This window comes from Verrucosispora sp. CNZ293, from assembly GCF_002754655.1.
The window spans coordinates 461373-915978 of the sequence record NZ_PEFR01000001.1 but is presented as its reverse complement, the minus strand read 5'-3'; the positions used below and the strand labels follow the sequence as shown (position 1 = coordinate 915978).

General features: G+C 69.2%; 429 protein-coding genes, 2 tRNA genes, 17 pseudogenes and 1 riboswitch (2 of these 449 only partly in view). Of the genes and pseudogenes, 204 read left to right on the top strand and 244 right to left on the bottom strand.

Annotated features, from left to right (window positions below):
• Positions 1-542, top strand: the 3' portion of a protein-coding gene (locus CLT74_RS04255; protein WP_099845364.1) for a phosphotransferase. Its footprint begins 391 nt before the window's first position; only the last 542 of its 933 coding nucleotides appear in the window; its start codon lies beyond the left edge, outside the window; its stop codon occupies positions 540-542.
• Between the two features lie 30 nt (positions 543-572).
• Here the strand turns inward: CLT74_RS04255 and CLT74_RS04250 are convergent, their stop codons facing one another.
• Together CLT74_RS04250 and CLT74_RS04245 are read right to left on the bottom strand one after the other, a co-directional pair.
• Complete coding sequence (locus CLT74_RS04250) at positions 573-1103, bottom strand: GNAT family N-acetyltransferase (RefSeq protein WP_099845363.1); 531 nt, start codon at positions 1101-1103, stop codon at positions 573-575.
• Between the two features lie 45 nt (positions 1104-1148).
• Positions 1149-2099 carry an aminoglycoside phosphotransferase family protein gene (locus CLT74_RS04245; RefSeq protein WP_099845362.1) on the bottom strand — a complete coding sequence of 317 codons (951 nt, stop codon included), beginning with the start codon at positions 2097-2099 and terminating at the stop codon, positions 1149-1151.
• 162 nt (positions 2100-2261) lie between these two features.
• Here CLT74_RS04245 and CLT74_RS04240 point away from each other — a divergent pair, with 162 nt between their 5' ends.
• On the top strand, positions 2262-2600 hold the full coding sequence (locus CLT74_RS04240; protein WP_099845361.1) for a hypothetical protein: 339 nt from the start codon (positions 2262-2264) through the stop codon (positions 2598-2600).
• Between the two features lie 121 nt (positions 2601-2721).
• Positions 2722-3114, top strand: a complete 393-nt coding sequence (locus tag CLT74_RS04235; protein ID WP_486581973.1) for a VOC family protein — start codon at positions 2722-2724, stop codon at positions 3112-3114.
• A gap of 58 nt (positions 3115-3172) precedes the next feature.
• Here the strand turns inward: CLT74_RS04235 and CLT74_RS04230 are convergent, their stop codons facing one another.
• Positions 3173-3400, bottom strand: coding sequence for a hypothetical protein (locus CLT74_RS04230; RefSeq protein ID WP_099845360.1), 228 nt, complete (start codon positions 3398-3400; stop codon positions 3173-3175).
• A 135-nt stretch (positions 3401-3535) separates the two neighbouring features.
• On the opposite strand from CLT74_RS04230, the gene CLT74_RS04225 reads away from it, so the two are divergent.
• The 7 genes from CLT74_RS04225 to CLT74_RS04195 all read left to right on the top strand — a co-directional run bounded on the left by CLT74_RS04225 (position 3536) and on the right by CLT74_RS04195 (position 9750).
• A complete protein-coding gene (locus tag CLT74_RS04225; RefSeq protein WP_099845359.1) occupies positions 3536-4033 on the top strand; it encodes a DinB family protein in 498 nt (165 codons plus the stop codon).
• Positions 4034-4119: 86 nt separating this feature from the next.
• Positions 4120-5697: a CoF synthetase gene (locus CLT74_RS04220; RefSeq protein ID WP_099845358.1), complete on the top strand. Its 1578-nt coding sequence runs from the start codon at positions 4120-4122 to the stop codon at positions 5695-5697.
• Positions 5698-5699: 2 nt separating this feature from the next.
• On the top strand, positions 5700-6140 hold the full coding sequence (locus tag CLT74_RS04215; RefSeq protein ID WP_099845357.1) for a DUF4188 domain-containing protein: 441 nt from the start codon (positions 5700-5702) through the stop codon (positions 6138-6140).
• On the top strand, positions 6137-7222 hold the full coding sequence (locus CLT74_RS04210; RefSeq protein WP_099845356.1) for a hypothetical protein: 1086 nt from the start codon (positions 6137-6139) through the stop codon (positions 7220-7222). Before CLT74_RS04215 ends, CLT74_RS04210 begins: the two co-directional genes overlap by 4 nt.
• On the top strand, positions 7223-8182 hold the full coding sequence (locus tag CLT74_RS04205) for a nitroreductase (RefSeq protein WP_099845355.1): 960 nt from the start codon (positions 7223-7225) through the stop codon (positions 8180-8182).
• 147 nt (positions 8183-8329) lie between these two features.
• Positions 8330-9172 (top strand): PHP domain-containing protein, encoded by an 843-nt coding sequence (locus CLT74_RS04200; protein WP_099845354.1) that lies wholly within the window; start codon positions 8330-8332, stop codon positions 9170-9172.
• Entirely contained in the window at positions 9169-9750 is a 582-nt protein-coding gene (locus CLT74_RS04195) for a histidine phosphatase family protein (RefSeq protein WP_199172093.1), read from the top strand. Before CLT74_RS04200 ends, CLT74_RS04195 begins: the two co-directional genes overlap by 4 nt.
• 116 nt (positions 9751-9866) lie before the next feature.
• Here CLT74_RS04195 and CLT74_RS04190 read toward each other — a convergent pair whose 3' ends face one another.
• From CLT74_RS04190 to CLT74_RS04180, 3 genes are all read right to left on the bottom strand, one after another.
• Positions 9867-10670 carry an S-methyl-5'-thioadenosine phosphorylase gene (locus tag CLT74_RS04190; protein ID WP_099845353.1) on the bottom strand — a complete coding sequence of 268 codons (804 nt, stop codon included), beginning with the start codon at positions 10668-10670 and terminating at the stop codon, positions 9867-9869.
• Between the two features lie 62 nt (positions 10671-10732).
• Positions 10733-12121: a hypothetical protein gene (locus CLT74_RS04185; RefSeq protein ID WP_099845352.1), complete on the bottom strand. Its 1389-nt coding sequence runs from the start codon at positions 12119-12121 to the stop codon at positions 10733-10735.
• The gene (locus tag CLT74_RS04180; protein WP_486581972.1) at positions 12118-13167 is read right to left on the bottom strand and encodes an NAD-dependent epimerase/dehydratase family protein; all 1050 of its coding nucleotides are present in this window, start codon (positions 13165-13167) and stop codon (positions 12118-12120) included. Before CLT74_RS04180 ends, CLT74_RS04185 begins: the two co-directional genes overlap by 4 nt.
• Before the next feature lie 124 nt (positions 13168-13291).
• Here CLT74_RS04180 and CLT74_RS04175 point away from each other — a divergent pair, with 124 nt between their 5' ends.
• The 7 genes from CLT74_RS04175 to CLT74_RS04145 are packed head-to-tail and all read left to right on the top strand — an operon-like array spanning position 13292 to position 18644.
• Positions 13292-13951: a glycosyltransferase family 2 protein gene (locus CLT74_RS04175; protein WP_099845350.1), complete on the top strand. Its 660-nt coding sequence runs from the start codon at positions 13292-13294 to the stop codon at positions 13949-13951.
• Positions 13948-14604, top strand: a complete 657-nt coding sequence (locus tag CLT74_RS04170; protein ID WP_099845349.1) for a DUF2064 domain-containing protein — start codon at positions 13948-13950, stop codon at positions 14602-14604. Before CLT74_RS04175 ends, CLT74_RS04170 begins: the two co-directional genes overlap by 4 nt.
• Positions 14601-15242 (top strand): class I SAM-dependent methyltransferase, encoded by a 642-nt coding sequence (locus tag CLT74_RS04165; RefSeq protein WP_486581971.1) that lies wholly within the window; start codon positions 14601-14603, stop codon positions 15240-15242. Before CLT74_RS04170 ends, CLT74_RS04165 begins: the two co-directional genes overlap by 4 nt.
• Positions 15215-16453, top strand: a complete 1239-nt coding sequence (locus tag CLT74_RS04160; RefSeq protein WP_486581970.1) for a molybdopterin-dependent oxidoreductase — start codon at positions 15215-15217, stop codon at positions 16451-16453. The genes CLT74_RS04165 and CLT74_RS04160 overlap by 28 nt, the downstream gene beginning before the upstream one ends.
• Positions 16450-16896: a hypothetical protein gene (locus CLT74_RS04155; protein WP_099845347.1), complete on the top strand. Its 447-nt coding sequence runs from the start codon at positions 16450-16452 to the stop codon at positions 16894-16896. Before CLT74_RS04160 ends, CLT74_RS04155 begins: the two co-directional genes overlap by 4 nt.
• A gap of 24 nt (positions 16897-16920) precedes the next feature.
• Positions 16921-17631, top strand: coding sequence for a response regulator transcription factor (locus tag CLT74_RS04150; RefSeq protein ID WP_099845346.1), 711 nt, complete (start codon positions 16921-16923; stop codon positions 17629-17631).
• Positions 17628-18644 (top strand): sensor histidine kinase, encoded by a 1017-nt coding sequence (locus CLT74_RS04145; RefSeq protein ID WP_099845345.1) that lies wholly within the window; start codon positions 17628-17630, stop codon positions 18642-18644. Before CLT74_RS04150 ends, CLT74_RS04145 begins: the two co-directional genes overlap by 4 nt.
• Positions 18645-18870: 226 nt before the next feature.
• Here the strand turns inward: CLT74_RS04145 and CLT74_RS04140 are convergent, their stop codons facing one another.
• The 3 genes from CLT74_RS04140 to CLT74_RS04130 all read right to left on the bottom strand — a co-directional run bounded on the left by CLT74_RS04140 (position 18871) and on the right by CLT74_RS04130 (position 21020).
• Positions 18871-19083 carry a hypothetical protein gene (locus tag CLT74_RS04140; RefSeq protein WP_099845344.1) on the bottom strand — a complete coding sequence of 71 codons (213 nt, stop codon included), beginning with the start codon at positions 19081-19083 and terminating at the stop codon, positions 18871-18873.
• A gap of 216 nt (positions 19084-19299) precedes the next feature.
• Positions 19300-19674, bottom strand: coding sequence for a YciI family protein (locus CLT74_RS04135; protein WP_099845343.1), 375 nt, complete (start codon positions 19672-19674; stop codon positions 19300-19302).
• A gap of 101 nt (positions 19675-19775) precedes the next feature.
• Positions 19776-21020, bottom strand: a complete 1245-nt coding sequence (locus CLT74_RS04130; protein ID WP_099851263.1) for a DUF6596 domain-containing protein — start codon at positions 21018-21020, stop codon at positions 19776-19778.
• A 160-nt stretch (positions 21021-21180) separates the two neighbouring features.
• Between CLT74_RS04130 and CLT74_RS04125 the strand changes: the two genes are divergently transcribed.
• Positions 21181-21903, top strand: a complete 723-nt coding sequence (locus CLT74_RS04125; RefSeq protein ID WP_099845342.1) for an SDR family oxidoreductase — start codon at positions 21181-21183, stop codon at positions 21901-21903.
• Here the strand turns inward: CLT74_RS04125 and CLT74_RS04120 are convergent.
• The 3 genes and pseudogenes from CLT74_RS04120 to CLT74_RS04110 all read right to left on the bottom strand — a co-directional run.
• Positions 21889-22459: pseudogene (locus CLT74_RS04120) on the bottom strand (GNAT family N-acetyltransferase). The gene CLT74_RS04125 and the pseudogene CLT74_RS04120 sit on opposite strands and share 15 nt — an antisense overlap.
• 99 nt (positions 22460-22558) lie before the next feature.
• Positions 22559-23080: a hypothetical protein gene (locus tag CLT74_RS04115; RefSeq protein ID WP_099845341.1), complete on the bottom strand. Its 522-nt coding sequence runs from the start codon at positions 23078-23080 to the stop codon at positions 22559-22561.
• A 107-nt stretch (positions 23081-23187) separates the two neighbouring features.
• A pseudogene (locus tag CLT74_RS04110) lies at positions 23188-23520 on the bottom strand (GNAT family N-acetyltransferase); the annotation flags it as partial.
• A gap of 45 nt (positions 23521-23565) precedes the next feature.
• On the opposite strand from CLT74_RS04110, the gene CLT74_RS04105 reads away from it, so the two are divergent.
• Complete coding sequence (locus CLT74_RS04105) at positions 23566-23961, top strand: VOC family protein (RefSeq protein WP_099851260.1); 396 nt, start codon at positions 23566-23568, stop codon at positions 23959-23961.
• An 83-nt stretch (positions 23962-24044) separates the two neighbouring features.
• Positions 24045-24632, top strand: a complete 588-nt coding sequence (locus tag CLT74_RS04100; protein ID WP_486581969.1) for a GIY-YIG nuclease family protein — start codon at positions 24045-24047, stop codon at positions 24630-24632.
• A gap of 68 nt (positions 24633-24700) precedes the next feature.
• Here CLT74_RS04100 and cpt read toward each other — a convergent pair whose 3' ends face one another.
• Positions 24701-25228 (bottom strand): chloramphenicol phosphotransferase CPT, encoded by a 528-nt coding sequence (cpt, locus tag CLT74_RS04095; RefSeq protein ID WP_099845338.1) that lies wholly within the window; start codon positions 25226-25228, stop codon positions 24701-24703.
• A 308-nt stretch (positions 25229-25536) separates the two neighbouring features.
• Complete coding sequence (locus CLT74_RS04090; protein ID WP_099845337.1) at positions 25537-25734, bottom strand: methyltransferase domain-containing protein; 198 nt, start codon at positions 25732-25734, stop codon at positions 25537-25539.
• 86 nt (positions 25735-25820) lie between these two features.
• On the opposite strand from CLT74_RS04090, the gene CLT74_RS04085 reads away from it, so the two are divergent.
• Together CLT74_RS04085 and CLT74_RS04080 are read left to right on the top strand one after the other, a co-directional pair.
• The gene (locus tag CLT74_RS04085) at positions 25821-26213 is read left to right on the top strand and encodes a hypothetical protein (protein WP_099851257.1); all 393 of its coding nucleotides are present in this window, start codon (positions 25821-25823) and stop codon (positions 26211-26213) included.
• Positions 26214-26397: 184 nt separating this feature from the next.
• Complete coding sequence (locus tag CLT74_RS04080; protein WP_486581968.1) at positions 26398-26973, top strand: DUF4241 domain-containing protein; 576 nt, start codon at positions 26398-26400, stop codon at positions 26971-26973.
• A gap of 44 nt (positions 26974-27017) precedes the next feature.
• On the opposite strand, the gene CLT74_RS04075 is transcribed toward CLT74_RS04080, so the two are convergent.
• Together CLT74_RS04075 and CLT74_RS04070 are read right to left on the bottom strand one after the other, a co-directional pair.
• A complete protein-coding gene (locus tag CLT74_RS04075; protein ID WP_099845335.1) occupies positions 27018-27515 on the bottom strand; it encodes a GNAT family N-acetyltransferase in 498 nt (165 codons plus the stop codon).
• Positions 27516-27521: 6 nt separating this feature from the next.
• Positions 27522-27977, bottom strand: a complete 456-nt coding sequence (locus CLT74_RS04070) for a nuclear transport factor 2 family protein (RefSeq protein ID WP_486581967.1) — start codon at positions 27975-27977, stop codon at positions 27522-27524.
• A 14-nt stretch (positions 27978-27991) separates the two neighbouring features.
• Between CLT74_RS04070 and CLT74_RS04065 the strand changes: the two genes are divergently transcribed.
• The gene (locus CLT74_RS04065) at positions 27992-28759 is read left to right on the top strand and encodes a helix-turn-helix transcriptional regulator (RefSeq protein ID WP_199172091.1); all 768 of its coding nucleotides are present in this window, start codon (positions 27992-27994) and stop codon (positions 28757-28759) included.
• Positions 28760-28781: 22 nt separating this feature from the next.
• Here CLT74_RS04065 and CLT74_RS04060 read toward each other — a convergent pair whose 3' ends face one another.
• A complete protein-coding gene (locus tag CLT74_RS04060; protein WP_099845333.1) occupies positions 28782-29519 on the bottom strand; it encodes a GNAT family N-acetyltransferase in 738 nt (245 codons plus the stop codon).
• Positions 29520-29628: 109 nt separating this feature from the next.
• On the opposite strand from CLT74_RS04060, the gene CLT74_RS04055 reads away from it, so the two are divergent.
• The gene (locus CLT74_RS04055; RefSeq protein ID WP_099845332.1) at positions 29629-30360 is read left to right on the top strand and encodes a phosphotransferase; all 732 of its coding nucleotides are present in this window, start codon (positions 29629-29631) and stop codon (positions 30358-30360) included.
• A 31-nt stretch (positions 30361-30391) separates the two neighbouring features.
• Here the strand turns inward: CLT74_RS04055 and CLT74_RS04050 are convergent, their stop codons facing one another.
• Positions 30392-30943 (bottom strand): GNAT family N-acetyltransferase, encoded by a 552-nt coding sequence (locus tag CLT74_RS04050; RefSeq protein WP_099845331.1) that lies wholly within the window; start codon positions 30941-30943, stop codon positions 30392-30394.
• A gap of 55 nt (positions 30944-30998) precedes the next feature.
• Between CLT74_RS04050 and CLT74_RS04045 the strand changes: the two genes are divergently transcribed.
• Positions 30999-31601, top strand: a complete 603-nt coding sequence (locus CLT74_RS04045) for a TetR/AcrR family transcriptional regulator (RefSeq protein ID WP_099845330.1) — start codon at positions 30999-31001, stop codon at positions 31599-31601.
• 48 nt (positions 31602-31649) lie between these two features.
• On the opposite strand, the gene metE is transcribed toward CLT74_RS04045, so the two are convergent.
• Together metE and coaD are read right to left on the bottom strand one after the other, a co-directional pair.
• Positions 31650-33887 carry a 5-methyltetrahydropteroyltriglutamate--homocysteine S-methyltransferase gene (metE, locus tag CLT74_RS04040; protein WP_099845329.1) on the bottom strand — a complete coding sequence of 746 codons (2238 nt, stop codon included), beginning with the start codon at positions 33885-33887 and terminating at the stop codon, positions 31650-31652.
• A 114-nt stretch (positions 33888-34001) separates the two neighbouring features.
• A riboswitch (cobalamin riboswitch) is annotated at positions 34002-34212 on the bottom strand.
• A gap of 70 nt (positions 34213-34282) precedes the next feature.
• Positions 34283-34762 (bottom strand): pantetheine-phosphate adenylyltransferase, encoded by a 480-nt coding sequence (coaD, locus tag CLT74_RS04035; RefSeq protein WP_099845328.1) that lies wholly within the window; start codon positions 34760-34762, stop codon positions 34283-34285.
• 163 nt (positions 34763-34925) lie between these two features.
• Between coaD and CLT74_RS04030 the strand changes: the two genes are divergently transcribed.
• Entirely contained in the window at positions 34926-35480 is a 555-nt protein-coding gene (locus CLT74_RS04030) for a hypothetical protein (protein ID WP_099845327.1), read from the top strand.
• Between the two features lie 12 nt (positions 35481-35492).
• Here the strand turns inward: CLT74_RS04030 and CLT74_RS04025 are convergent, their stop codons facing one another.
• A complete protein-coding gene (locus CLT74_RS04025) occupies positions 35493-36134 on the bottom strand; it encodes a GNAT family N-acetyltransferase (protein WP_099845326.1) in 642 nt (213 codons plus the stop codon).
• Between the two features lie 122 nt (positions 36135-36256).
• Positions 36257-37585 carry an MFS transporter gene (locus CLT74_RS04020; protein WP_099845325.1) on the bottom strand — a complete coding sequence of 443 codons (1329 nt, stop codon included), beginning with the start codon at positions 37583-37585 and terminating at the stop codon, positions 36257-36259.
• 141 nt (positions 37586-37726) lie between these two features.
• Here CLT74_RS04020 and CLT74_RS04015 point away from each other — a divergent pair, with 141 nt between their 5' ends.
• Together CLT74_RS04015 and CLT74_RS04010 are read left to right on the top strand one after the other, a co-directional pair.
• The gene (locus tag CLT74_RS04015) at positions 37727-38308 is read left to right on the top strand and encodes a helix-turn-helix domain-containing protein (RefSeq protein ID WP_199172090.1); all 582 of its coding nucleotides are present in this window, start codon (positions 37727-37729) and stop codon (positions 38306-38308) included.
• Positions 38309-38412: 104 nt separating this feature from the next.
• The gene (locus CLT74_RS04010; RefSeq protein ID WP_099845323.1) at positions 38413-39294 is read left to right on the top strand and encodes a class I SAM-dependent methyltransferase; all 882 of its coding nucleotides are present in this window, start codon (positions 38413-38415) and stop codon (positions 39292-39294) included.
• Here the strand turns inward: CLT74_RS04010 and CLT74_RS30685 are convergent.
• Positions 39284-39430: a hypothetical protein gene (locus CLT74_RS30685; protein ID WP_199172089.1), complete on the bottom strand. Its 147-nt coding sequence runs from the start codon at positions 39428-39430 to the stop codon at positions 39284-39286. The genes CLT74_RS04010 and CLT74_RS30685 overlap by 11 nt on opposite strands.
• Before the next feature lie 226 nt (positions 39431-39656).
• Here CLT74_RS30685 and CLT74_RS04005 point away from each other — a divergent pair, with 226 nt between their 5' ends.
• Positions 39657-40880, top strand: a complete 1224-nt coding sequence (locus CLT74_RS04005; RefSeq protein WP_486582695.1) for a serine hydrolase domain-containing protein — start codon at positions 39657-39659, stop codon at positions 40878-40880.
• Between the two features lie 65 nt (positions 40881-40945).
• On the opposite strand, the gene CLT74_RS04000 is transcribed toward CLT74_RS04005, so the two are convergent.
• The 10 genes from CLT74_RS04000 to adhE form a co-directional block, all read right to left on the bottom strand.
• The gene (locus CLT74_RS04000; RefSeq protein WP_486581966.1) at positions 40946-41524 is read right to left on the bottom strand and encodes a GNAT family N-acetyltransferase; all 579 of its coding nucleotides are present in this window, start codon (positions 41522-41524) and stop codon (positions 40946-40948) included.
• Complete coding sequence (locus tag CLT74_RS03995) at positions 41521-43911, bottom strand: ABC transporter ATP-binding protein/permease (RefSeq protein ID WP_486581965.1); 2391 nt, start codon at positions 43909-43911, stop codon at positions 41521-41523. Before CLT74_RS03995 ends, CLT74_RS04000 begins: the two co-directional genes overlap by 4 nt.
• Positions 43908-44852 carry an ABC transporter permease gene (locus tag CLT74_RS03990; protein WP_486581964.1) on the bottom strand — a complete coding sequence of 315 codons (945 nt, stop codon included), beginning with the start codon at positions 44850-44852 and terminating at the stop codon, positions 43908-43910. The genes CLT74_RS03995 and CLT74_RS03990 overlap by 4 nt, the downstream gene beginning before the upstream one ends.
• The gene (locus CLT74_RS03985) at positions 44849-46414 is read right to left on the bottom strand and encodes an ABC transporter substrate-binding protein (RefSeq protein ID WP_099851248.1); all 1566 of its coding nucleotides are present in this window, start codon (positions 46412-46414) and stop codon (positions 44849-44851) included. Before CLT74_RS03985 ends, CLT74_RS03990 begins: the two co-directional genes overlap by 4 nt.
• A 68-nt stretch (positions 46415-46482) precedes the next feature.
• Positions 46483-47712 (bottom strand): MFS transporter, encoded by a 1230-nt coding sequence (locus CLT74_RS03980; protein WP_099845320.1) that lies wholly within the window; start codon positions 47710-47712, stop codon positions 46483-46485.
• Positions 47709-48728 carry an enolase C-terminal domain-like protein gene (locus CLT74_RS03975; protein WP_099851242.1) on the bottom strand — a complete coding sequence of 340 codons (1020 nt, stop codon included), beginning with the start codon at positions 48726-48728 and terminating at the stop codon, positions 47709-47711. Before CLT74_RS03975 ends, CLT74_RS03980 begins: the two co-directional genes overlap by 4 nt.
• Entirely contained in the window at positions 48725-49801 is a 1077-nt protein-coding gene (locus tag CLT74_RS03970) for a PLP-dependent cysteine synthase family protein (RefSeq protein WP_099845319.1), read from the bottom strand. Before CLT74_RS03970 ends, CLT74_RS03975 begins: the two co-directional genes overlap by 4 nt.
• Positions 49795-50643, bottom strand: a complete 849-nt coding sequence (locus CLT74_RS03965; protein ID WP_486581963.1) for a Rossmann-like domain-containing protein — start codon at positions 50641-50643, stop codon at positions 49795-49797. Before CLT74_RS03965 ends, CLT74_RS03970 begins: the two co-directional genes overlap by 7 nt.
• Entirely contained in the window at positions 50640-51914 is a 1275-nt protein-coding gene (locus CLT74_RS03960) for an ATP-grasp domain-containing protein (RefSeq protein WP_099845318.1), read from the bottom strand. Before CLT74_RS03960 ends, CLT74_RS03965 begins: the two co-directional genes overlap by 4 nt.
• A 241-nt stretch (positions 51915-52155) precedes the next feature.
• Positions 52156-54861, bottom strand: coding sequence for a bifunctional acetaldehyde-CoA/alcohol dehydrogenase (gene adhE, locus CLT74_RS03955; RefSeq protein ID WP_486581962.1), 2706 nt, complete (start codon positions 54859-54861; stop codon positions 52156-52158).
• 125 nt (positions 54862-54986) lie between these two features.
• On the opposite strand from adhE, the gene pflB reads away from it, so the two are divergent.
• The 4 genes from pflB (at position 54987) to CLT74_RS03935 (ending at position 59883) form a co-directional block, all read left to right on the top strand.
• Complete coding sequence (gene pflB, locus CLT74_RS03950) at positions 54987-57266, top strand: formate C-acetyltransferase (protein WP_099845316.1); 2280 nt, start codon at positions 54987-54989, stop codon at positions 57264-57266.
• Between the two features lie 5 nt (positions 57267-57271).
• Positions 57272-58042: a pyruvate formate-lyase-activating protein gene (gene pflA, locus CLT74_RS03945; protein ID WP_099851236.1), complete on the top strand. Its 771-nt coding sequence runs from the start codon at positions 57272-57274 to the stop codon at positions 58040-58042.
• 28 nt (positions 58043-58070) lie between these two features.
• The gene (locus CLT74_RS03940; RefSeq protein ID WP_099845315.1) at positions 58071-58574 is read left to right on the top strand and encodes a flavodoxin domain-containing protein; all 504 of its coding nucleotides are present in this window, start codon (positions 58071-58073) and stop codon (positions 58572-58574) included.
• Between the two features lie 250 nt (positions 58575-58824).
• Positions 58825-59883: an extracellular catalytic domain type 1 short-chain-length polyhydroxyalkanoate depolymerase gene (locus tag CLT74_RS03935; protein ID WP_143697065.1), complete on the top strand. Its 1059-nt coding sequence runs from the start codon at positions 58825-58827 to the stop codon at positions 59881-59883.
• Positions 59884-59911: 28 nt separating this feature from the next.
• Here the strand turns inward: CLT74_RS03935 and CLT74_RS03930 are convergent, their stop codons facing one another.
• A complete protein-coding gene (locus tag CLT74_RS03930) occupies positions 59912-60532 on the bottom strand; it encodes a DinB family protein (RefSeq protein ID WP_099845313.1) in 621 nt (206 codons plus the stop codon).
• Between the two features lie 99 nt (positions 60533-60631).
• Complete coding sequence (locus CLT74_RS03925; RefSeq protein ID WP_099845312.1) at positions 60632-60988, bottom strand: hypothetical protein; 357 nt, start codon at positions 60986-60988, stop codon at positions 60632-60634.
• 113 nt (positions 60989-61101) lie between these two features.
• Between CLT74_RS03925 and CLT74_RS03920 the strand changes: the two genes are divergently transcribed.
• Together CLT74_RS03920 and CLT74_RS03915 are read left to right on the top strand one after the other, a co-directional pair.
• Complete coding sequence (locus tag CLT74_RS03920) at positions 61102-62349, top strand: FAD-dependent oxidoreductase (RefSeq protein ID WP_099845311.1); 1248 nt, start codon at positions 61102-61104, stop codon at positions 62347-62349.
• Between the two features lie 8 nt (positions 62350-62357).
• Positions 62358-62888, top strand: a complete 531-nt coding sequence (locus CLT74_RS03915; protein WP_486581961.1) for a MarR family winged helix-turn-helix transcriptional regulator — start codon at positions 62358-62360, stop codon at positions 62886-62888.
• A 483-nt stretch (positions 62889-63371) separates the two neighbouring features.
• On the opposite strand, the gene CLT74_RS03910 is transcribed toward CLT74_RS03915, so the two are convergent.
• Genes CLT74_RS03910 through CLT74_RS03900 form a run of 3 tightly spaced genes read right to left on the bottom strand, consistent with a single transcriptional unit; the run spans position 63372 to position 66538 of the window.
• Positions 63372-64730, bottom strand: a complete 1359-nt coding sequence (locus tag CLT74_RS03910) for an MFS transporter (protein ID WP_099845309.1) — start codon at positions 64728-64730, stop codon at positions 63372-63374.
• A gap of 9 nt (positions 64731-64739) precedes the next feature.
• Positions 64740-65858 (bottom strand): Gfo/Idh/MocA family protein, encoded by a 1119-nt coding sequence (locus tag CLT74_RS03905; RefSeq protein WP_099845308.1) that lies wholly within the window; start codon positions 65856-65858, stop codon positions 64740-64742.
• A complete protein-coding gene (locus CLT74_RS03900) occupies positions 65828-66538 on the bottom strand; it encodes a ThuA domain-containing protein (protein WP_099845307.1) in 711 nt (236 codons plus the stop codon). The genes CLT74_RS03905 and CLT74_RS03900 overlap by 31 nt, the downstream gene beginning before the upstream one ends.
• 162 nt (positions 66539-66700) lie before the next feature.
• Between CLT74_RS03900 and CLT74_RS03895 the strand changes: the two genes are divergently transcribed.
• Positions 66701-67654 carry a LysR family transcriptional regulator gene (locus CLT74_RS03895; protein ID WP_099845306.1) on the top strand — a complete coding sequence of 318 codons (954 nt, stop codon included), beginning with the start codon at positions 66701-66703 and terminating at the stop codon, positions 67652-67654.
• A 52-nt stretch (positions 67655-67706) separates the two neighbouring features.
• On the opposite strand, the gene CLT74_RS03890 is transcribed toward CLT74_RS03895, so the two are convergent.
• A complete protein-coding gene (locus tag CLT74_RS03890) occupies positions 67707-68192 on the bottom strand; it encodes a hypothetical protein (RefSeq protein ID WP_143697064.1) in 486 nt (161 codons plus the stop codon).
• A gap of 17 nt (positions 68193-68209) precedes the next feature.
• Positions 68210-69286, bottom strand: coding sequence for a saccharopine dehydrogenase NADP-binding domain-containing protein (locus CLT74_RS03885; protein WP_158240203.1), 1077 nt, complete (start codon positions 69284-69286; stop codon positions 68210-68212).
• A 390-nt stretch (positions 69287-69676) separates the two neighbouring features.
• On the opposite strand from CLT74_RS03885, the gene CLT74_RS03880 reads away from it, so the two are divergent.
• Positions 69677-72760, top strand: coding sequence for a BTAD domain-containing putative transcriptional regulator (locus tag CLT74_RS03880; protein WP_099845303.1), 3084 nt, complete (start codon positions 69677-69679; stop codon positions 72758-72760).
• A 47-nt stretch (positions 72761-72807) separates the two neighbouring features.
• Here the strand turns inward: CLT74_RS03880 and CLT74_RS03875 are convergent, their stop codons facing one another.
• The 5 genes from CLT74_RS03875 to CLT74_RS03855 form a co-directional block, all read right to left on the bottom strand.
• Positions 72808-73788, bottom strand: a complete 981-nt coding sequence (locus CLT74_RS03875) for a hypothetical protein (protein ID WP_099845302.1) — start codon at positions 73786-73788, stop codon at positions 72808-72810.
• Positions 73789-73972: 184 nt separating this feature from the next.
• A complete protein-coding gene (locus CLT74_RS03870; RefSeq protein ID WP_143697063.1) occupies positions 73973-74839 on the bottom strand; it encodes a hypothetical protein in 867 nt (288 codons plus the stop codon).
• A 153-nt stretch (positions 74840-74992) separates the two neighbouring features.
• Positions 74993-75838: an SDR family NAD(P)-dependent oxidoreductase gene (locus CLT74_RS03865; protein WP_099845300.1), complete on the bottom strand. Its 846-nt coding sequence runs from the start codon at positions 75836-75838 to the stop codon at positions 74993-74995.
• A gap of 146 nt (positions 75839-75984) precedes the next feature.
• Positions 75985-76410 (bottom strand): nucleoside deaminase, encoded by a 426-nt coding sequence (locus tag CLT74_RS03860; protein WP_099845299.1) that lies wholly within the window; start codon positions 76408-76410, stop codon positions 75985-75987.
• 242 nt (positions 76411-76652) lie between these two features.
• Complete coding sequence (locus CLT74_RS03855; RefSeq protein ID WP_099845298.1) at positions 76653-78089, bottom strand: MFS transporter; 1437 nt, start codon at positions 78087-78089, stop codon at positions 76653-76655.
• Positions 78090-78215: 126 nt separating this feature from the next.
• On the opposite strand from CLT74_RS03855, the gene CLT74_RS03850 reads away from it, so the two are divergent.
• From CLT74_RS03850 to CLT74_RS03830, 5 genes are all read left to right on the top strand, one after another.
• Positions 78216-78839: a TetR/AcrR family transcriptional regulator C-terminal domain-containing protein gene (locus tag CLT74_RS03850; protein WP_099845297.1), complete on the top strand. Its 624-nt coding sequence runs from the start codon at positions 78216-78218 to the stop codon at positions 78837-78839.
• A gap of 379 nt (positions 78840-79218) precedes the next feature.
• Complete coding sequence (locus CLT74_RS03845; protein ID WP_099845296.1) at positions 79219-80157, top strand: radical SAM protein; 939 nt, start codon at positions 79219-79221, stop codon at positions 80155-80157.
• 68 nt (positions 80158-80225) lie between these two features.
• Complete coding sequence (locus CLT74_RS03840) at positions 80226-81224, top strand: ketoacyl-ACP synthase III family protein (RefSeq protein ID WP_099845295.1); 999 nt, start codon at positions 80226-80228, stop codon at positions 81222-81224.
• On the top strand, positions 81221-81469 hold the full coding sequence (locus tag CLT74_RS03835) for an acyl carrier protein (RefSeq protein WP_099845294.1): 249 nt from the start codon (positions 81221-81223) through the stop codon (positions 81467-81469). Before CLT74_RS03840 ends, CLT74_RS03835 begins: the two co-directional genes overlap by 4 nt.
• Entirely contained in the window at positions 81466-83046 is a 1581-nt protein-coding gene (locus tag CLT74_RS03830; protein WP_199172088.1) for an AMP-binding protein, read from the top strand. The genes CLT74_RS03835 and CLT74_RS03830 overlap by 4 nt, the downstream gene beginning before the upstream one ends.
• 162 nt (positions 83047-83208) lie before the next feature.
• On the opposite strand, the gene CLT74_RS03825 is transcribed toward CLT74_RS03830, so the two are convergent.
• The 19 genes from CLT74_RS03825 to CLT74_RS03740 all read right to left on the bottom strand — a co-directional run bounded on the left by CLT74_RS03825 (position 83209) and on the right by CLT74_RS03740 (position 118316).
• Positions 83209-84324 (bottom strand): thioester reductase domain-containing protein, encoded by a 1116-nt coding sequence (locus CLT74_RS03825; RefSeq protein WP_099845293.1) that lies wholly within the window; start codon positions 84322-84324, stop codon positions 83209-83211.
• Positions 84321-90560, bottom strand: a complete 6240-nt coding sequence (pks2, locus tag CLT74_RS03820; protein WP_486581960.1) for a type I polyketide synthase — start codon at positions 90558-90560, stop codon at positions 84321-84323. The genes CLT74_RS03825 and pks2 overlap by 4 nt, the downstream gene beginning before the upstream one ends.
• Before the next feature lie 71 nt (positions 90561-90631).
• A complete protein-coding gene (locus CLT74_RS31130; protein ID WP_486581959.1) occupies positions 90632-90766 on the bottom strand; it encodes a hypothetical protein in 135 nt (44 codons plus the stop codon).
• Entirely contained in the window at positions 90759-91625 is an 867-nt protein-coding gene (locus CLT74_RS03815) for an alpha/beta fold hydrolase (RefSeq protein ID WP_158240202.1), read from the bottom strand. Before CLT74_RS03815 ends, CLT74_RS31130 begins: the two co-directional genes overlap by 8 nt.
• 997 nt (positions 91626-92622) lie before the next feature.
• Positions 92623-93834, bottom strand: a complete 1212-nt coding sequence (locus tag CLT74_RS03810; RefSeq protein ID WP_099845291.1) for a class I SAM-dependent methyltransferase — start codon at positions 93832-93834, stop codon at positions 92623-92625.
• Between the two features lie 37 nt (positions 93835-93871).
• A complete protein-coding gene (locus CLT74_RS03805) occupies positions 93872-94897 on the bottom strand; it encodes an NAD-dependent epimerase/dehydratase (RefSeq protein ID WP_099845290.1) in 1026 nt (341 codons plus the stop codon).
• A complete protein-coding gene (locus CLT74_RS03800; protein ID WP_099845289.1) occupies positions 94894-95508 on the bottom strand; it encodes a dTDP-4-dehydrorhamnose 3,5-epimerase in 615 nt (204 codons plus the stop codon). The genes CLT74_RS03805 and CLT74_RS03800 overlap by 4 nt, the downstream gene beginning before the upstream one ends.
• Complete coding sequence (locus CLT74_RS03795; protein ID WP_099845288.1) at positions 95505-96617, bottom strand: DegT/DnrJ/EryC1/StrS aminotransferase family protein; 1113 nt, start codon at positions 96615-96617, stop codon at positions 95505-95507. Before CLT74_RS03795 ends, CLT74_RS03800 begins: the two co-directional genes overlap by 4 nt.
• A complete protein-coding gene (locus tag CLT74_RS03790; RefSeq protein WP_099845287.1) occupies positions 96614-97933 on the bottom strand; it encodes an NDP-hexose 2,3-dehydratase family protein in 1320 nt (439 codons plus the stop codon). Before CLT74_RS03790 ends, CLT74_RS03795 begins: the two co-directional genes overlap by 4 nt.
• Positions 97934-97952: 19 nt before the next feature.
• Positions 97953-99326: a wax ester/triacylglycerol synthase family O-acyltransferase gene (locus CLT74_RS03785; RefSeq protein WP_158240201.1), complete on the bottom strand. Its 1374-nt coding sequence runs from the start codon at positions 99324-99326 to the stop codon at positions 97953-97955.
• Between the two features lie 37 nt (positions 99327-99363).
• A complete protein-coding gene (locus CLT74_RS03780; RefSeq protein WP_099851227.1) occupies positions 99364-100164 on the bottom strand; it encodes an SDR family NAD(P)-dependent oxidoreductase in 801 nt (266 codons plus the stop codon).
• A gap of 46 nt (positions 100165-100210) precedes the next feature.
• Positions 100211-100972, bottom strand: coding sequence for an SDR family oxidoreductase (locus CLT74_RS03775; protein WP_099845285.1), 762 nt, complete (start codon positions 100970-100972; stop codon positions 100211-100213).
• A complete protein-coding gene (locus tag CLT74_RS03770; protein ID WP_099845284.1) occupies positions 100969-102600 on the bottom strand; it encodes an AMP-binding protein in 1632 nt (543 codons plus the stop codon). The genes CLT74_RS03775 and CLT74_RS03770 overlap by 4 nt, the downstream gene beginning before the upstream one ends.
• The gene (locus CLT74_RS03765) at positions 102597-103835 is read right to left on the bottom strand and encodes an isochorismate synthase (RefSeq protein ID WP_158240200.1); all 1239 of its coding nucleotides are present in this window, start codon (positions 103833-103835) and stop codon (positions 102597-102599) included. The genes CLT74_RS03770 and CLT74_RS03765 overlap by 4 nt, the downstream gene beginning before the upstream one ends.
• Positions 103835-104590 carry an alpha/beta fold hydrolase gene (locus CLT74_RS03760; protein WP_099845282.1) on the bottom strand — a complete coding sequence of 252 codons (756 nt, stop codon included), beginning with the start codon at positions 104588-104590 and terminating at the stop codon, positions 103835-103837. The genes CLT74_RS03765 and CLT74_RS03760 overlap by 1 nt, the downstream gene beginning before the upstream one ends.
• Complete coding sequence (locus CLT74_RS03755) at positions 104587-105696, bottom strand: saccharopine dehydrogenase NADP-binding domain-containing protein (RefSeq protein ID WP_099845281.1); 1110 nt, start codon at positions 105694-105696, stop codon at positions 104587-104589. The genes CLT74_RS03760 and CLT74_RS03755 overlap by 4 nt, the downstream gene beginning before the upstream one ends.
• Positions 105693-109823 (bottom strand): non-ribosomal peptide synthetase, encoded by a 4131-nt coding sequence (locus CLT74_RS03750; RefSeq protein WP_099845280.1) that lies wholly within the window; start codon positions 109821-109823, stop codon positions 105693-105695. The genes CLT74_RS03755 and CLT74_RS03750 overlap by 4 nt, the downstream gene beginning before the upstream one ends.
• The gene (locus tag CLT74_RS03745; RefSeq protein WP_099845279.1) at positions 109820-117400 is read right to left on the bottom strand and encodes a non-ribosomal peptide synthetase; all 7581 of its coding nucleotides are present in this window, start codon (positions 117398-117400) and stop codon (positions 109820-109822) included. Before CLT74_RS03745 ends, CLT74_RS03750 begins: the two co-directional genes overlap by 4 nt.
• Before the next feature lie 34 nt (positions 117401-117434).
• Positions 117435-118316, bottom strand: coding sequence for a ParB/RepB/Spo0J family partition protein (locus CLT74_RS03740; RefSeq protein WP_486581958.1), 882 nt, complete (start codon positions 118314-118316; stop codon positions 117435-117437).
• A gap of 452 nt (positions 118317-118768) precedes the next feature.
• Between CLT74_RS03740 and CLT74_RS03735 the strand changes: the two genes are divergently transcribed.
• Positions 118769-120088 carry a salicylate synthase gene (locus CLT74_RS03735; RefSeq protein WP_099845277.1) on the top strand — a complete coding sequence of 440 codons (1320 nt, stop codon included), beginning with the start codon at positions 118769-118771 and terminating at the stop codon, positions 120086-120088.
• Between the two features lie 81 nt (positions 120089-120169).
• On the opposite strand, the gene CLT74_RS03730 is transcribed toward CLT74_RS03735, so the two are convergent.
• From CLT74_RS03730 to CLT74_RS03705, 6 genes are all read right to left on the bottom strand, one after another.
• Positions 120170-121894, bottom strand: a complete 1725-nt coding sequence (locus tag CLT74_RS03730) for an ABC transporter ATP-binding protein (protein WP_099851220.1) — start codon at positions 121892-121894, stop codon at positions 120170-120172.
• Positions 121891-123669, bottom strand: coding sequence for an ABC transporter ATP-binding protein (locus tag CLT74_RS03725; protein ID WP_099851224.1), 1779 nt, complete (start codon positions 123667-123669; stop codon positions 121891-121893). Before CLT74_RS03725 ends, CLT74_RS03730 begins: the two co-directional genes overlap by 4 nt.
• Before the next feature lie 87 nt (positions 123670-123756).
• Positions 123757-125376, bottom strand: a complete 1620-nt coding sequence (locus CLT74_RS03720) for an AMP-binding protein (protein WP_099845276.1) — start codon at positions 125374-125376, stop codon at positions 123757-123759.
• A 38-nt stretch (positions 125377-125414) separates the two neighbouring features.
• Complete coding sequence (locus CLT74_RS03715; RefSeq protein ID WP_099845275.1) at positions 125415-126227, bottom strand: 2,3-dihydro-2,3-dihydroxybenzoate dehydrogenase; 813 nt, start codon at positions 126225-126227, stop codon at positions 125415-125417.
• Positions 126224-126847, bottom strand: a complete 624-nt coding sequence (locus tag CLT74_RS03710; RefSeq protein WP_099845274.1) for an isochorismatase family protein — start codon at positions 126845-126847, stop codon at positions 126224-126226. The genes CLT74_RS03715 and CLT74_RS03710 overlap by 4 nt, the downstream gene beginning before the upstream one ends.
• Positions 126848-127244: 397 nt before the next feature.
• The gene (locus tag CLT74_RS03705) at positions 127245-127946 is read right to left on the bottom strand and encodes a TetR/AcrR family transcriptional regulator (RefSeq protein WP_143697060.1); all 702 of its coding nucleotides are present in this window, start codon (positions 127944-127946) and stop codon (positions 127245-127247) included.
• Positions 127947-128238: 292 nt separating this feature from the next.
• On the opposite strand from CLT74_RS03705, the gene CLT74_RS30145 reads away from it, so the two are divergent.
• The 3 genes from CLT74_RS30145 to CLT74_RS03695 all read left to right on the top strand — a co-directional run bounded on the left by CLT74_RS30145 (position 128239) and on the right by CLT74_RS03695 (position 131598).
• Positions 128239-129066: an MFS transporter gene (locus tag CLT74_RS30145; protein ID WP_143697059.1), complete on the top strand. Its 828-nt coding sequence runs from the start codon at positions 128239-128241 to the stop codon at positions 129064-129066.
• Positions 129012-129785, top strand: a complete 774-nt coding sequence (locus tag CLT74_RS30140) for an MFS transporter (RefSeq protein WP_143697058.1) — start codon at positions 129012-129014, stop codon at positions 129783-129785. Before CLT74_RS30145 ends, CLT74_RS30140 begins: the two co-directional genes overlap by 55 nt.
• Before the next feature lie 520 nt (positions 129786-130305).
• Positions 130306-131598, top strand: coding sequence for a nucleotide disphospho-sugar-binding domain-containing protein (locus tag CLT74_RS03695; protein WP_099845272.1), 1293 nt, complete (start codon positions 130306-130308; stop codon positions 131596-131598).
• Between the two features lie 163 nt (positions 131599-131761).
• Here the strand turns inward: CLT74_RS03695 and CLT74_RS03690 are convergent, their stop codons facing one another.
• From CLT74_RS03690 to CLT74_RS03675, 4 genes are read right to left on the bottom strand one after another with little or no spacing between them, the layout of a single operon-like run.
• A complete protein-coding gene (locus tag CLT74_RS03690; protein ID WP_486581957.1) occupies positions 131762-132403 on the bottom strand; it encodes a LutC/YkgG family protein in 642 nt (213 codons plus the stop codon).
• Complete coding sequence (locus CLT74_RS03685; RefSeq protein WP_099851218.1) at positions 132388-133797, bottom strand: lactate utilization protein B; 1410 nt, start codon at positions 133795-133797, stop codon at positions 132388-132390. The genes CLT74_RS03690 and CLT74_RS03685 overlap by 16 nt, the downstream gene beginning before the upstream one ends.
• A gap of 17 nt (positions 133798-133814) precedes the next feature.
• Entirely contained in the window at positions 133815-134588 is a 774-nt protein-coding gene (locus tag CLT74_RS03680; protein ID WP_099845270.1) for a (Fe-S)-binding protein, read from the bottom strand.
• Position 134589: 1 nt separating this feature from the next.
• Positions 134590-134730 carry a type 1 periplasmic-binding domain-containing protein gene (locus tag CLT74_RS03675; protein WP_199172087.1) on the bottom strand — a complete coding sequence of 47 codons (141 nt, stop codon included), beginning with the start codon at positions 134728-134730 and terminating at the stop codon, positions 134590-134592.
• 158 nt (positions 134731-134888) lie between these two features.
• On the opposite strand from CLT74_RS03675, the gene CLT74_RS03670 reads away from it, so the two are divergent.
• Genes CLT74_RS03670 through CLT74_RS03655 form a run of 4 tightly spaced genes read left to right on the top strand, consistent with a single transcriptional unit; the run spans position 134889 to position 142468 of the window.
• A complete protein-coding gene (locus tag CLT74_RS03670; RefSeq protein ID WP_099845269.1) occupies positions 134889-135821 on the top strand; it encodes an ABC transporter ATP-binding protein in 933 nt (310 codons plus the stop codon).
• Positions 135818-136537: an ABC transporter ATP-binding protein gene (locus CLT74_RS03665; RefSeq protein ID WP_099845268.1), complete on the top strand. Its 720-nt coding sequence runs from the start codon at positions 135818-135820 to the stop codon at positions 136535-136537. Before CLT74_RS03670 ends, CLT74_RS03665 begins: the two co-directional genes overlap by 4 nt.
• A gap of 7 nt (positions 136538-136544) precedes the next feature.
• A complete protein-coding gene (locus CLT74_RS03660; RefSeq protein ID WP_099845267.1) occupies positions 136545-139715 on the top strand; it encodes an FtsX-like permease family protein in 3171 nt (1056 codons plus the stop codon).
• Entirely contained in the window at positions 139712-142468 is a 2757-nt protein-coding gene (locus CLT74_RS03655; RefSeq protein WP_099845266.1) for an FtsX-like permease family protein, read from the top strand. Before CLT74_RS03660 ends, CLT74_RS03655 begins: the two co-directional genes overlap by 4 nt.
• Before the next feature lie 70 nt (positions 142469-142538).
• Here CLT74_RS03655 and CLT74_RS03650 read toward each other — a convergent pair whose 3' ends face one another.
• From CLT74_RS03650 to CLT74_RS03620, 7 genes are read right to left on the bottom strand one after another with little or no spacing between them, the layout of a single operon-like run.
• Positions 142539-143825, bottom strand: a complete 1287-nt coding sequence (locus CLT74_RS03650) for a sensor histidine kinase (RefSeq protein WP_099845265.1) — start codon at positions 143823-143825, stop codon at positions 142539-142541.
• Entirely contained in the window at positions 143825-144496 is a 672-nt protein-coding gene (locus CLT74_RS03645) for a response regulator transcription factor (protein WP_099845264.1), read from the bottom strand. The genes CLT74_RS03650 and CLT74_RS03645 overlap by 1 nt, the downstream gene beginning before the upstream one ends.
• Positions 144497-144549: 53 nt before the next feature.
• A complete protein-coding gene (locus CLT74_RS03640) occupies positions 144550-145818 on the bottom strand; it encodes a cation:proton antiporter (RefSeq protein ID WP_099845263.1) in 1269 nt (422 codons plus the stop codon).
• Positions 145815-147155 carry a cytochrome P450 gene (locus tag CLT74_RS03635; RefSeq protein WP_143697057.1) on the bottom strand — a complete coding sequence of 447 codons (1341 nt, stop codon included), beginning with the start codon at positions 147153-147155 and terminating at the stop codon, positions 145815-145817. Before CLT74_RS03635 ends, CLT74_RS03640 begins: the two co-directional genes overlap by 4 nt.
• The gene (locus CLT74_RS03630) at positions 147152-148213 is read right to left on the bottom strand and encodes an alpha-hydroxy acid oxidase (protein WP_099845262.1); all 1062 of its coding nucleotides are present in this window, start codon (positions 148211-148213) and stop codon (positions 147152-147154) included. Before CLT74_RS03630 ends, CLT74_RS03635 begins: the two co-directional genes overlap by 4 nt.
• Before the next feature lies 1 nt (position 148214).
• Positions 148215-149777: an NAD(P)-binding domain-containing protein gene (locus CLT74_RS03625; protein ID WP_099851213.1), complete on the bottom strand. Its 1563-nt coding sequence runs from the start codon at positions 149775-149777 to the stop codon at positions 148215-148217.
• A gap of 10 nt (positions 149778-149787) precedes the next feature.
• Positions 149788-151284: an aromatic amino acid ammonia-lyase gene (locus tag CLT74_RS03620; protein WP_099845261.1), complete on the bottom strand. Its 1497-nt coding sequence runs from the start codon at positions 151282-151284 to the stop codon at positions 149788-149790.
• Positions 151285-151347: 63 nt separating this feature from the next.
• Between CLT74_RS03620 and CLT74_RS03615 the strand changes: the two genes are divergently transcribed.
• Genes CLT74_RS03615 through CLT74_RS03605 form a run of 3 tightly spaced genes read left to right on the top strand, consistent with a single transcriptional unit; the run spans position 151348 to position 154789 of the window.
• Positions 151348-152892 (top strand): NAD(P)-binding domain-containing protein, encoded by a 1545-nt coding sequence (locus tag CLT74_RS03615; protein ID WP_099845260.1) that lies wholly within the window; start codon positions 151348-151350, stop codon positions 152890-152892.
• On the top strand, positions 152882-154303 hold the full coding sequence (locus CLT74_RS03610) for an AMP-binding protein (protein ID WP_099845259.1): 1422 nt from the start codon (positions 152882-152884) through the stop codon (positions 154301-154303). The genes CLT74_RS03615 and CLT74_RS03610 overlap by 11 nt, the downstream gene beginning before the upstream one ends.
• Positions 154304-154354: 51 nt before the next feature.
• A complete protein-coding gene (locus CLT74_RS03605; protein ID WP_486581956.1) occupies positions 154355-154789 on the top strand; it encodes a RidA family protein in 435 nt (144 codons plus the stop codon).
• A 119-nt stretch (positions 154790-154908) separates the two neighbouring features.
• Here the strand turns inward: CLT74_RS03605 and CLT74_RS03600 are convergent, their stop codons facing one another.
• From CLT74_RS03600 to CLT74_RS03585, 4 genes are all read right to left on the bottom strand, one after another.
• Positions 154909-155568 (bottom strand): hypothetical protein, encoded by a 660-nt coding sequence (locus tag CLT74_RS03600; RefSeq protein WP_099845257.1) that lies wholly within the window; start codon positions 155566-155568, stop codon positions 154909-154911.
• Positions 155543-155941 carry a PadR family transcriptional regulator gene (locus CLT74_RS03595; RefSeq protein ID WP_099845256.1) on the bottom strand — a complete coding sequence of 133 codons (399 nt, stop codon included), beginning with the start codon at positions 155939-155941 and terminating at the stop codon, positions 155543-155545. Before CLT74_RS03595 ends, CLT74_RS03600 begins: the two co-directional genes overlap by 26 nt.
• A 222-nt stretch (positions 155942-156163) precedes the next feature.
• A complete protein-coding gene (locus tag CLT74_RS03590) occupies positions 156164-157330 on the bottom strand; it encodes an IS110 family RNA-guided transposase (protein WP_486581939.1) in 1167 nt (388 codons plus the stop codon).
• Positions 157331-157586: 256 nt separating this feature from the next.
• Complete coding sequence (locus CLT74_RS03585; RefSeq protein ID WP_099845255.1) at positions 157587-157973, bottom strand: winged helix-turn-helix transcriptional regulator; 387 nt, start codon at positions 157971-157973, stop codon at positions 157587-157589.
• 74 nt (positions 157974-158047) lie between these two features.
• On the opposite strand from CLT74_RS03585, the gene CLT74_RS03580 reads away from it, so the two are divergent.
• A complete protein-coding gene (locus CLT74_RS03580; RefSeq protein ID WP_099845254.1) occupies positions 158048-158887 on the top strand; it encodes an SDR family NAD(P)-dependent oxidoreductase in 840 nt (279 codons plus the stop codon).
• Between the two features lie 266 nt (positions 158888-159153).
• On the opposite strand, the gene CLT74_RS03575 is transcribed toward CLT74_RS03580, so the two are convergent.
• Entirely contained in the window at positions 159154-159879 is a 726-nt protein-coding gene (locus CLT74_RS03575; protein WP_099845253.1) for a DinB family protein, read from the bottom strand.
• Positions 159880-159996: 117 nt separating this feature from the next.
• Between CLT74_RS03575 and CLT74_RS03570 the strand changes: the two genes are divergently transcribed.
• Complete coding sequence (locus CLT74_RS03570; protein WP_099845252.1) at positions 159997-160320, top strand: hypothetical protein; 324 nt, start codon at positions 159997-159999, stop codon at positions 160318-160320.
• Positions 160321-160438: 118 nt separating this feature from the next.
• Here CLT74_RS03570 and CLT74_RS03565 read toward each other — a convergent pair whose 3' ends face one another.
• The 4 genes from CLT74_RS03565 to CLT74_RS03555 all read right to left on the bottom strand — a co-directional run bounded on the left by CLT74_RS03565 (position 160439) and on the right by CLT74_RS03555 (position 162790).
• The gene (locus tag CLT74_RS03565; protein ID WP_099851211.1) at positions 160439-161080 is read right to left on the bottom strand and encodes a DUF4291 domain-containing protein; all 642 of its coding nucleotides are present in this window, start codon (positions 161078-161080) and stop codon (positions 160439-160441) included.
• 135 nt (positions 161081-161215) lie between these two features.
• Positions 161216-161641 carry a hypothetical protein gene (locus tag CLT74_RS03560; RefSeq protein ID WP_143697056.1) on the bottom strand — a complete coding sequence of 142 codons (426 nt, stop codon included), beginning with the start codon at positions 161639-161641 and terminating at the stop codon, positions 161216-161218.
• A 317-nt stretch (positions 161642-161958) separates the two neighbouring features.
• Entirely contained in the window at positions 161959-162327 is a 369-nt protein-coding gene (locus CLT74_RS30135) for a hypothetical protein (protein WP_143697055.1), read from the bottom strand.
• Positions 162328-162445: 118 nt separating this feature from the next.
• Positions 162446-162790, bottom strand: a complete 345-nt coding sequence (locus tag CLT74_RS03555) for a hypothetical protein (protein WP_099851209.1) — start codon at positions 162788-162790, stop codon at positions 162446-162448.
• Between the two features lie 350 nt (positions 162791-163140).
• On the opposite strand from CLT74_RS03555, the gene CLT74_RS03550 reads away from it, so the two are divergent.
• The 3 genes from CLT74_RS03550 to CLT74_RS03540 all read left to right on the top strand — a co-directional run bounded on the left by CLT74_RS03550 (position 163141) and on the right by CLT74_RS03540 (position 165777).
• Positions 163141-163728, top strand: coding sequence for a hypothetical protein (locus CLT74_RS03550; RefSeq protein ID WP_486581955.1), 588 nt, complete (start codon positions 163141-163143; stop codon positions 163726-163728).
• Between the two features lie 506 nt (positions 163729-164234).
• Entirely contained in the window at positions 164235-164819 is a 585-nt protein-coding gene (locus CLT74_RS03545) for a DinB family protein (protein WP_099845250.1), read from the top strand.
• Between the two features lie 277 nt (positions 164820-165096).
• Complete coding sequence (locus tag CLT74_RS03540; RefSeq protein ID WP_099845249.1) at positions 165097-165777, top strand: hypothetical protein; 681 nt, start codon at positions 165097-165099, stop codon at positions 165775-165777.
• A 422-nt stretch (positions 165778-166199) separates the two neighbouring features.
• Here CLT74_RS03540 and CLT74_RS03535 read toward each other — a convergent pair whose 3' ends face one another.
• The 4 genes from CLT74_RS03535 to CLT74_RS03515 all read right to left on the bottom strand — a co-directional run bounded on the left by CLT74_RS03535 (position 166200) and on the right by CLT74_RS03515 (position 169365).
• Positions 166200-166499 (bottom strand): antibiotic biosynthesis monooxygenase, encoded by a 300-nt coding sequence (locus CLT74_RS03535; RefSeq protein WP_099845248.1) that lies wholly within the window; start codon positions 166497-166499, stop codon positions 166200-166202.
• Between the two features lie 225 nt (positions 166500-166724).
• Positions 166725-167066 carry a cupin domain-containing protein gene (locus tag CLT74_RS03530; protein WP_099845247.1) on the bottom strand — a complete coding sequence of 114 codons (342 nt, stop codon included), beginning with the start codon at positions 167064-167066 and terminating at the stop codon, positions 166725-166727.
• Positions 167067-167512: 446 nt separating this feature from the next.
• Positions 167513-168232 carry a hypothetical protein gene (locus tag CLT74_RS03520; RefSeq protein WP_099845246.1) on the bottom strand — a complete coding sequence of 240 codons (720 nt, stop codon included), beginning with the start codon at positions 168230-168232 and terminating at the stop codon, positions 167513-167515.
• 209 nt (positions 168233-168441) lie between these two features.
• Positions 168442-169365 (bottom strand): AEC family transporter, encoded by a 924-nt coding sequence (locus tag CLT74_RS03515; protein WP_099845245.1) that lies wholly within the window; start codon positions 169363-169365, stop codon positions 168442-168444.
• Between the two features lie 277 nt (positions 169366-169642).
• Between CLT74_RS03515 and CLT74_RS03510 the strand changes: the two are divergent.
• Positions 169643-169858 (top strand): annotated as a pseudogene (locus CLT74_RS03510) (Type 1 glutamine amidotransferase-like domain-containing protein); the annotation flags it as partial.
• Positions 169859-169982: 124 nt separating this feature from the next.
• On the opposite strand, the gene CLT74_RS03505 reads toward CLT74_RS03510, so the two are convergent.
• The 4 genes from CLT74_RS03505 to CLT74_RS03490 all read right to left on the bottom strand — a co-directional run bounded on the left by CLT74_RS03505 (position 169983) and on the right by CLT74_RS03490 (position 173292).
• Entirely contained in the window at positions 169983-170555 is a 573-nt protein-coding gene (locus CLT74_RS03505; protein ID WP_099845244.1) for a histidine phosphatase family protein, read from the bottom strand.
• Positions 170556-170754: 199 nt separating this feature from the next.
• Positions 170755-171573 (bottom strand): phosphotransferase family protein, encoded by an 819-nt coding sequence (locus CLT74_RS03500; RefSeq protein WP_486581954.1) that lies wholly within the window; start codon positions 171571-171573, stop codon positions 170755-170757.
• 223 nt (positions 171574-171796) lie between these two features.
• Positions 171797-172768 (bottom strand): hypothetical protein, encoded by a 972-nt coding sequence (locus CLT74_RS03495; protein ID WP_143697054.1) that lies wholly within the window; start codon positions 172766-172768, stop codon positions 171797-171799.
• A 26-nt stretch (positions 172769-172794) separates the two neighbouring features.
• A complete protein-coding gene (locus CLT74_RS03490; RefSeq protein ID WP_099845241.1) occupies positions 172795-173292 on the bottom strand; it encodes a sigma-70 family RNA polymerase sigma factor in 498 nt (165 codons plus the stop codon).
• Between the two features lie 184 nt (positions 173293-173476).
• On the opposite strand from CLT74_RS03490, the gene CLT74_RS03485 reads away from it, so the two are divergent.
• A complete protein-coding gene (locus tag CLT74_RS03485) occupies positions 173477-174361 on the top strand; it encodes an alpha/beta fold hydrolase (protein WP_099845240.1) in 885 nt (294 codons plus the stop codon).
• A gap of 181 nt (positions 174362-174542) precedes the next feature.
• On the opposite strand, the gene CLT74_RS03480 is transcribed toward CLT74_RS03485, so the two are convergent.
• Positions 174543-175022 carry a barstar family protein gene (locus CLT74_RS03480; RefSeq protein ID WP_099851206.1) on the bottom strand — a complete coding sequence of 160 codons (480 nt, stop codon included), beginning with the start codon at positions 175020-175022 and terminating at the stop codon, positions 174543-174545.
• Between the two features lie 342 nt (positions 175023-175364).
• On the opposite strand from CLT74_RS03480, the gene CLT74_RS03475 reads away from it, so the two are divergent.
• The 3 genes and pseudogenes from CLT74_RS03475 (at position 175365) to CLT74_RS03460 (ending at position 177165) form a co-directional block, all read left to right on the top strand.
• Positions 175365-175751, top strand: a complete 387-nt coding sequence (locus CLT74_RS03475) for a nitroreductase family deazaflavin-dependent oxidoreductase (protein WP_199172085.1) — start codon at positions 175365-175367, stop codon at positions 175749-175751.
• Positions 175752-175872: 121 nt separating this feature from the next.
• Positions 175873-176265 (top strand): annotated as a pseudogene (gene ybiA / locus CLT74_RS03470) (riboflavin biosynthesis intermediates N-glycosidase); the annotation flags it as partial.
• Positions 176266-176604: 339 nt separating this feature from the next.
• A complete protein-coding gene (locus tag CLT74_RS03460; RefSeq protein ID WP_158240198.1) occupies positions 176605-177165 on the top strand; it encodes an alpha/beta hydrolase in 561 nt (186 codons plus the stop codon).
• A 71-nt stretch (positions 177166-177236) separates the two neighbouring features.
• Here CLT74_RS03460 and CLT74_RS03455 read toward each other — a convergent pair whose 3' ends face one another.
• Both CLT74_RS03455 and CLT74_RS03450 read right to left on the bottom strand, forming a co-directional pair.
• On the bottom strand, positions 177237-177593 hold the full coding sequence (locus CLT74_RS03455; protein WP_099845237.1) for a VOC family protein: 357 nt from the start codon (positions 177591-177593) through the stop codon (positions 177237-177239).
• A 163-nt stretch (positions 177594-177756) separates the two neighbouring features.
• On the bottom strand, positions 177757-178203 hold the full coding sequence (locus CLT74_RS03450) for a hypothetical protein (RefSeq protein WP_486581953.1): 447 nt from the start codon (positions 178201-178203) through the stop codon (positions 177757-177759).
• Between the two features lie 222 nt (positions 178204-178425).
• On the opposite strand from CLT74_RS03450, the gene CLT74_RS03445 reads away from it, so the two are divergent.
• On the top strand, positions 178426-179943 hold the full coding sequence (locus tag CLT74_RS03445) for an endo-1,4-beta-xylanase (protein WP_099845236.1): 1518 nt from the start codon (positions 178426-178428) through the stop codon (positions 179941-179943).
• A gap of 89 nt (positions 179944-180032) precedes the next feature.
• Here the strand turns inward: CLT74_RS03445 and CLT74_RS03440 are convergent, their stop codons facing one another.
• Entirely contained in the window at positions 180033-180779 is a 747-nt protein-coding gene (locus tag CLT74_RS03440) for a TetR/AcrR family transcriptional regulator C-terminal domain-containing protein (RefSeq protein WP_099845235.1), read from the bottom strand.
• Between the two features lie 76 nt (positions 180780-180855).
• On the opposite strand from CLT74_RS03440, the gene CLT74_RS03435 reads away from it, so the two are divergent.
• The 5 genes from CLT74_RS03435 to CLT74_RS03415 all read left to right on the top strand — a co-directional run bounded on the left by CLT74_RS03435 (position 180856) and on the right by CLT74_RS03415 (position 184541).
• On the top strand, positions 180856-181803 hold the full coding sequence (locus CLT74_RS03435) for an ATP-binding cassette domain-containing protein (RefSeq protein WP_099845234.1): 948 nt from the start codon (positions 180856-180858) through the stop codon (positions 181801-181803).
• A complete protein-coding gene (locus CLT74_RS03430) occupies positions 181800-182579 on the top strand; it encodes an ABC transporter permease (protein ID WP_099845233.1) in 780 nt (259 codons plus the stop codon). Before CLT74_RS03435 ends, CLT74_RS03430 begins: the two co-directional genes overlap by 4 nt.
• A 100-nt stretch (positions 182580-182679) precedes the next feature.
• A complete protein-coding gene (locus tag CLT74_RS03425; protein WP_099845232.1) occupies positions 182680-183300 on the top strand; it encodes a DUF5701 family protein in 621 nt (206 codons plus the stop codon).
• Positions 183301-183496: 196 nt separating this feature from the next.
• Positions 183497-184033: an ATP-binding protein gene (locus tag CLT74_RS03420; RefSeq protein ID WP_099851202.1), complete on the top strand. Its 537-nt coding sequence runs from the start codon at positions 183497-183499 to the stop codon at positions 184031-184033.
• A 112-nt stretch (positions 184034-184145) separates the two neighbouring features.
• A complete protein-coding gene (locus CLT74_RS03415; RefSeq protein ID WP_099851200.1) occupies positions 184146-184541 on the top strand; it encodes a VOC family protein in 396 nt (131 codons plus the stop codon).
• Here the strand turns inward: CLT74_RS03415 and CLT74_RS03410 are convergent.
• Positions 184530-185195 carry a helix-turn-helix transcriptional regulator gene (locus CLT74_RS03410; protein ID WP_099845231.1) on the bottom strand — a complete coding sequence of 222 codons (666 nt, stop codon included), beginning with the start codon at positions 185193-185195 and terminating at the stop codon, positions 184530-184532. The two genes, CLT74_RS03415 and CLT74_RS03410, sit on opposite strands and share 12 nt — an antisense overlap.
• 115 nt (positions 185196-185310) lie before the next feature.
• On the opposite strand from CLT74_RS03410, the gene CLT74_RS03405 reads away from it, so the two are divergent.
• Positions 185311-186318 carry a hypothetical protein gene (locus CLT74_RS03405; protein ID WP_099845230.1) on the top strand — a complete coding sequence of 336 codons (1008 nt, stop codon included), beginning with the start codon at positions 185311-185313 and terminating at the stop codon, positions 186316-186318.
• Positions 186319-186380: 62 nt separating this feature from the next.
• On the opposite strand, the gene CLT74_RS03400 is transcribed toward CLT74_RS03405, so the two are convergent.
• Positions 186381-186890 carry a DUF4440 domain-containing protein gene (locus tag CLT74_RS03400; protein WP_199172083.1) on the bottom strand — a complete coding sequence of 170 codons (510 nt, stop codon included), beginning with the start codon at positions 186888-186890 and terminating at the stop codon, positions 186381-186383.
• Between the two features lie 18 nt (positions 186891-186908).
• Between CLT74_RS03400 and CLT74_RS03395 the strand changes: the two genes are divergently transcribed.
• Positions 186909-187250 (top strand): winged helix-turn-helix transcriptional regulator, encoded by a 342-nt coding sequence (locus tag CLT74_RS03395; protein ID WP_099845228.1) that lies wholly within the window; start codon positions 186909-186911, stop codon positions 187248-187250.
• Here the strand turns inward: CLT74_RS03395 and CLT74_RS03390 are convergent.
• Positions 187197-187862: a hypothetical protein gene (locus CLT74_RS03390; RefSeq protein WP_099845227.1), complete on the bottom strand. Its 666-nt coding sequence runs from the start codon at positions 187860-187862 to the stop codon at positions 187197-187199. The two genes, CLT74_RS03395 and CLT74_RS03390, sit on opposite strands and share 54 nt — an antisense overlap.
• 7 nt (positions 187863-187869) lie before the next feature.
• Between CLT74_RS03390 and CLT74_RS03385 the strand changes: the two genes are divergently transcribed.
• On the top strand, positions 187870-188424 hold the full coding sequence (locus tag CLT74_RS03385) for a hypothetical protein (RefSeq protein ID WP_143697053.1): 555 nt from the start codon (positions 187870-187872) through the stop codon (positions 188422-188424).
• A gap of 63 nt (positions 188425-188487) precedes the next feature.
• Here the strand turns inward: CLT74_RS03385 and CLT74_RS03380 are convergent, their stop codons facing one another.
• On the bottom strand, positions 188488-189327 hold the full coding sequence (locus CLT74_RS03380) for an SAM-dependent methyltransferase (protein WP_486581952.1): 840 nt from the start codon (positions 189325-189327) through the stop codon (positions 188488-188490).
• Between the two features lie 130 nt (positions 189328-189457).
• Here CLT74_RS03380 and CLT74_RS03375 point away from each other — a divergent pair, with 130 nt between their 5' ends.
• Complete coding sequence (locus CLT74_RS03375) at positions 189458-189910, top strand: inositol-3-phosphate synthase (protein ID WP_199172081.1); 453 nt, start codon at positions 189458-189460, stop codon at positions 189908-189910.
• A gap of 108 nt (positions 189911-190018) precedes the next feature.
• Here the strand turns inward: CLT74_RS03375 and CLT74_RS30675 are convergent, their stop codons facing one another.
• On the bottom strand, positions 190019-190300 hold the full coding sequence (locus tag CLT74_RS30675) for a hypothetical protein (protein WP_199172079.1): 282 nt from the start codon (positions 190298-190300) through the stop codon (positions 190019-190021).
• A gap of 82 nt (positions 190301-190382) precedes the next feature.
• Between CLT74_RS30675 and CLT74_RS30670 the strand changes: the two genes are divergently transcribed.
• On the top strand, positions 190383-190574 hold the full coding sequence (locus tag CLT74_RS30670; protein ID WP_199172078.1) for a hypothetical protein: 192 nt from the start codon (positions 190383-190385) through the stop codon (positions 190572-190574).
• A 32-nt stretch (positions 190575-190606) separates the two neighbouring features.
• Here the strand turns inward: CLT74_RS30670 and CLT74_RS03365 are convergent, their stop codons facing one another.
• A complete protein-coding gene (locus CLT74_RS03365) occupies positions 190607-190915 on the bottom strand; it encodes a GNAT family N-acetyltransferase (RefSeq protein ID WP_099845225.1) in 309 nt (102 codons plus the stop codon).
• A gap of 379 nt (positions 190916-191294) precedes the next feature.
• Between CLT74_RS03365 and CLT74_RS03360 the strand changes: the two genes are divergently transcribed.
• Complete coding sequence (locus CLT74_RS03360) at positions 191295-194036, top strand: LuxR family transcriptional regulator (RefSeq protein ID WP_099845224.1); 2742 nt, start codon at positions 191295-191297, stop codon at positions 194034-194036.
• 56 nt (positions 194037-194092) lie between these two features.
• Positions 194093-194670, top strand: a pseudogene (locus tag CLT74_RS03355) (IS5 family transposase).
• Positions 194671-194683: 13 nt separating this feature from the next.
• On the opposite strand, the gene CLT74_RS03350 reads toward CLT74_RS03355, so the two are convergent.
• The 5 genes from CLT74_RS03350 to CLT74_RS03330 form a co-directional block, all read right to left on the bottom strand.
• Positions 194684-195217, bottom strand: coding sequence for a ribonuclease FAU-1 family protein (locus CLT74_RS03350; RefSeq protein WP_158240197.1), 534 nt, complete (start codon positions 195215-195217; stop codon positions 194684-194686).
• A 132-nt stretch (positions 195218-195349) separates the two neighbouring features.
• A complete protein-coding gene (locus CLT74_RS03345) occupies positions 195350-196288 on the bottom strand; it encodes a DUF5996 family protein (RefSeq protein ID WP_099845222.1) in 939 nt (312 codons plus the stop codon).
• A 105-nt stretch (positions 196289-196393) separates the two neighbouring features.
• A complete protein-coding gene (locus CLT74_RS03340; protein ID WP_099845221.1) occupies positions 196394-197119 on the bottom strand; it encodes a flavodoxin family protein in 726 nt (241 codons plus the stop codon).
• A 235-nt stretch (positions 197120-197354) separates the two neighbouring features.
• Entirely contained in the window at positions 197355-198623 is a 1269-nt protein-coding gene (locus CLT74_RS03335) for a glutaminase (RefSeq protein WP_099845220.1), read from the bottom strand.
• Between the two features lie 186 nt (positions 198624-198809).
• Complete coding sequence (locus CLT74_RS03330) at positions 198810-199853, bottom strand: glycoside hydrolase family 6 protein (protein ID WP_486581951.1); 1044 nt, start codon at positions 199851-199853, stop codon at positions 198810-198812.
• 186 nt (positions 199854-200039) lie between these two features.
• Here CLT74_RS03330 and CLT74_RS03325 point away from each other — a divergent pair, with 186 nt between their 5' ends.
• A complete protein-coding gene (locus CLT74_RS03325; RefSeq protein ID WP_199172077.1) occupies positions 200040-201053 on the top strand; it encodes a LacI family DNA-binding transcriptional regulator in 1014 nt (337 codons plus the stop codon).
• A 64-nt stretch (positions 201054-201117) separates the two neighbouring features.
• On the opposite strand, the gene CLT74_RS03320 is transcribed toward CLT74_RS03325, so the two are convergent.
• From CLT74_RS03320 to CLT74_RS03310, 3 genes are all read right to left on the bottom strand, one after another.
• Positions 201118-201942, bottom strand: coding sequence for an alpha/beta fold hydrolase (locus tag CLT74_RS03320; RefSeq protein ID WP_099845218.1), 825 nt, complete (start codon positions 201940-201942; stop codon positions 201118-201120).
• A gap of 19 nt (positions 201943-201961) precedes the next feature.
• Positions 201962-202531 (bottom strand): DJ-1/PfpI family protein, encoded by a 570-nt coding sequence (locus CLT74_RS03315; RefSeq protein ID WP_099845217.1) that lies wholly within the window; start codon positions 202529-202531, stop codon positions 201962-201964.
• Between the two features lie 89 nt (positions 202532-202620).
• Entirely contained in the window at positions 202621-203364 is a 744-nt protein-coding gene (locus tag CLT74_RS03310; RefSeq protein WP_099845216.1) for a GntR family transcriptional regulator, read from the bottom strand.
• Between the two features lie 400 nt (positions 203365-203764).
• On the opposite strand from CLT74_RS03310, the gene CLT74_RS03305 reads away from it, so the two are divergent.
• From CLT74_RS03305 to CLT74_RS03255, 10 genes are all read left to right on the top strand, one after another.
• Positions 203765-205171, top strand: a complete 1407-nt coding sequence (locus CLT74_RS03305; RefSeq protein WP_486581950.1) for a sugar ABC transporter substrate-binding protein — start codon at positions 203765-203767, stop codon at positions 205169-205171.
• Complete coding sequence (locus CLT74_RS03300) at positions 205168-206118, top strand: carbohydrate ABC transporter permease (protein WP_099845214.1); 951 nt, start codon at positions 205168-205170, stop codon at positions 206116-206118. The genes CLT74_RS03305 and CLT74_RS03300 overlap by 4 nt, the downstream gene beginning before the upstream one ends.
• Positions 206118-207029, top strand: coding sequence for a carbohydrate ABC transporter permease (locus CLT74_RS03295; RefSeq protein WP_099845213.1), 912 nt, complete (start codon positions 206118-206120; stop codon positions 207027-207029). Before CLT74_RS03300 ends, CLT74_RS03295 begins: the two co-directional genes overlap by 1 nt.
• Positions 207029-208096 (top strand): ATP-binding cassette domain-containing protein, encoded by a 1068-nt coding sequence (locus CLT74_RS03290; RefSeq protein ID WP_099845212.1) that lies wholly within the window; start codon positions 207029-207031, stop codon positions 208094-208096. Before CLT74_RS03295 ends, CLT74_RS03290 begins: the two co-directional genes overlap by 1 nt.
• A complete protein-coding gene (locus CLT74_RS03285; RefSeq protein WP_099845211.1) occupies positions 208096-209172 on the top strand; it encodes an ABC transporter ATP-binding protein in 1077 nt (358 codons plus the stop codon). Before CLT74_RS03290 ends, CLT74_RS03285 begins: the two co-directional genes overlap by 1 nt.
• A 248-nt stretch (positions 209173-209420) precedes the next feature.
• Complete coding sequence (locus CLT74_RS03280; RefSeq protein ID WP_099851193.1) at positions 209421-210881, top strand: NAD-dependent succinate-semialdehyde dehydrogenase; 1461 nt, start codon at positions 209421-209423, stop codon at positions 210879-210881.
• Positions 210878-211150: a hypothetical protein gene (locus tag CLT74_RS03275; protein WP_099845210.1), complete on the top strand. Its 273-nt coding sequence runs from the start codon at positions 210878-210880 to the stop codon at positions 211148-211150. The genes CLT74_RS03280 and CLT74_RS03275 overlap by 4 nt, the downstream gene beginning before the upstream one ends.
• Positions 211143-212375 (top strand): iron-containing alcohol dehydrogenase, encoded by a 1233-nt coding sequence (locus CLT74_RS03270; protein ID WP_099845209.1) that lies wholly within the window; start codon positions 211143-211145, stop codon positions 212373-212375. Before CLT74_RS03275 ends, CLT74_RS03270 begins: the two co-directional genes overlap by 8 nt.
• 28 nt (positions 212376-212403) lie before the next feature.
• Positions 212404-212697 carry a hypothetical protein gene (locus CLT74_RS30665; RefSeq protein WP_199172075.1) on the top strand — a complete coding sequence of 98 codons (294 nt, stop codon included), beginning with the start codon at positions 212404-212406 and terminating at the stop codon, positions 212695-212697.
• Between the two features lie 318 nt (positions 212698-213015).
• The gene (locus CLT74_RS03255; RefSeq protein ID WP_099845208.1) at positions 213016-215028 is read left to right on the top strand and encodes a SpoIIE family protein phosphatase; all 2013 of its coding nucleotides are present in this window, start codon (positions 213016-213018) and stop codon (positions 215026-215028) included.
• A 187-nt stretch (positions 215029-215215) separates the two neighbouring features.
• Here the strand turns inward: CLT74_RS03255 and CLT74_RS03250 are convergent, their stop codons facing one another.
• From CLT74_RS03250 to CLT74_RS03210, 9 genes are all read right to left on the bottom strand, one after another.
• On the bottom strand, positions 215216-218212 hold the full coding sequence (locus tag CLT74_RS03250; RefSeq protein ID WP_158240196.1) for an AAA family ATPase: 2997 nt from the start codon (positions 218210-218212) through the stop codon (positions 215216-215218).
• Between the two features lie 61 nt (positions 218213-218273).
• Positions 218274-218642 (bottom strand): 4'-phosphopantetheinyl transferase superfamily protein, encoded by a 369-nt coding sequence (locus CLT74_RS03245; protein ID WP_099845206.1) that lies wholly within the window; start codon positions 218640-218642, stop codon positions 218274-218276.
• On the bottom strand, positions 218626-219858 hold the full coding sequence (locus CLT74_RS03240; RefSeq protein ID WP_099845205.1) for an acyl-CoA dehydrogenase family protein: 1233 nt from the start codon (positions 219856-219858) through the stop codon (positions 218626-218628). The genes CLT74_RS03245 and CLT74_RS03240 overlap by 17 nt, the downstream gene beginning before the upstream one ends.
• Complete coding sequence (locus CLT74_RS03235; protein ID WP_099845204.1) at positions 219851-220453, bottom strand: hypothetical protein; 603 nt, start codon at positions 220451-220453, stop codon at positions 219851-219853. The genes CLT74_RS03240 and CLT74_RS03235 overlap by 8 nt, the downstream gene beginning before the upstream one ends.
• The gene (locus CLT74_RS03230) at positions 220450-221298 is read right to left on the bottom strand and encodes a hypothetical protein (protein WP_099851191.1); all 849 of its coding nucleotides are present in this window, start codon (positions 221296-221298) and stop codon (positions 220450-220452) included. The genes CLT74_RS03235 and CLT74_RS03230 overlap by 4 nt, the downstream gene beginning before the upstream one ends.
• 37 nt (positions 221299-221335) lie before the next feature.
• On the bottom strand, positions 221336-221593 hold the full coding sequence (locus CLT74_RS03225; protein ID WP_099845203.1) for an acyl carrier protein: 258 nt from the start codon (positions 221591-221593) through the stop codon (positions 221336-221338).
• Positions 221594-221683: 90 nt separating this feature from the next.
• On the bottom strand, positions 221684-223075 hold the full coding sequence (locus tag CLT74_RS03220) for an alanine racemase (RefSeq protein WP_099845202.1): 1392 nt from the start codon (positions 223073-223075) through the stop codon (positions 221684-221686).
• Complete coding sequence (locus tag CLT74_RS03215) at positions 223068-224459, bottom strand: preATP grasp domain-containing protein (protein ID WP_099845201.1); 1392 nt, start codon at positions 224457-224459, stop codon at positions 223068-223070. The genes CLT74_RS03220 and CLT74_RS03215 overlap by 8 nt, the downstream gene beginning before the upstream one ends.
• A gap of 11 nt (positions 224460-224470) precedes the next feature.
• The gene (locus CLT74_RS03210) at positions 224471-225430 is read right to left on the bottom strand and encodes a 3-oxoacyl-[acyl-carrier-protein] synthase III C-terminal domain-containing protein (RefSeq protein WP_099845200.1); all 960 of its coding nucleotides are present in this window, start codon (positions 225428-225430) and stop codon (positions 224471-224473) included.
• A gap of 331 nt (positions 225431-225761) precedes the next feature.
• Here CLT74_RS03210 and CLT74_RS03205 point away from each other — a divergent pair, with 331 nt between their 5' ends.
• The 5 genes and pseudogenes from CLT74_RS03205 to CLT74_RS31125 all read left to right on the top strand — a co-directional run.
• Positions 225762-227534 (top strand): condensation domain-containing protein, encoded by a 1773-nt coding sequence (locus CLT74_RS03205; protein WP_099845199.1) that lies wholly within the window; start codon positions 225762-225764, stop codon positions 227532-227534.
• Positions 227531-229270 carry a condensation domain-containing protein gene (locus CLT74_RS03200; protein WP_099845198.1) on the top strand — a complete coding sequence of 580 codons (1740 nt, stop codon included), beginning with the start codon at positions 227531-227533 and terminating at the stop codon, positions 229268-229270. Before CLT74_RS03205 ends, CLT74_RS03200 begins: the two co-directional genes overlap by 4 nt.
• A gap of 2 nt (positions 229271-229272) precedes the next feature.
• Positions 229273-230280 (top strand): ATP-binding cassette domain-containing protein, encoded by a 1008-nt coding sequence (locus tag CLT74_RS03195; protein WP_099851189.1) that lies wholly within the window; start codon positions 229273-229275, stop codon positions 230278-230280.
• Positions 230264-231025, top strand: a complete 762-nt coding sequence (locus CLT74_RS03190) for an ABC transporter permease (protein ID WP_099845197.1) — start codon at positions 230264-230266, stop codon at positions 231023-231025. The genes CLT74_RS03195 and CLT74_RS03190 overlap by 17 nt, the downstream gene beginning before the upstream one ends.
• Before the next feature lie 92 nt (positions 231026-231117).
• A pseudogene (locus CLT74_RS31125) lies at positions 231118-231252 on the top strand (methyltransferase domain-containing protein); the annotation flags it as partial.
• A 309-nt stretch (positions 231253-231561) separates the two neighbouring features.
• On the opposite strand, the gene CLT74_RS03180 reads toward CLT74_RS31125, so the two are convergent.
• Positions 231562-231849, bottom strand: coding sequence for a hypothetical protein (locus CLT74_RS03180; RefSeq protein ID WP_486581949.1), 288 nt, complete (start codon positions 231847-231849; stop codon positions 231562-231564).
• Between the two features lie 483 nt (positions 231850-232332).
• On the opposite strand from CLT74_RS03180, the gene CLT74_RS03175 reads away from it, so the two are divergent.
• Positions 232333-233217, top strand: a complete 885-nt coding sequence (locus CLT74_RS03175; protein ID WP_158240195.1) for a mechanosensitive ion channel family protein — start codon at positions 232333-232335, stop codon at positions 233215-233217.
• A gap of 84 nt (positions 233218-233301) precedes the next feature.
• Positions 233302-234536 (top strand): annotated as a pseudogene (locus tag CLT74_RS03170) (DUF2254 domain-containing protein).
• A 306-nt stretch (positions 234537-234842) separates the two neighbouring features.
• Here the strand turns inward: CLT74_RS03170 and CLT74_RS03160 are convergent.
• Positions 234843-236036: a tetratricopeptide repeat protein gene (locus CLT74_RS03160; RefSeq protein ID WP_099845192.1), complete on the bottom strand. Its 1194-nt coding sequence runs from the start codon at positions 236034-236036 to the stop codon at positions 234843-234845.
• Between the two features lie 269 nt (positions 236037-236305).
• Positions 236306-237250, bottom strand: coding sequence for a C45 family autoproteolytic acyltransferase/hydrolase (locus tag CLT74_RS03155; protein WP_099851187.1), 945 nt, complete (start codon positions 237248-237250; stop codon positions 236306-236308).
• A 175-nt stretch (positions 237251-237425) separates the two neighbouring features.
• On the opposite strand from CLT74_RS03155, the gene CLT74_RS03150 reads away from it, so the two are divergent.
• Positions 237426-237896: an alpha/beta hydrolase gene (locus CLT74_RS03150; protein ID WP_486581948.1), complete on the top strand. Its 471-nt coding sequence runs from the start codon at positions 237426-237428 to the stop codon at positions 237894-237896.
• A 102-nt stretch (positions 237897-237998) separates the two neighbouring features.
• Here the strand turns inward: CLT74_RS03150 and CLT74_RS03145 are convergent, their stop codons facing one another.
• The 3 genes from CLT74_RS03145 to CLT74_RS03130 form a co-directional block, all read right to left on the bottom strand.
• Positions 237999-240149, bottom strand: coding sequence for an FtsK/SpoIIIE domain-containing protein (locus tag CLT74_RS03145; RefSeq protein WP_486582694.1), 2151 nt, complete (start codon positions 240147-240149; stop codon positions 237999-238001).
• A gap of 698 nt (positions 240150-240847) precedes the next feature.
• Positions 240848-241231, bottom strand: a complete 384-nt coding sequence (locus tag CLT74_RS03135; RefSeq protein ID WP_099845189.1) for a VOC family protein — start codon at positions 241229-241231, stop codon at positions 240848-240850.
• A gap of 291 nt (positions 241232-241522) precedes the next feature.
• Positions 241523-242086, bottom strand: coding sequence for a winged helix-turn-helix domain-containing protein (locus CLT74_RS03130; RefSeq protein ID WP_099845188.1), 564 nt, complete (start codon positions 242084-242086; stop codon positions 241523-241525).
• Between the two features lie 65 nt (positions 242087-242151).
• On the opposite strand from CLT74_RS03130, the gene CLT74_RS03125 reads away from it, so the two are divergent.
• Positions 242152-242730, top strand: a complete 579-nt coding sequence (locus tag CLT74_RS03125) for a dienelactone hydrolase family protein (protein WP_099845187.1) — start codon at positions 242152-242154, stop codon at positions 242728-242730.
• A 214-nt stretch (positions 242731-242944) separates the two neighbouring features.
• On the opposite strand, the gene CLT74_RS03120 is transcribed toward CLT74_RS03125, so the two are convergent.
• On the bottom strand, positions 242945-243775 hold the full coding sequence (locus CLT74_RS03120) for an IS5 family transposase (protein ID WP_199172074.1): 831 nt from the start codon (positions 243773-243775) through the stop codon (positions 242945-242947).
• Between the two features lie 81 nt (positions 243776-243856).
• Here CLT74_RS03120 and CLT74_RS31120 point away from each other — a divergent pair.
• Positions 243857-243988, top strand: a pseudogene (locus tag CLT74_RS31120) (GNAT family N-acetyltransferase); the annotation flags it as partial.
• 100 nt (positions 243989-244088) lie between these two features.
• On the opposite strand, the gene CLT74_RS03115 reads toward CLT74_RS31120, so the two are convergent.
• The 3 genes and pseudogenes from CLT74_RS03115 to CLT74_RS03105 all read right to left on the bottom strand — a co-directional run.
• Positions 244089-244463 carry a PPOX class F420-dependent oxidoreductase gene (locus tag CLT74_RS03115; RefSeq protein WP_486581947.1) on the bottom strand — a complete coding sequence of 125 codons (375 nt, stop codon included), beginning with the start codon at positions 244461-244463 and terminating at the stop codon, positions 244089-244091.
• Positions 244464-244700: 237 nt separating this feature from the next.
• On the bottom strand, positions 244701-245258 hold the full coding sequence (locus CLT74_RS30660; RefSeq protein WP_199172073.1) for a hypothetical protein: 558 nt from the start codon (positions 245256-245258) through the stop codon (positions 244701-244703).
• A gap of 172 nt (positions 245259-245430) precedes the next feature.
• Positions 245431-245908: pseudogene (locus CLT74_RS03105) on the bottom strand (transposase family protein); the annotation flags it as partial.
• Between the two features lie 119 nt (positions 245909-246027).
• Between CLT74_RS03105 and CLT74_RS03100 the strand changes: the two are divergent.
• Positions 246028-246804 (top strand): transposase family protein, encoded by a 777-nt coding sequence (locus CLT74_RS03100; RefSeq protein WP_099845186.1) that lies wholly within the window; start codon positions 246028-246030, stop codon positions 246802-246804.
• Between the two features lie 8 nt (positions 246805-246812).
• Here CLT74_RS03100 and CLT74_RS03095 read toward each other — a convergent pair.
• Both CLT74_RS03095 and CLT74_RS03090 read right to left on the bottom strand, forming a co-directional pair.
• Positions 246813-246959, bottom strand: a pseudogene (locus CLT74_RS03095) (IS5/IS1182 family transposase); the annotation flags it as partial.
• A gap of 314 nt (positions 246960-247273) precedes the next feature.
• Positions 247274-247501 (bottom strand): TM2 domain-containing protein, encoded by a 228-nt coding sequence (locus CLT74_RS03090; RefSeq protein WP_099845185.1) that lies wholly within the window; start codon positions 247499-247501, stop codon positions 247274-247276.
• 268 nt (positions 247502-247769) lie between these two features.
• Between CLT74_RS03090 and CLT74_RS03085 the strand changes: the two genes are divergently transcribed.
• Positions 247770-248177, top strand: a complete 408-nt coding sequence (locus CLT74_RS03085) for a hypothetical protein (protein ID WP_143697049.1) — start codon at positions 247770-247772, stop codon at positions 248175-248177.
• Positions 248178-248377: 200 nt separating this feature from the next.
• Here the strand turns inward: CLT74_RS03085 and CLT74_RS31115 are convergent.
• Positions 248378-248773, bottom strand: a pseudogene (locus tag CLT74_RS31115) (ATP-grasp domain-containing protein); the annotation flags it as partial.
• A gap of 12 nt (positions 248774-248785) precedes the next feature.
• Positions 248786-249229, bottom strand: a complete 444-nt coding sequence (locus CLT74_RS31110; RefSeq protein WP_486581946.1) for a hypothetical protein — start codon at positions 249227-249229, stop codon at positions 248786-248788.
• A gap of 150 nt (positions 249230-249379) precedes the next feature.
• Between CLT74_RS31110 and CLT74_RS03075 the strand changes: the two genes are divergently transcribed.
• Positions 249380-250498 (top strand): hypothetical protein, encoded by a 1119-nt coding sequence (locus CLT74_RS03075; protein ID WP_486582693.1) that lies wholly within the window; start codon positions 249380-249382, stop codon positions 250496-250498.
• Here the strand turns inward: CLT74_RS03075 and CLT74_RS03070 are convergent.
• Positions 250432-250971 (bottom strand): YxiG-like protein, encoded by a 540-nt coding sequence (locus CLT74_RS03070; protein WP_486581945.1) that lies wholly within the window; start codon positions 250969-250971, stop codon positions 250432-250434. The genes CLT74_RS03075 and CLT74_RS03070 overlap by 67 nt on opposite strands.
• A gap of 24 nt (positions 250972-250995) precedes the next feature.
• The gene (locus CLT74_RS31105) at positions 250996-251874 is read right to left on the bottom strand and encodes a hypothetical protein (protein ID WP_486581944.1); all 879 of its coding nucleotides are present in this window, start codon (positions 251872-251874) and stop codon (positions 250996-250998) included.
• Between the two features lie 310 nt (positions 251875-252184).
• On the opposite strand from CLT74_RS31105, the gene CLT74_RS03060 reads away from it, so the two are divergent.
• The gene (locus CLT74_RS03060; protein WP_099845183.1) at positions 252185-252538 is read left to right on the top strand and encodes a DUF1801 domain-containing protein; all 354 of its coding nucleotides are present in this window, start codon (positions 252185-252187) and stop codon (positions 252536-252538) included.
• A 225-nt stretch (positions 252539-252763) separates the two neighbouring features.
• Here CLT74_RS03060 and CLT74_RS03055 read toward each other — a convergent pair whose 3' ends face one another.
• Complete coding sequence (locus tag CLT74_RS03055) at positions 252764-253411, bottom strand: maleylpyruvate isomerase family mycothiol-dependent enzyme (RefSeq protein WP_099845182.1); 648 nt, start codon at positions 253409-253411, stop codon at positions 252764-252766.
• A gap of 85 nt (positions 253412-253496) precedes the next feature.
• Between CLT74_RS03055 and CLT74_RS03050 the strand changes: the two genes are divergently transcribed.
• Positions 253497-253982: a MarR family transcriptional regulator gene (locus CLT74_RS03050; protein WP_099845181.1), complete on the top strand. Its 486-nt coding sequence runs from the start codon at positions 253497-253499 to the stop codon at positions 253980-253982.
• Positions 253983-254330: 348 nt separating this feature from the next.
• Positions 254331-254537: a hypothetical protein gene (locus CLT74_RS03045; protein WP_099845180.1), complete on the top strand. Its 207-nt coding sequence runs from the start codon at positions 254331-254333 to the stop codon at positions 254535-254537.
• Between the two features lie 382 nt (positions 254538-254919).
• On the opposite strand, the gene CLT74_RS03040 is transcribed toward CLT74_RS03045, so the two are convergent.
• The 4 genes from CLT74_RS03040 to CLT74_RS03030 all read right to left on the bottom strand — a co-directional run bounded on the left by CLT74_RS03040 (position 254920) and on the right by CLT74_RS03030 (position 257877).
• Entirely contained in the window at positions 254920-255846 is a 927-nt protein-coding gene (locus tag CLT74_RS03040) for a class I SAM-dependent methyltransferase (protein WP_099851175.1), read from the bottom strand.
• A gap of 203 nt (positions 255847-256049) precedes the next feature.
• Complete coding sequence (locus tag CLT74_RS30655) at positions 256050-256529, bottom strand: tyrosine-type recombinase/integrase (protein ID WP_486582692.1); 480 nt, start codon at positions 256527-256529, stop codon at positions 256050-256052.
• Positions 256420-256968: a site-specific integrase gene (locus CLT74_RS30650; protein WP_486581943.1), complete on the bottom strand. Its 549-nt coding sequence runs from the start codon at positions 256966-256968 to the stop codon at positions 256420-256422. The genes CLT74_RS30655 and CLT74_RS30650 overlap by 110 nt, the downstream gene beginning before the upstream one ends.
• Before the next feature lie 81 nt (positions 256969-257049).
• The gene (locus CLT74_RS03030) at positions 257050-257877 is read right to left on the bottom strand and encodes an alpha/beta fold hydrolase (RefSeq protein ID WP_158240194.1); all 828 of its coding nucleotides are present in this window, start codon (positions 257875-257877) and stop codon (positions 257050-257052) included.
• 100 nt (positions 257878-257977) lie between these two features.
• Here CLT74_RS03030 and CLT74_RS30385 point away from each other — a divergent pair, with 100 nt between their 5' ends.
• Entirely contained in the window at positions 257978-258163 is a 186-nt protein-coding gene (locus tag CLT74_RS30385; protein ID WP_158240193.1) for a hypothetical protein, read from the top strand.
• Between the two features lie 951 nt (positions 258164-259114).
• On the opposite strand, the gene CLT74_RS31100 is transcribed toward CLT74_RS30385, so the two are convergent.
• On the bottom strand, positions 259115-259903 hold the full coding sequence (locus CLT74_RS31100) for a hypothetical protein (protein ID WP_486581942.1): 789 nt from the start codon (positions 259901-259903) through the stop codon (positions 259115-259117).
• A gap of 325 nt (positions 259904-260228) precedes the next feature.
• Entirely contained in the window at positions 260229-261170 is a 942-nt protein-coding gene (locus CLT74_RS03015) for an SdrD B-like domain-containing protein (protein WP_099845177.1), read from the bottom strand.
• Between the two features lie 351 nt (positions 261171-261521).
• Here CLT74_RS03015 and CLT74_RS03010 point away from each other — a divergent pair, with 351 nt between their 5' ends.
• Together CLT74_RS03010 and CLT74_RS03005 are read left to right on the top strand one after the other, a co-directional pair.
• Complete coding sequence (locus CLT74_RS03010; protein WP_143697048.1) at positions 261522-262223, top strand: DUF2625 family protein; 702 nt, start codon at positions 261522-261524, stop codon at positions 262221-262223.
• A 197-nt stretch (positions 262224-262420) separates the two neighbouring features.
• Positions 262421-263074: a DUF402 domain-containing protein gene (locus CLT74_RS03005; protein WP_099845175.1), complete on the top strand. Its 654-nt coding sequence runs from the start codon at positions 262421-262423 to the stop codon at positions 263072-263074.
• Positions 263075-263091: 17 nt separating this feature from the next.
• Here CLT74_RS03005 and CLT74_RS03000 read toward each other — a convergent pair whose 3' ends face one another.
• Positions 263092-265230 (bottom strand): ABC transporter substrate-binding protein, encoded by a 2139-nt coding sequence (locus CLT74_RS03000; protein ID WP_099845174.1) that lies wholly within the window; start codon positions 265228-265230, stop codon positions 263092-263094.
• An 893-nt stretch (positions 265231-266123) separates the two neighbouring features.
• Positions 266124-266531, bottom strand: a pseudogene (locus tag CLT74_RS02995) (hypothetical protein); the annotation flags it as partial.
• Positions 266532-266584: 53 nt separating this feature from the next.
• Between CLT74_RS02995 and CLT74_RS02990 the strand changes: the two are divergent.
• From CLT74_RS02990 to CLT74_RS02945, 10 genes are all read left to right on the top strand, one after another.
• On the top strand, positions 266585-266791 hold the full coding sequence (locus tag CLT74_RS02990) for a hypothetical protein (RefSeq protein ID WP_099845173.1): 207 nt from the start codon (positions 266585-266587) through the stop codon (positions 266789-266791).
• 243 nt (positions 266792-267034) lie between these two features.
• Positions 267035-267382: an AbrB/MazE/SpoVT family DNA-binding domain-containing protein gene (locus CLT74_RS02985; RefSeq protein WP_199172069.1), complete on the top strand. Its 348-nt coding sequence runs from the start codon at positions 267035-267037 to the stop codon at positions 267380-267382.
• Positions 267379-268410 (top strand): site-specific integrase, encoded by a 1032-nt coding sequence (locus CLT74_RS02980; protein ID WP_486581941.1) that lies wholly within the window; start codon positions 267379-267381, stop codon positions 268408-268410. The genes CLT74_RS02985 and CLT74_RS02980 overlap by 4 nt, the downstream gene beginning before the upstream one ends.
• A gap of 14 nt (positions 268411-268424) precedes the next feature.
• A complete protein-coding gene (locus tag CLT74_RS02975; RefSeq protein WP_143697047.1) occupies positions 268425-269012 on the top strand; it encodes a hypothetical protein in 588 nt (195 codons plus the stop codon).
• A 215-nt stretch (positions 269013-269227) separates the two neighbouring features.
• Positions 269228-270388, top strand: a complete 1161-nt coding sequence (locus CLT74_RS02970; protein WP_099845171.1) for a S1 family peptidase — start codon at positions 269228-269230, stop codon at positions 270386-270388.
• Between the two features lie 5 nt (positions 270389-270393).
• Positions 270394-272490, top strand: a complete 2097-nt coding sequence (locus CLT74_RS02965; RefSeq protein ID WP_099845170.1) for a hypothetical protein — start codon at positions 270394-270396, stop codon at positions 272488-272490.
• The gene (locus tag CLT74_RS02960; protein ID WP_099845169.1) at positions 272487-274148 is read left to right on the top strand and encodes a hypothetical protein; all 1662 of its coding nucleotides are present in this window, start codon (positions 272487-272489) and stop codon (positions 274146-274148) included. The genes CLT74_RS02965 and CLT74_RS02960 overlap by 4 nt, the downstream gene beginning before the upstream one ends.
• 3 nt (positions 274149-274151) lie before the next feature.
• On the top strand, positions 274152-274829 hold the full coding sequence (locus CLT74_RS02955; RefSeq protein ID WP_099845168.1) for a VWA domain-containing protein: 678 nt from the start codon (positions 274152-274154) through the stop codon (positions 274827-274829).
• Position 274830: 1 nt separating this feature from the next.
• Entirely contained in the window at positions 274831-275643 is an 813-nt protein-coding gene (locus CLT74_RS02950) for a protein phosphatase 2C domain-containing protein (RefSeq protein WP_158240192.1), read from the top strand.
• Complete coding sequence (locus CLT74_RS02945) at positions 275640-276683, top strand: hypothetical protein (RefSeq protein ID WP_099845166.1); 1044 nt, start codon at positions 275640-275642, stop codon at positions 276681-276683. Before CLT74_RS02950 ends, CLT74_RS02945 begins: the two co-directional genes overlap by 4 nt.
• Before the next feature lie 184 nt (positions 276684-276867).
• On the opposite strand, the gene CLT74_RS02940 is transcribed toward CLT74_RS02945, so the two are convergent.
• On the bottom strand, positions 276868-277374 hold the full coding sequence (locus CLT74_RS02940) for a nucleoside monophosphate kinase (protein WP_158240191.1): 507 nt from the start codon (positions 277372-277374) through the stop codon (positions 276868-276870).
• 642 nt (positions 277375-278016) lie between these two features.
• Here CLT74_RS02940 and CLT74_RS02930 point away from each other — a divergent pair.
• Positions 278017-278832, top strand: a complete 816-nt coding sequence (locus tag CLT74_RS02930; RefSeq protein ID WP_099845163.1) for a hypothetical protein — start codon at positions 278017-278019, stop codon at positions 278830-278832.
• Positions 278833-279025: 193 nt separating this feature from the next.
• A complete protein-coding gene (locus tag CLT74_RS30125; RefSeq protein ID WP_143697046.1) occupies positions 279026-279673 on the top strand; it encodes a hypothetical protein in 648 nt (215 codons plus the stop codon).
• A gap of 134 nt (positions 279674-279807) precedes the next feature.
• On the opposite strand, the gene CLT74_RS02925 is transcribed toward CLT74_RS30125, so the two are convergent.
• From CLT74_RS02925 to CLT74_RS02915, 3 genes are all read right to left on the bottom strand, one after another.
• Entirely contained in the window at positions 279808-281043 is a 1236-nt protein-coding gene (locus tag CLT74_RS02925) for an IS110 family RNA-guided transposase (RefSeq protein WP_099851125.1), read from the bottom strand.
• Between the two features lie 318 nt (positions 281044-281361).
• On the bottom strand, positions 281362-286197 hold the full coding sequence (locus CLT74_RS02920) for a trypsin-like peptidase domain-containing protein (protein ID WP_486581940.1): 4836 nt from the start codon (positions 286195-286197) through the stop codon (positions 281362-281364).
• Positions 286198-286211: 14 nt separating this feature from the next.
• Entirely contained in the window at positions 286212-286607 is a 396-nt protein-coding gene (locus CLT74_RS02915; RefSeq protein WP_143697045.1) for a CU044_2847 family protein, read from the bottom strand.
• A gap of 485 nt (positions 286608-287092) precedes the next feature.
• Between CLT74_RS02915 and CLT74_RS02910 the strand changes: the two genes are divergently transcribed.
• Positions 287093-288259, top strand: coding sequence for an IS110 family RNA-guided transposase (locus CLT74_RS02910; protein ID WP_486581939.1), 1167 nt, complete (start codon positions 287093-287095; stop codon positions 288257-288259).
• A 339-nt stretch (positions 288260-288598) separates the two neighbouring features.
• On the opposite strand, the gene CLT74_RS02905 is transcribed toward CLT74_RS02910, so the two are convergent.
• From CLT74_RS02905 to CLT74_RS02880, 6 genes are all read right to left on the bottom strand, one after another.
• Complete coding sequence (locus tag CLT74_RS02905) at positions 288599-289699, bottom strand: site-specific integrase (protein ID WP_099845160.1); 1101 nt, start codon at positions 289697-289699, stop codon at positions 288599-288601.
• Entirely contained in the window at positions 289696-290115 is a 420-nt protein-coding gene (locus CLT74_RS30120; RefSeq protein WP_143697044.1) for a hypothetical protein, read from the bottom strand. The genes CLT74_RS02905 and CLT74_RS30120 overlap by 4 nt, the downstream gene beginning before the upstream one ends.
• A gap of 188 nt (positions 290116-290303) precedes the next feature.
• On the bottom strand, positions 290304-291389 hold the full coding sequence (locus CLT74_RS02895) for a DNA methyltransferase (RefSeq protein WP_099845158.1): 1086 nt from the start codon (positions 291387-291389) through the stop codon (positions 290304-290306).
• Complete coding sequence (locus CLT74_RS02890) at positions 291386-291916, bottom strand: XF1762 family protein (protein WP_099845157.1); 531 nt, start codon at positions 291914-291916, stop codon at positions 291386-291388. The genes CLT74_RS02895 and CLT74_RS02890 overlap by 4 nt, the downstream gene beginning before the upstream one ends.
• Positions 291913-292752, bottom strand: a complete 840-nt coding sequence (locus tag CLT74_RS02885) for a DNA methyltransferase (protein ID WP_158240190.1) — start codon at positions 292750-292752, stop codon at positions 291913-291915. Before CLT74_RS02885 ends, CLT74_RS02890 begins: the two co-directional genes overlap by 4 nt.
• A complete protein-coding gene (locus CLT74_RS02880) occupies positions 292745-293461 on the bottom strand; it encodes a hypothetical protein (protein WP_143697043.1) in 717 nt (238 codons plus the stop codon). The genes CLT74_RS02885 and CLT74_RS02880 overlap by 8 nt, the downstream gene beginning before the upstream one ends.
• A gap of 662 nt (positions 293462-294123) precedes the next feature.
• Here CLT74_RS02880 and CLT74_RS02875 point away from each other — a divergent pair.
• The 5 genes from CLT74_RS02875 (at position 294124) to CLT74_RS02850 (ending at position 297589) form a co-directional block, all read left to right on the top strand.
• Entirely contained in the window at positions 294124-294918 is a 795-nt protein-coding gene (locus tag CLT74_RS02875; protein WP_143697042.1) for a hypothetical protein, read from the top strand.
• A 667-nt stretch (positions 294919-295585) separates the two neighbouring features.
• Complete coding sequence (locus tag CLT74_RS02865) at positions 295586-295882, top strand: hypothetical protein (protein ID WP_143697041.1); 297 nt, start codon at positions 295586-295588, stop codon at positions 295880-295882.
• 159 nt (positions 295883-296041) lie between these two features.
• Positions 296042-296114 (top strand) — tRNA-Ala (locus CLT74_RS02860).
• 11 nt (positions 296115-296125) lie between these two features.
• Positions 296126-296200 (top strand) — tRNA-Glu (locus tag CLT74_RS02855).
• A 21-nt stretch (positions 296201-296221) separates the two neighbouring features.
• Positions 296222-297589, top strand: coding sequence for an SDR family NAD(P)-dependent oxidoreductase (locus CLT74_RS02850; RefSeq protein WP_099845152.1), 1368 nt, complete (start codon positions 296222-296224; stop codon positions 297587-297589).
• A 147-nt stretch (positions 297590-297736) separates the two neighbouring features.
• On the opposite strand, the gene CLT74_RS02845 is transcribed toward CLT74_RS02850, so the two are convergent.
• Positions 297737-298747, bottom strand: a complete 1011-nt coding sequence (locus tag CLT74_RS02845; RefSeq protein ID WP_099845151.1) for a DUF5954 family protein — start codon at positions 298745-298747, stop codon at positions 297737-297739.
• Positions 298748-299229: 482 nt separating this feature from the next.
• Here CLT74_RS02845 and CLT74_RS02840 point away from each other — a divergent pair, with 482 nt between their 5' ends.
• From CLT74_RS02840 to CLT74_RS02805, 8 genes are all read left to right on the top strand, one after another.
• The gene (locus CLT74_RS02840) at positions 299230-299571 is read left to right on the top strand and encodes a pilin (RefSeq protein ID WP_099845150.1); all 342 of its coding nucleotides are present in this window, start codon (positions 299230-299232) and stop codon (positions 299569-299571) included.
• Positions 299571-301052 carry a hypothetical protein gene (locus CLT74_RS02835; RefSeq protein ID WP_099845149.1) on the top strand — a complete coding sequence of 494 codons (1482 nt, stop codon included), beginning with the start codon at positions 299571-299573 and terminating at the stop codon, positions 301050-301052. The genes CLT74_RS02840 and CLT74_RS02835 overlap by 1 nt, the downstream gene beginning before the upstream one ends.
• 27 nt (positions 301053-301079) lie before the next feature.
• A complete protein-coding gene (locus tag CLT74_RS02830) occupies positions 301080-302003 on the top strand; it encodes a PrgI family protein (protein ID WP_099845148.1) in 924 nt (307 codons plus the stop codon).
• On the top strand, positions 302000-303826 hold the full coding sequence (locus tag CLT74_RS02825; protein WP_486581938.1) for a VirB4 family type IV secretion system protein: 1827 nt from the start codon (positions 302000-302002) through the stop codon (positions 303824-303826). Before CLT74_RS02830 ends, CLT74_RS02825 begins: the two co-directional genes overlap by 4 nt.
• Positions 303823-306300: a DUF8128 domain-containing protein gene (locus tag CLT74_RS02820; protein WP_099845147.1), complete on the top strand. Its 2478-nt coding sequence runs from the start codon at positions 303823-303825 to the stop codon at positions 306298-306300. The genes CLT74_RS02825 and CLT74_RS02820 overlap by 4 nt, the downstream gene beginning before the upstream one ends.
• A 262-nt stretch (positions 306301-306562) precedes the next feature.
• The gene (locus tag CLT74_RS02815; RefSeq protein ID WP_158240189.1) at positions 306563-307429 is read left to right on the top strand and encodes a replication-relaxation family protein; all 867 of its coding nucleotides are present in this window, start codon (positions 306563-306565) and stop codon (positions 307427-307429) included.
• 455 nt (positions 307430-307884) lie between these two features.
• On the top strand, positions 307885-310896 hold the full coding sequence (locus CLT74_RS02810) for a hypothetical protein (protein ID WP_099845145.1): 3012 nt from the start codon (positions 307885-307887) through the stop codon (positions 310894-310896).
• 793 nt (positions 310897-311689) lie between these two features.
• Entirely contained in the window at positions 311690-312418 is a 729-nt protein-coding gene (locus CLT74_RS02805) for a hypothetical protein (RefSeq protein WP_143697040.1), read from the top strand.
• 236 nt (positions 312419-312654) lie between these two features.
• Here the strand turns inward: CLT74_RS02805 and CLT74_RS02800 are convergent, their stop codons facing one another.
• From CLT74_RS02800 to CLT74_RS02780, 4 genes are all read right to left on the bottom strand, one after another.
• Complete coding sequence (locus tag CLT74_RS02800; RefSeq protein WP_143697039.1) at positions 312655-314013, bottom strand: hypothetical protein; 1359 nt, start codon at positions 314011-314013, stop codon at positions 312655-312657.
• Positions 314014-314478: 465 nt separating this feature from the next.
• A complete protein-coding gene (locus CLT74_RS02790; RefSeq protein ID WP_099845141.1) occupies positions 314479-314868 on the bottom strand; it encodes a histone-like nucleoid-structuring protein Lsr2 in 390 nt (129 codons plus the stop codon).
• A gap of 140 nt (positions 314869-315008) precedes the next feature.
• Positions 315009-317429, bottom strand: coding sequence for a hypothetical protein (locus CLT74_RS02785; protein ID WP_143697038.1), 2421 nt, complete (start codon positions 317427-317429; stop codon positions 315009-315011).
• Positions 317430-317624: 195 nt separating this feature from the next.
• On the bottom strand, positions 317625-318788 hold the full coding sequence (locus tag CLT74_RS02780) for an IS110 family RNA-guided transposase (protein ID WP_099845139.1): 1164 nt from the start codon (positions 318786-318788) through the stop codon (positions 317625-317627).
• Between the two features lie 266 nt (positions 318789-319054).
• Between CLT74_RS02780 and CLT74_RS02775 the strand changes: the two genes are divergently transcribed.
• Positions 319055-319468, top strand: a complete 414-nt coding sequence (locus tag CLT74_RS02775; RefSeq protein WP_099845138.1) for a DUF6924 domain-containing protein — start codon at positions 319055-319057, stop codon at positions 319466-319468.
• Positions 319469-319591: 123 nt separating this feature from the next.
• On the opposite strand, the gene CLT74_RS02770 is transcribed toward CLT74_RS02775, so the two are convergent.
• A complete protein-coding gene (locus CLT74_RS02770; protein WP_143697037.1) occupies positions 319592-320032 on the bottom strand; it encodes a hypothetical protein in 441 nt (146 codons plus the stop codon).
• 216 nt (positions 320033-320248) lie between these two features.
• Positions 320249-320521, bottom strand: a complete 273-nt coding sequence (locus tag CLT74_RS02765; protein ID WP_143697036.1) for a hypothetical protein — start codon at positions 320519-320521, stop codon at positions 320249-320251.
• A gap of 359 nt (positions 320522-320880) precedes the next feature.
• On the opposite strand from CLT74_RS02765, the gene CLT74_RS02760 reads away from it, so the two are divergent.
• From CLT74_RS02760 to CLT74_RS30380, 3 genes and pseudogenes are all read left to right on the top strand, one after another.
• Positions 320881-321252 carry a DUF1801 domain-containing protein gene (locus CLT74_RS02760; protein ID WP_099851165.1) on the top strand — a complete coding sequence of 124 codons (372 nt, stop codon included), beginning with the start codon at positions 320881-320883 and terminating at the stop codon, positions 321250-321252.
• 319 nt (positions 321253-321571) lie between these two features.
• A complete protein-coding gene (locus CLT74_RS02755) occupies positions 321572-322522 on the top strand; it encodes a DUF7710 domain-containing protein (protein ID WP_143697035.1) in 951 nt (316 codons plus the stop codon).
• 89 nt (positions 322523-322611) lie between these two features.
• Positions 322612-322738 (top strand): annotated as a pseudogene (locus CLT74_RS30380).
• A 113-nt stretch (positions 322739-322851) separates the two neighbouring features.
• On the opposite strand, the gene CLT74_RS02750 reads toward CLT74_RS30380, so the two are convergent.
• Positions 322852-323115, bottom strand: a complete 264-nt coding sequence (locus CLT74_RS02750; RefSeq protein ID WP_099851163.1) for a hypothetical protein — start codon at positions 323113-323115, stop codon at positions 322852-322854.
• A 158-nt stretch (positions 323116-323273) separates the two neighbouring features.
• On the opposite strand from CLT74_RS02750, the gene CLT74_RS02745 reads away from it, so the two are divergent.
• Positions 323274-323726 carry an SMI1/KNR4 family protein gene (locus tag CLT74_RS02745; protein WP_099845134.1) on the top strand — a complete coding sequence of 151 codons (453 nt, stop codon included), beginning with the start codon at positions 323274-323276 and terminating at the stop codon, positions 323724-323726.
• A gap of 652 nt (positions 323727-324378) precedes the next feature.
• Here the strand turns inward: CLT74_RS02745 and CLT74_RS02740 are convergent.
• Positions 324379-325116: a hypothetical protein gene (locus CLT74_RS02740; protein ID WP_143697034.1), complete on the bottom strand. Its 738-nt coding sequence runs from the start codon at positions 325114-325116 to the stop codon at positions 324379-324381.
• A gap of 223 nt (positions 325117-325339) precedes the next feature.
• Between CLT74_RS02740 and CLT74_RS30115 the strand changes: the two genes are divergently transcribed.
• Positions 325340-325939 (top strand): hypothetical protein, encoded by a 600-nt coding sequence (locus tag CLT74_RS30115; RefSeq protein ID WP_143697033.1) that lies wholly within the window; start codon positions 325340-325342, stop codon positions 325937-325939.
• On the opposite strand, the gene CLT74_RS30375 is transcribed toward CLT74_RS30115, so the two are convergent.
• Positions 325845-326447, bottom strand: a complete 603-nt coding sequence (locus CLT74_RS30375) for a VOC family protein (RefSeq protein ID WP_199172068.1) — start codon at positions 326445-326447, stop codon at positions 325845-325847. The two genes, CLT74_RS30115 and CLT74_RS30375, sit on opposite strands and share 95 nt — an antisense overlap.
• Before the next feature lie 734 nt (positions 326448-327181).
• On the opposite strand from CLT74_RS30375, the gene CLT74_RS31095 reads away from it, so the two are divergent.
• Positions 327182-327970, top strand: coding sequence for a hypothetical protein (locus tag CLT74_RS31095; RefSeq protein WP_486581937.1), 789 nt, complete (start codon positions 327182-327184; stop codon positions 327968-327970).
• A gap of 134 nt (positions 327971-328104) precedes the next feature.
• Here the strand turns inward: CLT74_RS31095 and CLT74_RS31090 are convergent, their stop codons facing one another.
• Complete coding sequence (locus tag CLT74_RS31090; RefSeq protein ID WP_486581936.1) at positions 328105-328491, bottom strand: DUF6578 domain-containing protein; 387 nt, start codon at positions 328489-328491, stop codon at positions 328105-328107.
• 177 nt (positions 328492-328668) lie between these two features.
• On the opposite strand from CLT74_RS31090, the gene CLT74_RS02725 reads away from it, so the two are divergent.
• A complete protein-coding gene (locus CLT74_RS02725) occupies positions 328669-329421 on the top strand; it encodes a DUF4184 family protein (RefSeq protein WP_486581935.1) in 753 nt (250 codons plus the stop codon).
• Between the two features lie 331 nt (positions 329422-329752).
• Here CLT74_RS02725 and CLT74_RS02720 read toward each other — a convergent pair whose 3' ends face one another.
• On the bottom strand, positions 329753-330763 hold the full coding sequence (locus CLT74_RS02720; protein ID WP_486581934.1) for a hypothetical protein: 1011 nt from the start codon (positions 330761-330763) through the stop codon (positions 329753-329755).
• Positions 330764-330997: 234 nt separating this feature from the next.
• Between CLT74_RS02720 and CLT74_RS02710 the strand changes: the two genes are divergently transcribed.
• On the top strand, positions 330998-331186 hold the full coding sequence (locus tag CLT74_RS02710; protein WP_099845129.1) for a hypothetical protein: 189 nt from the start codon (positions 330998-331000) through the stop codon (positions 331184-331186).
• Positions 331187-331251: 65 nt separating this feature from the next.
• On the top strand, positions 331252-331509 hold the full coding sequence (locus CLT74_RS30110) for a hypothetical protein (protein ID WP_143697032.1): 258 nt from the start codon (positions 331252-331254) through the stop codon (positions 331507-331509).
• 172 nt (positions 331510-331681) lie between these two features.
• On the opposite strand, the gene CLT74_RS02700 is transcribed toward CLT74_RS30110, so the two are convergent.
• Both CLT74_RS02700 and CLT74_RS02695 read right to left on the bottom strand, forming a co-directional pair.
• Entirely contained in the window at positions 331682-332053 is a 372-nt protein-coding gene (locus CLT74_RS02700) for a hypothetical protein (protein ID WP_143697031.1), read from the bottom strand.
• A gap of 76 nt (positions 332054-332129) precedes the next feature.
• Positions 332130-332987: a phosphotransferase gene (locus CLT74_RS02695; protein ID WP_486581933.1), complete on the bottom strand. Its 858-nt coding sequence runs from the start codon at positions 332985-332987 to the stop codon at positions 332130-332132.
• A gap of 1976 nt (positions 332988-334963) precedes the next feature.
• Between CLT74_RS02695 and CLT74_RS02690 the strand changes: the two genes are divergently transcribed.
• From CLT74_RS02690 to CLT74_RS02600, 19 genes are all read left to right on the top strand, one after another.
• Positions 334964-336094, top strand: coding sequence for a GGDEF domain-containing protein (locus CLT74_RS02690; protein WP_099845125.1), 1131 nt, complete (start codon positions 334964-334966; stop codon positions 336092-336094).
• A 220-nt stretch (positions 336095-336314) separates the two neighbouring features.
• On the top strand, positions 336315-336746 hold the full coding sequence (locus CLT74_RS02680; RefSeq protein WP_099845123.1) for a hypothetical protein: 432 nt from the start codon (positions 336315-336317) through the stop codon (positions 336744-336746).
• Between the two features lie 289 nt (positions 336747-337035).
• Positions 337036-337701: a hypothetical protein gene (locus CLT74_RS02675; protein ID WP_099845122.1), complete on the top strand. Its 666-nt coding sequence runs from the start codon at positions 337036-337038 to the stop codon at positions 337699-337701.
• 202 nt (positions 337702-337903) lie between these two features.
• Positions 337904-338257, top strand: a complete 354-nt coding sequence (locus tag CLT74_RS30370; RefSeq protein ID WP_158240186.1) for a DUF3846 domain-containing protein — start codon at positions 337904-337906, stop codon at positions 338255-338257.
• Between the two features lie 52 nt (positions 338258-338309).
• Positions 338310-339305: a DUF4192 domain-containing protein gene (locus tag CLT74_RS02670; RefSeq protein ID WP_158240185.1), complete on the top strand. Its 996-nt coding sequence runs from the start codon at positions 338310-338312 to the stop codon at positions 339303-339305.
• A 147-nt stretch (positions 339306-339452) separates the two neighbouring features.
• Positions 339453-340103 carry a GGDEF domain-containing protein gene (locus CLT74_RS02665; RefSeq protein ID WP_158240184.1) on the top strand — a complete coding sequence of 217 codons (651 nt, stop codon included), beginning with the start codon at positions 339453-339455 and terminating at the stop codon, positions 340101-340103.
• Between the two features lie 62 nt (positions 340104-340165).
• A complete protein-coding gene (locus CLT74_RS02660; protein ID WP_099845119.1) occupies positions 340166-340438 on the top strand; it encodes a hypothetical protein in 273 nt (90 codons plus the stop codon).
• A 284-nt stretch (positions 340439-340722) separates the two neighbouring features.
• Positions 340723-342069, top strand: a complete 1347-nt coding sequence (locus tag CLT74_RS02655) for a hypothetical protein (protein ID WP_099845118.1) — start codon at positions 340723-340725, stop codon at positions 342067-342069.
• Positions 342070-342190: 121 nt separating this feature from the next.
• Positions 342191-343216 (top strand): ArdC-like ssDNA-binding domain-containing protein, encoded by a 1026-nt coding sequence (locus CLT74_RS02650; protein ID WP_099845117.1) that lies wholly within the window; start codon positions 342191-342193, stop codon positions 343214-343216.
• A 128-nt stretch (positions 343217-343344) separates the two neighbouring features.
• Positions 343345-343911 (top strand): hypothetical protein, encoded by a 567-nt coding sequence (locus CLT74_RS02645; protein WP_143697030.1) that lies wholly within the window; start codon positions 343345-343347, stop codon positions 343909-343911.
• Between the two features lie 552 nt (positions 343912-344463).
• Positions 344464-345573, top strand: a complete 1110-nt coding sequence (locus tag CLT74_RS02640; protein ID WP_099845115.1) for a hypothetical protein — start codon at positions 344464-344466, stop codon at positions 345571-345573.
• Positions 345570-345905 (top strand): hypothetical protein, encoded by a 336-nt coding sequence (locus CLT74_RS02635; protein ID WP_099845114.1) that lies wholly within the window; start codon positions 345570-345572, stop codon positions 345903-345905. The genes CLT74_RS02640 and CLT74_RS02635 overlap by 4 nt, the downstream gene beginning before the upstream one ends.
• A complete protein-coding gene (locus CLT74_RS02630; RefSeq protein WP_099845113.1) occupies positions 345902-346183 on the top strand; it encodes a hypothetical protein in 282 nt (93 codons plus the stop codon). The genes CLT74_RS02635 and CLT74_RS02630 overlap by 4 nt, the downstream gene beginning before the upstream one ends.
• Positions 346184-347076: 893 nt before the next feature.
• The gene (locus CLT74_RS02625; RefSeq protein WP_099845112.1) at positions 347077-348351 is read left to right on the top strand and encodes a DNA-processing protein DprA; all 1275 of its coding nucleotides are present in this window, start codon (positions 347077-347079) and stop codon (positions 348349-348351) included.
• Positions 348352-348489: 138 nt separating this feature from the next.
• Positions 348490-349242 carry a hypothetical protein gene (locus CLT74_RS02620; protein WP_099845111.1) on the top strand — a complete coding sequence of 251 codons (753 nt, stop codon included), beginning with the start codon at positions 348490-348492 and terminating at the stop codon, positions 349240-349242.
• Complete coding sequence (locus CLT74_RS02615; RefSeq protein ID WP_143697029.1) at positions 349239-349754, top strand: hypothetical protein; 516 nt, start codon at positions 349239-349241, stop codon at positions 349752-349754. Before CLT74_RS02620 ends, CLT74_RS02615 begins: the two co-directional genes overlap by 4 nt.
• A gap of 742 nt (positions 349755-350496) precedes the next feature.
• Complete coding sequence (locus tag CLT74_RS02610; protein ID WP_099845109.1) at positions 350497-351294, top strand: hypothetical protein; 798 nt, start codon at positions 350497-350499, stop codon at positions 351292-351294.
• 269 nt (positions 351295-351563) lie between these two features.
• Positions 351564-352517, top strand: a complete 954-nt coding sequence (locus CLT74_RS02605; RefSeq protein WP_143697028.1) for a DUF2637 domain-containing protein — start codon at positions 351564-351566, stop codon at positions 352515-352517.
• Positions 352518-352934: 417 nt separating this feature from the next.
• The gene (locus CLT74_RS02600) at positions 352935-354005 is read left to right on the top strand and encodes a M23 family metallopeptidase (protein WP_099845107.1); all 1071 of its coding nucleotides are present in this window, start codon (positions 352935-352937) and stop codon (positions 354003-354005) included.
• 497 nt (positions 354006-354502) lie between these two features.
• On the opposite strand, the gene CLT74_RS02595 is transcribed toward CLT74_RS02600, so the two are convergent.
• From CLT74_RS02595 to CLT74_RS02585, 3 genes are all read right to left on the bottom strand, one after another.
• Positions 354503-354859: a DoxX family protein gene (locus CLT74_RS02595; protein ID WP_099845106.1), complete on the bottom strand. Its 357-nt coding sequence runs from the start codon at positions 354857-354859 to the stop codon at positions 354503-354505.
• A gap of 89 nt (positions 354860-354948) precedes the next feature.
• Entirely contained in the window at positions 354949-355836 is an 888-nt protein-coding gene (gene sigJ / locus CLT74_RS02590) for an RNA polymerase sigma factor SigJ (protein WP_099845105.1), read from the bottom strand.
• A gap of 203 nt (positions 355837-356039) precedes the next feature.
• Positions 356040-356705, bottom strand: a complete 666-nt coding sequence (locus CLT74_RS02585) for a hypothetical protein (protein WP_099845104.1) — start codon at positions 356703-356705, stop codon at positions 356040-356042.
• 177 nt (positions 356706-356882) lie between these two features.
• On the opposite strand from CLT74_RS02585, the gene CLT74_RS02580 reads away from it, so the two are divergent.
• The 3 genes from CLT74_RS02580 to CLT74_RS02570 all read left to right on the top strand — a co-directional run bounded on the left by CLT74_RS02580 (position 356883) and on the right by CLT74_RS02570 (position 359432).
• The gene (locus tag CLT74_RS02580; protein WP_099845103.1) at positions 356883-357710 is read left to right on the top strand and encodes an alpha/beta fold hydrolase; all 828 of its coding nucleotides are present in this window, start codon (positions 356883-356885) and stop codon (positions 357708-357710) included.
• A gap of 180 nt (positions 357711-357890) precedes the next feature.
• Positions 357891-358649 (top strand): SUMF1/EgtB/PvdO family nonheme iron enzyme, encoded by a 759-nt coding sequence (locus CLT74_RS02575; RefSeq protein ID WP_099845102.1) that lies wholly within the window; start codon positions 357891-357893, stop codon positions 358647-358649.
• Between the two features lie 165 nt (positions 358650-358814).
• Complete coding sequence (locus CLT74_RS02570) at positions 358815-359432, top strand: hypothetical protein (RefSeq protein WP_099845101.1); 618 nt, start codon at positions 358815-358817, stop codon at positions 359430-359432.
• Between the two features lie 120 nt (positions 359433-359552).
• On the opposite strand, the gene CLT74_RS02565 is transcribed toward CLT74_RS02570, so the two are convergent.
• Positions 359553-360734: a DUF4241 domain-containing protein gene (locus CLT74_RS02565; protein WP_099845100.1), complete on the bottom strand. Its 1182-nt coding sequence runs from the start codon at positions 360732-360734 to the stop codon at positions 359553-359555.
• A 270-nt stretch (positions 360735-361004) separates the two neighbouring features.
• Positions 361005-361337, bottom strand: a complete 333-nt coding sequence (locus tag CLT74_RS02560) for a hypothetical protein (RefSeq protein ID WP_199172067.1) — start codon at positions 361335-361337, stop codon at positions 361005-361007.
• 95 nt (positions 361338-361432) lie between these two features.
• Here CLT74_RS02560 and CLT74_RS02555 point away from each other — a divergent pair, with 95 nt between their 5' ends.
• Together CLT74_RS02555 and CLT74_RS02550 are read left to right on the top strand one after the other, a co-directional pair.
• Positions 361433-361900 carry a hypothetical protein gene (locus tag CLT74_RS02555; RefSeq protein ID WP_099845099.1) on the top strand — a complete coding sequence of 156 codons (468 nt, stop codon included), beginning with the start codon at positions 361433-361435 and terminating at the stop codon, positions 361898-361900.
• On the top strand, positions 361893-362807 hold the full coding sequence (locus CLT74_RS02550) for an alpha/beta fold hydrolase (protein WP_486581932.1): 915 nt from the start codon (positions 361893-361895) through the stop codon (positions 362805-362807). The genes CLT74_RS02555 and CLT74_RS02550 overlap by 8 nt, the downstream gene beginning before the upstream one ends.
• Positions 362808-363401: 594 nt before the next feature.
• On the opposite strand, the gene CLT74_RS02545 is transcribed toward CLT74_RS02550, so the two are convergent.
• Together CLT74_RS02545 and CLT74_RS02540 are read right to left on the bottom strand one after the other, a co-directional pair.
• Positions 363402-364130: a class I SAM-dependent methyltransferase gene (locus CLT74_RS02545; RefSeq protein WP_099845097.1), complete on the bottom strand. Its 729-nt coding sequence runs from the start codon at positions 364128-364130 to the stop codon at positions 363402-363404.
• Between the two features lie 102 nt (positions 364131-364232).
• Entirely contained in the window at positions 364233-364424 is a 192-nt protein-coding gene (locus tag CLT74_RS02540) for a hypothetical protein (protein ID WP_099845096.1), read from the bottom strand.
• 137 nt (positions 364425-364561) lie between these two features.
• On the opposite strand from CLT74_RS02540, the pseudogene CLT74_RS31085 reads away from it, so the two are divergent.
• A pseudogene (locus tag CLT74_RS31085) lies at positions 364562-365062 on the top strand (SMI1/KNR4 family protein); the annotation flags it as partial.
• A gap of 294 nt (positions 365063-365356) precedes the next feature.
• Here CLT74_RS31085 and CLT74_RS31080 read toward each other — a convergent pair.
• Entirely contained in the window at positions 365357-365794 is a 438-nt protein-coding gene (locus tag CLT74_RS31080; protein WP_486582691.1) for a DUF6228 family protein, read from the bottom strand.
• Positions 365795-366013: 219 nt separating this feature from the next.
• Between CLT74_RS31080 and CLT74_RS02530 the strand changes: the two genes are divergently transcribed.
• The 3 genes from CLT74_RS02530 to CLT74_RS02525 are packed head-to-tail and all read left to right on the top strand — an operon-like array spanning position 366014 to position 366665.
• Positions 366014-366202, top strand: a complete 189-nt coding sequence (locus CLT74_RS02530) for a hypothetical protein (protein WP_199172066.1) — start codon at positions 366014-366016, stop codon at positions 366200-366202.
• Between the two features lie 22 nt (positions 366203-366224).
• A complete protein-coding gene (locus tag CLT74_RS30365; RefSeq protein WP_158240183.1) occupies positions 366225-366386 on the top strand; it encodes a hypothetical protein in 162 nt (53 codons plus the stop codon).
• A gap of 21 nt (positions 366387-366407) precedes the next feature.
• Positions 366408-366665 carry a hypothetical protein gene (locus tag CLT74_RS02525; RefSeq protein ID WP_143697027.1) on the top strand — a complete coding sequence of 86 codons (258 nt, stop codon included), beginning with the start codon at positions 366408-366410 and terminating at the stop codon, positions 366663-366665.
• Positions 366666-366718: 53 nt separating this feature from the next.
• Here the strand turns inward: CLT74_RS02525 and CLT74_RS02520 are convergent, their stop codons facing one another.
• Positions 366719-367711: a DUF1152 domain-containing protein gene (locus CLT74_RS02520; RefSeq protein ID WP_099845093.1), complete on the bottom strand. Its 993-nt coding sequence runs from the start codon at positions 367709-367711 to the stop codon at positions 366719-366721.
• 264 nt (positions 367712-367975) lie between these two features.
• On the opposite strand from CLT74_RS02520, the gene CLT74_RS31075 reads away from it, so the two are divergent.
• Positions 367976-369070, top strand: coding sequence for a DUF3885 domain-containing protein (locus CLT74_RS31075; RefSeq protein WP_486581931.1), 1095 nt, complete (start codon positions 367976-367978; stop codon positions 369068-369070).
• Between the two features lie 144 nt (positions 369071-369214).
• Here CLT74_RS31075 and CLT74_RS02510 read toward each other — a convergent pair whose 3' ends face one another.
• The 5 genes from CLT74_RS02510 to CLT74_RS02485 all read right to left on the bottom strand — a co-directional run bounded on the left by CLT74_RS02510 (position 369215) and on the right by CLT74_RS02485 (position 379256).
• Positions 369215-369628, bottom strand: coding sequence for a nitroreductase/quinone reductase family protein (locus tag CLT74_RS02510; RefSeq protein ID WP_486582690.1), 414 nt, complete (start codon positions 369626-369628; stop codon positions 369215-369217).
• Between the two features lie 408 nt (positions 369629-370036).
• Positions 370037-373018 carry a BTAD domain-containing putative transcriptional regulator gene (locus CLT74_RS02505; RefSeq protein WP_143697026.1) on the bottom strand — a complete coding sequence of 994 codons (2982 nt, stop codon included), beginning with the start codon at positions 373016-373018 and terminating at the stop codon, positions 370037-370039.
• A gap of 329 nt (positions 373019-373347) precedes the next feature.
• On the bottom strand, positions 373348-375276 hold the full coding sequence (locus CLT74_RS02500) for a hypothetical protein (protein ID WP_143697025.1): 1929 nt from the start codon (positions 375274-375276) through the stop codon (positions 373348-373350).
• A gap of 29 nt (positions 375277-375305) precedes the next feature.
• Positions 375306-377180, bottom strand: coding sequence for an Hsp70 family protein (locus tag CLT74_RS02495; RefSeq protein WP_099845090.1), 1875 nt, complete (start codon positions 377178-377180; stop codon positions 375306-375308).
• Positions 377181-378125: 945 nt separating this feature from the next.
• Positions 378126-379256: a NucA/NucB deoxyribonuclease domain-containing protein gene (locus tag CLT74_RS02485; RefSeq protein ID WP_486581930.1), complete on the bottom strand. Its 1131-nt coding sequence runs from the start codon at positions 379254-379256 to the stop codon at positions 378126-378128.
• Positions 379257-379612: 356 nt separating this feature from the next.
• Here CLT74_RS02485 and CLT74_RS02480 point away from each other — a divergent pair, with 356 nt between their 5' ends.
• Positions 379613-380161, top strand: coding sequence for a hypothetical protein (locus tag CLT74_RS02480; protein ID WP_143697024.1), 549 nt, complete (start codon positions 379613-379615; stop codon positions 380159-380161).
• Between the two features lie 207 nt (positions 380162-380368).
• A complete protein-coding gene (locus tag CLT74_RS02475) occupies positions 380369-381163 on the top strand; it encodes an endonuclease/exonuclease/phosphatase family protein (protein ID WP_486582689.1) in 795 nt (264 codons plus the stop codon).
• Between the two features lie 158 nt (positions 381164-381321).
• Here the strand turns inward: CLT74_RS02475 and CLT74_RS31070 are convergent, their stop codons facing one another.
• Positions 381322-381672, bottom strand: coding sequence for an SbtR family transcriptional regulator (locus tag CLT74_RS31070; protein ID WP_486581929.1), 351 nt, complete (start codon positions 381670-381672; stop codon positions 381322-381324).
• A 205-nt stretch (positions 381673-381877) separates the two neighbouring features.
• On the opposite strand from CLT74_RS31070, the gene CLT74_RS02470 reads away from it, so the two are divergent.
• Positions 381878-382063 (top strand): hypothetical protein, encoded by a 186-nt coding sequence (locus CLT74_RS02470; protein ID WP_099845085.1) that lies wholly within the window; start codon positions 381878-381880, stop codon positions 382061-382063.
• A 46-nt stretch (positions 382064-382109) separates the two neighbouring features.
• On the opposite strand, the gene CLT74_RS02465 is transcribed toward CLT74_RS02470, so the two are convergent.
• The 9 genes and pseudogenes from CLT74_RS02465 to CLT74_RS31055 form a co-directional block, all read right to left on the bottom strand.
• Positions 382110-382529, bottom strand: coding sequence for an ATP-binding protein (locus CLT74_RS02465; protein ID WP_486581928.1), 420 nt, complete (start codon positions 382527-382529; stop codon positions 382110-382112).
• A complete protein-coding gene (locus CLT74_RS02460; RefSeq protein ID WP_099845084.1) occupies positions 382526-382876 on the bottom strand; it encodes an STAS domain-containing protein in 351 nt (116 codons plus the stop codon). Before CLT74_RS02460 ends, CLT74_RS02465 begins: the two co-directional genes overlap by 4 nt.
• 169 nt (positions 382877-383045) lie before the next feature.
• The gene (locus tag CLT74_RS31065) at positions 383046-384404 is read right to left on the bottom strand and encodes a PP2C family protein-serine/threonine phosphatase (RefSeq protein WP_486582688.1); all 1359 of its coding nucleotides are present in this window, start codon (positions 384402-384404) and stop codon (positions 383046-383048) included.
• Positions 384405-384506: 102 nt separating this feature from the next.
• A pseudogene (locus CLT74_RS31060) lies at positions 384507-385253 on the bottom strand (MASE1 domain-containing protein); the annotation flags it as partial.
• Between the two features lie 277 nt (positions 385254-385530).
• A complete protein-coding gene (locus CLT74_RS02450) occupies positions 385531-386334 on the bottom strand; it encodes an SDR family NAD(P)-dependent oxidoreductase (protein WP_099845082.1) in 804 nt (267 codons plus the stop codon).
• Between the two features lie 292 nt (positions 386335-386626).
• Complete coding sequence (locus tag CLT74_RS02445) at positions 386627-387331, bottom strand: formate/nitrite transporter family protein (protein ID WP_486581927.1); 705 nt, start codon at positions 387329-387331, stop codon at positions 386627-386629.
• Between the two features lie 65 nt (positions 387332-387396).
• Complete coding sequence (locus CLT74_RS02440) at positions 387397-389076, bottom strand: right-handed parallel beta-helix repeat-containing protein (protein WP_486581926.1); 1680 nt, start codon at positions 389074-389076, stop codon at positions 387397-387399.
• A gap of 183 nt (positions 389077-389259) precedes the next feature.
• A complete protein-coding gene (locus CLT74_RS02435) occupies positions 389260-389736 on the bottom strand; it encodes a hypothetical protein (protein WP_099845081.1) in 477 nt (158 codons plus the stop codon).
• A gap of 299 nt (positions 389737-390035) precedes the next feature.
• The gene (locus CLT74_RS31055; RefSeq protein WP_486581925.1) at positions 390036-390632 is read right to left on the bottom strand and encodes a hypothetical protein; all 597 of its coding nucleotides are present in this window, start codon (positions 390630-390632) and stop codon (positions 390036-390038) included.
• Between the two features lie 19 nt (positions 390633-390651).
• Between CLT74_RS31055 and CLT74_RS31050 the strand changes: the two genes are divergently transcribed.
• The 3 genes from CLT74_RS31050 (at position 390652) to CLT74_RS02420 (ending at position 393103) form a co-directional block, all read left to right on the top strand.
• Positions 390652-391173: a cytochrome P450 gene (locus CLT74_RS31050; protein WP_486581924.1), complete on the top strand. Its 522-nt coding sequence runs from the start codon at positions 390652-390654 to the stop codon at positions 391171-391173.
• Positions 391174-391479: 306 nt separating this feature from the next.
• Complete coding sequence (locus tag CLT74_RS02425; protein WP_158240179.1) at positions 391480-391893, top strand: STAS domain-containing protein; 414 nt, start codon at positions 391480-391482, stop codon at positions 391891-391893.
• A 433-nt stretch (positions 391894-392326) separates the two neighbouring features.
• Positions 392327-393103 (top strand): SigB/SigF/SigG family RNA polymerase sigma factor, encoded by a 777-nt coding sequence (locus tag CLT74_RS02420; RefSeq protein WP_486581923.1) that lies wholly within the window; start codon positions 392327-392329, stop codon positions 393101-393103.
• Between the two features lie 756 nt (positions 393104-393859).
• On the opposite strand, the gene CLT74_RS02415 is transcribed toward CLT74_RS02420, so the two are convergent.
• From CLT74_RS02415 to CLT74_RS02375, 9 genes are all read right to left on the bottom strand, one after another.
• On the bottom strand, positions 393860-395341 hold the full coding sequence (locus CLT74_RS02415; RefSeq protein ID WP_199172064.1) for an NAD(P)/FAD-dependent oxidoreductase: 1482 nt from the start codon (positions 395339-395341) through the stop codon (positions 393860-393862).
• A 198-nt stretch (positions 395342-395539) separates the two neighbouring features.
• On the bottom strand, positions 395540-396112 hold the full coding sequence (locus CLT74_RS02410) for a hypothetical protein (protein WP_099845078.1): 573 nt from the start codon (positions 396110-396112) through the stop codon (positions 395540-395542).
• An 18-nt stretch (positions 396113-396130) separates the two neighbouring features.
• Positions 396131-397270: a zinc-dependent alcohol dehydrogenase gene (locus CLT74_RS02405; RefSeq protein WP_486582687.1), complete on the bottom strand. Its 1140-nt coding sequence runs from the start codon at positions 397268-397270 to the stop codon at positions 396131-396133.
• Positions 397271-397344: 74 nt separating this feature from the next.
• Positions 397345-398124: a transposase family protein gene (locus CLT74_RS02400; RefSeq protein WP_099851146.1), complete on the bottom strand. Its 780-nt coding sequence runs from the start codon at positions 398122-398124 to the stop codon at positions 397345-397347.
• A gap of 175 nt (positions 398125-398299) precedes the next feature.
• Entirely contained in the window at positions 398300-398881 is a 582-nt protein-coding gene (locus CLT74_RS02395; protein ID WP_099845076.1) for a hemerythrin domain-containing protein, read from the bottom strand.
• Positions 398874-400088 (bottom strand): hypothetical protein, encoded by a 1215-nt coding sequence (locus tag CLT74_RS02390; RefSeq protein ID WP_199172062.1) that lies wholly within the window; start codon positions 400086-400088, stop codon positions 398874-398876. The genes CLT74_RS02395 and CLT74_RS02390 overlap by 8 nt, the downstream gene beginning before the upstream one ends.
• 619 nt (positions 400089-400707) lie before the next feature.
• Positions 400708-401667, bottom strand: a complete 960-nt coding sequence (locus CLT74_RS02385; RefSeq protein WP_486581922.1) for an SDR family NAD(P)-dependent oxidoreductase — start codon at positions 401665-401667, stop codon at positions 400708-400710.
• 136 nt (positions 401668-401803) lie between these two features.
• Positions 401804-402547, bottom strand: coding sequence for a GAF and ANTAR domain-containing protein (locus CLT74_RS02380; RefSeq protein WP_099845074.1), 744 nt, complete (start codon positions 402545-402547; stop codon positions 401804-401806).
• A gap of 167 nt (positions 402548-402714) precedes the next feature.
• Positions 402715-403164 carry an STAS domain-containing protein gene (locus tag CLT74_RS02375; protein ID WP_099845073.1) on the bottom strand — a complete coding sequence of 150 codons (450 nt, stop codon included), beginning with the start codon at positions 403162-403164 and terminating at the stop codon, positions 402715-402717.
• Positions 403165-403359: 195 nt separating this feature from the next.
• On the opposite strand from CLT74_RS02375, the gene CLT74_RS02370 reads away from it, so the two are divergent.
• Positions 403360-404064 (top strand): GAF and ANTAR domain-containing protein, encoded by a 705-nt coding sequence (locus CLT74_RS02370; RefSeq protein ID WP_099845072.1) that lies wholly within the window; start codon positions 403360-403362, stop codon positions 404062-404064.
• Between the two features lie 251 nt (positions 404065-404315).
• Here the strand turns inward: CLT74_RS02370 and CLT74_RS02365 are convergent, their stop codons facing one another.
• Together CLT74_RS02365 and hflX are read right to left on the bottom strand one after the other, a co-directional pair.
• The gene (locus CLT74_RS02365) at positions 404316-404771 is read right to left on the bottom strand and encodes a DUF4383 domain-containing protein (RefSeq protein WP_099845071.1); all 456 of its coding nucleotides are present in this window, start codon (positions 404769-404771) and stop codon (positions 404316-404318) included.
• 69 nt (positions 404772-404840) lie between these two features.
• Positions 404841-405992: a GTPase HflX gene (hflX, locus tag CLT74_RS02360; RefSeq protein ID WP_099845070.1), complete on the bottom strand. Its 1152-nt coding sequence runs from the start codon at positions 405990-405992 to the stop codon at positions 404841-404843.
• 446 nt (positions 405993-406438) lie between these two features.
• Between hflX and CLT74_RS02355 the strand changes: the two genes are divergently transcribed.
• The 4 genes from CLT74_RS02355 to CLT74_RS02345 all read left to right on the top strand — a co-directional run bounded on the left by CLT74_RS02355 (position 406439) and on the right by CLT74_RS02345 (position 409042).
• Positions 406439-407152 (top strand): GAF and ANTAR domain-containing protein, encoded by a 714-nt coding sequence (locus tag CLT74_RS02355; protein WP_099845069.1) that lies wholly within the window; start codon positions 406439-406441, stop codon positions 407150-407152.
• 377 nt (positions 407153-407529) lie between these two features.
• On the top strand, positions 407530-407700 hold the full coding sequence (locus CLT74_RS30645; RefSeq protein WP_199172060.1) for a hypothetical protein: 171 nt from the start codon (positions 407530-407532) through the stop codon (positions 407698-407700).
• 11 nt (positions 407701-407711) lie between these two features.
• The gene (locus CLT74_RS02350; RefSeq protein ID WP_099845068.1) at positions 407712-408422 is read left to right on the top strand and encodes an OBAP family protein; all 711 of its coding nucleotides are present in this window, start codon (positions 407712-407714) and stop codon (positions 408420-408422) included.
• Positions 408423-408580: 158 nt separating this feature from the next.
• Positions 408581-409042 carry an integrase core domain-containing protein gene (locus CLT74_RS02345; protein ID WP_099845067.1) on the top strand — a complete coding sequence of 154 codons (462 nt, stop codon included), beginning with the start codon at positions 408581-408583 and terminating at the stop codon, positions 409040-409042.
• Positions 409043-409740: 698 nt separating this feature from the next.
• On the opposite strand, the gene CLT74_RS30360 is transcribed toward CLT74_RS02345, so the two are convergent.
• From CLT74_RS30360 to CLT74_RS02315, 5 genes are read right to left on the bottom strand one after another with little or no spacing between them, the layout of a single operon-like run.
• On the bottom strand, positions 409741-410364 hold the full coding sequence (locus tag CLT74_RS30360; RefSeq protein ID WP_099845065.1) for a GNAT family N-acetyltransferase: 624 nt from the start codon (positions 410362-410364) through the stop codon (positions 409741-409743).
• On the bottom strand, positions 410361-411017 hold the full coding sequence (locus CLT74_RS02330; protein WP_099845064.1) for a GNAT family N-acetyltransferase: 657 nt from the start codon (positions 411015-411017) through the stop codon (positions 410361-410363). The genes CLT74_RS30360 and CLT74_RS02330 overlap by 4 nt, the downstream gene beginning before the upstream one ends.
• Before the next feature lie 13 nt (positions 411018-411030).
• Entirely contained in the window at positions 411031-412524 is a 1494-nt protein-coding gene (locus CLT74_RS02325) for an APC family permease (protein WP_099845063.1), read from the bottom strand.
• A 44-nt stretch (positions 412525-412568) separates the two neighbouring features.
• Positions 412569-413318 (bottom strand): GOLPH3/VPS74 family protein, encoded by a 750-nt coding sequence (locus CLT74_RS02320; RefSeq protein WP_099845062.1) that lies wholly within the window; start codon positions 413316-413318, stop codon positions 412569-412571.
• On the bottom strand, positions 413315-413548 hold the full coding sequence (locus CLT74_RS02315) for a hypothetical protein (protein ID WP_099845061.1): 234 nt from the start codon (positions 413546-413548) through the stop codon (positions 413315-413317). Before CLT74_RS02315 ends, CLT74_RS02320 begins: the two co-directional genes overlap by 4 nt.
• Before the next feature lie 1193 nt (positions 413549-414741).
• On the opposite strand from CLT74_RS02315, the gene CLT74_RS02305 reads away from it, so the two are divergent.
• Positions 414742-415347, top strand: coding sequence for a hypothetical protein (locus tag CLT74_RS02305; protein ID WP_099845060.1), 606 nt, complete (start codon positions 414742-414744; stop codon positions 415345-415347).
• Here CLT74_RS02305 and CLT74_RS02300 read toward each other — a convergent pair.
• The gene (locus CLT74_RS02300) at positions 415337-415783 is read right to left on the bottom strand and encodes a hypothetical protein (RefSeq protein ID WP_099845059.1); all 447 of its coding nucleotides are present in this window, start codon (positions 415781-415783) and stop codon (positions 415337-415339) included. The two genes, CLT74_RS02305 and CLT74_RS02300, sit on opposite strands and share 11 nt — an antisense overlap.
• A gap of 36 nt (positions 415784-415819) precedes the next feature.
• Between CLT74_RS02300 and CLT74_RS02295 the strand changes: the two genes are divergently transcribed.
• From CLT74_RS02295 to CLT74_RS02265, 7 genes are all read left to right on the top strand, one after another.
• Positions 415820-416407 (top strand): HD domain-containing protein, encoded by a 588-nt coding sequence (locus CLT74_RS02295; RefSeq protein WP_099845058.1) that lies wholly within the window; start codon positions 415820-415822, stop codon positions 416405-416407.
• The gene (locus CLT74_RS02290) at positions 416404-417381 is read left to right on the top strand and encodes an aminoglycoside phosphotransferase (RefSeq protein ID WP_099845057.1); all 978 of its coding nucleotides are present in this window, start codon (positions 416404-416406) and stop codon (positions 417379-417381) included. Before CLT74_RS02295 ends, CLT74_RS02290 begins: the two co-directional genes overlap by 4 nt.
• Positions 417378-418481, top strand: a complete 1104-nt coding sequence (locus tag CLT74_RS31045) for a radical SAM protein (protein WP_486581921.1) — start codon at positions 417378-417380, stop codon at positions 418479-418481. The genes CLT74_RS02290 and CLT74_RS31045 overlap by 4 nt, the downstream gene beginning before the upstream one ends.
• Entirely contained in the window at positions 418478-419104 is a 627-nt protein-coding gene (gene tmk / locus CLT74_RS02280) for a dTMP kinase (RefSeq protein ID WP_158240178.1), read from the top strand. The genes CLT74_RS31045 and tmk overlap by 4 nt, the downstream gene beginning before the upstream one ends.
• Positions 419098-419886, top strand: a complete 789-nt coding sequence (locus CLT74_RS02275) for an endonuclease/exonuclease/phosphatase family protein (RefSeq protein WP_158240177.1) — start codon at positions 419098-419100, stop codon at positions 419884-419886. The genes tmk and CLT74_RS02275 overlap by 7 nt, the downstream gene beginning before the upstream one ends.
• Positions 419887-420280: 394 nt before the next feature.
• Positions 420281-421657, top strand: a complete 1377-nt coding sequence (locus tag CLT74_RS31040; protein ID WP_158240176.1) for a helix-turn-helix domain-containing protein — start codon at positions 420281-420283, stop codon at positions 421655-421657.
• Positions 421654-422571, top strand: coding sequence for a phosphotransferase (locus CLT74_RS02265; RefSeq protein ID WP_099845053.1), 918 nt, complete (start codon positions 421654-421656; stop codon positions 422569-422571). The genes CLT74_RS31040 and CLT74_RS02265 overlap by 4 nt, the downstream gene beginning before the upstream one ends.
• Positions 422572-422828: 257 nt before the next feature.
• On the opposite strand, the gene CLT74_RS30355 is transcribed toward CLT74_RS02265, so the two are convergent.
• Positions 422829-422993, bottom strand: a complete 165-nt coding sequence (locus CLT74_RS30355) for a hypothetical protein (protein WP_158240175.1) — start codon at positions 422991-422993, stop codon at positions 422829-422831.
• 152 nt (positions 422994-423145) lie between these two features.
• Here CLT74_RS30355 and CLT74_RS02260 point away from each other — a divergent pair, with 152 nt between their 5' ends.
• From CLT74_RS02260 to CLT74_RS02245, 4 genes are all read left to right on the top strand, one after another.
• A complete protein-coding gene (locus tag CLT74_RS02260) occupies positions 423146-423709 on the top strand; it encodes a class IV adenylate cyclase (RefSeq protein ID WP_486581920.1) in 564 nt (187 codons plus the stop codon).
• A gap of 119 nt (positions 423710-423828) precedes the next feature.
• Positions 423829-424446, top strand: a complete 618-nt coding sequence (locus CLT74_RS02255; RefSeq protein WP_486581919.1) for a DUF6244 family protein — start codon at positions 423829-423831, stop codon at positions 424444-424446.
• Entirely contained in the window at positions 424358-424945 is a 588-nt protein-coding gene (locus CLT74_RS02250; protein ID WP_099845052.1) for a DddA-like double-stranded DNA deaminase toxin, read from the top strand. Before CLT74_RS02255 ends, CLT74_RS02250 begins: the two co-directional genes overlap by 89 nt.
• Positions 424942-425349, top strand: a complete 408-nt coding sequence (locus tag CLT74_RS02245) for an Imm1 family immunity protein (protein ID WP_158240174.1) — start codon at positions 424942-424944, stop codon at positions 425347-425349. The genes CLT74_RS02250 and CLT74_RS02245 overlap by 4 nt, the downstream gene beginning before the upstream one ends.
• Here CLT74_RS02245 and CLT74_RS02240 read toward each other — a convergent pair.
• The 11 genes from CLT74_RS02240 to CLT74_RS02200 all read right to left on the bottom strand — a co-directional run bounded on the left by CLT74_RS02240 (position 425276) and on the right by CLT74_RS02200 (position 432419).
• Positions 425276-425770 (bottom strand): NUDIX domain-containing protein, encoded by a 495-nt coding sequence (locus tag CLT74_RS02240; RefSeq protein ID WP_486581918.1) that lies wholly within the window; start codon positions 425768-425770, stop codon positions 425276-425278. The genes CLT74_RS02245 and CLT74_RS02240 overlap by 74 nt on opposite strands.
• A gap of 273 nt (positions 425771-426043) precedes the next feature.
• The gene (locus tag CLT74_RS02235; protein ID WP_099845050.1) at positions 426044-426493 is read right to left on the bottom strand and encodes an NUDIX domain-containing protein; all 450 of its coding nucleotides are present in this window, start codon (positions 426491-426493) and stop codon (positions 426044-426046) included.
• Entirely contained in the window at positions 426465-427112 is a 648-nt protein-coding gene (locus CLT74_RS30625) for an AAA family ATPase (RefSeq protein ID WP_199172058.1), read from the bottom strand. The genes CLT74_RS02235 and CLT74_RS30625 overlap by 29 nt, the downstream gene beginning before the upstream one ends.
• The gene (locus tag CLT74_RS30620) at positions 427109-427891 is read right to left on the bottom strand and encodes a hypothetical protein (protein ID WP_486581917.1); all 783 of its coding nucleotides are present in this window, start codon (positions 427889-427891) and stop codon (positions 427109-427111) included. Before CLT74_RS30620 ends, CLT74_RS30625 begins: the two co-directional genes overlap by 4 nt.
• A 102-nt stretch (positions 427892-427993) precedes the next feature.
• Positions 427994-428743: a hypothetical protein gene (locus CLT74_RS02225; RefSeq protein WP_143697022.1), complete on the bottom strand. Its 750-nt coding sequence runs from the start codon at positions 428741-428743 to the stop codon at positions 427994-427996.
• A complete protein-coding gene (locus CLT74_RS02220) occupies positions 428730-429713 on the bottom strand; it encodes a radical SAM protein (RefSeq protein ID WP_199172055.1) in 984 nt (327 codons plus the stop codon). The genes CLT74_RS02225 and CLT74_RS02220 overlap by 14 nt, the downstream gene beginning before the upstream one ends.
• Complete coding sequence (locus CLT74_RS30105) at positions 429685-429912, bottom strand: hypothetical protein (protein ID WP_143697021.1); 228 nt, start codon at positions 429910-429912, stop codon at positions 429685-429687. The genes CLT74_RS02220 and CLT74_RS30105 overlap by 29 nt, the downstream gene beginning before the upstream one ends.
• Before the next feature lie 360 nt (positions 429913-430272).
• On the bottom strand, positions 430273-430668 hold the full coding sequence (locus tag CLT74_RS02215) for a DUF1232 domain-containing protein (RefSeq protein WP_099851132.1): 396 nt from the start codon (positions 430666-430668) through the stop codon (positions 430273-430275).
• Between the two features lie 42 nt (positions 430669-430710).
• Positions 430711-430875: a hypothetical protein gene (locus CLT74_RS30350; RefSeq protein ID WP_158240173.1), complete on the bottom strand. Its 165-nt coding sequence runs from the start codon at positions 430873-430875 to the stop codon at positions 430711-430713.
• Positions 430876-430995: 120 nt separating this feature from the next.
• Positions 430996-431850 (bottom strand): helix-turn-helix domain-containing protein, encoded by an 855-nt coding sequence (locus tag CLT74_RS02205; RefSeq protein WP_486581916.1) that lies wholly within the window; start codon positions 431848-431850, stop codon positions 430996-430998.
• Between the two features lie 8 nt (positions 431851-431858).
• On the bottom strand, positions 431859-432419 hold the full coding sequence (locus tag CLT74_RS02200) for a DUF6879 family protein (RefSeq protein ID WP_486581915.1): 561 nt from the start codon (positions 432417-432419) through the stop codon (positions 431859-431861).
• Positions 432420-432505: 86 nt separating this feature from the next.
• Here CLT74_RS02200 and CLT74_RS02195 point away from each other — a divergent pair, with 86 nt between their 5' ends.
• Positions 432506-432706 (top strand): DUF397 domain-containing protein, encoded by a 201-nt coding sequence (locus CLT74_RS02195; protein WP_099845045.1) that lies wholly within the window; start codon positions 432506-432508, stop codon positions 432704-432706.
• Between the two features lie 135 nt (positions 432707-432841).
• Here CLT74_RS02195 and CLT74_RS02190 read toward each other — a convergent pair whose 3' ends face one another.
• A complete protein-coding gene (locus CLT74_RS02190) occupies positions 432842-433045 on the bottom strand; it encodes a DUF397 domain-containing protein (protein WP_099845044.1) in 204 nt (67 codons plus the stop codon).
• Positions 433042-433893 carry a helix-turn-helix domain-containing protein gene (locus CLT74_RS02185; protein ID WP_486581914.1) on the bottom strand — a complete coding sequence of 284 codons (852 nt, stop codon included), beginning with the start codon at positions 433891-433893 and terminating at the stop codon, positions 433042-433044. Before CLT74_RS02185 ends, CLT74_RS02190 begins: the two co-directional genes overlap by 4 nt.
• 687 nt (positions 433894-434580) lie before the next feature.
• Here CLT74_RS02185 and CLT74_RS02180 point away from each other — a divergent pair.
• From CLT74_RS02180 to CLT74_RS02165, 4 genes are all read left to right on the top strand, one after another.
• Positions 434581-435297 (top strand): helix-turn-helix domain-containing protein, encoded by a 717-nt coding sequence (locus tag CLT74_RS02180; RefSeq protein ID WP_486581913.1) that lies wholly within the window; start codon positions 434581-434583, stop codon positions 435295-435297.
• Positions 435298-435609: 312 nt separating this feature from the next.
• Entirely contained in the window at positions 435610-436851 is a 1242-nt protein-coding gene (gene fxlM, locus CLT74_RS02175) for a methyltransferase, FxLD system (protein ID WP_099845042.1), read from the top strand.
• On the top strand, positions 436848-437480 hold the full coding sequence (locus CLT74_RS02170; protein WP_099845041.1) for an AAA family ATPase: 633 nt from the start codon (positions 436848-436850) through the stop codon (positions 437478-437480). The genes fxlM and CLT74_RS02170 overlap by 4 nt, the downstream gene beginning before the upstream one ends.
• 261 nt (positions 437481-437741) lie before the next feature.
• Positions 437742-437939 (top strand): hypothetical protein, encoded by a 198-nt coding sequence (locus CLT74_RS02165; protein ID WP_099845040.1) that lies wholly within the window; start codon positions 437742-437744, stop codon positions 437937-437939.
• A 105-nt stretch (positions 437940-438044) separates the two neighbouring features.
• On the opposite strand, the gene CLT74_RS30095 is transcribed toward CLT74_RS02165, so the two are convergent.
• Complete coding sequence (locus CLT74_RS30095) at positions 438045-438356, bottom strand: IS110 family transposase (RefSeq protein ID WP_143697020.1); 312 nt, start codon at positions 438354-438356, stop codon at positions 438045-438047.
• Between the two features lie 444 nt (positions 438357-438800).
• Entirely contained in the window at positions 438801-439208 is a 408-nt protein-coding gene (locus CLT74_RS02160; protein ID WP_099845039.1) for a hypothetical protein, read from the bottom strand.
• A 276-nt stretch (positions 439209-439484) separates the two neighbouring features.
• Here CLT74_RS02160 and CLT74_RS02155 point away from each other — a divergent pair, with 276 nt between their 5' ends.
• Positions 439485-439832 (top strand): STAS domain-containing protein, encoded by a 348-nt coding sequence (locus CLT74_RS02155; RefSeq protein ID WP_486581912.1) that lies wholly within the window; start codon positions 439485-439487, stop codon positions 439830-439832.
• Between the two features lie 61 nt (positions 439833-439893).
• On the opposite strand, the gene CLT74_RS02150 is transcribed toward CLT74_RS02155, so the two are convergent.
• The 3 genes and pseudogenes from CLT74_RS02150 to CLT74_RS02140 form a co-directional block, all read right to left on the bottom strand.
• Positions 439894-441087: a PP2C family protein-serine/threonine phosphatase gene (locus tag CLT74_RS02150; RefSeq protein WP_099845037.1), complete on the bottom strand. Its 1194-nt coding sequence runs from the start codon at positions 441085-441087 to the stop codon at positions 439894-439896.
• 285 nt (positions 441088-441372) lie between these two features.
• Positions 441373-442150, bottom strand: a pseudogene (locus tag CLT74_RS02145) (transposase family protein).
• A 233-nt stretch (positions 442151-442383) separates the two neighbouring features.
• A complete protein-coding gene (locus CLT74_RS02140) occupies positions 442384-443307 on the bottom strand; it encodes an SDR family NAD(P)-dependent oxidoreductase (protein ID WP_486581911.1) in 924 nt (307 codons plus the stop codon).
• A gap of 417 nt (positions 443308-443724) precedes the next feature.
• Here CLT74_RS02140 and CLT74_RS02135 point away from each other — a divergent pair, with 417 nt between their 5' ends.
• Positions 443725-444372 (top strand): TetR/AcrR family transcriptional regulator, encoded by a 648-nt coding sequence (locus tag CLT74_RS02135; RefSeq protein ID WP_099845036.1) that lies wholly within the window; start codon positions 443725-443727, stop codon positions 444370-444372.
• Positions 444373-444473: 101 nt separating this feature from the next.
• Here CLT74_RS02135 and CLT74_RS02130 read toward each other — a convergent pair whose 3' ends face one another.
• Both CLT74_RS02130 and CLT74_RS30090 read right to left on the bottom strand, forming a co-directional pair.
• Complete coding sequence (locus tag CLT74_RS02130; RefSeq protein WP_099845035.1) at positions 444474-444722, bottom strand: hypothetical protein; 249 nt, start codon at positions 444720-444722, stop codon at positions 444474-444476.
• The gene (locus tag CLT74_RS30090; RefSeq protein ID WP_143697018.1) at positions 444716-444880 is read right to left on the bottom strand and encodes a hypothetical protein; all 165 of its coding nucleotides are present in this window, start codon (positions 444878-444880) and stop codon (positions 444716-444718) included. Before CLT74_RS30090 ends, CLT74_RS02130 begins: the two co-directional genes overlap by 7 nt.
• Positions 444881-445543: 663 nt before the next feature.
• On the opposite strand from CLT74_RS30090, the gene CLT74_RS31035 reads away from it, so the two are divergent.
• Positions 445544-445963: a DUF7144 family membrane protein gene (locus tag CLT74_RS31035; protein WP_486581910.1), complete on the top strand. Its 420-nt coding sequence runs from the start codon at positions 445544-445546 to the stop codon at positions 445961-445963.
• A 55-nt stretch (positions 445964-446018) separates the two neighbouring features.
• Here the strand turns inward: CLT74_RS31035 and CLT74_RS02120 are convergent, their stop codons facing one another.
• The 5 genes and pseudogenes from CLT74_RS02120 to CLT74_RS02100 all read right to left on the bottom strand — a co-directional run bounded on the left by CLT74_RS02120 (position 446019) and on the right by CLT74_RS02100 (position 451078).
• Positions 446019-447656, bottom strand: coding sequence for a hypothetical protein (locus tag CLT74_RS02120; RefSeq protein WP_099845033.1), 1638 nt, complete (start codon positions 447654-447656; stop codon positions 446019-446021).
• Between the two features lie 455 nt (positions 447657-448111).
• Positions 448112-448567: an ATP-binding protein gene (locus CLT74_RS02115; RefSeq protein WP_158240172.1), complete on the bottom strand. Its 456-nt coding sequence runs from the start codon at positions 448565-448567 to the stop codon at positions 448112-448114.
• Positions 448568-448595: 28 nt separating this feature from the next.
• Positions 448596-448862 (bottom strand): annotated as a pseudogene (locus tag CLT74_RS02110) (STAS domain-containing protein); the annotation flags it as partial.
• A gap of 57 nt (positions 448863-448919) precedes the next feature.
• Positions 448920-450155 carry an IS110 family RNA-guided transposase gene (locus CLT74_RS02105; RefSeq protein WP_099851125.1) on the bottom strand — a complete coding sequence of 412 codons (1236 nt, stop codon included), beginning with the start codon at positions 450153-450155 and terminating at the stop codon, positions 448920-448922.
• 248 nt (positions 450156-450403) lie between these two features.
• Entirely contained in the window at positions 450404-451078 is a 675-nt protein-coding gene (locus tag CLT74_RS02100; protein WP_099845030.1) for an SMI1/KNR4 family protein, read from the bottom strand.
• 137 nt (positions 451079-451215) lie between these two features.
• Here CLT74_RS02100 and CLT74_RS02095 point away from each other — a divergent pair, with 137 nt between their 5' ends.
• Positions 451216-451407 carry a hypothetical protein gene (locus CLT74_RS02095; RefSeq protein WP_099845096.1) on the top strand — a complete coding sequence of 64 codons (192 nt, stop codon included), beginning with the start codon at positions 451216-451218 and terminating at the stop codon, positions 451405-451407.
• 102 nt (positions 451408-451509) lie between these two features.
• A complete protein-coding gene (locus CLT74_RS02090; RefSeq protein ID WP_099845029.1) occupies positions 451510-452238 on the top strand; it encodes a class I SAM-dependent methyltransferase in 729 nt (242 codons plus the stop codon).
• A 138-nt stretch (positions 452239-452376) separates the two neighbouring features.
• Here CLT74_RS02090 and CLT74_RS02085 read toward each other — a convergent pair whose 3' ends face one another.
• The 3 genes from CLT74_RS02085 to CLT74_RS02075 form a co-directional block, all read right to left on the bottom strand.
• Complete coding sequence (locus CLT74_RS02085) at positions 452377-453204, bottom strand: alpha/beta fold hydrolase (protein ID WP_099845028.1); 828 nt, start codon at positions 453202-453204, stop codon at positions 452377-452379.
• Between the two features lie 174 nt (positions 453205-453378).
• Positions 453379-454293, bottom strand: coding sequence for an alpha/beta fold hydrolase (locus CLT74_RS02080; RefSeq protein ID WP_486581909.1), 915 nt, complete (start codon positions 454291-454293; stop codon positions 453379-453381).
• Positions 454286-454606, bottom strand: partial view of a hypothetical protein gene (locus CLT74_RS02075; RefSeq protein ID WP_099845026.1) — the 3' portion only. The gene runs 147 nt beyond the window's last position; 321 of the gene's 468 nt are visible here — the last part of the coding sequence; the start codon falls outside the window, past its right edge; the stop codon is at positions 454286-454288. Before CLT74_RS02075 ends, CLT74_RS02080 begins: the two co-directional genes overlap by 8 nt.

Here is a 454606-nt window from a genome sequence, read left to right as displayed (position 1 = left end):
CCTTTGCTCAGGCGGCCACACCGTCACCTGTCGAACTCCCCCGCGATCATCCACGGCTCGGCGGCTGGGCTGACCTCGCGCTCGACCAGCACGCCACCGCCCGGCTGCACACCGTCTCGACGTGGGCGTCGCACCACCTCGGTCGATTGACCTCGATCGAGCGGGAAGGGCTGCGAGCGGCGCAGGGCGACTCACTCGTGCACTGCGACCTGTACCCACACAACATCCTGGTCAGCGGCGACCACGTGGTGTTCGTCGACTGGCCGCATGCCCGGCTCGGTGCCCCCGTCATCGACCTCATCGGGCTGCTGACCGGTCTGGCCGCCGACGGCATCGATCCCGAGCCGTACCTCCATCCGGCCTTGCCGGCACTGAACTGCCCACCGACCACATTCGACGCGATCCTCGCCGCGCACACCGGCTTCCTGATGGCGGGCGCGCTGGCACCGATGCCAACCGGGCTGGAAGCCATCGGCGCCGAGAAGCTCCGTCTCGCAACCGCGGCAACCCGGTGGCTACAGCGACGTCGCCCCCTCCCGTGACAACGCAGGCCGTCGTCGCGTCCTCGCCGATCAGTCGGCCAGCTTCTCGAAGAGTTCGTTGGTCGTGTCGTAGTACCTCGTTGTCCGGCCGAGGGCGGTCATGCCGAGCCGCCGGCAGACCGCCTGGGAGGCATGGTTGTCCGGATTCGTTACCGCGATGATCCTCGTCAGACCTCGGCCGAACGCGTCGTCCAGCACAGCCGCCGCTGCTTCGGTGGCGTAGCCGTGCCCCCAGGCGTCCGGATGCAGGTGCCAACCGATCTCGACGTCGGCCGGCCCGCCGGCAGGTTCGCCAGCCGACAGGGGAATCGGCTTGAGCAGGAGGTTTCCTACCAACCGGCGGTGCGCCGCGATGGTGATGGCCCAGATCCCGTGGATCGGATCGTCGACGGCGCGTCGGCGCGCGATCGAGGCGAGAGCTTCCTCTCGGCTGTTCATGATTGTCGGCCGCGCGCCGATGAACCGCACGACCTCCCAGCGCGACTCGAGGTCCAGGAGGAAGTCGACGTCCTCGTCATGCCAGGGGCGCAGCAGCAGGCGGTCGCTCGCGATGGTGCGCATCCGATCCAACCTAGTACGCCAACCGGGGGCGTGCCGGGGTGCGCGTCACAGGTACGGGCGCGGCTCACCGACGGCGTCGGCTGCGTATTCGGAGAGTATCTCGGCGAGGATGCGGTGCGCGTTCGCGAACTCTTCGGTGTCCTCCGGATCTTCGACCGTGTAGGAGCAGGTGACGAGGGTTTTCCAGAGCGCCCAGCCACGTCCGCGCGCCCACGTCGCGTCATCCACCGACAGTCGCGTGCGGAATGCCTGCCGGCCGTCGGCGGTCAGCAACGTCCAGGCGATCGCCAGATCGCAGGCCGGGTCACCGACGCCGCACGTCCCGAAGTCGATGACGGCCGCCAACTGGCCGTCAGCGAGGAGCAGGTTTCCCTGGGCGACGTCGCCGTGGAACCACCTGTCGACACCGTCCCAGCGGGCGCCGAGTGCCCTCGCCCAGATCTCGCGCACCAGTCCGGCGTCGACGCGGTCGCCCAACTCCGCGAGCGCACGCTCAACCTCCCTGTCGTAGGTGCGCAGGGTGGCGCCCCGGAACCAGTTGTGGACACCCGGCTGAGGGCCGTCAGCGGCGTCGACGCCCCGCAGGGCCGCCAGGAACTCGGCAAGGTCGACCGCGAATCGCACCGGGTCGGCGATGCGGTCCAGGCCGGCCGGCTCGCCGTCGAGCCACCGGTAGATCGACCACGGGTAGGGATAACTCGCGTCCGGCTCGCCTTTGGCCACCGGGGTGGGGATGGGCAGCGGCAGCCGAGCGGCGAGAGCCGGGAGCCAGCGGTGTTCCTTGTCGACAGCCAAGGCGTACTCGGCCGCGCTGGGCAGCCGTACCAGCATGTCGGGGCCGAGGTGGAAGGTCCAGTTGTCCCAGCCGCCGTCGACCACCGGTGCGATCGGGAGGTCCGCCAGGTGCGGGAACTGGTCGCTGACGAGCCGACGTACCTGTTCCGCGTCGACGGTGACGCGCTGCGGCACGGGACCGAGATCCGGAACATCACTCACTGAGCCGTCCTCGTCCGACAATCGACCTGTTGTTCAACTATGTCATCGCATGGCTTTCGGTTGGCACGAAGGCATCCTGCCCAGCGTCCACGCGTCCAGGGTCCCCGCCCATCCGAACGTGACGTACGGTGCGGTGGCACCCGGTTGTCGGTGGGGGTCGTCATGGATGAGCAGGACTTCTGGGTACGGCTGGAGTTCCGCGTCTGCGCGGAGTTCCAGGGCTTCGAGGACCGGCACCTTCGCTGGTACTGGTGCGATGGCCTGGTGGCCGAGGAGTACGAACTGCTGGCCGCCGAGCCGTGTATCCGTGGCCGGGCCTGGTGCGGGCCCAGCGGACAGGAGCCTTGGCGGTTCGTGCTGCACATCGGCCGGGGCGCGCGAACGCGTGCGGAGATCCCTTGGGCGGCGCTGCTGCCCAGCGAGCGGGCAACAGGATGGCTGTCACCCGATCCAGGAAGCAGGACCCTGCTGATGAGCCCTCTGGTCGGCTGTCCCGAATAACACGTCGAAGCTGGGACGATCGTCGCGTCGACGGCCACCGCTCGGGCTGTCGGCTCCGCCAGGCATCGCAGCCCGGGTCAGCCCGGTGGACCCCGGTTCTGTGCGACAGTGGTTCGTGCTGTTGAGCAGGTACGACCTCAGGGCGTCGATCGCGGTGTCCGACATCCACCGGGCCGTCGCGTTCTACGAAGGCAAGCTCGGCCTTCAGGCGTTGCAGTCCGGCCCCAGCGCCCACATCGCCGACGGCAGCCGGATCTATGGTTGCGGCGGCCGGCCGGCACTGAATGTCTACCAGTCGGTCACTGCCGGTAAAAGCCCGGCGACCCTGGCGACCTGGTACGTCGACGACATCGACCAGGTCGTCGACGAGCTCGTCGCGTCCGGCGTCGAGATCATCAGGTACGACCAGTTGGACCATGACGCCAGGGGAATCACCGCTCGGGCTGGCGGCGGACGCATCGCCTGGTTCCAGGATCCGGACGGCAACACCTTCGCCCTCGAAGCCGACACCTGACGACCCGGCGCGCGACCGGGCCCACGCGACCGCTCCGCAGCCGCCACGCCAACGCGCCCTACCGGCTCCGGTTGCGGGGATGCTTCTTGGCCGTCCGCTCGTTGCCGTGTTTGTAGTTGCCGGTGACGCGCGCCATCAACTCCTGCGGGTCCTCGGTGTTGACGTCGATCAGGAACCGGGCCGCGGCGGCGCCCCGAAGCACGCCGGCAGGCCGGCCGTGATGGAGCAGTTCGACGTCTCCGTTCTTGCGGAGGCGGTAGGTGAATCCCTCAGGTGCACCGGGCATCGCCGTATCGTCCTCGCAGGCAGCGCCGGACGCGATCGAATTACGCTGCCGCCCGGTGCCGCCTCGGTCGCCGCACCGGGCCCGCCGCCGGCGATGCCGCTTCCGGCCTCCTACCGAGGGTGGGATGCTTCGGCCATGGTTTCCTTCCCACCCACCTTCGCCGAACACGTCGTCGCACAGCCGGCCAAGGCCCAGTTCGAGGCGTTCATCGACGAGCACCGCAGGGCGCTCACCAACTGCCTGGACGGGCTGACCGAGGAACAGGCGCGCCGGTCGTTGGTGGCCTCCCGGACCACGCTGCTGGGTCTGGTGAAGCACGCGACCTTCGTGGAGAAGGTCTGGTTCGACGAAGCCGTCACCTGCCGGTCGCGGGCTGAGATCGGCATCCCGGCGACGCCGGACGACTCGTTCATTCTCGATGACGGTGACACGATCGCCAGTGTCCAGCACGGGCACCGCGAAGCCTGCGAGGCGTCACGCCAGGCGACGTCGTCCCTGGGCCTGGACGACATGCTGCGCGGCAACCGGCGGGGCCCGTTGCCGCTGCGGTGGGTGTATCTGCACGTGCTGCGCGAACTCGCCCAGCACTGTGGGCACGCCGATATCCTCCGCGAGCAGCTGCTCGACGAGTAACCCGTGAAGCCGGCTGGGTAGGGGTACTCAGCGGCCACCGTGTGCGGGCTCAGGTGTCGACGCGGCGACGTGGACACGATGTCGTCATGGCCGAACTGCCACACCGACACATCGCTCTGCGTACCGCCGATTCGCCGTTGCCGGCCACTGTCGCGCGCGGCCGGCAGGCCATCCTGGCGGCTCTCGGCAGGCTGGTCGCCGCGCTGAGCCGGCTCGTCGGCCGCCACCCCGCCGGGTGGCGCTGGCTGGCGCGGCGGCACCATCCGTTCCTGGACCGGCTGGCCGATGCGAACGCACAGGCGACATGCGTACGAGCCGCCCGGCTGGTGCCCGCCTACCGGGCCTTCCTGCGCGCCCGTCCCGCCGGTGCCCGCCGCCGGTTGGGCGACTTTCCGGAGACCGACAAGCTCGGCTACGTGACGGCCTACGACGCCGCCGAGCGCTGCTGGCGGGGACGGCTGCCCACCCGTGGGGTGGTGGTCGACGAGTCGGCCGGCTCGTCCGGTCAGCCGTTCAACTGGCCTCGCGGGGACCGGGAACTGCGCGCGGTGCACCGCGACGTCGCCGGCTACACCGGCCTGGTGTTTCCGATGCGCCGGCCGTTCGTCATCAACGCCTACTCGATGGGCGCCTGGGCGACCGGGACGACGACCGGCGCCGCGATGGCCCGGATCGCCGTGGTGAAGAACACCGGCCCGGACCTCGGGAAGATCGTCGACACGCTCCGCGAGTTCGGTCCCGAGTTCGACTACCTGGTGACCGCCTACCCACCGTTCCTCAAGCACCTGCGCGATCGGCTCGACGCCGAGGGCTTCCCCTGGTCGCGGTACCGCATCTTCGCCAACTGCGGCGGCGAGGGGATGACCGAGGCGCTGCGCGACTACCTGGAGCAGCGGTTCGCGCTCGTGCGTTCGGCGTACGGGGCTTCGGACCTGACGATCGGTATCGGCGCGGAGACCCGGTTCACGGTGTGGCTGCGGCGGCGGTTGCAGACCGACCGCGGCCTGCGGACCGCGCTGCTCGGCGCCGACGAGCAGCGGCTGCCGATGGTGTTCCAGTACAACCCGTTCACCACCTACCTGGAAACCAACGAGCGACGCGAGCTGGTCTGCACGGTGACCGGCGACGTGTTGCAACCCCGGTTGCGCTACAACGTCGGCGACGAGGCGCTGCTGGTGCCGTACCGGCGGATCATCGAGCTGGCGCAGGCCGACCCGGTACGCGGCGCCGAGCTGCGCACCGCCGTCCAGGTCGAGCGGATGACCCTGCCGGTGCTGTTGCTGTTCGGCCGGCGCGACTCCACTGTCTCCTACCTGGGGGCCAACCTCTACCCCCAGGACGTCGAGTACGGCCTCTACACCGGCAATCCGTACGCCGCTGAGATCAACCGCTTCTGTCTGACGTTGGTCGAGGACGCGGCGCTGGAGACCCGGCCGGTGATCCACCTCGAACTGCGTCGCCCGTTGGCCGCCGCGCAGCGCGACGCGCTCGCCGCCGCCTGCCGCAACGGGGTACGCCGGCACCTCACCTCGGTCTCGCGGGACTTCGCCCAGTCCCTCGTGGAGGACCCGACCGCCGGTGACCTGCGGGTGGAGCTGCACGAACCCGGCACTGGCCCGTTCGCCGGCCAGCAGAAGATCAAGAATGTCTACCTGGTGAGGTGACCATGCGTACCCGTGACTTCTCCCGCGCTCCCGCCCAGGCCCGCGCCGGTGCCATGTTCATCGGCGGGACCCGTTACGCCAGTCCCCTGGTGCTGCTGCGGCTGGCGCCGGCCTGGTTCCGGATGGTCCGTGACATGCGCCGGATGTCCGGCTACTGCTGGCACACGGTCTACTGGCAGTTCCCGTTGACCCTCGGCACGATCGCGTTCTTCACCGACCGCGACGCGATGCTGCGCTTCGCCCGTACCCGCCATCACCGGCGGTTGATGGTCTGGTTGACCGACGGCACCCGCAACGCGACAGCCGGGTTCATCCGGCTCTACAGCGCCGCTCCGGACGGATACTCCAACGGCGCGTGGCGGGCCGAAGGCCCGGAGATGGGACACATCACGACCTTCACCCCGCTGGGCGCGGAGACGACCGGGCCGGTGGTCCGGCGATGAGCAGCCACCGGTTCGAACGCGTCACCGGCCGTCGTGACCTGCGGCAGTTCCTGACCTTCGCCGACCGGCTGTACGCCGACGAACCGCGTCACGTACCTGTCCCCCGGCGGCAGATCCGGCGGTGGTGGCGCGACGGTGTGCCGCTGTACCTGCTGCGCGACGCCGCCGGCACGGTGGTCGCCCGCACCACCCTGCACACCGACCCGGCCTTCGACGCCAAGCTCGGCCGCCGGTGCCAACTGTTCGGGCTGACCGAGTTCACCGCGCCGGCCGCCCGACCGCTGTTCGACGCGCTGAACGCGCACGCCGATGCCGACCGGGACCTGCTGTTCGGTCCGGTGGCGTTGCTGCCCAACCAGGCCGGCGGGGTGATCACGTCCGGCTACCCCGAACGGGGCTTCGTCGACAGCGCCTGGAACCCACCGCGCTACGTGGCCGCCTACGAGGCGTACGGATTCCACCGCCGGTTCGAGTCGGACACCTGGATCTGCCCGGTGACCGCACCGACCCGCCCGGTGCCGGCCTCGGCGCGCATCGAGCCGGACGGTGCCCGACTCGAACTGCACCACGGTGACGTCGGGCGGCTCGACGAGCAGCTCGACCTGCTGCGCGGGATGCTCAACGCCTCCTTCGCCCAACTCGGCTACTACACCCCGATCTCCGCCGCGCAACTGCGGCGGCAGACCGACGGGCTGGCGTACCTGCTCGACGAGTCACTGCTGCTCTACCTGACCCGCGACGGCCAGCCGGTGGCGTTCGTGCTCTGTGTACCTGACATCAGCGAGTTCCTGGTCGCGGTCCGCGGCGACCTGCACCTGGTCAACCAGCTACGGCTGCTGGCCACTCGGCATCGCTACCGGCGGGAGGCGGTGCTCATCGTCAAGGGCGTGCTCCCGCAGTACCAGGGACGCGGCTACCAGCGGCTGCTCTCCGCGCACCTGCACCGCAACCTGCACATCGCCGGCTACACGACGCTGCGCAGCACCTACGTCGGGCGGGACAACCCGGCGTCGACCGCCCAGTACCGGCGGCTCGGCGGTCGTCCGCTGCACGGGTACACGTTCTACGCCAAGGAGCGGTAGGTGGACCACACCGCGTTTCGTGCGCTGGAGCCGTTGTGCTGGCGGGCGCCGAGCGCGCACAACACCCAGCCGTGGCGGCTGCGCCACGAGCCCGGAGCCGTCCACGTCGGGTGGGACCCGGCCCGTACGCTGCCGGCGGCCGACCCCACCGGACGGGACCTGCGACTGTCGCTCGGCGCGTTCGTCGAGACCTGTCTGATCGTCGCCGCCGACGCGGGCCTACGACTGGAGTACGTCGCCGAGTACGACGAGCGGCACCACCGGGTGGGTTGGCTGCGGCCCGCTCCGCACCGCTACCCGACGCCCTTCCGCATCGCCGACGTGTGGCAGCGCCGTACCGACCGGGGCACCTTCGTCGCCGGGCCCGAGCAGGACACGCTCGCGACGCTCGACGCGGTCGCCCGGCAGGCCGGCGGCGACGTCCGCGCCGTGCCGGATCCGGGTCGCCTCGGTGTCCTGCTCCGGGCCGCCGACCGGCGGGTGTACGCGGACCCGGCGGTCGTCGCCGAGCTGCGCCGCTGGCTGCGGCTGAGTCCGACGCATCCGGACTACCACGCCGACGGACTCAACGACAGCTGCCTCGCGTTGTCCCGGCCCACCGCGACCGGGCTACGCGCGGCGCTGGCCGCGTACCCGGTGCTCCGGCCGCTGGGGTTACCGAGGCTGCTCGCCGCCGCCGACGACCCGCTCGCACGCGGCGGCGCGGTGCTGGTCCTGGTCGGCCCGGCGGATCTCGACCGCCCCGGTCAGGTCGAGTTCGGCCGGGTGCTGCTGCGGGTCTGGCTGGCCCTGCACACCGCCGGGCTGGCAGCGCATCCGCTGAGCCAGCTCATCGACGTCGCCGCCACCCGGACGGCGCTCGGTGCGCTGCTGGACGTCGCACCGGAGCGGCTGTTGCACGTGGCCCGGGTGGGTCGGCCCACGCGTCCGGCGCCCCGTTCGGCGCGCCGGCTCGGCTGATCTGACCGCAACCCGAGTCACGGCAGCAGGGGTACGGTCACCGTGTTGGCCGTAGCTCCTTCCCATGCGCGGCAGGATGCCCGTCACAGATGAAAATGGGCAGTTGCCGACCGCGCCTGACCCCCCGGCGACAGCGGAGGTCCTCTGATGCCGTTACCCCCGGACAGTCACGTGCACAGCGAGTGGTCGTGGGACACCGCGGTCGGTGACATGGAAGGGTCGTGCGTGCGGGCCATCGAGCTCGGATTGCCGGCGATCGCTTTCACCGAGCACCTGGACCACACCGTGTGGCGTGTCGCGACCGAAGGCCCGTACGTCTCGGACCACCTCACGGCGCTGGCCGACGCGAGCGGGATGCTGACGCCGCCCGCGTTCGATGCCGCCGGATATCTGGCAGCGGTGGCACGCTGCCGGGAACGGTTTCCCCAGCTGCGCATCCTCAGCGGTCTCGAGCTGGGCGAGCCCCACCGCCACGCCGATCAGATCGCGGGGGTACTGGCCACCGGCCGGTTCGACCGCCTCCTCGGGTCCCTGCACAGCCTCCCCGATCGGGATGGCTTCGCCGAGCCCTGGGCGATCTACCCACACCGGGATCCCCACGATCTGGTCCGCGCGTACCTCGCCGATGTCGCCACGATGGTCACGACAAACGACATGTTCTCCGTGCTGGCGCACATCGACTATCCGGTCCGCTCCTGGCCGGCCGACGACGTCGGTCCCTTCGACCCCACCGTCTTCGAAGCGGAGTTCCGCGAGACGTTGCGGGTGACCGCGCTGTCCGGTCGGGCTCTGGAAGTCAACACCCGGCTGCCGTTGCACCCGACCGTGCTCAGCTGGTGGCACGAGGAAGGTGGCGACGCGATCACCTTCGGTAGCGACGCACATCTGCCCGCCTTCGTCGGACACGGCTTCCGGGAGGCCGCGCAGCTGGCGGAGGCACACGGCTTCAGACCCGGCAGAAGCCCCCACGACCTGTGGGGTCGGGGGTGAGCGGCATCCCGACGCCGACCGAGATTGTGCTGGTCCGGCACGCCCGGTCCGTCCCCCCGACCGCCGACGGTCCGGACGAGTTCACCCGCCCGCTGACCACGGACGGGCTGCGGCAGGCACAGGAGCTGGTGGCGGTGCTCACCGAGCCGCGACCGGCGGCGGTGTGGTCCAGCCCGTACCGGCGCGCGATCCAGACCGTCCAGCCGACAGCCGACGCGCTCGGCCTGCCCGTACGCACCATGGTGGAGCTGCGCGAGTGGGACGACGGCCTCTCCTTCACCGAGGTCTGGGAGTCGCATTACGTCAGGAGTTGGGCGGACCTGTCCTACGCGCGCCCGGGCGGCGAGAGCCTCGAACAGCTCAGCATCCGTGCCGTCGATGCCGTTCGGACGCTCGTACGCCACAATCGTGGCCGGGTCGTTCTCGTCGGCAGCCACGGCACCTTCATCTGCCGGACGTTGGCCGGTTTCGGCGTGCCGGTCAGCTGGGCCACGGTGCGGCAGATGCCGATGCCCGCCATCTACCGACTTCGCTTCACCGACCCGAGCACCCGTCCCGAGGTGTGCGGTTGGACCTGATCGCCTCGGCCCGGCCTCGACCGGTCACCGACACGTCCGGCTCAACCAGCCTGCCCCACGGGTCGGAGCAGGCCGGCTGAGCCGGGCGGACGAGGTTCCCGGCGTAGCCCCGCAGGTCAGGGCAGCTCGAACGGGAGGGTGATGCCGTCCAGGCTGTGCGGACAGGGGCAGTCCCGCTCGGCCGGGAGCGCGGCGACCGCGTCGAGCAGCAACCCGCGCAGCCGCTCGGTGTTCTCGCCGAAGACCCGGAACACCTCCTGCTGGGTCACCCCGTGACCGCTCTCCACGCCGGCGTCCAGATCGGTCACCAGGGCGATCGCGCTGTAGCAGAGGGCCAGTTCCCGGGCGAGAACCGCCTCCGGGTGGCCGGTCATGTTGATGACCGCCCCGCCGACCGCCGCGTACCACCGGGATTCGGCGCGGGTGGAGAAGCGCGGCCCCTCCACCACCACCATGGTGCCGCCGTCGTGCGCGGGCACCGACCGGCCGGTGGCAGCCGTCAGCAGGGTACGCCGCCCGCTCGGGCAGTACGGGTCGGCGAAGGAGAGGTGCACCGCACCCTGCTCGTAGTACGTCTGCACCCGGCCGCTGGTCCGGTCGATGAGCTGATCGGGTACCACGAACGTGCCGGGCCCGAGGTCCGGCCGCAGGCCACCGACGGCGCACGGCGCGAGCACCTGGCGTACCCCGAGCGACCGCAGCGCCCACAGGTTGGCCCGGTAGGGAATCCGGTGCGCAGGATGCCTGTGGTCCCGGCCGTGCCGAGGGAGGAACGCCACCGTACGGCCGCCGACGTCGGCGATCGTCACCGTGTCGGAGGGCGCACCGTACGGTGTCTCGACGACGTGTTCGGTGGCGCCGTCGAGCAACGCGTAGAGACCCGAGCCGCCGATGACGGCGAGTTCCGCAGATGGGGACACGTTTCACCTTCCAGTTGTCGAAGCCGCCTGACCGCCGTGGCGCGGGCGCGTGGCGCACCGCCCTACCACGCCGTCAGGAGCAGGTGGTTGATCACGAGGGCCACCGTTGCCTGCGCGGTGAGCCAGGTGCGGCGGCCGGTGACGGGAATCAGCGCGGCGCCGGCCATGAGCCATCCGGTGAAGGGCAACCAGATGCGTTCGACCTCGGCCTTGCTGTAGCCGGACAGGTCCGCGGCGACGATCGCCGTCGCAGCGGCAACGGGCAGCAGCCAGGAGGCGTACCCGACGGTGCCGTGTTGCGGTCGCCGCAGACCCTCGCCCGGCCGCAGCGACGAGACCGCCTGCCCTCCGGCGACCGCGGCGCGGCGGAGGATGACGGCGGCCGCCGGGCCGGCGGCGACGGCGAGGATCGCGAGGTTGGCCCAGACCCAGTAGCCGTACGCGCGTCGGCTGGCGATGCCCTGGTAGTAGCGTTCGACGACCAGGTGATAGCCGGTCAGCCAGTCGAAGCCGGCAGCCGTGAACCCGCCGACGACAAGTGCCGCGCCCCCGAGCGCCCACCAGACGGCGGACCGGTGCCGGTGGCCCAGGATCATCACCGCCACCGCGATCGGGACCATCAGCACCAGTCCGTAGGAGAGGTAACAGCCGAAACCCAGCAGCGCGCCACCGGCGAGCGCGCCGGCCGCACTGCCCCGGGTGACGCCGTAGGCCAGCAGCGCGACGCCGGTGGCGGTCACCCCGGCGAACAGGCCGTCGGCGGACACTCCCGACCACACCGCGCCCGGAAACAACGCCGCGAACGGCAGTACGGCCCGCGCCGCGTCGTCGGTGCCGAGCAGCCGCACGGTGTGCGGCACGGCGACGGCGGTGAGCGCCGCCGTCAGGATGCACAGCGCCCCGGCCCAACCGCCGCCGCTCAGCCCGACCCGGTCGAGCCAGACGAACACCAGCAGCGCCGCGGGCGGATGGCCGGACACGTGGGTGGTCCAGGAGTCCGGCTGGAAGTCGAGGATCCGGGTGGTGAATGCGCCGAGCATGGCGGGGATGTCGGTGACACCGGGCACCTCGTGCAGGTACTCGTGGTCGGTGGTCAGCCGGCCGGCGACGCCGCGCTGCCAGCCGTCCACGAGGGCCAGGGACAGTGTCCAGGCCACCGCCGTGGCGTAGGACAGGACGAGCAGCCGCCGCCAGGACAGCCGCGCCGCCAGCGCGGGTCCGCGCCAGCAGACCAGGACCGCCACCACCACCGCCGGCGGGGTGCCGAGGCCGACGTGCGGCCGCCAGTGCGCGTACAACGGCGCCGCACTCGCGTACACCGGACGGCCCAGCAGGTAGAGCAGGCCGCCGACACCAGCGGCGGCGGCGAACAGCCCGACGGCGACCAGGACGGCGATCACGTCGGCCCGTTCGGTGTCGCGCCGCAGTCGGGCGAGCAGCGCCGTCCTCATCCGCGCAGCGGTGCGTGGGCGAACTGCCGGACTCCGTCGGCGAGGCCGACCGCCGCACGGAACCCGAGTTCGGCCTGGGCACGGGCCGGTGAGGCGACCACGTGGCGCACGTCGCCGAGCCGGAACTCGCCGGTCACCACCGGCGCCGGCCCGCCGGCGGCCCGGGCGAGTTCGGCGGCCATCTCGCCGATGCTCGCGGGGCGGCCGGAGGCGATGTTGTACGCGCGCCAGCCGGTGCGCGTGCCGGTCGCCGTCACCGCGGCGAGATTGGCCGCCGCCACGTCGTCGACGTGGACGAAGTCACGTCGCTGGTGGCCGTCCTCGAACACGCGCGGGGCCCGTCCCGCCGCCAACGCGGACCGGAAGATCGCCGCGACGCCGCTGTACGGCGTGTCGCGCGGCATGCCGGGCCCGTACACGTTGTGGTACCGCAACGCCACCACGGTGCCACCGGTCTGCCGGCACCAGGCCGCCGTGAGGTGCTCCTGGGCGACCTTGGTGGCGGCGTACACGCTGCGCGGGTCCAGCGCTGCGCCCTCGTCGACGAGTCCCGGCTCCAGGGCGGTGCCGCAGGCGGAGCAGGCCGGCTCGAACCGCCCGGCGGCCAGGTCGGTGGCACCGCGTGGGGCGGGGCGTACCGCACCGTGCCGGGCGCACCGGTAGGCACCCTCGCCGTAGACCACCATCGAGCTGGCCAGCACGAGTCGGTGGATGTCCGCGCGGTCCATCTCGGCCAGGAGCACGGCGGTGCCGAGATCGTTGCAGCCGACGTACTCGGGCAGGTCGTCGAGGTCCACCCCGAGCCCGACCATGGCCGCCTGGTGCACGACCACGTCGACGCCGACCAGGGCGTCGGCGACAGCGGACCGGTCGCGCAGGTCGACCCGGCGCAGCGGGGCACCGTCCACCGCCGCCGGCAACGGCGCACGGTGCGCCCCCGGATGGCCAACGTCCACCACCGACACCTGATGACCGGCGCGGTGCAGCGCGGCGACGACATGGGTCCCGATGAAGCCGGCTCCGCCGGTGACGAGTACGTGGGTCACGGCGCCGACGCTAGAACCAGCCAGGCACCGGAAGCAGCCGTGACGGGCAGCCGTCAGCGTCTCGTAAGACTTCATCATCGGCTGGTAATACCTGACCCGCCCGATCCTGATTAGCGTCCGCGACATGACCGATGTGGTTCTTCCCTGCCGGAACGAGGCGCCGGCACTGCCCGGCCTGCTGGCCCGGATACCGGCCGGCTACCGGCCGATCGTCGTGGACAACGGCTCGACCGACGGCTCGGCCGACGTGGCACGCGCCCACGGCGCGGACGTGGTGAGCGTGGCCGAACCCGGCTACGGCGCCGCCGTGCACGCCGGTGTCGTGGCGGCCGATCCCGCCGACGGGGTGGTGTGCGTGATGGACGCCGACGGTTCCTTCGACCCGGCCCAACTGCCCCGGCTTGTCGACTGTGTGCGCGGCGGGCGGGCCGAGCTGGCCACCGGCCGACGCCGCCCGGCCGCACGGGGGGTGTGGCCGCTGCACGCCCGGGCCGCCAACGCCGTCCTGGCGCACCGGTTGCGCCGTACCACCGGCCTGAACGTCCACGACATCGGCCCGATGCGGGCCGTACGCCGCGACGACCTGCTGGCGTTGGGGCTGCGCGACCGCCGCTTCGGCTACCCGCTGGAGCTGCTGATCGCCGCCGGCCGGGCCGGTTGGCGGGTGGTCGAGATCGACGTCGACTACCACCCGAGGGCGGCCGGCACCCGTTCGAAGGTGACCGGCACCCTGCTCGGCACCGCCCGTGCCGTACGCGACATGAGCGCGGTGCTGGCCCGGTGAGCGCTGCCCAGGTCCTGGTGCTGGCCAAGGCACCGACGCCCGGCCGGGTCAAGACGCGGCTCTGCCCGCCCTGCACCCCGGCGCAGGCGGCCCGGATCGCCGCCGCCGCGCTGGCCGACACCCTCGACACCGTCACCACCGCCGCGGCCACCCGGTTCCTCGTGGTCGACGGCGATCACCCCGCCCCGCCGGGTTGGGTGGCGCTGCCCCAGCGAGGCGATTCCCTCGGCGAACGCATCGCCAACGCGTTCGCGGACACCCGGACACCCGGCACGCCGTCCGTCCTGATCGGCATGGACACCCCGCAGCTGGTCGTCGGTCACCTCGACGCGGCGGCGGGGCTGCTCGGCACGGCCGACGGCCCCGACGCGGTTCTCGGCCCGGCCGTCGACGGCGGTTGGTGGCTGTTGGGACTGCGCGACCCCGGCCACGCCACGGTGCTGCGCGGCATCGCGACCTCCACGGCGAGCACCGGGCGGCGCACCCTTGCCGCACTGCGCCGTCGTGGCCTGCGGGTGCACCTGATGTCCCGACTGTGCGACGTGGACACCGCCACCGACGCCCGCAGCGTGGCCGCGCTGTGCCCGCCGGAGAGCCGGTTCGCCCGTGCCGTCGCCGTCGAGCTGCCCGGCCCGGCAGCGGTGGCCCGGTGAACGCCGTCGCGGTCTTCGACACCGCCATCGACCGGGCCGCGGCGGGCATCCCGGCCGCCTTCACCGCCCGGCACGCCAGCGGTGGTCTCTACCGCTTCGACCCGGCCGCCTGGTGCCAGGACGTGATCGCCGGCGACGACGCGCTCATCGCCGCCTGCACCGGCCACACCCTCGACGTCGGCTGCGGCCCCGGCCGGCTCACCAGCGCACTCATCGACGCCGGCCGACCGGCCCTGGGCATCGACCTCAGCGCCAGTGCGGTCCGGCTGGCCCGCCGTCGTGGCGCACCCGCACTGCGACGCGACGTCTTCGGTCCGCTGCCCGGCACCGGCCGCTGGCGTGACCTGCTGCTGGCCGACGGCAACATCGGCATCGGCGGTGACCCGCACCGGTTGCTTCGCCGATGCCGCCAACTGCTGACCACCGACGGGCACCTCCATGCGGAACTGGCGCCGGCCGGCACGCCCGCCTGGTCCGGAACAGCGACGGCGCGGACCCCCGACGGTGCCGAGCGCGCGCTGCGCTGGGCCTGCGTACCCCTCGACGATCTTCCCGGGCTGGCCGACGCCACGGCGATGCGCGTCCTCGACACCTGGACGGAGGCGGGTCGGTGGTTCGCCACCCTGACGCCCCGGTGACCGGCCGGGCGACGCTGCTGCGGCGGCTCGCCCGGTGGTGCCTGGAACCGTTGCCAGCACCGCCGGTGGCACTGCGGCGCGGACCGATGCGCCCCGAGGTGTTCCGGTCCGGGTTACGGTCCGCCCGGCTGACCAGTCAGCTCGGTGTCGCCCTCGGCGTGGCGTTCGGCATCTGCTTCGTCACCGGTCTGCTCAGCCACCTGATCCAGCACCCGCCGGGCTGGTTCTGGTGGCCGGCCCGGCCGGTCGGGCTCTACCGGTTCACCCAGGGTCTGCACGTGGCGACAGGTCTCGCCGCGATACCGCTGCTCGGCGCCAAGCTGTGGTCGGTCTACCCGCACCTGTTCAGCTGGCCGCCGGTCCGTTCGATCGCCCACGCGGCGGCCCGTGCGGGCACCGGAGCGCTTGTCGCCGCCGCACTGTTCCTGCTGGTCAGTGGCGTTCTCAACATCTCCCGCTGGTACGCGGTGATGCCGTTCTTCTTCACCGCCGGACACTACTGGGTGGCCTGGCTGGCGGTCGGCGGGCTCCTGGTGCACGTCGGCGTCCACCTTCCGGCCGTCCGCGCCGCGCTCGGCCGCCCCGTCCGCGAGTCTCGGCAGGACGGGCTGAGCCGGCGTGGTCTGCTCGGTGGCGTCGCCGCCGCGTCCGGGCTGATCACCCTGGCCACGGTCGGACAGACGATCCGGCCGCTGGCCGGTCTCGCGGTGCTCGCCCCACGCCACCCCGGCACCGGGCCGCAGGGCATCCCGGTGAACCGGACCGCCAACGGCGCCGGGGTGCGCGGCGCGGCCCTCGACCCGGCGTACCGGCTGCGGGTCACCGGACCCGACCGCAGCGTCAGCCTGGACCTCGCCGCCCTGAGCGCGCTTCCGCAGTACACCGCGGAGCTGCCGATCGCCTGCGTGGAGGGCTGGAGCGCCACCGCGAGGTGGACCGGCGTGCGGCTGGGCGATCTGGTCACGCTCGTGGGTGCCGATCCTCGACACTCATCGGCGCTTGTCGAGTCGTTGCAGGTGGGCGGACGGTACCGCGCCTGCACGGTGCCGCCGGAACACGTTGCGGATCCGCTGACCCTGGTCGCCCTGCGGGTGGGTGGCGAGCCCCTGCACCTCGACCACGGCTATCCGGCGCGGCTGATCGCGCCGAACCGGCCGGGCGTGCTGCAAACGAAGTGGATCAGCCGGATCAGCGTGTCGGAGTCACGATGAGGACCCGTACCGTGCTGGTGGTCGGGGGCTGTCTGCTCATGGCGTACGCCGTGGTCGGCGCCACCACCGATGCCGACCTGAAACCTGGTGGCGTGCTGCTCTTCCTGGCCGCCGTGCTGGTGGGCCACGACGTGGTCTGGATGGCGGCGGTCCTGGCCGTCGGCGCCGCGCTGACCCGCGTCCCACCCCGGTGCCGGCCGAGGGTTCGGACCGCCGCGATCACCGCAGCGGCGGTCACCATTGTGGGGCTGCCCCTCGCCGTGGGGTTCGGCCGCGCGGCCGACAACGCGTCGGTGCTGCCGCTGCCGTACGGCCGCAATCTCGTCGCCGTCCTGCTCGTCGTCGCCGGTACGACGCTGCTGGCCTGCCTGTTGCCGGTCCGACGGACCGGGGTGGCGGCAGACCGTAAGGAATCCGAAAGACCCGGCGAGGGCGGTCCGTGACCTGCGGTCGATAGCGTGGTGGGGATGAGAAACCGGGTGTTGGTTGTCGACGACGACCCGACGGTCAGTGACGTCGTCCGGCGTTACCTGGAGCAGGCTGGCTGCGAGGTCCAGTTGGCCGCCGACGGGGCCGACGGCCTCGCCGCGATCGCCGCCGCGCGCCCCGACCTCGTGGTACTCGACCTCATGATGCCCGGCATCGACGGCCTCGAGGTCTGTCGCCGGATCCGACGGCAGTTGCCCGACCTGCCGGTGGTCATGCTGACCGCCCTCGGTGAGGAGGCCGACCGGGTCCTCGGGCTGGAGGTCGGCGCCGACGACTACGTCACCAAGCCTTTCTCCCCCCGCGAACTCGTGCTGCGGATCCGCTCCGTGCTACGCCGCACCGCCGCGCACACCGCCCATCCCACAGTCCCCGCGAAGCTGACCGACGCGGCCCTGACCGTGGACACCGCGCGCCGTACCGCCACGGTGGCCGGCACACCGCTGGCGCTCACCGCCCGGGAAATCGATCTCCTGATCTTCTTCATGCGGCATCCCGGGCGGGCGTGGTCGCGGAGCGACCTGCTGGACAAGGTCTGGGGATGGCAGTTCGGCGACCAGTCGACCGTCACCGTCCACGTCCGCCGACTACGCGAGAAGATCGAGGACGACCCGGCGAACCCGCAGCGCATCCGCACCGTGTGGGGTGTCGGATACCGCTTCGACCCGATCGACGAGGAAACCGGCACGTGACCGACACCCTGCTCATCGGGCTCTACGCCCTGGCCGCCGGCGGCGTCGTCGGCCTGGTCGGCGCCGCAGCGCTCCGGCTGCTCCGTGGCCGCTCGATTCTCGTCCACATCCTGGTCCTACTCGCCGTCACCGTGCTCGCCGTGGTCGCCGGAGTCGTCACTGTCGCGCAGGCGATGTTCCTCTCAGCGCACGACCTGTGGGTCGTCCTCGTCACGGTCAGCGCCGCCGCGCTCATCAGCCTCGCCGTCGGCGCCGTCTTCGGCAGCCGGCTGGCCGCTTCGGCGGTCTGGGCGCAGACGGCCCGGGAACGCGAACGGCGGCTGGAGGCCGGTCGCCGGGAGCTTGTCGCCTGGGTGTCGCACGACCTGCGCACTCCCCTGGCGGGGCTGCGGGCCATGGCCGAGGCCCTGGAGGACCGCATCATCGAGGACCCGGCCGTCGTCGACGACTACCACCGGCGGATCCGGGTGGAGACCGACCGGATGGCCCAGCTCGTCGACGACCTGTTCGAGTTGTCCCGCATCAACGCCGGGGCGCTCCGGCTCATGCCCACCACCGTGCCGTTGCGCGAGGTGGTCTCCGACGCGATCGCCGGCGTCGCCCCGCTGGCCGCCCGCCGCCGGATCCACCTCGTCGCGGCGGACAGCGGCTGGCCCGACGTCCGCGCGGGCGAACGTGAACTCGCCCGGATCGTCAGCAACCTGCTGATCAACTCCGTCCGGTACACACCTGAGGACGGCAGCGTGCACATCGCCGCCGGCCACGAAACCGGCAGCGTGTGGCTGGCGGTCTCGGACACCTGCGGCGGCATCCCCGGCGAGGATCTGGACCGGGTCTTCGACGTCGCGTTCCGGGGCGAGCGCGCCCGTACCCCAGGGGCGGCCGGCTCCGGCGGCGGCGGCGGACTCGGCCTGGCCATCGTGCGCGGCCTCGTCGAGGCGCACGGTGGCCGGGTGGACGTCCGCAACACCGACAACGGCTGCCGATTCGAGGTACGCCTGCCCGCCACCTGAGCACGAGAATTGGCCCAGGCCCGGATCGACCGTTGCCGGATGTTGTCGAACTTCGAGGCAGGCCCGCCACCCTATTCAGGCAGTGGCCAGACGCGGAAGCGGAAGCGTTCGATGCCGGCGGGGAGATCGGTGCTGGAGCGCCGTCCCAGGATTCGGCTGTGACGTGGGCGCGGTGTCCTCCGAGTTGTGCCAGCCTGCTCAGGGCACGTAGCAGTCAGCCGTGCGGTCAGTCGGCGAAGGTGAGGTCGCGTTCGGCCAGTGCCGCCGCCAGGATGCCGATCGCTCTCGGCCCGACGCCGTGCAGGGCGAGTAGATCACGGCGGCGGTACGTGGCCACTTGAGCGAGCGTCGTGATGCCGGCTTCGAGCAGGGCGCTGTTGGCGGGCCGCCCGATCGGCGGCAGGTCACCGATCTGTGCGGGTACATGGCGGGTACTCACCCGATCACGATAAGCCGTCCGGGCGCCGATCCGCGTTCCCGGGCCCATCTCCACTCCCACAGTCCAGCTCTGCTGACGCAGTCGTCCCCTGGTAGGGCACCCGACACCCACGCTCAGTGAACAACACACCCGCCGCCGATCCGGGCAGCCGGCCCACGACGGTGCACGACACCTCCCGTGGGGTATCCGGCCGCACCGGATCGCCTATGCGTGCGGTCACTCTCGCCGGGCGGCCTCGCGGAGCATGGCATCCAGTTCGGGGTCATCCATGAGCTCCCGGACCTCCTGCGCGCAGCGGCAGGAGTGAGCGATCTTGGCAGCCCAGCCCAGCGCCTCTTCCTTCGAGGCCAGGTCAAGGACCACGAACCCGCCGATGACCTCCTTGGTCTCCGGGTACGGGCCGTCGACCACCAGCCCGTCCGTGCCGACGATGCTCGCCCGCTGCCGCTGCAGTCCACCGCCGGCCACGAACACGCCGGCGTTCACCGCCTCCTGGATCACCGCGTGCGCGGCCTTGCCCACATCAGGCAGGTCCTCGGCGGAGATGTGGTCCATGGCGCCGTCGTTGAAAGAGATCAAATAATGCGTCATCCCATGACTCCCTGCTCCGGCGGCCTCCTCCGGCCACCTGTCACCTGGTCTACGAACGAGCCACCGCGCATCCGACAATGTGCCGGCGGAAATTTCCCCGGTCAGCCGGTCAGCTGGCCTCGGCGGCGGGTGAGGTAGGACCGCTCCGCAGGGTTGCTGGCGAGACCGATGGCCTGGTCGTACTCCGCCCGCGACTCGTCGAGGCGCCCGAGCCGCCGCAGCAGGTCGGCGCGGGCGGCGTGGAAGGGGTGGTAACCGTCGAGGGCCTCGGCGAGCCTGTCGATCTCGGCGAGCCCGGCCCCGGAGCCGTCGACCTCGGCGACCGCCACCGCCCGGTTGAGCCGCACGACCGGCGAGGGATCCAGCAGCACCAGGCCATCGTAGAGGGCGACGAGGGTCGGCCAGTCGGTCTCATCGGTCGAGGGCGCATTCGCGTGGACCGCGTTGATCGCGGCCTGCACCTGGTAACGCCCGGGTGGCTCTCCGCCGGCCGCCACCGCCTGGATCCGCTCGTGAACCAGGGCGTTGCCCTCGGCGATCAGAGCACGGTCCCAGGCACCGCGATCCTGCTCGTGGAGGGTCACCAACTCCCCGGTGGCGGACACGCGCGCCGGCCGCCGGGCCTCGGTGAGGAGCATCAGGGCGAGCAGACCGGCCACCTCGCCGTCGTCCGGAAGGAGGGTACGCAGCAGGCGGCCGAGGCGGATCGCCTCGTCGGTGAGGTCGACGCGTACCGGTTCGTCCCCCCGGCCGGGCAGGTAGCCCTCGTTGAACACGAGGTAGACGACGGCGAGCACGCCGGCGAGCCGTTCGCGGACGTCGTCGGCAGCAGGCACCCGGTAGGGAATGCGGGCATCCTTGATCTTCGTCTTGGCACGGGTGATCCGTCGCGCCATCGCGGTCTCCTGTACCAGAAAGGCGCGGGCGATCTCCGCGACGGTGAGGCCCCCGAGCAGGCGCAGGGTGAGCGCCACCCGCGCCTCCATCGCGAGCGCGGGGTGGCAGCAGGTGAAGACGAGTCTGAGCCGGTCGTCCCCGACCGGGCCGGTCGGCTCAGCAGGGGTGTCGTCGTACCCGATCAGGGCCGCCTGGTGCCTGGCGTCGCGCTGCGACTCGCGGCGGAGCCAGTCGATCGCCTTGCGGGTCGCGGTGGTGGCGACCCAGCCGCCGGGATTGGGCGGTACGCCCTCGCGCGGCCACCGCTCCGCGGCCACGGCGAACGCCTCGGCCGTCGCTTCCTCGGCGACGTCGAGGTCACCGAAGCGGCGCGCCAGGCTGGCGACCACCCGCGCCCACTCCTCCTGATGGGTACGGGTGATCGTCTGGGCAACGGCAGGGTCAGTCACCACTCACGCGCCCTCGAACGGATTCCCGTCCAGCCATCGAGGTCCTCCTTCGTCGCCAGCACGATCCCATCGGTGACGAGCGGCCGCACGTCCGTGCCCGTCGATGAGGAAATCATGTCTCGTTGACCTCGACCGGGGTTCAGGTGCTTTGCTGTCGACCATGAACCTCGACGGCCTGCGCGTCGCTGTCACCGGCGCCGCGCGTGACACGGGACGGCTCCTGGCCGAGTCCTTCGCGCAACGCGGTGCCCGAATCTTCCTCTCGGCCCGGGACCTGTCCGCAGCCGAGCGGGTCGCGGACGCGATCAACCGGCGGGGGCCGGGTCGAGCCGAGGCGTTCACCTGCGACCTCGCCGTACCGGATTCGGTGCGGGCGTTCGCCACGGCGCTGGCCGACCGGACGGACCACCTCGATGTGCTTGTCAACAACGGCGCGCCCTACCTCCATGGTGACGATCTGGACGAGGTATCGGACGACGAGATCGGCGGGGTTATCGCGGCGGGCGGGACCGGAACGGTCCTGGTGACCAAACATCTGCTGCCACTGCTGCGGGCGTCGGCCCGGCCTGACATCGTCAACATGATCTCCGCTTGTGGCGAGGTGGGACACCGCCGCTCGGGTGCGCACCCCGCCTTCTACGCTGCCAAACACGCCCACGCCGGGCTGGCGGAGATCCTGTCGTACCGGCTGCGGCCAGCAGGGATCCGGGTGATCTCGCTGTTTCCGCCGGACTTCGTCCAGCAGGGGGCTCGGCACGCCGACCATGACCTCACCGCGCGGTCAGTTGTCGACTGCGTGCTGTTCGCCGTCGGTCAACCACGTGACTGTTTCATCCGTGAGTTCCACTTCGAGCAGGTCCGGCCACCCTCACCCGGGCTGTGACGTCCTCCCCTGCCGCCAGGTCTCGGCGAGCAGGGCGTAGGTGTAGCCGTCCACCCAGCCCAGTTCGGCGTGCCAGGAGTCGCCAACGCCGTGCTGCTCACGACGCATGCCGATCTTCTCGAGCAGCCGCACGGACGCCAGGTTGTCCGCGAAGCACCCTGCGGTGATCCTGCGGACGCCCAGCCGGTCGAACGCATACGCCACCATCGCGGTGGCCGCTTCGGTCGCGTAACCACGGCCGCCGTATGCCGGGTCGAAGATGTAGCCGAGCTCGGCTTCCGTCCGTGCCGGCAGGCCAGGTTGTCCCATGCCGTCGACCACGTCGAGCGAGACGGTTCCGATCCACCGTGCCGTCGAGAACCACGGCCACGCTGTGGTCGTCAGGGGCCTTCGCGGCGCGCTGCCACGCCGCCCGGAAGGACACCGGGTCGACATCGGTACGCAGGAGCCAGCGGGTGACCTCCGGCAGGTTGCGGTACTCCAGGATGCGGTCGATGTCCTCGTCACGCACGGGACGAAGCGCAAGGCGTTCGGTGCGTAGGTCTGGGCTCCCCACGAGGTGGGACGTTAGCGAGCAGGCCGCCACGACACATCCGAATTATCGGGTGCCACCGGACATGGTGCTGGTCCGCCACCCCGCGCCGACCGCCGCCGGTCACGGCTTGTCCCGCAGTTCGCGCAGCACGCCGTGTCGGCGTAGGGCCCAGGCAAGACGCCTGACGCTCGAATGCCGCACGAACAGCACCGCCGCGCGGCGGATCAGGCCGAGCCGGTTGTTGCTGAACTGGTTCTCGATCACCTGCCAGATCAGCTCGCGCACCGTGCCGCTGTCCAGCACCGCCCGCACCTCACGCCGTACCGCAGGATCCTCGGCCGCCGACGCGATGGCCGCGGCCTGCCCCGGCCGGTCCGTGAGCGACTCCGCCGCCGCGACCAGGGGCCGGCGTACGTCGTCCTGCTCCAGCAGCAGCAACACCGCCTCCCGAATCTCCGCCGTGTCGAGGCCGGACTTCAGCAGCCGCAACAGGCTGCGCTCCACGTCGCGGTCGTGATCTGGCGCGGACAACGTGGCCAGCAGCACCGACACCTCGTCGAGGTCGATGAGATGGCGCAGACCGCCGCGAAACTCCGGCAGAGCCCACGCGACCTGCAGACCCCTGGCGAGATTGGGATTCACGTGCCATCCGCTACCCGCAGTCGACAGCCGCCGAAACCCCGGGTCCCACCCGGAGGTGCCACGAGCAGACGCCGGACGGCGTGGCCAGGGGACCGACGGCCGGGTGATCAGGCGGGAGCCGATGAATCGAACACCCAGTGGCTGGTCTGGAAGACGCGCCCCGCGAAGGTCGTCTCTTCCTGACCGACGAGGGAGAAGCCGGTCGAGCGACAGATGGCGTTCGACGCCGCGTTCGACGTGCTCGGGAACGCGTGGATGAGCCCCCACCGCCCGTCCGCGCGGGCCAGGTCGAGAACCGCACGTACGGCCTCGCTCGCCAAGCCTCGGCCCTGGAATTCCGGCAGCACCATCCAACCGATCTCGGAGATGCCGTCATGGGAGCCCAGGCACCGAACCGGGGCGGTGAGGCCTTCAGCAACGACGCCCGCTCCTGCCGGCGGTCGACGCGCGAGCGGCGAGCAGCACGCGACCCCGCGTACGCTGCCGTGGTGCGGATCGACCTGGTTGCCCTGATCGTCGAGGAGTACGACCCGGCTATCGCGTTCTTCACCGACGTACTCGGCTTCGACCTCGTCGAGGACTCACCGTCGCTCACCGATGACGGAAGAACCAAGCGGTGGGTCGTCGTCCGGCCCCCGAATGCCCAGACCGGGCTTCTGCTCGCGCGCGCCGACGGAGAACACCAGCGTGCCGCTGTCGGCGACCAGGTAGCCGGACGGGTCGGGTTCTTCCTCCGGGTCGACGACTTCGACGCCGCATACCGACGGATGACCGACGCCGGTGTCACCTTCGTCCGGGAACCGCGGAGCGAGCCCTACGGCCGGGTCGCTGTCTTCCTCGACATCGCCGGGAACCGGTGGGACCTCCTCGGCGCGACCTGACGTCACCGCACCTGCCGGCCGAGCCGCCAGGATCCCCGCCTTCCGGCCCGACCATGATCTGCCCGGGACCTACGATGGTCTCGATGACCATTCCCGAACGACGACCCGACGATGTCCCCACCGACGAGGCCCGGGTCGACGAGGCGCTGCGGCTGCTCTGCGGCGTACCCGTCGAACTCCAGACCGCCGTCAAACGGCTCAGCCGTGGCAGCGGTGTCTACGCCTGGTGGGCGGCGCCCTCGGTCTTCCCCGACCTCCCCGGGCTGCCGAACGAGAACGTCCCGTCGTTGCGGCTGCTGTACCTCGGACGGGCGACCAGCCTGCGGGGGCGGATCCTGCGCAACCATCTGAGGCGTTCGGGCAGCTCGACTCTGCGCCGTACCCTGGCCGGGCTTCTTGTCTCCGAGGGATACCGGACGACCTGGACCGACCGGGTCGTCCTGGTCCCCGAGGATGAGGCGCGGCTGACCACGTGGATGCACACACACCTGCGCTTGACCTGGGCGGAAGACGCGGAACCGGCGACCATCGAGACCGAACTTGTCAGGCGTCTGCACCCGCCGCTGAACGTACACGGCGTCGAGCCCGAGCACCTCCAGGCCGCCGTGGTCGCCGCCAAGAACGCCTACCACACCAGCAGCCGCCCCGCCGAGCCGCCGCGAACGCCGTAACCGGTCACCCGGCATCCGGAACGGGTACGGGTTGCGCGCTCATGCCGACGACGGCACGTCCAGCCTCGCTACAGCCGAGCCGCAATCGTCTGGGCACACACGATCGACTCGGTGTGCGTGGTGTCGACCTCCACGTCGTACACCACGCCCTGGTGCACCGCGTCGGCCTGCGCGGCGGCCATCCCGCGGACCCGGTCGCCGCGCGCGATCTCGCGACCGGCGGCGACCTCCGCAGCGCAGCGGACGCCGACCCACAGCACGTCCAGTCCGTCGAGCACGGCCCGCCATCGCTGCTGAGATCCAGCGCCGCCGAGAAAGACGTCGTCGACGATGACGTGGGCACCGGCTCCGACAGTCGCGGCGACCCCGGCCATCCAGGCCTCCTGCAGCCTGTCGAACTCCGGCCCGACGATGACGGTGCCGTCGGCTGCGAAGTCGATGCTCTCCGGCGAGCGCATGGTTGCCGGCATGGCCTCGATGAGCCGGTCGACCCCGACGGCAAGCCACGGATCCGGCAGGATCGCCTGCAGGCACCGAACGATTCCCGACTTTCCTGCGCTCGACCCGCCGTTGAGCACGATCACCTGCTTCGACATGTGGTCACGGTACGGGTCCGGACCGGCACGTGTTTTGGCGTCCGCCGCACCGAGCGGCGCCTGGTTCGGCCGGGCCGGGCTTGAAAGGTTTCGACGGTACGGTCTCGTGGTGACCGACAGGGCGCAGCGGGCGGAGCGGATCCGTCTCTTGACGGAGATGGCACGGACATTGCTGGCGTCCGGTGTCGACGTGGATCAGGTGGCCATGGAGCTGCTCCGGCGCACCGATTCCCCGGTCTCGGTGATCAAGGCCGTGGTCGACGCGACAGGTATGGGACTGGCTGCCGGAACTCGCTCGGGGATCCGGCTCATGGCGCGGCGGGGCGGTGACCCTCGTGGAGGAACAGGTGGCCGCCGGGCCGCAACAGGCGGGCCATCTCGACGGCCCAGGCGTCGATGTCGGGCATCCAGATCAGGGCACCCTTGCCCGTGTAGACGAGGTCCGCGCTACCGTCGAGCAGCGGCACGCCGGGGACGGTCGCGATCAGGTAGCGGCAGGCGTGCATGAGCGCGGCGAACAGCTCGCGGGTGATCTGTTCGTAGGCCTCGTGACGGGTAGCGTTGGTGCACGAGCTCAGGGATGATCATCGTCATGTCCGAGCAAGATCTGGCCGGAACCTGGCGTCGCATCATCCGTGGGGACGGCAAGTCCTGGGTCGTCTTCGCCCACGGCACCTGCGTGGTACTACCAGACCCCGGACCGAGCGTTGACCTCGCCGCCCAGGCCGTTGACATCCTGCGGAAGTACGGTCCCGTCCGCGCCGGCTCACCTGCCGGCGACTTCGGTACCATCACCCTCGATCCTGGTCCCGGATGGGTGGTCTACGGCCACCACAACGACGTGCTGACCTACGTGGGGCCCGACGAGGTCCCGGACAGCAGCGATCTGGCCATTGGTCTGTACGGACGCGGAAAGCGAGACCAGGACGGCCACGAGTTGAATGTCGTACACGTCGAGGACAGACGTCCGGGAGCGGGCCGGTGAGGATGACGAGTTCGGGCATGCGGTCAGCCGCCGCCACCGGCAGGACGTGGGTCCAACTGTGGTACCCGCATCCGACTGTCGCGGACCCGGAGGCGGCGGTGTCGCGGATACGCTGCGCGTCATGCCGTACGTGCCGGATCTTGACCTAGTATTGACCGCTGGGTATCGCGTCGTACGTGACGGGATGACCTACCGTGTCGAAGCGCACGACCTCGGGCCGGTGGTGCTGCCGTCCGGCCGGGTGGTGGGGTGCGATCCGCTGGTGCCACACGCCACACCGTTCGTCGACACGGTGCCGCCGGGCCGGTACCCGGTGACGGCGTGGGTGGCGGCGGTGCACACCGACGACGGCCCGTGGCAGCGACGGATCACCGCGTTGCAGGTGAGGGTGGCCGACGAGCCGGTCGCGACGTGGTCGATGGCGCTGCTGCCGGGCCAGGACCCGGCCGTCCTCGGCGACGACGACTTCTTCGGGTACCCGGTCGACGCGGGTACCGGCACGCTTGCCGACGAGGTCGCCATCGCCGCACTGTGCGAATGGGACTACGAGCGGGTCGAGGAGACCTTCATCCCGGCGCGGATTCCGGATGACCCGGTCGACGCCGTCATCACCACGGTGGTGGACGAGCGGACCGGCGCCAACCTGCATCTCGTCGGCTCCGGGTGGGGTGACGGCGTGTACGCCACGTATGTGGGCCGCACCGCTGACGGACGCGTCGCCAGCTTCGTCACCGACTTCCGCGTCGTACCGCACGAGTAGCCGCCCGGCGCTGACCCGTGGCGACGAGCCCCCAGGTGGTCGGCTCAGCGACTCGTGACCTGTCTGACCCACGTCCGCAGTGCGGTCCGGCAGGCCGGCCATTCAGAATCGATTATCGAGTACATGGCCGAGTCTCGTAGCAGCCCCGCCTCACCCGGTGCCCACGACCTCGACCAGCGCCGCAGGACACCTTCGAAGCGCGCACCCGTACGCTCGATCGCCCTGCGGGAGACGGTGTTGCGGGCGTCGGTCTTGAGGTCGACGCGGGACACTTTCCACACCTCGAACGCGTTGGTGAAGAGCAGCAGCTTCGCCTCCGTGTTCAGTCCGGTGCCCTGCGCCGACCCTGCCAGCCAGGTGAAGCCCACCTCCACCGCGTACAGCTCATCGCGGTCCGGCAGGCGCCGGGAATCCCAGTAGGCCGTTGCGCCCACGGCGCGCCCACTGATCTTTGCGACCTGCGCGTACGGCAACAGCGTCCCCTGAGCCGCCCGGGTCAGCTGTACGTCGATGTAGTCGCCAACCTCGGCCGCGGTGGGCACCCAGGGTCAGCGATGCGCTGGTTCCCACCACACCAGATTGGTGGCCACCTGGGCGACCGGTTCGATGATCTCCCACCCCTCGACGATCAGTCCGTCGTCGATCCTCCAGATGTCGACGACTGCGATCTCTGGTCCCGCGTCCGGCAGCCAGCGCCGTGAGTACACCACTACGTGATCGCCGTCGGCCAGCACCTGACGGATCTCGACCTGCATGCCGGCGAGCGACACCAGTGCGGCGCGGACGGCGGCGAGCCACTCCCCCTTCGTCGATGTGATTGAGCCCGGCCGGTGGTGGAGGAAGTCATCACTCAGCGACCGCGCGAGCGCCTCGACGTCACCTGTCTCGATCAGCCCTGCCAGCGCCCGTTGGACGAGGTTCTTGTTCTCCGTGGTCATGGACGCAGTGTTTCCGCGTCCGCGTCGCTTGTCGATGACATCGGATTTCATGGCGTTCGACTCCACAATGGGTACGCTTCATGATCGTGTACGTGGTCGGGGAACTTCTGCGGCAGTGGCGGCATCGCCGGGGTCTCAGCCAACTGGATCTTGCTATCGCCGCGGACGTCTCGGCTCGTCACGTCAGCCTGGTCGAGACGGGTAAGTCCAAGCCGAGCGCCGACATGATCCTCCGGCTCGCGGCTCAACTCCACGTGCCGCTCCGTGATCGCAACCGGCTCCTGCTCGCCGGCGGCTTCGCGCCCCGCTACACCGAACGTCCCCTCGACGACAGGGCGCTGTCGGCCGTCCACGACGCGATCCGCCGGGTGCTCCGCGCACACGAGCCGTACCCAGCCCTGGTCTTCGACCGCCGGTGGAACATCGTGATGACCAATCGCGCGGTCGAACCCTTCTTCGCACAGGTGGCTCCCGACCTGCTACGGCCACCGGTCAACCTGGTGCGACTGGGACTGAACCCGCGCGGGCTCGCTCGCCTGGTCGTCAACCTGGCCGACGTACGCGCGGTGTTCCGCACCCGGATCTCACGCCAACTCGCCACAGCTCCCGACCCTGAACTCACCGCACTCTACGAGGAACTCCTGGCACCCGAACCCGACAACGAGCCAGACAGACGTGTCGACGCCGACGTCGTGATCCCCATGATCCTCAACATCGACGGACGAGAGCTGCGGCTGTTCTCCACCATCACCACATTCGGCACCCCGATGGACATCACCATCGACGAGGTCGCAATCGAGTCCTACTACCCCGCAGACGCGGAGAGCGCCGCCTACTTCACGCGGTAGCCCGCGGATCGGCACCGTCGCGTCACTGGCACACGTCGGGCGGCAGCTCGCTGAGCCGTACGCTCAGCTGGGTGCCGAGCTGACGGAATCCCAGCGCCTGCGCCACTCGGCGCGACGGTTGCGGTCGAGCCCGCCACTGCGGCAGCAGACCACCGGCCAGGGCGTCCGTGACGGCTGCGGAGGCGACCGCACGGGCCAACCCGCGCCCACGATGATCCGGCGCGGTGAGTACGCACATGTGGGCTACCCGAGCCGGCCAACGTCGGTAGCCGGCCGCCGCGACACAGCGGTCCCCATGGCGTACCACGAACGCGGAAGAGTCGATCTCGGCCAACCCGCATTCGTCGGCATCATCGGCCGGGACAGACGCCAGGAGCGTGGCGAGATCGGCATGGTCGCCGGGTACCACTTTGGCGGGGTCGAGCTGAGCCGGCCGGAAGCCGTCCACGTCGAGGTACGCCAGGCTCGCCGGGCCCAGCACCTCGACGACCGGCAGGACGGTGCGCAGCCGGTCATCGTCGGTCAGCGCCTCGACGGGCACACCGTGCAGCGCCTCGCGTACCGATGCGGTCCAGTGGTCTGCCGGCACCGTGACGAGGGCGGCGTCACCGAGTACGACGATCCCGACCCAGCCAGGGGGACAGAGCAGCGATCCCGTCGAGACGGCTACGTCGACGCCGCCGTCAGCGGGAAAGCCCATGGCGACGCCAGACAGCTCACGCCAGACCTGCCGGGCCCACGCGAACAACGGATCCTCCATGGACCCATCCTCGCGTCTGGCCCGCGTTCACGCGATCGGGTTCACGGCCGGTCAGGGAACGCCTGCCTGCGAGCGGGCCCGCAGACGCAGACCTCGTAGGATCTGCCAGATGGGGTGGGAGGCACTTGGGCAGTGGGGTGCGGATGCGGCTCGCGTCGAGCGGCTCACTGGCGGAGTGGCAAACGACGTGTGGAGCGTAACTGTCGACGGGCGTCGTGCGGTCGGCCGGCTCGGTGCCAGGAGCGACGCTGATCTGGCGTGGGAGACCGAACTTCTCCGGCACCTCGACAGCGCGGGTCTGACCGTGCCGGTGCCGATCCCGACCGCGGACGGCCGGCTGTTCGCCGATGGTCTGGTGGTGATGACCTATCTCGAGGGCGGACCGCCCGAGTCGCCTGCCGACTGGCGTCGCGTGGCTGACACGCTCCGCGAGCTGCATCGGCTGACGAGGGGTTGGCCGCAGCGCCCGGGCTGGCGATCGTCGACCGACCTCCTGCACGCCGAGACCGGGACGAAGATCGACCTGGGTGCGATGCCCGTCGAGGGCGTTGCTCGCTGCCGGGCCGCGTGGGCGCGGCTGGCTGGACGTCGGACGTGCGTCGTGCACGGCGACACCAATCCGGGCAACATCCGGATGACCGCGAGTCGGGTCGCGCTCATCGACTGGGACGAGGCGCACGTCGACGTGCCGGACCTCGACCTGGTGCTGCCGGACAACGCCGCCGGCCTCGACGACGGCGCGTACGACATCGCGGCGCAGGCGTCGGCCGCGTGGGAGGCCGCCGTGTGCTGGGACGACGACTACGCGGTCAAGCGGCTCGGCGAGGTCCGCGCGGTCTGAGCATGCCGTCGGCGACTGACGCTGTCCGGCTTCAGCCCGCTGATCCGTTCGTCGGGTGCTCTCGCCCGTGGTGGTGAAGGGTCAGCGACCAGGTCTGCCCGACGAGGCCGTCGCCAAAGCTGTGGTGGGGCCGCTCGTCGATGAGGCTGAACCCGGCGGCCTGGTAGATCCGGCGCGCGGAGACGAGGATGTCGTTGGTCCAGAGCACGACCTGCCGGTAACCGGCCTGCCGGGCGAAGGTGAGACCCTGCTCGACCAGGCGGGTGCCGATGCCGAGGCCACGAGCCTTCGGTGTGACCAGGAGGACGCGCAGCTTGGCGGTGCCAGGCTCGTCGCCCGCGACCAGGAACACCGAGCCGACGCGTTCGCCGTCGGCCTCGGCGACCCACGCCGCCTCGCGGGACGGATCGTGGCCGGAGGCGTAGTCGGCGACGATCGTCGCGACGAGTGCCTCGAAGTCGGTGCCCCAGCCGAACTGCTGCTGGTAGGTCTCGCCGTGGGCCATCACCACCCAGCCCAGGTCGCCGGGGCGATCAGCGGGACGCACGGTGATCTCGACTTGCCGTTGACACCCATGGGTCATGGCTCAGCCCTTCCGGTCGCTGAAACGATCGTTTCAGTGGAGATAGGCTACGCCGGTGACCGAGGACAGGACAATTCCCTCCGCGCGTAAGACCGAACTGTTGGAGGCCGCGTACCGGTACGCGCTGGAGCACGGCCTGGCGCATCTGTCCCTGCGCCCGCTGGCCGCCGCGATCGGTTCCAGCCCGCGCGTCCTGGTCTTCCTCTTCGGCAACAAGGACGGCCTGACCCGGGCGGTCCTGGCCCGGGCCCGGGCTGACGAACTCGCACTGCTCAACCACATCCAGAACTCCGGCAACCCGGAGGCCATCGGCCTGGCCACCGCCGTCGAGCGTCTCTGGGGGTGGCTCGCCGCCGCGGAGCACCAGCAACTGCTGAAGCTGTGGGCCGAAACCTACGCCACGTCCCTGGTGGAGCCGGACGGCGTCTGGGCGGGTTTCGCCGCGGCGACGGTGCACGACTGGCTCACCGTCCTGGCCGACTGCCAGCCCCCGCAGGAGCGGGACAGCGCCCCGGGCGCCGCCCGCCGTACTCTCGCTCTCGCGGTGCTCCGGGGCGCGTTGCTCGACCTGTTGGCGACCGGCGACCACGACCGGGTGACAGCCGCTGTCCACCACCAGCTCGTCTACCTCCGGGACGGGGCAGCAGCACCGCGCTGACCGGCAGGCCGGGCGGCCCCGGTGTGGTGCGGCCGCCCGGCTCAGGAGTCAGTTGTCGCGGACCTCGGCGGCGGCGGCGACCAAATGCCGCAGGGACGCCTCGACCTCAGGGTAGGCGCGGGTCTTGAGCCCGCAGTCCGGGTTGACCCACAGCCGGCCGGCCGGCACGGCCGCCACGGCGCGGCGCAGCGCCTCGACCACCTCGTCGCGCGTCGGCACCCGGGGCGAGTGGATGTCCCACACCCCGGGGCCGACGCCCCGGCCGTAGCCGATTGCGGCCAGGTCGTCGAGCACCTCCATCTTCGACCGGGACGCCTCGATGCTCGTGACGTCGGCGTCGAGCGCGTCGATGGCGTGGATCACCTCGCCGAACTCCGAGTAGCACAGGTGGGTGTGGATCTGCGTGTCGTCGGCGACGCCGCTGGTAGCCAGCCGGAACGCACCGACGGCCCAGTCCAGGTATGCCTTCTGGTCGGCGCTGCGCAGCGGCAGCGTCTCGCGTAGCGCAGGTTCGTCGACCTGGATGACCCGGATCCCGGCGGCCTCCAGGTCGCGGCACTCGTCCCGCAGGGCCAGCGCGACCTGGTCGGCGGTGTCCGCGAGAGACTGGTCGGTGCGGACGAACGACCAGGCCAGGATGGTGACCGGGCCGGTGAGCATGCCCTTTACCGGTCTGCTGGTCAGTGACTGCGCATAGGTCGACCATTCGATTGTCATAGGTGCCTTGCGGGCCACGTCACCGTAGATGATCGGCGGGCGTACGCAGCGGGAGCCGTACGACTGCACCCAGCCGTGCCGCGTGGCGGCGAAGCCGTCGAGCTGCTCGCCGAAGTACTGCACCATGTCGTTGCGTTCCGGCTCCCCGTGCACGAGCACGTCCAGGCCCAGCTGTTCCTGCAACCGGATGACCTGCTCCACCTCCGCGCGCATCCGATCGGCGTAGCCGGCGTCGTCGAGGCTGCCGGCCCGGTGCGCGGCGCGGGCCCTACGCAGCTCGGCGGTCTGCGGAAACGACCCGATCGTGGTGGTCGGCAGCTCCGGCAGACCCAACCGTTCCTGCTGCCGGGCGGCCCGGGTGGGATAGTCACCACGCTGCCGGTCGGTGGGGCGCAGCGCGGCCAGGCGGCCGCGTACGTCGTCGTGGCGCCAGTCGGCCGGGGCGGCCGGCAGGGGCGCGGGGAGCGTTGTGGTGCCGTCGCGCAGCGCGCGGCCGAGCATGACGACCTCGTCGACCTTCTGCCGGGCGAACGCCAGTCGCTCGGACAACCGGGGGTCGAGGTGGGTCTCGGCGGACAGGTCTACCGGGACGTGCAGCAACGAGCAGGACGAGGAGACGGCGACGTGGTCGGCCAGGCCGGCGACGGTCGCGCCGGCCGTGACGGCGGCCCGCAGGTCGGTGCGCCAGATGTTCCGACCGTCGACCAGGCCGGCGACGACGGTCTTGCCACCCAGTGGTCCGGCGGCGGCGAGGCGGTGGAGGTTGCCCGGTCCGGCGACCAGGTCCAGACCGACGGCGTCGACAGGGGTGTCCAGCAGGGCCGGGAGCGCATCGCCGAGGTCACCGAAGTAGGTCGCCACGAAGATCCGCGGTCGGTGGGCGAGCTCACCGAGTCGGGTGTAGGCGCGGCGCAGGGCGTCGATCTCGGCCGGGGTCCGGTCGGCGACGTAGCCCGGCTCGTCGAGCTGCACCCAGCCGACGCCCGCGCCGGCCAGGGTGGCGAGCATCCGGGCGTACGTCTCGACCAGGTCGTCGAGGCGGGCGAAGGGATCCTCCCCCTTGGCCAGCAGCAGGAACGTGGCAGGTCCGACGAACACCGGCCGGGTGGTGACGCCCAGCTCGCGGGCCTCGGTGTACTCGCCCAGCGCCTTTACCGGGTTGGCGGTGAAGACGGTGTCGGGGCCGATCTCCGGCACCAGGTAGTGGTAGTTGGTGTCGAACCACTTCGTCAGCTCCAACGCCGGTTCGGCGTCGACCCCGCGCGCCATCGCGAAGTAGGTGTCCAGCGTGGACAGGCCGAGCCGGGTGAACCGGGTCGGGACCGCGCCGACGGCGACGGCGGTGTCGAGCATGTGGTCGTAGTAGGAGAAGGTGTTCGACGGGATCGCGTCGAGACGGGCGTCGCGCAGCGTCCGCCACACCTGCGCCCGCAGACCGGCGGCGGTGCTGTGCAACGCCTCGGCGTCGATGGTGCCGGTCCAGTACGCCTCGACCGCCTTCTTCAGCTCCCGACTGGCACCGATGCGTGGATAGCCGAGGACTGTGCTCTGCCCGAACGCGTTACTCACCAAGGGGGTCCTTCCCTCGAAGTGTCCGGCGGACACGGGGAGGGGAAGGCGGGTACGGGTCAGGTACCGGCTTCCGCCCTGACCCTCCCGAGAGGCCGCCGGCGGCGCACACCGGCGGCGCGCGCAGCGCTGGCAGGTCTTCGGACTCGTGGGCATGACACCAGGTCGCCTACTGGCCGTCGCTTCCCAGACCTCGCGGTCCAGTGCTCTGTTGACGGCTGTCGTTCCCACTCACCGCTGCGGGGCAGCCCCGGATTCACACCGGGTTCCCTCTTACGACGTCCCGCCCTCACGGCCGGGACGCACCAGCACCACAGGCCATCGTACGGGCCGGAGCGTGTCGACTGGTCGGCAGTGTCCGAGGTACGGGACGGAGCACGCCGATGGACGGCAGGCTACGACGGGGTGGACGGGAGCGACTTTCCCACCGTACGCACCGCAGTCGACGACACCCTGCTCAGTTCCGGCTGCGCGGGCAGGAACACGGTGGGTACACCCAGCGAATGGTTCATCGCGGCGAGCCGGTACTCGGCCTGCAGGTCGCTCGGGTCACGCACGCCGCGCACGATCACTCCTACGTGGTGGCGACGGCAGTAGGTGGCGGTCAGTCCGCGCCAGGCCGCGACGGTGACGGAGGTCCATTCGACAGGCAGGGCAGCCCGGACAGCGGCCGCTCGCGCCTGTTCGTCGGCGTCCGGGTGTTTGCCGCTGTTGACCGCGACGAGCACGACCACGTCGTCGAAGAGGGCGCGGGCCCTGCCCACCACGTTCAGGTGCCCGGCGGTGAAGGGGTCGAAGCTGCCGGGGTAGACGGCTCGTACGGGCATCCGACCGGGGGTTTGCGCCGGCTCGGGTGACCCTTCGTCGGTGCCCATGGCCCGACTGTAGGTATCGGCTGCCGAATCCGCTGGCCGCTCGGGTGGGCAATATGTCACAGCGCCGCGGGCGCCGGAACCCGGGAAGTGCTTGACGCCCCGAATCTCATCGAGCATTGTCGATTGGCATCGTTCGTCGGATGCTCCGACACGGGGAGGACTGATGAAAGCGTTCGTCACCACCGCCCTCGCCGCCGCCCTGCTGGTGCTCACCACGGGCAGCGCACCCTACGGCCAGCCGGCCGCCGACCCGCCCTGCGCCGGGCAGATCCACCCGAACCCGGGATTCGAGCGTGGCACCACCGGCTGGGAAGCCGGCCCTCGCATGGTGGTGCTCGGCGACGCGACCCGGCCGGCACACCACGGCCGCGCGTACGCCACCTTCGCCGGGCTGGACGTGACCCGTACCGACCTGCTGCGCAGCACCGTCACGGTGCCGGCCAACTGCGACCTGACGGTGCGCTTCTGGGTCCGGACCACCACCACGGAGACCATGCGCGGCGACTACCTGAACGTCGGGCTGGCGGTCACCGGGATACCCCCGAAGACGAGGTTCTCGCTGGCCTTCGACGGTGGGTCGCAGTGGCGGCAGTACAGCATGTCGTCCGGGACCGCGACGACCGAGCGCACCGCGACGGCCAGCTTTCTCTCCAGCGAGACAGCCGGCAACGGCGTCACGACCTTCGACGTCGACGACGTGACCTTCACGTTGAGCTGATTTCCGTGACGCCTACGGGTGGAGCAGGAGCGCTTCGGCTCCCACCGGTCGGAAGCCAGCCGCTTGGAAAGCACGGACGCTGCGGGCGTTACCGGCGGCCTGCTGCGCCCAGACAGGCTGGCCGTCGGGCACCAGATGCCGGGCGGCCGTCGCCAGTGCCCGCCCGAGGCCCCGGTGGCGATGCCCCTCGTCGACCTCGATAGCCGTTTCCCAGCGGCCTGCCACACCGCGGCCGAGGATGACCAGTCCACCCTCGGCCGCCCAGACCCGGACGTCATCCCGGCGCTTCCGTGCCCTGACCTGACGTGGATGATCCGCGCCCGCAGTTTCTTCCAGCTTGAGCTGGGGCTCACCGGCGAGCGGGCTCGCCACCGTCAAGAGGTCGATCGTGTCCATCGAGCGCCGGGTGCGGTCGAGCAGCGCACTCAGGAAGGCCGGATTCATCGCGGCCGCCAGGGCGTCGCAGTCGAGAGCAGCCAGGGTGCGGCGCACCCACAGCGGGTCCTCCTCGGTGAAGATCACGGAATGGGCGGTGAATGCGACGACTCCGGCGTCGCGGCTGCCTGGCTGTGGCACCACGGTGATACCGCCGTCCGGTGCCGGGAAATGCCCCTGGGCTGCCGCATCGAGGATGTCGGCCAATTCGCTGCCCATGATGATCCTTTCCCGACTCCGGCGGTCCCCACGGTCGGTCCCGACAGCTTCCCGAGCATGCCAGCTTCGCGGTGACCATGGTGCCCCGTGAACTCACCGCGAGCGACCGTGCTCCCAGGTGGTCAGCGCGCGATGGTCTCGGTGGCTTCGGTTTCCCCGACCGGCCGGGCGGGGTCGCGCCCGGGTCCACCGGCCAGGACGACGAGGAACAGGGCGGCCATGACGGCGACGCCCACAAGCATGGCCTGCCGCCACCCGTCGACGAAGGCCTGCTGCGCGGCGTGGACCACCTGCGAGCTGTGGGAGCTGGCGTCCCCGGCCGTGTCCAGGGCGTTGGCGATTCCGGCACGGGCGGTGCCAGCGGTGTCCACGGGGACGCCGTCCAGCTTGTCGTCGATGGAGCTGCGGTAGCCGGCGGACAGCAGCGCGCCGAGCATGGCGACGCCGAGGGCGGTGCCGAACTCGCGGGTGATGTCGTTGAGCGCGGAGGCCACGCCCTGCTTGGCGGCGGGTAGGGAGCTGGTGATCGCCTCGGTGGAGGGCGTCATCGCGAAGCCCATGCCGACGCCCATGGCGAGCATGCCGGGCAGGACGGAGAGGTAGCCGCCGTCCACGGAGACGACCAGGGCCATGAGTGTCAGACCGATCCCACCCAGCGCGATGCCGAGGGCCATCGTGGCTCGCGGGCCGATGCGGGTGGCCAATCGGGGGGCCAGCGCTGACGTCATCATCATCACCACCGCCATCGGCATCATCGCGAGCGTGGACAGCAGTCCCGACCAGCCGAGCACGGCCTGGAAGAACGGGAAGAGAACCACGGCGATGCCGGCCTGGACGCCGAAGACGACAAGGAGCGTGAGCGAACCGCCGGCCAGCCCCCGCTCACGGAACAGACGGACGTCCAGGAGTGCGGCGTCCCGGCGCCGCAGTTCCCAGATCACGAACGCGACAAGTGCGGCGAGGCCGACGAGGAGGCTGACAATCGTGACGGGGTCGCTCCAGCCGCGTTCCGGTCCCTCGTGCAGCACGTAGATGAGCCCGACCACGGCCACGCCGGAGGTCAGCGCGCCGATCAGGTCGAAGGGGTGGCCCGAGTGCTCGCGGGAGTCGGGCACCGACCTCCTCGCCATGGCCAGAGCCACGATGACAAGTGACACGGGCAGGACGAACAGCCAGCGCCAGGAGGCCACATCGACGAGCAGGGCGGAGAGGAACATGCCGAGGATGCCCCCGCCACCGGCGATGCCGGTCCACACGCCGATCGCCTTGCCGCGTTCGTGTACGGGGAACGTGGAGGTGATCACGGCGAGGGTGATCGGCATGATCATCGCTGCGCTGACGCCACTGAGCATGCGCGCCGCGAGCATGGTTTCGGCGTTCGGAGCCAGGCCCGCCGCGACGCTCGCGACACCGAACACGACCGTCGGGGGCGCCTGCGCTGACTGCCACATCGCCCCGCGCCCTGGTGGGCAGCGGTGCCGGCTGGTGAGTACTCATGGATTCCTCTCCGCAAGGGCAGCGGCCCGGCCCGGTTCGGCTGGGTCCGGCGCGACGCTAACCACGATGTGCGTCAGTGGCATACAATGTTGCCCATGACGCAAGACGATGAGGATCTGGACAGCCTCGTACGCAAACGGATCCGTGCTCTACGGGTCGCCCAGGGGTGGTCCCTGGAGGAACTGGCCACCCGGGCCCGGCTCAGTCAGTCCTCGCTGAGCCGCATCGAGAACGGCCAGCGCCGGCTCGCGCTGGACCAACTCGTCACGCTCGCGCGCGCCCTGGACACCACCCTGGACCAGCTCGTGGAGACCGCCTCCGACGACATCGTCACCAGCCCGATGATCGATAGCGCCCATGCACTGATGCGCTGGCCCATCAAGGCCGACCCCGGCATGACAGTCGTCCGCCAGCGGATGACCCAGCCACCACCGGACAATCCGGCGCGCATGCGCGCCCACCCTGGACGTGAATGGCTCGTGGTCCTGTCCGGCACGGCGGTCCTGATGCTGGGCCATCGCCGCTTCCGCCTCGAGACCAACCAGGCCGCCGAATTCCCGACCATGCTGCCCCACGCCATCGGCGCGGACGGCGGTCCGTGCGAGATCCTGGGCATCTTCGACCGCGACGCCCGTCGTGGACACCAGCAGCGCGAGAGCGAGAACCCGCAACGGTGACGGCTCGACGGCGGTCTTGCCTGTCAGGCTGCTCTTTCGCCAATCGTCTTGCGTAATCGGAAAGCGATCATGCCGCAGCCGCATGATCGTCCTAATGTCGCGGTATGACCCACGCTTCCCACCACGAGTGCCACGACGACGCCGGACAGGCCCAGATCCTCGACCTGGACGCGGAAGTCCTCGCGGCGCACCTCACCGAGATCACCGCCTGGCTACCCCTGCGCACACCCCCGCGGCAGATCGTGGATCTGGGCAGCGGCACCGGAGCGGGAACCTTCGCCCTTCTCGACCGTTTCCCCGAGGCGCACGTGACAGCCGTCGACTCGTCGGCCGGACATCTCCAGCGCCTGCGGGAGAAGGCGTACGCCCGGGGTGAGACGGAGCGGATCCGGACCGTCCAGGCCAACCTCGACGAGGCCGACTGGCCCGACCTGGGCACCCCGGATCTGGTGTGGGCCTCCGCTTCGATGCACCACCTGGCCCGCCCCGAACAGGTCCTGCGCGGGGTCCACGAACTGTTGCCCGAGGGCGGCCTGTTCGCCGTCGTCGAACTGGCCGGCTTCCCGCGATTCCTTCCCGAGAACGCCCCGGAGGACCGACCCGGCCTGGAAGAGCGCTGCCACGACGCCGCGGACCGGGTCCACGCTGAGCACCTCCCCCACCGTGGCGCCGACTGGGGGCCGATGCTCACCGCCGCCGGATTCACCGTAGAAGGCGAGCGACAGGTGGATGTGCGCATCGACGGGGCGGGCGACCCGGCGGTCGGCACCTACGCCCACACCAGCCTGCAACTCATCCGACACCGGGTGGCCGACGCCCTCGCCGCCGAGGACCTCGCCGCACTCGACCGGCTGATCGACGCCGACAGCCCGCACAGCATCCTGCGCCGTAGCGATCTCACAGTCCGAACCAGACGCACCGTCTGGGCCGCCCGCCGATCGGCCCGTCGAGTCGACGCGTCCCGACCTCATCCGCCTACTCGGTGATCACCGGCCAGGCGTAGGCCAGCAGGGCGCACGCCGCTCCGAGCAGAGCGAGCGAGACACCGCGGGTGGGCAAGGGCAACGCGGCGAGCACGAGCAGGATGACCGCTACGACATAGAGAAACGCCTGCACCGACATGACAGTCTCCTTAGGTTGGCTGAAGGCGAATCGATCTCTACCCCCACCGTCCCGGTGGCGAAACCCGAGCAGGACCTGGTTTCTCGTCGCATCGCGGCTGCCTGACCCCGGATGACCCGCACTCGTACCGCAGCGGGAGTCGGGTCTCCGGCCTGAGCATGATGTGGCCAGCCCGAGAGCCGGCGAGCATGCAGATATGTCGAGTACTTTCCGGACACTGAAGATCTTGGCCACAAGTGTCGCGCTGGTGAGCACGATCGCTGTCGTACCCGCATCCGCCACAGCGCAGCCGGGTCCTGCCGCCGGCGGGCTGGACCGCCCCGAGTTGCGCGCCGCCCTCGCCGCGGTGCCCGAAGCCGGCGTGCCAGGCGTCCTGGTCGCGGTGCGCGACGGCCGGCGTGACTGGCGTGACGCCGCCGGCCAGGCGTTCCTGAGCACTCCCCGACCCATGCAGCCGCAGCTGCGGCACCGGATCGGCAGCATCACCAAGACGTTCGTCGCCACCACCGTGCTCCAACTCGTCGACGAGGGCCGGCTCGGCCTCGACGACCCGATCGGGCAGTGGCTGCCCGACACCGTGCCAGGTGAGCTGGGCACCCAGGTCACCGTCCGGATGCTGCTGAACCACACGAGCGGCATCGGCAACTACACCAACGCGATGATCAGTTCCTACGCCGCGATCAACCAGATGCAGGTCACCACGTACGCTCCGGCGGACCTGGTCGCCACCGGCCTGGCCATGCCGCCGACGAACGCCCCCGGCGAGGCTTTCAGCTACTCGAACACCAACTACATCCTGGCCGGACTGCTCATCGAGAAGGTCACCGGCAACGATGCGGCCACCGAGGTGCAGCGACGCATCCTGCGGCCGCTGAGGCTCAGCGGCACATCGTTCCCCGGCGACGATCCGAGGATCCGTGGCCCGCACAGCGGCGCCTACTTCGCCCCGTTCGGCGTGCGCGACCTCAGCGAGTTCAACATGAGCTGGGGGTGGACGGCCGGCGAGATGATCGCCACCACCGGGGATCTGAACACCTTCTTCCGGGCTCTGCTCGGCGGCGATCTGCTCAGCCCGGCCACCCTCGACGAGATGCTCACCGGGGTACCCTTCGTGCCGGAGCTGCCCGAGGCCGGCGGCTACGGTCTCGGCATCTACTCGGTGCCCACCCCGTGCGGCGAGTTCTGGGGCCACGACGGCGCGACTTTCGGCCACCTGACGTTCTCGCTGCACAGCCGCGACGGTGCCCGCCAGGTCTCGACCGGGATCACCATCAGCCACTACCAGGTCGGCCTGCCCGATGCGCATCCGATCGACATCGCCTGGAACAGGCTGCTGGGCACCGCGATATGCCCGGGCGGCGAGCTGAGCAGCCGCTCGGCAGAGGCCGTGGCGTCGTTGCCCCGCGTGACCCGGATGCCGGGCAACAACGCGGCAGTGGCGGCGCTCTGAGTCCCGTCCGGACGTCGGCCTGTTCTGCCGTGCGAGGGCCGCGGCAGAACAGGCCGACGGGTCGGCTACCGAGATCGGCCGGGCAGGGCGATCTCGAAGTGGACGGTCTGATAGGTGTCGTGGTCGCCGTCGCGCGGGTCGTGGACCGGCATGGCCATGCTCCGCCAGAACGGTTCGGCACCGTCGATGCGCGGGTCGGTGTGCAGGTAGAGCGCCCGGTAACGGGGTTGCCGGGTGACGAACTCGATCGCGAGGCCGACGAGTGCCCGGGCGAGGCCGCAGCGGCGGTGTTCGGGCCGGACGTAGACCCGGAACAGCTGAGCGGTGGTGTCGTCAGGGTAGCGCTCGGTGAGGAAGCGCGGGTGGGGTGGGCTCTTCGGTCCGGCGGCGCGCACGGCTGTGGTGCCGACGACCTCGTCACCCTTTGTCGCGACGAACAGGGCGTGGTGTTCGGGCCTGAGGTAGGTGCCGTCGAGGTCGATGACGTCCCGGTGCCAGTCGGGCCGGTAGCCGTGGCCGAAGTCGCGGTAGAAGGTGTCGAGCATGACGCTGCGGGCTCCGTCGACGTGCCGCTTGTCGGCCGGCTGGACGTCGTACGGGCCGACGCTGTGTCGGTACTGCGGCATGGTTGTTCCTCCGGTCATGGGTTCGACGGTGCCGCGGCGGTCGCCGGGTCGGCGTGCAGAAGCGCACGGGTGAGCGGGTGGTGTGCGTCGGTGAGCAGGAGGTCGGCCGGGCCGTGGTCGACCACGGCGCCGTTGTCGAGTACGACGATCTGGTCGGCGAGGTGAGCCACCACGTCGCGGTCGTGGCTGATCACGATCAGGGTCAGTGCGAGGTTGCGTCGCAGGTCGTCGAGGAGCGTGAGGATGCCGTGCTGCGTGACGCCGTCGAGCCCGGCGGTCGTCTCGTCGCAGATGAGGACTCTGGGTTCGCTGCCGAGAGCGCGGGCGAGCGCCGCGCGGTGCAGCTCGCCACCGGAGAGCCGGTCGGGACGTTGGGTCGCCGTGTGTTCGGCGAGACCTACCCGTTCGAGCAGGTGCAGGGCGGTGCGGCGGGCCTGCTCGGGCGTGGCGTTCCGCAGTCGCCGGGCGGGACCGGCGAGCTGGTCGAGAACCGGCCGGTAGGGGTTGAAGCTGGCGCGGGCGTCCTGGAACACGTACTGGACAGCGCCGAGTTCGTGCCGCCGACGGCGGTCGAGGTGCGCGGCGAGGTGGTGCCCGTCGAGGGTCACCTGGCCGGTACGTGCGGTGTGCAGGCCGGCGACGCAACGGGCGAGGGTGGTCTTGCCGCTTCCGGAGCGGCCGACCACGGCGAGGCACTGTCCGGCGGCGACGGTCAGGGCGACCTCGCGGATCACCTCGCGCCGCCGACCGCCGTCGCGGTGTACGGCGCTCAAACCGGTGACGCGCAGCAGCGGCCGGTCCGCACCGACCGCAGCCGGCGGTCGGGCCGGTGGCGTGGCGAGCAGCTCACGGGTGTGCCGCTGTCGTGGTGCGGCGAGGACCTCGGCGGCCCGGCCGTGTTCGACGGCGGCGCCTCGGTGCAGCACGAGAATCTGGTCGGCGACGGCCCGTACGAGGTGCAGGTCGTGACTGAGCAGGACGACGGCGATGCCCTCGCGGGCCAGTTTCGTCAGTTCTCGGGCGACGTCGTTGCGGGTGAGGGCGTCCTGTCCGGTGGTGGGCTCGTCGGCGATGAGCAGGACGGCGCGGGCCAGCAGGGCGTGCGCGATGACGAGCCGTTGCTGCTGACCCCCGGAGAGCTGGTGGGGGAAGCGGCGCAGGAACCGGCGGTCGGCGGGCAGGCTGACCCGGTCGAGGACGGCCGTCACCGTGCGCCGGTGGGCGGCGCGGCTGTCGCCGGGCGCGTGGTGTCGGGCGATCTCGTGGAGCACCGCGCCGATGCGGCGTATCGGATTGAGGGCGGCGGCGGGCTGCTGGGGCACGTAGCCGGCGGTGCCGGGCTCGGGCGGGGTCGCGGTCGTCACGGGCCGGCCGGCCAGGGTGACGGTGCCGGTGAGGGTGACCCCGGGAGTGACCTCGCCGAGCAGCGCCCGGGCGGTGGTGGTCTTGCCGCTGCCGGATGCGCCGATGACGGCGAGGATCTCGCCGGCCTGCAGGCCGACGGAGACTCCGTCGACAAGCGTCCGGTCGACGCTGGTGGCCGTCAGGTCCTGCACGTGCAGGAGCGGCCCGCTGACGGGTTCACGGTCTCCGGTGGTGGCCGGCGCGGGCGGTGCTGACGGGCTGGGGACGGCACCGGAGATCAGCATCCGGTCGGTGACCAGGTTGAGACCGACGGCCAGACAGATGATCAGCGCGGCCGGCACGGCGACGGCCCAGGGCTGCAGGAACAGCCCGGTGCGGTTGCGGTCCACCATGACTGCCCAGTCCGCGGCATCGGGTGCCACGCCGATGCCCAGGAAGCTGGCGGTGGCCACCAGGTAGACGGCGCCGATGAACCGGACTCCGGCGTCGGCGAGCAGGGTCCGGCGGATGCCGGTGCCGACGTAGCCGGGACCGCGCCGCCACCAGGTCTCGCGGTACAGGCGCATCGCCTCCATGGCTGGCCCGTGGGCCAGCGGCAGCGCGGCGGCCCGAGTGATCCGGGCGATCTCCGGCAGGCCGATGAGCGCGACGATGCCGACCAGGGTGAGGGGCCCGGGTGGCGCGGTGGCGGCCAGCAGGATCAGCAGCAGCAGCGACGGTACGGCAAGCGTCAGGTCGAGGGGGCGCATGAGCAGTTCGTCGACCCACCGGCGGCGGGAGGACGCGGCCAGTAGGCCGGCCGGCACGCCGATGAGGTACGCCAGCAGCGTCGCGCCGACGGCGACCAGGACGACTGACCGGCCGCCGAGGAGGATCTGCTGTCCAACGTCGCGGCCGACGAAGTCGGTGCCCAGCACCCCGTCCCCGGAGAACGGGAACGCGCGGTCACCCGGCTCGCCGGCCAGCATCGGGCCGAACACGGCAAGCGCGAGCGGCACCGTGAGCAGCGCTGCCCCGGTCACGGTGCGCAGTCGCCTCACCGTACGACCCCGATCCGGGGTGCGAGGCGGAACGCCACCAGGTCGGCGGCCAGGTTCACCAGCACGGTGGTGACGGCCACCAGGACGCACAGCGCCTGCACGGTGGGGATGTCGCGGGTGGACACGGCGTCGACCAGGGCGGTGCCGAGGCCGGGGATGACGAACACCGCCTCGACGACGATGACGCCGCCGAGCAGCCAGTCGGTGGTGCGGGCGAGTTGCTGCACGACCGGTGCCAGCGCGCCGGGTAGCGCGTGGCGGAGCCAGAGCCGGCTGCCGGTGATGCCGAGCCGTCGGGCGTGGCGTACGTGCTCGGCACGCAGGGCGTCGATCATGCCGGCGCGGGTGAGTCGACTGATCGTGCAGATCGGCCGGGCGAGCAGCACGAGCAGCGGCAGCACGAGCACGGACGGCTGGGCGAGCAGGTCGGCGCCGAACGCGGTGGGCGGTAGCCAGCCGAGTTGGACGCCGAAGACTGCGATGAGCAGGATCGCCAGGGCGAACTCGGGCACCGCGTACAGCGCGACGGACGCCGCGGAGACCGTCCGGTCCAGTGGCCCGCCTTCCCGGCGGGCTGCCAGCATGCCCAGCGCGACGGCGAGCGGTACCAGTACGAGGAGGGTCACCGCCGCCAACAGCAGCGTGGCACCGGCGCTGTCGGCGAGCCGGTCGACGATCGGCCGCTGCGAGATCAACGAGACGCCGAGGTCGCCGCGGAGCAGGTCGGTCAGCCAGTCGAAGTATCGCTGCCAGGCCGGCCGGTCGAGGTCCAGATCCGCCCGGATCGCGGCGATGCGGGCCGGGTCGGGCTGGTCGCCGGCGATCACCACGGCGGCGTCACCGGGCAGCGCCTCGGTGAGCACGAACACGATGGCGGTGATCCCGGCGACCTGCCCGAGGCCGAGCATCAGGCGCCCGGCGGCGTAGCGGGGCAGACTCACCCCAGCCAGACCTTGTCGAAGCGGGCCCAGTCGAGGGTGTTGGCGGGAGCGTCGGCGGACACCCCACCGACGCCTGGCGCGGTGGCGACGAGGAAGTCCGCGAAGCCCCAGATCAGGAATCCACCTTCGGCGTGCAGGGCGCGCTGCATGTCGCCGTACGCTTGCCGGCGGGTCGCCTCGTCCGTGCTGGAGATGGCCTTGGCGTAGAGGGCGTCGAACTCGGGGCGAGCCCACCGGGTGGCGTTGGTGGTGGAGTTGGTGAGCAGCCGCTGGGAGATGTGCGTCTCGATGGGCATCGCACCGGAGCGGTACGAGGCCAGCACACCGGAGTCGAGGATGTCCTTCCAGTAGGTGTCCTTGTTGCCCATCGCGGTTTCGATGACGAGGCCGGCCTGCGCGGCCTGTTCGGCGAAGACGCTGGCGGCCTCGACGAATCCGCTGGCCACCGAGGCGGTGTCCAGGGTGATGCGCAGACCCCTGGCGCCGGCCTTGTCGACGAGGAACCGGGCGCGGTCGAGGTCGCGGGTGCGCTGGGCGATGTCGTCGGCGTAGTACTGGTAGCCCTTGCCGAACAGGTCGTTGCCCACCTGTCCGGAACCGGCGAGGACGGTGTCGACGAGCTGCTGGCGGTCGGTGAGCAGGAACATGGCTTCGCGCAGGTCGCGGTTGTCGAACGGCGGCCGGTCGACCTTCATGGCGAACGACTGCATGGTGCTGTTCGGCATCCGGGTGACGGCGATCCGGCCGCTGTCGGCGTGGGTCCGAGCGGCGGTGGGGGTGATGTCGTGCGCGTAGTCCACCTGGCCGGCGAGCAGGGCGTTGACCCGGGCCGACTCCTCGTTGCTGATCAGAAACTCAAGCTCGTCGAGGTGCGCGGCGCCCTCCCAGTAGCTGTCGTACCGCTTGAGCAGCAGCGACCGGCCGGGCTGCCAGGAGTCGAAGCTGAACGGCCCGGACCCGACGGGCCGCTCGAAGCTGTCGGCACCCTCGGGGACGATGTACGCGCCGAACGCGGCAAGGGCGTTGGGAAACTCGGCGAAGGGTCGCTTGAGCGCCAACTCCAGGGTGCGGTCGTCGACGGCGCGGCTGCGGGGCAGATCGATCAGGTCGAGGCTGGCCTTGGCGCGGAACGCCCGCTTCGGGTCGGTGATCCTGGCGTAGCTGTAGAGCACGTCGGCGGCACGGACCGGCCTGCCATCGTGGAACGTGGCCTGGCGCAGGCTGATCCGCCAGCGGGTCAGGTCGCTGCTGGGCTCCCAGCTTGCGGCGAGGCGCGGCTGGATGGAGACGTCCGGGCCGTAGTCGGCGAGCTTGTCGAACATCGCCTTGGCGCGCGACGCCTCGTTGAACAGGTTCGCCAGGTGCGGGTCCAGCGTCTCGTTGACACCGCCGCCGGCGAACGCCGCCCGCAGCCGGCCACCGCGCCGGGGCTGCCCGGCGGCGTTGCTGGCCGTGTCGTCGCTCGGGCCGCAGCCGGTCAGCAGGGCGGCGGAGACGGCGACGCCGCCGCCGAGCAGGCCACGGCGAGACACTCCCGGCGCGGTGACGGACGAATGAATCATGATGGGTCCTTTCGATACAAGGTGAGGTTCGTACAGCTCCGGGTGGTCGGTCAGGAGGTTCTCCCCGGTCATGACACGACCGACGACGCCGGTGCCGGGTTGAGCAGCCCGCCACGGTGCAGCAGCCACACCGCACCGGCCGACGCCAACCCGACGCCGGCGGTGAGCAGCCACGCCGTCGTGGGTACGCCTGCCGAGGTGCCCACCGCCGCGCCGACCGCAGCGGTGCAGCCGGCGGCGAGCATCCCGGAGACCAGGTAGAACAGGCCGAAGTAGGTGCCGGTCAGCCGGTGCCCGGCGAAGGTGGGGATCAGGTCCAGGACGAACGGCTGGGTGATCATCACGCCGAGGGTGAGCAGGACGGCAGCGGCCAGCACCGGCAGCAGCCGCAGCACCGGTGTCACCGCTTCCACCCGCAGCAGCGGCAGCAGGAAACCAGCTCCCATGACAGCCATCCCGGCGGTGATGCTCGTGCCGCGACTGACGCGACGCTGAAGCCAGCCGGTCAGCGGCAGTTGCAGGGTGAGCGTCACGACTGTGGAGACGACGAACAGCACGGCGACCGCCACGGGCTGCCCGGTGACGTGTTCCGCCTGCACCGGCAGGATCAGGTACAGCTGGGTCTGCAACGCGAACATGCCCGCCAGCGCCACGCTGAACGCCAGGAACCGACGGTCGGCGATACCGGTCCGCCAGTCCTGCCAGACGGTTGCCTCGCTGGCGGTGACCGGTTGGGCGGGCAGCCAGATCGCCTGCGCCCCGGTCAGCGCGGCGAAGACCGCCGCGGCGGCCAGCGCGGCGACCCGGAAGTCGACAAGCAGCAGGGCGGCGCCGAGCAGTGGGCCGAGCAGCGCCCCGGCACTGGCGAACACGTTGAACAGCGCGAACGCCTCGGCGCGCCGGTCGGCGGCGGCCTGCGCCACGTAGGTGCGCACGGCCGGGTTGAACAGCGCCCCGGCCAGCCCGGACAGGATCGACGCGGCCAGCAGCAGCGGCACCGAGGCGCTGAGGGCGAACAGTCCGAAGCCGACGGCGCGCAGGGCGCAGCCGGCGATGATGACGCCGCGGGCGCCGAGCCGATCGGCGGCCGAGCCGCCCAGCAGGAACAGGCCCTGCTGGCTGAGGTTCCGCACGCCCAGCACGATGCCGATCACGGCGGCGGACATTCCGACGTCGTCGGCCAGGTAGCCGGCGAGGTAGGGCAGCAGCAGGTAGAAGCCGACGTTGACGCCGAGCTGGTTGACCACCAGCAGTCGGATCGGCAACGAAAAGCCACGCAGACTTGCCCAGGTGCTCATCGGACCGCCCGCACGCCGAGACCGGGTTCGTCGGCAAGTCGCAGGACACCGTCGTGGCCACCGATGCCGGTCCACGGATCGTCGGTGAGCAGCAGGTGCCCGTCCAGGTCGATCCAGCGGGCGAGGTCGGTGAGGTGCACCGCTGGCGCGATGCCCAGCGAGCTGGCCACCAGGCAACCCAGCATGACATCCATGCCGTACGCACGGGCGGTGGCGGCGACCTGCTGCGCGGCGTGGATGCCGCCACACTTCGCGAGCTTGATGTTGATGCCGGCGACCGTGCCGGCGAGGGCGTCGAGGTGGGCCACCGTGGCGGCGTCCTCGTCGGCGATGACCGGTACGTCGGTGCGCGCGCTGATCCAGGCGAGCGACTGCGGTGTTCCGGGTGCGATGGGTTGTTCGACGGCGTCGATGCGGTACGGACGCACCGTGTCGAGCAGCCGCAGGGTCTGCTCGGGTGTCCAGGCGCCGTTGGGGTCGAGGACCAGCCGGGCGTGCGGGATGGCGGCGCGTACGGCGGCGATGCGGGCCAGGTCAGCGGCGTCGCCGCACTTGACCTTGATGAGCTGGAAGCCGCGCCGCGCCAGCCCCCGGGCGGTGGTGGCGGCCTGCTCAGGCGCGACCAGGCCGATGGTGTGGGCCGTGGGTACCGGCGCGAAGTCCCGGCCGAGCCACGTGTGCACAGGCATTCCGGCGCGACGGCCCAGCAGATCGTGCACGGCCGCGTCGAGGGCCGCCAGCACACCGGTGGGCAGCTCAGCAGCGAGGGCGGGCAGCTCCGCGAGCAGCGCCTCGGGTTCGTCGTGACCGCACACCCGGTGCCGGAGCCCGGCCAGCAGCCTGCGGATGGTGGCCAGGTCGAGGCCGTAGTAGACGCTGGTGACGACCTCGCCGTGGCCGGTGACGCCATCGTGGGACAGGTCGATCTGGACGGCGTCGCGGCCCGGCATCGTCGAGCGGGAGATGCGCAGCGGCTCGCGCAACCGCAGCGGGTAGCTGCGCCAGCCGAGCCTCATGCCGGCACCGCCACGCGACACAGCGGGTCGAGGACGGTCCGGCAGCGACTCCATCGGGTCACCTCTACGGCGTCCGGGTACGGAATCTCGATCGGGTGGCCCGGCGCCGGGGCGAACAGCCCGTGGGTGGCGCAGAACGCGTCGTCGAAGATCGAGTCGAGGTAACGGTGCGGGCCGTCGGGGAAGATCGTGACCACCCGCGCGCCAGGCTGCATGCGGCTGATCCACGCGGCGACCCGGGCGACGGCGCCGGTGCTCCAGCCCCCGGTGACGAACGCCGAGCGTGCCAGCCGGCGACAGCTGTCCACAGCTTCCACCGGGCCGACCCAGTGCACCTCGTCGAAGGCGGCGTAGTCGACGTTGCGGGGGAAGATGCTGCTGCCCAGGCCACGCATGAGCCGGGGCCGCGCGGGCTGACCGAAGATCGTCGAGCCGACGGTGTCGACACCGACGAGTCGCATGTCGGGCCAGTGTCGCCGCAACGCCCGGGCCAGGCCGGCGCTGTGCCCGCCGGTGCCGACGCTGCACACCAGCACGTCCACGGCGTCGACCTGACCGGTCAGCTCGGCGGCGAGGGCCCGGTAGCCGGTGGCGTTGTCCGGGTTGTGGTACTGGTCGGGCCAGTAGGCGTCCGGGATGCCGGCCAGCACCTCGGCCAGCCGGTCCAGGCGGGCCTGCTGCCAGCCGCCGACCGGATGTGGCCGCTCGACCTCCACGACCGTCGCGCCGTAGGCGGTCAGCAGCGCCCGCATCTGTCGTTCGATCTCGCGGTCCACCACGAGGATGACGGGGTGGCCCAGGGCCTGTCCGGCAAACGCCAACCCGATCCCGAGGGTGCCGCTTGTGGACTCCACCACCGTGGCTCCCGGCCGAAGGTCACCACGCTGCCGGGCGGCCTGGAGCATGGCCACAGCGGCGCGGGCCTTCATGCCGCCGGGGTTCAGATACTCCACCTTGGCGTGGAAGCCGCCGTGCGGGTACGGCAGGGGGGTGTCGACGAACGCCACCGGGGAGCGCCCCAGCAGATCCAGCAGGTGCGGCGCGCCGGTGGTCGGCGTGTGCCCGGTCAGCATGGCGACCCGGCGGTGACGCGGTATCGGTAGACGGTCGTCGGTCCGCCGTCGAGCCAGAAGAACGGGTACGGCTCGGCCGACACGGCGCTCAGCCCGGCACCCAGGAAGCACGGCAGGACGGCGCTGCCGGTCTGCGCGAAGGCCACCATCGGTTTACCGGTGGCGCGGGCGTGCCGTAGCAACGGCTCGAATGTGCCGTTGCCGAGGGTCATGCCGGACACCAGCAGCGCGTCACAGCGTTCCAGCAGGACACCGGCGTCCGGCAGGCACGGCTCGCCCCACTCCGTGCTGCCGCCGGCCAGGTCACAGGGCAGGTAGCTGACGCCCCGGTTACGCAGTTGGCCGAGCAGCGAGTTCACCACCCCGACGACAAGGACGTTCTGCCCCGGGGCCACAGGTATCAGGTCCACCACCGCGGCGGCTCTGGCTGTCGACTTGGCCAGTGAGGTGCCGGCGGGGATGGTGACCGTGTCGTGGGCGGTGTGCGCGTGCGGGCGGGCGGCGGCGAGGTAGGCGTCGAGGGCCGCGACGCGAACCGCAGGCACCGGGTGGGTGAGCAGGTCCTCGACACTGCGACCCACGCAGTCGTACGCGACATCGTCGGTCAGCTCGTCCGGTTCCGCCGCGCATGATCCCACGGTGGCACCGACCCGAAGGCTCAGCACGTGGTTGCGGTAGCTGCGGCCACGCCCGGGGTGCCGGGCCCCCTGCCGGGTGGTGAACGCAACGCTCACCTGCTCGGTGGCCGGGTCGGGGCCGAGTCGCGCGGCGCTGACGGCGGCGATCAGATCCGTCACCGACAGGAACGGCCCACCGGTCGGGACAGGTGTCGACGTCCTCACGCGCGGGTCCCGGCGAGATCGTCGGCGTAGCAAACGCCCAACCCGGCGATCAGAGCGTCGGCCCGGGCGCGGGCCCCGAGACCGCTGGTGTCCACAGTCATCACATGGCCCAGGTAGGCGTTGTTGCTCGACGCGTCGCCGGTCAGGTGCCCGGCCGGCTTCACCGCCCAGTCGACGACGTCCTCAGCGGTGGCCAGCGTGGCCGTACCGTCGATCCTGGCGACGGTGCCGGCGCGGGGCGGCAGCAGGAACGAGATGGCCGCGCTGCGTACGCCGGTGTCGGTCACCGCGATGTCCGGCTGTTCGCCCAGGGCGAGCTGGGCGTACACCATGGGCAGGTCCACCCCGGTCGCCCGCCGCACCAACTCGGTGATCTGGTTGCCGGCCGGGCGGGGGTTGACCTCCACCACCCGCGGCCCGGCCGCGGTCAGCCGCAGCTCGGTGTGCGCCACTCCCCTGTCGAACCCGACCGCGGCGAGGGCTGCCACCGCCATGTCACACACCGCGGTGACTGTCGCGGCGTCGAGCGCGGCGGGGAACATGTGCCCCGTCTCGACGAACCACGGCTCACCGGCGAGGCTCTTGTCCGTCACGCCGAGGACCGTCGTCGTGTCGTCGACGGTGACGGTCTCGACGCTGACCTCCGGCCCGACCAGAACCTCCTCCAGCAGCACCTGCGGCGAGCGCTGCTGGCCACGGGCATTTACCGGGAACGCGGCGAGGGCGTCGAACGCCTCGCGTAGCTGGCTGCTGTCGGCCACCAGCCGGACGAGCATCCCGGCGCACAGGTCGACCGGCTTGATGACCAGTGGGAAGCCCAGCGTGTGCGCGGCGGCTTCGGTACCCGGCCAGTCCTCGGTGATCGCGAACCTCGGACCAGGCAGGCCGGCGGCCTGCATCCGTCGCCGCGCCAGGTCCTTGCGGCAGGCGTGCTCCACGGCTTGCGGCCGTGGACCGGGCAGGCCCAGGTGTGCGGCCAGCCGGGCCGCGGTGCCGAGGTAGTAGTCGCACGAGGTGATGACGCCGTCGAACCGCAGCACCTCGTGCAGCCGCTGGACGTAGGGCAACAGCATGTCCAGGTCGTTGGTCTCGGCGGTGACCACGTTGTCCGCGGTGAGGATCGGGTGCACCTGGTCACCGCCGCCCTGGCGCAGGTAGTGGTGCAGGTTCCTGGTCAGGAAGGTGAACCGATGTCCTGCTTCCCGGATCGCCCGGGGCAGCAGGGTGCTCATCGCACCGACCCAGCTTTCGACCACAAGCACATGCCCCACCGCGCACTCCCGACGTTCAGGGGATTCCCGGACCTCCAAACGATAACGGTTGTCATTTGCGATGGCTAGGCCGGCCCCTGAGTCAGCGTCGAGGGCCCACTACCGCCGCACCCGACCGCCGCGCCCGCCACGGGCGGCACACGGCGGTCGGGTGCGTAGTGGGTCCAGGTCGTTGCCGTCCCACATCGGGCGGCCTCGACGTCGGTGCCCGGTGCGGCGCGGAGTGGCTCGGCGGCGACGATCAGTTGCCGTGGTACGCGGAGCGCATGAGTTCCTGCATGTCGTCGAGCATCGGCATCCGCGGGTTGGCCGGGGCGCACTGGTCCTCGTAGGCGTTGAGCGCCTGTTGCGGCAGCGACGCGAGGAATGCCTCCTCGTCGACGCCGACGGCGTGGAAGGACGGTTCGATGCCGACGGCGTCGCGCAGCCGCTCCACCGCGGCGGCGTACGACTCGACCCCTTCCTGCGCGGTGGCCGCCGGCAGGCCCAGCATCCGGGCGATGTCCTGGAAGCGCTCCGGTGCCCGGTAGTCCTCGTACCTGGGCCATCCGGTCAGCTTGGCCGGTGTCGTGCCGTTGTAGCGGATGACGTGTGGCATCAGGATCGCGTTCGTGCGTCCGTGCGCCACGTGGAAAGTCGCCCCAAGAGTGTGCGACATGGCGTGCACGATGCCCAGGAAGGCGCTGCCGAAGGCCATGCCGGCGATGGTTCCCGCGTTGTGCATCTTCTCCCGGGCCTCCGCGTCGGCCGCGCCGTTGCGCACCGCCCGCTCCAGGTAGGTGAAGATCAGCTTGATGGCCTGCAACGCGAGTCCGTCGGTGAAGTCGTTGGCGTAGACGGAGACGTACGACTCGGTGGCGTGGGTCAGCGCGTCGAAGCCGCTGTCCGCCGTGATGATGGGCGGCAGGTCGGCGGCGAGCACCGGGTCGACGATGGCCACGCTCGGCGTCAGGGCGTAGTCGGCGAGGGGGAACTTCTTGCCGGTGGCGGTGTCGGTGATGACCGCGAACGGGGTCACTTCGGCGCCGGTGCCGGAGGTGGTGGGAATGCAGACCAGCCGGGCCCGCTCCCCCAGCGTCGGGAACTTGAACGCCCGTTTGCGGATGTCGAAGAACTTCTCCCGCATGTCGGCGAAGACCACCTCCGGGTGCTCGTAGCGCAGCCACATCACCTTGGCGGCGTCCATCGCCGAGCCTCCGCCCAACGCGATGATCGTGTCGGGTTGGAAGGATCGCATCAGCTCCGCGCCCCGATCCACAGTGCCGACGCTCGGCTCCGGTTCGACATCGTCGATGATCTGCAGGGCGACACGGTCGGGCCGCTGCTGCAGGACGGTGATCAGCCGGTCGACGTACCCCAGCCGGGTCATGGTGTGGTCGGTGACCACGGTGACCCGGTGCACGTCGGGCATGTCGGCCAGGTAGCGGATCGCGTTCGCCTCAAAGTAGATCTTCGGCGGGACCTTGAACCACTGCAGGTTGTTGGTCCGACGGCCGATCCGCTTGACGTTCAGCAGGTCGACCGCCGTGACGTTGTTCGACACCGAGTTGCGGCCGTAGCTGCCACAGCCCAACGTCAACGAGGGCAGGAACGCGTTGTACATGTCACCGATGCCGCCCTGCGAGGCGGGAGCGTTCCAGATGATGCGCACGGCCTTGACCCGCCGCCCGTACTCCTCGACGAGATGCGCGTCCTCGGTGTGGATGACCGCGCTGTGGCCGAGGCCGTTCAGTTCGACCATCTGCTCGGCGTGCCGGATGCCGTCCTCGGTCGACTCGGCGCGCAGCACCGCCAGCACGGGGCAGAGCTTTTCCCGGGTGAGCGGTTCGGCCGGGCCGACGTGGTCCACCTCGACCAGGATCACCGACGTGTCGGCCGGCACGGTCAGGCCGGCGCGCTCGGCGATCCACGCCGCGCTCTGGCCGACGACCTGCGGGTTGAGCCGCGCACCGGCGCAGTCGGTGCCACCGGCGGCGGCACCGAAGATCAGTTCCTCGATCCGGCGCTTCTCGTCGGGGGTGGCCACATGGGCGTGCAGCCGCTGGAACTCGGCCAGCACCGCCGGATACACCTCGGCATCGATGATCACCGCCTGCTCCGAGGCGCAGATCATGCCGTTGTCGAACGACTTCGACAACACGATGTCATGCGCCGCCCGGCGCAGCTTCGCACCGCGATGGACGTACGCCGGCACATTGCCGGCGCCCACACCGAGGGCCGGCTTCCCCGACGAGTACGCCGCCCGCACCATGCCGTTTCCGCCGGTGGCCAGGATCGTGGCCACTCCGGGGTGCTTCATGAGCGCGCCGGTGGCCTCGACGGAGGGCTGCTCGATCCACTGGATGCAGTGCTCGGGCGCTCCCGCGGCGACGGCGGCGTCCCGGACCACCCGGGCCGCCTCGGCACTGCACCGCTGGGCGGCCGGGTGGAAGGCGAAGATCATCGGGTTACGGGTCTTCAGGCCGAGCAGCGCCTTGAAGATGGTCGTCGACGTGGGGTTGGTGACCGGGGTGACGGCGCAGACCACGCCGACCGGCTCGGCGATCTCGACGATGCCGTTGATCTCGTCACGGGAGATGACCCCGACCGTCTTCAGGCCCGCCATGTGATTGGTGACGTGCTCACACGCGAAGATGTTCTTGACGGCCTTGTCCTCGAAGACGCCGCGACCGGTCTCGGCCACCGCCATCCGGGCCAGGTCCGCGTGCCGGCTCAGCGCCGCCACGGAGGCCTTCGCCACGATCCGGTCGACGCGCTCCTGGTCGAAGGCGGCGTAGTCGTCCAGCGCCTTGAGGCCGTTGCCGACCAAGGTCTCGATTGTCGTTCCGGGCGTGCCGGCCATCCCGTTCTCCGGCGGCGTGGCCGGGGCGGGCAGGAGGCTCGTCGCGGTCGCGGCGGTCATACGGATCACTCCGATCGTCGGTGCCGGGTCACGTCGTCCGGTCACACCCTGATCGTCGCCGCTGCACCGGTGTCCGCGCCGGTGGCCAGCGGCCCGGACCTCCCGGGTCTTTCGCCCCTGACCGCTCGGGCATCCCCGAGGGAGGCTCGAAGTGAGCTTCAGGAGGAGACATGGTCCAGCAGCACAGCACGGCAGTCCGGCCAGAGCAGCACGCGACGGTGCGGCCCGACCCGTGGCGCGGCTTCCACGGCGATGCCTGGCGCGACAATGTGGACGTCGCCGCGTTCGTCCGCGACAACGTCACCCCCTACCACGGCGACGCCCGGTTCCTCGCCGGGCCCACCGCCCGTACCACCGAGCTGTGGAACCGACTGCGCGACATGTTCGTCACCGAACGCGAGCGCGGGATCTACGACGTCGATCCGCACACCCCCGCCACGATCACCTCGCACGCGCCCGGTTGGATCGACCAGGATCGCGAGCTGATCGTCGGGTTGCAGACCGACGCGCCGCTGCGTCGGGCGATCATGCCCAACGGTGGGCTGCGGATGGTGGAGAACGGGCTCGCCGCGTACGGCTTCGAGATGGACCCGCAGGTGCGCCGCATCTTCACCTCGTACCGCAAGACCCACAACGCCGGAGTGTTCGACGCCTACCCCGCCGACGTGCTGGCGGCGCGGCGCTCGCACATCGTCACCGGGCTTCCCGACGCGTACGGTCGTGGCCGGATCATCGGCGACTACCGGCGGGTCGCGCTCTACGGCGTCGACCGTCTCGTCGCCGAGCGCGAGGCGATCAAGGCGTCCCTCGACGATCGTCCCTGCACCGAGGACGTCATCCGCGACCGTGAGGAGCTGGCCGAGCAGATCCGCGCCCTCGGTGAGCTCAAGGAGATGGCCGCCGGCTACGGCTACGACATCAGCGCGCCCGCCGCCACCGGCCGCGAGGCGATCCAGTGGCTCTACTTCGCCTACCTGGCCGCCACCAAGGAACAGAACGGTGCCGCCATGTCGCTGGGACGCACGTCGACCTTCATCGACGTGTTCCTGGACCGCGACATCGCCGAGGGCCGGCTGACCGAGTCCGCGGCCCAGGAACTGGTCGACGACTTCGTCATCAAGCTGCGGATCATCCGGTTCCTGCGTACCCCGGAGTACGACGAGTTGTTCTCCGGCGACCCCACCTGGGTGACCGAGGCGATCGGCGGTGTCGGCGCGGACGGTCGGCCGCTGGTGACCCGCACCAGCTTCCGCTACCTGCAAACGCTGTACAACCTCGGTCCGGCGCCCGAGCCGAACCTGACCGTGCTCTGGTCGGCCGACCTGCCCCGCGGGTTCAAACGCTTCTGCGCGCAGGTGTCACTGGACACCAGCGCCATCCAGTACGAGAACGACGACCTGATCCGGCCGGTGTACTCCGATGACACCGCGATCGCCTGCTGCGTGTCGGCGATGCGCGTCGGCAAGGACATGCAGTATTTCGGTGCCCGTGCCAACCTCGCCAAGGCCCTGCTCTATGCGATCAACGGCGGCCGGGACGAGATCACCGGCCAGCAGGTCGCGCCCGCTACTCCCCCGGTCACGGCTGACGTGCTGGACTACGACACCGTCCTGGCCGCGTTCGACCGGACCCTCGACTGGCTCGCGCGCACCTACGTACGCGCGCTCAACGTGATCCACTACATGCACGACAAGTACGCCTACGAGCGGCTGGAGATGGCGCTGCACGACCACCCGGTGCACCGCTTCCTCGCCACCGGAATCGCCGGGCTCTCCGTCGCCGTGGACAGCCTCTCGGCGATGAAGCACGCCCAGGTGAAGGTGCTGCGCGACGACACCGGCCTGGTCACCGACTACACCGTCGACGGCGACTACCCGGCCTTCGGCAACAACGACGACCGGGCCGACGCCATCGCGGTCGACCTGGTACAGCGCTTCATGGACAAGGTGCGGGCGCAGCCGACGTACCGGGGCGCCGAGCCGAGCCTGTCGGTGCTGACCATCACGTCGAACGTCGTCTACGGCACGCACACCGGCAACACCCCGGACGGCCGTCGCGCCGGTGAGCCGTTCGCCCCCGGCGCGAACCCGATGAACGGCCGTGACACGCACGGCCTGGTGGCGGCGGCGCTGTCGGTGGCGAAGCTGCCGTACGCCAGCGCCCGCGACGGCATTTCGCTCACCACCACGGTCACCCCGGACGGGCTCGGCCGCACCCGCGACGAGCAGATCGACAATCTCGTGGGTGTGCTCGACGGTTACACCGACTCGGGCGGTTTCCACATCAACGTCAACGTCCTCGACCGGGCCACCCTCGAAGACGCCATGGCGCACCCCGAGCGGTACCCGCAGCTGACCATCCGGGTCTCCGGGTACGCGGTGAACTTCGTCCGGTTGACCCGCGCGCAGCAGCGCGACGTCATCTCCCGCACCTTCCATGGCCGGCTGTGACCGCCATGGCCTGGCCGTCGCGCCCCTCCTACGTCCCCGCCGGGACGGTGGTCGGATCCGTCCACTCCTTCGACACGTCGACCGGAGTGGACGGGCCTGGCACCCGTTTCGTGGCGTTCCTCGCTGGCTGCCCGCTTCGCTGCCGCTTCTGCCACAGTCCCGACACCTGGTACCAGCGCAACGGACGCCCGATGACCGTCGACGACCTGGTCACCGAGATCCGGCGGTACGAACGTTTCATCAAGGTGGCCGGTGGTGGCGTCACGCTCAGCGGCGGTGAGCCGCTGCAACAGGCCCGGTTCACCACGGCCGTGCTGCAACGATGCGCGGAACTGGGTCTGCACACCGCACTGGACACCAGCGGCTTCCTGGGCAACCGCGCCACCCCGGAACTGCTCGACGCGACCAATCTGGTGCTGCTGGACATCAAGAGCTCGGACCCGGCAACCTACCGCCGGGTCACCCGGACCGGTGAGGTCGCGCCGACGCTGCGGTTCGCCCGCCGCCTCGCCGAGCGGGGCACCCCGATCTGGATCCGCTTCGTCCTCGTGCCCGGCCTCACCGACGACCCGGCGAACGTGGCCGGCGTCGCCGACTTCGTCGCCACCCTGCCCACCGTGCAGCGGGTGGAGGTGCTGCCCTTCCACCGGCTCGGCGAGCACAAGTACCGCGAACTGGGGGTGTCGTTTCCCTGCGCCGACACCGAACCACCCACACCCGAACTGCTCGATCGGGTCCGTGCCCAGTTCGCCGACCGGGGCCTGCTGACCCTGTGACCACTACGTCGAGAAGGGGGAGGATCCGATGTACGTGCTGGTCGTCTACGAGTCCATGTTCGGCAACACCGAGGCCATCGCCCGTGCGGTCGGCGAAGGACTGTCCCAACATGTGCAGGTGCGCATCGCGCAGGCCAGCCGGTGGCCCGACGCCACGGGCGCGGACGCGGTGGTCGTCGGCGCGCCGACACACGCGTTCGGCCTGAGCCGTCCGGCGACGCGGGCGGACGCGGTCCGCCAGGGTGCCGCGGCGTCCCCGGAGGTAGGCGTCCGGGAGTGGCTCGCCACGCTCGCGCGGCCAGGCCTGGCGGCGGCCTTCGACACCCGCGTCGCCAACCCGCTCCTGCCCGGCTCGGCGGCGAAGAAGGTGGTGAAGACTCTGGCCCGCGCGGGATGGCGCCTGGCGGTCCCGGCGGAGAGCTTCTTCGTGGGCGGCACCAAGGGACCGCTACGCGACGGTGAATTCGACCGTGCCCGCCGCTGGGGAGCGGAACTCGCGACCCGGATCACGGCGTCGCAGCCACTCGGCTGACGCTGATGTTCCACCGCGCGGGCATGCCGCGCTTTCGGAGCGCCGCAGCTCCACGCCGGGCTTGCCGTTGGAGCAGCATTATCCGGCGGCCCACCGAACACGACAAGTGACGCCATGTCACACGCGGTCATGACACCGCGCCACTGACCCGTCGGCCGCGTTCGCGCTGTCATGGGTACATGCCCACCACACCCACATCCCACCGCGACGGCATCCGTCCGACGCGACCCGTACCGCAAAGGAGACGCGGGTGATTTCTCCGCGTCCCGCGGTGCATGCCGACATCGAGCCTCGCCGTCCCCGGCGGTGGCTGCGGGTCGCTTCCGGCATCTTCGTCACCGTCGTGACCGTTGTCAGCCTCGGCGTGGCCGCTGTCCAGCTCGGCCTGCCCTGGCAGATGGGCGAGGGTGACCGCAACCACGTCTACGAGGGCCCCGCTGGATCGCAGCGCTACCAGGTCCATCTCCCGCCCCAGCACGACGGGAGGGCCCGACTGCCGGTGGTCATGGCGATCCACGGCTGCGCGATGACCGGCTACGGGTGGAACTCGATGAAGGCGACGACCCAGTTCAACAACCTGGCCGACCGGGAAGGCTTCATCGTCGTCTATCCCACCCAGTTGATCTCCCGTAACGTGATCGCCTGCTGGAACTCGGCTGATCCCCGGGAGCAGCAGCGGCACACAGGTGAACCCGCGCTGCTGGCCGGCGTCGCCCGCCAGGTGGTCGAGGAGTACGACGCGGATCCGGCGCAGGTGCACGTGGCCGGCGCGTCGTCGGGAGCGGGAACCGCTGTCATCCTCGCCGCCACCTATCCCGACGTCTTCGCCACGGTGACCTCGGTCGCCGGCGGTGAGTACGGGCTCAACCAGGTGGACCCGGACGACCCGGACTCGACGTCACCGCTGGACACGGCACGTCAGGCCTGGGCACAGATGGGCGAACGGGCTCGACAGGTGCCGCTGCTTGTCATTCAGGGCGAACGGGACGAAGTCGTACCACCCGTGGTCGCCACCCGACTCGTCGCCCACTGGACCGCGCTGGGCGACCTCATCGACGACGGGCTGCCCAACGACAGCCTCGCCCTCACCGAGGGGACCGTGTCGGCACCAGCCGTTGCGGGCCGACACGCGTACACGCATTCGACGATCACCACGCCCGACGGCTCGTCGCTCGTCGAGTCGTACCACGTCCAGGGCATGGGCCACGCCTGGCCCGGCCCGAACGGCGACGGCCGCTACACCGACCGTGCAGGCCCCGACGCCAGCGAGATCGTGTGGGACTTCGCCAAGCGCCACCCGATGCGCTGACGACCGCTGGCTGAGGCCGTCGGCGACGTCACGACGTTTCTCGGCGAACCGGGCGAGAGCCTCCTGGTTGGTAGGCGAACTCACGCGCGGTGGATTCCAGCCGCTCGCGGTAGGCGGCCCACCACGCCTCGTCGCCCTCGACGACGTTGTCGCCGGGTCGCCGCCAGCCCACCTGGCCGTCGATCAGTTCGCGCACGATGTCGGCGTGTCCGGCATGCCGGTTCAGCTCCGCGAGCATGTGCACGAGGATGTGCTGCAGCGTCACCGGGGTGTGGCCCCACCACCGCACCGAGCCGGGGGCGTCGATCGGCAGGGTCTCGATCGTGGCGTCGGCGTGTGCCCAGACGCGGTGCCACAGACCCATGATGTCGTCGCGGGACTCGTCGGCTGCGGCCCACATGTCCACGTTCGGCTCGGCGTCCTCGTTCAGGCCCGCGACCTGCTCGGGAAAGGGGCGCTCGAACACCTCGCCGAAATACCCGGCGGTCACCGAGGCCACATGCTTGACCAGACCGAGCAGGTTCGTCCCGGTCGGCACGAGCGGGCGGCGCACCTCGTACTCCGAGAGCCCGTCGAGCTTGCCGAGCAGCGCCTCGCGCGCCTCCCGCAGGTACCGATGGAGATTCGCCTTGGCGTCGAGGTCTGTCATGCGGCCAGGATCTCACCGCCGCGTTGGTCGCGATGCCCGTCCGTCTGTGGTCCGATCCACACTCGACCTGCGGCAGGGGCGTGCCCGGACCTCGGTGGGTCAGGTCTGGTCAGCGGGTACGCCTCGGCTGAACCAGGTGGCCAGGGCCCGCAGTCGGTCCAGGCTCGCGGTGTAGTAGCTCTCGGGCTGAGGTCGCGGGAAGCTGGGATGCGCGGTGTGCCCGTCAACCCAGGTCGACACGAAGCGAAACCCTTCCGCCAGCCACTGGTCGGACGCCTCGCGGCGGTCGTAACCCGCACAGACGACGCGCATCGCCGCCTCCATGCGGGCGAATGCCGCCCGATCCCACTCCAGTTCGATGCGGAGCCGCAGCAGGAAGGAACCGTCCTCGGCCCCGAATTCGCTGCGCAGCACGGCGAGTGCCTCTTCGACCGTTTGCCCACGTCCGTCACGCACAGGCGGCAGCCTAGCCAACGGACAGTACTTCCTCGCCTGTAGCCAACCGGTCGGCCGCTGCCGAGCACACCGGCGACCCTTGCTCAAATTATCTTAGTCATTAAGATAATTGCATGAGCGTATCGACTGACTTCTCGGTGGCGATCGCCGGCGCCGGCCTCTCCGGACTCTGCCTCGCCCAGTACCTGATGCGCGCCGGCATCGACGTGCACGTCTACGAGCGGGACCCGGGACCCTTCGTCAGGCGGCAGGGCTACCGGATCATTCTCAACCGGTACGGGCTGGAGGCGCTGCGCGAGAGCCTGCCCCGCCCGCTGTACCGCCTGGCGCTGACCACCGGCGACGAGCCTGGCGGGCACCTGCGCTTCACCGACAGCCGGCTGCGGGACGCGTTCACCATCAACTTCAAGGACGAGCCGCACGCGACCCGTCAGGTGGACCGGCTGACCCTGCGATCGATCCTGCAGTCCGGACTGGACGGGCACATCCACTACGGCAAGGCCGCCGTCGCGGTGGACAACGGCGGCCCGGCAGGGCTGCGGCTGCGGTTCTCCGACGGCGGAGCCGCGCCGGCGACAGTCGTCGTGGGCGCCGACGGCGTCGGCTCGGCGCTACGCGCGCAGCTCATGCCGGACGCGGAGCCGGCGAGCACCCCGATGGTGGGCATCTACGGCCGGTCGCCCCTACGACGCCACGGCGAGAGCGTCATCCCGGACGCCCTGCGTACCAGCGGAGTCCTGGCCATCGCCGACCGGCCGGGCCGCGCCTTCTTCTTCACCTCCATGCGGTTCGGAGAGAGCCCGCGGGAGGCGTTCGCGCGCCTGGCCCCGGGCAGCTACGCGCCCACCGGCGACGACTACGTGATGTGGGCGATGCTGCTCCGCCAGGAGGAGATGCCCGTCGAGGTGCGTGGGAGCCTGCACGCGCTGTGGAAACGAGCCGCAGTGATGAGTACGGACTTCCACCCGCTCATCCGGCGGCTTGTCGACACGGCCGAGCTGGACGCCACGGTGCTCAACCTCTTCGCCACCGGGCAGCGCCCGCACCGCTGGGCGGTGCCCCGAGCGACGATGATGGGCGACGCCGTGCACGTCATGCCGCCGTTCGGCGCGCACGGCGGCAACACCGCGCTCCGCGACGCCGCCCTGCTCGGCCGCAAGCTGGTGGAGGCCCGGACGAACGGCACGCCGGTGGAGGAGGCGATCGCCAGCTACCAGGCCGAGATGGTGCCCTACGCGTTCCACGCCGTCGACACCGCCGCCAAGCTGATGCGCCGCCTCACCGGGGGCGCGGCCGCACCGCACTGGGTGCTGACCCGCGTGTTACCTCGGCTGCACCGGGTCACCGTGCCGGAGGCATGATTGCGGGCATGTCCGACGAACCGGCCCGTGACTCCGCGATCACCGACCTCATGCGCGCCGGGCGGGAGACGGCGCGGCTGTCGATGGTGTTCCGGTACGCCATCGCGGAGCGGCTGGGCCTCACCGTGAGCGACCTGGAGTGCCTGGACCACCTCGCGGATGTCGGATCCGCCACCGCGGGGCAGGTCGCCGAGCGGACCAACCTCACCACCGGGGCGGTGACAAGCATGCTCCGCCGGCTCCAGCAGGCCGGCTACGTGACGGCCGAACGCGATCCGGCGGACCGACGGCGGGTGATCGTCACGCTGCGGCCGGAGCGGACCGCCGAGCTGGAGCGACCGTACGAGCGGTTCGCCGAGCATGCCGAACGGCTCATCGAGGGCTACACCGCTGAGGAGATCTCGCTGCTGATCCGGCACAACGACCGCATGCAGGCCATGTATCTCGCCGAGTTGGACCGCCTCCGTGGGGGCGGTGACCCCCCGGATACGGCCGGTCCGTCGAACACCGGCGGCGAACCTGCCCGACGTCGTGGGTGAGCTGGCCCATGCCGTTACCCGAGCCCGGGGTATCCGTACCCGCAGGAGTGGCTGGACAGCATGCACGCGGTCCCCGTTGGGCAGCTCGGCGAGGTACGGAAGGATGGGTGCGGTGACAGTCGTTCGTGACCTCGACTTTGACCTGTCCCGGGTGCTCGGGGCCGTCGCGTCGCTCCTGACCGGACCGATACCGTCCGCCGGCAGCCCCACCTCGATCGAATCCGACAGGCACTCCGGCGAATGGCTGGCCACCCGGGCTGCCGGCTTCGTCCTCGCGCCGCTCTGGGAAGGTCCGGACCTCACCGGCCTGCGGGACCCGGAGTGGACCGAGCAACTGGAAACCGGCGACCATCACCTGGCCACCCTGACCCGGACGTTCGACGAGCAGTGGGGCCCGCACCGCGTCCTCACCGTCGACTACCTCATTCGAAACCCCGGGGCGAACCGTCCGCCGGTCTACGACGCTCTGCTCCGTCAGGATCTCTACGGCGACCTGCGCGTCTGGACGCCCGGCCAGGCACCGGACCGGCGCCTCGCCCTCGTCCTCGGCCACAGCGACGGCGACCAACCCCTCACGCTCGCCGCGCTGGTCACCGCTGGTCCAGTCCCTGAACTGCCCGGCTGAACAGCATCGGCTGGCCGGCGCTCGGCCGACCGGCCGGGGCTGGCGACAAGTGGCTCGGCCAGCAGGACGGCGAGCGCCGCGACGGCCAGCAGACCGCCGGCCAGCGCCGTGCTGCGCACTCCGAACCCAGGCAGCAGGACGGCCCCGAGCAGGGATCCCCCGGCGATGCCGATGTTGAAGGCGGCGGAGTTGCCCGCCGCCGCCAGGTCGGAGCGTCCCGGAGCCACTTCGAGCACCCGGTTCTGCAGCGCCGGGGTGAGCGCACCCAGGGCGAACCCGGTCAGGGCCAGCAGCGCCCCGGTCGCCAGCGTCGAGTCGGCCAGGACGAACATCGCGATCAGGACGATCGCGAGCAGCAGGACCGGTGCCACCATCGCCACGCGCTGGTTGCGGTCGCTCGCGATCCCGCCCACGGCGATGCCGGCGAAGTTCGCGAGCCCCCGGATGAGCAGGAGAAGACCGACCGCCGCCGGGGCGAAGCCGGTGACCTCGGTCAGAAACACGGCCGTGTAGGTGAACGCCGTGAACAGCCCGCCCACCGACAACGCGGTGGCGACCACGACTGTGGCGTAGCGGCGGGCGTCCGGGCTGGTGCCGGTGAACGCGTGGCTGGCCATCAACGGCGTCGCCGGCATCAACGTCACGATCGCCACGAAGGCGACAAGCGCCAGACCGGCCAGAGCCAGGAACGCCGCACGCCACCCAGACTGCTGTCCGAGCCAGGTACCGGCCGGCACGCCGAGCATCGGGCCGAGGGAGGCCCCGGCGAACACGACAGCGGTGACCTTCCCGCGTACCCGCAGCGGGAACATGCCCGCGGCGGCGGGCGCGACCACGGCCCAGAACAGCGCCTGGGTGAGTGCGACGACCACGCGCGCCCAGAGCAGCATCTGGTAGTCGCGGGCGGCGGCCGAGACCACAGTGGCGACGACAAGCACGCCCAGCAGGACGGTCAGCAGGCGACGGCGCGGCACCCGCTGGGTGAGGTAGGTCAGCGGAACCGAGACGACCGCGACGGTGACCGCGTATCCGGTGACCAGCAGGCCGGTGTGCGACACCGACACGTCCAGATCGGTGGCGATGAGCGACAGGATGCCGATCGGCAGCGTCTCCATCGCCACGTAGCAGAACGCCGAGATGGAGAGCGCGACAAGCGCTCCGATCGCCCGAGGCGAAGCGGACGTCACCGGCTCCGGTGGTTCGTCGTGGCCGCCCATCCGGCGGCCTCAGCCTCCGGGCGCGAGCGTGGGCAGCCAGTCCTCGGTCGGGGTGAGCGGAACGGGTGCGGGACGTTCGACAGCAGTGGTCAGCTCGACCCGTCGGCCTTCGGCGGCCGACCGGAGCAGGGCGGTCATGATGTCGAGTACGTGCAGCGCCACCGCACCGCTGGCCCGGGGCGGGCGCGTCTCGTCGGCCCGGACCAGGTCGATCAGGCCGACCCCCCGGGAGGCGGCGACGTAGCCGGCCCGAGGTTCGACGGTGCGCCACCCGGGGCCGTCGAGCGCGAGATGGCGGACCTCGCCGTCGAAGTGGTTCGGATCGGGTACGGCGAGGGTGCCGTGCTCCCCGTGTACCTCGATCGGCGCGGCAGTCGTCGCGACGCCGTCGAAGCTTGTCGTGAGGGTGGTCAGCGCACCACAGGCGTGTTCCAGCACACCGCTGACGTGGGTCGGCACCTGGACCGGGATCCGCTGCCCGAGCCGGGGGCCCGAGCCGATGACCCGGGTGTCCCGTAGCTGGCTGGCGGCCCCGATCACCGCCCGGACCGGTCCGAGCAGGTGGACCAGCGCCGAGATGTAGTAGGGCCCCATGTCCATCAGCGGGCCGCCACCCGGGGCGTAGTAGAAGTCGGGGTTCGGGTGCCAGCGCTCGTGTCCCGGGGTGACCATCACCGCCGACGCGGCGAGTGGGCGGCCGATGAGTCCACTGTCGACAGCCGCTCGGGCGGTCTGGGTACCGGTGCCCAGGACGGTGTCCGGCGCGCAGCCGACGCGGACGCCGGCCGACGTCGCCCGGTCCAGGAGCGACAGGCCCTCCGGGAACGTGACGGTGAGCGGCTTCTCGACGTAGACGTTGCGGCCGGCGTCGATGGCCGCGGCCGAGATCTCGGCGTGCGCCGCCGGGATGGTGAGGTTGAGCACCGTCGACACGTCGGGGTGCTCCAGCAGTCGCTTGACGCTCACCGCTTCGGCGCCGGGAATCGTGGCGGCGGCCGCGTCGGCCCGGGCCGCGTCCAGGTCGGCCACCGCGACGACACGCACCGTGGGATGACCGGCGAGCGTTTCCAGGTACGCGCGGGAGATGAACCCGAGCCCTACGACGCCGATGCCGTGCGGGTCGCCCACATCATTCCCCTTTCGATGACGGTACGCACGCTCGGGTGCTCCAGCACGTCGAGGCTGTGCCCCGGCGTCGTCACGACGATCCGCCCGGCGCCCCAGTGTCGGGTCCAGATGGCCGGCGAGGTGACCGGACGGTGCCACGGGTGCCACGCCCGGGTCGGGTGGGTGGTGGTGGCCAGCACGTCGATCAGGTCGTCGTGCAGCACCCAGTACTGCTCGGTGACCAGGTCGAAGTCGCCGAGCCCGGCGGTGATCGGATGCTCCCGCCCGAGGTCGGTCATCGAGATCGTGTGGGGCAGGAAGTTGTCTGCCTCTCCGCCGACACGGTCGCACGGCTCGACGCCCGGATGGGTGGCGAACTGGCCACCCACCAGGTGCAGGTAGTCCGAGGAGGCGCGGAAGGAGTCGGCGATGCCGCCGTGCCAGCCGGTGAAACCCGTCCCGGCGACAACCGCTGCGGCCAGACCCGCCACCTGCTCCGCGGTGATCTGCGACATCGTCATGCACTGCACGACGAGGTCGGTGCCGGCCAGTTCGGCGGCGTCGGCGTAGATCTCCGTCGACTCCTCCACCCGTACCGCGTATCCGTTGCCTTCAAGGAACGGGATGAACAGCTCCGTCGCCTCGACCGGCCGGTGTCCCTCCCATCCGCCTCGGACCACAAGGGCTTTCCGCCGCGTCACACCCGCTCCTCCCCCGGTCCGCCGCCCCTGGCACCGCTGCCGCCGGGGCGACGCCCGCGCCGTCCGATCGCCGCTAACCGTACCCGGAGTGCCGCCCTGACTCAGCCCACGCCCGACATCAGTCGGGATCGCGGTGCCGGTACCCAGCTATAAGCTGCGTGCATGATTGACTCATGGACGTTGCGGGTCCTCGTGGAGGTCGCCGTCCGGGGTTCGTTCTCCGCCGCGGCCGAGGCACTGTCCATGACCCAACCAGCCGTCTCGCGGCAGATCAGCGGCTTGGAACGGCGCGTGGGCGTGCCGTTGTTCCGACGGCTTCCGCGCGGTGTCCGGCTCACCCAGGCCGGGCAGACCGCCGTCGAACTGGCTCGCGACATCCTGACGCGGACCGACGCGCTGGAAGCCCGGCTGCGCGCCTTCACCAGCCTGACCGGCGGGCACCTCAACGTGTCGGCATTCCCGAGCGCCAACGCCCGACTCACTCCGGAAGCCATCCGTCGCTTCGCCGAGTCCCACCCGGGCGTCGCGGTGAACCTGGTCCGGCCGGATGACTCGGGTCCGCTGGCGGCCATCCGGGACGGTCGGATCGACGTGGCCCTGGTGACCTCGTGGGAGTTGTTCGCCGACCCGCTCAGCGCCAAGCACGATCTGTCCGCGTCTCGACTCACCGACGAGGCACTTGACGGTCTTGACCTGGTGCCGCTCTGCGACGAACGGCTGCACGTCGCACTTCCGGTCGACCACCCGTTGGCGCAGCGCCAACGGGTGCCGCTGCGGAAACTGAAGGACGAGCGGTGGATCGAGGGCGCCTATCCGGACTGCCTCGGTCCGATTCCGCCGATCGCCGAGGCGTTGGGCGGTCCCCCGCAGATCGCGTTCTTCTGCGACGACTGGAACGGCAAGCAGGCGCTTGTCGCCGCGCGGGCCGGGGTGATGCTCGTACCGACGCTGACCCAGGCCACGCTACGGCCGGACATCGTCCTGCGGCCCACCGTTCCAGCCCTGCCGACCCGCCGGTTGTACGCGGCGGCGGCCGCTCCGCCGTTCCGGTCACCCGCCGCGACCGCGATGATCGGGATCCTCACGGCGATCTGCCGGCAGCCGGTCGCCGGGTGACGACCCGCCTGAGCGCCCGGGATGATCGGCGGTGCTCCGGCGGAGCTTCTGGTCAACGAGCGCCGGTGTTCCTCGCCGATCGTCGACCGGCCGCACCCGTCGGCCGCCTGCTGGACCAGGCGGGCGCCACCGCCAGCAACACCGCAGCGACCAGGGTCAGCACACCGGTGCCCTGGAACAGCAGGTCGTCGGAGATGCGGGCATCGCTGGTCACGGGATAGAGGTCGTTGATGAGGGCCTGAGCATCCAGCAGCCGCAGCACGGTGAACAGAGCGTGGTTGAATCCGCCTTCGAAGAGGCCGACCGCCGCCACCCAGAAGGCGTAGACCAGGAACCAGAAGGTCGCGCGAGCCCACCGCGTCGTCGGACCGAGCCGGTAGGCCAGGTACGTGACGGCGAACACGGCGCTGAACACGACAGCCAGCACGATCCGCTCTGGGCTGTCGAACCGCAGGCCCCCGTACACGTGGTGGATGAACGTCACGAGGAAGAGCGCCGCGGTCCAGGTGATGGCGGTTCGAGACCGGCCGGCTGGCATGCGTTCCATAATTGCTGTCACCCTTCTGGAGTGGTCGGTGTCCGCCCTGCCGGCAGCTCGGCCGGGCTCGGCCGCGGATGTTCGTGCACGGTCAGGTCGTGCCGCTGCATCGTCGTCAGGAACTCGCCCGGGTCGACGATCTGGTCGATGTGATGCACGCCGGGCGGGTAGCGGCGACCCAGCAGGCCGGTGGCGATCTCCGCGGCCACCACACCTGTCGTGTGGCACTCCCGACGGCCCGTCACCGCGGACCACACGCGCCCACCGCCGTCATCGGTGGCCGAGGCGTGCACCGCGAACCGGTCTCCGCCGAGCGGCAGTCGGTTCGACGCGCCGGTCAGCAGCCGGGCCCAGCCCAGCCGACCCGCCAGCCGGAAGGTGCCGACAGCGCGCAGCCCGAACAGCGCCGCCGTCACCGCGCCGGAGTCGAAGCAGAGGCGGGTGGTCACCGGTACGCCGAGGTTGCGGGTCAAGGTGTACTGGTCCGAGAAGGGAAACGGGTACGCGGTACGCGCACCGAACCCCGGCAGTTCCACCCGAGCCCGTCCCGGCCGGCGAGCACCGTCGGGCGGAGCCATCAGCCCTTCCACAGTCCACCGGACCGAGTCGGGCCCGTGGTCCCCGGCGGTACCCAGCAGAACTGTCACGTCGACGGAGGCCGCGGACGGAAGGCGGCCGACGCAGCGGCGGGCCAGCACATTCGTCAGTCCGGGGGCCAGCCCGACGCTCAGCACGGCGGCGACGCCGGTCCGCTTGGCGGTGGCGTCGAGCCGTTCGATGCCGGCCAGCACGTCGGCGGAGGCGCTGACGTCGACAAAGGAGACGCCGCGGTCCAGGCATGCGCGCGCCACCGCCTCGTTGTGCTGCTCCACGCACATGACCACCACCGCGGCATCGGCCAGCAGTCCGTCCAGACCCTGCCGGTCGGCGAGGTCCAACCGGCGCGGGACCAGCCCGCCCGGGCCGGTCCGGGCCAGGGCCTCAGCGCGGGCCAGATCACGACCTGCGACAACGACCTCGTTCGCCGAATCCTGGGCCAACGTGGTGGCCACCACCCGACCCACGGCGCCGTAACCGCCGATCACGACGGCCACGCCCCGGCCGGTCACAGCCGCCTCGCCGCGACCAGCCAGCGCCCACCGCTGAGCCGGCCACCGGTTCCGCGGTCTTCACGCTCCCCGTCGGCCGGCGGACGCCGGCGCACCCCCGCCGACGGCATCTCACAGCTTCGAACACTGTCCACAGACGTCAGTGTGGGTGGGCACAGCTATGAGCACCACTGCCATCTCGTACGGTAAGCCATAACCATCACGCATGGCGGCGACGGCGTTCCACGCCTCGGGGGCCGAGGGGACCGGTCGGGCCGCCGCGACGCGCCGACGTCAGGTGACCCGTATCCACGGCTGGACCCTTCGGACGGTGTTGCTGTCGGAATTGCGGGATTCGCCTTGCCCGGGCCGTGCCCGACGGGACACGCTGCCGCCATGCTGGAACAGCAGCACGGCAGACTGTGGCTGGTGGTGGCTGCCGCCGGTTACGGCAAGACCACGGCGCTGCGCCGGCTGTTCCCCGGCCCGACCGTCCGGTGGCAGCGGGAGTGCGACGTCGACGCGCTCCTCAGCGGTGAGCTTGCCGAGTTGGCCGCCGGCACGACGCAGCTCGTCCTCGACGGGTTGCCCGCCATGCCGGAACGGACCGAACAGGCGTTGCTGCACGCGATCACCGGCCTGCCCGACGGCGTACGCCTGGCGCTGTCGTCGCGATGGCCGGTGGGTTGTGCGGCATCGTCGTGGTTGACCCGGATGGCGCCCACGCAGCTCCGCCCGGCCGAGCTGAGCCTCACCACCGACCAGGTCGACGAGGTGCTCACCGCCGAGTACGGGCTGACCGCACCCGCCCTGGCGCAGCGGGTGCACGAGGTCACGGCGGGATGGCCCGCACTGGTCCGGCTGGTCGCCGAGACCCTGGTCGCCCAGGGCGTACCCACCGGGCCGCTCCTGCCGGCGGTGACCGAACCCGGGGGTCTGGTGACCGGATACGTGACCGAGGAGGTGCTCGCGCCGCTGCCGGAGGACCTGCGGCGGTTGCTGCACGAGGTGGGCGATCTCGCGCCGGTGACGGCGGGCGTCTGCGCGGTCGTCGGCCATCCGGCGGCCGGGCCACAGCTCGGCCGGCTGGTGCGCACCGGACTGCTGACCAGGGTCGGCACCGATCCCGACACCGGGCCCCGGGTGGTGCCGGTGATCGCCGCGGTCGCCGGCCACGACCGGCCGCCGGTGGCGCGCCGGACGCTGCTGCGGGCAGCGGCCTGGTACCGCGACCATGGTCCGGCTCGGGCCGCCGCGTACACCTTCCGGCTCGGCGGCGACGACGCGGCGGGGGCAGCGGTGCTCGACGAGCACGGCGACCGGATGCTCGCGGCCGGACGGCCCGGCGCGATAGCAGAGTTGGTCGCCGCTCTCCCGGTGCCGCTGCGTACCCGCAGGCTGCGGCTGCTCGGCGGCGACGCGCTGCGCGCCGCCGGCGACGTCGCCGCGGCGTCCCGGGCGTACCAGGAGGTGGCGGCGGCTGAGCCGGCCTGGGAGCCGGGCATCGCCTGGCGGATGGGCCTGATCCACTACCTGCGCGGCGACCAGCCCCGAGCCCTCGCCGACTTCGCCCGGGGCGACGAGGTTGCCGGCTGCCCCACCGATCAGGCGATGCTGCTGGCGTGGACGGCGGCGGCCACCGCCCGCAGCGGAGACGCGGCGGCCGGGCTGGAGCACGCCTGGCGGGCATACCATCTCGCCACCGGGGCCGGCCGGGACAGCGCCGTGGCCGCCGCACACGTCAGCCTCGCGCTCTGCCTCGGGCTCACCGGTGACCAGGTCGGCGGCGAGGAACACTACCGACTGGCGTTGGGCATCGCCGAACGCACAGGTGACCTGGTACTGCTGGCCCGGATCCTGGTCAACCAGAGCTACCACCTCGTCGAGCAGGCCCGCTATCCGGCGGCGCTGGCGGCCGCACGCCGGGCCGCCAGCGCCGCCGAGGTGGCCGGCCACGCCAACCTGTACGCGATGGCCGCCGGCACCGAGGCCGACATGCTGGCGATGCTCGGCCGCTACGACGAGGCGGCGGCACGGTACGCCCAGGTGCTCGCCCGCCATCAGCGGATGGGCTCGCGCCGCTGCGCCGACACCTACCTGGGTCTGGCCGAGCTGCACCTGATGCGGGGCTGGCGGGAACAGGCCCGGGCCGCGTTCACCGAAGCGGTCCGGCTGGCCGACGGCAGCGACAGCCGGAAGTTGGCGGTGCGGGCGCACGCCGGGCTGGCCCGGGTACTGCTGCCCGACGACACCACGGCGGCTGCCCGACACGCCGCCGAGGCGATCCGACTGGCCAGTGACGACCTGCGGGTCCCGGCGCTGCTCGCCCAAGGCTGGGTGGCGTTGGCCGGCGGCGACACCGCGCACACCGCACGGCTCGCCGACGAAGCGCTCGACCTGGCCCGGGCCGGTGGGCTGCGGGCCGGCCTGGCCCGGGCGCTGGAGCTGCGCGCCGCCGCGGAGATCGACCCGGACCGGGCCCGCACCGCGCTGCGGGAGGCCCACGCGATCTGGGCCGACGCGTCGGCCGTGGGCGACGCGGCCCGGGCCGCGCTGGCGCTGAGCCGGTTGCCCGGCGCCACCGCCGACGACAGGTTCGCCGCGCTGCTGGCCGCCGAGCGCCTCGCCGTCGGAGGCGTCACGATCGACCAGGAGGAGCCGCCGCCGGACCGGCCGGCCACCGGCGTCGGTCGCGTCGGCGTCCTGGTCCGCACGCTGGGCCGGTTCGAGGTACGGGTGGCCGGCGCCGCGGTGCCGCCGTCAGCCTGGCAGTCGCGGCGGGCACGGGACCTGCTGCGGATCCTGGTGGTGCGCCGGGGGCGGCCGGTCCCCCGCGGCGAGCTGTGCGAGCTGCTCTGGCCGGACGACGATCCGAGCCGGACCGGGCACCGGCTCTCCGTGTTGCTGTCGATCGTGCGCGGGGTGCTCGATCCGGACCGGGTCCTCGCGTCGGACCATTACCTGGTGACCGACGCGGCAAGCGTCGCGCTGGACGTCACCCACCTGCGGGTCGACGTGATGGAGTTCCTCGCCGCGGTGACCCATGGCCGTCGGTTGCTCGACCGGGGCGCCCGGGCGGAGGCACGCACCATCCTCACGGCAACGGTCCGGGACTACCGGGCGGACGTGTTCGAGGACGAGCCGTACGCCGACTGGGCCTCAGCGCTGCGGGAACAGGCCCGGGCGGCGTACGTCGCGGCACTGCGGATGCTCGCCGACGCGCACCGGTCGGCGGGAAACGGCGGCGCCGCCGTGGACTGCCTGCTCACGTTGCTGGAAAAGGACCCGTACGACGAGCCGGCGCACCGGATGCTGGTGCGCACCCTGGTGACGGGCGGGCAGCACGGCGAGGCGCGGCGGGCGTTCACCCGCTACCGCACCGCGATGCGCGCCATCGGGGTACGGCCGCCGGACGAGATCATCCTGACTCCACCGGCCGGGACACGACAGTCGCCGGCGGCCGTACCCCGGCCGGGGTGAGAGCGGGCGACGCGCTCCTGCCGGCGTCGCCGCCCCCACCCGGCGGTTCAGTAGATGTCGTGGTCGGTGCTGTACCCGGTGACCGTCCACATCGTGTCGTCGTGGGTCAGGTACCGGGGCACCGACAGCAGCTCGTCGCCCGCCGCCGACGCCCCGGCCGGCGCGCCGCCGTCAGCGGAGCGGCCCGCCCCGGTGGCGGCCCGCTGCACCGCCGTGACCGTCGCCCGGGTCCCGTCGTCGTTGGGCATCATCGTGTCGATGAAGATGTCGGACCTGGCGATCGGGAACGGGTCGGCGGGGCCGGGCAGCACGGTGACCTCGCCACCGACGCCGGACAGCGACGGGACTTCCCACTCCCACTCGCTCTGCACCGTCACCGTCCTCGGCGAGGACGTACCAACCGGACTGGTCGCGGCGAACCGCTTGTAGCGCACTCCGACGCCGCCCCACGAGGCACGGTTGCCGTCCACACAGACCGCGTAGGCGACCGGGCTGGTGCCGATCAAGGTGAGGGCGGTGCGAACTGTCACGCTCGCGCCGTCGGCGTCAGGGACCAGCCCGGCCAGCGGCACCCCGGCGGGCAGGTCGAACCCGGTGCCGCTGAGCACCAGGTCGGCCGGACAGCTCGCGGTCCGCGACCCGGCCGGGGAGACCTGGACGACCCGCGTCCCACCGTCGTCCGACTCGCAGATGGCGGCGGCGATCACCGACCAGGGTGCCGCGTGGTCCGGGTACGCCTCGCCACGGACCACGACCGAGGTCGCGCCCGGCACCATCGCGGCCAGGCGGACTCCTCCGTTGCCGTTCCTGATCCGGCCGCCCGCGCCGATCAGCACCTCGTCCGCCCCGCACGTCGCGGTCACGCTCTTGGGCGACGTGGTGTCGAAGGCGCTCTCCGCGCGGTGCCGGTACGCGGCATGCGCCGCCCCGGGTAGGACGACGGTCGCGGCGACCGCGACCACCGCTGCCGCCGCCGCGACAGCGCACCGCGACCGGGTGATCGTACCGAATGTCGTGCCCTTGATCATGACGACGATCCTTCCTGCTGACGCTGCCGCGAACGGTTCGCGCGGCGCTACCCCGGATCATCGGCAGGCGCGTCACGGTGGCGTCATGGTGCCGCACGGCACGCCGGCGAACGGCCCCGACGCCTGGTCACGCCGACCGGCGTGACCAGGCGCTGAGCCCCCTTTCGTGACCGGGCCGGATCCGTCACGGACCCCAGCAGATCGCGTGGCTCTCCAGGTCCCACGGGGGCAGATAGGCCCCGTCCTCGAAGGCGACCGCCTGGGCGTTGTTCTGGGCGACGGTCGCCGTGACCCGGGTGAGCAGGACGTTGCCGGTGGCGGTGGCGTTGACCGTGGCGCCGACGCCGGTGGCGAGTGCCCCGGCCGGGCACCCACCGGACACCTGGCCCTTCGGGCTGACGCTGTTGGCCGCCCCGGTCAGGCTGACGAGCGTGCCGGTGAGGTTCGCCGGCAGGGTGGCGCAGATGGCGTACCCGACGAGTTCCCACGGCCCGGCGAACCCGCCAGCCGCGCCTGCGGTGACGGCCCCGGCGGTGAGCGCCGTGTTCGGCTCGATCCGCTGGTAGAACGCCTCCCCGTTGGCGGTGCGCAACTCCGCGCCGAGCCCGAGCAGGTCGGTGCCGGCCGGGCAGGCGGCCACCTGGTTCTTGATCGGGTCGGCGTTGCTACCGCTCGCCGACGTGACGCGCTGGTAGTTGGCCGGGGGCACGCCCGGCACGCAGATCGCCTGCGCCACCACGTTGTAGGCCCCCGCCACACCGCCCGGGTTGGTGTGCGCCCAGACCGTCACCGACTGGGTGGCCAGGTTCGGAATGATGTCGGTGAGCGTGACGTCGCCGCCGCCACCGTCGATGAAGCCACCGCCACCGGCGAGAAACTCGCCGGCCGGGCAGGCGGCCACGGCAGACTGGTTGGGGAAGGCGCCCGCCGCGCTGACGTTCACCACTGTCGCCTGCGCCGGCCCCGCGCCGGTGGCGACGGCCACGGCGGTGCTGGCCAGCAGCAGGCCGGCAGCACCCGAGAGCCGGGCGAGCCTGGATCGAGATCGCATCGTGCACTCCACTTCGTACCTGCCGCGAGACGTTTACGCCCCGGCGGGGCGAGCGGCAGGTAACCCACGATCCGTGGCGACCTCACGGCCGGCTCAGTGCCGCGTCAGCGTGGGACCGGTACGCCACGCCCCATGATCAGGTAGACCGCCGGCTCATCCCACCGGCGCACCGAGCAGCGCGGCCGTCCGCTCCCACAGGTGGGCCGCCAGTTGGTCGTCCCTGGCCTGCCGGTGCACCGGCCCGTTCGGCCTGAGCCGGTGGTAGTAGCCGCCGTTGGCCGTCTCCGGATCGGCCATCGTGGCCAGGTGGACAAGTGGCTCGGCACCCTCCTGGAGGGTGGACAGGCCGCCCAGCAGGCGGTACCGGACCAGCGCGGCGACAAGTGGGGCTGCCCGATTGATGTCGGTGCTGGCTATCACCCCCGGGTGGAACGCCGTGGCGGTCAGTCCACTGCCCCGCGTACGGCGGGCCAACTCGCGGGTGAACAGGATGTTCTGCCGTTTCGTCATCCCGTACCGCAGCAGCTCGGATCGTTTGCCGGCGCCTTCGAGGTCGTCGAGATCGACGCTGCCGAACCGGTGGCCTTTGCTGGAGGTGGTGATGACCCGGCTCGGCCCGCCGGTGGTCAGGCGGTCCAGCAGGAGGTTTGTGAGCAGGAACGGAGCCAGGTAGTTGACCTGGAACATCAGGTCGTGGCCGTCCTCGGTACGGCTGCGCCGGGTCAGCACGACGCCTGCGTTGTTGGCCAGCACGTCGATCCGGGGGTAACGGCTCAGGAGGGTGTCGGCGAGCCGGCGTACGTCCGACAGCCGGGCGAAGTCGGCCACCAGCGGCTCGGCGCCGACCTGGCGCGCGACGGCGGCGGTCTTCTCGGGAGACCGGCCGACCACCGCCACGGTCGCGCCCAGGCCCGCCAACCGGCGGGCAGCCTCAGCGCCGATGCCCCCGCTGGCCCCGGTGATCACGACGGTCCTACCTGCCAAGATCCGATCACCCATGGCATCCATCTCCGCGAATGAAACGATGGCCCATCGTAGGAAATCAGCAGTACGGCCGCCACACCGGCTGCCGCCGTCGGTGGTGTCGCCTCATAGCCGACGCTTCGCGTGACGTGCAGGGGTGGCTCGGGACCGTGGCCGTCGGTTCAGTAGTGGTTCTCGATCGGTCGACGGGCCTCGGCGAACAACGCAGGTCCGTCGTACCGGACCGGGGGCGGAACCGGGGTGGGCGGCTTGACGCTCTCGAACTGCTCGGCGGAGAGCGCGAACACGACCCGGCCCAGGCCGGAGCGTTCGATGGCGGTGGCGCACATGGGGCAGGGTTGGCAGCTGGTGTACATCGTGGTGCCGGCCGCCACCTCCGGGTCGAGCTGTCGGGCTGCCCAACGGGCCAGCTTCAGCTCGGGGTGAGCGGTGATGTCGGACTCGGAGACCACCGTGTTGTGATCGGAGATCAGCACCTCACCCTCGGGGCCGACAAGCAGCGAGCCGAACGGGCGTTCGCCGGCCGCGCCGGCCCGGTCGGCGATGTCGATCGCCTGCCGGAGGAACGCTTCGTCGTCGGGATCCATCGGTCCTCCGTGGGTTGCTGTTCGAGGCAGGCTCGCCCGGGGCCACTCCGGCCACGTCGCCCCTCGCGAATGCTACGGAGTCGAAGGACGACGGACATGTCATGGACCCTGCCGAGGGCGTGACCTGGTCCGCCGGCCGCTGCTGCCCGGCGACGGCCCAGCCCTGGTGCTGCTCACCTGCCGGCGCTGGCTGCCGCAGGTAGCGCGCCCGCGTCCGCCCCTCGGCCGGCTGGCACCCGGTGTCAGGACTGTCGCCCGGACCTCGGCAGGGCCAGTGCCACGAGGGTGGCCGCCAGCATCACGCCGGCGTTGACCAGGAAGGCGGCGTGGAATCCGTCCACGATGGCCTCGACCGGCGTCGCGTCAGGCAGGGCCCGCTCGGTCGTCGTCGTGGCGATGGTGACCAGGACGGCCAGGCCGACCGCCCCGCCGATCTGGCGTGAGGTGTTCAGCAGGCCGGACGCGGCACCGTCATCACCGGGTGCCACACCGGTGGTGCTGGTTACCGTCGCCGCGGGCAGCAGCAGGCTCATGCCGAGACCGGTCACCAGGGTCGGGCCCAGGACGTGGGTCAGGTAGGCCGGCTCGGCCGGCATCCCGGTCATCCAGAGGAGGCCCAGGGTCGTGACGAGACCGCCGGCGAGCAGGAGCGGGCGGGTGCCGACCCTGGGCAGGAGCTGGCGGGCGCCGAGACCACCAGCGATCACGATGGCGGACATCGGGAGCAGCGAGAGGCCCGTGGTGAACGGGTCGTAGTCGAGCGCCTCCTGGAAATACAGGGAGAGCAGGACCATGCCGGCCGTCATCGTGACACCCATGCAGAAGATCAGGAAGTTTCCGATGCTGACGGTGCGGAGGCGGAAGATGGTCAGCGGGATCAGCGGATGACGACTCTTCGCCTCCACGGCCACGAAGCTGATCAGGAGCACGGCGGCGGCGACCAGGGCGACCAGCACGTTCGTCTCGGTCCAGCCGTCGGTGGCGACCTCGGAGAAGCCGTAGGTCAGGGCACCGATGCCGAGGGTGGCGGTGAGCGCGCCCGGGAGATCCAGGCGGCGACGCTCGCCGGTGTCGCGGTCAGGCAGCAGCCAGAGCAGGCCGGCGACGAGCAGGATGAGACCGGGCGGGACGTTCACGAACATGACCCAGTGCCAGCTCAGGCCTCCGGTCAGGACGCCGCCGAGGATGAGCCCGGCGACGCTGGAGAGGGCGCCCATCAGGCTCCACAGAGTGACGGCTCGCTCGCGACGGTCCTCGTCGCTGTGGCTGGCGGTGATCAGGTTGAGGCTGGTGGGTGACAGGGCCGCCGCGCCCAGGCCCTGGAAGACGCGGGCCACCAGGAGCATCCAGGGGCTGGTGGCGAGACCGCCGGCGAGGCTGGCCAGGGTGAAGATCACCGCGCCGGCCAGGAAGACCCGCCGGTAGCCGAACAGGTCACCGGCCCGGGCCGCCAGCAGCAGGAAACCGCCGAAGGCGATGAGGTATCCACTGACCACCCACTGCTGCTGGCTGGCCGTCATGTCGAGGCTGGCACGCATGTCGGGCAGCGCGAGCGTGACGATTGTGGCGTCGAGCACGACTGTGAACTGGGCCAGGCAGGAGATCGCCACGACGACACCGAGCGGCAGGTGGGGCCGCACGACGCCGCGGGGTGCCAGGCCGGTTCGGGAGTCGAGCATGTGATCTCCTCACTGGTCCAGAATCACGCACGGGAACTGGATGAGACCGACGTTAACACCGTTCACGGTGAACGGTGTTGATGCTAGGAATGACCGCAAGTCGTTGTCAAACCAGAGGAGCGACGGGTGCTGCGCAAGGCTGACGTGGTCGACGGCGCGTTGAAGCTGCTGGACGCCGAAGGGCTCGACGGGCTGACGATGCGCCGGCTCGGCGCCGCGCTCAGTGTCCAGGGCAGCGCCCTCTACCGGCACTTCCCGAACAAGGAGGCGTTGCTCGACGCGCTGGCGGACCGGATCGTCGACGGCCTCGGCGATCCGCTGCCGGAGGCCGACTGGCGCCGGCAGCTGTACGTCCTCGGCGACCGGATGAGGTCGGCGATGCTGGCGCACCGGGACGGCGCCCGGGTGGTGGGCGGCACCTTCGCTCCCGGCCTGAACACGATGCGTGGCGCCGACCGCGCGATCACCGCACTCTGCACCGCCGGCCTGGCGCCCGCCCAGGCCGGGTGGCTCGCCTTCGCGCTCTTCTACTACGTGCTCGGACACGTGATCGAGGAGCAGGCGCTGGCCGAACTGCCGGCCGGCGACAACTGGCGTCAACGCATTGAGAAGCTCGACTCCGACATGTCGCCGCACTACTCGGCCGCGCTGGCCGCGCTCACCGGCGCCGACCCGGAGGAACGGTTCCGCTACGGCCTGCAGGTCTTCATCGACGGCGTCGTCCAACAGATCGACCGGGCCGGACGCTGAGCTCCGCGCCACCACGGATGCGAAATTCACATCCATTCATGAAGAACGTCGGTTGCGGCCCGGATTGCGGTTGGTAACCTCGGAAGCGTTCCGGCGACCCGGAAACGTTCGGCGGGATATTCGTGACCACCCGCGAAGGCAGTACCTGATCCCGTGATCTCGCAGGCGGATACCAGTCCTTGATGCGGCATGCCAAGCATTCTTTCATTGGCATCATTAGGGTAAGGGATGACCGACCATGGCTGGACTTCTCCGAGTAATCACCGAAACACAGAAGCCCCGGGTCCACAAGTACACGCAGGAGCTACTGGCACGTGCGAAAAAGCAGCACGGGGAGGATTCCGACGCCTATCGCGGGATCTACAACCAGTATTTTCGGATGCCGTCCACCGGCCCGAGCTTCGGAAACAACACGCGGCACTTCGACGCGCTCATGTCGAGCGATTTTCCGCAGGGCCTGGAGCGCCTCTACCGGCGGGTCGTCGTCATCGACATGCTCTCCGCCTGCGCCAGCGAGTGCGTGTTCTGCGTCCGTGGTCTCTACGACCCGCACACGTTGGGCACTGATCAGATCAGCGCCATCGCGGACTTCCTGAAGCGTGACGAGGACCTGCGCGAGATCCTGATCACCGGCGGAGACCCGCTGATCTCGCCGCGCAAGCTCAACGAACTGCTCTCCGCGGTGGCCACCAGCGCGGAGAACATCATCACCGTCCGGATGGGCACCCGACTGCCGGTGCAGAACCCGGGCGCGTTCACCCCGGACACCTACCGGGTGTTCGAGGAGTTCGCCGGCCGTTTCCAGTTCGAGATCGGCGTGCAGGTCAACCATCCGTTCGAGTTGCAGCCGGAGGCGGTCGAGGTGTTCAGCGCCCTGCAGCAGCGGGGCGTGCGTCTCTACAGCCAGAACGTCCTGCTCAAGGGTGTCAACGACGCGGCCGAGACGCTTATCGAACTCTACGACCGGCAGCGGACGCTGCGGTTCATCCCGCACTACCTCTTCCACGCGGTCCCGATGGTGGGCACGGACGAGTTCCGAACGACCGTGGCGAAAGGGCTGCGGCTCGCCTCGGAAATCTCGGGCAGCGGTTATCTCAGCGGACTGGCGAAACCGATGTTCACCGTGATGACCGACATCGGAAAGGTCACCCCCTACGAGGGAAGCATCGTTGCGAAGAATGGCCGGAAACTGACACTCCGGACGTCGTACCGGCTCGAGGATCGGCTGCGTTGGAGCCCTTCCTACCGGCTGCCGGCAACGGCCACGGTCAACTCCGCCGGAACGCTCGATGTGCTCTACAACGACGGCGAGGACTGACCCGCGAATTTCGACACAAGGGGAGGCGCACAGTGCTTTGGAATGACCTTTACATCGGGTCCGTGGCGATGACTCTGGGTCGCGAGGAGACCACCGAGAGCGCCGTGGCCGACGGGCGTTACCCGGCGAAGGAGAACGAGGCGAGTGGCTTTCTCGCCACCCGGGTGGACGACGACGGACCCACTATCGACCTGGCGGTGCGAGCGGCGGAAGCGGCCGTGACCCGTGCCGGTGACCGGGCTTCACAGGTCGACCTGGTGATCCACTCCTACATCGCGCACCAGGGCCTGGACGACTTCGCACCGGCCGCGTACGTCCAGGGCCGCACCGTCCGTGGCGACGGCTTCGCCATGGAGGTGCGCCAGGCGTCGAACGGCGGCATGGCCGCCCTGGAGATGGCGGCGAGTTACCTGACCGCCCGACCGGACACCTCCGCGGCGCTGCTGACCACCGCCGACCGGTTCGTGGAGCCCGGCTACAACCGCTACGCCACCGCCTCCGGGATGCTCTTCGGCGACGGCGGCACCGCGCTGCTGCTCTGCCGGTCCTCAGGAGTCGCCCGGCTGGTGAGCAGCGCGACCATCGGTGACACCACCTACGGCGACATCCAGATCGGCGCGGAGCCGTGGAGCGACGTGAGCGGCGGGAACGGCTGGCCGGTGAACATCAACGCCCGGGTGCACGCCTACCTGGCCGAGAAGGGCCCCGAGATCTACGTCCCCATGGTGCAGGCGCTGCAGCAGAAGGAGATGCTTGTCATCGAGCAGGCGTTGGCCGAGGCCGGGTTGGAGCCCGCGGACGTCGCGTGGTGGATCTTCCCGAACCAGGGGCTGGCGCTTACCGACTGGGACGCGCGGAAGGCGTTCGGGGTGGACATCTCCCGTACCACCTGGGACTGGGGCCGCCGCTGCGGGCACCTCGGCGCGGGCGACCAGTTCGCCGGGCTGACCCACCTGCTGGAGACCCGGAAGACCAAGCCCGGCGATCGGGTCGTGCTCGCCGGCTCGGGCACCGGCTTCATGTTCAGCGCCGCGGTTCTCGAGATCACCGCGGAGCTCCCGGAGTGATCGGGCAGGCCGAGTTCATCCGCATCGTCCGCGACGAACTGCGGCTGCCGCTGGCCGATCCGGATCTGGAGCACAGCTTCGATCAGGAGGTGAACTGGCGGTCGCTGCACCGGGTGCGGCTCTTCGTGGCGATGGAGCAGCACACCGGCCGCCGACCGGAGGTCGGCACGCTCTTCGAGGAGCGCACGGTGCGCGGCATTTACACAGTTTTCGCCGAGCAGGCCGACGGTAGGCGTGACCCGTGAGCACGATCCCGGCGATGTACGAGTGGTTCAGCGCCACCGTCCGCGCCCACCCCACGCGTACCGCCCTGAGCGTGGCTGGTGCCGACTTCACGTACGCCTCGCTCGAGGCAGCCGTGGGCCGGGCCGCCGCCGCCATCGCCGGGACGGCAGGAGAACGCACCGGGGGTCCCCCGCGCCGGATCGGTGTCCTCGCCTCCCGGACGGTGGCGGCCACCTACGTCGCCTACCTGGCCAGCCTGCGTCTGGGTGACACGGTGATCTGTCTCAACACCGAGTTCCCGGCGGTCCGCAACGCGGAGATCGCCCAGCTGGCCGGGCTGGACGTGCTGGTGCACGCCGACGCTGAGCGGGAACTCGCCGCGCAGGTGCGGGCCGCCACCGGCGTCCGGCTGCTGTCGATACCGGACGACGCCGCCACCTTCACCGGTGGCGGCCCGTCCGCCGAGGCCGGCACCCCGGACGTCGATGACCTGGCGTACATCATCTTCACGTCCGGGTCGACCGGCAGCCCGAAGGGCGTGCCGATCCGGCACCGCAACTTCGCCGCCTGGGCCGGGCACTTCGTGCCGATGTTCGCCGACCGCCCCGGTGCCCGGGTCGCCCAGACGGCCGACCTGTCCTGGGACATGTCGATGATCCCGCTGTGGACCGCGTGGGCGTCCGGTGGGGCGGTGGTGGTGCCGACGAAGACGGACCTGCTCGCCCCGTCGAGGTTCATCGCCGGTCAGGGCATCACGCACTGGGTCTCGACGCCGGCGTCGGTCACCATGGCCAGATGGCTGGGCGACCTGACCACCGGCGGGCTGCCGGACCTGCGGTGGAGCATCTTCGGCGGTGAGGCGCTGACGCCCGAGCACGTGCAGGCCTGGCGGGAGGCCGCGCCGAACAGCGCGGTGGCCAACGTGTACGGCCCGAGCGAGGCGACCGTGACCTGCCTGACCCACCTGCTGCCCCACGATCCGGCCGACCGACCGGCCACGCCGAACGGCACCTTCCCGATCGGGCGGGTCTACCCCACCGTCGAGCACGTGGTGGTCGACGATGACGGCGCCGCCGCCGACGAGGGTGAACTGCTGGTCCGTGGCCCGCAGCGGTTCGACGGATACTTGGATCCCACGCACAACCGCGGCCGCTTCGTGCGGTGGGACGGTGAGATCCTCGGCACCCACGACGGTCCCGGACGACCGGACGAGCGGCACTGGTATCGCACTGGTGACCGGGTCCGGTTCGACGACGCAGTGGCGGTCTACCTGGGACGTGTCGACAACCAGGTGAAAGTGCACGGCTACCGGATCGAGCCGGGTGACATCGAGGCGGCCCTGCGGGCGCACCCTGGCCTGGAGGAGGCCGCGGTGGTGCCGTGCCCGGCCGACGACGGCATCGTGGAGCTGGCCGGGTTCTTCACCGGCGAGCCCGTCTCCGATCCGGAGCTGCGGGACTTCCTGGCGGGGCGGCTGCCCACGTACATGACCCCGCGTTTCCTGGTGCACGTGGCGAAGCTCCCGCTGAGCCTCAACGGCAAGATCGACAGGAAGGCGCTCGTGGCGCAGGCCGCCTCGCTGACGACCACGAGCTGATCCCCCCGCACCACCCACCTCAGGCGCTCCACAGCTGTGGGGCGCCTGAGGCTCGTTCTGGGGTTCTACGACAGAACCTGGACACAGTGGTCCCCGCCGGTACGGATCCCGCAAGCGGAACCAGGCCCCGCGAGATGCACGGGGCCTGGTTCCGAGGCATTCTCAGCGGGTCAGGATCGGCCGCTCCCGGACCGCCTGACTGAAGCCGTGCGCGATGAGGCGGTCGAAGAACGCGTCGTCCAGCGGCACCGACGGCGGCGCCGGCTCCGCAGCGCGCAGGGCCGCCCAGGTGTGCTCCGCGCTGATCTCCGGCATCGGATAGGCCGGCTCCAGGCCGAGCATCCGCCGCCCGATCTTCCCCATCTGGATCAGCGGTGCCACGTCCGGATGGGTGGCCCGCTCGGTCGCCCGCTCCCACCAGAGAGGGCCGGGCAGTGAGTCCAGCGGATACCCCGCCCGGCGCAGCGCGTCGAATCCGTGGGTGAGCGCCACCGGCTGCGGCTTCACCAGGTGATACGCCCGCCCGGCGGCCGACGGCCCGGCGGACAGCCGGGCCAGGTTGCCGGCGACCTGATCGACGGCGTCCATCGGCACCGCCTCAACCCGCTCGGGTACCGCCCCGACCGCGACGGCCGCCCTCAGCAGCGGCATGAGCAGGTCGGACGTGGAGGTGCCACCGGTGCCGGAATGCCCGGTCACCAGACCCGGCCGGTAGATCGTGGCCGTCACGCCACGCTCGGCGGCCCTGGCGACGACCCGTTCGGCGGCCACCTTCGATCGTGGGTACCCGAGGTGCCCGGACGTCGCCATCGACGGCGGCGTCGTCTCGTCGACCCGGGACAGTCCGGCCCGGGCCGCATCGGCGAACACCGCGATCGTGGACACGAAATGGAAGCCGACCGGCCGGCCGGCCGCCGTGGCCAGCTCCACGAGCGCCCTGGTGCCGCCGACGTTTGACGGCGCCAGATCGTGGTACGGCGCCGTCATGTGCACGGACGCGGCGCTGTGGTAGATCCGCGAGACCCGTTCGGCCAGGTCGTTCCAGACCTTCGGCGGCAGGCCGAGACCGGGACGATCCAGATCGGCCGGCACTGCGACCAGACGTTGCGGGTCGTCCACGCCGATCTCGGCCATCCGCTCCCGCAGCCGGCGATCGGCCGCCGCCGGGCCGGCGGCGCGGACCAGGCAGTAGATCACCGGGTGTGGCTGGGCGAGCAGTGCCGCGGCGAGATGCCCGCCGAGGGACCCCGTCACCCCGGTCAACAGGATCGCGGTCACCGCGCCTCCTGCTCGCCGAGCAGTTCGGCCAGGTGCTGGGCCAACGCCCGGGCCGAGTTGTTGGTGGCGATCGCCTTGGGGGCGACCCGGATACCCAGGCTGGTCTCGACCCGGGTCCGCAGCTCGAGATTGCCGAGCGAGTCCAGGCCGTAGTCGTTGAACGGCCGGCCCGGGTCGACAGTCCCGCGGACGATCGCGCCGGCCTCCCGGGCGAGGAACTTGCTCAGCCAGCCGACCCGCTCACCGGCCGGCAGTGCCCGCACTTCGCTGAGCAGCGCCGACGCCTGTGACTGCGCTGGCTGGCTGTCCTGGAACGCCGCCGCGAACGGGCTGCGGCGGGCGAGTGAGGTCAGCCACGGTGCCCGGGACTGCGGGACGTACCCGGTGAAGGTCCTGGTGTGCCGCAGCAGGGTGTCGAAGGCGCGGACCCCCTCGTCGGGCGTGATCATCGTGGTGTCACCGGATTCGCCGAGCACCGCGCCACGGCCGATCTCGGCCCAGGCACCCCAGGCGATCGCGGTCACCGACAGCCCCTGCGCACGCCGCCAGTGCGCGAAACCGTCCAGCCAGCTGTTCGCGGCGGCGTAGGCGCCCTGGCCCGGGGAGCCGAGCAGCGCGGCGGCCGACGAGAAGCAGCAGAACCAGTCCAGGTCGTCGTCGATCGTGGCGTGGTGCAGGTGCCAGGCCCCGTACGTCTTGGGCGCCCAGTCCCGGCGCACCAACTCGGCGGTGATGCTCGGCACTGTGGCGTCCTCGACCACCGCCGCGGCGTGCAGCACCCCGCGCAGGGGCAGCCCGGTGGCCCGGGCGGCGGCGGCCAGCCGTACCGCGGTGCCCGGGTCCGCGATGTCGCCGAGTTCCACCTGCACGTCGGCCCCCGCCTCGCGTAGCGCGGCGATCGCGGCGGTCGCCTCGGCGTTCGGCGCGGACCGCGAGTTCAGCACGATCCGGCCGCAGCCCGCCTCGGCGAGATGCCGGGCCAGCCGCAGGCCGAGGCCACCCAGTCCGCCGGTGACGAGGTACGCGCCGTCGGCGCGGAACGCCGGGAACCGGGCCGGCGGCACCACCACAGGCGTTCCGGGATCGACAGCCGTGGTGAGCACGAACTTGCCGGTGTGCTGGGCCGCGGCCATGGTCCGAGTCGCGGTCGCCGCCTCACTCAGCGGAAAGGCGGTGACCATCGGCGCTGGCAGCTCGCCACGGCTCATCAGCTCCGCCACCTCGCGGAGCAGCCGACCGAGCAGTCCCGGATCGACGCCGGCCATCAGCTCCAGATCGACGCTGTAGAAGGCCAGGTTGCGCCGGAACGGGGCGAGGTCCAGCCGGGAGTCGCCGTAGATGTCACGTTTGCCGATCTCGACGAACCGGCCGCCGAAGGTCAGCAGGTCCAGGCTCGCCCGCTGCGCCGCGCCGGTGAGCGAGTTCAGCACCACATCGACTCCCGCGCCTCCGGTGTCCTCGCGGATCCGGTCGGCGAACTCCAGGCTGCGGGAGTCGTAGACGTGCGTGATGCCCGTCGACCGCAGCCATTCCCGGCGGTCCTCGCTGCCGGCGGTCGCGAAGATCTCCGCGCCGATCCGGCGGGCGATGGCAACCGCGGCCTGCCCGGTGCCGCCGGTGGCCGAGTGGATCAGGACGCGCTCGCCGGGCCGTATCCGGGCCAGCTCGTGCAGGGCGTACCAGGCGGTGGCGTAGACCGCCGGGGTCGCGGCCCCCTCCTCGACGCTCAGCCCGGACGGCAGCGGGGCGGCGAGCCGGGCGTCGACAGTGACGTGACTCCCCCACGCGCCGTCGGTGACACCGACGGCGGTCATCACCCGATCGCCGATCGCGAAACCGGTGACCTCGTCGCCGACCCGGACCACGGTGCCGGCGCAGTCCACACCCAAGCCGGGGATCTCCCCCTCGTAGCTGAAGCCGTTGCCGTGCGCCACCAGCACGTCGACGAAGTTGATGCCGCCGGCGCCGATCGCGATCTCGATCTCGCCCGGGCCGGGGGTACGGCGCGGGACGACGGCCAGCTCCAGCGAGTCCAGGTCGCCCGGGTGGCGGATCTCCAGCCGGAAACCGTCGGCGTCGGGGTCGGTGACCGTCCGGTGCCGTTCCCCGGCGGCGAGCGGGGCCCGCTCGAGCCGGGCGGTGTAGTGGTGCCCGGCGCGCCAGGCGGTCTCGTCCTCGGGGCTGTCGGCGGCGAGTTCGGCGGCGAGTCCCTCGACGACTGCCTCGTCGACGTCGATCTGGGTGGCCCGGACGTCGGGGAACTCGGCGCCGATCACGCGCAGCAGGCCGCGTACCCCGGCGTGTTCGAGGTTGACCACGTCGCCGGTCATGACCTGCTGTGCGGACTGGGTGACCGCGTAGAGCCGGGGCGGTGTGCCACCGAACGCGGCGAGTTCCTGCGCGACCCCGACAACCGCCTGCACCAGGTCGCGACCGCGGGCGATGCCGTCCTCATCGGCAGGCCCGGCCGGGCGTGGGCAGAGCAGCACGACGCCACGCCAGGTGCCCTCCGGCAGGATGGGAGCTGTGCCGGAGGACGCCCACGGGCGGACTTCGGCCTTGCCGCCCTGCCCGCGCAGAGCCGTGGCGAGCTCGCCCGGCTCGCAGACTGCCACGTCCGGGGCGAGGATCAGCCACGAGTCGTCGGACCGGCTCTCGGCGGGACGCGGCGGCTCGGTGCGGTGCCAGCCGACGGTGAGCAGCCGCTCAGCCAGGATCTGCCCGGCACTCTCCTCGTCGCTGCCGCTGGTGCCCATGACCAGGCCCTCCACGGTCAGCAGCACAGCGCCGTAGCGATCGGTCAGCTGGATGTCAGCAACCACCCGGGTGCTGTCGTGGGACACCAGTCGCAGATGGCAGTACCGTGCGGCGGCGGACGGCGCCCACTGCCGGATCCGTCCCACCTCCAGCGGGACCATCAGGCCGCCGTCCGCCACCTCCTGCGCCACCGCGGGCATCGCGATCACGCACTGGAAGCAGGCGTCCAGCAGCGCCGGGTGGATACCGAAACCGTCGTTTCCGCTGCGTAGCGCGGACGGCAACTCGACCTCACCGAGCACGGTCCGGCCGTCCGGGCCCGGCAGGCGGTGGACCGTGGTGACCCCGGCGAACGCCGGTCCGGGTTGGATGCCTCGCTCACCGACGATCCGCCGCAGTTCGTCCCCCGGCAGCGGGTCGGAATGTTCGTCGAGGAGCAGGTCGATGTCGATCGGCTCGGGTTCGGCGACGTCCGCCGACGGGTGCAGCGTGGCGGAGGCCAGCCGGACCCGTTCGCCGTTGTCCGACGTGGTCGCCTCCCACCGGGCCTGGTCCGGCGCGGTCACCGTGGCGGACGCGGTGACCTCGTCATGGTCGCTGAGCAGCAGCATGCGTTCGAAGCGCAGCCCGTGCACCTCGCCGCCGCCACCGAAGACCTCGCCGGCCGCGCTGAGCGCCGCCTCGCAGTGCGCCGATCCGGGGTAGGCGGCAACGTCACCAACCCGGTGGTCGACGAGCCACGGCAGCACCGCCGTGCCCACGTCGGACTGCCACGCGTGCCGCTCCGGGCTCTCGTCGAGTCGGACATGCGCGCCGAGCAGCGGATGCACCCGTACGGTGTGTGCGGGCGGGGACTGGTCGGCCCGGACCAGCAGGTGCTGGCGTGCCCAGGTCGGCAGCGGCGCCTCGACGAGTTCACCGTCCGGATGCAGCAGCGAGAAGTCGACCCCGCCGCCGGCCGCGTGCACCTCGATCAGGCTGGTGAGCAGGCCGTGCGGGGTCTCCTGGCCGCGCCGCATACTTGGCAGGGCGGCGGCGGGCAGCCCGGACGACCGGGCGCACTGTTCCACCGCCCGGGTGAGCAGCGGGTGCGGGGACAGCTCCAGGAAGACGCGGTGGCCGTCCTCGAGCGCGGCCAGCACCGCGGCGCCGAACCGGACCGGCTGGCGCAGGTTGTCGACCCAGTAGGCGGCGTCGGGGACCGGCTGCGTGTGCGGGTCGTCCAGCGCGGTGCCGTAGACGGGCACCGTCCCGGCGGCCGGCGTGAGGTCGGCGAGGACTTCGGCCAGCTCGGCCAGGATCGGGTCGACCTGCGGCGAGTGTGAGGCGACGTCGACGGCGACCTCGCGCGCCATCACGCCCCGGCTCTCCCACGCCGCGATCAGTTCACGGACCCGGTCGGTGGCGCCACCGATCACCGTGGACTCCGGTGAGGCGACAACCGACACCACGACGTCGTCGTAGGCGGCCAGTTCCTGCTCGACGCGCTCGGCGGGTAGTTCGACGGACGCCATCGCGCCGGCACCGGCCAGTCGGGCACACAGCCGGGACCGACGGCAGATCACCTTGACGCCGTCGTCGAGGGAGAGCGCACCGGACACCACGGAGGCCGCCACCTCACCCAGCGAGTGCCCGATGACGGCGGCTGGTCGCACGCCCGCCGCACGCCAGGCCGCGGCGAGCCCGACCTGCATGGCGAAGAGCGTCGGCTGCACCCGGTCGATGCCGGTCACCGTCTCCGGGTCGGTCATCGCGGCCGTCACCGAAAAGCCCGACTCGCGCTGGACGAGCGGCTCCACCCGGGCGACCATGGCGGCGAACTCGGGCTCGGTCGCCAGGAGCGCCGCACCCATGCCGGCCCACTGCGAACCCTGGCCGGAGAAGACCCAGACCGGGCCGCGCGAGTCGTCACCGACCACCGGTGCCGGGGGCCGCTCGGCCACCTGGTCGGCCACGCCGCGCAGCGCGGCGATCAGTTCCGGCCGGTCCGCGGCGATCACGGCGGTACGGACCGCGCGGTGCTCGCGCCGCCGCGCCAGGGTGTATCCGAGGTCGGCGAGGGTGACGTCCTCGTGGACGGCCAGCCAGTCCGCGATCCGCTCGGCGGTCGGGCCCAGTTCCTCCGGCGCGCTCGCCGACAGCGGAACCAGCTGCGCGGCGGATCGCCGCGACGGGTTGTCCGCGACCGTCCGGGTCCGGGGCGCTTCCTCGACCACGGCGTGGACGTTGGTGCCGGACATGCCGAACGAGGAGACGCCCGCTCGCCGGGGCCCGGGGGCGTCCGGCCACGGCGTCGACTTCCCGGGCACGAAGAGCCGGGTGTTCAACGCGCTGATCTCGGGGTTGAGCTCTTCGAGGTGCAGCGTCCCGGGTACGACACCATGCTGCAGCGCCAGCACGGTGGCGATCAGCCCGGCGGTGCCGGCGGCCGACTCGGTGTGACCGAGGTTCGACTTGACGGAGGTCACCGCGCAGGGGCCGGTGCCCTGACCGTAGACCTCGGCCAGGGCGCGGAACTCGATCGGGTCACCGACCGGGGTGCCTGTGCCGTGCGCCTGCACCATCCCGACCTGCTCGGGGGTGATCCCGGCGTCGGCCAGCGCGGCCCGGTGCACCGCGGCCTGCGCGGCCTGCGACGGCATGGTGATGGTGTCGGTGCGACCGTCCTGGTTCGTCGCGATGCCCTTGATCACCGCCAGGATGTGGTCGCCGTCGGCCAGCGCGTCGGTGGCCCGCTTCAGGAACACCATGCCGCAGCCCTCCGCCCGGACGAAGCCGTCGGCGGACCTGTCGAAGGGCCGGCACCGGCCGCTGCGGGACAGCATGCCGAGCCCGGACGCGCCGGCCGCCGGCTCCGGGATCAGCATCAGCATGACTCCACCGGCCAGGGCCATGTCGCTCTCGCCGGAGCGGATGCTCATGCACGCCTGGTGCACCGAGGTCAGGCCCGAGGAGCAGGCGGTGTCGACGCTCAGTGACGGGCCGGCCAGGTCCAGCGCGAACGAGATGCGTCCGGAGGCCATGCTGAATGCGGTGCCGGTGAACCAGTACGGGTGGATCTTCCGCACTCCGTGGGTGACCACCGAGTAGTCACCGTGGGCGATGCCGACGAAGACGCCGGTGCGGCTGCCGGCGAGCGCGGATGGCGGTGTTCCGGATCGTTCGACCGCCTCCCAGGCGGTCTCCAGCAGGACCCGGTGCTGCGGGTCGGTGGCGAGTGCCTCCCGCTCGGCGATCTTGAAGAACTTTGCGTCGAACCCTCCGGCGTCGGTCAGGAAGCCGCCCCAGCGCGAGACTGAACGGCCCGGCACCCCCTGCTCGGCGTCGTAGTGCTCATCCGCGTCCCATCGGTCCGCGGGAATCTCGGTGATCGCGTCGCCGCCGTTCGCGATCAGGTTCCACAGACTTTCCGGGGAATCGATACCACCGGGGAACCGGCAGGCCATGCCGATCACCGCGATGTCTCCAGGATCCGCCACGGTTCCTCCTCATCAATGTGTGGTTGTCGCCTATCGGCATCTGGCAGGAGCGAGCCACCCGAGGCCCACGATCAGCTCCGCAGCACTGCGACATGTCCGGCCAGCGGCGCGGTCGAGCGCGGGACCGCTGGCCGGACGTCGTCGTCGGGTTCGGAGCCGAACTCGGCCTCCAGGCCCCGCCGGGACCCGGCGACGTCCTCAGGCACGCGATTGCACCTCGTCGACGAACTTGCGGACGATCGCCTGGAATCCCGCGGCGTCGTCGAGGAAGGGCTGGTGACCGGCGCGCGGCATGATCTCGTAGCTGCCGTTGGGGAACTGCTCGGCCAGTTCCCGGGCACCGGTCGGGCTGAGCAGCAGATCGTCGTCGCCGACCACGATCAGCGTCGGTGCCTGGACGCCGGCCGCCTGCTCCGGCTTGTGGTCGTCGACGAGTGACCGGCTCAGACCGTTTACCAGGTCTTCGAGGGTGGTGACCGCGGTGAATGCCTCGCGCAGGCCGAGGAAGCCGGGCGTGCCGAGCGCCTCGTTCATCTCGGCGCTGAACAGCTCCGGGTAGAGATGTTCGTAGAAGCCCACGATGCCGTGGCTCTCGATCGTCCGCAGCCAGGCCCGCTGCAACTGCCGCTGACGCCGCATGCCCTTGGGTCCGTAGACCGGACCGGCCAGCACCATGCCCTTGACCCGGTCCGGGTGCATCAGCGCCATGTCCCGGGCCAGCACGGTGGAGGCCGACGCCGCGATCAGGTACGTCGACTCGATTTCGAGGGCGTCGAGCAAGGCGACCAGGTCGCTGACGTGCTCGGCCCAGGTCGGTTCCTCGGCCACGTGCGAGGAGGCACCATGGTTGCACAGGTCGTAGCTGATCAGGCGATAGCTGCGCGCCAGATCCTCGGTGAACACCCGCCACAGCGGCGCGCTCATCAGGAAGTGGTTCAGCAGCGTGATCGGCGTACCCTCGCCGCGGACCTCATAGTAGAGCTCCACATCCGCCCGGGTACGGATGCGCCGGGCATCCTCCGGGTAGGAGAGGTCCAGCCGGGACAGACTCTCGAAACTCGACATCTCATCCTCTTCCTGTGACGACTCTGGACTCCGGCGGTACTGGCTCGCGCCGACTGGGACCGGCGCCGACGAGCCGCAGGTTTGCTGGGTGGCCGGCCGGCCGCGTCTCGACTCGGCCCGGTGGCCGGCGTCCCGTAGGCGCTCGGCCGCGAACAGACTGACCGCGACGCAGCCGGTCCCGCCGAGGTCGGGCACCCGGCGGCAGTCGGCCGAAGCGCCTGTCGATCTCGGCCGGCCCGCGGCGCGGCACGCCGCGTGCGACGATTCCCGGCACGGTCCGGCCGGAACAGCAGGCGGGATGAACTCGATGGTCTCCGCCACTTCTTCCCACGGCATATCCGCAGTTGCAGATTGACGCGACACCGTCCGTCTCCAGAAACAAAACCGCGAGCCGAGCAGATCGGCGCGGACCATCGCCATAACTTGTCGGTTTTCAGCGGAACAGTTCTCGACGCTACCAGCAGCCACCAGCAAGGCAACAGGTTAGATCTGCATATACGTTCATGTAGATCACACGAAAAGGCATGAGGAGCGCACCGCCCAGATGGTCGTCACTGACACCGGAACGAGGCGATTCCTCATCTCCGGTATCGCGAAATCCGCAGTCTCACCAATTGGCAGTGCGCCTACCTGCACGCTGACCAGGGCTTCTGGCCTGCCGTGCGGGAGAGGCAGTTACCAGCAACGTTTCGCAGAGGTAAATATCAGCAACGATTCAGCGGACCGTATCGGCCGGTGCCACCTGCTCAAGAACGCAATACTTCCGCAGAGTGAGCGGCAGTCAGGTCACCGAGGGTAGCCGTCATCTCCACCGCGTCGGAGACCCCGGGCGCCCCCGGTGCATGGCCCCGACAAATCGGCGAGGCGGAATACTTCTACCGGACCGGCAATAAGGGTGGCGTCGCATTTTCCCACCCGGCACGTGGTTATCGGGTATCCCCTGCCGCTGGCTGCGGAGCCATGGGCACACTGCTCCGCAGCCTGGGCACGTACCCGCTCAGAGCAGACGCACCTCCGGTACGTAGAGCAGCCAACGCCCGCCGCCTCGGGCGAAGTCCTGCTCCTTGGCGATGATCTCCTCGGCGTGGTTCCACGCGAACAGCAGCAGCCGGTCCGCGCCGTACTCGGCGAACTCCGCGGCGGGGCGTACCGGGATGTGCGAACCGGGCATCAGGCGTCCCTGCTTGGCCGGCGTCGTGTCGAAGACACAGGGCACGAGATCGGGCCCGATCCCGGCGTAGTTCGTCACCGTCGCGCTCTTGGCGGTGGCGCCGTAGCCGGCCACCCGCAGCCCGCTGTCCCGCAGTTTCTCGAGTTGACGGACCAGATCACGGCTGATCCGGTCGACCTCGGCCGCGAATGCGTGCAGAGTGGACAGCTCGGCCAGGCCACGGGCATCTTCGCTGGCGACGAGGGCGCCCACCGCTGCCGATGGGGTCCGCGCCCCCGCTCGGGCGAGCGTGTACCGCACCTCTCCGCCGTGCACGGGCAGCCGCCGCACGTCGACCAACTCGAAGCCGAACCGCCGGGCCATCGCCTGCACCGACCGCGCCGAGAACACGTAGAAGTGCTCGTCGTAGATCTGGTCGAAGGAGTTCTTCTCGATGACGTCACCCAGGTAGGGGTCCTCGAAGACGAAGACACCGTCCGGCGCCAGCAGGGCGTCGATCCCGCGGAAGATCGAATCCAGGTACGGGATGTGGCAGATCGTGTTCGCCGCGAAGACAACGTTGGCGGGACCGTCCTGCGCGGCTATCTCCGCACCGACCGCCTCCTCGAAGAAGGCCGAGCGCACCCGGACACCGGCGGCGCGTGCCACGTCGGCGACCCCGCCGCACGGCTCGACCCCCAGATGCCGTACGCCGGCCGCGCGAACGGCGGCCAGCATGGTGCCGTCGTTGGAACCGATCTCGACGATGAACGGGTCGCTGCCTGTCGACTCGCGGTCGAGGAGGTCGTGGGCGGTGCGGGTGAAGTGCTCGCGCATCCGGACCGACCCCGAGGAGACGTACGGGTACGAGTCGTGGAACATCCGTTCCCGCGGTACCTCCGCCAGCTGCTGCACCATCGAGCACGACTCGCAGACGCCGACCCGCAGGTGGTAGTAGAACTCGTCGGCGGTCTCGGCCGGGTCCACGAAGGCGTCGGACAGCGGCTGCCGGCCGAGATCCAGGAACTCGTTGACCACTCCGCCGCAGATTCGGCACATGTCTTCTCCATAGATCGTGGGACGTGTCTGTCGCAGGTCACCGTTCGTCCGTGCGTCCACCGCCCCGGCCAGCGAGTCGGCGCCCCTGGCAGTGGGCGATCGTGTGCCGCAGCGCGGCTGTCAGGCCGAACCGGGGGTGCCAGCCGGTGACCGTGCGGAAGGCCGTGGAATCGACTGTCACGCTGCGGAAGTCGCCGGGTTCGGCGTACTCCGGTGGCTCGACGGAGACCACCGGGACGCGCGTGCCGGTGTGTTCCGCCGCGAGGTCGGCGATCGCGGCGAAGGCCTCGGCGAGTGGCGTACCGACACCCGTGCCGACGAGCCATCCGCGGCCGGACAGTTCGTCGATGTGGTCACCCGCGGCGGTAAGCGCCCGGGCGGCGTCGTCGACGTAGAGGAAGTCCCGCCGGACCGATCCGTCGTGCCACATCGTCAGCGGCTGTCCCGCCAGGGCCCGCTGGACCGTGACGGCGACGACACCCTTGTCCGGCGCCGTCGAGTGGGGGCCGTAGCCGAAGACCGTCGGCAGCCGCAGCGAGGTGGCCGCCAGCACGCCGCGATCGGTCGCCGCCAACAGCAGCCGCTCCGCCGCGAGTTTCTGGCGGTCGTACTCGCCGGCCGGCCGGTCGGGTTCGCTGCCGTCGAGCACCTCGTGCCGGGTGAGACCGGCCTGGGTCGTCGTGCCGGTGAACACGACCCGCAGCGGGCCGGCGCACCGGGTGGCGGCAGCGTCGACGAGGTCCCGGGCGACACCGACGTTCACCCGTTCCGCCCCGGTGTCCCCGGCGTCGACGCGCCAGGTCGACACCCCCGCGATGTACGCGACAGCGTGGACGACCAGATCGGTACCCTCGATCGCCTCCCGCACCGCGCCGGGCGCGGTGAGGTCGAGGGTCCGCACCTCGACCTCGGCGGGCCCGGCCGGAGGCATCGGACCGGGTCGACGTGACACGGCCCGGATCCGAATCGGTCGGGCCGCCAGTTCCCGCAGCACCGCCGATCCGATGAACCCGGTGGCGCCGAGGACCGTGACGTGCGGCGACGGTGCGCCGGCCGCTGTCATTGCCACAGCGCCGCCTCCGCCGCAAGGCAGGACCGGTACTCCGGCAGCAGTCCCCCGGCGCGCGCCTCGGCCAGGGTGGGCGCGGCCGTGTCGCGCTCGGACCTGGCGATCGGAAGGCCCGGTGGTACGGACAGGCCAAGCTCGGGGTCCAGCGCCGAGACCGCGAGTTCCCGGAGCGGGTCGTACTCCTCCGACATCAGGTAGACGACCGTCGAGCGGTCCTCGAGCGCCAGGAAGGCGTGGCCGACGCCGACCGGGATGTACAACGCCCGCCCGTTGTCACCGCTGAGTTCCGTGCAGACCGAGCGGCCGTACGTCGGAGAACCGACGCGCAGGTCGACGAGGTAGTCACGGACCCGGCCGTGCGGGCAGTACACGTACTTCGCCCGGCCCGGCGGGTCGGAGGTGTAGTGGATGCCGCGGAGCACCCCTCGGCCGGAGACGTTGAAGCTGACGTCGCGTACGGGAAACAGCGGACGGTCCGTGGCGGACCGGAAGTCGGAGTCGCGGAAGACGTTCGTGAACTGGCCCCTGTCGTCCCGGTGGACCGGAGCGGTGAACTCGACGGCACTGTCGATGTCGTAGGTGCGGAACGTCCGGGCGGGCGTCATAGGGTCGGGACCACCTCGTGCAGCGCCTCGATGACCCGGTCCTGGTCGGCCTCGGACAACGACGGGTACATCGGCAGGGAGAAGATCTCCCCGGCCAGCTTCTCGGTGACCGGCAGCATGCCCGGCTCCCAGCCGAGGTGCCCGAAGCCGCTCATCGTGTGGACCGGCCAGGGGTAGCTGATGTTCAGCGAGATGCCCTTGGCGCGCAGCGCGTCGAGGATCGCGTCGCGCGCCGGGTGACGCACCACGTAGACGTAGTAGACGTGGGTGTTACCCGGGTTGGTCTGCGGCAGGAGCAGCCCGTCGACATCGGCGAGGTACCGTTCGTAGCGGCGGGCGACCCGGTTGCGATCCTCGATGTACGCGTCGAGTCGGCGAAGTTTCCGCCGCAGGATCTCGGCCTGCAGTTCGTCCAGGCGCGAGTTGTGCCCGGGCGACCGGACGACGTAGTAGACCTCCTCCATCCCGTAGTAGCGCAGCTGCCGGAGCTCACGGTTGGTGTCGGCGTCCGACGTGATCACCGCTCCGCCGTCGCCGTAGGCTCCGAGCACCTTCGTGGGGTAGAACGAGAAGGCCGCGACGTCGGACATCGTGCCCGCGAGTCGCCCCTGCTGGCGGGCACCGTGCGACTGCGCGCAGTCCTCCAGGATCCGGAGGCCGCGCTCGGCGGCCAGCCGCCGCAGCGGTGCCATGTCCACGCACTGCCCGTAGAGGTGCACCGGCACGACGGCCTTGGTACGCGCTGTGACGGCGTCGGCCACCTGCTCGGTGTCCATGAGGAAGTCGCGCTCGCGCACGTCGACGAAGACCGGGGTCGCGCCGGTGCCGACGATGGCCACGACGGTCGGCGCCGCGGTGTTCGAAACGGTGATCACCTCGTCGCCGGGCCCGACCCCGATGGCCTCCAGGCCCAGCTTGATGGCGTTGGTGCCGTTGTCCACGCCGGTGGCGAAGGGCACCCCGTGGTAGGCCGCGAACTCGGTCTCGAAGTTACGCACGCTCGCCCCGAGGATGAGCTGCCCCGATTCGAACACGGTCTCGACGGCGTCGAGGATGTCGTCCTTCTCCTTGGCGTACTCGGCGCCGTAGTCCCACACCCGCAATGTCATGGTGTCGCCTCCTGCGAGATGAGGTCGGTCATACAGCTGAGCAGGCAGCGCGCACCGACGTTCACGTGGTTGCCGTATCGGATGAAGCCGGCCAGTTGGTCGACGGTCAGCCAGCAGTAGCCGTAGGGGGGTTCGGCCGGGAAGTCCTCGCCCACGTCGATGACGAGATACCGGTTCTCGGCGTGGTAGAACCGGCCGCCCTCCTCCGAGTGGAGGATGTCGACGAGCAGTTGCGACGGGGACGCACCCAGGACGACGTCGAGGTACCGGGGCCGTTCGGCGTCCACCGCGCCGGCGTAGTTGTCCGGGATGCACGCCACGGTCGGCCCCATCTCGACGACGTCGGCGGTGCCAGCCTCGGTCCGCGCGTGCACCAGGACGTGGAACGTGCCGTCGAAGTGCCGGCCGAGGAAGGCGATCACGCCACGGGCGGACGGCCGGAACATCGGTTGCGACCAGCTGCGTACCTCGCGGTCGCTGGCTCGCACGTCGACGCCGATGACCGAGAAGTGCCGCCCGTCGAGGCGGTGGATCGCTCCCCTGGAGCGTTTCCAGTCCGGCAACTCGCGCAGCGGCACGACCGATCGCTTGAGCTGTTGCTGTGACTTGACCTCGGTGAACCAGCTCAGAATGTGGCCGAGTGGGTGGCGGGCGTCGCCGTCGCGCTGGTGCCGGTCGCCGGTGAGGAACGAGACCCCCGACAACACCGTACGGGCGTCCATGTTGACCAGGTTCGGGATCCGCATCAGCTCCGCCAGTTGACCGGTGCTGAGCCAGCAGAAATTCTCCCCGACCGGTACCTCCTCCTCCACCTCGACGATCATGTTGCGGTTGCGCTTGCCGAGGAACCACGACCCCTGCTCCGACTGGAGCGAGTCGAACACCGGTCGGCCCCGCCGCGGGGTGCGGAAGTACTCCAGGTACGGCACCGCGCTGCCGCCGTGGACCCGGGTGAAGTTGCTCCGGGTGGCCTGGACCGTTGGCGACAGCTGGAGCAGGTTGATGTTTCCCGGCTCCATCTTCGCCTGCATCAGGCAGTACGTCGTGCCGTCCACCCGTTTCGCGAGGATGCCGAGAATCCCGATCTCCGGTTGCAGGATGATCGGCTGCGACCACGCTGCGGGGGTACGGCTGTCCGCGTCGACGTTGACGCCGATCACCGAGAAGAACCTGCCACTGTGGTGGTGGATGTTTCCGGTCTCCGGATCGGTGCGCCAGCCGTCGAGCGAATCCAGCGACGTGACGGAGACGCGGTACTCGTTGGCGAGTTCCCGCTCGGCGAACCAGGCGTGAAACTGCGACATGTCATCGAACATCGCGTATCCCGTCATCCGATCAGGTGCCCGCACCGACCGCCAGAGTGGACTCCAGGTCGTCCAGCGCCGCCGCGGTGTATCGGGCGATCGACTCGATCCCCGGCACGGTGTCCGGGCAGCAGTGGAACCCGATGCCGAAGGTTCCCGAGATGGTCAGGGCCGCGACGATCAGCCCACTGCCGTGGTAGAGCGGCCCGATCGGGAACATCGCGTCCAGGTGCGCCCCGCCGAGGTAGAGGTCACTGTCCGGGCCCGGAATGCAGGAGACGATGGTGCTGAACGGCGGGGCCGTCCGTCCCGCCAGCCCGGTCATCTGATTGATCGTCCAGGTCCCGCCGATCAGCGGCGAGTACATCACCGCGACCTCCGGCGTACGGCTGCGGATGTCCCGTTTGGCGAAGCCACTCGACCGCGCCACCGCCTTCAACCGCTCGACCGGGTGCGCGATGTCGGTGAACATCGTGATGAGGATCGTGCTGTAGGCGTTGAGGGTGGCGTCGTCGCCGGGCGGTCGGATGTTGTACGGGGCGCTGGCGATCAGCGACTTGCGCGGGAGTTCACCGCGCTCCTCCAGATAGCGGCGTAGCCCGCCGGCCACGGAGCTGACCAGGACGTCGTTGACCGTGACGCCGGCCGTCTTGGCGATGCCCCGGATGCGGTCGAGGGGATAGGCCACGGTCGTCGCCCGACGCCGCTTGGTCAGGCGCCTGTTGAGGACGGTCTTCGGCGCCAGGTAGGGCGCGGCGATCTCCGGCACCGCCCGCTTCGCGTTGCGCTTCATCTCCTTCCGCACGGCCATCACGTCCTTCATCGGCGCCGGAGCCGGCGGGGCCGGCCGGGTCGCGTTGGGACCGATGGTCCAGATGGGCCGAAGCTCCTGGTCCTCGGGCTCGAGCGTCACCGACTGCGTGAAGCGCTGGTTCCAGCCGACGCCGTCCATGACCGCGTGGTGGAACTTGACGTAGGTGGCGAAGCGCCCGTTCGCCAGCCCGTCGATGAGGTGGTACTCCCACAGCGGCCGCCCGAAATCGAGCCGCGGCGAGTGCAGCTCGGCGATCAGGTCGTCCAGTTCGCGCTGGCCGCCCGGCGCCGGGAGCCGGTGGTACCGCAGGTGCCGGTCGAGGTCGATCTGGTCATCGGGAAGCGCGCTCATCGACGGCGCGATCTTGCGAAGCGCCGGCCGATCCAACACGTAGTTGAACGGCGCGGCGAAGGTACGGATCTTCCTCAGCCGTTCCAGCAGCCGGACGGCGAAGTCGGCGTCGGCGCCGTCCGGTGGTGAGAAGACGGCAAGCATCGCCACGTGCTGGCCGACGGTGGCCGAGTCGACGACGAGGAAGAACTTCTCGTTCATCGCCAGCGTCGGCTGGGTCGTATCGCCTTTTTCTGTCATTGCGCACCACACCTCTTCATCTTCGGACCGCCAGGTGCTATGCGGCGGTGTCCTTGAACGGGTTGAACTTGCGGCCGAACGAATAGGCGGCATTCACCGTCATGGGCCGGGTCATGTAGGCCATCACTCCGTTCATCGCGCCGGGGATGCAGACCGGCTTCCCCTTCGACACGGCCTTCCAGCCGGCGGCGGCGACCGTGTCGGCGTCCTGCCACATGAAGCCGGGCATCTTGTCGGCGATCTCCCGCACGCCCATCACGTCGTGGAACTCGGTGCGGGTCTGGCCCGGGCACAGCGCGGTCAGGTTGATGCCCTGCGGCTTCAGCTCCATGTCCAGCGCCTGCGACGTGTGCAGGAGGTAGCTCTTCACTCCCGTGTAGAGCAGACTCGCACCGGGCGGGCCGAGCGCCGACACCGACGAGATGTTCACGATCCGACCCCAACCGCGCTTGCGCATGTGCGGCAACACCCGGTGGATGAGCTCCGTGGGTGCGGTGACCATCAGCTGGATCTCCCCCGCCGCCCGCTCCCACGGCGCCTCGGCGAAGGTCTCGTTACGGCACAGGCCGGCATTGTTGACCAGCACGTCGATGCCACCGACGATCTCGTTGGCCTGCGACACGACCCATTCCGGCGCTTTGGGGTCGGTCAGGTCTGCGGTCAGTACCTCGCAGCGGGTCCCGGTACGCTCCCGGATCTCGTTCGCCACCTGCGTCAGCCTGTCGGTCCGGCGGGCGACCAGGACCGGCGTGTAGCCCTCGGCGGCGAGCAGCCGCGCGAACGCGGCCCCGATCCCGGACGACGCGCCGGTGACGAGTGCCGTCTTCCCTGCCATCATGCTCACACCTCGATCTCGTTGGTAACTGTTGTCTTCTGGCTTGTGCTCAGCGCGCCGCGGCCATTCCTCCGTCGACGGGCACGACAGTGCCGGTGACGTAGGCCGACGCCCGGGAACCGAGGAAACGGACGATCCCCCCGACGTCGTCGATCCCGCCGTGCCTGCGCATCGGCGATCGCGCGCCGATCTCGCGGGCCAGCTCCTGCTCCACCATCGCGGAGACGAACGGCCCGAGCGCTATCGCATTGACTGTGATCTGTGGGGCGAGTCGACTCGCCAGGTGTCGCGTCAGGTGGTGCATGGCGGCCTTGCTCGCGCCGTAGGAGTACGTCTCGGCCGCCGGAACTCGCAATCCGTCGATCGAGCCGACGTTTATGACGTGCGCCGGATCCTCCGGCGTCGATGCCGCGGTGAGCAGTGGCCGCAGGAATCGCGTCAGGTGGAAGACCGCTTCCACGTTGACCGCGAGCGTCTCGCGCCACCCGGTTTCGCCGAACTCGTCGAGCGGCGCGGCGTACAGCACACCGGCGTTGTTGACCAGCAGGTGCAGCACGTCCGCCGCCCGGCCGATCTCGTCGGCGAGTGCCCGGCAACCGTCCTCGGAGGAGAGATCCGCCGGCAGCGACCGGCAGTCGCCCAGCAGCGACAGGTCCGCGGCGACCTTCTCCGCGGAGACACCGTCGCGGGACGTGATGTACACCCGGGCACCGGACTCGACGAGGGACTGCGCGATGAGTGCGCCGACTCCCCGGGCACCCCCGGTCACCAGCGCGACCTTCCCCGCCACCGAGAACAGGTCCACGGTCATCGTTCCTCCTCCTGCCCGGCGCGCTGGCGCAGCGCCAACTTGTCGACCTTGCCGACCGCCGTGAACGGGAACTCCTGGACGAGTTCGAACCGGTCGGGAACCTTGTACGCGGCCACTCCGCGCTCGTGCAGGTAGTCGGCGAGATCACCGTGGTCCAGCGGCGCCCGGGGGATCACGAACGCCCAGACCCGTTCACCCAGAACGTCGTCGGGCTTACCGACCACCGCGGCGTTGTGCACCCCGGGGTGGTTCATCAGGATCTCCTCGATCTCCTCGCACGCGACCTTCGTCCCGCCCCGGTTGACGATGTCCTTCGCGCGGTCGACCACGACGAGGTGGCCCGACGGCAGCCGGCGGACGACGTCGCCGGTGCGGTAGAACCCGTCGGCGGTGAACGCCGTGCGGTTGTACTCGGCGGCCCGGTAGTAGCCCCGGATGGTGTACGGGCCGCGGGTGAGCAGATGCCCGGGCGTTCCGTCGGGCACCGGCCGGTCGTCGTCGTCGACCACGCGGATCTCGTCCGCCGGTGACATCGGCGCGCCCTGGGTCTCGACGACGATCTCGTCGGGGTCGTCGGGGCGGGTGTAGCAGATCAGCCCTTCGGCCATCCCGAACACCTGCTGCAGGGTGCAGCCCAGGGTGGGACGGACCCGCCGGGCCGCCGAGGGCTTGAGCCGGGCGCCGCCGACCTGCAGGACCCGCAGGCTCGACAGGTCGCAGGTGGTGCTGGCCGCCGCGTCGAGCCACCGCAGCGCCACCGCTGGTACGGCGGCAGCGACTGTCACCCGGTGACGTTCGACAAGGGGGAACACCTTCTCGACGCTCGGGCTGGGCGACACGACGACCGTGGCTCCGACGGTGAGGGCACCGAGGATGCCCGGCGCGCAGAGCGTGAAATTGTGCGCCACCGGGAGCGCGGCAAGGTACACGTCGCCGGGCCCGAGCGGACAGGCGGCCAGGCTCGCCCTGGCGTTGTAGGCGTAGTCGTCGTGCGTACGGGGGATCAGCTTCGGCACCGCCGACGAGCCGCCGGACAGTTGCAACAGGGCGACGTCGCCGGCCTCGGGGCCGGGACCCCGGTACGGCTCGGCGTACAGGTCGGCGAGGGCGACGTGCCCGCCCGGATCACCGTGCACGATCGTGCTGCGCAGGCTCGGGCAGGACTCCGCCACCTGAGCCGACAGCGCCCGGTAGTCGAATTCCGCGTGCCGGTCGGCGACGACGTGGGCCACCGCACCGCTCTGCTCGCAGAGGCGGACGAGCTCGTACGTGCGGTGTGCGGGTTGGGTGAGCACCGGGACCGCGCCGATCCGGAACAGCGCGAAGCAGATGACGACGAACTCACCGACGTTGGGCATCTGCACGAGAACGCGGTCGCCCCGGCCGATACCCAACCGGGTGAATCCGGTCGCGAGCCGGTTCGCGTCGTGATCGAGCTGTCGGTAGGTCCAGGTGCGGACCGCGTCGACCACGGCGGGCCGGTCACCGTGGCGGCGGGCCGAGTCGGCGAGCACCTGCCCCAGCGTGACCCCCGCCCAGTAGCCGGCGGCGCGGTAGCGGGCGGCGACCTCGTCCGGCCAGGGCGAGAAGTCGGGTCCGGCATCGGTAAGTGGCGTCGGCGCGCTCATCGGCGTACGACCTCCGCGCTCGACGTGGTGGCGACCGCGTCCTCGAGCCCGATCGCCGCCAGGAAGGTGTGGAACTTCGCCGTCGTCTCGGCCAGTTCGCTCGCCGGATCGGAACCCGACACCACCCCCGCCCCCGCGTAGAGCCGTAGCTGGGTGTCGGCGAGCTCCGCACACCGCAGCGCGAGAACCCACTCACCGTCGCCGGACTCGTTCATCCAGCCCGTCAGACCTGTGTAGTACTGCCGGTCGAAGGTTTCCGACTCGGCGATCACCTGCCGGGCGACAGCTGTGGGCCAGCCGCAGACGGCGGGCGTCGGGTGGAGCGCGGCGGCGAGTTCGAGAGCGTTGGGCAGCGGATCGGCCAGGACGCCGCGTACCTTCGTCGACAGGTGCCACATCCGGCTGGTACGGATCACCGACGGCCGGTCCGGCACGTCGAGTGCGGCGCAGAACGGGCGCAACGCCTGGGTCACCGCGTCGACCACGATCCGGTGCTCGAGCAGGTCCTTCGGTGAGTGCTGCAACCTCCAGGCGCGCCGCCGGTCCTCGACCGGGTCGGCGCTGCGCGGTGCTGACCCGGCGAGGGGGTTGGACACCACACTGCGGCCGATCCGGCGGACCACCAGCTCCGGGCTGGCGCCGACGAGCACCCGGCGGGCACCGACGCCTACCGTGCCCACCGGGACCGCGAAGACGTACGCGTCCGGTTCACCGGACAGGAGACTGCGCACGATGTCGCGTACCCGGGCGGGCTCTGCGGTGATCACGTCGATGGCCCGGGACAGCACCACCTTGTGCTGGCTCAGCCCCGCTATCCGCGCGACGGCCCGCTCGACGCCGGCCATGTACCGGGCCGGCCACGGCACCAGGTCCACCCGGACCGCCCGCGGGACCGCCGTCGCGGCGGCGTAGTTGGCGCGGACCAGCGGCGGGCCCCAGTGGATGTCCCGGGCGACGGTGAGCCGGGTGGGTGCGCCCGGGTCGAACGGTGCGGCCCCGACCAGCAGCGGTCCGCCGCAGGCTCGTTCCCGGGCGGTCAGGTCCCAGGCGGACTCGGTGAGCAGGCCGATGCCGCGTCGGGCGGCCTCGGCCAGCGGCATCGTGTTGTTCTGGGCGATCACATCGCGCGCGACAAGCGTGGCCGTCGGCGAGGCGAGAAACAGCTCGCAGTCGTCCACGACCGCTGTCGGGTCGGAGACATCGGGACTACTGGTGTCGACCGCTTCGGCAGTCATCACGCCTTCCTTCCTGGTAGGACACGCGGGTCGGCGTTCGTCAGCAGCGTGGTGAGCCATTCGACGAACTCGCGCTGGTGCTCGACGAGATGGAAGTGACCGCCGTCGACCGTGTGCAGCTCGAAGCCGGACCGCGTCCAGCTCTCCCAGGCCCGCGCCTCGTCCTCGTCGACCTCCGGGTCGGCGCGTCCGATCAGGGCGGTGATCGGGATCGCCAGCGGTGCGGGCGGTCCGCAGCGGTACCGTTCGATCAACCGGTAGTCCGCGCGGATCATCGGCAGCACGAGCTTCCGTATCTCGGGGTAGTCGAGCAGGGCCGCGGTGGTGCCGCCGACGGTGCGCAGTTCGGCGAGCAACCCGTCGTCGGGGCGCAGATGCACGTCGTTCGGTCGCTGCCGGTGTGGCGCGGGGTGACCGGAGACGATCAGGCGTGCGGGTGGCCGCGTCATCCGGCGGGCGACCTCGAGCGCGACGGCGGCGCCCATGCTGTGTCCGAGCAGCACCAGCGGCACGCCCTGCGGCATGCTCGCCGCGAAGTCGGCGGCCAACCCCTCCAGGGTGTCCGGGTGGGGGTCGGGCAGCCGGTTCTCGCGACCGGGATACATCGCGATGGCCAGTTCGACGTCGTCGGGCAGGTGTTCGGCCCAGCCACGGTAGAAGCTCGCCGCGCCGCCGGCGTGGGGGAAACAGACAACCCGCAGTGCCGGCGACGGGCGCGGACGGTAGGTCCGGAAACGGGACCCGGCAATGCTCATATCGCTCCTTCGTCGGGCGTGACGAGGTCGTCGAGGGGGCTGTCATGCTCGGACAACTGCACGACCGCCGGGTCGGCGGCGAGAAAGCCGACGACCTCCGCGGGTGGTAGGACGTCGGCAGCGAAGTGGACGCCGGGGGCGATTCGGTTGGCGGCGACGGCGGTGATCGCGGGCACCGCGGCCGCCGCGACGAGTGCCGCGGCCCGGTCCGCCCGTACGATCAGCGACCGGGTGACCTGCCGGCCGTCGACCTGCCCGTCGAGTTGGCAGAGCAGGGTCACCTGGGGCGTACGCCCGAGGACGTCGAACTCCGCTGCCCGGCGCACCTTCTCCGCGGTCTCCCGGATCTGGCTGGCTGCGGTGCGCGGGATCTGCTGCAGCACGACCGGGAGCCGCTCCCCGTCGAAGACCGAGTACCAGGTGCCGGAGCGGAGTCCCAGCGCCGTCGCCGTGCGGGACGCCTCGGGCGACAGATACGGCTGCGCGGTGACCGGATCCGGGAAGTGCGGCAGGCGCAGCTCCGTCTGCCGCCGTGCCGCACCGGGGCGGGGACCGTCCTGCCAGGCGGCCGATGGCACGTCGTCGCCGGCGAGGATGCCGGCGACGAAATCGTAGGCGGCAGCCGGTCCGATGCTGTCGCGGACGCCGTGGTAGAGGGTCAGCTGCTCCACGGTGTCGAGACCGCGTGCCAGGTACCGGGGCAACAGCCCCGTCAACCCGGGGATCATTCCGGCGGAAAGCACCGCGCACCAACCGCTGCCGGCCGTCAACCGGGCGTGGACCGGGTCATCGCCACCGACGTCGACGTAGTGCGCGCCGCTGCGCCGCGCCACGATCGCGACCCGGTCCAGGATCCGCCGGGACGGGCCCGCGCAGTTCACCACGACCGTGCAGCGCGCACAGAACGACGCCAGCGCGTCGTCGTGCTCCAGATCGACGGTGACGAAGTCGCCCGCCCCGCCCAGCCGCTCGGTGATCAGCCGGCGGCCGGCGGCGCTGTCGCGGCCGGCGATCACCAGTTCGCCGACGCCGTGTTTGCGCAGCCGCTCCGCGACCTCGGCACCGACCGAGCCGTAGCCGCCCAGCAGCCCGATCCGCGCTGTCATGCGGCGGCACCGTTCAACAGTCCGGCGAGCGCCTCCGCCTGGCCGGCACCGCCCGGGTTGCCCTCGACCGCATGGCAGCGGTCGCGCAGTTCGGCTGCCAGACCGTCCAGTTCCGGATCGGGGGCGGACCCGACCACCGTCAACGGCAGCCCGCACGGCCGCAGCTCATGCCCGCGCAGTGCCGCCACCGTCGCCCGGAAGATCTCGTAACGTCGGGCCACCGTGATGTCCGTGCCGATCTCGACGGCCGCGCCCATCGCGGCGATGCGCTCGGCCGACGACGTCGTGAACACGTGGTCCGCCAGCTCCGCGAGGGTGTCCGGGAACCCGGCCCTCGTCGGCGGGACACCGAGTTCCCTGGCGAACAGGTACTCCAGGGCGACGTCGCTGACCTCGCCCGAGATCCGGTACGGGTCGACGAGGACGACCTGGTCGACCCGGGTGCCGGCCTCGGCGAGTTCGCGGGCCACCTCGATCGCCAGCAGGGCGGTGGCGCCGTAGCCGACCACCTGGACGGCGTTCGGGCGTTCGGTGCGGACCAGCCGGGCGTAGACCGCCACCCGCCGGTGCAGCAGGTGCTCCGGGTCGGAGCGCAGGTAGGTGTCGGCGTCACCGGCGGTGAGTCCCAGGATCTTCCGGCCCGGTTCGATCAGGTTGGTGAGACTCACGAAGTTGTAGAGCTTTCCGGTGGCGTCGTGCACCAGGACCACCGCCGGGTCGCTCTCCCCGTCGCCGAACCGCACCAACGGCGAGACGACCCGGCGCTGCACCGGTTCGGGCGTCGGCGCGTCGGCCGTACTCGAGAGCAGCCGGGCCATGGCCGCGACGGTCGGATCCGGCAACAGCTCGCGCACCAGCGAGTCGAAGTACATGCCCGCCGCCTGCGGCACCCGTTCCCGGACCATAGCCACCAGCTGTGTCGACAGCAACGAGTTGCCGCCCAGCGCGAAGAAGTCGTCGTTGCGGCCGACCCGATCGACCTTGAGCACCTCGGCCCACAACTGCGCCAGGGTGGTCTCCAGACCTTCGGTGGGCTCGTCGCCCCCGGTGCCGGTCGTCTCGGTGGCCGCCTGCCGCAACCGGTTGGCCAGCGCGGTCCGGTCCACCTTCCCGTTCCCGGTGACGGGTATGGCCGGCAGCGGGTGGAGTGCCGCCGGGCACATGTAGTCCGGCAGCAGATCCCGCAGGTACCGGTCCAGATTCAGCTCGGCGAGCGGCTCTTCGCCGCCGTTCGCATCGTCCGTCACCACGAACGCGACAAGCCGACGCCGCAACGATTCGGTGCCCTCGACGAGCACCACGGCGCCACGTACGGCCGGGTGGGACAACAGCGCCGCCTCCACCTCGGCGAGCTCGATGCGATGTCCCCTGATCTTGACCTGGTTGTCCTCCCGGCCGAGGAACTCGATGACGCCGGACGGCAGGTAACGGCCGAAGTCGCCGGTGCGGTACAGCCGCTCGCCGGTCACCGGATGGGTGCGGAACCGCTCCCGCGTCCGCTCCGGGTCGTTGCGGTAGCCGGCCGCCACTCCGACGCCGCCGATGTACAGCTCCCCGGCCACCCAGTCGGGTCGGTCCCGCAACTCGTGGTCGTAGACGTGGAACGTCTGGTTACGCAGCGGCACGCCGTACGGGATGCTCGGGGCGTCGGTGTCGACGGTGTCGATCGGGTGGTAGATCGACCAGATCGACGCCTCCGTCGCGCCCCCGAGGCTTATCACCTTCAACTCCGGGATGTGCCTGCGGATCTCGTCGGGCAACGTGACCGGAATCCAGTCGCCGGACAACAGCGCCAGCCGCAGTGTCGGCGCCGGTTCGGGATGCGCCGACAGGTAGTGGGCCAACATCTGCATCTGCGCCGGCACCGAGTTCCAGACGGTGATCCGGTGGCGTACGACGAGTTCGGCCCAGTGCGCCGGTTCACCGCGGCGTGCGGGATCCGGCAGCACCAACGTGCCACCGACGCCGAGCGTGCCGAACAGGTCGTAGACGGACAGGTCGAAGCCCAGGTCGGCGAGCCCCAGCACCCGGTCCTCCGACCCGATCCCGAAGCGCTCGGTGATGTCGACGATCGTGTTCAGGGCGGCGCGGTGGCTGATCATCACCCCCTTCGGCGTCCCGGTCGATCCGGAGGTGTAGATGACGTAGGCCAGCTCGTCCGGGCTGCGGGGGGCACCGGCGACCTCGAAGGGCCCGGTGTCGGCCGGGATGTCGTCGACTGCCACCGAGGGCACCGGCGCGTCGCCGTCGGCGGGTCCACCGACGAGGAACGCGGCGCCGGAGTCACTGAGTATGCGGTCGCGCCGGGACGCCGGCTGGCCGGTGCTGAGCGGCAGATACGCCGCTCCGACCGCCGCCACGCCGAGCACGGCGGCGATCTGGTCCAACTCCTTGTCGAGGGCGACGGCCACGATGTCGCCCGGTGCCACCCCGGCACCCCTGAGGTACGCGGCGATGTCGGACGCCCGTGCGGCCAACTCGCGATAGGTGTGCTCGCCTGCGCTGTCGATCACCGCGACGCGGTCGGGGAACCGTCGCGCCGTGGCGAACACCGGCTCGTGCAGCAGGCCGCCGGGGATCGGCCCTTCGGTGGCGTTCACCGTGCGCCGCAGCTCGACCTGAGCGGTCGGCAGGGGTACCGGCGCCGGGGCACGCCACGTTTGCGGGTCGCGTGACAACCGGCCGAGCAGATCCTCGAACGCGGCGAACATGTCGTCGACGAGCCCGTCGGTGAACACGCCGTCGCGTACGTCCCAGTTGATCAGGAGGGCGCCGTCGCGCTCGAGTGCCTGGCAGTCGATCCAGACCTGCGGGGTCTGGGTGATGCCGTACCCGAGCCGGGCCTCCGACTCGCGGGAGGTCGCACCGTCGATGCCGATGGCACTTGTGAAGACCACAGGCATGAGGGCCTCGTCCGGACTGCGCCGACGGGCGATCTCACGGATCACCTCGACGCCGGAGAAGAACCGGTGGTCCATGTCGTCGAAGAGCTGCCGGCCCAGCCGCTGCGCCCGGTCGGCGAAGGTCGGCGCGTCACCGGTGTGCGCTTCGAGCAGGGTGACCGAGGTGAAGTCGCCGATGAGGGTGGGGACGTCTGGGTGCAGGGGCAGCCGGTTGAGCAGGGTGAGGTTCAAGGTGAAATCGGGCCGCCGTGACCACTTGCCGATGACCTCGGCGTAGGCGGCGAGAACCGCTCCGGAGGCGGTGACGCCCGCGCTGACGGCCCGCTCCCGCAACGCCGACCAGGCGTCCGGCGTCAGCTCGAGACTCCAGCGGCTGAAGGTGGTGCGGTTATCCGCGCGCGACAGGGTCGGCAGTTCCGGCGCCGGCGGCAACGTGTCGACCCGGGCGGACCAGTAGTCGCGGTCGCGCTGGTAGCGGGCGGACTCCCGCAGGCCACGTTCGGTGAGCAGGTAGTCACGGAAGGACAGCTCCGGCTGTGGCAGCTCGACCGTCGGATCGCGGTGCAGGTGTTCGAACTGGTCGAGCAGGATCTGGATGCCGGCCCAGTCGGAGATCAGGAAGTCGAGCGACACGTGCAGCACGGCCCGCTCGGCGGCGCGGGTGAGGCGCAGCTCGAACAGCGGCCACGTGTCAGTGGTCAGGATCTGGTGGCCCAGTTCGTCCCGGACCTTCGTCAGGTGGGCGTTCACCGCCTCGGTGGCGTCGGGCCGCAGGTCCGCGACCGCGATCCGGTAGCGGGGAACCTCCGGCAGCACCTGCTGCGAACCGTCGTCGTGCACGACCGCCCGCAGCATGTCGTGGTGAGCGATGAGACGGTTCCAGGCGTCCTCGGCCCGGCCGGGATCGAGGTCGGGATACTCCACTTCGACATACAGATGGCAGGCCACCCCGCCGTAGGCGTACCCGTGTCGGCGGCCGAGCAGATACGCCGTCTGCACGTCGGTGAGCGGGAAGGGCGCGTGCGCGTTCGCGGGGTCGGCGACGACGGCGGGTAGCCGGTTGCCACGGAGAACGGCGAGGACCTCCTCCTTGCGTTCGCGCAGGGCGGCGGCGCGCTCCGGGGTCATCACACCCTTCGAGGCGCGGAAGCGCAGTTGCCCGTCGTCCTCCCAGAGGTGCACCCCGGCCCGCTCGAGTTCCGCGATCAGCTGCTGGGCACTCACAGCACTCCCTCCTCCGTCGAGTCGTCGAGCTGTGCGGAGACCGCGTCGGCGACCGCCGCGACGGTGGGTTCGGCGAACATCTGCCGCAGCGGCAGGGTCACGCCGTACCGGGCGAGCAGCGCCTCGGCGAATTGCGTGGCGGTCAGACTGTCGCCACCCAGGGCGAAGAAGTTGGCGAGGCGACCGGGCACGGTCACGGCCAACAGCTCGCCCCACAGCTGCGTGATCAAGCGTTCGATGTCGGTACGCGGCGGTTCGCTGGAGTCCCCGCCGTCGTCGGTTCTCGCGAGCAACTCGGCCACCCGCGCGCGATCCACCTTGCCGTTCGCGCTCAGCGGCAACCGGGACAGCGCGACCAGCCGCTCGGGCACCATGTGCGCCGGTAGCTCGCGCCGCAGGTCGGCCAGTACCTCGTCCTCCCGGACAACCGGACGGTCGGCGGCCGAGCGGGCCGTCAGCAGCAGGAGCGCGGAGTTCTGTTCGTGAACGCCGATCTCCTGAAGGTGGGCCGCCGCCAGTACCTCGGTCCAGCCCTCCGCGTCGAGCATCGGGCCGCGGCGCGAACCACCGAAGCCGCGCTCGAGCACGGCTGCGGTGAGCAGGGCGACGGGTGCGAGTTCCCGGTGTTCGAGGCCGATCAGCACACCGCGCGGGGCGAGCAGCTCGCCCGCCTGGGCGGCACCGTCGACCGGGTCGCCGTAGCGGTGCAGGGCGCCGGTCATCATCACGACGTCGAAGGCGTGCCGCAGGTCCGGTGGCACCGACGTGTCGGTGACCGTACGCAGCTGCGGAGCGTGCGGTGCGTGCTCCAGCCTGGCGGCCGCCAGTTCCAGCAGTCGCGGCGAGGTGTCCAGCAGTGTCGCCTCGACCTGGTCGCCGTCCACGCGCGCCAGCAGGCGCTGGGCGGCGACGCCGGTCCGGCAGCCGAGGTCGGCGATCCGGATGGGACGGCCCAGCGCGGCGGCGAGCTTGGTGATCGTCCGGGCGACCCAGTCGATCGCCGCCTCGGTGTCCGGCTGCACGGCGACCAGTGCCTCCGGCGACAGCACCGGGTCCTCGAGCAGCATCAGCGGCGAACGCTCGCCACGCAGGATCTCGGCGATCTCGTGCTCGACGGCGGCCAACCGCAGCGCGACGGCGTGCAGCGGGCCGTCCGCGGCGGCGGTCGTCGCGAGCCAGGTCCGTGGATCGCAGACCTCGGCCCAGCGCTCGCCGACGCCGTACCGGCCCGAGCGCGCGGTGAGCACGGCCCGCTCGGTGAGCCAGTCCAACCACAGGCGTAGCAGGTCCCGGAAGTTGTCGTCGAGGCCGAGCGCCGTGGCGATGTCGTCAGGTGTCGCGGGCTGCGATCCGATTCCCTTGGCGATCAACGCGGTGATCCGGGATTCGACGATCGTTGCTTCGAGTCCACCGTCGGTCGCGACGGTGATGACGGGTTGGTCGTCGTGCGGAAGGTCGAGGGCGGCGATGCCGTCGGTCACCGCGACCGCGCCCTGGCGGGCGACGGTGACGGTGGCGGCGAGTTTGCGGTTGGTGCCGGTGCCGATGGTGGTGGCTACCGCGCGTTCGATATGGGGGTGGGCCTCCAGAACGGCTTCGATCTCGCCCAGTTCGATGCGATGCCCCCGCACCTTGACCTGCAGATCCGACCGACCCAGGAACTCCAACGTCCCATCCGGCCAGAACCGACCCAGATCCCCGGTCCGATACCACCGCCGCCCCTGCCACGACACGAACTTCTCAGCGGTCTTCTCCGGATCACCGCGATAGCCCTGCGCGACACCAACACCACCGATCCACAACTCCCCCGCGACCCAGTCCGGACAATCACGCCCGACCGCGTCCACCACCCGGTAACACTGATTACTCAACGCAAAACCATACGGAATCGAACGCCACCGAGGATCCACCGAGTCCACCTCGAAAGCATTCGACCAGATAGCCGCCTCAGTCGCCCCACCCAACGCCACGAAACGACCACCCGCACCACGCGCACGAAAACGACCAGGCAAATCAAGCCCAACCCAGTCACCCGACACCAACACCAACCGAATCCGGTCAGCGACCTGCCCCGCCTCAACAACCGTCAAATACATGTCGAACAACGCCGGCACGCTGTTCCACACCGTCACCCCGTACCGAACACACAACTCCACCCACCGCCGCGCCTCACGACGGTCCGACTCCTCCACCAACACCACAGCGCCACCGACACCCAACAACCCGAACATGTCATAAACCGACAAGTCGAAATCCGCCGCCGACACCGCCAACACACGATCCTCAGGACCAACAACAAACCGCTCGTTGACATCCTCGACCGTATTCACCGCCGCCCGATGCGAAACCTCCACACCCTTCGGCACACCCGTCGAACCCGACGTGAAAATCACATAAGCCGAAGCAGAATCCGCCACCGCCACCGGACCCGACAACGGCGCCGCAGACAAACAATCCAACCCCACCACCCGAACACCCTCGGGCCACACACCCCCACCCTCACCAACAACAAACCTCACACCAGCAGCAGCAAACATCCGCTCCCGCCGCACCACCGGCTGATCAACCCCACACGGCACATACACACCACCCGCCGCCAACACCCCCAAAATGGCAGCCACCTGACCCGGCCCCTTCGGCAACGAAACCGCCACCGCATCACCAGACCGAACCCCACAAGCCACCAACTCACCAGCAACCCGCAACGCCCAATCAGCCAAACCCCCGTACGACAACTCCCCACCAACACCCCACAACAAAGCCACCCGATCCGGCTCCCGCACAGCACGCTCAAAAAACGCACCATGCAACAACCGCCCACTCTCCACACGCGATACCGGGGCGATGTCCCGCACCGGCCCGCTCACCGGCAGTGGGGCCGACCAGTCGCCGGTCGCCAGCCAGTCGAGGGCGGCCTGGTAGGCGCCGAACATCTGGTCGATCACGCCGGGCGGGAACAGCCCTTCGACGTGGTCCCAGTTCACCGCCAGACCGTCGGCGTACTCCCGGACCTGGTGGTCCAGCCAGACCTGCGGGGTCTGCGAGATGCCCCAGGCGAAGTCGGCGGCGGCGGTGGTGTCGAGCCCGTCGAGGACCCCGAGGGCACTGGTGAAGACGACGGGCATGCTCGTCTCGGCCAGGCCCGCGCGGCGGGCCATCTCCCGCAGCACCCAGGTCGCCGACACGGCCTGGTGGTCGAGGTCGCGCCACATCTGCTCCTGCAGCGCCCGGGCTCTTGCGGCCAGCCCCGTACCCGGTTCCGGTTCGTACGCGACAAGCAGGAGCGAGGTGAAGTCACCGAGGATGTTGTTGATGTCCGGGTGGACCTCCTGACGCCGGAACGTGGTGAGGGTCAACGTCATGTCCGGCCGGCCGCTCCACGCGCCGAGCACCTCGGCGTAGCACGCGAGCAGCAGCGCCGACGGGGTGATCTCGTGCTCCCGCGCCCGCTTCGTGATCACCCCCCAGTGCTCCCGGTCCAGGTGCAGCTGCCGGCGCAGGAACCGCGGCGCGGTGATGTGTACGGGATCGACGGCCAGCGGAAGATCCGGCGCGGGGGGCAGCCGGTCCAGTCGGGACGACCAGTACTCCCGCGCCGCCGCGAGTTCGCCGGGGTCCGGCCGGGTGTTCAGTTGGTAGTCGCGGAACGTGACGTCGACCGGGCGCAGGACGGCCTGCGGGTCGTCGTAGAGCAGGTTCAGCTCGGTGAACAGGATGAGCACGCTCAACGCGTCGAGCACCAGGTTGTCCAGGCCCACGCCGAGGCGCACCCGCTGGCCGTAGCGGACGGCGCGCACGTCGAACAGCGGCCACTGCGCCGGGTCGAACAATCGGTGCGACATCTCGGTCCGCAGCCGCGCCAGCGCCGGCTCCGCTTCGTCGGCGGCGACCTCGGTGACCGGGATGGTGAATCCGGGTACGGTCGCCAGCACGCGCTGCTGTCCGGTCTCGTCGAACACTGCGCGGAGCATGTCGTGGCGCGCGATGAGCGTGTTCCACGCCTGCTCCAGCCGGGCGACGTCGACGTCCTCGTTGTCGAACTCGACGTAGAAGTGGCAACCGACCCCGCCGAGGGTGAACTCCGTGCGGCGGCCGAGCAGGTAGGCCTGCTGCACGTCGGTGACCGGGAAGGGATCGTGGCGGGCGTCCGGCTCGGCCACGAAGCGGGCGGCGCTCGTCGCGCCGAATTCGAGGGTGGCCGCGAACCCGGCAAGTGTCGGATTGGCGAACAGCCCCCGCAGTTCCGCTCCCTCCACGCCGAGGGAGCCGAGGCGGGCGACGAGCCGGGTGCCGATCAGGCTGTCACCGCCGCAGCGGAAGAAGTTGTCGGTCCGGTTCACGCGCTCGACCGACAGGAATTCGAGCCAGAGGTCGCCGAGGAGTTCCTCCATCCGCCCCTGCGGGGGTGCCGCCTGGTCCTCGCCCTCCTCCTCGGTCCACCACGGTCCCGCGGCCACCGCGGCCCGGTCGACCTTGCCGTTCGAGGTGAGCGGAAGTTCGTCGAGCACGGCGAACTGCTCGGGGACCATGTGCCCGGGCAGCCGCTCGTCCAGCCATCGGCGGACGTCCACGGCCGCGAGGTCGATCGACGGGTCCGTGGTGACGGTGGCGGCGAGTTTGCGGTTGGTGCCGGTGCCGATGGTGGTGGCTACCGCGCGTTCGATATGGGGGTGGGCCTCCAGAACGGCTTCGATCTCGCCCAGTTCGATGCGATGCCCCCGCACCTTGACCTGCAGATCCGACCGACCCAGGAACTCCAACGTCCCATCCGGCCAGAACCGACCCAGATCCCCGGTCCGATACCACCGCCGCCCCTGCCACGACACGAACTTCTCAGCGGTCTTCTCCGGATCACCGCGATAGCCCTGCGCGACACCAACACCACCGATCCACAACTCCCCCGCGACCCAGTCCGGACAATCACGCCCGACCGCGTCCACCACCCGGTAACACTGATTACTCAACGCAAAACCATACGGAATCGAACGCCACCGAGGATCCACCGAGTCCACCTCGAAAGCATTCGACCAGATAGCCGCCTCAGTCGCCCCACCCAACGCCACGAAACGACCACCCGCACCACGCGCACGAAAACGACCAGGCAAATCAAGCCCAACCCAGTCACCCGACACCAACACCAACCGAATCCGGTCAGCGACCTGCCCCGCCTCAACAACCGTCAAATACATGTCGAACAACGCCGGCACGCTGTTCCACACCGTCACCCCGTACCGAACACACAACTCCACCCACCGCCGCGCCTCACGACGGTCCGACTCCTCCACCAACACCACAGCGCCACCGACACCCAACAACCCGAACATGTCATAAACCGACAAGTCGAAATCCGCCGCCGACACCGCCAACACACGATCCTCAGGACCAACAACAAACCGCTCGTTGACATCCTCGACCGTATTCACCGCCGCCCGATGCGAAACCTCCACACCCTTCGGCACACCCGTCGAACCCGACGTGAAAATCACATAAGCCGAAGCAGAATCCGCCACCGCCACCGGACCCGACAACGGCGCCGCAGACAAACAATCCAACCCCACCACCCGAACACCCTCGGGCCACACACCCCCACCCTCACCAACAACAAACCTCACACCAGCAGCAGCAAACATCCGCTCCCGCCGCACCACCGGCTGATCAACCCCACACGGCACATACACACCACCCGCCGCCAACACCCCCAAAATGGCAGCCACCTGACCCGGCCCCTTCGGCAACGAAACCGCCACCGCATCACCAGACCGAACCCCACAAGCCACCAACTCACCAGCAACCCGCAACGCCCAATCAGCCAAACCCCCGTACGACAACTCCCCACCAACACCCCACAACAAAGCCACCCGATCCGGCTCCCGCACAGCACGCTCAAAAAACGCACCATGCAACAACCGCCCACTCTCCACACGGGTGGGAGTGCCGATCGCGGACCGCACCGCGGCCTGGTCCTCGGGCAACGGGATGTGCGCCGCATCCCAACCGTCGTTGATCAGTCGGTCCACCACGTCGAGGTACGCCTCGAACATGGCGGGCACGACTCCCTCGGCGCACAGGCCGTCGACGTAGTCCCAGTTGAGGTACAGGCCGCCGTCCATCTCCATCAGCTGGTGGTCCAGCCAGACCTGCGGGGTCTGCGAAATCATGAAGCCGAGCTCGCCGAAGGACTCCCGGAACTCGGTGCTGAGCAGGTCGCCGCTGCTCAGGTTGGCGGCGAACACCACAGGCGCGCCGGCGTGGTCGCCGCGGCGCGCCAGGTCGCGCAGCACCTCCACTCCGGAGTACGCGATGTGGGAGATGTCGGTCTGGAACCGGCGCTGGGTGCTCCGCACCCGCTCGACGAGGTCGGCGCCACCCAGGTCCACCTCGAGTAGGACGAGATTTGTGAAGTCGGCGATCAGTTCGGGGACGTCGGGGTGCAGCGTCCGGCGGTCGAAGACCGGGACGTTGAGCAGCAGCCGGGACATGCCGCTCCACCGGCCGAGCACGTCGGCGAAGACGGTGGCAAGCGTCATCGCGACGGTCACCTGTTCCGCGCGCGCCCGCTCGACCAGCCGCCGGTATCTGCTCGGCTCGATCCACCGGGCGATGCGGCGGAACGTCGGCCGTCCGACCAGTTCGGGCTCGACGGCCAGGGGAAGCTGCGGGGCGGCGGGCAGTTCGGCGAGACGCTCGGCCCAGTACCGCCGGTCGCCGTCGACCTCGTGCGCGCGCAGGGTCGCGAGGTCGGCGCAGTAGCCGGGATACGAGTACGACAGTGGACGCAGTGCTGCCGGGCCGTCACGGTAGGCCAGCGCGAGATCGTTGAGGAAGACGTTGAAGCTCAGTACGTCGGCGACGAGGAGGTCCAGCTCGATGTGCAGCCGAGTCGCTCCGCTGGGGAGCAGCGACAGCTGTACGTCGAAGACCTCGCCCCGCTCGACCTCCAACCTGCGGTGCGACAGCGTCTCCCGGATCGCGGCCAGGTCGGCTGCGAGGACCGTCGACTCGCGGAGGTCGTGCACGCGCAGGCCCGGCCACGTCGGCCGGTCCCCGATCTGCTGGGTACCGTCGCCGTGCACCCGCACCCGCAGCATCGGGTGGCGCTCCGCCACGGCGCGCACCGCCTGGTCCAGCCGGTCGCGGTCGACGCCGGCACCGTCGACCTCGAGGTACACATGGCAGCCGATGCCACCCAGCGGCTGGTCGTCACCGCGTCCCACCCAGTACGCGTGCTGGATCGGGCTCAACTCGAACGGCGCCGAGATGTCGACCTCGACACCGTCGCCCGGGTGCCGGATCTCGGAGATGCGTTCGGACAGCAGCAGCCACCATCCGGTGACGGTGGGTCGCTCGAAGAGCTCCGCGTAGCGGACGGACACCCCCTGACGGCTCCACGAGTCGACGATCCGCATCACACCTATCGAGTCGATGCCGCACTCGATGAGGTTCTCGTCCGGATCGATGTCCTGCGGATCCTCATCGAGCAGCGCGGCCACCAGCAGCACGATGTCGTCCTGGCTGCTCGGAAGAGCCGATTCGAAGGCAACGTCGGCGCCGACGGGAGTGGACGCTTCGGAATTCATACAGTTCCCCCACTAGGCAGAAGTCGTCAGCGCGTCAGCGGACGGTCGCGTTGCGGCTGTCCACCACAGCGGCGAAGCGCTGCCAGTCCTCCGCGCACATCCGGGCGAGTTCGGCGATGGCCTGGATGCAATGTCCAGGGATGTTGCGGGCGAGCAGTTCCCACTCCGCGGGGTCGGCGCCCGGTCCGTTCAGCCGGCGCAACAGGGTGCGGCCGGTCTCGGAGTACCTGAGGGACGGATCTGACCGCAGGCGCTGCACCACGGCACTGCGGTCGACAGTTGGCCGTTCCGGCCGGGCGGCCCGGCGGACAGCGGCCCCCCGGGCGTGATGCCGATTCGGTACGGGGTTCTCGCCCCGCCGCATCCGTCCCCGTACATCCTTCGCGGTGGTCGCGGAGATACCCGCCGCACGGGCGACCTCGATGATCGACGCTTGCGGATTCTGAGCCAGCAACTCGCTGGCCCGCAGGCGTCCGTCGACCCGATCGCGTGGGTGGTAATGACCGTCGCGGCCGAGCCGCTCGAACGGCGGGGCGGCATCCGACCGCCTGCGCAGTGCGGCCACGGTCTTGTCGGAGATGCCGACCACGGCCGCGATCGAACGATCGGACCAGTCCGGGTGGTAGCCGATGACGCGCTGCGCCGCCGCTTTCCGGTCGGCGAGCGTCAGGGGCAGACCGTGGGCGCTGTTGAGACGGACGGCGAGTACGAAGGCGTCCCGCTCGTCGCCGTCGAAGAACGTGACCTCGATGGTCTCGTCGCCGCGCAGCTGGGCGGCGATGAGCCGGTGGATACCGTCGATGACCCGCATCGACGCCCGGTGCACGATGATCGGCGGCAGCGGCACCTCGACCGCGGCGAGCGCCTGGATGTGAGCTGTGCTCTGTGCGGTACGCGGCGAGTCCCCCGGCAACAATCGCGAAACAGAAATCCTGTGCGTCTGGGCCGCTGCTGGAGAACTTCGGCTATGCGGGTTCGTGACTGTTTCCATGATCTCCCCCCGTCAGGAAACCCGGCCGCCCGGTCAATCGGTCCGCCAGGTTTCCTTTGTCTCGCGAGCTCGAACGTGGTTCGCACGATGTGGCCGGCCCGGGCCGTCGGTGCGAGTGCCAGGCCTGCTCTCGGCCGCACCCGACCACCGCCGAGCGCTGCGTCAAGCGACGACTGGACCGTCCCACCGGCCGAGCCGTTCACATTGTGGAGTGTTACAACGAGGCCGAGGGCGCTCGGCGAAAGAGTTCTTTCAAGCCCTGGTCGACCCGGTGACGGCCTGTGGCATTGTCGATGAGCGTCGTCACTCAGGCGCGCTGGGCGATCACGGGTGATCACCGGGACAGCAGCACCGGGCGCAGCAGATGAGGGGACACCGTGTTGTCGGCCGCCTACCAGCAACGGACGATTCCGCTGCCGGACGACCCGCTGTCGTCGGTCGCACGGCTGGCCTCGGCGTGGACCCACGACGACTTCGTCGTCTACGAGAACGGCGCGGAGTGGACGTTCGCCGGTGGCGCGCTGGCCGAGGTCGTCGCCGACCAGAGCGGGATCCGGCGACACGGTCCGGATCCGGCCGGGTTCCCGTGGAGTCAGGCCCCGTTGTCCCGGGTCCAGGAGCTGCTGGACGGCGCCGGCGTCCAGCAGTGGCGGGCGTACGGGTGGGCCGCGTTCGAACTTCCGTCCGCGACCCGCGGTGCGATGACGCATGAGCAACGGGTGCTTCACCTGACCATTCCGCGGATCAGCGTCCGGCTGCGCGACGGGCACGCCCACATCGCCTCGATGGACCCGGCAGCGACGGAGGCGGTGGAGGCGGCGCTGTTCGGCCGGAACCGGAGTTTCGGCCGGCCGGCAGAGCCGATCCGGGTCCGCGAGCGGGGCGTCGCCGAGTACCGGCGGCGGGTCGATCGGGTGATCCGTGCGATCAGGAACGGCTCCCTGGAGAAGGTCATCCTGTCGCGGAAGATTCCGGTCCAGGACGACATCGACCTCGTCGGTACCTACCTGGCGGGCCGTCGGGGCAATACGCCGGCGAGATCCTTCCTGCTGCGGCTCGGTGGCATCGAGGCGACGGGTTTCAGCCCGCACAGCGTGCTGGACGTGACCGCGGGCGGTTGGGCGACGACCCACGCGCTGGCCGGTACGCGCGCGCTCGCGGCCGACGACGACGAGCACAACCAACGGCTACGGGCAAACCTGCTCCGGGATCCCAAGGAGGTGTACGAGCACGCGATCTCCGTGAAGGCGGTGATCGACGACCTCAGCCGCGTCTGCGCGCCGGATTCGGTGGCTGTCGCGGAGTTCATGGCGGTGCACGAGCGCGGGTCGGTCCAGCACCTGAGCTCCCGGATCACCGGTCAACTCGCACCCGGTCACGGCACGTGGGACGCCTTCGGGGCGGTGTTCCCCGCGGTCACGGCCTCGGGCGTACCGAAGAAGGCAGCCTTCCGCTGCATCCGGGAGAACGAGGACGGTCCGCGGCAGCTCTACGCCGGATCCGTCCTCACCGTCGGGCATGACGGTTCCCTGGACGCGGCGCTGGTGCTTCGCGGGGTCTACCGGCAGAACGGGGCGACGTGGCTACAGGCCGGGGCGGGGATCATCGGACAGTCCGATCCGGACCGCGAGTTCGAGGAGACCTGCGAGAAGCTCGACAGCGTGGTCCGCTTCCTGGTTCCGGCCGAGGGCAGCTAGTGCGGTGTACGCCGACAGCTCGACCCGAGCCACAGGTGTGGCGGGTCGAGCTGTCCGGAGGTGCTCCCGCTGACGCTGGTCTCAGACCGTCAGCCGCCAGCCTTTGGCCCGTTCCCGTTCCCGCCAGAAGTCCTGGTAGCGACCGGGTTGATCGATCAGCTCAGCGTGCGTACCGCGCTGGGTGATCCGGCCGCCGTCGAGCACGAGAATCTGGTCTGCCGCCGCCACCGTGTGCAGCCGGTGCGCGACGACGACAAGGGTCCGCCGTTCGGCAAGCATGCGGAGTGCGGCGGTGACCGCCGCCTCGCCGCCTGGGTCGAGGGCCGCGGTGGCCTCGTCGAGCAGCACGATCGGCGCCTGCTTGACAAGTGCCCGCGCGATCGAGACCCGTTGGCGTTCGCCACCGGAGAGGCTGGCACCGCCCTCCCCGACGCGGGTGTCCCACCCGTCCGGCAGCCGGTTGACGATCTCGTCGACGCGGGCGAGACGGGCCGCCTCGTGGATCTCCTCGGCCGTGGCGTTCGGCCGCCCGAGCCGGATGTTGGCCTCGATGGTGCCGTCGAACAGGTACACGTCCTGGAACACCATGGCGAGTTGGTCGGCCAGCGCCGCGGTCGTCAGCTCGCGCACGTCGACGCCGCCGACCCGGACCGCACCGGCGTCGACCTCCCAGAACCGTGCCGCCAGCCGCAGCACCGTCGTCTTCCCGGAGCCCGAGGGTCCGACGATCGCGGTGAGAGTGCCCGGCCGCGCCGCAAAGCTGACGTCCCGCAGCACCGGACGATCGTCGTAACCGAAGGAGACGTTGTCGAAGCGCACCTCGCCCGGTTCGGTCAGTCGGTCCACGCTGCCCTCGGGCAGCGGTTGCACGGCGAGCACCTCGTCGAGCCGGTCGATGTCCTCCGACGCCATCCGCAGCGCGGCCGCATGGTCCACCACCTCGATGAGTGGACCGATGAAGCGGGTCACGAGGACGAGCAGCACGATCAGCTCGGCCGCGTCCAGCGAGCCACCGAGCGCCAACGTCACGCCGACGGCGATCAGGGCGACGAAAGCGGCCTGCACCGCGGTGGAGAAGGCGATCAGAGCGATCACCGCGTTGCGGCTCATCTCCCCGTACGCCCGGCGCTGCCCGACCAGGGCGTCGTCGAGCAACCTGTTGTTCTCCCCCGTCCGGCCGAACGCCCGCAACACCGGCTGGCGCTGCGCGAACTCCACGACCCGGCTCGCCGATTCGACAGCGGCACTGTCGATCGTGCCGAAGCTGCGGGCGATGGCGGTCTGAGCCCACTGGTGCGTCGCGAGCAGTACCAGCCCGGCGACGAACAGCGCCGTGGCGAGCCGCCAGTCGAACACGAACATGCCGAGGGCGACCACGACCGGGGTGACCGAGGCGCTGATGACGGGCTGCATGAGATGAGCGGGTACGCCGATGATGTTCGCGGTGCCCTGGGACATGGAGTGCGTGAGGCGACCACGGCGGTCGGTGCCGAACCAGCTCAGGGGCAGCCGGGCCAGATGGTCCCCGATCCGGCGATGCATGCCGAGCAGCAGGTCGTCGGCGATCTGTTGACCGTGCAACGCCTGCGCGTAGAACAGGACACAGGTCGCAGCCGTGACCGCGGCGAGCACGACCAGCCACGGCACCGCCGCGTCACGGTCACCGTCGAGCAGTGGCCGCAGCACGGGAACCACGGCCAGGACACAGACGCCCTGCAACACGGAGAAGGCGACAAGCAGCACGATCCATCGGATGAACCGTGGCCGGTCCGCGTGGTCGACGATGCGGAACAACTTGCGGATCATGCCGGCTCCTCCGATGCCCCCGTCTGGGTCGCCCACATCCGGGCGTACTCGCCACCGGCCGCGATCAGGTCGTCGTGACTGCCGGATTCGACGACCCGGCCACCGGCGAGGACCACGATGCGGTCGGCGCTGCGGATCGTGTGCAGCCGGTGCGCGATCACCAGCAGCGTGCGGCCGGACACCAGACTCGACAGCGCGTCCTGCACCGCCGCCTCGGACTCCGGGTCGGCGAAGGCCGTCGCCTCGTCGAGGACCAGGACGGGGGTGTCGGCCAGGATCGCACGCGCGATGGTGACCCGTTGCGCCTCGCCGCCGGACAGTTGGGCGTCCTCACCCACCACGCTGTCGTAACCGCGGGGTAGCGCCATGATGCGGTCGTGGATCTGCGCCGCACGGGCCGCTGCCTCGATCTCCGCGCGGCTGGCGTCGGGGCGACCGAGGGCGATGTTGTCACCGATGCTGGTACGCAGCATCGACGTCTCCTGGAAGACGAATCCGATCTGGCGGTACAGATCCTGCTCGGACACGTCCCGGACGTCCACGCCGCCGATCCGGATGGCGCCTTCGTCGACGTCCCAGAACCGCGGGAGCAGCCGAGCCAGCGTCGACTTTCCGGAACCGGACGAACCGACCAGCGCGGTGACGGTGCCGGGCTCGAGCACGAGGTCGATGCCGTCGAGAACGACGGTCCGTCCGTCGTAGGAGAAGCGCACGCCATCGAGTTCGACGCGGGCGCCGGCCGGCTGGCGCGGCTCGGCGGCACCCGGCAGTTCGGGGGCCGCCAGCAGTTTCGCCACCCGGCTCGCGGCATCGGTCGCCACCTGCATCGCCTGTGCCCCGAAGCCGAGCGCCAGCACCGGCGCCCCCAACCCGACCGCCAGCATCACGAACGCGACAAGCTCGGCGGGATCGGCGTCGAGCCACACGCCACCGGCGAGCGCCACGAGCAGCATCACCGGCGGGGAGATGATCATGGAGGCTAGTGAGTCGAGGTGACGCATCCCGCCGGCCCACTCGCTGAGGAAGCGCGCCAGGTCGTCGCCGGCGCGGCGGTACCGGTCCTGGGCCCGTCCGGCCTGGCCGAAGGCCTTCACCACAGCGATCCCGTCGACGAATTCGACGACGGCGGCGTTGACCTTGTCCAGCTCGGCACTCCAGCGCGCGGTCCGCTCGCCCTCGTCGCGCATCATGTACGCCACGAGGCCGAACCACACCACAAGCGGACCGAGGCAGAGCAGCGCCAGCCTCCAGTCCAGCCAGAACAGGTAGCCCAGCGCGATGAGCGGGGTCACCACGGCGGCCACCAGGTCGTTCACCACGTGGGCGACCGCGTGGTGAACGGCCGCGACGTCATCGGCGAGCACCCGCTTCACCTGGCCGGAGCTACGTTCGGTGAACCAGCCCAGGGGCACCCGGCTCAACCGTCTGGCCGTGTCGCGACGGATCTTCAGGCCGACGTCGGCGTCGGCGACATGACTGATGGTGTACGCGGTCGTGGCGCAGATCGTGCGGACCACGAAGCCCACCGCCGCCACCACCACCCAGAGCCACACCGCGTCGCGGTCCACCGCGGCGGCGCCGAGGAAGTCGCGGGCGATCTCCACCACCGCGATGTACGGCGCGAGCCCGGCCACCGCGCCGATCAGCTGGAGCACGGCGGCCACCACGAGCCGCCCGCGCACCGGGGTGAGCACGACGCCCAACCCGCTCGACTTCTCCTCCTGCTCCGGTCGCGCCTGTCGGGTCGCCACCGGATCCTCAACCGCTGTGCTCACCGCGCCCCCACGGTCCATTGGATCGCTGTTCCAATTCGCACTCTACCGTTCGGACGGCCGGTTCGGACAGTCGGTGGGCGGACCCGGTCATCCGGGCAGCGGCGCGGGCTCGACGAGGCGGGCCCGCAACGACTTCTTGCTGACCTTGCCGATGGCGGTGAGCGGCAGGGACGGCACGAAGATGTAGCGCTCGGGGATCTTGTACGCGGCCAATCCGGCGTCGCGTAGGAACCTCTTGAGCTCACGGATGCGGGGCGGTTCGGCGGTCGGTACGACGAACGCGCACACCCGTTCACCCAGGTCGTCGTCCGGTTGACCCACGATCGCGACGTCACGCACGCCCGGGTGCCGGCTCAACTGCTCCTCCACCTCCTCGCTGGGCACCTTCTCACCGCCCCGGTTCACCACGTCCTTCACCCGGTCGACCACGACCAGATTCCCGGACGGCAGCAGGCGCACGATGTCGCCGGTGCGGTAATAGCCGTCCGAGGTGAACGACCGGGCGTTCTGCTCGGTGGCGCGGAAGTACCCGCGGATGGTGTACGGCCCCCGGGTCAACAACTCGCCCGGTTCGCCGACGGACACCTCCCGGTCGTTCTCGTCGACGATCCGGATCTCGTCCAGCGGCGACATCGGCCGGCCCTGCGTCCCGACGACGACGTCCTCGGGATCGTCGAGGCGGGTGTAGTTCACCAGGCCCTCGGCCATCCCGTACACCTGCTGGAGCTGGCAGCCCAGCACCGGACGTACCTGCGCCGCGAGCGCCGGCTTCAGTCGGGCGCCGCCCACCTGCAGCACCCGCAGGCTGGACAGGTCGTACGCGGTGGTGGCCGCGGCCTCCAGCCAGACCCGGGCGATCGGGGGCACGACGGCGGTGACTGTCACCCGGTGCTGTTCGATCAACGCGAACGTGTCCGCCACGCTCGGGCTGGGTGACATCACGACAGTGGCGCCGGCGGAGAGGGCGCCGAGTATCCCCGGGGAGCTGAGCGGAAAGTTGTGCGCCACCGGCAACACCGTCAGGTACCTGTCGTCGACGCCGAGGGGACAGACGTCGAGGCTGGCGCGCACGCTGTAGGCGTAGTCGTCGTGGGTCCGCGGAATCAGCTTCGGCACCGACGTGGACCCACCGGAGAGCTGTAGCAGGGCGACGTCCGCCGGATCCGGATCGGCAAGCGGCACCGGCTCGTCGAGAAGGTCCGCGAGAGTGGGACACCCACCGCTGCCGCCGTGCACGACGACGTGTCGCACGCTGGCGCACCTGCTGCGGACGCGCTCGATCAGGGGTCCGAAATCGAAACCCAGATGACGGTCCGGGACCACGTACGCCACGGCCTCACTCTGCGTACACAGCTGCACGATCTCGTGCTCGCGATGGCTCGGCTGCGCCAGCACCGGGACGGCGCCGATCCGGAAGAGCGCGAAGCACAGCACCACGAATTCGCCGACGTTCGGCAGCTGGACGACCACCCGGTCGCCCCGGCCGATGCCGAGCCGGTGCAGACCACCGGCGAGGCGGTGTGCCTCGCGGTCGAGGCGTTCGTACGTCCAGCTACCGCTGGCGTCGACCACGGCCGTTCGGCTGCCGTGCCGGTGGGCGGATTCGGTCAGGAGTCGGCCGAACGTGACGCCGGTCCAGAGTCCGGCGGCACGGTACCTCGACGCGAAGGCGGGCGGCCAGGGCGTGAAGGACGTACTCGTCGTCATTGTGCGCTCTCCCGGCTCGTGTCTCTCGCGGCTCGCCGTCAGCGCAGCGAGGCGCCACCGTCGACATAGATGTTCTGCATGGTGATGTGCCGCGCGTGATCCGAGACGAGGAACACGACCAGCCGCGCCACGTCCTCCGGCTCGGCGATCCGGCCCAACGGGATCCCGGGACGGAACGACTCCAGGTCACCGGCGACGACCTTGGCGCTCCCGTCCTGCCCCTGCCACAGGGCGCGCTGCATCTGCGTGTCGGTCGAGCCGGGTGACACCACGTTGCAGCGGACGTTGTGGCGGGCGAGTTCGAGGCCGAGGCACTTGGTGAACTGGGTCGTCGCGGCCTTGGACGCCGCGTACGCCGCCATTCCGATGCGCGGGATCTCGCTCGCGTTGGAACCGACGGTCACGATCACGCCGCGGCGCCGCCGACGCATGGTCCGCGCTGCGAACCGGCACATGTGGAACACACCCGTGGTGTTGGTCGCCAGGGTGGCCGCCCAGTCGGCGCTGGACATCTCGGTGACCTCACCCATTCGCAGCACGCCTGCCACGTTCACCAACACGTCGACCGGGCCGAGTTCGGCCTCGGTCCGCGCGCAGACCCGCTCCACCGTGTCCTCGTCGGCCACGTCCACCGGATAGGGGCGCACACGTCCGCCTGTGGCACGCAGCCGCTCGGCCGCCTCCCGGAGCGCGGACGTGTCCCGGTCCAGCGCCGCCACCACCGCCCCCTCCGCGCTGAGCGCCGCGGCCACGGCCGCGCCGATGCCGTGGGCCGCCCCGGTCACCACCGCGACCCGCCCGGCGACTCCGGGCAGCGCTGCTCCGGCCGGCGCTGGTTCTGGTCCGGTCATTCCTGCTGCTCCAGCGCCTGTCGGACGTCGTCCACGGTGGTCACGACGCCGCAGCGGGTGGCGACATGTTCCAGGGCGGTTATGTGATGCCGCAGCGAGAAGTCGGCCATCGCGTCGGCCACCGCGAAGGCCTGGATGTCGTTCATGAACGCGTCGATGATCGTCGCCAGGCAACCGATGTGTGCGTACACGCCGCAGACCAGGATCTGGTCACGGCGCTGCTCGGCGAGCAGATCCAGCAGACCCGTCCGGTGAAAGGCGCTGTACCGGCGTTTGACCACGAGTGCGGCGCCGCTGTGGTCCAGTTCGGTTGGTATGTCGACCCGCGCGTCGGGGCCAGAGCCCCAGAAATCGAAGAGCAGTCCCCGCTCTGCGCGGTCCTGGTGCGCCGGCTGCACCGAGAAGATCACCGGGATGCCCGCCGCCTCGCAATTCTTGCGCAGCACCGCGACGCGCTCAATGACCGACTGCTTCCACTCCCCGAACGGGTCGAGGAAATAGCGCTGCATGTCGTGGATCAACAGCGCAGAGCGCGTAGGATCCACCCTCCAGGGCACGGTGTTCTCAGGCAGATCATCCGATCCCGGGATAGGATAGGAATCGATCGCTGCGATCCCCATAGGTCACCCGCTCCTGTTTCCGGCAGTTGTTCGAGAACGCACGGCCCACCCTGATCTGTCAGCTGCTGGAGTCCCGCGCCTGTCGTGAAAGATTCGACGCCAGATAGCGTTCGACGGCAAGCGAATCCTGCAACGCGACAATGCGGCGCATCGATCCGAATCTTACGGTGGCCGTCACGATCGGCCAAGAGGTCGAGCCAGCGGCCGACCGTTCCTCGATCCGCGGAGCCGTCGTCGCTACCGGCTCGCGCCCGTCCCGAGATCCGCGCCAGGCCCTGTGTCGCTGTGCGCTGTCCATCCGCCGCCTGGCTTCCCGACAGCCGACCCGGACGCCCGCGGACAATCCGCAGGCGTCCATGGAGGATGGCCGACGGGGTCCGCAGGCGTCCACGGAGGGTCAGCGCGGCGCCGAACGCGCGCTCACGATCTCGCTCAACCGCGCCTCCAGCCCGTCCAGGATCCGGTCCAGCGTGTACCGGCAGTACTCCCGCCGCGCCGCCGCCCGGTCGGCGACGTCGCCTGTGAAACGCGCGACCATCCACTGCATCTGAGCAGCACCGGAACCGGTCGACGGATGCGATTCCAGCATGCGCCCCAGGCCGACCAACCCCGAATCGGGCTCACTCACGTCCAGGTCACCGAGCGCGATCGCGCCCAGGCAGGTGTTGAACGCGAAGGAGTAGGCGATGGCGGCCTCGTCGCCCCACCCGGCCTCAAGCATCCGGGTCACGCCGACGTCGAGCAGGGGCAGCAGCAGCTCGGTCTGCGGACCGTTGCGCAGCAGCCAGCTGGCGACGCCGGGATAGCGCGCCAAGTGGTCGATCATCAGCGCCAGCACGTCATGCAGCAGGGTGCGCCAGTCGGATTCGTCGACAGCCAGGTTCATCCCGGCGTAGATCCGGTCGACGACGGACGCGCACACCCGCTCCTTGTCACCGACGTGGTGATAGATCACCGACAGCGAGGTGTCCAGGTAGGCGGTCAGGTCGCGCATGCTCCAACCGTCGAGCCCCCGCTCGACGGTCAGCGCCACGGCAGCGTCGACGACGATCTCGCGCGACAGTCCTGTTCGGTAGGTGCGCCTGGGACTCTTCGACATCACACGACCCTTGCTTACGGTGAGCAGCCATGTTATTGGTTCGGCGAAAGGCTGGAAGCCGGGGCCGAACTAGATCGGGGGCGTGTCCGGGCGCGCCGGCCTCCGCCACCTGGATCGCGCCGCGCCCCGGGTCGACGGCGAGCGCCGACGAGGCCGCTCACTGAGCGGGTCACCAGCGCACCCGGGACCGGGCCCACGCACGACCGTGTTCGCCCCAACGGTACGGTCCGTTGCGGTAGATTGAAACACTGATCTAACATGCGATCGTCGATGCGTGAGAGGAGCCCAGGGCATGCAGGACACGCCGCGGCAGGGGGGCGCAGTTCGCTGGATCGCCCTAACGGTTCTGGTTCTGCCGGTCGTGCTTGTGTCAATGGACCTGTCCGTGCTCTATCTGGCCATTCCCACGATCAGCAGGGATCTCGAGCCGAGCAGCAGCCAGATGCTCTGGATTCTGGACAGTTACGCATTCGTCCTGGCCAGCCTGCTGATCGTCATGGGCAACGTGGGCGACCGGATCGGGCGACGCCGGCTGCTGATGATCGGCGCAGCGCTGTTCGGTGTGGCCTCGACGGTCGCCGCGTTCGCTCCCACCACCGAGGTGCTGATCGGGGCCCGCGCCGCGATGGGCGTGGGTGGCGCCACACTGATGCCGTCCACCCTGGCGCTGATCCGCAACATCTTCGATGACCCCGGTGAGCGCACCCGGGCGATCGGGATCTGGACGGCCGCGTTCGCCGGCGGTGGGGCGCTGGGCCCAGTTGTCGGTGGAGTGTTGCTGGACTTCTTCAGCTGGGGCTCGGTGTTCCTGATCAACGTGCCGGTCATCGCCGCGCTGCTGATCCTCGCGCGACCGCTGGTACCCGAGTACGCCAGTCCCGTGAACTCGCGGTTCGACATCGTCGGGGCTCTCCTGCTGCTGGGGACCATCCTGTCGGTCGTCTACGCCATGAAGCACAGTGCGGAGATCATCGGTCTGGATCAGGCGAGCATCGTGGCGTTGCTGCTCGGACTCGGGCTGGCGATCACCTTCGTACTGCAGCAGCGGCGGACGGCCGCCCCCTGGTGGATGCCGGGCTGCTGCGTAATCCGATATTCCTCGCGGGCCTGGTCGCCGTGACGGTGGGGATGCTTGCGCTGATGGGTCCGAACCTCTTCTTCGCGTGGTATCTGCAGCTGGTGCTGGGCATGGGTCCGCTGGTTGCCGCGCTCTGGCTCCTGCCCATGACGGTCACCGCCGCCATCGGCGCCACGACCGCGCCGAAGCTGCTCAAGACGGTCGGTCTCGCGCGCTCGCTCGCGATCGGGTTCATGATCTCGGCGTTGTCGCTGATCATCGTCGCCTTCAGTCGGGCGACAGACGGGGTCTGGATCCTGCTGATCGGCGGCATGCTGCTGGGCCTCGGCGCCACCATCGTGCTCACCCTGGCGACCGAATCGATGGTGTCGGCCGCCCCGGCCAGCCGCGCCGGAGCGGCGTCGGCGATCTCCGAGACCGGGTCCGAGCTGGGGGGTGCCCTCGGGATCGCCGTGCTGGGCTCGGTCGGCACGGCCATCTACCGCGCCTCGGTGGACGTGCCGTCGGGGGTGCCGACGGAAGTCGCCGATGCGGCCCGGCAGACCCTCGCGGGTGCGGCGCAGATGGCCGGGGAGCTGCCCGCGGAGATCGGCGCGGCGCTTCTCGACAACGCGCGGACCGCCTTCGCCTTCGGCTTCTCGATCGCTGCGGTGACGGCCGCGGTGATCATGCTGGCGCTGGCGATCGTGGTGCCGAGGATGCTGGCACGAAAGCGTTCGACCACGTCGCCGGACGAGGTTCCGATGGCTCCCGCCCCCTGACGGCTCCGGGTCGTCTCCCTTCGTACCGAGGTCAGCACGACGTGGCAGCACCGTAGCCGCTCCGACGCCTCGCGCGCACGCGTCCCTGGCAGATCCTCGGTGAGACCGGTTCACCGCCCCGCCTGCGCCATCAGCTCCGACGCCAAGCGCTGTCGTGCTCACCGATCCTCCGGTCGAGCCGTTCCGGCTCGACGCCGTCAGCAGATCCCAGGCTGCCTACGATCACAAATTAGACTGATTGGAAATACTGCCCTTCCAGAGTCGACCCCCCACTCGCGGCCTTCATGTTTTCGTACACGTCTGATATTGTCCGGCATACGTTGTCCACGACCCGAAGATTCAGTCGGGCGCCCCTGGAGGGTCGAGTGGGAATTGACGTGCTGCTATCAGGATACCGACATCTCCGCACCCGTGGCAGAACTGACGCAATGCGGATCGTCCGCGATTAACAGTGCGCTGAAACTCCCCCATCCGGCCTCCGCCACCATCGGACCCCTTTAGAGTTGGGCATCTTGAGACCATGGGCCATTTCGTCGTAGGCAGCTCGCCGATCATCGGGCACCTGGCACCGCTACTGCCCGTCGCAACCGAACTCCGCCGCCGCGGTCATCGCGTACAGGTACTCACCGGCAGTCGATTTTCTGAGCGGGTCACCGCAGCCGGCCTGGAACACGTGTCACTGCCACAAGAGTGCGACTTCGACGCTCAGGATCTCGACGCGGCCTTCCCGGAACGCACCACGAAGAAGGGCGTGTCGAAGCTGCGCTTCGACATCGACAATCTGTTCGCCAACTCGATGCCGCACCAGTATCGAGCCGTGCAGAACCTGCTGGCTCCGGGGACGGTCGACGCGGTACTCGTGGACTCGGCGTTCTGCGGGGTGCTGCCGCTGGCGTTGCAGCCGAAGGCGCACCGGCCGGCGGTGTACACCGCGGGTGTGGTGCCGATGTACGTGGCCAGCCGGGACACCCCGCCAATCGGGCTCGGACTGCAACCGATGGCCCATCCCGTCGGGCGGGTGCGCGACGCGGTGCTGAACGCGCTGGTCCGGAAGGTGCTCTTCGCGCCGTGTCATCGCGTGTTCGCCGAGCGGCTCCGCGAGGCCGCCGGGGTGGAGCTACCCGTGTACTTCATGAACGGGTCTCTGCTCACCGATGCGATCCTGCAGCTCACCTGTGAGTCGTTCGAGTTCCCGCGCCGTGATCTCCCGCCCGGAGTGGTGAGCTTCGTCGGTCCCATCCTTCCGTCGCCCCCCGAGACGTTCGAGCCACCCTCCTGGTGGGCAGATCTGGACGGCAGCAAGCCTGTCGTGCTGGTGACCCAGGGGACCATCGACAACAATGATTTCTCGCGGCTCATCGTCCCAGCGTTGCAGGCGCTCGCCGACGCGGACGTCATCACCGTGGCGACCACCGGAGGGAAAGCGCTGCCGTCGAGCATCCCGGCAAATGCGCGGGTGGCGGACTTCATTCCGTACGCGCACCTGCTGCCGAAGGTCGACATCATGATCACGAACGGCGGGTACGGCGGGATCCACTTCGCGCTGACGCACGGAGTGCCGATGGTCGTCGGTGGCGACAGTGAGGGCAACCAGGACAGCGCCGCCCTCGTGTCCTGGTCAGGGACGGGAATCAACCTGCGCAGCGGATCCCCGAAGCCGGCGGCGATCCGCAAGGCCGTCGACACGGTGCTGACCGACCCGTCGTACCGCACCCGGGCGCAAGAGCTGCAACGTGAGCTGGCCGGGTTGTCGGCCGTCACCACCATCGCCGACCGGATGGAGTCCGCGATGCGTGAGCGGGTGTCGTCCTGACCGTTCTCGGATGGCGGTCGTCGGCTACGTCAAGCCGGCCCGGGTCCGGGGATGGCCGAGCGCGCCCGGCCGATCCGGCAGAAAGTGCCGGAGGCGGTTGCCGCCGGGCGCCGACCACCCCCGTTGCCGTGGGCCCGGTGTCGGCATCGGCCGCCCAAACCGGTCAGGGCAGCAGGATGATGTGCAGGGTGCGGGGGCCGTGTACGCCCTCGACCCGGTTGAGTTCGATGTCGCTGGTGGCTGACGGGCCGCTGATCCAGGTCAGCGGTCGCTGCGGGGTGAGCCGGGTGAGTGCCTGGGGCACGTTGGCCACGACCTGGGCGGTGCGGACCACGCAGATGTGCAGGTCCGGCAGCAGGCTGAGCACACGGCGACCCTGGTCGGGTGAACCGTCGAGCACGACCGTACCGGTGTCGGCGATGGCGACGGCAGCAGCGGTGATCACGCCGTCGGCCGCGGTGATCTCGCTGTTGTCGAGGCCGTCGTCGGAACGGACGGTCACGGTCGCCGGCAGCCAGGCCGACGGCAGCCCCGGTGGCACGACGACCCGCGCGCCGACCGGCAGGATGCCGGCGATGGTGTCGGCGACGGCCGGCTCAGCGACCTGGTGTACGTGGGCGCGGTAGTCGGTCAGCCGGTCGACCAGCAGGTCGAGGTCGACCGGGCCGTCCCGCCGGTAGTCGCGCGGCACCTCCACAGGCGCCGGCGCGGCCGGCTTGGGAGCGGTCCGGTCGGGGGCGGTGGGGTCGAGGGCGGCGCGGAGTCGGGCGAGGATCGTCTCCCGGGCGTTCACCGGCTCGCCCACCACTGCCGGAAGGTCTGCGCCGGCACCTCGGGCAGGTCACGGCCGGCGGTCCACCCGGACAACGGGGGCGGCAGACCACGACCACGCCGGCCGGTCAGCCGGCTCAGCCGCGTCGCGCGCTGCGCCGCCGCGAACAGCGCCGGGTGGTCCATGGCGTACGCGGCGGCGGCCATGACTGCCGACTCACCGGGCGGATGCGGGGCCTGGTCGCGCAGGTGCACCAACAGCTCCGGAATGTTGATCTTCACGGGGCAGGCGTCGTAGCAGGCCCCGCAGAGCGACGACGCGTACGGCAGCGAGGCGTTGTCGGCCACCCCGGTCAGCAGCGGGGACAGCACCGCACCGATCGGCCCCGGATACACCGACCCGTACGCGTGCCCGCCGGTGCGCTCGTAGACCGGGCAGACGTTCAGGCACGCCGAGCAGCGGATGCAGTGCAACGCCTGCCGACCCACCTCGTCGGCGAGCACCGCGCTGCGGCCGTTGTCCAGCAGCACCAGATGGAACGCCTGCGGCCCGTCGCCCGGGGTGAGGCCGGTCCACATCGAGGTGTACGGGTTCATCCGCTCGCCGGTCGAGGCCCGGGGCAGCAGTTGCAGGAACACCTCCAGGTCCCGCCAGGTCGGCACCACCTTCTCCACACCCATCACCGTAATCAACGTGCGCGGCAGGGTCAGACACATCCGGCCGTTGCCCTCGGACTCCACCACCGCCAGAGTGCCCGTCTCCGCCACCGCGAAGTTCGCCCCGGACACCGCCACCGACGTGGACAGGAACGTCTGCCGCAGAAAGCGACGCGCCGCCGCCGCGAGGACCGTCGGCTCGTCGGTCAACCCCGGATCCACCCCCGGCATCGCCCGCAGGAAGATCTCCCGGATCTCGGCCCGGTTGCGGTGGATCGCCGGCACCAGAATGTGACTCGGCCGGTCCTCGCCGAGCTGCACGATGAGTTCGGCCAGGTCCGTCTCCACCGGCGCGACACCCGCCGCTTCGAGGGCCTCGTTGAGGCCGATCTCCTGCGTCACCATCGACTTGACCTTGATCACCCGGTCACTGCCGGTGCCCCGGACGAGGTCGACGACTATCGCGTTCGCCTCGTTGGCGTCGGCGGCCCAGTGCACCACTCCCCCGGCCGCGCTCACCCGCTGCTCAAGCTGCTCCAGCAGCTCCGGCAACCGGGCCAGCACATCCGCCTTGATCGCCGAGCCGGCCGCGCGCAACTGTTCCCAGTCCGGCACCTCGGCGATCACCGCACCCGACTTCGCCCGGATCGTCGCCGTGGCGTGCCCGAGATTGCGGCGCAGCTGCGGGTCGCCCAGCGCCCGCCGGGCAGCCGCCGGAAAGGACTCCTCACCCCGTAGGTGCCCGACACCAGGCGGGGCGGTCGTCGGCATGCCGAGGAAGGTCTGCCTCACGACCGCACCACCAGGTCACCGCGTTCGCCCACGACACCGTCGGGCTCGGTCGAGGCCAGGATCTCCGCCAGATGCACCGTGCGCACCCCGGCCCGCAACCGCGACAACCCGCCACCGATGTGCATCAGGCACGACGCGTCCCCCGCCGTGCAGACCTCCGCGCCTGTGGACACCACGTGGCGCATCTTGTCCACAAGCATCGCCGTCGACGTGTCCGCGTTCTTGACCGCGAACGTGCCCCCGAACCCGCAACACTGTTCCGCCGCCGGCAACTCCACCAGATCCAGCCCCCGCACCGCACGTAGCAACCGCACCGGCTGATCGGCCACCCGCAACATCCGCAGCGAATGACACGTCGGGTGATAGGTCACCCGGTGCGGGAAGAAGGCCCCCACGTCGGTCACCCCGAGCACATCCACCAGCAGCTCGGACAACTCGTACGTCCGCCCCGCCACCGACTCCGCCCGCGACGCCAACCGGACGTCACCGACCCGCCGCGCCACCATCGCGTGCTGATGTCGCACCGACCCGACACACGACCCCGACGGCGCCACGATCACGTCGTACGGATCGAACACCCGCACATGCCGACGCACCAACGGCACCGCCTGCGCCTGGTAACCGGTGTTCACGTGCATCTGCCCACAACACGTCTGTCCCGGTGGAAACACCACCTCATGACCCAACCGCTCCAGCAACCGCACCGTCGCCTTCGCCGCCTCCGGAAACAGGGTGTCCGCCAGACACGTCACGAACAACGCGATCCGCACGTCACACCTCCACCCGCCGCTCGCCCGCCTGCGCCGCCACGGACCGGCTAGGCCCGTACCGCACGATCCGCTGAGTCTGCCGTACCAGCCGCCGCAGCGCAGCAAGGTCACCACGGACCACGCCGGCCGTCCGAGCCTGCACCAGCAGGTCGTCGATCGCTCCTGCGGATCCTCGCCCGAGAGCGGAGAAAAGCTGCCCAGGGGCATGGTCAACGGAGCCGCCGGTTGCGAGACTGCTTCAATCTGGGTCAGCACGGGCAAACGAGGCTCGGCGTCGACACGACCCGGACGGGGGAAGGAATGTCCAGCACACAGCTGTCCCTGCCGCAGCCGTCCGCGCGGGCGCCCGAGTTCGGCCGGGACGCCCTCATCGTCTGCGAGAACCTGGTGCGGATCTACCAGACCGGTTCGATCGAGGTGCAGGCACTGCAGGGACTGGATCTGACCGTGGACAGCGGTGAGCTGGTCGCCGTCGTCGGCGCCTCCGGGTCGGGCAAGTCGACACTGCTCTCCATCCTGGCCGGTATCGACGCCCCCACCGCCGGGCGGGTCCGGGTCGACAGGTGGAATCTGCTGGCGATGTCCCGCGCGGACCGGGTCGACTACCGGCGGCACACCGTCGGGTTCGTGCGGCAGCAGACGGCGAGCAACCTGATCCCTTACCTGACCGCGCGGGAAATGGTGGATCTGCCGATGACGGCGGCCCGTACCGCGAAGCAGGAGCGTCGGGAGCGCGCGGCCGAGCTGCTGGACAGCCTCGGTGTCGCCGACTGTGCCGACCGCCGCCCCGGGCAACTCTCCGGAGGGCAGCAGATGCGGGTCGCGATCGCCGTGGCGCTGGCCAACCAGCCGCGGGTTCTGCTCGCCGACGAGCCGACCGGCGAGCTGGACGCCGCCACCTCCGCGGAGGTCTTCGGCGTGCTGCGGGACGTCAACCGGCGCTACGGCGTCACAGTTGTCGTGGTGACCCACGACCCCCAGGTCAGCGGTCAGGTCGAACGGACTGTCGCGATCCGGGACGGGCGCACCAGCAGCGAGGTGCTGCGGCGCGCCACAGTCGACGCGGAGGGCGACACGCACATGATCGCGGAGGAGTACGCCGTGATGGACCGGGCCGGGCGGGTGCAGGTGCCCCGCGACTTCCGCCAGGCGTTGGCGCTGACCCGACGGGTCCGGCTGGCCCTGGAACCCGATCACATCACTATCCGTCCCGACTCGGGAAGCGGCGAGTGAGCAGCGAGCCGCTGCTGCGCGTGCGCGGCGTGCACAGGCGTTTCCGTACCGGACCGACGGTCGTACACGCCCTGCGCGGCGTGTCGTTCGATGTGGCCGCCGGTTCCATGGTGGCGCTCGTCGGCCGCTCCGGCTCGGGCAAGACCACCCTGCTCAACACCATCGGTGGTCTGGATCGCCCGGACGCCGGCAGCGTGCACGTCGACGGCACCGAGGTGACGACGCTCGACGAGGACGGACTGTCCCGGCTGCGGCGCGAGAAGGTGTCGTACGTCTTCCAGAGCTTCGGGTTGATCCCGGTGCTGTCGGCCGCGGAGAACGTCGCCGCCCCGCTGCGGCTGGCCCGCGCCGCCCCGGCCGAACGCGAGCAGCGGGTCGAGTTGCTGCTGGAGCTGGTCGGCCTGGCCGACCACGCCCGGCAGCGGCCGGCCGAGCTGTCCGGCGGCCAGCAGCAGCGGGTCGCGATCGCCCGCGCGCTGGCCGCCTCACCCCGGCTGCTGATCGCCGACGAGCCGACCGGGCAACTGGACGCCGAGACGGGCCTGTCGGTGATGGCCCTGCTCCGTGGAGTGGTCGAATCCGAAGGCGTCACCGCGCTGGTGTCCACCCACGATCCGGTGATGATGGCGTTGGCCGACCGGGTGATCCGCATCCACGACGGGCACCTCGAGGAGGCAGCCGGGCGGCCGGGCGAGCCCGCGCCGGACGTCAGGTGACGCGTCGATGCTGAGGCTGGTCAGCCGGCGTGCCCGCGCACAGTGGCCGTTGCTGGCGGCCCTCATCGGGGTCGTCATGGTCGGCGCGACCCTGCTGGGCACCTGCGCCCTGCTGAGCACCCGCACCGCCGAGCGGGCGCTGGAGGTCGCCATGGCCCGCGCCGCCCCGGCCGCCGTCGACGTGACCGTCTACACCGGCACCGTCGAGGGCGGGGACACCCGGTCCGTCGCCGCCGACACCCGCGCCGTGGTGTCCGCCGCGCTCGCCCCGTTCCCGGTGACCACCACCGCGCGGGCGTCGACAGTGCTGCGGGCGCTGCCACCCGCGCTCGCCCCCGGCACCACCGTCCCGGCCCAGGCGTACCTGTCCGGGCTGGACGACCTGCCGTCCCGGGCCGAGCTGGTCACCGGGCGCTGGCCACGCGACAGCGGTGACGCTGTGGTGCTGGAGTCCACCGCCCAGCTGCTCGGACTCACTCCCGGTCGTCGGGTACGCCTCGGTGCCGAGCTGGCCCACGCGCCCGTCCCGGCCATCGACGTGACAGTCGTCGGTGTGGTACGTCCGATGCCGGGGCGCGGCTGGGACCGCGACCCGCTGGCCGCGGCCGGCTCCGCCACCGGGTACCAGGACGGCCGCTTCCGGCAGCCGGTCAACGCCTACGGTCCGTTCCTCGTCGACCTCGCCGATCTGGTCACCACCGGCGCCACCGTGGACCGGATGGAAATCACCGCCCAACCGGACCTGTCCGAGGCCAACCGCCGCGACCTGGAAACCGTGGCCGACGCGGTCCGCGGTGCCGACCGCCGGCTGGCCGGCACCCTCGGCGACCGCGTCCGGCTCGCCCGGGTCGCCTCCGACCTGCCGCTGACCCTGCGGTCCGCCGACAACCAACGGCACGTCACCGCCGCCGTGGTGCTCGCCATCGCCGTCCTCGGCGGTGTCCTGGCCGCGACGGCACTGGTCCTCGCCGGCCGGCTGACCGCGGGCGTCCGCGCCGACGAGACGGCCCTGCGGTCCGCCCTCGGCACCAGTCGACGCCAACTCGCCGCGACCGCGACACTCGATGCCGCGCTCGTCGCCGCCGTCGCCGCCGTGCTGGCCGTACCGGCCTCGTCGGTGCTGCACGCCGGCCTGACCCGCCTGCCGCCGCTGGACGACGCCGGTCTGACTGTGCGACCGGCCATCACCGGTGCCCAGGTGCTCGCGGTCGCTGGCGGGGCGTTGGTACTCGCCGCCGTGCTCACCGTCCTGACGATCCGGTCCGGCCCGGCGGCCGGCGACCGGCGTACCCGCCGCGAACTGCTGACCCGATCCGGCGCCGACCTGCTGCTCGCGGTGTTCGCCGCCGCCGCCTGGTGGCAGTTGTCCGCGCAGCCCTCCGCCGCCAGCCCACGCGCCGACCCGGTCCGGGTGCTCGCGCCGGCGCTGCTGCTCACCGCCGGCGCCGCCCTGACGCTCCGGGTGGTGCTGCCCGCCCTGCGCGGTGCCGATCGGTTGGCGTACCGCGCCCGTGGGCTGGCGCTGCCGCTGGCGCTCTCCGAAGCCGCCCGCCGTTCCCAGGCGGTCGCCGCCGGGCTGCTCGTCGGGCTGGCCTGCGCGGCCGGAACCTTCGGCCTCGCCTTCGACACCACCTGGCACCAGTCGCAGCGCGACCAGGCCGCGCTTTCCGTCGGTACCGACCTGACGCTCACCCTCGGCACCGAGCCGGCAGCCGGAGACGGCGCGGTCGTCGGTGCGGCCACGGCGGGAGCGGTGAGTCCGGCCCTCGACCGTGGTACGGCCGTCGGTCAGTGGCTCGGCACCGCCGGCGACGCGCCGCGCCTGGTCGCCGTCGACACCACCCGCGCCGACGCGCTGCTCCGCGGCCGGCTCGACAGCGACCGCACCTGGACGGACGTGGCAGCCGCGCTCGCCCCGCCGACCCGCGTCGTCGGCCTCACCGTTGCGGCTGGCGCCCCGCTGGTCCTGAGCGGCACCGCGACCGGCGACACCGCGCTGGCCGTGACGCCCCGGCTGCTGCTACAGGACGACACCGGCCTGCGCGTACCCTGCACCGGTCCCGCCGTGCCGCTCGACGGCCGGGAGCACCGGCTGCCCGAGTGCGCGACCGCCGACGGACTGCGCCTTGTCGCGGTGTCCCTGCCGGTCGAGGCCGGGCCGGATGCCGCCGTCGGGGTCGGCGGCCGTACCGCCATAGCCGTCACCCTCACCGTGCCGCCCGCCGGATCGGCTGACGGCTCGGATTGGACCGCCACGTCCGTGTCACCGGTCCCGAGCACGGTGCGCGACCCGACAGTGGGGCTCTCCGCCACGCCGACGGGGACCGCGCTGCGAATGGCGGCCTCGGTCGACCTCGGCAGCCTTGCCTACGACGCACCGACCCTCGTCGCCACCGCCTTCCCGGACCCCGGTCCGGTGCCGGTCGCCGTCTCCGCCCGCTTCGCCAGCGAGGTCGGTGCCGACAGTGGCAGCCAGTTCAGCCTCACGGTCGGCGCCACGCCCGTCCCGATCGTCGTCACCGAGGTCGTGCCGACCGTACCGTCCGCGCCCGGCGCCGTCGCCGTCCTGGCCGACGTCGACATGTTGTCCCGCGCACGCGCCGTCACCGGCGACCTGACGTTCCCGGTCGACGCCTGGTGGGTCGGCCACCCAGCCGGTCCCGGTGCCGCCGAGCAGGCCACCGCCCTGCATCTGGGCACGGTCACGACCCGCGAGGCGGAGACCGCCCGCCTCACCGGCGGCCCGCTGCAGGCGGGGCTGCCGGCCGCGCTGCGGCTCGTCGTACCGGCCGCGGCCCTGCTGCTGCTCGCCGGTGTCGTCCTGCACGTCACCTGCGATCTCCGGGCGCGTGCCGTCGAGGTGGCGCGGCTGCGCGGCCTGGGGATGTCCCGGCGCGGCATCCGGGCCGTGCTGCTCGGCCAGCACGCCGGCGTGCTGCTGCCCCTGCTCGTGGCGGGCGCGGGCGTCGGCGCACTCGCCACCCGCCTGGTCGCCCCCCTGCTCGTACGCTCCGCCACCGGTGCCGCGCCGGTCCCGGCGGTCCAGGCCCACTGGCCGTGGCCGGCCGAGGCCGCGCTGCTCGCCGTCCTGCTGGCCGGATGCCTGCTGGCGGTCACCGTTGTGGTTCACGTCCAGGTCCGGCGGGCCGACGCCGCGCACCTGCGGGTGGCGCCGTGAACCGGTGGCTGACCCGCCGGTGGCCGGTGCCGCACTGGCCCAGCATCCGCGGCCGGGTCCGTACCGACGCCGGTCCACTGCTGCTGATCGCCGCCGTCATCGCAGCCGTCTCGTTGCTCGCCGGGGCCGTGCCGGCGCTGCTGCGTACCGCCGCCGACAACGCCGTCCAGGACACGGTCCGCCGCGCCGGCCACGACCCGAACGTCCTCGTACACGCCAACTGGGAACGCGACGACGGCCCCACCGGCGGGCGGATCCGAGTCCCCCGCCTCGCCGAGGACGTCGACGACTTCCGCTTCCGGGCGACATACGCTCTCGGACCCGAACTCGACGCCGCGCTACGCCCGCCCATCGCCGTCGTCAACGGCCCCAGCCTCAGCATCACCGACGGCACCGAGCCGCGCACCGTCCAGCTCACCTACCTGGCCGGTGACGCTGGCGGCCCGGACGTGACCTGGATCGCCGGCAGCGCACCCGGCCCCGCCGTGTCCGAGCGGTCCGTCGAGATCCCCTACAACGGACCGCCCTGGCCGGTGCAGGTCGGCCTCTCCGAGGCGAACGCTGCCGCACTCGACCTCGGCCCCGGCGATCGCATCCCGGCCAAGGACGGCCAGGGCCGCGCCAAGGACGTCCGGATCAGCGGGATCTACCGGCCCGCGGACAGTGCCGACCCCGCCTGGCGGCTCGCCCCGGCGCTGCTGCGCCCGGCGCCGGGCGCCGACGGCGTGGGCACCACCCGGTACGCCGGCCTGCTGTCGCGCGAGTCGCTGCCGGACGCCCGACTCGCCTTCGACGACGACCAACTGCGGCGCACCGTCCACTTCGCCCCCGAACCCGACGCGCTCACCTGGGCCGCCACCGCGCCGCTCGTCAGCCAGGTGGTCAAGCTCAAGGCGACCTCCGGCCCGTCAGGCGTCCGTGACGACTCCCTGCGGTGGGAGTCGCAGCTCGACGCCGTCCTACGCGACGCCCGTACCCAGATCAGCGCCGCTTCCGCACAGGCCGCGGTCCTGCTCGCCGGCATCCTGGCCGCCACGGTACTGGTCCTGCTGCTCGCCGCCGAGCTGCTGGTGCGCCGCCGTACCCTGGCGCTGAGCGCCGCCCGGCAGCGTGGCGCGGCGCTACCCGACGTCGCTGCGGAGCTGATCATCGAGTCCACGGTGGTGTCCCTGTCGGCCGCCGCCGTCGGGCTCGCGCTCGCCCGCGCGACCGCTCCGGGCGTCTCCTGGACGTGGGCCGTTCCCGTGGTCCTGGTCGGTGCCGTTGCGGGGCCGACACTTGGCACCCTCGCCGCCGCCCGCGCCAGCCGCGACAGGCGTCAGCCCGCCAACCCGGCCGCTCGGCGCTGGATCCTGGCCACCGGCCAGCTGCGCCGCGCCGCCGTGGAGGTCGCGGTGCTGCTCGCCGCGGTCGCCGCCTTCGTCACCCTGCACCAGCGCGGGCTCCTGCCCGTCGCCGACGGCGGCGCCGGTGAGCTGACCGGCGACCTGGTCCTGCCGATCAGCGCGGTCGCGGTGGGCGTGCTCGCCGGCGCGCTCGTGATGCTGCGGCTGCTACCCGTCGGAGTGCGGTTCGCGCTCCGACAGGCCCTGCGCTCGCGCCGGCCGCTGGCCGTGTTCGGTGCCGCCCGGGCGGCCACCACGGCCGGGCGTGCGCTGCCGTTGCTGGCGCTGGTCAGTGCCACGGCGCTCGCCTCGTTCGCGCTTGTCGTCGGCGGTACCGTCGCCCGGGGCCTGGGCGACGGCGCGTGGCACACCGTCGGCGCCGACGTCCGCCTCGACGTCGGCGCCGACGCCGAGGCCGCGACGCCCGCACTCGCCGAGCGCATCGCCGCCGCACCCGGCGTGGGGCAGGTCGTCGTCGCGCAGGTGACCGACTCGGCGCGCGTGTTCGCCGAATCGACACTGCTCACCCCACGTCTGGTCATCGTGGACGCCGCCGGATTCCAGCGCCTGCTGGCCGCCACACCGTTGCCCGACGCGCCGGCACTGGGCCGGCTCAGCGCACCCGGTCCTGGCCCCGGGGACGTCCCCGCGCTGGTCCGGTCGAGCCACGGCGACCTGCGGACCGGTACGCGGTTGCAGCTGACCCGGGACGACGCCCCGGCGATCCGTCTCGTCGCGGTCGGCACCGCTCCCGCCGTCGGCGGTGCCGACGACGTCGTGATCGTCGACGCCGCGGCCCTCGCCGGGGCGGGACTGTCGGCCGTACCCAACACCGTCTGGGTGACCGGCCCCGGCGCGGCGCGGGCCGTGGCGGGCAGCGGGATCGCCGCCGACGTGGTGGTGCGCGCGGACGTGCAGCGGGCGCAACGAGTGGCTCCGCTGACCGCGGGGATCCTCCGGCTGGCGTGGACGGCCGCGGCGGTGTTGCTGGCGCTGGGGTTGCTCGGCCTCGCGCTCGCCGCCGCCGCAGGTGCGTCGGAGCGGTGGCAGACCCTGACCCGGCTGCGGACCCTCGGTCTGCGGCCACGCGACGCCCGCTGGGTCGCCGCCGGAGAGCTGCTGCCGCCGGTCGTGGTCGCCGCGATCTGCGGCCCGCTGCTCGGTGCCCTGCTCGCCCGCCTGACTCTCGGCCCGCTCGAACTGCGGCTGCTCACCGGTCAAGCCGCCGACCCGGCGGCGGTGCTGCCGTGGGGGTTGCTCGGCCTGGTGAGCGTGGCGCTGCTGGCGGCGGCCGGCGCGGTCGTACCCGTCGAGTCTGCGCTGCGGCGACGGGATCGGCTCAGCGAGGTACTGCGCGCCGGCGAGTGACCGGCTCAGGCGCCGGCACTCACTAGCGGCCAGCAGCCCGGGTGGGGTCCACCCGGAACACCCAAGTGGATCATGATTTCGTACCGGCTCCGAGCGGCCGGGTCCGACGATTCCTGAGCCGCGAGGCTCTGCCCATGGTGATCGGTGATCGGGTCGTGGGCAGGCGTACCGTGAAGCGGGCTCCCCGGGCCGGATGACCCTCGGCCACGATCGTGCCGTGGTGGCTCGTGACGACCTCCTGGAGCAGGGCCAGTCCCAGGCCGAAGCGGCGGTCTCCGGAGCCCGGGCCGCGGTGGAACCGGTCGAAGATCCGTCGGGCGTCCGCCTGGTCGAACCCTTCCCCGGTGTCGGCGATCACGAGTTCGGCGCAGTTGTCGACGGCCCGCAGTGTCACGTCGATCCGGCCTCCTGCGGGGGTGTGGGCCAGCGCGTTCGCGAGCAGTTCGCCAACGACCCGGCGCAGGGCCGACTCGACACCCGGCACCGGCAGTGGATCGTCGGGGATGTCCAGGATGAGGGTGATCTGGCGCTCGGCGGCGCGTTCGGTCTCGGCGGCGACAGTCGTCCGGATCAGCGAGGTGAGTTCGACAGGCGGATCTGGTGCCCGGTCGGCGGGGGCGGCGGCCAGCCGCGCCGAGAGCAGCAGGTCGTCAACGATCTCGCCGAGTCGGCGGGTGGTGCCGACCAGTCGTTCCAGGTCGTCGAGGTTGGTGACGGTGCCGTCGTGGCGCGCCCGCCGGGCGATCAACTGGGCTCGGGTGTGCACCTGGGCGATCGGGGTTCGCAGTTCGTGGCTGGCGTCCGCGACGAAGCGGCGCTGTCGGGTCAGGGCCTCCGCGAGTGGTGCGACGGCTCGACGGCCGACGAGCACACCGGTCAGCATGGCGGCGAGCAGCCCGACCGCCGCCGCGAGGCTGAACGCGAGCAGGAGGTGCCGGCGGTCGGACAGCTGGAAACGGGCGTCGAACACCGCCTGGACCACGGCGTCGCCGCGGGCCTCGGTGCGCACGTGGTAGGTCGTGCCGTTGCGCGTGACAGTGGTGATCTCGGTGGTCCGGGTGGCGGCCACGGTGTCCAGCGCAGCGCGCAACGGGAAACCCGGTGGCGGCGGGTTGGTGCCGGTACGCACCGTGGTGCCGTCGTACTGGAAGATCCAACTGCAGGCGGGCGGGCCGGCGATCGTGCCGTGTTCGGTGCCCCACTTCAGCTCACGCTGGATCTGCGCCTCCTGGCTGCGGACCAGGACCGCGTAGGAGATGCCACCGGCCAGCAGCAGCAGGGCCCCGATGGTCAGGCCGACGAACAGGCCGATCCGTAGTCGGGTCCGTCGGACGATCGCTCTCTCGGCCGCCTCCATCAGAGTGTTCCGAGACGGTAGCCGAGTCCGTGCACGGTGCGTACCACGGCACGTCCGAGTTTGCGTCGAAGGTAGTAGACGTAGGTGTCCACAATAGACGCTGCTGTGGCCTCTCCGAAGACCCTGCGGCGCAGCACGGCCCGTGGATGCACGGTGTTCGGCCGGGCCGCCAGCACCCGCAGCAGCTCGAACTCGCGGGTGGACAGCGCCACCCGGGTGCCGTCGGCCAGTACCGCGTCGCGTGGCGCCAGGTCGAGCAGGCCGGCGCCGATGCGTAGCACGTCTGTCGACTCGGACGTGCGCCGGCACAGCGCCCGGACCCGGGCGCTCAGTTCGTCGAGGTCGAAGGGCTTGACCAGGTAGTCGTCGGCGCCCGCGTCGAGCCCGGCGATCCGGTCGTCGACCGCGCCGAGCGCGGTGAGCATCAGGGTCCGGGCCGGTACTGCCCGAGCGCGTAGCCGGGTGACCAGGTCGAGGCCGTCAAGTGCCGGCAGCATCCGGTCGATGACCATCACATCGTACGGACGGGTCAGCCCGAGATGCAGCCCGCGCTGGCCGTCGGCGGCCCGGTCGACGAGGTAGCCTTCCTGGCCCAGCGTCTCGGTGAGTAACTCCGCCAGGTCCGCGTCATCCTCGACCAGCAGCAGCCGGTTCGATCTTCCACCCCGCATGCGTTCCACAATCTCATAGATCAGGACCGATGGAAGCAGCGTTAGTTGTCTCTTCAATTATTTGAAACCACAAGTGCGGGCGTACGTTCGGTACCGGGCCGTCGAGCCTCCCGACGCTCGATCCAACCCAGCGTCGGCGTCGTCATCAGCGTGGTGACCAGCGCGACAACTACCAGCACGGTGAACAGGGACGGGTTGACGATGCCCGCCTCCAACCCGACGTTCAGCGCGATGAGCTGCATCAGGCCACGGGCGTTCATCAGCGCGCCGACCCGCAGCGCGACACCCGACGGCTCTCCGCGCAGCCGGGCCGCCGCCCAGCAGGCACCGAACTTGCCGGCAATCGCCGCCGTCACGCAGGCCAGCGCGAAGAACAGCACCGGCAGGGAACCGAGCAGCCCGAACTCCGTACGCAGGCCGGAGTAGGTGAAGAACAACGGCAGGAAGAGCGTCGCGGCGACCGGGGTGAGGGTGTCCACCACCTTGTCGGTGTTGTCGGTACGGGGCATCACCACGCCGACCGCGAACGCGCCGAAGACCGCGTACAGCCCGATCTCGTCGGTGTACCAGGCGACCAGGAAGAGCAGGGCGACAGTGCCGAGCAGCCGGGCGCGGTCGTTGAGGCCGCGGTGGGTCATCAGCGCGGTGGTGATCCCACGTCCGCCGAGCCAGAGGAGTAGTCCGAACAGGACAGTTCCGCCCGCGGTGACGATCGCCGGACCGGCACGCCCGGAGGCGAAGGCCAGGACGGCGGCAAGCATGATCCAGGCGGCCATGTCGTCGATCGCGCCACTGGCCAGGGACAGCGTGCCGTGCCTTGTGCCGGCATGCCCTTTCTCGGTGATGATCCGGGCCAGCATCGGGAACGCGGTGATGGCCAGGGCGACCCCGACGAACGCGGCCGAGACCCCCAGTGACGTCCCGTCGGCCCTGATCGGCACGGCGTCAGCGGTCACCAGGACCAGCAGCACCCCCAGCAGCAACGGCGCGGTGACCCCGGCCAGTGAGACAACTCCTGCGGTGCCGGCGAGCCCGGTGACCCGATGGGCACTGAACGCGTAGCCGGCCTGGAACATGAACAGCACCAGGCCGACCTGGCCCACGACATACAGAACCGGCAGCAGGGGGGCCGGGAACAGGGCATTCTGCACGTCCGGCAGGAAAAGCCCGAGCAGCGACGGGCCGAGTAGCACGCCGGCGAGCATCTCGCTGACCACGGCGGGCTGGCCCGCCTTGCCCAGCAGCCAGGCGACCCCTTTGCAGAAGATCAGGATCACCGTGACCGCGATGAAGAACCGTGGCGCCAGCTCCGTTGGGGTCATCGGACCGCCTTCTCGAAGTAGTTGGTACACAACCGCGTCCGGCGGGCGTCGACAACCATCCAGGTACCGAACACCAGTTGCTGGACACTGCGGCCCACCTCGGCCCACCGGTCCCGCAGCCGCATCGCGGCCAGCCGTAGCCGTCCCGGGCCGGTGAGACCGGCAGGCGTCAGGTACGCCGGACCTCGGCTGGGCAGCGACCGGGTATGTGCCGCCGAGGAGGTCAGGACGTAACGGCGCAGCACCTCACGGGTCGCCGCGCGCATCATCACCGGCGCGACGCCACGGGCCGGGCAGGCCCGGTTCGCGGACACACCGAACGGGATGAAGTGCACGTCGCCGCGCGCGAGCCAGCGCCACCGGTCCGGAGCGAACCGGCCGTCGCCGGCGGCTCCCCCGCGGTGGAACGCCGGATAGTTGAACAGCAGCACCGACCCGGCCGGGAGGGACACCCCGGTGGGCAGGGTGATCGGCGCCGAGGTGATCCGGTGCGCGATACCGAAGAGTGGATACACCCGCAGCGTCTCGTCGACGACCCGGTCCAGCGCGTCGTCATCGTCGAGACCACGCTGCAGTTCAGGATGCGTGGCGAGAGCCAGCAGCACGTGCGCCATAGCCTCGGACATCTGCACGATCGCCGTGTTGAAGAAGGCGCCCTGCAGGTACCAGGCCGTCTCCTGGGCGGAGAACGGCGGCGGCAGCGTCACCGGACACGTTCCCGCCTCGATCCGGTCACGCAGGTATCCGGTCAACCTGTCGCGCCGATCCATGTGCCGCAGCCCGGTGCACTTCAGCGCGGTGACCACGTCGTCGGCGTTGGCGACGATCAACGCCCGGGCCGCGGGCGTGCCCACCTCGTCGAACACCATCTCGTGGTAGACCTCCGCCCACACCGGCATCATCAGGTCGCGCAGCCGGACGTGGCTGATCCGATCGGTCGGCAACTCGTCAAGCACGCGTCGGGTGGCGGCGGTCGCGAGCGCGTCCGCGCGCTCTCGCCGGATCGCGAGTACCCGCCTGGTCGTGGCGGCCACCGTCCGGTAGCGCTCCCCCGGCTCCAGATGTTCCTGGTGCATGTGTGGACCGGGTGCCAGCCAGTACCAGAACAGGTCCGACAACCCGGCTCCCCGGCTGCGTCCGTCGGCCGCCGGGTCCGCGTACACCCGCTCGAAGTGCTCGATGCCGACGGTGGGACCCGGCACCGGAATTCCCTCGACGCCGTTGACTCTGGCGAAGACCCACTCCCGGAGCCGGACGACGCCCGGCGGCAGCCAGTACGGGACGGTCCAGGCCGCGCCACACACCGCCAGGACGGTCAGGACGGTCAGGGTGCTCATCCGCCCGCCACCATGGCGACGAGGTCGCCGCTGAGCTCGCCCGGTCCGGCGACGCCGGCCAGCGCCAGCGCCCCGTCGAGGTCGGCCCGCAGCAGGTCGAGCACGTGCCGTACCCCGGCGGCGCCGCCCACCGCGAGTCCCCAGAGCACCGGGCGCCCGATCAGCACCGCAGTCGCGCCGAGCGCCAGCGCCACCAGGACGTCCGTTCCTCGGCGGACGCCGCCGTCGAGCAGCACCGGCAGCCGGCCCTCGACGGCCGCCACGATCCCGGGCAACGCGTCAAGGGTGGCGACCGCCCCGTCGAGTTGCCGGCCCCCGTGGTTGGAGACCACCACGCCGTCGACGCCGTGCGCGACGGCCAGCCGGGCGTCGGCCGGGTGCAGGACTCCCTTGAGCAGGATCGGCAGCGTCGTCAGCTCCCGCAGCCAACCGATCCGCGTCCAGTCCAGCCCGGCGTCCATCTCGATGTCGCGGACCCGGCCGCTCGGGTCGCGCATGTTCTCGCAGACCAGTCCGGGCGGCAGGTCGACGAAGCGGTGCCGCAGGTCCCGTTCCCGTCGCCCGAACACGGGCGAGTCGACAGTGACGACCAGGGCGCGGCAGCCGGCGGCCTCGGCCCGCCGGACCAGAGCCGAGGTGAACCCGAGATCCGACTGTGGATAGAGCTGGAACCAGAGCGGGCCACCGGCGGCGGCGATCTCCTCCAGTGGCCGGGTGGCCGCCATGCTGACCACCATGATGGTGCCGGCCCCGGCGGCGGCGTGGGCGGTGGCCACCTCGCCCTCGGGGTGGGCCAGCCGGTGGAACGCGGTCGGCGCGATCAGCACCGGCATGGCGAGTCGACTGCCGAGAAGCGAGGTCCGCAGGTCGCGTCCAGGCGCGCCGCGCAGGATCCGGGGCAGGATCCAGTGCCTGGCGAAGGCTTCCTCGTTGGCCCGCAGCGTCCGTTCGTCGCCGGCCCCACCGGCGAAGAAGTCCCAGTGCACCGGGTCCAGGCGACGCCGCGCGCCGGCGGCCACGTCGGCCAGGTTCAGTGCCGTGCCGTCCAGCGCGAGCATCTCAGCCCTCGACACTGCTCAGGCAACGGTCGAGGAACGCGGTCAACGGCGCCACGTGGACATCCGGCCGGTCCCACTGGTTCTCCAGGTTCTCCGCCAGGTGGTGGGTGGCCACGACCTGTCCCGCCCGGTGGTAGCGGACGACGGGGTGCAGGTAGGCGGCGTCGTGGGCCTGGCCGACGACGTTCTGGGCGACCCGGCTGACCGTGATGTCGAACGGATCCACCTGGTCGTGCTCGGGGCCGTACTCCAGGGTCACGACGAAGGCGTGCCGGTAGTCGTGGTCGGCGGTGCGCAGGCCGGTCTGGGCGAAGTACTCGACAGGTACCTCGTCGTGGTAGCGCGCGTCCGGGCCGGCCACGGTGACCACGTCGCCGAGGAAACCGAACTGCTGCCACAGGGCGGAGGTGCGGTTGACCCGGGCGACGATGGCGTCGGCGATCGACGCCGCGGTGGCGTCCAGCTTCTCCGACGGCCACGGCGTGTCGTAGTACCGTCGCTCTAGGATCTTGTGCAGGGCCCGTACCCCGTACCGGAAGCCGTGGATGAAGCCGCTCGTCGAGCGTTTGAAGTCGCGTTCCTGGGAGATCGTTCCGGCGAAGTACAGGTCGGGCACGTTCACCGACTCCCACTGCGGGTTCTGGGCCGGGAAGCGGTCCCTGATCGCGAGTTCCGGACGGCAGCTGTCGTCGAAGATCGACGCGTCGAAGGCGAAGCCGGTGCAGGCGAGCACCCGGTCGTACCGGAGTTCCTTGGTCACCTCGTCCGCGCGGGAGAACGCGAACGTCACGGTGAAACCGGTGCCGTCGCGCTCGATGCGTCGGATCTCACCGTCCAGGATCGCGTTCGCCGACTTCAGTTGGTAGGTGTCCAGAAAGTTGTTGTTGACCGCGCGCAGATGCCCCACGTAATGGGTCCGCCAGGCCATCCGGACCGCACTCGGCCCGGCGAGATGGATGAGTGTGGTGGTCTCCATCAGGTTGTCGGCGGTCTCGAACGCGGAGTTACCCTTACCGATGATCAGCACCTTCTGGTCGAGGTAGTCGCGCGGGTCGACCGACATGTCCGCGTACTGTTCCGCGAGTTCCAGGCCCGGGATCTGCGGGGTGTACGGCCGGGAGACACCTGTGGCGACGATCAGCCGCCGCGCCCGGTAGGTCTGCCCGGCCCGGACCTCGAAGATCCCGTCCACCTTGCCGACCGACGTCACCCGGGAGTCGTACCGGACCTTCACCCCCGTCTTCGCGGCGAAGTCCGCCAGGTAACGGAGCATCACCTCGGCGTCCGGGAAGTACCGCTGGGTGTATCCGGTGAACCGCAGCGCCGGATCGTCGCTGAGCAGCGAGTTCCAGTCCAACCGCAGGTTCACCTCGGGATCGTCCGAGCCGGTGTGCGGCTTGTTGATGGAGATCAGTTGCCGGTGGCGGGGATAGCGGGCGAAGAACGCCCCCGGGACGTCCGCGCCCTCCAGCACCAGATAGTCGCGCTTGCCGTCAGCCTCCAGCAGCGCGGCGAGCTGCAAGCCGGCCGGGCCGGCCCCGATGATCAGGTAGTCAAGCGTCACAGCGGCCACCTCACGGAAGAGAGTTCGGAGAAACGTCGACAGTCGCGATGACATCGGCGGCGCGCCGTACGTCACCGTCCAACGGCCGGTCCGGGTCCACCGGCGGTACGGCCGCGACCACCGCGGCCAGCACCTCGGCGCAGCCCGGCGCGGTCGGCGCACGCGCACCGACGTACGCGGCCTGGCGCAGCCCCACCGCGAGCGACCCGACGAGCAGGTGCAGCAACCGGGCCTGGTCCAGCGCCCGCAGCGCGGCCTGGGTGCCCAGCGGGATGACGTCCTGGTTGTGCAGGTTCGTCGGCAGGCTCTGCATGCTCGCCGGTACGGCGTCGCGGCGGATCTCGGCGACCAGCGCGGTCGACGCCAGTTGCACGCCCTGCAGCCCGTGCTGCTGTCCCGGTCCGGCGGCCAGCATCGGTGGCAGGCCGCCGGTGCGGTTCGGGTCGACGAGCAGGTCGAGTTGACGTTCGGCGAGGTTGCCGACCTGCGCCACGACCATCGACAGCAGGTCGGCGGCGAACGCGGCGGGCTGCCCGAAGAAGTTGCCGCCGTGCACGACGAGATCCTCTTCGGGAAAGAACAACGGGTTGTCGCTGACGCCGTCGAGGTCGGCCCGGACCACGGAGTCGACGTAGCGCAGGGCGTCCTCGGCCGCGCCCAGCAGTTGCGGCGCACAGCGAATGCTGTACGGCTCCTGAAGCGGGCGCGTGCCGGACGGTACGAGCCCGGCGCTGACCCGGCGCATGTACGCACCCACGTCGACCGCACCCGGATGGCCGTACGCCCGCAGGAGCCGGGCGTCGAGAAACTGCGGGTCGCTGCCGAGCAGATCGGCGAGCAGGCAGGTGAGCACCTGGACCGCGCGGTGCGAGGCGCGTACCGAGTCCAGCGCCAGCGCCGCCGCCGCGGTGGTCAGCGACGTGCCGTTGACTAGCGCCAGGGCATCCCGGCCGTCCAGGGGCAGCGGTTCGAGTCCCGCCTTCTCCAACGCCTCGGCGGCGGGCAGCCGCACCCCGTCGAGATAGGCGTACCCACGGCCGCGTAAGGCCTGGGCGGCCGCACCGAGCGGAATCAGGTCACCGCTGGCCCCGACCGACCCCAGCCGGGGCACCGCGGGGACGAACGTGGTCGCGAGCATCGCCGTGAGGGCGTCGATGACGTGCGGAGACACCCCCGAGGCACCCCGGGCCAGCGACCAGGCCCGGATCAGCATGGTCGCGCGGACCACCTCCGGTCCGAGGTCCGGACCCTGACCCGCGCCGAGGTGAGCGAGCGTGTTGTCGGCCTGGTCGCGCAGCTCGGCCCGGCCCGGATAGCCCACCAGGGCACCGAAGCCGGTGGTGGCGCCGTACACCGCGCGGTCGTCGCCGAGCACGTCGGACAGGAACTCGCGGGCGGTCGCGACCCGTTTCCGGACCTCCGGCCCGACCACGACCGTGACCGGGTCACGAGCGGCAATCAGGTCGGCGATCCGCAGCGGGACCGCGAGATCTACCTCTCTCGTCATGCGAACGCACCCTAGAGACGGAATCTCAGAACGCTTTGAGATCAGCTCGTTACGTTGCGTCGCATGACGCTCGATTACCTGATCATCGGAGCCGGACCGGCTGGGCTCCAGCTCGCCGCCCTGCTGGAGCGCGACGGTCGCGACTATCTGGTGCTGGAGGCCGGCCCGACGCCGGGCACCTTCTTCACCACCTATCCCCGGCACCGGCAGCTCATCTCGATCAACAAGATCTGGACCGGTTCCGAGGATCCGGAGTTCAACCTGCGCGCGGACTGGAACTCGCTGCTTACCGACGACCCGGCGCTGCTGTTCAGGAACTACAGTCGGCGCTACTTCCCCGACGCGGACGACCTGCTGCGATACCTCGCCGACTTCGCCCGCGGCCTGCGGATCAGGTACGACACCCGGGTCACCCGCGTCGCGCGGGACGGGGACCTGTTCACCATCTCCGCAGGCGACGACACCCTGACCGCCCACCGGGTCGTGGTCGCCACCGGGGTCTCCCAGCTGTACGTTCCGCCGATCGAGGGCGCCGAACTCGCCGAACGGTACGACACCGTCAGCGTCGACCCGGACGACTTCGTCAACCAGCGCGTACTCATCATCGGCAAGGGCAACTCCGCCTTCGAGACCGCCGACGCGCTCGTCGAGACCGCCGCGGTCATCCACGTCGCCGGCCCACACCCGATCAAGCTGGCCTGGCAGTCCCACTACGTCGGGCACCTGCGCGCGGTGAACAACAACTTCCTCGACACGTACCAGCTCAAGTCACAGAACGCGGTGCTCGACGGCACCGTCGAACGGATCGCCCGGCGCGACGACGGCGGCTACCGGATCGACTTCCGGTACGCCCGCACGGTCCAGTCGATCCGGCAACTCGACTACGACCGGATCATCCTCTGCACCGGGTTCCGGTTCGACGCGAGCATCTTCGACACCTCAGCCAGACCGCGACTGGTGCTCGACGACCGCTTCCCGGAACAGACGTCGGCGTACGAGTCGGTGAACGTCCCGGGCCTGTACTTCGCCGGCACCCTCACCCAGCAGCGCGACTTCAAACGCTCGACGAGCGGGTTCATCCACGGCTTCCGGTACGGTGCACGCGCCCTGCACCGGATTCTCAACGCCCGCCACCACGACTCGCCGTGGCCGTCCACACAGTTGGACCACACGCCGGAGGCGATCGCCGACGCGATCATCGCCCGACTCAACCGGACCTCGGCGCTGTGGCAGCAGTTCGCGGTCCTCGGCGACGTCGTCACCGTCACCGGCGACACCGTGCGCTACCACGAGGAGGTGCCGGTCGACTATCTGCACGACGGCGGCCTGGGGCCCGAACCGTTCGCCTTCGTGGCCACCCTGGAATACGGACCGGACCACGACCAGGTCGACCCCTTCGACATCGCGGTCCCCCGGATCGCCGAGAACGACGCCGAGCACGCGCACGACGCCAGCTATCTGCACCCGGTCGTACGGGTCCTCCGGGGCGGCCGGGTGGTCGCGGTGCACCACCTCGCGGAGAACCTCGAGAACCACTGGGACCTTCCCGTCGTACACCACCAGCCACTCGTCCTCTTCATCAAGGGTGTGCTGTCCGATGCCGACTGAGATGTGGCCACAGCCCGTCCTGGACCTGCTCGCCACCGGGGGCGACCGGCCGGTCTTCTGCGACGGCGACCGCACCGTCACCGCGGCGCAGATGTCCGAGCTGGTCTGCCGGATCGCCGCCGGGCTGCGCGACGCCGGGGCCGGGCCCGGTGTCGGGGTGGCCCTGCGGCTCGGTGTCACCGCCGAGGCCTTCGCGGCGATCATCGCGGCCTTCGCGGTCGGCGCCCGGGTCTCCGGGATCCGCCCCGACCTGACCCCGGCGCACCTCGCCCACCAACTCGACGACAACCCACTGCTCGTCGACGACGCCCACGTCGCCGAACTGGCAGCGACAGCCCACCCCGGAACCACGCTTGTCGCCGCCGGGCGCCCGAGCGATGTCGCCCGGATCACCTGGACCAGCGGCAGCACCGGCAGCCCGAAGGGCTGCGCCCAGACGTACGCGTCGCTGAGCGCGGCCTGGGCGCCCTACCCGGACCGCTGGCCCCCGGCGGTCGCCGACCTCGCCCCCCGCCTCCAGCGCTATCTCGTCTTCGGTTCGCTGAGCAGTCAGGTGATGCTGGAGTACGCCATCCTCGCCCTGACCGCGGGTGGCACCCTGGTCGCGGACCACTCCCCCGGCTTCCCCGGCATGATCAGCCGGCACCGGGCGACCGCGAGCGTGATCACCGTCGGCAAACTGCACCAACTCGTCGAGGACCAGCGCACCGAGCCGACCGACCTGAGCAGCCTGCGGGCGCTGTTGGTCGCCGGCTCCCCGCTGGCACCGGGCCGGCTCGCCGAGGCACTCGACGTCCTCGGCCCCGTGATCTACCACGGCTACGGGCAGACCGAAACCGGCATGATCACTATGGTGACGCCGGCCGAGATGCTGGCCTCCCCGACCGTGCTCGCCTCGGTCGGTCGACCACCCCCGGTGACCGAACTGTCCATCCGCGACGCCGACGGCCGCCCCGCCACCGAGGGGGAACTCTTCGTACGGACACCGGCGCAGGCCGCCGCCTACTGGAATGATCCAGTCGAAACCGCCGACGTCTTCGTCGACGGCTGGGTCCGTACCCGCGACCTGGCCCGGCTGGACAGCGACGGCTACCTGCACCTGCTCGGCCGGACCCGGGACGTCATCATCGTGCACGCCAACCTGGTGTACGCCGGCCCGATCGAGCGGGTCCTCGCCGCCGATCCCACGGTTGCCGAGGCCTACGTCGTCGGCCGACCCGATGACCTCACCGGGGAGGCAGTGCACGCCTACGTGGTGCCCGCCGCCGGTCACACGCCGGATGCCGCACGGCTGCGCACCCTGGTGACGGAGGCACTGGGGGCGCCGTCAGCGCCGCTGACGATCCAGTCGATCGATCGGGTGCCAGTGGCGCCGAGTGGTAAACCGGACAAGCGCGCCCTACCGACATGACGATCAGATGACCGGGGTAGCACCGTTTCGACGTCAGCAGTTTGGATCAGCGTGCGGGATGCGACCGTGCGGAGGATTTCTGCTCCCGCCTATGGTGATCGTGTGAAGCATTTCCAGCGGCCTGACGGTCTGCCTCCGGTGAACGGCTACAGCCATGTCGTGTCGTTCTCCGGCACCGTCGTAGCAGTATCCGGCCAGGTTCCGATGGATGAGGACGGCCGCGTGGTCGGCATCGACGACCCCGAGGAGCAGATGCGGCAGGTGTTCCGCAATGTAGGGGTCGCCCTGGCCGCCGCCGGTTCCGACTTCACTCGGGTGGTCAAGTTGACCGTCTACCTCACCGACCTGGACGACCTGGCCGTGTTCCGGAAGGTGCGCGACGGACACCTGGATTCCTCAGCACCGCCAGCAAGCTCGCTGGTCCAGGTGAAGGGCCTGATCAACCCGGCATTTCGGGTAGAGATCGAGGCACTCGCCGTCGCCTGACGGGCGTGAACGGCGACACTCCGGCAACCGCTTCCGCTCTTTGCCGCGGGTCGGTCGCGACGCACCGTCCAGCATCTGACTGGCTGCCTCGGCGTTGCTGATGCATTACGTCGGTTGGCTCAGCTGGCCGCGGTTACAGACTTGCGACGGGCCAGCGCCGTTGCGGCGAGGAAGGCGGCGAGGACGATCGCCGCTTCGGTTCCGATCGCCAGTGGGGTGAGCGGGAAGTCGAGCGCCCAGCCGAACGCGGCTGCGGCAGCGATCGCGGCGGCGCTCGTGGGCGGCAGCAGCAGTGTCATTCGCGTAGCGGTGTGTCGGATGCGGGGTACGTCGCGCAGGGTGATGCGCACGGCGAGGATGGCGCCGGCGACGACGACCGCTGCGATGCCGCCGTAGAAGACACCAGCGGCAAGCCACACCGGTACGCGCACATCTCGCGGTAGGTCGAATGCCGCCACGATTGCCTGGTGCAGGCCGATGACCAGGATGTATCCCACGATGAGGGAGAGCACTGCGCCCGTGCTCGCCACGCCAAGCACCTGGCCGTATCGCGGTGGGATCCGCTGTACGCCGGCTTCGTCGGCGATCCTCAGGGCGAACTCGGTGGGGTCGGTGCCGAGAAGCTGCGCAGGATCGATCCCGTCGGCTGTTGCGGCGTCGAGTTCGCTTCGCAGGTCGGCAGCAAGAGTCTCCCGGTCACGACGATGAATGCCGAGAGCGCGCCATTCCCGGTCTGCGGCGGCGAGAAGGTTGTCAACGGCCGGCGTCGACGTGCTCATGGTCATCTCCTGGATTCAGTGGACGGACGGCGAGGGTTTCGTTCACGACGCTTGCGAACTGGGTCCACTGCTCGCGCCAGAGGCTCAGTCGGTGATGGCCGGTGTCCGTGAGCCGATAAACCTTGCGGGGTGGGCCGTTGGGGCTGGGCTGCATCGCGTTGGCCACGAGTCCCATGCGGTGCAGTCGGGTGATCAATGGGTAGACGGTGCCGTAGCTGACCGTTCCGAATCCGGCGGTGTCGAGGCGGCGGACGAGTTGGTAACCGTGCGCAGGCTCGGCGGCAAGTAGCGCAAGCAGGCACATGTCCAAGCAGCCGCGCATGAGCTGGGCCTGCCGCTCGGCCGACTCGCCCGCCTCGTCTTTCACTACCATGTGGCACATAGTACGGCCGGTACTATGCGTCGTCTAATAGGTGTCCCGGAAGAGGGTGACAGCGGCTCAGATCCGCAACCCGCGCCACCCAGGTGCTACCAACCACGTTCGCTCGTGGAGCCCCTCGACCCTCGGGTTCTGCGACAGGTCCGACCCGGAGCGCTACCGAGGTCGGCCCGCGCACCACGAAGATCGAGCGCACGGATCTGGCTCCCCTCTGTGTCAAGACACCGCCGGGAGGAGGGTTCTATCCTGGGTGGCGGCGGGTCCGGGAAGTGACTTCTCCGAAGAGCCGGCTTGGGGATGAGAGTCGGTCACGCTGGAGCCAGTTGCCGTTCCCTGTTGTCCTCCCGGGCCCGCCGCCGTGGCCACCGCGTCGTTGGTCATGCTGCGGTAGACGATGTCGGACAGGCGTCGTTTCAGGGCGCGCATGGCTTCCATCGAGGTCTTGCCGGAGGTCTTCTTGCGGTCGAAGTAGGCGCGTCCTTCGGTGGGGTTGCGTAGCTGGACGGTGGCCATGATGTGCAGCACCCGGTTGATCTGCCGGTTGCCGGCGCGGGAGAGCCGGTGTCGCATCTGCTCGCCGGAGGAGGCGTCGATGGGGGCGGTGCCGTTCCAGGAGGCGAAGTGGGCCCGGTTCGGGAACCGGGTGATGTCGCCGACCTCGACGAGCAGCCGGGCGGCGCCGGAGGGTCCGATGCCGTGCAGGTCCATCAGGGTGGTGCCGGTGGAGGCGACCAGGTCCTTGAGTTCCTTGTCGGCTTCCTTGGTGCGTCGGTAGATGCGTTCGAGGTCGGCGATCAGTTCCGCGGCGACCCGCCGTCGGGCCTTCCCGACGGCGTCACGGGGACGGACGGTGGCCAGCAGGGCTTTGGCTTGGGCGGCGGACAGGCTCTTCTTCGCGCCACCCGGAATGAGTTCGAGGAGGAGTTGGTGCAGCTGGGACACCATCCGGGTGTGGTCCTCGCCGAGGGAGCGGCGCCGGTCGACCAGAATTCGCAGCAGGGCCAGCTGCTCGTCGTTGACCACCGGCCGCAGGCCCGCCATGCGGGTGCCGACCAGGGCGATGGAGTGGGCGTCGGTGGCGTCGGTCTTGCGGCCCTGGCCGGTGGCGAACACCCGCGCCCTGGCCGACAGCTTCGGTGGCACGTCGACGACCTGCTCGCCGTCGGCCAGGAGCCGGTTGGCGATGTGCCGGCCTATCCCTTGGCAGCCCTCAATCGCCCAGACCCGGTGCGGCCATCGGTGAGCGTACCTTCGCATCGCCGTGTAGCCGTCGCGGTCGGTGTCGAACCGGCCGCCGCCGACGACGGTCTCGTCGCCGGCCATCACCTCGATCGTGGCCGAGCGCTTGTGCGGGTCCATCCCGATGACCACACGATCCGACATGACAGTCAACGCGTCCTCCGATGCTCGGTCCACCTGGGTTGTCGAGCCGGGAGGGCAACGCTACTTCAAGCCGAGCAAACCCCTCTTGAGCCTCTCCCCGCCCTGGGGCGACGCCCGGGCTACGCAGGCCAAATGAGAGCCACACGACCAGCGTGGGCAGCCGAAATGAGAGCGACAACCCGGGCACCTCGACCGAAGCCTGGCCGGCAACGGTCGCAGGTCAATGAAACAAGTAGCCGAGATGCGGATGCCAGCATCAGCAAGCTTCATCAACGGCGTCGTGACGCATGCGTGCGTTACGGATGTCGTGCTCGTGGATTTCCGCCCAGCGGCCGACCGCGATAATGAGCGGCAACAACGATCGACCCAGGTCGCTGAGAGCGTAATCGACGCGCGCAGCAAGGCCGGGATGCGGTGTCCGGTCTACCAGCCCGTCGCGCACCAGCGCCCGCAACGTCCGGATGAGGATCCGCCGGCTCAACCCGTCCACGGCCCGATCAAGCTCGTTGAACCCGTACGGCCGTTGCGCGAGCACCGCCATCAGCAACACGCTCCACTTGTCTCCGGTTCGCCGCAGCACGTCCGCTGCCGCACACGAGGATCGGTCCTGCGCCGAAATCGGCACCGGGATGAGTGGGGACATCAAGGTTCCCTCTTTCGCCGTCCTGAGCCGCCAGCCGAAGATCGAGCGTACCGACAGGTGGAAAGGAGCATCCGGTGCGCACTTTGGTCATCACCGGCGGAACCCAGGGCATCGGCAAGGCACTGGCTTTGCACTATCTGAGCCGAGGCGACCGAGTCATCGCCGTCGGAACGAACCAGATCAAGGGTAAAACTCTACTCGCCGAAGCCGGTAACCTCCGCGCCGGCGACCGGTGCTCGTTTCTGCCCGCCGACCTCAGCTCGCCGACGATGACTGTCCGGCTCGCCGACCGGCTACGCACGCGGTACCCGAGCATCGACGCTCTCGTGTTCGGCGCCTTTCGCTACCACACTAAGCGTCAGGAAACCGCCGAGGGAATCGAGCGCACCTTCGCGCTGTACGTGCTCAGCCGGTTCCTGCTCGCCGAGGAACTGCGCACGGCACTGGAACGAGCGCCACACCCAGTCATCGTGAACCTGTGCGGCACCGGCGGCACGGCCGGCGGGCTGCACTGGGATGACCTCCAACTCCGCAGACGTTACCGGCCCCTCGCCGCCACCATGCAAGGCGCCCGCGCCAACGACCTGCTCGGCGTCGCCTTCACCGACGAGCACCCCGACAGCCCCATCCGGTACGTGCTGCATAACCCGTTGTTCGTGAAAACCGGACTCGCCGAACCATTCAAACAACCGACCCGCACCGCGGTAAGCATCATGACAAAGCTGTTCGCCACACCGGTCGACAGAGCGATCCAGCCAATCGTCGAACGGATCGACACACCACCAGACTCCGCACTGTCCGCCTTCCGGGTACGCCGCACGATCGACGTCACCGGACCCGCCTTCGACCTGAACGCCGCCCGCCGGTTGACAAGCACACTACGTAACCTGATCGTCAACACCGCCGAGGCATAGACAAAGGACGGAATAACACTGACGGGCCGCTGCTCCCAGACACTCACCACCCACGCCGAGTCCGCCTCGGCGGAATGCGGCATCCGAGCCAACGTAGCCAACTGGGTGCACTCTATGCCGCTGAGAACGCGCGCTCGACCTCGTCTCTAGCCGCACCGGACTCTCCCTCCGACACCCGCTGTAGTCACCCTTGGGGACGTAGCGGCCTTGGCCGCAGCGACACCGGATCTCCCGGGAGGTTAGGCGGCAAGCTCAGAGTTCGCTCATCAACCCGGTGAAGACCCCTGGTGCGACAGTTTGTCCAGGTCACGCTTGCAGAACCGGTGGTGTTCCCATTCCTCGTTGAGCACAGTGCCGAGGCATTGCCGCGCTGTCCGCCCCTTGGCGTACGGGGGCCATCTGTCGTCGTCCGGGACCGGCGCGGTCTTCGCGAGCTGATCAGGCGTGACCTCGGCCAGCCATGTCTCGATCTCTGAAGCCTGCCGGACTCGTACGGCGAGCACCTCGTCGAGGCTCGGTTGGGCGGACGGGTCGAGCCCGTCCTCCTGGTCCATGACCAACGATGGACCCAGTGCGATGGCCGTTAACTGCTCGGTGAGCCCGAGCACGCAGCGTCGGAACCAAGAGTCGTGCACGAAGACAAGGTGGCGCAGGGTGTCGACCATCGACCACTCGCCGTCGACGCCGCGATGTTCGCTGTCCTCGGGCATGGACCGAACCCGCTCGGTAGTCCTCGCCCAATCGTCGCCCAGTTGCTGCCAGGCATCTCGCAGGTCGTCCGGCTGATCGGAGCGGATCAGCAGCCGTACCGGGTGACGACGGTCGAGTTCCGCCTCGACGTACGACATCACCTCGACCCCGTTGACCACAAGATTGGTGACCAGGCCGTCGATCTCGGCGTCCTGCATGACCACGCCGACCATCCGCGCTCTACTCAGGTCGCACTCGCGGAATTCCGCGCCGATGAGGTCCTCATCGTGGAAGCGTCGCATACAGACAGGCTAGGTCGCACCGCACACGCCACGCCCGGGTCTGCGGCTGTCTGCGCACGTTGGCAGCCCTGCTTCGAGCCGCTTCGCTTTCGCCGCCGCCTGGGAGATCATGTCGTCATGGCCGGCGTCCTAGAGATCCACGTTCCGTTGGTACCAGCTCCGGGTCTTGAGCCAGGCACCTATGCGTATCCCTGGATCGACCAGGTCGAGGACTTCCTGGTCGACTTGGAAGACGAAGGCGCGGTCGGGGTGTACGACGACGGCGAGGAACTCGGCGACGTGTATGTCTTCTACATCGCTGGAGCGACCGAGGCCAGCTTGCTGGCCGCCGCTTCACGGGTGGCGACCCTCGACGGCGTGCCGGCCGGTGTGTTCGCCATAGTCACCGATGACAGGGCTCCGGATGGAACCGGACGACGAGTCGACCTCCCGGTCACCTGAAGTGATGGTTACACCCGCCTGCACCTGATCCCCTCTTCCGAGGGGAAAAACAAGGGCAGCATGGAGTTGGGCATCCTGATCTGCCGCCGAGCCTGCGCGCTGGCCTGCCGAGCGGCCGTCACTGTCCGTGCTGCTGCTCGAGCACTTCGTCGGTGGTGAAGTCCGGGCTGGCGTCGAGGCCGGCGGCGATCTGAGCCGGCAGCGGGTAAGCATGTTCGACAGGCAGGTGAGCTGCTGCTGCCTGTTCGTCGCCGCTACGCAGAAGGTCACGGACCAGGTGCACCGTGGGGGTGACGTCGGTAATGGCAACGACCCAGTCCTCGACGTACCGGTCGACAGCCTCGCCGGACAATCCAACCTGCAGCGACCGGTACGGCAGCGCCTTCAGCTCCAGCGATCGCTCCGGATCCCACTGCACTCGGACCGGGCTGGTCTTTAGTTGGCGTGACCAGGTCGCCTTGTCGCCGTGCAGGTCTCGGTCGTAGTGACTCAGGCAGGCCCGCGCCAGCGCCCACTCAAATCCGTCCCGCGTGATGTCGATGGACAGTACGCGCTCTTGCCCTGGTTTGGTGGCCCAGCCGCAGCGGTACATCATCCACAGGAACGACGGCTTGATCCACGTCATCCGGTCCCGCTTGAAGGGAGCCATGAAACGGCCAGCTACCACCGCTGGCAGCGCAATCTGAGGGGAATATGCCTGGTACACGGTGATGGTGTCGGCCGAGTAACGGGCGCGGATCTGATGGGCGGGAACGGACACGATGCGATCCTCACCGATCGGGGTCCGAATGCTCCACCGAAATTCCACACCCGCGCCAGCGCCAAGCCGAAATCGGCGCCGGCACCTGCACCTGCCGCATGGTGCGCGGTGCTCGTCGATGGGAGGCGCCAGATCTCAGGTGCGCTCGAAGGTGAGGTCGAAGTCTTTCCGCCAGGAATGGCCGGCGTCCTCGGAGGCCTCCCAGCGGCCGAGGATCCGGTCCTTGTCGACGTTGGCGATGAACCGCTGGTGGAAGTCCGGGTCCTCACGGGTCATCGTCCAGTGCTCACCGTCGAAGGTCATGGCGAACTCGCGACAGACGCCGCGGTCGTCTTCATAGAGCGCGACGAACCGATCGTTCGCGTCGCTGCGTCCGAGGACGAGACTCATCTCGGAACGCGCCTGCCCGCCCCCGCCGAACTGCGACCGCGCGACCAGGAGCGACTCCCCGAGCCACTCGATCCTGGTAGTGCCCGGCACCTCGGTGCCCGGCGGGTCGAGGAAGAAGGCATCCGAAATCTGCGTCGCCCATTCGCCGACAAGCCCGCCCAGCTTCGCCATCTCGGTATTGCGCATCATTTCATCCCATCGGTCCGACGTACGTGATGCGTCGGAGATCAAGGCCGGTGCGGCCCGCAGAAGCGAAGCACCACCGTGCTGGACCGATCAAGACCGGTGACCAGCACGGTCCGCTCGCGGCGGCGCAGCTCGCGGAAAGTGCCGTTGCCGCAGCCGACGTCCACAATCGTCTCGGCCCCGGCAGCATCGCAGGCCAAGGCCATCGTATGCGACCCAGGGCCGGCGCGCGGACTCCACAACAGCAGGGGCAAGACCTCGGACGCGGCTGTTCATCACCACCCCGTACTCGACGTGTTCGACTATGTTACGAAGTCGTCTGCGCGCGGGTCGGCATCCCAGCCAAGCCGAGCCAGTTCCCGAAGGACTGCGCGCGCACGAGGAGTCCAGAAAAGCAGAACTTGATCACGTTCTGCGGTCCTGAAGGACACCGCGAGTGCAAGGGCCCAATGCCTGCCCAAGATCGGCCCATGTGGCAATGCGGTCACCTCAGCGTGTTGCAACACGTCCGAGCCGGCCCGCGACGAAAAAGTCAATGTGCTGTCCTCGACCCAGAGGCATACTGACGGCCAGCGCATCCGCTTGACGACGCGCAGTGAATCGCCGCGGGTGAAGTCACGACGATCGACATAGGTAAGTCCACCGCGTGCCAGCAAGGTCTTGGGAGCCATCGCGGGATGATATGCCTACAGCCCGATAGCTCGGCGCGTGCCGGCAAGCCTCAGCGGTTCCGCAGGAACCTTCATGGTCAGCTGTACGGATCAAGTAGCGGCCGAGCGGGGGCGCTGGTCAGGCATTCTGCTCGTCGAACGGCTCGTCACTCCACCGCCACCACGCCTCGTCGCCATCGAGGTGGAGAAGAAACTCAGGAACGTCCTGGCCATTCGGGTACCGAAGCGTCACGGCGTTCCGGACGGCCTCGTACGCGTGCTCCCAGGACTCGACATTCTCATCGATGCCATCGAGCAGCCGCAGTTCCTCGGCGAAGAGCGGCCGAAGCTCCGTCAGTCCTTCTCTCGGGTCGACACGAGCGTTCAACCACGGGAAGTCGCCACCGTTCACCACGAGCTCAGCAAGTACCCCGCCGTCGTCGCGTCGGTGCAGCGTCCAGGCGCCACCGTGATCATCAATCATGATCACGACATTAGCGACCGTAGAAGCGTCTCTGCTGACCTGCCCGGCTTCGACACGGGTCGCACCTCCGGCCAGCAAATGCACGCTTCTGCCGCGTGGAAGTAAGCGAAGCGGCTTGCAACGGTGTCCGGCACACGGCCCAGATTGGGGTGGGGGCGGTGCCCGCGGTGGAACCCAGCAGGTGGAGCGAATCAGTGGTTGGTAGGTGTCGTGGGTGGCCGTAGCACACAGAATTCGTTGCCGTCATGGTCGGCGAGGACGTGCCAGGCCCAGTCGTCTTCTTCGATGGGACTGTCCGTCAGGCACCGCGGCCCGCACCGTCCTGCCCCGGGCCGTGCCCGGCGGCTCCCGTGGCCAGCGACGGCGCAACGGTCAGCGACCAGTTCTGGTTCCTGCATCGCGACCTGGGCCGGGAGGGCAGCATCACGGTCCGGCTGACCGCGATGACCGGGACGATCACCTACCCTCCGCCGAACCATGACCAGATCGTGTCCGGGCTGGTGCCGTGGGCGAAGGCTGGGATCATCGTCAAGGACGGCGTGCGGCAGGGCTCCCAGTACGCGGCGCTGATGATGACCGGCGGCCACGGCGTGCGGTTCCAGTACGACTACAGACACGACATCGCTGGAAGCGCAGTCGTCTCGGAGCAGTCCCCGCGCTGGCTGCGCCTGACCCGCTCGGGCGACACCATCACGGGCTCCGAGTCGGCCGACGGCAAGCAATGGCACACGTCGCAACGGCGAAGCTCGACGGGCTGCCGGACACCGCGCAGGTCGGTCTCTTCGCTACCTCCCCCGGCGACCTCACGCTCCGGAAGGTTGGCCTCGGCGGTGCGATCGAGGAGGTCCGGTTCACTCAGGCCGTCGGCGTCTTCGTGCTCATCGTCGCGGTCCGCCACGGCGTTCGCACAGTTCGCGAGGCATCCTCCCGGCGGGTGATCGCCACCCGGTCGGCTGTCGTCGGAGCGGCCACCTTCGTCACCGGTCTGGTCGCCGTCGGGGCTCTCTCTGCCACCAGAAGTGAGGCTCGGTCGTCAGTGGGGCCTGTCAAGGACGCCGGGCGTCGCGCCTTCGGCAGAGTGCAGCGGGGTGCGGGTGGCGCGGACAGGCACTCCGGCATCGCGCAGTCGCTTGCGCAGCGCTGTGGGGTTGATCTGGTGGGTCCACGGCCTGCCAGGGAAGAGCCACGGCGCTGCGGCCCGGTCGCTGCCGGCGCGCTCCGCTGCCAGCCTGCTGATCAGGTTGGCCAACTCGGCGGGCAGGTCGAGTGGTGCGGAGCCAAACGTGATGCAGGCGCCGCTCGTCGTGGGCTGGATCTGGCTAGCCGCAGAGTGCTGATACGTGAGCTGAAGACGCAGTGTTCCGAGTTCGGTCGCTGGTGGCTAAGCACTGCCGGTGTGAGCGCCGCTTGAGACCACGAGTAGCCCGTGGCAGGCTCGTGCCGCATGATCGACGAATTCGCGAAGACCAACCTGCACGGGAGACTGCGGCGGGACCGCAAGGCGCTGCTCTGGAAGCTCGACGGCTTGTCCGAGTACGACGCACGCCGACCTTTGACAGCGACCGGGACCAACCTCATCGGCCTGGTCAAACACGTGGCCACCGTCGAGGCCCGGTACTTCGGCGAGGTTTTCGACCGCCCGTCCCCGGAACCGCTGCCCCGGTGGCAGGACTCCAACGGCAGCGATCTGTGGGCGACTGAGGACGAGACCCGCGATCAGATCATCGGATTCTACCGGCGCACGTGGGAACACTCGGACGCGACGATCAACGAGCTTCCCCTCGACGCCCCCGGCCACGTGCCGTGGTGGCCGGAGCCTTATGCCGACACGAACCTGTTCGCCATCATGGTCCATGTCCTCGGCGAGTCCATCCGGCATGCCGGGCACGCCGATATCCTGCGCGAGGGCCTCGACGGCCGGACCGGGTTGCGCGCCGAACACGAGAAGCCAATCGATGAGGAAGCCCGTGCAGCCCACTGCGCGAAGATCGAGCAGGCCGCCAGGTCGGCCGCACCAATCAAGGCTTAAGTTGAGACACGGCCCGCGCCGTTCGCAGCGACGAAGCGCCCGGGGCCCGTACGAGGTTCGGCACCTGGTTCAGTAGTACGAGAACGCCCGCAATCATCTGGCGATCCGCAGTCTAACTGTGGGGACTGAGCCTGCGTCAGACGGCGACGGGGCTGATGAAGCTGTCATCGTTCCTCTGCTGAACGGCTGCCGGCGAAGGCAACGTCCGCCTGCCCCCGTCGCCAGCCCGCACGCTGCGGGAGGGGACGCGGGTGCGGACGACTGGGAACATGGGCCGATGATGCATTCGTTCCATCTCGCGCTGCTTCCGCCGGCCTTGACCTTGCGCACACTGCGTCGCAGGCCTCGGGCTGCTGGGCTGCGGCACGCCGAATGCCTCGCGCTCATGCGACTCGGCTCCCCGGCGTTGTCGGTGGAACGGATGCAGCTGCGACGCCTTGCGATGTTCGCCGAATGGGAGGACGAATCGGCGTTGGAGCGGTTCCTCGCAGACGACGATCTAGGGCGGCAGCTCGACAGCGGATGGCATGTGCGATTGCAGTACCTGCGGCGTTACGGCGAGGTGGCCGCGCTCGCCGGCCTGCCGGTGCAGGCCGGCCGGTCGGATCCGGAGGAGCCAATCGTGGCCGTCACCCTCGCCCGGCTCAAGGTTCTCGAACTACCCCGGTTCCTGAAGTGGGGGCGGCCCGTCGAACGCTTGGTCGCCGGCCACCCCGGCACCACGTTCGCCACCGCAGCGGTACGCCCGCCCCACACGTTCTCCACCTTCACGATCTGGCGCAGCGTCCGCGAGATGACCGACATGGTTCACGGCCGCAGCGCCGTCCCACAGGCCCATACACACACCGTCGCCATGGCTGAACAGCATCGCCGGGACTTCCACCACGAATCCGCGTTCATGCGGTTCCGCCCTTTGTCTGAACACGGAACCTGGGAGGGGCGCACCCTTCTCCCCTGAGCGACTCGAGAACCACGCTTGATCAGATGCACGCATGACGCAGAGCGTCCGTCACGGTATGGGCTGTTGCGTGTCGAGCATGGCGGTCAGTTCGGGTACTGCTGCCGCGGCTGCTGGTCCGTAGGCCGTCAGCACTTGTGTGAGCTGGTAGGCAGGCAGACGTCGGCGATGCCCGGGTCTTGGTTGAGCCAGTAGAAGTCGTCGCTGTAATGCGTCGAGCCCCTGCGGAAGACTTCCGGACCACGGCGCAGTGACCGTTCGACGGCCGGAACCGCTCGCCGGTCTCCCCACCGTGCCAGGGCCCTTGCGGCCAGCGCTTTCGTGCGGCCTGGTTGGCCGATCAGCTCCGCGATGCGGTCCGACCAGGAACGACCGGCATCTCCAGAGGCGGCTAGTAGGTGGACAACGGCTGCCCGAACAGGTTATACGCCCAGCCCTCCCATCACGGTTACTTCTTGGCGGGTGAACTCGCCCGTGAGCATCGGCATAGCCTTGCCGATCGCGGCTTTGGTTTCGGGAAGCTGCAGGGAGGCGTTGTGCTTCTCCTTGCTCTGCCACACCTCGCTCACCCAGATCGTGACGTCGTCGGTGTCCGAGACGCTCACGACGTACAGGTCACATCCGGCCTGGCGGAGGCCATCAGCGCCGCTGAGCAGGATGTCCACGACGTCATTCCGGTGGCCCGGCTTGGTCTTCATCGATCCGATGTAGCCGTATGACACAGCAACTCCCTGACACGGCGGCAAGCTGGTCACGTGCATGCGACAAGCGACGGAAAGTGGCTCGCAACGGAGAACTATCTTGCAGCTCCGAGCATACTGACCTGCCGCCGAGGGGGCGTCAGGGGTCCAACCGACCGCTCATAGCCGATATGCGGATGTCATGGGAGGTGCTGGTCGCCGTCTGTTGGGCCTGCGGATGATCGCGCAGCTGATCTAGGCTATAAGTCAGTGAGCGGGTACCGACACACAGACCATTGTGGTGTCCTCAATTGCCTCGACGAGCCCGGGTGCCTGCTCGGGCACGTGAACAAAGTCCCCTGCGTGCACCGTTACGGCGTCGCTTCCAGCGCCCACTCGTAGAGCTCCGCTGAGCACTACCCAGATCTCCGCGTAGGGGGCCGGCAGGTCGGCCGACGCCCCGGCGTAGAGGAACGACGTGTAGGCGCTCATCGACCTGCCGGCCTCTTTACCAAGTCCGGGCGCGATGAGGATCCCGTCGCCGAAGCGGATGGCGTCATCGCCGATCGTCGAGCTGAACCTGTGGACCTGCGGGGGCGTGACATCCATACCGAAGCCTTTCTCCCTGCGCGGTGGTTAGGCGTCGAGCTCGGTCGCGGCGACGGCGTGCACGGGCGGTGCCTGAAGCCCGAGTTCTCGTGCGATGCCCGGGATCTCTGGGTCGGCGAGGAACTTTTCGTAGTCTTTCGTGTCCCAGTCGAAGATGGACCACACCCGGTGCGCGTCGTCAGGATCGAAATAGACCCAGGCCTCGGCAGCCGTGCTCCCGCCGCTTCTGCGCGCCGATGGTCTCGAAGATCTCCAGGAACCGAGCGGGGTCGGTAACCTTGGCGACGGTGACGATCACCTTCTGCTCCTGAGCATCTTGTATGACTTCCCACCAGTCGATCAGGATCGTAAAACCTCGACTCTGCTTGAGGTCAACTGCTGCGTTGCGTGACCTCGACCCAGCCGTCCTCATCTGGCCGAGATGAGGGAGGCGTTCGTCTGGTGAGTCACCGTAGTGCTGCGGCGAGGTCGGCGGCGTTGTCGAACGCGGGTTTCGCCCTTTCGGATTCGCCCTGCGTGAGCGTGACGGACTGGGCGCGGGCCAGCATCTCGGCCGCAGTCTCTGGATCGTGCAGCACCATCGCGAGTTCGGCGCGGTAGACCAGGACCTCCACCTGCTCGACCGGGTCGTCGTCGGCTTGCGGGCGGGCCAACGCGCTGTCGAGGATCCGAACGGCCTGTCCGACGCTTCCCCGGGAATCGGCCTGCACGACAGCATTCGCCAGAGCCTTGGCCAGCCGCCCGGCAGGCGTGGCGGCCGGTATGGGCGCGGAGGCGGCGTCGCGGAAGACGCGGATCCAGTTGCCGCCCGGGTCGATGACGCTGAACCCGCCCAGCCCGTCGGCGTTCTTCCGCACTCGAGGCCGGGTCATCCGCGGCGTTCCGGACACCAGGACCTTGCCGTACGCGGCACGCATGCCGGCGGCAAACGCCGAGTGCAGCCCCTCGATGTCCGCGGTGAGTACCAGACATGAGCCGTAGGACTGCTCCGGGTCGAACCCGGCGATCTCGAAGAACTGCAGATGCAGGTCTTCCCGCTGCACCCCCACACACGCGTTGGGCTTGCGCTGCTTGTACGTGGTGCGAAAACCGAGAACCCCGTAGAACGTTTCGATGTCGTCAATGGACGCGCACGGCAGCAGGGGAACGGTCCGTTCGTTGGCCATGCCTCCTTCCTAGACGTCGCAGGGTGTCCATCGCACATAGAGATAGCCGATCATCGCCGCCGGCCACCGGATCGGCTGATGTGGCCCAGAAACGCAACGCCGCCGAGTCGGGCCATCGGCGGTGCCCTCCTGCCTACCCTGCGGCGGCAAGATAAGGCGCCACGGTCGTTGTCACTCTCCATGATTGCTGGACGAGTCAGCCAAGCGAGCTACCCGAGCAGCGCCACCGCCACAGCCAGGGTGGCAAGTGACAGCGTCGTGGTCACTATCACCGCCCGGTTGGCCACCGCCTCGCCAACGCCATATTCCTGGCCGAAGATGAACGTGTTCTGCGCTGTCGGCAGGGCCGCGCACACCACCACGGCGAGCAACTGGGGCGCGGACAGATGCAAGGCCAGTCCGGCCGCGTACGCGATGACCGGCTGTGCGACGAGTTTCAGCACAGTGATCACCGCCAGCTCGGCCGGTTCGGCCGGCTCGGCTCCCGACGGCGTCGTGCGGTGCAGCGACGCGCCGAGCGCGACCAGGGCGGCCGGTACCGCGGCACCCGACAGCAGGGTGAGCGACGCGCCGGCCGCCGACGGCAGATGCAGCTCGGCAGCCGAGCACGCGACACCGAGCAGCGACGCCAGGATCACCGGGTTGCGTACCGGCAGGGAGGCGATACGGCGGATCCGTACCCGCCCGGCCGGGTCGCTGTGCCGGTCCAGGGCAACAAGGATCACCGGCGTCACCACCAGCACTTGCAGCAGCACCACCTCCGCCAGGAACGACACGTTGCCGAGAACCTGCGTGGCGATCGGGATGCCGAGGTTCGCCGAGTTCACGTACCCGGCCGCCATGCCCCAGATCGGCCGTTCGCCGGGCTCGCGACCGAACAGCCAACTCGCGCCGAACCACCCACACCCGACGGCCACGGCCGTGCTCACCCCGAAGGCGAGCAGCGGGCGGCCGGCGATCCCGGAGAGCGGCATTCGGTACAGGGCCAGGAACAGGGCGGCCGGCATCGCAAGGTGGAACACGAATCGGCCGAGCACCGACGCCACCGACTCGCCCAGCAAGCCCCAACGACAGGCCGCGTAGCCGACCGCGGTAAGGATCCAGATCGGTACGAACGCCGACACCAAGCTCATCCGGAGCTCAGCGGCGGGCGGTCGTCGCGCCGGCTCAGGGACTGGCGGGCGACCGGGTGGTACGAGCCCAGAAACCCGGCGACGATATCCACGTGGGCGAGGATGTCATCGACTAGGAGCGGGCACGCGGTCCTCGCCACCCTCGCCTTCGACGTTGCGCAACCTGGCGGACCAGTGTCGTTGTCGACAGCCGGAGCTTGAGGGGGCGCCGGGGCCACGGGTTTCGTTACGGTGTCCAGTCTGTCCTCCCAGACACCCCTCTTCCAACTCTCGGGCAGAGTCCGCGCCCGACGACCGCACCCTGGGGGTCGTCGACTTCTCGATCTTCCCGCACCTGGGTCTCGAGCCGGACAACACAATGGCTGGTGCCGAGATGTGGGCTGCCGAGATCGCCGGTCCGGCGTACGCGATCGACGACCAGACGGCCATCAAGGTGACCGACGGCACCGTCGAGGTCGTCTCCGAGGGGCACTGGAGGCGGTTTCCCTCGTAGCCGCGGTCAATAGTGATCGGCGTGGCGGGGCGCCGCTCGTAGCCGAGATGCGCTCGATTACGCTGCCCGCCGGCTTTGCCCGGCTGCGCGGCGGGCGAGCTCCCGAACAGCGGATGCCGTACGGCTACAGGTGCCCGGTGTCGTTGAAGCTGACCAGGGTCGACGGCCGATCAGTGTCCCACTGCACGATGGTGATTGCGCAGTTCACCTGGTTGAGACCGATCCAACGCCAGACCGGGGCGTCGAGCATGTGGCGGACGAACCACCCGATCACGAAGTTGTGTGTGATCAGCAGTTCGTGCCGGTCCTTGCCGCCGGCGACACCGAAATGTTCGACAGCGAGCTGCAAAACGGCCGCGTCCTCGTCACGCTCGTCGTCGGGCACGCTGTCTAGCCAGGCAAGCCACCGGTCCGGGTACCGGCCACGTTGTCCGGCGGAAGGCACCGGCGTTCGGTCGGCCATGAAATCGCAGGCGTGTCTCGGCACCTGTGGGAGATGGCCGGCGACGATGTCGGCGGTCTGGGCAGCCCGGGCCAACGGGCTGTGGTGGATCGCCGCGAAAGGCACCGTACGCAGCCGCCGGCCGAGCCGGTCTGCCTGCTCACGACCGAGTTGCGACAGGCCTCCGTTCGAGACGTGGTCGGACTCCGGAACCTGCTCACCGTGGCGGACGAGGTACAGCTGGGTACGAGCCATCGACGCGCCCCTCCGGGTCGTTGTGCGGCGATGAGCACGATAGATCACTTAGGCACGAACGGTGGCCCGCTCCAGAGCTAGGTCAGATGTACGTAGCTGCCGCACCACGTGCGCGTCATCGAAGATGGCGCCGGTGCCGGTCGCCAGCCTGGAACCCTTGCGAAGGGAGAACACCTTTGCGATGACAGGGCTCGGTGATTCACCGAGCGGTCGCCTCCCGAAGCTCGCGCAACCACTGGATGCCGAGGCTGTGGCCGTCGGGGAACTGGTCGTCGCGATCCCAGCGCCATGTCGTGATCATCGCGAGCATGAGGGTCCGGCAAGCTCGGAGCAGATGCTGATCGACGGCCGGGTAGAAATCTGCGACCTCGTCGGGTGCGTGGGCCAGGTCGAACTCGATCGGCCCCCGGCAGCACGTCTCGAAGTCGATGAAGAGCAGGCCGGTCGGGGTGGAGAGGAGATTGCCCGGGTGAGGTTCACCGTGCAGGAGTTGTTCGGGCCGGCCACTGTCACCTACCGCTCGGCGCAGGCGGTCCAACGTGCCGGCGAGAAAGGTCCGTTCCTCCTCGGTCAGCTGCGGTGTGCGGTCGTGGTCGGCCACCAGCGTTTGGGCCTCGCAGACCCGGTCCGTGAAGTGGGGAGTCGGCAGGTCGATCCTGCGCATTCCGCCGTGCAGACGTTCCAGCGCTCTGGCGTAGTCCGCGGGTGGGACCGCTTGAGTCACCGGTTCGTAGTAGGTCCACAAGGTGATCGCGTAGTCGTCCCGGACAAAGACCTCGGGCGCTCGCGGCGCAGCCACCGGGCCCCCGACCTCCAGCAGCCGCTGAGCGGCATCCACTTCAAGCTGGGCGCACTGGTGCGCCGCCGGCGCCACCTGTGCCAGCACGTCGCAGGGCTGCAGACGCAGGGTGAGCTTGTTCGAGTTGTGCAGAACGGCGGCGTCGTAGGCGGTCAGGCCGAGCGATGAGGCGATCGACATGGCTGCCTGGGATGCCCGCTGGACCGCACTCGCCTGCACCGGAGCACCGTAACTCAGCGCTCTCGTCGCAACCGCCGTATTTCGGTCTCCTGCCTCGGAAACGAGGGCGGCGGCGACATCCGGACCGGCCGCGAGGCGCTCGCCACCCAGTGGCCGGAGGTCGGCGGTCCTTCCCTACATGCTCGGCGGTGCAACGGCCCGGTGAACCGCCGTGCGCGCCGTCCAGGTGGTGCGGACGGCGCGCACGGCGCGGGGTTGACGCTCAGAACCTGCCGGCGCTGATGTCGGCCACCGTCACGCGGGAGACCTTGAAGGTTCCCGCAAAGGAGGTTCCCGTCTCCGGGGCGTTCACCGTGGAACTGATCGGCACCCCGTTCGAAGCGTTGATGGTCAGCACATGTTCGGTGTCGTCTCCAAACACGCTCGCGGTGAGGGTGAGGGTGGGCTGCCCGTCGGTCGTCGAATCCACGACGGTGACATCGGGGATGGTGGAAATCAGGCGAAGCACGCCGGCGCGTACCTTCGGGTCGCCTCCCCCTGCGGAGAGCACGTCGACACTGTTGACCCAGAGGCGGTTGGCGGCGATGTTCTCCCGGTCCTCATCGGTGAGCGGCGACGGGTCTGCGACCCCCTTCTGCCGAAGGATCTCCGTTCGGTCCTGCTCGGCTCCGGTAGGGGGCTTTCCCTCGTCGTACACGGAGTTGATCATTTGCTCCCGGGCGCTGGTGAGGTCACCGGTTGCCGCTTGCCGCGCCGCCGCCACCCCCCGGGTGTGGAAGCCGTTGCCGAGGTTTTCGCCACGAGCGATCACCCGTGGGAGTTCGTTCCTGGCCTCCGTGTAGTAGTACTCTCCGCTGTCGGTGTACAGATGGTACCGGGTACGAGATGGCACTGTGCCCCGACGGACATCGACCTTCTCAATGATCAGTGACGCGTCACCCGGCAGCGAGGCGTTGTCTGCGGTGAGGTTGGCGGCCAGGGACACAAGCCTGGTGTTGCCGGCCGGTGCTGGGAAAGCGGCCCCGGCCTGATTGTCCGGGGCGGTCGGGGCCGTGCCGGATCCGGTGAACATCGGCAGGGCCAGCGCGAGCGCGGCCACGGCCGCGACGCCACCGCCGGCGGCCAGGCCGAGCGACTGGCGCCTGCGCCGCCGGGCTCGGCCGCGCTGCTCGATCGCCTCGACCGGGCGATCCATCTGTACGTCGGAAAGGGTCTGTTTCACCGCGTCCCACACCTCATCGTCGTTCATGATCGAGTCTCCTAACGGGCTGCGGGCGCGAACTGCGCCCGCAGGGTTGCGGTGGCACGGGACAGATGGACGGCCACGGTTCGGGCGGAGATGCCCAACACTGCAGCCACGGACCTGGTGTCCAGGTCGAGCCAGATACGTAACACGACCACCTCACGCTGCCGCTGCGGCAGCCGGCGAACGGCGGCCAGCAGGGCGTCGTTCGGGTCGAGGTCGTCCTCGATGAGGGACGCCCGCTCGTGGCCGTCGAGGGCCACCTCCCGCCGGCGTCGCCGCCACCAGGACACCCGGATGTTGAGGGCGGTGCGCACCACCCACGCTGCCGGTGCCGGATGTTGGCTCACCTTCGGCCAGGAGGCCCAGGCTCGCGCGAACGCCTCAGCGACCAGATCCTCGGCCAGCGCGCGATCGCCCGTACCAGCTAGTACGGCACGCAGGCAGTTGTCTCGGAAGCGCTGATAGAAGTCCGCGAAGTCCTTCCGTGCTCGTTCCACACGGGGTTCACGCACAAGCGCCCCGATCCATTTACCCCGACGGAGAATTCTTCCGTTGATCATGAAGTTGGCGGTGACAAATGTGTCAAACCCTATGCGAACGTCATGATCGATAGCGGCCGGAATATGGCATGGAGGCTCCTGGCCTGGTCCTGCGGGAGCCCATCGACGGCGTCACGGGGCGGTAAGCTCCCGCAGGATGGAGCTGTTCATCGATGCTCGCGACGTGTCCCTACCAGCCACGCTGGACGTGCCGCCGGACAGGCCGGCGCGTGGCGCGGTCGTCGTCCTGCACGGCTCTGGCGTGCCGCAGCGCTCGTACTTCCTGTACGAACACCTGGCGCGTACGTTTCCCGCGGCCGACGTGGCGGTCCTGCGCTTCGACCGTCGCCCGCGTGAGCGGGGCGACGTGCCGTACGCCGTCCAGGCCGACGACGCCATGGCGGCTGTCGCGGAGGTGCGCCGACGCGTCGGCGACGTCCCGGTGGGCCTGTGGGGCTGGAGCCAGGGCGCCTGGCCCGCGGCCGCGGTCGCGGCCCGTCGACCCGAGTTGGTCTCTTTCCTCGTGCTGGTGGCCAGCAGCGGGGTGAGCCCGGCGGTCCAGATGCGGTACGGGACGGCGCAGCAGCTGCTCCTACGCGGCCACGGAAGGACGGAGTTGGCCGACCTGACCCGCCTGCGAGAAGCACTCGAAGGCGTCGTACGCGGGCACATCGACCGGGAAACCGCTCAGGCGGTCATCGACCGGTACGCCGACCGGCCGTGGTTCCCACTCGTGTACGTCCCGCGCGACCTGCACAGCTATCCCGGCACATGGGACGATATGGACTACGATCCGGAGCCGGTCATCGCCCAGGTGCGCTGCCCGACGTTGCTGTTCTACGGCGCGGCCGACGAATGGACTCCCGCCGAGGACAGCATCGCCGTGTGGCGGCGCGCCGCCGCTACCCGCGACCTGACCATCCACCGGCTTGCCGGCTGCACTCATCTGCCGACCGTCGGCGGCGCCGACACACTCGAATTCATCAGCTCCGACTACAGCAGCACGATGCTCGCCTGGGTCCGGGAACTGATCAATCGCTGAGCGACGTACGCAACCACCTGAGCGTTCCACCTGCCGGAAGCAGGGGCGGCGCACGGATCACGTTGTCGCCCCTGCTTCCGGCAGGTGGGTGACGTCGGCTCCCCCGGCAGCTGGTCCGGACGCGGTCATGACCCGGGCGGTCTGCTGTATAGCCCACAGTATCGGTCGGCGGTTCGGACTTTCAGCGCCCGTTGTGGAGGGCCTGGGTGATGTCCTGCCGCAGTTGCGCTGCCTCTTCGTCGCGGTCGCACAGCAACAGGACCTTGAACGGGGTGACCTGCCCCTGCGGTCGACCGAGCGGGCTGGCCCAGTGGCGAACCGCACGGGCGAGGATGCGGAAGAGCACGTGTCGGTCCTGGGCGCTGTCCGGCAACAGCTGGGGCGCGTTGTCGACGATCACCAGGTAGCCGTCCGCCGGCAGCCAATGCAGATCTCGGAGGCAGTCAGACAGCGCGTTCCAGTTCCAGCCGAAGTAGCCGGGGAAGAGCAAGGCATCCGAGAGGTCATAGAAGACGCGGTCGGCATCCGCCATCCTCGAGCCGTCAAGCCGGGCGACCACGAATCTGCCGGAGACGGGTAACACCGCCGCCAACTCCACCACGGAGCCACGCGAGCAGACCACGAGCGGACCACGCAATCCCTGCCACCCTTCGTCCGTCATCCTGTCCACCCTCGATCAAATCCTCCCAGCGATCGTCGCCGCCGAGAAGGCGCAGCTTCGGGTGGCCGTTTCGTGGGCTGCCGCCCCTGGCGTGGCGAGCTGGAGGTTGCGGGTACCACGCCCGGGCGAGTTGGTCGACTCGCCTTGACCCGATGGCCCGGACCGAACAGGCTGGACGGGTTCCCCGAACCAGCCCGATAGCGATGGAAGACGGTAGCGGTGACTGACACGACGCCCAGCCAACCAGGGCCAGACAAGCCCCGTGGAGCCCGGCAGTTCCGCCCCGGCCGGGGGCGACGCGTAGGCGACGCCGTCATCGGTGTGTTCGTCCGAGCGGGCCTGGTGCCCAGCACGTACCTGCTGACCACGACAGGCCGCAAGACCGGCCGGCCGCTCACGCACCCGGCGACGGTGGTCCGGCACGAGGGGCGACAATGGCTGGTCGCACCCTACGGAGCGGTGTCGTGGGTGCACAACGCCCGCGCCGCCGGACGAGTCGGCCTGGCCCGACGCGGCGACCGGCGGAGTTACGCCGTTCGTGAGATCTCGGCGGCGGAGGCCGGACCGGTACTCAAGCGCTACGTCGCCGTCGCCGCGGCTACCCGGCCGTACTTCAGAGCGGACAAGGACGCGCCGGTCGAGGACTTCGTGGCCGAAGCTGATCGCCACCCCGTCTTCGAACTTCTCCCGATCGACGAGCGCGGCCCTGCCGTCGATGACGGACGCTGACGTGTGGTGTGCTGAGCCCCTTGTCGCACCCTGACGATCATGCTGGATTCAGGTCGGAGCGTCACGGATCTGATCGCTGCGTACGCGCGGGGAGAGCGGATCAAGCTGCTGTTCTTCTGGCGCCGAGCACTACATGATGTGGCGCAAGGCCACCCTGTTCGGTGATGAGGCGATGGCCGAGCGGGTACTCGCCGCGCCACATCCCCACGCGGCCAAGGTGCTCGGCGGTCGGGTTACCGGCTTCGACCAACAGACCTGGGACGAGCACCGCTTCGACATCGTCGTAGCCGGCAACCTGGCCAAGTTCCGACAGCACGCGGAGCTGCGCACGTTCCTGCTCGCCACCGGACGGCGGGTTCTCGTCGAGGCCAGCCCGGTGGACCGGGTCTGGGGCATCGGACTGACCCGGGACGACCCCGCCGCCGCCGATCCGGCTCGGTGGCGAGGCCTCAACCTGCTCGGGTTCGCGCTCATGCGCGTACGCGACTCCCTCCACGAGGAATCGGATCGGTAGTCGTCCCAGCAGGGCCGACCACCGTCAGAGACTCTCGTGGCTGCGTGCGGCAGTCGTGTCAAGAACGCGATCGAGACGGGGAAGTTCGACCCGAGCCTGCCTGTGGCATTTCGTCTCGCCAAGCTGTTCAACCTGACGATCGAGGACATCTTCATCGACGATCAACGACGCCCGTAGCCGATCCAACCCGGTCGATGTGATGGGGTGGCCGTGTCGGCATTCGCGTCGGCGACCGACTCATGACCTCCCCTGTCGCGCAACCGTCAGATGCCCGAGGCCGAGCGTCGGCGACAGGCGGATCGAATTCGGTCCCCGTGTCATCGCGCTACCCTCCTGAGCGTGACGCGTTACCTGGTCGTGCCCGGTCGAGGGGTGCCACTGCCCGACCACTGGTCGCGTACGTGGGTCAGCGACCACCCGGAGTACCAATGGGCACCCGAACCGCCCGGCCCGCCGTACGTCGCCGCCGAACGGGTCGCCGCACTGCACGCCGCGATAAGCGCCGCGCGTGAGCCGACGGTCCTCGTGGCGCACAGCGCGGGATGCCTGACCGTCGCCGTCTGGGCCAGCCAACACGTCGGTTCCGTCCGTGGCGCCCTGCTGGTGACGCCACCGTACCTGGATCCGGACTGGACCCCCGACCCGCACGAGACCGTCGATGTCTTCATCGGCCACGTGCCACGCGAGCCACTGCCCTTCCGCTCGATCCTGGTCGCCAGCCGCAACGATCCCCATGCGACCTTCGAGCAATTCGCAGCATACGCGCGAGACTGGGGCTCGGAACTGTACGACGCGGGCGCGGTCGGGCACCTGGACTCCAAGACCGGGTTCGGCGCGTGGTCCGACGGTCATCGCCTGGTCCGCTCCCTGGCCGAGTCCGTGCCGCCGGAACAACGCTGACGCCCCCGCGAGCGTGGCCCGGAGCCCGAACACCCACCCGTGGCCGATGAACGTGCGTCCGGGCGCCGCCGTCAGCCGTAGTACTCGACCAGGCAGAACTCGTGGCCCTCCGGGTCGGCCATGACCACGACCACACCGCCCTCGTAATCGTGCCGCTCACCTGTGGACCGGCCGCCGAGATCGATGACCGCCGTCATGGCCTCGTCGATATCGTCAACGGAGACGTCGAGGTGAATCCGCACCTTGCCGATCGGAGGCTCAGACACTGGCTGGAAAACCAGCCGTGGCTGCGGGTCGCCTCGCTCGCCCAGGTAGACCCAGCCCTGCTGGGACGGGCCGGGCTCGCGACCGAGCAGGGCGCTCCAGAATCGCGCTACCCGCTCGGGGTCAAGGCAGTCGATCGTCACACCGGACCAGACGTACGCCATGCGCCGATCCTGTCAGGACACGTCCATCGAGGAGGCGAGAACTTCTCCCCCGCCGCCGAACCTGGTGGCGAAGGGCGTCAATGCGAGAACGGCTCCAGGCACCCGAACTCGACAGCAGCTGCGGTCACCTCGACCATCACTCGTTCCGGTCGCACGTCCCCGATCACGCAGCCCACCTGCGCGAAGTGCACCGCGTACACCGCCCCGGTGGGGTCGTCTCCTGCCAGATCGGGGTTCGCATGGCGGTGACCTCGATCGCGTCTGCCTTGATGCCCAGGTCGATCAGCGCTCGTTGGGTGGACGCCGGCGCGAAGTCCCCTGCCGCGCGAAGTGCCTCAAGCTTGGGCCGGATCCGCGCGGCGAGCTTCTTCCCGGTGCGCTCGTCCGCTTCGGAGAGCTCGCGTCGCTGCTTCCAGCTGTTGTTGTCGCCATGGTTCGGGGGCGCGTCCGCCCGCGGGCCGGTCGGCTCCGCCACCACTGAGGGCGACGGCGGCGCACTTGTCGGTGTCGTCTCCGGGCCGCCGGCCCGGGTGCCCGGGGCCGCGCAGCCGAACGCGAGCAGAGTAAGCGTGGCAGCAGCCGCCGCCCGACTGATCTTTCCGACACGCATCGACGACCCCCGTCCGCACCCACTCCAGGATCTGATCGTACGAGGCACCACCGATTGCTCGTTGTCCCTTCGCCCGCGCATCATCCGTCGGCTCTCGCACCACGTGACGGGTTTCCGGAACGTTTCCGGAAGTTGTTGACAGTGCGGCGGGCCGGTATCGACACTGACCCTTCGGGGCATGCATGTGCGTCGATTGCTGAGGTCAAGCATCCAGGAGGTCCGGTGAACAGCGACCTGAGGCAGCGTAAGAAGGCTGCTCGAATAGCGTTGCCCACGGCGGTGTTGTTGCTGATCGGCAGCGCCGTGGTGGTCCAGTCGAGCACGCCGGCCGCTGCGGCCGAGACCACGCTGCGGGCCGCAGCCGCCAAGGCCGGGCTGTTCTTCGGCGTCGCCGCCTCACCCAACCGGCTCTACCCGATCGTCGGTCAGGAGTTCAGTCAACTGACGCCTGAGAACGACATGAAGCCGGACCGGATCGCCACCTCCAGCGGCGGGCTGCAGAACACCAGCGGTGCGGACACCTTGGTCAACCACGCCCAGAGCAACAACATGCTGGTCCGTGGGCACACGTTGGTCTGGCACTCGCAGGCCGGCGCGTTGCAGGGGGCCAGCCAGGCGACGCTGAACACCTTCATCGGCAACGCCATCAACCGCTGGGGCAGCAGGATCGCGTACTGGGACGTGGTCAACGAGGCGCTGGAGGACAACAACACCGGCCGGCGTCGGAACCAGTGGCCGCACACCATGAACCGGGACGCGAACGGCGACGGTGACTTTTTCGACTCCGGCGACACCGACGTCATCCGGGACTCGTTCATCCGGGCCAAGCAGGTCGTGCAGGCCGGCGGCCTGACCACCAAGCTCTGCATAAACGACTACGACGTCGACGGCCTGACGGTCCAGGGCGGTGCCCCGAACCGCAAGGCCGACGCACTGTACGACATCGTCCGCAACTACCGGCAGTACATCGACTGCGTCGGGTTCCAGGCGCACTTCAACGACAACCCGAACAGCATCATCACCAACGACCTGCAGGCCAACATCCAGCGCTTCGCCGACCTCGGCGTCGAGGTGCACATCACCGAGCTGGACATCGACGACGACCTGAGCAACAACGACATCGGCACGGGCCAGGCGGAGAACTACCGCAAGGTGGTCCGGGCCTGCCTGAACGTCGCGCAGTGCACCGGCATCACCGTCTGGGGCATTTCCGACAGCGAGTCGTGGCGCTCCTCGGAGCGGGGCCTGCTGTTCACCGGCGGCAACGGCAGCTACCAGAAGAAGGCCGCCTACCACGCGGTCCTCGACGAGCTGAACAAGGGCCGCAACTCCACCGTACCGCCGACCACGCCGCCGGTGACGCCGTCCGTACCGCCGACCACGCCACCTGTCGATCCGACCACGCCGCCGCCGACGACCACGCCACCGACCACGCCACCGAACCCGACCACCGGGTGCTCGGCGACGGTCTCGCTGGACTCCTGGACCGGCGGCTTCGTCGCCACCGTCCGGGTCACCGCCGGCAGCGCGCCGATCAGCGGATGGAACGTCCAGCTCACGCTGCCTTCGGGGGCCTCGGTGACCAACACCTGGAATGCCAACCGCACCGGCACCAGCGGCACCGTGCGGTTCAGCAACGTCAGCTACAACGGCTCGGTGAACGCTGGCCAGCACACCGAGTTCGGTTTCCAGGGCGTCGGTACCGCCACCGGCCTGACCCCGGTGTGCACCGCCTCCTGAGCATCACCTGTCCTGGACGGGCGGCCTGCCCCCGTCCAGGACAGGCCAGGCGGTGACGACACTCCGACCGGATCGACGACACCTGCCCGTCAACCGGTGAGGAACTGCTCCAGCCCGTCCAGGAGGCGATCGAGCCCGAACCGGAACGAACGTTCCGGATCGTCGATCGCGTTGTACTCCTCGCCGGCCACCCGCCCGACCCGGCCGGAGATCGGGTAGGCGTCGGCGGGCATCACCCGCTCGAGAACCGGCGCGTTGACCTCCCACCATTCGGCGTCGGAGATGCCGGACCGCTCTGCCGTACGCCGTGCGTCCACCGATGCCCGTGCCATTCCTGCGGTGTACCCGCTCAGCACCGTGACCACCTGGTGCATCTGGAGATCGGTGAAACCGGCACCTTCGATGGCCGCGAGCTGCCACTCGTACCTGTCGGAGACGTTCGGACCGATCCACGGCCGGCTGTTCTCCACCTGAAGCAGCCAGGGATGCCTGTGGAACTCGTCCCACAACTGCTCGGCGACCCGGGTCATCCGCTGGCGCAGCGGGCCCTCGTGCGGCGGGAGTTTCTGCTCGCCCGCCACCTCGTCCACCATCAGGCCGATCAGCTCGGAGCGGCCCGGGACGTAGGTGTAGATGGACATCAGCTTCAGCCCGAGCCGATCGGCGACCTTGCGCATCGAGAAGGCCGGCAGGCCCTCCTCGTCGGCCACCGCGATCGCGGCCCGGACCACCTCATCGATGGTGGCCCGCTGCTTCGGTCCCCGTGAGCCCTGCGGCGCGCCGAGGATGCGCCGCCACAGCAGTCCGAGCGTGCGGTCGATGTCCTGACTTTCCATGTGCGGAGATTACCCCGTGAGGTGTACGGTGTACCACGCACCATTTCCGTAAGGCATACGGAGTTAGGAGCGGGCGTTGACGAAGCACACCCTGACGGCCGACGGACTACGCAAGAGGTACGGCGACGTGCCCGCGCTGGACGGCTTCGACCTGAGCGTGCCTCCCGGTGTCATCCACGGACTGCTCGGGCCCAACGGCGCCGGCAAGACCACAGCGGTCTTGGCGCTGGCCACCCTGATCGACGTGGACGGCGGCAGCGCCAGCGTCGCCGGGTTCGACGTGCGCACCCAGGCCCGCCAGGTCCGGCGGCGCATCGGACTGGTCGGGCAGCACGCCGCCGTCGACGAGATCCTCGGCGGCCGGCAGAACCTGGTGATGTTCGGCCGGCTCTACGGCCTGAACTCCGCCGACGCCCGGGTGCGCGCCGACCAGTTGCTCGACGCCTTCGACCTGACGGACGCGGCGACCAGGGCGGTCTCGACCTACAGCGGCGGGATGCGTCGCCGGCTCGACATCGCCGCCGGACTCATCCTGACCCCGGCGGTGCTGTTCCTCGACGAACCGACCACCGGCCTCGACCCCCGCGCCCGCAACGAGGTATGGGCCGCCGTGCGCGAGATCGCCGTGCGCGGCACCACGGTCCTGCTGACCACGCAGTACCTCGATGAGGCGGACCAGTTGGCCGACCGGATCTCCGTCATGAACCACGGCAGGATCATCGCCAGTGGTACGCCCGACGCCCTCAAACGCCAGGTCGGCGGCGACCGCGTGAGCGTCACGGTACCGCTGCGCGAGCCACTGGCATCCATCGCGCAGCGGATGTCGGCGGCCGTCGGGGCACCGCCCACGATCGACACCGACACCCGCACCATCACCTTCGAAGTCGGCACGGGCGTGGTCGCGATCGCCGAGATCGTCCGCGCCCTGGACGAACTCGGCGTCACCCCGGAGGACCTGATGCTACGTCGCCCAACCCTCGACGAGGTGTTCCTGACCCTGACCGACAAGGAGGTCGCGCGATGACCACACTGCGCGCCGGCTGGGTCATCACCCAGCGGGATCTGGCCCACTGGGTACGCCAGCCGTGGGCACCCATCTTCGGCCTGCTCTTCTCGATCATGCTGCTGCTGGTCTTCGGTTTCCTTTTCGGTGGCGCGATAAGCGTCCCGGGCGGCGGCGACTACATCACCTTCCTGCTGCCCGGCATGCTGGCACTGAGCATGATGTTCGGGGTGGAGACCACCGCGACCGCGATGGCCAACGACGCCCGCAAGGGCATCACCAACCGGTTCCGCTCGATGCCGATCGGCAGTGCCTCGGTGGCGCTGGGCCGCGTCGGCGCCGACATGGTCAACTCGGCCGTCGAACTGCTGGTCCTGATCCTCGGTGGCCTGCTCATCGGTTGGCGGATCTCGTCGGATCCGGCATCGGCGGCCCTGGCCGTGCTGCTCCTGCTGCTGCTGCGGTTCGCCGTCCTGTGGATCGGCATCTTCCTGGGACTGACCTTCCGCGGCGAGGGCGCCACGGTGGCGGTGCAGGTGCTGGTCTGGCCGATCGGCTTCCTGTCCACCGCGATCGTCTCCGCCGAGACGATGCCCGGCTGGCTCGGCGCCCTCGCGGCCTGGAACCCGTTGTCCGCGACGGCGTCCGCCGCCCGTCAGCTGTTCGGCAACCCGACAGGCATCACCGAGGGGCCGCTTGTCGACGGGGCGGTGTGGCTGGCGGTCGGCTGGCCGCTCCTGCTGACCGCCGTCTTCGTGCCGCTGTCGGCGCGCGCGTACCGCAGGCTGCGCCACTGAACCGGCCGGACCGCGACCTGTGGTGCCCGTACGCACCACGGTCCGCAGCTCGATCGGTTTCGCAAATGGTCCGTGCACCACTTCCCCACCAGGAGAACAGATGAGCTTGACCGACCAACTGCAACGCCTGCTCGACGCCGGACTCGCCGACGTCACCGGCAGCAGTCCAGCAGAACTCGCCGCCTGCGTCGCCGCGCTGCCAGCCGAGCCCCAGAGCGTGCTGGCCGTGCACCCCGAGCTGGCCACCGCGCGTCAACTGGCGCCGCTGCTGCGCCGTCACGACAAACCCGGCTTCGTCGTCGACGACATGGTCGACCTCGAACAGTTCGTACCCATTGACGGCCTCGCCCTACCCGACCGCCCGCTCTATCTCGTCCGCGAACCCGACCGCGGCGACGACATGCGCAACTGGAGTCCCGACGAGGCGCTACCAGCCATCCTCGAACGCGGACGAACACCGCTCACCATCCACGAGGGGATCAGCTGGCTGCTACAGGAACCCAAGTTGCTCGAACCCAATCACTGCTTCATGACCATCGGCTCCCGCAAACCCACAGGCAAAACCCTCGACGCCCGGACCCCGGCCATCTGGATCAGCGGCGGAACCGGACGTGACGGCACCGCCCGACGCCGAGCGCCGAAGATCGGATGGTGTTGGGCCGGCAACCGGCATACCTGGCTCGGTTTCGCCTCCGCGCGCAACCGCAGTCCTGTCGACTGAGCACGGCGGCGGGCCCGGGAGGACAACGGGGAACGGCACCCGGCTCCAGCGCGACCGGCTCTCATCTCCCAGCCGGCTCTTCGGAGAAAGTCACTTCCCGGGCCCGCCGCCGGCCACGACAGACGCGCGCCACCGCGACGACAACGGCATGATCGGAGGTCAGCAAGGACGGACGGGTGACCGGAAGCGGGTGCTGATGAGGCAACCAACGCTGTTCCTGACTGTGGGACTCCCCTGCACCGGGAAGACCACCGCCGCGCGGCGCATCGAGATCGAGCACACGGCACTTCGTCTCACGAAAGACGAATGGGTGAAGGCGCTCTACGGGCACGAGAATCCCCCATCCGCTCAGGCCGTGATCGAAGGACGACTCATCCAGATCGGGTTACGCGCCCTCGAACTCGGCACCAACGTCGTGATCGACTTCGGTCTCTGGAGCCGGGACGAGCGCTCCGCCCTGCGGCAGGCGGCGGCAGACCTCGACGCGACGGTGCAACTGCGCTACTTCGCACTCACCCCAGCCGAGCAACGCAGCCGACGCGACGGGCGCCAAGCCGACGCACCACACACCACGTGGCCCATGTCCGACGAGGAACTCGCCGGATGGGCTGCCACCATCGACATCCCCACGCCAGGCGAACTCGACGGCAGCGAACCCATCGATGACCCACCGCCCGGATTCACGACATGGCACGATTGGCGCGCCCACCGCTGGCCACCGTCCGTCTCCTGACGCCTGATCCCGGGGGCACCGCCCGACCGTCGGTGGCACAGCCTCCTGGGCGGCTGGCCGGTGTCCGATTCGTTCAAGACGTCCTCGGCCGCACGCTCGTATGGTCGGAGTCATGGCACCCACCTTCAACGCGATCGGCCTTGCGGTGGCCGACATGGCGGCGTCCCTCTCCTTCTATCGACGGCTGGGCCTGGAGTTCCCGGCCGGCGCCGAGCAGGAGCCGCACGTCGAGACGACTGTCGCGGACGGTATCCGCCTCATGTGGGACACACACGCCTCGTTGCGGTCCTTCGATCCGGACTACCAGCCGGGGCCGCCCTCCGGCGGCTGGGCCTTTCTCTGCTCCGATGCCGTCGAGGTGGACCGGTGCCACGCCGAGCTGGTGGCCGCCGGACACTCTTCGGTCAACGCTCCCTGGGACGCACCATGGGGGCAGCGTTACGCACAGGTACGCGATCCGGACGGCAACGTGGTGGACCTCTTCGCCTGGAACCAGTCACCGCAGTAGCGCGCTCAGCGGCACTCCGGCCATCGCCCGCACGTCACGTGCGAGGTGGGACTGGTCGGCGTAGCCCGCGTCGGCCGCCACCGACGCGAACGACCGCCCGGACCGAGCCAACCCGAGGGCCCGTTGCAACCGCAAGATCCGTTGCAGCGTCTTCGGCCCGTAACCGAACGCGGTGTTGCAGCGCCGCTGCAACTGTCGGGAGCTCAGACCGCACCGCTCGGCGACCGACTCGACGGACGATCCGGTCTGTGCGGCACCGGCCAGCGCCACCATCACCCGGTCGGCACCTTGCCAGCGTCGGCTCGCGACGGCGGTCAGCGCGGAGACAGGATCGTCGGCCTCGGCGATGGCCCGCACGTCGGCCGCCGGCCACACCGCGTCCAGCGGCACACGCCTGTCGACCAACTCGTCGGCGGGCACACCCAACACACCGGGCCCGGTGCCCGCGCCGAACCGCAGCGCGCCGTACCGACTGCCCGGCAAGGCCGGCTCGACCTGGGCGGTCGTGTCCGGCCCAGCGACGAAAACCGTCCCATTCCGCCAGATGATGTCGAGACAGCCGTCGGGCACGATGCGCTTCGGCCCAGCACCCGGTGGCGTGACACTCTGCCACGCAACGACGTACGGCAGCGGTGACGACAACTCCTCGTACACGCCCTCAACCCTCCCACCCGGGCACGACAAAATCACCGGAACCTCGCCCCAGCAGCGGATGCCGGGTCGCGGGGACCAGATGAACGGTCGTATCCGCTCGTTAGGATCGTCGGCCATGACTCGTACCACGCCGCCGCGGCCGTTGGACATCACGGAGCTCTTCCCCGCGTTGCGGGAGCACTCGGCGACGGCCACGCGGCTGCATCCCCGGCCGGGTACGCCGACGGTCGCCGACAGTTCGGTGGGTGGCCCGCTGCTCTGGCCGGCCGACGAGGCGTGGCCCGTGTGCACCGATGGGGATACCCACTACGTGGACGAACTCCAGACGCCGTCGACGGTCCGCCGCAGCCGGGAGATCTACGCGGCGGCGCAGGCCCGGGCCGACGCGACTGGCACTCGTTACACCCTGACCGACGAGGAGCGGGCGCAGGTGCCGGACCTCGACTCCTCCGAGCCGTACAGCCTGGTGGACCAGCCGATCCCGCTGGTTGCGGTGGCGCAGCTGTACCGCCGGGACGTTCCCGACTTCGTCGGCCCGGACGGCACCGATCTGTTGCAGGTGCTGTGGTGCCCGCTGGACCACCCCGAGGAGGGCTACAACCCGCGGGTACGCCTGTACTGGCGGCGCAGCGCCGACGTCAGCCGGCCCGTGGCCGCGGCTGGCGAACCACCCGTCGTCAACGACTCCTACCTGCCGACTCCCTGCGTCGTGTACCCGGAACAGATACGCGAACACCAGTACGGCGGACTGCTGCCCGAGGAACTCGACGCCCGCATCACCGCCTGGGAGGAGGAGCCCGAGGGGAAATGCGACGACGATGAGGGGGTCGACTACCAGTTCGACCTGTCACTGGCGCCGGGCTGGAAGGTGGGCGGCTTCGCGAACTGGTCGTTGACCGACCCGCATCCGATGGACTGCCCGGAGTGTGGCACCACGATGACGCTGCTGTTCACCGCCGACTCCAGCGAGTGGCACGGGTCGGGCGGCAGCTGGCGGCCGCTGGAGGAACCGGCGCAGGCTCCGGCCAACCCCACCGATGTCTGCATCGGCCGTGGCTACGCCCTGTACATCTTCCGCTGCCCGATCTCGTTCGACCACCCACCAGCCACCACCATGCAGTGACCGCTTTGAATACTGGCGTCCGAAACGGCGCACTACCTTCGGCAACGACCGAGGGTTCGGGCCTACAACCTCGCGGTGCCGAATGGATTGTCGATGACGTACCGCCAGCAGCCGTCGGGCCCGCGGCGTGCCACGTCGGTAGCGGTGCCTGCCACGTGCACCTGCTGCCCGTCGGCACCCTGGCCGTCGATCGTCCAGTCGACGATCAGAAGGGCGATGTCGTCGGCCAGGTAGACGTGCCGGGGGCGAATGTCGATGGGCAGGCCGAGGTCGAGGAACCGTTTGTTGGCCGCCACCCTGGCCGCGCCGGTGACAGCTTGGCCCGGCGCGGCGACGAAGACACCATCCGGCTCGTAGACCTGTTCGACAGCAGCGGCGTCGCCGGAGTTGAAGGCGCGAGCGAAGATCCAGGGGTGTTGGCTGGCGTCGTCGGTCAGCTGGACACTGTCAGGGTGGATGCTGAAATCGGAGGTCACCCGGCAAGTGAAACCGGGCCCGCCGCCGGTAACCAAATGGTGAGCGGCGGCTGGGATCGCGAGCTGGTCCCGGACACCCGCGGCGAGACACGACATCCCACGTCAACCTGCCCCGTGGAGGTTGCGCTCGCCGCTGTCGGCGGCCGATGGACGACGCTCCTCCTGCGGGAACTGATGCATGGACCCCGATCGTTCGGCCAGTTGCGGTCCGCGTTGCCGGCGCTGAGCGCGAAGGTCCTCAGCGAGAGACTGGCCAGGCTGGCAGTTGACGATCTGATCGAATGCCGCCGCCAGAAGGGCTTTCCGTCTCGCACCGCCTACCGGCTCACCGCAGCCGGTCAGACGCTCAGACCGTTACTGATCGAGCTTTACCGGACCGGTGACGCGCTGCTCCGTGAAGCCTCAGCGCAGCGCGCCGACGTCGAGTTGGCGGAGCAGCCTCCCAGGACGCGATGACGTTGGAGTCAGTCCGCCTGATCCGCCACCTCCAGTGCCGCCCGGTAGCCGACGCAGCACCAACCGATGCTGCTCCATCCGCGCGGCCAGCGCGTCGGCGACCAGCACCACCCCCGCTGACGCCCAGTGCCGTACCACCGGATTGTGCCGGCTCACCACCGCCATGAGTGGGCTCAGCTCACGCCCGTCGGCTTGGCGGCGCAGTTCGATCAGGTAGCTGGCGGTGAGCGCATGAAGCCGGCGCTGCGCACGCTGCACCGGGTTGAGAGCGGCCACCCGCCGCACTCCGCCGGACAGTGGCCGCAAAGACTGCAGCGCCCGCTTGGGCGAATCCTCGAACGCCTCCACCACGTCCTGCTCCAGCTCGGTGCGCTCCTCGGCGGTGAACGCCTCGCCGGCGAGGAACTCGGCGAACGCGACAGTCTCCGCCAGGTGGCCACGGGTCAGCCGGTAGCCACGCGAAGCCGCGACGACGGTGGCCACCACCGCGGGGTCGATCGACACGTCGCCACGAGGGAAGCCGCTCGGCTGCTCCAGCCAGTGCTCGGTGGCCAGCGGGGTGCCGGCCCATCGGCGGGCGGCGTCGCCGCGGGCCTGCTCGGCATCGAACATCGGTGTGGTGGCACCTGCGGGCGCAGCGCTGACCTGTGTGGTCCGTGGCGGGTCGGTTCACCTACGGTACGAAGCGGGCACGGAGATGCGGGCCGACCTGGTCGGCTACGTCACCGGCGCCGACGCGCCCGAATCCACCGAAGGACTCGTGGTTCCCGTTCCGCCACACACCCCCGAGCCGGTACGCGCCACCGAACGGTCCGATGTCGAGATCACCCTGGGCACCGCGGACTCGCTCGCGAACGTGCCGGCGGACCGGATCGCGGCGGCGCTGGTGACCGTCACCGCCACCGGTGACGCCGAGGGCGGTGTCAAGGTGGGTGGCAAGCCGACCCTTACCGTCGCGAAGGGTGTCGCGCGCTCGGCGCTGACTCTCGTCGAGACGCCACCGGGAGGTCGACGACGACAGCGTCCGAGTCGTGGTCGAGCAGGCGTTGCGGGATCGTGTCGACGAAGAGTCAGCCGCGCCCACCTCGTCCGACCTTACGAGCAACTCGGCTGCCGCCAACGTCTTCCCAGACGACGACGATGTCTGGGCCATGAGCTGACCCGGTTCTGCTGATCGCGGGCCCGCACCCGGTTCCGCCGGTACCGGAATCCTGACGATGATCGGTGGCTACGCCGTCTACGGTTTGCGGGCGAGTAGTCCGACGAAGGTGTGGTAGGTGTCGGTCTGCTTCGGCGCGGGCGTGCTCGGATCCGGACGCCACTCGGCCAGCGGCACCAGCCCCGGCTCAAGCAGCGTCAGCCCATCGGCGAAGGAGAGGATCTCCTCGTCGGTACGCCAGCGGCCGGTGCCCAGCGACTCGTTGAAGACCCGCTCGACCTCACGGGCCTTACGGGAGCCTTCCGGGTCCCGCTCACCCGGATCACGGAAGTGCGAGATCGCCACGTAACTGCCCGACGGCAGCGCTTCGATCAACTCGGCCGACACCGCTCGCGGCGCCTCGTCGTCGCCGAGGTGGTGCAGGATCGCGAAGAGCAGCAACCCGATCGGCCGGTCGAGGTCGAGGAACCGGCGGACGTCCGGATCGTCGAGGATCTCCTGCGGTCGCCGGATGTCGGCCTGGATCACCGTCGCCGTGCCCTCCGCGGCGAGCAGGGCCCGCCCATGCGTCAGGACGATCGGGTCGTTGTCCACGTACACCACCCGGGCGTTCGGGTTGTGCTCGGCGGCGACCTCGTGCACGTTGCCCTGGGTGGGCAGTCCTGAGCCGATGTCGAGGAACTGGTCGATGCCGGCCTCGGCGACGAGGAACCGGATCACCCGGCGCAGGAAGGCCCGGTTCGCCTGGCCGGCGGCCGGCCCGTCCGGAGTGATCCGCAGGGCGTGCTCGGCGACCTTCCGGTCGACCTCGAAGTTGTCCTTACCGCCCAGGAAGTAGTCGTAGACCCGCGCCACGCTGGGAACGGTGAGGTCGATTCCGGGGGGTGCGGCCTCGTCGCGGGTCAATGGCGTCTCCATCCGAGTCTGATCAACGCACCGGGTCCTGTCGGGCGGCCCCGGACCATGTCCGGGAGTGTAGCGATCGGACGGTGCGGATTGCCGCCCCGGTGGTATCGCTCCCAGCACGCCGCCGAACAACTTCCCTCGCTTGGACGCGGACCTTGCCCCACCGGGCGTGATCGTGCAGCGAGGGCTGACGGAAGCGGCAGCGATCCCGCGGGTGACAGAGGCGCTGAGAGGTACAGAGGTTCTGCTCTACTCCGCGCCGAGTGGCCGGCCGGACACCGCGCGAGCCTATGCGGAGGCCGCTTTGCTCGCGGGTGTGGCATTCGTCTACACCACTGCAGACCCGATCGCACGGGACTTGTCGCTGCTCACGCGCTTCGAGGAAGCAGGTCTCCCGCTCATGGGCGATGGCCTGGCCAGCCGGTTCGGTGCCTCCGTCGTTCACAAACGGCTCAAGGTTCACGACCCGAGCGGCGCCGCCGGTGTCAACATCGACCTCATCCGCACTGCCGTCACCGCTCTGCGGTCAGGTCGCGGTGGCTACCCGGCCGAAGCAACGCGGCATCTGAAGTCTCCGCCCGGCACGCCGGCCTGACTTCGTGACTTCGCTGAGGCGAATACCGAACGCGCCGCAGGGCTACGCCGCGGGGCACTCTGGCCGCAGGCATCCGAATCTGCCGTCGACCGTACGTCACGCGGACGACTACGCCGTTGTGGCTCCGGCAACGGCTTTGTGCTGCTGGTTCGCTCCGGTACCTCGGACGACCTGAATACCGGCGGTCGTGGTGGTGACGAGTGCTACGGATGCGGCGATCAGCAGCAGGGTGGTCCCGGCCAGGACAGTGCGCATGTACTCGCCTCCGCTTGCCGTGGCGGACAGGTACTCGATGTTGTCGAGGCCGTGCGTCGCCCACGGTGCCTGGATCAGTGAGCTGGCGGCTGCCGGAGAGTTGTGGTGGGCGACCGGCTGGGGCGAGGACGCCAACGAGCTCTACCTTCCCTTACTGGGGGTCAAGCCGCTGCCCGTGGTCCGCCTACCTCCCCGGCCGTTCGCACCTGAGCTCAAGGTGCCGGCGATCGACGCCGTCGTTGGTGACCGGCCGGCGGCGTGGATAGACGACAACCACACCCCCGCGGGCCGCCAGTGGGCCGATCAGCGCACCGCGTCGACTTTGCTCGTGCCGATCGACCCGGCGATCGGGTGGACTCGCGCGGATGTCGACCTGGTGCTTGATTGGGTGGAAAGGCTGCCTCACTGAGTCCGTACCAGGGCACAGCCGCGCCGTGCTGTTCAGTCGCTGACTCTGCTGCGGGACTGGTACACCAGGTCCTGGTACTCGGGGTGCCGGGCGATCCAGCCCGCGAAGAACGGGCAGGTGGGCAGGACCAGCAGACGCGCGGCGCGGGCCTCGTCGAGGCCGGCGCGGACCAGCGCGGCCCCCACTCCCCTGCCCTCGTACTCCGGCGAAACCTCGGTGTGTACGAACGCGATGAGTTCCTTGGTGCGGATGTACTGCGCGATCCCCGCAACCGTGGACTCTCCCTCGAACCGAGCCTCGTACTGGTTGGCTTCGGGGACATCTTTCACGTTCAATGTCATGTGTTCTCCATCTGCTCTCATCTCCGCTGCGGGCTGACCGGCGCGGCGGTCCGGTGAAACGTCGCTCCCGGCCAGCCCCAAGTATCCGGTGCTCACCGGCTACGAACAGTGACACCACGTCACCTGCGGTCGTGACACTGCGTCACTGACGCCTCGGGCGCAGCCGCGCTGTCATGGGGGACGCGCTCGTCGTGGCGGCCGTGCTCGGATGACCCGGAATGCCGGGAACCTCGACAGTACGACCTGGTGCGGGGGTCACAGGAACAAGTGTGCGGCAGCGTGGGCGAAGCGGATCGGCCGGCAAATCGGTCATCTCACGATGGGCGGACCGGGCTATAGCCTTGACCGGCTGTGCCATCGCGGTCAGGCGGAGGGGGACATGGAACTGTTCGGACGGCGCGCCGAGACCGCGGTGCTGAACCGGGTGCTGGATCGGGCGGCGGACCGCGCGGGTTCCGGGCTCGTGCTGTGGGGTGAGCCGGGCATCGGCAAGACCGCTCTGCTGGAGTACGCCGTCGAGGCGGCGTCCGACGCGACGGTGTTGCGGTGTCGGGGCACTCGGATGGAGGCGGGGCTGGCGTTCGCGGCGTTGCACGAGCTGCTGTGGCCGGTGTTGGATCGGCTGGAGACGCTCCCCACCCCGCAGGCTGCGGCGTTGCGGGGGGCGTTGGGACTGAGCCGGGACCCGGCCAACCGCTTCCTCATCGGCGCGGCCGTACTGTCGCTGCTCTCCGGTCTTGCGCGGGAGCGACAGGTGCTGGTCGTGGTGGACGACGCCCAGTGGATCGATGAGGCGAGCGCGCTGTGCCTGGGGTTCGTCGCCCGACGAGTGGCGACGGAGCCGATCGCGGTGCTGCTGACCGGGCACGAGGATCCCGCCTCGGGGCCGTGGGAGGGGTTGCCGGCCCTGGAGGTCGGAGGTCTGGCCGACGAGGACGCGCGCCAGCTCCTGATCGCAGTCGTGCCGGGGATCGACGCGACGCTTGCCGATCGGACGGTACGGGCGGCGGGTGGCAACCCGCTGGCGCTGCACGAGCTGCCCACCCTCGATCGCGAGCCCGACGCAGAGGCGATCCTCCCGCCCTCCGGGAACCCGGTGCCGGTGGGCCCACGGTTGCGGCGGGCATTCTGCGCACGGGCCGAGGCCCTGAAACCGTCGACCCGGGCGTTACTGCTGCTGGCCGCCGCCGAGGGCCGGGGTGACAGGCACGTCGTGCACCGGGCCGGGGCCGCCTGGGGCATCGACACGTCCGCCTGGGACGAGGCCCTGCGTTCGGGCCTGCTCCATACCTCGGGGACCCGCCTGGAGTTCCGGCACCCGCTGATCCCGGCAGCCATCTACGACGGTTCCCCCTTCGCGGAACGGCAAGCTGTGCACCAGGCGCTGGCTGCGGCCCTGCCGCGGGACGCCACCATGGAGCGGGCTCGGCACCTGGCAGCCGCTGCCGACGGGCCGGACGAGGACGTCGCCGCACTGCTGGAGCACGCCGCCGAGGAGTGCCTGCGACGCAGTGCGGGCCCGATGGCGGCGCGCACCCTGCGTCGGGCCGCCGAGCTGTCCCCGACGCCAGCGGACGCCACGCGCCGGCTGGCCGCCGCCGCCCGCGCCGCCTGGCACGCCGGCAACGCTGAGGCGGCGCGGCAGTTGCTCGACGATGCTGAACGCCTCAGCGGTGTGCTTCCCGTCGTCCGGCTCAGCGGCGGACTGCGCGGGATCCTCGAATTCGCACACGGCATGCCCGAGCGTGCCCACCATTACCTGACCTGCGACATGGCCGCGGTACCCGAGACCCGTCGCGCCGTGGAGCTGGGCACGGTGGCGGTCCGCGCCGCCTGGTCGGCCGGACGGTCCGACCTCCAACAGGAGGCGCTACGACGGGTGCGGGCCGTGAACACCGCCGCCGACTCCGCGGTGTCGGGGCTGATGCCCGTACTGGAAAACTGGTGGTCCTGCTACGACGTGACCGGCGACGCCACCCCGACGACCCGCAACCTGGCCAGCGACGTCGTCGGTCAGCTCGGCACTGTCGCGTGGGAGTTGCTGCCGCCCGTGCCGTTGGTCCAGGCCTGGGGCATCGACGGCGGCCTGCTCGACGTGCTGCGCGTGCAGGCCGCACAGCTGCGGAGGCGACACGAACTCACCGCGCTGGCGCTGGTGCTGGCCCAGATCGCGGTCCTCGACACCGCAGCGGGCCGGTGGGACGCGGCCGAGATGGCGGCGGCCGAGGGCCTGCGACTGGCCGAGGAGGTCGGGGCGGATCACCTCGCCACACAGAGCCGCAGCTGCCTCGGCTTGCTGGCTGCCGCTCGCGGCGAGCACCGCGCCGTCGAGGAGCACACCAGCCGGATGCTGCGGGTCTCGGTGCCACGCGGAGTGCGGGCGCTCAGCGCATCGGCGTACTGGATCCGTGGACGAGCGGCGTTGTTCGACGGTCGTCCACGGGAGGCGCTGAGCGACCTGCTGTGCCTCGTCGAGCCCGGCCACGAGGCCGCCCACACCACCTTCGCGCTGCTCGCCGCCCCGGACACCGTCGAAGCGGCGGTGCAGGTCGGCAGCACCGACGTCGTCGGGCCTCAGGTCGCCATGGTGCAGGAGTGGGCGCAGCGTACCGGTGCGACCTGGGCCCGCACGGCCGGCCACCGCCTCACGGCCCTCGCCGAGGCCGGATCGGCGGCCGAGGCGTCGTTCCGAGCCGCCCTGGACGTCGCGGGGGCGGCAGAGCAGCCGTTCGAGTACGCCCGCACTCGGCTGCTGTACGGGGAGTGGCTGCGGCGGGCGCGGCGCCGGGCCGACGCCAGTACCCAGCTCGCCGCAGCAGCGGAGACCTTCGAGCGCCTGGGCGCGGACCCACTGCGGGTGCGGGCGCTGCGCGAGCAGGCTCTGACCGACCGGCGGGCGGCACCTCGCGGAACCGAGCCCGCTGCCGGGCTGACCGCGCAGGAGCTGCGGGTCGCGCGGTTGGCCGCGGACCGGCTGACGAACCGGGAGATCGCGGCGCAGCTGTTGATCAGCCCACGCACGGTCGGACACCACCTGGCCAGCGTCTTCCCCAAGCTGGGCATCACCTCCCGGACCGAGCTGGCCAGGATCGACTTCGATGGAGATCTTCGGCTCCGTTAGGGCCTGGGCGTGGCCTGCCGGTCTTGTAGTGGTTGATCATTGACGATGTGCCGGTGGTGCGTCGTGGTGAGTTGACCGACCAGACGTGGGACGTGATCGCACCGCTACTGCCGGAGCCGGGTGGGGCTCGGGGGCGATGGCGGGATCACCGGCAGGTCATCAACGGGGTCTTGTGGAAGCTGCGCACGGGTGCACCGTGGCGTGACCTGCCGGAACGCTTTGGGCCGTGGAAGACCTGCCACGAACGGCTGCGCGGATGCACAGCAGACGGGACGTGGGAACGGATCCTGGCCGCGGCGCAGGTGCATGATGACGGCACACCGGTGCAATGGACGATCAGCATCGACTCGTCGATCGTGCGGACGCACCAGCATGCCGCCGGCACCCGCGAAAACGCGGCATCCGACACGTCATCCCCGAACGCTCGGACCAGGTCGCCCGCCGAGCTGCGAAGGGCAGCGCCGGCGGGCGACCACCCGCCTTCGACAAGGTGGTCCACAAGAAGCGCAATGTCGTGGAACGCTGCTTCAACCGCCTCAAGCAATGGCGTGACCTGGCCACTCGATCCGCCAAATGCGCATCCCTCTACCGGGCCAGCCTGATCCTCATCGCCGCTGTCATCTGGCTCAGCTGAGCGGGACTGACGTTCATCCGGCGCCGATAAGGGACCAGTCTTGAGGAAATACGGCGTGCAGCAGGTCGGTGATATTGGCGGGTGGGAAGTCCGGCCAGGAGCGTTGCGGGTCGTGCCGTCGGTTGAGACGTCGATCAAGGAAACGCTGAGTCCGTATGAGTCCCTCGGTCGCCTCACCCACGCTGATGGCGCCGTCTTGCATGGCCGCGGCGTACTCGTCGAGATCCAAGACCCGGTAGGGATGGTCACCAGGTCCCACGATCACGTCGATCCACAAGTCGTCAACCATGACTACGCTCCCATGATCAGCGACTCGCACCAGGTCGCAGTACCACCAGCCCTGCAGCTCGGCTGGAAATACGACCGGCTGATTGATCTGGAACCCATCATCGAGCAGCACGAAGCTGCGCTGCTCATACGGTCGATTGTCGAGGTGAAATCCCCAGTCGTAGACGATGGCGTCGCCAAGACGCAGCCCCGCCGCGCGCAGCTTCCCGTCGCGCACCACGGTCACAGGCGTCGGTTCACGCTCGGAACCATCAGTCACACGCAACAGCTTCGCAGGACGACAACTCGACGCTCAACCATGATCGGCAGGACAGGCCCTAGGCTGCCCACCGGCGACGACCGGTCCGATCGTGCGCCGTTGACCGATCGAGCACCGGTCGGCTGTTGGTCCTCATCGAGCACCTTTCTGGTGCCACCGCATCGGGTCGTCCTCCAGCGCGGAGCGGTCCCATCTCGCCCGGTCCGCGGCGGCTTCGTAGGTGGTGCGGAGGAACTCGGCAACCGCGCGGTCCGGGTCCGGTGCGGCGCGGGCGGCCTCGTACGGCAGCAGGAACTGCTGGAACTCGCTACTGAAATAGGCGCCTTCGGGGCCGACGTGCTGCCCGGCGAACCCGTCGGGTTCGGGATAGGCGTAGGAGTAGAAAGCGCCTTCCTCGCCGCCCCCGGGCCAGAACCCGCAACTGGACAGTTCCCGGGAGTAGCCCTCGACCATGACCCAGTCCCCGCAGTTGGGCATGCCCCCGGGGTGCGGTGGGGCCGACCGGCCGGAGAAGCGGGTGCAGGCCAGGTCCATCCCACCCCAGAAGAAGTGCACCGGACTGACCTTGCCCACGAAGTGCGACCGGAACTCGCCGATCACCCGGTTCGCCTGCAACAGTTGTCGCCAGAACAGGGCGGCCGCCGCGCCGTCGTAAGAGGCGTGTTCGTGGTCCTCGGCGAACGGGATCGCCGGATCGACCTCGTTGGGGCGCGGCCGGATCGGTGCCTCGATCCCGAGCTCGTCGAGCATGGTCATGACCCGCGAGTAGAACTCGGCGACCGACATCGGCCGGAGCGGGAGGCTCCGCGCGCCACCGTTGCTGGTGCGCACGTCGAGCCGATGGCCGACGAAGTCGAACTCGATCTCGAAGGCGCCCGTGCCGTACGGGATCGTCGACGTCGTCAACCCGCGCGGGCTCACGTACAGGGTCACCTGCCACCAGTGGTTGAGCAGCGGAGCGTGGGCCATTCGGATCTTGCCCACGATCTGGGTCCACATGTGCAGGGTCTCGCGGGTGGCGGTCCAGTCCGAGACCCGTAGGCTCGGCCAGCTCGTTGCCGGGCTTGTCATGCTCAGTCACATCCTTGGCGCTGTAACGAAGGTGGCGGTCGTGATCGTTGGCACCTACGGCGCGCCGCCGGTTCGCTGATCAGGCATCTCGCCTCCGTCTGATGATCAGCGGTACTCCGGGTTGGCGGCGTCCGGATAAGTTCCTGCGTCCCAGGCAGTGCGCTGGTTGCCGTAGGCCGGGAGCCCACCGGCACGACGGATCATCGACGCGAGGTGGAGCAGGTTGTAGGTCATGAACGCGGTGTTGCGGTTGGTGAAGTCGTTCTCCGGCCCACCCGAACCCTCGTCGAGGTAGGAGGGCCCTGGGCCGACCTCCCCGAGCCAACCCGCATCGGCCTGCGGCGGGACGGTGAAGCCGATGTGCTGCAGGCTGTAGAGGATGCTCATCGCACAGTGCTTCAGACCGTCCTCGTTGCCGGTGAGCAGGCAGCCACCGACCCGCCCGTAGTAGGCGTACTGGCCCTGCTCGTTGAGGACGCCGGAGTAGCCGTAGAGCCGCTCGATCACCCGACGGGTCACCGAACTGTTGTCGCCGAGCCAGATCGGTCCGGCGATGACCAGGATGTCGGCCGCCAGCACCCGGGTCAGCAGCGCTGGCCATTCGTCGGTCTCCCACCCGTACTCGGTCATGTCGGGACGGACGCCGGTGGCGATGTCATGGTCGACGGCGCGGATCTGGTCCACGCTGACCCCGTTCGCCTCCATGATCGCCATACTGCGGTCGATCACCCCCTGGGTGTGGCTACGCCCCGGGGAACGGTTGAGGGTGCAGTTAATGTACATCGCGCGCAACCCGGTGAAATCGGGCTTCTCGATCCCCGTCGCGGTCATGGGGTCCTTTCCTGGTGATCGGTCGTGCCGCGGGCTCGTCGGTCGACACGAAGGTCCCTCGCGCCTCGACGTCGGTCGGTCCAGACGAAGGATCCGGCAGGACCGGGCTCTGCTGCCCGGCGCAGCGGCGCGCCCGGTGGGTCCACCTAACGAGTGTCGGACGCTGCGGCCCGCGCCGGATCGGCCGGTCAATCGGTCGGTGCTGCTCGGTCAGCGCGCTCAACCACGCCGACGATCACATGCGATCAAGTACGTCGATGACCGTGAGTCGGCCACCATCGCCGGGATCCGGATCCGGGATCATCGTCTCCGGATCGACGAGATAGACCTCGTGACCGTCAAGCGTGAGCCGACGCGCGACCTCCAGGAGCATCCGTCGGGCCACATCGTCGATGGAGTGCACAAGCGAGACGTCGAGAACCACTCGGGGCTCCGCAGGCGCACTCTCCACGAGCTCGCGAACGATCCGCTCGGCTCCCGCGAAGCGGATTCCGCCCTGCAACCGGAGAACCCGGGTCGCGTCCGCTCCACCGCCTCGTACCCGATTGGAACGCACGACCGCGCGCGCCGCGGGAGGAACCTCCATCACGTGCAACCCCATGTCGGACGAGAACCGCTCGAACAGCGACACTCCGCGCACGCTGTTGCCGTGCCGGTCCAGTCGCGGTGAGAAGGTGGCGATGCCGAGCTGACCAGGGAGTGCACCGATCAGTCCGCCGGCCACCCCGCTCTTCGCCGGGATGCCGACCTGCGTGGCCCAGTCGCCGGCGGCGTCGTACATTCCGCAGGTGGCCATGACGCTCAGGACCTGGCGCACCACTGCCCCGTCCACCACCTGCTCGCGCGAGAGGGGATTGACGCCACGGTTGGCCAGCGTCGCCGCCATCATCGCCAGATCCCGGGTGGTCACGAGCACCGAGCACTGACGGATGTAGCCGTCGACGACGGTCCTGGGATCCTCGGTGAGGATGTCGTGGCTGCGGAGCATGTGCGCGATGGCGAGGTTGCGGTGCGCGCTCTCCATCTCGGATGCGCACACCGTCTCATCGACCGTCAGCTGACGGCCCGCGAACGCCGAAAGCCCCTCAACGACGCGGTCGACCCGCTCGACGGGCTTGAGGTTCTCCGGTCCGGCGAGTGAGTGAGCGGTGATCGCGCCGGCGTTGATCATCGGATTGCGCGGACGCCCGGTGTCGCTTTCGAGGGAGATCTCGTTGAACGCCTCCCCGGATGGCTCGACCCCGACCTTGGTGAGCACTCGATCGAAGCCGCGGTCGGAGAGCGCCATCGCGTACACGAACGGCTTCGAGATCGACTGGATCGTGAACGCGACATCGACGTCGCCGGCGCCATGGACCGTGCCGTCGACCGTGGCGAAGACCGCGGCGAGACGCTCCGGATCAGCTGTCGCGAGCTCGGGAATGTACCCCGCCGGCGCTCCGGAGGTGTCCGATTCGACATCTCCGAGCACCTCAGCCAGATAGTCGGGAACGACTGACCGCATCCGTCCTCCTCAGGTTCCCGCGGAGGCTGCCAGTGCGGGACCTCGCGCACCAACAGCCTGACAGGCTGCGGTGCGGGTTCGCAGGTCGGCGGTCTGGATCTCGCCAAATGCAGCGAGGCGCCCTCCGTGTGGCAGGGCACGGAGAGCACCGGCGGCGTGCAGCGCCAATGCTCCCCGTACGCTGCGCTAGTAGCCGTAGATCATCTTGTAGGCCACCTCGGGCAGGAACTGCCCGGCACTGGATCCGCCGCCGACTCCGCAGTTGCCGTCCGACTCACCCGGCGTCTTGAGCCACAGCAGCATTTCGGCCCCACCGCCCATCCGGCTGGGCGTGCCGATCTTGCGGCCGCCGGGGTTGCACCACTGACCGTCGGAGCCGTTGCCGTTACGACTGGTGTCGATCACGTACGGCTTGCTGTATCCGAACCTCTGTAGCGCGGAAGCGACCTGGTTGCCGTAGTTGGTGTTCTCGCCGGTGGTGAAGTAATTCGAGACGTTCAGCGCGAAGCCGCGTGCGTTGCGCACCCCGGCCATGTTGAGCCGCTGCGCCATCGTCTGGGCGTCGACCCAGCGGGGATTGCCGGCGTCGATGTAGACCCAGGTGTTGGACGCCCTGGACCGGAACTGGCCGACCGCGCGGGAGAGCATGCCCACTCGGTCGTTGATCTGCGCCTGGCTCATGCAGTTGAAGTCGCCAAGGGAGTCCGGTTCGAGGACCACCACGGCAGGACGGCTGCCGATGGCGGAGGCGAAAGAGGCGATCCATGAGTCGTAGGCGGCGATACTGCCGGCGCCACCACCGGAGTGTCCGCCGCAGGCGTCCCGGCCGGGAAGGTTGTAGGCCACCAGCAGCGGCAGCTTGTCACGAGCGTCTGCGGCTCCCACATAGCTTCCGACCGCACTCCCGATGTTGCCGCTCCAGTTGCCGAACCATCTGGCCATCGGCTTCTGCGCGATCTCGGTGCGGATGGCAGCGGCGCGTCCGTCGCCCTGGTTTGCGGCCGCCCACGTCGCCGGGCTCGAGTTGGGATCGACGTAGAAGCCGCTTGTCTGGCTGATCGGATCCGCGTGCGCGGCTGGTGCCCCGAGCAGGATCGCGGGAACCGCCAACGCCAGGGCGGCGGCAAGCCCCCAGGGGCGGGTGAAGCGTTTCATGGACAGGTCTCCTTCGGGTAAACTGGAAGCGCTTCCAGCGACTCTTATCGATACATTATCGCCGATGGTCGGCAAATGTCAGGCATATGTCAAGCCATGCGATCCTCGCGGCAAGATCGAGGCCAGGGATTCCTGGGACCGCTTCCAGTCTGACGACGACAGTGAGCCACCTCGACGCCGTCGATGCCGGCCGATACGATCGGTCAGCTAGCCGACGGTGACGGCTGCCCCGACGTCGGACAGGAAGGACTCCGCATCGCGATGGCAGCGCAGCGGCCTCGGCGGCAACCGACCCTTGACGAGGTGGCCGAGCGCGCCGGCGTGTCACGTTCCGCCGCGTCCCGGGTCATCAACAAGGCGCCGCACGTCAGCCGCGCCACGCGCGAGGCCGTGGAACGCGCCATCAAGGAGATGGGCTATCTACCGAACCGCACCGCGCGTGCCTTGGCCACCCGACAGACGGGGATCGTCGCGCTCGCGGTCTCCCATGACGATCCCCAGCTGTTCGCCGACCCGTTCTTTGCCCAGGTCATCGTCGGTGTGTCCGCAGCGCTCGAGGAGACCGACCTGCACCTGTTGCTGTGCCTTGCCAGCTCCGGCCGGGGTCGGTCCCGGCTGACCAACCTGCTGCACACGCGCGGCGTCGACGGCATCATGCTGATGGCGCTGCACGGCGACGATCCGCTGACTCACATCGCGCGTCGGGCCGGCCTGCCCGCGGTGTACGGTGGGCGGCCGTTGAATTTCGAACCACAGTGGTACGTCGACTCCGACAACCTCGGCGGCGCGCGACTCGCCACCGAACACCTCATCGGCCTCGGCCGAACCCGGATCGTCACCATCACCGGCCCCATGTCCACAGACGTCGGCCGCGCTCGCCACCGCGGCTACCGCGAGGCGATGATCATGGCCGGGCTGACCCCGTACGCGACGGCAGAAGGTGACTTCACCAAGACCGGCGGAGCCGCAGCGATGAAATCCCTGCTGGACAGTCACCCCGATCTCGACGCCGTCTTCGCCGCGAGCGACGACACGGCGGCGGGCGCGCTCCGCGTCCTCATCGACGCCGGCCGGTCCGTGCCAAACGACGTGGCAGTGGTGGGCTTCGACGACCTCGGCATGGCCGAACGAACCGATCCGCCGTTGACCACCGTGCACCAGTCGGTCCAAGCCCTGGGCAAAGAAATGACCCGGATGCTCGTCGACCTCATCGCGGGGCACGAACCCTCGTCCATCATCCTGCCCACGAAGTTGGTGCTACGCGACTCGGCATGATCCGCGACGCGGGACCCATCCCAGCATCGCCGGAGACCCTCGCAGCCCACAGGTGACCGTCTACCTATGCCTGAACACGGTCCCGGCGGAGGAAGCACGACAGCAGTTGCCTGAACTCGTGCGGGTGCTCGATCGCCGGCACGTGCCCACATCGGTCGAACACGTGCAGACGGACGTCCGCCAGGTGTTCGAGCAACGGCTGGGTTGCCGTGTCCAGCGGGGTGACCCGGTCCTCGGCCCCGTGCACGAGCAGCACCGGCGCGCGGATCGCTGCCAGCGTCTGCGCCGAGAGGGTGAGCTCCTGGACCCATCGTGCCCTGGGTGGAGGGAACAACGACGCGTACGCCGCCGCCCCGGCTCGCATCGCAGCCGCCCGGGCCTCGACGGCCGAGTCGGTCACCAGCGCCTGGTCGAGGACGAGGCGACTCAGCATGTCTCGTGCCCCCGCCAAGCCCGCGGGGGCGGCCCAGAGCGCGTCGAGCTCAGCGGAGAGCGGCGCGCCCGGGGCGCCCATCGTCGCGACCGCCACCACACGGGTGACCTGCTGGGGGCGCGCGGCCGCCAACGCCAGCGCCACCGCGCCACCCATGGAGTGACCCACCACGGCGTAGTCGTCGATGCCGAGGGCATCCATCAGGCCCGCGGCCTGCTCCGTCCACAGCCGGAGCCCGCCGCTGGCGCCCGCCGGGACAGGTGTACGACCGAACCCCGCCTGGTCAGGAGCCACCAGGTGCCAGGACGTGCCAAGCGCCTGCGCCGTCGCAGCCCAGGCACCGGACCCGGTCGTGCCGGGTCCGGAGCCGTGCAGCATCAGCACCGCAGGGCCGGTGCCGCTCTCCAGGACGTGTACGGGGGAACCGTCGACGGCGACGGTCCGAAGTGTCGTCACCGGGGTGGGCCAGGTGTGCTCATGCCGATGCGGGTCCGACGGACTTCGAGAAGACCTCCATCATGGCCTTGCCGAACTGCGGCATGTCGGGCCATCCCCGGCAGGAGACGAGGTTGCCGTCCACGACGTCGGGAGCGTCGATGACCGTCGCGCCCGCGTTCTCCATGTCACCGGTGATGGGTGGGAAGCACGCCGTCTTTCGACCCTTCAGCAGCCCGTACACCGCCGGTACCTGCGCGCCGTGGCACACCAGCGCGATGGGAAGGTTGCGCGCGAAGAAGTGCTCGGTGATGCGCCTGACGTCGGCGTTGACCCGGATCCACTCGGGTGCGCGTCCCCCGGGAATGATGAGGGCGTCGTAGCGCTCGACGTCGACCTCGGCCCAGGGCACGTCGACCGGCAGCTTGCGACCGTTCTTCTCCACGTAGGCGTCGGAGTTGGGGTCGAACTCGTGGATGACAAGTTGCACGTCACGCATGGTCAGTGACGAGACGTCAACGTCCCAGCCGCCCTCCTGGACACGGTAGTAGGGATACATGGTGTCGAGTTCCTCGGCGGCGTCGCCGGTCAGGAGCAGCGCTCTGGGCACCTGCTTCTCCTCGCATTTGGGGGCCGGTGAGGTAGATCCAATACGATCCGATCCGATCCGACTCAGCATTCCCCGGCCCAGCCCGCCCGTCAAGCCTCTACCGCAACGTCATTCGCGTCCCTGGCTTCGTCGAACAACCGCCGGAAACGCTCGCCGGAGCGCAGGATGTGCCGACGCATCGCGTAGGCGGCGGCGTCGGGGTCGCGCGCGGCGATCGCGGCCACGATCTCCTCGTGCTCGGCCATGGCCAGGTGAGTGACCTGGGCGTCGTGGTGCAGCCGGAAGAGGTGCACGTGACTGTGCAGGCGCGCGAGCGCTTCCCGGATGACCTGGTTCTCCGCGCTCAGCGCGACGAGATCGTGAAAGGCGGCGTCGCGTAGACCGAAGGCGCCATAGGCGGCAGGCCCGCTGCCACCCTCCAGCTCCGCCATCTCCGCCAGCATTCGTCGCAGACCGGCTACCTGCTCCGAGGAGGCGCGTTCGGCGGATCTGCGTGCCGCGGCCGGCTCAAGGAGCAGGCGAACCTCGAGCATGTCCTCGAATCGGTGACGGGTGATCTGAGGGGGAATCCGGTAGCCGGCGTGGGGCACCCGCACCACCAGGCCCTCGGCCTCCATCCGGTTCAGAGCATCTCGGATCGGCGTCTGCGAGACCCCCAGCTCGCGCGACAGGACGTCGATCGTGACGCGGGAGCCAGGCTCGATCCGTAGCGACATCAGCTGTCCGAGCAGCGTGTCGTACACCTCGTCGGCAAGCCGGCCGCCAGATCTTGCCGGCGGCGTTCCGCCCGTCACGGCCCGACGGCCCCGCGCGATCATTCCTTCGTCGTCCATCGTGACGTGAGGCCTCTCTTTGCGTCTTCCGGAACCTGTTGACATCTGTCACAACTCTGCGACATGCTGACGCCCCAACTGGATCGTATAGGAAAAGTGGCGGATGGCCGCCACCGCGCACCGTCGCGGAGCCGCCCGCGATCGCTCTACTTCGATCACCTGGAGCTCCCATGAGCGTGCTCGACGTCCCGCTCGGTTCACCCCCGGCCCGCAGCCGGGAGTGATGGACGCCACGAAGATCCAGTGATTGCGGCGCACTCGTGACGCCGGCCCTCCGCGGCAGCCCGGCAACACGCCTGGACAACCCAGCACCTGCTCGGCGAAGCACATAGCGAGGTTCTAGAAGTCCCCACCCCAGAAAGCAGGCGAGAAGATGCGGCATCAACAGCGAATAGGACGAATGTCCGGGCCCAGCCGAAGGGTGCAGCTGGCGACGGCGGCCATGCTGCTGGTGGCCACAACCGTGGCCGCGTGCGGGGATGGCCAGGAAGGCGGCGGGACGGCGAGCGCCCCCAAGGCTCCGGCGACCATCCCGGAGCTCACCACGGACCCGCTGACCCTCAGCTTCATCTGGTTCGACTGGCCGCCCGCCCAGGCGCTGGAAGCCTTCGCGAACGCGGAGTACAAGAAGGAGCGGCCGAACGCGACGATCAAGGTCAACACCGTGCCGAACGCGAACTGGCACGACGCGATGTTCACCCAGTTCGCCGCGCGCAAGACCGACTTCGACATCGCCATCCTGGACTCGCAACACATCGGCGAGGCCGTGACGAACGGCAACATCCTCGACATCACCGACTTCGTCAAGGGCAACATCGATGTCAATGCCTACAACCCGTACCTCCTCGCGGCCTACGGCCAGTTCCCCCAGGCGGAGACCGGCAAGCGCGACGAGAACGCCAGCCTGTACGGACTGCCGCTGCTCGGCGACACCTGGACGATGATCTACCGCAAGGACCTGATCGGCGACAAGCCACCGCAGACCTGGGACGAGATGATCTCAGTCGCCGAGAGGTGCCAGACGGACAACCCCGGCGTCAGCGGCCTGGCTTTCCACCAGGCCAACGGCTCCGACGCCGCGGCCGTCACCTACAACACGGTGAACGGCGTCTACGGCGGCAACCTCTGGGACTCCAAGACGCGCAAGATCGACGGCGTCCTCAACGACGCGGCGGGCCAGGAGGCGATGGACGTCCTGGTCAACAAGATGAAGCCGCTGACCGCCAAGGGATCCGGCAACTGGTTCATCGACGAGGTCAACGCCGCGGTCGCCCAGGGCAAGGCGTGCATCGCGTTCAACTGGATCGCCGCGAGCGGCGGCCTGCTCGATCCGAAGCAGTCGACGCTCGGCAGCACGCGGGAGCAGATCCTCGACAAGCTGGGTTTCGCCACCCTGCCGAGCCAGAAGACCAACCTGGTCCCGCTCGGCGGTATGGGAATGCACGTGTCGGCCTACTCCGCCGAGGCAAACCAGGTTGAGGCCCTGAACTTCATGAAGTGGTTCCAGCGCGCTGATGTGCAGAAGAAGTGGGCCGCGGCGGGTGGCGTGCCATCACGTACGGACGCGCTGGAATCGCCCGAGTTCCTCAACGCCGGGCCGTTCAACCAGGTGTACACCGACTCGGTGCCACGGATGCGGGACATGTGGAACGTGCCGGAGTACGCGCGCCTCGTCGACATCGAGAACACCAACGTGAACGCGGCTCTCAACGGTGCGAAGACGCCGACGGATGCGCTCAACGACATCGCCAAGGAGCAGCAGAGCGTGCTCGACTCCAGCAGCCGCAAGGGCGGCGGCGGGCTGTGAGTGACCCCGTCCCGCTGACCACCGACCACCCCGGGCAGGTGGCGTCCGCGACGCCACCTGCACCGGGGCGGTCCCGCCGGCTGAGCGACCGCGTGCTCGCGGTGACGTTCATTTCCCCCGCGCTGCTGCTGTTGCTCGGGATGTCGGTGTTCCCGCTGCTGTGGGCGTTGTACCTGTCCTTCACCGACTACTCGGCCACCCGCGGAGGGCCCGCCCGTTTCATCGGGTTCGCGAACTACACAGCCATCCTGACCTCGGCACAGGTCCACCAGCGGGCCTTGACGACGTTGATCTACGTGGTCGGCGCGGTCACCCTGCAGACGGTGCTCGGTTTCGGCATCGCCTACCTGATCTCCCGGCGCACGCACGGGCGAGGAGTGCTGACCACCCTGTTCCTGGTTCCGATGATGCTGTCGCCGGTCGTGGTCGGGCTGTTCTGGCGGTTCATGCTCGACGCGCAGTTCGGCGTGATCAACAGCATGCTCGGCTCGCTCGGCCTGGGGCAGGTGGAGTGGCTCACCCGACAGCGAACGGCATTGATTTCCCTGATCGTGGTCGACACCTGGCAATGGACACCGTTCATCATGCTCATCGCCCTTGCCGGCCTCACCGCGGTGCCCAAGTACCTGTACGAGGCCGCTTCCATCGACCGGGCGTCCGAGTGGTTCCGGTTCCGCACCATCACTCTTCCGCTGGTGTGGCCACTGCTGCTCATCGCCGTGTTGTTCCGGTCCATCGAGGCATTCCGGCTGTTCGACCTCGTCTACATCCTCACCAACGGTGGTCCGGGTGTCTCCACCGAGACGTTGTCGTTCCACGTCTACAAGGTCGCGTTCCTGGGCTTCAACACCGGAACCGCCTCGGCGTACGGGATCCTCATGGTCCTCGTCGTCATCGTCCTCACGCAGCTCTACCTGCGCTACCTGAACAAGCTCAAGGAGGGCTGATGGCCGTCTCCGTCGACGAGGCCGTGTCCACAGGTCCTACCCGGGATCGCACGCCGCCCGCGCGCCGCTTCGGCGGACGGGGTCGGTCCGTGCTGGAGGTCGCGCTGCTGACCGTGCTGGCCGTCGTGATGCTCTTCCCGGTGCTGTGGATGATCGAGACGTCCATCAAGGAGAACCGGGACGTCTACGCCATCCCGGCCGAGTTCTTCGGCTTCACCGTCACGATGGACCATTTCAAGGACGTGTTCGTCGCCTCCGACGGCGGCCGTTCGGACCTGTCCGTCGCATTTCTCAACTCCGCAGTGGTCGCCGGGGTCTCTACGCTGCTGGCCACCGTGTTGGGGGTCCCGGCGGCCTGGGCCTACTCGCGCTTCGCCGTGAGGGCCAAGAAGGACCAACTGTTCTTCATCCTGTCCACCCGCTTCATGCCGCCGGTGGTGGTCGTGATCCCGATCTTCCTCATGTACCGCCAGGTCGGGCTCATCGACAGCAAGCTCGGACTGATCCTCATCTACACCGCGTTCAACGTCCCGTTCACGATCTGGATGATGAAGGGGTTCGTCGACGAGGTGCCCGCGGAGTACGAGGATGCCGCCATGCTCGACGGCTACACCCGTTTGCAGGCGTTCTGGCGGTACACCCTGCCCCTGCTCGTGCCCGGCATCGCCGCGACGGCGGTCTTCGCGCTCATCTTCTCGTGGAACGAGTTCGTGTTCGCCATCTTCCTCACCAGCAGCGACGACGTACGGACGGCGCCACCCGCCATCGCCGGCCTCATCGGTGGCACCACGACGGACTGGGGTCTCGTGGCCGCCGCCTCGGTGGTGTTCGCCCTGCCGGTGCTCGTCTTCGCCTACCTGGTGCGCAAGCACCTCATCGCCGGTGTGACGCTCGGGGCGGTGCGACGCTGATGGCGGACATCGAGGTGACCGCCCTGCACAAGCGCTACCCGGACGGGACGGTCGCAGTTGATCACGTGGACCTGTCCATCGGCGACGGCGAGCTGTTCGTGATGCTCGGCCCGTCGGGTTGCGGCAAGACCACCACACTGCGGGCCATAGCCGGACTGGAGAGACAGACGACCGGCGACATCCGCATCGGCGACACGCTCGTCAACAACCTGCCGCCGGCTGAGCGCGACATCGCCATGGTGTTCCAGTTCTACGCTCTCTACCCGCATCTGAGAACCCGCGACAACCTGGCGTTCCCCCTGCGGGCCGAGGGACTACCCAAGGCGGAGGTGCGCGAGCGGGTCGCCGAGGCCGCCCGGCTGATGCGGCTTGGCCCGCTGCTCGACCGACGACCGCGCCAGCTGTCCGGCGGGGAGCAGCAGCGCGTCGCGCTGGCTCGCGCCCTGGTGCGACGACCGCGCGCATTCCTCATGGACGAACCGCTCACCAATCTGGACGCGGAGCTGAGGGCGGACATGCGCACGGAGATCAAGCACCTCCAGGGGGAACTCGGGGCGACGATGGTCTACGTCACCCACGACCAGGTCGAGGCGATGTCGCTCGGGCACCGCATCGCCATCCTCAACAAGGGCCGCGTCGAGCAGATCGGCACGCCGCTGGAGGTCTACGACCGGCCGGCGAGTCTCTTCTGCGCCGCCTTCATCGGCTCCCCGCCGATGAACCTGATCGAGGTGGAGGTGGCCGACGGGGAGTTGCGCGCTCAGGGCGGGCTGGTCCTCACGCCACCGCCGGGCCTGCCGCGCGACCGTCGTCTGGTCGCCGGCGTCCGGCCGGAGGCGCTGGAAGTCACCGTACCGGGGGCGGATCGCTCGGTCCCGGCCCGCGTGGTCTCGGTGGAGTGGCTGGGCGACGAAATCATCTACGTGGTCGACCACGGCGGCCAGCGTGACGTCCGGGTCCGGATGCCACCGACTGTCCGGTTCGCCGCTGACGCACCTGTCGGGCTGCGGCACACCGGCGGGACCCCGGTGGTCTACGACGTGAGCACGGAAGAGCTGGTGGCCTGATGGGAACCGTGGCAGTGCAGGGGCTGTGCAAGTCCTTCGGCAAAGTTCAGGCCCTGAACGGGGTGACGCTTGACGTGCCGGACGGCTCGTTCTTCGTCGTGCTCGGGCCCTCCGGGGCAGGCAAGACGACGACCCTACGAGCGATCGCCGGCCTGGACAAGCTTGACGCCGGGTCGGTGCATCTGGACGGCAGGGACGCGACAGGTGACGCCCCGGCCGAGCGGGACCTGGCCATGGTCTTCCAGAACTACGCCCTCTACCCGCGACACACGGCGTACGAGAACATCGCCTCGCCGCTGCGCGCACGCCGCTGTTCGGCAAGTGAGATCGCCGCTGCCGTCGAGCGGATGTCGAGCCTGTTGCACATCGAACGGCTGCTGCAACGTCGTCCCGCGCAGTTGTCGGGCGGTGAGATGCAGCGGGTCGCCCTGGCCCGGGCGCTGGTCCGTCGCCCACGCGCGTTTCTCATGGACGAGCCGCTGACGAACCTCGACCTCAAGCTCCGCGTCGAAATGCGCACCGAACTCACCCGCATCCACCGCAGCCTCGGAGCAACCTTCCTCTACGTGACAAATGACCAGGTCGAGGCCCTGTCCATGGCCGACCAGGTCGCGGTCCTCAAGGAGGGGAAGGTGCAACAGGTCGGAACGCCGACCGAGGTGTACGAGCGTCCCGCCAACCAGTGGGTCGCAGGATTCGTCGGGAGCCCACCGATCAGCCTGCTCCCCTGCCACGCCGAGGGAGATCGGCTGATCGGTGCGCAGGGTTGGACGCTGCCGCGCCCCCGCTGGACCACCGCTGAGGACGGCCGCCCGCTGCTGCTGGGCCTGCGCGCGGAGGACCTGTCCGTCGAACAGCGTGGGCACGCGTCATTGTCCGGGGAGCTCTACGGGCTTGAGCCGCTCGGTGACCGGACGGTGGTCGACGTGCGGGTGGGGACGGAGATCCTCAAGGTCAAGGCACGGCCCACAGTCACCGGTACGCCGGGCGAGCGACTGCTTGTCACTGTCGACCTGGACCGTGCGCACCTGTTCGATGCGGACACCGGGCTGTCGCTGTCCGTGGCCGGGCGGTAACCCCGCCGGGCGGCGACGGCACCATGCGCCCGCTCGCGGCAATCGAACCTCGCCGGACCGCTGAGACGACAGTGGCCCGGGACGACGATCGGTGGCGCCGGGTGTCGCCCGGCCCACCGGCCCACTGCGACGTTCGACCCGCTCGGCGACCCGGCACCCGACGAGGGCGGGTGACCCGTCCGCCTCCGGGCACGGCGCGCTCGCTGAGGTACGCCGACATCACCGAGAAGATCACAGGAGGCGGCGCGATGAGTGACCCGATGAACGTCCTGGCCCCCGAGCACCGGCGGCTCCGGATCGGCGACGCGTGGCGCGACGCCGCAAGCGGAGCCACCTTTGCCGTCGAGGACCCGGCGACCGGCACGACCATCGCCGAGGTGGCGGACGCCGACGTCGTTGACGGGCTCGCCGCACTGGACGTGGCGAGCAAGGCCATGGCGCAGTGGGCGGCGACCCCGCCGCGGAAACGGTCGGAGTTGTTGACCGCGACGTACCGGGTGCTTACCGAGCGAGCCGAGGAGGTCGCCCGGCTGATCACGCTGGAGATGGGCAAGCCGCTCGCCGAAGCTCGGGCAGAGGTGGCGTACGGCGCCGAGTTCTTCCGCTGGTTCGCCGAGGAGGCGGTACGCGTCGAAGGGCGCTACAGCACCGCTCCCGCAGGTGGATATCGCATCCTCACCGTGCCGAAGCCGGTCGGACCGTGCGTCTTCGTGACGCCCTGGAACTTTCCGTTGGCGATGGGTGCCCGCAAGATCGCTCCTGCGCTGGCCGCGGGCTGCACGACGATCACCAAGCCAGCCGCCCAGACGCCACTGACCATGCTGTTCCTGGCCCGCATCATGGAGGAGGTAGGCGTTCCCCCGGGCGTGGTCAACGTGGTGACCACCAAGCGTTCCGGCGAGGTGGTCTCCGCGCTGCTCGCCGACAGTCGCACCCGCAAGCTCTCGTTCACCGGATCGACGGAGGTCGGGCGGGTGCTGCTCCGTCAGGCTGCCGACAACGTGCTGCGTACCTCGATGGAGCTGGGCGGCAACGCGGCCCTGATCGTGTGTGCCGACGCGGACCTGGACGTCGCGCTCGACGGCGCCATGGTGGCCAAGATGCGCAACATCGGGCAGTCCTGCGTCGCGGCCAACCGGATCTACGTCGAGGAGCCGGTGCGCGAGGAGTTCACGGCGCGCTTCGCCGAGCGGATGGGCGCGCTCTCGGTGGGCCATGGCCTCGACGACGGAGTGGACGTCGGCGCGTTGATCGACGAAACGTCTGTCGCCACGATCGACGAGCTGGTCGTTGACGCTGTCGATCGCGGCGCCCGGGTCGTGGTGGGCGGCGAGCGTCCGGACGGGCCGGGCCACTTCTACCCGCCCACAGTCCTCGTCGACGTGCCCGACGATGCGCGGATGCTCAGGGCGGAGATCTTCGGCCCGGTCGCGCCGATCATCTCGTTCACGTCCGACGACGAGGTGCTGGCGAAGGCCAACGACACCGAGTACGGCCTGGTCGGATACCTCTTCACCCGTGACCTCCAGCGGGCGCTGCGGTTCGCCGAGGGGCTGGAGACCGGGATGATCGGCATCAACCGTGGTCTGATCTCGGACCCGTCAGCTCCGTTCGGCGGCGTGAAGCATTCCGGGGTCGGCAAGGAGGGGTCGCACGAGGGCATCCTCGAATACCTCGACCTCACCTACGCGGCGATCGACCTCCCGTGACCGCGCTGCTGCTCCGGGCGTACGCCGGAAACCACAGTGCCCTGTGCGGACGCGACCTGGCCGGTCTCCACCCGGCGGACAGGAGCCGGGGCATCGCCCGTCCGAAGTTGCTGGCACCCGGGACGCCGGCGTGCGCACCGCCGCCCGGCGGTCGCGCCGGCGCCACCTGGGCGGCCACCCTCGCCGAAGCCGTCCCGGTCTCGCAGGTGACCTGGACGTCCGCCACGCACATCGCCGCCGACGTTCCGGAGAGGCACCGACATGCTTGAGACCGTCCGCGGACCACGCCAGCTGATAGTGGGCGAAGGGGTCGCACAGAACATCCCACGAGTGGTGGCCGAGAGTGGCTCGCGAGTCCTCATCCTGACCGACCAGGTTCTACTGGGGCAGCCGGGCGTGGCCGAGATCGTGGCCGCCGTCCGGGAGAGGGTCGCCGTCGTCGAGGTGTTCGCCGACGCGACTCCAGACGTGCCACTCGCCGATGTCGCCCTGGCCGTCTCGGTGGCCGCGGAGGTGGACGCCGACGTGATCCTCGCCATCGGGGGTGGCACGGTGATCGACCTCGCCAAGATCGTCGGCGTCATCCGCCGCCACGGTGGTACGCCGCGCGACTTCTACGGCGAGTCGAAGGTGCCGGGGCCGACGATGCCGCTCGTCGCGGTCCCGACGACGTCAGGCACCGGCTCCGAGCTCACCCCCGTGTCGGTGTTGACCGACCCGGACCGTGAGCTGAAAGTGGGGGTTTCCAGCGTCCACATCGTGCCCGACTTCGCCATCGTCGACCCCGAACTCACCTACACCTGCCCGCCGACCGTCACCGCCCACTCCGGCATCGACGCGTTCTGCCACGCGGTGGAGAGTTACACCGCGCGACCTCGGGCCCACGGACCGCGCGACCCGGTCGAGCAGGTGTTCCTCGGCCGCAACCCGATCACCGACCACTATGCGCTCCTGGCCGCGGAGCGGATCGCCCGTAGTCTGCGTCGTGCGGTCAGGGACGGCGGCGACACGGACGCGCGGGCGGACATGTCCTACGGGTCCATGCTCGCCGGACTCGCCTTCTCCCACGCGGGCAACGCGGCCCCGCATGCCCTCCAGTACCCCATCGGCGCAGCCACCCACACGCCGCACGGCCTGGGCGTCGGGCTGCTGCTGCCGTACGCGCTGGACGCGGCCAGGGATGCCATCGGCGACCGGTTGGCCATCCTCGCCGGGGTGTGCGGGCTCGACGTGACCGACGCCTCGGACGCCGAGGCCGCAGACACGTTCCTCACCTGGCTCGACGGGCTCCTTGCCGACATCGGTATCCCGCCCAGCTTGGCGGACATCGGCGTGGCCCGCGCCGACCTCCCGCGCTTCGCGGAGATGGCCAGTGGCGTCACCCGCCTGATCCAGAACCACCCAGGCCCGACCGACACCGCAAGCCTGACCGCGATCCTCGAAGCGGCCTGGACCGGGGAGCGGACCCGACACGTCCTGACTCCGACACCGTGACGGGCCCGTCACATGACGACCGTGTCAGGTGTCCGTCGAGCGCTCGCAGGCCGTTGCTGTCCAGCCGGTGCAGTGCCTCGGTGAGAGCCTTGTCGCTGATGCCGCCGATCATCGTCCGCAGCGCGCGGCGGTGGAGATCGTCGGTTCACTCGTACGCGACATCGGAGGCATCCCTGCCGTACTCGGCGGACTGGACCGGGCCCGCCAACTCGAAGAAGTCGCCGGGTTCGTCATCGCCCTCGCCTTCACCGCCGTCGACCCGCAGTCGGCAATCCCCGCCGTTGCGCAACCCGCAGCACCCCAGCCCCTCCCTCAACCCTGAGCCACGACACCCACCACACGGCCAGAAGCGGAACCGCCACCCTGCTGATCAGCCCGCCAGCGGCCACCCGCAGACGCGCCCCGAGACAGGTGACGTCGGGGCGGCTGGCTGATGCCCTGGCCCACCGACAGCGACCAGTTCGACACTCTCGCCTACGCGATCAACGGAGGTCTCGGGGACCGCCGCGAGCTACGTGTTGCTACCCGGGCCCAGCAGATGGCGTCTTGTCCGCGCCGGACGGCCTACGACATTAGGTGAAGGTGATGTCGGCAGGCGATGATGCCTGTGCGCGGCGAGGGCCCGTGAGGGGGTGGCGGAGTGGACGACTGGCTGCCCGATGCCCAGGTGCTCGCCATGCTGGATCTGGAGCCGCAGGGCTGGATGCTGGCCCGGGCGGTGTACGACGGTCGCCTGATCGTTGACTTCGAACTGGTCTACATCAACCACGCGGGTTGCGGCCTGGTCGGACGGCCGCGCGTCGAGTTGGTCGGCCGCCGCTACCGACACCTGTGGCCGGAAACCGTGCACGACGGGACGCTTCCGTTCTACCGGTCGGTCGTGGAGACGGGGACACCGGCCCTACGCACGGTGTACTACGAGCGGCAGTCCATCACCGGACATTTCGAGTTCCGGGTGGGTCCGTACCGCGACGGGATCATGGTCCGCTGCGTGGACCTGCGGCAGGTGACGGTGACTCCGCAGTCGGCCGGTGCGGTACGGCTGTACGACATGCTCGACACCGCGTTCGACGGGTTCACGGTGCTTCGTCCCGTGCGGGACGCCAGCGAAGAGATCGCTGACTTCGTCTGTGAGTACGTCAATCAGGTTGGGGCCAAGATGACCGGCCGCAGCGTGGAGGAGGTGATCGGTCACCGGCTCAGCGAAATCTCGGCCCACAGCTGGGACAGCGGGCTGTTCGATCTCTACCGCACGGTGGCCGAGACCGGGGAACCGTGGCGGCAGGAGCTGGCCTATCCCGAGATCAGCCAGGTGTGGGAGATCAAAGTCGGGCGGACGAGCGGCGGTCATGTCGCGGTGTCGTTCCGGGAGATCACTGAGCAGGTCGACAAACAGCGACAGCTGGCGGACAGCGTGGCCCGCGCCGAACAGGCCGCCGCCCGCGCCCGAAGCTTGGAAAGCGTGACCGCGGCGTTGGTGGCGGCGAGCACGACAGCCCAGGTGTACACCGCCATCGGGTCGGTGCTGCGGCCCTCGGCCGGCGGGCAGTCCCTGGCGTTGCTCCTGCGCCAGGAGCAGTCGCTTCGCCTTGCCTACCACGCCGGGTACGAACCGGAGGTCGTCGCGCGGCTGCACGACCTGCCGATCGAGCATCCCTACCCGGCGGCGACCGTCGCCCACACCGGACAGCCGCGCTACCTGACCTCACTGGCGCAGTTCCACGCCGCTCAGCCCGACCCGGAGACAGCCGTCCCGCCCGGGTCCCGCCATGCGTGGGCCTTCCTCCCGCTGACCGTGGCCGGTGAGGTGCTGGGTGCGCTCGTCGTCGGCTATCGGGAACCGCGCGACTTCGATCCCGACACCAGATCGACGCTGACGGCACTGGCAGGGCTGGGAGCCCAGGCCCTTCAGCGGGCGATGCTGTTCGAGACCAGCGTGTCGATCGCCTCCGAGTTGCAGCACGCTCTGCTGCCGGCGACGCTGCCGCAGACGGCGGGGCTACGGCACGCGGCCCGCTACCTGCCGTGGACACGCGGCGCCGAGGTGGGCGGCGACTGGTACGACATCATTCCCATCAGCGACCGCGTCGTCGCCATCGTGATCGGCGATGTCGCCGGCCACAACACCGCGGCCGCAGCGACGATGGGTCAGGTCCGTGACGCACTGCGCGCGTACGCCGTCGCCGGGCAGCCGCCCGCCATGGTCATGAACAACGTCAACCACCTCATCCGCGCCCTGCGGCTGAACACCATGGCCACCTGCTGCTACCTGCAACTGGACGTCGCCGAGGGTGTCGTCACCGGAGTACTCGCCGGACATCCACCCCCGATCCTGCGCGACGCACACACCACCGGCCTGGTCCGCCTCGCCACGCACCCTGCCCTGGGCGTCTCGGACTCGGTTGTCTACCGCGACGACCGCTTCGACCTCCCGCCCGCCGCCACCTTGGTGCTGTACACAGACGGACTCGTCGAGGACCGCAGCCACCCACTCGACCGGGGCCTGGAGGAGTTGTGCGCGGCAGTGCACGACGCACCCCGCCTCGACCCGGCCGAGATCCTCGACCACATTCTGGCCAGCGACGTCGGACCGCGGCCACGACGTGACGACATCGCCCTGCTCTGCCTCACCCGGGACCCGGTCGAGCACTGACCAGGAGGCGAGCCAGGCCATCGCCGGCCACATCCCCTGCACAGCCCGCGACCACGCGCACCTTGCCGACCAGCGTCATCCGGACCTGCCGGCGTGTTCGACCAACCCACCGACCCTGGGTGGGCGGGCGATCGCGGTCTCCTGGACGACTCAGGCAGGTTCACCGTTCGAGTGTTTCGGAAGCGCGTCAGGAGGACTGTGCCGACGCGAGCCCGCCGAGGTGGAAGCGGCGTACCAGGGCGGCCCGGTTGGTGACGCCCATCTTGGCGTACACGTGGGACAGGTGCATCTCCACGGTCTTCTGGGTGACGAACAGGCGGGCCGCCACCTGCCGGTTGGTCAGCCCTTCGCTGACCAGGGCCGCCACCTGGGTCTCCCGCCGAGTCAGGGTCGGCGAGCCGCCTTGGCGGCGGGCCCGCCGGGCGCCGTCCGAGCGGCCCGCCAGCAGCCGCCGTCGCTCGGTGTTCACCTGGCGGGTGAAGAGACCGGCACCGCAGCGGTCGAAGATCTCCTCGGCCAGCCGCAGCGTCGCAACGGCCCGATCCGGGTCGCCGTCGGCCACCAGCGCTCTCGCGGCCACGATGTGGGCCTGCGCGGCGTCCAGCGGCATTCGGACCCGCGTGAGCGTCTCTGCGGCGGCTGCAGCCGCCTCGGCGGCGGCGGCGGGGTCCCGCAGCGCCAGCACCCGGGCCCTCGCGGACGCGGCCAGCGCACTGCGGCCCGGCCGACCGAGTCGCTCGGCCACCTGGTACGCGCGCTGCGCCCACTCCGCCGCTGCGTCCGGATCGCCCTCGGCCAGGGTGGCCCGGGTCAACAGTTCGTACCAGCCGACCTGCGCCCAGGGTTCGAGTTCGGGCAGTCCGGCGGTCGCGGCCACGGCCAGGCACCCGGCGGCATCCCCCAGCGCGAGCAGCGTCTCGGCGTTCGCGCTCAGCGCCAGCCTGCCCGGCCAGCCGGAGGCGGGCAGGTCCAGGGTGTACGGAACCACGGCTGGTGCGACCTCTTCGGTTCCACTCCAGACGGTCAGCAGTCGACCCATCGCCTCGGCCGCGACGTGCAGTTCCCGGAACTGTGTGCCGGACGCCAGTCGTAGCGCCTCGGCGCAGTCGGCGGACGCCTCCGCCAGCCGCCCGGCGCACCGGTGGGCCAGGCTCCGGGTGCACAACAGGTGCAGCAGGGAAAAGTAGCTCCGGGCTCCGGGCGAGACATCGATGGCCCGGCTGAGGTGGTGCACCGCGGAGTCGGAGCGGTCCAGCAGGATCTCGCTCCAGCCGACCCACAGGGCGCTCTCCGGCTCGTCACCGAGTTCGGCGTCCAGCGTGGTGCTGAGCTGCAACGTGGCCTGGTTGGTCTCGCCGCCGGCGGCGCGGTTGCCCCGCAGATGGCTCGCCGCCGCGAGCAGACCCAGCGCGTGCGCCCGTACCGCCCCCGGGATGGTCGTGGCGCGGCGGGCAGCGCCCAACGCGGCTGCCGCCCACCGGCGTGCCTGCCCGGCCCGGCCGCTTGTCAGTTCCACCGCGCCGAGCGCGAGTGCCAGCGCCGCCCGGTCCGCCGGCTGGGCCTCGTCGGGTCGCGTCAGACCGGTGCGTAGCAACGCCGCCGCTGCCCCGTGCCGGCCGAGCTGGCGTTCGACCTGGGCGCAGAGCAGGGTCGCCGTGGTGCGGTACGCGGACGGGCGCTTGTCGAGCAGCCGCAGGGCGTCGTGCAGTACCGCTCGGGCGGCTCTCGGATGGCCGGCTGCGGCCAGCGCCTGGCCGAGTCGCACCGTGAGCATCACGCGGGACTCGCTAGGGTTCGCGCTGCTCGGCGAGAGCCGGATCGCGGCACCCAGCCACCGGACGGCGGTGTGCGGGGCCAGGTCGAGCACGGCGGTGGCCGCCTCACTGAGTACCTCGACGGCGACCATGTCGCCCGGCACCGCCAACCGCAGCAGGTGCGGTGCCTGGGCGGCGGCGCTGCTCCGGCGGCGACGCAGCTCCGCCAGCGCGCGGGCGTGCGCGGTCAGGCGCCAGCCGGCGTCGGTGGTGAGGTACGCCGCGTGTTGGACCACGGGATGTCGGAAGGCGAAGCACCCACTGCCGGTGACTGGGCGCAGCAGGTCGGCGGCGACGAGTTCGTCGATGGCGGCCGGCACCTCTTCGGCGGCGATCCCGGCTACCTCGGCCAGCAGGCCGGTGTCGACCGGTTCGGGCCCGAGCACCGCTGCGGCCGAGGCCACCAGGTGGGCCGCGCGGGACAGCAGTTCGAGTTCGGCGGCCAACGCGGCCTCCACCTCAGCTGGGAGCGCTCCCAGCTCCACGTGTTCACTCGCCGGGCCATGAGGCAGGGCGCCGGCCAGCAACGCCGACAGGTACTGCGGGTTGCCCTCCGACAGCTCGTGCAACACGGCACGCTGACCAGCCGACAGCGGTAACTCGGTCAACTCGTCGAGGTGCGCCCGCTCCAGCGGCGTCACCTCGATGCGGGTTACCTGTCCGGCGGTGTCCAACGCCAGCCGCAGCCTGGCCGGCGACTGGCGGCGGCGATGCGCGATGACCAGCAGCAACGGCGTACGCAGGGGCGCGTCGAGCAGGTGGCAGACCAGATCGATGGTGGCCCGGTCGCCGTTGTGCAGGTCGTCGATCGTGATCAGCGTCGGCCGTTCGGCGGCCAGCGTCTCCAGCAACAGCCGTAGGGCGCGCAACTGCCGGGCGCCCGCCGGCACCCCGGCCGGCGCCAGTGAACGGGCGCCCGGCAGGCGCAGCGACGGAAAGGTGTCGTTGAGCAGTTGCGCGTGATCGGAGCGGAGTTCGGCCAACCGGGCCTGGGAGACCTGGGGCAGGTACGGGTCCAGCGCGTCGACGATCGCCGCCATCGGCACGTCCGAACCGGGTACCGGTGCCCGGCCGGCGAGCACCTGTACGCCGTGTTCTCGCGCCACTGCGGCCACCTGGTCCAACAGCCGGCTCTTGCCGATCCCCGGCTCCCCCGTCACCTCGACGATTCGTCCCGTGCCGTCGAGTAGGGCGGCCACGGCCGCGGCCAGCGCCGCGATCTCCCGCTCCCGGCCCACCAACGGCCGGCGGTGCTCGTCGACCACCGCCGGCGGGCCGGGCGGCAGGGACGACAACGCCCAGCCTGCCGGTCGGGACAGCTCCGACCTCCGCTGGTGCCGATGGCCGGAACGAATCGAGGACCGGGTCAATGTGTGCTCCTCAGGGACGGGACGGTACGGCGGGGTTCCGGTGCTGGTCACCGAACGGGCGTCACCATCCGGCGGCGACCACGGCGACCAGGTCCCGCTTGTGGGTGACGGAGACGGTCACGTGGGTGATCGAGGCCGACCGCGCTGCCTGAGCGGCACTGCCCCGCAACATGACGCTTGGCGACCCGCCGGGCTGACGCGGCAACGCGATGTCCCGGGGGGCGACCCCCTCGAACAGGCCCGTGCCCAGAACCTTGAGCACGGCTTCCTTCGCGGCGAACCGCCCCACCAGGTACTCCCGACGTCGGCTGTCGCCCAGCGCCTCGGCCTGGGCCAGTTCCTCGGCCGCGAAGAAGTACCGCAGGAACCAGCCCCGGCGCAGGAGGCGGTCCAGTTCGTCCAGGGCGACAAGGTCAATTCCGAGCCGCACCGTCGACCGCCCGCTCCGTTACCGGCTGCGGGGCGGTCCGGTCCCGCAGCAGTCGTTGGAAGACCGACATGGCGTGCAGGTTCGTCGTTCCCTCCATCAGTTCGAACGCCCGCACGTCGCGGTAGGTCTTCTCGACCCAGGGATGCTCGATCAGGCAGGCCGGACCCAGCAGCTCGGCCACGAGTCGGGTGGCGTCCTCGGCGACCCGCGCCGCCCGCGCCTTGACCGCGCCGATGCCGGCCACGTCGACGGCACCGGCGTCGATGTCGCTGGCCACCGCGTACGTCCGGTGCCGGACCGCGGCGATGCGGTCCAGGATGCTGTCGAGTCGGTGCCGGTCGCGCCGGGGCAGCGTCGGGCGGTGCGTGACCAGGTAGTCGCAGGCGGCCTGCGCGCAGCCGATCGCCATCGCCGCGATGCCCGGGCGGAACCGGTAGAGGATGTAGGTGGCACCGTAGAGCCCTCGGCGGCTGGGTGACCGTTGCGCCCCGAGCACGTCCTCGTCGGCCACCGTGACGTCCTGGAAGCGCAGCCGGCTGATCCGCGCGCCGCGCAGGCCGACGGTGGGCAGCAGTTCGCCGCTGAACCCCGGCGCGCTGGTGTCCAGCAGCACTGCCTCGATGCCCCACGGCCCGGGTGCGCGCCGGCAGAACACCACACCGAGTTGAGCGCGTGCACCGTTGCCGATGTAGCACTTCACCCCGTTGAGCAGCCACCCGCCCCCCGGCGCCGGGGTCAGCGTCGTCTCCAGTTCCGTCGCGGCCGAGCCCTTGCCGGGCTCGGTCAGGGCGAAGAACGTGTGGGTGGGGCTGGACGCCAGCCGACCGAAGTACCGCTTCCGCTGTTGCTCGTCGGCCAGCGCCTGGACGGCCCCGCCGGACAGCGACGGCCCGGGGCTGGCCAGGAGCACATTGGGATCGCCGTAGGACACCTGCTCGGTGGCGACCACCTGACCGAGGACGGTGCTGCTCACCTCCACCAGCCGCGCCGGGAACTCTCCCACCGTCCGGTACTCCGGCGGCAGCATCCCCTGGACGGGAAAGCGCACCTCCGGCTCGTGCAGGAACTGGGTGATGACGTCCGGATCCTGGTCCAGCCGCATGCCGATCGCGCGTAACCGCCCGGTCATCGCCGCGCAGTAGTGGGCCAGCTCCCGGGTGCGTTCGTCGAGCAGGTCCGTCCCGGCGGGCGCGGCGGCCTCGCGAAGCTCATTCATCGGCGTCCTCCGTGTCGGCGTGCAGGTAGACGTTGCCGACCACCTCGGCGAGGTGCAGGTCGCCGGCGGGTCCGTCGGCGAGGAAACCGCTGGCGCCAAGCAACCGCAGCAGGTCCCGGCCGATGTCGACCAGCCGCAGGTGACAGCGCCAACGCGCGTGCCGGTCGGCGTGCCGACGCGCCTCGGGAACGGCCGTGTCCTCGGCCAGCCGCAGCGCGATGTCGGCCAGTTGTCCGGCCACGAGTTGCTTGGCCAGCAGCGTGGTGTTCCCTGAGGTGCGTCCTTCGAGGTGACGCAACGTGTGGGTGAGGGTGGCGTCGAGCAGTTCGCGGTGCGCCGCCAGCAGGGCCACCGCGAAGCGGTCGGCGGCCGGTCCTTCGCCGAAGGCGGACTCGGGGGTGGCCTCGGCGACGGCGAGGCCGAAGCGGGTCAGCGGCCCGGCCGGCGCGTCGGGCAGTGCCACCGTGGAGGCGAGAACATGGCCGGTGGGAGACGCGACCAGCCGGCCGGGTGCCACCCGACCGTGCAGCGTGTCCAGGACGAGTGGGTAGGGCGTCCCCGCCGCCTGCGGCGACGCGGGGGGTGCGGGTTTCATGGTCGGGCCTCCCTGCGCTCGGGCGCGCCGGCGTTGGACAGTACGGCGAGTTGGCTGCGTCCGGTCCGCGGATCGGTGTCACAGAGGACGAGGTTGGCGTAGCGGGTGGCCCATTCCTCGTGGTGACGGGCCAGGTCCAGCCAGACGCTTGTGCAGTAGCCGCCGGGCTGGCAGCGGTGCACCGGCAGATCGACGCCGCTGAGCTGATCGTCCGCTGGCCACGGACCGGCGACCAGCAGCGTCGGCCCCGGCGGCAGCGCCGTGCGGTGGCCGGCCAGCAGGTCACCCAGCGGTACGTCCGCGCCGGCCGCCCGGCTTGCGGTGAAGCGAAAACCGGATCGGGAGTCGGTGTCGAAGTAGAGCAGGACGCCGCTGTCCAGCAGGGGGGTGTCGTGCACCAGCGGATCCCGGTACGGCAGCGTGGTCTGTTCGCAGACGAACAGGGCCAGGCTGGCCTTCTTGCCGGACCGGGTGTACGCGTCGGCGACGCGCAACGCGGTGAACGGCGCCTGCAGGCCCTGCTCGGAGACGGCGAAGCTGTGGCTGCGCCCGCCGAACAGGGCGTTGAGCCGCGTGGTGACGGTCTTGAGGGGATATCGGTCGGGCAGGCCGTAGGCCAGGATCAACAGGTCCGGCGGCCCGAACGGACTCGGGCACCGGTCCATCAGTTCCTCGGCCAGTTCGCGGAACCCGATGTTCCGGGACTGCTTCATCAGGTCCTCGTCGACCTCGATGCCGTACGGCGCGAGCAGATCCCGGTGGTAGGCCAGCAGAGCCTCGTCGGGTTCGTAGGGGAGGTCGTCGGGGCGTACGAGCGCTGCCGCGCCGCGCAGGGTCAGGGACATGACCACGTCCTCGGTGATGGGGCGGTGAGCGCGGCGGTCAGGAGCTCACCTTCCGCGCACGCTCCAGGAAGTCCGTCAGGGTGCCCACCGTGCGGAAGTCGTCCATGTCCAGGTTCTCGGGATCCACCTCGATGCCGATGTTGTCCTCCAGCGCCATGAGCAGTTCGAGAATGGCGGTGGAGTCCAGGTGCATGTCCTCGAAGAGCCGGGTTCCCTCGGCGAGCGGACCGAAGTCGCGCATCAGCACCTCGGTCAGCGCGGCCCGGATGTTCTCGACGATCTCGTGGCGTTCCATGTTTCTTCCTCTCGGATACCCGGTCCGCGGACCGGGTGACGCGGGACTGCTGGGGTCGGCGGCGGTCACCCCGACGGCGGTGGGACGGGCTCAGGTCGCTGCCCGTCCGGCGGGCACCGGTGCGGACGACGACTCCGGTGGGGCAGCGGCTGACGGTGGGCGCGGCGGCGGCGACGCGCTCGCGACCGGTGCGGCCGGCACGACGAGGTGCTGCGGCCGGAGCAGGTCCTCGACGGTGTCCGCGCGGCGGACCAGGTGCGCCACGCCGTCGAGGACGAGCACCTCCGACGGGTGACCGTGGCTGAGAAAGAGCACCGGAGACGCGCTCGGCCCGTAGGCGCCGGAGCGCTCGACACCGATCAGGTCGCCCGGGCGGACCTCGGGCAGCGGCACCTTCTTGCCGATGACGTCGTTGGGGGTGCAGAGCGGACCCGTGACGGTGTAGTCGTGCGCCGGCGGGTCGGCGGGACGGCTCAGCGACCGGATGGGGAAGTTCCGCTTGACGAAGCTGCCGATGCCGACCGCCGCCATGTGGTGGTTGGTGCCGCCGTCGGCGACGACGAACCACTCGCCGCGCGACGCCTTGACGTAGCGTGCCCGGACCACGTAAGTCCCCGCCCAGCCGACCAGATAGCGGCCCAGTTCGGTGATGACCCGGGTGTCGGGGTGTTCGTCGCGGAATCGCGCCACGGCGCAGTTGACACCCTCGGCCACCGCCTCGATGTCGAGGGAGGACTCGTTGTCGAAGTAGGGGACGCCGAAACCGCCACCGACGTCGACGACGTCCAGCGGCAGGCCCAGCGCGGTGGCAAGCTCCGCCGCCGCAGTGAGCACGCTGCGGGTGTTGTGCGCGATGTCAGCGGCGTCGAGGATGCGGGTACCCATGTAGGCGTGCAGGCCGATCACCCGTACGTGGCGCAGCGCGCGCAGGGTCGAGCCGGCCTCGGCGACACGTTCCTGGTCGATGCCGAACTGCCGGGGCTTGCCTCCCATGGCCAGCCGGGAGCCCTTGGTGGCGAACGACGGGTTGACCCGCAACATGACCCGCAGCGGCTCGCCGGGGGCGTCGGGCAGCGCCGCCGCCATCGCGTCGACGGTGCTGACCTCGTCGAGCGACTCGCACACGATCGCGCCGATGCGCTGCTCGATACAGGCGGCCAACTCCGCCGCCGATTTGCCGGGGCCGAGGAAGATGATGTCCCGCGCCGGCACCCCGGCCCGGCGGGCGGTCACCAGCTCAGCCAGGGACGACACCTCGGCGCCGGCGCCCAGGGAGTGCAGCAACGCACAAACGCTGATGTTGGGGTTGGCCTTCAGTGAGTAGTAGATCTCGACCGACGAGTCGAGCAGATCCCGCAGCTGTCGGTACGTCTCGCGGATGACCTCACCGTCGTAGAGGTACAGCGGCGTGCCGTACCGCTCGGCCAGTTCGGCGACGGGCAGGCCCTGGACGGTGTGGCCTTCGACGGCCGCTTCAGGCATGGCTCTCCTCCGCAACGGACAAGGTGGTGACGGCGGCCTGGACCGCGCGGTCAAGGTCATCGAGCCGGTCCCGGTCAGCGGCGACCAGCAGGGCGTACAGCCGGCCGTCGAACGGCTCCGGTGGGCCACCGGCGCCGACGGGCAGCAGCGCGTTGGCGGTGACGGTGGCGAAGCAGGTGACCAGCACCCGCTCGGTGTCCCGCGTGGTGGCCACCGTGGCCAGTGCCCGACGTACGGCGTCGAACTCCAGGGGCGCGGCGAGCCGCAGGGGGTAGTGCCGGGCCAGCGCGACGGTCCCGGGCGGCTGGCACAGCTCGGTGACCCCGCCCTGGTACGTCGACATGTTCAGCCGGGCATTGATCTCCAGCACCGGGTAGACCGTCTCGTCGGCGCCGACGATGGCGTCGACACCCACCACGCCGTGGTAGCCGTCGGCGTACAGCCGGTCCGCGACCGCACCGGCGGCGTACTCGATCTGCCGGTACTGCCCGTCGCTCAGCTCCGCCGGCATGAGATGGCCCTGGTGCACACCCTGCGCGGTCAGCGCCTGCTTGACGAAGTCGAGTTCGGCCCGCCCGTCCCGCGCGATGGTGATCTGGTAGTTGAGGTCGCACCGCTTGGGCAGCCATTCCTCGACCACCACGTGTATCCGGTCGTCCCCGGTGCGCGCGGCCCGACGGTCCACCATGCGCAGCAACTGCGCCGCCCGCCCGGGGTTCTCCAGCACCAGCAGTCCCTTGCCAGAGACGCCGTAGGCGTCCTTGACGACGAGTGGTTCGCCCGACTCCAGCCGGCGCCGGTGGTGGGTCAGCACCTCGGCCAGTTCCTGCCGGGTCTCGCAGCAGACTCCGGGTACGGGTCGCAGGCCGGCCGCCTCGGCCAGCCGCCGACCGTAGATCTTGCTGTTGACCCGCTCGACCACCGCGGCGGCCGGGGTGGCCAGTGTGAGGCCGCTGCGCCGGGCCAACTCTTCCTCGTCGGAGGTGGTACCCATCGGCAGGAGGTGGGCACCGGCCGCACCGAGCTGGCGCAGCCGATCGAGCAGGACCGGTGAGTCCAGCGCGTTCGCGGTGGTGGAGCGGTCGGGCCGGCAGTTCTCGGGCACCAGCATGGTGGGCAACGCCAGGCCCTGCCGCGTCAGGTAGTCCCGGTAGTCCGGGTCGAGTGGGCGGCTGAGCAGAATCGTGTCGCCCGCGCCGGCGAGCAGCACCCCCAGCTCCTCCATCGCGGCGACCACCGGGCGGGTGGCACCCGATGGTACGGGCAGTCCCACGTGGTTGCGGGCCCATTGGGCCTCGGCCTCGAAGTTGCACAGCAGCACCAGCGGTGTATCGGCCGAACCCGTCAGGGCGCGCTTCAGCTTGCGTAGGTATCCGGTGGACATGTTCGGCTCCCTCAGCACTCGACGACCATGGCGGAATAGGTGGCGCCCAGGCCGACGGCGGTGACCAGGTAACGGCCTCCCGCGACCAGCGCGCCACGGCCGGCGAGCGTCGCGAGGTTGAGGAAGGGGTCCGCGCAGGAGCAGTGCGAGTACTCCCCGACGTTGTCCAGGAAGACCCGGTCCCGGTCCAGCCCCAGGGTGGCGCAAATGGTGATCCAGGAGGAGACGTTGACGTTGTGCGGGATGACCGTGGTGATGTCGTCCAGGTCCAGCGCGGCGTCGTCCAGCGCCTCCCGGATCACCTCGGCCAGGTGGGTGTGGTACGTGCTGCCGAAGCGGTGCAGTGCCTCCCCGGCGAGTTGGTACCCGTCGAAGAACTCGCCCACCGTGCGGGAGGCGTACGACAGCACCCGGGTGCCCGCACCGCCAAGTCCGATCAGGCAGGCGGAGGACGCCTCGCCGATGATCGAGGTGTTCCAGAGCACCTGGATCGCCCTGGTGAACGGCTGTTCGCCGGTGAGCACCAGCGCGAGGGCGGAGGGGTCCCCGTCGGCGCGCAACAGCTCACCGGCGATATCGACGGCGAGCAGGCCGCTGGCGCAGGCGTGTTGGGTCACCGCGAACGCCTCGGCGTTGGTGAGGCCGAGGCGCTCACGCAGCGTGTCGGCCGCGACCAGGGTGGTCGGGGTGAGGTCCTGCGCGGTGTGCGCGAAGATCAGGTAACGGATGCGGTCGCGCTCCTCGACGGTGGACAGCAGGGCCTGGGCCGGCGGGCAGACCAGGTCGAAGAGCCCTAGGTCGGGGTCGATGCGCAACCGGTCCAGCCCGCGGATGCGGCGGAACAGCCGGGTCTGGTAGCGGTTCAGGCCCAGCCCTGCCGCGATCTCCTCCACGGTGACCGAGCGCTCCGGTGCGTACGCCTCCATCCGGCGCAGCACCACATCGGACCGGGTCGGTGCCAGCGTGGTCATGGGGCAATCCTCCGGTCATTTATTGATCGTCAGACGCCACTACGTTAGGAGCCGGTCACAGGGCGAGCAATGGGGGAATCCCCAGTATCCCGAGGGCCCCAAGAAGACCGGCTAAAAGAGACGTTGCCGATTGTAATCCAGAGCAGACAATTCACTCGCTTTGCCGACCATTCATCGCCAAACCCCTGGCAATTCGTACCGAACGGGACGTACGGACCGCGTTCGCGCCCCGTGCCCGGCCAACAATGGGGTTTTCCCGACTACCTACGACGGAGCCGCGCGGGCGAGGGTGGGCGACAGCCACGCCGATCGCCGACGAACGGGAGACCCGATGTCCAGTCCCACGCTGGCCGACCGGATGAAGATCTCATTCGAGGGTCTCCGGGCTGGCGAAGGACCCCTCACCTGCGGCCAGACCAACACCTGGCAGTGGATGCGAACAGACGTGTCCAATCCGATGGCCACTCTGCAGTGGAAGCTGCCACTGCCGGCCGACACCCCCGTCGCGGACGTGGTGGAGGCCTTCGCCATCCTGCTCGCCCGGCACGAGTCGCTGCGTACCACCTTTCACGAGCACGACGGGGAGATGCGTCAACGGGTCCTGCGTAGCGGGGTCCTCGCGGCCGAAATTCACCAGGTAGACGCATCCGCCGACACGGAACTGACATCCCAGCGGATGATCGACCAGCTCCGCCAGAAACCGTTCGACTTGGCCAATGAATTACCGGTACGTCTGGCGATCGCGCTGGTTGAGGATAAAGCACTAGCAGCGGTTACCGTCTATTCACACATGGCGGTTGATTATGGAAGTATGGCCATTCTTGGTCGGGAGTTCGCCGAGCTGATCGGCGCCGCCGGCAACCGGTCCGTCGGCGCCGAGCGGCACCAGCCGCTCGACCAGGCGGCGGAGGAGACCTCGCCGCGCGGGCGGCGGCGAACCGCGGCGGCCCTGCGGTACTGGACCCAACACCTGCGCCAGATACCCCAGTGCCTGATGGCGTTGCCGCCGGTCGGCGACGGCGACGGCCCGGCCAGCGCCGCCCTGCGCTCCTCGTCCGCCGCCGCCGCCCTCGACCGGATCGCCGCCCGGACGCAGGCCAGTCCGGCGGCCGCCGTGCTGGCCGCGTTCTCCGCCGTGTTGTCGGTGCGAGTCGGCCAGTCCCGCTGCGTGTTCGCCTCACTGTCGAGCAACCGGTTCACCTCCCGGCTGCGCGACTACGTCGGCACACTGGCCCAGGACGGCCTCGTGGTGGTCGACGTGACCGGACCGACCTTCGATGAACTGGTACGGCGGACCAGCGCGGCCATGCTGCGAGCCAACCGCAGCAGCATCTTCGACGTGACCGAACTGGTCACCCATGCCGTCCAGATCAACGACGAGCAGGGCATGGACTTCAGCCGCGACTGCGTCTTCAACAACATCAGCGCCCACCTGCCCTCGGGTACCGACGAGACGACAAATGTCCAGTTGCCCCCGTTGGATCCCCCCGATCTGCGCTGGTCGCCCACGGCGGGGGCCGCCGAGCACAGCACTCTCACCTGGATGCCGGCGCCGCCCTTTCCCAACCGCCTGGTGCTCCAGCTGATCGCCGCCCAGCCGGCTCTGGTGGTCGGCCTGACTACCGGTGACACCCGACACGTGCCCCAGCCCGAGATCGCCGGACTGCTACGGGGGATGGAAACCGTCCTCGTAACCGCCGGTGCCGGGCCGCTGCGCCTGGCGGACGTGCCTGACCTCAGCGGACTGACCCCGGTGCCCCGCGACAGCAACTGGGTGCGCGTGGGGGTCAGCTGGGTGCAGCTCAGTGAGGTTCAGACCCTGCTGCGCGAGGCACTCGGCACCCCGGCGTACGCGACGGCCGACCCAGACGGTGACGGGCACCGGCTGACCGCGCACCTGCTCGCCACCGACGGCGTCCGGACCCCGCGCCAGGCGCACACGGCCTGCATGGCCCACCTCGGTGGCCGGTACGCCGTGGCCGCCCCGCACCACTACGTCCTGCACGACTCGGCTCCGACCGACCTCACCGACCTGGCGGCCTGGCGTTCCCGGCCAGTGCTGGCCCGCGGTGACGGCCGCGCATCCACGGAGGACCATCGATGACCGCCCCGAGTGAGACCGTCCGTACCATCCGCCTACGCGTCGACGGCGACCGCGAGGCGCAGGGCCCACTGACCCTCGGTCAGGCAAACGCACTGCAATGGATCTCTGCGCTCACCGACGACCACTTCCTCGGCCTGGTGCAGTGGATCTTCAAGGTGCCGGCGGGGACCACACTCGAGCGCGCCTGCGCCGCCCTGAGCGCGCTGGTCCGCCGGTACGAGTCGCTGCGCACCACCTACCACGACGCGCCGGACGGTCCGGTGCAGCGCGTGGCGCGTACCGTCGACCTGCCGATCGAGATACACCAACGACCGGCCCAGCCCGACGGCACGACGCTGGCCCGGGAGCTGATCGCCCAGCTGCGTGCGCGCCCATTCGACCTCTCCAGAGATCTGCCGCTGCGCCTCGCCGTGGCGGCCGACGGCGACCTGGTGCACGCGGTGGTCGCGGTCTACTCACACATGGCCGCCGACTACGTGAGCATGACGGTGCTGGGCGAACGCTTCACCGGGCTGCTCACCGGGACCGTGACCGACGGGGACGCACCACCGCACCAGCCGCTGGACCGGGCCGATCGGGAACGTTCACCGAAGGGCCTGCGGCAGGCGGACGCGGCGCTGCGGTACTGGTCCGGAATCCTGCGGCGGCGCCCCCGCTGCGTACTGCCCCGACCGACCACAGGTGTCGAGCCGTCGACAACGCCCACGCCACGCAGCGCGGACCTGCACTCGTCACGGGCAGCCGCCGCGCTGGACCGGATCACCGCCCGCACCGGCGCGAGCCGGGCCATGGCGGTGCTCGCCGCACTCGCCGCCGTGCTCGCCCTCCGCACCGGCCAGCGGCACGTGGTGCTCTACTCCCCCGCCGCCAACCGGCTCGGCGTACCGCTGCGCGACTACGTCGGCACCGTGTCCCAGGACGGCCTGATCAGCCTCGACGTCGACCAGCCCGACTACGACGCACTGGTGCGGCACGCCGGGACCGCGTTGCTGCGGGCCAACCGGAACAGTGTCTTCGACGCCGAGGCGCTGCAACGCGCGCACGACCGCATCGCGCACGAGCGCGGCATGCCGATGGTCCGTGACGGCGTCTTCAACAACATCTCCGGCAACGCCCCGCCGGATCTGCCGACGGTGGCCACCACGGAGACCTTCATCGACTGGTGGACGCCGACCGGCTTCACCAACCTGCTGCTGTTCCACCTGGTCCGGACCGAGCAGGCGCTGATCCTGGAACTGATCACCGGGGACAACCGGTACCTTCCCGACGCGGAGATGGAGGCGCTGCTGCTCGGCACCGAACGGGTGCTCGCCGCGGCGGCCACCGGCAACATCGCCCTGGACGACCTCGGCGCCCTCGCCGGCATCGACCCGATCCCCCGCGACGGCGACTGGCACTTCGTCGACCACAGTTGGATCCAGCTCAGCGAGGTCAACCGGGTACTGCAAGCAGCCCTGCCCGGGCCGGCCCGAGCCTTCGTGACCGACGAAGGACCCGAGGGCGCGACCATCGTCGCCCACCTGGCCGCCGTAGCCGAGATCACCGACCCCACGCGGGCACACCTTGCCTGCCTACGACGACTCGTCGACTCACCCACGGCGATCACCCCACACCGATACGTCCTGCACCGGGGCGCACCCGTCGATCCGACTGATCCGCAGGCGTGGCGGGAGCTGGCGGTGCTGGCCGAGGGCGACGGCCGGGCCGCGGATGCGGGAAGCGAGGCAGGGACATGAGCATCATCGAAGCGAACGAGTTGACCCGCACGTTCCGGTCCGGCCGGCAGAGCGTCGCGGCGGTCCGAGGCGTCAATCTGCGGGTCGAGGCCGGCGAGATAGTCGGCTTCCTCGGACCCAACGGCGCCGGCAAGACCACCACCCTGCGGATGCTGACCACGCTGCTCCGCCCGACCAGTGGCACGGCCCGGATCGCCGGCGCGGACCTGGCCACGGCTCCCCGGGAGGTACGCCGCCGAATCGGCTACGTCGCCCAGTACGGCGGTACCGACCCCAACGCCCTGGTGGACGAGGAACTGTTCCTGCAGGCGCGCCTCTACCGGATCCCGGTCGCACCCGCCCGGCGCCGGGTGGCCGACCTACTCGAACGGTTGGACCTCGGCGGGCTGGGTAAGCGGCCGGTCGGCTCGCTCTCCGGCGGCCAGCGCCGCCGCCTGGACATCGCGCTCGGCCTGGTCCACGATCCGCAGGTCGTCTTCCTCGACGAACCCACCGCCGGCCTGGACCCGCACAGCCGCAACAACCTGTGGGAGCACACCCGCCGGCTCCGCGAGGACCACGGCACCACCGTCTTCCTGACCACCCACTACCTCGACGAGGCCGACGCGCTCTGCGACCGGATCCTCGTGATCGACCACGGGCGAATCGTCGCCGAAGACACCCCCGCGAACCTGAAGCGCCAGCTGGCCGCGGACGTGCTGACCGTGGAGGTGGTCGGCGATCCGGCCGCCAGCCAACGGCTGCTGGCCGGACTGCCGGGCGTCCGGCAGGCCGCGGTGACGAGCACGGGCGGTATCCAGGTCACGCTGGCCGACGCCGAACAGGGGATCACCGACGTGATCACCGCCCTGTCCGGCGCGGGCATCGGTGTCCGTGCCCTGCAACTGGCGCGGGCCAGTCTGGACGACGTCTTCCTCAGCCTCACCGGCCGCGAACTGCGCGACGACCCGCAAGACCGGCAGTCCCCCATCCCGACCACCGAGGCGGCGGACCATGTCTCTGCTCGTTGACATCCTGCTGGTGTTCCAGCGCCACCTACGCATCTCCATGCGCAACCCGCTGTGGATCGTCATCGGGCTCTCCCAGCCGGTGGCCTTCCTGGTGCTCTACGGCCCGCTGATGACGAGCACCCTGTCGATCACCGGCGTGGCACCGGAGCGCGCCTGGCAGACCTACGTGCCGGGGGTGCTCGTGCAACTCTGCCTCTTCGGCTCCGCCTTCGTCGGCTTCGGAGTGATCGCCGAGTGGCGCGGAGGGGTGATCGAGCGGCTGCGGGTCACTCCGGTGAGCCGGGTGGCGTTGCTGCTCGGCCGGGTGCTGCGTGACGTCGCGCTGCTGGTGGTGCAGGCGGTGCTGCTGGTCGTGGTGGCGTTGCCGCTGGGCCTGCGCGCGTCGGTGCCGGGTGTGCTGGTGGCGATCGGCGTGGTCACGCTTCTCTCCCTCGGCCTGGCCTGTCTGTCCTGCGCTCTCGCGCTTACCGTCAAGAGCGAGGACACGTTGGGCCCCACCCTCAACACCGGCCTGATGCCGCTGTTGCTGCTGTCCGGGGTGCTGCTACCGATGTCCTTCGCTCCGCGCTGGCTGGACCTGGTCTCCCGGCTCACCCCGTTCCGGTACATCGTGGATGGCATGCGCAGCGCGTTCCAGGGTGAGGTGTTCAGCGCGGCCGTACTGTCGACAGTCCTGGTCGCCCTGTCGATCAGCGTGCTGTCGGTGCTGCTCGGCGTACGTACCTACCTGCGGCAGAGCGCCTGACCCGATCCGGCTCGACGACTTCCCGGCGAACGTCTCACCGACAGGTCCCCGGTGGAGCCGCTCGTTGAGCCGGCCACGTAGGTCCCTGGCAGCAGGTCCTTGATGCAGGATGTGGCACCGGCCGGATGAGTCAGTACCTCACCGAACGCGGTTGTTCGGTGGACGGTGTCGACCTGTCGCCGGGCATGGTCGCCATGGCCCGACGCAAGCAGAGGCCGCCCGGGTTCTCCGCCCGGCCGGTCATCTGCTCGTCGGATTCCAGTCCGTCGGAGGCACCCGCGACGTGTACCGGGCATACCGCCAGCTCGGCCATGAGATCGAGCTCGAGCGCCATCTCTACACGACGGATCACGTCGTTTCCCCAGATCGAGGCTGTCGGCCTGCGGGAACTGTGCCGCCTGGTGCGGCGTGCGGAGGGCGAGGAGCGGGAAGATCAGGCGATCCTGCTGGCCAGGGCCCCATGAGCCGTACGCCATCGACAGGGCCGCACGGCGGCCGCCTCCGACCGATGGCGTCGGCGGCGACCAATGTGCTGATCAGAAGGGGGGTGCGTCCTCGCCCATCAACGCCAGCACGACGCCTCCCTTCCCGCGCTTGAGGCTCTGGACCACGACCTTGCCGGTGCTGCCGTCAGGCAGCTCCAAGGTGAAGGTCTTCCCGACCGCGTTCTTGGGGCCATTGCCGGCGTCGTTGGCGGGTCGGAAGTCACCTGCCCACGGCGGGGGCCCACCCTTGCGGGCGGGCTCGGCGAAGAGCGCGGCGGTGCCGGGGGTCCTGGTGCCGTCCGAGGAGAGGAGCACTGAGGCGGTGCGATAGGTAGCCATATAGGCCCAGGCTACCCCGGACCGCGCTCGTTCACGCCACGCTACTGAGCGAGCCGTGGCGCGAACGGCCACGGGAAGCGACCTTGATCTGCTCTCACCCCGTGGGTTGGCCCCGGCCCGACCTAGACCCGTCGCCGAACCCGCAGCTTCGGCGGCCGACAGCCCCTACAGGACACGCCTGCTCTGAGTAGCCCCACCACCGCCAGCCCGGCGGGCCCCGGCGCCTCTCCGTCCCCCGACCGATCGCCTCAAGACGGGGTAGCGGACCCGACGACCGAGCGCTACCGGCGAACCGATCTCGTCCTGAGGGGCCACCGGCCCGGATGGCGTACAGCGCATTCCGATGATTCGTCGTCGGCGGCTGCCTATGGTGAAAGACGCGACGGACATGCAGGGGCCGGTCGCCGTTGAGAACGATGGGCAAGCACCATGGCGCGGTTCCTGGAAATACTGTGGGACACCAGCAGCGTGAACGGTCGCCTCGTGACCAGCCTCGTCCTGGCCCTGCTCGCGCTCGTTGTCGCCGCCCTTGCTGGTCGCCTGACCACGATGAGGGTGAAGGACACCACCAATCGTTATTACCTCCGCAAGGCAGTGCACTATCTGACCGTCGTAGCGCTGCTGTTCGCGCTGGCGCTGCTGTGGCGGCCGTTCGCTGGCCGGGTCGGCGTGGTCGTCGGCCTGCTCGCCGCCGGTCTCGCGCTGGCCCTGCAGGAGGTCCTCGGCGCATTCGCCGGCTGGGTCAGCATTCTCACCGGCCGACAGTTCCGCGTCGGTGACCGCATCCAGATGTGCGGCGTACGTGGCGACGTCCTGGACATCACCCCGTTACGTACCCGGATCCTGGAGAGCGGTTCTTCCTCCGATCCGGAGTCCTGGATCCGCGGCCGCCAGTACACCGGCCGGGTCGTGTCCCTGTCGAACCGTTTCGTGTTCACCGCACCGGTGTTCAACAGCAGTACGGTGCTCGACCACCTGTGGGAAGAACTGACCCTACCGGTCCCCTACGAAGCCGACTGGCACCTGGCCGAACGCATCCTGTGCGAGGAGGCGCAGCACATCTCCTCGACAGCCGAGGCGCAGCACGCGATCAAGCAGATGCGCCACCGCTACCCGGTAGCGGAGGCCGAGGTGAACCCTCGGGTCTTCGTCCGCGCCACCCCGAACTGGATCGAGCTGTCCGCCCGCTTCGTGGTGCCGGTACGCGCCGCCCGACAGGTCAAGGACCAGCTCACCCGACGAGTGCTCGACCGCTTCACCGAAAACAGCATCCGGGTCGCCTCCGTGACGCAAGACATCACCATCCACGCAGCCCAGGCATCGGCAGCTACCGCCCGCCCGGCAGCACCCTCACCCGACGATCCTTAACGACCGCCGCCAGTACCAGCAGCGCCGGTGCCGGACCCTAGTCGACGTCGATGGACAGGGCGCGGCCCCCCAGCGTGCGCCACGATGAGCAGGTGGCGACCAAGAGCTGCCGATCATGAGCAGGCCCCGTACCGCGTCCGCGCGGCTGGCCGGCATACGGGAGAGCTTCTGGATCGTGCCGGCGGCCTTCTCGACAGGAGCAGTGGCCGCCGCGATCGGACTGTCGGCGCTGGAACTCCAGCTCGATCTTCCCTTCGGGGGATCGTGCCCAGTGGGCCCGCCGGCGCCCGGTCGCTCCTGTCATCGATCATCACGGCGATGATCTCCTTCACCGCGCTGGTCTTCTCCATCACCATCGTTGCCCTGCAACTGGCCAGCAGCCAGTACTCCCCCGAGTCCTGCGGACCTTCCTGCAAGACCGGATCATCCAGGCCACACTCGGTACGTTCGTCGCCACCTTCCTGTTCGCGATGGTGGTGCTGGCCGCGCTGCCGGACAGCGAAGATCAAGGGCTGCCGGAGCTGTCCCTCGCGGTGTCGATAGCTCTCGTCCTCGCCAGCAGCGGCACCTTCATCTACTACCTGCACCACATCACCACAGTCATGCGGGTGTCGCACATCATCGGCTCCATCGGCGCGCAGTCCCGGCGATCGATCGCAGAACTCCCCACATCCGACGAGCCGCAGCCAGCGGTAACCGGCGAAGTGACGCAGACCGTGCCGGCCACGGAACCCGGCATGGTCAGCAACGTCGATCTCGCGCTGCTCGCCCGGCTGGCCCGGGAGTACGACTGCACCATCACCGTGGTCCCCGCACCGGGTGACTTCGTCGTCGCCGGAGCGCCGCTGTTACGCGTGCACGCAACAACCCGCGGCACACCCCGCCCGGTGCCCGCGGATCGAGCCGAGCAGGGCGTGACCCTCAGCGTGGAGCGTTCCCCGGGCCAGGACATCGGTTTCGGCTTCCGGCAGCTGGCCGACATCGCCGAACGCGCGTTGTCTCCGGCAGTCAACGACGTCACCACCGCCGTACGGGCCTTACAGGAGGCCCACGACCTCCTCCGCCGACTCGCCACCCGACCCAACCCCATCCACGTCGTCCGCGACGACGACGGCACCCTCCGCGTCCAGATGATCAACATCCCGTACGACACATACCTGGCAACGATCGTCGACGACATCCGGCTCATCTCCAACCAGCAACCCCGGGTAAAACGACTACTCGACACCGTCGTCCGCGATCTGGCGTCAATCGCCCTTCCTATCCACCAGGTGGCCATTGGACGTCGGCTGTCACTACAGGATGGCGACCGCCACTGACGGGAGTGAAGCAAAGTCAGGTCAGGACCACCCGGTCGGGGGGAACCCACCGGATTCCTTCTGGCCGGAGCCGGTACGACAGGATCTCAGCGAGCCCGGCGTGGGCATGCTTGGCCGTGAAGAAGCGGGAGAGGCGCCCGAACGGCGGGGCCCGCCTCGCCGCGTGTGGGAATCATGTCATCGGCACGTCCGGACGGAACCCGGACCGGCTCGGCGGGACGCTGCGTAGCGCGCGGCTCGCCGGCATGAGCGCGCATTCGGTCGTGAGGATCGCTGGTGGGCCGACGGCCGTACGTCGGGCGGCGGTCAAGCCGGGTGTCGGCGAGTGACGAAGACGTCGGCTTCGGAGATCCGTCCAGCGAGGCGACCCGCCTCGTGGATCTGGTCGTCCGTCATCATCGGGACGATCTTGTGTGCCTCATGGATGCCGTCGCCATTGCCGGCGCTGAGCATGGCGAGGTACCAACGCAGCGCCTGGACGAGGTCGACGGGACCACCGAAGCCGTCTCGGTACCAGCAGGCTGCCGCGAACATGCAACCCGGGTGCCCGATCTCGGCGCCCCGGACGTACCACCGCAACGCCTCGTCATCGATGTCAAGCTCGCTGAGGTGGTTCGCGAGATGCGGGTATGCCTCATGCACTCCGGCTTCCGCTGCCCGCCGAAGCCACCGCACAGCCTCATGGTGATCGCTTTCCCTGACGCCGAGGTTGTAGGCCGCGTAACCGTCACCGGCCTGCGCCGCCGCCCGATACAGCGCCATCGCCCGGGTCGTGTCGCCCAGCCCGTCGGCGCCACCGTCGAGCAGAAACGCCAGCGAGCGCTGCGCCTCCGGGTCACCGTCGTCGGCGGCGGCCTCCAGCAGCTCAGCACCGGCGACCTGCTCGTCGAGGTGAAACGCCAGAATGACGCCGAGCATCGTCCGGGCACGGCTCTGATCCGCCGACAGCTCACGCAGACGCGGCACAAGCAACTCCAGTTGCCGCTGCGCTCGCGTGTCCCCCTCCTTCACCGCCCGCAGGAACCACTGCGCCGCCAGGACCGGGTCATGCCGCTGACCGGCGTACAGCGTCCCGAGGTCGAACGAGACCTGACCTGCGTCGGTCACCGCGGCCGCCAGCAGGAGCCGTTCCGCTTCGACGAAGTCTGCCGTGACACCCTGCCCGATGGCGTACATGGTGCCGGCCATACGAAGGGCCCCGGAATCGCCGAGGTCCGCCGCGCGGCGGTACCAGTTCAACCCGACCGCGTACCGTTGCGCGTTCGCATGGATCGCCCCGAGGTTGTATGCGGCCTCCGCGCTGCCCAGCTCGGCGGCACGCTCGTACAGCGACAGCTTCCTGGCCGGGTCCGCTGGCCCGCCGAGCCCTTCTCCGGCAAGCTGAGCTGACAGCAACAGCGCGTCAGGGTCGTCGCCAGCCAGCTCCAGCAGCTCCCGGGCCGCCGCGTACTCCCGCCGCTCAACAGCCAACAAACCCTGCTCGTACGCCGTCAACGCCACGGGCGGCAGTGTAGGGGCTTCGGCAGTGTAGGGGCTCCGGAGGACCCAGCACGCCACGACGTTCGTAGCGAGCGCTGATCCGCGCGCTGCGCCAGATCGCCGTTACGCAAGGTGACGATCGATTCGCGGGAGCAATTGTCAAGACCTGTGGATTGGTAACTATGTAGCGAGAGACGCGGGGCGGGCCGAGGGAGGGCCTGTCGACGGCGGGTGACATCACGTTCTTGCAGGATCTTCATGCAGGGGTGAGCAGGGGTCCGGAAAGCCTCTCAGCTGGTCCGGCCCAAGGTCACGGTGCGGGATCCGGGTGCGAAGTCGCCGAAGGACTGTTCCCAGGACTCGCCGGGCCAGTAGTACGTCACACGGCCCTCGACGGGCCGGTAGCGGGCTGTGTAGAGCGTTCTCGAGCCCTGCTCGTCGACGGATCGATAAAGCGGTGGCTTCAGCATCGCCGCCACGTCCGCGCCCGCGGCGCGGATGGCGCGTAGCCGCTCCTGCGTCCGCATGGCCCGTTCCTGCTCGTCGGTCACCGGCAGGTGCTGGTGATTGGCGGCGCAGGCATCCGGCGCCACCGTCGGTGACATGTCCGGCCCCACGAACACCGTCACCGCCTTGGTGGGATCGACAAGGGTGAGGTTCTGGGGGACGGCGACCGGTAGGGACCGCAGCCTGTCGACCGCCTCATCGACGGTGTCGCACGTCTCCAGTAGGTAGCGCACGAGGATGAGAATGGCGAAGCCGCGTCCGTAGACGGAACGTCCGCCCCAGGTGAGCGAGACCGCGAGACCGGCGTCGTTCATCCCGTCCAGCAAGCCCCACAGCACGTCCTGCATCCCGATCACGGGGCGCAGGAAGCAGGAGGAGACGATGGTCCCCTCGCACTCATCGGGCCGTAGGTCGTAGTTGCGCAGCAGAGTGCCGTTCCTGCCGATCTGGGTGCACGCCTGGGAGAACGGTCGCAGTGCCGCGTGGGTGAGGAAGACTTCCGCCTCGGGCCGGTCGAGTTGGCCGGCCAGGCGGTCCAGAACCGGGACCAGTTCCGGCAGGTGCGCACGGAACAGCGCCCGAACACGATCCGCGCCCTGCGGAGTCCGGCCCTCCTCGGTCAGCAGGCCCTCCATCTCCTGCCACAGGCCCCGGGCGTAGGCGGCCCACCGCCCGTCACCGCCGTCGCCAACCTCGATCGCCTGAAAGGTCTTGTGCTCTTGCTGCACGGCTGCCACTCCCCCTGTGAGAATCGGCCGAGGTGAGGGCAACCTAGCTAATTGCGGGGTGAATCACCAGGTGGCCACCATCGGTGACGGCCAGGTGCTGGATCTGGTTGAAGTCGCTGAATGCGAGCGTGGCCGAGGGACCGGTGGCAGCCCGAACGTATGCGGGTATCCCTGGTTGGCAGGGAGCCTCGCAGCCCGGGGATACGCCGTCGAGGTGCCGCACTACCCGGGCATCAACGTCGAGCCGATTGCTACGTTCCTGCCGAAGGTGCTGAGCCGGCACAGCTTCGACGGGGAGACGGTCCTCGTGGGCCATTCCGGCGGCGCGGCCCTCCTACTCGCGGTCCTGGAGCATGTGGACGTGACCGTCGCCCAGGCGATCCTGGTTGCCGGCTACTGCACCCGGCCCAGTACCGAGGAGGAACCGGTTCTCCAACAGGACTATGACTGGACCGCGATCCGGTCGCACGTGCGGGACATCTACTTCATCAACTCCCGCACGGATCCGTACGGCTGCGACGACAGGCAGGGACGCGCCATGTTCGAGCGACTCGGCGGCACGCAGATCGTGCGCGACGACGGGCACTTCGGCGACTACAACCAGCCGTACGAGCGGTTCGAGTTGCTCGACCGGCTCATCCCCTGACGCCGTCGGCGCGACGGCGCCCACTGGCACTTCACCCACGAGTCGCACGTCGTCACCCGGATTGACCGCGGCATCGGCGACCAGCCGGGCTCGCCTCGCTTATCAGAACCTGTAAGGCACAACCGTTTGGTATGACGGATTGTGCTCAAGGTCGATGAGCAGAACGCGATTCCGTCGCGGAGGTCCCGACTGTACGAACACCTCCCGCGGGTTCAAACCTAGATCGGATGCCGCTGCGCCGACCAGCACCGTCGCGGTGATCAATTCGGACTGGTCAGCCATACGAAATAGTCCACGATACCGGCTTGCTCGCCGCCACCATCCGATAACGTGAACTCCCCGGAGTGGACCCCGGTCGAGGATTCGGACAAGGTGGTCCGACACGGCTCGCTCTTCCTCCGACGCCGGGTTGCCGCTGCCGGAAAGCGCGTCTAGCGGAAATAGCACGAGGAAGTGGGGCAGCGGATCGCCGAAGGCGAGATCTAGAACACCGCCGAGGTCACGTTGGCCGTACACGTCGAAATCCGGCCGGTCGATGTCTCGTCGGAGCCGCATTGCGTCATGCTGTGCAGAGTCATCTAGGCCGACCAGGGTGAATCTTGCTTCGCCGGCGGCAAACTGCCGCGCCAGCGTCGCGACCGCCGCACGGATTACCGCGTGCGCCAGGTCGTCACGGTTGCCAACGAGGGCGAGATTGCGGCCGGTCCGCCGTTCGAGACGAACGAAGGCGGGCCGGTCCAACACGTCGATCGCGTGGCCGACGGCGGCTACTGGGGCAACCCGCGATCCCGGCTGGAGCAGACCTAAGGTGGGGACGTCGACGAGCTTCGGCGCAAGATCGCCGTCGAAGACGACCGGTGGTTCGCTTTCCGGAGACCGCATCTCCCAGAGGCGTCGACGCAACTCGGCCCAGTCGTCCGAGTCGTCCGCGAGCGGCACCCGGACGATCCGGTTGGCGTCGCGACCGCCCGAGTCGGGATTGACCACGGCGTGGTTCAGCGGAATTTCGTAGGCGGCGCTGTTCGTGTCGGCCAGCACTCGACGTGCTCGGGGCAATGCCACGCGCAGGCTAAATTGGGCCACGAGGCCTGGCCGGCCCCAGAGCGCCTCCACACCGGAAATATCCTGGCTCGCAAGGATGAGGTGAATACCCATGGCACGTCCACGGCGGGCTAGGTCCTCGAGGAGCTTGGCGCATTCCGCGGCAACACCGTGTCGCCCAGCCAACATCCACTGGAACTCGTCCACGACGGCGAGCGTCCGTGGCCAGTGGCCCTCCCGATCCCGTCGACGCAGTTCCTCGATCGTGGTTGCGTGGTGCCGCCGCGCCGCCGCCGCTCGCCGCCGCAATTCCCAGGACAGATGCTGGAGCAACGCGAGACCGAACTCCGGATCAGAGTTGATGTTGACGCCGACCAGCCGGACATGGGGGATCCACGGCTCGCTGTGTACGTCGGGCGCGAACCGGTTGAAGGAGACACCCTCCTTGAAGTCGAGCAGGTAGATTTCGAGTTCGTCCGGCGAGTAACGCGTACACACCCCGGCCAGCAAGGCGAATATGACATTCGTCTTTCCTGAACCGCTCGGGCCGACGATCAGGCCGTGTGGCGGTCGATCGCCCAGTTCGATTTTGACCGGAACACGGAGCGGGTCGATACCGACGATCGCAACCAGCCCGGTCGCCGACGACTCCTTCCACCACTCGCCTCTTATCAGATCGACGAATTCGAGCGTTTCCTGGATAGGTAACTGCCCGCTCGATGATTGCTGCCTTGGATCAATCCGATCCAGGTTTCGCTGGACCTCGGCGATTTTCGTACTCACCTGCACCAGCTCCCGGCGCAGATGATCGATCAACTGGAAGACCGGATGATGCGGATCGTCAGCCGTTGCGGAGGGCCGCTCGGCCGGCGGCCGCAGCGGCCAGCCTGGGGCCGGTTCCGGCGGGCTGGCTCGTCGCGCGTAGTAGATCGGGGCCAGCCGCGTCCAAGCCCGCTCCCATTCAAGGTGCTCATCGATCCCGACTCCACAGCAGGTCAAGAACGTTGTCAAGAAGTTCTTTCGGGGAAGGGCGTGACCGCCGAGGACCTGGCCGATCGTGGTTTTGGAGAGCGACTGGCCGCTGCGCAACGCCGACGCGCTCAGCGAGCGGTAAGACGGCCGATCCGCCATGATCCACAATCGGGTCAGGCACTTCGCGAAGTCTTCCTTGTCGGATACGGCGTTCAGGGCGGCACGGAGTTCATCGGTCATCTCCACGCCGGGAGGCTATCCGACACCTGCCGAAGCTCCAACGCCGTCCCGCGCTGTCCCGGGTTGTCCCGAAGCGTCCACCAACATTTTTTTGTTGTCCCATTCCGCACCTTTCCAGGCCTCCGCGCTGGCGTCACCACTGGGATCTGCGATTTGATTCCGGCAACTACAAGCATGGAGGAGGGCAACGTGATATCGCCGTTGACACTAATCTGGATCGCGATCTTTGTTGTCACTGCCGCATTTTTGGGCACCGTAGCCGGTGCACTGGCCTGGCTAGACGAGCGCAAGTTGGCGCGTGCCATCCTGGTCGGGGGTGGCGCAGCCGGCGGTCTACTCGCGGTCGCAATCGCTGCGGCTGCTCTTCTCGCCGGTCTCGAGTGATGCTTCTTTCTGGATACGGGTGGCTGGATTACCGGGGCAGGCCACGGCGCACGCAACACAATTTTTTACGGCAAGATCACTCGCACTGTTCTCGGCACGACCGCGCGCCGGGCTCTGCCGTCCTCGGTCGCGTACTGTGACGCCCGATCGGCGACAAAATCCGGATGTCGCATCACGATGCTGTCAGTCATCATCATTGACGTCGGCGTCATCAACGTCCACTCGGCCAACCCGACCGGCGCCGCGAAAATCGCCCGGCCGCCAGACTCGGACGGCGGCGTATCGGATGCCGAGACGCGGTATCGACCATGGCATCAAGCGACGCAGAACTCGTTGCCCTCGGGGTCATGCATGACGACGTGCCCGAGGTCGTCGCCGTACCACTCCTCACGGACCACGGTCGCGCCGGCGGCAACCAGCTCGGGCACCTTCTGCCGGATCAGCCGGGCGCGCTGGGCCATGTCCCAGGGGCCCGGACCGGCCACTCGGATATCGATGTGCATGCGGTTCTTGGCGGACTTGCCCTCGGGCACCTTGAGGAAGCCGATCGCCGGGCCCCGGCCATCCGGGTCGACAATGGACGCATTGTCGGGCTCGTCGAAGCCGGATTCCGTGACATAGCCGAGGGCAAGCGCCCAGAAGGCAGCGACCCGCTGGGGATCGTCGGCATCGCATCCCAGGGTCCAGAAAGTCGCCACGGCGCCAACGTACGCGAGCTACGACACGCTGTCATCGGCTACCACCCGAGCGTTGGCCCCACGCTGGCGCCTGCCACCCCGGATGACGCCCGGTCGGCGGCCAGGTGCGCGCACGCCACACGGCCATGCGCCAGGGGATGCCATACCCGACGTCGCCCAGCCGAGGACGTGGAGCTGGACACGATGGGCCCTGACTTGGTCCTCCGGCCCGTCGATCGTCAGTGACGACGACACCAGCCAGCATGACCGGGTGTGCGCGATCAGGCCGTCCCCGATCCTTGAGTAGGTGCATCACTCCGCTGCTGGCAGGGTCGGGTGGTCGGTGGGGTAGATGCCGATCGCGAACCCGTACATGGTTTCGCCGGACCTCGGCATCCGGTCGAACGCATCGACAAGCTCCGCCATCTGGTCCCAGAACTGAGCGGCCTGATCCGCCGAAATGCGCGCATGCCGGATGAAGCCCCAGAGCTTCCCCTGCTCGAACGCGTCCGCGGACTCGCGTGCAGCCACCTCGAAGTCGTTGAAGTCGCCCGGCATCTGTTCGCCGGCGGGTGATGGCTCCGCTGCCACGTGGAACATGCGTGCGGTGCGGCCGTAGAAGCGCTCCTCGACCGCCCGCACCTTCCGCGTGCGCACCACGCGGAGCAGGCCGTTCCGGGTCAGCACGTCCACGTGGTGTGCGACCGTGCTCTTGGGGCGCTCAACTGCGGCCGCGAGCTCGGTCACGGTCGCGGCCCGCTCGTGGAGGAGCTGCAGGATGACCGTGCGGAGCGGGTGACTGATCGCCTTCACCTGGTCCGGTCTGGTCAGCGCCTTCCGATCGGCAAGCTCGTAGTCCGGTGGGTTGTCCGCCATGGCGTAACAAACTAGCATCATGGAACGTTCCAAAAATCTCGATCGTTCGCGAGAGGTTCAATGCCGTGGCCGACGTGCTGCTCTACCACCACATCCAAGGCCTGACCGACGGGGTCCGGAGCTTCGCCGACAGCCTGCGACAGGCCGGGCACACCGTGCACACCCCGGACCTGTTCGCCGGCCGCACCTTCGGCAGCATCGAGGAGGGGTTCGGATTCGCTCGAGAGTTGGGCCTCGACACGATCCGGGAGCGCGGCACCGCCGCAGCCGGCGAACTCGCCCCCGGGCTCGTCTACGCCGGATTCTCCTTCGGCGTGACGATCGCCCAGCGGCTCGCGCAGACCCGGCCCGGTGCCCGCGGGGCACTCCTCATAGACGCCTGCCTCCCGGTCGCGGAATTCGGAGAGACGTGGCCCGAGGGCGTGCCGGTGCAGATCCACGGCAAGGAGGGCGACGAATTCTTCGACGAGGACCTGCCGGCCGCACGCCAGCTCGCCGACTCCACGGCGAACGCCGAACTGTTCGTCTATGCCGGCGACCAGCACCTCTTCGCCGACTCCTCCCTCGACGCGTACGACCCGGAGGCGTCCGCGCTGCTCATGGAGCGGGTGCGGGCGTTCCTCGCCTCCATCAGACCGGCGTGACCCACTAGCTGGCCCGAGCCTCAGCCGGACATCGGCTATTCCAAACTGGCCCATGACAGCCGATGGGTCTGGGCAGCCAGGCCGATCCCGTGTGGGCGCGCGCCCCGATGCCGTCGAGGTGGACCAGCGCCACGCCGAGCTGGTCACCGCTGTCCGCGGCGGCGGGCTTCACGCCTTAGAGGGCATCTGATCTCGCTTGGCGAGGTTGGTCCGATTAGGTGGTTCCGGTTCGCCAGGTTGGGGTGGATTCTCCGGTGAGGTGGAGGCTCATTATGTTAGCCATGGCCCAATGGATCATCGCCCGGGTCCGTTGAGGCAGGGTCTCGTAGTCACGGACGAGCCGTCGGTGCTGCATCAGCCAGCCGAAGGTTCGTTCCACGACCCACCGCCGTGGCTGGACGTGAAAGCCCCTCCCTGCCGGGCGGGGCACCACCTCCACGTCGATGCCCAGTCGGGCGCCGTGCGCCCGTACGGAGGTGTTATAGCCGCCGTCGACCCACGCCTTGGACACTGTCGGATGGTCGGCGGAAACCGTGTCGAGGAGGCGCCGGCCAGCGGTGGAGTCCTGCACCGACGCGGCAGTGACGATCACGGCCAGGAGCAGTCCGAGGGTGTCGGTGGCGATGTGCCGCTTACGCCCCTTGATCTTCTTCGCCGCGTCGATGCCCTGACTGGACTCGCCGACGTTGCAGGAGGTCTTCACGCTCTGCGAATCCAGGACCACCGCTGAAGGGCTGCCACCACGATCCCGCACGGTCCGGATCTGCTCCCGTAGCAGATCGTGGATCTGCTGCGTGGTCCCGTCGGCCTCCCACTTGGCGTAGTAGTCGTACACCGTCTTCGCTGGCGGGAAGTCATGCGGCAGGTACTCCCACGCGATTCCCGTCCGGGCTACGTACAGGATCGCATTGACGATCTCCCGCAGGTCATGCACCGGCCGGCTGATGCCCAACCCCACCCGCGCCGCCCGCCACGCGGTCAGCACCGGCTCGATCAACGCCCACCGCTTATCCGACAAATCAGACCGATACCCACGCCGCTTCACACCCACGGTGTGATCAACGAACCGCAGCAATCGACGCCACGGCCGAACATGAATCAACCACTACACGGATCAGATGCCCTCTTAGGCATCACTGCCGCGTTGTTGACCTGCGATGTCGACAATGTGGCGTCGCGAAAGGTGATCGAGCGCTCCGGTGGCGTGCTCCAGGACCGGTATGAGGCGAAGCGGCGCTACTGGGTGCCGACGGCTTGAGGATCGACGGCACATGGATGCGAGGATCTAGCCGCGATCCGGCTTGAGTTTCTCGCGTGGGGATCTGCGGACCGCCCTGGTTACATTCGGGGTGGTGGGGTCAATCGCTGGCTAGACCCCACGAGCGGATGCGGGCCGGGTAGATGCGAATGATCTCGCGACTCATGCCGTGCACCGGCGGCTCGACGTCGACCAGGGCCTCGACGTCGCCGCGGATCTCCACCCCGCGCACGTGCCACGGCTGCACGGACGCGATGTCGTCGACGACGAGCGTGGCCTTCGGGTGGGTGCGGACGTTGCCGAACTTGCGACTGTCCCCGAGCTTGTGTCCACCGATGTCGATCGTGCCCAGGTCGGCGTTGTAGAAGAACCCGACGGGGTTGTTCTGCGGATAGCCATCCGGCGCGACAGTGGCCAGCCGCCCGAGCCGCTGCGTGCCGAGATACTCGAGCTCACGTTCGCTGAAAGTCACCATATGGCGATCGTGCACCCTCAACCGAGCTTGAGGTCAAGCGGACCGTCACTGCGTGTGTCTGGCTGCTTACCAGTCGGCAGGCACATGCAAGCCGGTCCGCCGATGGATCCGTAGCAGAGCGGAGCGCTGATGATCACGGGATACGACACGGTTCTCATCCCGGGCGCGCCGGTCGAAGCTGGCATTCGAGTGAGCGTTTTCCATCTGGGGTAGCGCGACCGGGTCAGGCGTTGGGTGTCACTCGCGGGTGAGTCCCGGTGGCAGCGCGTCTTCGTCGGGTCGGACCCGGCGGGCGTTGGCCAGGGGATCGCGTTCGAGGGTGTTGATCAGCGGTTCCGGGCCGCCGACGCAGGTCCAGGTGTCGTCCCAGAGTGCGGAGACCAGCCATGATCGATCGGCGGGGAAGAACAGGTCGGGTAGCGATCCGCGGCCGTGGCGCATGTGACCGGTCCGCCAGGTGAGGGCCTGCTCGGGCCCGGCCTCGACCAGCAGGTAGGACCAGTTCCAGTAGAGCGACACCCTGGGGGCGTGGGGAAAGACGATGTCGTGGGCGCCGGTGTCGAGGTAGGCCAGCCACCAGGGCTGGTCGGGGTTCTGTGTGATGAGGTCTTCGACCAGGGCGTGTTCGTAGGCGGCGACGGTGACGCCGCCGGCCTGGTGGGTGGTGGCGTAGGCGTCGAAGATCGGCGGGATGGCGGTGGTGATCGAGATGCCGGCAGTCGTGTGACCGGCGATCCACTCCACGTCGGCGGCGGTGCCGATCCGCCAGCTCCGCCCGTCCTTGCTGACCTGCACACCACTATTCAAGTCGCTGCGGTGGCAATTGGCGCGGGAAATAGAGTGTCCTCGGCGTGGCCGGCGGCGCAGCCGACCACCTCCGGGACAGCCGCGAAGTGGCGGTTGAGGTTGGGGTTCTCCGATGGCGGCAGATGCCCTGGCGACGGAGTTGGCGAACGTTGAGCGTTCCTCAACTGGGGTAGGTCGGGTTTTCGACGTGGTGTAGGACGAGGATCGCCTGCACGATCCGGGTTGCTCGGCGTGGGCAGCAGCGCAGCTTGGTCAGGAGCTTCCAGGTTTTTTAGCGTGGCGATGGCGCGTTCACCCCGGGCGCGGATATACGGGCGTGGAAGCGGTTGACGGCCTTTTGCCGTCGTGACAGTCGTGGCCGGTAGCGGCGGCGTTCGAACGGCGTGCGGACGCTGCCACCGGCGCCTTGATACCCGCGATCGGCGAAGGTCATCACGTCGTGGCTGGTCAGGGCGTCGATGATGCCGTGGGTGCGGGCAGCCGTCAGGTCGTGAACGGAGCCTGGCAGTGCTGGAGATGCCCAGACCAGGCGGCCGGCGGCATCGGCGATGACCTGCACATTCGTCCCGTGCCGTTGTGCTTGCCGGAGTAGTGGGGCTTTGGTCGGCAACACGGTCGATCGGGATCAACGAGCCATTTTCATCGTGATCAGAGGGGCCTGAGCAGGTACGCAGCGGCGTGTCGTTGCTCCAGATAGGACGAAGCTCCCGGTAGGACAGCAGTCGACCAAGAACGACCGCCCAGTACGGGAGCTTCGTTGCTGACCTATCCTGCCAGCATCCCGCTGTCCACGCGCAGCCTGACCCGCCTGACCGAGCTGATCCGCGACCGGCGCCGCGTGCTTGGCGGTCGTTGGCGGAGGCTGCCCGCGCAGCAGCAGGCGTTGATGGCCCTGGCCCACCTGCGCAACGGTGACACCCTCACCCGCCTCGCGGCCGGCTTCGCCGTGTCGGTGACCACCGTGTGGCGCTACCTGCGCGAGGCCGTCGACCTGCTCGCCGGCTGCGCCGACGACCTCACCGCGGTCATGCGCCGGGCTGCCCGGTTGGCGTACGCGATCCTCGACGGCACGCTGATCCCGATCGACCGAGTCGCCGACCAGCGGCCCTACTACTCGGGCAAGCACAAGCGCCACGGCGTGAACGTGCAGGTCCTCGCCGATGCGGCCGGGCGGCTGGTCTGGGCCTCGGCCGCGCTGCCCGGCTCGGTGCACGACCTGACCGCCGGCCGCACCCACGGCCTGATCGACGCGCTGACCAGCGCGAACGTGCTGACCTTCGCGGACAAGGGCTATCAAGGCGCCCGCGGCACCATCTGGACCCCGTTCAAACGCCGCCGCACCCGCCTGTCCCGCCGGCAGAAGTCCGTGAACCGGCACCACGCCAAGATCCGAGCCCTCGGCGAACGCGCCGTGGCCACCCTCAAGACCTGGAAAATCCTGACGAAGCTCCGCTGCTGCCCCCGCCGAGCCACCCCGATCGTCCAGGCCATCCTCGTGCTCCAAGCCGCCGAAGACGCCCGCTACTCACGATGAAAATGGCTCAACGTGCCGTCGCAGATCGCGTACGCCAGACGGCGGATCCGGGTCATGGCCACGCTGAGGTCGTCGGCGGTCGCGGCCAGCAACGTGATTGCCTCGCCGACGTGGCGCCAGGCGGTGGCGACACCGATACCGAAGCCGGAGGCGAGACAGCCCCGGCCCCGCAGCACGTATCGAGGGGAGCAGCCAACCCGTAGGAGCGGGAAATTCCAGTCTCGGGAATAGGTCTTTGTTGAACGGGCCAGCGTCGTGATTCGCGTGCTTCTTGACATCGAGTTGGGTGTGGAGGGTGTGATTTGGCCTGCCTTCCAGACCGCTCCAAGTATGAATCAACAGGTGGCGATTGGTTGGCAGCGTGCCCGCAGGTTGTCGCGTCTGTCCTGAGCGGAGGGCTGGTGCCGGTGTATCACGTGGGTCAGGTTGCGGCTGCCCGAACGAGGCGGGTCGGCGGTCCGCCGAGCTTCTACTGGTGCGGTACTCCGGACATGATCAGCTGATTGGTGCGCCGGACTTCGCCGGGCAATGTGAAGAGGTCGATCAACACGCCGAAGCCGAGGCAGCCGAGCGTCAGAAGGTAGACGATCGCGCGCCTGGTTACGCCGAGGTAGAAGTAGTGGGCGCCGAGAACACCGAGGAAGAACAACAGCAGGTACGCGACGGCGAGAGACTTCGGCTGTGCCGGGTGGGTCACTGTGCCTCCTGATCGGTAGGTTTTCCGGGCCTGTCAACAGGCCGGTCTTAGGTCCGGGCCGAGTGAATCAGGAAAGACTATGATGCCTGCCGAATTCGTGCACCATCGATGCCTGGACCGGCGCTTGAGGCGCCGGCCCGTTACGGCATGAATGGGGGTCCCACGGGCTGTGGCGCCCGGTCTGCGGTCAGAAGCGGATGGCATGCGGCCCGTCGTGCAACGGCCACGAGTAGGCTGCCCAGGTTGCTTGAGCACGCCGGAGGACGCTGTGAGTTGGGACATTCTCATCTTCGTCGCTCCGGCCCACACCAGGTCGGTTGACCAGCTACCGCAGGACTTCAATCCGCCGCCCTTGGGCACAGGGCCGGATGTCAGACAGCGGTTACGTGGAAACCTCGGGGACCTCGACCTCTCGGATCCCGCGTGGGGGCGCCTGGTCGGCCCGAGTTGGAGCATCGAACTCAACATCGGGTCGGACGATCCCGTAGATTCGATCATGTTGCACGTGCGTGGCGGCGGCGACGACGTTCTGGCCGTTGTCGCGCGGATAGCCGCGTCGGTTGGTGGCCGCGCGCTCGACATCTCCACCGGCGAATTCCTGACCGGTGATCTCACTCAAACCGCCGGCTGGCACGGCTTCCAGCAGCACCGGGAACAGATTTTCCGTGGGAGCTGATGCCCACGAATCCAGCCCGCACCAACCTCGAGTGGCGTCCGCTCGCGGCACGATCGGACGCAGGGTCACCACGGTCGTCTTGCGCGGTGGAGCAGCTCTTGGTCGGTGGCAGGACGGAGCCGGCTGAGTTCGCTGTGACGCAGAGCGCCGGTCGCACGCGGCAGATCAGGATGTCCCGCTAGGGGATTTATATTCGACAGTCAGAAGGTGCCGGCGAGCAGTGCGGTGATCAGTGTGCTGGGCTCGGTGGTGGTTGGGCGGTCGCTGACCTGGCCGTCGCCGATCTCGATGATCCGCCAGACTCCGTCGGCGCGCAGGGCGAGGTCGACCGTGATGAACGGCAGGCCGAGTGCGGCGATGACCGGTGTGACCGCGTTCAGGTCCAGGTTGTGGGGTGGGACGTCGTTCGGGGTGTCCGGATGGGCGCTGACCAGGGCGCAAACGCCGTTGACCCACCAGGTACGCGCCTCGACGGAGGTGAACCGCTCATAGCGGCGGAGGACGAACCCGCCGACGAAGTCGTCTTCCCGCAGGTGCCGCAGGCGGCTTGCCACCTTCCAGGCCGTCTCGCTATCGGCGAGGTCGGGGATGAACGCCGCCTCGTGCCACTAGTGCTTCATCGACTTGGTGTAGTCACGTAGGACGGCCGGACCGGTGCCCAACTCGACGCGTACCCGATCGAAATCGGCGCGCAGGTCGCCCCTGGTCCACACCGACGTAGGGGTCTGTGCCGCCAGCGCGGCGTACCAGCCGGGCAGCTCGTGGCCGCGCCGGTACTGCTCGGGCGAGGTTCGCAGTGTCACGCCGCGTCGGGACAGCGCCTCAGCGAAGGCCGCGTACTGTTCGCTGCGCAGCATCCAGCCGCGGTAGACCGCCTCACCGCCGGCGGGCACCAACGCCACCGCCTGATCCACACGCCCCGGCCTGGTCAGCGCGTCGTGGTCGACCACCGCCATGTCGAGCCCGGCCTCACCAGCGGCGACCGCCTCCGCCTTGAAGTGCTCGTCGGGACGGCGCGGTCGCAGTGGATCCGCGGGAACCAGCAGCATCACGCCCGTATCGTGCCCGACCCGGCCAGCAACCTCCACGCCATATTCCGGCCGCATCACGGTACGCGGGGAGCGGCGAGAGAGCGCAATCGCTTGATGGTGGTTCGTGTCAGCGTGACAAGGCGCCGCTCGTGGTGCGATCTTTGACGGGTGATGGAGCACGCGCGGCGTGAGCTGGATCGGATGCGGGGCTCATCGGTCATGTGGCGGGAGCTGCGCTATGAGCGGGCCACGGGCGCCGATGGCTATGACTACGACGGTCATGCGGCGCGGCGGGCGACGGTGTTGTGGGCGTTGCAGTATGACCGGCGGGCAGAGGATCTCCCGCTGGTGCGGTGGTTGGCCGAGCAGGAGGCGTTGTCCCGACGAGAGGCGCCGTTCCAGGGGTTGACCGAAGAGACCGAGTTGGCTGGCTTCTTACTCGCCGAGCATCGACAAGTAGAGGATGTGTGGCGCCACTGGGAGATAAAGCGAGCCAACTTTGACGCTTGGTGTGGCTATGACACTGAGCACCTATTTGCTGCCGGGGTGCAGGCCACCGTCGGTTTTGTGCGCGACAGCGAGCGTGCCGAGCGGGACGATGTGCTGGAGCGCCTGCTGGACGAGGAGGGCCAGCCGTACATGTCCGAAGAGGACGTGGCGCAGTGGACGCAGCGCGAGCGGTCGCGTTTCCCGGCTGACCCGGCCGCGGAGGACCCGCTTCGGTGGGTGCACCGGGCCAAACTGATTGGTGACGGTGCGCTCGCCCGCCAGTGGCTGGACCGCTGGGCATCCGGTCGCCCGCGAGACAAGCAGACACTGAGCCAGCTTCGATACCAGTTGGCCGATCTGGGAGCTTTCGCTGAGGCAGCTCAGGCGCAGCTCGAGAGCCTGGCGTTCGCCGACGACCCCTGGGACACCGCATCGGAGTGGCAGTCCTTGGCCCAGCTCGAACGTCAGGCCGGCAGCCACCATGCCGCTTGGGAGGCGCTGCGTGCGTGCCGTCGAGCCCTGGATGGCGTGGCCGGCTGGACGGCGGTGGGCCTGGGGCGGATGTACGTAGAGGAGCTGTTCCTCCTGGCCGGTACCGCAGACGGCGAGTTGGCTGATGTGGTGTTCGCCGAGGCGGACCGGCAGGCACGCCAGGTTCCCGGGTTGCCCCTGGTGGTGTTGCAGGCCGCCACGGAAGCGGCCAGCAAGATCGGTAACCAGACCAGGGCCGAGCACTACCTGAAGCTCCGCGATGCGGAGCAACGGCGCATCGACGCCGAGATGAGCCGAGCCCCCTCCTGATACCGGCAGCATCCCCCCGCCCCGGCCCAAGCGAGGTCGGCGAAGACGAGTGAGAGGTTGTGTCCGTTTGTCTCGAGGGTCGCTTCGTGAAACGGGATGCCGATGGAGCGAGACCAGTGGTCGACGTCAGGCGACTCCGTCACAAGCCCTATTCCCGGATACAGGTTCTGCCAGCTCACGCCCCATACGTGTCCGTCGAGGTCGCGGCCCTGGTCGTTGTCGATGAGCCGGTCGTCGAGCGACTCGCGCCACACCTGCGGAGGGACGGCGGATACCGCCGTGGCTTGGACGCAGTACGTGAACCGGTACCGCAGATGGTGGGAGGCGATTCCGGTACGCGGGTCGGCGGTGGTGGAGATGAAGATGTCATCGTCGCGCACGTGATCGGCGAAGCCGTGGAACACGATGGCTTGGTCGAACACTTCGTCGAACGCGTTCTGGATGCCGGCTTCGTCCACCACCAGATCGTGCACCCACCGGCACGCCGGCGGGAACACTCATCCGGCGTTGAGGTCGGTGACGAGGGTACGTAGCCAGGACTGCGCGAGGGCCGGCTCCCGACCGATCGCGCGGGCCAGGGCGTGCCGGCCGGACCGGGAACGGCCGTAGGCCACCAACGCCGCGGCCTCCGCAAGAGCTTGCCGGGTGCGTTCGTCACGGCCGGGACCGTCGACCTCGGCCAGCCAGCGGTCCGGCCGCCACGAGCGGGTCAACTTGGTCTGGTGGTCGCCGAAGTACGACCAGACGGTGCCGTCGAGCGACACGTTGACCACCGCTTGCGCCGGCAGTTGCCGCGTCCAGGCGGCTTCCTGCTGCCAGCGATAGGTGTTCGGACTGGTCTCGGACCGGACGGTCACACCCACGAACCGCAGCTTGCGCCGGATCACCGGCCACGGTTCGCGTCGCTCGTCGATCCAGTCCCGCAGCAGGTCGAACAGGTCGGCAAAGGTGTTTCCGCCGTCGACCACATCCACGAACGTCACCGGCCGGCGCCGCCGCGCCAGGTTGCGCGGCGTCACCTGTATGCCCGTGAGGATCTCCCGGGCCCGGACACGCTCGGCTGATGTCAAGGCCCGTCGCCGCCACTGGCGCCCGGCGCCGATGGCCGAGCGCTGGAAAGACAGCGGCAGCCGCCACAACAGACGTTCACTTTCGCTGTCGAGAGCACCGCTGAACAGGTCGAACATCGAGTCCAGGGACCTGCCGACGAAGACCAGATCACCGTTGCCGCTGCGGGCCAGCACTCTTCCAGCGCAAGCAGTCAGGTCATCGAGGAACCACAGATCCGGCGTGCTCGTGCCGGCCAACAGCGAACCAAGTTCGTCCGGCGAGACAAGGTCCCACCGGAACGGCACCAGACTCCCCGGTTCGGACATGTCCGCGATCCTGCCATGATCGACGAGAACATCCGAGTCCACTGGGACACCCGCGGCCCTGAGGTCCAGCGACACATGTGCTGCCCCGCGAAACGCGCGTTATACGTGGCAGATCCGGACGACCACGCCGCGGCGGATCCGTTAGCCTGACTGCGGTGGTCCGCCACTGACTGCGCTTCCACGTGACAGACCACGTGAATCATCGCGGAGAGACCTGAGCAGCTCAGGACATGTCCGGGTGGGGTGCGGCGCACTGTTGCGCCGACTTCATACCGCCGGTGCCCGACATCGGCAGACGAAAGGACATGACATGTCGTCGAAGGACGAGAAGAACCTGACGCAGGTGGCCAACAGGATCTCGAAGATGGACGAGCCGATCCGTTCGACGATGCAGCGGGTGCACGACATCATCATGGCCGCGGCCCCAACCCTGAAGCCGCGCATCTGGTACGGCATGCCCGCCTACGCGAAGTCGGCGAGCACACCCGCGCTCGTCACGCTGCGCATGGACGAACGATTGAACCTCGCGATCACCGAGAAGGCAGCCTTCCGCGCGGCAGGCGGCGCGGACGGGGGGCTGATGCCGGCCGCGTGGTACTTCGAGACGGTGGATGCCGTCACTGAGAGGCGCATCGCCGAGATCGTCCGCTCCGTGGTCGACTGATCGTCTGCTCCCCCCGTCCCGGGATGAGGGTGGACCGTACCTCGTCCCGGGGCGGGCCGAGGCAACGGCATGTGCGCTCACCTCGGCACGACCGGGCGTCGGCGTGACCCGGTTGTCGTGACGCTGCGTAGCGGACGGTCGGCAGCATGGTCGCCCTTCGGGAGGGGCGGGGTCGTTCGATGGGTGTCGGCGCGATGTGGCGGATGTCTGGCGGCGGGCACGGGATCAGGTGGTGACGGCCTGACGTAGTTCGTCCGCGCCGGGGCCGTGCAGGTGCCCGATCCGCACGGTGCGTCCGGTGAGCAGGAGGAACAGGTCGGTCATGGTGCCTGTCACCTGGGCGCCGTTTCCGGTGGACCAGGCGTGGTCGGTTGCGGTGAGCCGGAGCGTCGCCAGCGGCAGCGAGCGGAAGACTTTCGCGTTCCCGCGGCCGCGGTAGGAAATCACCCTGTTGGCCGCTTCGGCCACCTCGGCGGCGGGGACGCGGATCTCGCGGCCCAGCGGGATGGTCATGTCGAAGGTGTGGCCGACGGCGTCGATGAGCGACTCGCGGCAGGTCAGGCCGGGAAACGCGCGGTGTCGTCCGACCAGCAGGTCGAGCCTGTGCAGCAGCTGCCCGGAGTCGTGGCGTCGGGCGAGGTCAATCGAGCCCTCCCGGATGAGGCGGTTGGTCCCGCCTGGATGCCGGATGGCGAGTAGTGCCAGCTGCGGCATGCTCAGCAGCGGCATCGTCAGGTGCGCCGCGACGTGTCTGACCGTCCACCCCTCGCACAGCGAAGGGGTGTCCCACTCCTTCGGTGCCAGACCCGTCAAGAGATCGACGATAGCGCGGCGTCGCCGGTCGACGGCCGACCAGACCTCGGTGTCGTCCATGGGGTCGATCCCTTCATCCGACCGAATCTAGTACGATTATGGTACTAAAATCTCGTCCTGATCGGGACTACCTGGAAGGCCTGTGATGGAACGTGAGATCCCGTCCGGCTGGCTGATGTTCATCGGCTTCCGGTCGGCTGAGGACCGCATCGTCGCCGCGCTCGCCGGGGCCGGCTACGCCGACATCACCAGGGCGCAGGCCCGGCTATTGGCGGGCATCGACCTGGACGGCACCAGGCTGGTCGTCCTCGCCGACCGCGCCCGGATCCCGAAACAGACCGCCCTCGCCCTGGTCAACGGCCTCGAGGCGGCCGGCTACGTGGAGCGGGTGCCAGATCCCTCCGACGGGCGAGCACGACTGATCCAGCTGACAGCACGCGGCCGCGCCGTGTTACCCGTCGCCATCGCCGAGGAAGCGCGGATCGAGGCCGACTGGCAGGCCGTCCTGGGCGTTCGACGAATGCGGGCGCTCCGTGTGGCACTGTGGGACCTGGCCTCTAACGCCGACCCGCACCTACACCCGCCCGAAGCCCCGCAGCGACAGGAACCTGAGGGCGGACCCAACGGTTGACAACCGTAGGCCAGGAAGGCGGGATGCATTGCCGGGTCCCTGCCCTTGCAGCTTCCGTGATCACTTATCCGCTCATCGGCACGTCCGCGCCCTCCCAGCTGTCCACGCCCTAAGACGGCGGCTACCGAAGGTGCCGGCACCAGCGCGCACGACCGGCGGCAAATCGGGGTGGTCGGACGGTGTCGTGGTTGGATCACCCTGGCGAGGGCTCTGGCGTGACCGGATGGTTTACCCGGGCAGTCGGTCCCGACTCGGGTCGGCCTGCGCGCTACCGTCTGCGTATCGCGGCGGCCACGCTTCCAGATCCGCAGCGAACAGCCCAGTCCTGAACAGCATGAGGAGACACCGATGACCGACGCCACAAGCGACGCCGATCCCACCGCTGACGCCGAAGCGGGAACCGAGGAGCAGCCACAGCCCTTCGAGAACCGGGCGGCACGCCGGTCCAAGGGCAAGGCCACCGCCAACCCCATCGGGGGTACGGCGAGCCGCGCCCACGGCCGTTCCGGCACGGTGCAGAGCCCTCGCCAGTACGGCAACCGTCGAAGCGGCTGACTTCGGACCTCCTGGTCACGGCCGTGTTCAGCAGCTGTGGCCGCTACCGGCGTCCAGCCGCAGCCGCAGGTTCGTTGCAGGACGGTGAGGGCGAGCCACTCGGGTGACGCTGAGGGCACGGCCAGTTCCGGCGCTGTTTGCAACAGCAGACTCGACTCGGCAGGAGCCTGCGGCCTCCAAAGGGACCGTGACCGTCGGGCAGCGCGCGACGCGCGGCAAATCCGCGCACGTGATCATGCGGTCGGCGGGCCGGAACGAGTCAGATCGGGGGCGGCGAGAGTTCGGCAATGGCGCCGTTGCCGCTCGATACGGTCTGATCGGCCACTCGGTCTCGGATCGGGCCTCGTCCAACAACATCGATAGGAACGGTGTCAGGACTAGCTCAGCGCATAGTGGAAGGAGGGGCAGCAGCCGTGGTTGCGCTTGTCGCCAGTTGGAAGTGCCAGATAATCTGACTCGGTGTTCCGTCCCAGGCGGCGCCGAATGCCGCCGGGACGATGCCCAGCAGCGACCAAGGCCATGCGTCCCACGGTCCCGTCACGATTTCCGCGGGCATGTTCCCGCTGGCATCGCCGAACATCCGAGGTTCCTCGCAACGCCGTACCTGCAGGCCCAACGGCAAGGCAACGCGGAGATAGTCACTAGCCCGATGTCGGAAAGCCGGAAGTAGCCCAGGATCACCGTCGGCAGCACGAACGCGCGGCACTGAGCCCAACGCCACGAGTTCCTGGTGCACGTCCGTGATCACCAGATGGCCGCCAGGACGCAGGACTCGGGCAAACTCGGTGATCGCCGGCCCGACATCCGGAAGGTGAGTCAGCGCCAGAGCACACACGACGACGTCTACATGGTCGTTGGGCAGGGGGAGATTGCGCAGGTCGCCCTGCCGCAAGTCCGCGTTCGGAACGCGGATACGAGCGTGAGCGAGCATGTCCGGGGAACTGTCGACGCCGATGACGTGGTGGCCCTGCTCGGCCAGGTACCCGGTGTACCTGCCGGTGCCGCAAGCCGCGTCCAAGGCCACGCCCAGAGGCAGAGCGCCGAGGATCTCGTGCACGACGGGTTCTTCGACAGCGAACAACCCATTACCTGGCTGATCATAGGTCGCGGACCACACTTTGTAGCCGTTCAGGGTGTCGACCTGAGCCGCGGTGACTCCGGCACCGTCCAGTGCAGGGCTGTCCAGAAGGCGCCGGACCTCGCTGATCCGCGCTTCGACGAAGTCCTGGTCGTAATCGCCGGCGAAGGCACGCAGCAACGACACGCCCTCGAGCCCCAAGGTGTAAGCGAGCGGATGCTGGTAGGCCACCACGCGACCGTAGCGACGACGTGCGGATCGGACTACCCAATTCCCGCACGGCTCAGCCCTGCTCTGGTTTACGCCGACACGTGACTGGTCACCGCACGGTAACGAGCGATGACCGATTCACCGCACAGGCGGAAGCCGTACCGATCGTCGGCCCTGCCATCAAGATCACGTGCACCCACATCGGCAGAGCCGTGAGCGGCTGGTCATGTTCCGGAGGCCATGTAGGCGGCGAGGATGTAGTTGGGGTGGCGGTCGAGGTTCTTGCGGGCTCGGTCGTAGCGCATGGTGGTGCGCGGGTCGGCGTGGCGGGCGGCGATCTGCACGTCGCGGAGGCTGACACCGGCGTCAAGCATGGTCGTGACGAAGGTGTGGCGCAGCATGTGGGGGTGCATTCTCGGCATCCGGATGCCCGCCGTGTGGGCGAGGTGTTTGAGTCGGCGGGTGGCGGCGTGCCGGTCCATCCGCCCACCATGAATGTTGCGCAGGACCGGCCCGGCGGCGCGGTCGTCGACTGCCCGGTCGATGGCTCGGGCCACCGCAGGTGGTAGTGGGACGAGGACGACCTTGCCGCCTTTACCGCGTACGCGCAGGACCCGGTGGCCGTGCTCCTCGCCCAGATCGGCGATGTTCGACCCGCAGGCTTCGAAGATCCGCAGCCCGAGCAGACCCAAGAGCGCGACCAGGGCGAAGTCGTTCGGGTTCGAGGACTTTCGGGCGGGTGGTGATCAGGGCTTCGAACTGCAGGTGCCCCAGTCCGAGGGTCGGTGACTCGGCCGGCACCGTGGGCCGGCGGACGTAGTCGGCCGGCGAGTGCTCCAGGATCGCGTCGATGACGCAGACCCGATAGAAGCCCACCACGACCGACAGCCGACGGGACACGGTCGAGGGCTGGTACCGGCGGACGTCTTGCAGCCAGCGCACGTACCGTTCGATATCCACCCGCACCGCAGCCAGCGGGTCCAGACCGTGGTCGGCGCACCAGCGCAGGAAAACGCGCAGGTCAGACTCGGTGTGCACGCGAGTCTGGCCACGGTAACGGCCCAGGAAGGCCGACACCGCGGCGCGCACAACGAGTTGATCGGCCAGTACCACAGGGGAAGCGGAAGCAGGAGAGATAGTCATACATCACCGTGCGTCACCACCGCCGATGAACACCAGCCCACCCGGAGCGGCAAATCCGGTGCTGCTGCGGACGGCGGTCGGTCAAGTGGTGCGGGATTCGATTTCGCCGACGAATGTTGAGATCGCGGCGGCAAGCTGTTCGGAAGAGTCCAAGTGAACGTCGTGGCCGGCCCCGTCGATGACGATCATGGCGGCCATGGGGTTGGTTGCCAGCATCTCGTCCGCTTCGGCCTGCTCTAGGAAACCTCGCTCGCCCTTGACGAGCAGGGTTGGCGTGCTGATGGCCGCCCAATCGGCCCACCGCGCTTCGGCGTTGACTGCATGGATCGCCTCTTGGAGGACCTCGAGCTCGAAGCGGGGCACCAGTCCCGTGGCGGATGGCGCCAGACCTGCCGCCCAGGCTTCACCTGCCCTCCCCCCGCCGAAGTACGTGGCGGCGGCCGTTGTGTCGGCAAACGGGGTCGGCCACGATGCGAACCAGTCGATGACCTCGTTGGTTGCCTCCTGCCCGCCGCCGCCCACGCCTCCCTCGACGAGGATGAGCGCCGACACCAGCTCTGGGCGACTTGCTGCCAGAAGGAGGGCCGTGTGGGCTCCGAAGGACTGGCCGACCACCATGACCGGACCCACATCTAGGTTCTCGATCACGGCCACGGCGTCGCTGACGAACGCCGCCCTACTGAGGTCATCCGGACGCGTGGTGCTCGATCCATGACCACGCTGGTCAAGGCTCACCACCCGGTGCTCGTTGCCCAGGCGCGAAGCGACGGCAGAGCACTCCAACGCGTATCCACCAAGCCCATGCAGAAAGAGGATGACTTGCCCGGGCCCGCCTGAGTCGTACACGGCCAGCGCCACCCCCGGCACCGCCAGCTCCCGACTTAGCCAACCGATCTTGTCCTCCGACATGCAAGAACCCTGCCATCCGGCTAGCACCAACCGCGCGGGGTGCGGCAGATCGGTGCGTCCGGATGACTGCACGGCCACGTGCCCTGGCACACTCAGCCGCGTGTTGACCACCATCACCCTTCGGAACGTCGGTACCGCCGCAATCGTGGTCGGACTGCTCATCGCCCTATTGACTCTCGGCACAACCACCGACCGTCCATTTACGCTGGCCTGGCTGCTCGTCCTCGTCGGGACCGGCCTGCGGTTGGAGGCCGCCATCCGTGCCCCGAAACGCCAGGCACGATAGCCCCGACCGCTGACCTTCCCGGCAGTACAGCAGCCAGTACAGCAGCCCAGCTGTCGGCGCGGCAGGGGTGGAGGCTGGCGCAGTCCCATCGGTACGAGCGTGCTCCGAAAGGTTGCCCGACAAAGTGCGGTGTGACGGACTGCCGTCGCCGTCACGCACCCGGTTCGCGGCGCGTCTGGCACTCGCGTGCGAGAGACTGACCCTGTGCGAAAGAGCGGACCGAGAGGGAGACGGTAGGCAAGCCTCTGTCGAAAGTGTGGCTGCCTGTCTTGCAGACGACGATGCAGAGGTCTACAACCTCATTCAGGCCGCCGGGCAGGAGAATGCACTGGCGGCGGCGCTGGACCTGACAGCCCCTGCAGCGAACGCTGTCATCGGGCTGGCTGCCTTGAGAGCAGGCGAGCCCGAGCAGATTCTGCGGTCGCTCGGGCAGGAGAAGACGGGGTTGGCGTACTCTTCCGATCCGGCGAACGACAACCCTGCCCAGCCTGGAGCCGCGCAGGTCGTCTACCCGGCTTCGCTGGACGACCATGAGTCGAGTCCAAGGGCTGGATCGAGGTAGTCGTCCGCTGGTCCGGGCATGAAAAGGCGGTCACCTTCTACGATCCGACCCGGTTGGCTCAGGAAGTGCAGAGCGCCATCACAACGCCGGGCTGCTTCGCCCAGCGGACTGTCACCGTCGTACCCACGGTAACCAGGGGAAGCGATCGAAGGTGCCGTCGCTCTGATGGCGCAGCGTGATTTCGCCGACGTCGTTTGAGACGCTGCCTCGGGCGGCGAGCAGCGGTTACCCGCGCGCATACGCCTGCTCATCGGCTACATGTTCCGGAAGTCGGCTGGCGGTGGACAGCAGTTACAGAAGTGACGGATCCGCCAAGGCGCCGCGCACGGGTGGCGGCATGACAGTGTGGCTGATCTTGGCGGCTGCGACCGATGCTGATATTCCTGGACTTAGCGGTGATCGCCGCGGACGAAGGGTCCGACGGTGCTGTGTCGGGTGAGGGCGGTTGGCGGTGTCCCGGGGGCCAGGATCCATTCGTCGGCGAGCGTGGCGATGGTCAGGTCGCCGGTGTCGAAGCGCAACAAGAGGCCACAGCTGTACTGGCCTTGATGGTCGAGGATCACGGCACCGTCGGTGAGTCGGGCGCCGATGAACCGGGCCAGCACGTCGGGGTGTTGTGCTGGGCTTACCTCGGTTTGCCCGTGCGGCCCCATGTCGTAGGAGCCGTAGGGATCTTCTGTGGCCAGTAGGAACTGGTCGCCCCGGCCGTGTACGCGGATCGGGGCTGCGTGGTCGAACAACAGCCATGCGTGCAGCAGGCTCTCGGCGTCCGGTCCGCGCTGTCCCGCGTGCCAGTGACGGGCCTCGGTCACCTGGTCCAACCGTCGACCGACCCTGCTCGTCAACCACGCGGTGACCATCCGCGGATCGCTGAATCCCACGTACCGCCGCTGATTCGCGGCTGACAGGCTCTGCCACACGGCACGAGCTGTGGCCTCATACACATCGCCGACGCCGGTATCGACCTCAGTCACGGCCACCTCGGTCACGGTCACCGCCACCATCGGCGGCTGGCTCCCCAGTGCCCACCAAGCGCCCAGCTCGGCCTCGTGCCGGAACTCGTCACCGACCACTGCCGCGACGTTCACCTCGGCCTGATCGGCGGCAGCGACCTCGACGGTTACGTGGGCGAATCGGGAGGACCGGCTGGTCTGCCGCATGAGCCGGAACGACGCCATGATCCTGATCGTTCCACCCGATCACACACGGCGACCACCACCAGGTGCCTCTATCCCGCAGCCCGGGTCGCACCTATGCGGCATGAGCGTAAACCTGATCAACGCGTACAGACCCCACAGGAAGATCCCGAGGCCGGGGGTGTTCGAGTGGCCGACGACGGCCATGAACGTGAACACCAGAGGAGCCCGTGTGAGGAGTTTGCCGCGGCCGGAGTCGCGACGCCGAGGCTCCAGCGGGGTGCTGGGGCCTCGGCGCCCTTCGCCTTGCACGACTAGGGGGCGCTGCAGCCTGCGGGTGTTCGGCCGCTGGGGCGACCTTGGTCGATCAGGCCCGCAGGTGTAGGCGGCGCCGTGTGACGAGCACCAGCGCGAGGCCGACCGCGACGGCGGCGGTAGCCGCGCCGACGAGCAGCATGGTGTTGTCGCCGGTGACCGGCAGGCCCGGGCCGGCGCTCGCTGACGCTGACGGCAACGCCGACGCCGACGCTGATGCCGATGGCGAGGTGCTCGGCGAGCTCACGGCGACCTTCTTCGCCGGCACGAAGATCTGCGGCTCGTCGCTGTCGTCGACGCGGACCTGCGCCAGCGTGTGGTTCTCCTCGCCGTTCTCGCCGGCCAGGATCTTCCAGCCCGCCGGTGCGGTGAAGGTCAGCAGGACGTCGCCGACGGGGAGGCGGGCGAAACGGAACAGGCCCTTGGCGTCCGTGATGGCCTCGGCGTACTTCGTCTTGCCGTCGGCACTGGTGGCGACGACCTTGACACCCGGGACGCCAGGTGTCCGGGGCGTCCACTCGGCGCCAGAGGACTCACCCTGGAAGACGTAGCCGCCGAGATCGTCGAAGGCGCCCCCCACCAGCAGCCGCACGCTGGTGACGTTGTCGGCGTCGTTGGCCTCACCGTTGTCGGCGGCAAGCGAGAAGGCGACGAATCCGTAGCCGGCCTGCCACGCCATGCGGTTGGTCTTGCCGGTGAGCTGAACGGTCTTGGTGGCGCCGGCGGCGAGATCGAAGCCGGTCGACAACACACCGTAGGCGACATCCTCGACGCCCTCGCTGTCCCCGCCGGTGTAGTGCACGCGCTTAGCGTCGACGGAGCTCTTGTTCTTCACCGTGACCGTGATGGTGAAGGTCTCGCCCTCGGCGTAGTTGGCCTTGTCGGCGGCGGAGCTCACCGCGATATCCGGCTTGGGATCGGCGGCCAGGGCGCCCGTTACCGGGAGGACGGCCACGATCATGCCCACGAGGGCAGCGGCGGCAAGTTTGCGCATGGAGGTCTCCGTAATGGGAGTGGGAATCAGCGCGATGCTAGCGGCTGGGCGAGTCGCTCCGCTGCCCCAAGATCGAGACCGTGATCGGAGAGATATCCGTTCACGGTTGCTTGATGATCGAATGAACGCTCATCGGCACGACCGGGCGTCGGCGTGACCCGGTTGTCGTGACGCTGCGTAGCGGACGGTCGGCGGCATGGTCGCCCGTCCCCTCGCACAGAGGCCAGATGAGCGCGCCTCGCACGACCCACAAGCCAACTCCACCTGGTGGCAGTCAGGCTGCTCGACCGGGATCAGCGGGTCAGCGGGGCACACTTCGCCGACGTGCAGCGGCCGGGACATGATGATCGGATGCGCACCGTAGAGGAGCTGACGGCTACATCCGATCCGGCGTGGCCAGCGCTCGAGATGGAACTGCTGTCGAATCCGCAGATCAACATCTTGCCGGTCTCTGCAGCCGTCGGGCATGACAGCCTGTACCGCCTCCAAGTCTCCACGCGGTCGCGGCTGGGTGCGCTGGCATTGCACACCGGTGGTCTGCTGGTCGACGACGGCTGGCTGCGTGTGCTCGGCGGCGGTGGCGAGCGCGGTCTGCCCTCGCTGGCGGAGGTGAACGGCCTGCCGGCGCCCGCGGCGCTGGTGGTCGGCTACGACGTGCTCGGCGGACGATTCGAGGTCAACGGCCCCGATCCGGCGACCATCGGCCGCCCCGGGGAGCCCGGCGAGGTGTGCTACTTCGGGCCGGACACGTTGGAGTGGGAGTCCCTCAGCGCTGGTCACGGTGCCTGGCTGTCGTGGATCGCCGAGGGTGGTACCAGCCAGTTCTACGAGTCCCTGCGCTGGCCAGGCTGGCAAGAGGAGACACGCGGGTTGCCCTTGTCGCACGGCATAACGGTCTACCCGTTTCTGTGGTCGCGCGAAGCGCACCAGAACCTCGCTGGCACCACCCGGCGGCCGGCGCCCATGGCCGAGCTGTTCTCGTTGCAGGACGACTTCGCTGCGCGGTTCGCCCCGGAACCGGACGCCACGGCGTTACACGTCCGCGTCGTGTAACGCGGCTAGCGTGAGCACCCACAGCCTGATGCCCAACTACTGAGAGACACGCCCGGTCGGCGGCAGATCCGCGCATTGCCTGAAGTACTGACGTTGCCCCACCAGCGCATCCTGTGCCCACCACTGTTGCATCCTGCGGGCTCACGGGATAACGAACTGACGATGATCAGCGCCGACTGATGGTCTATTCTCGAGCGATGCTCCGCGTCGTGAAGCTCGTAAAGCGGAAGCTCAACGGCAACGACGGTAGCTGGCTTACCTATCACCTTGGTGATGACGAGGGTGGCTCCTGGCTGTTCCACCCCGAAGGCACCTCCTACACGGGTCGGTGGGCTGACGGCCGCGAGGCCACGTGTTTCTCCGGAATCCCCGAGGAACCAGGCTGCCCCGTCCTGTACTTCGCACCGCATCAGGGCGGTTGGATCGCTGCCTGGCGGCACGCACCCCGGACCGCGATCACCATCGACTTGTCCCGCCCCGTGACGCGACGCGGGGACGTGTGGGGCTTCGTCGATCTCGAACTCGACCTCTGGCACGTGCCGGACGACGACACACCTCCCGGCACCGATCCTCGTCCCAGGCTCAGCCGTAACGGCAGGACTGTCGGTGTCGCCGACGACGACGAACTTGACGACGCCGTTAGTTGCGGATGGATTACCCAAGCCGAGGCGGACCGGACGCGCGACGAAGCACGGTACGTCGCCGGCTTGATCCTCGACGCGGCCCACCCCTTCACCCCAGCCGCCTGGGAACGCTTCGAGGAGGCAATCACCCGAAGGTTGCCGGCTCCTCAACAACCACAGGTCACCCTTCAACCGCGAGGCCCGTTCGACGGCCGTCGGAAGCTCTAGAGGGGGAGGCGGTGTCGTCACCGAGTGCCCGAACGGTCGTCCGGAGGCGCGTCGACCCGCATGATGCATCGCGGATCCTCCAACGTCGAGGGCCGCTGCTGCCGGGCCAGAGCCTTCAGCAGGGATTCCCGCAGGGGCAGGCCGAGCAGGATCGCCGAGTCCCCGGGCAGGTCGCTCAGGCTGGGGCAGGAGATGCGGGAGCATACCTCGTCGTTGCGGACCGTTTCGACCCCGCCCGCATCGGAGAGGACGGTGGTGTACTCGTCGTCCACCGACACCAGGTAGCCGCGCAGATGGCGCAGCGGCGGGTCCGCTGCCGCGACGTCCGGGTCGTTAGCGGTCTGACCTGGCGTGCTGCTCGGGACCGGTGCCCGGGCGATCTGCAGCGCGGTGGACGGCAGGACCGGTGTGGTTACCACGGCGTGTATGACGCCGAGGGCGAGTAACCCGGCCAGGGCGGCGCTGGCCCGCAGGAAGGGAACGACGCGAGCGGGATGCAGCGGTGCGTCCACACCGGCGACGAGCAGCAGCACCGGCCAACCGATGGTGAGGGCGAGCGCGGGTTCAGCAGGCAGCGCCAGAGCGACGAGCAGGCCGACGATCGCGCACGTGGCCGACAGGGCGAGCCACCGCAGCCGGCGCGCGCCGGGCAGCTGACGCCCGGTGACCGCCCGTTGGCGAGCCACGCAGAGCGCCAGCGCCCAGGCCGGGGCGAAAACCAGGGGTGTGCTGACAGCAGCGGCCACGATGGAACACCAGACCACCCAGCCGGGCACCCGCGCGGTCCACCGGGCCACCGCGTACCCGTCGCATAGGCGTTGCCGGCCACCCCGGTCGACCGCGCTGCTGAGCACCACCGCGCCGACGGTGAAGAGCAGCGCGGGCATGGCCGGGAAGATCCACACCACGGAGAGGCTGACCGCCGCGAGGAAGTTGATCGGGTTCACGCTCTGGGCCAGCATCAGCGTGAACTGGCGGTCGCCACCGGACTGCATCCACAGGTAGAGCGCCGAGACGGCGACCGGTACACCGAACAGCAGCGACCATGCCCCGGGCGACAACGGGCCCTGTGGGCTCGCCTCGGCCGCCGCCGGCTCGCCGGTGGGCGCGGGGGGATCAACGGGTACGGCAGTCGCGGCGGTCCTGAGCAGGACGGTACGGCGTGCCGTGCCACGTCGGCGCCGGTGCGCGATCGTTCGGGATCGGCGCGTCGACGGTGGCGTGCCGGTGGTGACTGCCTTCATCGCGACGGGTGAGCTGGTGGGACGGGGCCCGTCTCCGGCCCCGCGCAACATGGTCCCCTCCGGTCGCGGCTGGAGGCCGGTGAACCCGGCTGCGACGAGATGACGGTCCGCGGCCTGCTGCCAGACGCCGTCCACGCCCCTGATATAGCTGGCGTGCAGGAACGAGTCGACGAGCGCCTTCAGGAACGGGTCTCTCGGGGCGACACCGATGAAGTAGCGCTGCGCCGGCTGATACGCCGCCAGCGGGAAGAGCTTCAGCTTGCCACCCGCAGCGGAGACGTAGCTGCGGAGCAGGATCTCGTCGCCAGCGGTGGCGTCGAGGCGGCCGGCGAGCACCTCGGCGACGCAGCGGCCCGGGCTCAAGTCGCGGATCAGCACCGAGTCGGTCCGGGCGGCGGCGGGCTCGGCGGCCGATCCTGCCGCCACGCACAGCGAATGCCGCTTGGCCGGTGACGGCCAGGTGGTCCTGGTCACGACCACCAGCTTCCCCTCGAGGTACGGGCCGGCGAACTGGACGAGTCGCTCCCGCTCCGCCGTCCGGACCAGGCTGGCGAAAACCAGGTCGACGCGGCCGTTCAACAGGGCGGAGAGCCGATCGGCGGCGTCGACGGCCTGGAAGCGGACCGAGACACCGAGGGAACGCCCGAAGGCGCTGGCGAGGTCGAGGTCGAAACCGTTGGCGGTCCCGTACACGTCGCCCTCGCCCACGAGTGGACGGTCGGCGAGGACTCCGACCCGAAGGTCTCGGCCCGCGATGGACGAGTTGCTCAGATAGTCCGCGAACGTGGCCGAATCCGGCTCCTCGGTGGCGAAGGCGATTGTCGAGACAGTCGTCAGCGTCAGGGCGACGAAGACCAGGACGCCTCTCGGCGGTCGGACACCAGCCCGGCGTGGGCGGTCGGGAACGCGCATACCACCATCCCGTCGTTGACGGGCGGCATCGGTACCGAACTGCCGCCGACCGTGATCAGGTCACTGACCGTACTGCGTCACGCACCTGTTGCGAAGGCGCGCGACTGTCCTCAACCGGACATCAGACGATCGCCTCGGAGGGCCGCGTCGCCTGCACCAACACCTGCACGATCCGGTACTGGTCAGTGTTGACCAGGTGCTCCGCCCACACCTGAATATCTTGACGTTACCGGAGACCCTAGTAACCTCCTCACGGCTACAACTGGCGCTCTCTCTGGCGATGTGGCCACTTGCGCACGCCGCGTGAAGCGACCGGGCCACCAACCCTGCCCGCCCCAGAGCTGCTCACGACAGGGCTGGCCATCAGCACATTGTGGCCGCTGGTACACCCCCGTATCTGGGCATCGGGTTCGGCGAGGCCCAAGCCAAGATCAACGGAGTGTGCATGTTCGGAGCCCGCGTCCAGCTGGCGGACCCAACGGTTGACAACCGTCGGTCAGGAAGGCGGGGACGCATCGCCGGGTGCCTGCTCTCGCAGCTTCCGTGATCACTTATCCGCTCATCGGCACGTCCGGACGGAACCCGGACCGGCTCGGCGGGACGCTGCGTAGCGCGCGGCTCGCGGCAGGTCCGCGCACGAGTGGATCTACGCAACCGCCGTAGTGGCGCTCGATGAATCGGCCGTAGCGACCAGATCGCGGCATGTGAGGGTGCTGACTCACCGACGGCAATGTGACCGCCGCTTTCTATCCGTCATCTGCCTCGACGTAAACATTGGAGCGCGCACCCGACAATAGCCGAATAACACTATGAGAAATGGTGGATAGAACGACGCACTGTCCTCGGCAGAGCCGTGAGCCGGAGGACCCAACACGTCACGACGCTCGTGGGGATCACTGATTCCTACGCGTTGTGGCGCATCTGTCTTGTCCGGCGGCTGTGGTTAATGGGGGGGGTGGCAGTGGTGCGACCGGGCGAACTGCGGTGAACTGGGTGTGCGCGTACCGGGTGGCGGCGGGCAGCAGCAGCCGTTCGTCGCAGCCCTGCCACGGGTAGACGTCGGCGGCACCGCCGCGTACCGCTCTGGGACCGTCACCGGTGCGTGGGCGGGCATCCGCCGGGGCGTCGGCGAACCCGGGAATCCACACGTCGGCGCAGATCTCGTTCGCCGACCCCAACGCGGCCAGCCCGAACGCGTTCTCGGTGGCGGCTGTCCGCTGGTCATCGCTGAAGTCGTCGAGCACCTGGTCCTCGTCGGGCTTCCCGTCGCCGCCGAAGGTCAGGGTGATGGTGCCGGCGCGACAAGGCGCTAGCAAGCCGGCCCGCTGCACGCGAGTCCGGCGCCATCGACTCGATGACCGCCGAGGACATCGCCTCGCTGATCGCCGAGTTGGGCAACATCGCTGCGGCGCTGAAGGAGGCAGACCCCGAAGACAAGCTCGACCTGCACCGAAGCCTACGGCTGAGGCTGACGCACTCCGCAGAAACACAAACGGTGCACGCCGAGATTGATCTCGGCGAACACCGTTGGGATTTGGCTCGTGTCCGAGGGGGGACTTGAACCCCCACGGTCCGCACCGGTGCGCAATATCCCGTACCTGTGTTCAAACCTCTTTGAACACCTCACCTACCGTCTGACGTCACTGCTGGTGTTCGCCGAGCAGGGGCGGGGGTGGTTGCGATGACCGCCTCGTTCGTGCCGCCGGTGATTCCCAAGGTGATCCCCGGAGGCGCCGGCCCAGGACCATTGGGTCGGGCCCGACGGCCGCTTCCCGTGCCAGCCTTGGATTCCCAGTTCACACGAGTGACCGACACCGTCTACGCACTGGGCGCTGTGGACAAGAGCGGCCGGGTCGCCGATCGCAGTATCGTCCGGGCGCTTGGCTGGATGCCGGGCACCCGACTAGACATCCGCGAGCGGGCCGGCATCATCGTGGCCTCCATGGCCCCCGGCGGTGTCCACCGCATCGACGACCGCGGTCACCTGCATTTGCCCTTGGCGGTGCGTCGGTGGTGCCGGCTCGTTGCCGGGGACCGCGTTCTACTGGCCGCCGACCGTGCCACCGGGGTGCTGGTGGCGCATCCCCTTGCGATGCTCGACCGGCTGCTGTCTGACGTGCAGGCTGCTATGGAGGACGGTGAGGCGGCGTGAGCCAGACTGCCGCTGGCCGGGCGGAGTTGGAGGCGGCCCGGCTGTTGCTGGAGCGGATGGGCATCTGCCCCGCCGATCTGCTGGAGGTACGGCCGGCCCGTTCGCTGGCACCGACGTTCGCCGAGTACGTGCCAGTGGTGGCCGCCGCGGTGTCGCCGGGTACTCGCCGGGCATACGGCTCGTACTGGAACAGGGTGGTCCAGGCATGGAGTGACCGGCGCATCGACGAACCCCGCCCATCTGAGATCGAGCAGTTGCGGGCCCAGGTGCAGGCCGGTGTGGTGACGCGACGCAACAACCGGGGTGGCCGTTCCGCTGCCGAACATTTGGTGGCCGCGCTGCGCTGCCTGTATCGGCGGGCGGTAGCGGACGGGTATCTGGATGCGGCCGACAACCCGGCGTTGAAGGTGGACAAGCCACGCCGGCTGCCCAGCACCCGGCGGGCCATCGGCGACGCACGCCTGGCGGAGATCAACGAGGTGGCGGCCAGCACGGGCGATGACCCAGGTCTGGACAGCTTGCTGATCCGGCTGCACACCGAGACGGCCTGCCGCCGGGGCGGGGCGCTGGCGCTGCGCCCACGGGACCTGGACACCGACCAATGTCTGATCTCCCTGCGGGAGAAGGGCGGCACGACCCGGTGGCAGCCGGTCTCCCCGACGCTGATGCGCCACCTGCTGGCGCATCATGCCGAGCGGGGCGACGGCGACCGCAACGGCAGCCTGCTGCGCTACCGCGATGGTCGGCCGCTGACCTACCGGCGTTACGACCATCTCTGGGTGCGGATCGGGCAGCATCTGCGGTGGGTGCACACCCAGCAGATCAGTACACACTGGCTGCGGCATACCACCCTGACCTGGGTCGAGCGCACCTACGGCCATGCCGTCGCCCGCGCCTACGCTGGCCACACCGACGGCGGCGGTGGGAGCGGCTCGACAGCCACCTACGTGCGGGCGACTCTCCACGAGGTCGCGGTGGCCTTGGCCGGTCTGACTGGCGAGGAGCATCCGCTCGCTGCGGAACCCTAAACGATGATCACCTGGTGGCCTCCCTCGCGTCCGGCGAGGGAGGCCACCCGTTCCTGTCGGCGGTATCCGGCACCGTAGGGATGCCCCTGTCGGTACGAGTTGATCTCACCCGAGGTAGGTACAGCGTCGATTCCACGATCGTGCGCCTGCTCGCCGCCCGCCGCACCCACCCGGTCGGGCCGCTCATCCTCGTCGATCCCTTCGACGAGCGGGACGACGATCTCTCCACCAGGGCCACCGCGCGGCGGATGGCGATGGCCGGCCCGCTCACCAGAACCCTCGCGGCCGCCGGCCTCTACCGCTCGGCCGCGCGGATCAGCCAGGCGCTGCCGCCCGCCCTCTACCGGCAGTTCCGCGACGAGAATTTCGGCCGCCAGGCGGTTCGGGCCCTCGACGCCGAGGTGCGCCATTTCCTCCCCGGCCTGGCCACGCTGCGCGACACCCCGCCCGACCTCGGCAACCTTCCGGTCACCATCATCTCGAGTCCCGCAACGACCTCGGCGCCGCCCACGCTGCCTCGGCCGCAGCCCTCCCGAACGGCCGGCTCGTGGTCGCCGAGGGCGCCGGTCACAACATCATGTTCACCCGGCCCGCCGTGGTGATCGAGGAGATCCGCCGGGTCGTCGACGCCTGAGGCGGAACCGCTGGTCGCGGCGTCGGGGCGACCGGTTCGACCGCGCCGCCGCGGTCCCGGCGGTCAGCGGCCGGAGTGACACATCGAACGTCCGGCCGGACACCGTAATGTGGTCCAAGGGAGCACGACGTTCGCCATTTCGGACACTGCCCATCGACTCGGTGATGTGGCAGTTTGGCATCCATGGCTGCCTACCCGGACGCGGCCCCGGCGTGCCCGCTCTATCTCGGCCGGGTTCTGCGGGCCGACGGCGTACCGGTCGGTACGTGTTTCCAGGTGCGGCCCGGGGTGCTCTTCACTGCGCGTCACATATTGGCGGAGATCGGGGCCGACCACGTGGACGCTGAGGTGGATGTGGACCGTCTGGCCGGCGGTGCCGCCACAGTGGCCGGCGTGGCCGCCGTGGACCCCGTCTACGACCTCGCTGTCCTGACTGTCGAGGTGCCGCTGCCCGCCGTCGTCGGCCGCCTCGCCCCGTCCCGGGCGGTCCCCGCGCGCGCCGAGGTGGTGATCACCGGCGTGCCGACGATCGCCGACGACCGCGGTTACCTTGCGCTCACCGCGACGGGTCGATGGCAGGGCACGGCCGTACGGGAGGACGGAGTCGAACTGGGCCGGCTGGAGTCGCCCGCCGTTGTTCCTGGCATGAGCGGCGCGCCGGTCCGCCTGGTCGAGGACGATGCGGTTGTCGGCCTGCTCGCCGCGCGATACAACAGCGCCGACAACTGGATGCGGGACACCGTCTGGGTGGTGCGCAGCGAAGACATCGCGCGGCTGGCTCGGCCGGTGCTGGCGTCGGTGGCGCACGGGCGGCGCCTCTCCGGGTCGGCGACGCCGGTCGTCATGGCGATCTCGGGCAGCGGCGAATCCACGGACATGCGGCATTGCGTCGGCCTGGCCCTCGCCGATGCCGGACTGACGGAGGCGCCGGCGGAATCGGGCGACCAAGCGTTGATCATACGGGCCGACAGTGACCAGGCGACCGTCCTGGCCGGGAGGTTCATCCGAGCGCTGGCTGACCGGGCCCACAGCTCTCCGGCCGCGGGCCGGCTGACCGTGACTCTCGAGATCGCGACGTCCGCCTCCGTCCCGGCCGCGCCGCAGCTGACCGAGCTCCCCCACCTCGACGAGGCGGTCTCTCACGCCGGCGCGGACGCCCGCGTGGTCCTCGTCGTCTCCGACGGTTTCTTCGACCGGGTCATCCGGCAGGCCCGCGGCCGGGTGGACGCGGCGAAGTTCCTGCCGCTCGCCGTCGGCGGTGGCCGCCTCTGGTTCCATGTACCGGCTACGCCGCCGCCCGCCGGAGCGGCCGTCAGCGGCTCAGCCGCCGGGCAGATAGCGTGACGGCAATGAGCGTCGAGAGCGGCCAGCCGCCGTTGGGCGCCGGTCCGGCCCGCCTCCAGCACCTGCGCGCAGCGCAGGCGTTGCTGGAAGGCGATCTGCTGGAGCCGGGCCGCGACATCGACCTGACCGGCGATCAGGGCACCGCGCCACTGCGGCGGTTGTCGCCGAACTTCTACGACGAGGTCCGCTACGCCTTCGTCGATCCGGCCGGCTGGGACAAGCTGCTCAGTGATTTCGGCCGGCAGCGAGCGGTGATCCTGCGGGGCGCCGTGGGACACGGCCGGCTCGCCACCTCGGTGCGTCTGCTCCAGGCCGTCGGCGTCGAGAAGGTCTATCAGCTCGACGAGCGCGTCGACCTGGACCGTCTCGGGGCAGCGATCCGGCGCGACGCCGACGCCGGCGTGGTCGGAGCCCACGCCGGGTACCTCATGTGCCGGTCGCATCTCGCGGAGCCGCTGCAGGCCCGCACGGTTGACCAGCTCGAGGCGGCGCTCGAGGAGGTCTCCTCCTGGCTGGTGATCACCGTCGACGACGGCGGCACCAAGCTCGGCGACGAGGCCCTGTTGCGATACGTCATCGACCTCCCCTCGCCGCCCGAGCAGAAGGCGATCTTCACGGAACACCTCCGATGGCGTCTCGGCCGGGCCACCGCCGAAACGGTGCTGGGCTCGCCGGCCGTCAGCGAACTGGTCGACGAGGTGCTCGCCGGGCCGGTGTCGCCCGGCCGGGCCGCGGCCCTCGCTCTGGCGCTGGCGCCCGGGCCCGACACCAGCGTCGACGTCGAACGGGTGCGCCGGCGCATGCAGCGCCGCATCGACGACGAGTTCGAGATCTGGTTCGAGAGCCTGACCGACCTGGACAACCGGACCTTCGCCATCGCGCTCGCCGCTCTGAACGGGTTGTCCTTCGATGCGGTCGACACCGCCGCGGTCCAGCTCCGCATCGCCGTCGAACGCAGCGCACGTGAGGCTTACGAGGGCACGGGACGGCCGGCCGGGATCGAACGCAGCCCGATGGACCTGTTCGAGGTGCGCAGCAGCCGCATGCTGAACCTGCTCCGGGCCCGTCAGCTTCTGGTCGACGGCGCGACCGGCCCGTTCGCCGGCATCCCCACCGAAACGGTCCAGTACAAGGACCCGGAGTACACCAGCAAGGTCATCGAGCGGGCCTGGCAGAGCGGCGGCCTGCGCGGTGCGCTGCTGAGCTGGCTGGAGGGTCTGGTCGACGAGGGCCCCGAGGTGACCCGCATCTTCGCCGGCACCACCCTCGGCCTGCTGACGAAACGTTCGTTCGAGCAGCTGCTCCGGCTCGTGCTGACGCCCTGGGCGACCGGGGACCGCGCGCAGCACCGTGACGCGGTCGCCTACGCCCTGCGAGTGCTGGCGGCCGATCGCGATCTCCGCCGGCTGGTCGAGCGCCTCGCCTACGAGTGGCACACCGATACCGAGAGCCCGCTCGCCCAGGCCACGGCGGCCCGGGTCTACGGGGTCAGCCTCGGCGATCTAGAGCCCACGTGGGCGCTGCGCCACCTCCGGGGCCTGGCCATGGTGGCGAACGCCGCGGTGCAGACCGCGATCGCGGACAGCATGGCGGATCTGCTGCACGCCCACGCCGCCGAGCTGAGCCCGAGGATCCTGGAAGACGTGCTGCGGTGGCTGGACGACCGGACCCGGGCCGCCACAGGATTCTCGGTCTTCCTGTCGCTGGCCGACGCGCTCACCGTCGAGTCGCCGGCTGCTGGCTCGGGTACGGTGCGATGGCCGACGTTGTTGTTCCTGGCGCAGCAGCAACCGGCCCTTCGCATACCTCTGGCCAACCTGTGGCACCGTGCGCTCAACGATGCCTCCTGCTATCGGCGCGCGGAGCAGGTGCTGACCAGATGGGCCGGATTCGCCGAGAACGACGCCGGCGTGCGGGACACCTTCGCCCGCCTGGCTCGCACGACGGCTCAGATCAACGACCGCACCAGCCGGATCCTGCGCCGCCTGGCCTACCTGTGGGACAGCGACGAAAGCCTGCAGCCGCTGCCCCACACGGCGATGATCGTGATCGCCTCGCTCGACCGGGGAGCTTCGCTCGACCTCGGAAAGGAAACGGCATGACGACCCCCACGGTGCCCCTCATCGTGTCGACGACGCGCTCCTCCCTGCTGGGCCTGCGGACGCCGCCGAGCCGGCCGGGCGTGGCGATCGTGTACGCCGACGCGGAGGGGAACCTGTTCGATTCCCGCGCCGGCAACGCGCCGCGGCTGAGACGGGTGACGCGATTCGAGGTCGACACGAGCGACCATCGGCGGCGGGCTCGGTTGCTGACCTCGCCGCCGCCGTCCCGGGACGCGGTCTACACGTTCGACGCGCTGCTGGACATCGGCTTCCGCGTGCACGATCCGCTGGAGGTCGTCCGGCACAACGTCGGCGACGCGCTTCCGATCGTGTACCAGTACGTCACGACCGTCTGCCACGAGGTGACGCGCCGGTACGGGATCGAGGAAGCCGCCGCGGCCGAGGACGAGGTCAACGTCCGGTTCGCTCAGCAGCACCGGCTCACCGGCGGGATCACCGTCTTCGACTGCCGTGTGCGGCTCACGCCGGACGCGGCCGGGATGCAGTTTCTCCGCAATCTCGACAAGGCGGAACGGCAGGAAACGGTCCGCGAGGTGGAGCATCACAGCGCGATGCGAGAAGTCGAGCGGCAGTCGGAGATCGAACGGCTTCAACTACGGTCGGTGTTCGAACGGCGGGAACGGGAACGCGACGCGCTGTCGGCCCGGCCGCTCGACCTTCAGGCGCTGGTCGCCCTGCACCTGGAACGTCACCCGGAAGACACGGCCGGCGCCCTCGAGCTACTCGCCTCGGCCGAGGCGCAACAGGTCCAGCAGCGGGATGCGAGCGAGCAACGGCGCCTCGAGCTGCTCAAATACCTCACCGAACAGGGCATGCTCCAGCCCGTCGACTTCGATCTGATCCGCGAGCGCACGCTGGAGACATTCGACCGACCGGCCGCCGCTGCCTCGCCGTCCCCGCTCGGCTGGGACGAGCCGTTGCCCCGCCAGTTGTCGGCCGCGGACGTTTATCCCGGAACACCGGCGGCCCCGGGCCGCACGCTTCCGTTCTACGTGCTGCTGGAGCTGCCCGCCGGTGCCGGGCCGGTGCTCGACGCGCTGAACACCGGCCTGACGGCGCTCTACCGCACCCTCAGCCTGGACCCCGAGGTGGCCGATCGCCTCCACCTGGCCGTCGCCGGTATCGGCGAGGAGGTCGAGATCGAGTCGCCGCTCGTGGCGATCCGGGAGGCCCCGTCGGAGGGCGGCTTGCCGGCCCGCGGGCCCGGCCGGTATGCAAAGGCCTTCGACTGGCTCGCGGCAGCCATTCCCGCGGACATCGATGGGCTGAAGCAGAATCGGCGAGTGATCCGGCCTCTCGTCTTCGTGCTCAGCATCGCGGGCCCGGTGCCGGACGACGATTGGCGCCCCGCCCAGGAGGCGCTTACCGACCGGGAACGGCAGCGATACGCTCCCGAGATTATCGGATGCACGGTGGACGAGGGGACCGCGGAGGCGATCGTCACCATGGCCACGCGGCCGGAGTTGGCGTTCGTGGCGGACGGCCCGGATCCGGCCGCGGCGATATCGCGGTTCTTCGCGTTCGTCGCCGAACAGATCGAGGTGCGCGACCGGGCGGCGACGTCCGGGCAGCCGGCCGGCGTCGCGCTGCCACACGGTTTTCGCCCAGCCGACCAGTCCGTGACGAGAGGTATGTGAACCATGGCCGAACCCAGGGGGAACCTGCTTCCGATCTACGTGGTGATCGACGAGTCCGCGTCGATGCACTCCGAGATCGACGAGCTCAACGCGGGCCTGTCCTCGCTGCACGACGCGCTGCTCGGCGAGCCGATGGCCGCCGCCAAGGTGCGCTTCAGCATCATCGGTTTCTCGGACACCGCGTCGGTGCGCCTGCATCTGGCCGACCTGCGCCGGCTCAGCGGGATGCCCCGCGTCGTCAGCCGGGGCGCAACCAACTACAGCGCGGCTCTGACCGAACTGGCCGACCGGATACCCACCGACATCGCCGAGCTGAAGGCCACGGGATTCGCCGTCCATCGGCCCGCCGTGTTCTTCCTCAGCGACGGCATGCCGACCGATGGAGAGGTGTGGAAGACGATCCACGCCCGGCTCGTCGACCGCGCACGCACCCCGGCCGCGCCCAACATCATCGCCTTCGGCATCGGTCAGGCCGATCCGGAAGTCATCCTTCAGCTGGCGACGAAGGAAGAGTTCGCGTTCGTCTCGATCGCCGGCGCCGATGTCGGCGGCGCGATTTCGAAGTTCACCTCGGCCCTGACGGCGAGTGTCGTGTATTCGGGTCGCTCGCTCGTCAGCAGTGCCCCCGAGCTCGTCGTCGAGCGGCCCGACGGGTTCCGCATGGCGATTGACGTGGTCTGAGGTGCGGCACTGGCAGCCGCTGGTCGTCGACCGGCCGGTCGCGCCCTTCGCCCCACGCCCGCAACACACCGGCCCCTTCGTAGCGGACACGGTGTGCGACGGCTGGTCGACCGGCGATTTCGTGGTCCGGCTGGCCTCGGTGCGAGGGTACGCCCATCGGTACTACGGCGCGCCCCGGCAGGATGACGCGGTGGTCGCTGTGCACGAGAGCGGCGTGCTCGTGTTCGCCGTGGCCGACGGCGTGTCGGCGGCGAGGATGTCGCACGTGGGCGCGGCCGGCGCGTGTCGCGCCTCGATCGACGCGATGCTGGCCGAACTCGACCGCGGACCCGCCCGGGTGGACTGGGCCGAGGTCGTACGGGCGGCGGCATCGGCTGTTCCCGACCCGGCGATGGCGACCACCCTGCTCTGCGGCACGGTGCGCCGAGCGAACGACCGGGCCCAGGCAACGCTCGTGCGCGTCGGTGACTCCAACGCCTGGCGGTTGCACGAAAGGCAGTTCGACTCGCTCATCGACACCGGCCCGGCGGCCGGCGATTTCATCGTCTCGACCAGCGTCGCGGCTTTGCCGGACGTTCCGGCCGGCCTCGCGCCGATCGAGGTCACGCTCGGACCGGCCGACGTGCTGCTGGTCGGGACCGACGGCTTCGGCGATCCGCTCGGCGACGGCACCGGTCTGGTCGGGAACCTGTTCGCTGACGCTCTCGCGACCCCACCGCCGCCGCTGGGCTTCGCCCAGCTGCTCGACTTCTCCCGCGAGACCTTCGACGACGATCGGACGCTGGTGGCGGTGTGGCTAAGCGCAAAGCCGTGAACACGGCCCCGACGTACCGCATCGAAGACTTGAGCGTCCGGGGCGAGATCGCCACCGGCGGCCAAGGCACCGTGCACGCTCTCCGATCGGGCAGGCTGGTTTTCAAAGAATACCGCCCGTCCACGGTCCCCACCGTCGACGTCAACGTCCTCCAGCGCCTGGTCAGCTTCTACGAAGAGGCTCCGGCCGAGGTGCGGGCCTGGTTGAGCGCCCGCACGGCCTGGCCGGTCGGGGTGGTCACCGGGCCGGGCGGCCCGACCGGCTTTCTTATGCCGCTCGCCCCCGAGCGGTTCTTCACGACCCTCCGGACCGGAAGCGGGGAACGACGGATCGCTCTCCGCCTCGAGCACCTGCTCAACCCGCCCGAGTACCTGTGGCGGGTGGGTATCGAGGTCAGTGATCGTGACCGTCTGCTGGTTCTCCGGGATCTGGCGAGGACGATGGACGGCCTGCATCACCATGACATCACCGTCGGCGACCTGTCCCCGCGGAACGTCCTGGTGGACACCCGGCACGAACCACGGTGTTTCCTGCTCGACTGCGATTCGGTCCGGTTCCGGGGCATGTCGGTGGCGCCGCAGGTGGAGACGCCCGACTGGACGCTTCCGGCCGGCGAGCCGCCCGGTGGGCCGGCCGGCGACCGCTACAAGTTCGGCCTGGTCGCGCTCCGGACGCTGGCCAGGGATCAGTCCACCCGCGATCTCGCGCTCATCGCCGAGACGTTCCCGCGGGTGACGGCGATGGTCGTGCGGGCCCTAGCCGACGACCCGGCGAGCCGCCCCCTCCTGTCGGCATGGGAGGAGGAGCTGACCAGCGAGATCCCGCGTGCCTCCCGGACGCCGCCCCCGCCACGCCCGGCCGCGATACTGCCGGCCTCCGCCCAGCCGGGCCCGGGCGCGGAGACTTCCGGCGAGCCTGGGACGGACATTGACGGGGCCGGCCGCCGTGCTGTCCCGCCCCGCCGCCCGCGGCCACCGCACAGCTCGACCGTTTGGCTGTGCGTCCTCGAGTTGCTCCTCCTGCTGGCCGTCCTCCGCTGATCGGCAATCGAGCGCCGGCGGGATCGCGGCACTCGTAGCCTTAAACGCTGCCAGCGGGTGTCGTATCCGCAGCTGCCCACCGGGCTCAATTCGAGGTGATGAAGCACGCGCCAGCGCAACTCCGCCCAGCGTGGTTCCACGCCTTGACTGCGGCAGATCAGTACACTGGCTTGGACCTGATGGCTTAAAACTTGCCGGTGCTGACCACGATTGCCTGCAGATTGGCAGCGAGTTCCTCAACCGATGCGGACTGCTGCAGTACGTGAAATGCGTCAGAGGCGTGGTAAAACTCCGTTACTGGAGCCGTGTGCAGCCGGTGGTCGGCGAGAATCTGCGGGAACTGTTCGCGTCTTGCGGCCAGCCGCCAGTCTTGTGCGATGCGGCCCTCGTCGAGCATCACCTGGATGACGATGTCTGGTGCGTGGCCGTGTTCGGCCAGCAGCTCGGCGTGACGAATGGTCCGTGGGTAGCCGAACAGCACCCAGCAGCCTGGCGGCCGTGCCAGCGTGTCCGCGACGAACTCGGCCAGCACCTCGTCTGGTACCAACTCGCCGGCCTGCATGTGACCCGCGAACCGCTGGCCCCATTCCGAGCCGCCCTGCACTGCCGCTCGGCAGAGGTTCCCGACGTTATACGCCTGCAGCCCCATGGCCTCGCCGAACAGCATTGCGGCGCCCCAGGCGTCGAGCACGCCGGGCTCCGCGATGACAGCTATCTTCCGCCGCACGCTCTCACTCTCCAATACCCAGAGAGCGCAGCTTATCGATGACTCGCCTACGTGCTCCAGCGCAGACGCGCTGGTCCGATGCAGGCTAAAGACAGAAGCCATCCCTACATCCCATCGAGAAGACCGCACGTCCGTCGCTCACCACGACGCGCGATCTGTCAGATGCGGGCCTCCGCAGGCAGTACCGGGCGGGTGGGGATACTTGAGCCGTGAGGCGGAATCGGCGACAGGCCAGCGACGATGCGTACCAGGCTGCTGTCAGCGGTGTCGCTGCGTACCTCGCGCACGAGGACGCCGATGTCCACAACATTGCTGACGCTGCGGTACGCGACGACGGGCTCGCCTACGCGTTACACCTCACCGCTCTCGCCGCAACGGCGATCACTGCCTTGGCTGCGGAAACCGATCGCACGCCGACGGAGGTACTGAGATTGATGAAACCTGGTTGACGAAGACTTACGTGCAGGCCACGCACTATCGGCGGCGCGTGCCTGATCATGATGTTCTGTGCCGAACCAGGATCTTTGTTGATCACGCTGCCTGCGGACGGCAGCAGGGTTCGTGTACTCGACGGCAGCGCGCCGCTGGCGGGGGAAGAATGGCGGGATGGGTGCCCTGAGCATGCACAGTGCGACGCGCCGGTATCTGATCGATCGGTTCGACACGCTCAGCAGGCGTTATACCGAGCGGATTCACGACGTCATCAATCCAGAGGCGAAACGCATCTATGCTCGCTACAACCTCGTTGCGGACATCCTGGGACAGGTGGAACGGCTTGATCCGGACCACCTTCCCGACATAAAGCCGCTTGCCGCCATCCTGCTGGCGGCAGCCGACGTGGAACAGCCTTCAGATTTGCCGGCAGGCGATCGCATCGAGGCCCAAGACGTTTCCGACGAGCGGGAACGATACCGATCGGTGGTGCAGACCTTGCCATCCCAGCCGGACTCCCAGACGGCTCCGATCGGCTACCGTCGGGTGCTCACCGCTGACGAGTCGTCGGCCTGGCGCACCTCGCTACGACGCCATTGGGGCGTGGAGAACGGCGTTTGGCATCCCATGCTGGCTGGACCGGTACCACCGGATGTCCTGGTACTGACGGACGCGGCCCTGATGCGCACCGATGGTGTCGAGGAGGTCCGCCGGGCGCTGCGCGAGAAGGGCGTCCAGCACGTGGCTGAGCTGCGCGAGTACGGGGCCGACTACCTGCTGGATATCGACATGTTCAGCCCGCTTTACAGCGGCGCGGAAGGACTTTGGACCGATGCTCGCCACGACTGGATCGCCTACGCCTCCCACGAGGGAACCGTGGCGTTCGGCGGCACCATCGCCCACGCCCTCGTCATGAACTGGCCCGACCTGGACAGGTGGCGCTGGCACGGCTGGGATGGCACCGGCACGGTCGCACAACAACCCCTCTGACCGGTCTGCGGTCCGCGCCTGCTCAGCGGCAGATCAGTGCGCCGGGCAGAAGGATCAATTCGAGCGGTAGCAGGACTGTACGTGCAGACATTCCGAGCGAGCAGACCAGGTGGCGCCGTCAGTCGTCAGCTAGACTGCCTATTTTCGATTGCTCGTCAATGTTCACGTTGAGTCTGAGTTCTGTGGAGAAGCGATGTGGCCCGACCTAAGTGTTCGCTCGTGGCGCGGCGTACTAGAAGAGAGACTCCCAACGGATGATTTCTACGAGACGGGCGGTGAAGATTTTCTCCTCGAGGCAGCAGAAGCGCGGCGGCTTCACGAACTGCGTGGATTGTTCTTGGCTCAGGTTTCCGAGGTCGAGGACTTAATGATACATATAGTCAACAATGTGCACGACACGCGGCCGGACCTTATCTACGGAGCTCGCAAGAAGGTTGTTCTGAGCCGAGCGCTAGCGATTGTCCGAGAAATCCTGACGAACATCGGCGCCGATCAAGATGCAGAGAATAGATTTCCCATTTTCTACTGGATGATCGCAAGACGAAACCAACTCGTCCATTCGCGCGTCTCGGTGGGATACTCCCAGTTGGGACCTAACGCTCCGCGCGAGGCGGTCATTGCCCTGCTGCAAGAAATACAACCGGGCCTAAACCCAGTACCCTGGAACGATGCGCCGAAGCTCGAAGGATACCGGAATCCCGGTGATTTTGGGTGGACGGGTGGCGACGATGAAATCAACGAGTACGACCTGGAGGTAGATCTACGAAGGTTATACGTCTGTTTGGATGTGGCTATCGACATCTACGAGGTAATACAGCGCGAGCTGGAGCCAAGTAGTTAGTCCGAAGTGGACCGGCGCCCATTCAATGACAGTTTGTTACGGTCAAGTTGCCCAGAGCACCCATCACCCGATGTGACGAGCCAGCGGTCAGTCAGCGCGCACACAGGGCGGCAGACATCCCATGTTCTGTTTTGTCAAGTGGTGGGTTGAAGGTGGGCCCAGGCGGTGGCTTCGTTGTAGGTGGTGCCGGTCTTGAGGCAGCCGTGGAGGATGCCGACGAGGCGGTTGCTGAGCTGTCGTAGGGCGGCTTGGTGGCCGGTGCCGCGCTGGCGCAGGGATTGGTAGTAGTTGCGGGCGCCGGGTGAGCCGCGCATGGCGCAGAACGCCCACTGGTGCACTGCGTCGGCGAGGCGCCGGTTGCGGGCATAGCGGGCCAGCACGATCCGGCGGCTGCCGGAAGCGCGGGTGATCGGTGAGGTGCCGGCGTAGTTGCGGCGGGATTTGGCGTCGGTGTAGCGGTGGGAGTCGTCGCCGAACTCGCCGAGGATCCGGGCGCCGAGCACTGGGCCGAGGCCGGGCAGGCTCAAGTAGCGGTCAGCGTCGCGGTGCCGGCCAAAATGCTCGGCCAACACCTGCCCCAACTCTGCGATTTCGACGTTGAGGATGTTGATGATCTGGACCTGGCTGGACACGATCGCCGCGTAGGCGTGTTGCACCGGGCCGGGCTGGCGGAGCTGGTCTCGGCGCAGCGTCTGCTGGATCGTGTCGGCCTTGGCGTCGAGCTTGCGGCGCCCGGCACGCCGTAGCGCGGCAACGATCGTCAGCCGGGGTAGCCGGGCGGCCCGGTCGGGGTCGGGTGCCCGGTCCAGCAGCTCCAAAGCGTCGCTGGCGGTGAGGTCGTCGAACGCCTCAAGGGCGGCGGGGAAGAACTCCCGCAGCGCGGCGCGCAGCCGTAGCACCTGGCGGGTGCGGTCCCAGATCAAGTTCTGGTGTGCGCGGGCCACCAGCTTGACTGCTTCGGCGGCTGGGCTGTCACCGGCGACCTGACGGTGGTGGGCATGGTCCAGGCGAACGATCTCGGCCAGGACGTGGGCGTCGCCGGCGTCGGACTTGGCGCCGGAGGTGGAGTGCCGTTCCCGGTACCGGGCAACCGACATCGGATTGATCGCATAGACGCGGTAGCCCGCCCCGAGCAGTGCCTGTACCCAGGTACCGCGGTCGCTCTCGATGCCGACACAGACCCGGTCGGCTGCCTGCGTCGGGTCGAGCTCGGCCCAGGATGCCGGCATCGCCTCGGCGATGAGCGCGTGCAGCCGGGCAACTCCCTCAAGGCCCTCCGGCAGCCGGGCCCGGGCGATCCGCCGTCCGTCGTCGTCGAGCAGCTCGACGTCGTGGTGGTCCTCGGCCCAGTCGTCTCCTATCCAAATCATCTCGTCCTCCACCATGGGCAGTGCGGGTGATAGCGCGGAGGAGACGACAGCGATCTCATAGTCCAGTGCTCACCGGTACCTAACCAGGGCACGTCATCCCATCAGCCGTTGCATCTCCTCACGACCAGCGGGCGCACGGTCTGCCGCAAGACCTCACCAGGGTCAGATCCGAAGAGTGCTGACCCGCCGACCGCTCCAGCAGCCATCCTGCATCCGCAGGCTGACAAGAACCTATGAGATCCGGATGGTCGCAGCGCGCTACTGTATGTGTGACTCCGGGAACCTTTCAGAAGGGGTTCGGATAGGGAACCTGAGACCTCACCTGCTGTACGGCGCCAGGTCTTCGTTCCCGGCGACAACCATGGAGTCGACGAGCATCTGCCACTCGTCCAGGTGGTCGAGTTCCTCCGCCGTGCTGCGGATCTCCTTGAGCCAGTTGTTCGACAACCACGACCGCTTCACTGTGACACGGCCGTCTTGGATGCACAGGTCGGACACCCAGCGCAGGCCTCGAGTGACCTGGACCTCTACCGGCAGCTTCCGCAGGATGCCGATGAGTCCGTCGACGCATTTGACCTCTCCGCGGGCGGCGGGCAACCAGTCGTCGATCACCTCAACGAGGTCTTCAGCGCGGACCCAATCGATGGGCGCACCCATGACCTCGTTGTACAGGCCCTGCGTCCATGGAAGCGGGTCGGGCAGGAGGGCAGCGGCGGCCCAGTCGCCCCAGTGGTGGTCCTGGTAAGGGCTCGGGTCGTCGCTCAAGTACCCGATGGCGTGACGCAGCAGCGATGGCCAAACACCTCGGGCAGCCTCAGCCAGGCGTTCGTTTTCTGCGCCGGCTGCCGCGAGACCGTGGAGGAAGTTCGCCATCAGTCCTGCGTCCACGCGAAGGACATCGAGGTGTTCGAGCATCGGTCGGACGTCGCCGTTCTTTGCGAAGCCCTCGAGCAGGGCTCGCGCGGCGACGAGGGTGTGTGTCCCTCGGCGGTCCGCTGTCCAGCCCTTCTCTTTGTGGGCGACCATCGCACGTCGCTGGACGTCGAGGAGACTGGCGAGCACCGTGAATGCATCGTCGGTGCAGCAGTGGTCCAAGGAGGCGGCTGCGGCGAGTCCGCGAATGGCTGAGTCGAGCAGGGCGATGTCGATGGAATCGCCGGCCAACTCCTGAAGGCGTTCAGCGACGCCGCCGACAATCTGGACGTTCGACCGCCGCTGCTCCCGCTGGTCCCAAGGCCCGATTTCTGCAGTACGAGCAGTCTCGAGCAGCCAGCTCAACGCGGTCCGGTGGATGCAGGGGTCGCCATGGCACGGCACCGTCCAGACGACATCGCATCCGCGCGCCAAATACAGCCGCGTCTCCAGGGATGCCTTGCCCGCCATCGCAACGCCAGCCTCGGCGACATCATCGATCGAGCCTCCCGCCGCCCGCAGGGGTGCGGTCATTGCAGATGTGAGGAACGCCGGCAGGGCTTGGGCCACGGCACGGTCGGCGCCTAGGTCGAAGTACTGGCCCTCATGGCGCTGGTCCTCAGCATCCTTGAACGACAAGGCAACCCCGAGAACGAACTCGGTTGCGAAGCTCGCCTCGCCGCTCAACGCACTCAGGTCACCGACCGCAGCTCGTACGACCGCTGCCCGCACGACGTGGGCCACGGCGTCCACAGGCCGTGTCGGCATCAGGTTTCCATCCGACTCGAGCAACGAACGGCCGACAGCCAAGTCCGTGGCGATCTCCTCCGAGGTGGGGGGTATGTAGTCGGCATCGTGCTTGGCCGAGCCCCAGTACCGGTTCTGCAGTCGCATGACGGTCTGCACGACCTCCTGGTAAGCCGCGTGCGTCTCCTGCGCGGCCTTAACCTCAGGTGGCGGAACAACCTCGATGTAGTAATTTTCGCCATGCTGCGTGATCCGGTACTGGTCCGAGTCCAGGCTGGCGGCCCAATTCTTCGTACGCTCCTGGCTGATGCCGAGCCGATCACCGTTCTCGACAAGCCGCTCGGCGACCTTCTTCAACGCCTCGGCACGCGCTTCCCCGCCGTGAATCACCAGCCACGCCGCCACCTCACGTGGTGTCCACAGACGGCGTTCCAGGTTTACGAGCCCTTCAGTTGTTGCACGCAGCCCGGAGTACTCACTCGTTCGGCGCCCGAACTCCAGTTCCCAGACGACCGGCTCGGCGAGGAACCGGTCGAGCTCCGTGTCGACCTTCTCTACGTGGCGCACCAGTAGACCGAAAAGCATCCCCGGAATCGCCAGATTCTCGCATCCATCTAGGAGCAGCTCGACGACTTTCCTGGGCGACGCACCCTGGCTCAACCATTTGTCAGCGACGCGTTCCATCGCCTGGAGCGCGCTCATCGCCGAGTACGGACCGACCGATGTGCCCCGATACCAACTCCACACATGGCTGTCGCCCACGTACATGCGGGCGGCGCCGTCGAGATTCAGGACGGCACCTCGGTCTTCACCCTCTTCGCCTGCGTCTAGGTTCTCGTCGTCGGAGTCTTCGCCAGGGTTGGCGACGGGAAGGGTGCGCGAGTGGATCCGCGAGACCGTTTCAACTCGCGCCCGTGCACCGCTGTTCAAGATGTTGTTCAGCACCCGCATCGACGTCCTCGGTGGTGCGGCCTGGAACAGCTGCCAGAATCCACCGAAGTAATACTGAAAGAACGCTCCTCCAATACCGGTCCAGCGGCCTTGATGCTCTCGAACGCCCTCATCGCCGTGCCAGCTGTGCTCGCCGTCGATGTAATAGGCCTCCATCAACGTCGCCAACAGCTCCGGGTCCTTTTGCGCCAAGGCCCGGGCGCTCAACGGCGAGTCGGCAGCCGGGGCCAGGAACGCCGGTGCGTCGTCGGCAATGGCCCGAAGGCATGCTTCGGCGGCCTCGTCGATGTCGGGCCCGAGCAGCGCTAAGGATTCGACAAACGCTTCCTTGGTGAGGTGATAGTCCAGCTCACGTCGACGCCGCTCGGACATCCGGCTGAGCACGCGGTCACCGCTGGTGTTGCGCGGAGTGAACGACTCCCAGTAGGCAAGCAGGCGGTCCCGCAGCCTGATGCGCAAGTCGTTTCCTGCCGGTACGCCCGCCAAGGACAGCGCCTGCAACCAATCCGCGAGCAGCTCGAATGCAGCCTTCGAGATGTCCCACGGCTCTCGTTCATCGAGGAGAATCTGCACGACGGGGGCCGAGATGACGGGGTCGACCAGTGTGTTGACCTTGTGCTTCTGCTGAACCACCCTAACCACGTCACCGAGCGTCAGGCCAACGGACTCATCCGCGAACGCTGCCTTCAGACACTCGTACGCGAATGGTGTCTCCAACACGGCCTCTAGGGGGACGTCCGCCCACCGGGGTCCATACGATGCCACGAACGGCTTGAACTGCGAGAGTAGTTGAACGAACACGCGGATGGTTCGAACGCCCGGTGCTTTAAGCAGTCCCTTGCATGCCAACGTGGCGGCTGACAGCGTCCACCGGGGCACGCCAGCTGCTTCCAGCAACTCGGTCGGGTTCTGGGCGCGGACCAGAAGGATGGCGGTCGCATACCGCCGGACTTCGTCGTGCGCGAGCCCTGGCTGGTCCTGATATGGGCTCGCGGGCGCGAGTAGATGATCGCGGCGCAACGCATCGACTGCCGCAGCGTCTATGCCGGCACTAGGTTGTCGGTCCCTGGGCAGTCGCATCGTCGACGCGGCCACCGCGAGCAACGTCCGCTCACGCGCCTCCGCCGACCCGATGCCCGGTCGCCCGTCGCCCCGAACAACCCTGCGCCACACCAACTGCAGGCACTCCCACTCACCCAGTGAGCTATCGGGCTCCAAGCCGGTCCGTGCCAGCAGGTCCAACACAACAGGCCGTCGCAACAACGAGTTCGCAGACAAGTCTCGCAGGACCGCACGCAGAAGCGGGAAGTGGTCCGAAACGACCGAGATATCCTCGTCGCCCAGCGGCTTCAAGGTGAAGGATGAGATGGATTTCCCGAAGCCCAGTTCCAGCTGCTCCCGCACGAAGCTGGATGCCAGCTCAGACGTGACCGCGACGACCCCGACACCCGCGGCAGCCGCAGCAAGCACCAGGTCGCGCAACATACCGGCGGACTGCTCCAGTGCAGCATCAGCGGCGTCGACAACCAGGACCCGGCTTGGTGCCGATAGTTCGGCGAGCACGTCCTCCATCGGCATCCCGAGCGCGGCACGAAGCTCCAAGCTTGACTGCGGCAGGCTCCGGAGATTCACCACCACCGCGTCGAATCCTGCACGGCCTACAGCTTCAAGCTCTGCGACGGTCGATAGCGTCAACGCGCTCTTACCGATGCCGGACTCACCAGATATCAGCAAAGCCGATGCCTGAGTACCCGCTTCGAGCAAGACCCCAGCGAGCTGCTCGCGCCGGTCGGCGAACGCGAGCTTGAGTCCACCGGACAACTCGTCACCGATTGTTGTCCGCACACCACCAACAGCCAGCTTTCGGTGTTCAGCGACTACCGCCCACGCGTGCCGCCTCCGTGTCGCGTCCAATTCTAAGGCGACCGCGTCCTCCAACCAGCTGTGGACAACCGGCCGGGCCAGCCCGTCCAGCAGCGGCAGCAGCTCTTCGACGCGCGCAACCCACACCGTTCCGGCCATCCAGCCGTCACCGGCGTTGTACCGGCCTGACACCACCCCGACCATCACATCGTCGGCCAACCGCCGCACCGGGCCGCCACTCATCCCTGGCAGCACGTCCGTCGAAGTGAACCGCCCTAAATGCACCGCGTCATCGCGGGTCGTCCCGGACTTCCACTGCCCAGCCGCCGCGAGCCACCGGTACTGCCACGGACCGTCATCAACGTGCACCACCCCGACCACTGCTACGTCGGCCAGTAGCGGGACCCCATCAGTTGTGGCCATGCCGGCTACAGACCCCGGTAGCGGCACATCGGTGACCAGGACCGCCAGGTCACTAATCGGAGCGACCCGCACCACCCGCGCATCACGGGCAGCGGTGCCGGCGTTCAGCGCATCGACCGCCACTATCGCGCCGACGTCGCCGGCCCGGAGCGCATCAAGCACGTGCCACGCCGTCACCAGCACGCCGGGCGACACCTGGAAACACGTGCCGATCGGTGCCCCGTCGGCGTCGAGGACCCGGCCCAGATAGTCCGGCACGCGTGGATCGCCGCTCACGACACCCGGTCCGCCTCGTCGTCGGCCTCGTCGTCGTCAGCCCGGCGCGACCCGGCATCAGCGGCACCGCGCCCGGGGTCGTACCCCACAATCACCTTCAACGCGACCTCGCCCGCGCCGCTCGCCACGATGACGTCGCCCTTCGCGGTGAACTTCAGCCCGAACTCCACCTCGACCTTGTCGGGCCGGGCTCCGCGCGCAGCCAGCTGACGTACCGTCCCCGCCACCTTCGTCGACACAGCGATGATCGCGTCCTGCGCCCGCTCGAACGCATCCACCACCTGTTGCTGCGCCCGATCCCCGATCGATGTCGGCTCTGTGCCTACCGCCCGCGCCGTCTCCACTAGCACTTCGACGCCGTCTACACGCACCGTGATCACCTGACTAGCCATAGGCCAGCACCATGCCAGACTGCGTCCACCCCAACCAACCCTGAGTTCGACAGCAATACCGGAAACCCCTTGAAGACCACCCGCTCAGCCGCGTCCGAGACATCAACGCTGGATGCGCGATCAACCATCCGGACACATTCAAGAACGCCGGAACGAAAACGCTGCGTCCACCACTATGCACCGACACGTACGACGTTAAAGAAACTCACGGCACCTCCCTGGAACCAAGATCGGGTGCGCGCTCATCGGCTACTTGTTTCATTGACCTGCGACCGTTGCCGGCCAGGCTTCGGTCGAGGTGCCCGGGTTGTCGCTCTCATTTCGGCTGCCCACGCTGGTCGTGTGGCTCTCATTTGGCCTGCGTAGCCCGGGCGTCGCCCCAGGGCGGGGAGAGGCTCAAGAGGGGTTTGCTCGGCTTGAAGTAGCGTTGCCCTCCCGGCTCGACAACCCAGGTGGACCGAGCATCGGAGGACGCGTTGACTGTCATGTCGGATCGTGTGGTCATCGGGATGGACCCGCACAAGCGCTCGGCCACGATCGAGGTGATGGCCGGCGACGAGACCGTCGTCGGCGGCGGCCGGTTCGACACCGACCGCGACGGCTACACGGCGATGCGAAGGTACGCTCACCGATGGCCGCACCGGGTCTGGGCGATTGAGGGCTGCCAAGGGATAGGCCGGCACATCGCCAACCGGCTCCTGGCCGACGGCGAGCAGGTCGTCGACGTGCCACCGAAGCTGTCGGCCAGGGCGCGGGTGTTCGCCACCGGCCAGGGCCGCAAGACCGACGCCACCGACGCCCACTCCATCGCCCTGGTCGGCACCCGCATGGCGGGCCTGCGGCCGGTGGTCAACGACGAGCAGCTGGCCCTGCTGCGAATTCTGGTCGACCGGCGCCGCTCCCTCGGCGAGGACCACACCCGGATGGTGTCCCAGCTGCACCAACTCCTCCTCGAACTCATTCCGGGTGGCGCGAAGAAGAGCCTGTCCGCCGCCCAAGCCAAAGCCCTGCTGGCCACCGTCCGTCCCCGTGACGCCGTCGGGAAGGCCCGACGGCGGGTCGCCGCGGAACTGATCGCCGACCTCGAACGCATCTACCGACGCACCAAGGAAGCCGACAAGGAACTCAAGGACCTGGTCGCCTCCACCGGCACCACCCTGATGGACCTGCACGGCATCGGACCCTCCGGCGCCGCCCGGCTGCTCGTCGAGGTCGGCGACATCACCCGGTTCCCGAACCGGGCCCACTTCGCCTCCTGGAACGGCACCGCCCCCATCGACGCCTCCTCCGGCGAGCAGATGCGACACCGGCTCTCCCGCGCCGGCAACCGGCAGATCAACCGGGTGCTGCACATCATGGCCACCGTCCAGCTACGCAACCCCACCGAAGGACGCGCCTACTTCGACCGCAAGAAGACCTCCGGCAAGACCTCGATGGAAGCCATGCGCGCCCTGAAACGACGCCTGTCCGACATCGTCTACCGCAGCATGACCAACGACGCGGTGGCCACGGCGGCGGGCCCGGGAGGACAACAGGGAACGGCAACTGGCTCCAGCGTGACCGACTCTCATCCCCAAGCCGGCTCTTCGGAGAAGTCACTTCCCGGACCCGCCGCCACCCAGGATAGAACCCTCCTCCCGGCGGTGTCTTGACACAGAGGGGAGCCAGATCCGCACGTCGCGGGATCGGTTGGGCTCAGCAAGCCCTCACGCAACGTCACCGACTTGGACCGCCGCCCGGTCGAGGTGCCATTCGTCGTGTGGCGGCTCATCTCGGCGTGTGTTGCAATTCCGGTCGCACCTACCTCTGCACTCGAACCTGTACGCCGACAGCGGGTCCTGTGCCGGCGACGGTGGTGGAGGCGGTGTTCTTATTGGCGTGCTCGGCGCTTGTCCCGGTGGATCATGATGACCGCAGCGATGGCGGTAGGCATTCCTGTGCCAACAGGCCCGATCATCGCGCCGCGGCCGGGGATACCATCGCGCGGCCCGTTACTCAATGTCGCCAGGTGGGCTTGTCAAGGTGGCGAGGCGGACCCTTGGCGAATCGTGGATGCTGGTGCCGGAGATGGCCAGCGGGTGCGGCTCCCCGGTGAGGCCGCCGAGGGCGGTGGCGATTTCTTGGATTTCGGCGCGTACGTAGGTCATGGTTGTGCTGGCGTCGTTGCTGCCGGCGTGTCCGGCGTAGGCGCGGGCTACCGCGTAGCTGAAGGTGCGTTCGACCCAGGTGAGGGTGGTGTGGCGCAGCCAGTGGGTGCTGACCTGCTGCGCCGCAACCCAAGGCAGGTGAGCGCCGATGCGCTGCCACAGATGGTCGTAACGGCGGTAGGTCAACGATCGGCCGTTTCGGTAGCGCAGCAGACTTCCGTTGCGGTCATCATCGCCACGTTCGGCGTGGTGGGCCAGCAGGTGCTGCATCAGGGGCGGTGAGACCGGCTGCCAGCGGAAGGTGCCGCCCTTTTCTCGTAGGTAGATCAAGCACTGGTCCGGATCCAGGTCTCGCGGGCGCAGCGCCAGCGCCCCGCCACGGCGGCAGGCGGTTTCCAGATGCAGTCGGATCAGCAGGCCATCCAGGCGTGGGTCGTTGCCGGTGGTCGTGGCGATGTGGATGATCTCAGCCAGCCGCGCCTCCGGGACAGCGCGGCGGATGCTGGCCAGCCGGCGGGGCTTGGCCACCTTGGCGGCGGGGTTGTCGGCTTCCCGAATCAGCCCGTCCATGACCGCGTGCCGGTAGATGCAGCGCATGGCGGCGATCAGGTGTTCGGCTGCGGTACGGCCACCTCGCGCGTTGCGGCGCACGACCACATCGCTGCGGATACCCTCGGCCAGCCGTTTGATCTCTAGGGGCGTCGGCTCGGTGATTCGCCGTTTGCCCCAGTGGTGGCAGATGCGTCGCCAGTACGAGCCGTAGACCCGGCGGGTACCGGGTGAGACCGCCTCGGCAATCTGACCGACGTACTCCTCGAACGTCGGCACCGCGACCGACGCCGCCGTCGTCTCGGTGAGCAGTTGCTCAGGGGTGATCCCCAGTTGCTTGAGCAGACTCCGCAGTGTCTCCAGCTGCGCGTTGCGGTGATCCATCGGCCCGGTCATCGTCGCGCCTGGCTGTCGTCTAGCTGGCGGTAGCGGACAACCATGGCGTCCACTGCGGCCATCAGAATCACCAGCAGCTCGTTGCGCTGACGGTTCGCGGCGACCAGCACCCGATCTCCGGTGACGATCCCACATGTGCGGCGCACGGCGAGCGGAAGCCGCAGATGGCCACGCCGGTCGACTCGGCCACTGCTGCCGGTATGGACGACGACAATCGGGCCAGGTTCATTCGCGAACGTCACCGCCTGCCCTGCGGGCCAACCCATGAACGCAAGTACGGACCGATCGGCAAGCCGTCCATCGCGGTCGACTGGCGTGACGACGCAGCGGACGTCAGGCCCGCGCACAGTGCCCACGAGCGCTGGAATCGGCAACGCCGGTGACGGTTGTGGGTATTCGCCGGCGGATGCCTGCACGAACCGACCTACACCAACAGCGTTCCGCGCATGCGGCAGTGGTTCGTGCAGTACGAGGCCGCTGTCCAGCGGAGCGACGTCCGGTCCAGTTACGGCCTTCCCCTTCAACGCTCCTCGGGTCGGAAGGGTTCTCGTGTCTGTGATGTCATCGGGCCGCTTGACGGTTTGGGTGGGCTGGGAGCGGGCGGTCACGGATGCCTGCCGGGCTGTCGCGGCGTATCGATTCGGTCGAGGGCTATGTCGTGGTAGTCAGCGTTGATGTCGATGCCGATGTATGTGCGGCCGAGTTGCAGTGCGGCGAGGCCGGTGGTGCTGGCGTCGCTGAACGGGTCGAGGGTGACGCCGCCGGGCGGAGAGCCGGCGGTGATGGCGCGTAGGGGTATGTCGATCGGGTAGACGGCGAAGTGTGCTCCTCGGAAGGGGCGGGTGGGGATCGACCAGACTGATCCCGGGTTCTTGCCTCGGGGGTGGTGGCTGCGGTGGGCGAGGAGGTTGTTGCGGGCCGTGTTGCTGTGGTGGGCAGCGGGGTCGGTGACGTACTTGGCCTGGTTCGATCCGTAGGGCGTGGCGCCTCGGCGGCGGGCTGTGGCGCCCATGCCGGCCTGGGTTCCTTTGCGGCGGCCGCCGATGATCCTGGTTCCGTCCAGCGCCTCGGGCCGCGATAGAGGGACGCGGATGGCGTCGAGGTTGAAGTAGTAGAAGCGTGATCGGGCCAGGACGAAGATGTATTCGTGGGAGCAGGATGGCCGGTCTCGTACGCTTTCTGGGATCGCGTTGGGTTTGTGCCAGACGACGGCTTGGCGGAGGATCCACTGCCGGGTGTCTTGCAGCGCGAGAGCGACACGCCATGGGATGCCGATGAGGTTCTTGGCGGGGAGGATGTCCTGGGTGCGGGGGCGGACGAGTCCGGGTTGCGTGGTGTCGGGGCTGCGGTAGCCGGAGTAGGTGCCGCTTTGGGGTGCGCCGCCGGAGTTGAGGCTGTACGAGTCGCCGAGGACCAGCCAGAGCGTGCCGGTGGGTTTGAGGACCCGGTGGACTTGCCCGAAGACGTTGACCATCGTGTTGACGTAGTCCTGGAGCGTGGGTTCGATTCCGTACTGGCCGGGCTGGCGGTAGTCCCGTAGCCCGTAGTGGGGCGGGCTCGTGACCACGATGTCGACGCTTGCCGCGTGCAGGGTCGCGGGGACCTGCTGGGCGTCGCCGGTGTAGAGGGTGACCTTCTCGTCCTGGTGGTACAGGAACCGGTCGGATGGGTCGGTGTCGTGGCTGCTCATCCGGCCTCCCCCCGCCGTCGTGACCGGCGGGGTTCGCTGGCCCAGTCGGGGGTGGTCACCTGCCAGCGGGTACGGGCGATGCGGTCGGCACCGTCCGTCGTCCGAGGTCGGCTCGGCCGGTCCCAGCCGGGTGTGGCGGGCAGGTCGGCCACGGCGGTCCAGCCGGCCGCGCGGAGGCTGGTGCCGGGCTCGTCAGCGCGGGTGTAGGTGATCATCCGCTGGTAGCCCATGTGTCGGGCGACGCGCCAGGAGGCGGCCAGCAGAACGGAGCAGGCGTTGCGGGATCCGTCGGTGGCCAGGCCGGTGATCTCGGCGGTCAGTCCGTCATCGAGGTGACGGGCGAGCGGCCGCCCGACTACCGCGACCCCGAGCAGGTCGCCGGCGTGGTTGGTCAGGCCGAGGGAGAACGCGTGGCCCTGCGGTGCTGTGAGGTGCTGGTGGTGGGTGGTGATGAAGTCTCTGGCCTGCCGGTAGCTGATCGGGCGCACGCGAGGACGGGCCGGACGGCGGTGCGGGCTGGCAATCATGGGCGCACTCCGTGCTGGTCGGGTGCCACCAGTTCTGCGGTCGGCTGGTACCGGAAGACATAGATGTCCTCGTAGGCGCCCGTGTGGAGGGGGAAGCCGTCCCACCGCGGGGCGGTCGTTGCGGGCAGGCGGGCCGGCGACGTGGGGACGAGTCGGCCGTCGTGGGCGTCGGCGAGCAGGCCGATGTCGTGCTCGATGAGCGTCAGACCAGCTCCAGCGCCGGCGGCGGGGATCGCGTCCGGCGGCTCGACCGGCGGGTGGTTGGGGTGGCGGCGGAGGGTGACCACGACGGTGGCGTCCGGTCGTAGCAGCGGCAGACAGCCAGTGAGTACGGCGGTCATGCCGGCGGCGAGGTCGACACGGCCGGTGCGGTTCGCGACACGGCCCTGCAGGGGGCGTCCGTGCGGCGGTGAGGTCACCACCAGCGCGACACGTCCCCGCAGCGCCGACGGCAGCACGTCTGACAGGGCGGTCGCGTCGCCGGCCAGGACCATGCCATGACCGGTGCCGCCGGCGCGGGTCGCGCGGTGCAGGTTCATTTGGGCCAGCCGCACCCAGTCCGGCTCGTACTCGACCCCGATCGTGTCACGACCCGCCGCCACCGCTTCGATCAGCGTCGTGCCGACACCGGCCAGGGGGTCGAGGACCAGATCTCCAGGCTGGCTGTACCGGATGATCGCGGCGGCGGCCAGGTCCGGCCACATCCGTTGCGGATGCGCGGCCGAACCGGGGACGTACTTCCCGCGCCGTTGGGCGTCGACCGGGCGTTGGCCAAGCAGCCACACCGACCGCTGCGGCACCGACATCCACGACGCGCTGAGCTGCCTGTCAGCCACGGCGGCCTCCCGGCACCACGAACACGAGGACATCGACGCGCACGGGGCGTCCGGTCGCCGTATCCCCGGAGGTGGTGTCGTCCTCGGGCGCGGTGTCGACGCCGGTGACAGCGGTGGGGACGGTGATCACGATGATGCGTTGCAGGTAGCGCATGCCGCCGGAACGGGCTTCGGGGATCAACCGGCGAGCCTGTTCGGGGTAGCTGCCGCCGTCCTGAGTCGGATCGACGATGAGCACGGCGAAGCCGTCCGGGGTGACCACCAGCCGGAAAGCGCGGAACAGATCCGCCACAGCCTCGACCGCCAAGTGCGGTCGGGGCCACCGCAGCACGACCAGGTCCACCCGGACGGCGTCGACGTCGGCGAGGTCGGCGGGCTGGGTCACCGGCAGGTACAGGCGGCCGGTCGCCGCAGCGGCTTCCCGTATGGCGGGGTCGCCGTCGAAGTCGACCACGGCTGCGTCGCGGCGGCTGTAGGTGACGACGAGCCGCCGCGCCAGCCGCTGCTGGGTCGCCTTCTCGTTGTCGCCGTCCGTGCCGACGGCACGCCAAATCGAGATCGGCACCGGCGGGCCGTCGGTGAGGTCCACCCGAAGGAAGTCGCGGTACGCGACCCCATCGGGCAGGGGCGTGTCGCGACTCGCTCGTTCGCCGCGTCGCGGCTGCGGCGACACACTGTGGTGTGCGGGGGTTGCGAAGGGTTCGGTCATCGGCGGGTGGCTTCCACCGGCTGGCCCGTGCTCACGACTCCCAATAGGGCAACCAGGCCTCGATGCGCGGGGGCCGCCCGACTCTCCCCGCCAACAGCACCCAACAGCGACGCGGGCCGGCAGAACCGTTGGCCAACAAGCCGCCAGTTGGGTCGCGCCGCTCAACCCAACATCATGCCCAGAGTCCGGGCTGGTTCAGCCCAACAGCGGCCTGACGCCACCCAACGGCGTGAGACAGCCCGTCCAACAGGCGATGCCCCGCCCCGTGTTAGGCATTTAGCCGATGGGCAGAGTGGACTCTGCAAGCGACACCGCCAGTTGGCAGACCCGAGCTCCGGGCGGTGCGCTCTGTCGGGTCGACCGTGTACACCCGGCGAGACAGCAAGAAACTCAGCCGCTGCCGCTGTTCAACAAGAACCTGGCCAACAGCAGCCAACAGGGCCTTGAGCTGCACCAACATCCGACGCTGTGCACGCGCGTGAACTCCGGCTCGTCGTGACCTGCGCCGGACCGTCGAGCGTTCAAGGCCCCGACCTGTACCCAACACGCCCGTACCCGATTCACCATCCATCGGCGAACTCCGATTGCTGTTGGGTGGGTGTGAGTGGATGAGCCTGGCCGTGCCAGTCGGTACGGCGCTTCGGAGCCCCCGGGAGAGGTTCATGCCGTCCACCTCCATCCGCCTGTCACCGCTCGACGCCCACCAACGCGCCTTCGATCTCCTCGTCCGCCGGCCCGTACCCATCGCCTTCGACGGCCGCGGCATCCCCGGCTGCCCGCAGCAGCGCATGGCCCTCGACGAACTGAAGGCCTTCCTGCTCAACCGCGACACCCCACCGCAGATCCGCGACACGGTGTGGCGGGAGCTGGTCGTACGGGCCCGCCGTGACGGCGCCGGCTGGGCCATCGGCGCGATCGGCATCGCCATGCCTGGCCTACGCAAGCGGGCCGGTAACATCACCCGCGGTTTCCACCGCGACGTCGAGGACATCGACGCGGAAATGCTCAAGACCTTCTGGGAACAACTCCTGGAACGCGTCGACGCCGACCAACGCCGCGTACTCGGGCGCATGCTCGACGCCGCCGAACGCGCCGGACTCAAGATTCGCTACGCCGACGTCACCACCGACCCGCTCGACAGCGAACCCGCCGGTCCCCGCACACCGCTACAGCCGTGGGACCATCCCGACTTCGTCCTCGCACGGGCCGTTGCCATCGGAGTGATCGACGCCGACGACGCGAACATCATCGCCGAGACCCGACTCGAAGGCGTCACCGTCCAGGTCGCCGCCGCCCGCCGCGGCATCCAAAGCCAACTCGCCTCACACTGGCGCGACCAAGCCGAAAAACGCCTGATCAACGCCATCCGCAAGGGCGAACTCGCCCACGTGCGGCTACGGCCACATCCCGCCAAACCCATCCATCGGACCACGCTGAGGGCATGGCACGGCGAATAGGCCCACCCGGGAATGCGGAACAGGCCCTCTCGGTGGTGATGTCGTCCAGAGCAGCAACCGCCGAACCATGCTGCCGTCCGCCGGCCCGTCGAAGGGCAAGCCCTATGGCGGCGCTGGCGCAGCCTGAGATCCACGCGAACGATCTGCTGCTTCGCCCCTGGCAGCCGCCTGATCACCGCGCTGCCGTGGCTGCCTACGCCGACCCGACCACTCAGCACTGGCACTGCTCGGCCTACCCCGGTTGGCTGCGCGAGTAGAGCGAAGTACGGCAGCACTCCGCCAGCGACATCGCCGCCGACCTCGCACTCACCCCCGAAACCGTCCGCCGGCACCTGATCCGATTCGGCATCCCCCGGCGGCCCGCAAGGCTCCGCCACCATCGCCGCATGGTGCGGCAGGTCTACGGCAGCAAGCTGGGCACGGATACGACGGGCCTACAGCCGGTATCCCGCGTCCAGCAGCGGCTTCAACATGCTCCGATGCAACCACCTGTCGCCGATCGGTGCTGTCCCGGCCGGAAGACGCGGTAAGCGACGCAATCTTGAAGGAGCCAGCGACGTGACCGCGAAACCGATCACGCCGTCCCTGATCAGGGCAACCGCCAGCGACAGCGCTGGTGCGAACCTACACCAGTAGAGCGCCTATCCCTGGGAAACCTGGTGCAGAGATGCGGATCGAAGCTGCGACACTTGCTTTCATGAAGCCGCCGCTGTGCCTCGTCTGTGGATCGACCGACAGCGCTGCCCGATTCACCGTGGTGGACTTCGCCGTCAACGACCATGAGAGAGCAGGACTCGAAGCGCGCAGAGCCGTCGGCTGGGTCGGCCACCCGGAAAACGCCTACTGGTTTTGCGCCGAGCACCTCCACTTCGGCACCGAACGCCAGTCGATGCACTGGCGCGACGCCGTCGCCGAGATCCGCGCCGTCACCGACGGGTACCCCCGTCGCCTACCGTGGTCCTAATCACCCTCGCCGTCCTCGAGCTCTCGGACGCCGCAGGGCGGTCCTCGGTCACGATATGGCGGCACGTCGACGCACGGGCAGCGCCGGTCGAGGTCAACACCATGCAGGCGTAAACGGTTGGTGGCCGGCTGATCGGCGTCGCTACGATGCGTCGTGGTGGGGCCCGTAGCGCAGAGGTAGTCGCGCCGCCATAGCGTGGCGGAGGATGCCGGTTCGAGTCCGGTCGGGTCCCACCCCCGTCGCGTGGTCGGTAGCGCAGAGGTCGACGCGCCGCCCTCTCAAGGCGGAGGACACCGGTTCGAATCCGGTCCGTCCACGTCGACCGGTTGGTGAGGAACGATGGACAGCGCCGAGGTCGAGCAAGCCCTGCGGGTGCTCGACGAGATCCGCGCGTTGCCCGTCGACGACCCGATCCGGCAACGCGTGCAACGCGCCGTCGACGGGCTGCTCAAGGACGCGCAGCGCCAACGCCGCGCTGATCGCCGGCGCAAGACGGCAGCCGCTGACCGGGCCGTGGTCGCCGACGCCGCCACCGCAGCCGGCAACCGTGCCGAAGGCGTACCGGTCGCTGAACCCACCGAGCTGCCCGACCCGGACGGTGTCGGACGGACCCGGCGGGACCGTCGCTGCTACGCCTGCCGCGACCGGTTCCGCACCGTCGACGCCTTCTACCACGCGCTCTGCCCCACCTGCGCGGACCTGCACCGCCGACACCGGCACGCCCGCACCGACCTGACCGGCCGCCGCGCGGTGGTCACCGGAGGCCGGGTCAAAATCGGCTTCCAAACGGCGCTGAAACTGCTCCGCGACGGGGCCACGGTCACCGTCGTGACCCGATTCCCCGCCGACGCCGCCCGACGGTACGCGCACCAGCCCGACGCCGCCGACTGGCTGGCCTCGCTACGCGTCATCGGCGCGGACCTGCGCGACCCCCGCCAGGTCCTCGACGTCGCGCAACGGCTGGCCGACGACGCCCCCCGACTCGACATCCTCATCAACAACGCCGCTCAGACGGTGCGCCGGCCAATGTGGGCCTACCAACCGCTCATCAGCGCGGAGTCGCACGCCACCCCCCACGGCGTCGCCATCGAATCCGCGACCGGGTTCCGGCCCGGTGCCACACCACCCGACTGGAGCGTCCGCCTCGCCACTCTCCCGGAAGCACCCCGCCAGGAGCTGACCTCCATCATCGACGCCACCGGCGCGCTCGTCGTCCCCGGCACCACGAACTCCTGGACCGCCACCATCGGCCAGATCGACCCCGTCGAACTACTGGAGGTGCAACTGGTGAACGTCGTCGCACCGTTCCTCCTGCTCGACCGGCTCCGCCCGACCCTGACCGCACCCGGACCCGGCAACCGGTACGTCATCAACGTGACCGGCCGTGAAGGCTGGTTCTCCGAAGACAGCACCGGCCCCACCCGACACCCCCACACCAGCATCAGCAAAGCCGCCCTCAACATGCTCACCCGCGTCGGCGCCACCGACCTCGCCCGACACCACGTCCACATGAGCGCCGTCGACACCGGCTGGATCACCGACGAAAACCCCACCACCATCAAAACCCACCGCGCCGCCACCGGCTGGCAACCACCACTGGACGTCACCGACGCCGCAGCCCGCATCTACCACCCCATCATCAGCGGCGAAACCGGCACCCCACTGCACGGCGTCCTGCTCAAGAACTACACCGTCGTCCCCTGGTAGCAGCAAGGTCAACGACAGGGCCGACCTCGACGTCGGGTTGGGGACGTCAACCGTCACGGCAGGCGGGCCGCAGGGCGTGACGGGCGCCGCCTGCGGTGCACGGCGGGCGTACGGTGTACCTGCCGTCGAATTGCTGCCGTGTTCGGGTCAGTCTGGTTCGGGCATCAGGCCCTGCGCGCGGAGTTGTTCGACCTGGCTGGCCGGCGGTGGTAGCGGGTCGTGGTCTGACGGGCGGGGTCCTTCCGGACCGTCCGCACCGAACCGGATGAAGGTTTCGACCCGGGTCACCCGGCACCGCACACCGCCCACCTCAAAGTCGTCGGTGCGTGGCGGACGGTGCGCCGCGCGGGCGCGCGCGTAGGCCGCCATGACCTCGTCGATCGGGGTGTTGGCGCCGCGTGGAATGTCGGCGATGGCGAAGGACTCCGCGTCACGGGCGGCCTGCGGCGTCGGGTACGTGGTGAACGACCGGGGTCGCCACTTGCCGTCGACGTGCTCCCCGACGGTGAAACCGACCGGGAGCAGCACCACGTTCGGGTGGGTCACCAGCGCCCGGCGCGAATCGTCGTACATGTCCTCGGGGAAGGACGTCGCCGGGTAGGTCGCCGAGACCAGTTCCATCCGCACGAGGGCGTCGGTGAGCCCGGTGCCAGCGGCCGGGTCGATGACGAATCCGTTCATCGGCGAGGTGGTCCGCTCCGCCTCGCCCGGCGGGTACGGGTCGGCGTCGGTGGGCCGGGGCGGCTCCGGTCCGTCCGGGCCCATCCGGATGAACGGCTGCGCCCGGATGATCCGGTAACGACGGCCACTGACGGTCAGCTCATTCACCGACTCCCAGTCGAGGATCTCGTACGCCCTCTCGAACGCCGCCCGCACGGCCGCGTTTTCCGCCGTCTGCGGCGTCTCGCTGAACAGGCGCCGGAAGTGCGACGCGAGGCTGTCGCGGGCATGCTGCGGCTCGTCGGCGTCAAGTCGCACGATCCGCCACCGGCCGTCCACCTCCTCGGCACAGCCGAAGACCGGCGCGCCCCACATCAGCGTGGGATAGGCGACCGAGCGGCGTCGGGCATCGTCCTCGGACACCGCCGACACGGGATCGTCCTGCTGCTCGACGGTGATCAGCAGGTGCTCAGGCACCCGCTTGTCGTGATGGGCCATGTACCCAGTGTGTGCCCACGATCGCCGAAACCGAGCACCGCCACCACCACAGATCCTCCACCACCAGCAGCAACCTCTGCACAGGACCCGAAGTCGGAGTAGGTCGCGGCGCGAAGGTGAGGGCAGGCGCACGTGCGGAAGTCCACCGAGTCCGATGCATGTCCCGGTCCCGAGGAGACGCCCCAACAGTTGGGTTGCCGTTGGCCGCTGTTGGGTGCCAGGTCCCCGCAGTTCGCGGCCGACAGCGGCTTTTGGCGGTCACAAGACCGATCCACCCCGGCATGCCAGCCGGGTTTGCGGACGGTCTTGGGCGCCGCCCGGTGTGGGTGGTGACTCGGCCCGGCGTCGGTCCGTGCTCACCACATTTCCGAACCTGGTGTGGAAGGAGAGTGCTTCCACGGTCTCCGCCCGTACGGGTGGCGCCTCCCATATCGGCTGTCACGCATGCCCCGCCGCCTGGTGGGGTGGGAGGTGAAGACCAGATGTGTCGTGTCCTGTCCCGTCTGTTCCTGTCCACCGTGATCGTTGCCGTCGTTGTTGCCGGCGCGGCGGGTGCGGCTCAGGCTGGGCCGCCAGATCTGCTGGCGGTCAACAGCCTGGACACCGTCATCAACAACCTCATCGCCTGGATCGTCGGCATCCTCGTCGGCGTCGCCACGCTGTTCCTCACCTACGGCGGTGCCCTGTATCTGATGGCCGGCGGTGACCCCGGTCAGGTGGAGAAGGCCAAGGGTGCGCTGAAGGGCGCCGCGACCGGCTACGGCTTGGCGGTGCTCGCGCCGGTGCTGATGAGCATCCTGCGCGGCATCCTCGGGACGAACTGATGTACAACCCGTTCTCCATCGCGGCGGTGCTGGACAGGGTCCTGGAATGGATCGCGGCACGGGTCGCGGACGTCATCGACGCCCTGTGGAGGTTGCTGTCCTGGGCGTTCCTCGTCGTGCCGGATGTGACCGCGCTGCCGCAGGTCCAGACGATCAGCACCCGCGCGCTGTGGATCGCCAACACCTGCTACGTGGTGGCGATCGTCGCCTGCGGTGTGGTGGTCATGGCCCGCGACAGCGTCCAGGCCCGCTACGGCGTCGCGGAACTCGCGCCGCGCCTGCTGATCGGCGTCATCGGCGCGAACTTCGCCATGCCGATGTGCCGGGAACTCATCGCCGTGGGTAACGCGCTGATCCAGGCGCTCATCGGTGAGTCGGTCACCACCGATGGCTCGCTGGACCAGTTGCGTCGCACGATCGTCGACGCGTTGACCAACCCCGCCAACGCCTTGCTCACGCTCGTGATCGGGGTGGTCATCGCCGTTCTCGCCGCCATGATCATGGTCGGGTGGGTGCTGCGGCTGGGTCTGCTGGTGATCCTGGTTGGTCTCGCGCCGGCGGCGCTGTCCTGCCATGGCACGCCGTGGACCGAGCCGGTGGCGAAGTTGTGGTGGCGGGCTTTCTTCGGCGTGTTCGCCACGGTCGGGGGCCAGGGCATCGCGTTGCACGCCGGGTTGACGGTGTTCGTCAGCCCGACGGCGAATCTGCCGGCCTTGGGTCTGCCGAACGATCCGACGGGCACGCTCAACTTGTTCATCGTCTGCTGCCTGCTGTTGGCGGTGACGCGGATCCCGGGTCTGGTGCGCCGGTACGTCACGGGTGGGCAGTCCCGCAACGTGGTCGGCGCGTTCGTTCGGGTCGCTGTCGTTCAGCAGCTCGGCCGCGCCCTCACCGGGGGCTTGTGGGGTGGCGCGGGGCGTGCTGCGGCGGGAGCCGCCGTCGGCCGGACGCGCCGTGCCGGGAACCTGGCGGCCCGTTCCGGCGGAGTGCCGCTGCCGCAGCCGGCTGGGGTTCGTAGTGGTGCGGGGCCCGGTCCGGTGGCGCGTCGTACGCCGCGTACTGCTGCGGCGTCGACATCTGCTCAGCCGTCCCAGGCCCAGCCCGGGGCCGGGGTGCGGAGGGTGCCGTCGGGGCGGACTCCGGCGACGGCGATGCCGCAGCGGATGCCGCGGTGGCGTCGCTGGTGGGCCTACACCGAATCCGGTACCGGCTGGCCGAGCGGCGCGTCTCCGAGAGCCTCCGGGACGGGCCGGTCGGCCGAGCCGGTGCCAGGCCCACGCGTGCCGCCGGTGCTCTCTGCTGTCCCTGAGTCCGCGCGAACGGCCAGCGGCACGGGGTGGCCGTCGGTGCCCACCTACGGACCCCGGACCACCCGCACCTCAGCGGCAGCACGTGCCGCAGCCACTACCCGGTCACGACCGCGGCCTTCACCTCGGCCGGCTGCCGGCCGCGACAGCAGCGGCACCGGCTGGCCGGGCTGACCACCTCTTCAAGGATTGGTGTTTCCCATGTCTGATGTTGATCTTCGTGCTCGTATTCCGGCGGACATTGAGGCCCCGGATCGTCTGCTGTACCAGTTGAGCCCGCGGCAGGTGGCCATTCTGGCCGCCGCTGCCGCGGTGGCGTATCTGCTGTGGCGGGCGCTGCTGGGCCATGTGCCGATGCCGATCCTCCTTGCCGCCTTGATGCCGCTGCTCGGTGCCGCCACGGTGCTGGCGTTGGGTCGTCGTGACGGGCTGGGTCTGGACGCGTGGCTCTTCGCGGCGGTTCGAGGCGCCCGCACCCCGCGCCGGCAGGTTCCCATCCCGGGGGCGAGGGCGCCGCGGTGGGCGCCGAGCCCGGTCGGGGTCGAGGGTGACCTGACGCCGCCGGCCATGTTGCGGCTGCCGGCGCGGGCGATCGCCGCCAACGGGGTGGTGGACCTGGGCGGGACCAGCGCCGCCCTGGTCGCGGTGACCACGGTGAACCTGGGTTTGCGGACGCCGGCGGAGCAGGCGGCGCTGGTCGGCGCCTACGCCCGCTGGTTGAACAGTCTGACCGCGCCGGTGCAGATCGTGGTGTCCTCCCAGCGGGTGGATCTGGCGGGGCATGCGCAGCGCATCGCCGACGCCGCCGATCTGTTGCCTCATCCGGCGTTGGCGGACGCCGCCGCCGACTACGCCGAGTTTCTCCTCGATGTGGAGGAGGAGCGGCAGCCGCTGTGGCGGACGGTGACCATCGTGCACACCGCCGCCGGCGCGCGCCGCGACAGCGACGTGCTGCGGGCCGCCGAGCACACGGCCGCCGCGTTGCAGGGTGTGGGCGCGGCCACCCGGGTTCTGGATGGGCCGGCGGTCGCCGCCGTGCTCGCCGCCGCGGTCGACCCCTACACCCTCCCCCTCTGCGGCGAGCGGGCGTTGCCGGACGAGCCGGTCACCGGAGGGCAACGATGAGGCTCCGCACCGTGCTGCGCGCTCTGCTTCCCACCCGCACGCCGCCGCCGGCGGCACCGTCGGCAGGGTCGCAGGTCGACGCCCTGGCCGGGTTGATCGGCCCGGCCAGCGTCGAGGTGACCCCCCGCTACCTGAAAGTCGGCGACGGCTACACCTCGACGCTGCTGGTCAACGGCTATCCGGCGGAGGTCGGCGCGGGCTGGCTGTCCCCGTTGACCGGCTGGCCGGGCCGCGCCGACGTGGTCATCCACATCGAACCGCTCGATGCGCAGGTGGCCGCGTCCCGGCTGCGTCGCCAGCGTGCCCGCCTGGAATCGTCTCGGCGCTCGGATGCCGAGCACGGGCGTCTCGACGACCCGAACACCGAGGCCGCCGCCGCGGATGCCGCCGAGTTGGCCGACCGGGTGGCCCGGGGTGCGAGTCGTCTGTTCCGGGTCGCGCATTACGTCGCTGTGCACGCGACGAGTTTGGCGGAGTTGACCGAGTCGGTGGCGCATGTGCGGGCCACCGCCGCGTCGGTCATGCTCGACACGGTTGCGGCGACCTGGCGGCAGCTGCCGGCGTGGACGTCCACCCTGCCGCTCGGGGTGGACAGCATCGGGATGCGGCGGGTGTTCGACACCGACAGCCTCGCCGCCGGTATGCCCTTAGCCTCCGCTGACCTGCCCGCGCCGCTGCCTGGGCATCCGCCCACCGCCTCCGGTGTCCTGTACGGGTTGAACACGGCGACCAACGGGATCGTGTGGCATGACCGGTGGGCGGCCGACAACCACAACTCCGTGGTGCTGGCCCGTTCCGGGGCGGGCAAAAGCTACAGGATCAAGCTGGAGACGTTGCGGAGCCTGTATGACGGGGTGCAGGTCCACGTCATCGACCCGGAAGACGAGTACCGGCGGCTCGCCGAGGCGGTCGGCGGCACCGTGATCAACCTCGGCGCCCCCGACGTGCGGCTCAACCCGTTCGACATCGCCGCCGACGACCGGCGGCCCGACGCGCGTACCCGGCGGGCTCTGTTCGCCCACACCCTGGTCAACGTGCTGCTCGGCGCCGGGCAGGACGGTGGAATGGATCCGGCCGAACGTGCCGCCTTCGACCGGGCCGTCAACACCGCCTACCTGGAGGCGGGGGTGACCAACGACCCGGGCACCTGGGGGCGGCCGGCGCCGTTGCTGCGTGACGTGGCCGCCGCCCTGGAGGCCGACGGTTCGCCGCCGGCGGTCACTCTCGCCGCCAGGCTGTCGCCGTGGACGACCGGCAGTTTCAGTCACCTGTTCGCCGGACCCACCACCACCCACCCTGTCGGGCATCTGGTGGTGTGGTCCACCCGGCACCTCGCCGACGAGCTGCGCCCCGCCGGCATGCTGCTGGCGTTGGACGCGATCTGGCGCATCGTGGACGCGCCACCCGGCACCGGTCCGACCGGGGACCCGCGGCGGCTGGTCATCGTCGACGAAGCCTGGACGTTGCTGCGCGACGGTGAGGGCGTGCGGTTTCTGAACCGGCTGGCGAAGGCGGCCCGCAAGCGCCGCGCCGGCCTGTCGGTGATCACGCAGGACGCCGCCGACCTGCTGGGCTCCGACCTCGGCCAGGCCGTGATCGCCAACAGCGCCACCCAGGTGCTGATGCGCCAAGCCCCCCAGGCCATCGCCGCCGTCGCCGACAGCTTCCACCTCACCGGCGGTGAAGCGCGGATGCTGCTGTCCGCCCAACGCGGCGAAGGACTCCTCCTCTCCGGTGCCAACCGGGTGGCCAGCCACGCCGTGTCCTCCTACCGAGAACACGAGCTCTGCGTCACCGGCACCGACCCGCAGGACGAGTCGTGACCCGGCTCGCCCCACCCGCCCCGCCGCTGCGGTCGTCTGTCACGCCGACCAACCCGGTCGCCGAGGCGATCGTCGCCGCGGTCGGGTGGGTGGTGGCCCGGCCATGGCTCGCCGCCGTCGCCGCCGCAGCAGGTGTGGTCGCGGTCGTCGCCCACGGCCAGCTGCAAGCCTGGCGGCAGCGACGCTGGCAGCGGCACGCCCAACAGGTCACCATCACCCCACCGCCGCAGGTGGAGCCAGGCAGCGCCGCGAGGTGGTGGGCGACCTGCGCGGAGATCCTGCGGCCGGCCGGCTGGCGACGGTGGCTCTACGGCACCCCGCACCTCGGCTACGAGTACCGGTGGGCGGGCCGGCAGCTGACCATCACCATCTGGCTGCCCGGCACCGTCGCGACCGGTCCGGTCCTCGCCGCGATCGCCGGCGCCTGGCCCGGCGCCACCACCACGACCGCCGACGCCACCACCCCGATCCCCACCGGCGTCCTCTGCGAGGGCGGCGCCCTGACACCCACCTTGCCGGCGTGGTATCCGATCGTCACCGACCACGACACCGACCCGCTACGGCCTCTGATCTCTGCGCTGTCGGGGCTGCGCGACCACGAGTACGCCTGCGTGCAGATCCTCGCCCGCCCCGCCACACCCCGCCAGATCCGCCGGCTGCGCGCCGGCACCGCGGCACTGCGCACCGGCCAGCGCACCCCCGGCGTTCTCGACCCCGCCGCCTGGTTGGAAGGGCTGTTCGGTCTCCTCACGCCCGGCCCGACCCGCCCCACAGTGGGCAGCCGCGCCACCGCCTACCGGCCGCCGGCGGGTGACCCGGAACGAGACCGCGACGCCCGCGCCGCGGTGGACAAGCTGGCCTGCGGCCAGCTGTGGGAAACGTCCATCCGCTACGGCATCGCCCACACCAACCCCCGCCACATCCCGGAGGAGAACCTGCGGACCCGGTTGACGACCCTCGCCCACGGCGTCGCCTCCGCCTACGGCCTCTACACCGCCCGGCAGCGACTACGCCGCGTCCGCCTCACCCAGCCCGCCACGGTGCTGGCGAACCGGCCACTGCGCAGCGGCTACCTGCTCGGGGCCGCCGAACTCGCCGCCGTGGCCGCCCTGCCCTGCGACGTGGCGGTGCCCGGTCTGCTGCGGGCCCGCGCCAAACCGATGCCGATGCCGGTCGACGTGCCCACCACCGGCGGCCGGGGCGTCAAGCAGCTCGGCCGGGCGCAGATCGGCGGCCATGCCGTCGGGCTGCCCGTCGTCGACGCCCGCCAACACCTGCACGTCCTTGGCTCCACCGGCGTCGGGAAGAGCACCCTGCTGGTCAACATGATCCTCGACGACGTGGCCGCCCACCGCGGCGTCGTCGTCATCGACCCCAAAGGCGACCTGGTCACCGACGTCCTCGACCGACTCAACCCGAACGTCGCCGACCGGGTCGTGCTCATCGACCCCGACCAAACCCAGGGCGGCTACTTCAACCCCCTGTCCGGCGACGACCACGACCTGGCCGTGGACAACGTCGTCTCGATCTTCTCCAAAATCTTCCAACGGCACTGGGGGCCCCGCATCGACGACACCCTGCGCGTGGCCTGCCTGACCCTGATGCGCAAGGCCAACGCCACCCTCGCCCTGGTCCCGCCGCTGCTCAACGACAAACAGTTCCGCCTCGCGTTCACCGAAGGCCTCGACGACCCGGAAGGGCTCCTCGGCTACTGGACCTGGTACGAGTCCATGCCCCCACCCGTGCGGGCGCAGGTCATCGGCCCCGTCATGGCCCGCCTCCGCGCGTTCCTGCTGCGGGACTTCCCCCGCCGCACCCTCGGCACCCCACGCTCATCGTTCGACATGGGACGGCTGCTCAACAGCGGCGGGATCCTCCTCGCCCGCCTGCCCAAAGGACAACTCGGCGAGGACACCTCCCGGCTGATGGGCTCGTTCGTCCTCGCCCGCGCCTGGCAGGCCGCCACCGCCCGCGCGAAACTCCCCGAACACCAACGACGCGACTGCACCGTCGTGATCGACGAATGCCACAACTTCCTGAACCTGCCCGGATCCGTCGACGACATGCTCGCCGAAGCCCGCGGCTACCGAATGAGCCTCGTCCTAGCCCACCAGGACCTCGCCCAACTCCCCCGCCCCACCCAACTCGCCCTGTCCGCGAACGCCCGCAACAAAATCACCTTCAACGTGGCACCCGAAGACGCCCACCAGATGGCCCGGCACATGTTCCCCGAACTGTCCGACCACGACCTCAGCCACCTCGGCGCCTACCAAGCCGCCGCCCGCCTCGTGATCAACAACCGGGAAACCGCCGCGTTCACCCTGCGCACCCGACCACCCCGCCCCATCATCGGCGCAGCCGACCAGATCCGCGCCGCCTGCGCCGCGGCCAGCGGCGGCGCAGGCGACCCCACCGCGATCGCGCAACTCGCCACACGGCTGGCCACCCAAGCCGACACCCGCCGCCGCCGGTGACCCCCGTCCGCTGCCGCCACGCGGGAATGCCGCCCGGCCTGGCGGCGGGTGGGTCCTGGTCCGCACCTCGGTGCAGACCCGGCCGGCCCTCGCTCCCCCTCGGATACCTAACAGTGCAGGTAGGTGCACGAATGCCCGATGATCAACTCCCCCGACAGTCCCCACGGGGGACACTCTCCGACCGGGGGGCGGCCCATCGCCCCCTCTCCCCCGCACACCGGCCCGGCGTACGACGGCGACCCTCGTCGACATCTCGGCCCGGTTGCAGCCTCGCGACCGGGTCATCGCCTTCCTCCTGTCCGACCACACCGCCCTCACCACCGACCAGATCGCCGCGGTGCTGTTCGACTCACCGATCACCTGCGGCCACCGCCTTTACACGCTGCGCCGCATGGACTTCATCAACCGGGTGCTGCGCTCCCACCCCGGGCAACCCACCCACGTCTACTGGGTGCCTGGGCGACTGTCGGCCCGCCTGGTCGCCCTCGCCCGCGGCGAAGCCCCACCCACCCCGAAAGCGGTCGCCCTCGCCGCCGACCGTGTCCTGTCCGACCGCACCCGCCGGCACACCATCGAAACCAACCAGTTCTTCATCGACCTGCTCGTCCACAACCGATCCCACCCACAGTCCCGGCTGACCCGCTGGTGGTCCGAGCAGCAGACCACCGCCGCGTTCGGCCGCCGTATACGCCCCGACGGCCACGGCGTCTGGACCACCGGCCACCACCACGTCGGCTTCTGGCTCGAACACGACCGCGGCACCGAACACCACCCACGACTACGCGACAAGCTGGAGCCCTACCGCCGACTCCGCATTGACGGCGGCCCCGGCTACACCCTGCTGTTCTCCCTGCCCACCCGGGAACGGGAACGTCACTTCCACCACAGGCTGATCGACACCGCCGGCCGCGACCACCGCATCGCCGCCGCCCTGGCCACCCTCACCATCGCCACCTGCGCCCGCGACCGCGTCAACGGCCACGGCCCCGCCGGCCCCATCTGGCGACTCGTCGGCAACGGCGGCCACCGGCTACGCCTGGCCGACCTCCCCACCAGCCACGAGGCACCCGGGCCGCTCAATCCCGGAGCACCCACCCCCGATCACGACCCGCTACACGAACTCACCTGACTCGCACCCACACGCGGCTGCCCGCCATCAGTCAGGCGGATCTGCTCCAGCAGACCCCCACCGCCCGAACAGGGCGCACGACGGGGCAAAGGGCTCCGGCTATGACGGACGAGATGAGTTCCGCCGGGACCGCCATAGCTGGCCAACCCGGGCTGGTCTCGCCGAGGAGGCTCAAGTAACGGCGCGTGAGGACCACAAACTGCTGGCGCTGCCGCGAGGCAGTGCGCGGATCTGCCGAAAGTAGTGCGCTGGATCAGGACGCTATATGAGGCTCGCGTTTGGTGCAGCGATGCGATCGGCCTTGCAGTTTGGAACGAGGCCGACGGCACCTCACCCGTTCAGGTGAACGGCGCGGAACATGTCAGCGCTTCGGCGATCCACATTCCTATACAGACTCGCTATCCTGAAGCGCTTAGCCGGGCTGGAGCGATAACGGAGACGAGGTAGGGACACGGGTGACGACGCCGACATTGCTTGCTCGCCGGATTAACTTCGAGTTGAGCGAGCTGAGTGCCTACGACGCCCATCATGAGTTCGAGCACCTCTGCCGCGAGCTGGCCAAGGCACGCCTCGTTAGTAACGTCCTGCCAGCCACCGGCCCTGTCGCGGCCGGCGGCGACCAGGGCCGTGACTTTGAAACCTTCCACACATACCTGGCGACTGGCCTACGGTTCGCCACCGGCTTCCTCGGCCTTGCAACGTCGGACACCGTCGTCTTCGCCTGCACTCTGCAACGAGACGACCTGAAGTCCAAGATCAAATCGGATCTGAAATCGATCTGCACCCAGGGCACGGAGGTGCAACGCGTCTACTTTTTCGCTTCGGCGTCAGTCCCGGTCGCTCAGCGTCACGACCTACAGAAGTTCGCACGAGACACCTACCAGGTAGAACTCGAGATCCTCGACGGGCTAGCGATCGCCGAACTGCTGACTGATCCCGACATCTTCTGGATCGCCGAGACCTACCTGCGGCTCACAGCGGACCTGCGTCCGACCTCGCCCCCCGGGGAACCGCCGTTTCCCGAGTGGTATACGGCGCTGAAGCGGCAGTGGACTGCGGCTGAGCGCGTTCCGGTCAACCACGGGGACTTTTCGCAGCTCATAAGAGGACTACGTCACGCGACCGATACCAGGGAAGCCCGGCCGGATCTGGCCACATGGCTGAGCCTGGTCGAGCAGTTTCTTGCCTGCGGCCCACACAGCGACGCCGTGCAACGTGCCCGTTACGAGATCGCCAGGGCCACGCTACGTGGTGCCGGGGACCTGCGGCCGGCCGAGCATCACGTCCGCACGTTCTTCGCCGAAATCACCTCCATGACAGCGCCAGCAGCGCTGCTGGACGCCAGCGTCCTGCTTCAGTACGCCACGACGGCGACCCTCGCCGGTGAGGCCGCGCTTGACGACGACCAGCTACGCACATGGACCACCGAGCTTCGCCAACACTTGACGACGCTGCTCGAGGACCCGGCGACCCCGGGACACCGGGCAGGGATTCTCCACGCCGCCGCGAGCCTGTCCCTTCACATCGACTACAGTGCGCTACCGGAACGCCGGCCGACTGCCGATCCGATCTTGGAGCTGTCGGATAGTGCGCCCGACGTTCTGGGGGGCATCACTGAGATGCCGTCATGGATGCCGCTAGTGGACACTGACCACGCGATGTCGTGCTTGGCGGAGCTTGTTGACCTGCTGGCCGATGGACCGACTTACCCGGTCGACTCGCTGGCGAACTATTTCGACATGCTCGCTCCCGTCCTGGCAGATCACCCCCTCTACGACCGTGTGCGAGGCGGCCTCGACGAGGTGACCAGCCGGCAGAGCGGCGATGCGGCCAAGGCACAACGCTGCCGTACGCGGGCGATCTCGCTGTGCCGCAGCGGCAACTGGCTGGCCGCGCTGCGGGATCTGCACGAGGCGAAGGTGACCTGGTGGCACGGCGACACGATGCGCGATGCGTTGCTCTCGATGCGGTTTCTCTCTCGCGTCTACAGCGAGCTCGCGATGCCGCTGGCCGCGAAGCAGTACGCGTTGTCGGTGGCCTACGCAGCCAGCGTGCTACCCCAGCGCGACCTTACCGACCTTGTACCGGCTGGTCTGTTCGCGGCCGCGAACGCCGACCACTCGACCGGCGCCTGGCTGTCGGCACTGCGGATGACCCACGCCGCGGTCGTGCTCCACACCCAGTTCGCGGCCGCTCCCTGGAACTTCGACCGGCATCGGGACCTGGCAACAGCGACGGCACACGCAACGATGATCCAAGCCGCAGCCCGGCACCGGCCACAGCTGGCTGACCCGGTCACTCAACTCATCGCTGACGCCGGACTGGCGCCATTCGTCGACGGTCTGCTCGCTGAGGACCGCACCCAGTGGGAATGGGATGAGGCGACCTGGCGAGCCCAGGCCGAACGTGACCTGAGCGGTGCGCCGTTCTGCGACGCGGCGCCGATCCGAGTGTTCCAGTTCGAGGCGCTCGGCCAACGCTGGAGTGTCCGCTGCCGCAACGCCAGGCCAGTGGTGGTAGCGGCCGAGGAATTCTGCGCGGCAGCGCAGATCCTGCTGGTCGAGCTGGCGACCGCAGACCCGGTGCTGCTGGCGACCACCGTCGACATCGACTGCGAGCTCTTCGCTGCCGGTCGCGAGCCAGCCGAACGAGCGCAGCCGATTCCCGACAACACCTGCTCACGGTGGAAAGTTCACCTACCCTCGGAGGGCCCGGAATCACCCGAAGAGATCAACGACCAGCTCCTGCCGATACTCGTCCAGATCCTCCGGCACAACTCGCTGCTACCCGTCGACACGTTCATGAGGATCATCAAGGACGCGCTCCGTCGCGGGCTTGCCCACAAGCTGACCGCGGCCAGCAGCTATCGCCGGATGACCGCATTCTTCACCCGCGAGGCGGATCCCACCGACCGCGTGCGCGCGGACCCGCTCGGTGACACCACCAAGCCGTTCCCGTTCACCGGAGCTGTCGCGCTGGCGGCACCGACCACGCCCGGGCCGGGATACGACCGGGACGAAGCCGAGCGAATGATCAAGGACCGCTATACCAATGCGAGCGCCATGACCCGTCATACCTTGCCCCAGGCCTTGAGAGACACATCTTTACGAGCGCACTTTGCTGACCTGCTCGCCGATGGCCGTAAGGAATGGCACCTGCTGATGGCCTTGGCAAACCTCGTCCTCAACCACCGGATGCTCGTCCTTACCGGCAGCGTCCCGAGCCGGGTCACGAAAGACGACATCACCCGTGAGCAACAGGCCGACGACCCGATGCCATCCAACGCGCAGATCAGGGAACAGTTCGACACATTCCTAGCGGCCGGCGTGGTCTCGGCTGCCGAGTCATGGGGATTGCAGGTTAACCAGGTAACCCCAGATATCGCGGCCATCGAGGCACTGCTCAAGACGAGATACCGCTATTGGGATGACGACATCGACCATGTCCCTGTGCTGCCCGTCAGCTGATGGACCATGGGATCAACGCTATCCAGGTCCTGCCGGTTGTTTGGGCCGGATGCCCGATCACTGCATTGGTCGCCGGTATCTCAGGATCACTGACCCTTGAACCTGCCGCTCGTTTCGCCGAGCGCACGCTCGGCGGCCGCATACCGCGGTATGTTCGACGCCAACCTTTACGACCTCGATACCAACGAGGACCACTGGCTCTCCGGACCACACCGCGACCGCGCTGACGCGCTACAGCGGCATCCGGCCATAGATCGATGATGACGTCCGCCCGGCGTACGTGGCGTTCCTCCCCGACGAACCCTCCTCGGCCGGGAACGCCGCCGACACCTTTTCGCGGCAGTGCTCTCGCATGAGCCGCATGCATGTGCCATCCAACCTCGGGTGCGCTCATCTGGTTCCCGCACGCTGGCCAGTCGGTGCGCCGCCACCGGTCACTCGTTCTGCGGCGCCTTGACGAAGCCCTCGATCCACCCGGGTGCCTCCATGCTCGTCACGAGCGGCGTTTCAGCCGGCGACGCGGTGGGACGGCTGGGCGCATCTTCTCAAGTGGAACCAGGTGTACGAGGTCTGCGTCAAGTGCTGGATCTGGTCCCGGCGGCCGGTTGTCATAGAGGAGTCGTAGTAGGCGCTTGCCCGTAGGGTCGAAGATCATGCAGGTTGCGCGGTGAGTGCCGGCCTGGTGCTGTTTGGCTTGGAGATAGCGCAACAGGTGGGAAACGATGGCGTCGTTGTCAAACGTTAGACAGGCCCAGATGAGCAGGATGTGCTCGCCGGAGGTCTTCGGCATCAAGTGAGTGGCGGTGTGGTATTGCCGGTCCTGGCGGACGAGCTTCGCGAGTTCGGCTGCCTGCCGGCCGAACCTTCGTTGGACTTTCGCATCGCCTTCCAGCAGCGAGGCGGCCGTTGCAAGGCGCTGCTGATCGAGTCCTTCAACCAGCCCTACATGACACCCGAGCAGATCGCCTCGTTGGCCAACTCGACCGAGATCCTCGCGGGCATGGAGGGCCAGTTCCTCATGCTGAACGACTCGGCAGACAAGCTCCAGGTCATGGAGGAATACGGCTACGCGCTCGCGCGTGCGGCCGACACCCTCCACACGATGCCCGACTACATCATCATGCTGGCCCAGGCCGCACGCTCTATCGAGTCGCTGAGCTACACGGTGGAGCCGCTCAGCCAGGCGGCCTCGGAGCTCAGTCAGAACACCTCCAACATCCACAACCTCTACGACGCGGTGTTCCTGCTGGGCGGCTCCGGCCTCCACGACATCTCGTCCAAGGTGCAGCAGGTGGAGTACACCGTCGACCGCTTCGCCAACGCGGCCGGCTCGCTCGAGAGGATCCACGATGCGGCTGACTCGATGGCCGTGACGACCGAGGCGCTGAAGACGATCGACACAGCTCCCGTGACGGTTCGGCTCGACCAACTCGAGAAGCGCAACATCTTCTGGACGGGCTTCGGCGTCGCCATCGCCGCGGTGATCACGATCGGGATCCTGATCGCGGTGCTGTTCAAGTAGGCCGGTAGGGATGTAACCCCGGGCGCTCGCGCGACAGCCCGCCACGTCTTACGAGCCCTGCAGGTCGACCGGCACGACTCGGTCGCCCACCGGCCGCGGCAGGAAGCACCCGGGCAGGTCCACTGGCCAGTCGCGCCGGGTTGCCCGGAACCCGGCACCGTCGTCGAACTCGCGCAGCGGACTTCCCACCATCGGCACAGGGATACCGGCGATCATCCGAGCCCTGTCGCCGGATTTCAGACGGGCGTAACCGGCTTGGATCGGGTATAAACGTTCGACAGGCGTAGGTCAACGGATAATTGGTGACGCGCTTCGGGGCTAACCGATCCGGGATCGATGAGGTCATGCCAAGGGCCGGCGGCGAGCCCAGAGGCGTAGCAGATGCGGCATGCGCCCTCGCTGGTGCAGCCGAGGTCGCCGGTTATCAGGTTGCGCACGTGACTGAACGCGTCGTCGGGGTGGTCGGCGCGAACAAGTTGCCACAGGCCAGCTTGGTCCTCGGGTTCGAGGCCGGCCGCGATGTCAGTGCGCATCGGCCGGTAGAGCTGCCCGTCGTCGTAGCGGATGGCGAAGACTCGGTCGAGATGGTCGACTTCGTCCGGCTGCGGTTGGTGTCTGGCGTACCAATCGCTAGCGTCGGCCAGGTTGCCGGGGCCCCACAGGTAGTCGGTGGGAAAGAGGGTGTTCTCGAAGCGGCTATCGAAATGGGCGAGGCCGGGGTCCATCTCGTGGGTGCCCGGGTGGAAGCGGCCTCGCAGGATGACGCAGCGCAGCTTGTCGTCGCCTTCTTGGGGACCGCTACCGAGATGTTCGGCGAGGAACGTCTGCGTGTCGCCCTGTTCGTCCCAGGCGACGACGACGATGTTGCGTTCGCTCGGTGCCGAGTACAGGCGGCCGCCAGGGGTTGGATGGCCCCACAGCTCATTGATAAATTCCGCCAGGTCTCTCAACGTGCGAACGCAGTCGACAGGCATAAGCAGCTGAGCTGAGGTTGGGTGCGCTACGAAGTTTCGCAGCTGCATCGACACGCGCTCGTGGCCGCGGTTGCGTTGCCCGCGCAGCAGCCCCGCTGCCCGTGCCCACCGGTGGAGTCCGTCGAGCATCCCGTTGAATTGCACGGTGGCCGGTCCCGCGCCCACCCGTAGCCGTGACTTCTTGCCAGCAGACGTTCTGAGGAAGTCCATGATCGGCTCGTAGGACGTGGCGTCCACGTGGAACTCGCGCTGGTCACTGGTCCGGACGAACGTAACGGTGCCGGAGTGAAAATCGAGGAGCCGGTCTCGCAGGGCGTGCTCGATGACCAGCAGGGCGTGGCCGTCGACGACGGTGAAGATGTCGTAGCAGAGCACCCCGTACGCGTAGATCCTGCGTAGCTGATCGAAGCTCTGCCGCGTTCCGGCCGCGACATCAGGGGCAAGGTCGAGACCTGCGACGAGTTCCTGCTGGAACTGCGCAGCTGACTCCGGAGTAAGGATCCTGTCAAGGCCGAGCCCACCCGGGGTGAACCGCTGCGTGCGCTCGTCGGCTTCTCGCAGTTGCTCCAGGGACTTGATTTCCACAATGACCTCGCCGCCAATACGAGACGGTGCACACACCGTGCCCAGTGTTCGCCGAGCCGCCCAGAGTGACACACCACGAAGCCGCCTGTCCTCCCGATATCCCGACGGCTCGTCCCGCGCCCGGCAAGGAAGGGCTGGAACTCGCGCGGCTGGGGCGAGCCGGCCCCGAGACGTCATCTGCAGAAATTCGCCTGGACCAGGATCGTGCGCCGCCAGATGGTCACCGGCACCGCGTCACCTGACGACCCGGAACTGATCACGCAGGTCACGGTGGGCGCCGCCCGGGCCGCGGGTCCCACTCGGGCGGCAGAGTCGGGTGCCCCAGGTTTCGGGTTCGTCGAGCGCGTACCGGGCCGGGCCCTCCACCAACCATCGACCGAATGAGCCGCCGCGCTCTCGCCGCTGACATCGGGAACCGCAGCACCGTGTCGGCCTGCGCCCCATGAGTGTCCGCTATTTGTGCTGCTGGTCGTGAGGAATGCCTCCGCTGGGCCACTGGGGTTAGCGGCCAGCAGTGGCATGGTACTCGTCGACGATGTCCTGCGGGATCCGGCCCCGGTCGGAGATGTCCTTACCGGCCTTCTTTGCCCAGGCGCGGATGGCCTTGTTCTGCTCCCGATCGACGACGGCGCCGCCTCCAGTACGGGCGGCTCGCCCGCCGCCAACGCCTGCCACGCCACGGATCGTCCGCCCGCCGCCGCCCACGGCACCGCCGCGACCGACCTTGGTCCCCTTGGCGGTGTACGGGGTGAATACATCGCGCAGTTTCTCCGCGTTGGCGGCCGACAGGTCGATCTCGTACTGAACGCCGTCGAGGGCGAACCTGACGGTCTCGTCGGCGTCCCCGCCGTCCAGGTCATCGATTAGCTTGTGGATGGTCTGCTTTGCCACGTCTTCGTTCCTTCCAATCCGTGTGCGTCGGCGGACTGCACACTATCCCGCTGTAGGTTCTCGTGGATCTTGTCGGCGTTGCTCGCGTGGACCAGCAATGGTGCGGCCGCCTCTCTGTGCACACCCTGCCGCACAGTTTGTCAGCGACGCTTGCGCTTCTTCTTACGTGTCCGCTTCACCGGCCGGCGTGCCGAGGGCCGGAGCCGTTGGCCCACCGGCTGGAGCTTCATCGCCTTGACGAGCTGGTCGAGCGTGGAGTCGCTCTGCGCGACCGAGCTCAAATAAAATGTGTCCTCCAGTGAGCCGTTCTCGTCGAAGACCCAGCCGTAGGCGCGATCTGCTTGCAACTGATACTGCTTGACTTGCGCGTAGAGCTGCAGTCGTTCCTTGACCTCGACGAGTGAGGCGCCGGCGGGGCGCGTGGCCACGAACACCGTCGCGAAACCCCACATGCCTGCGTATGCGGTCATCGCGTCGTGGTAGGTACCGTCCTTCCGTGTGGCACGGGCGCACGTCTTGATCGTCGACAGGAGGCGCAGCTGCCCTTCGCCGGACAGCGCGAGAAGGTCAGCTCCGCAGCGGAACCAGCCGGGTTTGCCCGCCGTGCTTAGCTGGTCGATGAGCTCGAGTATCTCGGCCGGTGCATTCATGGATGGTTTCACGGGGTTTTCGCTCTGCGGAAGCTCGGCGCGGTTCATCCACGCGGTCAGCTCGACGCAGTTGTCGCTAACCATGGTGCCGACGGCTGACCGTTCATGGCGACGACGCTCGCTCTTCGTGACCGGCGGCAGCGTTGGGTGCGCGGCCTTAACCTCATCAGGATCGTCTTCAACATAGAGATCTGCCGCGAGGAACAGCATGTAGAGGTCGAGCTCATCGAGCGCGCGGTAGTAGGTGGTTACCGGGCTGTCGGTGCGCCGTCTCAAGTAGAGCAGAAACTCCGATGGGCGTTCACCGATCTCCGTGATGACGGCAAGGTCGTGTAGCGATAGAACCAGTGGCGGCCGGTCATCGGGCAGGATCCCGGCGTGCTGAAGATCGGCGAGGTTGGTGCCGAGAGGACCAATGTCGTCGAGTACCACCACCAATGTCCGCACCTCGCGGATCTTCGATAGGTCCAGCCAGGTGCTGGGGTTCTCCCAGATGCCGTGATTGGTCTCGATAAGCTCACGGATGCGCGCTGCCTGACGCGCGCCGTCCCCGAGTGTCGCCTTGAGGTCGTTGTTAAGGCGTCGCACGTCGCCGCGGCGAGCCTGATCAGCTATCGACTTCCCCTTCACCTCTACGACGATGGCGATGTCGTCGACCACGAAAAGCGCGTCGCCCTCCACATCATCGGTGACTTGGCGAAGGGTTGCACTGTCGGGCCCGAGTTGGTCCGCGGGGACACCCGCTTTGGGCGCAAGGTAGTGGTAACTCTCGCGAAAGGCGGGGCTCCTGAGAATGGTCTCAAGGTATCTCCTCGCGAGTTCCTCGCTGATCGGCTGGCGGGCCTTCTGGTCATACCTGCGCACATCGGGAGAGTTGGGCGGAAGCGCGCGCTCGAGAATCCGCCGCAGCACGTCCTGTCCGATCTCGTTTGATGTTAACGCGAAATTGTCGTCGCCATCGGACACTAGGGGACGCGCCAGGAACTGGTTGTTGCCCATCAGTAAATCGAACACGCGCTTTCCGGGACTTTCCGAGTCGTCAAACTGTTGCGCAAACGAGCTAAGTACTCGCCTCGACGTGGCAATGTCCAGTCCCGACGCGCTGGCGACGTCGGCCGTCGTGATGATCGACCTGTCGGCGGGAAGGAAAATGAATGGGACCATCCCCCGCATGAACTGCTCGATGACCTCGCGAGGTACTTCTTTGGGATCGAGGTGCTGATGCGCCATCAACAGGTCACCGGTTTCATCGCGGAGACGGGTCATCCGTTCGGCAGATATTTTATTCATTGCCGATCGCACCGCTGAGACGTCGTGGTAGCTGTATCCGAGGTGCTTCTGCATAAGTTCACTCGCGGCTGCCGTCTCGAACAGCCTGCGGTCGTGTTCGTCTCGGATGTGGTCGTATTGCAGGTTTCGGATGTTCAGCACAGCACCTTGGTACTCACTTGCCAGCCGGCCAAGCGGCTCATTACGGAGTTGCCCTTCAGCCAACTGGCGGTAGCTCGCTATCCGGGCCAACCTCATGCAGCGCTCATGTAGTTCCGAGATCACCTCGTGCGGCCGTGTGTCGTTTCGCCGGGTGGGGTCGGGTTTGCGCGATGGCCTCGCCAGTAGGACGGCTGCGATGATCTCCACCGGCAGCGATGCACCACCAAGTGGCGCAAGGCGGGGGTCGGGAACGAAGGAAAACTCCCGCATCCGCATCAACTCGATGACATCAAAGGCGTCGGCGTCTGCAACCAGGTCAAGGATCGCCGCGATGTTCTTCTCGACGTTCTCGTGCAAGATTGCGCGTGCATCCGAAGGGGTCTTGCAGTTGCGAAACGGTAGGAGCTCATTCACCGGATCGCCAAAGGACTCCGGATTGAAGTCACCCACAATTTTTCCCAGCGGGTGAAAGGTTGACATTTCACGCTCCAGGCTCGGGGTTACGAGCATAGAGCACTTCCAACTGGGTTCGCGCAAGTGGAGGACGGGGCAAGGGAGCCGCCAGCTCATCGCCATGTTGAGCGGAGCTCAACCCATCATGACCGCTTGAGGCGGGACTCTCGGTCCCTTGAAGGGTCCATGAGTCTAGGCGCACTCATCTGGCACCCCTCTGTGTCAAGAGGCGGCGGCGAGGGTTGTTCTAGGCTGGGGTGTGGCGGATCCGGGAAGTGACTTTTCCGAAGTGTCGATCTCGGGGTTTGGGTCGGCCGCGCTGGATTGCAGAGTCGCCCCCGCGTGTCCTCTCGGACCCGTCCTGACCAGCTTCGCGTCGGCGACCATCTGCCGGTAGACGATGTCGGACAGACGCCGTTTCAGTGCCCGGAGGGCCTCCATCGGGGTTTTGCCGGCGGCCAGTCTGCGTCGGTAGTAGCGGCGTCCTTCGGTGTCACGGCGTAGCTGGACGATGGCCATGATGTGCAGCGCCCGGTTGATGCGCCGGTTCCCGGCACGAGACAGACGATGGCGTTGCTGGTCGCCGGACGAGGCGTCGATCGGTGCGGTGCCGTTCCACGAGGCGAAATGTGCGCGGCTGGCGAATCGGGCGATGTCGGCGATGTCGCCGATCAGGCGGGCGGCGCCGGACGGTCCGATGCCGGTCAGGTTCATCAGTCGGCTTCCGGTGTCGTTGACCAGGTTGGTGAGTTCCTGTTTCGCGGTTTTGATCTTCTTGTCGATGACGACGAGTTCGCCGATCAGTTCGGCGGCCAGCCGGCGGCGGGTCTTGCCGACCACGTCGCGCGGGCGCACGGTGCCCAGCAGGACGCGAGCCTGCTGGGCAGACAGGTCCTTCTTCGCGCCGCCGGGCACCAGTTCGAGTAGCAGCTGGTGCAGCCGGCAGACCACGTCGGTGCGGGCGCGGCCGAGTTGGTCACGGCGGTCGACCAGCAGCCGTAACGCGACTGTGGTGTCGTCGGTGACGACCTGCCGCAGACCTTCGGCGCGCAGGGCGACCACAGCAACGCTGCGGGCGTCGACCGGGTCGGTCTTGCGTCCCTGACCGGTGGCGAACACCCGGGCCCGGGCGGACAGCTTCGCGGGAACGTCCACAACGGTTTCGCCGTCAGCGACCAGGCGCTGGGCGACGTGTCGGCCGATGCCGTTGCAGCCCTCGACCGCCCACAGGCGGTCCTTGTGCCTGCGGCCGGCGGCGAGCATGGCCTGGTAGCCGTCGCGGTCAGTGCCGAACCGGCCCTGCCCGAGCGTCTTCTCCCGGGCATTGATGATTTCGATGGTGGCGGAACGCTTGTGCGGGTCCACGCCGATGATGACCTGGGCCATCGTGTCCTCCCTCGATCCGACGATGGAACGTCGACGGGAGGGCAGCGCTACCTTGAGCCGGGCAGTCCCCTCTCGAGCCTCTCACCGCCGCGGTGACCGGCAGGACGCACGCCAGATGAGAGCCACACCAACCTACGGTGGGCAGCCGCAAAGAGAGCGACCCCACCGGTCACCTCGACCAAGCCTGGCCGGGCTGCGGTCGTACCACCAGCCAATAGGTAGCCGCTGATCGCGCGCCCGGTCCGACGGATGAGAAGATCATTGGCATGCCGCTCCTGCCGCAGCCCAACGACCTGACATCGCTGATCCTGCGCACTGATTTCACCGACGACAGGGCCTGGAGCGAAATCCAAAGGGCTGTCGGAGCCGACGGCGCAACCTACGCCAGCGACCCCCTCTACTCCGATGTAACCGTGCAGACTCTGGTCGCTGCGGACGCCGCCGCCGCCGACGATGACAAGCTCGCCTACCTGTTCGTTGCCGATGCCATCAGCATGGCCGACATCGAGCACTCGCTCCTCGCCGTGGACCTGTACACCGAACCCGGACGGACGTTCCGCGTGCCGGCGCAGTGGTACGCCGACGTGTCGGCCAATCTGAGCATCGCGAATATGGACTTCGACGAGTTCGCCGACGCCACGGACGAGTCCGGCACCTACCGCGGCTTCGAGGACGCATAGCCCACAACCATGATCAGATGCGCTGTCATGCCGCGAGCCGCGCGCTACGCAGCGTTCCGCCGAGCCGGCCCGGGTTCCGTCCGGACGTGCCGAGTCGAGGTTGCTTGGTGACTGGTGGATGCGTCAGCGCCGGTAGGCATCCGGGAAGGCGGCGATGGCGGTCTGCAGGTCGGTCAAGGGTCCGACGTCGGTCGTTGTGCGGGCTGTCAGCAATTGCTCGGTGCCGCGCCAGACCGCTATCGCGTAGTCAGCCTCGAAGGTGTGGCAGAGCAGCTTGCTGGCCGGCGTGCTCAGCTGCAGTCCATGACGGCGGGTACGGCGCAGGGCGAAACTCCAGGCGCTGGAAGCGCCGGTGAACAGGTAGCTGGCGTCGGGGTGCGCCAGCAGGGTCGCGACGCCGGTGATCATGTCCGCGGCGGCGAGGTACACCATCAGCATCCCGCGGGACCGGAGCTGGCGGGAACTGTAGGCTCCACCGTTCCAGCGCAGGCTGATGTGTCCCGACTCGAACCCGGTGACAGGCATTGGCGCATCAACGGGTGCGTCGAACTCCACGACGATCACTCCGTCATGATCACAAGCCCGGGCCACGGGCCCAGCTCTCCAATCGCGGCCGTCAGCGGAACCGTGACGTCCCTGCGTAGACTGCGATGCCCGTGCAGGGCGACGCGGCGCCCCTCATCGTGAGATCGACTCGTCCGCTCATCCTGCGACGCAACAGGCACCGGGGCTAGCCGCAGCGTCGGCCCTCGCGGATGTCAGTGCGTGGATCTGTACGTGTCATTCTGCGGTGATGAGCAGCAGGCCCCGAAGCTGGAGGTGGGGTGGTGCGCCGTCGAGGATCATTGCGGTGTTCTCTCCCGCTCGCGCGGTCTCCGAATCGTGTCGGGCGCAGGTGCGGAGGAACCGGGCCGCCACGACGGGATACCGCACGCTGCCGTCAACGAGCCATAGGTGACTCCCGCGGACGACGGGGCCGCCTTGAATTCGGCCGGTCACCACGATGGTTCCGCCCGGATCCACGAAGGCGTCCTCAATCCGCATTTCACTCATCGGATCTACGGTACGAGACGGAGCATCAGTCGTGAGCGGGCCTTGCGCTGCCGCCGCCGAGCGTCGCGCTCCGTCGCTACGTGGTCGGGCCGCCAACCGCCTGCGTGCCCCCAAAGCTGCCACAGCTTGGTGCCGAGACCCGGGACCGGAAGTCAGCGGTTCCAGGCACACGGCGCCCGGTGTGACGTGAGCTGTGGCGGCTGATGGCCCTCGTCGAGGTCGTGCCCTGCCCCTTTATGATCTCGGCGTGTTGGGGGTGCACTTCGCCATCGCCGCGGACCAGGAACGTGCGCTGCTCGCGGCAGCACGCCTCGCTCACTGCGGGCGCTGAGCCGAGCAGGGCGTGCCACACTGGCGCCATGGCCAGACCTCAGACGGTCGACGAGTACATCGACGGCTTCACCGGACCGGGCCGCCAGCTGCTTGAGCAGCTGCGGGCACTGGCCCACGAGGCGGTTCCGGAGGCGAGCGAGGCGATCAAGTGGGGTTATCCGGCGTGGGTGCACCCCTCCGGAACGATCCTCTTTATGGTCAGTGGTCACGCTAGACACGCAAGCGTCGCGTTCACGCCCAGCACTCGCGAGGGGTTCGATGCCCAGCTCGCCGGCTTTGCCACCGGTAAGGGCACGGTCAAACTCCCATACGGCCAACCTGTGCCGGGCGATTTGTTGCGCCGGATGATCGCCTTTCGCGTACGCGAGCACGAGGACGATGGCGTGCTGTGGATGTGACCGTGTCGTGTACTGGTGAGATCGCTTCCACCTGTCGAAACCGAACGTGCCAGGAGCCGTACGACCCACAGATTCGCCGCCGGCCGCACATCAACCCCAAGGTCAGGAAGGCGCACACATCTGCCGCCGACCGCGCGGTACAGACGGTGACCGCTTCCCCTGGCGTCCAGCTCGGCTCCCGGTCGCAGCACCAGTAGATGAGTAGCCGATGAGCGGATGGTCGGCTGCGTACATGGCCTCCGGTACGTAGCAAGCGCTTGCGGCTTTGTCGATGAGCCCCAGTGTCCCGGAGCTCGTTGGAGTGTCATGATCTGCGGCGATGAGCAGCGGTGAGGATTCCGAATTCGTTCTCGGTGAGGCACGTCGTCACCATCTGTCGCAGGTGAACAGTGTGCTTCGTCGCCCTGGCATGTATGGCAGGGACGAGATTGCCGAACGGCTTCTGTTGGAGGCGATGGCCGCCGTGGATGGAAGCCTGACGCGGTGGTGGAAGGCGTGCGATGGACTACGCGACCGCGACGCGTTCACCGCGACGGGTGTCATGGGTGCCTACAGCAACATCCTGCCGGCAGATGCCGTGCGGGATGCCACGTCCTTCGTCTACGCCGAGATCGCCCATCACCTCGGCTGGCTCGAGTTGGATCGGGCGTTGTCGGAGGCGGAGTTTCAGGAGTTGAGCACCCACGTCGGCGGGTGGGTGACGCAGGACCGGACGCTACCCGAGGTCATCGAGAGGTTCGGGCCACCGTCGCTCTGGATCGGCGGAACGAACCCGTTCTACGCCAAGACGCTTGCCTACACCACGGCCGATCATGACCACGACTTGATCTGCTTCCACCTGTGGAACGCCTTCGCGAACACTGCAGCCGAAACGGGTCTACGGGGCGTGCACCCCGACCCGGTGGTTCTCGCCGTACGTCATCGCCCAGGCAAGTTCCCCGGCTCGTTCTCGTTCACGCCGCAGGGCCTGCACCGCAGGCCCACCGCTGACCAGCGGAGCCCGCTCAGGTCAACCGTCTGGATCTTCCACGGTGACCGCGCCCGATACGCCTCCGCAGTGTTCGACACCCTGGACGCCGGGCTTGCCTGGACGGCCGAGCACCAAGTGACCGGGGTCCTGGCCGAGTACGCCAGCGGGGGCGCCTACGACGTCGCAGTCAGTGAAGGCCGCTTCACGCCATCGAAGCCGCACCACGGCACCGCGGACCACGTCGCCGCCTTCGGTCCGGGGTTACGTCACATCCACCTGACCTGCGGCCGTCGCGATTAACGGACATCCGCTCACGGCCGCTGACATCGCGCTCGGACGCCGCCTGAAAAACCAGCCGCTCGGGTTGCGGGATAGCACATACTGCGTCTGGACCGGTGGCAGAGCCGGGTATTGCAGCACTCAGAGCCGTACGCCGGGCATGCACGGGCGACTCGAAGGTGCGTGGGGCCACTGGCGCGCCATGCCCCACTGGGGGTTCAAATCCCCTCCGGTCCGCCGACATCCTGATCTGCCGCCGACAATGTGCCTCCTCTGACGACGCGCAGTCACTGCGTGTGCGGTGAGTCGCGCAGGAGCATCTTGAAGGCAGGGCCCGGCCGGGAGGAGCGTTAATCGGTGGCCAGTGCCTGACGGACACCAAGAGCCACCGTCCTGGGCAACACGGGCTGGCTCGGCAATCCGAGCCAGTTGCCGGGATGGGCGCAGGGCAGCGATGCCACCAACAAAGCGCCTGGCTGTTCCGCTTGCTCGGCGACGAAGGTCAGCGGCGACCAGCCGTTGGCTTGGCAGTGGGTCGGTCTGCGGCGGACCGCCCAGCGGAAGGTGACGCCATCTACGGTGATCCGTCGTGAACCCTTGATTGCCAGCGTCATCCGTACCTCTGTCGGTTCCAACCGCACGTCCGCGCACCATAGCTGGGATCCGACGACATCGCGCTATCGATTTGCGGGATCACGATGACGCTCAGGTGTCCGGATCTCCCGCGACCCGCGCACACGAGGGCAGCCGGTGGGAGTGCAGACTGAGCAGCATGAACCTCGTGGAGTTCGACGCGTTGGTTGAGCCGCTGCGTCAGAAATCGGTGGCCTCGTTGGCCGAGCACGGCTTCGCGCTCATCGAGGGAGGCACCGCCACGGCTGCCGAGGTTGCCGACCTGGAGAAGCAGCTCGGTGTGACGTTGCCGGAGACGTACAAGGCCTTCATGATGCGCTACGGCGGTGGCATGGTCGGCTCCGTCGAACTGTTCCCGATCGTCGGCGCCGACTCCGGCGACGACGACGTGAAGTCGGCCAACGACCGGGAGTTCCCTGACCGGACATTCATCGCGATAGCGCCGGTGGGCACCGGCGACCACTGGGGGTTCCCGGTCGATGATGGTCACTGCCACGAGGAGGTCTGGTTCTACTTCCACGATGGCGGCGACCCGGAGCTTGAGGCGGCCGACGTCCTGGAATTCGTCGCGCGTCATGGACTCCGGTTGTAGCGGTCAGGCTATCCGCTCCTGCTGCGATCCAAGCTTGTCTTGACGAGGAGTTGCCCCGGCTGGTCGACGTCGCTTTACGGCATCCCGCCGCCGTCGCTCGTGACGCCTGCGTTGTAGCCCTGGTTGTCGTCTCCGCCGTATCCCTTGCCGCGGATATTGCCCCTGTGTCGGTGACGCTGGTCGCGTCCGCTCTGGCGGATGGCACGGTGAGCTGCCCTCAGCGTTCGATCGGGCCTATCCGCGTTTGCCCGTTGTCGGAGAAAGAGCGCGAGGGCGGCGATGACAAGGAGGACGGCGACCAACGACCCGACGATGAACCACGCCCCTCTATTCATGGCACCGATCGTAGGTACGACAACAAGGCTGCCGTCGCCGACCTTGGAGAGCCGTCGACTGACGGCAGGGAAGTCCTCTTGCGCTGCTGCCCGGCGGTACAGACGACAAGATCAGCTGCGCGCTCATGCCGCATACCGCGGGTCACGCAGCGTCACACTCGGCCGATCACGACGATGGTCGGTCTCGCCGATGTCAGCGCACCGGCTGTGGCAGGTTGACCCCGGATTCGTGGCCACGCCGGTGCATCCCGATCGTTAGGACATTTGACTTGGTTCCGACCTGGTCGAACGGCGGTGGGATCATTGCGGGCTCCCAGCTACCGCAGGCGCCCGGCCAGGTCGAGCACCTCAGACAGCTGCTCGCCGGTCAACCGCCGGGCGTCCCAGGCCAACCGGGCAAGCTCCACGCGGTTGCGGTGCAGACGTGCGTCGGTGGCCGCAGCAACCCCGGCGACGGCGGCCAAGTTGCCGTCAGGGATACCCAGGACGGTGGCGAACGAGGTCACGTACTGCGGCGTCAGCCGCGTACGGCCAGGTCCCAGCATCGCCACCGTAGAGTGCGACACCATCGGGCCGCCGCCGATCAAGTACAACAGCTTCGGGCTGTATGGCCCGATATTGCGGTTGCGCAGTAGCCGCAGCATCACCTCGCCAGGCCCCAGCGCGTACCGGTAGCGCGGCCGCACGGGCGGCCACGCCGGCGGATGCTCGGGTAGCGACCGGACGAACTCGTGTAACCGGCGCAGCGACTGCGGCGCCAACTTGGCCGCTATTTCCAGTACCGTCCCGACATGCCAAGGCCCGGTCCCACTGGCAGCCACCAGATCTTGCGGCAGACCGAGCCCAGCGATTACGAACAGATCCGCCGTGTGCAACCCGAGCATCGGCGCCAGCCGCCGCACCACCGAAGGAGTGGCCGCGCCGCCGGTCAGCACAGCGTCGAGTTCCGGCCGCAGGGCACCCGCTGTCGCTGCAACCTCCGGCCACCGATGCGCCAACAACCGCCCCAACGCGGTTCCGCTCCCAGCCTCCACCATCGCGGTGAGCGTATCCACCAACAGGCATCCACAGCCTGCACGCATCCATCGAGGGAAACGCCTGATCTGCCGCCGACCGTGCGGTGCGCCGTGTCGGTGACCGCCACTCTCGGTGAATCGGTCTTGCTGCGTGCCTGAGGGCTGGTCCCCGCCTGTCTGCCGAACCCGACGGTGCTCAGGCATCCGAATCTGCGGGTGTTGATCGATTATGGCGGCAGATTGTGTTCTCTAGGCTGACGCTATGTCGGCGGAGCACGAACTGATTGACCTGGGTGACCACGATCGCCGATCGGTGTCCTCGGGGGGATCTGCCCCTGACCGTGTCACGGGCAGGGTGAAGGGCAAGGTGCGGCTCGTCGCTGCTTTTGTGGTCGGTGTGGTGCTTGGCGGTGTTGTGGTCAGCGAGCTGCGGGATGCGCGGGAGGAGCGGCAGCAGAGTACTTCGGTCTCCCTTGTGGCCTTCGTTGCATCCGGCGGTAGCGGGGGCGGGGACAGCGAGGGCGTCTATCAGATGGCGGGGCAACTGGCGGTGATCAATGCTGGGCCGGCACCGATCACTGCCAGTGCGGCTACCGGTCAGCTGTCGGGTATCCGGGTCCGGGGTACTGGACAGTCTCGGCTGCTGCGTCCCGGCGGTACCGGCTGGCTTGACGTCGAGGTGCGCATCGACTGCTCGGTCCCGTTCGACAGCGAGCCGTTGTCGATGCGGTTTGCGGTAGAGACCGCTGACGGGAGGGTCAGGGAGGTCAGCTACCCCGTCGCCGTGATCGGCAGCGCCTGGCACCGCGAGGTCGAGCGGCCTTGTGCGCACCTTGCTGGCCTGGTGAAGGATGACGGTTAAGGGGCAGCCGCAGACGTATCAGTGACCGGGGGTCAGCGCCGCTTGCGGGTTCTGCCTGAGATCGGACACCCGGGACATGCCGCGAAGCGTTCGTCTGCGAGGGTGACGTCGGCGTTGTCAGTGCCGGTTTGGGACTATGCAGAAAGGGGTGCCCGGCCGGGTCGGTGAGTACCCGGAACCGGTCTCCGCCGGGCTGGTGCTCGGGCTTGGCCGCGCCCAGTGCCAGCAGCATGGCCTCCGCTGCGTCGAGGTCCTCGACTGCGAAGTCGAGGTGTAGTTGCTGAGGCGCGCTCTGTGCCGGCCAGCATGGCGGCTGGTACTCGTTGACTCGCTGAAAGCCGATGAACAGCCCGTCTTCCCGGGTCAGCCCGGCGAACTCGTCGTCGGACTTGGGGTGCAATGCGAGTCCGGTGGCCCGCTGGTAGAACGCGGCCAACTCCAAAGGGTCGGCGCAGTCAAGCGTGATCGCCGCGAGGGTCAGCGTCGAGCGCACGGCCCGCTCCTTCATGAGATGTGTGAACCAGCCCGACACCCTCTTCCGCAGATCGCGCGACTCGCGCTGCGCTCGGCACGGCCGTTCGCGCAGTCCGCGATCTGCAGTGTGGGCTCAGGTTTCCGCTCCGGATATGGCGCGGTAGGTAGGTGACGGCGGTCCCTGCCAGACTGCCGATGGTCAGGGCGAGGGCCAGTGGGAGGAAGAGATCCCACGGTGCGGGCAGCCACCGATCTATGAGGATGCCAGCTACCAGGCAACCGGCGGTGGTAACCGTTAGGGCGAGCGCTGCAAGCAGCCGATATCCCCGGCGGATCCAAGGCATTCCGAAGGCGCCGAAAGCGGCCACGCCGACAACGGGGTCATCCCACCCGATGACAACGGCCGCCAAGACGACCACCACGCCGACGAAAACGCCGACCAGCGAAGAGAAGGCGACAGCTCGCAACGCCGCAGTGAGCGGCGGATCGGGAATACCCGACTCGCCGCTGAGAACGAGGCGCCCGGCTCGGCTGTACACCCAGTCAGGCACCAATGTGCTCACACGGGACCGGCCTGGCCGCCCAAGCCCATCGGCTGTCATGCACCAAGTGTGAAACGACGATCAACTGATGTCGACCCGCCGACGAACCCTCGCCAACGACGAGCCCCAGGAAACGCCGCTTCTGCCGCATAGGTGCGACCCGGGCTGCGGGATAGAGACACCTGGTGGTGGTCGCCGTGTGCGATCGGGTGGAACGATCAGGATCATGGCGTCGTTCCGGCTCATGCGGCAGACCAGCCGGTCCTCCCGATTCGCCCACGTAACCGTCGAGGTCGCTGCCGCCGATCAGGCCAAGGTGAACGTCGCGGCAGTGGTCGGTGACGAGTTCCGGCACGAGGCCGACCTGGGCGCTTGGTGGGCACTGGGGAGCCAGCCGCCGATGGTGGCGGTGACCGTGACCGAGGTGGCCGTGACTGAGGTCGATACCGGCGTCGACGATGTGTATGAGGCCACAGCTCGTGCCGTGTGGCAGAGCCTGTCAGCCGCGAATCAGCGGCGGTACGTGGGATTCAGCGATCCGCGGATGGTCACCGCGTGGTTGACGAGCAGGGTCGGTCGACGGTTGGACCAGGTGACCGAGGCCCGTCACTGGCACGCGGGACAGCGCGGACCGGACGCCGAGAGCCTGCTGCACGCATGGCTGTTGTTCGACCACGCAGCCCCGATCCGCGTACACGGCCGGGGCGACCAGTTCCTACTGGCCACAGAAGATCCCTACGGCTCCTACGACATGGGGCCGCACGGGCAAACCGAGGTAAGCCCAGCACAACACCCCGACGTGCTGGCCCGGTTCATCGGCGCCCGACTCACCGACGGTGCCGTGATCCTCGACCATCAAGGCCAGTACAGCTGTGGCCTCTTATTGCGCTTCGACACCGGCGACCTGACCATCGCCACGCTCGCCGACGAATGGATCCTGGCCCCCGGGACACCGCCAACCGCCCTCACCCGACACAGCACCGTCGGACCCTTCGTCCGCGGCGACCACCGGTAAGTCCAGGAATATCAGCATCGGTCGCAGCCGCCAAGATCAGACACACTGTCATGCCACGATCTGGTCGCTACTCCGAGTTATCCGGCTCAGCGCCTGGCTGTAGATGGTGCGGATGCCGGGGCCGGTCGTTCCTTCTATTCGCGGGTCAGCTGCACCACGTATCCGGCGAACTTGAGGTCGCCGCGGTCGGGAGTCCATCCGTCCGCGGACCGGACCGAGGTCATGGTGCCGGATCCGGGCACGGGGAAAAGGTGAGTGGAAGGTTCGTCAGGCAGCGGGGCATACCGACAGTGCACGGCATGGATCGAAGCAACGATCCCCACGACAGGGGCTGCATCCTCGCTCACGCCTCCGTGGTGTTCCTCGGCTTTGTCAACGCCACGGGCCAGGTCGCTGCCCAGCACGAGCCCAGGCCACTCGGGGCCCAGGTCTCGTAGCCTCCAGGAGACTCGATCGCCAACCGAAAACGGCTCGCCGCAGCACTGCATCTGCCAGTCATCCACCCAGACCCTGATCTCCACGACGCCATTTTCGTACTCAACGCGATCCCGTCCTAGCCGCAGACATCGTGCGCCCGGGCCAGCCCTGCTTTTGCCTCGACTGCTGCCGGCGGTGTCCTGAACTCTCCGGCGGCTGAAGTTGGTGGGCTTCGGCTGGTCGTCTTTAGGATTCTGCCGAGCGAGGGAGGCGGACCGGAGGTGCCGTTCACGGGGAGTCACGTCGCAGCGGTGTTGCCGTTGACGCGGTCAGCGTGGCTGCTGCCATCGGCCCTGGTGATCGGGAGCATGGCTCCTGACGCCCCCTACTATCTGCCGCTGCCGGTGAAGGCTACCCTGACCCACTCACTCATCGGCGTTCTCAGCGTCGATGTGGTGCTGGGTCTTGGGGCGTTGATCCTCTGGCATGGGCTGCTGGCCCGCTTCCTGACCGCCATCTCGCCAGCCTGGCTGCGCGAACGCCTACCGGTGCCCGGGTTTCATTCTCGCTGGTCGGTCGGCTACGCGGCGATGCTTGTCGTTTCCCTGGTGATCGGTGCGTTGACGCACGTGCTGTGGGACTCGTTCACGCACGACGGGATGTGGGGCGCCGTCCACATCGGCTGGTTGTCCGAACCGCACCTCGGCACGCCGGGCTATCGCTGGATACAACGCGTGAGCACCATCGTCGGAACCATCGTGGTCGTGGTCTGGCTGCTCCGATGGTGGCATCGGCAGTCGCCCGTGCCCGAGCAACGGCCGCCCGCCAATCGGATACTCGTGGTGACCGCCTGGCTGACCATCGCGTTCGCCGCCGCCGCCGGTGCCGCCCTGGCCGCCACCGAAGACGTGACCCCTCAGCGAACGCTATTCCTAGCCGTCACCCAAGCAGGCGGTGCCGGTCTCACGGCCGCGATCGTCCTCGCCGCCGGCTACGCTGCCCTGACCCGACGCCACCAACCAACCCCGCACTGACCGCCCCGGAAGCTCAGCCGCCCAAGCGGGACGGCCACACAGTAATGCCTTCAGCGAGGATGCCCGCTTCTGGCTTCCGCAGATCGGGTGCGAGATCGGCGCAAGCTTGCTGGAAACAGGGGCGGCGCTCGGTCAGGTGCCGGGACCGGTGTCGTCCTGTTGCCCTGCGTGACCTTTGGTTGGCTGCGGCCGTGCGGCTGCGGTCGATGAGAGGGCGCCGGACAAGCGGAGCTGGCGACTCCAAAGGGAGCAGTAAAAACGCACAAGAAGATCAGATTCAGTAAGACAAGCCGACTCGCAGTCGTATCAGTCGAACTGATCCCCCGGCAGGTCAACGCGCTTTCACGGATACCCGGAGATCCAGACGGTCGACGACGGTAGGCAGCGCGGCCTGGTCGAAACCCGGCGGTGTCGTGCGGAACCGGTAGGGCTGCAGCATCTGCTTGCGGCCACCGGGGGCGATTGTTCCGTCCGGGTTCCGGGCGGGAGCATCGAGGCGATCGACGAGCCCGTACGCGGTCAACTGCCTGTGGGTGGCGTATATGTCGCGGTGGATCCCGTACCAGGTCTCGCGTTGGGGATTGTTGGCGTAGACGCCTGCCTGACCGGCTACGGGATAGCGGGCTTCGAAGTCGCGCAGCATGAGGTACGTGGTGATCTCTGCGGCGGACAGCACGTGCACCCATCCGTTGAGGAAGAACGACGCCGGCAACGAGATCACCGCATTGCGTCCTCGGGCCGGTCCCGGCGGCCGAATCCATGCCGGGTCGACCATGCCGGCGTCGCTGGGCAGCGGGACGGTATAGGCGGAGTCCCGGCCGTGGATGCGTACGCCGTCTTCCAGGCGGAGGCGGAAGTAGTCGTACCTGCCCCGGAATCCTGCGCGACCCCGCAGGCCCACCAGATTCTGCTGCTCCAGCAGGGCGAGGGCGCGCACGAGTTGGCGCCGCATCCCGGCCGAGCGGGGCGTGGTGCTGGTGACTGCGGGCAGCAGATCGACCCAGGCGGCCTGCGGCTTGCTCCCGTCCAGCAGTGGCCGCGTGTTGTCGACCGCGAAGCCGGCGCGGTGTTGCGCCTGTGCCTCGAAGAGCGCGATCAGGTACAGGTGCAGAGCCCACCCTTTCATCGGGGCAAGCCCCGCAGCGGGCGACGCCACCACCGGGGCGCTCGGCCCGGGAGTCCTGGCCCGGATGAAGGTCCGGCGAACCAGATAGAGCGCCGGCTTCTGCTCGCCGCCCTCGTGAATACGCCGCAGTTCGCGTTGCGCCTCCACATACGCCCGCTCGTGTGCGCGCAGGGAGGCGGCTCGGGCGCGGTGGCGCTGAGCATCGCGGGCGTTCACGCCGCGAAGAATATGTGACCGATCAGCCGTACCAAGAAGTTCCTTCGCCGAGAGCCACAGAGAAGACGAAACCGATCCAGGCCCCAACCTGCAGGTATCGAAGTGTGTCTGTGCGGCTGATCGGTCAGAGGACGGTTTGTCCTGGCCCGATTCAGGTGCGACTGTTTCCCCGCGGCTCGCACTGATCAGGCCCGGCAGAACGCCGGCCCGGCGGGCTCGACGAAGGGAGACTGAGTGAACACCGGCGTTCTGGTGGGGCTGGGCGTAGCGGTCGCGATGTTGTACTCGGCAGCTGTCGGAGCGACCGCAGGATGGCTGTCCTGGCTCGATGACCATCGCGTGCCGCGGGCACTGCTGATCGGCGGTTCAGCATCCGGCGGGGCGCTCGCGCTCGCGGTCGCGATCGCAGCCCTGCTGGTGTGAGAGACAGAACCGCGACCAACTCGCCGCGGCAGCGCGTAGGCAGCACCCTCAACATCATCGGCCTCGTGTACGACAACCTCGGGGACCGGCAGCACACCCTGACCTACCATCAGCAGGCCCCGCCCCTGCGGCGGGAGGTCAGCGACCGGGCCGGCGAGGCGGTCACCCGCTTCAACATCGCGATGATCCACCGGGGCAGGGCGACCTCGGTCAAACGATCACCGAACTCGATGTCGTCGTCGAACTCGACCACCAAGTCCAGCACCCCGACCTCGCCGCACTCGAACAAGTACGCAGCGAGATACAGCCCAGACACGACCTGAGAAACGGCAACACGAATACCTGATCACCATCGGGTGCATCGACGACCTCGGGCAACAGCAACAGGTTTGGTCACCTCTGGCGCGTCCACCGGCTGGGTTGGCGTCGACCACCGACATCCGCTCATGGCCGCAGTGGGCGCGAGGCCGTCAAGATCGGTGAGCTCGTCAGGGCTCATATGCCGGTGGGATACAGCTTGAGGTGCTCGACAACGGCGGTAACAGCCGTGCCGGGCGGGATGTCGGCTGGGCCGTTGTTGAGTTCGACCTGCAGCAGTCCGTCGACGATCCGTATGGTCAGGAGTTGTTGCTCATGGTCTTCGACGGTTCCGCGGAGTCGGGGCCCTTCGCGCAGCGTCGATTCGGAGCCGGCTATCGCGATCGTGTCGCCCCATTCGAGCACGTCGTCGATGTCGAGTTCGACATCGACGAGCTTGCCGGGCTGAGCGGACTGTCCAACCCATTCGGCCTTCAGCCGAACGCCAGCCACCACGGCTTCGACCATAGTGGGCGTACCGGGGCGCACCGCAGCGACACGTACCTCCATCCGTCCGATGATCAGGGCCGGCATCCGAGGACGCACAGCTAGGAACGCGATCGTGCCGATGACAGAGCTCAGTGAATTACCGAGCCGTCGCCTTCCGGAGTTCGCTCAGCCACTCGATGCCCAGCCGGTGGCCGTCGGGGAACTGGTCGTCGCGATCCCAGCGCCACGTGGCGATCATCGCGAGCATGAGGGTCCGGCAATCTCGAAGCAGGTCATGGTCGACGCCCGGGTAGAGGTCTCCGACATCGTCGGGTGCGTGCGCCAGGTCGAACTCGATCGGCCCCCGGCAGCACGTCTCGAAGTCGATGAAGAGCAGACCGACCGGGGTCGAGAGCAGGTTGCCCGGGTGAGGTTCGCCGTGCAGGAGCTGTTCGGGACGGCCGCTACCGCTGACCGCTCGGCGCAGGCGGTCCAACATGCCAGCCAGAAAGACCCGGTCCGCGTCGGCCAGCTTCGGCGTTCCGTCGTGGTCCGCCACGAGCGTCTCAGCATCGGAAACCCGGTCCGTGAAGTGCGGGGTAGGCACCTCGATCCGGCGCATTCCGGCGTGCAGACGTTCAAGCGCTCCGACGAAGTCCGCAGGTGGGATCGTTTGAGGCACCGGTTCGTAGTAGGTCCACAGAGTGACCACGTAGTCGTCCCAGACGAAGACCTCGGGCGCTTCCAGCGCGGCCACCGGGCTCCCGACCTCGAACGGTCGCTGAGCGATATCCACTTCGAGCTGGGCGCTCTGATGCGCCGCCGGTGCCACCTGCGCCACCACGTCGCAGGGCTGCAGACGCAGCGTGAGCTTGTTCGAGTTGTGCAGGACGACGGCGTCGTAGGCGATCAGACCGAGCGACGAGGCAATCGACATGGCTGCCTGTGTCGCCCGCCGAGCCGCATGCGCCTGCATCGAAGCACCGTAACTCAGCGCTTTCGGCGCAGCAGCCACATTATCGTCAGCGGTGCAGCGGCAATCCGCCCGTGGTGGGGCCAGTTACGGCACAGACCATCTCGTCCGTCATAGCCAGGGCCCCAGATGCTCCTTCGCCGGTTCCCGCAGCAATCGCGTGACCCGCGCACAGCCCGCGTGGGGCACACGTCCTGCACAACCCAACAACCCGCGCCGTCACTGACGGGAATCAAACACCGCCTCACCATGACCCAACAGCCAGGGGATTGTTGGCCAACAGCCGATCCGAGGCAACCAACACGACTGGCCGAACCAGCCGCCACGGCGTCCCTTAACATGGCCAACAGTCCTGGTCAGAGCATATCTGTCCGACACCAGAGCATGATCGTTTTCTGTCGGGTGGGTGGGTTACGGTGAGGGCTCATTTTGAGTTCTCTATCGTGCACCATCCCCGGGCCTCGGCCCGTCACGGCAGGAGCCGCACCCGCCCACCCGCCTCATCGGCCGGTCGGCAGCGACACCTCCTCCCGCGACGTTCCGCCCACCCGCACCACCAAAACTCTTCCACGCTCTCCACGCCGTCGCTTCGTCCAACGCTGTTGCCCACCTATGGATCTATCCGGCCAACAGCCGCGATGGCGACGCATTTCGCCGACCATTTCTGTCATCGAGTGGAGATGCACGCATGTCCGCGTCCTTGACCATCGTGGTCACTCTCGACCCGACATCACCACTGACGCCCTGACCGGCTCCGCCGCGGACCGCGTCCACATGCAGGGGCACCTTTGTCCCACTGGCCCTGTCTGCCGTTTCCCGGCAGACCGCAGGCTGACCCGCAAACTGGTGCACCGCTCGCGCGGACACGCCGCGGGCGGACCGACTTGCCTGCTCGATCTGCGTCTGATGCGCAGCCGTGCCGCGGAGTACGCCGTGTGGCAGTGGCAGCAATGGTATTCCGTCGTTTCCGGCACCCGCGATGCGCAACCCTGGTGGGTGTTCCTCGACCGGCATCGCGCCGACTCAACGGCGTGGCCGGTCAGCCGCGCCCAACAGTTGGACCTGGCGTAGCCCCGAGTGCTGGCGATGACCGCCTACAACGCCGCACACCGGCAGCACCCAATCCTCACTGCCCGGCTCGAATCGCTACAGGCCGGATTGAGCAGCCGATGCGACGCAGCCGCACTCGCCGCGGTTCCTGGCGACGCCACCGCCACTGCCACCGGCATGTGGCTCACCACCCGCAGTGGCCGGCTGTCCGACCAACTGGCCTTTCTCCACGCCGCCAGCGGCTACATCGACCAGCTGCCCCCGCGCACTGGTTGCCATCGCCGCCCACGCGACCGGATAAAGCCCCGTACACGCCCGCGTGTTCCTCGACGCCGATATGACCGCAGGGCGGTGGGACCAGCTGCGGTGGTGCCGGCACAGCGACGCTGAGAGCTACGCCCGCCAGTACCTGGAAGTTCGCGATCGACGCGATCCTCGACAATCGCGGGAACTCGGCCAGCCGCTCTGGCGAGAAGCTGGCTGAGTTGGCCTGGCTGCTCGGCCGCGACGACCTCACCTCGGCCATCGACGGTGCCGACGAACCGATGTACGGGGCGCCCAAGTCAAGATCTTCGCCGACGGGTTCGGCTGGCCGTTCACCGACACCATCGACGATCCCCACCTGCAGCAAATGCTCACGCGATGGCCGCGGGGCTCAGGTGCGACCCGAACGGTTGCGTTCGAGGCCGCCGCGACTGACGCCACGGCGCGACATTTCTCGGCGGGTCAGCAGACGGGCTGCTGCGCTGCCCGGCGTCGCCTCACCGCGTCCCGCCGGCCAGCTCGCCGCACCCCGGAGCCGGCCGGTGTCGCCGTAGGCCGATGACCGTGCACGGGCCGATTCGCCGTCGGACAACGCCTGGCCAGCCTGCCAGACCGGTAGGCCGGCTTCACATGGGCCCGGGGGCGGGCCCTGCCTTGCCACGCCGGTCCGCCCCCGGTGCTCCTCAGCTATAAGGAGCCTCTCAATGCAGTCTCTTCACCGACCAGGCCGCCAACCCCGCCTGAGTAGGGCGGGCACCCTCGTCGTCATCTCCAGCGTCATCGCCGCCGGGCCGGCTGGCGCGTTCGCCGCCACCGAACGGTTCACCGCCGCGGCGGTAGCCGCCGTCATCGCTGTGGTGGTGGCGCTGCCGAGTGCCGTGGCGCTGGTCCGATTTGCCCGCCGCCACCAGCTGAGTGTCAGGTGGGGCAGCGAGTACGAGCGGTTGTGGGCCTGTCTCGCCGCGGCCACCGACCGGGAGAACAGCCTGCGGCGGGAACTCGCCGCGGCGTTGACCGATCCGCTCACCGGCCTGCCCACCCGGACGATAGTCGAGAGGGCCCTGGCTACCGCCGCCGAACACCGCGCCCCTGTGGCAGTCGCGGTGGCCGACGCCGATGGTCTGCACCAGGTCAACGACGAAGGTGGGCACGCGGCGGGCGACCGGTACCTCACCGCGATCGCGGATCGGCTCACCACCGCGGCCACCACTGTGCGGGCCGACGCCGTCGTGGCTCGTGCCGGCGGCGACGAGTTCGTGATCGTAGCCCCGCACACCGACCCGGCCGTCCTGGCCGACGCGATCCGTGCCGCCCTCACCGCACCGGCCGCTGACGAGCCCGCACCGCCGCGGGCCAGTGTCGGCGTGGCCGCAAGCGACGGCGGCAATCCCCGCTACGCCCTCGCCCAGGCCGACACTGCCATGTACACCGCCAAGCGGTCCGGCAACCAGACCCTGGTCTACGAGCCGAACCGCGACGGGATACCGCGGGCCGACGGCACCCGGGCGCAGGTCCGTCGCCGTGACCTCAAACCCGGCCGCGACATCGTTCTCACCGACAGGCCGGTTCCGCCGGTCCGGATTCTGTGCAGGGCAGCGGACGCGGCAGCGATCGTCAACGCCCTTCGAATCGCTCACGACAGGTGGGCAGCCATCGCCCCACCTCCTCCGACGGGCAGCGGTGCGGCAGACGGAGCGGACCAGACGATCGATGTCACGCCGCCGGCGGCGGGGATCGATCGGATCAGGGCGGTGGCGCAGTCGGAGATGGCCACGTACGCCACCCTCGCCGATGCGATCGCCGCGGCCCTCGACATGCCCGGCGGCGAATCATGACCCGGCCACGACCAATGCCCGCTCTGGTGGTCGTCGGACAGCGCGCGGCGGTCGACCTGCGGCAGGACGACCTCATCCGGCCGCCCGGTGAGGTGCAGGTCATCCTCGCCGTACCCGAGTGCCGTCGGACCTCGAACGGCACGCGTGGCCGGGCAATGGTCCACGTGCGGTGCCGCCACCACACCGTCCGCCTGTCGCCAGCGGCCGGACGGGACGGCCGGTGACCGGCCGGCCGCAACGGCTGAGCGCGTTGGCCGCTGCCACCAGCAGGCTGTGCACCTACACCGCCTACGGCTGGTGGCTGCTGGCCGGCGGGCGCGCCGGCCGTGGTCTGCACCCGGATGACCTGACGCCGGTCCAGCGGCTGGTGTGCGTGGCCGTGCACCATCACGCGGACTGCGTCACCGCGACGGGCGGCACCTACTCGGGCTGCCAGCCGCACGACCTGGTCGACGGGACCAGCATGTCGGCCGGGTCGGTGAAGTCGGCCCTACACCGGCTGGTGCGGCTGCGCTGGCTGGACCGCGACCCCAGCAGCGGGATGTTCCAGGTGAGCACCGCAGCGCATGCGTTCACGCGCAGCGGCTGGCTCGACGATCCGGCACTCGCCGGCGACCCCCTGATCGATGTCCTCATCGACCCACCCGACTGACCCGGCAGCCGACAGCCCGCTGGCAAATGCACCTGAACTTTGTGCCGATGACGGCCACACCAGCACGGGCGAGTGCGGCTACGCCGCTGACCGACCCGACGCCGATGGTCGACGTTACCGGCAGTGCCCTGTGACCCCGATACGCGAGCGGGCCGAACGTCGCCATAGGCCACACCCCGCGCCGGGCGTAATCGCGTGGCCGGTTCACCACTCCCCCTTTGCGCGCCGTTAGGCGCGCCCCCCATTCCACGTCCCGGTGTCCCGCCGGGCTTCTCTGAAAGGCATCGTCATGACCGACGCCCTGACCTCCGAACGCCCCGATTCCTCGACCGTCGTCGCCACGCAGCCGTCGCCGCGTCCGCTGACCGCCTTCGCCAGCTCTCCCGGCCAGGCGGTCACCATCCTGGACGCCGGCTCCCGTTACGACGCCGTCGTGCTGTCCCCGGCCCCCGGGACGAGCATGGTCCGTGTCCTGGTCGACGGGCAGGTCCGTAGCCTGCGCGCGGACATCTCCGCGGTACCGGTCACGGAGCCGGCCACCGCGCTGGCGTTGACCCGGCAGGCCGTGGCGTGGGCGCTGGCGGAACAGGACAGCGCCGTCGAACGCGCCCGCAGCCTGGCCGAGCAACGCGACGAGGATCGGCGACGCCAAGCCAGCCAACTCACCGAGATCCGGTCCTACGCCATCGACCAGTACCGCGACGAAGACATCACCCGAGACGGGCTCGACAGCCTGCTCTCCCGGTTCGACCTCGATCCCTACCAGCCGCGCCACCGGGTCCGGTTCACCATCAGCGGCAGCTTCGACGTGATTCCCGACGTCGACCGCGACACCGACGACACCGAGTCCGACGTCCGCAGCTACCTGCGGATCAACACCGATCAGGTCGACAACGTCGAGGACGACACCGTGACGATCGAGGTCACGGCCGACGTGGAAGACCTCGGCGACTGAGGCGCGCATCGCGGCGGCCGCCCACCGCGCCGTGACCACCCAGGACACCCTCTTGGTCCCGACGTCCATCCGCCACGGACCCGCGCCGCCAGCGGCGGCCGTACCTGCACACGACTTGTCCTGGCCGATGCCCGGCCACCCCATTTCCGTGTCGGGCATGGCCAGACGGCCATGCCCGACAACTGCCCTGACAGGAGTCTGCATGGCCCGTGAAACGTTCCGTTACATCGTGGTCGCCGAGGACGGCACGAGCCACGAACACCACACCCGACTGCGCCACAGCGACGTCGCATCGCTGCTGCGACGCACGGTCGGCGGTTGGCTGACACCGATCCCGATCGGCGTCCCGGACCTGTACGCCTGGGGCGACGAGGACGGCCACCCGAAAGCTCTGCGCCCGAACCCTGTCGCCTGCCTGCTCGTGGCGCGCCTGGGCGGCGGTGACCTGCCGCTGGTCGGACCTGTCGTCGTCACCGGTCGCCGAGGCGCCACCCCCGTCAGTCTCACCACCACCCAGATCAACGCGGTGCTCACCGCGCTCACCTGCTGTCGCTGACCTGCCCGTCGGCGGCACGGGCCGCCGACGGCCTCGGGAAGGAGAACCCACCGTGGTCACACCTGACAAGCTGACTCTCACCACCCGCGATGATCGTGTCGCTGCAGTGCCCTACCTCGTCGGTTTCACTCCGACCGACAGCCTGGTCGTGGTGGTCCTGGACGGCAGGCAGGTCCGCTTCGCTGCCCGCCTCGACCTCCCTCGCCTGTCCGACCTTGCGGACCTGGCGGTGCCGGCGGCGCAGAACGCCGCGATGATCGCCCGGCACGGGTCGGCGGCGTTCCTCGTCGGCTACGGACCGGCCGACCGGGTCGCACTCGCCGCCACGCTGCTCACCACCGCGCTGACCACCGCCGGCGTCGACGTCCTCGAAGCCTTGCGGGTCGACGACGGCCGTTACTGGTGCCTGTGCGGTGACGCCGGCTGCGCCGACGGTGTGGCCTACGACCCGGCAGCCAGCAGGATTGCGGCGGAAGCCGTCTACCGCGGTCTCGCGCCACTGCCAGACCGGGCCGCACTGGAACGCCTCATCACGCCGATCAGCGGGGCGGAGCGTGACCGGATGCGCGCCACGACCACGACCGCGCTGCACCGGCTGACCGACATGCTCGCCGACGAGACCGGCGCGACCGACGGCGCTGCGCCGGAGCATGTGGTGCGCGTCGGGGTGGCGGCGGTGCAGCAGGCGTACGAGTCCGCTGCCCGCAGCGAAACCCTGTCCGACGACGACGTGGCGTGGCTGACCGCCGTCCTCATCCTCCCCGAGATCCGCGATCACGCCTGGATCACCTGCGACGGCAGCGATGCGCAGCGGCGGCTGTGGATCGACGTGACCCGACGGGCGATGCCCGCCACCAGCGCCGCACCCGCCTGCCTGCTCGCCATCACGGCCTACCTGGCCGGTGACGGAGCCATGGCGAACATTGCCGTGCACCGGGCCCTGCGCGTCGACCCGGACTACCACCTGGCGCACCTGCTCGGCCACGCGCTGCAGGCCGGTGTGTCGCCGCAGCAGTGGCGGGCCGCCACCACCGGCACCGCCGAGTAGGTCGTCGCTGCGGTGCCCGACCCGGGCGCCGCCGGCATCCCCTTCGCGAGCAGGCGCTCGCACACCGTTCGAGGTGAGGGCAGCCGGTGGCATTCCCCGGCTGTCTTCGACACCTCCCCAACCCTGGGGATTGGAGGTGTGGGCGAAGTGTCCACCCTGACGCAGATCACCGTTCTGCTGACGGCGATCGTGATCACCGCATTTATCACCTATCACCTGACCCGGCTGCGTACCGCGGTCCGTTACCGGGCGGCCGTCGTCGCTGCCCTGCGCACCGCTCACCACGACGATTTGACCGGCCTCGGTAACCGGACGGGCTTGCACGCCGCCCTGGCCGTCGCCGGGCGACCCGTCGCGGTGATTCTGATCAACCTGGACGGCACCCGGACGTTCGTGGCCCGCTTCGGCGACCGCGCGTTCGACCAACTGCTCGTCCTGACCGCCGGTCGCCTCCACCACGCCGTGCAGGCCGCCGGCGCACAGGTGTTCCGTCTGCGCCGCGACGAGTTCGTGGCAGTCATCGACGATCGCGCCGACGCCGCTGGTCTGGCCGCGCGGCTGGTCGCTGCCGTCGCTGAACCGACCGACATTCATCTCACCGGGCGGCCCATCGCGGTCACCGTCACCGCCTGCGCCGGCGTCGCGTCCGTCACGCCACACCAGGAGGCCGCGCGGCGGCTGGCGCTCGTGCACGCCGACCGCGCCCTGCGCGCGGCAAAGCAGACCGGCAGCGGGCACACGACGGTGTTCCATCCCGCCACCACGCCCGGCGCCACCGACGGCGGGCCGGTCCGATGAGGACCCGCCGGACGGTCATCTGCCGCCGTCGGGCGCGTTGCGGTGCAGTTGTCGGCGGAGACGTGTACGGGCTGATCGACTGGGACGACGCGCCGATCCTGATCGTCGGACGCAGCGACCAGGCGGTGAAGCGGGAAGCGATCCGGCTCTTCATCCGCACGCTCGCCGACACGGGCAGCCTCGCCGAGGACGCCCCTGACTTCACCGACCGGTATCCGCTGCCCGATCCCGACGGCCCGATCACGGCCATCGACGACTGGCTGACCCAGCTGCGCCGGGCCACGGCCATCCCCTGGTTCACCGTCCTCGACGACGAGGTCGTGATCGCCCAATAACCGCCCCACCACGGCAGCCTCACCGCTGCCACCGGCCGATGCCCGGCCACCGCCACCACCGCCGGGCATCCGCCCCGCGCTGAGGCGGCGACCGCCTGACGGTCCACGCCGACCACGTCGGCAATCGACCCGCCAAGGGCTGGTCACCGCCAGCCCAGGAACCCATCCCGCTTTGACCCCTTCCGGGGATCGTGCCGGCCGTGTGCCGCAAACCCCGGGGGCCACCCGGGGTGGGCGCACGGCACAGCGCGATGCCTGGACTCCGCACGAAAGGACACGGAGCCATGATCGAGCCATCCACGCAGATCCAGGCCCTGCTCGCCGCCGTCTCTCTACGGCCGGCCGCCGCCGAGGGAATGCGGGCGATAATGCAACGCCAGTCCGAGTTCCCCAGCCAGACGCAGGCACAGCTCACCGGAATCGCCCTGGACCCCTACGGCCGCGAGTTCGCCGACCAGTTCCTGGACACCTACTGGTCCGACGAACAGCGCCAACACGACACCGTCAGCGCCGTCAGGACCGATCGTGAGGTCATCATCGGCAGCGGATTCCACGCCGCCACCTACGCGGCGGTCCGCGTCCTCGCCGGCTACCCGAAGCCGCTGGTGCTGGAACGCCACCAGCGCGTCGGTGGCACGTTCGCGCTGACCGCACGGCCGACGTTCTGGCTCAACTCCCGCAACCGCGCCGGAGGCGCCGGACCCGCCGGCGACCAGGGTGCGAGCCTGAACTACCTGCCGGGCGCACCGATCCAGGCAGCAGACCTGTCCATGATCGAATATCAGCCGAACACGGACATGGCGTTCGTGATCCGCCTCGCGCTGGCCCAGTTCGCCGACGTGGTGACCAACGCCCCCGTCTCGTCCGTCAGCGCCGCCGGCGCTGGGGCCAGCGTCGAGATCGCGGGCAAGGCCCCGATTCTGGCGGGCCGGGTCATCGACGCCCGCGGCGTGGGCGACCCGATCCAAGATGGCGCCAACGGCACCACGGTGCTCACCTTCCGGCAGTTCATGCAGCGGATGGCCGGCATGTGGCCGCTGCGTGGACTGCGTCGCGTCGCGGTCGTCGGCGGCGGTGACTCCGCCAAGTGCGCCGTCGAGTCGTGCCTGGGCCTCGCCCCGCAACCGTTCATGGCCGCCGCCGCCCTCGACCAAGTCGACCGCATCGACTGGTACGCCGAGGACCTGCCGACGACCTGCGAGCAGTGGCAGACCGACATCCGCGGCAGATACCAGGCCACCGGCCGCTACCTACGGCCGGACCGCCGCGGCGTCCAACGACTCACCGTGATCAGCCGCCGGGTGCGTCCCATCGCGCTACCCGACGCCGCACTGATCGGCGGGCGCACCTACGACCTCGTCATCGTCTGCACCGGCAACCGCGAGACACCCATCGACGGACTCGACCTCGCCTCCTTCGACCAGTACACGGCCGCCGACGGCACCGTCGTTGCCCGAACGCACTACACGCTGCCCGCGTTCCGGGTCGGCCCGCACGCCAAGCTCCCCTTCACCGCCACCGAACGCGCCGACGGCGTCGCGGACATCACCCCCAACGCGGTTTCGATGTTCCGCACCGCACCCAAGACCGCCGCGCTGGCCGCGACTCTTCCCGCACCGACCCGGACCTGACGCGCACATCCGACCGCGCTCCCGCAACACCCGGGCCGCAGTCCCACCTCGTGCCTACGGGCCGGCTGGGGCTGCGGCCCCAGCCTGTCCGCCGCCACGTGGCGGAGACAGGAGGGCCACCATGGCCATGACAGCGCAGCAACGCGACGCGTTGCTCGAACGGACCCACGCCGAGTTCGACGCCCGGCTGGCGCGCCTCGCCGCCGACCCCACCGAGTGGGTCACCTTCATCGAGGAAGCGGCGGTCTTCGGCGCCCGCTACAGCCTGCACAACCAGTTCCTGCTCATGCTCCAGGCCGCGGAACGGAATGTCGAACCCCGCTACTTCCTGCCCTACGGCAACAGGAAAGGCACCTCGGGCTGGAAGGCCCTCAACCGGCACGTCCGCGAGGGCGAGACCGGGTTCCTCATTTGGGCGCCGGTCACCCGCCGGCCCACCGAGGAGCAGGCCCGCGAGTGGGAGGCCGCCGGCCGCGTAGTCCGTCGCGACCCGGACGGGCGCCCCGCGATCCAGGTCGTCGGATTCCGGCCCACCACCACTTTCGACATCAGTCAGACCGACGGTGAACCCTTTGAGGTGCCCACCGTGCGGCGCCGCCGCCAGGTGAAGGCCGCCGGCGGGAAAACCGCGCAGCTGCTCACCGGCGATGACCCCACCGGCGCCTACGACGACGTCGTCGGACTGATCAGACAGGCCGGCTACGACTTCGCGCTCGTGCCCGCGGGCAGCGCCCACCTGGGCCGCGCGAACGGCGTCACCGTCAAGGGGACCGGTGTGCAGGTGGTGCGGGTGCGCGCCGACGTCAGCGGCGCGCAGCGCATCAAAACCAGCCTGCACGAGTTGGCCCACATCCGGTGCGGGCACCTCAACGACCTCGACCGGCAAGACCTGCTGCACCGCGGCCGACGCGAGACCGAAGCCGAAAGCGTCGCCCACCTGGTGTGCCGGGCGCTCGGCCTCGACACCCAGGCCTACTCCGACGCGTACGTGCTCGGCTGGGCCGATGGCGACCTCGACCTGATCCGTGACTGTGCGCAGACCGTGCTGCGGGTGGCCAAGGCGATCCTGCGCGACCTCACCCCCGACGACGCTGACCTCGCCGAGGCTGCCGAACCTGGGCTCGTAGTCGAGGTGCAGCCCGTCTGACCGGCCACCGCCGACTGCGTCCTCACCCCCGTCGACATCTCATCCCGCGCCGGCCCGGCCGGCAACCGGCCCACGGTTCGCATGCCGGCAGATCGCGCACACATCCCGCACTCGTTAGGAGCATGGACATGCTGTCCCCGCAGATCACCCTCGCGCTGCCCCAGGTCATCACCGGGATCGAGGAGAAAGCCGAGCATCTCGGCTGGGACGCCCCTGCGGTGCTTCTCGCCCTGTTCCACCGCCAACTGGTCACGGGCTCCCCGCTGCACCTGATCGAGGTGGAGCCCTCACCGTTCGCTCTCGACCTGCAGCCCGGCTCGGACTCCGGCCTCGCCGGCGTGTTGAACCTGCTCGCCGGCTTCATCTGCATCCCCGAGAACGCACCCGAGCTGAAGGACTGGCTCGACGCCACGCACCGCACGTTCGTCGGATACGCGCTGGTGTTCGAAGGCTTCCAGTACACGCCGTACGCCGACTACACCTACGGCGACATCAACACCGTGCCGGCGATGGCCGACGCCGAGGTACGCATCGTCGTCGCCATCGACACCAACGGCCGCTGCTACGAGACCAGACGCATCCGGGGCGAAGCCCCCCGGCCAATCACGGTCCACGACGCGCTCACACCGCAACTCCTGGCCGGCGCCATCCCCGACGTGCTGAGCCGGCTCGTCACCGCAACCCACCACCTGTGACTGGCAGCGCCCGTCGAGGGCCGGTTGTCGAGTCTCATCTGGCGCCACCCGTCCCGGGTGGCGTGTCGCATGTCCCGCCAGGAACTGCTCCTGTTTGAGACCGCCGACCTACGGCGCTGGTAGCGCCGCGATACACACCGCCGTCTGCCGGCGCTGGAGCCGGTATTTCCTGGCCGCGACGAGGCAGGCATCCGTGGGCAGTGCCGCCCTCGGCGGCAGGCACCCGTCCGTCCGAATGGGCCGGACCGTGGGGGTTTGCACTGGGATCAGGGTCCTTGCTGCCGATGGACCGCGGTCCTGTCTCGTCCTCCGGGCCCGATCCCCTCTCGGGTGTCACTGCTCGCGAGGATGTCGGGCCTTTCACCCACTGCGATCACTTGCGGTACTGCGCCGCATCCGCTCTGTTGCGTAGGCTGCTGCGGGTCGATCACCACGGGCGATCAGGATCAGGGAGGGTTCGTGAGCGGGGAACAGATCATCGCGCAGGTGACCGCTGCAACCGGGAAGCTCGACGAGGCGCAGTCCCAGCCGCCAGGCGTGGAGGCGCGATAAGTGAGCGGCTTCTACGTAGACGTCAACGGCATGGATGGCGTGTACAACGTGCTGCACCGCGCATCGCAGGATGCCGCCGAGGGGTTGCACTACATGACCCGGCACTGCGACCTGACCTTCGACCAAGAGGGTCTCATCTTCATGCTCGCCGGCCCCCATCAAACGGCCTACCGTCGGATGAGCGAAGGTCTGGAGCGGCTCAAGAAACTCCTGCAGAGCGCCGCGACGCAAGTGAATCTGGCTCAGGGTGAGTACGTGACGTCGGACGCAGACGTGGCAGCCGACCTGGACCGAACCTACCCCGGCGCCAGTGACCCTTCCCGTCTTCGCGGCACGCTAGCTGGCCCGACCCGGCCGGACCTGTGGCCTGCGGCTGTCCGGTCACCTTTTGCCGACGTGGTCGAGCCGACAGCGCGGCTGGTGCCTCCCAGTTACATCACCGGCGTCGAGATGTTCCAGATCAACCCGATGTCTGACCTGCTCAGCCCCGCCGCCTGGGTGCGGCAGGTCAGCGTGTGGTTGTTCGGCAAAGACCCGTTCGAGAGCTGGGGAAAAGCCTTCAGTGGTGACTGGAACTCCTACGTTCACTGCGCCGCTGCATGGCGCATAATCGGCAACTCGATGGATGACATCGGACGCAACTTGATTACCGGCGCGGCGGACGTATCGACCGTGTGGCGCGGCAACGCGGCAGAGGCTGAGCAGGAGTATCAGCTATCTGTCGGCCTGGCGGCCCGTGCCCTTCACCCCGTCTGTGACCAGTACGCGGACCTGTACAGCAAGGCAGCCGAAGCGGCTAAGCAACTCTACTCTGTGGTCACAGGGCTGATCAGCAAGCTGATCGACGTGCTGATCGTCATCAACGCCGCTGCGGCTGTCGGCACTGCCACGATCAAGACTGGCGTCGGTGCCGTTATCGGCTACAGCGTGGCCGGCTACTACGCCTGGCAGGCATACGACCTGTATGACGAGATCTCCAGCTTCTTCGGCAACGCCGAGATGGTCTTCAAGGGTATAGCCGCCTCGATCGAGATGGTGGAAGCCGGCATGGAGGTCGCCTCGCTGCCCGATCTGGAGCCCTACCAGCACCCGGCCCTGGCGGACCGATGAACGACGACATCACCCAGGAACCCCTTGCGCGTGCCGTGCTCGCCAAGCTGGCACGCACCCGGCGGCCGGACGATCCTCTCGGCTCACTCGCTCGCACCGTCCTCAGCGGCGAGGCGGACCTACAGACCGCTGCCTCCATCTCGTGGTACGGCACGGCGCTGCATGCCTCGTTCGAGGAGGCTATAGCCCGGCGTGACACGATGTCGCCGCAGGAGCGAGCCGAGCACGAACGGCAGGCTCGGTTGCTCCGCGACGCGGGTGACGACCTGACGGTGCTCGACGAAGACGACACAGAGGACGATGCGCGTCCTGAGGGAGGCCAACAGCGATGAGCGCATGGAAGCGGTGGAGGATCGCCATCCCGCTGCTCGGGCTCAGTCTCCTGTTGTTCGTGCCCGCAGTGTTCGGCGCATGGGCCTGGTGGTCTGAGAACAGCGCAGCGTACCGGACGATAACCGCCTTCATCTGCCTGGTCCTCGCTGGCTGCGTTGGTCTCTCCCTATCGATCGGGATCAAGAAGAGCGAGGACGTGCCGTGGCTTCGCATCGGACTCGTCGCGGTCGGAGTTCTCGCTACCTGCGGTCTGGCCGTCGTCCGTAGATCAGTGTGAGCGCAAGCCTGCGCCACCAGGTGCAGGCTTCCCTGCCCACCTATCCGACTACTGTCTACCGCTCCAACGCACGAGGGATGCTGCGCGCGTACAGGTCGGCATTCCCGTCCCTACCTCTCGGGGTGGGGACGTTGCCTACCCTGCCCTGCAGCCGTTTCTCGGCTACGTCGAGCTTCCACGGGATGACTCCCGCCTCGGCAGCCTGCCGCAGCGTCAGGAAGTCCCCGGCACCGCCTGATAGGCCGCTGACGTGGGATGTCCCCAGGCAGGTTGGCCAGAGCCGACACGGCAAGGGGATCGCTTCGGGTCACCCTTGCCGCGTACGGCCGTCCAGAAGTTGACCAACTGCCCGATGGGGGCCGTCTACTCCTCGGCGCTGACCAGCCTGCGGGGACCCGGGATCCCAGTCTTCCGGCTCGTGCAGTGCAAGTTGATTGCGCTTGGCGAGAACATCGGCGCGGGCCAGGGCCTCATGCATCTGCGCCGGCCGCGTGAATAGTCGACCTGGCCAGTCCGAGCGCCCAACGGTGTAAGCCCTTCCGGTCAAGGATGGCGACGCGGGCCGTCCCGGGCGAGCGCCTGCACGGCGACCAGCTCGGCGAGCACGCTCTAACCCGCTCCTGTCCCGCAGCTGACGGCGATGTGTGGAGAGTCGTCGCGGAGCGACGGGATGACGGGTTCGTCGCCCGCACCGTGACCGTTGGAGAACACCCATTCAGCCTGCCAGGGAACGTGCGCGGCGACCTGGTCCACACCAACCCGGCCGGCAGGCGCTTGCGCATGGTCCCGACCGCCCGTGCGTCTGGCCTTCACCCTCGCCGACCTCGACAGCCGGCCGCTGCCCGACGCGGGCCCCATCACTGAACCTCTCACCCTGCACCAAGGAGACCATCATGCCCACCGACACTGACCCGAGGATCGCCCGCGCCGTGCTGGCCCACCTGACCACGCCCGGCAACCGTCACATCCACACCCTGGTCCACCACGAGGGCCCGAAGGCCGTCCTGCGGCGCCTGCTCACCCGCGACCTGCCCGCCGCCGCGATGCCGGCTCCCGTCGGGCATCTGTCCACCGTCGACGGACCTCGGATCGCCGAGGCGGTCGTCGCCGACACGGCACGAATCGGCGCGCGGATCGTGACGCCGCAGGACGCGGAATGGCCCACCGGATTGCACGACCTTGCCACCGCAGGTCACACCGCCGGCGGCGTTGATCTGTCCGCGCCGCCGCTGTGCCTGTGGGTGCGCGCCGACCGGCCCCTACCCGACCTGCTGCGCCGTGCGGTCGCCGTCGTCGGCTCCCGCGCCGCCACCGCCTACGGCCAGCACGTCGCGGCAGAACTCGGCCACGGGCTCGCCGAGCAGGGCTGGACCGTTCTCAACGCCGGCGGCTACGGCATCGACGCCGCCGCGCTGCGCGGCGCCCTCACGAGCCGACCGCAGGCCGCCGTCGCGATGCCCGCCTGCGGGCTCGACCGGCTGCACCCCACCGGCAACCGGCCGCTGTTCGACCGGCTCGACCTGATCAGCGTCTGGCCGCCGAGCAGCGACCCCAGCCGCACCCGAACCCTGCTCAACCAGACCTGGCTGGCCGCCCTCACCAGCGGCGCGGTCCTCGTCGAAGCGGCCCCCGGCAAGGGCCGAGGCATCCTCCCGCAGGCGCTGGCCCTGGGCCGACCGGCCATGGCCGTGCCCGGTCCGGTCACCTCCCTGCTGTCCGCCGGCTGCCACCAGGCGCTGCGCGAACAGCCCCGCATCCGCCTGGTGTGCGACGCCGCCGACGTCATCGCGCACCTCACCCAACCCACCGGCCGCCCCGGCCGGGGCCGGGATCTTGCCACGACGTGGGAGCCGGGGTGGGTGGTGCTGCCTGGGGTCGGTGGCTCGTACCCGGCGCTCGTGGCTGACCTGACCGGCCCGCAGGGTGGGCCGATCGCTCGGTTCACCGCCGACACGGTCGCCCGGATCGCGGTCGACTGCGACGCGCACGCGGCGCGGGTCGGCGAGGCGGCCGGCACCACCCGCATCCGCCTGGTCGACGGCACCGTCCGCCAGACCGAGCGGGCCGGCACGCCCACGGAGTCGACCAGCACCATCACGGCCGACGCCGATGGCTACTACCTCCTCGACGGCTGGAGCTGGCAGGTCACCGACCCGCCGCCGGCGTGAGCAGTCGACCTGAGCCGCGATCTGCCTGATGTGCCCGGGAGCGGCTGCGCCACATCCCCGGGCACCCCGTCAGGTGCGCGCCGGAATCAATACCTCACGCCCACGCCACACCCCCGACGTCAACCTGAAAGGAGCACGGTGGACACATCCCAGGACTGGCAGGAACTTCTCGATCTCACTACGGCGTGGGGCGAGGCCAGCCGCCGCAATGACACGTCTTTACCCAGCGACGACGACCTGTGGACGTACGCCCGCCGCCACCGCCCCGGGCTGCCCGCACCCGTCGACGACCTCCTCGTCGACGACCTGCGGGACGCCTTCAACGCCGGCCGGCTGCCCCACCTGATCGACCTGGACGCCGTCGTCGCCCACCTGGCCGAGCAGGGCCGCCCGGCTCTGGTCGCGCACAGCGGCGGCAACACCGCCACCCTCTACACCGGCAGCCGCTACACCGACCGCCTCGGCGACACCCGATGGTCAGTGACCGCCGGGCCGGGCTGGTTCGACGCACCCGGCCGCCGCCGGCCCGTCGCGGACACCAGCGAGTTCACCATCGGTCCCGACGACCAGGACAACTGGTGGTGCGTCCGCGTACCCGAACACACCACCACCGCGGAAGTCTGCGCGCTGATCATCGCCACCATCGACGAGGTCGAGGCCTGGCGTGTCCGGCTGGCCGCTGCCGCGTCGGCCGCTGCCGGCGCCATGGTCCGGGCACTCGCCGCACGATATCCGGAACTCGGCACCGCCATGCCGGACCCCGGTCGTGACCTCGTCCACGACGTCGGCGGCCTCATCGCGGACTGGCTACACGCCCGGGTGCCCGGGCTGCGGGCCGCCCCGCCCACCATCACCGACCAGCCACGCGGTCAGGAAGGAAGGAGACCGTGACCCGACCCATTTGTGGCACCTGCGCCACACCCGGCACCGTGCGGGACGGTCGGCCGTGGTGCGACACCTGCCGCATCTGGCTCGTCCTCCACGATCCGACCGGCCAGTGGGTCAGCTACGCCGACCATGCGTCACGGGACCGTGCCGCCGAGACGGCACAGCGTATCGCCGCTTCCGCCCGCCAGGTCACCGACAACCTGCCCCGGGTCCACACGATGCTGCCCCAGGGCTGGACCGCCAGACCCCATCAGGGAATAGACGGCGCCCTGTACGCGATCGCCATCGCCGCGCCTGGCGGAGTCATCGACGCGACAACCTATCTGCACCCACCCATCGACACCTGCGGCTGGCACGTGAGCGTGCACAACCGGGTCACCGGGGTCGGCTTTCCCTCCTACACCGACGGCGGTGCCCGCGCGGCATCGTTCGACACCGTCGAGGCCGCCGCCGCCGACGGGATCAGGCTACTTCGCGGCGAGATCCACGACCTGGCCTCACGCCGGCACCGCTGACCGGACCAACCTGCCCACAGTCCAGACAGAGGTACCGGCGTACCACGGTGTCCGTGACCACAAACCCCCGTCGGCCCGATGCCTCCTCGATGACGCATCGCGGAATGCCGTCACTGCGGTCGCGTCACCACGCCGGGCCGGACGGCGGATTCCTCCACGTCAGGCCCGCCACATGAAGCCCCCGGGCCTCCCGGTGACGCGGCCACCGCTGCGACCTGCTCGACCACGCAGTCGAATACGCGGAAGACGGCAGTTCCCGTGGAGCCGACCGTAACGACCCGTCTGACTGCACCGGCCGACGGACGAATCCGGCGGTCACTCACCGGCACCCGCCTCGTCCGTCTGCGCTGCGCGAGGACCTACCTCAGCCCTGACCGACCTCACCGACGCGGCGGGCGAGGCCCCTTACTACCGACCTCACCCGCCGCACGCGCCCCCTGCACGAGCAGGAATGTCGGGCCAGAACTGCACCGCCGGCTCACGGGAGCGCTCCGGTGACCGGCCGCAGCCAGCCCCGTGTGTCGCGTCGCCCTCGCCTCGCCGCTGGCCAACTGCGCGCCGCCGTCGACTCGCAGCTCGCCCACCTCGATCTGGACCCCCATACCCGCCGACATCGGCAGGGTCCTCGACCGCGCCCACGGCGGCGTCCTGCGCACCTGCCTGTACCTGGTCGAACTCGGCCGCGCCCGCCAGATCGACACCCGCCCGCGCCGCTTCCGCGCGGCCACCGAAAGGACCCGTCATGAAAGACCATCCCAACCCCACCGACACCAGCAGTGGTGCCCTGCCCGAGCAGACGCCGTGGACCGCCGAACAGATCACCGACCTGCTGCACGCCGGATTCCAGCAAAGCCGCGGCGCCATGCCGGACGACGGCGTCCTGCGCGCCACCGCAGACCTCATCGCCCAGCAGGTGGCGCTCCTGCGCCGCGCCGACACCGACCTGATCGACACGCTACGCGGCGCGCTCACCCAAGCCGATGACACCCTGCGCGACAGCAACGGCGCCCTGGAACACCGGTATCAGCAGTTCGTCGACCTCGTCCGACGCTGGATCATCTGGGCGGTCAACACCGGCGCCCTGTCCGTCGCCGACGCCAACAACGCCGTGCACTACCTGACCATGCCGCCGCCCCTGCGCACCCACTTCGAGGCGACCGTCCACACCCCTTTGGCCGTCGACGTCGACGCCGCCACGACCGACGACGCCGTCGCCTCGGCACAGCAACTCCTGCGCGTCGACCTGCGCAGCCTCGATGCGGCCGTGCACCCCACCGAACCGTGGCAGCTGCGGCTACGCGTCCTCGACCAGCCCTCAACCCACCCCGACCAGCAGCAGTACCGGTACCGGGTGGTGTGGGTGGTGCCGCTGGTCGTCACGGTCAAGGCCCTCGACCACCGCGAGGCCATTCCCATCGCCGTCGACATGGTCACCGCCGACCTCGACCACCTCGACGTCGCCCACACCCACACCGCCGACATCCGCGCCGTGGACATCACACCGGTCCACCACAGCGACTACGACCCCACCACCGACTGACCCCCGCGGTCTGTTCCTGACCCCGGGTGACGCACCGACAGGTGCTCCCCCCTGGACGCCGGAATCACACCCATGCGGTGCCGGCGCTGGGGCGCCGGCACCGCACGTCTTGAGTGGAAGGCGCAACCTCTGATGCCCTCGACCCGCACCACCCACAAACCGGCCGCCGGTCCCACCCGACACCACACCACCGGTCCCGCCGGTGTCGCGACACCCGATAAGGGCCGCGACCCCGGTGGCGGACCGCACCATTGGCGGGGGTGCCGCTGATGGACGGGCGTCTCCTCGCCGCCGGCATCGCCGTCGCGGTCGCACTCACCCTCACCGACATCGTCCTGCGGCTGCGCACCCGCCACGACACACCACGACGGTCACCAGCCGACCTCGCGATCACCGCCGCCGCCACCCTCACCACCCTCGGACTGGCCGGCATCGCCGGCGCCGTCAGCTACGACCATCTCCGGGAACTCGCCGAGTCTCGAGGCGAAACCGGCTGGCGAGCCCACGCCTTCCCACTGACCGTGGACGGCGTCGAAATCGTGGCGACCCTGACCATCCTGGCCGACCGACGCGCCGGCCGCCCCTCCACCTGGGTCACCTGGACCGCGCTCGTCGCCGGCGGCATCGCCAGCCTCGGCGCGAACATCCTCGTCGCCCAGGACGACCTGATCGCCCGGATCATCGCCGGCTGGCCCGCCATCGCACTCATCGCCGCGATCAAAATGCTCTCCAGCATCCTCGAACACGCCCCACGACACGACACCCCACCCGACCGACACCCTCCCGCCCTTGCCGCCAGTAGGACCGCGGAACCGGCCGATGCGCTCGACGACGCGCCGACCGAGAACGTGCCGCGACACGAACCGCCCGCCACACCCGACGACCCGGCCGTGTCGCGACTCGACGACATCGACGGCGACACGGCAGCCGCCGAGGACTGGCCGGTCACGCTCATGCGCCGCATTCCGGTCAACCCCGAGCCCTACCAACGCTGGCAAGCAGTCTGGGCTGACCTGAAAGCCGGCCACACCGACCTCAAGGATCTCGCCCGACGACACCACTTCGACGTGCGCTCCGTCCAAGCCATCCGCCGCGCCGGACAACTCGGCATCCTCGACCACCCCGACCCACCCGCACGACGCCTCGCCGCACTCCCCACCGCCAACGAACACCACGAACCACCACCCCAGCCGGCCACCGATACCCAACCGGCCTCACCGTGACCGACCCCGCCGCCTCGGTAAGCCGCCCCCACGTTCGTCGGGGAGCCGGGTTCTCTGCTGGCATCCGCCGCCAGTTGTGCACATGCCGAACGGAGCTCGTCTGCTGACCGATCATCGATAAGCCCTGGCGTCGGGAACGGCGGGCACGTGACATCACGCACCGTCTTCCCGACGCCAGGGCCCCAATCCCTGCCCGAACCGCTACTGACGGCACAGCCGCTGTAAGCCCCGCACTCGACCGTGCCGCAGATGCGGCCATTTTTTGTGCCCACAACCAGCAGCCACAAGCACCACAAAGCACGAATACCGCACCGAACAGGGCGGCGAACTTCGACGACTGCCGCCCCCAGATCTGGAGGACCTCATGATCACGCCAGCAACCGCCTCGACCCGCGACCGCACGCCCGAGGCGCGAAAATGAGCCGCCGCCTCGCCACCATCCTGCTCGCCGTCAGCCTCGCGGTGATCTTCACCTGTCTCGCCGGCACCAGCATCCTGGTCGGCGCCACCGCCATCGGCTGCGCGCCCGGCCCCGCCACCTCCCTACCGCCAGCCCCCACCGGCGGGTGGCCCGCCATCGGCCGCTGGGACCGCGACCAGGTCGGCAACGCCGCCACCATCACCGCCGTCGGCGCCCGCGACGGCGTAGCCGCCCGCGGCTGGGTCATCGCCGTCGCCACCGCCATGCAGGAATCCAGCCTGCGCAACCTCCCCGGCGGCGACCGCGACAGCATCGGCCTGTTCCAACAACGCCCCAGCCAAGGATGGGGCACCCCACCGCGGCTCCTCGACCCCGCCTACGCCGCCGCCACGTTCTACGCCAAACTCCTGACCATCCCCCACTGGCAGACCATGCCGCTGACCGAAGCCGCCCAACGCGTCCAAATCTCGGCCTACCCCGACGCGTACGCGAAATGGGAACCCGACGCCACCCTGCTGGTCACCACCATCACCGGCGACAACCCACAGCCCGACGGACCACCGGCCGCCGAAGGCTGTCACGTCACCGGCCCGTGGACCCAACCGATCCACGCCCCCGTCGGATCCGGATTCCGGACCGCCGCACGCCCCGAACACGACGGCGTCGACCTCGCCGCCCCACGCGGCACCACCATCCGCGCCGCCTCCACCGGAACCGTCACCCGCGTCCGCTGCAACGCCATCGACCGCCGCGACGGCAGCAACTGGGGCTGCCACCGCGACGGAAACCCCCACCACACCATCGGATGCGGCTGGTATGTCGACATCCAACACGATCAAGGAATCATGACCCGCTACTGCCACATGGATCAACCACCACTGCTCCAACCAGGCCAGCCCGTCACCGTCGGCCAACCCATCGGCCTCGTCGGCTCCACCGGCCACAGCTCAGGCCCACACCTGCACTACGAGATCCACACCAACGGCGACTCCAGCAGCACCGGCGCCCAAGATCCCGTCCCGTTCATGATCGCAGTCGGGGCACCACTGGGTGAGTCCCTACAGTAGGAGGCACCGGTTTCGTCGGGGTACTGGCTGGTCAGGGCGACCAGGGGGACAGCCGCCCTGACCAGCAGCTCAGGAACGGCGCCAGCGATCATGTCACTTGGGCAGTCGTCGAGCGGCTGACCGAGGTGGCGCTCCAGGCGGGTGGTCCAGCGGTCGGCGTACAGGTCCGACTACACGGCTGCAACCGCACACCGCGCCAATCTCGACCTACCCGCGACGGCTGGACCTCGACTTAGCGGCAATCCAACTCGGTGACGTTGCGTGACGAGTGTTGCTGAGCCAGCCATCCCCAAACGTGCGGATCTGGCCGATGAGAGCGTACTCAATCATGCTTGATGAGCGGATGCTCGTCGGCTCGTCGGCTCGTCGGCTTGGCGCACCGGCCGTCTGCCGGTGACGTACCGTTTCCGACGCGAGTGCGGCGGTGTGCGCTGCCAGACACGTTGGTAGGCCGACGCCGACATGGCCTCCAGTGCTGACCCCATCCACAAGTCACATCAAGCGTTCGGGTGGTAGGCGAGGCTGACGGTTAGTGCGGCAAGAGCGAGTCCGAAGAAAAGTGCCCAGGCGCCGAGTCGGAAATTGCCCGCCCGCATATGTGCGCCCAGCGCGCCGAGGAAGTACAAGACCAGACCGGCTGCCGCGAGCGTACCCACGATCGGCACGACGAACCCGGCCAGCAAGCCGAGCGCGCCCCCGCCCAGGAGCATTCCCAGTGGTCGTACCCAGGATCGGGGTACCCGGTTGCGGTCCGCCTCCGTTTTCGGGTATTCGTGGCCGATCAGGTTTGCGATGGCGGCAGAACCGTTGAGGGCTGAGGCGAGCAGGGTCACCGTGAGATAGATGGCGAACATCGACGTCTCCTATCCATGAAAGCGGCCTACCGGTCGCTCACGGACGAGGCTGCGGCCCCGATATGTGACACGATGTTCAGTGCTGTAGATCACAGTGCTATCGCGGTCAGCTTTCGTGGGTTGCTGGCAACGTGGATGGTCTGAACCAGACCGTCCAGCATGTGCAGGGTCATCGCGAGCACCGGCGTTCCGTCACAGCGGACGACGACACCGGGGCCACCGTTGAGGTGGAGCACCCCGGCCGTCGAGCCCACCGGCTGTTGCCGGGAGAGGACGACGATGGCCCGGGCCACGAGGTCCGAACCGTGGATAGGCTTGCGTGGCGCACCAGTGAGGCCGCCGCCGTCGCTGACCATCGTCACGTTCGGTGCCAGAACCTCGATCAGTGCGGTGATGTCACCACCGGAACACGCGGCCAGGAATCGCTCGGTCACCTGCTGCCGGGTCACGGGGTCGCTGTCATATCGGTGCCGGCGGCTCTCGACCGCCTTCCGTGCCCGGTGCGCAAGCTGCCGTACCGCCGGCTCCCGAGGCCCCAGGAGTTGCGCGATCTCGGCGTACGGGTATCCGAACGCCTCGTTCAGCACGAACACCGCGCGTTCCAACGGAGATAGCGTCTCCAGGACGAGCAGCAGCGCGGTGGAGACGGAATCGGCAAGGACCACATCGTCGGCGATGTCCGGTCGGGTGAGGATGGGCTCAGGCAGCCACGGGCCGATGTACGACTCACGCCGCACGCGGGCGCTGCGCAGCTGATCGATCGCCAGCCGGATGGTCACTCGGACCAGAAAGGCTTCGGCGTCCACGACGGTGGCCAGTTCGACGCGACTCCACCGCAGCCAGGCCTCCTGCACTACGTCTTCGGCTTCCTTGACGCTGCCGAGCATCCGGTACGCGACCGCGTACAGCAACCCGCGGTGCTTCACGAAGGGCGGCTCATGCTGGTCACCTAATACTGTCCCGGCCACCCGAAGCATGATCCGGCATAGCGCGTCAGGTGTTCAGACGGGCCACGGTGGACCACCGCGTAAGCCTCCCATCGAGGGCATCAACGCCGTCGGAGGACGACCGGCCAGCACCCGTACGGACTTTGCATCTCTTCCGGAGGCATCCGCTTCTGCCGCCGTCCGCGCTCCGTGCTGTGGAACTCGCAGTGACGCAGAGGGTCTGCTCGGTGGATTTATGGTGCCTGGAGCCAGCGGGTGTGGATGTCTTGGTAGCGGAGTGGGTTGACGGCTGCCGGGTCGTTGAGGAGTTCGACGAGTAGGGCGCCGTTCGGGAGCCGTCGTGCCTGGGCGGTGATCTCGGGCAGCGGTGCCGGTGGAAGATGGCGGTCGGGGCCGAGGTAGGTCCACCAGCCGAGTTCTGCGGGCCAACCACCGGCAGGGTGAGAGCCGTCGTGGATGTCGAGGTGCCACACCTGCTCGGATGACCACTCGTCGAGAATCCGCCCGACATCGGCCTGCAGTCGCTCGGCGGCTTCAAGCCACACGCTGGTCAGCCCAGCGTGCAGGTCGCGGAAGGTGTCGGCCTCTGGGACTGGGTGACGGTGACAGAACACCGCGTCCAACGCCCACGTGAGAGTCCCAGCCCGCCACGCTACGAAGACATCGACCCCGTCATTAGTCCAGAGTTGGCCACCCGCGGTGCCCGCCGCCATGGCGTCCAGTGCCGCCTGCGGGTCGTCTACCGTGCGTGCGTCGCCGTCCGGGTTGGTGAACAGGTTGATCAGCCCGTCGGGGCGTTGCGGGCGCAGGCCATGGCAGGCCGCCAGGGCGTACAGCTCGCGAAGAGCCGGCTCTGCCGCCGCCGGCACATGTAGTTCCCAGAACCAGTCCGACCCCACGACGGCATGATGACGAGCGGCTTCAGGCCGCAGCAAACCACAACCACCAGAACGCGACGCAGCACAGCTCCGTCGAGGCGGACACACAATCGCTTGGCACATTCTGCCCAAGATCGAGTGCACGGACATGCCGCACCCCGCGCGGTTGGTGCTCCAGCCGGATGGCAGGGTTCTTGCATGTCGGAGGACAAGATCGGTTGGCTAAGTCGGGAGCTGGCGGTGCCGGGGGTGGCGCTGGCCGTGTACGACTCAGGCGGGCCCGGGCAAGTCATCCTCTTTCTGCATGGGCTTGGTGGATACGCGTTGGAGTGCTCTGCCGTCGCTTCGCGCCTGGGCAACGAGCACCGGGTGGTGAGCCTTGACCAGCGTGGTCATGGATCGAGCACCACGCGTCCGGATGACCTCAGTAGGGCGGCGTTCGTCAGCGACGCCGTGGCCGTGATCGAGAACCTAGATGTGGGTCCGGTCATGGTGGTCGGCCAGTCCTTCGGAGCCCACACGGCCCTCCTTCTGGCAGCAAGTCGCCCAGAGCTGGTGTCGGCGCTCATCCTCGTCGAGGGAGGCGTGGGCGGCGGCGGGCAGGAGGCAACCAACGAGGTCATCGACTGGTTCGCATCGTGGCCGACCCCGTTTGCCGACACAACGGCCGCCGCCACGTACTTCGGCGGGGGGAGGACAGGTGAAGCCTGGGCGGCAGGACTCGCGCCATCCGCCACGGGACTGGTGCCCCGCTTCGAGCTCGAGGTCCTCCAAGAGGCGATCCATGCAGTCAACGCCGAAGCGCGGTGGGCCGATTGGGCGGCTATCAGCACGCCAACCCTGCTCGTCAAGGGCGAGCGAGGTTTCCTAGAGCAGGCCGAAGCGGACGAGATGCTGGCAACCAACCCCATGGCCGCCATGATCGTCATCGACGGGGCCGGCCACGACGTTCACTTGGACTCTTCCGAACAGCTTGCCGCCGCGATCTCAACATTCGTCGGCGAAATCGAATCCCGCACCACTTGATCGACCGCCGTCCGCAGCAGCACCCGTGCGTTACCGGATTTGCCGCAAGTCGCTCGCTACGCAGCGTCTCGCTCAGCTCGGCCGACCGGACGCACGGTCGTAGCCGGTGAGCGCGGGTGCTGCCCGAGTGCTCGTGCTCGTGCCGGGCGATGCGGTTGGTGGCTGCTAGCGTTCGGCGCCATGTGGACCGAGGAGATCGTGGCCGGGCGGCCGGCCTGGCGCCACGTCGCATCCGACGCGGTGTTTCGGGAGGTGCCGGGTGCGACCTTCCGCATGGGCCTGTCCGAGGCGGAACTGGCGGCGGTACGCGCCATCGAGCACGGTGGAGGTGTCGAGGACACTCTTGAGCCGTTCTTCGCCGGTGCTGGGGACGCCCAGCCGGTACGCGAGGTGCGGGTCGAGCCGTTCCTGATCGCTCGGCATCCGTTGACGGTCGCGCAGGTTCGGCACTGGTTGCCGGAGTACGAGGACGACTACGCCGACGCGGAGTCCGGCACGGCCCGGCTTGAGGATGACCTGGATGACCTGCTCGATGCGCTGCCGTTCCGGCTGCCCAGCGAGGCGGAGTGGGAGTACGCAGCCCGCACCGGCACCACCACCTTGACCTTCCGAGGCGACGGGAAACCCGGCGAAGACCAGGTGCTCGACGACTTCGGCGATGAGCAGCGGCCAGCCGCCGCCGAGAACGCGTTCGGGCTGGCCGCGATGGGCTCAGCTAACGAGATCTGCGCCGACGTGTGGATTCCCGGGTTCGCGGGTGCCCCGCCGGATGCCCGCCCACGCACCGGCGACGGTCCCAGAACGGTACGCGGCGGTGCCGCCGACCTCTACCCGTGGCAGGGCTGCGACGAATGGCTGCTGCTACTCGCCGCAACCCGGTACAAGCACGCCCAGTTCACCGCAGTCCGCCCGGTCGCACCACTGCCACCCCGCCAGTAGCCCCAGCCGCCGGACGAGACAGATGCGCCACAACGCGCGCGGATCAGCGCTCGCTACGCACGTCGTGGCGTGCTGGGTCCTCCGGATCACGGCTCTAGCCGAGAACAGTGCATCGCGAGCCGGCAGGCGACACGGAGTCAAGTCCAAAGCGGCTACGCTGCGCTCGTGGAGGCGGCCGACATCGAGCCGGGGGCCGTGTTCCGGTTCCCGCACGACGACAGACCTCACCGAGTGCTTCTTCGCGACAGCGATGTCGTCATGTATGACGCCTGGTGGCCACACCTCGAGGCATGGGGACTGGCAGATCTCGCGGCGATCAAGCGCCAGCGCATCAGCTACTACGTCGCCATTGTGCCCACCGTGATAGAGAAGGCGGTCCATCTGCGAACGGCGCCCTTGACCGCCGACGAACTGGCGGTGCACCGGCCTGACCTGCCCTTCGCCGCGGTGCGGGACCTGGTGATGACATGGTCCTCGGGTGATGCCGGTCGGGTCACCGACGCTCGGGCAGACATCAGTGTGGCCCAGGTTTACTTGTTGCCGTTCGGACCCGACGGCGGTACCAAGGCCGGGGTTCGAGTTGCCGCGGACAACGGTAGTGCCTTCACCGTCGGGGAGTTGTTCCGCAAGGCCCAGGCCGTCCAGGCTCGGCATACCGGTCATGTGCTGCCAGGCGCGGGAGTCGGGATCTATCGGTACGGGCTACAGCGAGGACTGCCCGCCTACTACCTGTGGGGAGCGGTGAGTCGACTTCATGAACACCTCGCCCCACATCGTCGATAACGGCGCACGATTCTGGCCACCGTCCGTGCATGGTGACCGATCAAGAGCGGTCACCACGGGTAGTTGGCCTCTGAGTCGAGCGGGCATCCTGAACTGCCGAGGTTCGGATGCGGCGTATCGTCAGTCCTCGTCCTCGTCTTCCGAGTCGGTGGAAAATAGCAGCATGTCGGCGATGAAGCAGGTCACCGCACAGGAGGTGTCGTAGCCGATCCACGTGGGGTAAGCGCCGTCGCCCCAGCCGCTGGACCAGGCGACCATGTCCTCCGAATCGGTCGTGCGGTAGCGCGGCTCGACCAGGCCGTCGAGCGTGCGCCAGACGTCTACCACCCGGTCGGCGGAGTCGGCGTCGACGTAGCAGGCCATGCCGGTGTCGACGCCGAAGCCGAAGAACTGCTGGTAGCCCAGGTCGAGTGGGTCCTGCCCGTCGCGCAGCGCCAGCTCCCATCGCACTGCGGGACGGTCGCTGATGTCGAGGCGAGCGGCGGAGACCCGGCTATGCCCCGGATCATCGACGAAGGTCGCGAGGCCGACGGAGACCGGATACGTGCCGGGCGGCACCGTGACGTCGAAGGGCTTGGCGTCGAGGTCCAACGAGGAAGGATCAGCAGCGATCAGGCGGCCGGAGGGAAGGTGAAGGCGCCCGGCGCTGCGGGTCGACAGGCGAAGCTGCCGGTCGTTGTATTCGACCCGCGCACCGGGGGTGAACAGGAGTTCGATGCCGTGCGGCCGCAGCGGCCGGGGCGGACGCCATGGTGGCCGGGCGGCGATTCGCACCGGAAGCGGATGGTGTACCGCGTTGACGATCTCCACGGGCGCGTCCCCGACGAGACTCAGCAGTTCCCGCCATCGGCGAAAGCGCGGAATCGGCAGGCGGGGCGGCGGCTGTCTCGAGCGGGACTCGTGCCGAGCGCCCAGATCGCCACGCGGCTCGACGACGTGGGTGCGCTCGCCGGAGAGTCGATAGGTGGTGCAGGTCCGCGCCGCGACATGCGGATACTCGTGTTCGCCCACATCCGGCGGGCCGTCCCAGGTAGTGGCCCGGCGCAGGAACAGGTCGCCGCTCCCCGTGCCGCGCAGCTCGTGGCAGGACACCTGCCGGCTGGCCGCGTCGAAGCGCGACACGCGGCAGTACTCGTCGGCCCAGGAGAGGTCCATCACCGCGTGCCGTCGACCGTCGATCAACAGCACGGCCGTGTACGGCTGACCCGCCGCGTCACGGGTCTGCGCCGCAGTCGCGGTCAGCGGATTGACCACGCCGTCGTCCCATCCATCGCAGTACACGACCTCAAGCCTCGCGATCACGCCGTGACCATGCAGACTGTCCCCGGTCGACACCCTCAACCAAGATCAGGTGCACGCTTCTGCCGCTGTCCGCTCAGAAAGGGCTTGGGGACGCCTCGCCATTGGCGAGGCGTCCCCCGGACTCGGCCCGGCTCGAACGGGCTGCCACCCTCTCCTGCAGGATCGCGGGTGCGGTCATCCGGAGCCACCGCACCTTGGGCGAGGACGGGAAGAGCTTAGGGGGCGGCCACGACGCACGCACATGCCGCCGATGGAGCGCGGTCCTGCGCGTTAACGGCGCACGTCCCGGCCATCGGGCATCGGCCGCAGCACCTCCATCGGCGTGCGGCTGGTTCTGGCAGCCAGAGCGGCGATCGCTGTCGCGGGGAGAGCGGTGAGGTTCAACGCGTAGGCAGGCCCGTCGTCGCGCACCGCAGCGTCCGCGATGTTGTTGACGTCGGCGTCCTGGTCGGCGAGATTCGCAGCGACACCGCTGACAGCAGCCCGGAGCGCATTGTCGCCGGCCCGCCGCCGATTTTGCACCACAGCTCGAATATTCCAACCGGGGCGCGGACACTCCCTGCGACGCCCTGCGATATCGGTCGTCAGGCAGTCGTCGTGCACCCCGTCGAGACCAGCCGCTACTCAGGACGAGGACGCTCACTGCTTGACATCTTTGGTCAAGTACTTGACGATAGGTGTCAAGTGAAGGGGGCGGCGTGCGACCGCGTAATGAGGAACTTGTCGGGCAGCTCATCAGGTTGATCGACATTCGGCTGCTCGACCCGCTCGAGATCCTGGTCGACGGCCACCACGCCATCGACTCGCTGCGGACCGTCGTCCATGAGCAGGCGCACTCGTGGGCCACCACGATGGTCAGCGGCGACGATCAGGCAGCTTATGGCGTGATCGTCCGAGCGATCTCGACGCTCTCTCCCAGCGATGGCCCATTCAACCCACCTCTCGACTGGTGGCGCACCCCACTCGGCCAAATCGTCGCGCGAAGGGTTGGCCACCCCACCGCCGAATCGGTGTCGTACGCGGTGGCCGGCGCCATGCTCGGCATCACCCGTCAGGGCGTCCATGACCTGGCCTCCCGCGGCAAGCTCGCCCGCCATGCCGAGGGTGGCGTGCTGTCCGCCGCTGTCCGCGACCGACTACTCCAGGAAGGAACCCGACGTGCCTGACCCCCTCGTCAGCTCCGGCCGCGTGCCGATCGCATACCGCGACTTCGGCGGATCCGGACGCCCGTTGCTGCTTCTGCACGGCGCGGGTGGCAACCTCGTCCAGATGACGACGCTGGCCGAAAAGTTACGGCCGGCACACCGGGTGGTCACCGTCGACCTGCGCGGCCACGGGCGCTCCGGTGACGGCCCGTGGCAATGGGACGATGTGCTGGACGACTTGGCCGCCGTCGCCGACAGCCTCGGTCTCGACCGTCCCGCAGTGGTCGGCGTCTCCCTCGGTGGGATTCTGGCCGCGCTCTGGGCACAGCGCCAGCCGGAGTGCCCCGGCGCCGTCAGCCTGGATGGCAATCCAACGCTGAGCCGCCCGGAGCAACTCGCCGGGATGGACCCAGGCCAGGCGGCGACGGAACTCGCCAAGCTGCGTGCCGCCTTCGACGGAATGGCCGCGATGCTGGCCGAGCCGCTCACCGCCGAACAGTTGACCGCTGCCCTGGCGGGGCAGCAAGCGATGGCCCAACGGTACGGTGCCGATCCGGATGACTGGGTGGCGGCCTTCGAACGTAACCTCGTGCCGTGCGACGACGGCAGTAGCCGGCTACGACCCGGACCGGAGTTGACCGGGCAGATGCGGGAGGCGATGGGAACGCTCGACCTGGTCCCCGCCTACCGGGATACCCGGTGCCCCCTGCTTCTCGTCCTCGCCACCGAGGACCTCCCCGAGCAAGGACCGTTCCACGAGCTGTACGCCACCTACCGCCGGGCCACCACCGAACGCCTCGCCACTGTGGGCAATCCGTACCTGCGGGTACTGCATCTGGCCGGCGCTAGCCACGCGATGGTCGCCGAACGCCCATCAGAACTCGCCGCCCTCATCACCGACTTCCTCAGCGAGGTAGCTCACCACTGAGCCGAACCGAAGGCGGTGGTGGGGACACGGTGCGGCCAGGACGCTCCGTACAGCCCAGCCCCCACCAACCGTGGAGTGCTCCTCGTAACTCAAGGCCAGCGCCTGAACAGCAAGATGCCCAAGCTTTCGGAGTACCAGCAGACGGCCGCCCGCCTGTAGGGGCCCGGCCATGGACCGGGTCGCCGTGCCACACCGAGGCACTTCGTCGGTGCCGGCGGTGCGCAGGGATTTCGTCGAACCCGGGGGCGAAGTCGTGCCGAGCGAACCCGGCTGACTCGACACTCGAAAGTGCAAGGTCTCCAAGAAGTACCATGCGGGCCGGCCTTCCCGGACAGTCCCGGACGCTGCGGCTCGGCCAGTCGACATTGGATGCCGTTAAAGGCGGCGGCGTGTCAAACACTTGCGCGTCCGCTTGACCGACGTTCTGCATCTCGGCCGGCGGTTGCGCCACCTCGGCTGATCCCGCCTCACGAACACAGTGAAAAGTGCGCACATCTAGCCGCAGACCGGGCGTCACGGAACGCAGCCGCTGCTCATGGGCAGGCGCGAGGACACGCCTGAGAAGGGTGCGTCCATCGTTCAGTGTTGGTGTGGTCAGTGCGTTCGTTGCGCCACGAACACGTACTCCCGCCCAGGGCGGTCTGGGGCCTCGCGGACGTCGATGGTGGTGAAACCGTTGGTCACCAGGGTCTCCTCAACGTCTGTTCGACTGCGGAACCTGAGGGTGGAGTCCGACTCCACCGAGAAGCCGTCAGAGGCGAAGGTGTACGTGTACCGGAAGGAGACATATGGCAGCGCCACCCTGGTGACTTCCATGCGCCGTTGGACCTCACCGATGCCAGGAAGGTTTCGGGTGACGGGGTCAGTGTCAACGACCCATTCCTCCCAGGCGCGGCGCTGCGGGCGTCTCGTCTCGAACACGAGGTGGCCGCCGTCGCGTAGCGCGCCATGGATGCCCTGGAGTGTCGCGCTCCAGTCATCGTCGTCAAGGAAGACTTGAGCCACGCTGCCGGTCATCAGCGCGATGTCAGCTGACAGCGCGGGGAGCGTCGTGGCATCCCCGTGGAGCCAGGTGACCGATGCGGCGCCGGGTTTGGATACCGCCACGTCGAGGGAGGCAACGGCGGGATCAACGCCGGTCACATGTCGTCCGCTTCTTGCCAGCAGGATGGCCAGGGATCCGGTACCGCATCCGATGTCGAGCACGTGTCGGGCGTCGAACTCGTCGACGATGCGAAGATATGCGTCGAGGTCCGCGCGGTCGCCATCGAACGCATCGTAGACAGGCGCGAGGCGCGGGTGGGCAAAGATCGCGTCGGGCATGGCACAGAACCGTAGCGATACGGAATGTCCGCGACCGGCAATAACCGACGCGGTTGCGATACCGCTCATGCCGCACCGAACGCGGCGGCCTGGTGTACTGCGTTACCGCTTCTGTGCTCGGTACTCGCGGAGCAGCGCCGTGATCTTGGCGTAGTCACGGGCGCCGCCGTTCAGCTCATTGAGCAACTCGTCTGGGCAGAGCTCATAAAGGTCGCCCCACCACCGGCAGGCCCGGTTGTCCCAGATCCGGTAGCCGCCGTCAACGCCCCTCGCCACGTACCTTCGCCTCGCCACCGGTGGCAAGGTAGCAATGTCGTTACCCGACTGCATGCGGATTGCGGCCACCCAGTTCGGCACGCTCATCTAGCCGCAGGTCGCGCGCTGGTCCGGGGACCGGTGCCGGGAGTCAGTAACAGTGGCACACTTCGCTCGTGAACGCGACGGAGGCAGTCGGCCGGCTCTCGGAGATCCTGGAATCTCTCGCGGCACAGGGCTTCGACACCCGACCGCTCGTGGTCGATTCGCCGGCTTCACCGAGCGAGGTCGAAGCGGTAGAAGACCAACTGGGGTGCAGGCTACCGATGTCGTTGCGGCACTGCCTGACGACCGTCGCCAGCCGCGTGGAACTCGCCTGGTTCGCACCGCCCGAGCACACCTTCCCTGATCCATTCCACGAGATCTTCTCCGGAAACCTATGTTGGTCACTCAACGGCCTGCCTGAGTTGATGACGGCAGTTCGAGGGTGGGCTGACAACGTGTTCCCGGATCCGAGTGACCCCTACGACAGGGTCTGGCATCACAAGCTGCCATTCATGGAGGTCGGCAACGGCGACTATCTGGCGCTGGACTTGAACGAGGACGCGTACGGGCGCGTCGTCTATCTCAGCCACGACGATGGTGAAGGCCACGGCCGGACGATGGCTTCCTCCTTCGAGGAGTTGCTCGTTCGCTGGATCCCTCTGGCCTGTCCGGGTGCCGAAGACTGGCAGTGGCTGCCGTTCTGCCCACGATCAGACGGGGGCCTTGACCCCTCGTCTGCGAGAGCCCACGAGTGGACTGCGCTTGTCCAACTCAAAGAACGGCCCGTCCGCAGTCCAGGAAGTGTGAACGTCCGGATGTCTGCCGCCGATCGTGCGCGGCGCTTAGCCGGGGCCTTCATGCGTCGTGATCGGCCGTGCTGTCCGATGTTCGGAAGTAGCGGCCGGCCGTGCTACCGGCCCAGCCTGCTACGAGATCAACTCGGTGAGTTCGGCGACGAGATGCCGCATGTCCTCGCCGCTGTCGAGGGTCACCACGACGGATGCCTCCCACGCTCCCGGTTCGTAGCCCCGGGGACCTCGGATGACGAAACGGAGATTGACATGACCGCGTCCGTCGTGCGCCGCGTCGATGCGGAGGTCATGTTCGAGTGACTGCCAGCTACGCACGCCATCCCAGCCGTCGAACGACTCGGCCAGAGAGTCCGTCCAGGCCACGATCCCATCACCGGCGAGCGTCCGGACCGAGGTCGCAGCGTTAACGCCGGCATCGTCCAGCTCACATCGAAGGTCGAGCACCAGGTCACCCGACGGTCTCTGGGGACAACGCAGGCGTACGGACCCTCGGCCCGGTTCGGCCGTGAGCTCGATGCCATCATCCAACTGCTTGAGCACGAGGCAGAGCATGCCAGTGATGCGAGCCGACCTCGCACTGATTTCCAATCCACGGATGCTCAGCCGGTTCACTCTTCTGCCGCAGATGGCGCGCGGCCGGCGCCGGCCCGGCGGGAGACGTTTGGCCTGATCAGGAGCTTGACCGCCAGTTAGCGGCCGGCGTGTCTCATCACAGTCCTGCCATCTCCGCACCGGACCGGACCTCGCGTCCCCACGGTGAGGAGAGAACGCATGTCCATGCTGGCAGAACTGGTCGAGGTCGTCATCGGCGTCGACACCCACAAAGACACCCACACCGCCGCGCTGCTCGACGCCCGCACCGGCGGGGTCCTCGCCAGGGCTACGGTGAGCACCGACCCGGACGGCTATTGCTCCGTGGCACCACGATTTGGGTTGGCGGCAGCCATGGGGTCGCACTGACCTCGCCGATCGATTCGTCGGGTTGACTCTGCCCTACGGTTGGGACGGCACCAGCGCGCTGCCGTTTCTGGCCGGTGTGTACGGGCTCGACTCGTATGACCCGCAATCGGAACAGTTGCTGACGGCGCGGTCGCTGTCGCGGGACGGCACGGTCCGGGGCGAGGTTGTGGCGCAGGTCGAGTGATGGGTGGCCGAGGAACACGTCGTGCAGCTGCTCCGGCAGATCAGCTCCTACATCGGCTACGCGTATGACGACCTGGACGAAGCAGCACTGACCGGTGCGCTCGATGACACGAACGACGAAGCGGCCGACGGCTGGTTCGAGTACCCGCTGGCAGGCACGCCCCCGCTGGTCATCCGGCTGGCGCAGCCACCGGGTAGTGCAGTGGTCAGTGTCCGCGTCGAAGGCACCATGGATCTGGTCCTGGCCACCCGGATAGAGACTCTGCTGGACCTGCTGTAACGACTCGCGGAGCAACAAGCAGTACATGTCCGGATCTGCTGCCGTCGGGGTGTTCAGTGGGGAAATGCGCGGGGGATACGCGCGCTGAGGAGTTCGTCGCGGAACGTTTGGATGCGCGTGATGACCTGTCGCCTGCCGACGGTGTTCTCGATGCGGTCGAGGTACAGGCATCGGGCGGCGAGTTTGTCGAGGCTGACGGTGAAGTAGATCGCCATCAGCGGGTTCACGAACAGGTCGCCGCCGCCGGTGCGCCGGGTGAACCGGACGTCTCCGAACGCGCCGCTGGTAGCGGCGGCGATCTGTCCTTGGACGATGCTGGGCCGGTCCGGGGTGGCGGCCTGGGCGTCGGCGACAGCATCGCGGTACAGCGCCGCCTCCCGGCTCGATCCGGGGATGGACAGGGCACCGAGGTAGCCGCCGTCACGGTCGAGTGCGGCGAGGTTCTCCAGCACCTGAACGTGGTTGACGCCGTCGTAGGCGTCGATACCGAAACCGAGACTGGTCACCAGCTTGACCGGCACGTCCAGCGCGGCGACGGCGGCCAGACTGGTGATGTCCTCCACCGGGGTGCCGAGATCGCCCTCGTCGCCGCGCAGCAGGACATCGGTGCCGCCGTCGACGAGCACGACCGCATCGATGTTGAGGTGTTCGACCAGGTAACGGTACGCCGCCCGCAACGGCTGGACACCGAGCGGCGCAAAGGCGTACACGGTCGACGGCAGTTCCTGAGCCGCCAGCCACCGGGCGAGCGTCCGTTCGGGGAAGTACCAGTCCGGGCTGGTGGTGTCCGGCTGCACTGCCGCGACGTGCTCCGCTACCCACGCGTCACGATCGATCAACTCCAGCTGGGAGAAGGACAGGTTGGCCAGGTGCACCTGCGCGCCGCGGCTCCACAGAGCGAACGCCAAGGGCAGGCCGGCGTACACGTCGAACCCGCCGCCCGCTCCGGCGATGAGGATGCTCCGCGCCGGAGCCAGGGCAGCAAACAGCGGCGGAACGGCCAACGAGAACGCACCCGGGTCGGCCGGCAGCACAGCAGGGTTCATCACCGCTCAATGATCAACCAAGCCCCTGCTGTCCAAGCCACGCGGCCCCACCGCGACGAGCAACAGCGAACGGGTGCACGCACATGCCGCCATCCGCGTTCAGCGATCAGCGCGGTCGCTGCGGGTAGCTGGGTCGGGCGGAGCGGGCATCCCGAGCTGTCCCCTTCTAAATCTTTCTGGTGGTCGGTCACCTTCGATCGCTATCGCCCCGGCCCTCGGCGGCGGCCAGCAGCCGGGGGTCATCGTGTTTGCGATGATCTCGGCATGTTGCAGAGGTGGTCGACGCTTCGGGAGATCGAGGAAGCGCTGCTGCGATGTGAGCAGGGTCTGGGCTGGGAGAGGCCGGTGCTGCATGGCGTCGGCTTCATTCCTCGCGTCATCGAGCACAGCCTGGACGGGACGATCGCCTCCGTGGTTCTGGAGCGGGAGATCGGGTTCGTGCGGGTCAACGTGCGTGAGGACGTGCTATCGGCTGCAGTGCTGGCCACGGTCACGGGTTGGCGTGGTGGCAGCGGTTCGGTGCGGCTGGGGCAGGCGCAGCTTGCGGAGGCGATCGGGATGTTGGCGCCGGCTGAGGCATGCCGGGAGGTCGAGCATCCGAACCTGCGGATCTGGCGTGAGATCCAGGGCTGGGAGTGGGACGACGATCCGCTGATTGTGGTCTTCGACGCCGACCCGGATGCACCGAGCGACGATCCCTATGTGATCGCGTTGCGGGAGGTCTTCCTGTCGGGCCGGCAGTTGGTGCCCTCCGGCGAGGTACGAGTGTGGCCCCCACCAGGCGCTGACGGGCATCGTCTGCAGGAGCTCTGGGAGACCCGTTGGCCGCAGGTCGCACCCATCAGCCATCACCTCAAGCGGCTGGATGACCACTGGGTGCGATTCCATAGCCTGCCTGATTCAAAGCGCTACGCCGACAGCGAGTCCGAGTACGCCACCATCCTGCACCGGCACAACACCATTCTCGATGAACTTCGCGGCGATACCACTGACCTGCTCGTGATCACGCTGGAAGTAGCGTTCACGCCAGTGCCCCGACGTCGAACGCCCATCTTGCACGATCTGCTACCGGACGGTGAATGCTGGTCGGTGCTGTCCTGGTCAGACCTCGATCCCGAACTCGCCTTCGCCCACACCTACGTCAACCACGTCGCCTGGAAACCCGGTCGCCTCGATCGACTGCTTCGTGAAGTCGCTGACGACCGGATTGCTTATGTGATCATCGCGCCGCCTGATCTGGCATGGCTCTACGCGCCCTACGACGGTGGCGCGGACGCGCTGCTGACGGACACCGCACAACGCGATGTCCTACGTGACCGGCATCGCGAATGGCTGTCAAGCCATCCCGCCGGACTCTGATCCCCACCAGCCGCTCGGCCACCCATCGGACGTACTGTCATGCCGCGAAAGCACTCGTCACTGAAGGCGGCGGTGTGCGCCGGCCGCTGGTATCCACGTCCATGAACACGTTGTTTATCAGCCCATCCAGCAAGAGCCAGTCGATCAGGTGCCCCGCGACGCCTCAGACGAGCCGGGCCCGGGCATCAGGACCACCACCCCAGTTTCGGATGACCGCCGCGCCGCGTAGCCATCGAGGTTCTTGTCGATCTCACGCCAGCGGGCCCACAGCCGCGACCGTTCGTCGCCGGTCGCAGCACGCCCGCGCACCGGCCGCGGCCCGTCGACCAGGTCGACGGTCGCGTCCGGGTGCGCCTGCAGATTGAGCCACCAGGCCGGTTCGGGATCTCCCCAGCCGTTCATGGCCAGCGAGACCAGATTCGCGCCGTCCTCGAAGTACCCGAGGATCACGCTGCGCTGCTGGCCGGTGCGACGTCCGACGGTGGTCAGGCGCAGCATTCCGTACCGGTTGCCGCGTGGACGCGACAGTCCGACCCGGCCGCCGGATCGCCGGAACACACCCCGGTGAGCCGACCAGAACAGCCGAATGAACCAACGGCGCGGCAACCACGGCTTCTTCGCAGGGCCCAGGTCCGACTCGGTCACTCGCCCATCGTATTGGCCGCTGTCACGCGCGAACGGCAGCCAGCGGCAGGCCGGTGGCGCCGAACGCTCTGACGACAGCCGGCCTGCCCACCCGATCAAGTCAACGCCCGCTCATAGCCGCGATCCGAGCGCATCGACTCTGGCCTACTTGATAGCCCAGCGTGAGCTGCGGAGGGAGGCCAGTGGGGCGTCCGCAGTCGCCGACGGAGCCGCGGTGGCGGACATCCCGGCCTGTGTACCTCGGGCGTACCTGGCTTCGCACGGGAACGCGTACACCGACACCAGTTGTTGGTGCTGCGCAACGTGCCGGAGGCCGGCGAGCTACGTCGGCCGTTTGTCCGTTCGGGGTGATGTGGGGTGCAGCAGGCGGCGGGCCAGTCGGTGGGTTTCCTCGGACGGTTCTTCGTCGATTGTCTGGAGCGCCTGGGTGAGTGCGGTGAGTCGCGTTCGCACGGCTGCGGTGTCGCCGGTCTGGCTGTGGGCGGTCATCGCGAGGCGGGCGATTTCCTCGTTGATGGGGTCGATGGTGCATGCCGTGTCGAGGAGGTCGCGGGCGCGGGCGGGATCTGTGTCGGCGACCAGGACGGCGAGGCGGGCGTGGATGTTGACGCCGACTTGTCGGCAGGTGTGTTGCGGGCCGTCGGACCATTCGTAGTCGTGGTGGAGTAGGCCGCCCCAGTTGCTGACGGCTTCTTCGAGTGCTTCCCGTTGGGCTTGTCGGTCGGTGGTGCGTCCGGCGCGGCTGGTGGCGTCGAGGACTCGCCACCAGTCGATGTCGAGGAGGTTGGGGTCGAGGTAGTAGCGGCCGCCGGGGTTGACCACCGGTTTGAAGGTGTGGGTGTTGTCGCCTGGGTTGAGTCCGGCGGCGGTGGTGAGCCGGTTGCGGAGGTTGGCGACGTTGGTGGAGAGGCGGTCGCGGGCGCGGCGGGGTGTGGCGTCTGGGGTCATGGCGACTTCGATGTCGGGGATGTCGGCGCCGTCGCGGTGGACCGCGAGGTAGGTGAGCAGTTCGTAGCTGGCCCGTCGGACGCCCGTTACCGGGGTTCCGTCGGCGCCGATGATCGCGGGGTTGCCGAGGATCCGGACGCGGACCTTCGCCTGCGTGCGGTTCGCCGCGGGTGTTGGCGGCGCGGGGCTGTCGGTTGGCGGCTGGTGGGCAATGTCCGCCTGGTTGGTGCAGGTTTCAGCGGTGACGGGCGCTGCGAGGTCGGTGGTGGCTCCCGGGTCTGCCGCAGGGGCGGTCTGCTCGTGTTGCGAATTCGATGAGGGTGGTGGGTTGGCGGGGTCGCCGGTGTGTGCCTCTGTGAGGACGGTGAGCAGTTGCAGGGTGGTGTCGCTGTCCAGGACGGCCAGTTTGGGTCCGGGTTCGGCGTCGTTGTCTGTGGTGGTGCCGTCCGGGGCGACGGTGAGGGTCATGCCGGGGGGCCAGTCGCCGGCGATGAGGGCGGTGATGCCGAGGGGGTGGCCGAGGTGCAGGGCGGTGCAGAGACGGGCTCGGATCGCAGTGTCTGGTAGGTCGGTGATCAGGATGATCGGTGGGAGCGGTTCGTGGTGCGGGTCGGCTTGGTGGAGGTCGTCGAGGTTGGTGACGTCAGCGTCGGTGACAGCGCGGGTGCGATGGATGATCTGGGCCTCGAGGTGGGCGAGAGCCTGGTCCAGGCCGGCGGCGACGTGGAGGCGGGGGATGACGCCGACGAGGTCGGTGATGGCGTTGCCGCCGAGCAGGTCGGCCAGCGCGGGGGCGGGGATGACGATGTGGCCGCGGGCGTCGGGGTCGTCGGGGCTTCCGGAGGACAGGGTGGCGACGAGCATCGCGCGGATCGCGTCTGGTCCGCCTGCTCCGGTGAGCCCGAGTCCGTCGGCGGGATGCTGTGGCAGGCCGGCGAGTTGCGGGCCTGACGGGCCGGTCGGGGTTGGTGTCGGTGGTGTGCCTTCGGCGATGTCGCGGACGGTGGGCTGCGGGGCGGGTGGGGTGACCAGGTCGGCTGCCTGCTCGCGGGCGGCTCGGCGCAGCCGGCTGATGACGGCGGGCAGCGGTTGCAGGGTCGGATCGTGGGCCGGGTCGGGATCGGTGATGGGGTTGTAGCGGCTGCGGCGTCGCAGCCAGACCACGGATGCTGCGGCGGCCAGCGCCGCTGCCAGTCCGATGGGTACCCAACCTCCGGGAAGGCTGACCCCGTGGGTGTCGTCGCTCGGCCGGTCCTCGGACGGTGGGGATGCGGTCGGTGTGGTGCTGCTCGGGGCAGGTGTGCTCGTCAGGGAGGTCGCAGCGGCAGACGGCGTGGTGGCCGGCGGACGTTCGACCACGGAGTCGGGGTCGGGGTTGGCCGGCGTTGATGGCGCTGTCGTGGGCTGCGGGGCGGGTGGCGCGGTGTCTGGTGTGGCGGTGGAGGCGGGTGGTGGGGTCGCTGTGGGTGTCTGGTTCGGTGTGGGTGGCGGGGTGGGTGCTGGCGGGGTTTGCGGTTGTGCGGTGGTCGGTGGTGTGGCGTCATCGGGTAGGTGCAGCGTCCAGCCGGGGTAGATGAGGTTGGGGTTGGTGAGCGTGCCACCGACATCGCGGAAGTGGGTGCCTCGGTTGAGGGCGAAGATTTCGGGCCACCTGTTGGGGTCGCCGAGCCACTCTTTGGCGATCTTTGAGAGGCTGTCTCCGCGTTCCACTATGCAGGTGTAGGTCTGCCCGGACGCTGTTCTGTCCCGGTGGCTGTCCGTCTGCCGCGTCGCCGCCGGTGCTCCGCTCGCCGCGTGGACAGCGCTGGCGGAGATGGACGTGCCGCGTCGAGCAGCGTTCTCCTGACCACCAGTGTTGTCACCGGCACTGTGGCCGGTGTTCGCTGGTGATGTCCCGCCCGCGCCGAGGCGGTCCGAGGTGGACAGGTCGGCGTCGTTCCGCGGGGCGAGGGAGTCCTCACCTGGCGGGCTGTCGGGCGTCGTGTCGGTCGTGGCGGTGGTGTGCGCGGCGGCGGGTAGCGCGGTGGAGGTGACGGCGGTGGCGCCGAGGAGCGCGGCCGCGAGGCCCTGCATCGGTCCCGGCATGCGCAGCGCGATCCGCCATCGCAGCCGAGCCGTGAGGGCCGTGTGTACGCGGCGGGCGATGGCGGTGGCGAGCATGGCCCAGAGCAGCCAGGCGCTGGTCTGCAGCATTGTGGTGAGGAACCCGGTGGTCAGGGGCTGTTGCAGCCACGCCCGCAGCTGGCTGTCAGATGGCATCGTGGGCGTTGGCCAGCCTGCCAGATACAGCAGCACGAGTGGCGCCGCCGCGAGCACGACCGCGGCGACCCCCGCTGTCGAGACCGGTGGTTTCACGCTGCCCTCCCCTGCGTCGTTCATCCGGGGCGACCGATGCGGTCGTGACACCGAACGTAGGAGAAAGGCGGGCGGTTGAGGCCGGGTGCGGGTCTAACAGCACCTCACACCGTCTAACACGACCTTACAACCGCAGGTCAGACCCGGTGCCGCCCATATTGGCCTCGCCGCTGAGGGCCGGTCGCGGTTGCTGACACCAGGCCCGAGCACCGTGATGCGGCGACCACGCCGGCAGCCGCCCCATCTGCTTTCACCGCGCCCGGTCGATCGGATGAGGCCCGGCCACGTGCCATTCGGGACGGTATTGCGGTGCGGGACCGAGCTGGCGGTCAGGTGCTGCCGCGTATGAGCGTGCCCTCGGCAGTGAGACCGGCGGTGGCGAGTCGCCGCGTGTACCGGTCGGTCAGGTCGGCGGCGGCGATGTGCTCACCCAGGCTGGTGAGGATGCTGGCGGCGCGGTGGTGCAGGTCGGCGTTGTACGGGTCGACGCGGATGCCGTCCTGTAGGTAGGCCAGTGCCTGGCGTGGGTGGGATGCGGCGGCGAGGGCGGCGTAGGCGTCGAGGACGTGGCGGCGGGTGGATTCGCGGTGCGGATCGAGCCATGCCCAGGCGTGTCCGGCGGCGAGGTCGCCGGTGTAGGCGTCGACGACGGCCTGCCAGGCGGTGGAGGGGTCGGTGAGGATGGCGGCGGCGCGGTCGACCGCACGGTGGAAGTGCCACAGGTCGACGTCGACGTGGTCAGGGTGCAGACGGTAGCGGTCGCCCGTGCGGTCGATGATGGGCAGGCCGGTGGTGCGCGCGGCGGTGCGGAGTTCGCTGAGGGTGGTGTAGAGGCGTCCGGTGAGCCGCTGGCCGGGTAGTCCTGGCCAGAGGGCTTCGGCCATGAGATGGCTGTCGACCCCGTCGGGGTGCACGGCGAGGAAGACCAGAGCCTGCCGGGCGGCGGTGCGCCGCACCGTCAGGGCCGTGCCGTCGATGAGCAGTGCCGGTTCACCCAGGACTCGCACCAGCATCCGCTTGTGGGGGTGGATGGTGTCGCGGTGTGGGGCTGTGGGGCGCGGTACCCGTACCTGCGGCTCAGGTTGTGTGGGGGTGTCGGGTGTCGGTGGGTGGAGATGGCCGGTGGCGGTGAGCAGGTCCGTGGTGGCGACGGCATCGAGGACACACACCCGCGGGCCGGCGGTTGCGGTGTCGGAGGGGTGGGTGTGGCCGCCTGCCTCGACGTGCCACGTCGGCGCGTGCGGCCATGCCGTCAGCACGACCGACGTCACCCCGCCGGTGACGAGGCTGCTCGGGGGTGGCTCGTCGAGGATCAGCACCCGCCGGCCACCTTCGGCGCCGTCTGGCAGGGCGGGCGTGACGTCGGCCGGCAGGGTCGTGGCGTGCGCGGCGGTGTCGACGATCCGCAACCCTGCCCCGGGCCGCAGGTGCGGGGCGGCCGGTCCGAGCAGCATGTCCACGGCGCGGCGGGTAATCACCAACTCCACCGTGTTCTGCCGCATGGCAGCGAGGAGCGCGGTGATCAGCAGTCCGCGGGCAGCGTCCCGCGCTCCCGGGCCGGTCAGCCCGACCCCGGCGGGTGGGAATCCGACCGGCGGCAGCGATGCGGCCGGGACGGGCACTGGTGGTGTGGGTCGGCGGCCGGTGGCGGCCTGGATGGCGGCGACGGTGGACGGGAGCGGCGCCAGGTCCTCCGCGTCCTCGGTGTGGCGGTGTGGGCGGGTGGGGCGGTAGGCGCGGCGGCGTCGCAGCCACACCAGCCCGGCCGCGGCGCTCACCTGCTCGGCGACGTCGCGGGGCAGCCACCCGCCCGGCACGGCGACACCGTGGGCGGTGTCGGCCTGTTCGACGATGTCGTGGCCGGTGCCAGTGGTGGTGGTTGTCCCCTCGCGGCTGGCGTCGGGGGTGGGGGTGGTGGGGGTGGCGATGGTCAGGGCGGCGGCGCCGGCCATGCCGGTGGCGGTGGCCTGCCACGGGGTGGGCAGTGGCAGGCGGCGTAGCCACCGCACGCCGGCCCACACACGGGTCGCGGTCGCGGCGGTGACGAGGTAGGCGACGAAGGCCCACAGCAGCCAGGCCAGCCCCACCAGCAGCAGGAGCAGGTTCTGCTCGGTCAGCGGGTCACGGACCCACTGCCACAGCGCCACCCGCGGTGAGTCGACCGACGGCCAGCCCACCATCCGTACCAGCAGGATCGGCGGACCCACCAGCAGGACGGCGGTCAGCAGCAGCGACGCGACGTGCCGCGGCCACCGCATTCTCTCCTCACCCCCTACCGGCGTGCGCACTACGAACGTGATGGGCCGGGTGGGACAAGGTTGCCTCGGGGCTGGGTGGGCGCCGTGTAGAGGATGCGGGTCCACAGGCGAGCCAGCCACCACACCGCGACGGCCACGACGTAGAGGCCAGCCACGGTCCCGGTGTTGTACCGGCCGACCAGGGTCGCGGTGAGGATCGCGAACGGAACCCCCATCACCAGCCGCAACCACCACCCGGACACCAACGCGGTGATCACCCCAACCCCGATCAGCAAACCACCGAGACGACTCCCCAGCCCCAGCCACACCTCCATGCCGGGTGCATAGGTCGCGGGCAGCGACCACTGGACCAGGATCATCCCCACCGTGGCCGTCAGCGTCGACGAGACAGGAAACGCGAGGAACTCCGACCAGCCGCCGCGCGGGGTACGCCACTGGCGGAACGCGATCAGCGCCAGCACCATCGCGACCAGCAGGATCGGCGCGACCGGGACCAAAGTCCACCGCAGGAACGCCCCCAGTTCGGTGCCGATGTACTGGGCACCCACCACCGCGTACATGCCGACGACGGCGACACCGAGCCACGCGGAGGTGAGGATGCCGGTGGCGACCTGCGCGGCCGGTGACAGCGGCACCCCGCTGTCGGTACGCGAGGCCAGCGACGAACCGAGGACGGTGCCGGCGGCGAGGCAGGCGATCACGGCGAACACCGACGCCATCGCCACCTCACCCCAGTTCATGAACGCCCACTCCCGCATGAGCCCGGAATGCCACGTCGGCGTGAACAGCGCGTGCGACACCAACGCCAGCGACGCGAACCCCGGCACCCCGATCGCCACCGCCCGCCACACCGACGGCACCGGCTCCCCCACCGACGCCGTCTGCTCCGTAGTGAGGCCGCCGGCGTCGGCCGCGCCGCGAGCCGCCGCCACCAGCGGATCCGGCACCAGCAGCGGCCGCAACCCGGTCTCCGCAGTCATCACGTCGGCGACCAGCGGCATCTGCGCCGTACCCCCGACGCACCACAGGGCGGCGATCGTGGTCGGGTCGACCTCGGCGGCGTCGACCGCGTTACGCACCAGGCCCGCCGCCCTCACCAGGACCGGACGGGCGGCCTGCTCCACCATCAGATGGTTGAGCACCACCGCCGGCCCTGAGGGCACCGGCACCGCCACCGCCGCATGCCCCACCAGGGCGTGCTTCGCCGTGCGCAGGCTCGCAGCCAACACCCACCCATCCCCCACCGGCACCCCGTCGGGCAGCAGGGCGGCGGTCAACGCGGCGTCGATGGCGTCACCACCGGCATCGGGGTCGGCGAGGGTCGACAGGACCTCGAACCCGGCCGGGCCGCGCCGCAGCACACTCACCTCCACGCCGGCGCCCAGGTCACACACCACCACCACCGATCCCACCGGCAGCTGCACACCCGAGGCCAGGGCGTCCGAGGCCACCGCCACCGGCGCCTCCACCAGGCGTGGCTGCGCCAGCCCGGCGCGGTGGGCGGCCTGCCGCAGCCACGTCCGCCGACGCGGCCCCCACCCCGCCGGCACCACCAGCCGCACATCCTCCACCGGCCCGCCGGCCACCGCCCGGGCCTCATCCGTGACTCGCCGCAGGGTCGCCGCCACCAGGTCCGCGGGTGCGACCTGCATGTCGGCCACGCTCATCTGCTCGTCGGCGGGGCGCCGGGGGCGGGGTATGAACCGCTGTGGATCGGCGGTGGCCGCCTGCCACGCACGCTGCCCCGTCACCACCGACCCATCACCAGTGACGAGCACGGCGCTGGGTAGCGCCGGGTCTCCGTCGAACAGCAGCGGTGACCAGGATCCGTCCGGCCAGGCCAGGACCGCGGTCGTCGTGGCGCTTCCACAATCGATCGCCAGCCGCGCCTGCCCCGCTCGCATACCCGACAGTCAAACATGAGGATCACATTCACGTCATGCCTCAACTACAGCGAGCAGCTAAGCGGGAAGCCGGATCCGAGTGATCGCGGAGTGGTGAGGCACCGTACCGACCCACGCCTCCTGATATGGCGAAAGCCGAGCTGGGCGCAGCAACCGACCGGTGCTGGAACTTGGCGTGCAGGTCCACACGTAGTAACGGTTGGGCGCCGCCACCACCAAGATCGGCATACTAGGCAGTGCCTGCAGGTAGCTGGGTCTGCTCTTAACGCCGTTCATCCGCGAACTGTCCTGACTCCGATGGATGAGCCGGGACGCAAGCGCGATCGCACGACAGTAGTGAGGGCGATGGACCAGGGTCGCGGGCAAGTCCCTGCGAAGGAGGCGGCAGGGCCTCCGCCTCCGGCTGCCGTCATTCGGGCCAGAGGTGCACCCGGAAGCGCTCGATCCCGTCCAGCCGTCGCCATGCGGCGTGTGTCGTTGCGGCGTCGGCGTACAGGGTTCGGGTCTCCACCCTCGCGCGCCGCCGTCTGGACCTCCTCCCGACCCTGATGCTCGACCATCACCCGGTACGTCCCGGGTGTCACCGACATCTCGCACACGATCCCCTCGTCGGTGTCGACGCCGATTCGGCCGCTGACCACCGTGAGCCGGAACGGTCCCTCGTTTTCGTGCATCGCCAACCGCACCCACGGACGGGTGAGCTGATGCCCACACCGGATGTGCAGCACCGTCCCGGCGGCGGCGATCATCTTTCCGCCCCGGCTGCCCGGGATCCGCGCCGCCTGGAACGCCGCACGTTCGTCGGCGCGGGTGTCCACACCGACGTCCCGTATCAGGACCAAACCTTCGTACGTCGCCACCACGGCCTCTGCCGCCGTACCCATCGTCGAGCCTCTCTGCTGAGCGGCGGTGGTGCCCCCCGGAAAGGGGCACCACCGCCGCTGTTCACCTACTGATCGCGACGAAGAACGCGTCTCCGTCGATGATGCGCTGCGGCTGGTAGAAGCCGATGTTCAGGTAACGCTGCCCGGACTCCTGATTGTCTATCTCGCTGATCAGGCGGGCTGAGCCGTGCCAGGTCCTCCAGCCGTCCGGATTGCCGTCCGCTCCGCCGCTGCCGGTGTACGCGCCCTCCCGGGTCGAGGCCATCGGGTACTCGTCGCAGTTGAGGTTCGGGGTGGCCGAACCCTCGCCCCAGACATCTCTGCAGACCTTGCCGGCCCAGTCGCGGTTGGTTGCTTGCAGTTGGCTGTCGACCAGGCGGTGTAGCGGCCGTTGATTGGCACCGGGCTCCGGCCGGTACTCGCCGGGTGGGCTTTTGCCGAGGAAGGACGGCCAGGTTCGCACCGGGTGGTGCAGTGCGTCGTCGATGTGCTGGATCGACTCCTCGACCCTGGACTCCCCGTTGTCGGCTCGCGCGATTGCCGCCAGGTCGTACGTGGGAATGACGTCGGAGAAGACCGCTCCGTGGTGTCTGCCGGCGACGGCGCCGGCTGAGTCGAATCGGATGTCGGCCGTGGTCATGCCGTTTTCGATCCACGGATCGATCTGCGGGTTGACGGGAGTGATCGCCATGTTGAGCCGGACCAGCGCCTGCGCCCGGTAGTCGTTACCGATCCCGGTGTTGTTCGGCGAGGTCATGGTTACCCACATGTTCGGTATCGCCGCCCACTGACCGAGCGGCTGGCTGACCTCGGCACCGGACGGGTTGCAGGTGATCAAGCTTCCGCAGCCGGTGAGGCTGACCCGCATCGGAGTGGTTTCCCGTTCGGCGCCCCCGAGCGCCTTCCAGCCGTCGAAGCTGAGGTAGAAATCGACCTGGCGGGTGCCGTTCTGTGCGATGCCGACCAGCGTGTAGTCGAATTCAACGCTGGCGATCGCCGTGCTACAGCCCCTACAGCGCAACTCGACCTTGCGATGGCCGAGGTGGCAGGGCGGCACGGTCCACCCAACCGTTTCCGACGCCCCGCACTGTGCCTCAATCGCGCCGACGATCGCTGAGCCTCGGGTCCTCAATCCGCGCGACTCGCACCCAGGCCAGCTACCCCGTCGGGCACCATGCGGGTACGCCAGCACATCGGTCGTGCCGCATCTGACGGTACGGGCCGGCACTGGGGTACCACACGGTTCTGCGCCCCACATTCCGCCCCGACAACGCCCAGACAGCCAAAGCAGTAGAAAGATCCCTGGCCAGAGACCGTTTCTAACGAAGTCTCAACACCGATCGTCGAAGTGCAGTGTGGGGCGCTGCGTGACCATACCTGTGACCACGAGATCACGAGCAATCGGCGCGCCGGTCGATGACTGACGTTGATTGACCCGCACAAAAATCGGGTGGAGCCGTGGGGACTCGGACCCCTGACCCCCCACATTGCCAATGTGGGGCAGGTCTTGATCGCGCCCCGCTGACCAGCAGCGGTTTCGCTTAGGGCTTGGCGGCGTTCCTGGTCGGCCATTCGGCTGCCACGGCAGAACGAGCGGTTGGCGGTGCTACCGCACTATTGGTACTGGCCACGCTGCTCTATTGGCTGCTTATGCTGATGGTCAGTCGTCGCTGGAGTGGGGGCACCCTGGAGGAGGGCACGTCGGCCGACCTGCTGGGGCTGCGTTCGGTTGCGATGATGACAGCGCTGTGGCTGACCGGGTCTCTCGTCGGGGGACCGGTGCTCGGGCTGCTCGGCCATATCGTGCGAGTCGGCAAAGTGTCGACCTCGGCGCTGGCTGCGGGGGCGGTATGCGGCCTTCTCTCTGGCGAGGGCTGGCAGGCCGTGATGCTGGCACCGCCCTGGCATCTGTTGACCGTGTCCGACCCGCACCAAGCAGAGTTCTTCCGAGGCGTTGTGGTCGGGGAACTCGTCAAGATCGTGCTTCCGATCGTCGTCCTGGCCTGGCCGGGCACGGCGCACCGCCTGCGGCGCGTCTGGGCAACGCTGCTTACTGTGGCCATCTCAAGCGGTGCCCTGAGTGCGGCGCTGTGGTAGGTGCTCTACGCCGCAGCAAACATCTGAACGCGTCGGCCAGACCGCAGGCGCAGGTCGGTTAGGTGCGTCAGGCATCCTGACCTGCCGCCGAGTTTGCGTGGCAGCCAGCAGAGGTGGTCCCGCATCGTGGCACACGCAGGCTGCCCGCTGTGCGCGCTCGTGCTGATGAGTGCCGCCTCCGCCTTTAGTGTCAACGTTGTGCGGGTCATGATGTGGAACCTCTGGTGGCGGTTCGGCGGTGCGTGGCAGGAGCGAGAGTCGGGAATCACGGCAACGCTTGAGCAGGTCCGCCCTGACGTCGTTGGGCTGGTCGAGACCTGGGCCGGCGACGGCACCACACAGGCACAGCGACTGGCCGACCGGCTCGGCGCGGCGGCCGCAGTGTTCGCGCCGACGTCGCTTCCACCACTACCGAACCCGCCGGAAGATCCGACACAGGCTGGGATCGACATGGGAATCGGCCTGATCAGCAAATGGCCAGTCCGTGCCATCGAGGTCCACGACCTGCCGCACGGCCAACGGCCCGGTCCACCTCCGACCGCATTGCTGGCCACTGTGGAACACCCGCACGGGCCGCTGCACGTGATCGTCTCCTGCATCGAGTGGGAGCCCGCCTACGCCGCCGACCAGCTCGCGCAGAGCCGAGCCCTCGCCGCGCTCGCCACCGATCCTCGGCTCGACGGCCGGCTACCGGTACTGCTCCTCGCAGACCTCAACGCCGCAGTAGACCAGCCCGAACTCGCTCCGTTGCTCGACGTGATGGTCGACACCTGGGCAGCGGGCGGCGGCGACCCAAAAGCAGTCACGCTCAGCTCCGCCGTCCCGGACGCACCACTGGAGGCGAGCAAGCAAATCGACCGCCGCATCGACCACATCCTGGCCCGCCCCGGCCGCGTCGACAGCACGATCACCGTACCGCGGGTGTTCCTAGCTGGCGACCACCCGATCAACGGGCGGTACCCATCCGACCACTTCGCGGTGGTCGCCGACCTGCAGCTATAAGGTCACAGCCGTCATCGGCACCGACCGTTCAAGGTTCCCTTCTAGCCGCCAACCGTATGGTCGCGCTACGTGACAGGCGTCGAGTTCGGTCTACGTTCTGCGGCACACCGCCTGGCCTGGCGGCGATCCGCCTCGGTGACGTTGGCGTGATGCTGTTGCTAAGCCCAGCCGTTCTTTTTGGGGCGCGGATCTGGCCGATGTGCAGATGCTGGATCGGCGGGGATGACGGTCAGTCGCGCTTCAGGCCAGTGAAGGTGACCGCGAGCGCACGGGCTTGCAACTGTTGGTCCGATCCGCCGTATCGAACACCCTTGACACGCGCGGGCAAGGAGCGCCATCACCTCGGGCAGCCGTACCGAGTCAGCGACGACTCCGGCGACCTGGGCCTGTTCCATCAGCCTGCCCACCGCCTCCTCCAGGTGAACTAGCGCGCCCGGAAACCGGATGTCCACCCCGGAACCGGCGAGCAGACCGCGATGATCCTTCGACGCGTGTACGGGCTTAGCCACTGACAGCCGCCACGCTCGGTTACAAGGACTGTTCGAGGGGTACCGACCAGGTGAGTGCGATCAAGGTTTCCCACCGGTCCGACTCAGGGCATCCGACCGGGCTCTTGCCCAGATCCAGGAACAGGTGCAGTTGCTGTCGACTTGTGGAGCGGATTGCCCGGCTGAGGGTTCCTCGTGGTCGACATTTACCGTCACCCACTAGCAGATGCTGTACACCGGCGGACTCGTCGAGGACCGCAGCCACCCACTCGACCGGGGCCTGGAAGAGCTGTGCACGGCAGTGCACAGCTCAGAGATCCTCGACCACATTCTGGCCGGTGACGTCGGTCCGTCGCCACGACGTGACGACATCGCCCTGCTCTGCCTCACCCGGGACCGGGCGAAGCGCTGAAAAGGCGATCCAGTCCGTCGGCGGCGATCGAGGCACTGCCACGGTCTTACGTCGGTGCCGCTGAAGGCCGCCTTACGAAACGAAGACGGACCACGGTGCAGTCCGATTCGCCGAACGCGGTGACGCCATCGCAGAGCCGTTCCACGATGGCAAGGCCCCGTCCGCGTTCGGCATCCGCTGCTGGCATGGCTCGACCGAAGGTGCGCATCGCACCGCTGTCGCTGACATCACAGTACACGAAGGCGTCGTCAGCCCAGATCCGGACCTGCCCGCCGGCGGTGGTGTGCTGCAGAGTGTTGGTGACCAGTTCGCTGACGGCTACCGCCAGTGCCTCAACCGGGTCCACTGGCAAGCCGAGGCGGTGTGCCTGTTTCCGCACGAAGGCGCGGACCAGGGGCAGATCGGCGACATCGCCGTAAGCGACCACTCGTGCGTTGTGCATCGTCTCGTGTCGGTAGCCGGTCACATGGGTTCCGATGGGAGGGCGGGGTCGCTGTCAGACGGCGGGGGTGGCTGAAGGAGTGGCAGTACACCGGTCATCTCCAAGACCCTCGCGACCGTTCCCGTGGCATTGACGACGTACACGTTTCCGGCGCGTTGACGCGCCGCTTGCCGAGCGGTGACAAGCGCGTGCAGACCGCTGGAGTCCAGAAACCGCACCGCTGCCAAGTCCACCACGACCAACGAGGTGGCCTGTACCGCCGTATGCAACAGGGCGCTCAATTCGTCGCGATGGCGCAGGTCGCACTCACCTGCCACGGACACGACGATCCTGTCCGCCTCCGTCGCGGTACGCACCTGAAAGTCTGACATGGCAGGCGCAGGCCCTTCCGGGAGTGGGAGTCGGCGGCGATCAGCCCTGTCAGCATCTTCGGCACGCATCACAGTGTCAATCACCTGCGCGGGCGGCCCTGGCTGAAGGTGCTGGTCGGGACACGTGCCTGCCCATAACGCAGCTCGTACCCGATGCGATTACTGGCGCTCACGGGTGTGCTTCCCGGCCGCGCGAGCGGTGTCGTGGCTGCGGAGCCGCAATGTCGGTGAGCGGGCTCTGTGCAGATTCATCCAGTGCCCCCAGGGTCCCAGGAGCGGGCAGACCGGTCGCCGCAGCCCCTGCCTGCCCGGTCTGCGCCCCGTCGGTGAGCCGGACGCACAGGATGGCGGTGTCGTCGCCGAGTATGTCGTCGCCGATCATGTGTCGGATCAGGTGGCGGCACAGCGCTTGCGGATCGTCCGGGCCGCGTTGTTCGGCGGCGTCGGCGAGTCGTTGCATGGATACGGTGATGTGCTCGTCGTGACGTTCGACCAGTCCGTCGGTGTACCAGACCAGGACAGCCGGCTCCGTGAGGACGCACTCACCCTGCGAACGCTTGGCCTCGCCGACGCCCAGGGGCATAGACCGCCCGTCCCACAGGTACCGAGCGGCGTCATCTTCGACCAGCAACGGCGGTGGGTGTCCGGCGCAGGCGTAGCGCAGCAGTCGGGTGCCCGGGTCGTAGTCGGCGAACCCGACGGTGGTCATCAGCGAGTCGGCGATGACGGTGCTGGCCCGATCCAGGCTCTGAAGCACCTGGGCAGGGCCGTGCGCGGTCTGCGCGACGATCCGCAGCGCCGATTGCAGCCGGGCCATCGCCGCAGCCGCCGTGACATGATGCCCGACCACGTCGCCCACGGCGAACCCGATCCGGCCACCGGGCAGGGTGAACACGTCGTACCAATCCCCACCCACCAAATGGGATAGGTCGGCGGGCCGGTACTCCGCGCTCACCTGGACACCGGCCAACGCGCTGGTCACCGCGGGCAGCATGGCACGCTGCAATTGATGTGCGGCGTCTATCTCCCGCTCGTAGGTGCGCGCCCGGCGCAGCGCCTGCCCGCTTAGGCTGGCCAACGTGTCAGCGAAAGAGAGCACATCAGCATCGACACCGTGGTCGCGGCGGAAACTGAACGTCAGCGAGCCCAGAATCTCCGGGTCTTCGCCGCGGATCGGCACACACACGCTGCTGTGGATGTCGAGTGTCCGGTATGCGTGCGCCAGATGTGGGTAAGCGGCCAGCACCTCCTGCTGAGTTCGATGGATCACCGGCTGCCCGCAACGGATCGCGTCGGTGTCCGGCGTCGCCGCTTTCAGCGGCACCCTCCGATGCCGGTCCACCAGGTCCGCCGAGCCGCCCGCCGTGGTCCACACGGCCACCTCCGCGGTGTCGGGCACGACGATCGCCGCGCTGCCGTGGTCGGCAAGCAGACCGATGCCCTCTCGTACGATGGCCTGCGCGATGGCCTCCGACGTGGGAGCCCTAGCCAAGTCCGTCGTCAGAACCTGCAACGCGTGCAGACGCATCCGAGCCGCCCGCTCCACCGACGTGTCCCGGCGGGCACCGTCCCGCTCCGCCATCGCCACCGAGAGAATCCAGGCACCGAGGATCGTGGTGGCCAGGAACGCCTGCAACGTCAGCGTCCTCCACTGGTCCGAGGTATCCAGTGCCGCCCAGGGGCCGTGGCCGATGCTGGTCATCAAGTTCGCCGTCACCGTGGCGGCCATGCCGGCGGTGAGCGTGACCGACAGCGGCTGGCTGAACGCCAACCCGAACAGCACCGGGATCGGCAGATAGAACAGCGGCAGATCCTGGGGCCAGAACCCGGCAACCGTGATGAGTGTGGTCAGCCCGACAGCCGACGCCCACCGCGCCGGCTCAGGTCGGCCACGAGCTGGGCTGTGCCACGCCAGCACACAGCCGGCGACGAACAACACGCCGGTGGCGTCACCTGCCCAGAACGACACAAATGACTGGGGCCATGGCAGGTCCGTGCTCAGCGCAAGCTGCGTGGCGCCGATCGCGGCACCGACTAACGGCCCGGTGCCGACAGCACAGCCCAGAAACGCGAGAAGGTCCCGGCGGCGAAGAAGATCGACGTCTCCCGGAACATAGCGGCGTAGCAGCAGCGCACCGACCAACGGCTCGGCTGTGTTGGCCAGCGCGTATCCCCATACCCAACTAGGCGACATGCCATGTGACACGTCCACCACGACCTCGGTGACAGCCACCGCCGCCAGGATCCAAGGCCACCTGTTGCGTGGATTCAGGACCAGGGCCGACAGTGTGACACCGGCCGGCAGAAACAACACAACGATCGACGGCGCCCCGAAACCGAGGAAGGCCAGTGAGGCACCCGCGCCGTAAGTGATCACCACCGTAGCTAGCACCAGCCACAACGGCCACGGTCGGGTGCCTGCCTGCGGCGCAGCCGAGTCGGGCAGGCTCTTCGGTTCAGATGGTGCGGGAGCAGACAGCGGACACTCCCCAGCTGGACGGTGCCGAGCCCACGCTACGCGACGTCCATGGCCCTGCAAACCAACCCACGATGCCGACCGTCCTTAACGCGTCAGCGGCACACTCTCGTCGCAACGGGCGACGGCTACGTAACGCGACACCCGGAGTTTAAATCCTGCTCACAGGAACCGCTCATCAGCTCGCAGAACCTGGCCTCGCCACCTCCCCGTGCAACTTGGCCTTGACCGCATCAGGGATCAACCTTCCGCCCACCGCCTGGACCTTGTTCATCAGGGAGCCGGCCACCACCTTCGCATCGCCGTTCATCATGGCCTCGAAACCCTGACGGGCCACCTCGGCCGGATCATCCTTCCTCTCGGCCAGCTTGGTGTCTTCCAAGTCGGCCCGCTCGAAGAACTCTGTGTCGGTCGGGCCCGGCATCAGCGAGGTCACGGTGACCCCGGTGTCCTTGAGTTCCTCCCGAAGCGCCTCCGCGAACGACTGCACAAACGACTTCGACGCGTTGTAGACCGCCTGATACGTCCCCGGCATGGTAGACGCGATCGACGAGGTGAACAGCACCCTGCCACTCCCCCGTCGCAGTAGATCGGGCACTATCCGCTTGGCGAGATGCACGGTGGAGCGACAGTTGAGATCGATAATGACCAGTTCATCGCTCAGACCGGTCTGCCGGGCGAAATCACCACCCTGTCCCACTCCGGCGTTCAACGCGACAGCGTCCACCGGCCGGCCGGTATCACTGATCTCCTGGTAGAGCCGCTCGACGCCCTCCGGCTTGGCAAGGTCCACCCGGACCGCCGTCACCGTCGCACTGCTGTCCCGCCGCAGGCTCGTCGCAGCGACGTCCAGTTCCGCGTCCTCTGCGGCCATTACGACGTCGTACCCGTGTTGGACGAACTGCCGGGCCAGCTCAAACCCGATACCGCTCGATGCCCCGGTCACCACCGCGAACGGCCGCTGCGTCGAAGAATCACCCATGACCTGTCCTCCCCTCTGGTGCCACGCCGAACAGCGCGTCCGGCTCTGATTTCGGCCACTGGAGGTCCTGCCCAATTGACGGCGCGTCAACCGTCAGGCACGAAGAACACCCGAAGTCGCTGCACGAAGCAGCTCGCACTCTGGTGCACGACGACTAATCCGCCTGCATCTGAAACCCACCGGAAACTGGACGGTGCAACGCGGTCACCGCTGGCGGGACCGCTCGACGGCGATCTCCCGAGACACCCGGGCCAGCCGGAGTGCGGTGACAAGGCCGATGCCGCCGACGATGTTACCCAGCACGGACCAGCCGAGGGCACCCAGCCAGTCGAGGTGGCCGAAGGGCGCGCGGCCGGTGGCCAGCGCGGCGAACATCATGATCGAGTCGAGGACGCTGTGGAAGAGTTGCCCGCCAGCGAGCAGCGCGCCGAACAGCAGCGCCGGCACCAGGCGTACGCCGAGGCCTTTCGGTGGCGTGCTGCATCCGGGTCATCAGGGTGATCACCATGCCGGCGAGCACGGCCAGGGTGAAGGAGCGCAGGTTGACGCCGAGGGTGGCGTAGTGGGTACCGGTCCCGATCGCGGTGTCGTGCAGGCCGGGGAAGGCGCGGATGATGAGCCAGGCCAACAGCCAGCCGCCGAGCAGGTTGCCGACCAGGGTCACGCTCCACAGCCGCAGCAGCGAGCCGGGCGTGTTACGTCCGGCGGCTACCGCCGTCACCGGTACCAGGAAATTCTCGGTGAACAGCTCGCTGCGGGCCAGCAGCAGCGCCACGAAGCCGATGCCGAAGGCGAGCCCGGCGAGCAGCGGCTGACCGGTGGCCTGCTCGACCAGCAGGTAGGCCAGCGCGCCGGTCCCGACGTCGATGCCGCCGAGGATCCCGGTGACCACGAGAGGGATCCACGGGCGGGCCAGCCGGACCGCGCCCTCCTCGACCACCCGGTCGAACGCCCGCGCGACTTCCGGCTCGGAACCGGTTCCCCGATCGCCCCTCACACCCTCGACTGCCCCTCACGTACGACAGTTGGTCGCCGGGGTCCCGGCCCTCGACGAACCCTTCCTCACTCGTTGCCGTGGTTGCCCTCCCAGTGGCCACCCACCACCTCGGCGTCGGTCCGAATGGCGACGCCGTTACCGTCCAGGTCGTTCTCGACGACGCGGCAGTTGACGCAACTGCCGCGGTCAGTGATCCAGATCCCGTGGGTTTGGGTGCCCGAGCCACTGTCGCGGATCAGGTTGCCCCGGATGGTGACCGAGTCGGTGGTGGCGTTGACGGTGATTCCCGCACGGCTGTCCGGAGCGGCCGGCAGCTCGTACGCAGTTCCGGGTGGCGGCGTGTCGGCGCTCCAGGCGCTGGTGATACCGGGTCGGATCGGGGCGAGGACGAGGGTGGTGGCGTCGTTGGCAGCCACCACGGCGTACCGTTTGCCGACACGCAGCACCTTGCCGCGGTGGCCGTCGGCCGACCAGGCGGCGTGCTGGTCGACGAGAAGGTTCGCGGTGTAGCGAACGGACTCGCCACGCCCGGAGGCGGCAGGGGCGCGCTGGCGGCCGTTGTTGCGGATCCGGTTGTTGATGATGACCGCGTCACGCAGTGGCCGGTCGAAGCGGATGCCGTCGAGGCTGTTGCCCCAGATGTCGTTGCTCTCGATGACGATCTCCCCGGCCGCGGCTCCGACCGCCGACATCTGGTCCCCGTCCCCGAGGTCCTGGTGGTGATAGCCGTAACGGCCGTTGCCGGTGATCCGGTTGCCGCGCACCGTGTAGGGGCCGGCGGTGTTGCCGATGTTCACCCCGTCGCGCAGATTGCCGTCGAGTACGCAGTCGGTGAGCATGCCGCCCTTGCCGGGGATGCCGGTGGTGCCCTTCGCCGAGACCTGGAAGCCGGCCTCCAAGTTTCCGGTCATCGTGCAGCCGGTGACGATGAGTCCGTCGGCACCCCAGTCGGAGATGCCGAAACGGTTGGCCTCGGCGTGGCAGCCGACGATCCTGATGCCCCGCGGCTGGGGTCGGTCCGCATGCTGCATCTCCAGGAAGATGCCGTTGGTGGCGTTGCCGACCGCGACACAGCTGGCGATGGTCAGCCGCTCAATGGGCCCCCACCCGCCGACACCAATGCCGATGCCCGCCCCGCCCATCTCCAGGCCGTTGTCCAGCCGGCCGCACTCGAGCACCCGGACCGCTTGGACCAGGCAGTCCTGTAGGAAGTCGCAGCCGAAGCCGGTGGCGGCGGTGTGGTGGATGAACAGGTTCCGGAACAGGCCCCCGGTCACGTACTGCAACCCCAGGCCCTTGGACAGCGGGTTGTACTGTGCCGACGCCACGCCTGATCCGTCGATCTCGAAGTCGGCGAAGGTGCAGTAGGCGAGGTGCCGGTCGGGACTCGCACCATGGAGTTGGGCGGTGTAAAAGGCCAGCGGCACCGGCGCGGACCGGTTGCCCTCGTTGCTCAGGACGAAACGGGTGGCGCCCGGTCCCGCCCCGAGGAGTGACACCCCGCTGCGCCAGACCGTGCCGGCGTCCCGGATGGCGTACACCCCCGGTGGGCAGTGGATCACCCGCGCCCGCCCGTCAGCGGCGAACGCGTCCCCGAGGCGGTCGACCAACGCGGCCAGCGCCGGCTGGTCGTTGGTCGTACCGTCGCCGGTCATGCCGTGTTCCCGCGCGTCGCAGAGCAACGGTGCCCCGGCCACCGGGTACGGCCGCACGCCGGACGCAGTCGACGTCACCTCACCTGGCACCGGAGCCCAACCTCCCGACGCTGGCCGCCCGAGCGAGTCGCAGTCCCTGCGTCCACCCCCGATCACGGCGGCCGGCCACGTTGCCCCGACGGTACGTCGCTCACCTCCCCGGCGAGGGCGGATGGGTGAGAAGACAGCCAGCCGGGCGATCCGAGCGTCGCTACTGCGTGTGCCGCGGGGGTGTCAGGAAGACACGTCGTCGGCCTCGGGGTCTTCGTTTGCTTTGAGTAGTCGTTCGCCGAGAGCGGTCTCGAGGCTTTCGAGGACCAGATAGACGACAGCGGCCAGGAACGGCGCCACCGCCCAGACAGCAGGGTGGGCGATCCACGTCGCGGCCAGCCAGGCGCAGCCCAGCCCGCCGACCACGGAGAAAAGGTTCATGCTCGTGCCCGCCGCTTGGACATGGGTGCGGTGTTGCGGCATCGGCTTGCGGAAACCGCGGGAGAGGAGCCCTTCGAGCAGGGTGAACGACAGTACCGCGCCGATGGCGAAGAGGAAGATGTGCGCGACGGCGGGCGGGCCTTCCATCGCGTTCAGCAACCCGAAATTGACCGTGACCAGGATGGAGAAGCCGAACGTCGTGCTCTCCCTGCCGACGGTGCTTCTCAGTCCGCGCTTGACGGGGTCTTCGGTGGGGCCACCAGCTTGGTTCCCGGACAAGACGTGGCCTTTCGGACGGCAGAGGGTGGACCTGCCTGCCCTCGGACTCGACAACCACCATCGCACACGACAACGCGCCTTCGCATCTGCTGCACGGCCGTGGGCCGGTGGTGCCATCCGGGACTGCGACGGGGGCACCAAGCGTGCAGCCGCGGGCGGCACAGCGACGACGGGTACGTCCGCAGCGGGGTCGGGGCGGGTTTCGTGGCGGGCGCAGCGGGCACTGCCTGCCCATGACCGACCGGCGCGGACCGTATCTGGACGACACCCTGGGGCTGACGCTCGACGGCTACGCCTGGCTACCGGCACTGCTGCGACGGCTGGACGGGTCCGCCGCGCAGACCCGGGTGATGGGCCAGCGGGCGCTCGTGCTGCGCGGGCCGGACGCGGTGCGTTTCTTCTACGACGAGCGAAATGTGTGTCGACACCCGGCCGTTCCGGAGCCGGTCCAGGGAACGTTGTTCGGCCGCCGGGCCGTGCACACGCTCGACGGCGCGGACCATCGCCACCGCAAGGCGATGTTCCTGTCCCTGCTCACCGACCCCCGCGGCGTCGCCGCGCTGGTCGACCAGGTGGCCGCGGCCTGGGACGACGCGCTCGCGACGAGCGGCGGCGGGCGACAGATGGTGCTCTTCGACGAGGCGAGCCGCGTGATCACCAAGGGGGCCTGCGGCTGGGCCGGCATCGACCTGGACGACGCCGGGGTGGCACCCGTGGCCCGCGACCTGACCGCCATGGTCGACGGTTTCGCCACCCTCGGGCCGCGACACTGGCGGGCGCGGCGCGCCCGCGGGCGGCGGGAGGACTGGCTGACCGCACTGGTCGAGCAGGTCCGCGTCGGTGCCGTCACCGCGCCCGCCGGGTCCGGACTCGACGCGGTCACCGGACACCGCCACCGCGACGGGCAGCTCATGGATGCCAAGCTCGCCGCGGTGGAGCTGCTCAACATCATCCGTCCCACCGTCGCGGTGTCCTGGTTCGTCGCGTTCACGGCGCACCGCGTTCGCCCACGAGGTCCGCCGCTTCTACCCGTTCGCGCCGTTCGTCGGTGGCCGGGCGGTCAGCGACCTGACCTGGCAGGGCCAGCACGTTCCCGCCGGTTCACTGGTCCTGCTCGACATCCACGGCCAGAACCACGACCCGGGGCTGTGGCCGGACCCGTACCGGTTCGACCCACAGCGCTTCGTCGGGCGTTCTCCCGACCCCTACGCACTCATCCCACAGGGCGGGGCCGACCCGACCACTGGGCACCGATGCCCGGGCGAGGACGTCACCGTGGCCCTGCTGTCGGCCTTCGCCGGCTGGTTGGCGCGGCTGGACTACACGGTGCCCGAGCAGGACCTCACCATCTCGCTGCGCCGCATACCCACGTTGCCCCGCAGCCGGTTCGTCATGACCGACGTGCGCGAGCGCAGCGTCTCCACAACCTCCAGGTAGCGGCCGTACCCGCTTCTGGACCGCCAGCCGGCGCAGCGTGACCACGGTCGGACTGAGACCCGTCCGCGATGCTGCTCCGACCCGGCCGGCTGACGCCGCGAGAAGCTAGGTGTGAGGCCGGCCCGTGGGGGTAGGGAATGGTCACGGGTCAAGACGTGCGCCCTCCAGTGCCTTCCCCTGCCGCCTCATCCGGCTCGGGCGGGCCCGCCGGTGGACAGCGGAGGCGCCATGTCAGGGAACGGGATCTCTCGTACGCGCGAAGGCGGTCGATCCGCACGCGGCCAAGGCCGGCTCCTCGAGCCGATCATGTCGCTGGTACTGACGAACGACGGTTCGACGAGACTGGTCACCGTCTCCGGCGAGATCAACATGAGCAACGCCCACCTGCTCACCGAGTTGGTGGAGTGCGCCTGCCACCCGCCGGTGCCCGTGGTCACGGTGGACCTCTCCGCGGTACGGATCTTCAGCACGCACGGCGTGAGCGCCCTGCTCCAGGCACGGCAGGCCGCGGCGATCGTCGGAGCAGCCCTCCTCCTGCGCGACCCCGCGCCGTGCGTCACGCACCTCCTGGCCACGACCGGCGCCCTGGCGACCTTCCAGCTCACCCTGGGCGAGGGACGTCATCCCTGCCCACGATCGACAACTGTTGACCTGGTAACGCCGGTGGGCACCACCCCGACGATGGGCAACCTTCATGATCATCACACCGATGGCCCGTGACGGCGCCGCGCTGGTCCCGCCTCGCCGGGACGAACACCGGTACGTGCAAAGCGCTCCGCCCACGGGTAACTCCTCCGACCAGGGTCAAGACATGCGCCCACCGGCGGCCGTCCGTCCGTTCTCGGACGTCGATGACCAGATAGCCGACCGACCTTGGAGGCGCCATGTCCGTTCCCGCTCTCGCGACCCGCTCCGGGCGGCCAGCCGCAACGGGGCCATGCGGTGCCGCTGGCCATCTCGACGACACGGTGCGCAATGTCGCCACGAACACGGCTCCCCCTTCCGCACACCCACCCGCTGATCAGGCCCACGACGCCTCGACCGGCTCATGGCGCCGCAGCCCCCTCGACGCCACAACGAAAAGGCCAGCCCGACAGGACGGCAGAGGAACTCGATGACCCCGATCTTCACAGCTCCAGCCACGCTGGCGCGTATGCCCGCTGGTCAGCACTCGTCGGCCGACTCGCCTGCCGGCGAGCTGCTCGCCGCGATGGCCGCGCTACCGGCCGATCACCCATCCCGGCCCGCCGTGCGGGACCGCGCCATCCAGGCGTGGCTTCCGCTGGCCAACCACCTCGCCCGCCGCTACCACGGTCGCGGCGAACCGAACGACGACCTGACCCAGACCGCCGCACTCGGTCTGATCAAGGCCATCGACAAGTTCGACCCGGCACGCGGGATCGACTTCACCAGCTACGCGATCCCCACCATCGTCGGAGAGGTGAAACGCCACTTCCGCGACCGTACCTGGGACATTCGCGTTCCCCGCCGACTGCAGGAACGGCGGATGGCCATCGCCGGCGCCAACAGCACCCTGACCCAGAGTCTGGGTCGCTCGCCGACCGTCACAGACATCGCCGTCCACCTCGCCCTTACCGAGGAGGACGTACTCGAGGCACTGGAAGGCGCACGCGCCTACAACGCGGTTTCGCTGTCCACCCCGGTCGGTGACGCCACCGCCTCGATCGAGCTGGGCGACCTGCTCGGCGGCGACGACAACGAGCTCGCCCTCGCCGAGCTGAGGGTCGCCCTTGTCCCGGCGCTCGCCACCTTGGACCAGCGGGAACAGAAGATCATCGCGCTGCGTTTCCACGGCAACCTCACCCAACTGGAGATCGCTGAGCAGGTCGGCGTGTCCCAGATGCACATCTCCCGGCTGCTGACCCGCGCACTGGCCAAGCTCCGGGCACACCTGACCGCCACGCCCTGACCGGCCCGGCCGGGGCCTGGTCATGTCCCGCGTGGTGACCACGCGGGCGACAAGTCCTGCGGGGACGTTGCGGGCCGGACGGTTGGTGCAGAGGTGTGGAAGAGTGGCACAGGGTATGGCGAACCCCGGGCTGCGGGGGCCCGTGACTTCGGCGATGTTCACCGTCGTCCGGCTGATCGACAGATCCGGGAAAACGCCACCGACGCCGGCGCGCCACCCCAGACGTGACCATGCCACAAACTGGTGTGGACATCCTGCACAAGGCCGTCCGCCTATGGGATCGCCACCGGCGCGGTTGCCGACGCTCCGGCAGCTCACCACGGTCCGATACCCGCCCAGCGCGACGCCGCCGCCTGGGTCGGCGCCGTAATTCCCCGCCGAGGCGTTGCCGGGTCTCGAACCCGGGCTGTTCCCGCGCCCCGGTCGGGGCGGCTGACGACCGCCGACCTGCCTGCCGGGCCGGTGCCCCTGAACGCGGCATCGGGCACCGCGATGACCGCGGTCCACCCGACGCTGGCGGCGCTTCGGGTGGAACAGGTCCTAGCGAGGTCGAACGGAAGGGATATCAGACGACCGCCGCTCGCTCATCTGCTGACGAGCGCAGGCGCGATGGGTCAGCGCGTCAGAAGGCACCGCTGGGTTACCTGCCTGATCATGTGTGACGCAGGGGCAGCGAACAGCTCCCGGCATCGCCGAATGTGAAGGCGCAGGGAGCCGACGCGGGTATAGGCCGGTCCGGCACGGTGTGACCAGCGGCTACTGGCGGGACGCGCCGTGCCGGGCGGCCTCGGGGCCCGGTACCGCTGCGGCCGGCCGCTGTCGCGGCGGGGCCACAGGTGCGGGGGCTGCTGATTCGCTCGGGCTGTCGGCGGCTCCGGGGACCAGCCGGTCGGCCGCTGCGGTGACCTCCTGTAGCGCGGCGCGCGCCAGCACCTGCTGGAGGGTGACGGTCCGCTCGGAGCGGCCCCGTCCGATGAAGCTGACGGCCCAGTGCAGCACAGCGGTGACCCGGTTCTTGAAGCCGACCAGGTACAGCAGGTGCACCGCGAGCCAGAGCAGCCACCCGGTGAAGCCGGACAGCCGCAGCCGGCCGACGGTGGCCACTGCGGAGAAGCGCGAGATGGTGGCCATACTTCCCTTGTCCCGGTACCGGAACGGCTGTCGGGCCGGCTCGCCGCGTAGCTGTCGGATGATCTGCCGGGCCGCGTGCTGCCCACCCTGGATCGCCACCTGGGCGACGCCCGGCAGTCGGTCCAGCGCCATCAGGTCACCGACGACGAACACCTCCGGGTACCCGGGGAGGGTGCAGTCCGGCTCGACCATGACCCGGCCGGCCCGGTCGGTTTCGGTGCCGGCGGCGGCCGCCAGGCGGGCTCCGAGCGGGGATCCCGACACCCCGGCGGCCCAGATCTTCGTCATGCATCCGATGCGGCTCCGCTGGCCCTCGCGGTCGACCAGATCGATGCCGGTGTCGTCTACACCGACCACTGTGGTGCCCAACGTCACCTCGATGCCGAGTCGGCGCAACTGCCGCAGTGCCTTGGCGGACAACTGCTCGCCGAACGTGCCGAGGACCGAATCGGCGGCGTCCAACAGCACGATGCGCGCCTTACGCGGGTCGATCCGCCGGAACTCGCCCGGCAGGGTCCGGTGAGCCAACTCGGCGATCTGCCCGGCCATCTCCACACCGGTCGGTCCGGCGCCGACCACCACGAACGTCATCCACCGCTCGACCGCCGCCGGGTCGGTCTCCAGCTCCGCCAGCTCGAACGCCCCGAAGATGCGTCCGCGCAGTTCGAGCGCGTCGTCGATGCTCTTCATACCGGGCGCGTGTTCGGCGAACTCGTCGTGCCCGAAGTACGACTGCGTCGCGCCGGCCGCGACGATGAGGCTGTCGTATTCCGTCGTGAACGTGGTCAGCGGCGCGTTCGCGGTGACGGTGCGGCGGTCCAGGTCGATGTCGGTGACCTCACCGAGCAGGACCTCGACGTTGCGCTGGCGGCGCAGGATCTCACGGGTCGCCGGCGCCACCTCGCCGGGCGAGAGGATACCGGTGGCGACCTGGTACAGCAGCGGTTGGAACAGGTGGTGGGTGGTACGCGCGACAATCGTGACGTCCACCGGTGCGCGGCGCAGTGCCTTCGCCGCGAACAGACCGCCGAAGCCGGAGCCGACGATCACCACCCGGTGCCGTCGTCCACCGCTGTCCGCGCCGTTCGCAGTCCTGCTGTCCTTCACTGCGCTCTCCGTCCCGCTCGATCCGCGCCCCCGGCGCCCGCAAGCCGTTCCCCGCCATGAGTATCGGTCGTTGTTCCTGGTTACCGGTGCGGCGGTCGCGAAACACGGACTCCAGCGTCCGTGTCGAAGTCCTCGGTCGCGTCGAGGCGGAGTCCGGCTGGGCCCGCCGCCTGTCGACAAGCAAGGTCGACCCGGACCTTAGCCGCGGCGGCGGGTGATCTGCCGGACGACGGCGTACGCGATCCCTCCGGCCAGCAGCCACGGTGTCGCCACGATGACCGGATCCAGGGGGTGGTGCGCCCGGTCGGCGCGCCGGCCACGGGTGCGGGAAGCGAGGCCGTGATGGGAGAACTCGCTGCGCACCCCGGTCTCGGCGATCGGATTGTCCGGCCGCCGGGTGAACAGCGACCGGACCACACTCTCGGCGGTGTCCACCCGGTCGGCCGCCAGCAGGAGCAGCCAATGCGCGGCCCGTCCCTCGCTGTAGGTGCGGTAGGCGTACCGGCGCATCACCCCGGAGAGCCCTCTGGGCGGGCAGGACGTACCGAAGACGGGGGTGAGGAACTTGTGCTCGATCGACCTCTCCCGGGGCCACTTCTCGGGCTGTCGTTCGGGGAACCGCCAGCGCACGCCGTTGAGGTCCGGGTCGAACCTCTCCCGCGGCACCGAGGGACGGTCCTTCGGGTCCAGGTCGACACCCCAGCCGGGGATGCGGGCGCGCAACTCGTCACTGGAGCGGGCCAGGGGTGGCTTGTCGGGCGTGTACGGCATCTCCGGCTCCCGGTATGGTCAGGCGGTGTTCGGCACGATCAGTGGCTTGATGCATCCGTCGAGCTTGGCGGAGAAGATGTGGTAGGCCTCCGCGATGTGTTCCAGCGGGATCCGGTGGGTCACGATGTCGCTGGGCTTGAGATAGCCGTTGCGGATGTGCTCGAACAAGCGGGGCCACTGCCGCTTCACCGGACATTGGTTCATCCTCAGCGTGAGCCCCTTGTTCAGCGCGTCGCCGAACTTCACCGCGCTGAACATCGGCCCGTAGGCGCCCAGCACCGAAATGGTGCCGCCCTTGCGTATGGAGTCGATCGCCCAGTTGAGGGCGACCGGCGAGCCGCCCTGCAACTTCAGTTTCGCGGCAGTGACGTGCTGGAGGAAGTTCCCGTCCGCCTCGGCGCCGACCGCGTCGATGGCCACGTCGGCACCGAGGTGGTCGGTGATCTTCTTGAGCTGGACGACGATGTCGTGGTACTCGGCGAAGTTGCAGGTCTCGGCGTGGGCGAACGAGGCAGCCTTCTCCAGCCGGTAGTCGAGGTGGTCGACGACGATGACCCGACCGGCTCCCATGAGCCAGGCCGACTTCGCGGCGTACAGCCCCACCGGCCCGGCGCCGAAGACCACCACGACGTCACCTTCGACGATCTCGCCGAGCTGTGCCCCGAAGTATCCGGTGGCGAGTGCGTCGGTGAGCAGGACGGCGTCGTCGTCGTCCAGCCACTCGGGAATGACGCTCGGGCCGACGTCGGCGAAGGGTACCCGGACGTACTCGGCCTGGCCGCCGTCGTAGCCGCCGCAGGTGTGGGAGTAGCCGTAGATGCCGCCCACCGCCGTGGCATTGGGGTTGACATTGTGGCAGTTGCTGAACAGCCCCCGGGCGCAGAAGAAGCACGACCCGCAGAAGACGTTGAAGGGGACCATCACCCGGTCCTTCGGCTTCACATTCCGCACCGACGGGCCCACCTCGTCGATCACACCGATGAACTCGTGGCCGAAGGTCATCCCGACTCGGGTGTCGGGCATCATCCCGTGGTAGAGGTGCAGGTCCGACCCGCAGATCGCCGCTCGCGTCACCCTCACGATCGCATCGTTGGGATGTTCGATCGAGGGGCGGTCCTTTTCCTCCACCCGGATTCGGTACGGCCCGCGATAGACCATTGCTCGCATCGAGTCGCCTCCTAAAGGACGTCTCGTAACTCGGTGGAGGCGTTGCCGGGTAACGGTGCTGGGTGTCATCCGGTGAGGATGATGTTGTGGAGGTGGGCGATGCCGGATGCGGTATCGGTCAATGTGTGGGCGGCGCGGCGGTAGTCGCGCAGGATCTTGAAGTTCTTCATGCGGGCCAGGGCGTGTTCGACCTGGGCTCGGACGGTGCGGTGCTGCTTGTTAAGGTCCTTCTTCCACTCGGATAGTTCGCTGCCGTCGGCTGGTTTGCGGTAGGGGATGATCACCTCGGGGTTGCCTCGGTAGGCGCCATCGGCCATGATCGCCCGTCCGGCCAGCTTGGCGTCGATGCCGGAGGTGCGGTAGACGATGGTGTCGTTGCGGTTGCCGGGCTGCGGGTCGCCGAGGGCTACGACCAAGCGGGTGTGGGCGTCGATGGCGACCTGCACGTTCGTGCTGTAGCGGTAGTTCTTACTCGGGGCCGCGAGGCGGTGGTCCCGGGTCGGGATCAGGGTGCCGTCGACGATCGTGATCTGGTCGACCCGACGTCGGCGCACCGGGGCCAACGCGAGCAGCGGGCCGACGGTGTCGATGACCCGGTGCGCGGCGGAGTGCGACACCCCGAACAACGGGCCGATCTGCCGCATCGTCAGGTTCGTGCGCCAGTAAGCGGCGACCAGCAACACCCGGTCGGAGAGGTCGAGTGACCACTGCCGGCCCGGCCGCCCGTCCGCGATCGCGTCACCGCCGCGCTCGGCGACCAGCCGGACCAGTCGGCGGAACTGAGCGGGCTGCAGCCCGGTGAACGGAAAGATCAACTCCTGGCGGGCCGCCGAAATCACCTGCACCCGGACATGATCCACCATGGACCAACCACCGAGTTACGAGACGTCCCTTAGATCAAGCTCTGGCGGGCCTCATCGTCACGATTCCCTGAACATTGATGTGACATCCGGACAACTGGTCGACCAAGGAGCCCCGGTGACGCCGGATGTTGTTTGACTCCTGCCGAGCTCGAACCTGTCAACTTTCTGAAGGCTTTCGGATCGCGTCGCGGACCCGATCAATGACCGCCAGAACAGGCCCGGCGGCCAGGTTCCCCTTGGCCGTCTGGGCGCTGGGGTGCGGTCGGGTCGGTGCGCTGGCCTCTGCGACGCGGACGGCGGCGGCCAGGGCACGCAGCCGGTCAGCCGGGACATGTTGGCGCAGCAGGGGGAACTCGTAGCGTTCCTCGTGGCGGGCGTGGGCGAGTACGGCGTCGCGGAGCAGGATGATGCCGGTGTCGAAGCCGTCGGCGTCGACGCCGGCGGCGATCAGGGTCTGAAGCGTCTCCTTGGCCTGTCGTTCCTCGTCGAGGCGCTCGTCGACCATCGCGTCGCCGCCCCCACCGGGCAGAGAGCGGGCGAGCGGGTGAACGACCTCCTCCTCAGCGGTCTCGTGCGCGGCCAACAGTTTGACCAGGTCGTCGAAGGCGTCCCGCCGGGTGTCACCGGTGCCGCCGATGACCAGGAGGAAAAGCTGCTCGATGCGGGCGTGCTGGGCCAGCAGCAGGTCGACCACATCCTCCTGCGGTCCGGGGGTGGCCGGGGCGTCGGTGTCAGGCATGGCTGCCTCCCTGGGCGCGCAGGCGCTGCACCGGGTGCGGTCCTTCGGTCTCGATGCGGTACTCGTCGCCGAAGCGCTCGCGGTGCATGTCGATGACCTGTTCGCTGGGTGGCTGCTGACCGTCGTGCAGCTGCTGCTGCATCCACTCGAAGCGCTCGTGCGCCTCGCTGACGTAGCCCTCGCCGAGCTTGGTCACGTCGATGGTGGTGGCCAGCAGGTGCCGCAGGTACTCCTTGTTCGGCTCGAAGGTCAGCGGCTCGGGCAGACCGGCGCTGCCGACGATTTCCTCGGGCTCCCGGCCGTCGTGCCGGCGCAGTAGGTCGGCGGCCTGCTGCAGATGGGCCAGTTCCATCTGCAGGTGCAGCTCCCAGACGGCCTTGACCTTCGGGTCGCTCTCCTGCTGCAGGAAGGAGTAGTACAACCAGCACTCGTTGTACTCGTGGGTGAGCAGCCGCTCCCACCAGTTCTCACCCGGATCCAGCAGCGACTCGTAGTGGGTGACGTGCTCCTGCTCGATCAGGCTGATCTCCTGATAGAGCTGGCGCGCGATCGGCTCCATGTACTGCGGGCCGACGTTCATGTAATAGAACATCACCTGCTGTTCGGCAGAGAGGATCGTCAACGCGTTCAGCTTGGAGCGTGGGTCCACCGAGTTGCGGTCGTACGGGGTACGCACCTCGTCGAACGGATGTCGGTGCTCCTGTACGGTGGGCCGCCCGGGCATGACCTCGGTGAGTCCGTCCACGATCTTCTCGGCCTTACGCCGCTCCACCATCTCGTACAGGTTGGCGTAGCGGTACAGGTGATCGAAGTCCTCCAGCACCCCGAACTCGTACGCCTGCTTGAGGTACGGGTCAGGCTCGTGCCGGGCAACCCAGGCGGTGAGATCGACGGCCACCTGTTCGTAACCGAGCGTCGTCTCCAGCACACTCGCCACCCCGGGGAGCAGCCAGTTCACCACCCGCTGCTGCTGGCTCTCCACGTACCGCACGTAGGCCAACCGCCGACGGACCTCCTGATCCGGGCAGTTGCGGGCGAACTGATGCTGGAAGTTGATCGCCTCGACCTCGATGCCGTTCATCGTGATGATCCGGCACCGGGTGTACGGATCGACCGCCTCAGGATCGATCGGCTCAACGTCGAGTTCGCGCCAATTGCGGATCTGACTCTCCAAGGGGATGCCCTTGTGGTCCAGTGGATTGAACATCAAGTTCTCCAAATCGGTGGGGGTGCAGCTGCTCCTACCCGAAGTCTGGGCGAAGAATCATCCGAATCGGATCCTCTTGGCGGAGAACCACCCAGGTCAGCTGAGATCCGCTGAACCGTCGCCGATACCGACGCAGATGAGCCAGCTCCCACGAACCAGCCGGAGCGCGGCTCGGCCAGTCCCAGACCTGTTCGCCACCCAGCCGCCGCCAGCATCTGCCGAGCCGGGACGGTGCCAACGGCCGTCGCCGTGGACCAGCAACATCCCATGCCTAACACCGCCAGGTGGGTAGTGGTAATCGCCGAGTGTTCTCGCGAAGATGGAGGCCACCAGATGCCGAGCGCTTCGGTGACGCCCGGTGACTCCTGATGCAGGCAGAAAGCGGTAGGCCTCTACCTGTACCCGCTCTCCAGGCAGACGGTCACCCAGGCGTGACGCCTGTCGCCGGCCTGATCTGCTACCCAGGGTTTCCGACGAGCGATGTGCCTTCATGCCAACGTCTCACGCAGGTCTGACCTACCGAAGCTGGTCGGTCAGCGAGGACGGGACGGCCCTGCTCACGGACCAGCGCGAGAGCGCCGGCACCGTCCTCCGGCCGGTCACCGGGACGACGTGACGGTCAACGTGGGCTCGGCCCGCCCGGATTCGCTTGGGCGACCCCCAGCCACTCGCCGATCCGGCGGCGGATCCGGCTGCGGCGGTACCCGCCGTGCACCGCCCCGGTCGGTGGCGGATCGAACAGCGATCCCGACCGGGGCGCAGCTGCGGCCGACTTGGTCAAGAACGCTGCACTCCATCGGGCAACTAACGACTCGGCGGCACGCGGTGCCAGTCGATGGGCAGCCAGCGCCAGATGTGACACCACACCCGTTGTGACCTGCCTGCGTGGGCGACGGGCACACGCAAGGATCGTGGCGGCGAGACGCTCCGGTGCGGAGGCAGGCGGGATAGCGCGCAGTTGACGACCCGAATGGTTGGCGGCCCGCTCGAAGAACGGCGTGTCGACCGGCCCGGGCAACACAAGACCGACCCTTATCCGGGGATGACCGGCGACCTGCTGCCGAAGATTCAAGGCCAGCCCCCTGATGGCAAACTTGGTCATGGAGTAGAGCGGGACCAGCGGGTTCGGGAACAGTGACAGCAACGACCCGACGAGCACGAGGACCCCGCTGCCCTGAGATTGAAACCGAGCCAGCGCGGCACGGGCGCACAGCACGGTCCCGAACACGTTGGTGTCGACCAGCCGACGAATCTCATCCACCGCTTCAGAGCCCAGCGGTCCGGCAATGCCGACCGCCGCCGCTTCGACCCAGACGTCGATCTGCCCGAACCGCTGCACCGCCAGCCGGACCAACCGCTCCACCGCCTCAGGATCAGCAATGTCGGTCGGCACCACCAGCACCTGGCCACCGCGCGCAAGGCAGTCGTGTTCCACTCCCCCAAGCGCCTCTTGGCTTCGCGAGGCAAGTACCAACCTGGCCCCTTCGGCAGCGAACGCCAACGCGGTCGCCCGCCCGATTCCGCTCGACGCCCCCGTGATCACCACCACGGCGTCCCGGAAGGTTCTACGCCCGACCATCGCACCTCCCGCACCGCAGCAGTCCGGCATCGACCATCTACCCACGGACGTAACGATCACTCCCAGGACGCATCACGGGCACGGGCCTGTCAAACCAGCGGCACCGTTGCGCCGCACAGTGCGGCCCTGCATGTGGTCAAGGCAACCGGTCAGGCGGTGCGACTTTGGCCCAGTCACGGCCGCCGTTCACCGCCCGCTCAACCAGTGACTCGGCGACCTGCCGCAGCTTTCGGTTGGAATCCTGCGACACCCGGGCCAGGATCGCGAAGGCCTCCTCGGCCGAACACCGGCGCTGCCCCATGATGATGCCCTTGGCCTGCTCGATCACCGCCCGGCTCTGCAATGCCTCCTGCATCTGCTGAGCCAGGGTGGCGGTGCTTTCGTAGAGGTGGACGTTGGCCAGCGCGATGGCGGCGTATCCGGCCAGCGTCTGGGCGAGTTCGACGTGGTCGTCGAAAACACCCGGTGCTGCGCCGTAGATGTTGAGCGCGCCTACCATCGCCTCCTGGATGGGCAGGCCGATCGACAGGGAACTGACGGCCCCCGCCTCACGGGCGCGACCCGCCCACTCCGGCCAGCGGCTCTCCGCTGTCATGTCAGGGACCGACATGACGGCACCGGTGGTCGCGGCGTCCAGGCACGGGCCGCGACCATGCTCGTACTGCCACTGGTCCAGCGTCAACGCCAGATCACCCGTGTACGCGGCGGTGTACGCCTCGACACCCTGGACCAGGGTGACCGAGACCTCGGCGGTGCCGGGGATCGTATCCTTGGCGACCTGAGCGATGGTTGACAACACCACGTCGAGGTCGACCTCGTCGTACTTGATCCGCCCGAGTCTGATCAAGGCTGCGGCGAGGTCGGGGTGGGCCTGCGGCATGAGTTGTGACGTCCTTGTACGAAGCGCCGTCGACCCAGGGGGTGGGACGGCGGGTGGCGGGACGGCCCGCAGTCGCGGACCAATGCCCGATCCGTCGGATCGGGACCGGCGCCGCTTCTTGACGCTCATTCCTGACGCCCGACCGGGACGCCAGTAATGGGACAACTTTACGACCCGGTACCGACCGGAATGACGCGACGTGCCGGCCCTCTGCCGGCAGGGCTGGTCAACGTCCGTTCGACCACCTCGAACTCCGTGAGCGTGCCCGTCACGTCGAGGACGCGACGGACCGCCGGCGAGAGATGGCAGAGGGTCAGCCGTGCGCCGCGTTCGGTCAGTTGCCGACGCGCTCGTAGCAGCGCGTCGGTGCCGTACGCGCCGAAGAAGGTGACGGCCGAGAGATCCACTGCCACGAGCGCAGCCTTCGCCGCGACGACATTCTCCAAAAGCTCCGCCAAGAGATGAGCGTTACTCAGGTCGATCTCACCGGCTACGGCAACCTGGGCCATGTCTCTGCTGACCTCGCAGCTCAGCCACATGATCGGCTCGTCCAGCCGGGACGTCCCGGCGGCGGTCGGGACGTGGTGACAGCCGAAACCGGGCAACTTTTGTGACATGCCGCCTCCCACCTTGCGGTTCGACAACGCTCCCCGGTCGTCATAACCGGGAGCGCGGGAGGGCACGCGTCTTGACCCGGACCCAAGATACGCCCATGGGGTGGGTATCGCACATCAGGTCGCTGTCCAGCCCGCCAACCTGGGTACGTTGGTGCAGCGACACATTCGCCGACCCCACCCGACAAGGACCCACGCATGGACGCCCCACGGACGGAGCCCGGCGCAGCCCTCGCCGAACTGGGCCGGATCCGGCTCGACGAGGTCGAGCTCAGCGATGTGGTCACACGCGTGGCCGAGCTGGCCAACCGAACTGTCCCAGGCAGCAGGCACGTCTCGGTCACACTGATCCAGTCCGGCGCGAACCGGGCCATCGCCTACACCAGCGACCTGGCCCGTGAACTCGACGAATGGCAGTACCACCGTGACGACGGCCCATGCCTCGACGCGGCGGTCAGCGCCGTCAGCGTGTCCCTTCCTGACCTGTCCGACGAACAGCGGTGGCCGGAGTGGGCGGCGCGGGCACGGGAGGCGGGAATCGGCAGCTCGCTGTCGATCGGGCTGCCCATCCAGGAGGCGGTCACCGGGGCGCTCAATCTGTACGCCACCTCGACGCATGCCTTCGACCACTCGGCAATCGAGTTGGCGGAGCAGTTCGCCGCCTATGCCGCCGTGGCGCTGGCCAACGCGCACCTCTACGACAGCACCGCCGTACTGGCCCGGCAAATGCAGGAGGCGATGCGCAGCCGGGCCGTGATAGAGCAGGCCAAGGGCATCATCATGGGTGAGCGGCGATGCTCGGCCGACGAGGCGTTCACGCTGTTGGCGAAAATCTCCCAAGACACCAATCGCAAGCTGCGCGAGGTGGCCGAGGCCTTGGTCGCCAACGCCGCCAAGCCATAGGTGACGGCAGTGGGCAGGTTGGGCAGGACCCGGTCCGGATGGATCTTGGCCCGGGAGCTATCCACACACCGCCGAATTCGCCACAGCCACCGTCGGCCCAGTGGGAACGGCGCCACGCGCACGACGACGTGGTCGCGGCGTGGCGCCGGCATCAGATGGCACCGTCTCGGCTACAGATTCGAGCCGGCCGACTTCTCCAGCTGCCGGCCGATGGGCGGGCTCCGATGATGAGGGATGGGCGTGACCGAGAATCAGCGACGTTCGGCGCGACCACGGCTCAACGCGAGCCCGAGGGCGATCATGCCGAGGCCGAGGAACAGGTGCAGCCAGTTGTCGGCGTTGTTGAGCGGTACGAAATTGGCTCCGCTCTGGTGGTCGATGACCAGTCCGTAGAGCCAGAGCACGAGGTAGACGGCACCACCGGCGACAAGATAAGTGCGGGCACCGGCAATGGTGCGGGCCAGCGCGAGTCCGGCGACGCCGAAGCCGAGGTGGACGAGGTTGTGCAGGATCGAGACTTGGAACAGTCCGAGCAGTTTTGCCTCGGACTCGTGCCCGGCGAACTGCATGGTGTCGTAGTTGCTGGTGATGCCAGGGATGAACCCGAGGACACCGACCAGCACGAAGACCACACCGACGACCTGAGCGGCGGTACGGACGGGGTGTTTGGCTGCGGTCGTGCTGCCCGAGCGGGACCGGTTGACCATCGTTACCTCCATCGAAGACGGTGCCTCTGATGTCCCCCACCAGGCTGGTGCGAAACCGGATACCTCGGGTCAGTGGTGACGCAGCCGCCGTGCGAGCTCGACGCGAAGGTGGTCGATGCCGGCACCGGTGCGCGCCGAGACCGGGACGGCGTCGGGATGAACCCGGCAGAGCGCGTCGACCGACCCAGGCGGCGCTACGTCAATTTTGTTGAGAACCAGGAGCTCGGGTACGTCGCTCGCGCCGATCTCGTGCAACACGCCGTGCACGGTGGTGATCTGGTCCAGCGCGTCGGGGGCGGAGGCGTCGACCACGTGCAGCGCGAGGTCACTGCGGGTGACCTCCTCCAGCGTCGAGCGGAACGCGTCGACGAGCTGGTGCGGCAGGTGCCGTACGAAGCCGACCGTGTCGGTGACGGTGTAGGTCAGCTCACCGGTGCTGATCCTGCGGACGGTCGGATCCAGGGTGGCGAACAGGACGTCCTGCACTTGTGCGTCGGCACCGGTCAGCCGGTTGAGCAGCGCCGACTTGCCGGCGTTGGTGTAACCGGTGATCGACACCGAGGGCACCTGGTTGCGGGCCCGCCGGTTGCGGGTGCGCTCGCGGCGCCGGGCGAGTTCGGAGGCGTTGCGGCGCAGGCGGGTCGCCCGCTGCCGCAGCGTGCGTCGTTGGGTCTCCAGCCGCATCTCACCAGGCCCTCGCACGCCCATGCCGGCGCCACCGGCCGTCCGGCCACCGCCGACCCGCGACATCGCCCGGCCACCGCCGCGTAGGCGGGGCAACTGGTACGCGATCTGCGCCAGCTCCACCTGATCCCGGCCCTCGCTGGTGCGGGCGTGTTCGGCGAAGATGTCCAAGATCAACGCGGTGCGGTCGACCACCCGTACCCCGATACGCTTCTCCAGGTTGCGGACCTGGCCGGGGCTGAGTTCGCCGTCGGCGATCACCAGGTCAGCGTGTGCCCGTTCGGCGAGCGCCGCCAGTTCGTCGACCTTGCCGGAGCCGACGTAGGTGGCCGGGTCGGGGTGGGGTCGGCTCTGCACCACCTCGTCAGCGACGGTCAGACCGTCGGTGGCAGCGAGCCGGCGTAGCTCGGTCAGCGACGTCGGCGAGCCCGGTCCGCTGTCGGCCGCGCCGTCGCCGTCGCGTACCGCCACCAGCACCGCCGTCGGCCGCTTGTCCTGAGCGCCGGCGTCCGGGCCCAGCAACCACGATCCCGCCATGTCCCACCTCAACCTCGTCTCGGGCGCATGTCCACCTACCCCCGCCCCGGCCGACCATGCCAAAGCTCTACTCGATCCTGCCGTCGGCGCCCCACGACGGCGGTCAGGTGTGCGCCCAACTTCCGGGGTACGCAGGTAGTCGGGTCAAGAAGTGCGCCCGCCCAAGCGTCGGTGCCGCGGCGTCCGGCAGAGTGCCGCGAGCGCGGACGTTGTTCTCCGCGCCGAGTGGTGGAGACGCGCCGGCGCGAACGGAGCGGAGTATGGTCAGGGGCCTGTAGCCACCATCCGCCGTGTCCGGGTGTGGCGAATCGGCGTCGACCATCCGGCGTTGGTCCCGGCTCTGCCACCGGTGGGTCCGTGCAGCAGCCCGCGACGCGTGGGCTGCCATCCGCGCGCGCCCTCGTTCCTCCCTCATGATGGCGTGCCGATCGTGAGGACCTGGCGCCATGACTCACCAACTGACGGATCCCGCCCACGCCTTCGCCGAAATCGGCCGCATCAAGCTCGGCGAGACCGGCCTCGACGACGTCCTGCAACGCGTCGCCGAACTGGCCAAACGTGCCCTGAACGCCCCGGTGGAAGTCTCGGTGACACTCGTGCGCGGCGGCACTGGACACACCGCGGCGTTCACCGACGACCTGGCCCGAGATATGGACGAGCGGCAGTACGCGCAAGGCCGCGGCCCCTGCCTGGAGGCCTCGGCCAGTGGCGACGTCATCCCCGTACCCGACCTCGCCGCCGAGGACCGGTGGCCGGATTGGGCCCAACAAGGGAAACAGGCCGGCTTGGGCAGCTCCGTGTCGATCGGTCTGCCCATCCAGGAGGCGGTCGTCGGCGCACTCAACGTCTACGCCAGCACCCCGCACGCCTTCGACGACGACATGATCGGCGTGCTGCAGACCTTCGCCGCGTACGCTGCCGTCGCCCTGGCCAACGCGCACCTCTACGACAGCACCGCCACCCTCGCCCGGCAGATGCAGGAGGCGATGGCCAGTCGCGCAGTTATCGAGCAGGCCAAGGGCATCCTCATGGCCGAGCGTCGCTGCACCGCCACCGACGCGTTCGACATCCTCGCCAAGGTGTCGCAGGACTCCAACCGCAAGGTCCGCGACGTGGCCCAAGCCCTCGTCGACCGTGCCGCCCGGACGCCCAAAGCCTGAGCACGGCGCGGACCGCCAGCCGGTGGGATAACCCGGCGGACACAACTCCCATCGCACGGTCCGAGACGTGGCCCAAGCCCGCGTCGATCAAGCTACCAGGAGCATCGGCGTCCTGATCGGGCCAGCCGCATGCACCCGCGCGATCTGTCCGGACGCCGACGTCGTCAGGCGGCTGTCGCGTCGTTGCGCCCGGGTGCGCGCCGGCCTCCCCGTTCTGGGAACCGGTATCCAGACCTGTCTGTCGCGTCCACGGTGGGCAGGCATCGACGACGAAGTCTCGGAAACGCCGGTGCGGTGGCGGTGGGTTGGCCCGATTGGGATTCGTGCGGCAGACCTCGGGCATAGCGTTGAGGAAGCTCCGCCGAAGGGACAGCGCCATGACCGAACCGGACGAGAGCCGGGAGAAGACCCCGAAGACCGACCGGGTCCTGTTCTCCCCGGACGGCGATCCGCACCACACCATGGCCCAGGCTCCACAGCCTGACGAGCACCTGGAACCGACCGCCACCCGGGACGGCCGCACCGAGGCCGCCGCCGACGAGCAGTAGAGGAGGCGCAGATGAAGCGGCGTGCGAGCCCGCTACAGCCACCGGGGCAGTCGACCAGCCTGTGGCACCAGGGCCTGTCGCTCGGTTCCAAGGCGTTGCAGAACAACGCCCCACTCAAGGGCTTCGACGCGTACGTGGTCGGGTTCCACCCGGCCAAGGACGCCCCGTCGATGCAGATGGAGGCGCACCACTACTGCCGGCAGGTCAACGACGACTTCCTGCAGTGCGTGCTGTTCGACGGCAACACCTCGGAGGCGAACCTGATCGGTATCGAGTACATCCTCTCGGAGCGGCTGTACGAGACGCTGCCCGAGGACGAGCGACGCTACTGGCACCCGCACAACTACGAGGTGCTCGGCGGTTCGCTGATCGCTCCCGGGCTGCCCGAGGCGGCGGAGCGGGCGCTGATGGCGATGCTGATGAACAGCTACGGCAAGACGTGGCACACCTGGCACACCGGGCGCCTGGACGCTGGCCCGGGAGACCCTCTGCCGCTGGGCGAGCCCATGCTGATGTGGTCGTTCAACCGGGACGGGCAGTGTGACCCGGCGCTGGAGGAGCACCGCAACCAGGCCATGGGCGTCGACCGCGCCGAGAAGCGGCGTGACCGCTCAGCCCTGCTGAAGCACGCACATCCGCAGGACGGAGTGGCGCTGCTCGACGACGCCTTTCCGGCCGGCGAGGCGGTCCCGGGAGTGGTCGACCGGTTGACTGGTCGGTAACCGACGGCGACCGATGGAAGCCGACGTCAACCGCGAACGGCAGAACAAACGGCACCCAAAGGAAGAGCTACCGCTGCTCGCCGCGCACGTCGGCCAGCCTGCTGCAGTCGCCGAACCCGCCGAAAATGATGACGCTGAGGCTTCCATCGGTCGCCAGCGTGCCGCAGCCGTCCGGCGCGCAGCAGCAGAACCGGCTGGGACGTGAACAGCCGCTGTTCGGCGGCCCAGGCAAGCAGTGCGGCCGCGCCGCCATCGTCGGCGGACACAGTCAGCTCGGCCAGCACTGCCCCGGCTGTGCTGACTGCGGCGGCGGTGTGGATATCGGTGTGGGCGTCCACCCCGATGACGACATCGATCCGTTCTGCCGGAATCGGCACTGCGGCTGGTTCCCTCCGCTCGACGACACTCGTGCGCCGTCGGCCCGGGAAGAGGTCACCTCCGGGGGCATACCAGGTCCGTGGCGCAGCCTCGCCCAGATCGAACTGGCCACCGCCGAGTGGGTCGACTGGTACAACAACCAGCGCCTGCACTCCGCCATCGGGCACGCCCCACCAACCGAATACGAGTCAACGTTCTACGCTCAACCCCAGCCCCGCGAGGTGCTCGGAGTCAACAGCTGAGGTCTCCACAGAACCCGGGGGGGTTCAATCTCCACCTCCACAGCCGAGACCGATCCGTGGCGACAGCGGCGCATCGATCGACAACTTGTGATGTCCGTGCCCGTTCCATAGTAGAACGTCACACACAGGTACGGCAGGAAGGTCACCGCCGGATGCCTGGCTACTCCTCCCCCGCAAAGCTGATCACGCCCAAGCCTCGCGTACGCACGGCCCCCGGCCGGCCGCTCTGTTCGTTTTGGTCGGATCGCTGATAGCCGAGCGTAGACGGGTGGGGTCGCCTGGCGGCAGGGCGGCCCGCACGCGGCAGGGCTCTTGGGAGTGGGTCTGCGGATACCGTAGGTCGGCGCGTACCTGACTCTGTAGCGGACCCTGTACGCCGACAGACGGCGATGAGCCGCTGACCGGCAACGTTCTCCCGCATCTCCTGGGTGTGGGCCATGAAGTGCGCCCGATGTTCCGGCCGTGCCGATTGCGTCGCCGCAGGAGCTGCCGGACTGCTGAGCGTAGCCGTGCGCGCCGGGGATTTTGGACCCGAGTAGCGGTACGACGAGGTCGGCGGTGACGGGCGCCTGCATCGCCAGTTGCATGCCTGTCCGCCACCGCGCACCGCGGACGCCCTGCCCCATTGGGTTGGTGCGGACCCGAGGGCTGCCGCGCCGTTGAGGCAGCCCTCGGGGTCCGGTTGTCGACGTGGCGGTTCAGTCGGTCACCGCGGTGAGCGGGACCGGTCGGCCGGCGCGACGTAGGGGCCACATCTGTGGCCCGTCGACGAGGTGCAGCGGGGTGCCTGCGTGGTAGCCGTGTCTGGCCAGGTGGTTCCGGACCGTGATGGTGGTGGCGATGGTGTCGATCGGGTAGCCGAGCTGGTCGACCCGCTGGTGGTGGTGGGCGAGCAGTGCCTGACCGATGCCGTGGTGGCGGGCGTGGGGGGTGACGTGCAGCCAGGCCAGCCAGTGGTGCGGGGCGGCGGTGCGGTATCGGCGGGCCAGGGTGTGGAGGTGCTGGAAGCGGGTTAGGTGTCGGCCGGTGAAGGTGCTCAGGTGGTAGTCGGACAGCGGTGGCGCCTGCGGTGCGGGGTGGTGGCGCCAGACGGCGACGGCGGTCATGTCGACCGTGATATCGACGTGCCCCCATTCGACGGCGTGGTCGACCTCCATGGCGAGCAGGGCGTGGAAGATGTGTTGCCGCCCGGCCGGGTCGGGGACGAGCCATTGCGCTACTGGGTCGGTGGCGACGGCGTCGGTGACCAGCGCGGCGATGGTGGCGACGTCGCCGGGCTGCGCGGGCCGGATGGGTGGCGCGGTCACGGTGGGGGCGGTCACAGGGGCCGCCGATGTGGCAGGGTGCGCGGGAAAGGGGTCCGGCCGCCGCTGGTGGGGGTGCCGCGCCACATTCGCCAGATGATGGGCCCGCCGGTGGGGAGCACGATGGTGGGGCCGGCGGTGTAGCCGTGGCGCAGGTAGAGCCGCCGATTGCGCATGGTGGTGGCTTCCAGGTATGCCGGCAGGCCGAGGTCGTCGAGGCGACGGTGATGGTTGGCGAGCAGGGCGGTGCCGATACCGCGGTTCTGCCGGGTGGGGTCGACGGCGAGGTAGGCGAGGTAGTGGTGCGGGTCGTCGGGGTGGAAGGCGTCGAACATTTCCTCCAGCAGCACGAACTTCGGCGCGTGCACGCCGGCGATGGCCTCCAGCGACTCCAGCCGTTCCCGGGTATCGGTCGAGGTGGGTTCGAGACGGGGGTACCAGATCGCCACCGCCGTCTGATCGCCCGTCGTGTAGACCTGCCCGTGCGTCAGGCCGTGGTGGAAGGCGTCGGTGAAGTACCGGTAGTAGACGGTTCGGCGGTCGGTCGGGTCGGGGATCAGCCAGTCGGCGACGGGGCCGTCGTGGAACGCTTCGGCAAGGACGCCGATCAGCGGTCCGGCGTCGGCTTCGGTGGCGGGGCGGACGAGCAGATTCGTGTTGGTTGCGGTCACAGCTTCCCTCTGGTCAGGCGGGTTGGCGGGCGAGGTCGGGGGCGCGCAGGGGTCCGGTGTCGCTGTCCGCGCCCAAGCCGATCGCCGCGTACACGTCGGGGTTGGTGGTGCGCAGGATCAGCGCCCAGGCGATGCCGAGCAGCGCGGCGGCGGCGTAGGCGGTGGGGAATGCCCAGCGCAGGGGCGAGTCTGGTGCTACGCCGAGGAGGGTGGCGAACTCGCGCAGGGTGACGGTGAGGATCCCACCGAGGGCGAGCGTGGCGGCTGCGGGTGCGATCACCGACCGCCACGGTCCTTCGGTGTGAGCGGTGCGGGTGAAGAAGCCGATGACGGCGGCGGAGGTGAGGGTCATGAGGATGAGCACGCCGAGGCCGCCGGTGACGGTGATCCAGAAGAACAGGTGCACGATCGGATCCGCCCCCGCGAGCGCGTAGCCGACCAGCACGGCGAAGGCGAGTCCGCTCTGGACGAGGGAGCCGACCTTGGGTGCGCCGGTTCGGCGGCTGGTGCGGCCGAAGGCGGCGGGAAGTACCCGTTCGCGGCCGAGGGCGAACAGGTAGCGGGCGACGGTGTGGTGGAAGGACAGGAGGGCGGCGAACAGGGAGGTGATGAACAGGATCCGGGCGACGGTGATGACACTCTGGCTCAGGTGCGGCGACACCAGGTTGAAGATGAGGTCGGTGCCGTCGGCGCGGGCCGCCGCCACGATGCGGTCCGGGCCGGTGGCCACGGACATCGCCCACGCGGACAGCCCGTACAGCAGGCCGGTCACCGCGACGGCGATGTAGGTGGCGCGGGCGATCGTCCGCCGGGGATCCTTCGTCTCCTCCGAGAACACCACCGTGCCCTCAAAGCCCACGAATCCGGTGATCGCGGTAACCAGGGCGGCACCGATGCCAGCGGCGAACACATGGGAGGGGGCGAGAGTGTCGAAGGCGACCGTCCCGTCGGCGGGGTGGGTCACCATGATGGCGTCGAAGGTCAACGCGACGGCGCATTCGGCGACGAGGACGACGGCGAGGACGCGGCCGTTGAGGTCGATCCGGGCGACCCCGAGCACCGTGACGATGGCCCAGGCGGCGAGGGCGCAGATCCACCAGGTGAGCTGCCAGCCGTACCGGTCGTTGAGGAACTGCGCGGTGACCGCGCCAGCCCCGCCGTACAACCCGATCTGCATCGCGTTGTAGGCCAGCAGCGCGACCATGGCGGCGCCGACGCCGGTGGGGCGGCCGAGTCCTCGGGTGACGTAGGTGTAGAAGGCGCCCGCGTTGACGATGCGGCGGGACATGGCCACGTAGCCGACCGCGAACAACGCCAACACGGCCGCGACCAGGAGGTAGGCGACGGGGATGCCGGTGACGCCGGTGACCGCGTACCCGGTGGTCGCGCCACCGGCGATGACGGTGAGGGGTGCGGCGGCGGCGATGACGAAGAACACCACCGACGGGATACCGAGCCGGCCTCTGGCGAGGACGGCGGACACGGTGTCGGGCTTCGAGTGGGACATCGGCTCTCTCTCAGCAATGAGGGGATGGATAGCAAGGTGGCCAGTCAGGAGGTGCGGTGGCTCAGCACGGCGCCGCCGACGACGGCGCCGAGGTCGGCAAGAAGGTCGCGCAACGGGGCCGGGACTTGGTCGACCTGGTGGCGCAGGAACGCGCGGACGGCAAGGGGTGTGCCGTCGAGCAGGATCGGGTCGAGCTGCGTGTGCAGCGCCAGGCCCGCGAGGACTTGGTCGAAGGCGGTCAGTGGCTGGTAGTTGCGCAGCTGGAAGGACAGGCGAGCCCAGGACCAGGCGGCCGTGTTCACGTCGGTGGGGACGTAGACGGTGCGCTGGCGCCACAGCCGGCCGACCTGCTCCGGCCGCAGCAGCCCGAGCTGCCACATTCGGGTGATCACCTGCTCGTAGGCGGTGGTGGCGAGGAACGCCAACCACGTTCGGGTCGCGGTGTGACGTGGCTCGGCCACCAGACGATCCAGGACGAGATGTTGCAGCCAGTCCTTCGGCGGGACCGTGTTGATCACCCGCACATGGCGGCCTTCGAAGGTGACCCGACCCTCCCGGTACAGCTCGGCCAACAGTGCGGCGGCCAGGCCGTGTGCGGTCGCGGACTCGAACAGACGCGGACGTCCGGTCTGATCGTCGTGGGCCAGGTAGAAGAACTCGTCGGCAAGACGCGTGGCGGTGTGGGCGGCGGCGCTGCCAACGGCGCGCACCGGCCGGGCCGGCTCTACTGGTGCCGGGTGTTCGTACAGGTGGGGTGCGTGGTCGTTGGATGCGCCGGAGGGTGGGGTGTTCACCGCGGCTGACCTTCCTCGGTCGATGCGTCAGAGGGGATGGGAAACCCGAGCTGCCGGAGGAGCTTCCGGCCGCCGGGATGGCGGGCCAGTTCCTCGATCGCCCAGGCGTGTTGCCCGCATCCACCGGTCTGGCAGTGGGAGCAGGTACCGCCGTCGCGATGCTGGAGCACCGTGTTGCGCGCTGATTCGAAGCGATCCACGGGGCGGTCGCCGTCGTCGGTGCCGGTCATGAAACAGAACTCCGGCGGTGCAGCGCGGCCACGCTGACCCGCACCTCCATACACGGCGGATGCCGGTCGACGTGCGGGTAATCGCACTCAGGCCGGTGACCGAGCACCCAGACCCACTCATCGCTGCGGTTCGGCAGGTCGCGAATCGCGGCCACGATGACGGCCACGGGAGTCCCGGGGGTGAGGTCACGGCCGTAGCACCAGTCGTTCGCCTCAAGGTGGAGCAAAGTGCCCGAGGCGACGTCGGGCAGGGGCTGCGGGCAGCGATTCACGGCCGCGCCCTTCGACGCCCTCGATGTCGAGGGTCGGAGCCCAGGACAGAGCGACCGGAGTTCGCCCCGCACGGCCGACGCCGATCGAGGGCACCATGGGGCAATGCGGTGTTTTCATCCTGGTCGCGAGGCGTCGCTTCGCCACAGCTGGCGAAGCGCGTGGCTGCATCCTCGCAGTCAATGCCGAAGGGCCTGAACGGGTGCTCGCCGTCAGCAGGGACGAACCACTTGACGCGCACTGCCATCACCTTTCTGTGTGAGATGCGTGGCGGCACGCGCTATCGGACACGGCCCCCTGCTTGAGAAAGCGTTCAACCCGCCATCGGCATCCGAGACCACCGCCGCCGCGACCTGACGCTTCCGATCAACCTGATGGAGCACGTCACCGACAGCCGACGAGATTGCCACCGGCGATGGCAGCCCATCGGCGGCTATCACCTGGCGTCCCGTCGAGGTCACACCCCACGCGGCGAAGAGCATGGTCGCGGACAGCGGAATGGCCAGCAACAACGTCAGTCTCCGGGCAACACGCACAGCAGAACCCTTCAGATCGCACGGTCAACGACCCATGACACGGCGGAATGAGGAAGCCGTGGTGCACCCGGCTCGACTGGCGGACGGCCGGCCGGATCGCGTGCCAACGAGACGACTAAAGGCGAGGACGATCTATGTCGGCCAGCACTATCGGCAGGTTCCGACATTCCGGCAACAATCCCGGTGCGGGGATTAGCGCCGGACGACGTTCACGGTGAAATGTCGGCAGATTGTCGGAGGTCAACCGCGTCTCTTATCGACATCGGCGACGGCAGCTTCTGATGGCTTTGTCACCGCCCGCATGGGTTCGGCGGGCGGTGAGGGACCCCAGCCGCTTCCGGCGTGCGGGTCTCCCTGTGTCCACTGCCCCTCGGGAGGGGATGCACCATGACCAGTTCATCGATGCCGCAGGTCGCCGAGGTCGGAAGTCGGGCCGCGGAGATCCTCGACCGGATGCGCGCCCATCCGGCCTACGACCGGTTGCACAGCTCGTCGATGAAGTACTCCACCTGTTGGGCCACGTTCACCGGGTACCCGGCGATCAGCCGCTGGTCGCTGGAGCGTGACGCCGGGCCGCTGTTGGAAGAGGCGCTGCGGGTGCTGGCCCTCAAGGCGGCGGTGTTTGAGTTGTCCGGCGGTGACGAGCGGGCCGCCGAGCTGCTGGTGCCGGCGCCGGTGGACGAGATGATCCACGCGGTGCTGGCGCAGTTCACGCTGATGTCACGGATGCAGTCCGACCTGGGCGTGGTCTTCCCCCACGCCACGGAGTTGGAGGAGTTCACCTACACCCGTGGGTGTGTCACCGACGCCTACTACGCCGCTGCGGGGTGGGGTGAGCAGCCGCTGCGGTACTGGCTGGACTCGGCCGAGGTGACCCGACGCCTGGACCTGCTCAACACCCGCTACCAGGCTGCCGGTCTCGGCCGTGATGGACGTAGCCACGATTTCGACTTCGACCAGCCGGAGCCGGTCGCCGCCGGGGTCAGCGGTTAGCCAGCTCCACCGACAAAACCCGCCGCATGGCCGCCACCACCCGCTTCGGATCGAACCGCTCGCCCGCCAGCCGTTCCGCCCGAGCGACCGCGGTGAAGATCTGCTCGGCGGGTGCGTCCCGCAGCACAGCGACGAGCCAGCCTTCCAGATCCACCACGTCGGCGGGCAACTCCAGGGCCGCCGGTGTCGGCGCCGGCCGGGACGCCTGGTCGGGGACCGGTTCCCCGGCCGAGGCGTACCGGCCGGCGGGAAGGCCCACCCGGAACGGGTGGACGCACACGGCGACACCGTCGCCGGTGGCCCGCCAGCCGAGGTCGGGGCGGTAGGCGAACTCGGGTCCGGGCCGGTCGACCACGTCGAACTGGCCCGGTCCGAGCTGCTGAGCGGGACACACGACGCAGGTCTGCTCACACCAGTGCGGCAGCGGCCCGGACATGCCGCCGATCGTACGGTAACCAGGAGGTATCAGGGTATGACGGTCTTATCGCCCCCACGTCCTGCCGTCATCGACCGCGCCCTGCGCGACGCCAGAACGTGGTGTGCAGGGCACACCATCGATGACCGGCCGGCCCTGGTCCACGCGGTCCGGGTCGCGGTGACCATCGGTGAGCACGTGCCCGCGCCGCCACCGGAGGTGATCGCGGCGGCGTTGCTGCACGACGCACCGGATTTCGCCCCGGCCACACTGGACGTGCACCAGGTCCTCACCACCGACTACGACCCCGAGGTGGCGCGGATCATCGCCGCGCTCCAGGCCGAACATCGAGCCCTCGACGAACCCGACCCACCCATCTGCGTCGATGACCAGCCGGTGCTGCTCGCTTCCACCGCCGACAAGATCGTCGCGCTGACGTCGCTGCTGCAGCGGGCACGGACCACCGGGGACGTGACCGGCTTCTTCGCCCGGCGGCCGGTGCTGTGCGGGCTGCTGCTGTACTTCCGATCCTTCCAGCAGGCGGCGCATCCGCGGGTGCCGGCCAGCATGTCGGCGCATCTGCACGCCGTCCTCGCCCGGCTCGAACAGATCACCGCCGCCATCGGCGCATCGGGGCCCCGGTGAACGCCGGCACGCTCGACGAGCACCTCGTCGCGCAGCTGCGATGTGACCTGCTCACCGCGGCCCGGCAGGTGCCGACCGGGCGGCAGGGCATCGGGCAGTGGGAGCTGTCCGCTGTGGAACGGCTGTTCTTCACGGACGGAAGCAGCGTGGTCTGCAAGGTCGCCGTCGCGCCGTTCACCGGCGAGGCGAGCGTGCTGCGGGCGCTCAACGAGCGGGAAGCAGCCGTTCCGGTGCTGCACGGCTACGCGATGCGCCCGCAGACGCTGGGCATGCTGATGGACGACCTCGGCGCCCCGGTCCGGGCAGCGACCGCGGCGGAGGCCGCCGCCGCGGCCCGCTGGGTCCACGCCGTTGCCGGCATCACCGGGCTGCCAACGTTCGACCAGGCGGGCCTGGCGCGGCTGCCCGGACAGGCACTCGACGCCCTTTACGCGCTGCGCCGGCAGGGACGCTTCCCCGACTCCAGCCCGATCGAGGAGTCTCTGCAGCGGCTGGCCGCCGTCGCACAGTCCAGGACCGACGGCGCCGAACGGCCACCGTTCGGGCTGTGCCACGGCGAGTTCCACCGCAGCTCGCTGCACGTCAGCCGTACCGGATGCCGCCTCGTCGACTGGGCCAAAGCGTTCACCGGACCGGGCCTGCTCGACCTGGCGACCTGGTTCGGCACCCGCACGCCACCCGAACCCCGACTGCTCGCCCGACTCATCCGCGCCTACGTGGCCGCGGGCGGGCACCCAGGCGCGGAAGCCGACCGGGGCGGCCTTCCCGCCGCGCGGTGGGCGCTGGGCTGGCACCGGGTCTGGGCAGCCTGGTGGTTCCTGACCATCGCAGCCGCCGGCCACCACCGGCCCGACACCGACCGCCGTCACGCCCAGGTCGTGCTCCGGCAGCTCCACGGGGCCGCGCAGCTGCTCGGAGCAGCACCACCTGCCAGCACAGCCCGTCTACCAGTGGAAGCGGGAAGCTCATCGTGAAACGGCTCATCGTCGACACCCACGCCTCGTCCTGCTACTTCCGCACCTCGGTGGGCGGGGACGGTCGCAAAGCGCTGGTGCAGATCACCGAGCGGTGCAACCTGCACTGCGCCCACTGCTTCGTCTCCTCCACCGCCCAAGGCTGCGACCTGACGCTGGAGAACTTCACCAGCCGGGTCCTGCCCCGGCTGCTCGACGCCCGGGTGCAACGCATCACGCTCACCGGTGGGGAGCCGTTCGTGCACCCCGACCTGATCGCCATGTGCCAGGCCGTGGCCGACCGAGGGCTGCCCGTGGGCATCTGCACGAACGCGACGCAGACCACTGACGATCACATCGCCGCCCTGACCGCGTTGGGCAACGTCCACATCAACGTGTCCTTCGACGGATTCCGCCCCGAAAGCCACGGCAAGTTCCGCGGCGACCGGTCGTCGTTCGCCACCACCCTCGCCACCACCCGCAAGCTCGCCCAGGCCGGCCTACTCAAGGGGCTCCTGTCGACGCCCAATGCGCTGACCGTGCCGGAGGAGTTCGCTGACCTGTGTGCCTTCGGCGTGCAGGTCGGCGCCGAGTACGTGTTGATGAACCCGCTGTCGTCCTTCGGACGAGGGGTGAAAAGCCGCGCACGGCTGGCCGCCACCGCGGCGACGATGAACGCCATCCGCGCGGTGACCGAACGCTTCGCCGACCAGCTCGACCTCGTCCGGATCCGCTTCCCCAACGACGAGTTGCCGCTGGGCGGCTGCGACGCCGGCAAACTGATCTACGTCTTCGTCGACGGGCAGGTCGCGATCTGCCCGTACCTCGTCTTCGCCGCCCGCACACCGGCCTCCCGGCACCGCGACACCGAGTTCCTGGCCGGCAACATCCTCGCCGCGGACATCACCGCCGACCTCGATGGCCACGACTTCCCCAACCGCTACCAGCCCGGCGGGAATCCGACCTGCGGCTCCTGCGCGCTCGGCGGGCAGTGCGGCAAGGGCTGCCCGGCGGCGGTCGTGGCGGCCGGCGGGCGTATCGGCGACGTCGACGCCGACCAGTGCCCGGTCACCGCCCCGCACAGCCGTCGCCTTCTACCTCTGGCCGTCGCCGAGGAGTGATCAGCCTGTTCATCGCCATCGAAGGTCCCAACGGGGTGGGCAAGAGCACCGTCGCTCGTCTCCTGGCCGACCGACTCGCCGGCCTCGGCCCGGCCGGCGTGCACCTGACCGCGGAACCCACTCGCACGCCGCTGGGCCAACTCCTGCGCCGGCAGGAAGACTTCCTCCACGGCAAAGCACTCGCCCTCGCGCTCGCCGCCGACCGGGCCGCGCACATCGAGAACGAGATCATCCCCCGCCTCGACGACGGCTTCCACGTCGTCACCGACCGATACGTCGCCTCCTCGCTGGTCCTGCAACGCGTCGACGGCCTCGACCTCGCCGAGATCTGGTCCTACAACCGGTACGTCCTCCCCGCCACCGTCATCTACCTCGAAGACGACCCCGACGTCATCCGAGCCCGACTCGACGCCCGACCGCACCTGACCCGCCTCGAACGCGCCGGCTCACCCGAACAAGAACTCGCCCACTACCGCGACGCGGCCCGACACCTGCACCGGCAGCAATGGCGCCAACACACCGTCGCCTGCAACAGGCTCACCCCCGACCAGGTCGTGACCACTATCCTCGGCCTCCTACCCGCCGACCTGCCCCTGACCAGCGAGGCCCAGCAACCGTGCTGACCATCCTGACGATCAACGTGCAAGCCGCCGCGCCAGCCCGCGCGCAGCGCCTGCTCACCTGGCTCCTGGCCCGCGACGACGACGTGATCATCCTGACCGAGACCAGCAACGGCCCCGGCACCCGACACCTACTCACCGAACTGGACGCCGCCGGCCTCACCGTCACCCACCAGCCCTCACCCGACAGCGACCGCGGCTGCGCCATCGCCACCCGCGTCCCGAGCCGACCCGCCCCACACCTCACCGCCGGAATCAGCCTGCCCGGCCGAGCACCCGCCGTCCTCCTCGACACCGACCCCGCTGTCACCGTGCTCGGCCTGTATGTGCCCTCCAGCGACCGCGCACCCACCAAGGTCGCCAAGAAACGCGCATTCCTCACCACCGTCCAAGACACGCTGGCCACGATGTCCGCCGCCGACCGCGCTCATCTCGTGGTGGGCGGGGACTACAACGTCATCAGCCGTGACCACCAACCGCGATACTCCGGCTTCCTCGCCTTCGAGTACGAGTTCCTCGACACCCTCAACGACCTCGGACTCGCCGACATTCACCAGCGCCTGCACCCCGGAGCTCAGGCCCACAGCTGGATCGGCCGCGGCGGCAACCGATACCGCTTCGACTACCTCCACGCCGGACCTGGACTGCAACCCCACCTGGCCGCCGCCTACCTGCACCAACCCCGCCTGGATGGCCTCACCGACCACGCCGCGCACACCGTCAACATCGACGTTGGGGTGCACGTCAGATGCGAGGTGGTATCCGCAACGCAGCCTCTTTTCTAAGCGCCCTCGCCATACCCTCCTGGCCGCGTTGCCGGTGAAGCCTCGTGTGGATCTTGTAGCGGGCTTTGTGCCCTCTCAGGATGCCGCAGCTCGGTTACTGGATTGTCGGCAGATTGTCGGAGTCCCAGCCTGGGCACGAGCGGCGTTGCCAACGGCTACTCGGAAACCCCGACAAAACTCCGACATTGCGATTCAAGCGGATCGCCCACGCACGCCCTTCTCGATCCAAGCAGCGTTGACCTGCACTTTTGTCTTAGGTAGACCGGACTGGCGAGACCGGCAGGTGCGGGCCCGTGGACAGCGGCGGGCCTCTACCGGGCCGTGTCAGTGTTCACGCGAGCCATCCGTCGACGGCACAATCATCGCGGCAGGCTGCGGACCAGGGAGGTGGGAAGTGTCCAACCCAGTGGACCCTCACGACATCCGCGAGGCGCGACGCAGACTCGGCCAACAACTTGCCGCACTGCGAAAGGCCGCCGGCCACACCCAGCACTCGCTGGCTCCGCTCACCCTCTACGGGCGCAGCACAGTTGCGAATGCCGAGACGGGACACCAACGGCCGGACCGCACCTTCTGGCAAACCTGCGACAAAATCCTCCGCACGGACGGAGTCCTCTCCGCCGGCTACGACCGCATCGTGGCTCTGGAACGCGAGTACCGGAGAGCCAAAGGCGCCGGCGTCCAGACGGTGCCCGCTTCGAGGGCGAACGCTCTCACAAGGCAAGTGCTGCCCGGCTGCGCTGCCGACACACTGGCGCAGATGAGCGCGTCGCCCGTGCACCGGCGCCATGCGCTGTTGGCCGGTATCACGGCGATCGCCGCAGCATCCGGACTGCTGGGAGGGCCGACTGGAGGGTGCCGTATCGGGACGGCAGACATTGCCCGAATCCACGCGATCATCACGCTGTACCGGTCAATGGACTACGAGTACGGAGGCGGCGCGGTCTACCAGCAAGTGGCGGCGCTCGCCGAGGTGGTCTCCCGGGTGCTCGCCGGCACGCAAAGCGACAGGCTCAGGCAGACGGCGTTGACCGCCGCCTCGGAAGCACGCCAGTTGGCGGGCTGGACAGCGTTCGATGCCGGTCACCACTCTGATGCCCAACGGCACTTCCTATCCGCTGAACGGGCGGCGGTCGCAGCGGGCGATGCGCGGCTGGCCGCCCGGGTGCGCTACTGCCAGGCCCGCCAGTTCCAGCATCTTCACCACAACCGCGACGCGGTGGAGACCCTCCGGCTGGCCCGCGAACACCTGGGTGGTGCAGCCACCCCGGCGATCACGGCCATGCTCGACAGTGCGGAAGCGGCATCGCTGGCGGCCCTCGGCGACCACGCCCAGGCACGAACCCGGCTGGCGTCAGCGACCGACGCCTACTCACATGTCGAGCCGGATCGCGAGCCGAACTGGATGAGCTTCTTCAGCTACGCGGAGGTTCTCGCCCAGTACGGACGGGTCTACCGCGACATGGCTCGCGACGACCCGCGCCACGGTGAGCAGGCCGTCCGATGGACCAGCGAAGCGATCACCGCATTCGGGCCGCAGAACGTACGCAGCAGCGTGCTCAACCAGATCGGCCTGTGCAGCGCCATGTTCCTCGCCGGCGAACCCGACCGCGCCCTCACCATCGGCGCCACCGTCCTCGACCACACGGACCAACTCGCCTCGGCCCGGGTTATCGACCGCATCCACAACCTGCGCCGTGACCTCAACCACCACGCCGACCAACCGGCCGTCCAGGAGTTCAGGGACAACCTGGCCAGCGTGAAGGCATGACTGACCCCACCTTCGGACGGTTCACCGCCGAGGCCATGACCACCGCCCTACACCGCATCGCCGAACACCTGCGTGTCACCTCAGACGACGCCCGCCTGCTGCACCTCGCCAACAACGCCGTCTTTGCTCTACCCACCGCAGGCATCGTTGTCCGCATCAGCCGCACCCGACGGCTCCTCGACCGCGCGACCAAGGTCGCGGCCCTCGGTGCCTGGTTCGCCGACACCAACGCGCCGACCATTCGTCTCGTCCCCGGCGTCGACCAGCCCCTCATCATCGACGGGCTCGCCGCCACCATCTGGACCTACCTACCCCCACAACCACCCCCACCGACCGTCGACGACCTCGGCCCCGTCCTGCGGCAGTTTCACCACCTGCCCCGTCCACCGATCGCCCTGCCGCTGTGGGACCCGATCGGCGACGCCCGGCACCGCATCACCGACGCCGAAGGACTCACCCCCCACCACCGGGACCTCCTACTAGCCTGGTGCGACAGACTCGCCCCACGTATCGACGCTCTCCGCGACAACACCAGCCCAGGACTCATCCACGGCGACGCCCACCCCAGCAACCTCCTACGCGACGCCACCGGCAACACCGTGCTTTGCGACTTCGACGCCACCAGCCTCGGCCCCTGGCAAGTCGACCTCGTCGCCGTACCTGTCGGCGAAGCCCGCTTCCACCGCGCCGGACAACACCAACGCCTCGCCGCCGCCTACGGCTACGACATCACCACCGACCCACACTGGCCACTGCTCCGCGAAGCACGCGAACTCAAAATGATCGTCGCAGCCGTACCACTCCTCCACAGCAGCCCCGGCATCCCCGACGAATTCGCCCTACGCCTCCACACAATCACTACCGGCGACGACCACACCCGATGGACCCCCTTTGCCGACCTGCCCCGCCACTGATCAACATCGACGCCCATCACCAGCACAAGAGACGTCCTGTTACTCCAGCCGGGTGCCGGTACGGGGCTTGTCTCCCGGTCCGAAGAGGCGATCGCCCGCCGACGTCTTCACGGTCGACGTAGTCCAGAGGGCCGCGGCAGACCACGAAGGGCGGACGAGCGGTCCACCTGTCGGGCGCGGGCCTGCATCCGGTCATAGTCGGCGACCAGCGCGCCACCAGTGTCGAGTATCCGGTCGCAGCGGACCCAAAAAAAGCCTCAGCCCACGTTTTCCCGGCCCAGCGCGACGTTGGCGACGGTGCTGCGCCCATACAAAGCCATCGGTGCCAGACCGTTCTGGGTGCAGCCGGCCCTGCGCAGCGCCGCCAGCTTCCGCCCCAGCGCGAGACGCGCTTCACGGACCTCGTGCGGCATGCTGGACATGGAATGGCTTCCTACAGGCGCGGATACGGGATGTTGTCACACTAGCCATACCCTGTAGCGATCGGCAGCCAACCGTCGGGCCGGCGTGCTTCGGGCGGTGCCGCGGCACGCATGCCCTTGCGGCGGGTTGCTGGCGGCTAGGCTGCTGCGACGTGACCGCTATCCCGGAAGCAGCGCACGAGGTCGAGGTCAAGTATCGCCTGGGCGACGAGGCGGCGCTGGTGGCGGCTTTGGCAGCTCACGGTGTTGTGTTGTCCGACGCGGTGAGTCAGGACGATCAGGCGTACGCGCCGGCGGCGTGGCGGTACGGCATGAGCAAGATCGGGGTGCCGTTCGCGCGGTTGCGCACCCAGGACGGCCGGCACCTGTTCACCGTCAAGCAGCCGGTGGACAACGAGCTGGCCTGTCTGGAGCACGAGACCGTGGTGGCCGATCGAGAGCAGATGCACGCCGCGCTGGTGACGATGGGCTTCACGCCGACGGTGCGGATCGTCAAGCGGCGTCGTACCGGCCGATGGGGTGAGGTGTCGCTGTGCCTGGACGCCGTCGAGGGGCTGGGCGCGTTCGTGGAGGTGGAGGCGTTGATCGGTGCCGATGATTCCGGCTGGGCCGTGCAGGAGCGTCTGGACGGCTTGGTTCGCTCGCTCGGGGTGCCGGTGACGCGCACAACGGACACGTACGACTCGTTGCTGCGGAGCGCGGCGGCAGCTGGTTAGAACAGCGGCGTGGCGTCGAGTCCCAGGCACCTTACCCAAGGTGGTTGTGTCCCGTCGGTCTGCGTCTCTACGCTTCCACGGTCCGCTGCGGACGCGAGGCGTTGAGCGGGGCTGGTGAAATGTCGCTGACCGACAGCATCGGTGTCGATGTGCAGTCGATGACGGCGGGCGTGGCTCGGGCGCAGCAGGAGGCAGCAGCGGCCGACCATGGTGTCGAGCAGATCGCCGCTCGGGCGGTGGCCTCCGGTTTCGTCGGTATCACGGCAGGGCTGGCTCGTGTGCGGCAGATGATCGGGCAGGCCCGATCCCGGCTGGCAGAGGCCGCGGATGTTCTGGGTGAAGCGTCCCGGGCGGTGGGCTCGGTGGGGCGGCAGCCCTCACCGCAGGAGACCATCGCCGCCCTCACACCGATGGTCGCGGCGCTGACGACAGCCGAGGGCAGCGCGACGGCGGCGGCGTCCGCGGTCGACGATGCGCGGCGGCTGGCCACGACGGCGCTGCAGGGCGGGCAGCCCGGCCCGACGCTGGCGCGCCTGCAACAGATACTGCAGATACTGACCGCCGTCCGCGCCCGAGGGACTACGGCCGACAACACGTCGACGCGGCACTGGCGCAGGCCAGACAGGTCGGTGACCTGGGAAACTAGCGATGGGCGGCGGAAGCGACACCAGCCGACCGCCCGCCGTTCCGGCAGCGGCCGACGATGCGGCACGACCCCAGCAAGGTTCCGCTGGTGACGCGGGTGGACCGAGCGGGCAACCGGCGGCGGGTGTCCCACGGCCGGTCGGCTCCGACTGGGTACCAGACGATCCGGCGACCCTGCCCGACGCATACGCCCCGCCGTCGACCATTTCCAGACTCGCCCCGCCGGCACGACCCGCCCACCCTCGGCCTGTTCAACGGCGAGGAAATCTACTCAGGAGGCGGCGACCGGTCCCTGGCCGCCGACCTGGACCACGATCCGCTACGCGGACCACCAGTCACCCTCACGACCACGCAGAGTCCAAAGCCGCCGCACGAATGCGCCACACCCACGCCCGGGAAGCCGACCTCGCGATCGACAACACCGTCTGCGGCAGCAACGACCGCGACCAGAACTACCCCTGGACCTGCGACAAGATGCTCCCCGCCATCCTTCCGGCAGGTAGCCGCCTACGCGTGTGGGTCACCCGCGACGGCGGAACCACATGGTGGCACCGTGTCTACACCGGCAACGGAGAAAGGATCACCCCATGACACTGCTGCTACGCGACTACCACAGTCACGCCCACGACGCGACCAGCCCCGACGACGCCGGACGCTGGTTCGACGAACAGACCCAGACGATCATGCCCCACGGAGGATGCGGACAAACACTCACGATCGGCACCGACGACAAGCCGGTCCTCCGCATCGACATCGACCTCGACGCCGACCGCGCAGCAGTGCAGTGGCTACCCGACGGCAGCTACGCCACCGAACACGAACCCGACACACCAATCACCGTCTACGAATCACCCGACACCGGCCTGATAGACATCTCCCCCGAACTCGCCCGAGTGACCCCCGCAACAGCCCGAGCAGCCCTCATCGAATACGCCACCACACGCCAACGACCCACCAACGTCGACTGGAACCACCGAGATCAGTCCTCTCAATGATCAGCTGCAGGTGAGACGAACCGAGACACCTGGCGTTCGTGCGGCGCCCGCAGTTGCGGTCAGATGCCCGCGCATTGGGATCCCGTCTCGACGCGGTCCGGCCCTGATGTCCCGCACGGGGTAGTGGGCGACACCCGCCTCGTCGAGGATTGGCATCACCGCCGGATGTGGCTGCACTTCGTCGACCGCTGCCTGGAGCAGGCCCGTTCACGTGATGCCCGCCGGGCGTCACCTGGATCGCGATGCCGGCGTGGAAGGCGAACATCAGGAAGTGGTATGAGTCGTTCTCGCCGCGAATCTCGTACATCCCGGTCGGTGTCAGCTCGCCGGCCTCGAAGCCGGCTTCTTCTGCCGCCTCCCGGCGGACTGCGTCCTGCGCCGACTCTCCGAGCTGGATCCTGCCGCTGGCAGCAGCAGACATCTCGCGTACGGGCCGCGCTGCTGCCGGACGAAGACCATCTCGCCGGTGACGGTAAGAACCTTCAGCCACGCCTGGCCGCCGGCCGCATGCGGCGTGTGTGAACATCCGTCTGATCGACAACGCTGGCGACGACCGCTGGGGCGTCCTTCTGCATCAGGCGATCCGCTCCGGCCGCGCCTGCGGGCGCTGGAGCACGGCGAGAGCCTCGGCGCATGCGCGACCGGGTTACCCGGAATTCCCTTGTCGGGTGTCGTCGTACCTCAGGCGTTCGGATTACTGCCAGCCGTCCAGGGCGAGGGGTCGGCCGTCGCGGAAGGCTTGGACGCAGGCTGTGGTGTACGGGTAGGTGTTCATAGGCAGCAGCGATATCGGGAACCATTCCATCTTGGCGCATTTGTGCGGTTCCGCGTTGGTTGGGGCGCCCTGCTGGCGAGGGTTGTGGGTGGCGGTGAAGACGAGGCCGACGCGGGCGTGTCCGGAGGGGTTGCGGTGGTGCACCGTGGTGACGAGCCGTAGTTCGTCCGGGGAGAGCCGCAAGTCGACTTCTTCGCGGGCCTCGCGGATGACGGCGCTGATCGCGTCCTCGTCGGGTTCGAGTTTGCCGCTGGGCAGGTTCCATTGTCCGTCGGCGTAGCCGGTGCCGTCGCGGAGCGCGAGGAGGACGTGGTCGGCGTGGGTGAGGAGGAGTAGTACGTCAACTGGGTGGGTCGGTGGTGCGGTCACGCTGGCGGAGCGTAGCTGGCTGACCAGCGAGAAGATGGTCGACCCGCCGGGCGATCCAGGCGATGCGTTCGCCGGTGCCAAGACCACCCGGCACCTCCACCAGTGGCAGTCCAACCTCGGCGTGGGTTCGCCGTACCGCCTCGGCAGTTTGGTCTTGCAGGTGGGCGACCTTGGCTCGGAAGGGGTCGGCAGGGTCGGGGTAGCGGTCCGGGAGGTAGAACACGGCGTCGTACGTGGGGGCCCAGGCCCGGCAGAAGTGAGCCATCGCGTCGAGTACGTCGGCGTCGTGACTGGCGTCGGCGGCGGGTAGGACCATGCGGGCGTAGGCGAGCACGTTGACGACGGTCTTGTCGCAGATCAGTAGTTTGTGGTGGCGGGCGGCGCGCAGTGTCGTCGAGAGCTGTTGCGCGAACAGGTCGACCTCGGTTGCCAGGTCGAAGGTGCCCTTGCCGTGGATGACGATCTCTTCGATGAACGGACTGGTGCGGGCCGGCTCGCCGGTGCAGTCGACCTGTACTCCGCGTTGCCGGTAGTGGGCGGTCAGGGCGTGTACCAGGGTGGTCTTCCCCGCAGCGTGCGTGCCCTCGATTCCGATGAGTACGCAGTTCCGGACGCTCAATCGCGTCTCCTGTGGGTGAGCGCGCGGAAGGTGGGGTGTTCGAGCCAGCCGACCCGTCCAGCGAGCCTGTCGGCCAGCATGGTGTTGACGTTCAACGGAGTTCGCCAGGTCAGGGTGCCGGTCGCGCGGAGCGCGACGTACGCGGTGGACAGGCTGTGCCGCAGGTTCAGCACGGTGATTCGTTCTCGCGCTTCGGTGTCGGCGTTGTGGAGCCAGTCGCGGTTGAGCGCGGTCATGGATTTTCGGGTCAGCTCGGGTTGCGTCACGTCGAGGCCCAACTCGCCGCACACGTCGACCAGCCGTCGTGAGGTGTTGGACAGGACGCCTCCGGCGTCGAAGCGGGTGTCGAGCACCCGCTGGTCGCGTACGGCCGCGTGTCGGCGGTCGCGCCATGTCTGCTGGGCGGCGGCGAGGGCAGCCGGCGCCGCTGTGCCCGCGTTCGCGGCCAGCACCGCCAGGTCGCTGCACAGCTGGTGACCGACGACCAGATCCGCCGCGTCGGCCGCTGCGCCGATGTCACTGGCCGCTGCCTGCACCAGGTCCGGTCGTTCGTCCTCGCGGTCGAGGTACACGCTCGTCGCCCAAAACGGCAGCCCGGATGTCACCACCAGCGGTTCACCGTCGAGCGGTACGGCGAGCCAGGCCACCGAGTAGCAGAACGCCTGGTTGCCGTTCTTGATCCGGTAGTTCTTGCTCCACTCGACGTCGATCGAGGCGACCAGGCGCGTGCCCGGCGGTCGGTCGGGAATCCTGCCCGGCCCGCCGACGTCGCTGATCACTCGCACCAGCCTGTATCCCTTTCATCTGAGACGTACCGGTCACGGCCGGCTGACCGCCGTCTGCGGTACGCCGCGGGCGACGGCCATCGAGGCTAGCGGTCGTCACCCCGCTGGGCGGGCAACCGGCGGACGGGCCGTGTCGTGCGCGTGGTGCTCGGTCCCGCCGACTTCCAGTACGTCCCACGCCGCCCTGTCGACGGCATCGGTGACGCGAAAGGTCCCCTCCCAGCGGTAACGGCCGGCGTGCACCGCCGCTGTCAACCCGATCGCCAGGCCCCGGCCCAGCACATACCGGCCCGTCTCGGCAGCGCACGCCGGGCATTGCGGCAGCGGGCGGGGCAGTGGCTCAAGCGGCATGTCCAGCTCGGCGCCGGCGGCGCTGGCCTCGACCGAGGTGTCCACCATGAGCGCCATGCCCCGCTGCTTCGCGGCGCGGTTCACCCACGCGGCCAGCACCCCGGCCGCACCACGCAGCGGCACCGCGGACAGCGCGGCCATGCGGGACAGATCGCCGCCGAGACGGTGACCGGCCAGGACCGCCGCGTGCCGGCGGGACCGAGTCAACGCCCGATCGGTCAACCGGAGAAGTTCGGGTATCTCGGTCCTGTCCTCGACGACATCGGCCCGGAACCCGATCGACAGACTCTCCTCCCCCACCTCGTAGGCGCTGCCGTGCCGACGGACCCCGAGGTAGACGGTCGCTGCCGCGACCGGGAGTGGCCCCTCGCCGGGCTGGTTCGCCCAGGCCAGAGCGAACGCGGCCAGCATGTCGCGCTGCCGGCCGAATGGACGCTGGTCGGCACCGAACGGCGCCTCCGGCCACTGCAAGTTCGTGTACTCACGCACGGGCATGCCCACCCGACCCGGTCGGACCGGCGTGGGACACGGTACGGATGCTGGCACCGAGATACTTGGCGAAGTGGTTGCGCTTGAACCGGTACCGTGCCCAGACCTCCGACACCGGCTCCTCCAGGAGATTACCGAGAGGCTCCAGCAGGTCCGGGGCGTCATACACCGGCCATGCGCTCGCCTTGCCCGTCACCTCCACCAGGATCATGTGCCCCTCGGTGTCCGGGGTCCACGTCGTCATCCGCAGCGCCGGCCGCCAGTCGTGCACCGCCCGCGCCTCGGTCAGCCGATCAAAGGTCTGACCAGCCTCACCCAGGCTGATGAACTCGTTCTCCTCCAAATCGAGGGCGTTGCCCTTGCGCAGTGGCAGGATCAGTTTCAGCTTGCCCGCGCCGATGACATCCGCGATCTGATAGGTGAACGGCAACGCGTGCAGCGTCGACCGGTACACCACGGCCGACAGCGACAGCGGCAAGCCTGCCTCCAGGAACCCCCGAACGCCTGCCATCACCTCGTCGTAGTCGCCGCGAACCCGGTTGGTGGTCGACCGCGGCCCCTCCAAGCCCACGTTGACGAACGCGACCTTCCCCACCATCGACCTCGCGTGCTGCAACCCCCGGGTGGCGTTGGTCGGCACACCGACGATGAAGTCCCCGGCGTACATGTCCACGATCTCCCCGAAATCCCGGCGGAGCAGCGGTTCGCCGCCGGACAGAAACACCCGCGACACACCCGCCAGGTTCCCGCGGATGGTGTCCAACTGCGGCAGCGTCGGATCCGGGAGCTGGAGCGTCTCGGAGCAGAACGAGCAGTCGAAGTTGCACCGCTTCGTCACCTGCAGGATCACCGACAGGGGAACCTTCGCCGCCGTCACCAACTCCTCGATCGACGCGTCACGCGCGGCGAAGTGATGTCCAGCGGTGAAGGTGACCGGACCCGTCTGCTCAAGCGCGACGGACGGCATAGCGGGCATGCCAAGCATGGTCATCATGAGCCTCCTGATGAGTGGTCAACCGCGTCGAGACGCCAACCGAGACAAAGGCGCGCTCGGCCCAGCCGCTGCCGAGGAGCCCGAGCATCACCTCGACACGGAACCCGGCGACCGACGCCAGCTTCGGACGCCCGCCGCCATCCGACAGCCGTCTGGAAATCGAGGCGAGGAGCCTGGTCACGGGGGACGCACATCGACTACTCCAAGTGGATGGTGGCGCTGCGGCATGACCAATCAACCCACCGTGCGCTGATGTCGAACACCTTCGACACAAGATCTCGACACCACCGGCGTGAGTGCCCCCGATCGACGAGTGGGCTGGCCGACCGGTAGGGCTGCGTATTCAACGACGGCGAGTTAGGCGAGTGATCGATCGCGAGCCTGCTCCGTGTAATGCGGCGGGTTGGCTCACAGGCCGGCGAGGAACAGCACTCCGGCGGCGAGCAGTCCGATCTCCGCCAGGAGAGCAAGCATCCGGTCGCTGACGCGGCGAACGATCTTTTTCTCGACCCAGGCTCCGGCGGGGGCCGCGCCAGTGTGGTCAGGCCGGCGGTGTGCCGAGCAGCCGTTCGATCAGCCGGGGCTCGCCGGGCCAGGCCGCGAGGATGACGTCCCGAGGTACTTGGCGTGCGGCGTAGCGCAGAGCGAGAGCAACCACGACGATGTCGTCGAGGGGGCCGATGACGGGCAGGAACTCGGGGATCAGGTCGATGGGGCTGGCGACCCAGATCCCGGCGATCAGCACGGCGATCTTCGCTCGGCGGGGCACTCGAGGGTCGGTGCGCAGTCGACGGACGGTGGTGACGCAGTCGGGGATGAAAGCGGCCAGGTCGCGCAAGGTGCCGGGTGGTAGGCGGCGGGCGAGCAGGATCAGCAGCGCCCAGGAGGCAAGCAGCAGCACGATCGTGATGCCCAGGCCGACGAGCCAGTCACGCATGATCACGGGCTCAGCTTGTCATCGCCGTCGGGGGCGGCGCGATCAGTGGTGTTGGGGCAGCGGCTCCAGGTGCCACTGCATAGCGTTGCGGCGCAGGAGTTGGATCCGGGCGGCCTCGACGTGCTCGACCGGCCAGGCCCGGAGTTCGCGTACGACCGGGCAGCGGGCTGGCGGGTCGCCCCGGACGGGCATCCGACGTACGTGCACCCCTACCTCCTCAGCGTTGGTGGCGCGGCTCCGTTCGACGGGGGGTGTCCGGTATCGGACGAGTAGGCCGATGCCGTCGACCGGTACGAGATGAGAGCCTGTCTGTCTCCCGGCTTGCGGTCACCGGGCCTGCGACTCCGCTGAGTTCAGGGCTTCGGCCCGCATCGTTTCCAGCAGTTGGCGGGCCTGTTCGCCGGTGGCGGAGTCTGCGAGGAGCGAGTCGTATACCTGTGAGTAGACGCGGATCTCTTCTGGGTCGGTGAGGGTCAGTTCGCGAGTGTAGGTCTCGATCGTGGTGAGTTGGGAGCCGTCGGGCAGGGTGTAGATCACGAACGGATGGGCGTGTACCGCTGAGGGGCGGACGCCGGTCGGCAGGATCGACAGGCTCACGCTCGGTAGCGTGGCGACTGACAGGATCTTGTCGTACTGGGCGGCGAGCGCGTCGTGGGGTACGGGGCGGAACCGCAGCGCGGCTTCGGAGATGAGGAAGTCGAACTGTCGTCCCTTCTCGTAGAGGGCTGTCTGCCGTTCGACCCGGGCGGCTGCTGCCCGCGTGGTGTCGCTGACGCCGAACACGTCGGCGAGGGCGAGGACGCTGCGGGCGTACTCCGCGGTCTGAAGGAGTCCGGGTACTGCGGCGTGCTGGAAGACCTGCACCCGGTTTGCCTCGGCGAGGGTGCGGCCGATCCGGCGTTGGTGCGCGGCCCGGCCGCCGGTCAGCGTCCGGTCCCAGATGATCGATGCGACCTGGATGGACTCCGCGGCGTTGGTCAGTTCGGCGGTGACCTCGGCGGTGGCGCCCGTCGCTGCGGACCATGACCGGACGTCGTCGACGGACGGTTTCGTGCGACGGTTTTCGATCTTCGAGACCTTTGACTGTGACCAGCCCAGGGCGGCGGCGAGTCGCGTGGTCGACAGACCTGCGTCCTCGCGGAGTTCACGCAGCCTGGTCGCGAGCGCCGTTTGATCGTCCACAGGTCTATTCACCAGGATCTGCGCAACTCGCCCTGAACTGTGGGCAGGTAGTCCCGAAGTGGGAGCGAGTGCGTCATCGCGAGGTCCTGTTGTGCGATGAGGCTGCCGACATCTCTGGTGGGCGACATGGCGAGACGTCGACCCTCGCTGTCGTACTCGATGATCACGCCGAACTCGTCATCGAGGAGCCAGAAGTCCTGCCTCAGCGCGCCCAGTGCTTCGGGGGCCTTCGCCCGGTCCGCGATTCGAACGTCCTCGCCGGCGGCGACGTTGCCGTGATAGCCCAGCAGCTCGAAGCGTAGGTAGTCCGATAGCGGGCGGTGTAGGACGTGGACACGGCTCCACCGGGTGCCGGCCTGCACGCTGTCCGCCACCATCCGTAGCCAGGGATCGGTTTCTGGTGTGCGGGGTGGCAGCGGGCGTCCTGCGTGGAAGTCGCGCAGCAGGTCGACCTCGCCCGCCGCGCTGTACGCGGGCAGCGTTTCGAGCCGAAACACCGACCGCGCGGCCATGCTCAGCCTGCGTTGAAGTTCGCCCATCTGCATCAGGTTGTCCCGTTCTGCCGCCACCTTCCGATCAAGTCTAGTCGAGGCTTGAGACTAGTCGCGGTGGATGCTCTGTGGCAGTCTCGACCCAGACAACGAAGGGAGTCAACGTGTCCGACGCTTCCGGACGCCTGGTATGGCGTAAGAGTTCGGAGAGCCTCAACGGAGACTGCGTGGAGGTCGCGTCGCTGAGTGAGGGGGTTGCCGTACGGGACTCGAAGAACCCCGAGGGCGGGATGCTCCGTTTCTCGCGTTCCGGATGGCAAGCCTTCCTCCGAGGCGCCGACCAGGGAGAGTTCAGCAACCTGTGATCGATCCACCCGGCGCATGCCGGCGACCTTCCCGCCCAGCTTGCGCGTCGTTGTGGAAGTGAGAACGCCCGGCCCGACGGCCCGAGCCGGGCGTCTCAGCAAGCGGGCGACATCGGTCAGCCGCAGCTAGTCCTTCTAGACAAGGTCGTCGAACTCTCCCTTGGCTGCCCCGTCGAGAAACGCGGCGAACTCTCCGGTCGTGAACGCCAGCACGGGACCGTTCTGGTCCTTGGAGTCCCGCACACCGATCACCTCACCAACCCTCGCCACCTCGACGCATTGGCCACTCTGCTGGGTTCTGGTGCTCTTGCGCCAGACGGCACGACTGAAGTCGATCATGAAAGCTCCCTTGCCACGTCCCGGATCATCGATGCGGAGTCATCCGGGCTGAGCGCCATCGCCCTCAGCCGGTCGAACGCCTGAGTCACGCTCCGCACCTCGGCGTCGCCTTCAGGGTAGAGATCACCGGCCATCGTCTCGATGTAAACGACCTCGCGGTCGGCAGGGTCGGTGAACCCGAGGATCACGAAGCCTCCGGGGGCGCCGGGATGGGCGCCCGCTCCGAACGGCACGATCTGAACGTCGACGTGCGGCAGGGCCGCGATGGTGGCGAGATGCTTCATCTGCTCGGCCATCGTTGCCGCGCCGCCGACCTGCCGACGGATCGCGGCCTCGTCGAGAACGACCCACAGCGCCGGCGGATCATCGCGGTACAGCAGCGCCTGTCGACGCAGGCGAATCTCGATTCGCCGCTCGATCTCCTCGTCGGTGAGGCGAGCGACGCCGCCGTGCAGGCTCGATCGGGTGTACCCCTCGGTCTGCAACAGGCCGGGGATCGAGATCAGCTCGAAGTTCCAGATCCTGGTGGCATCGGACTCGAATCCGATGTAGGTCGCGTACTCGTCGGGGATGCTTCCCGCGTATCGATGCCACCATCCACGCTGTGTGGACGCCTGGGCCACGTCGAGTAGGTCGGCCGTGGTGGAGGCATTCGCGCCGTAGGTCTGCAGCAACGCCCGCACCGCCGGCGCCCGAACGCCGACGAGCGCACGCTCCACCCGCGAGAGGTGCGACGGGGAAATCCCTGCGCTCGCCGCAGCTTCCTCAATCGTCATGTCGATGGACTCACGCAACTTGCTCAACTCTCGCGCGAGCCGTCTACGTCTCAGAGTAGGCCAGTTTGGCACCAGGACAGCATGTCACATCTCCACGAACAACCTCGGCCACACAACTTGTCTGGATCTAGTCCGGACTGCAAGACTAGGAACGCCTAAGACTAGTCCGCTGTCGGTCGGCGAACGTCTGCCATCAGCGCTCGATCAGGTCGGGGAGGTACACAGTGGGCTTCCTAGTAGGGATCGCGGTGTGTGCGGCGCTGCTGGTGGGCTTCGCAGCGGGGTTCGCGTTGTTCAAGCGTGCGCAGCGATGGTGCCCGGGATGCGGCATGCCGATCAGCCAGGCGCACTGCCCGCTCGGCTCAGGGTCGTGGGAGGCGGAAAGGATCCCCGCGTCCCAAGCGCAAGCGGCGGATCTGGCCACCAGAGGCGGATCGCGATGACGACAGCGCTGGTACCTACCCACGCCTGCGCGATGTCTCGCCCTCAGTGCGGCCTGACACGGACGGCGCCGAGCGCCAGTGAGGTGGTCACCAGGGCCAGCGACGATGTCGGGTCACCCGGTCTCCTCGCAGTGGTGACCGGACCAATCCGCAAGCCGATCGACCCCGGCGTCATCAAGCCAGGCAGTCTGGCCCCGATCAGTGCGCCGGGGCCTGTCGACGACGCCTCAGTTCGTCGGATCGGGCAGCAGCGGCAGCGGCCATGATCCCTGCCCAGAGTCCACGGCCCCCACATCTGGCCCGGCACATGCCTCCGGTGCCGCGCCACTTCGACACCGTAGGTGGAATCACCCCTAGCCACATAGCCGAAGCACGCAAAGAACTTGGCCGGCACCTGGCCCAGTGGCGTGCCGTCGCCGGGCTGCGACAGGTCGATCTCGCCAAGCTCATTCGCTACTCCCGAAGCCAGATCGCCAACGTCGAAGTCGGCCGGGACCACACCACCCGCGTCTTCTGGCGCAACGCCGACGCTGCCCTGGGCGCACGGGGAGCACTGCTGGCCATGTCGGACCAGGTCCAGGCGCTCGTACAGAACTTCCAAGCACAACGAGATCACGCACGCGACCAGGGACGCCAGCAGGCCGGGACACCAACAGCCCCGCCCACCTCTCCAGTCCTGGCCCGTCCAGCTGCGTGCGGATGCGGGACGGCCGTCGTCGGCCGGTGGACCCCACGGGAGGTCCGCGCGCTACGCGAAGCGCTACGAATGAGCCTGCGCGCGTTCTCCGAACACCTCGTCCTGACCATCGCAGCCGTCTCCAGCTGGGAGCACCAGAGCACCCCCGCGCTCGACGAGCAATCGGTGCTGGACCAGGCCCTCACCGCCGCCGACAGCCACGCCAAAGCCCGCTTCTGGCTACTTCTCGACAACCCCGAAGACCCCATTCCCGGCGCACATGACCACCCGCCTGCCACCCTCAGGCCCACCGCCACCCCGATCCACCACGCGAACCGCATACGACCAGCGTCCTGACAGCCGCCAACCGCCGAGACGAGAGGAAGGGCCGCGATGCATCGCCCAATCCCCACGCTGCGCGGCACCCTGACTCACACCACCGCCGCCGAGCTGCACCAGCGCCACCACCCGTTCGCGACCGCAACATGCCCAAGGTGCGGCAGAACCGCCTGCCCCGTAGGACATCCGCCGCATCCGTCATCGGTGCACTGACGCGCTCCAGGTCAGGGACTTTCCCATAAGGCGACTCCACCCCGTGCGCGTTTTGTCACATGCGCCCGATATTGTCGCCGCGCACCCCCGCCGACGCTCGCTCACGGAGGTCAACCCATGGCTGGTTCCGCGCTCGACACCGTCTCCGCCGATGAGGCCCGCGCCCAGCTCGTCGAGCAGCTCCTCGCCGGCCGGTGGATCACTTCGCCGGCGGTGGAGGCGGCGTTTCGCCGCGTGCCGCGACATCTGTTCGCGACCGACGGCGTCAGCATCGACGCCGCGTACGCCGACGACGTTGTCATCACCAGTCGCGGCCCGGACGGACGCGCGACGAGTTCGATCTCCGCGCCGTGGCTGCAGGCCTACATGCTGGAGCAAGCCAGGCTGGCACCCGACGCCCGGGTCCTTGAAGTCGGTTCCGGCGGCTACAACGCCGCGCTGATCGCCGACATCGTCGGCCCGGACGTCACCGTCGTCACCGTCGACATCGACGCCGACGTCACCGACCGCGCCCGCACCGGCTTGGACCGGGCCGGCTACCAGCAGGTCACGGTGGTGCACGGCGACGGCGAGTACGGACACCCGCCCAGCGCCCCGTATGACGCCATCATCGTCACCGTGGAGACACCGGACCTTCCACCGGCCTGGCTCGACCAACTCACCCCGGCCGGTGTTCTCATCGTGCCGCTGCGGATACGCGGCATGACCCGGTGCCTCACCCTGCGACGCCACGAGGACCATCTCCTCGCCACCGCCGCACTGCAATGCGGGTTCGTACCGATGCAGGGCGACGGACGCCAACCCACCCGCCGTCTGCTCCTGCACGGCGACGACATCGTCGTGACCCTGGACGACACCACCACCAAAGTGAACCCGAACGCACTCGCCTCCGCCTTGCACTCGCCGCGGCGGGAAGCCTGGTCACCGGTCACCATCACCATGCACGAAGGCTCTTCCTTCGAGTCGCTGCACCTGTGGCTGGCCAGCCAAACCCGACCCTTCGGCACTCTCGCCGTGAACCACGAACGCGCCGCCGGCCTGGTCGACCCGCAAGACCGGTTCGTCTGCCCGACCCTGCTCACCACCGACAGCTTCGCCTACCTCGCGATACGAAAGCTCGACGACACCACCTGGCAGTTCGGCGCCCACGGCTTCGGACCCGATGCCGACACCCTCACCGCCGACATGCTCAACCTCATCACGGTCTGGGAACACGACCACCGGCACGGCCCCGGCCCGACCATCACCGTGCACCCCACCGGCACACACCCGCCCGCACCCGACCGACCCCAGCTGCTCGCAACCCGCCGCCACACCACGATCACCGTCACCTGGCCCAATTCCGGGGAGGCGCGATGACCTCCGACCCGTCGCACATTGAACGCAATTCCCCGGGCTCGCCTACGCTGGTGATCATTCGGGGAAACTCCGGCAGCGGGAAGACCACGACCGCCCGCGAGGTACGCCGCCGCTTCGGACGCGGTGCGGCCCTGCTCGAACAGGACTACCTGCGCAGAACCGTGCTCCGGGAACACGACAGTGCCCACATCGACCCGGTCGCCCCGACGTTCATCACCGCGACCGCCCGCACCGCCCTCGACCTCGGCTACCACGTCATCCTCGAAGGCATCCTGCACACCGAACGCTACGCCCGCGTACTCCATCAGCTCATCGACAACCACGCCGGCCCGGTCGCCGTGTTCTACCTCGACGTGTCCTTCGACGAGACCGTCCGCCGCCATCTCCGTCGCGACGAACCCATGTCCGTCACCCCCGAACACATGCGCAGCTGGTACACCCACCGCGACCTGCTCGGCATCCCCGGGGAGACCGTCATCGGCGAGACCAGCACCTTCGAGCAGACGGTCACCACCATCCTGCACACCAGCGGCCTCACCACCGTCGTCCCGCAGACACCCTGCCCACGACGATGCCCGCACTGCGCCCGCAAAGCCGACCAAGCCGCTACCGCCACCGCAACGGCCTGATGACACATCGTTCGGACTCACGCCCTCCGGAACCCGCTCAGGCCACGGAGCCGGCGCGGTCGACGGCCGATGGCCGGGTCGTGTCCCTCCGACCACGATCCCCACCCACCACCTGAATCCGCATCCGGCACGCCATCCTGAGCAGCACCTACTCGACATCAACGAGCACGGCAGCCCTGAGCACGCTTCGATGGGTTGGCCGGAGTCGGTTCGCCCCCGATCTGTCGCTCTCGACGGGGCGGGATGTCTAGCGTCGGAGGAATGAAGCTGCTGCTGCGCGGCGGGCCCGGCGACGGGCAGGTCGTCGCCGGTGGCGGGGAGACCGTCGTCTGGCGAGCCTGCCTGTACGAGATCACCACTGAGTTGGCTCACCGGCAGGGAGACGACCTGCGGGTCTACCGGCACCGTCCCGACTGCTGTGAGCAGTACGGCAGGGGCGCCGAGGACCGCTGCGAGTGACCTCCATCCCGCCAGCCACCCACAACGCGATCGAACATGCGTACGATTCTGGTTCTGGATCAGGTGGTCAGGAGGTGGTGGAACGGCGCGGTGCGCCACGAGGCGCTATCGATCGAGTGGAGGTGGGAGACCTTCACCCGTCTGCCGTCGTAGCAGCAGGCGTGGAGCTGGAGGCTGCCTAATGTCTTTGTCAAGCGGCAGTGGCGTAGTCGGCCTGGTAGGGCTGGCGGGTTCGCAGGAGTGCGTGCAGCACGTTGATGCGACGGCCTGGGCACTGAGCAGGTAGCCGATCAGTTCGTTGATACTCGCCGGGTCGTTGTCGATCTTCTTGCTCAGCAACAGCTCGCCCGAGTCAGTCAGTTCGACCGCGGCCCAGTGAAAGTCCTTGGCCACGTCCACACCCACGGCTACCGCCATCGATGCCTCGCTTTCAGGTCCGTCGTATCGGTGCGTCCCCGCCCCGCCGTCAACGCCCTACATAGCGATCAATCGCAGTGCCTAATCAGCGGTCAGGACAAGGGTGCGGGGCCGGGGGCCAAGCCTCCTGAGCCATCGAGGGCAGCCAGCCTGAAAGCCATCCCGACCCCGCCTGCGCTTCCCGATCATTCCGGAGGACCGGGGCGCACCCAGAAAGGTAGGGCAGCCTGACTGCGGGAACGCGCGGGAGAGCGGGAAGCGGCCTCGACAACGCCGGGATGGGTTGGTACTGCCAGACGGCCCAGGTTCGGCAAGCGAGACGGAAGGTGTACGTGAGGAACCGACGTGTAACGCCCTTAACTCCTCCATCGGCTCAGTAGTCCGAGGGCGGGAAAGCCGTCTGCAAGGCGAAGGCGGGCAGTGAGCGCAGACTGTCCCCGGCGGTCAGCGGGGTAGTTTGTCACGTAGGTCCTCGACTTGGCGTTCGAGTCGGTTCACCGCGTTTTCGTTGTTGAGGAAGGTGGTGAGGCCGGCGGCGAAGGCGATGGCGATCAGGACGGCGAGGATGCTGAGTACCAGTCCGCCAACGGCGAGGCCCCGGCCGGTGACGTTCGGTTGGCGGGTCATCCGTAGGCCGATGATGCCGAGGATGATGCCGAGGATGCCGAGCACTAGTCCCACTGACGCCAGGATTGCGGTTAATACGCAGATGAGGGCGGCGACCCCGAACACCAGGGCGAATGTGGCGGCGGCGCTGGTCTTCGCCGCAGTGGCCCGTTTGCCTGACCGTGTGCCTGCGGGTTGGTCGGGTGAGTTGCCGGAGCCGCGCGCCGGCGAGTTAGATGTAGTCATCTCTTTCCCTCCTCGCAGTGTGCCCGAGGTTTTCGGCGAGGCGTTTCCCGTTCTTTCTGCTCTTACACGCGTTTTCGAACCTAGGTCGGGCCGCATGCCGTGTCCGGATGAGTGAGGTGCATGACGACACCGGGCGATAGCTCAGTCGACTGGTTGCCCGATACCGTTCGTGGCCTGGCACCTGTCAGCCCTGACGACAGCAGGATTAGCTTGCCGGCGGACGGCCGCCTCGGTGACAGCGCGACTGTCCGGCGGACCGACCGCGAACGAGGGACGGTGAGAGTGGCTCCGGAAAAGACCTGGCAATGGCGTGTCGACGTCGGTGCCGCTCGCCGTGTCGTGGCCCTGTCGGGTGAGATCGACATGTCGGACGCCGACCGGCTCGACGACCTGTTGCACGAGACGATCGCCCAGGCCGCGATGGTGGAGGTGGACCTGGCGGAGGTGACCTTCATCGACTCCACCGTGCTCAGCACGCTGGTCGGCGCGTACCATCACGCGGCCGGCCGGGGCGTGGATCTCACTCTGGTCAACGCCGCTGGGCAGGTTCGCCGGGTCCTCGACATGACCGGCATCATGCAGATGCTCGGTCGGGTGGCAGATCCGCCACCTGCCGCGTTCTGAAGGCGCGAGGCTGGGGTGTCATTGCGAGGGCTGCCGGCGTGGCGCTGGGACAGTGGGATAGTCAGCCGCGGCCTGTCGTGGGCTCAAGGAAGCGGACCATGAGTACGGTGGCGTCGTCCTGGAGTTGGTCGTCTTGGTAGGCGAGGATCGCGTGGACGAGACGGCGGGCGGTCTCAGGTAGCGCAAGTCCGTCGGCCAGGGCCCGGACGGTGAAGTCGACCAGCCGCTCGGTGCCGAACAGTTCCCCGTCGGCCGACCGGGCCTCGATGATGCCGTCGGTGTAGAAGAGCACGTCGTCACCGGGTTCGAGGGCTTCCTCGACGACCACCGGAGGACGCCGGTCGCCGAGGGTCACCGGCAGGGCGGTGGGAGTGGGCAGGACGGTGGCGACCTTCCCTCGCCGGATCACCAGCCCGCCCGGGTGTCCGGCGGAGATGACCCGTAGCCGGCCGGTGCGCTGGTCGAGTTCGGCCAGCATCCCGGTGATCAGCCCGCGTCGGTCGTGGTCCCGCACCGCGTTGTCGATGTGGTGGTACGTCTCGACCAGGTCGAACCCGCTCCGGCGGGCGTTGCGATACGCGGCCAGGGCCAGGCTGGCGAGGATCACGGCGCGCATCCCGCCACCGGAGCCGTGCCCGACGGCGTCGAACAGGGCGAGGTGGGCAATGTCGCCGTTGACCGCGTAGTCGAAGGCGTCGCCACCCACGTCGTAGCAGGGCTCCAGGATCCCACTGATGATCATGTTGCCGGTGGAGAAGGTGAGCGGTGGGAGTTGGGCGCGCAGCATCTCGGCGGCGAGGCGCATCGGCGCCTGTCGGCGAACCTGCTCGATCGTGTCGCTGTAGTGCGACCGCGTGATCACAATCTCGGTGAGCAGAGCGGCAACCGCCTCGAACGCCGCCACCGCGGAGTCGGGCACGGCAGCCGCGGCGACCACCTCCGCGACGCCCATCCGCTCCAGACCGTTGAGCAGCGGCAACCACAGCCGCACACCGTCGTCCACCGGGCCGCCGACGGGGCGCAGCATGCTGAACGCCCGGCCGGCCAAGGTTCCCTCAACGGTCAGCGGTTCCCGGTGCGGCGCGTCCGGACCCGGCAGGGGAAGCAGCTGACGTTGCTCGTGATCGACCAGGTAGAGGACCATGTCGTCGGCACCGAGTTGCCGGGCGGCCCACCGTGCCATTCCCGGCAGGTCCTCCGGCCGGGCGTGGTGCGACTGTCCCAGAAGACCTCGCAGTGCGTCCCGCTCACTCATGCCCACCGACCTTCGCCCCTGCCCTCTCGGGGCCGCCCGACTGGTCAGAGTACGCGGGTGCTCCACCATCCAGCACCGTGCGTAAAGGCGATGGTGCTGTAGGGCAGGCCGAGGCCCACCGTGGTGGAGTCGATCGGCGCGATCTGCTCCGTGGTGCCGGCGAGCTACGTTGCTGCGACCCGACGGGTTCTCCCTCGTGGCTGAACCGTCACTCGGCTGCACATGACCCGACGCTAAGCGATGTCTCGTAAGTCGATGCAGGCGTTATCCGCCACTGGTTTCCAGTCAACTGGACAGAGCGATGTTGTGCAGGTGGGCGATTCCGGATGCGGTGAGGGCCAAGGTCCGGGCGGCGCGACGGTAGTCGCGCAGGATCTTGTAGGTCTTGAGCCGGCCAGGGCATGTTCGACACGGGCCCGGACTTTGCGATGCCCGGCGTTATAGTCCTGCTTCCACTCGGGTAACTCGTTGCCGTCACGGGGCTTGCGGTACGGCATGATCACGTCGGGGTTGCCGCGGTAGCCGCCGTCAGCCAACACCTCGCGACCGGCGAGTTGGGTGTTGATGCCGCTGCTGCGGTACACGATCGTGTCGTTACGGTTGCTGGGTTGTGGGTCGCCCAGGGCGATGACCAGGCGGGTGTTCGCATCGATCGCCACCTGCAGGTTGGTCGAGTAGCGGTAGTTCTTGCTCTGCGCGGCGAGCCGGTGGTCCCGGGTCGGGATCAGGGTGCCGTCCACGTTCGCGACCTGGTCTTTCGTCGGTGGCGTACCGGCGCCGACGCGAGTAGCGGCCCGAGGGTATCGATGACCCGGTGCGCTGCCGAGTGAGAAACCCCGAACAGGGGGCCGAGCTGGCGCATGGTCAGATTCGTGCGCCAGTACACAGCCACCAGCAGGACGCGGTCGGGCAGGGTCAGCGCCCACGGCCGGCCCGGTCGCCCGTCGGTGATGGCGTCACCGCCGCGTTGGGCGACCAGGCGCACGAGGCGGCGGAACTGCGCCGGCTGCAGGCCGGTGAACGGGTGGATCAACTCTGAGCGAGAGGCTGAGATCACCTGCACCCATCGATGATCACCCGCCGTCCGAGGCGGACCGTCACCGGGTTACGAGATATCGCTTGAATGACCGATGCTGACGCAACCGGCGGGCGGGTCACCACTGCCGGCATTCTTCACAATGCCACCGGAGCGGGGTTCAGTGACGCGCCCTACGCCGTCGTCGACGCTACTCGGGCAATTCGCCGGGCGGTCGACAGACCACGCTTAACGCATCCACTGAAACGTCGGGGTGTCCCTCAGGATGCTACTGAGAGGCACAGGTCTTCTACGGTCTCCCAAAGCTGTCGTTCACGGTCAGGGTCGTAGGACTCCTTGGACGAGCGCTCTACTCGTGTGCGGTCGATGTAGGAACCGGAAGGTGCCGGGATGCGTCCGAGCGCGACGTCGGCGAGGTGCTGGCCGGCGACTTTCTGGCTCGACGCCATCGGGGTCAGCGTCATCAGTGGCATGATCCATCGCCCCACGAACCGGACAGCTGCGCCTGCATCGCGGCTCAGGCCGGTACCGGGCACGAACCCGGGGTTGTAGCTGACAATGTCGACGCCCTGTGGCAAACGTCGTGCGTACTCGTGGATGAGGTATATCGCGGCAAGCTTGCTGGTGGAGTAAGCGGTCCCTCCCGCGGTGACGGTGTCGGCCTTCGGGAACGCGCGAGTGCGGGCCAGGCTGGCCGGGTCTTGCCATGATGGCGCAGGCATCATTCCCGCGTTGTGGCGGAAGTCGCCGAAGTGAGCGTCGCTGACGGTGAGAACGATCCGTGACGGCACCTTAAATCGATCTTGCAGAAGGCGGAGAATGATGTGATTGGCGAGCACGTTGACGGCGAATGTCGCTTCGAATCCGTCCGGGCTCTCCGTGACGTTATTCGTGTAAAGCAGGCCGGCGTTGCCGATGAATCCGCGCAGCGGTGGCAGATCTCCCGTATCGAGCCGTTGGATCAGCTCGTCAGCCGCTTCGCGGATGCTGCCCACTGACAACAGGTCCGTCGGGATTGATGTCACGGCGCGTCCGTTTTGGCCGAGATGAGCGGCGAGCTCAGCTCCCGCGGCACCACGGGCCAGGAGCACGAGGTGCGCCTCAGCATCACCTTCGAGGATGCGCTCGACGGCAACACGGCCGAACCCGCGAGTCGCGCCGGTCATGACAATGGTGTGGGTCACAAGATTCTCCCTTGTTGAAGACTTTCGACGTGCCGGTGATGCGTATCGCTTCTACGAGCACGTCGTTGATCGCTTTGCCCGCCTTGTTGACGACGTGGAACCGGCCGAAACGGTCGGTCGCCGCCGTCACAGCCCGCGGCCAATCGAGGCCTCGTCGCATTCGTCGAGGGCCAGCATCAGAGGCCGGTCAGATTTTCGTCGGGCCATCAGGCTGGGTGACGCAGCGTCGTGGCGACGTTTCAGCGTCGGCGAGGAACTTCTCCGCCGTGCGGTCACCGGGGCCCGACGTGGTGCCGGTCGAGGACGTCTAAGCCATGTCCACCCTCTACTATATGACGTAAATTTACTACGTATATCTACGGTAGAGCTTCCTTGCTCGATCGTCAACAGCGCCGTTTACAAGATATAGTGAGTCTCATGTCACCCCGACCCCCAGCCACCGAGCGACTCAACCGCGGCGAGCTCCTGTCCACCGCCCTCGCCATCGCGGACGCCGACGGACTCGACGCCGTCACGCTGCGCCGGGTCGCCGCCGCCTGGAACGTCACCCCGATGGCGCTGTACTGGCACTTCAAGGACAAGGATGCCCTGCTCGACGCGCTGGTCGAGCGGATCCTCGGCGAAATGGAGCTGACCGCCGGCGGCAAGCCCGACCTGCCTACAGTGATGGCGGCCCTGCTGCGCGTCCTGCGCGCGCACCCCGCCCTCGCCGAGATCACCCCCCTCCGCTTCCTGCGCACGGACGCCGGCATCGATCTGGCCGAGCGGGTCATCGGACTGCTGCGCGCCGAGGGGCACTCGCCGGTGGCCGCAGCCCAGCTGAGCATCTTCCTGCTCAACGCGTTGATCGGGTTGGTGATCCGCCAGCCGGGTGAAACCGCCGTCGCCGACCCGGCCCAGCGAGAGTCCCTGCTCACCGCCAAGCGCGCGCGGCTGAAGTCACTCTCCCCGCAGGACTACCCCCACCTGACCGAAACCGCCGACTTCTTCCTCGGACTTCCCGACGAGCAGGAGTACTACGAGCGAGGCCTGACCATGCTCCTCGACGGGATACGTCTCACCTGACCAGGCCCAGCACGGGAATCGAGTTACGAGACATCGCTTAGGTCCGGCCGAAGTATCGGCACTGTCGTCTCGACGGATCGGCGAAGAAGGGGCGTTCCCGCTCAGGCGGGAGGTGACGGTGTCTCCGGTGGGCGCACGGCGGAGTGGCGGGTGTCAGCCACGGCGACACCCGCCAGGACCGCAGCGGCGGCGATGGAGGCGATCAGCGTGTTGGTGAACGCGAGCGGGAACATGACCAGGGCCAGGGTGACGATCGCGACGACGCGGCGGCGGGACAGCCGGTCGAACACGACCCGCTCCAGGCGGATCCGACCGTAGAGGAACAGCGCCGGGCCACCCAGGATCAACACAATCCATACCGGGTAGGCCGGTCGAGGGGGTGTTGCTGCACGATCTCGTGGCCGATCGCGGTGGCGACGATGCCGAGCACCATCACGATGTGCGCCGTGCCGGCGACCCGACCGAGCATGGCCCGGTCGGCCACGGCGTCCAGCGCCGCACCGAGCATCTCCCCGGAGCGATGAAAGTAGACCCGCCAGAGCGCGCTTTCATGCGGCCGCTCCGTGCGGCGGCGGCCGAGCGGCTGCTCTTCCCGGCGGGGATGCGGGCCCGGACGGCGAATCCGCCGTCCGATCGCCGGTCCGCGCTGAACTCGCCGCCGAGCGGCTCAACCCGGTCGCGCAGCCCGCGCAGGCCCCGCCCGCTCCCGCCGGAAACGACGGACGGCACAACCGGGCCGTAGGTACCACAACCTCCAGTGCAGTCTCTCGCTCGCCGTATCGCACCTGGACCAGGGTACGGCTGCCGTGGGCGTACTTGAGGGCTTGGTGAGGGCCTTCTGCACGACCCGGTAGGCGGCGGCGCCGCTCGGTGCCGACGGCTCATCCTCCGAGGTGAACTCCACCGGCTGGCCGTCGCGCCAGACCTGCTCACAAGCGACTCGAGATTACCGGTGGCTGACACCCTGGTCTCGGTGTCGCGGTCCCGGTTGAGCAGGTCGAGCAAGTGCCGCAGATCGGTGATGGCCCCGCCGACAGGGTGTCGCTGACCGCGGTCAGCGGCTGGTCGAGGCGGTCGGGCACGGCGGTCAGGTAGCGCGCCGCTACGCCCGGGGTGTGACGCTCTGGCGGGAAGGTGGGTGTGCTGGCGGTTGGCCTCGTAGGGTGGGAGGGTGCGATCTGACCCGGGGGTGGCCCGGACGGAGCGGGTGAGGTTTCCTGGGCGTCGTCGGCCATGGCTTGCGAGCGCATTGCTGGTCGGCGCCGGTCTGATGGACGGGGTCGCCTCCTATCCCCATACGGGTGAGAGTGCCTTTGTGGTCGTGACCGAGCACGGAGTACACGAGATCGACATCGCCGGTTGGGCGTGGTTGCAGCTGGTGGTCAGCGCCGCCGTCGTGGTGGCTGGGGTTGCCGTGCTGACGGGCCGGCGTTGGGCGACGCTGTTCGCCATCGGCTGTACCGCGACTGCGGTGGCGGTCAGTGCGCTCCTGTTCGCCTATGCTCCCGTGCGGGTGCTGTTGGTGGCTGGGTTGGGCGTCGGGGCCGTCTGGCTGCTGATCCGCGACGGCTTCGCTCAGCGGCGGTGGTAGCCGTCGACGTTGCCTGCGGCGGGCCGTAAGGCGCGGACCCCCCTGGAGGAGTGAATCATCGTGACTGGCAGATGCGTCCGCTGGAGGAGGGGTCGCCTTCCCGTGTTGCTGACCAGATCGGGTTGAGTGACAGTGCCAGCGGTGGCGCCTGCCAGGCCGCGCCCAGCCGTTGCAGCACGCCGTATTCCCGTCTGGGCATGTGGAGTGAGTCGCCGGAGAGGAAGTCGACCGCGCGGGCGTGGGAAGCCGGCCGGCCGATCACGCCGGTGTGGAAGGAGGGCACCTGGAAGACAGGTATGTGGCTGTACTCGCCGGGTGGCGCCTCGATGGCGCTGACCGTCGGCAGGAAAGCGATCATGCGCACTCCCGGCACCGGGCACAGGACGCGGTTTCGGTAGAACGGCGCGTCGATGAGCAGCGATCGGACGAAGGGTTCGTCCGGGCTGGTCTTCACATTTCTGGGAAGGTTCGCCAGCACGGTGAGGGCGCGTAGTTCCCAGCCGGCGGCCCATCCCCAGCCGGAGTGGCCCGGCGGCGGGTAGTAGACGCTGCCCGGACGGACCAGCGGGCTGAACAGCATCACGTCGGTCACCGGGGACCTTGCCCTCGGGTAGTTGTCCAGGTAGTTGCGTGCCACCATCGCTCCCTCGCTCTTGCCGATCAGGGCGATCGGTCGTCTGGTGCGCCGGTGCAGCGCCTCGACCTGAGCCGCGAGGATCGCCGCGCTGGAGTCCAGGGACCGGTGGGTGTCGCGCGGGTCGTACGGCAGTGGGCGGCCCTCACCGTCAAGTCCTCGGTAGGAGAAGCGTTCGACCCGGGGATCGGTCGGCGGTACGCCGGACCATCGGGAGTTGTGCCCGCCGAGCACGATCACCGCCTGCGGGACGCGGTCGGGAAGCCGTTGCGTGACGATGGGTGGCCCCCACTCGCCCTGCTGCCCGGCCGCGACGCCGATCACCGATTCCGACATCACTGCCGTGGCGAGCACGATCAGGACGGCGATCGGTGCCACCGGCACCCGGCGCCAGCGGACCCGGGCGGGCTGCACGGCCGCGCCCACGGTCTGCCCCCAGAGCAGCCCGTTCACCGCGCCGGCCGCCAGGGCCACCAGCACCGACCACCAGCCGGGTGCGGCCGAGATGAGCGCACCGGCGACGGTCAGGACGGCGAAGTTCAGCAACGACCAGCCGAACAGCTCGATGGTGGGCAGCCCTCGCCACCAGCTGGCGGACACTCCCGCTCGTTGCAGGAACGGGGCGAGCAACAGCATCGGCAGCAGCGAGGCGATCAGATACCAGGACAGCGCGACCGATGAGAAGCCGATCGAGAGCGCGGCCCACGGCGAGATGATCAGCATGGCGAGCATGGTGACCCGCGCGTTGCGCCAGACGAACCATCTCAGCGCAGGACGGTCCACCGTCGGCGGCCATGCCAACGCGGTCAGCCCGGCGGAGAGCAGGCCACGGATCACGATGACGGCCAACAGACCAAGGACGAACGTCTGCCACGAGTTGTGGTAGACCAGCAACCACCGCAGATCATGGTACGTGTCGTACGGCCAGACCGCGGTGGCCTGTGGGGCAAGAGCACGAGCCGCTGGGAGCCCGACACCGACGAGGATTGCCGCCTCGATCGCCGGCGGCACCGCGCCGAGCACCAGCAACCACCGCAACCGGCTCGACTTGATCTGCACGCCGCCTCGCTCCTTTACCCCGAGTCCGCAGGGTGAAACCAACGTCGCACGGGCCGATGCCGACGGGTCGGCATTCCCCGGAACCGACATCACCACCGGTGCGGCCCACACCGGCGGCGTTCCTCTGCTGTCCGCGCCCCGGGTGACACGACGGGCCTGCTCCGCTGCTTGCTCACGCAAGGCCAGCAGGCGTGGCGGCAGCCCCTTGGCGACGGGGCGACGGACAACCGCTGCCGTCGGCAGTGCTTCCGGTTGAGGACCGTCGCCCCGTCACCACACACCGAAGGCGGGCCGTCCCGCTCTGGACCGCATGCTTCAACCCGTTAACGGACCAGATGCCCGCCCACCGGAACAGGCGCGCATCCCCGGGTTGGTGTGGGTGAGGACGGGCATGCTTTGGTGGAGGTGCCTTCGTTGGCCGGCGGCTGTCCAAACCGTGGTCACTCCGCGTCTGTCTACGCGGTGTGCTCGGTGCCGAGTTCCCTGTCCTCGATGCTGGCGTCAACAGGGTTGGCGAGGCTGATGGCGATGGTGACCGTGGTGCCGTGTCGGTCGGTGTCGATAACAACGTTGTCGGCCAGCTGCCTGATAATCCATAGACCGCGCCCGCCAAGCGCCGTCGGCGCTGCCGCGATCTGACCAGCCTCCGGGTCAGTCATGCCACCGTCCTCGTCGGTGACCTGGCAGTAGAGTTGCCGTCCCACGCGCCACAGCCGCAGCCTCCCTCGACCCCCGCCGTGGCGCACTGCGTTGGTGGCTAGTTCTCCACCGATGATGAGCAACTGGTCGACCTCATCGGAGGTGGCACCGAGATGATCGGCGTGCGCAGTGAGTGCGGCCCGCAGCGCGTATAGACCGTTGACGTCGAACTGGTGGTCCACGGCGACCGCCTCCGGGACATGCGTCGGCATCGGACCTGACCCGGCATGGATCGACGAGTCAGGGCTGGTCATGGGCGGCTACTACCCGCAACCGGGGCGCGTCACGCGCCCCAACGAGGTCGATCATCTTCGCCGGCACCCCGCGACACCACACGGTCATCCGGCGGGAAGCCGGCAGCCGCAACGCGGTCTGCACGATAGTGGCGGCGCATGTGGCGTCGATGTAGGCCAAGCCGCTCAGGTTCACGCTGATATGCCGGTCCAGCCGACACGACTCCGCCAACGCCTGCTCCAACACCGACTGGTCGCGATAGTCGAGTTCCCCGGCGACCCGGACCCCCGGTGGGCTGTACTGGCGGCAGACATCCCATGTTCTGTTTTGTCAAGTGGTGGGTTGAAGGTGGGCCCAGGCGGTGGCTTCGTTGTAGGTGGTGCCGGTCTTGAGGCAGCCGTGGAGGATGCCGACGAGGCGGTTGCTGAGCTGTCGTAGGGCGGCTTGGTGGCCGGTGCCGCGCTGGCGCAGGGATTGGTAGTAGTTGCGGGCGCCGGGTGAGCCGCGCATGGCGCAGAACGCCCACTGGTGCACTGCGTCGGCGAGTCGCCGGTTGCGGGCATAGCGGGCCAGCACGATCCGGCGGCTGCCGGAAGCGCGGGTGATCGGTGAGGTGCCGGCGTAGTTGCGGCGGGATTTGGCGTCGGTGTAGCGGTGGGAGTCGTCGCCGAACTCGCCGAGGATCCGGGCGCCGAGCACTGGGCCGAGGCCGGGCAGGCTCAAGTAGCGGTCAGCGTCGCGGTGCCGGCCAAAATGCTCGGCCAACACCTGCCCCAACTCTGCGATTTCGACGTTGAGGATGTTGATGATCTGGACCTGGCTGGACACGATCGCCGCGTAGGCGTGTTGCACCGGGCCGGGCTGGCGGAGCTGGTCTCGGCGCAGCGTCTGCTGGATCGTGTCGGCCTTGGCGTCGAGCTTGCGGCGCCCGGCACGCCGTAGCGCGGCAACGATCGTCAGCCGGGGTAGCCGGGCGGCCCGGTCGGGGTCGGGTGCCCGGTCCAGCAGCTCCAAAGCGTCGCTGGCGGTGAGGTCGTCGAACGCCTCAAGGGCGGCGGGGAAGAACTCCCGCAGCGCGGCGCGCAGCCGTAGCACCTGGCGGGTGCGGTCCCAGATCAAGTTCTGGTGTGCGCGGGCCACCAGCTTGACTGCTTCGGCGGCTGGGCTGTCACCGGCGACCTGACGGTGGTGGGCATGGTCCAGGCGAACGATCTCGGCCAGGACGTGGGCGTCGCCGGCGTCGGACTTGGCGCCGGAGGTGGAGTGCCGTTCCCGGTACCGGGCAACCGACATCGGATTGATCGCATAGACGCGGTAGCCCGCCCCGAGCAGTGCCTGTACCCAGGTACCGCGGTCGCTCTCGATGCCGACACAGACCCGGTCGGCTGCCTGCGTCGGGTCGAGCTCGGCCCAGGATGCCGGCATCGCCTCGGCGATGAGCGCGTGCAGCCGGGCAACTCCCTCAAGGCCCTCCGGCAGCCGGGCCCGGGCGATCCGCCGTCCGTCGTCGTCGAGCAGCTCGACGTCGTGGTGGTCCTCGGCCCAGTCGTCTCCTATCCAAATCATCTCGTCCTCCACCATGGGCAGTGCGGGTGATAGCGCGGAGGAGACGACAGCGATCTCATAGTCCAGTGCTCACCGGTACCTAACCAGGGCACGTCATCCCATCAGCCGTTGCATCTCCTCACGACCAGCGGGCGCACGGTCTGCCGCAAGACCTCACCAGGGTCAGATCCGAAGAGTGCTGACCCGCCGACCGCTCCAGCAGCCATCCTGCATCCGCAGGCTGACAAGAACCTATGAGATCCGGACGTTCACACTTCCTGGACTGCGGACGGGCCGTTCTTGAGTTGGACAAGCGCAGTCCACTCGTGGGCTCTCGCAGACGAGGGGTCAAGGCCCCCGTCTGATCGTGGGCAGAACGGCAGCCACTGCCAGTCTTCGGCACCCGGACAGGCCAGAGGGATCCAGCGAACGAGCAACTCCTCGAAGGAGGAAGCCATCGTCCGGCCGTGGCCTTCACCATCGTCGTGGCTGAGATAGACGACGCGCCCGTACGCGTCCTCGTTCAAGTCCAGCGCCAGATAGTCGCCGTTGCCGACCTCCATGAATGGCAGCTTGTGATGCCAGACCCTGTCGTAGGGGTCACTCGGATCCGGGAACACGTTGTCAGCCCACCCTCGAACTGCCGTCATCAACTCAGGCAGGCCGTTGAGTGACCAACATAGGTTTCCGGAGAAGATCTCGTGGAATGGATCAGGGAAGGTGTGCTCGGGCGGTGCGAACCAGGCGAGTTCCACGCGGCTGGCGACGGTCGTCAGGCAGTGCCGCAACGACATCGGTAGCCTGCACCCCAGTTGGTCTTCTACCGCTTCGACCTCGCTCGGTGAAGCCGGCGAATCGACCACGAGCGGTCGGGTGTCGAAGCCCTGTGCCGCGAGAGATTCCAGGATCTCCGAGAGCCGGCCGACTGCCTCCGTCGCGTTCACGAGCGAAGTGTGCCACTGTTACTGACTCCCGGCACCGGTCCCCGGACCAGCGCGCGACCTGCGGCTAGATGAGCGTGCCGAACTGGGTGGCCGCAATCCGCATGCAGTCGGGTAACGACATTGCTACCTTGCCACCGGTGGCGAGGCGAAGGTACGTGGCGAGGGGCGTTGACGGCGGCTACCGGATCTGGGACAACCGGGCCTGCCGGTGGTGGGGCGACCTTTATGAGCTCTGCCCAGACGAGTTGCTCAATGAGCTGAACGGCGGCGCCCGTGACTACGCCAAGATCACGGCGCTGCTCCGCGAGTACCGAGCACAGAAGCGGTAACGCAGTACACCAGGCCGCCGCGTTCGGTGCGGCATGAGCGGTATCGCAACCGCGTCGGTTATTGCCGGTCGCGGACATTCCGTATCGCTACGGTTCTGTGCCATGCCCGACGCGATCTTTGCCCACCCGCGCCTCGCGCCTGTCTACGATGCGTTCGATGGCGACCGCGCGGACCTCGACGCATATCTTCGCATCGTCGACGAGTTCGACGCCCGACACGTGCTCGACATCGGATGCGGTACCGGATCCCTGGCCATCCTGCTGGCAAGAAGCGGACGACATGTGACCGGCGTTGATCCCGCCGTTGCCTCCCTCGACGTGGCGGTATCCAAACCCGGCGCCGCATCGGTCACCTGGCTCCACGGGGATGCCACGACGCTCCCCGCGCTGTCAGCTGACATCGCGCTGATGACCGGCAACGTGGCTCAAGTCTTCCTTGACGACGATGACTGGAGCGCGACACTCCAGGGCATCCATGGCGCGCTACGCGACGGCGGCCACCTCGTGTTCGAGACGAGACGCCCGCAGCGCCGCGCCTGGGAGGAATGGGTCGTTGACACTGACCCCGTCACCCGAAACCTTCCTGGCATCGGTGAGGTCCAACGGCGCATGGAAGTCACCAGGGTGGCGCTGCCATATGTCTCCTTCCGGTACACGTACACCTTCGCCTCTGACGGCTTCTCGGTGGAGTCGGACTCCACCCTCAGGTTCCGCAGTCGAACAGACGTTGAGGAGACCCTGGTGACCAACGGTTTCACCACCATCGACGTCCGCGAGGCCCCAGACCGCCCTGGGCGGGAGTACGTGTTCGTGGCGCAACGAACGCACTGACCACACCAACACTGAACGATGGACGCACCCTTCTCAGGCGTGTCCTCGCGCCTGCCCATGAGCAGCGGCTGCGTTCCGTGACGCCCGGTCTGCGGCAAATCCGGTAAACGCACGGGTGCTGCTGCGGACGGCGGTCGATCAAGTGGTGCGGGATTCGATTTCGCCGACGAATGTTGAGATCGCGGCGGCAAGCTGTTCGGAAGAGTCCAAGTGAACGTCGTGGCCGGCCCCGTCGATGACGATCATGGCGGCCATGGGGTTGGTTGCCAGCATCTCGTCCGCTTCGGCCTGCTCTAGGAAACCTCGCTCGCCCTTGACGAGCAGGGTTGGCGTGCTGATAGCCGCCCAATCGGCCCACCGCGCTTCGGCGTTGACTGCATGGATCGCCTCTTGGAGGACCTCGAGCTCGAAGCGGGGCACCAGTCCCGTGGCGGATGGCGCCAGACCTGCCGCCCAGGCTTCACCTGCCCTCCCCCCGCCGAAGTACGTGGCGGCGGCCGTTGTGTCGGCAAACGGGGTCGGCCACGATGCGAACCAGTCGATGACCTCGTTGGTTGCCTCCTGCCCGCCGCCGCCCACGCCTCCCTCGACGAGGATGAGCGCCGACACCAGCTCTGGGCGACTTGCTGCCAGAAGGAGGGCCGTGTGGGCTCCGAAGGACTGGCCGACCACCATGACCGGACCCACATCTAGGTTCTCGATCACGGCCACGGCGTCGCTGACGAACGCCGCCCTGCTGAGGTCATCCGGACGCGTGGTGCTCGATCCATGACCACGCTGGTCAAGGCTCACCACCCGGTGCTCGTTGCCCAGGCGCGACGCGACGGCAGAGCACTCCAACGCGTATCCACCAAGCCCATGCAGAAAGAGGATGACTTGCCCGGGCACGCCTGAGTCGTACACGGCCAGCGCCACCCCCGGCACCGCCAGCTCCCGACTTAGCCAACCGATCTTGTCCTCCGACATGCAAGAACCCTGCCATCCGGCTGGAGCACCAACCGCGCGGGGTGCGGCAGATGTGCGCACTTTTCACTGTGTTCGTGAGGCGGGATCAGCCGAGGTGGCGCAACCGCCGGCCGAGATGCAGAACGTCGGTCAAGCGGACGCGCAAGTGTTTGACACGCCCGCCTTCGGTTCGGCTCAGTGGTGAGCCGCCTCGCTGAGGAAGTCGGTGATGAGGGCGGCGAGTTCTGATGGGCGTTCGGCGACCATCGCGTGGCTAGCGCCGGCCAGATGCAGTACCCGCAGGTACGGATTGCCCACAGTGGCGAGGCGTTCGGTGGTGGCCCGGCGGTAGGTGGCGTACAGCTCGTGGAACGGTCCTTGCTCGGGGAGGTCCTCGGTGGCGAGGACGAGAAGCAGGGGGCACCGGGTATCCCGGTAGGCGGGGACCAGGTCGAGCGTTCCCATCGCCTCCCGCATCTGCCCGGTCAACTCCGGTCCGGGTCGTAGCCGGCTACTGCCGTCGTCGCACGGCACGAGGTTACGTTCGAAGGCCGCCACCCAGTCATCCGGATCGGCACCGTACCGTTGGGCCATCGCTTGCTGCCCCGCCAGGGCAGCGGTCAACTGTTCGGCGGTGAGCGGCTCGGCCAGCATCGCGGCCATTCCGTCGAAGGCGGCACGCAGCTTGGCGAGTTCCGTCGCCGCCTGGCCTGGGTCCATCCCGGCGAGTTGCTCCGGGCGGCTCAGCGTTGGATTGCCATCCAGGCTGACGGCGCCGGGGCACTCCGGCTGGCGCTGTGCCCAGAGCGCGGCCAGAATCCCACCGAGGGAGACGCCGACCACTGCGGGACGGTCGAGACCGAGGCTGTCGGCGACGGCGGCCAAGTCGTCCAGCACATCGTCCCATTGCCACGGGCCGTCACCGGAGCGCCCGTGGCCGCGCAGGTCGACGGTGACCACCCGGTGTGCCGGCCGTAACTTTTCGGCCAGCGTCGTCATCTGGACGAGGTTGCCACCCGCGCCGTGCAGAAGCAGCAACGGGCGTCCGGATCCGCCGAAGTCGCGGTATGCGATCGGCACGCGGCCGGAGCTGACGAGGGGGTCAGGCACGTCGGGTTCCTTCCTGGAGTAGTCGGTCGCGGACAGCGGCGGACAGCACGCCACCCTCGGCATGGCGGGCGAGCTTGCCGCGGGAGGCCAGGTCATGGACGCCCTGACGGGTGATGCCGAGCATGGCGCCGGCCACCGCGTACGACACCGATTCGGCGGTGGGGTGGCCAACCCTTCGCGCGACGATTTGGCCGAGTGGGGTGCGCCACCAGTCGAGAGGTGGGTTGAATGGGCCATCGCTGGGAGAGAGCGTCGAGATCGCTCGGATGATCACGCCATAAGCTGCCTGATCGTCGCCGCTGACCATCGTGGT

Excerpts from the sequence above, each read along its gene's own strand:
- CLT74_RS04250 (WP_099845363.1), bottom strand. The coding sequence starts at position 1,103 with ATGCGCACCATCGCGAGCGACCGCCTGCTGCTGCGCCCCTGGCATGAC.
- CLT74_RS04240 (WP_099845361.1), top strand. The coding sequence starts at position 2,262 with ATGGATGAGCAGGACTTCTGGGTACGGCTGGAGTTCCGCGTCTGCGCG.
- CLT74_RS04230 (WP_099845360.1), bottom strand. The coding sequence starts at position 3,400 with ATGCCCGGTGCACCTGAGGGATTCACCTACCGCCTCCGCAAGAACGGA.
- CLT74_RS04225 (WP_099845359.1), top strand. The coding sequence starts at position 3,536 with ATGGTTTCCTTCCCACCCACCTTCGCCGAACACGTCGTCGCACAGCCG.
- CLT74_RS04220 (WP_099845358.1), top strand. The coding sequence starts at position 4,120 with ATGGCCGAACTGCCACACCGACACATCGCTCTGCGTACCGCCGATTCG.
- CLT74_RS04215 (WP_099845357.1), top strand. The coding sequence starts at position 5,700 with ATGCGTACCCGTGACTTCTCCCGCGCTCCCGCCCAGGCCCGCGCCGGT.
- CLT74_RS04210 (WP_099845356.1), top strand. The coding sequence starts at position 6,137 with ATGAGCAGCCACCGGTTCGAACGCGTCACCGGCCGTCGTGACCTGCGG.
- CLT74_RS04200 (WP_099845354.1), top strand. The coding sequence starts at position 8,330 with ATGCCGTTACCCCCGGACAGTCACGTGCACAGCGAGTGGTCGTGGGAC.
- CLT74_RS04185 (WP_099845352.1), bottom strand. The coding sequence starts at position 12,121 with ATGAGGACGGCGCTGCTCGCCCGACTGCGGCGCGACACCGAACGGGCC.
- CLT74_RS04175 (WP_099845350.1), top strand. The coding sequence starts at position 13,292 with ATGACCGATGTGGTTCTTCCCTGCCGGAACGAGGCGCCGGCACTGCCC.
- CLT74_RS04155 (WP_099845347.1), top strand. The coding sequence starts at position 16,450 with ATGAGGACCCGTACCGTGCTGGTGGTCGGGGGCTGTCTGCTCATGGCG.
- CLT74_RS04150 (WP_099845346.1), top strand. The coding sequence starts at position 16,921 with ATGAGAAACCGGGTGTTGGTTGTCGACGACGACCCGACGGTCAGTGAC.
- CLT74_RS04135 (WP_099845343.1), bottom strand. The coding sequence starts at position 19,674 with ATGACGCATTATTTGATCTCTTTCAACGACGGCGCCATGGACCACATC.
- CLT74_RS04125 (WP_099845342.1), top strand. The coding sequence starts at position 21,181 with ATGAACCTCGACGGCCTGCGCGTCGCTGTCACCGGCGCCGCGCGTGAC.
- CLT74_RS04100 (WP_486581969.1), top strand. The coding sequence starts at position 24,045 with ATGACCATTCCCGAACGACGACCCGACGATGTCCCCACCGACGAGGCC.
- cpt (WP_099845338.1), bottom strand. The coding sequence starts at position 25,228 with ATGTCGAAGCAGGTGATCGTGCTCAACGGCGGGTCGAGCGCAGGAAAG.
- CLT74_RS04090 (WP_099845337.1), bottom strand. The coding sequence starts at position 25,734 with ATGCACGCCTGCCGCTACCTGATCGCGACCGTCCCCGGCGTGCCGCTG.
- CLT74_RS04085 (WP_099851257.1), top strand. The coding sequence starts at position 25,821 with ATGTCCGAGCAAGATCTGGCCGGAACCTGGCGTCGCATCATCCGTGGG.
- CLT74_RS04080 (WP_486581968.1), top strand. The coding sequence starts at position 26,398 with ATGACCTACCGTGTCGAAGCGCACGACCTCGGGCCGGTGGTGCTGCCG.
- CLT74_RS04065 (WP_199172091.1), top strand. The coding sequence starts at position 27,992 with ATGATCGTGTACGTGGTCGGGGAACTTCTGCGGCAGTGGCGGCATCGC.
- CLT74_RS04060 (WP_099845333.1), bottom strand. The coding sequence starts at position 29,519 with ATGGAGGATCCGTTGTTCGCGTGGGCCCGGCAGGTCTGGCGTGAGCTG.
- CLT74_RS04055 (WP_099845332.1), top strand. The coding sequence starts at position 29,629 with ATGGGGTGGGAGGCACTTGGGCAGTGGGGTGCGGATGCGGCTCGCGTC.
- CLT74_RS04050 (WP_099845331.1), bottom strand. The coding sequence starts at position 30,943 with ATGACCCATGGGTGTCAACGGCAAGTCGAGATCACCGTGCGTCCCGCT.
- coaD (WP_099845328.1), bottom strand. The coding sequence starts at position 34,762 with ATGGGCACCGACGAAGGGTCACCCGAGCCGGCGCAAACCCCCGGTCGG.
- CLT74_RS04030 (WP_099845327.1), top strand. The coding sequence starts at position 34,926 with ATGAAAGCGTTCGTCACCACCGCCCTCGCCGCCGCCCTGCTGGTGCTC.
- CLT74_RS04025 (WP_099845326.1), bottom strand. The coding sequence starts at position 36,134 with ATGGGCAGCGAATTGGCCGACATCCTCGATGCGGCAGCCCAGGGGCAT.
- CLT74_RS04020 (WP_099845325.1), bottom strand. The coding sequence starts at position 37,585 with ATGTGGCAGTCAGCGCAGGCGCCCCCGACGGTCGTGTTCGGTGTCGCG.
- CLT74_RS04015 (WP_199172090.1), top strand. The coding sequence starts at position 37,727 with ATGACGCAAGACGATGAGGATCTGGACAGCCTCGTACGCAAACGGATC.
- CLT74_RS04010 (WP_099845323.1), top strand. The coding sequence starts at position 38,413 with ATGACCCACGCTTCCCACCACGAGTGCCACGACGACGCCGGACAGGCC.
- CLT74_RS30685 (WP_199172089.1), bottom strand. The coding sequence starts at position 39,430 with ATGTCGGTGCAGGCGTTTCTCTATGTCGTAGCGGTCATCCTGCTCGTG.
- CLT74_RS04000 (WP_486581966.1), bottom strand. The coding sequence starts at position 41,524 with ATGACCGGAGGAACAACCATGCCGCAGTACCGACACAGCGTCGGCCCG.
- CLT74_RS03985 (WP_099851248.1), bottom strand. The coding sequence starts at position 46,414 with ATGATTCATTCGTCCGTCACCGCGCCGGGAGTGTCTCGCCGTGGCCTG.
- CLT74_RS03980 (WP_099845320.1), bottom strand. The coding sequence starts at position 47,712 with ATGAGCACCTGGGCAAGTCTGCGTGGCTTTTCGTTGCCGATCCGACTG.
- CLT74_RS03975 (WP_099851242.1), bottom strand. The coding sequence starts at position 48,728 with ATGAGGCTCGGCTGGCGCAGCTACCCGCTGCGGTTGCGCGAGCCGCTG.
- CLT74_RS03970 (WP_099845319.1), bottom strand. The coding sequence starts at position 49,801 with ATGCTGACCGGGCACACGCCGACCACCGGCGCGCCGCACCTGCTGGAT.
- pflB (WP_099845316.1), top strand. The coding sequence starts at position 54,987 with ATGGTCCAGCAGCACAGCACGGCAGTCCGGCCAGAGCAGCACGCGACG.
- pflA (WP_099851236.1), top strand. The coding sequence starts at position 57,272 with ATGGCCTGGCCGTCGCGCCCCTCCTACGTCCCCGCCGGGACGGTGGTC.
- CLT74_RS03940 (WP_099845315.1), top strand. The coding sequence starts at position 58,071 with ATGTACGTGCTGGTCGTCTACGAGTCCATGTTCGGCAACACCGAGGCC.
- CLT74_RS03930 (WP_099845313.1), bottom strand. The coding sequence starts at position 60,532 with ATGACAGACCTCGACGCCAAGGCGAATCTCCATCGGTACCTGCGGGAG.
- CLT74_RS03920 (WP_099845311.1), top strand. The coding sequence starts at position 61,102 with ATGAGCGTATCGACTGACTTCTCGGTGGCGATCGCCGGCGCCGGCCTC.
- CLT74_RS03915 (WP_486581961.1), top strand. The coding sequence starts at position 62,358 with ATGTCCGACGAACCGGCCCGTGACTCCGCGATCACCGACCTCATGCGC.
- CLT74_RS03910 (WP_099845309.1), bottom strand. The coding sequence starts at position 64,730 with ATGGGCGGCCACGACGAACCACCGGAGCCGGTGACGTCCGCTTCGCCT.
- CLT74_RS03895 (WP_099845306.1), top strand. The coding sequence starts at position 66,701 with ATGATTGACTCATGGACGTTGCGGGTCCTCGTGGAGGTCGCCGTCCGG.
- CLT74_RS03890 (WP_143697064.1), bottom strand. The coding sequence starts at position 68,192 with ATGCCAGCCGGCCGGTCTCGAACCGCCATCACCTGGACCGCGGCGCTC.
- CLT74_RS03880 (WP_099845303.1), top strand. The coding sequence starts at position 69,677 with ATGCTGGAACAGCAGCACGGCAGACTGTGGCTGGTGGTGGCTGCCGCC.
- CLT74_RS03875 (WP_099845302.1), bottom strand. The coding sequence starts at position 73,788 with ATGATCAAGGGCACGACATTCGGTACGATCACCCGGTCGCGGTGCGCT.
- CLT74_RS03870 (WP_143697063.1), bottom strand. The coding sequence starts at position 74,839 with ATGCGATCTCGATCCAGGCTCGCCCGGCTCTCGGGTGCTGCCGGCCTG.
- CLT74_RS03865 (WP_099845300.1), bottom strand. The coding sequence starts at position 75,838 with ATGGGTGATCGGATCTTGGCAGGTAGGACCGTCGTGATCACCGGGGCC.
- CLT74_RS03860 (WP_099845299.1), bottom strand. The coding sequence starts at position 76,410 with ATGGATCCCGACGACGAAGCGTTCCTCCGGCAGGCGATCGACATCGCC.
- CLT74_RS03855 (WP_099845298.1), bottom strand. The coding sequence starts at position 78,089 with ATGCTCGACTCCCGAACCGGCCTGGCACCCCGCGGCGTCGTGCGGCCC.
- CLT74_RS03845 (WP_099845296.1), top strand. The coding sequence starts at position 79,219 with ATGCCGTCCACCGGCCCGAGCTTCGGAAACAACACGCGGCACTTCGAC.
- CLT74_RS03840 (WP_099845295.1), top strand. The coding sequence starts at position 80,226 with ATGACTCTGGGTCGCGAGGAGACCACCGAGAGCGCCGTGGCCGACGGG.
- CLT74_RS03815 (WP_158240202.1), bottom strand. The coding sequence starts at position 91,625 with ATGTCGAGTTTCGAGAGTCTGTCCCGGCTGGACCTCTCCTACCCGGAG.
- CLT74_RS03810 (WP_099845291.1), bottom strand. The coding sequence starts at position 93,834 with ATGTGCCGAATCTGCGGCGGAGTGGTCAACGAGTTCCTGGATCTCGGC.
- CLT74_RS03805 (WP_099845290.1), bottom strand. The coding sequence starts at position 94,897 with ATGACAGCGGCCGGCGCACCGTCGCCGCACGTCACGGTCCTCGGCGCC.
- CLT74_RS03800 (WP_099845289.1), bottom strand. The coding sequence starts at position 95,508 with ATGACGCCCGCCCGGACGTTCCGCACCTACGACATCGACAGTGCCGTC.
- CLT74_RS03795 (WP_099845288.1), bottom strand. The coding sequence starts at position 96,617 with ATGACATTGCGGGTGTGGGACTACGGCGCCGAGTACGCCAAGGAGAAG.
- CLT74_RS03790 (WP_099845287.1), bottom strand. The coding sequence starts at position 97,933 with ATGTTCGATGACATGTCGCAGTTTCACGCCTGGTTCGCCGAGCGGGAA.
- CLT74_RS03785 (WP_158240201.1), bottom strand. The coding sequence starts at position 99,326 with ATGACAGAAAAAGGCGATACGACCCAGCCGACGCTGGCGATGAACGAG.
- CLT74_RS03780 (WP_099851227.1), bottom strand. The coding sequence starts at position 100,164 with ATGATGGCAGGGAAGACGGCACTCGTCACCGGCGCGTCGTCCGGGATC.
- CLT74_RS03775 (WP_099845285.1), bottom strand. The coding sequence starts at position 100,972 with ATGACCGTGGACCTGTTCTCGGTGGCGGGGAAGGTCGCGCTGGTGACC.
- CLT74_RS03770 (WP_099845284.1), bottom strand. The coding sequence starts at position 102,600 with ATGAGCGCGCCGACGCCACTTACCGATGCCGGACCCGACTTCTCGCCC.
- CLT74_RS03765 (WP_158240200.1), bottom strand. The coding sequence starts at position 103,835 with ATGACTGCCGAAGCGGTCGACACCAGTAGTCCCGATGTCTCCGACCCG.
- CLT74_RS03760 (WP_099845282.1), bottom strand. The coding sequence starts at position 104,590 with ATGAGCATTGCCGGGTCCCGTTTCCGGACCTACCGTCCGCGCCCGTCG.
- CLT74_RS03755 (WP_099845281.1), bottom strand. The coding sequence starts at position 105,696 with ATGACAGCGCGGATCGGGCTGCTGGGCGGCTACGGCTCGGTCGGTGCC.
- CLT74_RS03745 (WP_099845279.1), bottom strand. The coding sequence starts at position 117,400 with ATGAATTCCGAAGCGTCCACTCCCGTCGGCGCCGACGTTGCCTTCGAA.
- CLT74_RS03730 (WP_099851220.1), bottom strand. The coding sequence starts at position 121,894 with ATGATCCGCAAGTTGTTCCGCATCGTCGACCACGCGGACCGGCCACGG.
- CLT74_RS03720 (WP_099845276.1), bottom strand. The coding sequence starts at position 125,376 with ATGACGACGAGTACGTCCTTCACGCCCTGGCCGCCCGCCTTCGCGTCG.
- CLT74_RS03715 (WP_099845275.1), bottom strand. The coding sequence starts at position 126,227 with ATGACCGGACCAGAACCAGCGCCGGCCGGAGCAGCGCTGCCCGGAGTC.
- CLT74_RS03710 (WP_099845274.1), bottom strand. The coding sequence starts at position 126,847 with ATGGGGATCGCAGCGATCGATTCCTATCCTATCCCGGGATCGGATGAT.
- CLT74_RS03705 (WP_143697060.1), bottom strand. The coding sequence starts at position 127,946 with ATGTCGAAGAGTCCCAGGCGCACCTACCGAACAGGACTGTCGCGCGAG.
- CLT74_RS30145 (WP_143697059.1), top strand. The coding sequence starts at position 128,239 with ATGCAGGACACGCCGCGGCAGGGGGGCGCAGTTCGCTGGATCGCCCTA.
- CLT74_RS03695 (WP_099845272.1), top strand. The coding sequence starts at position 130,306 with ATGGGCCATTTCGTCGTAGGCAGCTCGCCGATCATCGGGCACCTGGCA.
- CLT74_RS03685 (WP_099851218.1), bottom strand. The coding sequence starts at position 133,797 with ATGCCGACGACCGCCCCGCCTGGTGTCGGGCACCTACGGGGTGAGGAG.
- CLT74_RS03670 (WP_099845269.1), top strand. The coding sequence starts at position 134,889 with ATGTCCAGCACACAGCTGTCCCTGCCGCAGCCGTCCGCGCGGGCGCCC.
- CLT74_RS03660 (WP_099845267.1), top strand. The coding sequence starts at position 136,545 with ATGCTGAGGCTGGTCAGCCGGCGTGCCCGCGCACAGTGGCCGTTGCTG.
- CLT74_RS03650 (WP_099845265.1), bottom strand. The coding sequence starts at position 143,825 with ATGGAGGCGGCCGAGAGAGCGATCGTCCGACGGACCCGACTACGGATC.
- CLT74_RS03645 (WP_099845264.1), bottom strand. The coding sequence starts at position 144,496 with ATGCGGGGTGGAAGATCGAACCGGCTGCTGCTGGTCGAGGATGACGCG.
- CLT74_RS03640 (WP_099845263.1), bottom strand. The coding sequence starts at position 145,818 with ATGACCCCAACGGAGCTGGCGCCACGGTTCTTCATCGCGGTCACGGTG.
- CLT74_RS03635 (WP_143697057.1), bottom strand. The coding sequence starts at position 147,155 with ATGAGCACCCTGACCGTCCTGACCGTCCTGGCGGTGTGTGGCGCGGCC.
- CLT74_RS03630 (WP_099845262.1), bottom strand. The coding sequence starts at position 148,213 with ATGCTCGCGCTGGACGGCACGGCACTGAACCTGGCCGACGTGGCCGCC.
- CLT74_RS03620 (WP_099845261.1), bottom strand. The coding sequence starts at position 151,284 with ATGACGAGAGAGGTAGATCTCGCGGTCCCGCTGCGGATCGCCGACCTG.
- CLT74_RS03615 (WP_099845260.1), top strand. The coding sequence starts at position 151,348 with ATGACGCTCGATTACCTGATCATCGGAGCCGGACCGGCTGGGCTCCAG.
- CLT74_RS03610 (WP_099845259.1), top strand. The coding sequence starts at position 152,882 with ATGCCGACTGAGATGTGGCCACAGCCCGTCCTGGACCTGCTCGCCACC.
- CLT74_RS03600 (WP_099845257.1), bottom strand. The coding sequence starts at position 155,568 with ATGAGCACGTCGACGCCGGCCGTTGACAACCTTCTCGCCGCCGCAGAC.
- CLT74_RS03595 (WP_099845256.1), bottom strand. The coding sequence starts at position 155,941 with ATGGTAGTGAAAGACGAGGCGGGCGAGTCGGCCGAGCGGCAGGCCCAG.
- CLT74_RS03590 (WP_486581939.1), bottom strand. The coding sequence starts at position 157,330 with ATGTCGGATCGTGTGGTCATCGGGATGGACCCGCACAAGCGCTCGGCC.
- CLT74_RS03585 (WP_099845255.1), bottom strand. The coding sequence starts at position 157,973 with ATGTCCCCACTCATCCCGGTGCCGATTTCGGCGCAGGACCGATCCTCG.
- CLT74_RS03575 (WP_099845253.1), bottom strand. The coding sequence starts at position 159,879 with ATGCGACGCTTCCACGATGAGGACCTCATCGGCGCGGAATTCCGCGAG.
- CLT74_RS03570 (WP_099845252.1), top strand. The coding sequence starts at position 159,997 with ATGGCCGGCGTCCTAGAGATCCACGTTCCGTTGGTACCAGCTCCGGGT.
- CLT74_RS03560 (WP_143697056.1), bottom strand. The coding sequence starts at position 161,641 with ATGGCGAAGCTGGGCGGGCTTGTCGGCGAATGGGCGACGCAGATTTCG.
- CLT74_RS30135 (WP_143697055.1), bottom strand. The coding sequence starts at position 162,327 with ATGGCTCCCAAGACCTTGCTGGCACGCGGTGGACTTACCTATGTCGAT.
- CLT74_RS03555 (WP_099851209.1), bottom strand. The coding sequence starts at position 162,790 with ATGATTGATGATCACGGTGGCGCCTGGACGCTGCACCGACGCGACGAC.
- CLT74_RS03545 (WP_099845250.1), top strand. The coding sequence starts at position 164,235 with ATGATCGACGAATTCGCGAAGACCAACCTGCACGGGAGACTGCGGCGG.
- CLT74_RS03540 (WP_099845249.1), top strand. The coding sequence starts at position 165,097 with ATGATGCATTCGTTCCATCTCGCGCTGCTTCCGCCGGCCTTGACCTTG.
- CLT74_RS03530 (WP_099845247.1), bottom strand. The coding sequence starts at position 167,066 with ATGGATGTCACGCCCCCGCAGGTCCACAGGTTCAGCTCGACGATCGGC.
- CLT74_RS03520 (WP_099845246.1), bottom strand. The coding sequence starts at position 168,232 with ATGGCCAACGAACGGACCGTTCCCCTGCTGCCGTGCGCGTCCATTGAC.
- CLT74_RS03515 (WP_099845245.1), bottom strand. The coding sequence starts at position 169,365 with ATGAGCTTGGTGTCGGCGTTCGTACCGATCTGGATCCTTACCGCGGTC.
- CLT74_RS03505 (WP_099845244.1), bottom strand. The coding sequence starts at position 170,555 with ATGGCTCGTACCCAGCTGTACCTCGTCCGCCACGGTGAGCAGGTTCCG.
- CLT74_RS03485 (WP_099845240.1), top strand. The coding sequence starts at position 173,477 with ATGGAGCTGTTCATCGATGCTCGCGACGTGTCCCTACCAGCCACGCTG.
- CLT74_RS03480 (WP_099851206.1), bottom strand. The coding sequence starts at position 175,022 with ATGACGGACGAAGGGTGGCAGGGATTGCGTGGTCCGCTCGTGGTCTGC.
- CLT74_RS03455 (WP_099845237.1), bottom strand. The coding sequence starts at position 177,593 with ATGGCGTACGTCTGGTCCGGTGTGACGATCGACTGCCTTGACCCCGAG.
- CLT74_RS03450 (WP_486581953.1), bottom strand. The coding sequence starts at position 178,203 with ATGCGTGTCGGAAAGATCAGTCGGGCGGCGGCTGCTGCCACGCTTACT.
- CLT74_RS03440 (WP_099845235.1), bottom strand. The coding sequence starts at position 180,779 with ATGGAAAGTCAGGACATCGACCGCACGCTCGGACTGCTGTGGCGGCGC.
- CLT74_RS03430 (WP_099845233.1), top strand. The coding sequence starts at position 181,800 with ATGACCACACTGCGCGCCGGCTGGGTCATCACCCAGCGGGATCTGGCC.
- CLT74_RS03425 (WP_099845232.1), top strand. The coding sequence starts at position 182,680 with ATGAGCTTGACCGACCAACTGCAACGCCTGCTCGACGCCGGACTCGCC.
- CLT74_RS03420 (WP_099851202.1), top strand. The coding sequence starts at position 183,497 with ATGAGGCAACCAACGCTGTTCCTGACTGTGGGACTCCCCTGCACCGGG.
- CLT74_RS03415 (WP_099851200.1), top strand. The coding sequence starts at position 184,146 with ATGGCACCCACCTTCAACGCGATCGGCCTTGCGGTGGCCGACATGGCG.
- CLT74_RS03405 (WP_099845230.1), top strand. The coding sequence starts at position 185,311 with ATGACTCGTACCACGCCGCCGCGGCCGTTGGACATCACGGAGCTCTTC.
- CLT74_RS03400 (WP_199172083.1), bottom strand. The coding sequence starts at position 186,890 with ATGTCGTGTCTCGCCGCGGGTGTCCGGGACCAGCTCGCGATCCCAGCC.
- CLT74_RS03390 (WP_099845227.1), bottom strand. The coding sequence starts at position 187,862 with ATGTTCGATGCCGAGCAGGCCCGCGGCGACGCCGCCCGCCGATGGGCC.
- CLT74_RS03380 (WP_486581952.1), bottom strand. The coding sequence starts at position 189,327 with ATGGAGACGCCATTGACCCGCGACGAGGCCGCACCCCCCGGAATCGAC.
- CLT74_RS03365 (WP_099845225.1), bottom strand. The coding sequence starts at position 190,915 with ATGACATTGAACGTGAAAGATGTCCCCGAAGCCAACCAGTACGAGGCT.
- CLT74_RS03360 (WP_099845224.1), top strand. The coding sequence starts at position 191,295 with ATGGAACTGTTCGGACGGCGCGCCGAGACCGCGGTGCTGAACCGGGTG.
- CLT74_RS03345 (WP_099845222.1), bottom strand. The coding sequence starts at position 196,288 with ATGACAAGCCCGGCAACGAGCTGGCCGAGCCTACGGGTCTCGGACTGG.
- CLT74_RS03340 (WP_099845221.1), bottom strand. The coding sequence starts at position 197,119 with ATGACCGCGACGGGGATCGAGAAGCCCGATTTCACCGGGTTGCGCGCG.
- CLT74_RS03335 (WP_099845220.1), bottom strand. The coding sequence starts at position 198,623 with ATGCGGTCAGTCGTTCCCGACTATCTGGCTGAGGTGCTCGGAGATGTC.
- CLT74_RS03325 (WP_199172077.1), top strand. The coding sequence starts at position 200,040 with ATGGCAGCGCAGCGGCCTCGGCGGCAACCGACCCTTGACGAGGTGGCC.
- CLT74_RS03310 (WP_099845216.1), bottom strand. The coding sequence starts at position 203,364 with ATGGACGACGAAGGAATGATCGCGCGGGGCCGTCGGGCCGTGACGGGC.
- CLT74_RS03305 (WP_486581950.1), top strand. The coding sequence starts at position 203,765 with ATGTCCGGGCCCAGCCGAAGGGTGCAGCTGGCGACGGCGGCCATGCTG.
- CLT74_RS03295 (WP_099845213.1), top strand. The coding sequence starts at position 206,118 with ATGGCCGTCTCCGTCGACGAGGCCGTGTCCACAGGTCCTACCCGGGAT.
- CLT74_RS03290 (WP_099845212.1), top strand. The coding sequence starts at position 207,029 with ATGGCGGACATCGAGGTGACCGCCCTGCACAAGCGCTACCCGGACGGG.
- CLT74_RS03285 (WP_099845211.1), top strand. The coding sequence starts at position 208,096 with ATGGGAACCGTGGCAGTGCAGGGGCTGTGCAAGTCCTTCGGCAAAGTT.
- CLT74_RS03280 (WP_099851193.1), top strand. The coding sequence starts at position 209,421 with ATGAGTGACCCGATGAACGTCCTGGCCCCCGAGCACCGGCGGCTCCGG.
- CLT74_RS03270 (WP_099845209.1), top strand. The coding sequence starts at position 211,143 with ATGCTTGAGACCGTCCGCGGACCACGCCAGCTGATAGTGGGCGAAGGG.
- CLT74_RS03240 (WP_099845205.1), bottom strand. The coding sequence starts at position 219,858 with ATGAATGAGCTTCGCGAGGCCGCCGCGCCCGCCGGGACGGACCTGCTC.
- CLT74_RS03235 (WP_099845204.1), bottom strand. The coding sequence starts at position 220,453 with ATGAAACCCGCACCCCCCGCGTCGCCGCAGGCGGCGGGGACGCCCTAC.
- CLT74_RS03230 (WP_099851191.1), bottom strand. The coding sequence starts at position 221,298 with ATGTCCCTGACCCTGCGCGGCGCGGCAGCGCTCGTACGCCCCGACGAC.
- CLT74_RS03225 (WP_099845203.1), bottom strand. The coding sequence starts at position 221,593 with ATGGAACGCCACGAGATCGTCGAGAACATCCGGGCCGCGCTGACCGAG.
- CLT74_RS03220 (WP_099845202.1), bottom strand. The coding sequence starts at position 223,075 with ATGCCTGAAGCGGCCGTCGAAGGCCACACCGTCCAGGGCCTGCCCGTC.
- CLT74_RS03215 (WP_099845201.1), bottom strand. The coding sequence starts at position 224,459 with ATGTCCACCGGATACCTACGCAAGCTGAAGCGCGCCCTGACGGGTTCG.
- CLT74_RS03210 (WP_099845200.1), bottom strand. The coding sequence starts at position 225,430 with ATGACCACGCTGGCACCGACCCGGTCCGATGTGGTGCTGCGCCGGATG.
- CLT74_RS03205 (WP_099845199.1), top strand. The coding sequence starts at position 225,762 with ATGTCCAGTCCCACGCTGGCCGACCGGATGAAGATCTCATTCGAGGGT.
- CLT74_RS03200 (WP_099845198.1), top strand. The coding sequence starts at position 227,531 with ATGACCGCCCCGAGTGAGACCGTCCGTACCATCCGCCTACGCGTCGAC.
- CLT74_RS03190 (WP_099845197.1), top strand. The coding sequence starts at position 230,264 with ATGTCTCTGCTCGTTGACATCCTGCTGGTGTTCCAGCGCCACCTACGC.
- CLT74_RS03180 (WP_486581949.1), bottom strand. The coding sequence starts at position 231,849 with ATGGCTACCTATCGCACCGCCTCAGTGCTCCTCTCCTCGGACGGCACC.
- CLT74_RS03145 (WP_486582694.1), bottom strand. The coding sequence starts at position 240,149 with ATGACCGATGAACTCCGTGCCGCCCTGAACGCCGTATCCGACAAGGAA.
- CLT74_RS03130 (WP_099845188.1), bottom strand. The coding sequence starts at position 242,086 with ATGGCGGACAACCCACCGGACTACGAGCTTGCCGATCGGAAGGCGCTG.
- CLT74_RS03115 (WP_486581947.1), bottom strand. The coding sequence starts at position 244,463 with ATGGTGACTTTCAGCGAACGTGAGCTCGAGTATCTCGGCACGCAGCGG.
- CLT74_RS03075 (WP_486582693.1), top strand. The coding sequence starts at position 249,380 with ATGGAGCACGCGCGGCGTGAGCTGGATCGGATGCGGGGCTCATCGGTC.
- CLT74_RS31105 (WP_486581944.1), bottom strand. The coding sequence starts at position 251,874 with ATGTCCGAACCGGGGAGTCTGGTGCCGTTCCGGTGGGACCTTGTCTCG.
- CLT74_RS03060 (WP_099845183.1), top strand. The coding sequence starts at position 252,185 with ATGTCGTCGAAGGACGAGAAGAACCTGACGCAGGTGGCCAACAGGATC.
- CLT74_RS03055 (WP_099845182.1), bottom strand. The coding sequence starts at position 253,411 with ATGGACGACACCGAGGTCTGGTCGGCCGTCGACCGGCGACGCCGCGCT.
- CLT74_RS03050 (WP_099845181.1), top strand. The coding sequence starts at position 253,497 with ATGGAACGTGAGATCCCGTCCGGCTGGCTGATGTTCATCGGCTTCCGG.
- CLT74_RS03045 (WP_099845180.1), top strand. The coding sequence starts at position 254,331 with ATGACCGACGCCACAAGCGACGCCGATCCCACCGCTGACGCCGAAGCG.
- CLT74_RS30650 (WP_486581943.1), bottom strand. The coding sequence starts at position 256,968 with ATGACTATCTCTCCTGCTTCCGCTTCCCCTGTGGTACTGGCCGATCAA.
- CLT74_RS03030 (WP_158240194.1), bottom strand. The coding sequence starts at position 257,877 with ATGTCGGAGGACAAGATCGGTTGGCTAAGTCGGGAGCTGGCGGTGCCG.
- CLT74_RS31100 (WP_486581942.1), bottom strand. The coding sequence starts at position 259,903 with ATGGCGTCGTTCCGGCTCATGCGGCAGACCAGCCGGTCCTCCCGATTC.
- CLT74_RS03015 (WP_099845177.1), bottom strand. The coding sequence starts at position 261,170 with ATGCGCAAACTTGCCGCCGCTGCCCTCGTGGGCATGATCGTGGCCGTC.
- CLT74_RS03010 (WP_143697048.1), top strand. The coding sequence starts at position 261,522 with ATGCGCACCGTAGAGGAGCTGACGGCTACATCCGATCCGGCGTGGCCA.
- CLT74_RS03005 (WP_099845175.1), top strand. The coding sequence starts at position 262,421 with ATGCTCCGCGTCGTGAAGCTCGTAAAGCGGAAGCTCAACGGCAACGAC.
- CLT74_RS03000 (WP_099845174.1), bottom strand. The coding sequence starts at position 265,230 with ATGCGCGTTCCCGACCGCCCACGCCGGGCTGGTGTCCGACCGCCGAGA.
- CLT74_RS02990 (WP_099845173.1), top strand. The coding sequence starts at position 266,585 with ATGACCGCCGAGGACATCGCCTCGCTGATCGCCGAGTTGGGCAACATC.
- CLT74_RS02970 (WP_099845171.1), top strand. The coding sequence starts at position 269,228 with ATGGCTGCCTACCCGGACGCGGCCCCGGCGTGCCCGCTCTATCTCGGC.
- CLT74_RS02965 (WP_099845170.1), top strand. The coding sequence starts at position 270,394 with ATGAGCGTCGAGAGCGGCCAGCCGCCGTTGGGCGCCGGTCCGGCCCGC.
- CLT74_RS02960 (WP_099845169.1), top strand. The coding sequence starts at position 272,487 with ATGACGACCCCCACGGTGCCCCTCATCGTGTCGACGACGCGCTCCTCC.
- CLT74_RS02955 (WP_099845168.1), top strand. The coding sequence starts at position 274,152 with ATGGCCGAACCCAGGGGGAACCTGCTTCCGATCTACGTGGTGATCGAC.
- CLT74_RS02930 (WP_099845163.1), top strand. The coding sequence starts at position 278,017 with ATGGGTGCCCTGAGCATGCACAGTGCGACGCGCCGGTATCTGATCGAT.
- CLT74_RS30125 (WP_143697046.1), top strand. The coding sequence starts at position 279,026 with ATGTGGCCCGACCTAAGTGTTCGCTCGTGGCGCGGCGTACTAGAAGAG.
- CLT74_RS02925 (WP_099851125.1), bottom strand. The coding sequence starts at position 281,043 with ATGATTTGGATAGGAGACGACTGGGCCGAGGACCACCACGACGTCGAG.
- CLT74_RS02915 (WP_143697045.1), bottom strand. The coding sequence starts at position 286,607 with ATGGCTAGTCAGGTGATCACGGTGCGTGTAGACGGCGTCGAAGTGCTA.
- CLT74_RS02910 (WP_486581939.1), top strand. The coding sequence starts at position 287,093 with ATGTCGGATCGTGTGGTCATCGGGATGGACCCGCACAAGCGCTCGGCC.
- CLT74_RS02905 (WP_099845160.1), bottom strand. The coding sequence starts at position 289,699 with ATGACCGGGCCGATGGATCACCGCAACGCGCAGCTGGAGACACTGCGG.
- CLT74_RS02895 (WP_099845158.1), bottom strand. The coding sequence starts at position 291,389 with ATGAGCAGCCACGACACCGACCCATCCGACCGGTTCCTGTACCACCAG.
- CLT74_RS02890 (WP_099845157.1), bottom strand. The coding sequence starts at position 291,916 with ATGATTGCCAGCCCGCACCGCCGTCCGGCCCGTCCTCGCGTGCGCCCG.
- CLT74_RS02880 (WP_143697043.1), bottom strand. The coding sequence starts at position 293,461 with ATGACCGAACCCTTCGCAACCCCCGCACACCACAGTGTGTCGCCGCAG.
- CLT74_RS02875 (WP_143697042.1), top strand. The coding sequence starts at position 294,124 with ATGCCGTCCACCTCCATCCGCCTGTCACCGCTCGACGCCCACCAACGC.
- CLT74_RS02865 (WP_143697041.1), top strand. The coding sequence starts at position 295,586 with ATGCGGATCGAAGCTGCGACACTTGCTTTCATGAAGCCGCCGCTGTGC.
- CLT74_RS02850 (WP_099845152.1), top strand. The coding sequence starts at position 296,222 with ATGGACAGCGCCGAGGTCGAGCAAGCCCTGCGGGTGCTCGACGAGATC.
- CLT74_RS02845 (WP_099845151.1), bottom strand. The coding sequence starts at position 298,747 with ATGGCCCATCACGACAAGCGGGTGCCTGAGCACCTGCTGATCACCGTC.
- CLT74_RS02840 (WP_099845150.1), top strand. The coding sequence starts at position 299,230 with ATGTGTCGTGTCCTGTCCCGTCTGTTCCTGTCCACCGTGATCGTTGCC.
- CLT74_RS02835 (WP_099845149.1), top strand. The coding sequence starts at position 299,571 with ATGTACAACCCGTTCTCCATCGCGGCGGTGCTGGACAGGGTCCTGGAA.
- CLT74_RS02830 (WP_099845148.1), top strand. The coding sequence starts at position 301,080 with ATGTCTGATGTTGATCTTCGTGCTCGTATTCCGGCGGACATTGAGGCC.
- CLT74_RS02825 (WP_486581938.1), top strand. The coding sequence starts at position 302,000 with ATGAGGCTCCGCACCGTGCTGCGCGCTCTGCTTCCCACCCGCACGCCG.
- CLT74_RS02785 (WP_143697038.1), bottom strand. The coding sequence starts at position 317,429 with ATGTCAACCTTTCACCCGCTGGGAAAAATTGTGGGTGACTTCAATCCG.
- CLT74_RS02780 (WP_099845139.1), bottom strand. The coding sequence starts at position 318,788 with ATGGCCCAGGTCATCATCGGCGTGGACCCGCACAAGCGTTCCGCCACC.
- CLT74_RS02775 (WP_099845138.1), top strand. The coding sequence starts at position 319,055 with ATGCCGCTCCTGCCGCAGCCCAACGACCTGACATCGCTGATCCTGCGC.
- CLT74_RS02765 (WP_143697036.1), bottom strand. The coding sequence starts at position 320,521 with ATGAGTGAAATGCGGATTGAGGACGCCTTCGTGGATCCGGGCGGAACC.
- CLT74_RS02760 (WP_099851165.1), top strand. The coding sequence starts at position 320,881 with ATGGCCAGACCTCAGACGGTCGACGAGTACATCGACGGCTTCACCGGA.
- CLT74_RS02755 (WP_143697035.1), top strand. The coding sequence starts at position 321,572 with ATGAGCAGCGGTGAGGATTCCGAATTCGTTCTCGGTGAGGCACGTCGT.
- CLT74_RS02750 (WP_099851163.1), bottom strand. The coding sequence starts at position 323,115 with ATGACGCTGGCAATCAAGGGTTCACGACGGATCACCGTAGATGGCGTC.
- CLT74_RS02745 (WP_099845134.1), top strand. The coding sequence starts at position 323,274 with ATGAACCTCGTGGAGTTCGACGCGTTGGTTGAGCCGCTGCGTCAGAAA.
- CLT74_RS30115 (WP_143697033.1), top strand. The coding sequence starts at position 325,340 with ATGTCGGCGGAGCACGAACTGATTGACCTGGGTGACCACGATCGCCGA.
- CLT74_RS30375 (WP_199172068.1), bottom strand. The coding sequence starts at position 326,447 with ATGAAGGAGCGGGCCGTGCGCTCGACGCTGACCCTCGCGGCGATCACG.
- CLT74_RS31095 (WP_486581937.1), top strand. The coding sequence starts at position 327,182 with ATGGCGTCGTTCCGGCTCATGCGGCAGACCAGCCGGTCCTCCCGATTC.
- CLT74_RS02700 (WP_143697031.1), bottom strand. The coding sequence starts at position 332,053 with ATGGAGGTACGTGTCGCTGCGGTGCGCCCCGGTACGCCCACTATGGTC.
- CLT74_RS02690 (WP_099845125.1), top strand. The coding sequence starts at position 334,964 with ATGCAGTCTCTTCACCGACCAGGCCGCCAACCCCGCCTGAGTAGGGCG.
- CLT74_RS02675 (WP_099845122.1), top strand. The coding sequence starts at position 337,036 with ATGACCGACGCCCTGACCTCCGAACGCCCCGATTCCTCGACCGTCGTC.
- CLT74_RS30370 (WP_158240186.1), top strand. The coding sequence starts at position 337,904 with ATGGCCCGTGAAACGTTCCGTTACATCGTGGTCGCCGAGGACGGCACG.
- CLT74_RS02655 (WP_099845118.1), top strand. The coding sequence starts at position 340,723 with ATGATCGAGCCATCCACGCAGATCCAGGCCCTGCTCGCCGCCGTCTCT.
- CLT74_RS02650 (WP_099845117.1), top strand. The coding sequence starts at position 342,191 with ATGGCCATGACAGCGCAGCAACGCGACGCGTTGCTCGAACGGACCCAC.
- CLT74_RS02645 (WP_143697030.1), top strand. The coding sequence starts at position 343,345 with ATGCTGTCCCCGCAGATCACCCTCGCGCTGCCCCAGGTCATCACCGGG.
- CLT74_RS02635 (WP_099845114.1), top strand. The coding sequence starts at position 345,570 with ATGAACGACGACATCACCCAGGAACCCCTTGCGCGTGCCGTGCTCGCC.
- CLT74_RS02630 (WP_099845113.1), top strand. The coding sequence starts at position 345,902 with ATGAGCGCATGGAAGCGGTGGAGGATCGCCATCCCGCTGCTCGGGCTC.
- CLT74_RS02625 (WP_099845112.1), top strand. The coding sequence starts at position 347,077 with ATGCCCACCGACACTGACCCGAGGATCGCCCGCGCCGTGCTGGCCCAC.
- CLT74_RS02610 (WP_099845109.1), top strand. The coding sequence starts at position 350,497 with ATGAAAGACCATCCCAACCCCACCGACACCAGCAGTGGTGCCCTGCCC.
- CLT74_RS02605 (WP_143697028.1), top strand. The coding sequence starts at position 351,564 with ATGGACGGGCGTCTCCTCGCCGCCGGCATCGCCGTCGCGGTCGCACTC.
- CLT74_RS02600 (WP_099845107.1), top strand. The coding sequence starts at position 352,935 with ATGAGCCGCCGCCTCGCCACCATCCTGCTCGCCGTCAGCCTCGCGGTG.
- CLT74_RS02595 (WP_099845106.1), bottom strand. The coding sequence starts at position 354,859 with ATGTTCGCCATCTATCTCACGGTGACCCTGCTCGCCTCAGCCCTCAAC.
- sigJ (WP_099845105.1), bottom strand. The coding sequence starts at position 355,836 with ATGCTTCGGGTGGCCGGGACAGTATTAGGTGACCAGCATGAGCCGCCC.
- CLT74_RS02580 (WP_099845103.1), top strand. The coding sequence starts at position 356,883 with ATGTCGGAGGACAAGATCGGTTGGCTAAGTCGGGAGCTGGCGGTGCCG.
- CLT74_RS02575 (WP_099845102.1), top strand. The coding sequence starts at position 357,891 with ATGTGGACCGAGGAGATCGTGGCCGGGCGGCCGGCCTGGCGCCACGTC.
- CLT74_RS02545 (WP_099845097.1), bottom strand. The coding sequence starts at position 364,130 with ATGCCCGACGCGATCTTTGCCCACCCGCGCCTCGCGCCTGTCTACGAT.
- CLT74_RS31080 (WP_486582691.1), bottom strand. The coding sequence starts at position 365,794 with ATGCTCTGCCTCGTGCTCAAGCAGTTGGATGATGGCATCGAGCTCACG.
- CLT74_RS02530 (WP_199172066.1), top strand. The coding sequence starts at position 366,014 with ATGTCCATGCTGGCAGAACTGGTCGAGGTCGTCATCGGCGTCGACACC.
- CLT74_RS02520 (WP_099845093.1), bottom strand. The coding sequence starts at position 367,711 with ATGAACCCTGCTGTGCTGCCGGCCGACCCGGGTGCGTTCTCGTTGGCC.
- CLT74_RS31075 (WP_486581931.1), top strand. The coding sequence starts at position 367,976 with ATGTTGCAGAGGTGGTCGACGCTTCGGGAGATCGAGGAAGCGCTGCTG.
- CLT74_RS02500 (WP_143697025.1), bottom strand. The coding sequence starts at position 375,276 with ATGCGGTGGCCGCGGCACGTCGCGTCGCTGCTGCTGACCGCCGTCCTG.
- CLT74_RS02495 (WP_099845090.1), bottom strand. The coding sequence starts at position 377,180 with ATGCGAGCGGGGCAGGCGCGGCTGGCGATCGATTGTGGAAGCGCCACG.
- CLT74_RS02475 (WP_486582689.1), top strand. The coding sequence starts at position 380,369 with ATGATGTGGAACCTCTGGTGGCGGTTCGGCGGTGCGTGGCAGGAGCGA.
- CLT74_RS02470 (WP_099845085.1), top strand. The coding sequence starts at position 381,878 with ATGCTGTACACCGGCGGACTCGTCGAGGACCGCAGCCACCCACTCGAC.
- CLT74_RS02460 (WP_099845084.1), bottom strand. The coding sequence starts at position 382,876 with ATGTCAGACTTTCAGGTGCGTACCGCGACGGAGGCGGACAGGATCGTC.
- CLT74_RS31065 (WP_486582688.1), bottom strand. The coding sequence starts at position 384,404 with ATGCGTCTGCACGCGTTGCAGGTTCTGACGACGGACTTGGCTAGGGCT.
- CLT74_RS02450 (WP_099845082.1), bottom strand. The coding sequence starts at position 386,334 with ATGGGTGATTCTTCGACGCAGCGGCCGTTCGCGGTGGTGACCGGGGCA.
- CLT74_RS31050 (WP_486581924.1), top strand. The coding sequence starts at position 390,652 with ATGCCAAGCTCGCCGCGGTGGAGCTGCTCAACATCATCCGTCCCACCG.
- CLT74_RS02425 (WP_158240179.1), top strand. The coding sequence starts at position 391,480 with ATGTCGCTGGTACTGACGAACGACGGTTCGACGAGACTGGTCACCGTC.
- CLT74_RS02420 (WP_486581923.1), top strand. The coding sequence starts at position 392,327 with ATGCCCGCTGGTCAGCACTCGTCGGCCGACTCGCCTGCCGGCGAGCTG.
- CLT74_RS02410 (WP_099845078.1), bottom strand. The coding sequence starts at position 396,112 with ATGCCGTACACGCCCGACAAGCCACCCCTGGCCCGCTCCAGTGACGAG.
- CLT74_RS02405 (WP_486582687.1), bottom strand. The coding sequence starts at position 397,270 with ATGGTCTATCGCGGGCCGTACCGAATCCGGGTGGAGGAAAAGGACCGC.
- CLT74_RS02395 (WP_099845076.1), bottom strand. The coding sequence starts at position 398,881 with ATGCCTGACACCGACGCCCCGGCCACCCCCGGACCGCAGGAGGATGTG.
- CLT74_RS02390 (WP_199172062.1), bottom strand. The coding sequence starts at position 400,088 with ATGTTCAATCCACTGGACCACAAGGGCATCCCCTTGGAGAGTCAGATC.
- CLT74_RS02385 (WP_486581922.1), bottom strand. The coding sequence starts at position 401,667 with ATGGTCGGGCGTAGAACCTTCCGGGACGCCGTGGTGGTGATCACGGGG.
- CLT74_RS02380 (WP_099845074.1), bottom strand. The coding sequence starts at position 402,547 with ATGCCGCAGGCCCACCCCGACCTCGCCGCAGCCTTGATCAGACTCGGG.
- CLT74_RS02375 (WP_099845073.1), bottom strand. The coding sequence starts at position 403,164 with ATGTCACAAAAGTTGCCCGGTTTCGGCTGTCACCACGTCCCGACCGCC.
- CLT74_RS02370 (WP_099845072.1), top strand. The coding sequence starts at position 403,360 with ATGGACGCCCCACGGACGGAGCCCGGCGCAGCCCTCGCCGAACTGGGC.
- CLT74_RS02365 (WP_099845071.1), bottom strand. The coding sequence starts at position 404,771 with ATGGTCAACCGGTCCCGCTCGGGCAGCACGACCGCAGCCAAACACCCC.
- hflX (WP_099845070.1), bottom strand. The coding sequence starts at position 405,992 with ATGGCGGGATCGTGGTTGCTGGGCCCGGACGCCGGCGCTCAGGACAAG.
- CLT74_RS02355 (WP_099845069.1), top strand. The coding sequence starts at position 406,439 with ATGACTCACCAACTGACGGATCCCGCCCACGCCTTCGCCGAAATCGGC.
- CLT74_RS30645 (WP_199172060.1), top strand. The coding sequence starts at position 407,530 with ATGACCGAACCGGACGAGAGCCGGGAGAAGACCCCGAAGACCGACCGG.
- CLT74_RS02350 (WP_099845068.1), top strand. The coding sequence starts at position 407,712 with ATGAAGCGGCGTGCGAGCCCGCTACAGCCACCGGGGCAGTCGACCAGC.
- CLT74_RS02325 (WP_099845063.1), bottom strand. The coding sequence starts at position 412,524 with ATGTCCCACTCGAAGCCCGACACCGTGTCCGCCGTCCTCGCCAGAGGC.
- CLT74_RS02315 (WP_099845061.1), bottom strand. The coding sequence starts at position 413,548 with ATGACCGGCACCGACGACGGCGACCGCCCCGTGGATCGCTTCGAATCA.
- CLT74_RS02305 (WP_099845060.1), top strand. The coding sequence starts at position 414,742 with ATGACCAGTTCATCGATGCCGCAGGTCGCCGAGGTCGGAAGTCGGGCC.
- CLT74_RS02300 (WP_099845059.1), bottom strand. The coding sequence starts at position 415,783 with ATGTCCGGGCCGCTGCCGCACTGGTGTGAGCAGACCTGCGTCGTGTGT.
- CLT74_RS02295 (WP_099845058.1), top strand. The coding sequence starts at position 415,820 with ATGACGGTCTTATCGCCCCCACGTCCTGCCGTCATCGACCGCGCCCTG.
- CLT74_RS02265 (WP_099845053.1), top strand. The coding sequence starts at position 421,654 with ATGACTGACCCCACCTTCGGACGGTTCACCGCCGAGGCCATGACCACC.
- CLT74_RS30355 (WP_158240175.1), bottom strand. The coding sequence starts at position 422,993 with ATGTCCAGCATGCCGCACGAGGTCCGTGAAGCGCGTCTCGCGCTGGGG.
- CLT74_RS02255 (WP_486581919.1), top strand. The coding sequence starts at position 423,829 with ATGTCGCTGACCGACAGCATCGGTGTCGATGTGCAGTCGATGACGGCG.
- CLT74_RS02250 (WP_099845052.1), top strand. The coding sequence starts at position 424,358 with ATGGGCGGCGGAAGCGACACCAGCCGACCGCCCGCCGTTCCGGCAGCG.
- CLT74_RS02245 (WP_158240174.1), top strand. The coding sequence starts at position 424,942 with ATGACACTGCTGCTACGCGACTACCACAGTCACGCCCACGACGCGACC.
- CLT74_RS02240 (WP_486581918.1), bottom strand. The coding sequence starts at position 425,770 with ATGTCTGCTGCTGCCAGCGGCAGGATCCAGCTCGGAGAGTCGGCGCAG.
- CLT74_RS02225 (WP_143697022.1), bottom strand. The coding sequence starts at position 428,743 with ATGCCCGTGCGTGAGTACACGAACTTGCAGTGGCCGGAGGCGCCGTTC.
- CLT74_RS02220 (WP_199172055.1), bottom strand. The coding sequence starts at position 429,713 with ATGCCCGCTATGCCGTCCGTCGCGCTTGAGCAGACGGGTCCGGTCACC.
- CLT74_RS02215 (WP_099851132.1), bottom strand. The coding sequence starts at position 430,668 with ATGCGTGACTGGCTCGTCGGCCTGGGCATCACGATCGTGCTGCTGCTT.
- CLT74_RS02190 (WP_099845044.1), bottom strand. The coding sequence starts at position 433,045 with ATGATCGACTTCAGTCGTGCCGTCTGGCGCAAGAGCACCAGAACCCAG.
- fxlM (WP_099845042.1), top strand. The coding sequence starts at position 435,610 with ATGGCTGGTTCCGCGCTCGACACCGTCTCCGCCGATGAGGCCCGCGCC.
- CLT74_RS02170 (WP_099845041.1), top strand. The coding sequence starts at position 436,848 with ATGACCTCCGACCCGTCGCACATTGAACGCAATTCCCCGGGCTCGCCT.
- CLT74_RS02165 (WP_099845040.1), top strand. The coding sequence starts at position 437,742 with ATGAAGCTGCTGCTGCGCGGCGGGCCCGGCGACGGGCAGGTCGTCGCC.
- CLT74_RS30095 (WP_143697020.1), bottom strand. The coding sequence starts at position 438,356 with ATGGCGGTAGCCGTGGGTGTGGACGTGGCCAAGGACTTTCACTGGGCC.
- CLT74_RS02160 (WP_099845039.1), bottom strand. The coding sequence starts at position 439,208 with ATGACTACATCTAACTCGCCGGCGCGCGGCTCCGGCAACTCACCCGAC.
- CLT74_RS02150 (WP_099845037.1), bottom strand. The coding sequence starts at position 441,087 with ATGAGTGAGCGGGACGCACTGCGAGGTCTTCTGGGACAGTCGCACCAC.
- CLT74_RS02135 (WP_099845036.1), top strand. The coding sequence starts at position 443,725 with ATGTCACCCCGACCCCCAGCCACCGAGCGACTCAACCGCGGCGAGCTC.
- CLT74_RS30090 (WP_143697018.1), bottom strand. The coding sequence starts at position 444,880 with ATGCTCGGTGCGGCGCTGGACGCCGTGGCCGACCGGGCCATGCTCGGT.
- CLT74_RS02115 (WP_158240172.1), bottom strand. The coding sequence starts at position 448,567 with ATGCCGACGCATGTCCCGGAGGCGGTCGCCGTGGACCACCAGTTCGAC.
- CLT74_RS02105 (WP_099851125.1), bottom strand. The coding sequence starts at position 450,155 with ATGATTTGGATAGGAGACGACTGGGCCGAGGACCACCACGACGTCGAG.
- CLT74_RS02090 (WP_099845029.1), top strand. The coding sequence starts at position 451,510 with ATGCCCGACGCGATCTTTGCCCACCCGCGCCTCGCGCCTGTCTACGAT.
- CLT74_RS02085 (WP_099845028.1), bottom strand. The coding sequence starts at position 453,204 with ATGTCGGAGGACAAGATCGGTTGGCTAAGTCGGGAGCTGGCGGTGCCG.